Genomic DNA, 461,373 nt, shown 5'->3' on the forward strand with positions numbered 1-461,373 from the left:
ACAGGATGCCTGCCGCTTTCAGTTTTTCGGCGGCGAAGCGCAGGTTGTCGATCAGGGTTCGACGGGCCTGTTCTTCGCTTACCGTGTTTGGTCGGATACCTGCCAGACAATTCAGTTGCTTGCACCCGAGCACGGTGGCGTAGTCAATGGCCAGATCCACGCCTTCACGAAACTCGTCGACCCGATCCGGGTGGCAGGCAATACCGCGCTCACCAGCCGCCCAGTCCCCTGCGGGAAGGTTGTGCAACACCTGGGTAAGCCCATGGGCATCCAGCTGCTTTTTAATGTCTGCCGCGGGGTAATCGTAGGGGAAGAGATACTCTACGCCCTGAAAGCCTGCCGACGCGGCGGCCTGGAAGCGGTCGAGAAAATCCTCCTCGGTGAACAGCATGCTTAGATTCGCTGCAAACTTAGGCATTTTGGGTCTCCTACTCGTCCATTTTTGGGTCTTCGCCCCCTCTACCTGTTGCTTTCCCACAGGCCGGGGGCGATTGATTGCGTTGCTTAGGTCAGGCTGGCAATTGAGGTCGGCGCATCGGTGACGTTCTCTACCAGTGCTTCGAACTCGTTAACACCGTCAAGGTCGGTCCCCATCGCAATGTTGGTCACACGCTCAAGGATGATCTCGACCACCACCGGTACCCGGTGTTCGTGCATCAGTTGCCGCGCCTGTACAAACGCCGGGCCAATGTCATCAGGCTTGGTGACCCGCAACGCCTTGCAACCAAGGCCCTCGACAACCGAGACGTGATCAACGCCATAGTCGTTTATCTCGGGGCAGTTAACGTTCTCGAATGACAGCTGCACGCAGTAGTCCATTTCGAAACCACGTTGCGCCTGACGGATCAGCCCCAGATACGAGTTGTTCACGAGGACATGGATATAGGGCAGCTTGAACTGCGCCCCGGCAGCCAACTCCTCAACCATGAACTGGAAGTCGTAGTCCCCGGAGAGAGCGACGACCTCGGCCTCGGGATCGGCACGGCATACACCCAGGGCAGCTGGAATGGTCCAGCCCAACGGCCCGGCCTGACCGCAGTTGATCCAGTGCCGCGGCTTGTACACGTGCAGGAACTGGGCTCCGGCGATCTGGGACAGACCAATGGCGGTCACGTACCGGACATTCTTGCCGAACACTTTGTTCATCTCTTCGTAGACGCGCTGCGGCTTGACCGGCACGTCGTCGAAGTGAGTCTTGCGCAGCAGTGTCTGCTTGCGCTCCTGGCATTTCTGGGCCCAGGCTCCGCGATCCTTGAGTTTGCCTTCAGCGCGCCACTCCTTGGCCACGGTAATGAAGAGTTCCAGCGCCGCCTTGGCATCAGAGACAATCCCATAATCCGGCCCGAAGATACGGCCGATCTGGGTGGGCTCGATGTCAACATGAACAAACTTCCGGTCCTTGGTATAGGCCTCGATGTTACCGGTGTGCCGGTTCGCCCAGCGGTTACCGATACCCATCACGAAGTCGGACGCGAGCATGGTGGCGTTGCCATAGCGATGGGACGTCTGGAGCCCCACCATGCCGGCCATCAATGGATGGTCATCGGGAATCGTCCCCCAGCCCATCAAGGTCGGAACCACGGGAACACCCGTAAGCTCTGCAAACTCAACCAGAAGGTCGCTCGCATCACTGTTGATAACGCCGCCACCGGCAACCAGCAGGGGCTTGTCAGCCTCGTTCAGCAAGGTCAGCGCTTTCTCGATCTGCGCCCGTGAAGCCGACGGCTTGTAGGCAGGCAACGATTCGTAGGTGTCCGGATCAAATTCGATCTCGCTCATCTGTACATCGATGGGCAGGTCAATCAGAACGGGACCAGGACGGGAGCTGCGCATCAACTGGAACGCCTGCTGGAACGCCCGCGGCACCTGGGCCGGCTCAAGGACGGTAACCGCCCATTTGGTCACCGGGCCGGCGATAGCCTGGATGTTCACCGCCTGGAAGTCTTCCTTGTGCAGCTTGCTGCGCGGCGCCTGCCCAGTGATGCAGAGAATGGGTATGGAGTCGCCCGTGGCAGAGTACAGCCCGGTGATCATGTCGGTGCCGGCAGGCCCTGACGTTCCGATGCAGACACCGATGTTGCCTGCTTTTGTGCGGGTGTAACCCTCTGCCATATGAGAGGCCCCCTCCACGTGGCGCGCAAGGACATGGTCAACTCCTCCAACCTTGCGCATGGCGGAATAGAACGGGTTAATCGCCGCTCCGGGCACTCCAAAGGCAATGTCGATACCTTCTTTCTTCAAAACGTGAACAGCGGCTTCTGCTGCGGTCATGCGAGTCATGGTGTTTCCTCCGAAGTAAGATTGTTCTTGTATTCGAGGCGAAGCTCGTCCCGGCGCTTGAAACTTAGGAGCACCGTCGGTAAAGGTTGAATGGAAATTCAGCCGGTAGATCAGTCAGATAGGTCGAGGAGCACACGCACCTCCATTCCGTACTCGTCGCAGTTGTTCCCCGAGCCGCCGCGATCGATAACCAGGAATTCGCCTTCCCGATCCAACACCGACTGCACGGCGTGCCAGGTACCCGCGCGGTAATTCACTCCCTGGAAACCATCGGTGACAAAGGCGCGAACTTCATCAGGGCTGATCGTGTCGCCTGGGGGTGCGACAACAACCAGGAATCGCTCCTCGTGCAGAGGCATAAAGGCCTGGCTGCCTTGCGGGTGGCGCTCCAGGAACGACAGCTCCAGCGGTAACGTCACCGGCTGGCTGACAAAAATACTCACCAGAACCCGCGCCTCATCACCGAGCAGCTCCACTTTCGCCAGATCATGGTGGCGCTGGGTGCGCCCCGCATTGATGGGAAAGGAGTCAGCCGTGCGCCGGTCAATAACATCCCCGAATTCGGCGAATGCCTCCGGGCTCAACGGTTGTGCTTTGAGTTCCAGCATAAAAATGTCCTCGTCTCAGCTCAGCGCGAACCGAATCCGCTGAGTTTCATGTGCCGGTTCACGTCCTTGTAAAGCAGGTAACGGAACGGCCCCGGCCCACCGGCATAGCACGCTTGCGGGCAGAAGGCGCGAAGCCACATGTAGTCACCCGCCTCCACTTCAACCCAATCCTGGTTGAGGTGATAAACCGCCTTCCCTTCCAGCACGTAAAGGCCATGTTCCATCACGTGGGTCTCGGCAAATGGAATGACTCCGCCGGGCTGGAAATTGACAATGTTGACGTGCATGTCATGTCGAATGTCCTGCGGATCAACAAAGCGTGTTGTCGTCCAGCGCCCCTCAGTTCCCGGCATCTCGGTGGGCGTTATGTCCGTCTCATTGGTGACAAAAGCTTCAGGCACCTCAATACCGTCCACATGCTCGTAGGCTTTTCGCACCCAGTGAAAACGCAGCGGCGCATCGCTCTCGTTCAACAACTGCCAGGAGGCACCCGGCGGGATAAAGGCATAGCCGCCCTCTTGCATCCGGTGTTGTTGGCCGGCGATGGTCAGGGTCATCTCGCCTTCAACCACAAACAGAACCCCTTCCGCGCAAGCGTCCAGCTCTGGTCGCGAGCTGCCGCCCCCAGGGGACACTTCCATGATGTACTGGGAGAACGTTTCGGCGAATCCAGACAGCGGGCGTGAAAGCACCCAAAGCCGGGTTTTTTCCCAATGCGGCAAGGCACTGGCGACGATATCCCGCATCACGCCCCTGGGAATGATGGCGTAGGCTTCGGTAAAAACCGCACGGTCAGACAACAACTGGGTCTGAGGTGGATGCCCGCCAGCGGGAGCGTAATACGTAGGTTTGTTCACAGATCGATTGCTCATTGCTGCTCCTTGGATGAGAGCGGGTGGTGGTGCTCGGCCCAATGGCGAGCAATATCCACACGTCTCGTAACCCAGACACGATCATGGGCTTCTATGTGATCGAGGAATCGCTGCAGGGCCCGGAAGCGTCCCGGCCGGCCAACCAGCCGACAGTGGAGACCAACAGACAGCATTTTTGGCGAGTCCTCACCCTCGGCATAAAGCACGTCGAAGGCATCCCGTAAATACTGGTAAAAGTCCTCTCCGGTACCGAAGCCTTGCGCTGAAGCGAAGCGCATGTCATTGGTGTCCAGGGCATAAGGCACTACCAGGTGGTTGTGCATTTCGCCCTCACTATCGTACTGACGGGTCCAGAACGGCAGATCGTCCCCGTAGTAATCGCTGTCGTAGAGAAAGCTGCCTTCGTCCAGCACCAGACGGCGCGTGTTCTCGCTGTCGCGACCGGTATACCACCCTGCCGGTTTCTCACCGTATAAAGCCTCGAAGATCTCGATGGCCCGGCGCATGTGCGCGCGCTCTATACCTTCCGGAATATTCTGGTAGTGAATCCAGCGCCAACCGTGACAGGCAACCTCATGCCCCAGCTCTTTAAACGCATGGGCAAGCTCGGGGTGCCGCTCAAGGGCCATCGCCACGCCAAATACCGTCAGCGGCATGCCGCGGCGCTGAAACTCCTTCAGTACCCGCCATACCCCTGCCCGCGAGCCGTACTCATAGATTGACTCCATGCTCATGTGCCGGCTTGGGTAGGCCTCAGCCCCGGCGATTTCGGACAGGAACTGCTCCGAATGCGTATCGCCATGCAGGACGCAGTTCTCCGCACCTTCCTCGTAATTGAGAACGAACTGCACGGCAATGCGTGCCCGGCCAGGCCAATTTGCATGGGGAGGCTCAGAACCGTAACCAATCAGGTCTCGGGGGTAATGGTCTGGATTAGCCGGATTCATCAAGCAACTTCCTTCTTCCAATCCGTTTGGCAGGCCGTTGGTACCAGCTCGCCCTCAATATGAATTGTATACTTAAATATACTATATTGTATCCAACATGAACGCAACACTCATTCACCCCAGTTCTTGATGATTTCGCGTTCTTCTTCGGTCATGTTCGTGGCGTTGCCCAACGGCATGTATCCGTTCGCCACAACCTCCTGGATCTTGGCCTGATGGCTGAGGATCTGATCAACCGCATCAAACGCAAATCCCGCCGGCGGAGCCGAAAACGCCGGGTTCTCAGGTTGCTTCGAATGGCATCCCGCACAGTGCTGTTCAATGGTCGCGCCCACGTTGGCAGCAAGGGGGGATTCACTTGTCTCATGCGTCGTCGTATTGGGCTCGGCGTTTGCCTGAGCCGTTGCCACCTGGGACTCTCCCGTGGGCGCGGCCACCCAGAACGTCAGCAGGATCAGCACACCACCGGCCAGAAGGTAGGAAGGTTGGGTTTTGCCCGCATGCATCAGTACAAAGAACTGGCGGATAACGGCGCCGGCAAATATGAGCAGCGACATGACCAACCATGCCTGAGCCTCTGTATAGGCGAAGGCGTAGTGATTACTGATCATCAACAGAACGACGGGAAGCGTGAAGTAGGTATTGTGGACAGAGCGTTGTTTACCGCGCTTGCCATCAATCGGATTGGGCTCCTCGCCCGCCTTCATGGCATCGACCATGCGGCGCTGGCCCGGAATGATCCAGAAGAAAACGTTCGCGGACATGGCTGTTGCCATGACAGCACCGGTCAGAAGGAACGCAGCACGGCCAGCAAACAATTGAGTGCTTACATAGGCAACTATGACAAGCAGCACCCCAACCGCAATACTCAGAATGCCGTCCCGCTCCATGTTCGGGCTTATGCGCTTGCACAGCTCATTGTATACAACCCACCCGAATACCAGGAAAAGCACCGCCGCAACGTTGGTCTGCCATCCACTTAACTCAGCCGCCCACTGCCAACTGCTATTGGTGTTCACCAGGTAGAAGCCTGGGTTGACCATGTAGAGAATAACGAACAGCGCGAAACCCGACAGCCAGGTGGTGTACGATTTCCAGAACGACCAATGCAGGTCGGCAGGCAAGGTACCCGGACTGGTGGCGTACTTTTGGTTGTGATAGAAACCGCCCCCATGCACAGCCCACATCTCACCAAGAACCCCCTTCTTTTTGCAGTTTTCGGCCTGTGGCGGCTTGAGTCTGTTATCCAGCATCACGAAGTAGATTGACTCACCAATCCACGCAATCGCCGCAATCACATGCAGCCACCGCAACATGAAATTCACAAAATCCAGAATGTAAGCTTCCATTAACCTGTTCTCTTGTTCGCACTGTTGTATTGATGACTGACCATCTCGACTCAGCTACCGCGGTAGGTGGAGTAGCTATAGGGAGAAAGCAGGAGAGGCACATGAAAGTGCTGGGAGGCGTCAGCCACGCCGAAACGCAATGGGATAACATCGAGAAAGCGCGGTTCGTCAGCCTCTACGCCCTGGCGCCGGAGGTAGTCTCCAGCGTGAAAGACCAGCTCGAACTGGCCCTCGGTAAAGGCCTCACCTTCAAGTATCGGGGCATCGCAACGGCCATCATCATTAGTGGTGACTTCTTTCAGCAAGGTGCGCGATTCACCCTCCAGTCGGTAAACCTCGATACGAATACCCTCTCCGGGGCGACCCAGCGAAGTATCCAGTACGTGTGTGGTAAGGCGTCCCATAAAGTTCTCCTGTCATGTGATGGCAGCTGGACCGCTGAAACCAGCGGCCCAATGGATCCGATGATGATAGCGCGGGTCAGAAGTGGAACTTGACCAGTGCGCTAACAGCGTTCTCCGTATCTATGTTTGGGCTACCGAATTTATTACGCCAGTACGAGTACTCTATACCGGCATACAACACGCCAGCCTCTCCCGTGAAATGACCAAGGTCGAGTTTGAACTGCGGGTTGATGTGTAAGTCCGCACTCTGAGCACCGCTTACCCCCGATGAATAGTCGATAAAACCGTCAAAGAGAAACGCCGCGCTGCCCAGTTCGAACGGCACCCCCCATGTTACGGTCAGCTGCCAGTCGTCCGGCGTGTCGAACGCGGTGTTGTTTTCAACATAGTAGGCATTGGTGTTGAAGTATTGGAATCCAGGGATGTCCCAGCCCAATCCAAGACCGTACATGTAGTTGTTCGCCTCTACCCCACCATCGAACTCATACTGGGTTGCCAGGTAGACGTCATTAACCGGCCCGAAGCCCAGATCCTGGCCGCTTAGCCAACTCAGGCTCAACCGGGGCGCGAACTCCCCATAGGTGGAGTCAGCGTTACCGGAATCCCCCTGAACCTGATAGCGGTCAATGAAGAAGAACGTATCCCCCCAGTTGTGGGCGGTCACGTTTTCAAAGGTAAACACGGTCGCGGACTCTTTTTGAGAGCCAAAAATTTCATAGTCATCGCTATAAAGCAGCGACACACTGGAACTGCCGAAGAACTTTTCAGCGTGAACAACCGGAACAAACGCGGTGAAAACGCACGCCGCCAGCAGGATTTTTTGCAACAGTTTCATTTTTACTACCTCTCGTTTTGTTGTTTTGGGGTAAAACCTCGGGTTCGGGTCAACCGAGTGCCTTGATCACAGGAAGGCGAACTTGGCGATGAAGATGACACAGAGAACATACAGGCTGACGGATACTTTCTTCCTCTGCCCGGTAAGCAGCTTCAACGTGGCATAGGTAACGAAGCCCAGCGCAATGCCATTGGCGATGGAGAAGGTCAGCGGCATCATCACCACAGTAATGATGGCCGGAATGGTGTCGGTGATGTCCTTCCAGTCGATGTGGGCCATTCCACTCATCATCAGCATAGCGACGTATATCAGTGCGCCTGAGGTCGCGTAGGCCGGGATCATTCCCGCAAGAGGTGCAAAGAAGGTTGCCAGCAGGAATAGCACGCCGACGGTGACGGCCGTCAGCCCCGTGCGACCACCCGCGGCTACGCCTGAAGCGCTTTCAACGTAGCTGGTTACCGGCGGGCAACCCACAAATGAGCCCAGGACACTGGATGTACTGTCCGCTTTAAGGGATTTGGAAAGGTTTTCTATCTTGCCGTTCTCGTCAACCAGGTTTGCACGATGAGCCACCCCCATCAGTGTTCCAGCAGTGTCGAACATGTTCACGAAGAGAAACGCGAGCACAACGCTGATCATTCCCACGTTCAACGCACCCGCAATATCCATCGCCAGCCAGGTTGGCGCCAGGCTGGGAGGGAGCGACACAACACCGCCATACTCCACAAGCCCCATACTCCAGCCGATCCCCGTTACAATGAGCATGCTCAACAGGATGGCGCCAAACACATTGCGGTGGCTAAGCACCGCGATCAGCAAGAAGCAGATGGCGGCCAGTAGTGCCGAAGGCTCACCAAAAGACCCCATCGTCACCAGCGTCGCGGGGCTGTCGACGACAATGCCCGCCGTCTTCAGGCCAATGAGCCCGAGAAACAGACCAACCCCTGCCCCCATGGCAAAACGCAGGCTCATCGGAATGCTGTTAAGCAGCCATTCGCGGATTCGCGAGAGGCTCATAATCATAAACAGGATGCCGGAGAGGAAGACCGCGCCAAGGGCAACCTGCCAGGTATAACCCATTTCGCCAACGACGGTGTAGGTAAAAAACGCGTTGAGCCCCATGCCCGGCGCCAGTCCCACCGGCCAGTTGGCGTAGAACCCCATGAGCAGGCAGCCAAGTGCCGCCCCCAGACAGGTGGCGACGAACGCAGCACCATGATCAAGGCCGGCCGCAGCCATAACATTGGGATTAACGAAGATAATGTAGGCCATGGTTACGAAGGTGGTCAGGCCTGCTATCAGCTCAATCTTGACTGAGCTTCCATGCTGACGGAGCTTGAAAATGCGCTCGAGCCAGTCCGTTCTCGCTAACGCTCCGAGCGAGCGCTTCTGCTGATCGATGTTTTCCACAAGGTATTCCTCATCATTGTTGTTTTCTATCACCCAGAGCAGAGCCCTTGAGGCAGGTGATGGCTGGTTTGCCATATCGGCATTTCCTGACTTATCGGTCAGGAACCACAACTCCGATTATGCTTTTGTATACAACAATTGCAACAAAATTCTTATAACGATTGTGCACAAGAAAAAAGAAGGACCCGAAGAGGCGTGGTAGAAAGATTCTGGACCGAGGGTGGGCGCGCCCATCAGCGGCAACGGGCAGCCCGCCAGTGGCACGCTATCGGCGGTGAACGGACATGCCCGCGCTGAAGGTTTCCTTCACCACGCGGTCATCGCCAAGAATCATGAGGGCAAACAGTGTTTCCTCGAGGCTTTTGGATTGCTTCAGGCGGTAACTGATCAGCGGCGTGGCTTCGTAATCCAGCACAACAAAGTCCGCTTCTTTCCCGGCCTGCAGGCTGCCAATCCTGTCATCCAGGTAGAGGGACCGGGCTCCGCCGAGCGTTGCAAGGTAGAAGGCTTTGAAAGGATCCAGTTTCTGCCCCTGCAACTGCAACACCTTGTACGCCTCGTTAAGGCTTTGAAGCTGGGAAAAGCTGGTACCCGCCCCTACATCCGTGCCCAGGCCAACGCGAACCCCATGGGACTCCAGGTGCGCCAGGTCGAGCAAACCACTGCCAAGGAAGAGGTTCGACGTCGGGCAAAAGGCAACCGCAGAGCCAGTGTCGCCCAGCCGCCTGCACTCGTCGTCATGCAGGTGAACACCGTGTGCAAACACTGACCGTTCACCAATCAGGCCATGGTGGTCGTATACATCAAGGTAACCATCCCGCTCAGGAAACAGCTCTTTAACCCACTCAATCTCCTGTCGGTTCTCGGAAATGTGGGTGTGCATGTACAAGCCCGGGAATTCCTTGAAGAGCTTACCCGCCAGCTCGAGTTGCTCATCGGAGCTCGTCGGCGCAAATCGGGGCGTCACCGCATAGGACAAACGGCCCTTTCCGTGCCAACGCTCAATAAGCTCCTTGCTGTCCGCATAACCGGATTCCGCTGTATCCACCAAATAGTCAGGCGCGCAACGGTCCATCAACACCTTGCCCGCAATCATCCGCAGGTTCAGCTTGGAGGCATGTTCGAAAAAGGCATCCACCGACTGCTTATGGACGGTTCCGAAGACCAGGGCCGTCGTTGTCCCGTTTCTCAACAGTTCACGGAGGAAGATCTCAGCCTGGGCATGAGCGTGCCGTGAATCATCAAACTGTCCCTCGCAGGGAAAGGTGTAGGTTTCCAGCCAGTCCAGCAACTGGGCGCCATAGGAGCCGATGATTCCCACCTGCGGATAATGGATATGGGTATCGACGAAGCCCGGGGTTATCAGGGCATCCTCGTAGTGAACGACCTCGACTTCAGGAGACAGTGATGGCAACAGGCTCTCGGCCGTGCCTATCTCGACGACCGTGCCGTCCTCGACCACTAACAGGCCATCTTCAAAATACTCGTAGGAACGTTCCGCACCCACCACGCCCGGGTCGGCGATGCAGTGGAAAACAGAGGCACGGTAGGCTTTGCGCTGGGACATGGTCACTCTCGTCAGTCTTGTTGTCGCATTGGTATTGTTGGCGACGATTGGATTGCGTGTCTCAGGGAAATTTAAACAGGATTGGTAGCCTGGTCAATAAAAAACTGACCAATAAGTCAGGAAATTTTCAAGACCGAACGCCATCGAAGGCATACGACGGGCGGTATGCCAGGCATTCCGGAGTCAGGCGTTAAGGCTCGGCGAGGCCACAACCGCGCAGGATGACAGACGTCAGGAAATCCGCAGCGTGCTGAAAGTCACTTTCGGTGTATTCGCTCTTGTCCTCAATCGCGAGGATCTGGACCTGGAAGTCAGCGTAGTGTTGCGTGGATGACCAGATCAGGAGGATGAGTTGCACCGGATCAACGGGCGCCATTCGCCCCGCGTCGATCCACTGCTGAATCACACCCGCTCGCGCCTGCACCCACTCCCGCATGGTCGTAGACAGATGGTCCTTGAGGACCGGCGCCCCCTGAATAATTTCCAGCGCAAACAGGCGCGATGCCAGGGGGTGGGTCCTGGATAGCTCTACCTTGGCGTGAATAAAACTGGCCAGGGTCGTGGCGGGGTCATCTTCTGGCTGTATCTTCGAGAACATCTCATTCCACCGCCCCATGATGTCATCCATCAACGCGTAGTAGATGCGTTTTTTATTGCTGAAATAGTAAAGCACGTTGGATTTCGGCAGCCCCGCCCTGTCCGCAATCTTCTGAACGGTGGTTGCCCCGAAGCCGTTCTGGGAAAACTCCTTTTCCGCGGCCATCAGAATACGCTCACGATTGCGCTCACGGATTCGGCCCGGACGCACTTTCTTGCGCTTGCTGCCTGATGACGTTGTTCGCTTCGTTTCGGGGGAGTCTGGTTCGATTTGACGGGTCATGGTGTCGAGTAGCTTCAGGTTGGAACGTCGAGGCTCCGACGATAGCCGATCTCTGTGCGGCAATCAAAGGAATAGTCTTTACACAAAAAACTGGACTATTTGGTCAGGAAATTGTAAAAAGAATAACGGGCCCATGTGACTTTTGGCATCCGTGATGCGGCATCGCCTGTGCAACTACTGAAATCAATCAAGGGCTTACGCCAATGACTCTGATGCTCAGTCTTAAACAAAGAGAAAAGCAGAAAGAGACAGGCGCAAGTGCAGAAGAGCGGGAAAATTTGTGATCAGATTCTACTTGAACGGCCAACTACAAAAACTCAACCAAGTCGACCCGAATCTAAGCATCCTCGACTGGCTGCGCACCAGGAAGCGACTGACAGGCACCAAGGAAGGCTGCGCATCGGGTGACTGCGGGGCTTGCACCGTGGTGATCGGATCGCCCGACCCTGAGCAGTCCGGGCAACTCCGCTACGACAGCGTGAACAGCTGCATCGCGCTCGTCGGAAGCCTGCATGGCAAACATCTGGTGACCGTCGACGCGCTAACCCAGGAGCCAGCTCACCCGGTACAGAAGGAGATGGTGGAGTGTCACGGAGCCCAGTGCGGCTTCTGCACACCAGGCATCATCATGTCGCTGTTTGCCCTGCATACAGAAAGCGCAGCGAACGGTTCCGTGCCCGACGACGACGCCTTATTGGAGGCGCTGTCCGGCAACCTTTGCCGCTGCACGGGTTACCGGCCAATCATCGAGGCCGGGCGTCGGGCTTGCGTGCAAACGTGGGAACCCGGCACCGGTAACGCGGTTCTGAGCCGAAGCAGTGCGCTCAGCGGCCCGGATGGCGCGGCTCCGAACAACCCCGCGCCGGGCCTTAGCGGCATAGCCTGGCTGCAGAACCCCGAAATGATCGCCGACCTGTTAAGCGTACAGAATACGGCTGGCGAACTCACCGACGATCACGGCTACCGATACGATGCGCCAGCCACTCTGGACGCGCTTCGTGGACTATGCCGTCAGTTTCCCAAGGCAAGGTTGATTGCCGGCGGCACCGACCTGTCCCTTGAAATCACCCAACAGCTCAAAGACCTTGATCACCTGATCGGTCTGAGTGGCATCAAGGAGCTACAGGAGATCCACGAGGACGAAGACGGGATCTATCTCGGAGCCGGAGTGACCTACCGCGCCATGTTCCATAAGCTCGAGGAGCGTTGGCCGCACTTCGGGCCGATGCTGGAGCGCCTGGGTTCACGCCAGATCCGCAACCGCGGGACTGTTGGGGGCAATATCGGGAACGCTTCGCCAATCGGCGACATGCCGCCCGCACTGATTGCGCTGGGCGCAGAGCTCGACCTGGACAGCGTTGATGGCACCCGGCGCCTGCGCCTTGAGGACTTCTTCCACGGCTACAAGCAGACCGACCTCCAGCCTCACGAATTCATTCGGGGCACCTGGATCCCCAACCCGGCACCTGACGAAAAGCTGTTCATCTATAAAGTCTCCAAGCGCATTGATGACGACATTTCGGCAGTGCTGGGTGCCTTTTGGCTCAAGCGCGACGGCGAAACAATCAAGGACTGCCGACTGGCCTTTGGCGGGATGGCGGCAACGCCAAAGCGGGCCAGTGGCGCTGAAGCGGCGCTTCGAGGCCAGCCCTGGAATGCAGACACAGTTGCGGCCGCCATTGCCGCACTGGAACTCGAATTTGAACCCATGACAGACGTGCGGGGGTCCGCAGCCTATCGCCTGCAAGTAGCCGGCAACCTGCTGCGCCGCGCGTTTTTGGAGAGCACTCAAGACACCACAACAACAAACCAGCCCCTCATGGTGACTGACTATGCGTAAACTACCTCCCAATATTCCGCGGCCCACCACAACGGCGAAAGGGCTGACAGGCACCCAGGCATTTCATGACAGTGCCTGGAAGCACGTTCGTGGACAGGCCCGCTATATCGACGACCTCCCCGAGCCCGCAGAACTCCTGCACGCGGCCGTCGGCCAGAGTACGCACGCCCACGCCCGTATCACCGCCATGGATCTCAGCGAGGTTTGGGCCTACCCCGGCGTGGTTTCGGTCATGACCGTCGAGGACGTGCCCGGCCATACCGACATCGGGCCGGTCTTTCCTGGCGATCCGGTTCTGGCCGGAGATGTGGTCGAACATGTGGGCCAGCCGCTGTTTGCCGTTGCGGCAACGAGTCATCGCGCGGCCCGCCAGGCGGCCCGACTTGCGAAAGTCAGCTATGAGCCCCTTCCTGCCGCGTTGACCGCGGAGGCCGCGCTTGATCAGCAGTTGTTCGTGCGTCCCAGTCATACCCAGCTGAGGGGCGACCCGGATAAAGCGCTTGCCGAAGCGCCGAATCGCCTACAGGCCCAGATGCACGTTGGCGGACAGGAGCATTTCTACCTGGAAGGACAGGCGTGCCTGGTAGAGCCTACCGAAGACGCGGGCGTGTTTGTTCATACCTCCAGCCAGCACCCCTCCGAGGTGCAAAAGCTGGTGGCCGAAGTGCTTGACCTCCCCATTCATGAAGTCCAGGTGGAAGTACGGCGCATGGGTGGCGGCTTCGGCGGCAAGGAAACCCAGGCCGCACCGCTGGCCTGTATCTCGGCCCTGCTTGCCCGACGCACCGGGCGGCCCGTTAAATACCGGATGGCGCGCTACGACGACATGGTACAAACGGGCAAGCGACACGACTTTTTCAACACCTATGACATTGGGTTCGACAACGAGGGTGTGCTGCGGGGGGCCGACATCATGGTGGCTGGACGCTGTGGCTTTTCGCCCGACCTGTCCGATGCCATCGTCGACCGCGCCATGTTTCATTCCGACAACGCCTATAGCCTGGGGCAGGCGCGTGTTGTTGGCCACCGCTGCAAAACCCATACGGTTTCCAATACCGCCTTCCGAGGCTTCGGTGGCCCCCAGGGCATGATGATCATTGAGCGGGCAATGGACGATATCGCCCGCCATCTCGGCATGGACCCGCTGGATGTGCGCAAGCGCAACCTGTACGGACCTGGCCGTGATGTAACCCACTATGGTCAAATCGTCGAGCAGCACGTTTTACCGGACCTGATCGACACGCTCGAGGCCAGCTCGGACTACCGTCAGCGTCGTACCGAGATTTCCAGGTTCAACAAAGAGAACTCGGTACTGAAACGCGGTTTGGCCCTGACACCGGTGAAGTTCGGCATTTCATTCACGGCCAAGCACCTCAACCAGGCCGGTGCACTGGTGCACGTTTACACCGATGGCAGCATTCACCTCAATCACGGCGGCACCGAAATGGGCCAGGGGCTTTACATCAAGGTAGCCCAGGTCGTAGCCGCAGCCTTCCAGGTAGACCTGGACCGGGTAAAAGTGTCCGCGACCCGGACCGACAAGGTGCCCAACACCTCACCAACGGCTGCCTCCTCGGGCACTGACCTGAACGGCATGGCTGCCCTGGATGCCTGCGAGAAAATCAAGCAGCGCCTGGTCGAGTTTGCCGCCGAAACCTACGGCGTGAGCGCGGACTCGGTACGGTTTGAAAACAACCAGGTCAATGTCGGTGAGCAGCAGTTCGGCTGGGCGGAGTTCGTGCAGCAGGCTTACATGGCGCGGGTTTCGCTGTCTTCCAACGGGTTCTACAGTACACCCAAGATTCACTATGACCGAGAAACCGGTCAAGGCCGGCCCTTCCTGTATTACGCCAACGGGGCTGCCTGCGCAGAGGTGGTGGTTGATACCCTCACCGGAGAGTACAAGACCATGCGGGTGGACATCCTTCACGACGTGGGGCAGTCGCTGAATCCGGCCGTGGACATTGGCCAGATTGAAGGCGGCTTTGTTCAGGGCATGGGCTGGCTCACCACCGAAGAGTTGGTATACAGCGACGAAGGCCAACTGTTGTCCAACGGCCCGGCGACCTACAAAATCCCGGCTGTGTCAGACGCGCCACCGGATTTCCGGGTGGCCCTGCTGCCTCACAGCCCCAACCGGGAAGCCACCGTATTCCGCTCAAAGGCTGTGGGCGAACCGCCACTCATGCTGGGCATGGCAGTATGGTCTGCCCTGCGTGACGCTGTTTCGAGCGTGGCGGACTATCGCTACAGCCCGCCCCTGGACACGCCTGCGACACCAGAGCGGGTGCTCCAGGCTGTCACAGCAACCGAGCGCTGGGTAGCAGCGCAGGGGGAACCGTCATGCAAGAACGCCTGACCTGGATCCAAGCCGTTGCTGACTGCGAACGTCGCGGTCAGCCCTATGTTTTGGTCACGGTACTGGGCGTAACAGGCTCGGTACCACGGGAGCCGGCCAGTAAGATGGTCGTCACCCGGGAACACAGCTACGACACCATCGGCGGCGGCCACCTGGAATACCGGGTGATCGCCCGCGCCCGCGAGCGCCTGGCAAACCACGAATACAGCTACGAGCTGGCGCACTTCCCTCTGGGTGCCAGCCTTGGACAATGCTGTGGTGGTAGCGTGGCGGTCCTGCTGGAGGCCCAGTCCGGCGGCGATGCCCGCCTTGTGGTCTTTGGTGCGGGTCACGTCAGCCATGCCCTGATGCGTATCGTGGGTGATTTGCCCTGGCAGATCACCTGGGTCGACTCCCGGCAGGAATGTTTTCCGGACAGGACGCCCGACAACACCACGGTTCATTGCACCGACGACCCGGTTGGGGACGTCCCTGAACTGTGCAGCAACGCCCATGTACTGATTCTGACCCACAACCACGCACTGGATTATGACCTCTGCCAGGCGCTGCTGAAACGGGACGATGTGCGCACGATCGGCCTGATCGGTTCGCAGACCAAGGCGGAGCGTTTTCGCCAACGCCTTGCTCACCGCGGGTATACCGAAGCCGATATCGACCGCATCCGGTGCCCCGTCGGGCGCAGTGACATCCCGGGTAAGCGGCCCATGGAAGTCGCGGTGTCCATTTCCGCCGAGCTTCTTAGCCTGGTCGCTTCCGACACGGCCGAGAAACCATCAAAACGAGGCCTCTCCTGGGGGGCTCTCAAAGCGCTTACGAAAGAAGTTAAACCTAACGAGGTTGAAGTCGCGGGCCAGAAAACGTAACCCAGCAGACAACCTGACATCGCTGCCAACCCCGGGCCGGCGCCCGTTTGAGCGCTGGCCCGGCAAACACCCTGTCATTAAAAGTTCAATTTGCTCACAATTTTTCTTGACAAGTAATACATATTTGTACGAAGTTATCGGTCATAATGTATACAACGAAGAGCTGTAGGAATGACCGAAACAGACCACAGATTATGGATTCACAATCCGCTTGCCTGCTCTGACCCAGGCGCAGCCGGCGGTATTGTCGTCACGGGAACAAGAATTGTGGAAAAAGTGGCCAGGGGGCAGCAACCTCACCAGCCCGTTAACGAGACCTTTGATGCTTCCGGGCATGTCCTGTTACCCGGCTTGGTAAATACCCACCATCACTTCTACCAAACCCTGACCCGAGCCTATTCCCCCGCGCTCAATAAAGAGTTATTTCCCTGGCTGACCACGCTTTACGATGTCTGGGCCAATCTCAACGACAGCCAGATGGCCCTGGCCAGCGAGTTGGCGATGGTCGAGCTGCTGATGTCGGGATGCACCACCGTAGCGGACCATCATTACGTCTTTTCCGGTGCCTTGGTAAACGCGATTGACTGCCAGGTCGAAACCGCCCAGCGCCTCGGCGTTCGAGCGGCACTGACTCGCGGGTCCATGAGCGTCGGGCGCGACGATGGCGGTCTGCCGCCACAGACCGTGGTGCAGGACGAGCAAACCATTGTCGATGACAGCCAGCGTCTTATCGACCGTTACCACCAGCGTGCTGAAGGGGCCATGACCACCATCGCCCTGGCGCCTTGTTCACCGTTTTCAGTCAGCCGGGCATTGATGCGCGAGAGCGCGCGGCTTGCAGAGAACAACGACGTTCGCCTCCACACCCATCTTGCCGAAACCGAAGATGAGACCGCTTACTGCCAGAAGCTGTTTGGCATGCGCCCGCTGGATTATCTCGAGGACAGTGGCTGGCTCACCGATCGCACGTGGCTGGCCCATGGCATTCATTTCAATGACGACGAAATTCAGCGCCTTGGCCGTGCAGGCACGGGCATCGCTCACTGTCCCTCGTCAAACATGGTTCTGGGCTCAGGGCTGTGCCGGACCCTGGAACTCGAAGCGGCGGGCTCACCGGTCGGATTGGCGGTCGATGGATCAGCATCGAGCGACCACTCGAACCTTGCCTCGGAAATGCGTCAGGCACTGCTTCTGGGCCGCCTGCGTTACTCGCCGAGCCAGGTAACACACGAAGCCGTCATCCGCTGGGCAACGCAAGGCTCGGCCCGTTGCCTGGGACGAACCGATATCGGTGGACTGGAGCCAGGCCAGCAGGCTGACCTGGCGCTGTTCAAACTTGATGAGCCGCGTTTCTCAGGCGCGGAGAATCCACTGGCGGCGTTGCTGCTGTGTGGTGCACAACGCGCTGACCGGGTCATGGTCGCCGGGCGCTGGAGAGTGACCGGCGGCCTGCCCTGCGACGTCGATCTTGACGCGTTGATGGCACGCCATGATGAAGCAGCCCGCCAACTAAGGAGAGTTATTTAGAAAATCTTTGTAGAGCTATTGGTAGTCAACAGTCAGGCATTCCTACAAAAACAACACCTAGGAGAGACTCATGACAACAAGTACATCCGAACGGCCAGATACCGGTCCAGGTGACCGTTATAGCACCCGCGACGTTAATTCCATGCCGCCCTTGCGCCGTGCGATACCGCTGGGCATTCAACATGTTCTGGCGATGTTCGTTAGCAACGTGACCGTGCCAATCATCATCGCCGGGGCGGCGGACCTGCCTCCCGATCAGACGGCTTTTATGGTTCAGGCCGCGATGTTTGTCGCTGGCATCGCTACTCTGTTGCAGTCCCTGGGCCTGGGGCCCATCGGTGCTCGCCTTCCTATTGTTATGGGGACCAGCTTCGGATTCGTACCGGTCCTGATTCCCATAGCCATCGGCATGGGGTTGCCCGCCGCCCTTGGAGCAGCGTTGTGCGGTGGCGTCGCGATGGCGCTAATGGGGTTGTTTCTTCCCTGGTTCCGGTTTTTGTTCCCGCCAGTGGTGACTGGAACCTTTGTCGTGATGCTGGGCATTCTGTTGATGCCCGTTGGTCTTGCCTACGCCGGTGGTGGTTTCGGCGTGTCGGATTTCGGCGCCCCCCATCACATCGGACTGGCCTCGCTTGTTCTCGTCGTCACCGTGGGGCTTCACCAGTTCGGCCGAGGTATCTGGAGTGAAGTTGCCCCACTGGCCGGTTTGCTGGTTGGCTTCGTTGCTGCCGCGGCTTTTGGCTATGTCGATTTCTCCAAGGTGGGCGATGCCGACTGGGTGACGTTCCCCACCCCGCTGGGCATTGGTATCGAGTTCCATATGGCCGCCATCATCCCCGTGGTGGTGCTGTCGCTGGTCACCGTGGCCGAATCCATCGGCGATATAGTGGGCACCACCGCGGGCGGGCTGAACCGTGAACCCACCAAGAAGGAACTCTCCGGCGGCGTCATGGCCGATGGCATCGCGAGCGTGTTTGCCGCTGTTTTCAATGCGTTCCCCCAGATCAGTTTCAGCCAGAACGTAGGCATGGTTGCATTGACGGGCGTCGTTAGCCGCTATGTGGTGGCGATTGGCGGCGGATTCCTGGTGTTGGCCGGCCTGTTGCCAAAGCTCGGCGGTCTCGTTTCCAGTATTCCTAACGCGGTGCTCGGCGGTGCGGTACTGCTGATGTTCGGTATGATCGCCAGTGCCGGCATTAAGATGCTCAGCCAGGTGCCGTTCGACAAGCGCAACATGCTGATCATTGGCACCTCGCTGACCATCGCGGTGGGTTTTCCGGCGCAAGAAGGGCTCTATGCCAACCTGTCCGAAAACCTGCAAGCGATGATCGAATCCGGTTTGATCCCCGGGGCCATTACCGCCATCGCGTTGAACCTTATTCTTCCAAAAGTCCATAAACCGGCGCCCGATGACGCTGAACGGACAGAAAGCACTGTGATAAAACCTGATTCACTTTGAACATCCGGAGGGGCCGGGAGAGCCCCTTGGACGCCGTTATTTCACTCAAGGAGGGAGGGACAAGAGAAGGCGTTTCGTCGGACAGCAATACGCAATCGCCCAGGAGTACCGATGAGCATTCGCCTAAAGCTAATCATGGGAATGGGGGCAGCACTGCTTGCCAGCACGTTGCTGCTGGTTTCCCTTAATATCGTCCAGATGCGCGGGCTTCTTGATCGATACCTGCTCAACTCCGCCCTGCCATCCAGCCTGGAGGCCATAGCAAATTCCGTTGAGCGTGACCTCCAGGCGCCTATTACAGCGTCACGGCTGATCGCGGGGAACAGCTACCTCAAAGAGTGGATAGGCGACAACGAACCACAGCAGGGGCTCGCCCCCGCCACCCGGTATCTCGAGGGGGTCAGACGCAGCCAGGAGGCCGCCTCCGCACACTTCGTGTCGGTAAACACGGGCAACTACTACACCCATCAGGGCATCGACAGGGTGGTGACTCCCCAGGCGGACCGCTGGTTCTATAATTTCCTGGAAAGCGGCGAGACGATGGAGCTATCGCTGGACGTGGACAAAGCGACGGGTAAACCTACCCTCTTCATCAATGCCCGCATGGAGGATGGCGGCGAGGCTATCGCAGTAACCGGCGTTGGAATCGGGCTTGATCAGATGGCTGAGCGAATCAGGGAATTCCGCTTTGGTGAAACCGGTATCGTTTACCTGGTGTCTGAAACCGGCCAGGTCAACATTCATCCTGACCTGCAGCAAACAGATCAGCCCCTATCGAAGGTTATTTCTCCAACGGCCGCCGCCGAACTGTTGAAAGACCCGACATACCATCTGACCGAGTTTGATCGTGATGGCCGTCGCTTCATCGCCGCCAGCCTGCCTCTGTCGATCACGGACTGGCGTGTCGTTGTAGAGGTTCCGTCTACCGAGATCTACGGCGAAGCCAGCCGGGCCAACCAGACCTCCTTGCTCGTCGGCGTCCTCGTGGCTCTTGTTTTCCTCGGCATCATAGCTTTGGTCGCCACTCGCATGACGAAGCCACTGACGAAAATCACTCGGGCGTTGACCGAAATTGCCAAGGGTGGCGGCGATCTCACCCAGGAACTGGCGGTTGAACGCAAAGACGAGCTGGGCCAATTGGCGACCGGGTTTAACCAGTTTGTCGGGGCACAACGAGAGATGGTTCGGGGTCTTTTGGAGACGGCAATCCGGCTCAAGGCCTTTGTCGATCAAACCTCCACTGTGATGACGGCCAACACCGACCGGGCCAAGGAACAAAGCAGCCTGACGGACTCCGTCGCCACGGCGGTGTGCGAGATGGAAGCCACGGTTCAGGAGATTGCCAAAAGCGCCACGGAAACGGCAAACCAGCTGGAGCAGGTCGGCAACAGCGCCAGTGACATTCGTGAAGGCATGTCGCGTTCCATCGCCCAGGTCGAGGGAATGGCGAATAACATCCGCGAATCGGCCTCGGCGATCCAGCAGTTGGCTACCGAAGCGCGGGATATTGGCCAGGTGATCGAAGTGATCAATGCCATATCCGATCAGACCAATCTACTGGCTTTGAACGCAGCGATCGAAGCGGCCCGGGCCGGCGAACATGGGCGCGGGTTCTCGGTGGTTGCTGACGAAGTTCGCAGCCTTGCACAGAAGACGCAATCATCTACCAAGCAAATTCGAACCATTATCGAGCGTTTGCAGGAGGGCTCCGAGCGTGCGGTCGAGACGATGGCCACAAGCGAGAAAGCCACCGAAGAAACCGTCAGTACCTCCGCCAGCATGGGCAAAGCCCTGGATGGAATCGGCGAGAACGTGGACCGGATTGTAGAGATGAGCCACCAGGTGGCTGCAGCAACCGAAGAACAGAGCTCCGTCACCGAGGAGATCAGCTCAAACGTTCAGGACATCTCTCATCTCAGCGCACGTTCGAGTGAGGACATGACGGCAGCCAGCCGTGAAATTGAAGAATTACGTGCGATGGCGGAAAAGCTTGAAGCTCAAATGAAAGCGTTCCGGCTCGACCGTGAAGACTGACTTAATGAAGAAAAGATTCGGGCGCTATACAGCTCATCCAACAACGACTAACTAGAGGGAGCCATCAGTGAAACAGATATTCGCCGCCTGCCTGCTGTTTGCCTGGACCGCCCAGGCAACTGCGCAGACATACGTGGTTGGGGTAGAACAGGGAAACTTCCTGCCCCATTACGGGGTTGACGAACAAGGCCAATACAATGGCTTCGCCCGTGAACTACTGGACCTTTTCGCCGAACATGCCGGCGTAACCTTCATCTATAAACCCTTGCCGGTCGATGAATTGATGCCGGCCCTCGTTGAAGGCGAGGTGGACTTCAAGTACCCGGATCATCCCGACTGGGCCCGTTCGGCAAAAACCGAGGACAGGATCAGCTACAGCCGCCCCGTCGTGGAATATGTTGACGGCGTTCTGGTGTCTCCGCGGCGACTCGGCCTGGATGGGGACCACCTCAAACGCATCGGCCTTGTCGATGGCTGGACGGCCCGGGGATACGAGGAAAAGATCGAAGCCTCACAGATACTTCCGGTGCCCAGCGACAGCCTGCCCGAAATGATTCACCAGGCGTTGCTGAAGAACAGCGACGGCGCTTACTACAACGTGGTGGTCGCCCTGCACCACATCAACAATGTTCGGGTAAGACCGGGCGTTCTCGTGTTCGACCCCAACCTCCCGCATACCCGAAGCTCCTACCGGCTTTCAACGATCAGGCATGGGGATTTGCTGCCACGCTTCAACAGTTTTCTTGATGAGCGCCACGAACAGGTCGCGGCGATCAAGGCCAAGCATCGGGTAGAGGCCAACATTGGCACCGAGTACTTTGGCATGGAGCAATGGAAAGTGGACTTTCTCAAACGGCAAAAGGCGAAAAACACTCAGTGACACTGACCCTCTCGCCGTATTCTGGCCCGAACTGATCACGGCTACTGAGGGCACAGCTCCGTTTCCAGCCAACGGCGCACTTCATGCCGGTGACGCCTGCGGTTGAGCTGTTCACTGTGGATATCGCGGGGGAAAATTTCCGATGCACCGTCATGTCTTAGCCAGAAGCGCCGGCGTACACCCACGGCATAGCGGCTGGGGCCGTGAACCACTGCGGCCCGAATTTCTACAGCAGTAACATCCTCGAACAGGTAGTCGCTGTCACTGTCGCTATCGTCACTTCGGCGGCCCAGGATGATGTTGCGGAACGACCCCAGCACCAGGTAGCCACCTGGCTGCAGCGGCCCCTGCCGCAGAACCTGGTGTACATTGCTGTCGTCTGCCCCAACCCGGCGATACTCGGTAACGGTCAGGGTTCTCTCTTCACCGCTACGGGTTTGCAGCACCACCTGCACACACTGCACATGGATGGTTTCCTTGCCCATATTCACCAGCAGACACAGGGCGTCCGGGTTCTCGTTCTGGGCATGGTGAATAACCATATAGGGGCGATTATTACGCTGATACTGGATCAGGAACAACTGAAAATAAACGATCCAGATAACCGCCATGACGGCGCTGCTGATGGGGCTTATGTATTCCATTTGCTCTCCTGGTTCAGCCGACTTATGCGCTTACACGTTCTGTCGATACACCAGGATTTCAACCCCATCTCCGAAACAGATCACCCCTCGCTACTCAACCGCGCCACCACCGCCGCCAGATCCGTCATGCCCTTTTCCACCTGCTGAATACCGGTAGCAATGCCGGAGATTTCGTCCGAGCTGCGGCGTGAAAGCGTTGACACCCCGTCCATATTCGCGCGCAGGGACTCAATCAAGTGGCTGTTCTTGCCCACCACTGTGGAAATTTCTTCCAGGGATTCAGCAGTCTTTGCAGCCAGTTTACGCACCTCGTCGGCCACCACCGCGAACCCCCGCCCCATTTCGCCGGCACGGGCGGCTTCGATCGCAGCGTTCAGGGCCAACAGGTTGGTTTGCTCTGCCACAGTGCGAATGGTGCTGACAATACTGCCAATCTGCTCGGCCTGAATTTCCAGATCCCGACTGACTTCAGTGGCGCTAGCCACCTCTATCAGTGCCGACTCCGAGGTTTCTACCGCAAGGTTGAGAGCTCGAGTGGCTTCAGCAGCAATCTGTGACGTCTCCTCGGAAGTGGCGGCGGCAACGTCGGCCGCCTCACGGGCATTGTTCACCCGCGCGGTAATGTCCGAGGCAAACTTGATCACCTTGTATACCTGCCCGCCAGCATCCAGCACAGGGCTGTAGGTGGCTTCCAGCCAGATACTTTTGCCGCTCCTGTCTCTGCGCTCAAACTGCCCTGAAAAACTCTCACCATGAGCCAACCGCTTCCAGAAGTCCGGATTATCGCGATAGAAATCATCAAAGCAGAACATCCTGTGGTGCTGATGGATGATCTCGTCCTTGGCGTAGCCGGTGGTGGCCAGGAAGTTCTCGTTGGCCTCCAGTATCGTGCCGTCGGGCGTGAACTTGATGACGGCCATGTAGCGGTCGAGGGCATCAAGCATGGCGGTATCATCCGCCACTTTGTCCTGGGCGGCAGTCGCGTCTGTTGCCAGTTTGATGACCTTGAAGACTTTCCCGTCCTCATCGGTGACGGGGAAATAGGTGGCCTCCAGCCAGACACGCCGACCATCCTTGGCAAAGCGGGGGAATGTGCCCTGTTTCTTGATACCGCGCCCGAGATCCTCCCAGAAGTGCTGGTATTCCAACGACGCCGTATAGCTTGAGTCACACAGCGCCCGGTGGTGCTTGCCAATGACCTCCTGGCGCTCGTACCCGACAATGGATAGCAGGATATCATTGGCAGACTCTACAATTCCCGAAGGGCTGAACTCGATATACCCGATCTGGGAGGCAATGGCATTCAGGGTTTGCTGAATCCTCTCCTGTTCGCCCCTGGAGACCGTTAACTGATCCGTCAATTCCGCAATACGATGGCGCCCAAACATGACATTCTCTCCCTGATGGATGAAGCAGCACATTGCTCAATATATGCTCAACCCATCGGGGAAATAAGTAGCTTAAGGTACAGTTAAGGTAACGAACTGTAAGAAACAATTGCAGTACATTTTTAGCTCAGTTACCGGCTATTGTCAGCGCACTGCTGAATGCCCGTCTTCCCCTAGTTGGTCACGGATCTGGAACAGGGCACACAGGGCGTCCAGAAGGGGCCGCTCCAGGGTGTGGCGTCGCGTTCGTTGACGGTTTGCTGGCACGAGGGTGGTATACACCTTCAGCGGTAGATATCAGAGCTTTGAGTAGGGTAGACGTCTATCGTCCTGTGATACTGGCTTGGTGAGGCACCAATATGTCGTCGGAAAAAGCGGGTGAAATGCCCCTGACAGGAAAAGCCCAGAGTATCCGAGAGGTTGCCAAGCGTACACGAGCGGTTTTCTGAAAGCCATTGGAAAGCCAGCTGCATCTTCCCAATGTTGGCCAACATCTGGGGCGTCATGCCAGTATTCTTCCTGAAGAGGGCGAAAAACTGGGCCCTGGACAAGCCGCACTCACGGGCGATAGCCTCCATGTCAAGATCACCCTGGGGCTTGTTCAGAATAAGCTCTTTGGCTTTCCGGATTCGCGCATCGTGGAAGCCGCCAGCGGAAGATACCCTTAAACGGGACAAATGGATCCAGTCTGAATACCTCTCAATAATACTAATCATCAGATCAAAGAGCATACCCTCCAGCCGCTGAGACTGAATAGTATCGAATGACAGCACGTCCGATATCAGCAGATCCGCTTTGGTACGGATAGACGGCGTCAGCTGGATACAGGGTTGAGAGAAAAAATCAGAACGACCACTGAGCGACAATGTGTCCTTCAGAGCCGCAAGCCAGTTCGGATCGATATACAGGGCCAGGATCACGGTGTCGTCGGAGCCATGTTGATGGTCGTAGGAATGCGGCTCCCAGGCATTGACCAGAACGGCGGTATGGTCGGTCAGTGGCTGCTGCCGATTCCGGACCGAAAAGAAGGTATCGCCTCCTGACGCTTTCAGAAGAACATGGCATTCTGAGTGAGCATGTGGGACGAGCGACTCATCCATTCCGAGCAACGCAACCCGCCCGAATGCCCCGTGAAAGATTCGGAGAGCACGTGACATAACCAGGACCTTAACCATGTGGCATCTTTTCGAGACTACCACCTCTTGATTTTGTTTACTAATAGCTTGCGTTGTACCGCTCAGTAGATTCTGGAAGGACCGCATCCCTGCGGCCCAATTGGTTAGAGCTGGTACGAATATTGCCGTCTCGCTCTACTTACTTTGCTTTATTTTCCGACGGTTTCTCCGACAACATCAGGGAGACCAGAATCCCGAAAACCAACGCCCAGAAAGGAGAGCTGATACCAAAGAGACTGATACCGCTCATTGCAACCAGCAACGCAACCATGGCACCGATCTGATGGCCAGCTGCTTTCGAAAAAGCGTGTTGGAAAGCCGCGATCAGGACACCAATCATAGCCAGGCCCGCGACGGCGCCGATCAGCGCCTTGGGTAAGGCGAGAATAAAGGGAACGGCCGCCCCGGCAAAAAGACCGAAGGCGCAGAAAAGGACGCCATTGACCACGGTTGCACCGTAGCGTTTGGATTTGTCGTCTCCCGCCTGCTCGGACGAACAGATCGCGGTCATTGGGCCAGCAATATTGGCGTTGTGACCACCGATTGCACCGGCAATCATGCCGCCAATACCGCTAATGGTGGTCATTGCGTTGATGGGTGGACGATAATCCTCGGCCATCAGGACACCCATCGCCTGGGCGTTTTCCGCACCGATCACCAGGGCCGCCAATGGAATAGAAATAGCAAGCAGCCCATTCAGGGTAAAGGTCGGCATGGTCAGCTCCGGCGCGACAAAGGCAATGTTCACATCGGCCGGCTGTATGGAGCCCATCGCAAGTGCAATGCCGAAACCGACGATGGCCGCCGTCAGGACGGGTGGTACGGCCTTGGTGAGGCGGGCGGAAAGGAAGAAAGCCACGGCGGCCGAACCGGCAATCAGTGGCATGCTTTCCACTGACTGAACCGCCCCAGTGCCAAACCGGATCAACGCGCCAGCGATCATTGCCATGACAATGGGCATCGGCAGCCAGTTCATGATGCGGCCGATAACGCCGCTTACTCCGAGCAACAGCACGATGGCGCCGCTCATGATGAAAGCCCCAACGGCCTCGGTAAAGGGAATTGTAGCCAGCGCTCCGATCATGATGGCTGCGCCGGGAATTGAGTAGGCCCCGGTGATGGGCTGGCGATAGCGAAGCGCCATGACGAGACTGATCAGCCCACCCACAAAGTAGATGGCGAGCAGCCAGGCCACGGTCTGCCCGTTACTCAGATTACCTGCTTCGGCGGCACTGATAACGATCAACGCCGGTCCCGAACAGCCAAATAGCGCGGCCACAACCCCCGCGCTGACGGACTTGACGTTCAGGGCTTGCATCAGGCTCTTCAACCACGGAGCGGATGGATCAGCGGCAGGAGATGTATCCGGATTTTCGAGTGTTTGATTTTGCATAACCTGTCTCTCATTGTTGTTGGATGTCAGGTATTTCGATGACTGATATCGTGTACTTACATCAGGTTCATTTACCCCGGAATTCAGGCTTACGTTTCTCCTGAAAGGCTTCCACTCCCTCACGGAAATCCTCGGAAGAACGCAGGCGGCTGTAGCAGTGCCCCTCCATCTCAATGGCGACCGACAAGGTGGCGTCCTCATTGTCATTGATCATCCGCTTGGCCGTACGCTGTGCCAGTGGGGAGAAAAACCGCAACTCTTTCACCAGCGCATCCGTTGCCCTTTCCAGCTCATCATCGGCAACACATTCAGTCACGAAGCCCCACTCAAGAGCCTGGGAGCCGCTGATTCGCCTGGCACGCATTACCATGTCCTTGGTGCGGGTGATGCCGATGGTTTTTTGTAGCCGGGCCGAACCACCCGAACCGGGTATTTGCCCCAACTTCTGCTCTGGCAATGCATAAAGGGTTGTTTCCGATGCAATGCGAAAATCGCAGGCCAGGGACAGTTCGAAGCCAACCCCGAAGGTGTAGCCACGGTTAGCAGCGATCACCGGCTTGCTGCAACGAGCCGGTGCCGCAACGTTGTCTGCCAGTTTCGATACATGTTCTGGTGAAGCTTCCAGGAAGCCCCGGATATTACCGCCGCTGGAGAAATGCTCCCCAACACCGCGCAGCACGATGACCCGGACGTCCGAAAGCTCGTCCAGAGCCTCGAAGACCGAGCGCAACTCATCACGCTGGTTCATCTCTATAACGTTCAGAGGCGGGCGGTTAAGCACGATATCCGCACGTTCCCCGGCAGGATCAAGATGGACCTCGAAGCCGTCGAAGCCCGAGGACAGGAATTCCTTCAATTCATTCTCTTTCATGGCAGTATGTCCTGTAATGGTCACTGGTTGTTGGTGGTGGAGGGCTCCTGCTCTCGCAGTACCCGACGAAGAATCTTGCCCACCGGCGACTTGGGAATTTCGTCGACGAAGACATAACGACGAGGTCGTTTGAACCGGGTCAGCTCACGCTCAATACAGTGACGGTCGAGTTCTTCCTCTTTGATCGGTGCCCGGGGTTTCACAAAAGCGGTGACGATCTTGCCCCAGCGTTCATCAGGCAGGCCTACCACCACAACTTCTTCTACCTGGGGGTGCAGGGAAAGAACGTCTTCGATCTCCACCGGGCTGACGTTCTCGCCGCCGGTGATAATCAGATCATCAACCCGCCCGGTCACAAAAAGGTCACCGTCGGCGTCGAAATAGCCAGTATCACTGGTGAAATACCAGCCCTGTTTTAGGGCCTTTTGGTCGGCATCCGGTCGTTGCCAGTAACCCTGAAAGGCTTCGTCACCGTTCATGTCGGCAATGATTTCGCCTTCCTCGCAAACGGGCATTTGCTCGTCGGGTGTGTCGGCTCCAATCCGGACGACGCGAATGCGCTGATTGAGGGAAGCACGCCCAGAGGAGCCGGGCTTTTGGCTGGCGTTCTGGTCGATGGTGAAGGTGTAGATCTCGGAACTGCCGTAGTGATTGACGAACAGACTGGGATTGAAAGCGGCCTCTACACGGGCGATCAGTCCAGCGCTCATGGGGGCGCCAGCATAGCCGAGCTTGTCAACACTCCCAACACGCCCCGGGTCGAAATCCGGATGTTCGATCAGCATGTGGTAGAGCGTTGGCACCAGGTAGAGATTACTGACCTGCTCACGCTCAATCGCATCGAGCGTTTCCTTGGGGTCAAACTTCGGTATGCATACGAATTTGCCATCAACCAACGCCATGGAGAGCAGCGAGCGCACTCCCATGGTGTGATAGAGCGGCATGACACCGAGCGTGCACTCATCGTGTCGATAAAGATTCTGCGCCACATGGGCCAGCGCCGCCGAACGCTCTGCCCGGTGCACCCGGGGCACGCCCTTGGGTTTGCCACTGGTGCCCGAGGTATAGAGCATCAGCGAAAGATCCTCTGCCGTGGCCCGCAGTATGGTGTCACCCCGGGTGCCCAGAAGACTGTTGAAGTCATGGGCGTCCGGGTCCTTGATCTGGCCAGAGGTAATGCGCACAAGAGACCGGGCAGACGAGCAGTTTTGCACCGCTTCGCTGGCGGATTCGTCGTAGGCGACAACACGTGCCTCGGTATCGGTGATCAAGAATTCAAGATCCTGGGCGGTCGAACGCCAATTTACCGGAGTCACAATGATACCGGCGAACTGGCATGCCCAGTGCAGCGTCGCCATCTGCCAGCGGTTCTGCATGATGACCAGCAGGCGGTCTCCTTTACTCAGACCAAACCCTTCGAGGCATCGGGCGACGCTCTGGATGTCCTGGAACCAGGTCTCATAGCTTTTGCGCAGGGTTCCGTCCGCAATCGCTGTCGCCTGGGGGCGGCGCTCCACAGACGCAAGAAAACTTCGACCAAGATCAAACATTATTGTTCTCCTGTTCTTTGTCGGTTGGTCCTGAAACCTCGTGATCACGCGTTTCGGCGACCTCAAGGATGGCGTTGACGATGCCCGTGTAGCCTGTGCAACGACACAGGTGCCCCGATAACATGTCGCGGACCTGCGTCTCGGTGGGTCTCGATACCCGGGTCAGGAACTCGGTACTGGATATCAGGATGCCCGCGGTACAGAAGCCGCATTGCAGGGCATGGTGTTTGCGAAACGCCTGCTGGAGATCATTCAGCGTCTCTTCGCGGGCGAGCGACTCGACCGTCTGCAAATCCCTGCCCTGAGCCTGTACCGCCAGCATCAGACAGGAACGGCTGGCCCGACCGTCGACCAGTACCGTGCAGGCACCGCATACACCGTGCTCACAGCCCACCCGCGTGCCGGTGGCGCCCAGTTCGTGGCGCAGGAAATCACTGAGCAGTGTGCGCGGCTCTGCATAACCGGCGCGTTCCCGGCCATTGAGAGTGACAGTGACACGGTGCCGTGTATCAGCCTTGAGGTGCATGGGTGTCATCCTTCTGAGCGGAACATTCATCTATCAGGCGAGAACCCAGCTCACGTACCAGATGGCGACGATAGACAGCCGAGGCGTGGGCGTCGTCCTGAGCATTGAGGGACCAGGCAAAGTGATTGAGCCATGACGCCCGGGCATCATTACCGGTCATGCTTCGACGAACCGGCCGGTCGGCAACACCGCCGACCGTCAGGTCAGTTCTGTCCTCGCAAATCCTGACAGCCAGGGCAACAATGGCGAAGTCACCATGGCGCATTGAGACCTCGCGGAAGCGGTAACGTTCGTTACCCTGGCCGAGTGGAAAACGCACTTCCGTAATCAGTTCGTCCGGGCGTTTTGCCGTGGTCAGAATCCCCTGAAAAAATTCGTGAGCGGGTAATTTTCGGGTTTTGCCCTTACGGGCTTCCAGAACGACCTCGCCTCCGAGAGCGGTCAGACACAAGGGCAGTTCGGCACTGGGGTCGGCATGAGCAATCGACCCGCACACAGTCCCGCGATTGCGCGTCTGGGCATGACCAATCCAGGGCATGGCCTGGGCGAGAAGCGGCACCTTATCGGCGAGGCCGGGATGCTCCAGCAGTTCTGCCTGGGTAATACCAGCACCGACTGCGAGATAATCCCCGCGATCCTCGATGTAATGCAGGTCCTGAATCCCGGCAATGTCGATCAAAAGCCCGGGCTGGGCAAACCGCATGTTCAGCACCGCCATCAGTGACTGGCCACCGGCGATAAGCCGTGCATCATCACCAAACTCGTGCAAGAGGTCACAGGCCTCCCGCCGGGTGCCGGGCCGGGTATAATCAAAAGTGGCCGGTTTCATGACGGGCCTCCTTTACCAGTAAGCAGTGCCCGGATTCTCTGCCACAGCCTCTGCAGGAATAGGAACCGGGATGTACCGCCGCCCATCCGACGGGAGAACCGCGAGAACACCTGGCCAATGATCATTTTTGACGCGCTCTGCAACATGCGACCGCCAACCGAAGCGATCCTGCCGCCGACGGTTGCCTCGTAGTCGTAGTCCAGCCGCGTACGATTGCCTTCGAGCGCGGTCAGGGTGACGGTGGCGAATGCTTCCGCCGAGCCCATGGCACTGCTGCCGGAGCCACGCAGTTGAAGGCTGTCCGGAGGGTTCAGGTCGTGAAGGCTGACCCGGGCATCAAAACGGGCACGTATCATACCCACGCCAACCGTGACATCGGCCCGGTATTCGTTTTCCCCGGTCATCTCCAGGTCGTGACATCCGGGGATGATGGCGGCCAGTGTTTGCGGATCAAGGAGAGCGTCGAAAACCTCATGGGGGGTGCCGGGCAGTTCGACCGAATCCCGGGCCCTGAGTATAGAGCCACTGCCAGGGGTGGCTTCGATGTCCGGCTCACCCACACCTTCCGGACGAGGTGGCTCCTCGATGCCCATAAGCGTGCGTACTTTCGATGGCGTCAGAGGAAGTTCGACGTCCCTGGTCCCGAGCGCATCGGCAACTGCATTGGCGATGCATACCGGGGTGCTCATGTTGTTCCCCTCGCCAACGCCTTTGGCTCCGAGAGGCGTAAAAGGTGACGGTGTCTCCATGTGGAGGATAACCGGCTCCGGGACCTCAACGCTGGTGGGGATCAGGTAATCGGCAAGCGTCCCCGACTGGAAGTTGCCATCAGCGCCATAGACAAACTCTTCCATCAAGGCAGCGCCCAGAGCCTGGGCAAACCCGCCGCGAATCTGGCCATCCACCAGTTGTGGGTTGAGCATGCGGCCAGCGTCATGAAGGGTCACATAACGATCTATGCGGACAGCACCGGTGATGGCATCAATCTCTACCCCGCAATAATCAAAAATGAAGCCATAACACAGGGAGCTGTTGATCAACTCATCGTCACCGGGAGCCGCCAGTTCCGGAGGAGTCCAGAACGCCGTTTCCCGAAGGCCACCCGGCTCGCTTTGGGGTGTTGTTCCCGGAGACCAGTGAGTGGCGCCTGCCAGGCGGTGGAAAGAAGACGACTGGTCCGTACCCTCCACATAAACCCGGCCCTCCGAGAACCGGATATCGTCGCTATCGATATTCCATTGCTCCGCGGCAAGGGCGGCTAGTCGAGCACGGACCTTTAGGGCCGCCTTGTAGACAGCCCCGGCTACGGCGCCGGAAAATCGGCTGGAGTAATTGCCGGATGCAATCGACCAGGCGTCTTTACCGGTGTCCAGTTCCACGTTGACGCTGATGGATTCCAGTGGAACACCCAGCGTTTCTGCCACGATCTGTGCAGCGACGGTTTGATGGCCCTGCCCCTGGGGAGTGGACGAAACATGCACGCTGACACTGCCAAGCGGATCGACACTAATCGTTGCCGTGCTGACGGCACCATTCTTGGGGCCTGCCCGTTTACGTTCCTCGGGAGTGAACGCCATGGTGATATAACCCATGTTCGAGATGGACGGCTCGACAGCGGCCGTGTAACCGATCCCGTAGTAACGCCCCTCACGCCTTGCCTCATCACGCCGCTGGATGAGTTCTTCCAGGCCCCCTTCCCTGACGCCTTTTTCCAGGCCTGCCGGGTAATCCCCGGAATCCAGTAGTGAACCGGCTGCCGAGCGATAAGGGAACGCGCCTTTGGGGACGAGGTTGGTACGAATGACGTCCAGTGGGTCCAGATCTAGCTCAACGGCAATACGCTGCATCAGCCGTTCCAGCGGAAAATACACCTGCGGCCCACCGAACCCGCGGTTGAGCCCGGTCGGCGTTTTGTTGGTCATCACAATTCGGTTGCGCACGGCAAGGTTGCGAATGGCATAAGCGCCGGTCAGATTGCCATGCATCCGGTAGGTGGTAGCCGGTTCCGGCGCTCGCAGGTAGGCGCCGCAATCATCTAGCTGGTCCAGACGCAGGGCCGTTACCCGGCCCTCTCGCGTTACCGCGGCTTCGAGCGTACTGACCCGGTTGGTTCCGGAAGAGGCGCCCTGAAGGTGTTCCAGACGGTCCTCAACCCACTTGACCGGCGCGCCGACTTTGCGCGCGGCCAGGCCCATCATGACGACATACGGGAAAACGCCCTGTTTGATGCCAAAGCTGCCGCCTGAGTCCGGCGGGGTGCGAAGTCGAAGACGATTCGCGGGTACTTGAAGAGCCCGGCACATGACCGAGTGAAGCGCATAAGGCCCCTGAAAGTTGGACGTTATATCAAAAGCAGCGTTGGCCGGATCGAATTGAGCAAGCACCACGTAGCACTCGATCGGCATGCAGGAACTGCGAGGGAAACGAACCTTGATCGAGACCTGTCGGTCGGCCTCGGCAAACGCAGTCTCGGGATCGCCATAACGGAATGTGCGGTCGCTGACGACATTTCCGCCAACCTTCTCGTGAAGGACGGCAGCGTTTGACTCAATGGCAAGCTCGGTGTCGACAGCCACCGGAAGCGTTTCATAGTCAACCGTCACTCCGTTTAGAGCATCTTCAGCCAGATATCGATTTTCAGCGATAACCACGGCAACTGGCTCACCAACATAACGCACCTTGTCCACAGCCAGACACCAGTGCTCCATGGGCTGACGCACGCCCACCGGGAATGGCAAAGCCCACTGGCGGACATCTTCACCGGTCAGTACACCATGAACCCCATCCATTTCCAGCGCCCGGGACGAATCCACGGCTTTGAGCCGGGCATGGGGATGAGGCGAGCGCACAATGGCGGCGTATAAGGTTCCCGGTGGGGTCGGCACTTCATCGCCATAGCGCCCCTGGCCACGCAAGAGGACCTCGTCTTCGATCCGCGCCTGGCGTGTACCGATATACTGCTTTTCATTTGTTGTTGTCATTGACGGAGCCAAACTCATACTTTCCTCCGCGGCCGAAAATAGGGGTAATGGGCCAACTTGCAGAAAGTCTATAGAGCGGTTCCGGCAGTGTCGTTACCCCGGGAAATTGCTTATTACGCCGCCGTACGGGTTTTTACCCGAGAGTCTGATTTGCACTGAATTCCCCGGATGTGGTGCGGACAATGAATCGAACACTGTGGGAGAATCAGGACATCCTCCTCAGTAAGGTTGTCCACAATAACCATGAGATCCCTCGAACATCTGATCACAGACTTCATCGCTCACCGGGAAGACGGCCAACGTGTGGCGCTGGTCACCCTGATTGCCAATACCGGTTCATCGCCGCGGCCTCTGGGAAGTCAGATGGTGGTCTCCGAGGACGGCCGCTCGGTGGGCTACCTGACCGGTGGGTGTGCCGAATCCGTCATTGTTTCCGAAGCCGTTGCCGCCCTCGAAGCCCAGGCCAACCGACAGATCCGTCTGGGGGTTGGCTCTCCCTACATGGATATTCAGTTGCCCTGTGGCGCAGGGATCGACATTTATATTGACGTGACGTTGTGCGACGAAACGGCACGGCAGATCAACTCGTATCTCAGGTCCCGGACTCCCGTTGCCCTGGATACCTGTCTCGAAACCGGTAGACACCAGACGGTGATAAACCATGACCAGCCTGTGAACAATGGCGTGTTCAGGCGCTGGTATCTGCCACGACGTCGCTTACTGATTATAGGAAAAGGGCCCAATACCGCAGCGCTCGCCAGCCTAGGCGCGGCAACGGATTATGAAGTGGACGTACTATCACCGGACCGCAAAACCCGTGAGGACTGTTATTCGGAGGGGATCGAAGCGAGCGCCCTGACGAGCCCGGAAGTGATTGACGCGGCCCAGGTGGATGCCTGGACGGCTGCCGTCCTGCTATTCCATGAGCATGACTGGGAACCGGCTATTCTAAAGGCATTACTGACCTCGGATTGTTTCTATATTGGCGCTTTGGGCAGTCGCAGCACCCACGAAGACCGCATCTGCCAGCTTGAAGGCCTGGGGCTCGGGAAAGAGGTAGACAGGATTCATGGCCCCGTGGGCCTGGATATCAAGGCGATGACGCCGACAGAAATTGCAATTTCCATTCTCGCTGAGATCACATTCGCCTACCGCTCGGAAAACTCTTTGCCATCACTGATGTCGCGCCGCTCATGCTCTTCACACGCTTCGTCACTCACCTGAAGAGCCAGTTCTGACGTAGGCCACCTTGTGTTATCCAGCGCAATAGCTGAAGTTACAAAACTATGCATTCGCATCGAATGCTGGAAGTTCAATGAACTTTCGCCAATTATCTATGCGAAAAGATCGTTTTTTAGGCATCTGTGCGGGCGGATTGGTCCGGGTTATCTCCCAATCACAATCACCTCCAATCCAGAAACGCATCCTTCACATGCCCCGCCAGCGCGTCGTTGACCGGGTTGCTGCCACTTCGCACCAGTGCAATCTGATACTCCGCCAGCGCCGGCAGCCCTTCCCGGTCGAGTTTTCGTAGCGGCGGGCGCACCAGGCTGACGGGGAACGGTGCAACCGCCAGGTCCGACAACATCGCCGCTTCCTGGCCGAAGCAATTATCGCAGGTGTAGGCAACCCGATAGGAAATATGGGCGTCATCCAGGGCCGTCAGCGCGGCCCGGCGCCATACGCAACCATGGCTGGCAAGCGCCACCGGCAGGGGTGACCGGTTGGCGGCGACACCCCCTTCGCGGCCGGCCCACACCAACGGTTCGGTGTGTACAACTTCACCGCGTCGCTCCTGCCCCTCATTGCCAATGGTGACCAGCACCATATCCAGCTCTCCCGCATCGAGCCGGTCCAGGTTCTGCTGACTGGAGCCAACCACCACATCCACCTGAACCGCCGGATACGAGCGCGCGAACTGCGCCAGTACGCCCGGCAGGATACGGCTCCCCACATCGTCTGAAGTGCCCAAACTGACCCGGCCTTCCAAAACGGGAGAGAGGAACTGCCGGATAGCCTCCTCGTTCAATCGCAGCAGTCGCCGGCCATACCCCAGTAGCACTTCTCCCTCGGGCGTCAGCCGGACGCGACGGGCTTCGCGCACAAAAAGGACATGACCGAGAATTTCCTCAAGCCGTTTGATCTGCATGCTCAGGGCCGAAGGGGTGCGAAAAACCTGCTTCGCGGCCCGGGTAAAGCTTCCGCTCTCGGCAATGGCCACGAAGGTTCTCAATACGTCGGTATCCAGTAGCGGGCCAACCTCGCGGTTAGGCGCAAGTTCGGTACTGTTCATAAGCCACCTTTCAATTTTTCTTAACTCAGATGTTAAATCTTTTCGTTTGTTTGATCAAAGGTGACGTTGCATGCTGATAACCATGCCCCCGCAAACACGCGAGGGCACCCATACTGATGACTGAACTGGAGATTGAAACGATGAGCCATTATCAGGATTTTCGCCGCCCCCAGCTTCGTCCAGACGCCCCCGCCAAGCCCCCGGAGCTGGAGCTTTACATGCCGGCCACCCCGCCACTGGCGTTCATGGCAACGGTTGAGTTCTGGGTCAGAATCTTCCGGCGCAGGCACCATTTTCGTCGCCTGTTCCTGCCTTTGCTGAAGGAAGATGACGAGATGCTGGCGGACATCGGCTTCGAGAGGACGGATATTCAGTGGGCGCTCAATCTCCCACTGAAGGTCGATGCCCTCAAGGCGCTGGAGGCATGTCGCAGAGCGCGGGTTTGTTCAAACGTAAAGTGACTCGATCACATCCGTATACTTCTCATAGATGTTGCTTCTGCGCACCTTCATGGTGGCTGTCACTTCATCGTCGTCATGGTCGAGCTCTTTGGTGAGCAGGTGGAAACGCTTGATCTGTGCCACTTGGGGTAACTGATCATTACCCCTGCTCACCTCGGCCTGGATCAGTTCATTCACCTGCGCCTGTTCTGTCAGGCTGCGGAAGGTGGTATAGGCAATCCGTTGCTGTTCGGCCCACTTGGCCACCGTGTCAAAATCGATCTGTATCAGGGCGGAAACGTATTTCCGGGCCTCACCGATCACAATGCATTCCTTGATATAGGGGCTGGCCTTGATGGTGTTCTCAATCTCCGTCGGCGACAGGTTCTTGCCGCCGGCGGTGATCATGATGTCTTTCAGCCGGTCGACAATCTTGAGCTGGCCATTCCGCCACTCGCCTACGTCGCCGGTATGCAGCCAGCCGTCTTTCAGGGTAGAAGCAGTCGCCGCGTCGCTCTTGTAGTAGCCCTTGAACATGCTGCCACCGCGCATAATGATCTCGTTCTGATCACCGAGTTTGACCTCAACGCCGGCGATCGCGACACCCACGGTTCCCAGCTTCACGTCATCCACCGGCTGTGCGGTTGCCACGCCGGTACTTTCCGTCTGGCCATAGACTTCCAGCAGCGGAACACCAATGGTCCGGAAGAATTCCAGAATCCCGGTGGAAATGGGGGCCGCTCCGGTCATCGCGATGGTACATCGGCGCAGGCCAATGAAATTCTGCAGGGCCCGGAACACCAGCCAGTAACTGAGGCTGTACAGGCCTTTTTCTTTCAGGCTCCACTGCGCCCGAGATTTGGTCGCCATAGGCGAACACGCGCGGATGGCCCAATCGAACAATGCCCGGCGGAAACGCCCTGTTTCCTGGACCTTGATATAGATGGCGGAGTGCAGCTTCTCCCAGATTCTGGGCACGCCCAGGAAAAAGGTTGGCGCAATTTCCCGCAAATCCTCCTGAACGGTCCGCAGGCTCTCGCCAAAGCTGACGGAGCTGCCTGCGTAAACCGGCGCAATGTTGGTTACCGCCTGCTCCGCCACATGGCACAGCGGCAGGTAGGAAAGGCTAGAACCGCGATCGTCCGCCTGCAGCAATTCAATAAGACCGGGAGCGGCAGCGTGAAGATTGCCCCAACTGATCATCGCGCCCTTCGGCCGTCCGGTGGAACCGGAGGTGTAGATCATCAGGGCGGTGTCATCCATCCGCTGGCCATCCAGCAATTCATCCACCAGTCCGGGATGGTCTTTTTCATACTCCCGGCCTCTGGCCTCAATGTCCTCGAACGCCGCCGGGGGCTCTGGATAGTAGCGAAGGCCTTTCATATCAATGGCAATGGTGTGCTTCAATTGGGGCAGTTGGGGCCAGGCTTCCAGCACCTTGTCGGTCTGCTCCTGATCCTCACACACCACAATGCTTGCATCGCTGTGTTCGAGAACGTAGGCCACTTCATTCCAGGGACTGGTCGGGTACACCCCAACACAGATGCCCCGCACCATGCCAATACCCATCTGGGCGATCACCCATTCCACCCGGTTTTCCGAGATGATGGCCACGTGGCCACCCTCCTCCAGCCCCATGGCGCGCAGCCCCAGACCAAAATGCCGGGCGCGGTTGTAGTAGTCCCGCCAGGAATAGGCTTGCCAGATGCCAAAGTCTTTCTGACGCAGGGCCAGGGCATCCGGCCGTTCTTGCGCATGGGCCCGCAGCATCTGGGTCAGGGTCAGATCAGGCAGGGAAGGTGTTGTCATGACAGCCACCGTTTACGGCGTTTATAGTGCTTGATATCGCGGTAACTACGGGCTTCACCTTCCTTGCCGCCCACACCCAGATAGAACTCCTGAACGTCCTCGTTCGCCGTAAGCTTATCCGCCGGGCCGTCGATCACGATCTTGCCGTTCTCCATGATGTAACCGTATGAGGCAATCGCCAGAGACACGGCCGCATTCTGCTCCACCAGAAGAATCGCGGTGCCCTGTTCACGGTTGATCCGCGCCACGATGGTAAAAATCTCTTCCACCAGCAGCGGTGCCAGGCCCAGGGACGGCTCATCAAGCATGATCAGGTCCGGCTGGGCAATCAGCGCCCGGCCCAGAGCCAGCATCTGCTGTTCGCCACCAGAGAGGTAACCCGCCAACTGCTTGCGACGTTCCCTGAGGCGCGGGAAATAGTCATAGACCAGTTCGTAGCTGTCGCTCAGGGAGGGCTTGCTGCCACTGAGGGCGTAGGTGGCGGCAACCAGGTTCTCCTCCACCGTGAGGTCTTCAAACACACGGCGGCCTTCCATGACATGGAAGAGTCCGTTACGCACCAGTTTTTCGGGAGGCGTACCTTTTACATCCCTGCCCCGGAAACGTACTTCCCCGGCGGTCACCTCCCCGTCTTCCAGGGTCAGCAGGCCGGAGACACTCTTCAGCGTGGTGGATTTGCCAGCACCGTTGGAACCGAGGAGCGCCACAATGGCGCCCTCCGGCACCCGCAGCGACAGGCCCCGAAGAACCTGCACCGACTTGTTGTAGACCACCTCGATATTATCGATTTCCAGTAAGGCTTCCATACAGCCCCTCAGTCGAGGTGAATCCAGTCCGATACCGGCTCATAACGACCTTCTTCAGCATTCACCCGCCAGATCCGGCCGACCGGGAAGGACATGTTCCGCACGGTGACCGGAATGCCGATGATGCCGCCAGTATCCCAGTCCTCAATAGAGGCAAGAGATTCTGCCATGTTGTCTCCGGTCAGTTCTTTCCCCGCATCGAGCGTGCGCTTGACCACTTCTGTCCAGACCATGGCATTGAACCATCCCTGCATGTAGCCGGTGGGACGGTAGCCCGCTTCCGGGTCACTCTTCTCCGCCTGGGCACGGAGGGCATCAAGCATGGGCCCGCTTTCCTCGCTGTCGTAATAGTTGTAGGGCATTACGCCCATGTAGCCATCGGCATCCGCTCCCATCTTGTCGATGATCAGTTTGTCCGAGGACCAGAAGGTGCCCATGAACTGGGTATCGAGGCCCATCTGGCGCATCTGCACCATGAACTCGTTGATCGGCGACAGTACGTAGCCATGGAACACAACATAGTCTGGTCTTACCCGGCGAAGCTTCAGAACCTCGGCGGACACATCCACACTGCCGGGCTTGGTCACGATCTCCTCGACAACCTCGATGCCCAGCTCGCCCGCGCGGGCTTTGCCGTTTTCGATGGGGTCCTTACCGAATTCGGTATCACTGTAAACAAAGGCCACGGTAGGCATATCACCGCCTTCACCCTGGGTGGCGATGTACTCCAGAATGATGCCGAACATCTGACTGTAGTTCGGGCCGGGAATGAACTGGTAAGGGTATTGCTCGTTATCCGTCAGCGCAGTGGCGAACGAGGCTCCGCTCATCAGAGTATTGCCCTGGCTATTGAGCTCAGAGGCAATGGCTTTCATGAAACCGGTGCTGTCGCCGTAATAGGTAGCCGGGGAACTGCTACCGGAAATTTTCTTGAAGGCCGCCACCGAACGATCCACCTCATAGGCGGTGTCTTCCATCACATACTCGACCGGGTGGCCATTGATGCCCCCCTGGCTGTTGATCCAGTTGGTGTAGTCGGTCAGACCGGCGTGGATGTGAATACCGGCAAACGCGAACACGCCGGAGAGCGGTATGGAGCCGCCAAACACGACGGGCTCCTTGTCCTGTGACATCACCGGCGCGGCGACTGTCAGCGCAGCAACCAGGCTACCAAGCCCGGCAAGCCGGCGACCTTTTTTGAGGATGTTTCTGAACATGTTCATTCTCCTTGCGGCTTCTTGTTGTTGGTGTTGCACGGGTTCCCGTGAGAGAACCATTAATTCCGGAACGGCCAGAGGCGGAAAAAGCGACGGATACGGTGCCAGATTTCCGCAAGCCCATGAGGTTCAAAAATCAGGAAGCCCACGATCAGGGCGCCAAAAATGATTTCCAGCATCGGCGACATGAACACGGGCGCGTTGGGGTAGAACGGAGTCAGGGCCGCCGTCAGCAGTTTCAGCGCTTCCGGCACCAGGGTCATGAAAGCAGCACCGAGGATGCCCCCCAACAGATTGCCCATGCCCCCCACGATCACCGCCGCCAGATAGAAAATGGACATGGAAAGCGGAAAGCTCTCCGGGGTAACCACACGGTAGAAATAGGCAAACAGGCCACCGGCCACGCCGGCGTAGAACGAGCTGAGCGCGAACGACATCAGTTTGTAGCGCAGAAGGTTAATGCCGAGAATCTCGGCGGAAATATCCCGGTCGCGAATGGCAATAAAGGCCCTGCCGATTCGTGTCCGGAACACATTCCGGGCCGCCAGCACCATCAGCACCGCCAGCGGCACGATGATGAAATACATCATGAAATCACTCTGGAACGTCAGCCCGAACAGGTGCGCTGGCTCCAGGCTCAGGCCACCCATGCCACCGGTGACGGATTCCCACTCGGCAAAAATGAAGTGCAGGAACACGCTCGCGGCCAGGGTAGCGATGGCCAGATACAGGCCTTTGACCCGCAGTGATGGCAGGCCCACCAGAATCCCGACGGCAGCAGCCATAAGCCCGGCCAGCAACAGCGTGACCGGAAACGGTAGGCCGGTGTTGATGGACAGCCAGGCCACCGTGTAGGCGCCAACGCCCATGAACCCCGCCTGCCCCAGGGAAATCAGCCCGGTAAAGCCGGTCAGGATGTTCAGGCCGGTGGTACTGATTACGGCAATGCCAACCAGGCAGCCCAGGTACAGCAGGTAAGAGTCGACGGCAAACGGGAACACCATGAGAATCAGCAGGAAAAGACCCAGCCACAGTTTTTGGGTCTGGCTGGTCCAGATTGCCTCATCGGCCTCGTAACTCTGTTTCGCGTCACCGATGCGCATCTTACACTCGCTCTATTTCGTGGGTGCCAAAAAGGCCATAGGGGCGGATAACCAGGATCACCGCCAACACCAGGAACGTTGCCGGCATACGGTACTCGCCCCCGAGGTAGGCACCGGCAACCGTTTCCAGCCAGCCAATGAACACGCCAGCCACCAGGGCACCGAGAATGCTGTCCAGGCCGCCAACGATCACCACCACCAGCACACTCAGACCAATGATCCCGAACTGCGGACTAAGTCCGCCGGTGGCGGCCACCAACACACCGGCCAACGATGCCGCAAGAGAGCCAAACACCCAGGCCATGTTGAATACCCGGCGCACGTTAATGCCCATGGAATAGGCCGCCGCCTGATCCGAGGCCGTTGCCCTCAGGGCCACGCCACCCCGGGAGAAGCGGAAATAAAGCAGATAAATAATGAGCAGGGCCGAACCGATCAGAAAGCCGTAGGCAATTTTTGGAGCGAGGTAGAGTGGGCCGATAAACACCGGCTCCCGTGGCAGAAAACGGGGCAACAACTGCGGGTCGGCGGTCCAGATGAACTCCACCAGGCCCACCAGGATACTGCCAATGCCGATGGTGACCATCACCACCGAGATGGGGGACTCGCCCAGCATGGGCCGGATCATGGTCTTCTCGATCACACCGCCCAGAATACTGCCACCGATCACCGCCAGCGGCAGGGCAATCCATGGTGATAACTCCATGCCGCCAGCAAAGGCCAGGAACAGATAGGCGGCAAACATCATGATCTCGCCAATGGCAAAATTGATCACCCGGGTGGCCTTGTAGATGATCACAAACCCCAGCGCGATAAGGGCGTAAAGCCCGCCCATGGCCAAACCGGCGAGGCTGATTTCACCAAAGAACAACCAATCCATCAGGCAACCTCCCCTTCTGGATTGAGCTTTCTTCGCAAACTGTCGATGTCACTGTTGCCCAGATAAGCCTTGATCACCTCGGGGTTGTTCTGAACATCCGCCGGCACGCCTTCGGTAATAACCTGGCCGAAATTCAGCACCGCGATATGGTCTGATATGTCCATCACCATGCCCATGTCGTGCTCTACCATCAGCACGGTAATGCCCCACTCTTCCCGGATATCCAGAATAAATCGGGCCATGTCCTCTTTCTCTTCCCGATTCATGCCGGCCACCGGTTCGTCCAGCATCAGCACCTTTGGTTGCATGGCTAGGGCCCGGGCAAGCTCAACCCGTTTTTGAAGCCCGTATGAGAGGCTGGCCACCGGCTGGCGTCGTATATGATCGATTTCCAGGAAGTCGATAATCCGCTCTTCCACTTCCCTGCGAACAGCCATTTCCTCCCGGCGGGCCGGCCCGAAATAAACCAGCGCACTGAGCAGTCCGCTCTTCATGTGCACATGGGCGCCAAGCTTGATGTTGTCGAGTACTGTCATACCCCGAAACAGGGCTATGTTCTGGAAGGTTCGGGCAAGGCCAAGTGCGGCTCGCCTCGGCGGCTTGATACTGCCTGGCAACTCTTGGCCATGGTAGCGAATGGTGCCCTGCTGCGGTTTGTAAAAGCCGGAGATGCAGTTAAAAAGCGAGGTCTTGCCCGCACCGTTCGGGCCGATAATGGTCGTGACGGTGTTTTCAGGCACCTGGAAACTGACATCCTGCAGCGCCTTGACGCCACCAAATGAGAGAGACAGGTTACTGATCTCAAGGATGCTCACATTACCTCCCGGCACCCCTGGCGCCGGGCAGACAGGCTCGCGAACACGCCCTGCTGGTACCCATCTTACGCCCGAAGATGATTGTCGTTGTTGTTTTTTCTTGTCATCGGGAGATCCCCGATCCAGATTAAAAGTAGTCCATTCAGGCAACATTGGGCAAACCCTTCTACCCTGTTACCTGTCAGACACCGAAGGGCGCTGAACAAATAATGAAACCATGGCCCACTACGATGAGAGAAAGATCAACCATGTCAGACTCATTGGTAACCACCGAATTCGACGCCGATACGGGCATCGCAACGATGACTTTCAACCGGCCAGCAGCCCTGAACGCAATCAGTGTGCCCATGGCAGAAGCCTTTCTCGCGGAGGCTCAGGCACTGAAAGACCGGTCAGGCCTTCGATGCATCGTTCTGACCGGCTCCGGGCGCGCTTTTATGGCGGGCGGGGATATCGCCAGTATGACCGGCTCTCCCGAAAAGGCGGGCAAAGCCGTCAGCGCCATCCTGGGTGCGGTCAACCCGGCCATCCTCCTGTTGCGCAGCATGGACGCCCCGGTGATCGCGGTGGTCAAGGGGGTTGCCGCTGGTGCCGGGCTGAGCCTGGCACTGATGGCGGACCTTGTCATTGCTCAGGAAGACACCAAGTTTTTGCTGGCCTACAACGGCATTGGCGCCATTCCTGACTGTGGTGGTAGCTGGTTCCTGGCCCACAAGATCGGCGCTGGGCGGGCAGCCGAGTTAATGCTGCTGGGCCGAACCCTGAGTGCGACCGAAGCCAGGAACTGGGGCATGATCACCGAGTCTGTTACGGAAGCCGACTTTGAAAAACGAGTAACTGAGATAACGAGAAACGTCGCGAATGGCCCCACCCGAGCCTTCGGTGCCTTTCGACGGCTTACGGACGGAGCCTGTGGCGATCAGTTGGCTGCCCAACTGGAAGCCGAAAAGGAAGCGTTCCTGGAACTGACCCGGACCGGGGATTTCGCAGAAGGCGTCGCCGCGTTCCTGGCCAAGCGCCCCCCTGAGTTCCACGGATTCTGACTGTCAGGATGCTACATCCTGGGCAGCCAACGCCTTGATGTCCGGGTACTCGTGTACCCGAACCTCCGATTGCGCGGGCGCCTGCTGAGCAAGCGCCGACACCTCATTAACCATTGCCCTGGCCACGGTGACCGCCTCAATACCGCGAAACTTTTCCAGTGGGCCGATCAACGCCCGGTTGATGAGGGGCATGGCTTTTATGCCCAGTGCTTCGACGGTGCGCTGCTCGTTGCGTTCGCCCAGCAGCAGACTGGGTTGGTAGATGGACAGGCAGGGATAGCCCAGCGACTTTATGCCGTCTTCCAGTTCACCCTTCACCCGATTGTAGAAAACGGTGGAAGACGATGAGGAGGCAATGGCAGACATCAGCACGAATACCTGTGCACCGTTTGCCCGGCCAAGCTCCGCCGCTTTCATCGGGTAACCGTAGTCCACTTTACGGAACTGCTCGCGAGAGCCGGCCTTCTTGATGGTGGTGCCCAGGCAACAGACGATGGCATCCACCGCGAACAGATCACTGTGTTCATCCAGGCGGTCGAAATCCACTTCCTGCTGATGCAGTTTTTCATGGTTCAGCGGCAACGCTCGACGCACGGGCGCGACGACCGATGACACGTCTTCCCGCGCCAGCAGACCTTCTAGCACCTGGCCACCGGTCAGGCCAGTGGCACCCAATAGCATCACTTTCATAGAATCTCCCTCAACCACGAAACAACACCCGAACACCCACTAGTATCCAGCACAAACTCCTGCCCCCGCGAGGCACTTTTCAGAGTGCAGTATTCCCCGTCCCGGGACCAGCGGGCGAGGTTACCGTGAAAACTCATCGCGGTGTCCGCCGAATCCGGATAGAAACACCCGGGTAATCGCCATTGCGTGGTCGAAGCGGCATCCGGTGCCGTCAGGCGTTGCCGCTCCTCCAGGCGTCCAAACACCCCGGCACCCGGAAGGCCGGTTGATCGCCCCTCAAGCTGCAGGGCATCGGAGGCCACATAGAGCGTATTGCCACCATCTGGCTGACCATGGAAGTGCGGATGGTAGCGGGCCCACCGCAGGTCACTATCCGACAACTCATCAATGCGGTAAACATAGCCAATCTGGAGCCAGCCCCACAGCCCGTGAAACGGGCGGGCCTGTTTTACAAACTGCCAACGTCTGCCCTGTTTTTCCACGTCCCGAAACAGACCGAAAAACAGGAACAGATCCCCCACCCCCACCTGCTGTTTACGGAGGTGCCCCTGTGCGGCGCCGGTTTGCCCCAGGCAGGGCCGCCAGCCGGTTTCCCGGGGATAAGCGTCAGCGATCAGGTCCGGGTCGAGGTGGGCCTTTCGGGCGCCACCACGCCGGTTGCCGGTCAGGTCCGCCACCAGCTTGCCAACATTCAGACCATCGTGATGGATATCATGGTAGGTGATCCGGGAACGCGAGTCCGGGATCGGCAGGGTATAGAAAGACCTGTCAGGGAACACCGGGCTGGGACAGCCGCCTGCGGAGGAATCAAAGCCTTTACGGCTGAGGATCAGTTTCATAAACGCATTTTGGAGCAAGGAACGAAGCGCAACCATATCACGCCATTGAAAAGCAGTTTAAACTGACGACAACAACAGACTGGCCCACCCGCTGATTCAATGCCGATCGCCCATGACTGATTTTGAAACCCTGAACACGCTGAAGGCAGGCCTTGAAGCCTGGTGGCACCCGGGCGTTACCGTCCTGCTCTCAATGGCTATCACCTTTCTTGTGTACAAGGGGTTGCTGGCAACGGTTCAACGCTTAACCCGCAGCAAAACAGTTCCCCGCCTGTTCCTGGATGCCTCATCAACCGCTCTGGGCATTGCCATTACCCTGGTGGTGCTCAACGCCATCCTGGAAGCGGCGTCCCAGAACCTGCCTCTGATCAACCACTTCCGCCACGCCGCCACGCTGCTGCTGATTGTGGCCGTCACCTGGGCGCTGGTGCGCTGCACGTCAGCCATCGGCGACGTCATCGTCTCTCTGAATCCAGTCCTGGAAGGCCAGTGGAAACGCGCCCGCAAAGTGGAGACACAAACGCGCTTCCTGGTGAGGGTGCTGAACATTCTCATCGTCATCGTGGGCCTGGGCGCCGCACTGGTCACGTTCGAGCCGGTTCGTCATCTTGGCAGCAGCCTGCTGGCCTCGGCGGGCATTGGCGGCATTATTCTCGGCTTCGCCGCCAAACCGGTGTTGGGCAACCTGTTGGCGGGCATGCAGATTGCCCTCACCCAGCCGTTCCGAATCGATGATGTGCTGCATGTACAGGGCGAATGGTGCTGGGTGGAGGAAGTCACTGCCACCTACGTGGTGCTGAGGGTCTGGGATTTGCGACGGCTGGTGGTTCCGCTGCAATGGTTTATCGAAAACCCGTTCCAGAACTGGTCGAGAAACGACACTGAAATGATGGGAACGGTGTTCATCACCGTCGATTATTCCATGCCTATCGAACCACTACGAACCGAGTTTGAGAGACTGCTGGAACAGGCGCCGGACTGGGACGGGAAGACCAAGATCGTGCAGGTGACCGAAGCCGGCGAGGCCAATATCGAGGTGCGCTTCCTGCTCAGTGCCAGGGACTCAAGCTCACTCTGGAATCTCCGCTGCGCCATCCGCGAGGGGTTGATCACCTTTATACAGGCGCAGTTTCCGGCGCATCTACCAAGGGTTCGTGCCAGGCTGGTGGAAACGCCCGACCAGTAACCCTCACCCCTGCTCTGCCCCGCGCAGCATGGCGTGCAGCAGCTCTTCGGCATCGAATTTGGTCAATGCCTCGTCTGCCCCCACCTGTTTGGCATAACTCACGCTCATTTCACTGTTCAGGGAGGTATGCAGAATGATGTACGGCTGCTTCAAGGCGTTGCCGCTGTCCCTCACATTGAAGGTCAACTCGTAGCCGTCCAGGCCGGGCATTTCGATGTCGCTCACCAGGATGTTGATGGGTTTTCCATCGCGGTTGGCGTTCAGCATCAGGTCCAGTGCATCCTGCCCGTTGGTGGTGACAAAATAGCTCACATCCTTGCTGTCCAGGGCGTCCGAGAGCTGTTTGCGAGCCACCTGGGAGTCGTCCACCAGCAGGATATTCAGGCCTTTCAGAGTTTCCCGTTGCACGTCTGTCAGCGTGACTTCCCGGGGGTTTACGGACTCCGGGTACACCCGTGCCAGCAACAGCTCCACGTCCAGCAACTGCACGATCTGATCCTCGATATTCACCAGGCCGGTGATGAAGGCACGGTCGCCAAGACTCTTCGGCGGGGGCATCACCTTCTTCCACTCGGTCTCCACGATTTTGCGCACACTGCGCACAAGGAACCCGATTTCCTGGCGCTGAACATCGGTCACGATGATCGAAGCGGTCTTGCGTTCTTCCGCCGTCAACGGCTGGTAACCCACGGCAGCAGCCATGTCGATCACCGGCACGGCGGAGCCACGGAAACTCATGGTGCCGATCACCGCCGAATGGCTGTGCGGTAGCTTGGTCAGCGGAACAAAGGGCATGATTTCCCGGATTTTCAGGGTGCCCAGGCCGAATGGCCTCTGATTGGTCAGATAAAACAACAGCAGTTTCTGGGGGTGTTTGGTACCCTCGGCCATAACCTCAAACCTGTCAGGAGCTTTGGAAAAAGTATAACAGGCGAAAGATAACATGCCGCCCAAACCGACATTGTAAGATTTTGCAGCCCTTCGGAGATCGTATCGGCCGCCAGTGAATCCAGCGCTTCCTCTCCCGCGTATCACCTATACTGTTGTCATCGGGAGGCTATTCGATGAAACGCGCCTTTGCACTAATATCGGTATTCCTGTTCTTCGCCGTCATGGCCGCGGGTGGTCATGCCGACGGCGACAATATCGATGACGCCATCCAGAACACGATCCTGTCGCAGATTGAAGCCTTCGCCAATGACGACAGGCAAGCTGCCTGGGACCATGCCTCGGAAGGCATCAAGCAACAATCCGGCTCGGTAGAGTCGTTCTACGATATGGTCAAGCTGTCCTATGCGCCCGTCCACCGGGCCTCGTCCATTGAGTTCATGGAGCGCATACCCCATCCCGGTTTCCAGATTCAGGTGGTACGGTTATTGGGGCCGGAGGGCAAACGCTGGATCGCCCACTACCATATGGTCAAAAATGGTGATGACTGGAAAATCGGCGGCGTCGGACTCAAAGAGGGTCCAAGCACTATATAATCGCTGACCGGCTAATGGTTTCTGACGCCTATGTCTTTCAGCTTTGTCCGTTCGTAAGATACAGTCCATGAACCTGATTGCCGGCAGAGCCTGAACACCCTCTATGAAGAACCTGACCTTCTCCTCCCATTACGCCAGGGCCGTTCTTTATGGCCTGGAGAAGGCCGGTGGCTATTCCGACGAACTGCTTCGCAATAATGGCATCGACCCGGAGTTCATCCACTCGCCACGGGCGCGGGTGCCCACGGAACAGTTTATCCGCCTGTTCCGGCTGGTGTGGGGCAAGCTGGACGATGAATTCATGGGCCGTACCACACAGCCCTGCCGCGTGGGGCATTTCCACCTGATGGGATCGCTGGTGGTGCACAGCAGCAACCTGGAAGAGGTGATCCGCCAGAGCATTCGCTGCTACCGGCTGTTCTCCGATGACATGGTGATTGAGCTGGACACCCGCGGCGATGAAGTGGAGCTGAGCATCACCCACCGCCATCCGGAACTGGACCCGGACAACTTCCTGGTGGAATGGCTACTGATGGTGTGGCACCGATTAATCGGCTGGCTGATCGGACGCAAGATCGTACTCAGCCACGCCACCTTCCAGCATGATTTGCCCGGACACTTTGACGAGTACCGGTTTGTTTTCCCCTGCCAGTGTTTCTTTAACCGCGACCGCAACAGCCTGTTTTTCAGCCACAATTATCTGGACATGCCGGTGACGCGAACGCCGGAGGAGCTGGATGGTTTTATTGAGAAGTCGCCGCGCAACCTGCTGATCTGGACCGATGAGGACGACAGCCTGACAACCCAGGTTCGGCAGATTCTGGAAAACGTGGACGATGATCGCCTGCCCACGCTGGAACAGATCGCCGGGCAGCTGCATATGACCGCCTACACCCTGTCGCGCAAACTGAAGGCGGAGGGCAGTTCCTACCAGAAGATCAAGGACAACCTGCGGCGGGACCAGGCGGTGATTATGCTCACGCGGCAGAACCTGACGGTGTCGGAGATCTCATCACAGCTGGGGTTTACCGAGCCCGGCGCTTTTTCCCGTGCCTTCAAGCACTGGACCGGGCTCAGCCCACTGGCCTACCGCAAGCAGGACCAGTAGTTCTTCTTTCTCCGCTTACAGCAGTTCGATCGCGACAGCGGTACCTTCCCCGCCACCGATGCACAGGGATGCCACGCCGCGCTTGAGACCGCGCTGCTTCAGGGCGTTGATCAGGGTGACCATGATCCGCGACCCTGAGGAGCCGATGGGGTGCCCCAGGGCACAGGCGCCGCCATGGACGTTGACCTTGTCGGCATCGAGCCCAAGCTCATTGATGGCGGCCAGGGTAACCACGGCAAACGCTTCGTTGATTTCGAACAGGTCGACGTCATCGCGGCTCCAGCCGGCTTTCTTCAGTACCTTTTCGATGGCACCGATGGGCGCAAGGGTGAACTCGGCCGGCAGGCGGGCATGTGTCGCGTGGGCGACGATGCGGGCCTGGGGCGTGAGGCCGCGTTTTTCGGCTTCTTCGCGGGTGGCCAGTACCATGGCGGAGGCGCCATCGCTGATAGAGCTGGCGTTGGCGGCGGTGACAGAGCCGTCTTTGGCAAAGGCCGGTTTGAGGTGGGGAATTTTCTCGGGCTTGGCTTTGCCGGGCTGTTCGTCGGTATCCACCACGGTGTCGCCACCACGGCCGGAGACGGTCACGGGGGTGATTTCGTCGGAGAATCCGCCGTTCTTTATGGCCGACAGGGAGCGTTCGAGGGAGGCGATGGCGAAGTTGTCCATGGCCTCGCGGCTGATGTCGTATTTGTCGGCGGTGCGCTGGGCGAAAACGCCCATGAGGCCGCCTTCGTAGGCGTCTTCAAGGCCGTCGAGGAACATGGAGTCCATGACCTGCCCGTGGCCCATGCGCATGCCGGCGCGGGCTTTTGGCAGCAGGTAGGGTGCCTGGCTCATGTTTTCCATGCCGCCGGCGATCATGATGCTGTTGGTGCCGGCTTTGATCTGGTCGTGGGCCATGATGACGGCTTGCATGCCGGAGCCACACATTTTGTTGACGGTGGTGCAGCCGCTGGAGTCGGGGATGCCGGAGGCGCGGGAGGCCTGGCGTGCGGGTGCCTGGCCGAGGCCACCGGGCAGTACGCAGCCCATGATGACTTCCTGGATGTCGGCGGGCTGCAGGCCGCTTCTTTCGATGGCGGCCTTGATGGAGATGGCGCCGAGATCCGGGGAGCGCACGGAGCTGAGATCGCCCATCATGCCGCCCATGGGAGTTCTTGCTGATCCTGCGATGACTACATCGTTGCTATTCATGTCTTCAATCCTCTGATTAAGCCTTACCTAAAACCGACCGTGCGATGATTTCTTTCATCACTTCCGAAGTGCCGCCGTAAATTCTCTGCACTCTGGCGTCGATAAACGCTCTCGAAATCGGATACTCGCTGGTGTAACCGTAACCGCCGAACAACTGCAAACAACCGTCGGCTACCCGGCACTGCATTTCCGTGGCGCTGTACTTGGCCATGGAAGCTGTGGGCGCGTCGAGTTCGCCTTTTTCGTACAACGCAATGCACTCGTCGACGAAGGCGCGGTTGACGCGGCAGTCGGTTTCCATGCGGGCGATTTCGAAGCGGGTGTTTTGCAGTTGGGCCAGTTTCTGGCCGAACAGTTCCCGTTCCTGGGCGTAGTTGATGGTCAGGTCCAGGGCGCCGCGTGCGGCGGCAACACCGAGGGCGCCGATGACGAGGCGTTCGCGGGGGAGTTCGCGCATCAGGTACATGAAGCCCTGGCCTTCTTCGCCCAGCAGCGCGGAGGCGGGGATGCGCATGTCGGAGAAGAAGAGTTCCGAGGTGTCGCCGGAGTGCTGGCCGATTTTGTCGAGGTTGCGGCCTTTGCTGTAACCGGGCAACGAGGTGTCGACCAGGAACAGGCTGATGCCACGGGCACCGGCTTTGGGGTCGGTTTTGGCAGCGACGATGACCATGTCGGCGTGTTGGCCGTTGGTGATGAAGGTTTTGGAGCCGTTGAGGATGTAGTCGTCCCCGTCTTTCACCGCGCTGGTGCGGATGGCCTGGAGATCGCTGCCGGCGCCGGGTTCGGTCATGGCGATGGCGCCCACGGCTTCGCCGGAGACCATTTTCGGCAACCAGTACTGGCGCTGTTCTTCGTTGCCGATATGGCTGAGGTACGGGGCGACGATGTCGGAGTGCACCATGACGTTGGTGGACAGGGCGCCGAAGCCCATGCGGGCCATTTCTTCGCCCACGACAGCGGAGTACAGGAAGGGCGCGCCACAGCCGCCCCAGTCTTCGGGTACGTCCACGCACAGCATGCCGGCGTTGCCCAGGGTGTTCCAGAGTTCCCGGGGCACGATGCCGGAGTGTTCCCATTCTTCGTAGTGGGGCGTTACTTCGGTTTCCAGGGCCTTGATGACGGACTCCCGGAACATGTCGAGTTCTTCTTTATCAACAGCGCTGGTCATGGGTGTCTCCCGTCGGTGATTAGTGTGGCCTTGATTGGATAACGGTCAGTCTGTCGCAGTCACGGTCTGAGCGCCATGACATAACCGGGCAGGAAATTTGATAAAAAATAGCACCCCGGGACTGCATCGCTGGCAGCTCCGGGGTTTATAACGCGCGGTCAGAGGTTTTTGGCGTCGTCCCGCAGCACGAACTTCTGGATCTTGCCGGTGGAGGTTTTCGGCAGTTCGCTGAACACAATGGTCTTGGGCACTTTGAACTTCGCCAGTCGCTCCCGGCAGAAGGCGATGATGTCGTCTTCGCTGACGTCCCCTGCTTCGGGCTTGAGGGTCACGAAGGCGCAGGGTGTTTCGCCCCACTTTTCGTCCGGCCTTGCCACCACGGCGGCCTCGAGGATGTCGGGATGGCGGTAGAGTATGTCCTCCACCTCAATGGTGGAGATGTTCTCGCCGCCGGAAATGATGATGTCTTTCAGGCGGTCCTTGATCTCCGCGTAGCCATCCTCATGCCAGACGGCCAGGTCCCCGGTGTGGAACCAGCCGCCGCGGAAAGCTTCTTCCGTGGCTTTGGGGTTTTTCAGGTAACCCTTCATTACTGTGTTGCCGCGCAGGAAGATCTCGCCGATGGTGTTGCCGTCTTTCGGCACCGCTTCCATGGTTTCCGGGTCACCCACCATCATGCCGGCCAGGGTATGGTAGCGAACGCCCTGTCGTGCCTTGATTTTGGCCCGGTCTTCCACTGGCAGGTCGTCCCACTCGGACTTCCAGGCGCATACGGTGACCGGCCCGTATACCTCGGTAAGCCCGTAAACGTGGGTGACGCGAAAGCCCATGTTTTCGATGGCCTCGATGACTTTTGCCGGGGGTGCCGCACCTGCGGTCATTGCCTGAACCGTATGGCTGAAGCTGGATTTTGCGGCGTCCGAAGCGCCCAGCAAGGTGTTCAGTACGATAGGCGCACCGCACATGTGGCTGACTTTGTGTTCGCTGATCAGCTGCAGGATTTTCTCTGGCTCTACCTTACGCAGGCACACATGAGTGCCGGCAAAGGCAGTAATGGTCCAGGGGAAACACCAGCCGTTGCAGTGGAACATCGGCAGTGTCCACAGGTACACCGGATGCATACCCATGGACCACACCGCCTGGTTGCCCATGGCGTTCTCGTAGGCACCGCGATGGTGATACACCACGCCTTTCGGGTTACCAGTGGTGCCGGAGGTATAGCACAGCGAAATCGCATCCCATTCATTTTCCGGCATTTGCCAGTCAAAGGCCGGGTCGCCGCTGGCCACGAAAGCGTTGTAATCCAGATCGCTCACCTGGGTTCCGGCACCACTGAATTCGGGGTCGTTGACGTCAATCACCTGTGGCGGGTTGTCGAGCATGCCGACGGCTTCGTTGATGACGTCGCCAAACTCCCGGTCGGCAATCAGCACTTTCGCCTCGCCGTGCTCCAGCATGAAGGCGATGGCTTTGGCATCCAGGCGGGTGTTCAGGGCATTGAGTACTGCCCCCAACATGGGGATGCCAAAATGACACTCCAGCATGGGCGGAATGTTTGGAAGCATGGCAGCAACGGTGTCGCCCTTGCCGACACCTTTGTCAGCCAGCGCGGACGCCAGGCGGCGACAACGCTCGTAGGTCTGCTGCCAGTTGCGGCGTGTGGCACCATGAATCACCGCCGGGTATTCCGGGTACACGCTGGCCGTGCGGGCCAGGAAATCCAGCGGTGTCAGTGTGGCGTTATTGGCGGCGGTCGGCTCTAATCCCTTGTCGAAGATGGAGTTCATACTGGTCTCCTGGTGTTGTTATCCAACACCTGACTATAGGGCACAGCCGACGTTTCAGCGAGCCCCCACAGCCGTTCGACGGGTATCCGGCTGATCCAGCCGCGCCATTTCCGCCAGCAGCTCAGAGGTCTTTTCCTTCATCAGGGCAATGTCCCCCCGTGACTCCACATTCAGCCGCACCAGCGGCTCCGTGTTCGACATCCGGAGATTGAACCGCCAGCGCTCAAACTCAACACTCAGGCCATCAACGTGTCCCACAGACACCGCATCGGCACCATAGATCTCCTCGATCACCGCGAGCAACCGGGCCGGATCATCCACCGTACGGTTAATCTCCCCACTGGCGGGAAAAGCATCAATGCGGGCGTCGATCAGCGACGATAGCGGCTGCCCGGTCTGGCACAGGCGTTCGGCAACCAGCAGCCATGGAATCATGCCGCTGTCGCAGTAGGCGAAGTCCCGGAAGTAGTGGTGGGCACTCATTTCCCCCCCATACAGGGCATCTTCCTCGCGCATGCGCTGTTTGATGAACGCGTGTCCGGTTTTGCTTTCGATAGGTGTTCCGCCAGCCTTTCGGACCAACTCCTGGGTGTTCCAGGTCAACCGCGGGTCGTGAATGATCTTGCCGCCGTTTACCTTCCGCAGGAACTGGTCCGCCAACAGGCCGACGATGTAATAACCTTCGATAAACCGGCCATTTTCGTCGAAGAAGAAGCAACGGTCGTAGTCGCCGTCCCAGGCGATCCCCATGTCGGCCCCTTCGCGCAGGACCGCCTCGGCGGTGACTGCCCGGTTTTCCTCCAGCAGGGGATTGGGAACCCCGTTCGGGAAGTGCCCGTCGGGTTCATGATGCAGCCGTACGAAATCAAAGGGCAGCCATCGTGATAACGCGTCGATGACCGGGCCCGCACCGCCATTGCCCGCGTTAACCACCACCTTCAGTGGGGTAATCGTGGTGCCATCGATGTATCCCAGCAAGTGATGGATATAGTCGGCCTCCACAGACAGGCTCTCCAGGCGCCCGGGGATGGCGGCATCCATAAACGGCTGGGAGACCCTGTCGCGGATGGTATTCAGGCCGTTATCCGAGCTGATGGGGCGCGAGTCGCGGCCGACCAGCTTCATACCATTGTGGTCCTTGGGGTTGTGGCTGGCCGTCACCATAATGCCGCCATCCATACTGTAATGGCTGGTGGCAAAATAGATCTGCTCGGTACCGCAAAGACCGATGTCATAGACATCTGCCCCCGCCGCCCTGAGCCCGGTGGTCAAAGCTTCTGCAATCTCCGGGCTCGATAACCGGATGTCATACCCCACCACAACCCGGCGGGCACTTGTCAGCTCCACGTAAGCACGCCCGATTCGCTCTGCCAGCTCGGGATTCAACTGGTCGGGGACCCGACCGCGCAGGTCATAAGCCTTAAAACAGGACACGTCCATAGCTGTTTCTCCGTCTAACCTTCGATCAATGGCGCGGCCCGCCCTGCTGCCCCTGGCGGTTTTGCAGAGCGGGCCGCGTTGGCCCTATACCTTTTCCGACATCACCGGAATCTGCTCTTCCTCCACGTCCGGGGTGGGCGCCGCGCGACCGTACCGGTCGTCCAGGCGTTCAATGTCATCCTCGCCAAGGTAGGCGCCGGACTGGACTTCAATCAGCTCCAGGGGAATGCGGCCGGGATTGAACAGCCGGTGTACCGCGCCGATAGGTATGTAGGTGGACTGGTTCTCGGACAGCAGGAACGTTTCCTCGTCACGGGTCACTTCGGCAGTACCCTTGACGATGATCCAGTGCTCAGCCCGGTGATGGTGCTTCTGCAACGACAGCTTCTCGCCCGGCTTGACGCTTATGCGCTTCACCTGAAAACGGTTGCCCATGTCGATGCTGTCGTAGCTGCCCCACGGGCGATACACCTGCCTGTGCGTGCGGGTTTCCGAGCGCTGGTCACCGTTCAGCCGCTTCACCAGTTTCTTGACGTCCTGCACCTTGTCCTTGTGGGCAACCATCAACGCATCTTTGGTGTCGACCACCACCAGGTCTTTCACGCCCAACATGGCCACCAGCTTGTCCGAGGTGTGCACCAGGCAGTTGTTACTGTCTTCCAGGCAGGCATCACCCAGGATGGCATTGGCGTTCTCGTCCTTGTCGGTCACATCCCAGATCGTGGACCAGGAGCCAACGTCGCTCCAGCCTGCATCCATCGGCACCAACAAGGCTTTCGATGTTTTCTCCATCACTGCGTAGTCAATGGAATCGTCCGGGCAATGCTCGAATATCTCGGCGGGAATACGGGTGAAATCCATGTCGCGCTCGAGGCTTCGGGCGGCCAGAAGACAGGTGTCGTAAATGTCCGGGCTGTGTTTCTTCAGCTCCGCCAGGTAGCTGTCGGCCCGGAACATGAACATGCCGCTGTTCCAGTAGTAACCACCGGCAGACAGCAGCGCGGCGGCTTTTTCGGCGTCCGGCTTCTCGATAAAGCGGGACACCGGCCGGGCAGCGCCGGGCGCCTCTCCGGACTGGCCGGCAGCGATATAGCCGTAGCCAGTCTCCGGCCGGGTTGGCGTAATACCAAACAGCACCAACCCTCCGGACCTGGCGGCTTCCTGCCCCTGGGCAACAGCCCGCTGGAACGCCTCGACATTTTCAATGGCATGATCCGCGGGCAACACCAGCATGATGGCTTTGGGATCTTTTCGCGCCACTTCGATAGCGGCCATCGCGACCGCCGGGGCGGTGTTGCGGCCAAACGGCTCCAGCAGTATCGACAACGGTTGACGGCCTATGGCCTCCAACTGCTCTTTGACAATAAAGCGGTGCTCATCGTTGGCCACCACAACCGGCGACTCGGCGTCGTCGACCGGCAGCCGGCACAGAGTTTCCTGCAACATACTTTGTTCCCCCACCAATGGGAGGAACTGCTTGGGATAGGCCTGGCGCGAGAGGGGCCAAAGCCGTGAACCGTTACCACCTGAGAGTATGACTGGAATCATCGTTCTGCTCCTTTGCTCTACAAAGACGTACCACAGGGACGTCCGTTGGCGTATTAATCTGGACCCTTGAACCAGGGCCCGTTAGAACCGTTTACTTAGGGTGATGTTGCTGGGTGGATCCGGCTGCGCGCCCTCGGGCCACAGCGGGTTAATGCCGTACAGATAGGAAATATCGCCACCCAGACGGGTGGATTTCATCGGCCGAAGTTCATCCAAAAAGGCGGGCATTCCCTCAACAGGTCCCCAGGCGGCCTGCCAGGGTTCCATCCAGGCCAGGGACCAGGCCTTATAAAGCCCGTCGACAATCTGCTCGTCTCCGGTGATGTCTTCAATTCGTTCCGGATCATCCAGCCCCGCGACGACATTTCCGGCCATTTTCGTAAACTGGTCCTGGTAACGCTCGTAAACAGAGTTGCCATTAACCTCGGCAAACAGCGCGATCATGGTCAGGGGCTGCATGGCGTAGTTCATGTATTCCAAGGCCCGGGTTTCCCGGCTGAGTTCCTTGGGCAGGTAACCGTCCTCATTGATCTGACCCATGGCTTCATCGAACTTGGCCAGCGACCAGTTCCAGTCGTCGCAGTCCTGGGTTGCCACCGATGCCGACATCACGGCCCAGGCGGCCCAGTAATCATGGTTGTTGACCTTCTTGGCTTTTCGATCCGTGTAGTAATCACGGACCCCATCACTCAAGCGCAGAAACCAGTCTTCAATTCGGCGCGCCCGCTCCAGGTCCATGGCGGCCTCCGGCGCCGACGTCCACATCCTGAGATAGGCGTTCGCAGCGGCTGCCAGTGCCCATTTGCGTACCGCCTGACCGACGTGATTGATGTCATCCGTCAACAGGGCATCCGATGACGCCCACGCGTCGAGGTTGTCCAATACGCAATCCAGCGCTTCGGGGCCATCGCCATCAACCTGGTAGTCATCGGCGGCAGCGATAACAGCCTTCTCGAAATCACGCACGTTGCTGGTGGCCTTCTTGTACTCTTCATAGGCCTGCTTGTTCAGATTGTTGCGAGCGCTGTCACTGCCCTTGTACTTACTGGTCAGCGACAGCGAGCCGACGTGCGGCTCCACCCGCTCGCAGTCGTAGTCACCGCCATCCTTGTCTTCCGGCGTCTGGTAATAGCCCACCGGAGCACGCAGTTGTCCGTTCAGGCACTGCCCGGCGTGAACGCTACTCACACCAAAGACGGCGGTTATCGCCGCAGACAGCAGCACCCGGCCCCATTGTCGATGTTCAGAGCGTTGTTGGATTCGCATAACCATCCTCTCTATGCGTTGGATGAATGTGCGTCAGATGTCCTGACGGCGACAGATTTTCGTGGTTACCGTTAAGCCTTCCGAGACCTGCTCCGGTTTCAGCGCGAGGTCCAGCGACATGAACATTTCATCGTTCCAGTTCGGCCCTTCCGGGAGCTCGAAGACAAACCGGCCAGGGGTTTCAACCCGATCGCCGTACTCCATATCCACGCGGTCCTTGCGCCCGAACACGTACCAGATGAAGGCATCAACCTCTTTCACCCCCGGGTCACTGAACTGCAGGTCGACGACGTATTCGTTGCTGGGCATTTCGATGAACTGCCCGCCGCCGTTATAGAGCACTTCGGTGGTGCCGGCCTTGACCGGCGTGGTTTTCTGCAGCACCGGCTCCTGGCTCTCACAGGCGCCACTGATCATCGGTGTGACCTGCCGATAGAACTCCGCACTGTCGAGGTTGTGGTAACCGGGCACCTCCCAGATCATGATCTTGGGTGGCGACTCCCGGAAGTTGTCGGAAAGCAGGTATTCGAACATGGAGCCGTCGTAGCTACCGCCGGCAACCGCCACGTTGAGCACCTCGACACCCAGAAACTCCTGCAGCGCCCCGACAAAGTTGTAGTCCTGGGCACCCTTACTGTTACTGGTGCCCACCAGGGTGATGGGGGGCAAGTCCTGGTCGCCAAACAGGGCGCTGGCTTCAGCGGATTGGCCGGTACCGGAGGACTCGGTGCGAAACTCGTCCACGTACTGCGAGCCGTACTCGAAACCGCATATCCGTTTAACCGCGTCCTGAAGCGACCCGTCCTTTCGGATCAACCCGGACCGACGAGTCACGAATTCCTGCTGCGACAGCGACTGATAGGCCGGCATGTCCTTGACTCGCTCCGCCACGACCTCCGCGGTCCGCCGGGCACCATAAGGTGTCCAGTGGTGATCCCGCTTAAAGAAGAAGGCGTCTTCACGTGTCTCTTCGTCCAGAAGGGGCGTCAGGTCTGGAACCACCAGCCCTGCCTGGCGAAAACGCATCAACGCGTCAGCGTAATTTTTACGGGCCACGTTCCAGCTGAACGGCACCGGCGATGTCGCGGGCAGATGATTGGGATGAACCAGGCCTTTTGTCGGCTGAAACACCATCACCAATTCGGTACCGGTGGTTTGCTTCAGGTGCCTGGCAAAGCGCTTCAGGTGTTTCAGGCCTTCCAGGTTCGGCCCGAACTGCTCAACCAGTTCCGCTTCCGAACGGAACAGCCAGCCGTCTTTGCCCTGAACCAGCATCTTGAAGTTCTTCAGATAACCGGTGTCGTAGCTGGATGGGTATGCCGTGAGTGGGCACAGGTCACAACAGCGTTCGATGTTGTACTCGGGCAGCTCGGCGGCGCTGGCCTTTACACCCGCGACGCTGAGCAGCCCGAGCGCAACCAGCGCCCATAATCCACGGCCTCTGAACACCTGCTTCATACCGATGTATCCACTCGGTTTTCAGCGACAACCAGCCTCGGCTCGCCACCAACGTCGATGGCAAATACGCTGAATACCTTGCCGCGCTGCAGATTGACTTCACTGGTGGTTGCCAGCGCCTTGTTGCTTTGGAAAGCGCCCAGCGCAATGCTGACGGCGTTGATTTCGCGATTGGCCACATCAAGGGAGCCCACTGCATCAATCACGGCTACCTTGCCGTCGGACGTCTTCAGAGTGACCCCGCTATTGCTGGTCAGGTTGTAGAATGAAAGCAGTGCCTTGCGAGGGTTGTCGAAGGCGACATCCTTCATCACTTTCATCTCACCGGAATCCAGTACAACCACGGTGTAGAACTCGTTCTTTTTCATGTTGACGGACGTCTTCTGACCGGCAACGTCCACCTGATAGTTACCCTCAGAAAGGTAAATGTAGGGGCTCGCCTCCAACGGCGATACTTCCTTGATCACCTTGTCGCCCACAGAGGCGCGAGCAATGGCGCCGCTGGCATCCGCGTTCACCACGCGAATGAAGGCCGCCCCGTCCGGTGCCTCTGCGGCATAAAGCGCGTCCTCGCCGGCCTGGGCCATGTTCATGGAGACCAGCAAACTGCTGATCAGGGCAAAAAAAGCGGTATGCATCAGTGCTCTCATTTTCATCATCCTCAGGGGTTGGTTTCAGAACGGCTATCCGCTTGCGCGGTCAGCGTGTTATCAGCCCGGCGGAACCAAGCCTGGGCCTGTTCGGACTCCAGTGGCTGTGCCAGGTAACGCTCGGGAAATTCCCAGATCACCAATTGCGGCGGTTGATCCCGGAAATCGGAAGAGTTCAGGTAATCGATCATTGGTACGATAGGGCCGTCGCCTTCTTCGGCCACGTTGATCAGGTCCTGCCCCAGGTGCTTTCGCAAGGCGCCGGGGAAATCCCACTGTTCATTGGCGCTGTAACTTGTGCCAACCAGAACGGTGTTGGTGACGTCATCGCCAAACAGGGCGCTGGCGTTCGCATGGCCGTCGTTCTGGGCGCGCGTCGTTCTCGGTTCCAGTTGGTCAGGTGCAGGACCGAAGTCGGTAAACGCTGGCTCCACTGGAATGTAATTGAGCAGGTCACCACGGTGCTGGACCGGTTGGCCAATGGATGTCACAAAGCTCTGCTCGCCCCAGGACAGGCCATTGAAGCGATCGCGGATGAACTCGGCAGCGCCTTTCGCGTAGAGGTTTGCGCCGTTCGGCGACCAGTGGGTGTCAGTTCTCAGGAACACCGATTCTCCATGACGTGTCGCCTGCTCCAACAACGGTTTCAGCTCCGGCGCGGGAATGCCCGCTGTCGCCAGTGACTGCTGGAACCGGTCGTACAGTGACATCATCGTCGGTTCGGGCTTCGTACTGCCCAGCATGTCCGAATGGATTCGGGCCTTGGCGGGCACCACCAGCACAACCAGCGGAACGCCCTCGGCCAACAGATAGTCGGCGACGCGCTGTACACGACTCAGGTTGCGATCGACCACCTCGCCGTCACGGCTGGCCGGGTAGATTTCCTCATCGGTAAACAGCCACTCGTCTTGTCCCACGACAACGCCTTTCCGGCCCTCGTCAAAGAGCGTGTAGTTGATCGCGGCCCAGAGATTGGTTCCCAGATCCTTCGCCGGGAACTGATCGTCGTAATGGCTCTCCAGGTTGCGGGCCAACTCACCGTTGACCGGGCTCAGCCCCGTTTCAGCCTGATAGCCCAGCAAGGGCCGCAAGGACAGCACACCCAGCCCCAGAACCAGCGCGATGAAGAGAACAGCTGTGATTCGTGCAGACGTTTTAGTCATCAAATCCACCCTCAGAACTGGAAGTACAGGAACGGTGAGAAACTCTCAGCGGACAGTTTCAACACGGCGAGCGCAAACACCGGAACCAGCAACGGCGCAGCGGCGGACCGCCAGCCGGACAGGATAGGGCCAACGTCGCGATGCCCGAGCCGATCCTTCAGCCCCATCATCGCGATCACTGCGAAAGCCAACACCAGGATCGCCAGATTCAGGTCCCGGATGCCCTGGACAAAGACATCACTCAGGCCGGCACCGTCGAAACTGAACATCGCACCGTAGAAGCCGAAGGCCTCGGTGAGCGTGCTGGCCCTGAAGGTGACCCAGCCCAGCATCACGAACAGGAAGGTCAGCGCCCACCGGAAAAACCGGAACCCGGACGGGCTGCCCGACACACCCAGCGCCCTTTCCACTGACAGCAACAGACCGTGCCAGGCACCCCACAACAGGAACGTCCAGTTGGCGCCGTGCCAGAGGCCACCGAGCAACATGGTGAGCAGCAGGTTGCGATAGGTTTTGACAGTACTGTTGCGGTTGCCGCCCAGGGGGATGTACAGGTAATCCCGCAGCCAGGTGGACAGGCTGATGTGCCAACGACGCCAGAACTCGGTAATGCTCTGGCTGATGTAGGGCTGGTTGAAGTTCTCATTAAACCGGAAGCCCATCATCAGACCCAGGCCGATGGCCATATCGGAGTAGCCGGAAAAGTCGAAGTACAACTGCGCGGTGTACGCCAGGATGCCCAGCCAGGCATCCGCCGTACTGGGGTCAGACAACGCAAAGGCACTGTCCGCCAGCGGCGCTATCGAGTCGGCGATAAAGACTTTCTTGATGAAGCCCTGCATGAACCTGAACGCGCCCTCACCGAACTTTTCCATGGTATGGGTGCGGTAGGTGAACTGATCCGCCAGGTCCTTGTAACGCAGCACCGGCCCGGCAATAAGCTGGGGGAACAACGCAATGAAAGCCGCGAAATCAATAAACCGCCGGGTCGGTTCCGTATCCCCTCGATAGACATCCACCACGTAGGAAATGGCCTGGAAGATGTAGAAGGAAATGCCGATGGGCAGGATGATATTCGCCAGTTCCAGCGGCTGACTGCCGGCGCTGACCAGCAGGTTGTTCAAGCTGTCGACACCAAAGTTGGCGTACTTGAAGTAGCCGAGCGTCGCCAGGTCACCACCAACACCAATGGCAACCCACTTGCGGGCATTCGCGGTGCCAATGCCGGCGCGGTGTATTGCCAGACCGATGAAATAGTTCCAGAAGGTCACGGCCACGAACAGCAACAGGAAATCCACCCGCCACCAGGCATAGAAGGCGTAGCTGCCGATCAGGATAACCAGTGAGCGGTGCCTGAACGGTGTCAGGTAATACAACCCCAGAAAGGCGGGCAGGAACAGAAACAGGAAGATATTGGATGAAAAAACCATGTCAGTTCTCCGCCTGCGTAACCTGGCCCGACACCACAGCCTTGGGCTCTATGAATACTGCACGCCCCTGGTTCCGTAGTGCGTCAAAAATCTGCATCTGGTATTTGCCAAGCACACCCTCGAAGTGGATCCCCACGTCTGACCTGGGGAATCGCATTCCAACGTCATAAATTGCGATGTAAGCAGGGTTGTCGGTCGACAGGGGACCGCTGGCGTTGGAGGCTAGTTCGCCGCCCACCACGTTCATCGACACCTCGTAGGAGTAGAAGTCTTCTTTGAAATTACGGTCGGTGGCGGACAGGTCTTTCAACTGGCCATAAATACCCCAGGTACCGTTGAGCACCGCAACGTTGTGGTAGACATTCACATTGCTGCTGTTTCTGACCCGGATGCCATTGCGCAGATTGTTCATCAACCGGTTGCCCCAGAGCAGGTTGTCCGGCGACTCGTAGAGCCCGATTCCGTCACCCTGGTTGTCATAGGAAACGTTATTGGCCACCACGTTGTTGCTGCTCTGGCGGTCCAGCACGATGCCGGATAGCCCGTTGTCATAGCTACGGTTGCCAACAATCCAGCTGTTATTTACCTCGCGGGAGATGATGATGCCGTGCTTCTCACGGGTGCCATAAACCTCGTTGTTGGCAATCAGCAGTCGGCTGGAGTAGTCATGAGGGTCGATGCCGTAAACAACGTTATTGCGATAGACGTTATCGACGATGGCAACGTCTTCCGCCTCATAGCAGTAGAACCCGTAGTAGAGATCCTCGAAGGTGGATTCCACCAGCCAGGCATGGGGCGCGCTGCGCTGCAGGCGGGCGTTGTCGTACTCGGAATACTGGGCCACCGTGAAGCCGTAGGATTTACTCTGGAGATAACCCAGATTTGCCATGGTGGTGCCGAGAATAAAGTTCTCGCTACCGCCCCAGCCCACATAGAACGGGCGGAAGTTGCCTTTCTTCTGGAACGTGGCCGGGCCATTGGCCTCCTCGCGCCACCCAATAATCTTGCTGTCAATGGCAAACAACCAGCCGTCGTTGGCAATAAACGAACCACGCTCCTCCGACAGCCGCAGAGTCTCGTCGCGCAGAACCAGGGTGGCCTCTTGTTTGACCGCCAGCGGCAAACGAATGATGTAAGTACCATCGCCGACCTGTTCCATGTAGCGACGATCATTCACCTGCCGATAGACATCCTCCAGCGTCACCTTCCCGCTGTTAACCATAATCGCCTGGGGGTGTGAAAACTGACGGATCACCCACTCGCGCGCCCGCCCTTCGTCCACGAAATCCCCCAGTGCACTGACCCCGCCCATACGTTCCACCGTTACATTCGGCGCGGAATCCTGCCGACCGGCAAGCTTTGCCTCGATGGCGTCACGGCTATAAGCCGACACATCGGGCAGTTCCGGCTCCGGCAAGTACAGTTCCTCACCGGGCTTTATCTCGATGTCGTAGTCTTCCATCAGGGGCGCAATCGCCGGCGGTGGGGTCGCCGTTCTGCCAGCGCCAGCATTGCCTGCGGCGACACCCTGCACAGGCAGTGTCAGTGTGGTGATCAGCAGGCTCAGGACCCACATGCTTTCTCGGGCTATCATGAGCTCTCCTCAGAACCGCTTCGAAACATCCACAACCACCCGATGCCTGGCATCAGCATCGTCACCATAGGCATCACCCGGCATGAAAACGCCGCCACGGAAACGCACATCAAACGCCGCCCAGGACGTTGAAGCACTGTCGCCGTAGTAGCCCAGCACCAGGTCCACCGACTGCCCGAGATCGTCACTGCTGCCGGTAAAACCGGGCTCGACCAGGTCGGAGCGCACGGTGCCGTTTTCATCACTCAGCCAGTAACGGTGATACAGCAGGTTGGCGTCCCAGGTGTCGCGGTCAGATAGCGCAGTATAGAGCGTGAACACCTTTAAGTTGGTCCATTCGGGCTGAATGGCCTCGCCAAAACGCTGAACCTGGGAACGGGTGCCGGTAAACCGTGAGCGGTTGCTTTCCAGGCTGGTTTGCCGGAAGGCGTCACTTTCGCCCGGCCCACCGCCACCGGACGCAACGGCACCGTGAGCACCGACAACCCAGCGGGGCGTATCCAGCAGTTGGGCACGCGCGCCCAGGTCCGCCGCCCAACCGGAGACATCGCGTTCACGATCACTGAAGCCACTGGGCGCACTGGGGTCTGTACCGATCACAGTGTCCGTACCATTCACTGCCGCAACCGATGCGAAATACTGAAACGCATCGTGGGAGTGCCAATCGAAATAACTTCGGTCCGCCTGGATGGCCGTCCAGGTCAGCGAATCGGTAAAGCTGTCATCCAGGGTCTGCCCTCGCGCCGCATACTCGTCAGCCTGACTGCCATAACCCTGCCCATGCGTGGCCAGAAAACCCAGATAGTGCCCTTTCCGCCATTGCCAGCGCGTGTGGACAAACATGCGAGCGATGTCTTGCTCATAACCCTGAAGTTCGTTGGTGTCGGTTCGCAACTCAGCGAACTTCTGGGCAACACCCACCGTGGCGTCAAGCAGCGATGTATTGAAGATCCAGCGTGTGAGGGTAATGTCGTCGTCCCACCATATACCGCTGTTTTCCTTAAGCCGCTCACGGCCAAAGCGAATCGACTCGCCGGGATAGTCACTCAGGCCGTTGTAATCCAGCCAGGCCTCACGGAGCGCAAAAAAGCCATCGGTCGTGGTGCCGCCGATTTCGTCGCTGACGTCTACCTGACCGGTTGCGCCAAACGCCTGCAGGCGCAGTTTTGAGCGCCAGTGAGGTGACAATTGCCAGACCCACTCGGGCTTGATGTCGAGGCCGGCTTCGTTGGATTTGGTCTCGCCATTGGAGCCCAGTCCAAGGCGCCGGTCGCCTTCGCTGATAAAACTGAGCTTGGACTTTATGTTCTGTTCAACCAGCCGCGGATAACTCTGGTTCGCCTCGTCTGTAGACTGAGCTACAGCGGGCGCTACGCCGAGTGATGCCAGGCAACTGACAGAGAGTGCGAGGCGAGTTAATCGATAGTTCGTTATAAGCTGCATTGAGCTTATCCTCCTTGTTTTGTGGTCGTTGCCGGGCCTGAAGTGCCTCCGGCGATCATCTGTCGCCGCGCGGCACGTTCCTGCCTGTACAGGGCCTCAGCTCTCTTTTCGGTGTGTTCTGGTAGCGACAGAACCATATCCACCATCAGTTCTTTGGCACGCTCAACGCCGCCCTCCACTGCCAGCAACGCGAAACTCCAGGCATAAACACGGTTCACCTCGATGCCTTTTGCTTCCCAGTAAAGCTCGGCAAGGGCGTAATCCGCCTTTGGAAAGCCTCGGCGTGCCGCCGTCAGAAGATGCTGCTTGGCCTTTTCGGGATCTGGCTCCCCGAGATAGCCACGCTTGTAGATGCGCCCGAGCAGGTATTCCGCCGAGGGGTATTTTTCACGCGCTTCCATGGCGTACTCGATCGCCTTCTTCGGATCGGTCGGCACAATGCGGCCTCGCTCATAGGCCCGGGCCAGTGACAGCGACGCCTTCAGGTCACCGTTGGCTCGCGCCTCCCGAAGCATCTCGATAACGACCTCCGGTTCAGCGAGGTAGTTGTTCTCCATGATCAACTTGGCGCGCGCCGTCAGGGCGGGCACGTAGTCGGGCGTCAACATCTGGTAGAGTTCGTTGGTGGCAGCCACCTGTTTTTGCGGGGTTTCGTCGTCCGACAACCACCGCGCGAACAGGTACAGATCGCGATCTTCAATACTGCCCTGCTCCCAGGCCTGCTTGGCCCGGTCAACAAGTGCCTTCAGATCCTCACTCCGGCCGTCAACCAGATACACTCTGGCGAGCAGTTGGAAGCATTCGGGCTGGGCCTCGGCAATGGGCGCACACAGGCCTTCAATCTCGTCCGTATGATTCTCGAACTGGCCGGTCAGCAGGTAGTAACGGGCCAGCGCCACGTCGCCTTTCGGATCTCCGGCGGCGCGGGCCTGCTGAATCAGCTCAAGCGGTTTGCCGTTGGGGAACTCCCGGGGAAAATGGATGTACAGGTTGATCAACGGGATCAACGCCGTCTTATCACCTTCCGCAAGCGCTTTGCGCAGGTAACGGGCGCCATTGGCCCGCTGCTCCGGGGTTTCCCCTTCCCGCGCATTCATCTTGCCTATCCGGATAGCAGCTCGTTCACTACCCTGCTCCGCGGCCTTCCTGTACCAATCCAGCGCCTTCTGGCGTGCTTCCGGTGTGTCCTGCGCACCATAAAGATCCCCCAGCTCCACCTGGGCGTCCGCCAGGCCAAACTTCGCCAGCTTTTCCAACTGCGCCCGGGCCTCCTGAACGTCACCTTCGGCAGCAGCGTTCTCAGCCCGCTGAATGTCGGGCAGGTTGCCGCAACCAGACAGCACCAGAGTGAACAGACCGGCAATGCACGCTACTCGCTTCATGCTCCGCAACTCCCTCAACCTTCCGAAAACCGTTCAACAACCTTCTGCAGGCTCGGCATCCGGAACTGGTCGACCGTGACACCAATGGGGCGTCCGATTGCTTCAATCGGCAGCGGTTCGGCGGATTCGATAGACGCACTGATAACGTCGACCAGCCCGCCCTGAGCCTGGGAGTTCACATACAGCGACGTAATGTGCCCGGTCTGTTCCTTGCCGTTGGGGAGCCGCAATATCACCTGCTGCCCTTCTTCGAGCTTTTCACCCTGGTTAAACGGGAAGTTGGCAACAACGTGGGCGGACGAGTCCATCGGCGCCATAACCGCAAGCTGCTCACCCTTGCTCATGTACTGGTCTTCAGCCGGCCTCATGTTCACCACCTTGCAGTCACAGGGGCTGGTGATCGTTCCCCGAACCCGCTGGTCCAACAGCTCTTCGATCTGGCCGACGCTGTAGTTGCCCTCTCCAACCAGGTCATTCACATAAGACATCATGGGCGCGTCAAAAGTAGCGATAGCCTGGCCCGCCTTAACCTCCTGCCCAGGCTTGACCAGCGTTGTGACCTTTGCGTCTTTGGGAATCCGCAGGGGAATCTGCTCCGACGCCACCATGGCGGACTCCGCCTTGGTTACGAAGTAGATGTCCCACAGCTCGGAGACCACAAAGCTGATCGCAAACAGACCTATCAACATCACGATCAGGCTTCCGACCATCGCGCGAAGCTTGCCGAAGAATCCAAGGTCATTGCTGCCCTTGCCTTTGCGGGCCTTGGTGAAGTTTTCGCGGGACAGCGTGTTGAGCACATCGCCGGCGGAAACCACTTCACCGCTGAGGAATGCGGTAATGAGGTATCTCAGGGCAGAAACCTCCCGGGCTCCCAGATCCTGAAACTCACACCCACAGCGATCATTCATCGAATCGAAACTGCGCGGGACAAAGTTCACGTCAATGGCAAGATCAAAGCCGTCAACCTTGAACACCAGGCGACCCTTGTAGACCCGGCCCTGACGAAACGACTCCAGGCCCGTGTTGACACTGAACCCACCGGCCGAAAGATCGGCCACCGGAAAGTTGTGGGTTGAGCCACCAAGGTTTACAAACAGCTTGGCCGGAATTCTTACCCGGGCATACTGTCGCTGTGCCTCGGATTCATGGACAAACTGCGGTTCAATATCTGCCCTACTTGCTGCCATATTCATTGCTTTGATCCTTGTGTGTTGTCCCAACGATGATTGGTGTACATAAGAAAAACTCCCCTTGCGCTATACCAGCTTCATCACCACCGCCAGAAAGACACTGCCTGCGGATATCGTCATCACTCTTGACGACCAACGGTTCATGCGTTGTTGGAAAGACGCGTTGTTCGCGCTGAACCGGGTTTTCTGGCGTGTCCACGACTGTCGGTCGAGCCGGAAAAAGACATAGATTTTCACCAGCGAGCCGAAGATCTGGTTGAAATAGAGAATGCACGGATAGGCTGGCCCGACCGAGTGTCCGGTAGTGATAAGCAGCAACGTCAGCACCAAACGGGTAAGCCCAATCCAAAGCAGGTAGGCCACCAGCACAATACCGGAGTACTTGATGGACGCGACGATAGCCGCAGTCAGCCCCAGGATGCTGGTCCACATTGAAATGCGCTGGTCATAAAGCACGTACCAGGTAAACCATCCAAGGCGCCGGGGGCCAAGCTTGGTAGCCCGTGAATTCTGCCGCAGGGAGTTGCCATACCAGCGAAACATCAGCTGACGGGCAGAACGGATAAAGCTGGGATCAGGTGGATGCTCCACTGTGCGAATCGTGGCGTCCGGCACATAGAAGGTGTCGTACCCCAGGCGCATCATGCTGAACCAGCTGGACTTGTCATCGCCGGTCAGAAAGCGGAATTCGCCCAGCCGCCAGTGCTTCAGGGAGTCATACTCCACGTCGCTGATGAACTCCGGGCGCGTAACCACGCTGGCCCGGAATACCGACATGCGACCGGTGAGCGTCAAAACCCGATACGACAGCCCCATCGAGCACATATTCATGTGGCGCTGGGCGAACCTCAGCTTGTGCCATTCAGACATCAGATAGCTGCCGCGCACCTCGCAAAACTCGTTGGTAGTCAGCGCGCCGATGTTCGGCATCAACCGGAAGTAAGGGGCGGTTTTACGTACCACTCCGGGTTCCAGCACGGTATCGCCGTCCACCACGGCCACCACGGCATTCTCGTCAGGCAGATCCCGTGAAATGGCACGAAAGCCGTACGCCAGACCATCCCGCTTACCGGTCCCCGGAATGCGCACAATCTTGAGCCTGATGTGGCTGGGTGGATCAAGCTTCCGCCACATTGCCCGCATGAGCATTTCATCGGAAAGCTCCACCACCGATGCCACCACCGTTGTCGGCCAACCACACTCAACCGCTTCGCGGATAATAGAGTTGTAAACCATGGCCGTGGTGTCGGCATCGATACGGAAACTGGTCACCATCAGATAGACATGGGACGGAGCGGCGTCTTCGCCCAACGCCTTTGCCCGACGCCGAATCTTGGGGAATGCCCATTTAAGGAAATACATCGCACGCAAAAAGTGGATAAACCCAACGGAGTACCGCCAGATACCAATCACCCCGATGACCAGGAGGAAGTGGGCGCCGCCCCTCACCGTATAGGTAGTGGGCAAAGAGATCGCCAACGCCCCGAGTACGGAGAGAAAAAGCAGCCAACCGCCTGTTCTGGACACTATGTTGTCTGAGATATAAGACATGCCGTCCGTTCCTGAAATAACATTCCGTGCGTTTTCTGAGCGTGACGCCCCGCCCCACCAGGGCACCAGGACGTCACGCATGGGGGTGAAGACTTACCAGCAGATGCCTTCCAGCACCTCGGTACTTGTGGTCTTCATGAAGCCCACAAGGTCAATCACCCGCTTGCCCTCAGGCACTTCCGAAATCACCGTTTCGAACAGCTCGTCGTTGTTGCCGACCACAATCACGTCCGCGTGATCAATCACGCCACGCAGGTCGCTGTGCATCAGGTTCGAGAGGTGCGGAATCTTCTGGTTGATGTATTCACGGTTGGCGCCGTGGGTGCGGGCGTAATCCACATTGCGGTCGAAGATCTGCAGGTCATACCCCTTGCCAATCAGCATCTCGGCCAGCTCCACCAGCGGGCTTTCCCGCAGATCGTCGGTGTTGGACTTGAAGCTCAGGCCGAGCATGCTCACCTTGCGGCAGCCATAGCCGGTGAGGATCTTGAAGGCATGAGCAACCTGCTCATTGTTGCTGCTCATGATCGAACTCAGCAGCGGGTGCTTCACGTCCATCTGATTGGCCCGATAGGTCAGTGCCCGCACGTCTTTGGGCAGGCAGGAACCACCGAAGGCGAAGCCCGGGCGCATGTAATAACGTGAAATGTTCAGCTTCTTGTCCTGGCAGACAACGTCCATGACGTCCCGGCCGTCCACGCCCATCGACTTGGCAATATTGCCGATCTCGTTGGCGAAGCTGACTTTGGTCGCGTGCCAGATGTTGCAGGTGTACTTGATCATCTCAGCCACTTCGATGGGCTTACGGATGATGGGGGCATCAAGGTCCTGGTATATCCGCGCCAGGAACTCGCCGGAGCGTTCGTCGAGCTCACCAATGACCGTCATCGGAGGGTGGTCATAATCCTTGATCGCCGTGCTTTCCCGCAGGAACTCCGGGTTCACACACACCCCAAAATCAACGCCGGCGCGTTTCCCGGACGCTTTCTCCAAAGCCGGGATGACCACCTCACGAACCGTTCCGGGCAGCACCGTGCTACGCACCGCTACCAGGTGCCAGTCACCCTTGTCCTTCAGGGCATTACCGATATCGCTACACACTTTCTCGACAAACTGCAGATCAAGATCGCCATTTGGCTTGCTGGGCGTGCCCACGCAGATCATCGACAGCTCACTCTCCTGAACCGCGATGTGCCCGTCGGTAACGCCGTTGATGAATCCGTTCTCGCGCCCGCTCCGGAGCAGCTCCTCCAGCCCCGGCTCCACAATGGGAGACCTGCCGCTGTTGATCAGATCAATTTTGATGGGCGACACATCCACACCGACCACGTGATGCCCCCGCTGGGCCAGACTGGCGGTACACACCGCCCCGACATAACCCAAACCAAAAATACTGACTCGCATATCCTTTACTCCCCTGACTGTCATCCAGCGACTCCCACCCGGGAGCCGCCATGAATCCAACGACTGACTACTGGTTGACTGATGACACTCAAAAGGCTCGGTACAGCGACCCCGAAATCGGAAAAGAGGTTCTTTTTTGAACTTTTCCCCGCGACCGGTGTCTGATTACGAACAAGCAAGCTCAACAGAAAACGTTGCCCTGATGCGCCTTTTGAGTATCCAGTTTGAGTTGGGGGAACACGAAGACGGACAAATCACCGGCAAGCGATCCACGTCGTCCACAGCGTTCCAACAGCCAGAAAACTATCGTAACGAAACGTTAAATGCCTGTTACGAAAAGATAATTTCAACTATAGGCAAGGGATACATGTCTTGATTTTTGGTGTGCACAATTGGAATACAGGAAAGACCTAGTCGCCTGACAACGCAGAAGAAATGAAAAAGGAAATCATCAGAGCATGCACCGATAAGGTACATATGAGAGAAAGGAGTGCGCTTTTCTATTTCGTAATCGCAAAAAAATAAAAATCGATATTATAAAATCGAATCAAACGCGATTTTTTCGTATGGAACCCATTTGAATCTTTCGTCGTTATACAGGGTCGTATCGAGAAAAATACCGCTCAAAGACAGTGAAACTCAGCCGATCACCGACTGAGCTCCACCACTGAACCTCACCAAAGAGACGAGATTCGTGTTAACGCGCAGCTGCTTTATTTAGGCGCCATGCGCAGTGCACAGTCCAGGCGGATAACCTCACCGTTGAGGATCGGGTTGCGCACCATCTGATCCACCAACATGCCAAACTCTTCAGCCTTGCCCAATCGCTTGGGGAAAGGCAGCGTGGCCGCGAGACTGTCCTGCACTTCCTGTGGCATGCCCGCCATCATTGGCGTCATAAAGATTCCCGGAGCAATAGTGTTGACCCGAATACCTTCCCGGGCAAGCTCGCGGGCGGCCTGAAGTGTCAGCGATACCACGCCACCCTTTGACGCACTGTAGGCTGCCTGGCCAATCTGGCCCTCGTAAGCCGCCACAGACGCCGTGTTGATAATCACACCCCGCTCGCCATCCGCGTTGGGCTCCCGCTGGGCCATATCGGCCGCGGCGAGACGCAGAATGTTAAAGGACCCAATCAGGTTGACCTGAACCACCTTGCTGAATGCCTCAAGCGGCATCACACCATCCCGGCCCAGGATCTTTGCGGCCGGAGCAATACCCGCGCAGCTGACCGCCACGCCACAGGGCCCATGCGCCTTACGGGCTTCGCTGAACGCGGCTTCCGCACTCTCAGAAGACGTCACGTCGCAGTAAATAAAGACGCCCCCAATGTCTTCCGCCACTTTTCTACCCTGCTCCTCCTGAACATCCAGAATCGCCACACGGCACCCAGCCGCCGCCAGGGCACGCGCTGAGCCCTCGCCCAAGCCGGATGCACCGCCTGTTACAATCGCTGCCACATTTTTGAATTCCATCATTCACTCCTGTTTCACATATCTGTTGGTTGAAATCGGGCCTTAAAAATACTTTACGTTTACGTAAACTTTATCTAACCTAAGTCTAAAAAGGAAATCTCTATGGACATCAAGAAAACTTACAGCATCAGCGAGCTGGCCAAAGAGTTCGACGTGACGACACGAAGCGTACGCTTCTACGAAGATCAGGGTCTACTGCACCCCACCCGGCGCGGCCAGACCCGGATCTTCAGCTCGAAGGACCGGGTGCGGCTGAAGCTGATCCTCCGGGGCAAACGCATGGGCTTTTCCCTGGCGGAAACCAAGGAGCTTTTTGACCTGTGGGACGAAACCCTCAGCGGCAACGAGAAACAGCTCCTGCTGATGCTGGACACCCTGGCCCGCAAACGGGCGCAACTGGAGCAACAGAAAAACGACATTGCCCAGGCAGAAATGGAAATGGACACCGCAGAAGCAAGATGCCGCGAGGCGCTTGCTGACCTGCAACAACGAAAGCGTAAACAGACAAAGGCCACCACCAAAGAGCCTGAGTCCACCGAGCAGAAATAACAGCAAGATCAAAAGGTAGCCAACCATGAAATCACAATACTCAGAGTTCAACTTCGGCCTCGGCGAGACCCTGGACATGCTGCGCGAGCAGATCAACGGCTTTGCCGCCAGTGAAATCGCCCCCCGCGCCGAAGCCATCGACCATGACAACCTGTTCCCCAACGACCTGTGGAAAAAGTTCGGTGACATGGGCCTGCTGGGTATTACCGTTGACGAAGCCTACGGCGGCTCCGGCATGGGCTACCTCGCACACGTCATCGCCATGGAGGAAATCAGCCGTGCCTCTGCATCCGTGGGACTCTCTTACGGCGCGCACTCCAACCTGTGCGTTAACCAGATCAACCGCAACGGCTCCGACGAGCAGAAAGAAAAGTACCTGCCCAAGCTCATCAGCGGTGAACACATCGGCGCCCTGGCCATGTCCGAACCCAACGCCGGTTCCGACGTCGTCTCCATGAAACTCAGCGCCAAAGACGCCGGCGACCACTATGTGCTCAACGGCAGCAAAATGTGGATCACCAACGGCCCCGACGCCCACGTCTATGTGATCTACGCCAAAACCGATCCGTCTGCCGGCCCGCGCGGCATCACCGCCTTCATTGTGGAACGCGACACCCCGGGATTCAGCCAGGCCCAGAAGCTAGACAAACTCGGCATGCGCGGCTCCAACACCTGTGAGCTGGTGTTCGAAGACGCCAAAGTGCCCAAGGAAAACGTCATGGGCGGCGAAGGCAACGGCGCCAAAGTCCTGATGAGCGGCCTCGACTACGAACGCCTCGTGCTCTCCGGCGGCCCGCTGGGCATCATGCAAGCCGCCATGGACGTGGTCGTACCCTACATCCGCGAGCGCAAACAGTTCGGCCAGGCCATCGGTGAATTCGAGCTGGTCCAGGGCAAAGTGGCTGACATGTACACCTGGATGAACACCGCCAAGTCCTACGTCTACATGGTCGCCATGTCCGCCGACCGCGGCAACACCACCCGCAAAGACGCCGCCGGCGCGATCCTCTACTCCGCCGAAATGGCCACCAAGCTGGCCCTCGACGCCATCCAGTTGCTGGGCGGTAACGGCTACATCAACGAGTACCCGACAGGCCGTTTGCTGCGGGACGCCAAGCTGTACGAAATCGGCGCTGGCACGTCCGAAATCCGCCGGATGCTGATCGGTCGCGAGCTGTACCTGAACAACTGATAAAGCAGCTCAAAGCCACTGGCTCTTATAGTTTTAAAGAGGCCAGCACCCAAAGTATGACGAGGGACTGGCGGGGTGTCTTTCCGGGAATGTCTCCGGCCATGGATGGCCGGAGTCAAGCGCACATGGACGTGCTCGTAGCGTGTCCCGGAAAGACACCCTGTCAGTCCCGAAGCCCCGTAACTCGAGGCCAGGAAAATGACGATACTGCAAAGCAAAGTGAACCCAAGGTCCGAAGAATTCCAGGCGAACCAGGAATCCATGGCCAAGGCCGTGGCCGATCTGCGGGACAAAGTGACCACCATCCAGCAAGGCGGCGGCCCCTCTTATCAGGAACGCCACATCGCCCGCGGCAAACTGCTCCCCAGGGAGCGCATCAACCGCCTCCTGGACGACGGCTCCCCCTTCCTGGAAGTCGGCCAGTTCGCCGCCTACAACGTCTATGACGAAGAAGTCCCGGCCGCAGGCGTCGTCGCCGGCGTCGGCCGCGTCTCCGGCACCGAATGCATGATCATCGCCAACGACGCCACCGTTAAAGGCGGCAGCTACTACCCGTTGACGGTCAAGAAACACCTGCGCGCCCAGGAAATCGCCCTGCAGAACCGTCTGCCCTGCATCTACCTGGTCGACTCCGGCGGCGCCAACCTGCCCCGGCAGGACGACGTCTTCCCCGACCGCGACCACTTCGGCCGCATCTTCTACAACCAGGCCCGCATGTCCGCCGACGACATTCCCCAGATCGCCGTCGTCATGGGCCTGTGCACCGCCGGCGGTGCCTACGTACCCGCCATGGCCGACGAATCCATCATCGTGCGCAACCAGGGCACCATCTTCCTGGCCGGCCCGCCGCTGGTAAAAGCCGCCACCGGTGAAGTCGTCAGCGCCGAAGACCTGGGCGGTGCCGACGTGCACTGCAAAGTCTCCGGTGTGGCCGATCATTACGCCGAGAACGACGCCCACGCCCTGGAAATCGCCCGGCGCTGCATCTCCAATCTCAACCGCCGCAAACCGGCCGACGTGGAGATCCGCAAACCCAAGGCACCGCTGTACAACGCCGAAGAAATCTACGGCATTGTCGGCACCGACCTGCGTAAACAGTTCGACGTGCGCGACGTCATTGCCCGCATCGTCGACGGCTCCGAATTCGACGAATTCAAACGCTACTACGGCCAGACCCTGGTGACCGGCTTTGCCCATATCCACGGCTACCCGGTGGGCATCATCGCCAACAACGGCATCCTGTTCAGCGAATCCGCCCAGAAAGGCGCGCACTTCATTGAACTGTGCTGCCAGCGCAACATCCCGCTGCTGTTCCTGCAGAACATCACCGGCTTCATGGTGGGCCAGAAGCACGAATCCGAAGGCATCGCCAAGCACGGCGCCAAGATGGTCATGGCCGTGGCCTGCGCCGAGGTGCCCAAGATCACCGTATTGATCGGCGGCAGCTTTGGCGCCGGCAACTACGGCATGTGCGGCCGCGCCTACAGCCCCGATTTCCTGTGGATGTGGCCCAACGCCCGCATCTCCGTGATGGGCGGCGAACAGGCCGCCGGTGTACTCGCCACCGTCAAACGTGAAGGTATGGAGCGCAAGGGCCAGGAATGGAGCAGCGAAGAAGAGGCGCAATTCAAGAAGCCCATCGTCGACTCCTACGAACACCAGGGCCACCCCTACTACGCCAGCGCCCGCCTGTGGGACGACGGCGTGATCGACCCGGCCCAGACCCGTGAAGTCGTCGCCCTGAGCCTGTCCGCCACCCTTAATCGCCCGGCCAAGCCAACACGCTTCGGCGTGTTCCGCATGTGACGGAGGACAACGCCATGACCGAACAGGAATCAGCGGTACTGCTCAACCAACGCGCCAAAGGCGTCACCGAAGTGGTGCTGAACCGCCCGGACAAACGCAACGCCTTCGACGACGTGATCATTCAGCAACTGATCACCGCGCTGGAAACCGTGAACGCCGACGACAACACCCACATCGTCATCCTGCGTTCGGAGGGCAAACACTTCTCCGCCGGGGCGGACCTGGGGTGGATGCGCCGCATGGCGGACAACAGCCGCCAGGAAAACCTGGACGACTCGCGGGAACTGGCGCGGCTGATGAATGTGCTTAACCACCTGTCCAAGCCGGTGATCGGCCTGGTGCAGGGTGCTGCCTTCGGCGGAGCCGTCGGCCTGGCCGCCTGCTGCGACATCGTGCTTGCCACCGACAAGGCCAGCTTCTGCCTGAGCGAAGTGAAACTCGGCCTGATCCCCGCTGTGATCAGCCCCTACGTGGTACGCGCCATTGGCGAGCGCCAGGCCCGCCGTTACTTCCTGTCCGCCGAAGTGTTTTCCGCAACGCAGGCGCAGGAATACGGCCTGGTGCACATCGTCTGTGACGATGTTGAAGCCATGAACGCACGCTGTAACGAGATGCTGCAGCAACTGGCCATCAACGGCCCAGAAGCCATGAAAGCGGCGAAAGACCTGGTGTTTGCCGTCAGCTACAAGCCGATCAGCGCCGATGTAATCGACGATACCGCACAACGCATTGCCGACATCCGGGTGGGTGCCGAAGGGCAGGAGGGACTTGGTGCCTTCCTGAACAAACGCAAGGCCAACTGGGTTCCGGAGGAATAACAACCATGTTCAGCAAAATCCTGATCGCCAACCGGGGCGAAATCGCCTGCCGGATCATACAGACCGCCCACCGCATGGGCATTCGCGTTGTCGCTGTCTACTCTGACGCCGACGCCGACGCGCGCCATGTCGCCATGGCCGACGAAGCCTTCAACATCGGCCCCGCCGCCAGCTCCGAGAGCTATCTGAAAGCCGACAAGATCATTGAGGTGGCCAAGGAAAGCGGCGCCCAGGCCGTTCACCCGGGCTACGGGTTCCTCTCCGAGAACACCCAGTTCGCTGAAGCCTGCGAAGCCAACAACATCGTGTTCATCGGCCCGCCCTCCTCCGCCATCGCGGCCATGGGTTCCAAGTCCGCCGCCAAGGCCATTATGGAAAAAGCCGGCGTACCCCTGGTGCCGGGTTACCACGGTGACGACCAGACCCCGGACACCCTGCGTAATGAAGCCGAGAAGTGCGGCTTCCCGCTGCTGCTGAAAGCCGTCGCCGGCGGTGGTGGCAAAGGCATGCGCGTGGTCGAGCGCATGGAAGACTTTGACGATGCCCTGGCGGCTGCCAAACGGGAATCGAAGAACGCCTTCGGCAACCCAGACATGCTCATCGAACGCTACCTGACCCAGCCACGCCACGTGGAAATTCAGGTGTTCTGCGACAAGAGCGGCAAAGGCGTCTACCTGGCCGAGCGCGACTGTTCGGTGCAGCGCCGCCATCAGAAAGTGCTGGAAGAAGCCCCCGCTCCGGGCCTGAGCGAAGACACCCGCAAAGCCATGGGCGAAGCGGCCGTCAAAGCCGCCCAGGCCATCAACTACGTCGGCGCCGGCACGGTGGAATTCCTCTACGACGTGGACGGCTCCTTCTTCTTTATGGAAATGAACACCCGCCTGCAGGTGGAGCATCCGGTGACGGAGATGGTCACCGGCCAGGACCTGGTGGAATGGCAGTTGAAAGTCGCCTGGGGCGATGCGCTGCCGCTGGAACAGTCCCAAGTGAAAACCCGGGGCCACGCCCTGGAAGCACGTATTTACGCCGAAGACCCGGACCAGGATTTCCTGCCCGCCACCGGCAACCTGCGCTACCTGAGCACGCCCGATGAAAGCGCCCACGTGCGGGTGGATACTGGCGTCACCGAAGGCGACGACATCAGCATCCACTACGACCCGATGATCGCCAAGCTCATCGTGTGGGACGAAACCCGGGACCAAGCCATCAACCGCATGGTCCAGGCTCTGGAGCACTACCGCATTGCCGGCGTGAAAACCAACATCCGTTTCCTCCACGCCCTGGCCGACGCCCAGCCGTTCCGGGAAGCGGATCTGACCACCGGCTTTATCGAGGACCATCGCGAGCTGCTGTTCCCGAAATCCCGGCTGGACACCCACAAAGCCCTGGTACTGGCGGCCGGCTTTGTGCTGGAACAGCGTAAGTCCCGGGAAGTGATCAGCACCGATCCCTGGTCGCCGTTTGGCCGCCAGAACAGTTGGCGCATGAACTCGGAATACGCCCAGCCCCTGCAACTGCAGGTGGGTGAGGACATCCACGAGCTCAAGGTGCTGGAACGGGACGACCGCTATCAGGTGTTTGTGGGTGACAGTGTCTACAACCTGACGGCGAAGCTGGACGACGACTACCTGCAGGCGGTCATCAACGGCCACCGCATCAGCGTTCACGGCAACCTGCACAACGATCAGCTGGTGCTCTTCTACGAAGGCGACACCTTCCAGTGCATCCTCTACCGGGAAACCTACGGCTTCGAGGAAATGGCCGGTGAAGGCAGCCTGGCCGCGCCCATGAACGGCGCCATCGTGGCGGTACAGACCAAGGTAGGCGACACCGTGACCGCCGGCCAGAGCTTGGTGATCATGGAAGCCATGAAAATGGAGCATGCCATCAAGGCCCCGGCCGACGGTGTGGTGACCGACATCTTCTTCGCCGAAGGCGATCAGGTGTCCGAAGGCGCCGAACTGATCGCCATCGAAGTCACCGACGACGAGGAGGCAGGCTAATGGCCTTTCCGACGCAGGTAAGACTGGTTGAAATGAGCCCCCGGGACGGCCTTCAGAACGAACCCGGCCCGGTGATCGACACCGCCATCAAGACCGGCCTTATCGACCGGCTGGCCGACTGTGGCCTCAACCACATCGAATCCGCCAGCTTCGTGTCCCCGAAATGGGTGCCCCAGATGGGCGACGCCGCCGAGGTGATGGCCGGCATCAAGCGTAAAGCCGGTGTGCGCTACTCCGTGCTCACCCCCAACCTCAGGGGCTTCGAAAACGCCCTGGCGGCCGGGGTGGACGAAGTCGCCGTGTTCGGCGCTGCGTCGGAATCGTTCAGCCAGAAAAACATCAATTGCTCCATCGCCGAAAGCCTCGAACGCTTCCTGCCGGTGATGGAAGCGGCCAAACAGCACCACATCCCGGTGCGGGGTTACGTCTCCACCGTGCTCGGCTGCCCCTACGAGGGCGACATCGCCCCCGACCAGGTGGCCAAAGTCGCCAAGGCCCTGGCCGAACTCGGCTGCTACGAAATCTCCCTGGGCGACACCATCGGCGTGGGCACCCCGTTGAAAGCCAAACGCATGCTCGAAGCTGTCGCTGCCGAAGTACCCATCGAAAAACTGGCTGCCCACTTCCACGACACCTACGGCCAGGCCCTGGCCAATCTTTACGCGGTGCTGGAAGAAGGCGTCTCGGTGATTGATGCCTCCGTCGCCGGCCTCGGCGGCTGCCCTTACGCCAAGGGCGCCTCCGGCAACGTCGCCACGGAAGACGTGCTATACCTTCTGAACGGATTGGGCATCAAGACCGGCGTCGACCTGAACAAACTGGTTACCACCGGCGAATGGATCAGCGAACAACTCAAACGCCATAACGGCTCAAAAGTCGGCCAAGCTCTCGGAGGAAACTGCTAATGAGCCATCCTAAAAACGTCGTCGCCCTGGATCTCCCGATCCCCGAGATCAAGGACATGCCGGAAGACACCCAGAAGTACTTCCAGATCTGCCAGGAAAAACTCGGCATGATCCCCAATGTTCTGACCGCGTACAGCCAGAACCTGAAGCAGCTTGAGGGCTTCACCCGCCTCTACAACGAGCTGATGCTCGGCGAAGGCGAACTCAGCAAACTGGAACGCGAGATGGTCGCTGTTGTGGTGTCCTCCGAAAACAAGTGCTTCTACTGCCTGGTGGCCCACGGTGCTGCCGTGCGGGTGCTGAGTGGCGACCCCGTGCTGGGCGAACACATGGTGATGAACTACCGCAGCGCCAAACTCGACAAGCGCCAGCGCGCCATGCTCGATTTCGCATCGCACCTCACCCGCTCCCCGGCCACCGTTACCGAAGAGCACACCCAGGCCCTGCGGGACGCTGGCCTCAGCGACAGTGCCATCTGGGACCTGAGCAACCTGATCGGTTTCTACAACATGTCCAATCGCGTGGCCATCGCCAGCGATATGCAACCGAATCCTGAATATCACAACCAGAGCCGCTAGCAGGCTGATTCAAACCTGCAGCTTGCCCTCGACGACAAAAACAATGGAGGCAGACACCATGAGCATGACTCTTCCCAGCTACACCAGCGGTACCTCCGAAGTACCCCTGCTGGGCATGACCATCGGCGCAATGCTCGACCGCACCGCCGAGAAATACCCGGATACCGAAGCCCTGGTTGCCCTGCACCAGGACATCCGCTGGACCTATAAAGAGTTCGTGGCAAAGGTCAACGAAGCCGCCCGCGCCTTCATGGCCATCGGCGTCAAACGCGGCGACCGCGTAGGCATCTGGTCCCCCAACCGCTACGAGTGGACCGTCACCCAGTTCGCCACCGCCAAAGTGGGCGCCATTCTGGTCAACATCAACCCGGCCTACGGCGTGCATGAGCTGGACTACGCCATGAACCTGGCCGGTATCTCCGTGCTGGTCACGGCAGACAGCTTCAAGGCGTCTGACTACCGCAAGATGGTCTACGACCTGGCTCCCGAACTGAAAGCCGCCGCCCCCGGCAAGCTCAAAGCCCAGAAAGTGCCCGAGCTGCGCGCCGTGATCAACCTGGACAAAGACAAGCACGACGGCATGTGGACCTGGGCCGAGTTTGTCGGCTTCGCCAGCGACGTCAGCCAGGAAGAACTGGACAAGGTACAAGGCCAACTGCAGTTCGATGACCCCATCAACATCCAGTTCACCTCCGGCACCACTGGCAACCCCAAGGGCGCCACCCTCACCCACCACAACATCCTCAACAACGGATATTTTGTGGCGGAGAGCCAACTGCTCACCGAGAAAGACCGCCTGGTAATCCCCGTGCCCCTGTACCACTGCTTCGGCATGGTGATGGGCAACCTGGGCTGCATCACCCACGGCGCCACCATGATCTACCCGGGTGAAGGCTTCGAGCCCCAATCAGTACTGCAGGCCGTGCACCAGGAAAAAGCCACCGCCCTGTACGGCGTGCCCACTATGTTCATCGCCGAACTGGCCGAGCCGGACTTCGAAACCTACGACCTTTCCACCCTGCGCACCGGCATCATGGCTGGTTCCATCTGCCCGGCAGAGGTGATGAAAAAGGTCAACGGCAAGATGAACATGAAAGAAGTGCAGATCGCCTACGGCATGACCGAAACCAGCCCCGTGTCCACCCAGACCAGCTCCCTCGACCCGTTCGAGAAACAGGTCACCACCGTGGGGCGCACCCAGCCACACCTTGAAACCAAAATCGTCGACCCCGGCAACGGCAACGTGGTCCCACGCGGCGAAATCGGCGAGCTGTGCACCCGTGGCTACAGCGTGATGCTGAAGTACTGGAACAACGACGAGAAAACCCGCGAAGCCATCGATAGCGCCGGCTGGATGCACACCGGCGACCTGGCCACCATGGACGAAGACGGCTACATCCAGATCGTCGGCCGCATCAAGGACATGGTCATCCGCGGCGGCGAGAACATCTACCCGAAAGAAATCGAGGAATTCCTCTACACCCACCCCGCCATCGAGGAAGTGCAGGTCACCGGCATTCCCGACGACAAATACGGCGAAGAACTCATCGCCTGGGTGAAACTCAACCCGGACGCAGACCCGGTGACCAGCGACGAACTGCGGGAATTCTGCAAAGGCAAAATCGCCCACTTCAAGATCCCCAGGAACTACAAGTTCGTGGATGAATTCCCGATGACGGTTACGGGGAAGATCCAGAAGTTCAAGATGCGGGAGATTTCTATTGAGGAGATGGGGTTGAAGCAGTAACGCCCCTATGCCAGTCCGTTCCTACCTCAAACCCCGGCCATGTGCTGGGGTTTGTGCTTTGTGTACTCTGCGTATACGCTTTTGGAAAAAGTGGAATCATGAAGCGTGCTTTGTTATTGCGCTGTGGCATTAAAGGAATATCGACCAAGTGGCTTTGCAGGATTCTGTTTTTGAAACGATTTCTTTTAATCCGCCTGAAAACGAAGGCGTAGTCGTGAAGCGGTTAGATGTGTGATCAATTTGGGCGCCATCTAACGGCTGTTATGCGAATAGAGGAAGACTGTAGATGACGGTAAGCGTGTTTTTAAGTCACAACCATGAAGACAAGGATTTCGTGAGAAAGCTTGCGAGAGACTTGGAAAGCCATGGTGTTCGTTATTGGCTTGATGAAGCGGAAATGAAAATAGGGGATTCATTGATACAGAAAATACGAGAGGGCATTGATTCTGTAGATTTTTTGGACTTACCCCGATACGCATGACACACCCCAGCCTCAAACGGAGGCCATTTCAAAGGCCTCTGGGCTGACGCCACCCAGGTGGGTATGACGTCGAACTCGGTTATAAAACACTTCGATGTAGTCGAACACATCCGCCTTGGCCAGGTCACGGGTTTTGTAGATCCGTTTCCGAACGCGTTCCTTCTTCAGGCTGCTGAAAAACGATTCAGCCACCGCGTTATCCCAACAATTACCCCGACGGCTCATGCTGGGGTCCAGGTTGTGGGCGCGACAGAATCGGTGCCAGTCATCGCTCCCGTATTGTGAGCCTTGGTCTGAGTGGACCAGGACCTTTTCCTTCGGCCGCCGTCGCCAAACGGCCATCAGCAGCGCATCCACCACCAGGCTACGGTGCAGGGTGGGTTTCATCGACCAACCCACTACACGACGCGAGAACAGGTCTACAACCACCGCCAGATACAACCAGCCTTGCCAGGTGCGGAGGTAGGTGATATCGGTCACCCAGGCTTTGTCAGGGTGGCTTACGGTGAATTCCCGCTGGAGCTTGTTCGGGGTAAGAATAGACGGTCTTCCGGCGATCACGCGCGGTGCTTTGTAGCCTCGCAGCGCCTTGATTTTGTGCGCTCGCATCAATCGGGCGACTCGATGTCGGCCGCAGGTTTCACCGGCTTCCCGGAGGTCCAGAAACACCCGTGGTGAACCGTACACGCCGGAACTGCCTTGGTATGAGGCCAGGATCAATCCGAGCAATCTCTGGTTATCCACCGCCCGATCCGACAGCGGTTTGTGCAACCATTTATAAAAACCGCTGCGAGCTACCTGGAGCACACGACACATAGTTTTGGTGTTGAACTCGTGTCGGTGATCGTTGATAAACCGGTACTTCACTCGGGCTCTCTGGCAAAGTACCGAGCGGCCTTTTTTAGGATATCGCGCTCTTCTTCAACCCGGCGCATTTGGGCCCGCAGCCTGAGAATCTCGCTTTTGGCCTCGACCAACTCAGCGGCCTGTTCATCAGACTTATCCGGTTTCACCGCCTTAACCCATTTGTAGAGGCTGTGAGCCGAGACTCCCAGTCGTTGCGACACTTCGGCTACGGTATAGCCCCGTTCCAGCACTTGTCGAACCGCTTCGTTCTTGAATTCCGGGGGATAACGTTGGCTGCTCATGACAATTCCTCCTATGCTCTAATCATAGGCTAGGAGTGTCTACTGCACCGGGGTAAGTCCAAGACACAAAAAATAATGTCCACAAGAACTAAGCTGGTTAATACAGTTGGACCGTCCCGCGATGGGCATGAGTTTCATGAGGCTTGGGCAGCGCGAAAGGCGATGCAGCTGCTGCTCCCCCGAGACGGGCTTATCGGAATCGCCGTCGAAGGGCTTTCTGAAAAGGATGAAAGCCATGCCTCGCAGGAAGCGGCCGATGTTGCGGATCTTACTCTCTATTACGGTAGGGACGCCTATTTCGAAGCGGCGGATCGCGTCGAAATCCTACAGTCCAAGTACTCACCCAAGCAGGCCCAGAAAGAGTTTCGTGCCAGTGATGCTAAGAAGACCGTCACGAAGTTCGCGCAATCCTACAGGGATCATCTTGCTAACTATGGTCAAGATGCGACGAGTGAGAAACTCTTCTTTGAGCTCATAACCAACCGCCCAATATTCTCCGGACTTCTTGCAGCGGTCGAAGGGCTCACTTCCGGTTCACGGCTCACCGGTAATGCGCTCAGGCAGGCGAACCAGTTGAAAGCAGCTGCCGGCCTCCCAGACGATATGCTCAAGGAATTCGCATCCAAGTTTCTTTTGAGAGGCATGTCCGGAAGCCTCAAGGACACGAAGGGCGATCTCAGGAAGATACTCGTAGACTGGTCAGCGACCTACGATGCGACCGCCCGTGCCCGCCTTGGTGACATGCGCAATATAGTTCGCAAGAAGGCAGGGTATGACGAAGAACATCTCAAGGTTATTCGACAGGTTGACGTCCTCTCAGCGCTTGAACTCTCTGATATTGATGACCTCCTGCCATGCTCGGAGAACCTTGCCAATGTCGGAGACGTTGTCGCGCGCGAGCAACTCCCCGATGCCATCGCACGTATGTCGTCACTGACAAAGCCGCTGCTGGTCCACGCAGAGGGCGGGGTCGGAAAGACGGTGTTTCTGGAGGGACTGGCTTCCGCGCTGTCTAATAAACATGAAGTCGTGTTCTTTGATTGCTTTGGAGGCGGTGCTTACCGCTCGCCCGAAGATGGCCGCCATCTGGCCAATCGCGGCCTGATTCATATCGCGAATTTGCTCGCCTGCCGAAGCCTGTGCGACCCGATATTGCCCGGAAGCGACAATCCCGAGATTCTCTTCAGCACGTTTCGCAAACGACTCGCCCAGTGCATGAATACGCTGGCAACCGCAAACGAGAGCCGCGAACTTATCATCATTATAGACGCGATCGACAATGCCGCCGACTTTGCGAAAGAACGCAACCAGCGTGCCTTTCCGACGCAGTTGATAGAGAGCTTCGAACGCTCTGGTGCCGTGCCCGGCGTAAAGCTCGTTGTCTCATGCCGGTCGCACCGCATCGAAAGATCGCTCGGCGACCTCAGCTATGAAGACTTCGAGCTTCGCGCCTTCAGCCTCAGTGAAACGAGTACATATCTCCGCTCTCGCGTGACGGGCATCAAGGCTGAGGAAACCCGCGTTGCTCAGGCGCGCTCAAATGGCAATGCGCGCATCCTGGAACATCTTGTTGATAGCGACAGAGGTCTCCTGGATGTATCTGAAATCGACAAACCCATCGCGCTCGACGATCTTCTGCAAAAGAGGATTGATGATGCGTTGAGTGAAGCCGTGCGGCGCGGCTATAAAAAGAAGGAGATCAATGCGTTTCTCGCTGGACTTTCCGTGCTTCCACCACCTGTGCCGCTCAGCGAATATGCCGAAGCGCACGGGATGGCGATCGGTGCCATAGAGAGTTTTGCGGCAGACCTTGCTCCCCTCCTGGAACAAACCGAACATGGCATGACCTTTCGTGATGAGCCAACCGAGACCCTGGTCCGGGAGAGTTATGGTTCACAGACGAGTGCGCTTCGGATTGTCGCCAAGAATCTCATGGAGCGTCAGGATAAGTCCGTCTATGCGGCCCGGTCACTTCCCGGCCTGCTGCAGCGTCTTGGCGACGGCAAAAGGCTGTTCAAGCTGGCATTCGATGAAAGATTCCCTGCAGCCATATCCAGCACCGTCGGGCAGCGCCGGATCAGCTATGCGCGCCTGAAAGCCGCCGTTGTGCACGCGGCAGCGCACTCAGACAACAATAATCTTGTCGAACTCCTTGTCGAGCTGTCGAGCGTAGCCGCAAGCGACCAAAAGGGCGCGGACTTCATTTTTGACAACCCAGATCTAGTCGTGAATGCGCAGGATGCTGATGCGCTGAGAAGGCTCTTCGAAATGCGCACCAAATGGCCTGGTGCAAGACACGCAAGACTCATGATCGCAAACCTGCTTTCAGGCGCAGTTGATGATGCCGCGCGCCATTATCGCAATACGCGCGAATGGGTCAGGCATGATCTTCAGAGCGATAACGATGACTATAGTCGCCCGCGTCCCGAGCGCATCGATCATGCCGCAGTGCCCTTCCATCTGATTCTGCAGGGTCAACCGAAATGCGCGTTGGGTTTTATGCGCTACTGGTACGACTGGTATGGCTTTGAAGTATCCGAAGAACTTTACGCCCTGCTGAGTTATGCTATCAACCGTGATCCCGGACTGAAAAGCACCCTCACAAATTTCATCGACGAGGCATCATCAGCGATTGATTGCCTCACCGGGGCTCTATCGTTTGCAGTTCTTTCCGACAAGCAGCGCTATGATGTTATCGCCCGCCTTGGCAGTGCGTGCAAAAAGAAGTCGAAGTTTAAATCAAGCGGTGCAATGACCAAGCAGCGCACGTACGACTTACCTGATGGACTGAGGAAGGCTGCAGCGATTGCGGCGTCCCATGGGATGAACGAAGAGGCACTCGCCATTTCCTTGCGCGCACCGCACGAACGCCCGCGAATCTGGACCTTCGTAGATAGCTGGTCGGACCGGGGTTCGTTCCCGTTCCTCTTCAGGCTTTCGCTGGTTGCCGCCGCGAAAGGGAAGTGCATCGCCGAGCGTGATCTTCTACCGCAAGAACTATTGCCTCACGCAAAGGGCGTCACCCGCTCCGTTTCTCTTGAGGAACTTAAGGCGATAATAAAGAGACGAATTAGTACGCAGCTGCGCAAAGAATGGGAAAAGGATAAAAAAGAAGCAAAAAGACATTCGCGCGATAGCCTAAATTCCGAGTCTGATCGTTTTCTCGGATACAGGCTGCCATCTCTCCTTCGTTTTACAAATGCTCTGGCAGCGCTTTGGACTGCTCCACGCGGATCAGCGGATGGGGCTTTCAAAGAGCTTCTCGATGTCTGGGCCGATACGAGAAAGAACAAGGAGAACCGCTACTACGAGCACCAGTTTAATCCCTACTTCCAGTCACTCGGCCTCACGGCTGTGCTATTCGTTCTTTGGTCCCGTTCCGACCTCAAAGCCGTATCCATTCGCCGATTTATCGACCGGATCGACGAGCAGAACTTTAAAGACCCATCAACACTCATCCAACTCGTATCAATTATCAATCACAATCGGCGGCTGGACGCGATAGCGGCTGAGCAAGCTGTCGCGGCGAAAGCACTTATTGAAAGAGAAGACGACGTTGAGACGCGCTCATCCCTTTATGCGAGACTTGCACGCGCGATCTTGCCTGTCAGCACAGCTGACGCGCAAGAATATTTCCGCGTAGGCCTTGAGCAGCTCGATTCGATCGGCTCCGGTGATTACAGCTTTACGCATGAACTGCTCTGCTTTGCGGCATCAGTCAAAGGTAAACAACTTCCCGAGAAGGATTTCCACACGCTCACTAACATTTGTGAGCTCAATATGTCCTATGAAGAGCACAAGTTCCCTTGGGGCGCGTTCGGAGCCGCTTTGTCCAGAACCGCTGGCGTGAGAGGACTTGCAAAGCTCTCTCGATGGCATGATCGCGAGAAGATCGATCTTTCCTATACGTTGCTTCCCTATCTCACGGCCTTACTTCGTGATCAAAAGATTTCACCAGAATACGCCCTGTCACTAAATCGACTCGCCGACCCGGTCGAGCTCTGGGAATGCAACTCAAGCACACTAGGAAAGGCTCTATATGCGGCCAATGCAGCCAACGCAAAACTGGTTGCAAGTGAGTTTATCAATCAGTATCTCGATAATCATCCCGGTGTTTCATCTTCATCCACGGTTAAGGAGATTGCAAAAATTTCAAAGGACGCGCTTGGCTCGTCCAACCCGCTGACAAAGCATCTTAAAGCGGCTTATCCAACTTTCGATGCAGTCATTCGTGAGAGTAACGAGCATAGGAACTATAACCCCAAGGGGGACTCCAGGCTTGGAGTTATGCCGGATGAATCTCAGCCTGAATACGCCAACATTAAGGCCCTCGTTTCCGCGATTGATCCGCTGAACGAAGACGCATTGGTCGCGGCCTTTGAGCAGATCAACCTACATTGGCCGTCTCGGGACCAGGAGAGAGAGTTTTTCGACCGCTTAAGGCGTAGGGTCAAGGTAAAGGATCGCACAGCGTATATTCAGATAATCGCGCGTGCCGAGGGTTTAGATAGTTATGCGAAGGAGAAAGAGCTTGAACACTGCAAGGCGAAGTGGTCAGGTAGTTCACCCGTCATTGCACGTACCTTCCGTAAGATTGCTATCCCTTTACTAGAAATCCATGCAGAAGAATTCCTAAGTTTTGATCGCCTGTCCGGTTATCGGTTGCGAGAGCTCGCTGAGTTGACGGGCGTTACGAAGCAGGAACTTGCCTTGGAACTCGTCAAAGTTTTTGCAGCACCTGACTGGTCTGTTCCGGCATCTGCATGGATTGGCCTTGCGACGATCATCGCCGAAAATGCAGATGAAGGGCATGGACAGGCCGCCCTATCGCGTCTTCTTAATAGCAATGCGGCCAGGCTCACCGATACAGTGCCGGATGGTTCATGGCAGCGCGGCCTTTACCCCGCTGACGATCCTCTCACCGCTGCAACGGGGCTCGTTTGGCAGTCACTCGCCTCTCCCCGCGCGTCTGAGCGATGGCTTGCCACTCACACCATACGCACCTTTGCTCGGCTTGAATGCTGGGAGGTCATCGACGCCCTGGCTAAGAAGTTCGAGGATACGGACTCGAAAGCTTTTCAGGCCCCGGAACTGCCCTTCTACAATCTGCATGCACGTCTCTGGTTGCTCATAGCGCTTGCCCGTATTGCCCGCGATACACCTAAGGCGCTAGCAAAGCATGAGGCGATGCTGCGTTCGGTCGCCCTCAATCCCCGTCAGGTCCATGTTGCGATGAGGCATTTCGCAGCACAGGCTCTGCTGGCGTGTGGTGAGGCGGGCGCGATCAGGCTCACGACGACAGATCGCGATAAGCTGTTATCTATCAATCAATCGCCCCTTCCATATAAAACGGAGCGGGGCAATTCCAACGGGGATTTCTACTGGCCTCGCCCCGATGACGCGCCGAAACCTAAACACAAATTTTCGCTCGACTACGACTTCGACAAGTACGAAGTTCACGGCCTCGCCGGTACGTTCTCGGCACCGGGCTGGGAAGTGAAAGATCTCATTAAAGAGGTCGTCCACAGCCTCGATCCCGCGATCACCACGATCTATGACAAGGGTGGGCGCGAAATCCGCACCGGGCAGAGGGCGGTGGCACTTCCCTCCAGTACACATGGCTACGGTCATTATCTTGCCTGGCACGCGATCTATCTTGCGGCTGGCCAGCTTCTCAAGACCCATCAAATATCGGAATACTGGGATTACGGAGAACCGTGGTCCGAATGGCTCGAGTCAAACCTGCTTACCAGAAGCGATGGCTTGTGGCTCTCGGACGGTATGGACCGTGCACCGCTCGACACGAAACAGAACGCAATGAAGAAGGGAAAGGATGGTCTTGTTATTACTGGCGATCGCGACAAACTTCTCAGTCTTGTCGGCATTCGGTCCCGAAAGATCGCAGATGAGCTCGTCGTTGAGGGCGACTGGAAGTCGCCTGACGGAGTCAATATCCATATCAGCTCCGCTCTGGTCCCCACGCAAAAGGCGGAAAGCCGTGCCAAAGAGCTGATCGCGGAAGAAGGTTTCTTTGTCTGGCTGCCGACCTTCGATTATGACGATCAGGAGGAGCATTTTACTAACCGTAAGGAAGGGTTTCAGCCCTGGATTGTTAAACCCTCGCGTGAAGGAACTGGGCTTGACGAATACGACCCGCTGAGTGTGATTGAAGTCGAGCGCCGACCGCATTTTTCTCCGAAGTACGCAAAACGCTTTTCTGTCACTTCGGGAGACGCGTTCAAACGGTCCTTGCGCATGCCCCACAGAAAGCTGGTGGCGAGGACCCAGGCATGGGGATACAGGATGCCTTACGAAGAAGGTGAGAGCACCGGCGTTCGCCTCATCGCCAAGGCACCCTTCCTCGGTAAGTTATTGAGCGCTTTCAGCGTTGACCTCTTGATACTCATTAAGCTGCATCGATATGAGTCAAGTAAGCCAGACTACCATGACGGCAAGTTTACAGATACGGTCGCTGTATTGCGCGTAAAGAACGACCTCAAGTTTGACTACTTCAAGGGCGCAGTTAGTCAGGTTCACACTTCCACTAGATGGTAGCCGAAATAGTAAATGGAAGAACCGATCGTTACATTTGACCGGAAAAGGGCGCGACAAGAATTCCAACAATTATTCTAGGGGCAGTTTACTTAATTCAATGTCCACTCTTGATCACATTGAGGCCATTGGGGGGGGCATCAGCAAACTGTCACCATGCCTGGTGTTGGCGGCGAGGCTTTCGCCTACCAACCCTTCAGTTTAATTCCATTTTCTTTGAGATACTCGCCCTCTCTTTCCATGTATTCGTCTACCCACTGAGAGTAGTCCGACTCTTCGTTGTTGTAAGGCTCGGCTTCGTAGCGCCCAACCTCAATCGCATTTTCTGCACGGTTCATGATCCAGACAACCACCGTTCCGCCCGGGGCCAGGCCAAAAACAAGGTTATGCCGGGGGCGCTCAACGATCTCGCCATAACGCTCAAACGAAGCTACTTCCTTCATTTTTTCTTCAATTTCGCGTGCATTTTCAAGCTTTATCAGCGCCTTGTAGGATTGTTGCTCTGCAAACGAAAACCACTTAACTAACACCAGCCCAGGCATAGCCTGCCATTCTGCATTCTTGCCGGACGGGTCTTCCCAGCAACATGTGACGACTCCGATAGGGGCACGCCAACCGATGTTCCCCGACACGGATTCGAGGATTACGGTATCGACCCACGCATCGTAATGCTTGGGCACGACAATGGAGATGCTCCGATAGATTGAATCCGGGCCGTGCATCGGCCCTTTCGACTCAGTTTGCTCCGAACACCCCAGAAGCATCAAAACACATAAGCTGACTGCGAGATTCTTAATACTCATGATATTGCCCTTCACTCCACTGCCCCTTGTTCGGATGAATCGCGCGACGACCGTTTTTGGCAGGCCTAAAGGGGTACAGCGGGCCCATCCTCAGGTAATGATCGGAATGATGGATGTACCGTTGCTTTAGTAAGGCTTTAGATTCCGGCGTCATCAGCAACTCATTGCCATGCCAGACGTGAGCAGCAAGATTCCTGGCGATAGGCATTAATTCGTCTGGCAAGGAAAGACCTTCCACATCAGGGTTAATAGACTGCAGGGGAACCCCCTCATTCACAGCCAGCTTGTGCATCAGATACAAGGGGATACGCGAGTACTCTCCCCGGACCTCACGATTCAGCCATAGACGCAGGGTAATGTCACCTCCAGGCAAGCCAGACGGACGCTCCTGTTCAATCTCTAACGTAGCGAGCGGGTTCAAAGGCCCAATCCACCCTTCACTTTTGATGAGTGCCCGCTCCTGCAACATCCGCGAGAATTCGAAACTCGCTTCGGGGTTATGACGATCTTTACCCCCGACCACCAAAGGTGGACGAACTTCGATGCGTTCCTGAAACCGGTCTGGATAACCTCCACCAATATCGGAATGTGCTCCCGGCAAGACCCACTCATTGAAGTGCTCGGGCAGGTTGCCAGATTCACTCCGCAGGCTGTTCAGGGAGAAATTGTGCCGTCGCTCATCGCGAGCCACAAACTGAACCGCGCGCTGAACCTGTTCCGGCTTTAAATTGACGTTGATACGGCCGGTTCTCTCATCGTGGGCTGAAAAGTCGAGGTTGCCCAGGTCGGCAACACCTGCAACGGTATCAAACAAGCCCAGAAAGCGAACCGTGATTTTCTTTGGCCAGGGAATCCCCTCACGCTTGAAAGCTTTGGCCAGTGCCCCGTTTTCATCGATCTCCCGGCTGACGAAGTGCCGTGCTGTTGCGGCTCCACGGCTGAAACCAAACACATCAAGGACCAGTTCATCGATTGGTTCCATGACAGAGTCACCGATTTCAAACGCCAGTTCTCTGCACCCTTTATTAATTTTCTTTAGTACGCCCTGCTCACCAAGCCCCAGCCCCATACTCGGGCCGTCATCGGGGTCTCCGGCTTTTGTACCTACACCAGATACATAAGTGGCAATTCGGTGTACCTGTTCCCACTCATCACTTTGGGACTGACCCTGCTGGTAAAGTCGCTCAAGCTTGGAGACATTGGTCTCGGCATTGAGATAACTACCCTCCATGATCTGAGACAGCTCACTACTGCATTCTTCCTCCGACATGGCTCCGGCGGCATTGGCCGTCAGGCATTCATCCATTTGTCGTTGGTAGGTCTGGGTGTTGTTGCGGTTGTTGCCGGTACCATCAAAAAAGATGCCTGCTTCCACCCGGACTTTGGGATGGTCCTCTTCTTCGGGCGACTCATCCGGTGATTTTTCAGGCAGGCCTTCGTCAATCAATGCGCCTTTCTGCGCTGCCCGGCGCACAAATTCCTGGGGGTCTGTGTCCAGCAGTTGTTTTGCCGTTGGCGTAAGTTGGCCCTTGTCATCCAGGGCTCCTGCTACCGCAAAATCCACAACTGGCGCGGCGATGGTGGCAACGCCAAGAATAACCCGTGGATTACCACTAACAATCGAACCGCCATGGTTGGTGGGGCTTCCGAGGTACGCCACGGGCATGCCATCGGCAAAGGCCATTGGGTATCCCTGGGTGATCATGGCGCCACAGCCCGTGGCATCGCCCACTCGGGCAACGGGCTTACCGTCAGCGAGAATACTGCAGCCGTTTGGCAGGATGGGGGAAGAACCGTGCCCTGGGATCGGGCAAACGTGCGTATCGCCTACGCAGGCGGTGATGAGTTTGCTCATGGTGAGAATTCCTTTCTCTTACAGGTTGCCTCCTGGCTACCCGGTGTTTAACTATATCTAGCAGTCCGTGAATATAGCATGCTGGATACTTCATAACATTGCGGGTAGTACATGTAAGTGCTCGCGGGCCAACCCAGCACGAGAGCCTTCTCTGGCTGCGGGCGTCATACACAAAATGCATCAAGGACAGAGGCATGGTCATAGCTGAAACACCCAGATTGTTACTGCGTGAGTTTTCATCGGAAGATGTTGGCACACTCGCGGAGATTATTGGTGATCCAAAGGTCATGGAGTTTTCGACCAATGGACCCTGCACCGAGGATGATACCCGGCAGTTTATCGACTGGTGCCTGGACTCTTACCGGGACCATGGTTTTGGTCAGTGGGCTATTATTGATCGTCTTTCTGGGTCGATTATTGGTTTTTGCGGGTTGAGCCACGTAGAGCTTGATGGCGCTCAGGAAATAGAGATCGGCTATCGCCTTGCACCAAGCGTATGGGGGCAAGGCTTGGCGTCAGAGGCTGCGGGGGCAGCGTTGGAGTACGGCTTCTCGCACTGTGGCATTGACTCGATCATAGCGATCATCGCAACCCGCCACGTCGTTTCTACCGGTGTGGCGGAGAAGGTGGGGTTCAGAATTGATACCCGTACCAAATACCGTAGCTGGGACGTTCTTATCTACCGCAAACGCCGTGCGGCAAGCGCCTGAGCCACATAGCCTTTACCGGCCTTAAGGAAGCGAGCAGTGGATTGGACGCGCGCGCACCGGTCGTATAACTTTCTAATCATGAACAACAACGCCCACTTCGTTTCTGTGCTCTGGCACTACGGTTTGTCGAAGAGGTCGCATTTGTCGCATTGAGCCGGTTCGGTCTCTTTGCCGCCAGAAACCCAAGGATACGTTATGACTCTCGAAATATGGGTGACCTTTGTATCTGTTGTTTTTATCTTTGCGATCATTCCCGGGCCAACCGTGATTTTGGTGCTTGGCCAGGCCATCAGCCACGGCAAAAAATCGGTTATGCCATTGGTTTCCGGTGTGTTGCTCGGAGATTTTGTGGCGATGACGTTGTCGTTGATCGGGCTGGGTGCCGTTCTGGCAACGTCCGCGACGCTGTTCCTGATTCTTAAATGGTTCGGTGTTGGTTATCTGATCTACCTTGGCATCAAGACATGGCGAGAAGTGCCTGAGCATGGTTTGTCGCCGATCTCCGTGCCGGATATTTCAAAAGTGAATCTGTTCAAGTCCTCGTTTCTGGTGACCGCTCTGAACCCAAAAGATATCGTCTTTTTCGTGGCCTTCCTCCCCCAGTTCGTTAATCCCAACGTCGCGGCGATGCCGCAGCTGCTGATCTTGATGGTGACGTTCCTGGGTGTGGTCTCCATAACCATCACATCGTTTGCGCTCTTCGCAGGCGTTGTGCGTTACAGGATTCAAAACTTCCAGGCCCGAAAACGGCTGAACAAGCTGGGCGGTGGCGCGTTATTTGGCGCTGCTGCGTTCACGTCGACCATGCAGCAAAGTTAAGAAGCGACTTCTTTTCGCCGGGTTTCCCTACCATAAAAACCGTGCATGCTGGCACGCATTATCTGCAAGGAGAGCATTAATGCAATTTCAAGCCATCCCAATCATCCGAATTTTTGATGAGGCAAAGGCCAGGGAATTCTATCTGGAGTTCCTCGGCATGTCGGTGGACTGGGAGCACCGCTTCGAGGAAGGCTTTCCCCTCTATATGCAGGTTTCCAGAGGTGGCCTCGTTTTTCACCTCAGCGAGCACTCAGGGGACTGCACGCCCGGCGCCAAAATGTTCGTGAACACGGATGATCTCGAGGGCCTGTACGATGAAATAACCTCGCGTGGCTACCGCTACAGTCGCCCGGAAATCACCACAGCCCCATGGGGCGACAGAATATTCGAGGTGGTAGACCCGTTTTCAAACAGAATTCTGTTTAATGAGCGCACGTTTACCAGCTAATCCTGACTCGCCTGGAGTGACCAATGTCCGACATCGCTGATACCCCCAAACCCCCATACTACGCTGTCATCTTCAGCAGCCACCGCACGGACGGCGACAACGGCTACGGCGAAATGGCTGAGCGCATGGCGGAACTGGCAGCCCAGCAACCCGGCTACCTGGGCATGGAATCCGCCCGGGAGGGTCTGGGCATCACAGTGTCCTACTGGGAAAGCCTTGAGGCCATCCGCAACTGGAAGCAGAACGCGGAGCATAAGGAGGCCCAGCGGCTTGGCCATCAGCAATGGTATTCCAGTTTTCGGGTGCGGATTGCGAAGGTGGAGCGCGAATACGGCATTTAGCCCGCCCGCTCAGAGCCTTCGAGCCCCACCGACAGTTCATTTGACAAAACTCTAAATAGTAATTATTGTGCCTACAATAATGTACACAACATCGTACATTAAAATATGACAAGCAGTATCATCAAATAGTCGGAGCACGGCTCATGGGTACCCATGCGATTCTGGCAGAACAATCTGTCAGCATTACTGAACTGAGGAAAAACCCAGCACAATATTTTACGGACCAGCCTGTGGCAGTCCTGTCCAACAACCGGCCCGCCGGTTACATGGTAGGACAAGATCTGTTTCAGGAATTGATGAAAATGGTTGAGCATTTTGAACGGCAACGAACGGTGACTGGCAGGATGCAACTATCCGTAGAACGTCTTAGGGATATCGGACGACACGGTGCAGACCTCCTGGCAAACGCCTCACCGGAGGACATGGAGGAATATGCAACGTGGTCGAAGTCTACACGTCCGGACTGATTAAAAAGCAGTACCAGGACAAGGGTGAACTGGAACAACTGGATGCCCTTATCCTGGATTTTGAAGATTATAAGCGCACTGGAATGATTCCTCAGCATTTTGGCCGCGACGAACTGTATGACCACCCTCACACGTTATCCTCAGTCAGGATGGAAGAACTCCAGCACCTCCACCTCCTAGATCCCGCCAACGGTCCCATTCACGCCGTACAATTCAGGCGCACCAGCGATATCCATCTTGTTTATTGCCAAGGCGCAATGAACGATGATTGCTATCTTCTGCTCGCTGTACTGGAGCCCGATGCTCACGAGCAGGCCCGTAACCGAAACATCATGACCAATTTGGCGACAATCGCCGGGAAATTTCGGGACCAGAATTAGCGATCCGCAACTGGAAGCAGAACGCGGAGCATCAGGAGGCCCAGCGGCTTGGCCATCAGCAATGGTATTCGAGCTTTCGGGTGCGGATTGCGAAGGTGGAGCGGGAGTACGGGATTTAAGCCGTCCTACCGCATCGAAAAAAATCGTACGATTGTCGAAAACCGCAGTGTCCACTCGACTACCCGATGAGCCTATCAAAGGTTTTTGATGAAACAACGATCGGGAGAAACGCCATGAAATACATGCTGCTGGCCTACGGAAGCGAAGAGAAATTCAACCAGATGAGCAAAAACGAGCTGGCCGAGGTTGGAGAGAAATGCCAGCGCTTCGACGCCGAGATGCAGGCAGCGGGCGAGGTCACCTGGGCCGGAAGCCTGGACTGGAGCTCGAAGTCGATGCGCCTCAAGGGCGGCAAACTGGTAGTCACCGACGGGCCGTTCGCGGAAACCAAGGAGGTTGTGGGCGGCGTAGTGATCATCGAAGCGCCGGACTTCGATGCAGCGGTGAAGCTCGCCTCGTTGCACCCGGCAGCGCGTATGGGCGAGGAACTGGGCTGGGGCATCGAGCTCCGTCCGATTAACCACTGCCTCGCAATTGGCGAAGCGGAGGCTGCCAAGAGGTGTACAAAATGATCCATACAATTATTTATAGGTTGGAGAGACTCTTATGAAAGCATCGCTATTCGTAGGCCCTCTACTAGGATATGAAGGTGACGGGCAGTATACGGTCTGTTTTCTGTCAGGTAAGAACATAGAGCAGGCCAAAATCTCCATTGACGGCCGAACGGTAAAAGCGACGATACTGAAAGACATTCCTGATGGTAGGTTTTGGAGAGCGGAAGTGCGTATTGAGCCTGGTGAAAAGGGCCGGTTCATCCAATACGACGTGCATCTGAATAGCCAGGTTGCAAGTGACACCCATAACAGAAAAAGCTGGGAGTTCTATGTACCAGCCAATAATGAGGAACCGAAGTTTGCTTACGCTTCATGCAACGGCGTTTCCAAGGCGGATTTGATCACGAAAATTGATGATCCGTTCGCATTATGGAGACACATGAGCGAGCGACATAGGGAGAGGCCTTTCTCGCTTCTGTTAATGGGAGGAGACCAAGTCTATGCAGACTCCATCTGGGAGAAAGTCAAGACGTTGACTGACTGGTCGTCCTTGAAACTGGAGGATCAAAAACGCAGAAAGCCGACGAAGGTCATGTCCCGTCAGATCGACCAGTTTTACAGCAAACTCTATCGGGAACGTTGGTCGGATGAATATATGTCTTACATGTTGGCCTCTGTTCCAAGCCTAATGATGTGGGATGACCATGACATATTTGACGGGTGGGGAAGCTTTCCAAAGGAGCTGCAAGAAACCCCTGTCTTTTCCGAAATATTCAAATATGCAAAAAAATACTTCGAGTTGTTCCAGATTCGTTCGCTATCCAATCATTCTTTACTTTCAAAGGATGGGGCTCACTATGCTTTCTGCCTGAGCTTCAACGGTTACACCATATTGGGGCTTGATAACCGTAGTGATCGGACGATTCGCCAGGTTATGAGTGCCAAGCAATGGGAGCAGGTTTTAGCAACCCTGGAAAATACAACCGAGGGTACGCTGTTAATCATGTCAGCGGTACCTGTTGTATACCGGGATTTTTCGTTTACAGAAACAGCCTTCGATGTCACACCCTGGGATGAGAACTTAACGGACGATCTAAAGGACCACTGGCGTGCCAAAGAACATCAGGGCGAGAGAAGTCGTTTGATAATGCGCCTGTTGGAGAATGCCAAACTTCGGCACAAAACGGATCAGCCCATTAAAACAGTCATCTTATCCGGTGACGTACATGTAGGCTGTTTGGGTGTTATTACTGACTTCCGCGATGACAACCCTATCAAGATTCATCAAATCGTGTCTTCCGGAATAGTTCACCCTGCACCTAGCTTGCTCCAGTGGCTGGGCATCTCCGCGGTAACCAATGACAACATTGAGGTTATCAATGAGGAGCGGACAATCGAAGCCAGCATGTTAAAACCTGTAGGTTCGAAGCGGTATATTCGAGAACGTAACTTCGTGACCCTTGAGGAAGGTACTGACGACAAGCTTTGGGTGAACTGGATTACAGAGGACTGTATGTCGGAAACGTCCGAACGCCCAGAGTATCCAATTACACCCCGCCAAGCGGGTAAATAGAGAGCATAGATCAGCCCGGGAGGGGCTGGGCACGGCGGTGCCCTACGGGGAGAGCCTTCGCCTGTACAAACTTTGACCACTCGTCTGAAACAACTAGACTGACTAGTGACTCTGATTCGAGCTGGAGAGTCTTGCCCCCGGAGATTCACAAGACGGTGTTGCTGCGCTGGTCATCGTCGGTTTTTGCTGGATGCATACAGAACCGGGGCAGGTTCAGCGCTGGCCTCGTCTGGCGCTGGAAGCCACCGTTTAGCATTGAAAAAGGAACTTCAAAATGGCTAGCAAAGATAAAGCGAATGATGAATCACCTCTCTCTGCCTCCCAGGTTGCCGAACGTTTCGACAGAAGTCCGAAGGGCACAATACCGAAAGACCTGCAGTCCATGCTGCTGCCGGAACCAAAGCCCTACAAATATAAAGGGCTTGAAGCCAAACGAGACGCAAGGTCTGACGAAAAACCTACCGCGCCAATGATGCCCAAGTGGTTTGGGGCAAGCTCCGTACCTTGCAGGGACAAGCTGGCAAAACCGCCTCGTGTTCTTCTGAACGGAAAGGATCTTAGGCCTCTTACGGTTTTCAATCCGGAGGACCGCAGGATTTACAACGACATCAGCTACCCGTGGGGGACCATTTGCAAGGTTCTGACGTCGTCCGGCTCAGGATCAGGCGTCATTGTTGGCCCCAGGCATGTGCTGACGGCAAGCCATGTGGTCGACTGGCGCTCAAATGGCGCAGGTACCGTTGAGGTTCATCGATCCGGCGGTTCAGTCCGTGCTATCACCGCCATCACCCGGGTCTGGTTCTATACAAAAGTGACCGGCAGCGTTGGCTGGTTTGAACTTGACGAGGACTATGCCGTTCTGGTCACGGCTGATCGTATTGGCGATCTATTTGGATGGATGGGCACGCGAACGTACAACAGCTCATGGGATGACGAACCTTACTGGTTCAATATCGGCTATCCCGGCAGTATTGGTAGCGCTTTGCGCCCAACCTTTCAACGCGACAAGAAGCTGAATGAGCCCTGGCATGATCTCGGCCCCGCTCGATCCATGGAGACTCACGCGGACATAACGCCCGGAAATTCCGGTGGCCCGATGTTCGCTTTCTGGAGCGACGGTCCCTATGTTGTGGCGGTTGTATCTGCTGAAGATTCAGACGAAAACTGGTGCGCTGGAGGTTCCTGGTTAACCAAGCTTGTGCGCCATGCACGGGATCAGGATGCGTAACCAGTAACTGAAGACCATTTTCCGGAAACGGTACTAACAGAAGGGCCAGGCTTGGCCCTTCTGTTAGTTGTGGCTGTGGTGTATGGCCTCATACATTGCGTTGATGTAATATTTCCCGATAAACAACAAACAACGCACACCCTGGAAGCCAGTTCAAGGATGATATGCCATGACATGGAGCGATCTGCGTAGTCCTCCCGCAATTCCCTCGCACACTTCATGCAGCCCAAAAGGAAAGAACGCCGAAACATCATTTGGCCTTCGAATGCTGCTATTTTTCTTCCGCTAAAAAGACACAAACCAAGGAACTTCAATGGCAGTCATCGGCATTGATTTGGGCACCACCAACAGTTTGGCAAGTGCCTGGAAAGAAGATGGACCTGTAATCATCCCGAACGCTCTTGGCGAATGGCTTACCCCTTCCGTGGTGAGTGTGGACCGCAGTGGTAATGTGCTGGTGGGCCGGCCTGCCAAGGACCGCCTGGTGACCCACCCTCACGCCACGGCGTCGCAATTCAAGCGGCTGATGGGCACGTCCGAACGCCTTGCCCTGAACGGGAACAGCTACTCCCCGGAAGAGCTTTCAGCGCTGGTTCTCAAGCAGATCAAAGCCGATGCGGAAGCCTTTCTCGGGGAACACGTCGAAGAAGCCATCATCAGTGTCCCTGCCTACTTCAACAATAACCAGCGTACCGCTACGCTCACTGCAGCACGGCTTGCCGGCCTGCACGTTGAACGCCTGATAAACGAGCCAACGGCCGCTGCCCTGGCGTATGGGTTGCGCGAGCAGCGGGACGAAAGCACCTTTATCGTGATCGATCTTGGTGGCGGCACCCTGGATGTCTCCATCCTGGAGAAATTCGATGACCTGCTGGAAGTACACGCTACCAGCGGCGACAGTTTCCTCGGCGGTGAGGACTTCACCCGGGCACTGGTGGCGGGGGTACTGGCAAAGTGGGAACTTGGCAGTCAGAAACTGAGCCGGGAAGAGCGGGCACATGTCTACCGCGTCTGCGACCAGGCCAAGGCCGCGCTTTGCGAGGACGTTCAGGTTGACGTGAAGGCATCCATCGGCGGCCAGTCGCTCGCAACTACCGTCACTCGGGATGACTTTCTGGGATATAGCGCCGGCCTGCTTGATCGTCTTCGCGCCCCACTCGAGCGAGCGGTGCGGGACTCCGGTTTGGGTCGCGAAGGATTTGATGAGGTCATCATTGTCGGCGGGGCATCCCGCATGCCCATGATCAAGAACGCTGTCGGGCGTATGTTTGGGCGCATCCCTTCTGCCAATCTCGACCCAGACCTTGTTGTTGCTATGGGCGCGGGCATCCAGGCGGCTCTTAAACAGCGTAACCAGGCTCTGCGGGATACCGTGCTGACGGATGTCTGCCCCTTCAGCCTGGGCATCGAATCGGCGCAGACGCTGGAACAGGGCACTCGCACTGGCTTTTTCTCCGTGCTCATTCCGCGCAATACCGTGATTCCCGCCAGTCGGGTCGACCGCTTCTACACGGTGTCTGACCATCAGAAACAGGTTCAGCTGCATGTCTACCAGGGCGAGCAGAGACTGGTCAAAAACAACATCAAGATTGGCGAGATGACCGTTCCCGTTCCACCCAAACCTGCTTCCGAGGAAGCCGTGGATGTCCGCTTTACCTACGACATCAACGGCATACTCGAAGTGCAGGCAGAGGTTCTGAGCACCGGGGTCAAGGATCGCCTCATCATTCGCAACACGGCGACCGAGCTCTCGGACGTCGATATCGAACGTGCCTTGAAGCGGCTGGACTCGCTCAAGTTTCATCCGCGGGAGGACAGCGCCAACATCGCGGTGATGATGGAAGCGGAACGAATGTTTTCTGAAGCCCTGGGGGAACAGAGACAATTGATCAGCGACCTGATCATGGAACTGGAAAACGCGATGGACTCTCAGGATTCGCAACGGGTGGACACGATACGTACTGCCGTTGAACAACGCCTGGATGCTATCCGCAAACAATGGGGAATGTGGTGAACGCCTGGGAATATCTCGGCATCGAGCCGAACAGCGACAAGCGCACGATCAAGCTCGCTTACGCACGACGAGCAAAAGAGTGCAATCCAGAGGACAAGCCTGACGAGTTCATGACGCTACGCCAGGCCTACGAGACCGCCCTGAAGGCCATTTCGGCACCGTCGCGGGTTGATCCTGCTTCCTCATTGACGACGCCAGCAGCCTCAACCACACCCTCGCCGTCTTCCCAACTCGAGCCGCAACCGATCTCAGAGCCTCAGCCGGCGTTGGTCGAACGCCCGGCGGTTGATGCCCGAGAGGTCCGGCACCTGGCAGACGAAATCGCAGCCATGATTCAAAAAGCGGAGGACACATCAAACCTCGAAGCGATGGAAGCGCTCCTGAACAATCCGCTGCTCGAATTCCCGGGTATTCGAGATGACATCGGCCATTATGTTCTCAATGTGCTTTGGCAAAAAATCTCCGAAGCCTCCCCCCGATGCTGTCCACTGGACCGAACCGTACTTCTGACATTGGACCGCACATTCGGCTGGAGCAACGACTACAGGCACGTGCCGGGCCTGCCCATGGACAATATTTACCTGCTTCTGGACGCCGCCCATGCCAGCGAAATCATGAACAGTGAACGTTTAGGCTGGAGATGGCTTGGCCGCTTGCTGGCGAATTCGAGGGGGCGTATCTCCCGGCTGGAGTGGCTGTTTGCTTTTCTGGTGCTGGTGTTAGGGACGAGCGCGACGCTAGGCCTTGTTCAGGGAGTGATGAATCTGCTGCCCGGGACCTCCTACCACGCAGATATTTTCCTGATCGTTGCTTTGCTGGCGGCCATCTCCTTCTTCTGCTTTACCGTAAAGCGCAGCGTGGATGCCGGGGTAAACCCGATTGCGACCCTGATTTTCGGCTTTCTTTTCCCAGTTACGCTGTTTTTCTTTATTGCGGGGGTACCCAAAGAACACGCACGGCACGAAGACCCGAGGATAAAATTCACAGACCCACTCGATATAGCATTCTGGGATGTCCGAGGAGACGAAAAGCGCTACGGCGTGGCGCAGCGGTTTGGTGTTTTCTTCAAGAAGCTCTCACCTCGGTTTCTCTGGGGTCTTGGAGGCTATCTGATTGTCGGCATAGGGGTTATACCGATACTGACGCTCTGACCGGACACGATCCAGCAATCAGATTCGGATCGCGAAGACGGAACAGGAGTGCGGAGATGCACCTGACTGATGCAGAAGTAGTTATGTTGAAAAACCATAAAACTAAAAGAGGATATAGGATGGTTACTATGCGACTTGGTGTACTTGGTTGTTCGTTGTTAGTCCTCTCGGGCTGCGGCGCATTACCACAGTCTATTGAGATGGAAGATAGCCGAAACAAGATATTCTCAAGTGAGATAGTTGTTGCCATCCAAGAAACGCCAGGCTTCCTTTTTACTACCCCTGACATCGCACTTTTCGACACATTGACGTGGTATTCCGAAAGGCCGGACAGCATGCCTAGCTGGAAAGGAATCACGTCATTCAATGAAACCCCGGATTTCACAGCTGAGGTGAGAGAGAAATTTATAACCGCAGTAGGCAGTGAGAGGCCCTATTCCTTCAGGCTTGCCAACAAGGTGGAGCCGACGGTTGATTCTGATGATTTCAGCAGGCTGACCTCCCAGTATGATGCACCATACATTCTTGAGTTCAGGACTAAATACGGCTCTTTTGCACACGGCCCCCTGAGCTGGAATACTTTTTTCCTGAATTATATTGGCGATGCAACACTGGTGCGCACTAATGATGGGAAGGCGGTATGGCGTGCCACTTGCACAGTCAAAGCATCGGAGTCCGATTTGCTGGGTGTGCCCGCTGAGGATGTTCTTGATGGCTCTGGGGAAGACTTCAGGGCGGCCGCTGACTATGCGACATCCTCATGTGCCGAAAAACTGTCTGAGTCTTTCATCAACGGATAAGAGATTCACTTATCCCATTTTCCCGGTTCGACCTGTGTTTTGGTCGAACCGTTACGCACATCATTGGCAAACCGGGACAGGTTTATTTCCTTACCGCATCGAGAAAAATCGCTCGATTGTCGAAATCCGCGATGCCTGATCGACTACCCGATGAGCCTATCAAAGGTTTTTGATGAAACGACAATCGGGAGAAACGCCATGAAATACATGCTGCTGGCCTACGGAAACGAAGAAAAGTTCAACAAGATGAGCAAAGACGAACTGGCCGAGATTGGGGAGAAGTGCAAGAGCTTTGACGCCGAGATGCAGGCGGCGGGCGAGGTCACATGGGGCGGGAGCCTGAGCTGGGACTCAAAGTCGATGCGCCTCAAGGACGGAAAACTGATCGTCACCGACGGGCCGTTCGCGGAAACCAAGGAAGTCGTGGGCGGCGTGGTGATCATCGAAGCGCCGGACTTTGATGCAGCGGTTAAGCTCGCCTCGCTACACCCGGCAGCACGTATGGGCGAGGAGTTGGGCTGGGGCGTCGAGCTTCGCCCGATAAACTTCTGCCCCGCGATCCGCGAGGCAGCTTCTAACGCTCGTCGTCAGGAGTAAGGCTCATCCAGTTATGGCAGAATTATTGGAATTTCAAACCGAACGACTACGTTTGCGCCAGTGGCGCAACAGTGATCTCGAGCCGTTCGCCGCTCTAAACGCGGACCCAAAGGTTATGGAGTTCTTCCCCGAGCCGCTGAGTAGGCAAGCAAGCAACGAAATGGCGGATAAAATTCGTTCGCTCATCAAACAACGTGGCTGGGGGTTCTGGGCGGTAGAGGTCAAGGGCGCCGAGCCCTTTATTGGCTTTTGCGGGCTGCACGTCCCCGTAGCAACGATGCCTTTTTCTCCGTGTGTGGAGATCGGTTGGCGCCTATCGTTCGCCCACTGGGGAAATGGCTATGCGTCAGAAGCTGCTCGCGGTGCCCTGGATGTCGGGTTTCAACAGCTGGGGCTTTCTGAAATTGTCTCCTTCACCACCGTTGGCAACCTGCGATCACGCGGTGTCATGGAGCGCATCGGCATGACGTACAGTGGCGAGTTTGAACATCCCAGTTTGCCCGAGAGTAGCCCGTTGCGGCCACATGTGCTTTACCGGTTGCAACGAGAGCAGTGGGAAGTAGAGAAGCCTAACCATTAGCCCCCGTTTGTACTGGACTTACCCTGGAGCACGCCATGTCAGAAATCGCCAACACCCCCACTCCCCCCTACTACGCCGTCATTTTCACCAGCCACCGTACCGAGGGCGACAACGGCTACGGCGAAATGGCCGAGCGAATGGCTGAATTGGCGGCACAACAACCCGGCTACCTGGGTATGGAATCCGCCCGGGAGGGTCTGGGCATTACGGTGTCCTACTGGGAAAGCCTCGAGGCTATTCGCAACTGGAAGCAGAACGCGGAGCATCAGGAGGCCCAGCGGCTTGGCCATCAGCAATGGTATTCGAGCTTTCGGGTGCGGATTGCGAAGGTTGAGCGGGAGTACGGTATTTGACCGGCACCCTCCTTATACACCACTCTCAATCGCCACGCTGGAACGCATCACGGCCTTGTCCCGCCCCGGTGGCGCCCCAAACAGTTTTCGGTAATCGCGGCTGAACTGGGACGGGCTTTCATAGCCGACCTGGTAGCCAACACTCGCCACTTCCTGATCGCTTAACAACAGCCGCCGGGCTTCCTGCAGGCGCACCAACTTTTGGAACTGCACAGGCGTTAAACGGGTGATGCTCTTGAAGTGCCGGTGGAAGGTCGCCGGGCTCATACTCGCCATTGCTGCCAGCTCGGCCACCCGGAAGGGCTGTTGGTAGTTCGCCTGTATCCAGGCCGTTACCCGGCCAATGCGGGCGGTGTCGCTGTCCTTCAGGCCGATCTGCTGCAGGGCCGGCCCCAGTGGCGAACGCAATACACGCCAACAGATTTCCCGACGGACAAGCGGCTCCAGAACTTCACGATCGTCCGGTTGATCAAGCAACCGGAGCAGGCGAATGACAGGATCGTACAGGTCATCCGGCATCCCGGCCGTGACCAGTGCCGGTTGTTTTGGGCCCCGATACGCCATTTCCGGATGGGTCACCAGCAGCTCGGAAATCATCGCCGGATCAATCGACAGGCTCAGCGCCAGATACGGCTTATCGGGGGAGGCCTGCACGATCCGGGAGTTCACTGGCACATTGACGGACGCCAGCAGGCACTCGCCCTGGCGATAATGAAAAGCCGACTCCCCAACCGCCGTTACCTTGGCCCCCTGCAATACGATACAGAACGAGGTCTGATAAAGAGCCCGGATGGTGCCACTGGGCTCCAGGGCGCGGGTCAGGCGTAAACCGTCTATCGCGCTCTCCGGGCCATGGGTCTGCCATTGTTGCTCGACAAGATCACGGAGCCGGCTCAGGGATGGGTTGTCCGGTTGCATTGGTATGACGTTGGGCTGGGCGGTCATGGTGATCTCCTGTTCTGATGGGATCATAGACTGTCCGGCGCCGAACTTCAGCAGGGGCATCCCCGGGCTGATATCAGGTTGCGAGGATTGTGCAATCCTCTGAGAGTTTCCGCCAGCTCGATTGGCCGTGCGTCGCCTAGTATGAACCCACGGCCCTGCTCCGGCAGGTTCATCCATAACGAAAAGGTGATCGGCAATGACAACGCCCAACTTACCCCAATCCACCCATGACGCACCCCTGCGCCTGCGGACGCTGGGCAACTCGGGGCTGTTTGTATCGGAACTGTGCCTGGGCACCATGACCTTCGGCGGCGGGGACGACATGTGGGGGCTGATCGGCCAGTTGCAGCAGGAACAGGCCGACGAGCTGATGAAGACAGCCCTGGAGGCGGGCATCAACTTTATCGATACCGCCAACGTGTACGGTGGTGGTGCCAGTGAGCGCATCGTGGGCCAATCTCTGAAGAATCTGGACGTCCGCCGCGAAGATGTCTTACTGGCCACCAAGGTGCTCGGCCCAATGGGCGAAGGTCCCAATGCCCGTGGCGCTTCCCGTGGCCACATCATGAGCGAGTGCAAGGCCAGCCTGCGGCGACTGCAAACCGACTACATCGATCTTTACCAGATCCACGGCTTCGACCCGGCCACGCCGATAGAAGAGACCTTGGAGGCGCTGAATACCCTGGTGCATCACGGCCATGTCCGTTACGTCGGCCTGTCGAACTGGGCCGCCTGGCAGGTGATGAAAGCCGTTGGCATTACCCGAGCCCGCCGCCTGTGCCCGATTCTGTCGCTGCAGGCTTACTACACCCTCGTGGGCCGGGATCTCGAACGGGAAGTGATCCCCATGCTGGAGTCCGAAAACATCGGCCTGATGGTGTGGAGCCCACTTGCGGGCGGCTACCTCTCCGGCAAGTACGAAGGGCCGGAGGCCTCCGAAGAGAACCGGCGCGCCAAGTTTGATTTCCCGCCCGTCAACCGGGAGCGTGGCAGCGCTGTCATCGCCGTGATGCGGGAGATCGCCACCGGCAAGAAGGTCGACGGCCAGCCCGTCAGTGTGGCTCAGATTGCGCTTGCCTGGCTGCTGCACCAGAACGCCGTAACCAGTGTGATTGTCGGGGCCAAGCGGGTAGACCAGTTGCGGGACAATCTCCTGGCGGCACAGATCCGGTTCTCAGCCGACGAACTGGCAGCCCTGGATGAGGTCAGCCGCCTACCGACGGAGTATCCGGGCTGGATGCTGGAGCGACAGGGGGAGTATCGGGCGCATATGAAGGCGTGATATGCGGCGCTGCCCGGCGTTACAGGTCGGGGCAGGCTGTTTTACCTGAAAGCAGTTAGACTCCGCCTATTCAGCCACCTCGACCCCACTACCACCCATTTCCGAAGGCACATCCTTCAATTTCGGAAGGCTATCCCGGATTCGCAGCACAGCCTCCTGATAGTGAACATGCACGCCGGGTTGATAAGGGAACTCCGGAATGATCCCAGCGTAGACATCCGTCAGCCCCATGGAAGGGTGCTCGGTGAACAGGTGACCGCCACAGGTTTTGCACCATTTACGGCTGCTTACCGGTGTCTTGTTGTAGGTGCCGATGTTGTCTGAGCCCTGCTGGATGGAAACGGCGTCCGGCTTCCACAGGGTGAATGCATTCACCGGGCTGGCGGACCAGTGCCGGCAGGATTCACAATGGCAGTAGCCCATGGCTTCCGGATTACCCCTGACGGTTAACTGGACCGCCCCGCAGAAACAGCTTCCGTGGTAGACCTTTTCTTCGTTCATGACACATCCCCCTCATTGGTTTCGTCACATGCCTCCCTATTCATTGAAGCTCACCGGCCTTTGGGGCCGGGTGTTCACCTGCAGTGAGAAGATGTCCGGCCGGGCGTAGTGGCCGACGATATCCAGGCTGCGCCTTGCCGCGTTCACTTCGGTGACATCAATGTCTGCCAGCAGCAGGCCGGTTTCCTGGCGCAGGGGGCCGGCGACAATTTCCCCGGCGGGCGAAATGACCACCGAATCCCCAGAGTTGATCCATTCCTCCTTGTCCGGATACAGGCGTTCTACCTCCGGAAAGTCCGCGGGCAGGTCGCTCGTGCGCAGCACATTGCCTGCGCCAAGCACCCAGCACCCCCCTTCCCTGGCAATATGCTGAAGGGTGCGAACCCAGCGGTCGCCGCTGTCGTAGGTGGGAGCGATGTAGATATCGATGCCCTGGGCGAACAGTGCGTAGCGCGCCAGTGGCATGTAGTTTTCCCAGCACACCAGTGACCCGACCCGGCCAACGGGGGTGTCGGTGACTTTCATCCCGCTGGCATCGCCGAAGCCCCATACCATGCGTTCCGGGTTGGTGGGCATGAGTTTGCGGTGGCAGTTCTGCACCGTGCCCTCGGGGCTGATGGTGATTACCGAGTTGTAGAGGGTGGCGCGGCTGGTGTCTTCGTCGCGTTCGTCGATGCCGCACACGATGGTCACCTGCATTTCCTTGGCGACCTCCAGCAGGGGCCGCAACTGGTCAGAACCAAGCTGGACAGCGTTGTCCAGCAGTCGCCGGTGCAACTGCTCCGAGAGCCCCCAGTCACCGCCCGGTTTCAGCCGCCATATCCAGGCGGGATAACCGGGGATGAAGGCTTCCGAGAAAACGATCAGCCGGGCTCCCTGGTTGGCGGCGCCCTGCACCAATTGCACTGCCCTTGCGATGGTCTTTTCCCGGTCCAGAAAGACCGGTGGTTCCTGAACGATGGCGAGCTTGATCATGGTGTTCCCCTTTCCCGTGGTGTCTGAAATCACTATCCCCCCGGCCGGGTGCAGGCGATAGTCCAGAAAATGGAGCGCCAGCCATGCGAAAAAGGGCTAGGATGAAAGTTCGGGGCACTCACGCCGCCCAGGGAGCCAAAGCCCATGACCAACTATGGACAGTTCTGCACCGTTGCCCGGGGCTCGGAAATACTCGGGGAGCGATGGACACCGCTGGTGGTGCGGGAGCTGCTGTGTGGCAGTACCCATTTCAACGAGATACGGCGGGGGTTGCCAAGAATGTCAGCAACGCTCCTGGCTCAGCGTTTGAAAAAGCTTGAGGAAGTGGGCGTGCTTCGCCACGTGCAGGAGGGCAACAACCAGGAGTATGTGCTTACACCGGCCGGTGAGGAATTGCGCCCGATCATCCTGGCAATAGGTCACTGGGGAGCGAGATGGATTGGCAGCCGGTTGCAGGCAAACCAGCTCGATGCAGGCTTCCTGATGTGGGATATCCGCCGTTTCGCACACATTGACGAATTCCCTTCTGACCGCAAAGTGGTCATTCACTTTTTCCTGAACGACGCCCGGCAAAGGGAACGGCACTGGTGGCTGGTGGTTGCCAACGGCGAGATCGACCTGTGCCGTGAAGACCCGGGCCACGAGCTGACCCTGGTGGTAGAAGCCAGCGTCGCCAGCCTGACCGAAATCTGGACCGGCGACAGCGACCCGGATGCCGAGCAGCAGGCGCGCCGCCTGCTCGTGCGTGGCGGTCGGCGGGATACCCGGGACCTATGGCGGTGGCTGGGGCGGAGTGTGTTTGCTTCCAGTAAAGTCCCTGTGAAATAAACCCAGCGCGTCCCTAGTCATGGCGATAGCTGGCAGAAGCTTGTCATTACACCATCGCCATGCTTCACTTTCCGGGGTCGCACCTATGCCCCAACCGGAGACGACCCTATGTCCACCCCAGTCACTGTCAGTTCAATAATGCCATCCATGACACGGCGGCTTTGGCTGGTGTTACTTAGTGTCGCGCTGCTCGGAGGGTGCTCCTCGCTGTACTACAACACCATGGAAAAGCTCGGCTTTGAAAAGCGCGACATCCTGGTGGACCGGGTGGAAAACGCGCGGGACAGCCAGAACGATGCCCAGGAGACGTTCCGCTCGTCCCTTGAACGTTTCCAGAGCGTGGTGGACACGCCGGATACCGATCTCAAGGAGCGCTACGCTGAGATCAGCGATGCCTACGAAGACAGCAAGTCCAGCGCGGAAGATGTCCGCGACCGCATCGACAAGGTGGAAGATGTGGCGGAAGCCCTGTTCGAGGAATGGGAAGACGAACTCGGTGAATACGAAAGCGCCTCCCTGCGCCGCAGCAGCGAACAACAGCTTGATGAAACCCGCACCCAGTACAGCCAGTTGATCAGCCGCATGCACGATGCCGAGGAGCGCATGGACCCGGTGCTGGAGGCATTTCAGGATCAGGTGCTGTATCTCAAGCACAATCTGAACGCCCAGGCGATCGGCTCGCTGGAGAATGAGCTGGTGGGTATCCGCCAGGACGTGGATGCGCTGATTCGCAATATGGAGCAGTCGATTGCGGAATCCGAGGCATTTATCCGGCGTTTTCGTCAGTAAGTCAGAGCGACGAAGCCCTATAGCAAATGCCCCTCGGGCAACATGCGCTTATGAAGGATCCGGATAATTTCAGTTGCACCGTCTGCAGCTAACCGATAAAAAATGATATGGCTGCCCTGAGGGTATTGCTGGTAGCCAGGGCTGATTTCGTGGCAGGCCCGCCCCAGGTTCGGGTTTTCGCCCAGGAGGTGGAAACACTGGTCGAACTGAAGGAGGTAATGATTTCGTTGATCTCGACCCCATTTACGTTCCGTGTAAAGTGCAATCGATCTAAGATCAGCTTTGGCCTTCCTGGAAAGCTTGAAGTTTGGCATTATCGTTTTTCGCTATCCAGCTCCTGAATGAATGAATCGTAGGAGTAGTCTTCAAAACCACTGTCCTCTCCTTCCTTAAGTAGTTTTCGGAGTGTTGTCAGACGGGTTTCAGACTCTTCAAGCAAGCGCAACCCTGCACGTACAACTTCGCTGGTCGAGCTGTATCGGCCATTTTTGAGCTGTTCTGTAATGAACGCATCAAAGTGTTGGCCTAAAGTGATGCTGGTATTCTTTTGCATCGTGACACCTCACTGGTACCAATAATTGGTATATTTTGATCTAGACTGGGGTGCATTTCAATCCGTGCGATGCCTCCCTTATCACCGCCACCCGCAGAGTCAGAGCGACAAAGTGTCGAAGGTGCATTCAGGGTGCCTTCGACGGCCTCCACAAAGCTGCGCTCCTATAGTGAAAGGGGGCAAGTTCGTGTCTGATGCCGGGAACGCCCCGCTACGCCAAGAGCCCGGTGCGGGACGAGGAAACCTACCGTAAGAAACTGGCGATCACTCAGGGATACTTCCGGCCAGACTGGTCGGTTCTGGATCGGTTTTCCTAATCGCCCGGAAGTGACTCGTTAACTTCAATCATTGCTCAAAGGTAAAATTACAATGTGATGTCGATTTCACATGCTCCGGTTCGACTTAATTAAGAACCCATCGAACAAACGGTGCCCGCGCATCGGAGGAGCAGGAAATGCTGAAATTATACGGAACGCCCCCAACCCGCGCCTTGCGCGTTGTCTGGCTGCTTAACGAACTGGGCCTTGAGCACGAACTGCACCCGGTAGACCTTATGCAGGATGAGCATCACCAACAGGACTTTCTTTCTCTCAACCCTGCCGCCAGGGTGCCGGTATTGGTGGATGGAAACCTCGTGTTAACTGAATCAGCCGCAATCCAGCTCTACCTGGCAGAAAAATACCCTCAGGCCGGATTCATTCCCGAGACATTGGAAGACAGGGCACAGATGTACCGCTGGATGTTCTTCCTTGTGACCGAGGTCGAACAACCATTGTGGCGAATCGCCCGCCACACGTTCGTTTACCCGGACGAGAAGCGAATACCTCAGGATGTCGAGCTGGCGAGACAGGAATGCCTGGAAATGATAGCGGTGCTTGAACGGCACATGTCAGAACGCGAGTTCATGGTTGGCGACCGGCTAAGCGTGGCGGATTTCAACGCGGCATATACACTGGACTGGGCCAACACAGAGGAGATGCTTGAGAGCGCTCCGCGGTTGCGGGACTATCTAAAGGCAATGTACGCTCGCCCCACAGCTCCGCCAACCATCGCTGAAGCGTTCGCCGCGATGGAAAGCCAGGCTGACAACAGCCCCTCTACTGGGTGACTCCCATCAGGATGATTTCAAACGCGCTTCAATAGCATCATCGTGAAACAATTCCTGATACTGTTGGCGTTGGCTCACGAGGGTTTTATATGAAAGAAGTACCCCAAAAACAGTCCGGAACCAGCGGCTACTCCTGGAAACTGTCTGCTGTGGCAGCCGTAGCCTCTGTCATCGGCGCGGTAGTCTCGTTCGGGGAGGTGTCACCAATCATCACCGGGTTGATTCTCCTTGCCGCCGTTGGCTGGGGCTTTACCGCACGGGACAACAAGCGAGCGGCGGAACAGGCAAAAGACTCACGATAAACGACGTTCCTGAAAATTTTTCCTCCCCCTGTCGATTTCGTCCCGCCCCACGCGACTAACCAGTGAAACCACCAACAATCACTGGAGAACGACAACATGAAATACATGCTGATGCGTAAGGCCGATGTGGACACCGAGAATGGCGTAATGCCCACGGATGACCTCCTGCAGGCGATGGCGGACTATAACGAGCGGATGACGCAGGCAGGGGTGTTTACCGGTGGCGACGGTTTGTGGCCCACCCGCGACGGCTGCCGCATTCAGTTCCGCAACGGTGAGCCCACTGTTGTCAACGGGCCCTTCGAGCAGACCAGCGAGCTGCTGGCCGGCTACAGTGTGCTTGAGGTGGATTCCCTGGAGGATGCCATCGACTGGGCGAAGCAGTGGCCAAAAGAGGATTCGGACGGCAACGTCACTCTTGAGTTGCGCCGTTACTTCGAGCTGGAGGATTTCGATCCCGGCGCGGCCCTTGAGAAACATCGCTCACTGGGCAAGCTGCCCCGGGAGATCAACGTGCACGTGGCGTTTGGCGGCAACTGCCGGGAAGCCATGGAATTCTATGCGGAGGTGACCGCTGGTACTCTGGAAGCTGTGATTACCTATGGTGAAACACCAGCGGCTGCGGATGTGCCGAAGGAGATGCACGATCTCGTTGTCCACTCCTCCCTCAATATCCGCGGCCGCCGATTGATGGGGGCGGATATGGCGGGAGACTGTTATCAGCCACCTCAGGGCGCACAAATCCATCTGGAATACGATGACACCGAGCAGGCGGAGCAGGTTTTCCGGGCGCTGTCCGAAGGCGGCGCAGAAATCATGCCCTTCGAACAGACCTTCTGGGCGCATCGTTTCGGAATGACCAAGGACCGCTTTGGCGTCCAATGGATGATCAGCAGCGGGCTCGAGCAGTGCCAGTAAGCGACAACAACAAGGAGCCATGCAATGACCACGCGAGCGAAAAACACCATATGCCTCTGGTACAACGGCGATGCTGAGGAGGCGGCCAACTTCTATGCCAGCACCTTCCCCGATTCGTCGGTGGACGCCGTAAATCATGCGCCGGGAGACTACCCATCAGGCTCGGAAGGGGATGTACTGACGGTGGAGTTCACCGTGCTGGGCATTCCCTGCCTCGGGCTCAATGGCGGGCCCATCTTCACACACAGCGAAGCGTTTTCATTTCAGGTGGCCACCGCGGATCAGGAGGAAACCGATCGCTACTGGAACGCGATTGTGGGCAACGGCGGCGAGGAAAGCGCCTGCGGCTGGTGCCGGGACAAGTGGGGGATCTCCTGGCAGATTACGCCGCAGGTTCTGTCAGACGCCATTGCCGACCCAGACCGCGCAACCGCGAAACGGGTGTTCGAGGCGATGATGACGATGGGTAAAATCGATGTTGCGGTTATTGAGGCGGCACGTCGGGGATAACAGCAATGATCTCCGTGACGGAATTGTGATCGAAAGTTTCAGCTTCATTGAACCATTCGCTGGCATGCCTCTGACATGCTGGGGCTGTGATTCATGACAACGATGCTCTGCGGATACGCGGAGCATCGGGAAACTGAGAACTGTCACTTGTGGAGATCGTTATGAGGCGCATGCTGATACCTGCGTTACTTCTGTTTCCCCTGCTCGTCCACGCCGAACAGTGGCAAAGCAGTAACACGCAGACCGATGTTATTGAACTGTTTACGTCGGAGGGTTGCAGCAGTTGCCCACCGGCTGACGCCTTTCTCAGTTCCCTGAAAAACCGCGACGGCGTTTTCAGAACGTTCATCCCGATGGCCTTCCATGTTGATTACTGGAACTACATCGGCTGGAAAGACCGCTTTGCGAGCAGCGAATACAGCCAGCGGCAGCGCCGATATGCCAGGGATGGCAACATCAGCCAGGTGTACACACCCGGTTTCGTCATTAACAGCCAGGAATGGCGGCCATGGTTCCGGGGCGCGCGCAACTGGGAGACGTCAAACGAACAGGTCGGCAACCTGACCGCTGACCTTCAGGGCAACCGGCTGAAAGTCAACTTTGCCGACAAGACCCGCAATCACCTTCACGTCGCTTACCTGGGCATGGGCATCGAGACTCAAGTGAAAGCGGGTGAGAACCGAGGCAAGACACTCACTCACGATTTTGTGGTGCTTGATGTCACAACCCTACCCGGTGAAGGCGAATGGCAACTAAAACTGCCGGCAGCACCGGACAAAGGCCAGCAGCGCACGGCATTGGCGATCTGGGTCTCCCCTACCGATTCACAACAGGTGTTACAGGCAGTGGGGGGTTACCTTGAGTGACCGACCCGGCGCCTAAACCACGTCCGGGAAGGTCGATTGCAGATAATCCACCAAGGCCCGCACCTTTGGCGTCACGAATTTCCGGGTGGGATAGACCGCGTATACGCCCAGTTCGTCAGAGCGGTAATCCGGCAGCAGTTCCACCAGCCGGCCTGCGTCGAGGTCTTCCTGAACCAGGAAACCCGGCTGGTGTATCACCCCCTGACCGGCCAGGGCGGCGGCACAGCAGGTTTCGCCGTTGTTGGCATGCATCCAGGGGCGTATCCGTGTGCTCAATGGTCCATCCGGACCGTCAAAATGCCAGTCGTTACCCGTGGCCAGGTTACTGTAGGCGATGATCTTGTGATGGATCAGGTCCTCGGGATGTTCTGGCGTGCCGTGGGCGCTGAGGTATCCGGGAGAGGCGCAGACAACGAGCCGCGTGGTGGTGAGACGCCGGCTGACCAGGGTGGAATTTCTCAAGCTGGCAATTCGGATCGCCAGATCAAAGCCTTCCTCAACAATATCCACAATGCGGTCGGACAGGTCGATGTTGAGTTCCACATCCGGATATTCACTATGAAATTGCCCCCACAGGGGCGCCAGGTGGCGAATGCCAAAACTCACCGGGGCATTGATGCGCAACACACCCTTGGCGACGCCGCTGCGTGAGGTCAGTTCTGCCTCCGCCTCTTCCACTCCCGCCAGCAGTTCCCGGCATCGCACGTAAAACACTTCCCCTTCCGCGGTCAGCGACAGTCGCCGGGTGGTGCGGTGAAGAAGCCGCACCCCAAGCCGGGACTCGAGTTCACCCACGTAGCGGGATACGGCGGCTTTCGACATCCCCATTGCCTCCGAGGCGGCCACAAAACTGCTCTCGTCCACAACGGCGCAGAAGGTCTGCATCTCCAGCAATCTATCCATTCTATTGTTCCGATTTTTGAGACAGTTAATCCAATAAAAGTATGTTTATCCCAAAATAAGATATTCGTAAAGTATCCCCATGCTCAACACACATCTCATACACAAGGAAACAGGATCATGAACAATACATTCCTCAACAAACTGCTCGACACCAACGCTGGCTGGGGCGCGCTTGCCCTGCGCATTCCCGTCGGCATCATTTTCGTGGCTCACGGCGCCCAGAAGCTGTTTGGCTGGTTCGGTGGCTACGGTCTGGAAGGCACCGGGCAGTGGTTGGATTCCATCGGCCTGAGCCCGGGTTATCTCATGGCTCTTCTGGCCGGTGGCACCGAGTTCCTGGGCGGCTTGGCGCTCATTATTGGGCTACTGGTTCGCCCCGCCAGTGCAGCGCTGGCCTTCGCCATGTTGATTGCCATCTTCAGCGTGCATTTCCAGAATGGCCTGTTCATGAGCAACAACGGTTATGAATTCGCGCTGGCACTACTGGCGGCTTCAGTGTCCCTGCTGTTTAGCGGTGCCGGGCACGCTTCCGTAGACCGTTTGGCAACGAAATAAACAGGAGTATCGCGCCATGACCAGTCTGTTCGTATCCCACGGCGCTCCCACCTTTGCACTGGAGCCGGGCCTAGCAGGCCCGGCCCTCTCGCAGCTTGGAACGGAACTGCCCCGACCAACTGCGGTGCTGGTGGTGTCGCCCCACTGGATGACACAGGAAGTGCAGGTGGGGCTGTCAGAGGTACCGGCTACCATCCATGACTTTCGAGGCTTTGAGCCCGCCATGTACGAACTGGAGTACCCGGCGCATGGTCATCCTTCGCTCGCAAAGAAGGCACTGTCTCTACTGGATAACGCCGGATGGAAGCCCGTCGCCGATGCCCATCGCGGCCTGGACCATGGTGCCTGGGTGCCACTGACGTACCTGTACCCGGGCGCGTCGGTGCCGGTGTTCCAGGTGTCTCTGCCAGCAAACCTCGACAGCCAGTCCGCCTACCAACTGGGCCAGGTGCTGGCGCCGCTGCAAGAGGAAGGTGTGCTGATCGTCGGTTCGGGCAGTCTGACTCATAACCTCTACGAGGTACGCTGGAGGGATAACAACAGTGCAGAGTACGCAAAGGCCTTTAGCCAATGGGTTCGTGAAGCGGTTCTGGAAAACGACCAGGCACGCCTGGTAAGCACGCTGACGCTCGCACCCCATGCCCAGCGCGCGCACCCAACCACGGAGCACTTTCTGCCGTTGCTGGTTGCACTGGGTGCCGCTGGCCCCGACGCACGCGGCTCGGTCATTGAAGGCGGCATTGAGCATGGTGTGCTGTCGATGGATTCCTTTATCTTTCGCAATGCCTGAAACCCGGAACCGTTGCTGCCGTATCTAATTCCGTTGCCCTGAACGGATCGATAACGGTAAAGTTCCTGCAGCAAAACGGACGCGGGGATGACCAGCCCCATGGATACGGGTGGAATGTGACACTACAACGGCACAATCGATGGCCTGTATGGATAGCCCTGCTATCCATGCTGCTCATCTATCTGGGGCCATTGCTCACCAAAGCCCAGCTGGCCCAGCACGCCGAACCAACGCATCACTCGGCCGAGCCTTCCCATCACGCCAAGCACAAACACCACGGCCACCCACCTGAGCACGCCCCCGACAAGCATTCTGACCCGTTCGAGCACCTGGCCCATGGAGATTGTGGCTACTGCGTTTTGCTCACCAAACTGCCGGCCATGTCACCCCAGGGCGCCCAAGGTGCGCCTTCAGACCATCCTGGGAGCCGTCACCCGGCATCGCTGACCTCGATCTCTGCCCCACGGGGCATTCCAAGTTTTCCCAACGCGCCTGTTCGCGCCCCACCGCTCATCGTCTGACCTCCGCACTTTCCCTTTAAACCCGTAGTGAGGAAGACTATGAACGAATCACGCTCCACCGGCGCGCCGCGCTGGGGATACACCCTGCTTTTGCGTTTGCATTTCTACGCAGGGCTTCTCGTTGGCCCGTTTATATTCGTGGCCGCCCTTTCAGGCGCGCTGTTCGCGCTAACGCCACAGATTGAAAGCTGGCTATACCACACCGAACTGACCACCGAGCTCACCGGCGATGCTCACCCACTGGCCAGCCAGATCGGGGCTGCACGGAACCACATTGGCAACGATGCCGCCCTCGCTGCAGTCCGCCCGGCACCGGAAGCGGGCCAGACCACGCGGGTCATGTTTGCGGTGGATGGCCTGCAACCCTACGAACATCAGGCAGTATTTGTGGACCCGGTTTCCCTGGCAATTCGCGGTGACCTGGTGGTTTACGGCACCAGCGGCACCCTGCCGTTCCGCATCTGGATCGATTATGTACACCGGCATTTGCATTTGGGTGAGGTTGGTCGCTACTACAGCGAACTGGCCGCCTCCTGGCTCTGGCTGGTGGCACTGGGGGGCCTGTTCCTGTGGTGGCGACGCCGTTCAGCCCGCCGAAGCGGCAAGGACACGGACCGAAGCACACTTCGCAAGTGGCATAGTCGTATTGGCGTGGTGTTGTTGATGGCCTTTCTGTTCTTCTCGGTAACCGGCCTGACCTGGTCCAAGTGGGCCGGTGCCAATATTGCCGAACTGCGCGCGCAACTGGATTGGGGCACACCAGGGCTGAACACGCAGATCGTCGATTCAGCCGCCGCTCAGGCTCACAGCCATGGTGAACACGCCGGACACGGAATGGCCATGCCAATGGCCACGGGCAGAGACAACGCACCCACCTACGATGCCGTACTGGAACGTGCCCGGGCTGCGGGCATCGATGCCGGCATGGTGGAAATCAAGCCGGCAACAGACGCTACCCGCGCCTGGGTGGTTCGTGAAATCGATCGCAGCTGGCCGACACAGGTGGATATGGTGGCGGTTGATCCCAAGTCCATGGCTGTGACCGACCGCGTGGATTTCGAGACCTTCCCCATCGCCGCCAAACTCACCCGCTGGGGCATCGACGCCCACATGGGCATTCTGTTTGGCCTGGCCAACCAGCTCTTTGTGGCGGCCTGCGCGTTGGGGTTGTGCGTGATGATCGCGTTGGGCTACCGCATGTGGTGGCTGCGACGCCCGACCCGAGAGTTATCCCATCAACGATCCGCCCAGCGGGTGTGGACAGAACTGCTCAAGGCACCGCCCCTGGCACTGCTGGCCATGGCACTGGTTGCGGTCGGATTAGGATGGTTCGCGCCGGTGATGGGCGTCAGCCTTGGGGTGTTTCTTGTTGTGGATGGGTTGCTGGCCTTCTGGAGCTACAAGCAAAGCGAACAAGCAACCTCCGAATACAGTTGACAATCTCCTGCACCCTGTGATGTTATCACCGGTAACAATGTTATCGGTGATAACTTATGACTGTTAGCTCCACCCCACTCAAAACCAATTACCACCATGGTGACCTGCCTCAACAGGCGCACCAGTTAGCCCTGGAAATTCTGCGGGAACATGGCGATGCGGCGATCAGCCTGCGGGCCCTGGCCAAGCAGATCGGGGTCAGTGCGCCTGCGCTGTATCGACACTTCGTTGACCGGGACAGCCTGCTCGCAGAGCTCGCCATTACCGGTTTCAGTGCACTACGGGAACGACTGCTCGCCGTTGATCAAAGCGACCCCAGGCGGGCACTGATTGATATCGGCCTGGTTTACGTGTCGTTCGCCCGGGACGAACCCAACCTATACCGGCTGATGTTTGGCGGGCGGGTGCTGCCCAAAGGTATTCACCCGCGGCTGGACATAGCCGGAAAGGGAGCTTTCCAGGTCCTGGAAGACACCATTGCGCGAGCCCAGGCCGCCGGTTACGTCAAACCCATTTCGTTGTCACTGATGACCGCCGCCGCCTGGTCCCTGGTGCATGGCCTGTCCCAGCTGTCTATCGACGGGCACCTGCCCAGCACGAAGGCGGAACCTCACCTGACCGAAGGTGTTGTCACACTCCTGCTCGATGGCTCAATTGCCGAAAACAAACAACACGATAAGGACACCACATCATGAGTAGCCCCAAACCCAGTACTATCCGTGTCGGGCGGCGCTATCGCGCCAATCGTCTTGATGGCCCCTATGACGCCATTGTCATCGGCTCCGGTATTGGCGGGCTCACCACCGCCGCCTGCATGAGCAAAATGGGCAAGAAAGTGGTGGTGTTCGAGCAACACTACACCGCCGGGGGCTTTACACACAGCTACGATCGCAACGGCTACGAATGGGATGTAGGTGTGCATTACATTGGGGATGTGGGCGCGGACCACACCCTGAGCAAACGCCTTTTCGACCACATTACCGACGGTCAGTTGAAGTGGGCACCCATGGACAGCCACTTTGACCGCATCTTTATTGGTAACCGCCACGTGGATCTTGTCGCCGGCCCGGACGCCTTCAAAGCAGAGTTAAAGAAGGAGTTTCCCGGCGAGGAACAGGCCATAGACACCTACCTGGGTTATCTGCGGCAAGTGGCCAAAGCCATGCCGGGGCTGGTGATCGGCAAGGTACTTCCGGACCTGGCCGCCGGGCCCCTGCGCAAGCTGGTCGACCGCACCGCGCCTGCATTCCTCAACAAGCCCACTCGAGAAGTTCTGGAAGGCCTGACCAACAACCAGGAACTGATCGCGGTGCTCACCGGCCAGTGGGGCGACAACGGCCTGCCTCCAGCAGAATCCAGCTTCATCATCCACGCCCTGATTGCTCGCCACTACCTGTACGGCGGCTACTACCCCATCGGCGGCGCCTCTGAAATGGCGAAGACCATTATTCCGGTCATCCAGCAGAGTGGCGGGGAAGTGTTCACCTACGCCGACGTGAAAGAAATCCTGATCGAAAAAGGCAAGGCCGTGGGTGTGCGTATGGCAGACGGCGAGGACGTTCGTGCCCCGCTGGTGATCAGCAATGCCGGCGTGTTCAACACGTTCGACAAACTGCTGCCGGAAACCGCACCCCACCGGGACTATTACCAGGAAAAGCTGACAACCGTGGAACGCTCCATGGCCAGCAACTGCCTGTACATCGGCCTGGAAGATACCGCTGAGAACCTGAAGTTGCCGAAGACCAATTACTGGATCTATCCGGGCACCAACTACGAGAAGCAGGTCAGCGACTTTGTGGCCGCGCCGGACGAACACGACATTCCGCTGACGTACATCTCGTTCCCGTCCGCCAAAGACCCAAGCTTTGCCGAGCGCTACCCCGGCCGCGCCACGATCGAAATCGTCGCCCCCGGGCCTTATGACTGGTACGAGGATTGGGCCGACGAAACCTGGGGCAAGCGTGGTGACGAGTACGAGGCGAAGAAAGAAGCCTACGCCCAGCGGCTACTGGCGAAGCTGTATGAGAAGTTCCCGCATCTGGACGGCAAGGTGGATTACTACGAGTTGTCCACGCCCCTGTCTACCGATTACTTCTGCCGCTACAGCAAGGGCGAAATCTACGGCCTGAACCATTCGCCCAGCCGCTTTGAACAGGACTGGCTGAAGCCCAAGACCCGCATTCCCGGCCTGTACCTGACCGGCCAGGATGTGATGACCTGCGGTGTGGCCGGGGCAATGATCGGCGGCCTGCTCGCCACCGTGGCGGTCAGTGGCCTGAAGGGGTTGCCATTGGCGAAGAGGATGTTTGTGGGGTAAATCCTCACTCACAACATTTCAGCAACTGCGTGGCATGCTCCCGCAACGCATCCTTGAGCCCATCCGGCTTGAGGATGGTAAACCGGAACGGGAGCTGCGCCAGCCACCAGGCAAACCACTCGAAACTGTCGGTTTGGGTGGTTAGCAACAAGCCATCTTCACGCTGTTCGAATCCCTCCGCACAGGAGGAATGAAAACCAAACACGGCTGAGGCCGACTCACGGTCCGTATGCAGCAATAACGACACCTCGTGGGTCCGCCCCCAGGACAGGAAGCTCTCACTCAGGAAATCCGCCGCATCAAAATCCGGTGGCCGCTGAAAAGTGGCCGTTAACAGGTGGACATGGCTGATGCGGTCCAGCCGGAACGAGCGCATGGCCTGGCGGAGATGGCAAAAGCCAGTTAGATACCAGCGCCCCTGACGGAACACCAGGCCGTAGGGATCCACGCTGCGGTCGATCCCGCCGTGGTCCGGGGAGTGGTAGGTAAACCCCACCGAGCGCATCGCTTCCGTGGCAACGGTCAGGGTTTGCAGGGCGCGGTCGTCCAGGCTGGGCTCGCCCCGGGGAAGGATCACCCGGGTGGTGTCGCTGACACCGCGTACCCGCTTTTTCAGGTTGGCCGGCATCACCCGTTCCAGCTTCGCCTGCACGCTGGCAATGGCCGGCGCCGCATCCGCCAGCCCAAGCTGTCGGGCGGCCAGAAGCCCGAGGGAGACCGCCAGGGTTTCCTCGTCGGTGAACATCATTGGCGGCAACTTGAAGCCGGCCACCAGTCGGTATCCACCATAGCGGCCCAACTCGGTCATCACCGGAATCCCCAGCTCTTCGAGCACCGTGATGTAGCGTCGGATGGTTCGCCGATCCACGCCCAGCCGCTCAGCCAGTTCGGCACCGCCGATTTGCCCATGAGCCTGCAACAACTCCAGCACAGTTAACACACGGGTGGTGGGACCAGACATTGTCACCTTCCTCCTGGCAGTTTCTACGCTCACTTACATTAAAAATGCATCTTCCCACTTATCTAGGACAGATATTCGCCTAATACCACATTAATCTGATCTCGCAGTAACCCATACCCTTGAAAAAACAGGCTCGAAAAGGAGATCAGCATGTCGGAACTCACCTTTTACACCCACCCCATGTCACGTGGCCGCGTTGTACGCTGGATGCTGGAGGAAGTCGGCATTCCCTACACCGTAGAGACGATGGAATTCGGCCCGGACATGAAAACCCCGGAATACCTGGCCATCAATCCCATGGGCAAGGTGCCCGCCATCAAACACGGCAGCACCATTGTGACCGAGGTGGCGGCCATCTGCGCTTACCTGGCGGACCAGTTCCCGGACAAGAAGCTTGCCCCACCGGCTGCCTCTCCGGAACGTGGCGACTATTACCGCTGGCTGTTTTTCATGGCGGGCCCTTTCGAGATGGCCACCAGTGCCCTGGCCTACGGCTGGAAGATCGACAGTAGCAACGCCCAGTCCGTCGGTTGCGGCCACGTGGAAGACAGCATCAATACTCTGGAGAAAGTGCTGGGCAGGACTCCGTATATCTGTGGCGATACGTTTACCGCAGCGGATGTACTGGTCAGCAGTTACCTGTGGTGGGAAACCATGCAGAAGAACATTCCGCCAAACAAGGTGTTTCAGGAGTACATCCAACGCACGGAAAGCCGACCAGCGGCCAAGCGTGCCAATGAGTTGGATGATGCCCTGCTGGAGTCAATGAAAGCCGCCATAGCCTGACCCTCAGGCGGTAGCAGCCGGCGATACTGGGCACAATCCTCCGGGTACGTTCAGTACCCAATCGCGGATGGCCCGTATCGTCGGATCCTGACGACGGCTTTCCGGGTACACCAGGTAGAATGGTTTACCTTCCAGTTCCGGGCCGAAGGGCTGCACCAGCCGCCCTTCAGCTAACTCATCCTCGATCAACGGTCGGCTCATCAGCGCCACGCCCTGGCCACCCACGGCCGCGGAAATGGTGTGGGTCTCGTCCGAAAACACCAATCCGGCACTCACATCCAGCCCCGCTAGTCCTACCCGCTTCTGCCAGCCTGCCCAGTCTACCGGGCTCACCGATACTCGCTGCGGCCGGAAGTGGATCAGCGGATGATTCGGTAAATCCTCCATCCTCGTCAGCCCAAGATGGGGACTGCAGGCAGGAATAAAGGTGTTATCGAACAGCTTCTCCGCAACCAGGCCCGGCCAGTGCCCATCGCCATAGCGAATGGCGAGGTCCGCCGTCACCCCATCCAGGGCCACGGCTTCGTGTGAGGCGTGAATGCGCAGATCAATGTCCGGATGGCTGTCCCGCAACATACACACCCAGGACAACAACCAGCGCACCGCGACCGCTGGTGTGGTGGACAGAGTCACCGCCTGGCGCGACGGCACTGCCTTCAATCGCTCGATGGCGTTGCCGATGTTGTCGAAGGCGGTTCCCAGCACTTCCTGTAAGTCCCGCCCCTTGGACGTCAGCACCAGTTGCCGGGGTTTACGAACGAACAGCTCCACCCCAAGCGCCTCTTCAAGCCCGCGAATCTGATGACTGATCGCCGTGGCGGTCACCGAAAGCTCCTGGGCAGCCTGCTTGGCACTCTCATGGCGGGCGGCGGCCTCAAAGGCTCGCAGGGCGGACAGCGAAGGCAAGCGGCGGGGGTTCATGAATGAGCTCACCTCATCTATAGGCGAAAGAAATCATCGTTTGTGGCCCTCTAAGTATGACTTTAGGCTTAATTCACCGTCAACAACAGATGAATTTTCCTACAATCGAATGGAGCTCCGCATGACTCATATCCTGCAACTCGACGCCTCTGCCCGCCCTGGACGCGCCGGCATCCACGAACACGGCTCCCACAGCCGCAGCCTGACCCACCGGTTTGTTTCCCGATGGCAGGCCCAATGCCCCGGCGATACCGTGACCCACCGAGATATCGGTGATACACCGCCTTCCTTCATTGACCAGCGATGGATACAGGCGGCCTTTACTCCGCCCGAAAAGCACGAGCCCTGGATGGACGACACACTGGCAGAAAGTGACCAACTGATCGATGAACTGGTCGCCGCGGACATCCTGGTCATTGGCGCGCCGCTCTATAATTTTGGTATGCCAGCGGCTCTGAAGGCATGGGTGGACCTGATCGTTCGCATGGGCAGAACCGTAGAGTACGACCCATCCACTCCAGAAGCCCCCTTCACAGCACTGCTGGCAGACCGGCCCCGCCATGCGGTTATCCTGTCTTCCCGTGGCGGGGTTGGATTCGAGCCGGGAGGGGAGCTGGCGCATATGAATCACCTTGAGCCAGGCCTGACCACAGTGCTTGAGTTTATCGGCATCACCAATGTACATAGCATTGCCATTGAAAATCAGGAGGAAGGCGGCGAGGTGTTGGCGCAATCTGTTGCTGAGGCGGAACGGCGGGTTGATGAACTGGTGCTGGCGTTGCAGGGAACACTGACCAAGGCTGCACCTGCAATGACGTCGCCATCACTGGTAGGCTCGGTGTAATCGCCAACAAGGACATTGCATGCTCTGCTTCAGCTATAGCTCCAACATGTCGCAACGACGGCTCCAGGCCCGGGTTCCATCAGCCCGATTCATAGCTGTCGCAGAGCTTACTTAAACCCTTCCACTGGTCCCGCAATGCCTAATCCAGCCTCTCATTCACTGTAGTGCCCTGAATGTTCAGGGCAAAAATTCAATGTTCCTTCACCCAGCTTTCCTGGCCATTTGACGAGATACGCAAATACCGTATCAATCTTCGGAAGCTTCGTTTCTCGATCGAGGGCGACTACACTGGCTCCTATAACTGCCCTCGACGCGCCTGTTGTTACATCCTTTACCAGGCAGCGGATACGACGGAATCAGGGAAAACGGAAAAGGAGCTGACCATTGGATCTCGCCCAGGCTTCATTGCAACTTGATGCCGCCCTGGCAGACTTTGCCCGCGCCCGCAGTGCGTCGCCACAAGCCTCCAGCCTGGGGTTGTTGGAACGTGCACGCCTTCTGATGACCCTGCCGGGGGGCTTCGATGTCCTGTACCGCCGGGTTCGCGCTCTGGAATCAGCCGGCATCTTCGGCGCCAGTGATTGGTCAAAACCCGCCACTCTACAACCCGCCCTGGCCAAGCATTCACTGCGTGAAGCCGGTGCCGTCACTACGGTTGTTGAGGCCATCAGCGAAATTCGCCTGCTGGCGGTGGTGCGCGGCAACTATTTTCACCCGGGCATTTCCTCAGAGCAGGCTCGACATTTCCTCACCCAGGTGATGGCCCTGAACCTGGACCTGCTGTCTGGCAACCTCAGTGAAGCGGACCGCGAACGGCCCAAACAACTCGGCCCCCTCGTTCTGGGGCTATACCAATACCTGATATCCCACCTTGGCTACGAAAACCTGATGGACAGCCTGGTGGCTGAGGTGTGGCGGCTGCTGGAACAAGGGCCCGTGCAGGTGGACAGCATCTGCGACATGATTGGCCAGATCGCCAAATGCCTGTATGACCCGGAACTCAAAACCACTGGCACCGCCGACGCCACCCGCCTGGTTAGGGCTCTGTTTGCACCCACTCCCGGTAGCCGTGAAGATCCCGGATTGGACCTGTACCAGCTACGCCTGGCCAAAATGGACGACGTTGAGCTCTCCGCGGAAGCCAGCGAGTTTGCCCGCAATATGCACGATACCGGGCTGGCGTCGCCCTATCACGCGGTGTTTTTGCGGTTTCTGCGCACCAGCGACGAGGAAGAGCTCATCCCCACCGCCCTGGGGCTGACGATGACCGGGCTGGATGATTTCTATTGTTACAACCAACTCGTGGATGCGCTGATTGATGAAGCCATCCATCCGGAAACCTGTCAGGCGGTCTATGGCCTGACCATGATGCTGGAGCGGGGCTCGCTCTTCACTCCACCGGTTGCGCAGGCCCTCTGGCGGCAGATCAAACTCAAACTATCGACGGAAACGAAACAGGTCCTGTCGGAGGCCTTTGGTGATGCAGCGCCACCGGGAGTATTTCTGCTCGCTGGTGTACTCAACCTGTTGGGCCAGCCACTGGGCGTGGGCCAGGGCAACAATCCCAGTTGCCAGTCCGCTATAGGACTGTCCATGTGGGCCGCCAACGAGGCCGATTACCTGCTTCAGGTACTCACCTGGGCCGCCCGCGACAACGAGGTGCTGAGCCGATTTGAAGGGCGGGAAGTGTCGTCCAAGAATCTGGAACAGGGGTTGATCAAGGACACTCCCGTCGACGTAGACCCGGTTTCACTGATTCTCATTCCCCACCTGGACCGGATCTATGGTGAAATGTGGCGGCGCTGTGAAGACCGAAACGATGACGCCCATCGCTGGATCAACCCGGAATTCTATGGTTGGTGGGTAAGCCACGGCTTCAAGGTGGTGGCCGATATCCACACTGGGGAGATTACGGACTACGACGATTTCATCCGACACTTCTACGCCAGCTATCACCCCTACTACAACGGCAACATTCCGGTGATTCACCACCAGCCTGCCGGTATCGCCGTTACCGACAGCGCCGCCCGCTTCGTTGGCCGACATGCCATTACCATCCTGCGAGTGGCCCTGAGCCCCAGAAACGAAATGCGGGTGTACTTCTTCAATCCCAATAACGACAGTGGCCAGGACTGGGGCCAGGGCATCACCTGCTCAACCCGGGGAAACGGAGAGATTCGGGGTGAGGCATCCCTGCCCGTGGCGGAATTCACCTCCCGCCTCTATGCGTTTCACTACGACACCCTTGAACTTGGCGACCTGGCGGCCATACCCGAGGCCGAGGTGGCCCGGGTCATGGAGCTCGGATATGGCAGTTGGGCGGCCAGTGACGACTAACTCATGTTCTTGCGTATGAAGTTCTGGATCTCCCCCACAATCCCCGAGCGGAAGGCCATCACCGTCAGCACGAAGATGCCGCCAAGGATGGGGTCTACCCAGTCACCCAACGGCCCCTGGGCCAGCTGATATTCCAGATTCACCACGAAGGTCGCACCGACCACCGGGCCCAGCAACGTGCCAGTACCACCCAGAAGCGTCATCAGGATGACTTCGCCGGACATGTGCCAGTGGGCGTCGTTGAGAGACGCGAGCTGGAACACCACGGTTTTCACGGATCCGGCCAGGCCCGCCAGGCCTGCTGAAATCACGAAGGCGAGCAGCTTGTAGCGATCCACGTTGTAGCCAAGGGACACTGCCCGTGGCTCGTTCTGCTTGATCGCCTTGAGCACCTGCCCGAACGGCGAGCCAACAATCCGCTGCACCACCAGATAGCCTCCCAGGAAGACCGCCAGCACGAAGTAGTACATGGCGTAGTTGTTACTCAGGTCAACGAGGCCGAAAAGATGACCGCGGGGTACGCCATGCATTCCGTCCTCGCCACCGGTAAAGGGAGCCTGCACGAAGAAGAAGTAGACCAGTTGCGCCAGCGCCAGGGTGATCATCGCGAAATAGATACCCTGGCGGCGAATGGCCACAACTCCGAAGCCGAGGCCCAACACCGTCGCCGCCGCTGTGCCCACGATGATCCCCATTTCGGTCGTCAGACCGGAGAAATTCGAGAGCAGGTAACCGGTGGTGTACGAGCCCGCTGCCAGGAACGCTGCGTGCCCGAATGACAACAGGCCGGTGTAGCCCAACAGGAGATTGAACGCCACTGCGAACAGGGCGAAGCACAGGATTTTCATCAGGAACACGGGGTACATCACCGCCGGTGCCAGCAGGAGCAGCACCAGCAACACCAGATTCAGGATCTGCTTCTTGCGTTGCTCGGATTTCTGCTGCTGAACAATACTTTGCTGGATATCTGTCTGCGTGGTTGCGTTCGCCATGACTATGCCTCCTTACCAAACAGGCCCGACGGGCGAATCAACAGGACAACCACCATCACCAGGAAGATTACGGCTGCCGACCCTTCCGGGTAGAACACTTTGGTGAACCCCTCCACGACTCCCATCATCAGGCCGGTAATCACCGCTCCGGCGATGGAACCCATACCGCCGATGACCACCACGGCGAACACTACGATGAGTATGTTGGAACCCATCACCGGCGACACCGAATAAATGGGTGCGGCAAGCGCACCGGCGAACGCGGCGAGCATGACACCAAAACCGTAGGTGAGGCTGATCAGCAGCGGCACATTGATGCCAAACCCCTGCATCAGCTGGGAATCTTCCGTGCCGGCCCGCAGGTAGGAGCCAAGCCGGGTTTTCTCAATCATGAACCAGGTTGCGAAGCACACCAGCAAGGCTGCCACGATTACCCAGGCACGATAGTAGGGAAGGAACATGAACCCGAGGTTCATACCACCTCTGAACATCTCCGGCATGGAATAGCGCAGGCCGGAAACGCCATAAATATTGGTTAGAACACCTTGAAGGATCAGTGCAATCCCGAAGGTCAACAACAGGCTGTAGATGTGATCCTGACCCGCGATGCGGCGCAACAGGAAGTATTCCAGCACAATGCCGAAACAGCCCACGATCACGGGCGCGACGAAAAGCGCTACCCAGTAGTTGACGCCGAAGGCATCAAAAATCAGTACGGTACACATGGCACCGAGCATGTACATGGCGCCATGGGCGAAATTAATGATTTTCAGCAGGCCAAATATAACCGCCAGGCCGAGGCTCAGCAGAGCATAAAAGGCGCCATTGATCACCCCGAGCATCAACTGGCCAGACAGCACGGCCACGGGGACTCCCAGAATCTCGGTCATGTTACAAACTCCAAAAGCAGCGCAACTGATCATTCACAAGTTGCGTGTCTGCAGGTCAGTGGCCGCCCCGCGCCAGTACTGCTGGATAGCGCGGGACGGCCCAGTCGGTCAGAACATCAGTTTTGGGTTACGAGCTTGCACTTGCTCTCGGACAGCGGGCGATAGGCCTCGTCCCCTGGGATGGTCCGTACGATGTCATACAGATCCCACTCGCTCTTGGACTCCTCTGGGGTTTTCACTTCTGCCAGGTACATGTCGTGGACCATGCGGCCGTCCTCACGAATGATGCCGTTCTTGGCAAACATGTCGTTGATCGGCGTATCCATCATCTGCTTGCGTACCGTTTGGGCGGCATCCGAACCGGTGGCCTTCACAGCGTTCAGGTACTGGATGGCGCTGGAGTAGATACCGGCGTGAACCATGGTGGGACGAACGCCGGTTTTTTCCATGAAACGGTCAGACCAGGCACGGGTTTCGTCGTTCATGTCCCAGTACCAGCCGGTGGTGAGCTGAATGCCCTGGGCAGACTGAGCACCCAGTGCGTGAACGTCGGTCAGGAACAACAGCAGCGCTGCCAGGGTCTGGCCGGACTGGGTCAGGCCGAATTCACCGGCGGTGGTGATGGCATTGGTGGTGTCTGCACCGGCGTTTGCCAGAGCCACCACATCAGCGCCTGAGGACTGCGCCTGCAGGATAAAGGAGGAGAAGTCAGAGGTCGGGAACGGATGACGCACCGCCTGCATCACTTCGCCGCCATTTTCTTCCACCACGCGGGTTACGTCCCCTTCCAGAGCGTGCCCAAAGGCGTAGTCAGCGGTCAGGATAAACCAGCTCTTGCCACCCTCTTTCACCACTGCGCTTGCCGTACCGTTGGCCAGCGGGTAGGTGTCGTACACGTAGTGGATATGGTTCGGCGTGCAGTGCTCGTTGGTAATGCTGGACGCGGCAGAACCGGAGACAATGCCCAGCTTGTCGTTTTCTTCCAGGATGTTGCTGACGGCAATGGTGACCGAAGAGGCAACCAGGCCGGCAATCAAATCAACGTTCTCGTTCTCCACCCAGCGCCGGGCAGTACTGGAGGCAGAATCCGGGCTGTTACGATCATCCGCGCTGACCACTTCGATCTTGGCGCCATTGACCGTGCCACCGAAGTCCGCAATGGCCATTTCCAGGGCTGTCTGGCCATTTGGTCCGGCCAGGTCACGATAGGTGCCGGACATGTCGGCCAGGTAACCGATTTTAACGGTATTGTCGGATATCTCAGCCTGGGCAGCACCCACAAACATGGCTGATGCAATCGCTGATGTCAGAAGCTTTTTGGTGATTGTCATTGTTGTTTCTCCGCTACTGTCTTTGCGTTGGTTTTCGGGTTTCGTTCTTATTGCTCTTGTTGCACTCTTTATTTCACTCTCATCCCCAGGCCTTACACACCCAGGTATTTGTCCAGCATCGACTGCTTGGCCTCAAGCTCATCGGCGCTGATCTCCTCCACAATCTGGCCGTGCTCCATCACGTAGTGACGGTCCGCCAGGGGTGCGGCGAAATGGAAATTCTGCTCCACCAGGACAATGGTCAGGCCTTTTTCCTTCAGCTTGACCAACACCTCGCCCAATGTTTCGACGATCACCGGTGCCAGGCCCTCGGTGATTTCGTCCAGCAACAGCATGTTGGCACCCGTTCTCAGAATCCTTGCCATCGCCAGCATCTGCTGCTCGCCACCGGAGAGCTTACTGCCCTGACTCGTGCGGCGCTCGTACAGGTTCGGGAACATTGAAAAAATTTCTTCCAGTCCCATGCCGCCGCTTCGGACGACGGGCGGAAGCGTCAGGTTTTCCATGACATTAAGCCCGGAAAAAATGCCCCGGTGTTCGGGGCAATACCCGACTCCCAACCTGGCAATATGGTGAGGTGCACAGGACATGGTTTCCTCACCGTTGATCATAATGGAACCGGTACGCCGGCCCACCATATTCATAATCGCTTTCAGGGTTGTGCTGCGGCCGGCACCATTACGGCCCAGCAGCGTGACCAACTCCCCACGCTGAACTTCCATATCAATGCCATGGAGAATGTGTGATTCTCCATAAAATGCGTGCAGCCCGGAGATTCGAAGCTGTTCGTACTCTTTTGGATGCGCCTGTGTCATTCCGCCGCCTCCTGCTTTTTAGTGGCGGTGCCACCCATATACACTTCGCGAACCCGTGGGTCGTCGGAAACCTGCTGGTAATCCCCTTCGGTCAACACAGAACCTTGAGCCAGCACCGTTACCCGATCGCATAGCTTGCTGACCACACCCAGGTTGTGCTCCACCATTAACACCGTGCGGCCTTGAGCGGCCTTGCGCACCAGTTCAACGACCCGATCCACGTCTTCACTGCCCATGCCCTGGGTGGGCTCGTCCAGCAACAGCAACTCCGGCTCCATGGCCAGGGTGGTGGCCAGTTCCAGAGCGCGCTTACGACCATAGGCAAGTTCGACGGTGGTGGTGTTGGCAAATTCAGTCAGCCCGACACTGTCCAGCAGTTCCATGCAGCGCTCATTGAGCTTGTTCAGGGACTCGCCGGATTTCCAGAAGCGGAAGGAGTTGCCTTCAAAACTCTGCAGAGCGACGCGAATGTTCTCAAGCGCCGTCATATGGGGAAAAACCGCAGAAATCTGAAAGGAACGGACCACACCTTTGCGGGCAATGGCCGCCGATTTCATCGAGGTGATGTCCTCACCCTTGAACAGGATCTTGCCTCGGGTAGGAATCAGGAATTTGGTAAGCAGGTTGAATACCGTGGTCTTGCCCGCGCCATTGGGGCCGATCAGGGCATGTATATGGCCGCGCTGCACCTTCAGGTTAACGTCGTCGACCGCCACAAAGCCTTTGAACTCTTTGACGAGGCTTTGGGTCTCCAGAACGAACGGGTCACTCATGAGCCATTCTACCTTTTGTTATTTTTGTGCGTTTATACTGTCTACAGGTTAAATTGACGTCTACGTAAACGTCAACCAAAAATCGTACTTTTTTGGTCTCTGTCTATTCGCAAAAAACCGCTGATCAACGCCAGCACCCGGTCAAGCTGCTGTATGTGGGGCGAATGTCCCGTTTCAGCCATGAACACCGGTTCGGCCCGATGTCCGATGCCTTCCACAATCCGGGTCACCTGTTCCGGAACCCCGTATTCATCATCATCCCCTTGAATGATCATAGCCGGGCAACGAATGGCGTCCAGCCAGGGGCCAAAATCCATGGACTCCTGAAAGCCTTCATCCAGCCAGACGTCCTGCCAGGCGAAGAACAATTCATCAGTCCGTTCGCCGTGATGGCGCAGCAACTTCTCGCGAATGCCTTCTTCCAGGTAGCGCCGACGCATGTCACGGATACCTGCCAGGGTCAGGTGATCGGCCCAGGTATGGGCGGCCATGGTGATCAATCCCTTTACCCGCGCCTTCAGCGCTGCTGCGGCAATCAAGGCAATGGAGCCACCATCGCTATGGCCCACCAGAATCACTTCGTCAATCGCCAGCGCATCCAGCAACCGTGGCAACCACACGGTGCCTTCCTGCTCCAGGTAATCGTAGGGACGCGGCAGTGGCTCGTCACTGGAGGCACCGTAACCACGGCGTTCATAGATCAGCGCATCAAGGCCTGTGGCCTCTGCCAACTGGCTGGGAAACTGTTTCCATAAGGCAATGTTGCCCAGGGATTCATGCAGGAACACCAACACCGGCCCGGTACGGTCACCATGACTCAGGCGCTGGGCCTGAACCCTGACGCCTTCCCCCAGGGAAACCGAAAGATTGCTGACGTTCATGCCGTCACCGCTGTGCCGGAATCGCGTAGGTAATGGTGGCATGGGCAACCGGGTCTTCCAGGCCATCGGAGAGAATGTAGACCTCACCCACTCCGCTGGTCTTGCCGACTCTCAGCATGCTGGCCCGCGCCCGGATCGGGCTGTGGGCCACGGGCTTGCGCAGGAAGTTGATGTTGAGGTTACTGGTCACCGCCAGCGGCACCAGGCCGATTTTTCCCAGCAGGGCGGCATACAGGGCCACGTCCGCCAACGCCATCATGGCGGGGCCGGACACCGTGCCGCCGGGGCGCAGATGTTCTTCAGCAACCTCCAGCTTCATTTCAGCCCAGCCGTCGCCCAGCTCCTGCAGGGTGCCGTAGCGGGCACCCTGGGGAAACTGCTCGGCGAGGAAGGCCTGCAGTTCCTCGAAGGTGACAATCATCCCTGTTTCTCTTCCTTAGCCTGGTTGCGCAGAACAAAGCGCTGGATCTTGCCACTGGGGGTTTTCGGCAGCTCATCCACGAATTCGATTTCACGTGGATAGGCGTGGGCGGAAAGGCGATGGCGAACCAGCTCCTGCAATTCATCCTTCAGGGCATCTTCGCTTTCCGGCTCCTGGTCACCCTTGATAACCACATAAGCCTTGATGATAGAGCCCCGCTTCTCGTCGGGCTTCGCCACCACACCAGACTCGGCCACCGCCTTGTGCTCCAGCAGGGTGCTTTCCACATCGGCCGGGCCCACGCGGTAACCAGCGGTGGTGATGATGTCATCGTCACGTCCGCTGAATGAGAAGCAGCCACCGCCGTGATTCACCACCATATCGCCGGTGAGGTAGTAGCCATTCACAAACGGGTCTTTCTCGCCCCAAGTGTAGCCGTCAAAGTGGAACAATGGCGAAGCCTTCACATCCACTGCCAGTTGGCCGATCTCACCTTCGCCCACGACTTCGTTCTTCTCACTGAGGGCAACGACTTTATGACCGGGGGAAGAATACCCCATGGAGCCCTGGCGCACCGCGTGATCAAGGCCGTGGAAGTTACAGCAGGTCATGCCGGTTTCGGTCTGGCCATAGTGGTCCTTGACCGGGCAGAAATGACGCCGCTCAATCCAGCTCACGACTTCCGGGTTCAGCGGCTCACCGGCACTGCTGGCCACCCGCAGGCCAAGGTTCTCACCTTCCGGCAGGACGTGGTCATTGGCTTTCAGCAACCGATAGGCGGTCGGTGCCGCCGCCAGGTTGGTGATCTTGTACTTGCGGATCATGTCGTAGGTGGTTTCCGGGGTAAACGCGCCCGGGTTGAAATGGGTGGCATGCCCCATCAGCAACGGACCCACCACGGCGTAGTAAAGACCGTAGGCCCAGCCCGGATCAGCCACGTTCCAGAACACGTCATCGTCCCGCAGGTCGATGGCATATTTCATGTACACGTAAAACGCCAGCAACGCCTTGGCAGGAACCGCCACGCCCTTGGATTTACCAACCGTACCCGAGGTAAACATCTGCAGGAAAGGATCACCACCCTTGATCAATACCGGCTCGAACTGGCCAGACTGCTCTGCCAGCGTCTTATCAAAGTCCGGGATATCGCCGCTGACTTCGGCGGCGTTCACGCACACCACAGGTGCGCAGTCCTTGACCTCGGTAAGTTTCGGATAGTTGACGGGGTCAGTGACCACCAGCTTGGTGCTGGCGCGCTCGAAACGATACTCGATGGCACCAGGGCCAAAGGCGGTGAACAGCGGCTGGTAAACAGCGCCAGCGCGAAGGGCGCCCGCAATGACAATCAACAACTCAGGGCTGCGCGGCAGCAGGGCGGCAACCCGGTCGCCCTTGCCGATACCGCGGGAGGTCAGGTAGTTCGCAAAACGGGCGGACTGTTCTTTCAGCTCGGCGAAGGTCAGCTTGCCGGAACCGCCGTCAGCTTTTTCGTAATAAAGCGCAACCCTTTGAGGGTCCTCCGCCCACTTGTCACAGATTTCCGTACAGACGTTCAGGCCATCGTTCAGGTTACCCTCCAGAATCTCGGCTTCGAGGCTGGCGGGGTCGAAATTGTCATAGACCGATTGGTAATCCGGGAGACTCATAATCCAGTCCTTTTATTGTTGTGGAAAATTCTGAACTCAATGTGTATCACAGGCTATAGTTTACGTAAAGGTAAACTTTAAGCTAAAAATAAGCGCCTTCAAAACCCATCAGCATGAACGAAAAGCTCGGCCCAGATGGTCCTGAAGGCGCTGCCTGTTCAGCCCTGCTCGCGGTAATAGAACTTCTGTATGCTGGAGAAATCCAGCCCGCCATTACCCTCGTTGGCATGGAGCGCAAACAGGTTACGGGCCAACGACCCCATAGGAATGGGCGCCTGGTTCTTGACGGCATTGTCGAAGGCCAGCCCCAGGTCCTTGTTCATCAGGTTCACCAGGAAGCCGCCTTCGTAGTCACGGGACGCCGGAACACCGTCCATGACACCCGGCCAGGGGTTGTAGAACGTTCAGCGCCCAGTTGCCACCGGAACTTTGTTTCATGATTTCCGACAGCACCGCAGGGTCCAGACCGTTCTTCACGCCCAGCGCCAATGCTTCGCTGGTACCGCTCATCAGGATGGCCAGCAGCATGTTGTTGCAGATCTTGGCAACCTGACCGGAACCGTGGGGGCCAGCGTGGAAGATGTTCTTACCCATCCCTTCGAGGATCGGTTTAGCGCGCTCGAACGCATCCGCCTCGCCACCACAGATAAAGGTCAGCGTGCCCGCCTTGGCACCACCAACACCGCCGGAGACTGGCGCATCCATAAAGGTGATACCGGCCGCCACGGCTGCTTCGGCTACACCTTTCGCGGTTTCCGGCGCAATGGTGGAGGAATCGATCACCAGCGTTGTGGATGGCAGGTTTTTCAACAGCCCGTTGTCACCGAGGTAAACCGCTTCCACGTGCTGGCCCGCAGGTAGCATGGAAATCACCACCTCGGCACCTTCCACCGCTTCCTGAATCGTCGCTGCAGATTTCGCACCTTCGCTGGTGAGCGCCTTGACCGCCTCGGAAGACAGATCAAACACCGTCAGGTCGTGTCCCGCCTTAACGAGGTTGGCGGCCATAGGGCCACCCATGTTGCCAAGACCGATAAATGTGATAGTCGCCATATTGTTGTTCTCCATTTTTGATCAGTGTTGGTCTGTTCGGTTTTGTTCAGGGCTCGATAAAGAATCGGTCGATCCATTCCGGGTCCACGCTCTTCAGTGTCGGGAAATGCCAGCGTGGCTTCAGGTCCTTGTCGATCAACAGTGCCCGGACGCCCTCGGCAAACTCACCCATCTTCAGGCAGCGTTTCGATATTTGAAGCTCCTTGTCGAAAACCTGGGACAGGCTGTCGTGCAAGGTGTCGTGATAGTGTTGCCAGGTCAGAGTCAGGGACGCCGGCGACGCCGCCGCGACCGTCTTGACCGCCTTGATCAGCCAGGGATCTTCGCCGGCGTACTGGCTCAGGTTATCCACCACATCTACCAGCGAATCGCCGTCGGTAAGGGCCTGGATCACATCAAAGTGCTCGCGCACCACGGCCTGCGGCATTGCCTCGCGGGAGCCCTCCTCGAATCTGCGCAACACTTTGCTGACAGCGGCATGGGCGCCACCCTCAAGGCCGGCAAAGCCAGACTGCTGCAGGGCCTGTTTGACCTCCTCACGCATATCGTGGCAAATAAACCTGTCTGCCAACCCGGTAAACAGCGCATCAGCGCCGTTCATCCGCGCCCCGGTCAACCCCAAGAACAAACCGATCCGGCCCGGCATTTTGTTGAGGAACCAACCGGCGCCCACATCCGGGTAAAGGCCGATACTCACTTCCGGCATCGCGACACGTGAATGCTCCGTGACCACACGATGGGAACCGCCGGACATCAGGCCGATCCCGCCGCCCATCACCACGCCATTGCCCCAGACAATTAAAGGCTTGGGATAGGTGTGAATCTGGTAGTCCAGTTCGTATTCGTCGGTGAAGAATCTGTCCCCTTCACTGACAGAACGACTGTCGGAACGCGGCTCTGTCATGTCGCGATACAGCGCCACAATATCTCCGCCTGCGCACAGGGCTTTGTCGCCCTCGCCTTCCAGCCACACGGCGCCGATCGTGTCGTCGGCAGCCCACTGGTCCAGCTTTGCCTTCAACAGGTGAATCATCTCCAGCGACAGTGCGTTCATGGCACGTGGCGCGTTCAGTCGTGCCACACCAATTCGGCTGCCGCCTGCGGCCTCCAATTCCTCAAAAATGACTACTTGATCGCTCATACCATTTACTCAGTAATCTGGCTTGGTTATCGGTGCTATTTATCGGTGCTTTCTACCGGTTCTTCCATTCCGGTGTGCGCTTTTCAAGGAACGCATTCACCCCTTCGCGCTGGTCTTCGGTGCTGAACAGTTCGATAAACAGCTCCCGCTCCATTCTCCAGCCGTCGTCGTGGCTGCGACCATCACGGGCACTCATCACCAGGGTCTTGCAGCGGGCAACGGACGACGGGCTCTGCTTGCCGGCCATCTCCGCCAGCTCCAGCGCCTTGTCGAGGGCTGCGCCCTGCGGCACCACTTCTTCCACCAGCCCGATGCTCAGGGCCTTGTCGGCCTTGATACGCTCACCACACAGAATCATGCGCTTGGCCCAGCCTTCGCCGACCAGCCAGGGCAGGTTCTGGGTGCCACCGGCACAGGGCAACAGGCCAACGGTGGCCTCTGGCAATGCCATCTGGGCATGCTCCTCGGCAATCCGGATGTCACAGGCCAGGGCACACTCCAGGCCACCCCCCATGGCATAGCCGTTCACGGCCGCAATCGACACGCCACGGAAGCGGCTGAGGGCACTGAAGGCCCGGCCGAATGCCTTTCCCATCAAATCGACGGTGGCGACATCACCGTCAGCAAAGCTCTTGAGATCGGCGCCGGCGGAGAAAAACTTCTCACCCTGGCCGGTCACCACCAGGGCAAAACGGTGAATGGCTGGATCAAGAGTATTCTGGGCTTTCGCCAGTTCAGCTTGCGAGGCCCCTTTTTTAACCGGTTAACTGACCGGACAGAAAGCGGTAATTGAGCCGATCCGATATCGCGAACACTCATTCCAGCCAAACAATGATCCGGTCTGACGGAAGCGAAGGTTCAAAAAGTTTCTATCGCACAGACTCCTAGTGAAGTGCAGCGGTAGTTGATTGCTTGGAGGTTTTTGAATTATGGGGAGTGAGGTTTAGCCTCGTAATGCTTAACCAGTTACGCTGCTGACTCTCTGAATTTGAACAGCATGGAGGCCTTTCTTCCGCTGTCATATGTTTGTGGGGGGAGGGGCGGCCCGTTCCCCCATCCCTCCCCGGCATCCATGCTCCTGCTGCAAAAAGACCTCCATGCTGCACCTGGGGTTTCGAAGTATGCCTTGGTGGTGGGGGGGGCCGACAACTAATGCTCGGCCGAACTGAAGGATGGGACTACTGCGCCTCAGTCGAGCAGTTCGCGAGCGATCACCATGCGCTGTATTTCGCTCGTACCCTCTGCAATTTCCAGTACCTTGGCCTCGCCTAACAAACCCGAGACCGGGTACTCGCCGAAGATCCCGTAGGCACCGTGGACCTGTATGGCCTTTAGAGCCGCTTCCACTGCGAGTTCGCTGGCGAACAGTTTGGTCATCGAGGTTTCGTTCCGAAACGGTCGGTCAGCATCTACCAGGCAGGCGGAGTGCCGTACCATGAGCTCGGCGGCGTGGATCTTGGTCAGGATGTCCGCAAGCGGAAAAGCCAGGCCTTGATGCTTGAGGATGCTGGTGCCAAAGAGCTTACGGTCGCGGCCGTAGGCTTTCGCAAGGTCGATGGCCCGGCGGGACAGACCCAGCCCGGTGGCACCCATCAGGATCCGGCCGATGCTCAGCACGCTCAGGACCTGCTTCAACCCGTCGCCGCGTTTGCCGATCATGTTCCGGGCCGGCACCCGGACTTCGTCCAGGTAGAGCTCCACCGAATCCGCAAAACGCCAGCCGATCTTGTGGGACGGCTTGCCAACGTTAAAGCCTGGTGTGCCCACCGGCACCACGAAACTGGACAGGCCTTTTGGGCCCTTTTCGGGATCCGTGATCGCCACGACGGTGGAAAACCCGTGCAACGACGTTCCCGCATTGGTCGAGAACATTTTGGTGCCGGTGATGACAAAGTCGTCGCCGTCCTCTATCGCGCGGGTCTTGATATTGGCGACGTCCGAGCCACCATGCGCTTCGGTGACGCCAAAGGAGGCGATCATACCGCCGCCCTCGCAAAGCGGGCGCAACCACTCTTGCTTGAGTTCATCGGAGCCGTAGCGCGACAGCAGCGAGGCCGGAGCGCTATTGCACAAAAAGATCGCGGCAAAGGATGGCTCGGTGCGCGCCAGGATCTCGGCCACCAGCGCGGCACCGCGCACACCCAGCCCGGCACCGGAATAGTCCGGGTCATAGGCGGTGCCGAGGTAGCCCAGTTCGCCAAACGCCCTGACCATCGGCGCAGGGAACTCATGCCGCTGCAGATAGTCCGGCATCGCCGGCGCCAGTTCCTGTTCGGCAAAGCGCGATACAGCGTCTATCAGCATCTTCTCGTCGTTGTTTAGATCCAAAAGCATGAGACTTCTCCAGAAATATCCGCCCGGCCATGGCCAGGCGCGAATGTGACGGCTTATGCCCGGGGGGCATCGCGGAAGAGCTCGGCGTCCATAATAGTCAGCGGTTCGCGGATCTGGACCGGCGCGAACTCCATCTGGCCCAGGACGTCTTTCTCAAGGTCTATCCCTGGCGCGATTTCCTCGAGCACCAGGCCTTCCGGTGTCACCGAGAAAATCGCCCGTTCGGTGATCAGCAGGGCCTCTTGCCCTCGGCCAACGCCATCCTGCAGCCGGTAGGTGACGTGCTCGGCTTGTTGGACGAACTTCTTCACCTTGCCTTCTCGCACGATGTTCAGGCCGTGCTCCTCCGAAAAGGTCAGCTCCAGCCCGCCGGTGGTAAAGGTGCCGGTAAACACCAAGCGCTTGGCATTTTGGGCGATGTCGATAAAACCGCCGGCGCCGGGGTTGGCCTTGCCGAAGCGGCTGACGTTCACGGTGCCATTGGCGTCGAACTGGGCGAACGCGAGCGCGGCAAACTCACAGAGCCCACCGTCGATGAGGTCAAACTGGCTAACCCCGTCAATGACGGCCCGCGGATTGGTGTTGCAGGAGAACTGCCAGCCATTCATCACCACCCCGCCGTAGGACCCGTGCTCGGTGGTGAACCAGTAGTCGTCGATGTTGTCCTCGGTCAGCATGCCGTCTTCGGCCATGACCAGCGGTACGTCCGAGGAGGCCCCGAAACCGAAGATGGTCAATTCATGCCGACGAACTTCACGGGCGGCGCGGCGCGCTATGATCTTGCCGGGGGTCCCTGGCAGCTTCTTGAACTGGTCCAGGGGCCGCTGCTCTATACCCAGGTAGGTTGCGTCGAACGGTACTTCGGTGACCATCATCTGGTCGGGGGCGACCACGATTTTATCCACCAGCGCCGCCGGCACCGTTACGTTGATCGCCCGCCGCGAACCGCGCGGAACGATGCGTTTTACCTGGGCGATAACCGTGCCTCCGCTGGCCTTGACGGCCATGGCGAGCGCCAGTGTGGACGAAGTCATCGGGTCTTCTTCGAAGGAGAGGTTTCCTAGGTCGTCGGAGGTCGTCGCCCGCAGAAACGCAACGTCCAGCTTCCAGGTCGGATAAAAGAGCATCTCTTCGCCCGCGAATTCCACGCGTTTCACCAGCTCGTCCTTCGCCAGGGTGGTCATCTTGCCGCCGGTCTGCTCCGGGTCAATATAGGTGCCCAGGCCGATGCGCGTCAGGTACCCAGGGCTCCTGCGCGCCACTTCCCGCAGCCAGTGCATGCTGGCGCCGATCGGCCAGCTGTACGCCTCGACCAGATTGTTCTGGATCAGGCGCATTAACTCTGGACGGGCGCCGGTCTTGGGGTTGGTCGGGTTGATATAGGAACCCGACACCACGCGCTTCATCATCCCTTCCCGGGCGACGTGGTCCATGCCACGGATTTCGATGGAGTCCCCCAGCCCGCAGGGAAAGTAGAACGTCAGATCCCGGGGCGCGGCGGTCTGCTCAAAGCGTTCGCCGAGGGCTTTGAGAACATCGTCGGGCGTGAACCACCCAATGACGCCGACGCTCGAGACAACATCACCGTCCTTAATGATCGAGACGGCTTCCTGGGCTGAACAGATCTTGCTCATAGCTTCACTCCGAACTTGGACAGCGTCGCCTTTGCGGCATCGTGCTGGCAGTTATTAATAAAGACCCGATTGGCCATCGCGTCCGTTACCTCGGCCTCGCCATTGATAAGCTGGCTGAAGAACTGTTTTGTTGAGGCCACGGCCGGCACCGGCAGGGCTGCGATACGCGCGGCAAGCTCCTGGGCATGGGCCAGGGCCCCGTCGCTGGCGGCAACATAATCGGCCACACCCAGGCGCTGGGCATCTTCGCCGCTCAGGACTTCATGCCCCCAGGTCAGACGCCGGGCCGTCACGGCCCCGACCCGCGAGACCAGAGCCTGCAACCCCCAGGGCGGCAACCAGCCGTTGGGTACTTCGGCCAGGTTCCAGCGCGCGTCGGCGCCAGTCACCACCAGGTCGCAGCAACTGGCAAGAATGAAGCCGCCGCCGAAAGCCGCGCCCTCCACCGCCGCAATCACTGGCGTACCCCGCAGGCCGATGCGACGCGCAACGCCGGCGGTCCCGGCCTCATGCTCGGCCATTTCCACCAGGTTCATCTTGCCCAGCTCCTTCAGATCGGAGCCGGCACAAAAACTCGGGGCCGCACCGGTCAGCACCACGGCGCCGATGGTCTCGTCCCGGTCCAATTCGGCTAAGGTGCGGTCCAGTTCTTCGACCATCACTGTGTTGAGGGCGTTGCGACGTTCGGCGCGGTCCAGCGTGACGGTCGCAACGCGGTCGTTCCTTTCTAGTTTGATCATGAGAATTACCTTTTGCTGCTATGGGTAGGGCGGTCAGTCGAGTTGGGCGCCGTCCCGGTTGACGGCGGCGCGCACGGCCAGTGGATCGACGCGGCGCGGGGCGATCCGCTCCTGTATGGCGATGCTGGCGGCGTGGCCTATGGCGTGGCCGTAGGAGAAGCACTGCGCGGTGACCCGGGCGGAGGCCATGGCGTCCGATTCGGCGGACAGGCAGCGGCCCGTGGTAAGCAGGGACTCCCCTTTTACCGGGACGAAGCACTCGTAGGGAATCTCGTAGTAGTCGTTGAACAGCCACTCGAGCCTGGGCTTCTCGCCGCTGTGCATTTCGATCGGCCAGGCCGACCGGGCAATACCGCTACGTGACTTGGTGCCGGTGACCACGTCCTGGTTCTTGAGCGTGGCCAGGCCTCGCACCTGACGCGTCTGGCGGACGCCGACCTGAACGCCGGTATCGTTGACGAAAGCGTTTTCGCAGCCGGTGAGCTGGTCGCGGAAGAAGCGGGCGTACTCCTGCACCTGCTTGCGTCCCTCGATCTCCGCCTCGGTGAAATCGGCCGCAAAGACGGGGTTCAACTCACGGCCGTCGCGGCCGATGATACGGGTGCAATTGCACAGCAATTCGTTCGGTCGTGGGGTCGGGAACAGGAAGATCTTGGCCCGCGGCAACACATAGCTGCCCGAGGTGTTACTCTGCCGGATGGCCTCTGAGACATCGGCGCCGAGTACGCTGTCCTCGCCATAACGGGCCAGGAACCGCTGCACATCCACGCCCTGGATCCGAAACATCATGGTCGGGTTCTGGACCACGCCATCGACCCCCATGAAGGTATCCAGTCCGGACATCGCCGCGAGGTCTCCGTCACCGCTGGCGTCGATTGTAACTTCGGCCGTGACCCGCAACTTGCCTTGCTTGTTGTACGCGACAACACCGGCGATGCGTTCGTCGCCGTCCATCAGCACATCGGTGACCATGGTGTGGTAAACGACGTGCACACCAGCGTCCCTGAGCAGGTCGTCAGCCACACCCCGCCATACCAGGGGGTCATGCACCAGGGTAAATGTCTTGCCGTAGCGCACCGGTGGCGTCAGTCCATTTTTCGCGTTCATCCGTTCGATGAACTCGTCGACGAAGCCGAAAACCAGCCTCTTGGGCGGTGCGGTGTCGCTCTGATGCGCTTCGAATAGTCCGCAGACTGTCCCCGAGAGCCCGGCTACGGCGCCGCCCCCGCAAAAGCCGTAACGCTCCAGTAAGATGACTTTCAGACCGCGGCGAGCGGCGGTCACGGCAGCCGCCATGCCAGCGGCACCTCCGCCGACGACCAGCAGGTCGGCATGAATATCGGTTATCGGACGTAAGTCGAGCATGATCCGCTCCTAAAAAAGTGTTAGAGAAGAGAAGCGCTACTTCATGAGGCTGGGCAGCCACATCGCTATCTGCGGGAAGAAGAGAACCAGCGACAATCCGATGAGTTGCAGCCCAATGAAGGGAATGACGCCTCGGAAGATGTCACTGAGACTGACGCCTTCCGGTGCAACCGCCTTCAGGTAGAACGCAGCCGGGCCGAACGGCGGGGTCAGGTAGGACACCTGCATGTTCATCGTGAACAGGATGCCGAACCAGATCGGGTCCATGCCCAGGCTCTCAACCACCGGCACGAAGATAGGCATGGTCAGGAGCACAATACCGATCCAGTCGATAAAACAACCCAGAACCATAAGGATCAGCATCATCAGCAGGATGGTCACGATGGGCGGTACCGGGAGGCCGGTAATCGCGTCCTGCAGAAACGCAGTGCCGCCTGCCATAGTGTAAACCGCCACCAGGGCCGAAGCGCCGAAGAAAATCCAGGTGAGCATGGCCACGGTGCTTCCGGTCTTCTTCACCGAGTCATAAACGGCATCCCAGCTCAGCGTCTTGTTCACCAGCGCGATCAGCAGCGCACCCAAGACGCCGATAGCCGCCGTTTCAGTCGGTGTGGCGATGCCCAGGTAGAGGGAGCCAAGCACTGCGGATATGAGGGCAACCGGCAAAATCAGCGCGCGCGCCAGCCCCAACTGCTCCCTGAATGGCATGTCGCGCTCTTCCTGCGGCGCGAGCGGACCCAGCTCAGGATTGCGGTAGCAGAGGATCAGTACATAAATGGCATACAGCGAGACCAGCAAGAGCCCCGGCAATACCGCCGCCAGGAACAAATCGCCGATGGACACCTGAGCCACCAGGCCGTAGATGATTAGCACAATACTGGGCGGCAACAGCGTCCCCAGTGATCCCCCGGCGCAAATCACGCCGACCGCCAGCTTCTTGTCGTACAGACGGCCAAGCATTGCCGGCAGGCAGATCAGGCCCAGCACCACGATCTCGGCACCAATCACGCCGACCATTGCGGCCATGATGGTGGAGGCGGCCAGTGTGCCTATGGCGAGCCCGCCGCGCAGGCGCCCGGACCAGACGTGCAAGGCGTGGAACAGGCGTTCGATGACCCCTGCCCGCTCCAGGAGGCAGCCCATTAGCACGAACAACGGCACCGCGATTAGCGCGTAGTTGTTCATCAGGGTAAAAATGCGGCTGGGAATGAAGTACAGGGAATCGGGGCCGAACAACCACAGGGTCAAGGCCACCGCTGTCATGCCGGTAGCGAAAGCGAGCGGTATGCCCGTGACCAGCAGCAGTATCAGCAGCCCGATGGTGACGAGGCTGACTATTTCACCACTCATGACGAATTTCCTTGATCGAGTTGATTAGGCAGACCAGCGTCTGCAGTGCCATCAAACCGGCACCGATTGGGATGGCGACTTTCATGTAGGTGGGCGCGAGGGAGTTCCAGCCCGCGCCACTACGCTCGCCCGTCATTACGGCGGGATAGGCCTGCTCATAGCCGTAATAGGTAACGATTAGTAGAAAGCCGAGCATGAGCAGGTAGGCAATGAGATCCATGCAGAGCCTTACCCGGCCCGGCAGGATGTTGTAGATCACATCAATACGGACATGGCCGTTGTTCTTGATCGCGTGAGCACCGGCTAAGACGTAGTGAATGCCGGCCAAGGCAATAATCAATTCTAGGGCCCATATCGTCGGGGAGCCCCAAAAATAGCGACATATGACGTCAAAAATCGTGACGGCAAAGACAATGAGATAAACAAGGCTGGAATAATTGCCGAGTTTCTGGTTGAAGGCGCTAATGAAGTGCATTACTTACCTACGGGATAAAAGAGGCATTGATCTGCCGGAAGCATCGATTCGCTAGCGACCGATGCCTCCTTTGCAGCCCGGTTAGTTAAATTCGCTTAGTCGATTAGACCCTTCGAGCGCAGGAATTCGATCTGCCCTGCCACCGCGCGTCCGGCAAGATCGCTCCTTTTGCCGTACTCGCGCCAGATATCAACAGCCGCTTCACGAAAGGCCTGACGGTCTTCGTCGCTCCACTCCACTAATTCGACGCCGTCGGCTTTAAGGCGCTTAGCCGCTTCTATGTCCTCTTGTTCCAATGTTTCGATCATGTCGAGGCCGAAGGCCCGCACCCCATCGGTTAAAATTTTCTGGTTCTCCTTGCTCAGGCTGTTCCACGTCTCCAACGGGATAGACACATCACCTGCAGGCATAGAGTGAACGCCCGGGTAGATGGCATATTTAGCCTCATCATGAAAGCCAAGCTCAGCGTTCATCGCCAGCGTGCCCCAGTCGGTCGCCTCTATTGTTCCGCTGTCCATCGCACTGAAGACCTCGGAGCCTGGCAAGTTGATCGGCACCGCGCCGAACTGTGCGAACAGCTCTGAGGACATGCCCTGCGGCAAACGGATTTTCAGACCTTCCAGATCCTCTGGGCTCGCCACACGGCGGGTCGTTGGAATGGACTCGACACCCCACCACGCAACGCCGATGGGATACAGTCCGAAGGGCTCATAGGCCTCCGCCAACAACTCAAGGCCGCCGTGCTCATAGAAATACTCCATGGCCTGGCGCGGGTCCTCGTAGGCCGCGTTCAGATCGCCAAGAACCGCAAACGCGGGGTCGCGGCCGGTCCAGTAAACCGTGGCAGGGTGTTGACCCTGCAGAATCCCCCGGCTTACGGCGTCAAGGGTTTCGGTAACGCCAACGACGGCACCCACCGGTAGAGGAACGATGTTGATCTGGCCGTCGGTTTTCTCCTTGACATCCTTCGCAAAGCGTTCGAACGCTTCTTGGTTGGCGGTCCCTGGCTGCCAGAGAGTCTGGATACGCCAGGTTTCGTTGTCTTGGGCACTCGCTGGGGATGCCGTCAGGAGGCCGGCAGCCAATATCGCGGATGACGTTGAAAGCAGCTTTTTAAGAGCACGCATGGGCAATCTCCATTTTTGTTTTCGTCGAGCGGGTCATCCGCTCAAAAAAGTGTGACGCCGCCCTCCGTGTGTTCCGGGGATCCTGGGGCAACCGAATGGACTCGAGATGCCAGGCGACCATCTGATATATCAGACACCTTAACGCTGACATATCAGATAAGATCCTGTCAACAGCCTTTTTCATTACGATAATCCCCGTATCTACGCCAGTAAAACAGGACTCATCGGTGAAATTAGCTGCTATTATTGAGTCTAATACGAGTACTGATATATCATGAACGCTGGCTCAACAGCACATTTCTGAGCCGATACCTTGAGCTGAAAAAGGAAGGAAACATGGGAAAGAAAGGCGGCAAAATAGCCGGCACTAACTCGAGCAAGTCGCTACGGCCTATGAAGGACATCGCCTATGACCAGCTAGAGCACCTGATCGTGCACGACCGCCTTCCTGCCGGAACCATGGTTTCCGAGGTCGATCTTGCCGAGCAACTTGGGATGGGACGCACTCCCGTACGCGAGGCCCTGCAACGGCTGGCCCGAGATGGACTGGTTGTTATTCATCCACGTCGAGGCGTCATGGTGTCGGAGATGAATATCGCCCGGCAGCTCGAATTGCTGGAAGTCCGCCGGCCACTCGAACAACTGATCGCAACCTGCGCGGCCCGACGTGCCAGTACTGAAGAACGTAACCTGATGCTGGAAAACGCCAATCTTGCGGAAGAGACTGCCGCGGCTGGGGATGGCGACGCCTTCTTTGAGGCAACGCGCAACAATCATCTGCTGCTGGAGAAAGCTGCGCACAACGGGGTCGTGCGGAACGTGATGGGGCTTATTCACGGCAGTTCCAGGCGTTACTGGTACGCCCACTACCGCCAGTTCGGTGATCTTGAGAGAGCCGCTATCGCACACGCCAATCTGCTGCGCAGTATTGCTTTTGGTAAAGAAGCCGAGGCTAGCGAGAACGCCAACATACTGGTCGCTTATCTAGAAGAATTCACGCGGGCTACTGTCGGTTCATATGCTTCCAGGGACCGCGAGCCGCTCGTACTCGAGAAAGCCGAAAACAACAGTTGACGCTATCAGGATATCTACCTAATCTGAACTGAACGCACTGTGATGCGCCGGTTCTATCCTAATCAGTGTTCTCTGCGAGTTATCGCAATGGTGCTCGAAGTGACAATAGCTCCCGAAAGAGACGGCAGGCCCGGATAGATTCACTAAACGCAGGCGCTTAAGTGGAGGTCTCTTTCGAGTTCCGCCATTGTACTGGCTTTGTTCCTGGCTTCCATCGGCCCCAAAGCATCAAGGTCCCCTGCACCGACTGCACCAACCTCGGGACCAACATTCTCGGCCCAAGCGGTAAGGGCCTGGACACCACCTTGTCCAACTTGGTAGGCAGAGTCGCCTTTGAGGTAGCATTGCGCTACCCCGGAATACCTGGCTATCAACCCGATGGGCAAAGTGCCTGCCATCGAGCATGGCAATACCGTGGTGACAGAAGTGGAGCCATCTGCGCCTACCTGGCGGACCAGTTTTCGGACAGGAAGCTGGCGCCACCGTCACAATCCCCTGAACGTGGCGCCTACTACCGCTGGCTATTCTTCATGGCGGGCCCCTTTGAAATGGCGGGGCGTGCACTGGCCTACGGCTGGAAAATCGATAGCAGTAATGTCCAGGTCGCCGGCTGTCGGTAAGCGTCCGGCCATCACACCTTGTCAGTAGTAGCCGGCTTCCAGTTATGGGGCAATAGTTCATTGATGGCGTTGTTCTTCTGCGTCGGCAGGCGGGTCAGCACATCCTTCAGGTAGGCATAGGGATCATGCCCGTTGAGCTTGGCTGACTGGATCAATGTCATCACCGCAGCCGCACGCTGACCGCTGCGCAGCGACCCCGCGAACAGCCAGTTGGAACGACCCAGCGCCCAGGTCCGGATCTGGTTTTCTACCCAGTTGTTGTCGATGGGCACAGCGCCATCGCCCAGGTAGCGCGTCAGCGCCGCCCAACGTTTGAGGCTGTAATCCAGTGCTTTGGCTGTGCCGGAGCCATCCGGCACTTTCTGGCGGTGCGCCAACATCCACTGATGCAGCGCATCAGCAATGGGCCTGGCTTTCGCCTCCCGGGTCTCCTGCCGTTTGTCCGGAGGCAGGTCTTTGGTGTCCCGTTCGATCTCGTAGAGTCCACCAATGTACTCCAGTCAGTGCCTTGGCAGCCAGCTCACTTTTGTTGGCTTCGTGCAGGTCGTAGAATTTGCGCCGGACGTGGGCCATGCAGCCGATTTCGGTAATGCCGTTGCCGAACCCGGCTTTGTAGCCGGCGTAGTCGTCACACACCAGCTTGCCTTGCCAGTCACCCAGGAAGGTGCGGGCGTGTTCACCCGCCCGGCTTGGGGCGAAGTCATAAACGGTGGCTTTCAGGTCCGAGAACGGCGTGGTGCAGTAGGCCCAGACGTAAGCCTTGTGGGTCTTTTTCTTGCCCGGAGCCAGCATGCTGACCGGGGTTTCATCGGCATGCAGAACGCCGTGTTCCAGTAAGGCGTTTCTCAACGCATCCACCAGGGGTTGCAACTGCACACCGCAGGCACCGACCCATTCGGCGAGTGTGGAACGTGGGATTTCGAGGCCAGCGTGACCGAAGATGCGTTCCTGACGGTACAGTGGCAGATGGTCCGCGTACTTGGCCACCAGCACCTGAGCCAGCAGCCCAGCAGTGGGGATGCCCTTGTCGATCACCTGCGGTGGTACCGGTGCCTGGATCAAGGTCTCGCATTCGTTGCAGGCCCACTTGCCCCGGATGTGCCGCTCCACCGTGAACTCGCCCGGGACGTAGTCCAGCTTCTCGCTGATGTCTTCACCAATACGCTTGAGCTGACAACCACAGCGGCATTGGGTGTTTTCGGGCTCGTGGTGGAACAGGGTGCGGGGCAGTTCCGGGGGTATCGGTGTTCGCTTGGGTTGCTGCTTGGGCCGAGCGGCTTTCTGCTCTTCGGTCATTGCCTGATCCAGCTCGACTTCGATAGCGGCCAGGTCACTGTCGATCAGTTCGTCCAGCAGTTTCCCCTGAACCGCATCGAGTTGCTCACTGCGACGGGCGTACTTGTGACGCTTGAGGATGGCTACTTCGTGGGTCAGCTTCTCAATGATGGCGTTGCTGCGCACTAACTCCCGCTCCTTCCGACCCAAGACTTGATCCTTGGCGTCCAGAGAGTCCATCAGTTCCGTCGCCAGGGCACGGAGCTGATCGGCAGAGAGTTGGTTGATATCGGGGCGCTGAGTCATGCCCCTTAGTATGCCAAGCCCTTGTGCTGCAAGCGATTCGCAGTTTTGGCTATGGCGATATCACTCAGCTTGTGGTTACAGGATGGAGATAACGCCATCGGCCCCAAGACGTTGCCAGGGCAGACCCTGAACCAGGGCGGACAACTGTTCTTCGGTTAAACGCAGCTGGTCACCGCGCCAGGGTTCGCCCCAATGGAACTTGCCCCGGTTCAGCCGGCGGGCGCACAACCAGATGCCCAGGCCATCGCGGATCAAGACCTTCATCCGGTTACCCCGTTTGTTGGCAAACAGATAGGCGCAATGGGGCCTGGCAGAACCAAACACCTGAATGACCCGGGCCAAGGCCTTGTGGGGCCCCGCCCGCATATCCAGCGGCTCGGTGGCCAGCCAGATCTCATCGATACGGATCATCCCAACAGGTCCCGCAGCAATGCGGCACACTGATGGGCTTGCTCCGCCGGCCACTCCACCACAACCCGCGGGGAATCTCGATGCGGATGGTGCTACGCTTGTCTGAGACCGATTGGTTGCCCGGTGCAGAGGTTGCCGCTGGCAAATTAACCGGAACAAATCCCGGTGTTGCTGGCGTTTTATTCGCTCGCTGCACTTCACTTATCCAGCGCCGGACCATGTTGGCGTTGAGACCGTTATCCAGAGAGATCCGAGAAACGGAGGCACCGGGTTCCAGGCATTTGGCGACAATCTCGGCTTTGAATTCCCGCGAAAACCGGCGACGGCGTTGGTAGGGCTTGGTTACGCTTACGTTGTTCATATTAAGTGTCCACTAGAAAATAAGTGGAGACTATTCTGACGGCGGCAGCGCCAGGCTCAAGATGGGATCACCGGACGCTTACAACTCCCCTGGGCTCTGGCACGGATTTTAATCGCTCAATGGTGGTACTGATGTTGTCGAAGGCTGAACCCAGCACCTCCTGCAGCTCTCGCCCTTGCGGCGTCAACGCCAGCTGCCGGGGTTTGCGAACGAACAGGGACACCCCTAACGCGTCCTCAAGCCCGCGAATCTGGAAGGAGTGGCCTTCAAAGGTCTGCAGGGCCACGCGGATGTTTTCCAGCGCGGTCATGTGAGGGAACACGGCGGAATTCTAGAAAGAGCGCACCACACCCTCGCTGGCAATGGCCGCCGACTTCATGGACGTGATGTCCTTACCCTTGAACAGGATTTGGCCGCGGGTAGGAATCAGGAATTTGGTCAGCAGGTTGAATGCCGTGGTCTTGCGCGCGCCATTGGGTCCGATCAGGGCATGCATATGGCCACGCTGCACCTTCAGGTTGACGTCGTCGACCGCCACAAAGCCCTTGAACTCTTTGACGAGGTTATGGGTCTCCAAAACTAATGGGGCACTTTGTTATTTTTGTGCAGCTACATTACTCACAGATTAGATCGACGTCTACGTAAACGCTCCGGCTGCTGCAAATGCGGCGAGTGACCGGTGTCGCGTGGGACACGATGCCCTCCACGATGCGGGTTACCTGTTCCTGGACGCCGTAGTCGTCGCCCCCCTGAATGATCATAACCGGGCACAGGATGCTGTCCAGCCCGGATGACGGAGACTACTGAAAGCCCTCGTCCAGCCAGACATCCTGCTAGGCATGGAAAGTGTGTCGGTACGCTCGCCATGATGTCGAATCAGTTTTTCGCGAATGCCCGCTTCCATGCAGCGCCGCCCCATGTCTCGGATATCGGCCAGGGTCAGGTGATCAGCCCAGGTGTGCGCGGCCATGGTGATCAGCCCTTTCACACGCTCGCCCAATGCGCTAGCAGCTATCAGGGCGATCGAGCCGCCATCGCTGTGCCCCACCAGTATTACGTCGTCGATCCCCAACGCATCCAGGAGTCGTGGAAGCCACTTGGTGCCTTCCTGCTCCAGATAATCGTACGGGCGCGGCAACAATTCATCAGCGGAGGTGCCGTAGCCCTGTCGTTCATAGACCAGCGCATCCAGCCCCGTCGCTTCCGCCAGACGGCGGGGGAACTGTTTCTACAGCGCAATATTATCCAGGGATTCGTGCAGAAACACCAATACCGGGCCATCGCCAGTTTCGTGGCACAGGCGCTGCGCCTGAATCCGGACCCAATCACCCAGTGGAACGGCGACGTTGCTGATGTTCACGGGGTCACCGCTTCGCCGGGATAGAGTAGGTAATGGTGGCATGGGCGACCGGTTCGACCAGACAGTCGGAGTAGATAAACACCTCTCCCACCCCACTGGCCCTGCCGATTCTCAACATTTTGGCTTGTGCCCGGATCGAGCTATGAGCCACCGGCTTACGCAGGAAATTGATGTTGAGGTTGCTGGTCACCGCCAGCGGCACCAGGCCGATTTTTCCCAGCAGGGCGGCATACAGGGCCACGTCCGCCAACGCCATCATGGCGGGGCCGGACACCGTGCCGCCGGGGCGCAGATGTTCTTCAGCCACCTCCAGTTTCATTTCAGCCCAGCCGTCGCCCAGCTCCTGCAGGGTGCCGTAGCGGGCACCCTGGGGAAACTGCTCGGCGAGGAAGGCCTGCAGCTCCTCGAAGGTGACAATCATCCCTGCTTCTCTTCCTTCGCCTGGTTGCGCAGAACAAAGCGCTGGATCTTGCCACTGGGGGTTTTCGGCAGCTCATCCACGAATTCGATTTCACGTGGATAGGCGTGGGCGGAAAGGCGATGGCGAACCAGCTCCTGCAATTCATCCTTCAGGGCATCTTCGCTTTCCGGCTCCTGGTCACCCTTGATAACCACATAAGCCTTGATGATAGAGCCCCGCTTCTCGTCGGGCTTCGCCACCACACCAGACTCGGCCACCGCCTTGTGCTCCAGCAGGGTGCTTTCCACATCGGCCGGGCCCACGCGGTAACCAGCGGTGGTGATGATGTCATCGTCACGGCCGCTGAATGAGAAGCAGCCACCGCCGTGATTCACCACCATATCGCCGGTAAGGTAATAGCCATTCACGAACGGGTCTTTCTCGCCCCAGGTGTAGCCGTCAAAGTGGAACAATGGCGAGGCCTTCACATCCACTGCCAGCTGGCCGATCTCACCTTCGCCCACGACTTCGTTCTTCTCACTGAGGGCAACGACTTTATGACCGGGGGAGGAATACCCCATGGAGCCCTGGCGCACCGCGTGATCAAGGCCGTGGAAGTTACAGCAGGTCATGCCGGTTTCGGTCTGGCCATAGTGGTCCTTGACCGGGCAGAAATGACGCCGCTCAATCCAGCTCACCACTTCCGGGTTCAGCGGCTCACCGGCACTGCTGGCCACCCGCAGGCCAAGGTTCTCACCTTCCGGCAGGACGTGGTCATTGGCCTTCAGCAACCGATAGGCGGTCGGTGCCGCCGCCAGATTGGTAATCTTGTACTTGCGGATCATGTCGTAGGTGGATTCCGGGGTAAATGCGCCCGGGTTGAAGTGAGTCGCGTGGCCCATCAGCAGCGGGCCAATCACGGCATAATAAAGACCGTAGGCCCAGCCAGGATCGGCCACGTTCCAGAACACGTCGTCGTCCCGCAGGTCGATGGCGTACTTCATGTAGACATAGAACGCCAGCAGCGCCTTGACCGGAACCGCAACGCCCTTGGACTTGCCCACGGTACCGGAGGTGAACATCTGCAGGAACGGATCACTGCCCTTGACCAGCACTGGCTCGAACTGGTCTGACTGATCTGCCAGCGTCTTGTGGAAGTCCGGGATCTCGCCACTCACTTCGGCCGCATTCACACAAACCGCCGGTGCGCAGTTCTTGACTTCGATAAGCTTCGGGTAGCTGACCGGGTCAGTGACCACCAGCTGGGTGCTGGCACGCTCGAAGCGGTATTCAATAGCACCGGGGCCAAAGGCGGTGAACAGGGGCTGGTAGACTGCACCGGCCCTCAGGGTGCCGGCGATGACGATGAGCAACTCCGGACTGCGGGGCAACAGGGCGGCAACCCGGTCACCTTTGCCTATCCCCTTGGATTTCAGATAATTCGCAAAGCGTGCGGATTTTTCTTTCAGCTCGGCAAAGCTGAGCTTGCCGGAGCCGCCGTCCGCTTTTTCGTAATACAGGGCGACCCGCTGAGGATCGTTAGTCCACTTGTCACAGATCTCCGTGCAAACGTTCAGGCCCGCGTCCAGGCTACCCTCCAGGGTCTCGGCTTCGAGGCTGGCGGGGGCGAAATTGTTGTAGACCAATTGATAATCCGGGAGGCTCATACTCCAGTCCTTTTATATTGTGGACAATTTCTGTTGTCAATGTTTAGCACAGGCTAAAGTTTACGTATAGGTTAACTTTTCGATAAAAATAAACGCCCTCAAACCTCGAGAACATGGGCAAAAAAAGCTCTCCTTGAACTTTTGAAGGCGTCGCCTCCTCAGCTTTGCTCGCGATAATAGAATTTCTGGATGCTGGAGAAGTCCAGTCCGCCGTTACCCTCGCTGGCGTGCAGCTCGAACAGATTACGGGCCAGCGACCCCATGGGAATTGGCGCGTGATTCTTGACGGCGTTGTCGAATGCCAGGCCCAGATCCTTGTTCATCAGATCGACCAGGAAACCTCCTTCGTAAGCACGTGACGCAGGTACGCCGTCCATCACACCCGGCCAGGGGTTGTAGACATTCAGCGCCCAGTTGCCGCCAGAGCTCTGCTTCATGATTTCAGAGAGCACGGCAGGATCCAGTCCGTTCTTTACGCCCAGGGCCAGGGCCTCGCTGGTGCCACTCATTAGGATGGCCAGCAGCATATTGTTGCAGATCTTGGCAATCTGTCCGGCGCCGTGAGGACCGGCGTGAAAGATGTTCTTGGCCATGCCATCGAGGATGGGCCTGGCGCGTTCGAAGGCATCTGCCTCGCCGCCACAGATAAAGGTCAGAGTGCCGGCTTTGGCACCGCCAACACCACCGGACACCGGTGCGTCCAAAAAGGTAATGCCAGCTTCGACGGCCGCTTCGGCCACCCCTTTAGCTGTTTCCGGTGCAATGGTCGACGAATCGATTACCAGGGTGCTGGATGGAAGATTTTTCAGCAGGCCATTCTCTCCCAGGTAAACCGATTCCACATGCTGGCCCGCAGGCAACATGGAAATCACCACCTCGGCGTCTTCCACCGCTTCCTGGACGGTCGCCGCGGATTTCGCGCCTTCGTCGGTTAGCGCCTTGACCGCCTCCGTGGACAGATCGAACACCGTCAGATCGTGGCCAGCCTTGACGAGGTTGGCGGCCATGGGGCCGCCCATATTGCCAAGACCGATAAACGTGATAGTCGCCATGTTATTGTTCTCCGTTTGTTTTGATCAGGTTTGGTCTGTTCGGTTTGTTCAACGCTCCATGAAGAACCGGTCGATCCACTTCGGATCGACGCTACCCAGGGTCGGGAAATGCCAGCGTGGCTTCAGGTCCTTGTCGATCAACAATGCCCGGACGCCTTCCGCAAACTCACCCATTTTCAGGCTGCGCTTTGATATCTGAAGCTCCTTGTCGAATACCTGGGCCAGGCTGTCGTGCAAGGTGTCGTGAAAGTGTCGCCAATACACGGTGAGGGCCGCCGGTGAAGCTGCGGCCACGGTTTTGACCGCCTCGATCAACCAGGGGGCCTCGCCAGCGTACTGGCCGAGATTATCCACCACGTCCACCAGCGAATCGCCATCGGTGAGGGCCTGGATCACATCAAAGTGCTCGCGCACCACAGACTGGGGCAGTGCCTCACGGGAGCCTGCCTCGAACCGGCGCAATACTTTACTGACGGCACCGTGAGCTTCATCACCAAAGCCGGACTGTTGCAGGGCCTGCTTGACCTCGTCGCGCATATCGTGGTGAATAAAACGGTCCGCTAGTCCGGTAAAGATGGCATCGGTAGCGTTCATACGCGCGCAGGTCAGGCCCAGGAACAGCCCAATCCGCCCCGGCATCTTGTTAAAGAACCAGCCAGCGCCCACATCCGGGTACAGGCCAATGCTTACTTCCGGCATTGCCACGCGCGTATATTCTGTTACCACCCGGTGAGAGCCGCCTGACATCAGGCCCAGGCCGCCGCCAATCACCAGTCCGTTACCCCAGACGATAAACGGCTTGGGGTAGGTGTGTATCTGGTAATCCAGTTCGTACTCGTCGGTGAAGAAGATATCTCCTTCACTGGCGGTAAGGCTTTCGGACCGGGGTTCGGTCATATCCTGGTACAGCGCCACAATGTCGCCACCGACACACAGGGCCTTGTCGCCCTCGCCTTCCAGCCAGACGGCGCCGATGGCGTCGTTCGCGGCCCACTGATCCAGTTTGGGTTTCAGCAGATGGATCATTTCCAGCGACAGTGCGTTCATCGAACGAGGAGTGTTCAGCCGCGCAACACCGATGCGCTTGCCGCCGGCAGCTTCCAGTTCTTCAAAAATAACGACTTGATTGCTCATACCATTAACTCAGTAGTCCGGCCCGGTTTATCGGTTCTTTTTAGCGGTTGTCTTTATCGGTTCTTCCATTCCGGCGTGCGCTTTTCTAGGAATGAATTCACCCCTTCACGCTGGTCTTCGGTACTGAACAGGTCGACAAACAGTTCCCGCTCCATGCGCCAGCCATCGTCGTGGCTGCGACCATCACGGGCACTCATCACCAGGGTCTTGCAGCGGGCAACGGACGACGGGCTCTGCTTGCCGGCCATCTCCGCCAGCTCCAGCGCCTTGTCGAGGGCTGCGCCCTGCGGCACCACTTCTTCCACCAGCCCGATGCTCAGGGCCTTGTCGGCCTTGATACGCTCACCACACAGAATCATGCGCTTGGCCCAGCCTTCGCCGACCAGCCAGGGCAGGTTCTGGGTGCCACCGGCACAGGGCAACAGGCCAACGGTGGCCTCTGGCAATGCCATCTGGGCATGCTCCTCGGCAATCCGGATGTCACAGGCCAGGGCACACTCCAGGCCACCCCCCATGGCATAGCCGTTCACGGCCGCAATCGACACGCCACGGAAGCGAACCAGGGCATCGAATGCCTGACCAAACGCCTGCGCCATGACACTTGCGTTACCAATGTCGCCATCGGCAAAGGCCTTGAGGTCGGCACCGGCGGAGAAAAACTTTTCGCCCTGGCCAGTGACCACCAGCGCAAAGATATTGCGATCGGCGTTGAGCGCCTCAATCGTCTCTTCCAGCGCTTTCAAAGAAGCCTTGGTCCAGGTATTGGCCGGTGGATTGTTAATGGTGATGATCGCGGTGTGACCGCGTTTTTCCAACTGAATCAATTCGCTCATGTGAATTCTCGCCTTTTGTTAGTTGGCTGGGGCTTTTTACCTGATGGGCTGAGGCTCTTATTGGATAGCTTCAGCGACACCAGGCTCCAGTAGCCGGCGGGCTACGATCAGCCGCATGATTTCGTTGGTGCCTTCCAGAATCTGATGCACCCGCAGATCGCGTACGTAGCGCTCCAGCGGATACTCGCGGATATAGCCGTAACCACCGTGGAGCTGAAGTGCTTCGTTGCACACCTCGAAACACGCATCGGTGGCGAAACGCTTGGCCATGGCGCAATGCAGCGTGGCTTCGGTATCGCCCTGATCGAGCCGGTAGGCTGCCAGGCGAACCATCTGCCGCGCGGCTACCAGGTTGGTTGCCATATCCGCCAGTTTGAACTGCAGCGCCTGAAAGCCCGCCAGGGCCTGGCCGAACTGCTCGCGCTCGTGCATGTAATTGCGGGCACGCAGCAGCGCCGCCTGGGCACCACCCATGGAGCAGGTGGCAATGTTCAGGCGCCCGCCGTCCAGGCCTTTCATGGCGATCATGAAGCCCTGACCTTCTTCACCCAGCCGGTTATTGGCCGGCACGCGTACGTTCTCGAAAGTAATCTGGCGGGTGGGCTGGCTGTTCCAGCCCATTTTTTCCTCGGCCTTGCCGTAGTGGATGCCATCACTGTCAGCGGGCACCACAAATGCACTAATGCCCTTGGGACCACTGCCCGGCTCACCGGTACGGGCCATTACCACCAGCATCTGGGTGGCGCCGGCGCCAGAAATAAACACCTTGCTGCCGTTCAGTACGTAACTGTCGCCGTCCCGTGTGGCCTTGGTGCGCAGGTTACCGGCGTCAGAGCCGGCACCCGGCTCCGTCAGGCAGTACGAACCCAGCCACTCACCACTGGCCATTTTCGGGGCGATCTGTTGCTGGATGTCGGAATTGCCAAACTGTGCGACCATCCAGGTCGCCATATTGTGGATGGTGATGTAGGCGGCCGTGGAAGGACAGGCAGCCGCCAGTTCTTCCACAATCACGCTGGTATCCAGCCGCGACAGCCCCATGCCGCCCTGGGCTTCCGGCGTGTAAATACCGCAAAAGCCCATCTCACCGGCCTCGCGAATCACTTCCACTGGAAACACATGCTCGGCATCCCATTCGGCGGCGTGAGGCGCCATGGCCTTTTCCGCGAAGGCCCTGGCGGCCTTGCGGAAGGCCAGCTGATCTTCGGTCAGATCAAAGTTCATGTGCTCCCCTTACCGCATGCGGATGGAGAAGTTGGTTTCAGCCACCGCATCGCTGCTGAACCAGCGACAGGTAATGGTCTTGGTCTCGGTGTAGAACTTCACCGCCTGCTTGCCATAGGCGTGCTGGTCACCGTAGAAGGAGCCTTTCCAGCCAGTGAAGGAGAAGAACGGCAGGGGCACCGGAATGGGCACGTTGATACCCACCTGACCCACTTCAATCTCATGTTGGTAGCGGCGTGCCGCACCACCGGAACTGGTAAAGATGGATGTACCGTTGCCATAGGGGCTGTCGTTTACCAGGTTGATGGCGTCTTCCAGGGTATCCACTTCCATGCAGGCCAGCACCGGGCCGAAAATCTCTTCCTTGTAGACATCCATGTTCGGCTTGACCCCGGCGAACAGCGTCGGTCCTACCCAGTTGCCATCGGGCAGGCCATCAACGGTGCAATTGCGACCATCCAACAGCAGTTTGGCGCCCTCTTCCTCACCGCGGGTAATCAGTGATTCCACGCGATCCTTCGCCTGTTTGCTAATGATCGGGCCATAGCTGGCTTCTTTGTCGTTCCAGGCACCGGGCCTGACCGCAGCCAGGGCTTCCTTCACCTCCGGAATCCATTCCTGGGCCTCGCCCACGAACACGGCTACGGAGATCGCCATACAGCGCTGGCCGGCAGCACCAACGGATGCGCCCACCAGAGCCTTGACCACCTGATTCTTATCGGCATCCGGCAGGATCACCATGTGGTTCTTGGCACCTGCGAAACTCTGCACGCGCTTCATGTTACGGGTGCCGGTTTCGTAGATATAACGGCCCACCGGCACGGAGCCAACAAACGACACGGCCTTGATGGCTGGATCGGTCAGCAGCACGTCTACCTGTTCTTTACCGCCGTGGACGACCTGCAACACACCCTTGGGGGCGCCTGCTTCTTCAAACAGCTCCGCCAGACGCGTCGGGGTCAGCGGGTCCTGCTCGGACGGTTTGAGAATGAAGGTGTTACCGGAAGCAATGGCCATCGGGAACATCCACAGCGGGATCATGGCCGGGAAGTTGAACGGCGTGATACCGGCACAGACACCCAGCGGCTGGGTGTAGGAATAGGTGTCAATTTCACGAGCCACGTTCTCAACGGTTTCACCCATCATCAGCGAGGGGATGTTGGCTGCGTGCTCTACAACTTCGATACCGCGCCATACGTCACCCTTGGCGTCCTCGAAGGTTTTGCCGGTTTCGCTGGACAGGATCTCGGCGATTTCATCATGGTGCTCTTTCAGCAGGGCCTGGTAACGCATCATCACCCGGGCGCGCTCGGAGACCGGGACCTCTTTCCAGGTCTTGAACACTTCGCCTGCGTTGTCGATAGCGCGACGCATCTCGGCGTCTGTGGTGCAGGGCGCACGTGCTATGACTTCGTTGGTGGCAGGATCGGTAACGTCAATCCACTGGTCAGTTTGGCTCTGTACGAATTCACCGGCGATATAAAGGGGTACGTTTTTCATAGCGATATTCCCTGTCATTGTTGTAGGTAATTGGGCCTGAGCCCTAAGGTTGATACCGATCCTAGCACAGCCCTCTACCGCTTAATGATTGACTAAGTTTCGACCATGATGGACTATCTTTCGAAATCACAGGAAAGAAGATACCCACGATGACCAAGACGTCCCAGTGGCCTGTACCGCCAGACAGCATTCGATATGTCATTCCTGACCCGGTTATACGCGGCTTGTCACGACACCCCCTGACCCGTGACCTGTACCCGCTCGCCTTCGGCCACTACCGCCGCGCTGCAGGCCACCACATGCACCGGGAACACCATAACGACGATCTTTTGATCCATTGCACGGAGGGGGAAGCCTACCTGAGCGTTGAGGACGAACCCTGCCTGATACGGGCGGGTGACCTGGTGCTGATACCGGCCGGCGCCGCACACCGATACACCGCCGCACCGGAGAACCCATGGACAATCCATTGGGTTCACTACGCGGGCCCGCTGACGGAACATTTTCGAGAGCACATGGGGTTTACCGAGGGCATCTACGTTCAACACATCGGGCGACAACCCAGGTTACTCGTGGATTTCAACGGCCTGCTTTCGGTACGGCAAACCGGCTTCCGCACTCCCGGCCTGGTGCATGTGGCCAACCGCCTGCGCCAACTGCTGGCGGCCGTCCCCCTGAGTGTCGGTGAGGCAGGCCATGCGCAGCAGCCGGACCTGGATATCATCCATAATTTCATGCGGGAGCATCTGGATGAGCGCATCACCCTCCATCAACTGGCGGACCTGACCGGGCTCTCTCCCGCGCACTTTGCCACCCGCTACCGGGCCCTGACCGGCGTCTCCCCGATCCAACACTTCCTGCACCTGAAAGTGGAACAGGCCTGCCAGTTGCTGGACACCACGGATCATTCCTTTACCCAGATCAGCAGCCTTCTGGGTTATGACGACAATTACTATTTTTCGCGACTGTTCAAGAAGGTCATGGGCCAATCCCCCACCGACTACCGCCACACCCATCGCCATTAACGCTTCATGATATTCCTTTCATAAAAGGGACTTGCGGTTGAAAAACTGACTCACACCCGGAGTTACTGCGTACAGGTTTGAACATTTACCGACAAAGAAGGAACACGGACCATGGCGAATGCAAAAGGCTACGCAGCCGAATCAGCCGACTCAAAGCTGGCCCCCATCAGCTTTGAACGGCGTGAACCGCGCCCGGACGATGTCTCCATCGAGATTGACTACTGCGGCGTCTGCCACACCGATATCCACTTTGCCGAGAATGATTGGGGTGCTACCCAGTTCCCGGTGGTTCCGGGACACGAGATTATTGGCCGTGTCACCGCCGTCGGCTCCGACGTGACCGACTACAAGGTGGGCGACACGGTGGGCGTAGGCTGCATGGTGGACTCCTGCCGCACCTGTTCCGCCTGCGAAACCGGTCTTGAACAGTATTGCCAGGAGGGCATGACTGCTACCTACAATGGTGAAGACCGTTATGACGGCTCCATCACCTATGGCGGCTATTCCGACAGGGTTATCGTCAGCGAGCGCTTTGTGGTGAAGGTTCCGGAAAAGCTGGACCCGGTCTCCGCCGCCCCCCTTCTCTGCGCTGGCATTACCACCTACTCCCCCCTACGCCACTACGGCGTGCGAGCCGGCAACAAGGTGGGTGTGATCGGCATGGGCGGCCTCGGCCACATGGGCGTGAAATTCGCCAAGGCCCTGGGTGCAGAAGTAACCATCTTCACTCGTTCCGAGGGCAAGGTGGCTGAAGCGAAGCAGCAGGGCGCTGACCATGTCGTCGTCTCCACCGACGACCGTCAGATGGAAGCGGCCGCCGAGTCCTTCGACTTCATGCTGGACACCGTGCCGGTTCAGCACGACCTGAACCCATACCTGAACTGCCTGACCTTCGACGGCACCCACATCCTCGTGGGTTTGCTGGAACCGGTCGCCCCACCCCTGGAAGCCGGCGACCTGGTGTTCAAGCGCCGCGTATTAGCAGGATCTCTCATCGGAGGCATGCCTGAAACCCAGGAAGTGCTGGATTTCTGTGCCGATCATGGCATCACCTGCGACGTGGAAATGCTCGACATCAGAAACATCAACGAAGCCTACGAGCGCATGAAGAAAGGCGATGTGAAGTACCGTTTTGTGATCGACATGAAGACACTGAAAGCCGCTTAACCCAAAGGCGAGCCGCCAGTCGCGCTTCAACGGCGCTGGCGGCGTCACCATGGCTGTCTCTGTACCATGAAACGACACACAAAGCTTACTGACCGTAACGTCCCTGTGACGTACCCTGTAACACTGCGAAAATCCGTCACCAGGGATGCCTATGGGGTTTACCGTTCACCTGCCGACTTTGCTGCTGTTATCGGTCGCGATCAATCTATTGATCGGCGGGTTGCTATGGGCCATTTTCAAGCTTCGTTCCCGCCAGCATTGTTTCCGGTTGTGGGCGCTGGCGTGCCTGGCCTTCGCGGCAGGCACCCTGATTGCAGGCGCGCGAGCCTTTATCGATGCGCCCTGGATCACCGTTTTTCTGGCCCACGTATTTCTCGGCTTTTCGCCTTTTCTGGTCTTGGCCGGCCTGCAGCGTTTCTCCGGCAGAGCATCGCGTAAAACCCGCAGGTTCCGCCAGGTCCTTCGCTTCTCCGCGGCGAGCTATTTGCTCATTCTTCTGTTCTCCTTCCAAGGCGACCCGCTGAATGCCCGCCTGCTAACAGCCCTCTTCTCCGCCGCCATTTTCAGCTTTGCGGTCTACACTCTGTCGAAACTGGACACCACGCCGTCGCTGCCTGTCAGGATTCTGAAGGTGCTGTTTACGATGCATGGGGTACTGATGATGTCCCAGGCACTGGTGATCGGCATGGACTGGTTTGGCCTGAATCAGGCCAATACCGGTTTCGTGCTGCGGTTGATCCTCGTTAACCATATTCTGCTGGCTACCGCGACGACCCTGGCACTGCCGCTGCTGGCCTTTACCCATTCCGAACAACGCCTGAGAGTGATGGCTGAGCGCGACGGCCTGACCGGGCTCTATAACCGCCGCTCCCTGTTCCGGGAAGGCATCCGGGCCTATGACAAGGCGACACAGTCCCAGACGCAGTTGGCCGTACTGATGTTGGACCTGGATCACTTCAAACAAGTCAACGATCGCTGGGGGCACGCAGCCGGAGATGAAGCCCTCCGCCTGGTCGGCCGCACACTGAGACACGAATTGAGGGATGACGACATCATTGGCCGGGTCGGAGGAGAGGAATTTGCGGTGGTCCTTCGTATCACCGGTGATGACGACGTGCGCATCATCACCCACCGTCTGCTGGAAGCCATCGCCACCAACGGCCAGGAAATACAGGGTTTACCACTGTACATCTCTGCCAGCATTGGGGGGGTCGAAAAGGCCGACCGCCACAAAACCTTCGCAGATATGATGATCGAAGCCGACTCGGCGCTATACAATGCGAAAAACAAGGGACGGAACCGGGTGGAATTTGGACACTTAACCCCGGAGACCACAACTCCCTGAGCGGCCCGACACCAACAATCCTCAGGAGGCTATGTGACGCAACCCCCGGTATACACCGAGTCCAACGGTGCTGTGCTGACCATCATTCTGGCCCGCCCCGAAAAACGAAACGCCGTTGACCGCGAAACGGCCAACGCCCTGCACGAAGCTTTCACAGATTTTGAAGCCGATGACAATCTCAAGGTGGCGGTGCTCTGGGGCGAAGGCGGCAACTTTTGCGCTGGCGCTGACCTGGAGGCCGTCGGCGACCCGGAGCGTCGCAACGAGATAGAGGCGACTGGAACAGCACCAGGCCCTATGGGCCCGTCCCGCATGGATCTCTCCAAACCCGTGATTGCGGCCGTATCCGGTTATGCGGTAGCGGGCGGCCTGGAGCTGGCTCTGCTGTGCGATATGAGGGTGGTCGAGGCATCCGCCACCTTTGGCGTATTCTGCCGCCGGTGGGGAGTCCCGCTGATTGATGGCGGCACCGTGCGCCTGCCTCGCATTATCGGCCACGGCAATGCGATGGACATGATCCTGACCGGGCGACCGGTTGGCGCCGACGAAGCCAAAACCATGGGGCTGGCAAACCGGGTTGTGCCCGACGGTCAGGCTCGTTTCGCCGCCGAGGCCCTGGCGGCAGACATCGCCGGATTCCCTCAGAAATGCCTGCGCGCCGACCGACATTCCGCCATTCATCAGTGGGATCTAAAACTGTCCAAAGCATTGGCTGCCGAAGGAGCTGGCGGTTATCCTGTGGTGTTTGAAGAAGCCATTAAAGGCGCCGGCCGATTTACTGGCGGCGCCGGACGCCATGGCTCTTTTCGCGAGCCCAACGAACCCAAACCCAGCGAGCCTAAATGAGACTGGTCTGTATATCGGATACCCACAGTATGCATCGTCAGGTTCCCGTACCCGACGGTGACGTGCTGATCCACGCCGGTGATTGCCTGGGAGTGGGCACCCTTGAGGAACTCGAGGATCTGGACAACTGGTTTTCCGAACAGCCCCACCGCCACAAGATCCTGATTGCCGGCAACCACGACTGGTGCCTGCAGGATGAGCCTGCCGACGCAGAGGCATTGATCAGGAACGCCGTTTACCTTCGGGACAGAAGTATCGACATCGAAGGACTGAAATTCTGGGGCAGCCCCTGGACACCCATCTTTTTCGACTGGGCATTCAACCTCGAACGTGGAACCGCCATTGCGGAGCGCTGGGCGCAGATACCGTCGGACACTGACGTTCTTATCACCCATGGTCCGCCCGCAGGCATCCTTGATCAGGTGAACGAGTCACTGGCTGTAGGCTGCGGCGATCTGGCCTTGGAGTTGGAGCGGCTCACGCTCAAACTTCACATCTTCGGGCATATCCACGAAAGCTACGGCCAGCAAATGTTGAATGACTGCCTGTATGTCAACGCCAGCACCTGCACCGGCCAGTTCAAGCCGCTGAACCCACCGATCGTCGTGGATATCTGACGCCCTGCCATGGTCCCAGCATCAGACCAGAAAACTCACATTCCCGGCACCGCGGACCTGGACAATCCGCTGTACTATCTCGAAAACTTCGAGACGGTGGTGCGCTGGGTACGGCACTATCACAGCGATTTGCTGACGGCCGATGAAATCGGGCACATAGACAACCTGCTGACACTGGACCAGCCCGCAAGGGCGCTGCTGGCTCGCATGGTCATGCGTACCGGCGAACTGTTTCGTGTTGAGAAGCTCCGCTATCCGGAGCTTGGAGCCCCGGTGACCGAAGCCACCAACACCCTGCTGAACGCCGGATGGATCAACGATACCCCGGAACTCCCCCTTGCCGACCTCTTTCGTCTGTTCACCCTCGGCGAACTGCGACCCGCATTGGCAGACAGGATCACCGCCGCCGGACTGCAGACGGGGGCAAGCAAAGCTGTGCTCAAGGAAACCCTGCTGCCACTGCACCCTGACCCCGCACCGGTCGAACTTTGGCTACCGGGCGTATCGACACAGGTTATCCAGTTACAGAACATGGCCCTGTTCGACCGCCTGCGGCTGATGTTTTTCGGCAACCTGCGCCAGAGCTGGTCCGATTTCGTACTGGTGGAGCTGGGCCACCAGCAGTATGAACAGGTACCGCTTTCTGCCGAGTCCCGGGCTTTTGACGAACGTGACGACGTGGATCGTTATCTGGTGATGCACCACTGCCGTGAACGCCTGGATCAGGGCGAGGCGCCAGAAACCGTATGGCAGGACATCCCGACGGCCAATGAGAATGCCTGGCTGGAAAGCCGGCGCGGCCGCTTGCTGTTCGAACTGGGCAAGCTGGCAGAGCGCGGCGGCAACACAGAGCTGGCGTTGAAGGCCTATCGCCTCAGTGGGCATCGCGAATCACGGCTGCGCCAGCTACGCCTTCTGGAACGGCTGAAGCAACACCATGAGGCCTGGAAGATTGCCCAGGCCGCCACCGCCGAACCCAGGTTTGGCGCTGAGGAACGCGGACTCGAACGCATCCTGACGCGGTTGGCGAAAAAACTGGGAGAGCCACGGCCCCAGCAAAGCGAACGCCCGCCACTGACGGCGTTCACCCTGGAACTGGACAATCCCGACGGCCACTCGGTGGAGTGGGTGGCCATGCAACACCTGAGCGAACCCGACACCCCCGTTGCCTATGTGGAAAACACCCTCATCAATGGCCTGTTTGGCCTGCTCTGCTGGCCCGCCCTGTTCGAACCTTTGCCCGGCGCATTCTTCCATCCCTTTCACACCGGGCCGGTGGACCTGTACCGGGAGGATTTTGTAGAACGTCGTCAGGCACTGTTTGACGACTGCCTCGGCACGCTGGCCTCTGACAATTACAAAACCCGAATCCGCGATACCTGGCAGGGAAAACAGGGCATCGCGTCGCCGTTTGTGATCTGGCCAATACTCTCGGAGGAATTGCTTGAAATGGCGCTGACGTGCATCCCGGCCCAACACCTGGAGCGGATGTTCCGGCGCCTGCTGGGCAACCTGCGCGAACACCGCAGCGGCTTTCCTGACCTGATCCGCTTTCGGCCCGACCACAACGATCCAAACCGGCGCTATGAAATGATCGAGGTCAAAGGCCCTGGCGACCGCCTGCAGGATCATCAGACCCGATGGCTTGAGTTCTGCGTTGACCACGGCATTCCCGTCTCCGTCTGCTATGTGCGCTGGACCGACCGATGACCGACCTCAACGTCGCGGTACGAACGCTGTGTGAATTCGCCGCCCGCAAGGGCGATCTGGACCTGCGCTACACCCCGGCGCCCACGTCGGAAGAAGGCATTGCCGGCCACGGTGCGGTGCAGGCCCGTCGCGGCCCGAGGTATCAAAGCGAAGTGGCCCTGGCCGGCCAATGCGGCAAACTGATGGTCAGTGGGCGGGCCGACGGTTACGACCCGATCGCCGGCCGACTGGAGGAAATCAAGACCCACCGCGGTGACCTGTCCCGGGTACGGGAAGCCCAGCGCAATCTACACCGTGCACAATTGCGGGCCTACGGAGCGTTACTGTGTCGACAGGAAAAGTTGAGCCAGATCGATCTCGCCCTGATCTACTACGATGTCGGCAAGGACAAGGAAACCCCCATCACCGAAACGGCCTTCGCGGAGGAATTGTGGCAGGAGCTGGAACATCTCTGTGAACACTACAGCGACTGGGCTGAACAGGAGGCCAGCCACCGGCATGAAAGGGATCTGGCCCTGAAAAACCTGACCTTTCCCTTCCCTGACTTCCGGCCACAGCAGCGCGCCCTGGCGGAATCCGTTTACAGGAACAGCATCCGCCAACAGACCTTGCTACTGGAAGCACCCACCGGCCTCGGCAAGACGCTTGGCACCCTTTTTCCGGCCCTGATGGCGATGCCCACGGCCAGACACGACCGGCTATTCTACCTGACCAGCCGCAATACCGCCCGGCAACTGGCTGTCGATGCCGTTCACCTGTTGCGGAAAAAGCAACCCGGCCCATTGCCCCTGCGAACCCTGGAACTGGTGGCCAAGGACCATGCCTGCGAGCATCCGGACAAGGCGTGCCATGGGGACGCCTGCCCGCTGGCAAAGGGCTTCTTTGACCGATTGCCGGCGGCCCGCAAGGACGCTGCCAATCACACCGGTGCCCTGACCCAGGGGGTACTGGCCGACATCGCCCGCCAACACGGTATCTGCCCCTATTTCCTGGCGCAGGAAATGGCCCGCTGGTGCGATGTGGTGGTGGCCGATGTCAACCGGATGTTCGATCAGTCCGCCCTGCTCCATGCCCTGGTCCGGCAGAACGACTGGAAGGCCAGCCTGCTGGTCGACGAGGCCCACAATCTGGTGGACCGCGCCCGTGGCATGTATTCCGTGGAGCTGAGCCAGGCACGTCTGCTGCGGGTGCGGAAACAGGCCCCCAAAGCTTTGAAATCAAAACTCGATGGCGTGTCCCGGGCCTGGCAATCAGTCATCCGCGACCATTGCCCCGACATCAGCCGCGAGCCGGTGATGCTGGACACTCTTCCGGGTTCCCTGACCGGCGCTCTGAACCGGCTGGTCTCCGCCATTACCGACTACCTGGCGGACCATCCGCCAGACCTTGCCCTGCAGGAACTGATGTTCGAAAGCCTGGCCTTCACCAAACTGGCGGAGGTGTTTGGCGATCATTCCCTATGCGAGCTGATCCGGCCGGCAAGGGGCAAGGCCAGACTCAGCATTCAGAACCTGATCCCGGCGGACTTCCTGGCCCCGCGCTTCGAAGCCGCCGACAGCACGCTGATGTTTTCCGCAACCCTGTCGCCTGGCGTCTATTACCGGGACCTTCTGGGCATGCCGGAGGACACCTGCTTCCGCTCCCTGCCAGGCCCCTTTACCCGCGACCAGCTTGAGGTGAATTTCACCCCGGACATCAGTACCCGGCAGCCGGACCGGGAACGCTCACTGACGCCCATCGCGGAACTGATCCACCGACAATACCAGCAGCGGCCCGGCAACTACCTGGCGTTTTTCAGCAGCTTTTCCTACCTCAACCGGGTGCGGGAAACTCTGCAACAACAGGCGCCTGACCTGCCGCTTCGAGCCCAACGCCCTGGCATGTCTGCCGATGAGCGCACGGCGTTTCTTGACGATTTCAACGAGGACAATGCCGGCGTCGCCCTGGCCGTACTCGGGGGCGTTTTCAGTGAAGGCATCGACCTGCCCGGCGACCGACTCATTGGCGCTTTCGTGGCGACGCTCGGCCTGCCGCCCTTCGACCATTGGCATGACATCCTGCGCCAGCGGTTGGAGCAACGCTTTGGTGCCGGCCACGCCTACACCTACCTGATTCCTGGCCTGCAAAAAGTCGCCCAGGCCGCCGGCCGGGTGATCCGCACGCCGGAGGACACCGGCGTAATCTGGCTGATCGATGACCGCTTCCTGCAACCGCAGATCCGCAACCTGCTGCCAGCCTGGTGGGCCTGACCCAGCCCATTAGAACGAACACCCTCATCCCGGCCGGCTTTTTCACGGGCCGGTTTTTGTTATGCTGCCGGATAGTTCAAACCCGGAGCATTCAATGTCGCAGAATTCCAGCGCCCAATTCCCTGCCTATTCCCTTCTTGAGCTGGCCTCCGTTCGCGAAGGCGATTCCGTGGGGCAGACCCTGGCCAACAGCGTCGCCTACGCCCGCCACGCGGAAAGCCTGGGCTTTAACCGCTTCTGGCTGGCCGAGCATCACAACATGGAAGGCATCAGCAGTTCCGCAACGGCCGTACTGGTCGGGCACATTGCCGGTGCTACCAGCACTCTCCGGGTAGGGTCCGGGGGTATCATGCTGCCCAACCATCCGCCGCTGGTGATCGCTGAGCAGTTCGGCACCCTGGAAAGCCTCTATCCCGGCCGAATTGACCTTGGACTCGGCCGTGCCCCTGGCACCGACCCTGTCACCAGCCGGGCGCTACGCCGGGACGGCCTCGGGGCAGAACAGTTTCCCGAGGATGTCGCGCGCTTGCAGACTTTGCTGGGGCCACTCCAGCCTGGCCAGCCGGTCAAGGCCATTCCCGGCGCCGGCACCAATGTGCCCATCTGGCTGCTGGGCTCCAGTCTTTACAGCGCACAGCTTGCCGCGATGCGGGGACTACCCTACGCCTTTGCCGGCCACTTCGCGCCCCGGCTTTACCGCGAGGCAATCCAGACGTACCGGGACAACTTCCAGCCTTCGGACCAACTGGATAAACCCTATGTGATTCTGGCCGTTCCGGCCGTGCCAGCGGACACCGACGAGGAGGCCCAGTTCCTGGCCACCACCAGTTACCAGCGCATCCTTTCCCTGTTCCGGGGCCAACCTCTGTGGATGCGGCCTCCGGTCAAGTCCATGGAAGGTCTATGGAACAGCGGGGAGCAGGCAGGCGTGAAGGACTTCCTGTCGCTGCAGTTGCTGGGCAGTGAGGACACTCTCCGGGAGCAGCTGGAGCGGCTATTGCAGACTGTGGACGTGGACGAACTGATGTTTACTGTGGATCTGTACGACCCTGAGAAACGGCGGCACGCGCTGGATATCCTGGCCGCCACCCGACACTGACCTCTTACCGGAGACAACCATGGCCACGCCCGAATTTCATGTTTTCCTGTCCCACGGCCTGGAAAGTGGCCCTGGAGGCACCAAAGTACAGGCCCTGAAAGCCGAAGCGGAAACCTTTCCCGGTGTAACCGCGATTGCCGTGGATCATCGCAGCACGAAAGATCCTGCCGAACGCCTCACACAGATGAGAGAAGCCATCACCGAGGCGGGTGCCGACCCGGAAAGAACCATCCTGGCCGGATCCAGCATGGGCGGCTGGGTGTGTGCCCGCACCAGTGCAGAAACACCGGTACTGGGGTGCTTCCTTCTGGCGCCGGCTCTGGCGATGTCGGCCTATCCGCAATCCAGCCCCCGTATTCAGGCCCGGCACACCCAGATCATTCATGGCTGGGACGACGATGTGGTACTGCCAATGCCGGTGATTGAGCTGGCACGGGAGCAGAAGCTGCCGTTGCTGGTACTTCCGGACGGACATCGCCTGGAAAACAGCCTGGCGCGGCTGGTGATCGAATTCAGGGGCTTCATGACCGACTGTCTGTCCAACGCCTGACGACCGGCGCCTTATTTCATCCGTGAGGCTTCGAACACTGCCAGTTCTTCGCCGGTTTCACCCAGCAACCGAAGCTCGATGCCTTCGAGATTGACACCAACGGTCTTGGCCAGGGCCGCGAACAGCATTTGTTCCGTCTGGTTATCCGGGCAGGCCCGGCGAGTGCTGGCCATGGAATCAAACAACAGGTTCTCACCCGTGACCTGATAGTCACCCATGTATTGATTGCAGCCACTGAAGCCACTCACCCGGCCGTCGTCCAGAAACAGAATGTGGGGTTTCTGGTCGGCGTTGGTTTTCGACACCGGTTCACCCGCGATGCTCAACAGCTGCCAATAGGTGTTGGTCAACGGCATCGCCACGATGTCATCCGCTGAACTTCTGGTGGCAGGTGATCCGACGCAACCGGCCAGAAAAAGCAGAGCAAACAGAATTGCCACATGCCCGGGTACCGACACGACTCCTCTCATGTGTTTTCTCCCTATAAGGGTTAACAATAGGCGCTTCACGCTAACAACCCAGCCAGCCCCGACGCCCTGATCACGCTACGCCCCACTGCCTCTTTGAGTACACCTTCCTGACATACCGCCAGGCTGAGCCAGTGGCGTGCACGGGTGATACCGGTGTACACCAGCTCTCGGGTCAACACCGGGGTCAGGCGGTCCGGAATCACCAAGCAGGCGTGGGTGAATTCCGAGCCCTGGGACTTGTGCACGGTCATGGCGTAGACCGTTTCCATCGATTGCAAACGGCTGGGCGATATCCATCGGACACCTCCGCTACCGTCACTGGACGGAAAGGCGACCCTCAGGGTCTCTACCGGCTCACCCGAGTCGTTACGATCCCAGGGCACGCTGAGGGTGATACCGATATCGCCATTCATAAGGCCCAGATTATAGTCGTTTCCGGTGATCAGTACCGGACGACCGGCGTACCAACCTTCAGTGCGCTCGATCAAACCGGCACCGTGTAAACGCCCGGCAATGTCGTGGTTCAGCCCTTCTACTCCAAACGGCCCCTGACGCAACGCGCAAAGCACCTTGAAGCGATTGAACGCCGCGAGCACCTCGGTTGCCCAGGCGTCCCATGATTCACGCCCATCCGCCTCAACGTCGGTGGCGGGTTTGCGGTCACGAATCAGCTTTAGATAGTGACCATAGCCAACCGGAGGATCAACCGGCGCAGTGCCAACCACGCGCTGCTCGCCCTGGTTGTGGAAACGTTCCGGACTGCCGGTCAGGGCGTGATTTGCCAACCACCCCATGTCGTTCTCACCGGTCAGCCAAGCCACATCCTCAAAGCCCTGGTTGCGGCATTGGCCGATCAATTCCCTGCTGAGCTGGCCCGCATTGGTGGCCGATGCCAGCACGCCGATACCGCTATGTTCGTCGAACCGATAGCTCTTTCGCAGCATGGCAACCGCCTGATCCAGAGCCAGGCCTTCGGAGTCCAGCAGCTCTGATGGCAATTGACATCCGGTCACCGCTTGTAGCCATTTCGCCGTTTGCGGCAGGTAGTGAGCGCCTTCGGCGCGCTGACAGAGTTCCCCCAACACCGCACCAGCGTCCACCGACGCCAGTTGATCCTTGTCCCCCAGCATAATCAGCCTGGCCTTGTCGGGCAGGGCTGCAAAGACCGATGCCATCAGGTCCACATCCACCATGGACGCTTCATCAATCACCAGGATATCCAATGGCAACGGATTGTCCTCGTTGTGACGAAAACTCCGTGAACCCGGGCGACTGCCCAACAGCCGGTGTAATGTAGTGACCTGGGTTGGAATGGCGGATTTATTCGGTGCACCCGGCAGGCTTTCCAGCGGCAGACGGTCAACGGCACCCCCGATGGACTCACTGAGCCTTGCGGCCGCTTTTCCGGTTGGCGCCGACAGGCGGATGCGCAGGTAAGGGTTGGCACCGGCGGTCCCCGCCGATTCACAGGCCATCGACTGCAAGGCTGCCAACAGGTTGACAACCGTGGTGGTTTTACCGGTGCCGGGACCGCCGGTAATGACACTGAAGCGGTTCCGTGCTGCCAGGGCACAGGCCACTTTCTGATAATCCGGCGGGCCATCGGAATCGTTTTCCGTGCCGAACAGGGTATCCAGTGCCGTTTTCAACGGAGCGGTATCCGTCAACGCCACACGGTTGTCGAGACGTGCCCGAATACCGACGGCAATAGCCTGCTCATAGCGCCAGAATCGACGCAGGTACAGCCGCGAGCCATCCAATACCAGCGGTGCTGCCTGCTCGCCGTTGCTGACAGCGCAGCTTTGCCCCAGCATCCCAATCAGTTGGTCAGCGCCGACACTGGCAAACAGATCCGACGGCCTCGGGCTGTTTTCAGGTAGAGAACCGACGCCTTCCGGCGGCAGTACCAGCGTTGGTTCCGTGGCACGACAGAGATGACGCACATCCAGGCAAACGTGCCCCCGCCCCACCTGGTGTGACACCATCGCTGACAGCAGCGCAAGCATGGCCACCGGTTGCTCGCCCTGTTCACGGACCATCGTGCAAACAAACGTCGCGAAGGCATGATCGAGAGCACGAATCCAGTCGCGCTCTACCCATTCGTCCAGCAAGGCCAGAGCGTCGGCAGCGGTTTGGGGCAACCGTGGTGCCGGTTCGGGCTCAACGGCGTCGAACAGGTCCGGAATGGTTCCGATTTCTCCGGTCATGCTGCCTTCTCCCCCTGGCCGCTGAACAGCCGGTCCAGTTCCTCAATCAGGGCCCTGTCCGGTCGTTCGGTAAAAGCGCCGGCGCCCGGTGCATCGCAGCCACGAAGGAACAGGTAGACGGCACCCCCCATGTGGCTGTCGTAATCGTAGTCCGGCAGGCGCGCTTTCAACAGACGGTGCAACGCCAGCAGGTAGATGACGTACTGCAGGTCATACCGTTTCTCAAGGATTTTGTCTTTCATCACGTCAGGGATATAGGCCTGATCGTCCTCCCCCAGGAAGTTCGACTTGTAGTCCAGCACGTAGTAGCGGCCTTCGTGTTCAAACACCAGGTCGATAAACCCTTTCAGCATGCCATTGAAGGTGGCTTGCTGAGCCTCAGGACGCGGATCACCACCCAGCGTATGCCGGCGGACCAGTCTGTCCATGGCGAGGGTGTTCACCTCATGGCTTTCAAACCAGAACTCCAGTTCCGGCCGAAAGGTTTCAAGACCCGCCAGGGCGCATGTCCTGCTTTTGCCCGGAAGCGGGATGTCCATGGTGATCAGGGTGTAAATCCAGGTTTTCAGGGTGTCAGCCCATTCACTCCAGTTGCGTAACTGACAGCGGCGCTCCAGCAGCTCGTGGAGATCCTCCGGCGCATCAGCCACCTTGTGGAACCCCTCTCCAGCGCACCACTCCAGAATATCATGCAGGAAGGTGCCGGGGCCGGAGCCTTTCGGGAAAGCATGCTGGTTGACCGGTTGCGGCCCTTGCCAGTCGGGGATCATCGCAGCCAGGGTATCGGCCACAACGGGCTCGTCCTCGTCACGCAGGTTCTCCTGCTCCGCATCCTCACTGGCCGGGGCGAAGTCGTTGCCGTAGCCACCGCGGGCGCCATAGGTGATCGCGGAATAGCTGGCGATCCACCAGTGTTCCCGGGCTTCCCGCACCGGCTCCAGAGCGTTGCCAAGCTCTGGCTCCTCTTCCCCCGCGTAAACGTCGCCTCCTGGCTCTGGCATGGGCGCCACTTCAATCGCGGGTTCGCCGGTGGCCACGGACTGCAGGAAGGGCATCAGGTCCGTGTCTTCATCGCTGGCAGAGCGGCCAATCAGGTGCCCCAGACCACTCTGCCGCCAGCCTTTGATGCCGCTGGCGCCAACCCAGGTGGCGTGGCGGGATCGGGTCAGGGCAACGTAGAGTTTGCGAATATCCTCACCCAGTCGTTCGCGGTCGGCCCTGGCCAGGGTGTCTTCATCCGGCTCCAGGGAAATCTGCAGTCGGCCTTCGTCATCGTGGTACTTGATAAACGCCTGGTTCGGTTTTTCCTCGCGGAATTCGGTGGCAAACGGCAGGAACACCAAAGGGTACTCCAGGCCTTTGGACTTGTGGACAGTAACCACCTTGACCAGCCCGGCATCACTTTCCAGGCGCATGGTGCGATGTTCGTCCTCATCGTCGGAATCCTGCAACATCTCGATGTAGTGGTGAATGAGCGCATGTTCGCCGTCCAGCTGCTGGCTGTCCTGCTGAAGCAGTTCGGCAATATGCAGAATGTCGGTCAGGCCTCGTTCGCCGTCAGGCCCGGACAGCAGCTTCGCCGGCACGTCATAGTCCATGAGCAGGCGCCGCAGCATCGGCAGCACGCCTTGTTGCTGCCAGAGCTCACGGTAGCCCTGAAAGCGGTTGATCTCGCGGTCCAGCGCATTCTCGTCACTGAACAGACGGTCCAGCTCCTGATAAGCCAGGCCCATGGTGGGCGTGGCGAGTGCCGCGCGAATCAGCGGCAGCTGGCCTGGTTCGGCGCAGGCCTGCAGCCACTGCAACATCTCCACCGACTGGACCGACTGCAGCACGGAATTACGGTCTGAGAGGTACACACTGCGAACGCCCCGGGCGCCCAATGATCGCCGGACGGCATTCGCCTCGTCACGTTTGTTGACCAGCACAGCAATGTGCTCCGGTCGCACAGGCTCAAACGGCGCGCCCTCGGCCCCAAAGCCCGCCTCGCCGCTCTGCCCCAGATTCAACAGGCGGGCAATCTCCGCCGCACAGGCCTCGGCCATGGCCTCTCTGCCGGTTTCCTTGGCGATAGGGCGCTCATCGGTCAGGGTCCAGAACGTCAGTGGTGGTCGCGGCAGCCCGTTAACAAGCCATTGCTGGCTGGTACCTTTGGCCTCCACGGGGCTGAAGGGCAACGGGTTGTCGTCCCCGGCTCGAAACAGGAAGGCCCCTTCGGGCAGGGACTGGTCGGCCTGGGCGAATACCCGGTTAACGCCGTCTACCATGGCGATAGCTGAGCGGTAGTTGGTCCCCAGCGTGTAGGTTCGGCTGCTGACCGCCCGACGGGCATCCAGATAGGTGTAGATATCAGCGCCACGGAAACCGTAAATCGCCTGCTTGGGGTCACCAATCATCAACAGGCTGGTGTCCTGGTCGTTGCTGGCCACCCGGTATATACGGTCGAAAATCCGGTACTGCACCGGGTCGGTATCCTGGAATTCATCGATCATCGCCACCGGAAACTGCCGCCGAATCGTATCTGCCAGGCGTTCGCCCTGGGGGCCGCTCAACGCGGCATCCAGTCGTGTGAGCAGGTCGTCAAAGCCCATACTGGCCAGGCGCTGTTTTTCGCTGTCCAGGCGACGGGCGATCCAGCAGGCGGCATGGTTGAGAATGTCCGCTTTCGCCACCGGCATGGTTTTCAATGCCGGTTTGAGTTCGGTGATGGCGTCCATGGCTGGATGATGCGGAGGCTCATCCTCGCCGGTCCATTTTTCGGCAAACGCGTCCGCCTCCAGGGTATCGAAACCCTTGGTGCGCTTGCTCGACAGGAACTCATGCGGTTCAGCCGCATCGGTTGTGGCCCATTCCCGAAGGTGTTCCACGGCTTTTTGAAGGGAGTTTTTGGTGGTGCCATGCAGCGGTTTGGGCTTTCGCTTCGTGGTTTCCGCCAACAGTTCTTCCAGTTCGTCGCACCAGGCCGGCCAGGGCGATTTCAGGGCCTGCAGCTTTACCTCCCGCAGGTGTTTCGCTTCCAGAGCAGCGGCCAGTGGGTCACGTTCCGGCACTGGCAGGGCATCAACGTGTGGCAACAGGTTGCGCACTGACTGGCGCAGGTTTTCCGGGGTTTTCCAGGTGTCCAGTACCTCGCCCATCAACTCTGGTGGCATGGGGTAGATAAAGGTGCGCCAGTAATCCCTCACAACGTCATCCAGCAGGTCCGTCTGACTGGTCTCCAGGGTCTGACGGAACAGGCTGCCGCTGTCGAAGGCATGCTCGCTGAGCATGCGATTGCACCAGCCGTGGATGGTGGACACGGCAGCCTCGTCCATCCATTCCGCGGCCAACAGCAGTTTGCGGCGGCAGGCTGGCCAGTCGGCCGCTGGGCAGGCATTGCGCAGATTCACCAGTGGGTCTTTTGACATCGCCGCGGTGTCGACGGTGTCCGGTTCAGCCGCGAATAACGCCGCTGCTTCGGTCAGGCGGGCGCGAATCCGGTCCCGGAGTTCCTTGGTGGCGGCCTCGGTAAAGGTCACCACCAACAGGTTGGGCGGCATGATGCCCTCACCGAGTGGCTCCTCCACGGTGCGATGGCCCAGTACCAGGCGCACGTACAGCAACGCCAGGGTAAAGGTCTTGCCGGTGCCGGCACTGGCCTCGATCAGCTGGCTGCCACGCAACGACAGTGTGAGGGGATCGAGCTTGCGGATCTCTTCCGTCATTTTGTCGACCCCCGTCCCGCACCGCCAGGCTTGGCCCGACCGGCCTGTTCGGCGTGCCAGAGTGGCTCATACAGTGCCGACACCAACAGCGGAAATTCGTCATCCGCCAGCAGTTGTTCTACCTCCGGATAGGCCCGGCGCAGGTAACCACTGTCGCGCTCCAGAGCCTTGCCGTAGGCGTCCGTCGCCTTCAGCAGTGCTTTGTCCTCACTGCCCTCGCCCCTGGCGGGATAAAGGCCCCGCAAATAGCCGAAGGCCGCACCCGACTCTATCGGCAGCAGCCGCGTCTGGCCCTGAATCCAGTAGCCCAGGATGCCGGCCAGGTATTCCCTGGCCTGGTCGGTGTCCAGAGGCAACAGGTTGACGACACGCTTTTCCTCTTTGGCGATCATCAGAGTGTGGAAAGCGTCGTAGCGAATATTACCTGCCAGGTGTGCCACCCAGTGTTCCAAGAGGGCCGGGAACTTTAACTGGCGAGCGCTTCCGGACCCTTCCAGCAAATTGCTACTGGCGATCACCACCCGGCAGAGGTCACCGCCCGGGCGGGTACGCAGGTTGCCCAGCCTGTCGTTAACAGTGACCGCCGCGTCGCCATGCTCATGGCGGTACTCAAAGCCTGAGATATCTTCCACCGGCTCAGGCCAGAGCGCCACGGCCTCCTGATAACGCCGGTACAGGTCTGGCATGCGGCTTTCCAACTGCCGGGTCAGGGCGGTTTCCGTCACTCCCATGCCCAACTCGCCTCGCCGGGCCATGCTCGCCAGGGCAGCCTCCAGCCGCTGATGCAGTTCGTCCTCGGTGCCCGATTTCATCACCGCATGACGGATCAGTTCGTCCTCCAGGCGCCAGTGGTGCAAGCCGTCCATGGCGAATGCCTCGTTGTCGGTGTCCAGGCTCTCCACATCGGTAAACCGGACCTGCAGCCGGCGCTGGTAAAAGGTGTCCACCGGTCGTTTGAGGAAAGCGCCAATATCGGCAATCGTCAGTGGCTCCGCCGCTGGCAGGAAAGGCAGTTCGGCTCCCACCACGTCGGTTTCCCGCTGCCGATGCGCACTGAGCCATTCGCTGTCATAGGTGAACAGTCGTCGTGTTGCCAGTACCGCGTTCACGTCCGGTGAGCCATTGTGCCCGGCTCCGCGATTCCCGGTGGGAAAATACTCGCGGCTGAACGGTTGCAGCGGGTGTTTGATCGTCAGGGCCGGAGAGGCTTTTCGGTCCGACTCCTCCACCTGCCACACTGCATCAAGATGGTCACAGAGCTGGCTGACCAGTACCGAGGGTGGCCGTTCCGAGTCATCACGGATGCTACGCCCTACCCAACTGATATAAAGCTGCTCCCGCGCGGAGAGCAATGCCTCCAGAAACAGGTAACGGTCGTCTTCGCGGCGGGAACGGTCGCCCGGCCGGTAATCCACGGCCATCAGGTCAAAATCCACCGGCGGTCGCGAGCGCGGGTAGTCACCGTCGTTCATGCCCAACAGACACACCCGCCGAAAGGGGATGGCGCGCATGGGCATCAGGGTTGCAAAGTTGACCTTGCCGGCCAGGAAGCGCTGATTGAGGCCGCCTTCTTCCAACCCTTCCAGCAGAATGTCCCGCACGATGCTCAGGGGCAGTTCCTCGTCTTCCATGCCCGCACTGTTGCAGTCCTGCAGCCACTGCTCTGCCTGTCGGCGTAGCCGGTTCACCAGCAGCAGATCGTCGTCAGACAGTTCAGCAAAGAAGCGTTCGAGGATGGACTGCAGCCGATCGAGCCAGCCGGCAGGGGTCGCAGTGGACCTGAGTTCGTGCCAGAGCTCTTCCAGCCGATCAACAAAACGGTAGAGATTGCCCGCCACACCTGCCTGCAGGCCGCCGATTTCCTCGAACGGTTCGATGCCCTGCCAGGGATCGTCGCGGCCAGCGCCATAGCCCAACAGCATCCGCCGCAGACCTGCCTGCCAGGTGTTGCGTTCCAGCCCCTCAGGCAAGTCGAGACTGCTGCGATGGTCGCTGTGCAGCCCCCAGCGAATGTTGGCGCCGTCCACCCATTGGCGCACCAATGGAAGATCGCCCTCGGCGATACCGAACCGGCTGCGTACGGCCGGCACTTCCAGCAGGCTGATGATCTCGCTGACGCCAAAACGACTTTCGGGCAGCGCCATCAACGTGTCCAGTGCAATCAGCACCGGCTGACGATGCCGCTGCCCCTGGTCGGAAATGGTAAACGGGATGTAGCGGCGGGACGACGACGGGTATCGGCCAAACACCGCCTGGATGTGAGGTGCGTAAGTATCAACGTCTGGCACCATGACGATCACGTCGCGAGGCCGAAGTTCCGGGTTACTGTTGAACGCCGCCAGTAACTGGTCGTGAAGGATTTCCACTTCCCGTTGTGGGCTGTGGGCATTGTGGAATACCACGGAATCGTCCCGGAACGGATCGAGGGTCCGTGCCTGCCCCAGCATCTCTGCCTGGGAAGTGAGCGAACGAATGTCGTTCTGGATCTGGTGCAACAGCGCCGGCTTCTCCGGATCTCCGTGGGGCGTGAAAATATCGATCCGACCCTCCGGAGTAGACACGCGGCCCTGATACGCCTCGGGGTTGTCGAATTCGTCCAGCAGGCGAATGTAGTCCCGCCCCTGTTTGCCCCAGGCCGCCAGCAGCGGGTTGGCGTGCTGGTGGAGGGCATCAGGGTCGGTCAATGCCGCCAGTTCCGGATGGGTCTTGCCGCGCTTGCGGTCCGCCGTCAACAGGTCACGGTCACTGATGATGTCGGCCCAGTAAAATTCGCTGGGGTTGTGAACACAGAGCACCACCTGACTGACCCGACTGAGAACGGACAGGGCTTCCAGAGCCTGCTTCGGCAGGGATGACACGCCAAAAACCACAATACGACGGGGCAGGTTTCGAGGCCGGTCTGTGGCTGTCAGTGTCTGCCCTTGCTCCATGAACCGGGTGTGAATGCGTGAACGACTGGTACCCGCGAGCTCGCCAGCATCAGCCACCAGCCTGCGCCACAGTACGGCCTGCCAACGCAGCTCATCGCCCAGCTCGCGGTATTCTCCACGCGCCATCCGCAGGCGGTCATGGCCGGCCTCCCAGTCGGCCAGCCAATCGGCGCGGAAAACCTGATACTGATCGAACAGGTCCGCAATTTTGCCGGCGAGCTGGTAACGGCGGGTCTCAGTATCAGTTCCGGCCATGAATCGTCGCAACGGCGCAAAGACGTCGTCGTCCGCGATCAACTCTGGCAGTAATCGGAACAGGCGCCAGACCAATCGGGACTTATCAAACGGGGATTGTTCCGGCACGCCCTCAGAGGTCAGTACCGCACGGTAGGCCTGCCAGATAAACCGGGCGGGAAACAGAAAATCCATGCCGGCCGCAATACCCAGGCCGCCGACCCCGACATCAGCACCCTCCTCGGACGGGTCTTCAGCCAATGCCAGCTTTAGCCATTGGGCAATACCATTGCTCTGCACCAGAAAGGTTTCACTTTCCAGCGGTGGCAGGGGGCTCTGCCGGCAAATCCAGACCACAGCCCGGCGCAGGTCTTCCAGATGATTCGCGTGGATGGCGTGAAAGCCGGGCTCGATGGATGGCGTTACTGGCATACCTGCCCTGTGTTGTTTCCGGTAAGAAACAAAAGCCTACCACAACTTGCATGGGCTGCCGGAACGCGTCGCTTCTGGCACCAGGTAAATTTGCCAATTTCTTGCGAAATCGGGATTGTTTTGCCAGTCTAAATAAATGTAACAGATCATTTCAGCAAAAAAATAAGCGGAGACAACGCGATGAGCACCATGAGTAAGTTCAAGAAACTGGCAGGATTTTCTGCGTTTGCCTTTGCCGCAATGACCGCGGCAAACTCGGTGAATGCTGCCAACTGGCGCTATGCACACGAAGAATACGAAGGTGACGTTCAAGACGTATTCGCTTACGACTTCAAGGAATACATCGAAGACAACTCAGACCACACGGTGCAGGTTTACCGCTTTGGCGAGCTGGGCGAATCCGACGACATCATGGAACAGACCCAGGCTGGCATTCTTAATTTCGTCAACCAGTCTCCCGGCTTCACAGGCTCACTGATTCCAGAAGCGCAGATTTTCTTCATTCCTTACCTGATGCCGACCGACATGGACACGGTGATCAAGTTCTTCCGCGAGAGTGAAGCGATCAATGAGGATTTCCCGGAACTGTATGCCCAGAACGGCCTGGAGCTTCTGCAGATGTACCCGGAAGGCGAAATGGTTGTAACGGTGGACGAGCCAGTCAGCAAGCCGGAAGACTTCAACAACAAGAAGATCCGTGTCATGACCAACCCGCTGCTGTCGGAAACCTATTCAGCGTTTGGTGCAACCCCCACGCCACTGCCTTGGGGTGAAGTGTACGGTGCTCTGCAGACCAACATGATCCAGGGCCAGGAAAACCCGATCTTCTGGATCGAATCCGGCGGTCTTTACGAAGTTTCCCCGAACCTTGTCTTCACCAGCCACGGTTGGTTCACGACTGCCATGATGGCCAACAAGAACTTCTACGACGGCTTGTCCGATGAAGACAAGAAGCTTGTTGAGGACGCCGCTGACTATGCGTTCGAGAAAATCATCGTACACATTGACGGCCTCGCTGACGAAGCCCTTGAGAAGATCAAGAAAGCCAGTGACGAAGTGACCGTTACCCGCCTGAACGACGAACAGATTGAAGCCTTCAAGGCCCGCGCACCGCAGGTTGAAGAGAAGTTCATCGAAATGACAGGTGAAGGCGGTAAAGAACTGCTGAACCAGTTCAAGGAAGACCTCAAAGAGGTTCAGAGCAACTGAACCTGAAGGAACCATTCCCGCCGGCCCTGCCCGGCGGGAATCTGTTTTAACCCCGCCCCGCCGGGGACCTCCTGCCGGCTGGGAGCGATATGTTCTGGAGCAACCCCCATGTCCGAGAACTCCCCGGATCTAGAAGACGATACCGGCACCTATGAGTCCGGCCTGCCCGGGTTTCTGGGAACCATTGATGAAGTTATTGCCAAAACTGAGGCCGTGATGCTCGCGGTTGGCGTCATCCTTATGGCCGTCAATACATGCATCAACGTTATTGCGCGCTTTGTCTTCGGTGAAGGCCTGTTTTTCTCTGGTGAGATCAACCGAATTCTTATCATCCTGATTACCTTTGCAGGTATTGGTTACGCGGCCCGCCATGGCCGTCATATCCGCATGTCTGCGGTTTACGATGCGATCCCCCCCAAAGGGCGCAAAGTACTGATGATTTTCATCGCCCTGTTTACCTCGTTGGTAATGTTCTTCCTCTGCTACCACTCCTATGGATACGTCGAGACCCTATACAGCCGTGGGCGAATTCTCCCTGCGTTGGGCTTTGAGATCTGGTGGATTTACGTTTGGGCGCCAGTGGGCTTTGCGATTACCGGCATTCAGTATTTCCTCACAGCGATCAAGAATCTCACCAGCAAGGATGTTTATCTCTCCACTGGTGTGATCGACGGCTACTCTGATAGTGAGTCGGAAGTCTGAACCTGCAGCTGCTTTAACAAAGGATAGAAACTCATGGCGACTATAATGATGGTAATCATGATCGGGCTGCTGCTCCTGGGCTTCCCGATGATGGTTCCGCTGATTACCGGTGCGGTGGTCGGTTTTGTAATGATGTTTGATGGCTTCGGCCAGATGGGCACGTTCGTCCAGCAAATGATGGGAGGTATCCGCCCAGCCTCTTTGATTGCTGTGCCCATGTTCATTCTGGCGGCTGATATCATGACTCGCGGGCAGTCCGCCGACCGCCTTATCCATATGGTGATGGCCTTTATCGGGCATATCAAAGGTGGGCTGGCGATCAGTACAGCCACCTCGTGTACCCTCTTTGGTGCGGTATCCGGCTCCACCCAGGCGACGGTTGTGGCTGTTGGTTCTCCCTTGCGCCCCAAACTGCTTAAAGCGGGCTATTCCGACTCGTTCTCACTGGCGCTGATCATCAATTCCAGTGACATTGCCTTTTTGATCCCCCCCAGTATCGGCTTCATTATCTACGGGGTTATTTCCGGAACCTCCATTGCCGAACTGTTCATTGCAGGCATCGGCCCGGGCGTCATGATTCTGATGATGTTTTCAATCTACTGCCTGATCTATGCATACATTAACAAGGTCCCCACCGAGGAAAGGGCCGGCTGGAGAGAACGGGGGGTCGCCGTCCGCGAAGCACTATGGCCTCTTTTCTTCCCGGTCATCATTGTTGGTGGTATCTACGGCGGTATTTTCAGCCCTACGGAGGCCGCCGCTGTGTGCGTGCTGTACGCCTTCTTACTCGAATTCGTGGTGTTCCGCTCGCTGAAATTGCCGGATATCTATCGGATTGCCAAGTCCACCGGCCTGATTACCGCTGTGGTTTTCATACTGGTTGCCGTGGGCAACGGCTTTTCCTGGATTATCTCGTTTGCACAGATTCCACAAACAATACTGGAAGCAGTTGGCGTCAATGAAGCCGGCCCGGTAGGTGTCCTGATTGCGATCTGTATCGCCTTCTTTGTTGCCTGCATGTTTGTTGACCCGATCGTGGTGATACTGGTGCTGACGCCGATCTTTGCACCGGCGATCGAAGCCACCGGTCTGGACCCAGTGCTCGTCGGGGTTCTGATTACACTGCAGGTCGCCATAGGCTCTGCAACGCCACCCTTTGGTTGTGACATATTCACCGCCATCGCCATATTCAAGCGCCCATACTGGGAAGTAATCCGTGGTACGCCACCGTTCGTCTTTATGCTGGTGGCAGCGGCCGGGCTGATCATCGCCTTCCCGCAAATTGCGCTGTTCCTTCGTGACGTTGCGTTCCGCTGAGGGATATAGAGACCGGACTTCAGGGAGAGTGAAATGTTCAAGAAAATTCTGGTGGCCGTTGACGGTTCCAAGTCATCCTTCAAGGCCATGGACAAGGCCATTGAGCTACAAAAACTCATGGACACCGAGATCTATCTGATCTGTGTTTACAAGCATCACAGCCTGTTTGAGGCATCTCTGTCGATTGGCCGGCCCGATAGCATGGATATCCCTGACAAGGTGCTATCGGAATACGCCAAGGAGATCGTCAACCATGCCAAGGAAAAGGCCAAGGAAAAGGGGGCGGTAAAGGTTCGGGGCTTTGTTAAAGCCGGCCGTCCTTCCAGCGTGATCGTCAAGTTTGCCAAGGACAAGGAGGTAGACCTGATTGTGGTCGGTACCCGGGGCACTCACAGCGATAAAGAGGGCATGCTGCTTGGCAGCGTGTCCCACCGCGTCGCTTCCAAGGCGAAATGTCCGGTGCTGGTAGTTTAACGACAACTGTTTAAGGAAGAACTATGACCACTATCGTAGATTCGCTGAACTCCATTCTGTGGGGCTACGTTCTGGTCTACGGCCTGCTGGGCGTTGGTGTCTTTTTCACCATCCGTCTGGGTTTTCTGCAATTCCTCAATTTTGGGGAAATGATCCGCGCCATTCGTGGCTCCCGTGACAGCGATGTCCACGGTATATCGCCGTTCCAGGCCCTATGCACCAGCCTTGCCTCTCGCGTGGGCACCGGCAACCTCGCCGGTGTCGCGGTGGCCCTGTATCTTGGCGGTGCTGGCGCCATCTTCTGGATGTGGATGGTCGCCCTGGTCGGTATGGCAACCGGCTACGCGGAGAGCACGCTGGCACAGCTCTACAAGGTACGTGATGGCAAAGGCCAGTATCGGGGTGGGCCTGCGGTCTACATAACCAAGGGCCTGAAGGCGCCGTGGGCGGGCAGTATTTTTGCCGTCTGCCTGATCCTGTCCTTCGGACTGGTCTTCAACGCTGTTCAGGCAAATTCCATTGCCGATGCCATGCAGGGTGCCTTTGGAGTGCCCAAGATTTGGGTTGGCATTGTGATCGCTGTTCTCGCGGGCATTGTCATCTTTGGTGGCCTGCGCTCCATCGTCCGGTTCGCAGAACTGGTAGTGCCGCTGATGGCGGGTCTCTATGTGCTTATTGCTCTGGTGATTATGGCCATTAACATCACTGAAGTGCCGGGCGTGCTGATGACCATCGTAAAGAGCGCCTTCGGGCTGGAAGAAGCCGCCGGCGGCGCAGCGGGTTCCATTACCGCCGCCATGCTCAATGGTATCAAGCGCGGGCTGTTCTCCAACGAGGCCGGCATGGGCTCGGCGCCCAACATTGCGGCAACGGCCACACCAGCGCCCCACCACCCGTCATCCCAGGGATTGGTGCAGGCGTTTGGCGTGTTTGTCGACACCATCATTATCTGCACCGCAACAGCAGTGATGATTTTGCTCTCCGGCGTCATGGAACCGGGCTCCGGCATTACCGGAACCCAGCTTACCCAGGATGCCATGCAAAGCCACATTGGCGAGTCTGGCGCCTATTTCATCGCCATTGCCATCCTGTTCTTTGCATTCACGTCCATTGTCGCCAACTACACCTACGCAGAGAATGCCCTGATTCACCTTGGCGGTGACAGTACCATCGCCATTACACTGCTTCGCTCTGCCGTCCTGGGGATGGTTGTATGGGGCAGTTACGAGGCGGTGGTGACTGTTTTCAACGCCGCTGACGCATCCATGGGTCTGATGGCAACCATCAACCTGATTGCCATTGTCATGCTTTCAGGTACGGTGGTGAAGCTGACAAAAGACTATCTTGCCCAGCGCAAACAGGGCGAGGTACCCCACTTCAAATCAAAAGACTACCCTGAGCTGCACGAAAAGATCGACGGCAACATCTGGCATTAGTACCCGTTCCGGCGCCTATGAAATTTCTACCCGGTCCCTGCCCGCCTCCTTGGCGCGGTAAAGGGCCCGGTCGGCAAGTCCCAGCAAGCTGTCTGGGGAATCGCTGCACTCGGGCCAGCTGGACACCCCCACCGATATGGTTACATGGCCCAACTCAAAGCCACCATGTTCCACCGGCATGGCACGGACGGCATGGGCCAGTTCTCGCGCCTTATCGTAAGCGGCTTTTGCGGTGGAGCCAGCCATGATGATGACAAACTCCTCGCCTCCAAAACGACAGACCACATCGCTGTCGCGGAAATGCCGCGCCAACACACCGGCCACGGCTTTCAGAGCAGAATCGCCGGCTTCGTGGCCATGAGTGTCGTTAAAGCGTTTGAAATGATCGATATCCACCATCAGCAGTGACAGCGGCTGGTCACCACGCAAGGCCACCGCCGACTCGTGCTCCAGAAGCTGATCAAAATAACGGCGATTCTTCAGGCCGGTGAGCGCATCCTCATACGAGTATTTCTGCAGTTCCTCCCGCAAGCTGATGCTTGAGAGCGCGATACCGATTTTCTGCACCCCCTGACTTAACGTCTGGAACAAGCGGGCCACGCCGTAATCCGTGCCGTCAGCCGCAAACTCGTCCGGCACTTCCACAAACAACAGCGCCATTGTCACCGCCCCCTCGGTTGCCGACTGCAGATTGATCCACAAACACAATGACTCATCCTCGTCCTTCTGCCACCCGGACCAGGACTGATCCAGGTCCTGAACATGGCGGGCCGGTATCTGGCTATGGGGCGGCGGGCCCTCAGGAGTTTCGATGCGCAATGGTGATTCCGGTTCCCCGGCATACCCCCAGCGAGTCAACAGTTCATAGGCGCTGCCGTTTTCCACACGCTGATATAGCCTTCCCCGCAGAGGGCTGCACAGGTCAGGAAGTCGTCGCGCCAGGATATGGAACGTCTGGTTGAGGCTGATGCAATCCTGCAGCTCCCCGTTGATGTCGTTCAGAACACGGGTTTTTTCATTCTCGAACGTGAGCAGCCTCACCCTGGCCTGCTCACGGCGAGCCAACGATTCCGCCTTCTGGGTTCGCTCTGTTACCTGCTGCTCCAGCGACAGGTTCAACCGATGGAGCGCCTGTTGGGTTCGTGCATAATGCCAAAGGGAAATCATCACTACGGCCAGCGAGAAGACCAGCGTTCCCCAACTGACCGGTACCCGCCCCCAGGGCAGGACGCCGTGGGCAACGGCCATATCCACCACCAACAGGCTGCAGAACACGCCATAAGCGGCGAGGATGATCTGCTGTTCAATCTTCAGTTGTCTGAACCGCTTTACGACAACGACCGTGACGGTTGCAAGGGACGCTAACAGCAGCGCATCAAACGGCGGGTACGTTGATGACAGGTCAACCACACCCATTAATGCCAGCCCTATCGCCACTACCGCGTAGACAAGGTGAATCTTCCAGACCAGATTAATCAACCAGGGCCGGCGATCACTGAACCACTGCTCCAGCAACAATGCCATGGCCACCGGCAGCATGTAGTAGGAACCAGCGGCCAGATAGTCCCACATCATCGGCCGGTTCCAGATCAACTGACTAGCCTGGCTGTCGGACAGAAGTAGAACAGCGGACGACAAAGAGAACAGGGCAATACTGCCGAAACTCTTCTTTTCCGTTTGCAACAGGGCAAAAATCATCGCTAGCAGGGCAATCAGGGCTGAAAAGCCGGAAATGACCAGGGCTTCGAGGGAGTTTTTCACAATAAACAGAGTCAGGGCCGGGCGCTCCATGATGGAGACTTCACCCCAAAGACCAATGTCGGTGTAATCAGAGAAAATGCGAAAGTAGATCGGCTTGCCCTCAAACCCTTCGGGCAGTGGGATCGCGTGCCAGGGCCAACCTTCGAAACGCCCCCGGCCCTGATCATCAAACGTGCCGTACTGGTAGATGTTCTCACCGTCGAGCCAGACCTGAACAATCAGATCGACACTGTAAATATACAGAACCGGCTCCCGCCACTCGCCCTCCGGAAGGGTGATGCGATACCACACATGTTCTTGTCCGTTGCGATCGGGCGGGTTGGATGGAAAGCTGATAGCGTTCCATTGCCAAGAGTCCTGACCCAGTACCCACTCGGGCACCCCCTCCTCGGTCAATGGAGAATCGCCCCACCGATATTCCCAGCCCTCGTCCAGGTCCACTGCCGCATGCGCCGCCGAAGACACCAAAAAGCTCAAAGCGATCAGGAGCATCAGCCTTACGGCATTTAGGGGGTACAACATCTGCATACAGCGGGCTTACCTGTCGCCAAATAGTACAGTAGTACAATTATACAACATCTATGGGTTTAAACTCGCTCAGGCGCGCAATAAACACAAGCACTAACTGCTCCTTTATACAACGATTTCAGCGCCCTTCGCCTATCCCCTGTCGCAAAACCGTCCAGCACTGGAAATGGGTTTCCGCCGAGGTACGCCAAGCGGTACTCTAGGCCAATGATCGATACCCACCCCACCTCGTTTAATGGCATAACACCCACTCCAGCCTGGGCTTTCCACCAGTATGAGCAGATCCGTCGCTGGCTGCCTGCGGGCCTGCCGACCTCAGAACAGCCTCGACCAGTCACGCTGGAGGATATGGCGCCGCTGGCGGACCGGTTCCAGGTATACGTGTTCGATGCCTTTGGGGTGCTGAATGCCGGACCCAGGGCCTTCCCCGCAGCCATTCAACGGTTTCGCGAGCTGCAACGAATGGGCAAACACGTCCAGATTCTCTCCAACGCGGCTACCGCCAGCCACGCCAGACTGGTGGAGAAGTATCGGCGCATGGGGTTCGACATCACGCCGGAACAGTTGATCTCCAGCCGCTGGTTGTTGGAGCAGTCTCTGTCCGACCGGGGACGCGAAGGCCTATGGGGTGTCATTGCCCCGGAGAATTCCGAACCGGACACGCTGCCGCTAGACTGGCAACCGGTGCGGCCCCCCGTCACGGAGCAACTGAAACGAAAACTGGATAGCTATGACGGCCTGATCATGCTCAGCAGCGAGGATTGGAACGAGAAGATGCAGGCGGCACTGGAGGCCACACTGACAGAACGGCCGAGGCCACTGGAAATCGCCAATCCAGATCTGGTGGCCCCCCGCGGCGACTGCCTGACGCTGGAACCCGGATTCTTCGCCCACCGGGCCCGTGAGGCCAGCGGTGTCCAACCGCAGTTCTACGGCAAGCCCTATGCACCTGCTTTCCAGGCCGTGCTTGAGCGCTTCGCGGACGTGCCGCCGGGGCAGATACTCATGGTGGGCGACACCCTTCATACGGACATCCTGGGCGGGCAGAACGCCGGCATGAAAACCCTGCTGGTGACGACCGAGGGCTCCCTGCAGGATATGGATATACCGCGCTGCATCGCGCAGTCTGGTATCGCGCCTGACTTTATCGCCCCGGAGATCTGATTTCCGGGGCGGATCAAGCCGTTTGCGGGTTTACTGCCCGGACTTCAGCATTTCCCAGTATTTGGTATAGACCTGCATGGCATCGTCACCCACGTCCTTCTGGAACTCGGCGTTGGTCAGGTCTTCCGGTGTCGGGTAGCTGGTGCGGTCGTTGGCCACTTCATCGCTCAACAATTCGCGGGCCGCAAGGTTGGGCGTGGCATAGCCGATGTCTTCACTGATCAGCGCGGAGATTTCCGGCCGCATGACAAAACTGATGAATTGATGGGCAGCGTCTGCATTCTCGGCGTTCTTGGGAATCACAAAGCTGTCGAGCCAGACAATGATGCCCTCTTCCGGATAGACGTATTCAAGGGACGGCATGTCCTCCTCACCCATCACGGCTTCACCATTCCAGATCATGCCGATGTCGGTCTCGCCTTCAAGATAGGGCATTCGCGGTGCATCCGAGTTGAAGGTACGCACCGCAGGCATCAGTTCGGTCAGCTTGTCATAAGCCGCCTCGATCTCTTCGGGATCGGTGCTGTTGCCAGAGTATCCGAGCACTCTCAGCCCGATGTGGAACACCTCGCGCATGTCGTTGGTGAGCATCACGCGGCCTTCGTATTTCTCGTCCCACAGATCCGACCAGGCCGTTACCTCTTCGCCCTCAACATCATTGGCATCGTAGGCCAGCCCTGTGGTGCCCCAGAGGTAGGGAACGCTGTATTGGTTTTCAGGGTCGATATCCAGGTTCGTCAGCTCGGGGTCGAGCTTTTCGAAGCCTTCCAGTTTCTCGTGGTTGATCTTTTCCAGCAGCCCTTCCTTACGCATTTTGTTGACGTAATAGGTGGAGGGCAGCGCCAGATCGTACTGGCCGCTGTCATCCAGAAGTTTCAGCCGCGCATACATAGCCTCATTGCTGTCATAGGTGGTGTAGACCACCTGGATACCGGTTTCCTCCTCAAAGCGGTCCAATACCTCCTGGGGCATGTACTCAGACCAGTTGTAGAGGTTCAGTACCTGCGGCTCTTCCTGCGAGCTGCATCCGGTCAGGGTTGCAGCCATCAGGCCCGCCAACGCCAGTTTCTTCATCGTTTGCTCCTTGTCAGTATCCATTGGGACAGCATCAACATTGCCAGGGAAAACACCAGCAGCAGGGTGCCCAGGGCATTCACTTCCGGCTTAAGGCCCACACGCACCATAGAGTAGATGCGAAGTGGCAGAATTTCATAGCTGGGACCACTCACAAAGGTGCTCACCACCACATCGTCCAGTGACAGGGTGAAGCCCAACAGCCATCCAGCCAGCAATGCTGGCATGATTACCGGAATCAGTACCGTGCGGGTCATGGTGAAATCATTGGCGCCCAAATCCCGCGCCGCTTCGGGCAGGCTTTCATCGAACCCGCTCAATCGTGCCATTACGGTGATCACCACAAATGGCAGGCAGAAGGTAACGTGGGCCAGCAGAAGAGAGACAAACCCCAGTTGCAGGCCCACCAACAGGAACAACGCCAGCAAAGAGATGGCCAATACAATCTCGGGCGACATCATCACCACAAACAGCATCCCGCGCAGCACACGCTTGCCACGAAAGCGATACCGGTGAAGAGCCAACGCTGTCAGCGCGCCAATAATGGTCGATACCGTGGCCGCCGCCAGTGCCAGCCAGAGGGAATTCCACATGGCCTGGACCATGGCGTGGTTATTGAACAGCGACTCGTACCATTGCAGACTGAGCCCGCCCCAGCGGTAACCGGTGCGGGAACTGTTAAACGAAAACACCACCAGCACCAGGATCGGCAGGTAGAGCAACACATACACCAGGGTGAGATAGGTTTTCGGCAGCCAGCGATTCATGCCCTGGCCTCCTCACCGAGCCGCCGCTGGCTGAGCCGGTGCGCAAACAGCAGGACAGCCATGGCAACCGTCAACAGAATGCTGGCGGCGGCACCGAAGGGCCAGTCACGGGCGTCCAGGAACTGGTTCTTGATGACATTGCCGACCAGCAGATTGCGGGAACCACCCAGTATGTCCGCCACGAAGAACAGGCCCATGGCGGGCAACAGCACCAGCATCACGCCCGCCAGCACGCCCGGCAAGGTCAGGGGTATCGTCACGTGCAGGAACGTCGAAAGCTTGCCCGCTCCCAGGTCGTGCGAGGCCATCAGCAGCTCTTTCCTCAGGTCATCGAACACGGAGTACAGAGGCAGGATCATGAACGGCAGCAGCAGGTATACCAGCCCGATGATCACAGCACCTTCGGTGTAGAGCATTCTCAGCGGCTCGTCGATCAGCCCCAACCCCATGAGTGCATTGTTGATCAGGCCGTTGGTGGCCAGCAGCAGTTTCAGGGCGTAGGTGCGCACCAGGGAATTGGTCCAGAAAGGCACAATCAACAGGAAAATCAGCAGCATCTGGCGCTGTTTGCCCAGGCCCGATAATGCCCAGGCAAAGGGATATCCTATCAGCAGGCAGAAGACGGTCGTCATGCCGGCCATGTAGAGGGAGTTCAGGAACACGTCCAGGTACAGCGGGTCGAACAACTGCCGGTAACTGTCCAGGTTCAGCGGCAACGAGAGGAAGGTGCCGGGGTCTCGTGTCATCACACTGGCCCCCACCACCAGTAGGTTCGGGGTGAGCACAAGAAGCAACAACCAGCCCCAGACCAGAATCAGCACTGCGGTTTTGAAGGGCTGCTGTAACACCCTATGCATTCGTACTCAGCCCTTCTTCTGCGTCGTTGTTGACGGGCTCCAGTTCAACCGGCAATAACCATTCCCAGCCGTCGACCCAACTGACCCGCACGGGCTCGCCCAGTTTATAGTCAAAGGCAGGATCGTCCTCATCAAAAAACTCACTGGCCAGCACTTCAGTACCGTCCTCAAGATGAATCACTGAGTCCAGCGTGCTGCCCTTGTAGTTTCGCTCCACAATCCTGCCGGCCAGACCCTTTTCGTCTTCAGGAGCCAGCACACGAATATCCTCCGGACGCAGCAGGACATTCACCTGCTCACCTTTGCGCAGCGTAAACCCGGGCTTCTGAAGGGTACGGCTCAGGCCCAGGATATCCAGGGTAATGCCAGTATCTTCAACCGAGGTCAGATATCCCGGAAAGAGGTTGGTCTCCCCAACGAAGCGCGCTGTAAAGAGATTGGCGGGCCGCTCATAGATTTCCCGGGGCGTACCCAGCTGTTGAATCGCGCCGTCTTTCAGGACCACCACCCGATCCGACATCGACAGGGCTTCTTCCTGATCGTGGGTCACGAATACAAACGTGATGCCCAGTTCCCGTTGCAGTCGCTTCAACTCCACCTGCATGGTCCGGCGTAACTTGTAGTCAAGCGCAGACAGAGGCTCATCCAGCAACAGAAGTTGCGGACGCTTGACCACGGCACGGGCAATGGCCACCCGTTGCTGCTGTCCACCAGAGAGCTGATGCGGTTTGCGGCGGGCGAAATCCTGCAGTTGCACCATGGCAAGCACTTCATCCACGCGCTGGCGAATTTCGTCCCTGTGCCGTTTCTCCATCTTCAGGCCATAGGCGACGTTGTCGTACACCGACATATGGGGAAACAACGCGTAGTTCTGGAACACGGTATTCAGGGGGCGGTGTTCGGGGGCGGCATGGGTAATGTCATGGCCAGACAGGCTGACTGCCCCGGTGTCTGGCTGCTCAAAACCCGCCATCAGGCGCAGCAGGGTGGTTTTGCCGCAACCCGACGGCCCCAGAAGAGTGATGAACTCGCCGTCCAGGATGTCCAGGTCCAGCGAGTTCAACACGGTTTTGTCGTCAAACGCCTTGGAGACGTTTTTCAACGAGAGAAGCGTCTCTTTCATTCACCCGAAACGCTGTTCAGATAGGCCTTATCGGAAATGTTGGTCCACTGACGAACCTGCTTCAGATAATCCTGCTGGGAAGTGATGATTTCCCGTGCCAGTTCATCCTTCTCCGCCTCTTCGGCCAACAGCTTCTCTGTGGCATCACGAAGCGCTTCAATGACCTCTGGCGGGAAGGTTTTATGGGTGACATCCGGATAGTCTTCCTTCATACGATCCCAGGCCACGCCACTTTCATGCATGCTCTGGATGTACATGTCGTAGGCGGCGGTCCGCATAGCCACCCGCAGTACTTCCTGGAGCTCTTCGGGAAGCTTGTTCCAGGTTTTCTCGTTAATCAGGAACTGAACTTCAGCGCCAGGCTCCTGCCAGCCGGAGTAGTAGTACTTTGCGATCTGATGGAAGCCCATCTGAAAATCCAGTGCCGGGCCGACCCACTCCAGAGCGTCAATCGTGCCTCGCTCCAGCGCGCTGTAGAGCTCCCCGGGAGGGATGTTGGTCACCGCAACGCCCACTTCGGACATCACTTCGCCGGCGAACCCGGGTGTGCGCATTTTCAAACCCTGGAGGTCCTCAACACTGTTGATTTCCTCGCGGAACCAGCCACCCATCTGGTTGCCGGTATTGCCACCGGGGAACGACAGCAAGCCATGGGGACGATATACCTTTTCCATCAATTCCATGCCGCCACCGTAGTAAAACCAGGCGTATTGCTCAGGTGCAATCATCCCGAAGGGAACGGTGGTGAAATACATGGCATTGGGAATCGAGCCTTTGTAGTAATACGAGGCGGTATGCCCCATATCGTACTGGCCCGCCTTCACCATATCGAAAATACCGAATGGCGCCTTGTGCTTGTTGGATGAGTCAATGCGAAACTGCAGGCGGCCGCCCGACATCTTCTCAGCCATCGAGGCCATGTGGCGCGTTGTTTCACCCAGAATCGGAGAGTTGGGCCCCCAGGTTTCTGCGAGGCGAAGCGTATAGGTTTCCTGGGCCGACAGCGACGCGCTTGCCAGCGCGAACACCAATGCCAGGACGGTCATGAAAGATTTGCGAATAGTCATAGCGAGGTCAGGTTCCGTTTTTTGTAGTGGTCGGATCAGATCGCCCACATCATAGCTTGCTGGCCGGCTGACGCCAATCGTCGACCGACCAGAAGCAACGGTTCTATACCTTGAACTGGCCTACCAGCTCACGCAGACTCTCACCAAGCCGCGCCAACTCGTGGCTTGCCTCGTTGGTCTGGTTCACACCCGTATCGCTACGCTGCGCCGCGTCCACGATGCGCACCACGTTCTGGTTGATTTCCTCGGCCACCTGGCTTTGCTGTTCCGCCGCGGTGGCAATCTGGGTCACCTGATCATGAATATGGCCCACAGACTTCTCAATGGTGCGCAGGGCGTCAGTGGCGTGATTAATGCGCTCAACCGTTTCACTGGAGCGTTGGCGGGACGCGTCCATCCGCTCGACCGCCGCGCGGGACTCGGTCACGAAGCCGTCAATCATACCGCGAATCTGATCAGCGGATTCCGCACTGCGTTTGGCCAGCTGGCGGACTTCATCGGCAACCACCGAGAAACCACGGCCATGCTCACCGGCCCGGGCGGCCTCAATGGCTGCGTTGAGGGCCAGCAGGTTGGTTTGGTCAGTGACGGCGTGGATGACGTCCAGCACCTGGGTAATCTCGTCGGTTTTCTCAGCCAGATTACTGATACGGCCAGAGCTGGACTCAATCTCCTCCGACAACTGATTGACGGACGCCTGTGCGTTGGCAATGGTCTCGCCACCATCCCGTGCAAGCCTGTCGGCGTCAGAGGCGGCACTTTCCACCGAGTTGGCATTGCCGGAAATCTGCTGGATCGTGGCCGCCATCTCATTAATGGCGGAGGCAATCTGATCGGTTTCCGAACCCTGCTCCTGTACCGACGCACGGGTTTCATTGGCAACACGGCTGAGCTCTTCCGCGGCCGAGGCAACCTGGTCAGTGGTCGCGCCGACATCGCGGATGGTGTCCTGGATTTTCACCACGAAGGCGTTGAAGCGACGCCCAAGCTCGGCGAGTTCGTCGTTTCCTTCGTCCGGCAGACGGTGGCGGAGGTCGCCCTCACCCTCGGCGATGTCCTTCATCATGGCAGTAACGGTGTTCAACGGTTTCGTCACCGTACGACCGACAAACACACCGATGAGCAATGCGATGACGACCACAATCACAGTAACCAGAACGATAAAACCGAGGGTTTCGGCTATCTCCGCTTCAATATCCGCGCGTGCGGCAGAAACCACTTCCGCGATATCGGTGACATACACACCGGTCCCGATCATCCAGCCCCAATCGGGAACAATTGTGGTAAATGACACCTTGGGTTCAACCTCGCCGGAGGCGGGGTTGGGCCAGTCATAACCAAAAAAGCCATCCTTCCGTGCCGCTTCGAACAGTGATCGTATCAGCTTCTGAACATCTGGATTGGTCGTAGGTCCTTCCCGGGAAGGATCCGGCGCGTAGGCCAGGTTTTCCAGATCTTTGGCATACGCAAAAATATAGTTGCCGCCCCCAAATCGGATGGAGCGTAGACGATCCCTTGCCGCTTCACGGGCCTCGGCATCCGAAAGGTCCGGATCGTTCTTCGCGTCCAGCACCACGGAACGGGCGGTATCCACCAGATTCTTCAACCCTTCCTTGCGGGCACTGAGCAAACTTGCTTCCAGGCGCTCAAGCTCGGCCTCACCACCGCTTTTGATCTGGGCGACCGTAATCCAGGCAAGGGTTGCCGCCGTAATGACCACCGGGACCAGAACGCCCAGCAGAAGACGAGAACGTATGCGTAACCGGCTCAGCAATGTCATCAAGAAGTTCTCCGTATGAGATCAAATGTTCAGCGTAATTATCCACAACCGGGCACCCAGGGTGTGTTCCAGTTTGTAATACCGGTGTGTACGTATTCGGGGTGTAAAGCTGCGACAGTGCCACAACTCTTTCATGCATTTGCTTTTATTGTATAAAGTCTTAACGGCCGGTAGCTGATGAACTTGAACCAGCGTTAGACTAAAGATCTAGTCCCAAACGTCCAATTCATCAAACCTGGCCCAATAAAACCAGTTTCAGGGGCACGGATGAAGCACCTCTATCTGATTCGCCACGCCAAATCCAGCTGGGCCGATGATGGCCTTCGTGATCACCAGCGCCCCCTCAACAACCGGGGTCTGAAACAGCTGGCTCCCATGGGCAGGGCAATCCTTGCGGATGGGGCGTTCGATGGAACGGTCTATTGCAGCAATGCCACCCGCGCGCAACAAACCCTGGAAGGCCTGATCCCGAGCAACCATCAACACGCCGTCAAACTGGCGCCTGTTCTATACACGTTTAACCATGAGGTCGTGCTCGACTGGTTGCGCGACCGGGACGAAGACAGCATTACCCTGATTGGCCACAACCCTGCGCTGGAGGAACTGGCGAGCTTACTGCTAAAACACGCACCCGATAGCTTCCCCACGTGTAGCTACATGCACATCACCCTGCCAATAGAGCACTGGCGCGAGATAGGCAACAACAGGGGCCGACTTGAAAGGTTCCTGACGCCCAAAGACGTCAGCTATGAGCAGCTTCATCGAAAACGGACGAAAATCCATATCGATGAGCACTCGCCCCTGGCAGGGCATATCCCGGAATCGCTGTTACACCAGTATCAACGCATCAGGGATCTGGAGCCCGGCGTATTGCAGGGATACGACGACGAGTTTCTGCATCAGTATCGCATTGCCATCCGCCGCAGCCGGGCCATCGCTGAAGCGGTTGTGGACATCCGTGGAGACGGCGATTTACGCAAGGCCGTCAAGGTATTGAAGCGGCATGGCCAAGCCACCAGCCGGCTCAGAGACCTTCACGTATTACTGGGTGACCTGGCGCAATGGCCATTGGAGGAAGATACCCAGTTGGCCCTGGTGAGCTCCGGCGCCCGCAGCCATTTTGCCAACCTGGCAGACGTTGAACACCAGGAACTGACCAAACGCCTGAACAGTAGGCAATACCGCAAAGACATGGATGACTGGCGCCAGCTTCTCTCCTCCCGCCACTTGACGAAGGAAACCCGGAAACTGGCCACCGAAGACATCCGCAAAGCCCTGGAAAAGCACATACACAAGCACGACGCCGTGGCGTGGCAACTGAACGAACAGTCCCCGGACGATCACTTTCACGACCTACGCAAACGGCTGAAACGCATACGCTACCTGGCCGAGTTGAACAAACCGGCGTTCCGCGACAGGCTCAGGCAGTTAAAACATCGACAACAACGGTTCGGTGACTTCCAGGACCTGCACGTGCAGATTGACATGCTGTTGGACTTTCGCGATCGCATTGCCACGGAGCCTGACATGCTGGCGCCCGTGGCGGGCCTGAACACGCTGATCTCAAACCTTGCCGAAGAGAAAAGTCGGGTACGGACTGACATACTGACCCTCAGCGGAATTGGCTGACACCCCGCTATTTGGGGGCAGGACTCATCCCACGCCCCATCCAGGCCGACCAGGAATAAAGCCCCAGCGCCACCCAGATCATCACGAAGCTCGCCAGCTTCTCCCCACTCATGGGTTCATCAAACACAAACAGCGCGATGAAAAACTGCAGCGTGGGGTTGATGTACATCAGAAAGCCCACGGTTGCCAAACGTAGCCGGCGGGCTGCACCTGCGAAGAACAACAGGGGGATGGCCGTGACGATACCGCTGGACATCAAAAGCAAGGCAATGGTGATGTTGTCATTGAAGTGGGATTCTCCGGCCGAGCCCAGAACCCCAAGAGCCAGCAGGCCGACCGGTAACAGAAGCAGCGTCTCAACAAACAGGCCCGAAAGACCATCCAACTCCACCTGCTTTCGAAGCAGGCCGTAGGTTCCGAAACTGAACGCAAGTACCAGGGTGATCCAGGGCACCACGCCCAACAGAAAAAGCTGATAAAGGATGGCGATGGTCGCCAATGCAACCGCCACAATTTGCAGTCGGGTAATGCTCTCCCGCAGCACCAGCATGCCCAGGCCGACATTCACCAGGGGCGTAAGGAAATACCCCAGGCTCGCCTGGAGCACATGACGGGTTTCCACGGCATAGATATAGACCCCCCAGTTCAGCGCAATGAACACCGCACAGCCGAATACGAAGCCAAGCTTTTTAGGGCGCGCCAACGCCGCAGTGATGGGTTTCCAGCGCCCCAGGAAGCTCACCACGATGGCGAGAAAAACACAGGACCAGACGATCCGGTGCACCAGCACTTCGTAGGATGGCACCCCCTCGAAAAGGGCGAAATAAATGGGGAAACATCCCCATAAGGTATAGGCAGCCAGGCCGAAGCCTACGCCTTTTGCCGCATCAGGCGTAGCCTGTTTCACAGGCAACAGGCCTTATATTTTCTGCCACTCCCGCAGGGGCAGGATTCGTTCCGGCCAGGCTTGAGGGCCCCTTCGCGGGTATCGCCCGACACGTAATACCAGCGCCCATCGTCGCGGATAAAGCGAGAGTCCTCTTCCAGATACCCCCAGCCGCCGCCTGCCCGGTAAAGGGCGCGAAAGTGCACCGTGCCTTCGTGTTCACCTTCATCTGATGACAGCACCTGCAGCGATACCCACTTCGGCGCCTCGGTCAGATCAAGGTCTTGGGGCCGGGTGCTGGTGTGCCATGTGGCTTTCAGATAGTCCATCAGATTCAGTACAAACGCGCTGTAGCGAGATCGCATAAGGGCTTCCGGTGAAGATGCCGGTTTGCCCTGATGGCATGGCTCGCAACAAGTGCTGTACGGTTGGCGGCTGCCACAGGGGCAGTCGTCCGGGGTAATCTCTGGCGCCATCGGGTCGTCCTCATCGCCGGTTAATGCTGTTCACGGACCCGGCAGACCCAGGACACGTAAATGGTTCATTTTAACAGTTTTAGTTGCCCTGCGGCTGTGCTATCAACAATCATCAACTGACCTGATCGAGTAGCCCGATTGTGACTGACCTCTCCCTGCTGCAGATACTCCTTGCTAACCTGGCTTTGCTGGCCGGCGCCTGTTTGCAGGGCGTGGCAGGTTATGGCATCGGTACGCTGGCGGCACCATTGCTGTTCCTGATCAGCCCCATGCTGATACCGGCGCCGCTGGTTCTGAACGCCGTGGTGCTGACGATTCTCATGCTACTGAGGAACCGGGGCGCGTTACAGGTCCGCGAGGTGCGTTTTGCCATTGGCGGGGGCGTTGGCGGCATGATCCTGGCCGGGATTACGCTGATGCTGATCTCACCCACGGGATTCGAGCTGGCGTTCGGCGTTCTGATCCTGATTGGCGTATTACTGAGTGCAGGGGGTTTGCGACCTGCCCTGAACGCTCGTAACAGTGTCCTCGCTGGAGCTGCGTCCACCTATATGGGAACGATTACCGCCGTCGGCGGCCCACCAATTGCGCTGATCTACCAAAACGAAAAGGGCCCGCTGGTGCGTGCCAACATGTCGGCTTTTTTTCTGGTGGCAAGTTTTTTCAGCCTCGCCGCATTGCTCGCGTCCGGCTACCTCGGAGAGCGGGAACTGCGCTTGTTTGCCGTCACCTTCCCGGGCGTGCTGATCGGTTTCTGGCTGTCTGGCAAGCTGGTGAATCGCATGCCGTTCGACGGACTGCGCCCCGTCATCCTGGGTATCGCCGCCGTCGCCGGTGTGGCGGCATTGGTTCGTGGCCTGAATTCGCTTTGAGACCCACCTCATTCAGCCCATAGGCGCGCCCGGAAGTGACTTCGCCTCCACAACACCGCAATCCATAGGGCGTGAAGGTTGATCAGGAACGCCAGCACCCATTCGAAGGCATCGTCGATCTGGTCGTGAACTTCCGGTACCACGGCGTCCACGATCAACGAGAGTATGCCAACGGCCAGTGCCAGCTCGCATAACCATAGCAGGCGCTTGCCACTTTGATGCCATCCGGGGTGCCCCTTCAGGGCCGAGCTGACCAACAACTGGGCAATATAAGTCAGTGAAAAGTAGAGCACCACACCAACACGGCGAATGAGATTGAAGCCATCGCCTTCATGACCCAGCGCCAAGGTATAGGCCGCCAGAGAGACACAGGCCACAAGGCCCAACCAGGGAATCCAGGGCCGCCCCCTGCTGGTCGCACCCAGTTGTAACAGCCATTGGCTGTTGAGGAACCAGAACAGGATGCCCAGAATCGCTGCCGGCAACATGGTGCCCTTGAAGATGAAATAGGACGTACCGTACCGGCCCGTGCGGCTGATGCTCGTGCAACTGTCCCAATAGGGAATGCACCAGGAAATATGCCCCTCCAGCACCGACACCGCAAAGGTTGTGTGTATGGTGATCAGCGGCGTCAACGCGGCGGCCATGGCCAGCCACCACAGTGGAATACCATTCTTCACGTTGGTCATAGCATTGCCCTCAATCCTCGGAAACGCGAAACCTGAAATAGTATGCTGGCCAGCGTTTGCTATACTTGGACTACAAATACGTCGCTTATCGTTACAGCATTTGACAATGTTTTAGGAACCACGCGATACATAAAAGCGTCAATCACTCATACTTTAGTAGTGATACTCAAAGTCTGACCAGACGGCACTCTGATCAGCATGTCATACCCGGTATCGAGACCTTGATCTATGACGACGGCCCGTCAGGACATCATAGAGACTGAAATCCCTGTATCCCAGTTGCAGATCGGGATGCATGTGATTCGTCTGGACCGGCCATGGGAAGACACCGATTTTCTGCTGCAGGGATTTATCCTCCAGACTGAAGAAGATGTTCTCGCCGTTCAGCAGCAGTGTGAAAAAGTCACCGTTGAAGGGAAAGTTCATGTTGTGCCAGAGCCCTTTGAACGGTCACCGGTGCCGGTGAGCCGACGGAAAACCTACGGTAAAAGCGGCCCATCCGACAACTCACAGACCTCATCCTCGATTCCCAAGCGAAAAGTTACCTACGTCAACAAGGTAGACGCCAGCCGTGAAATGTCTGCGGCACGTATGAGCTATACCGAGGCCAAAGCCACTGCAAAAAACATCATGTCCAGCCTGCGACTCGGTCGCACACTGGAAATGAACCATATCCATCAGGTGGTGGATAGCTGTGTGGACAGTGTGCTGCGAAACGACAATGCCCTGCTGCTGCTAACAAAGATCAAAAACAAAGACGAATATACCGCCGAACACTGCATCAATGTGTCGATTCTGTCAGCAGCGTTTGCCAAGCACCTCGGGCTCCTGGAAGGAGAGATTCGCACTGTCGCCCTGTGTGGCCTGCTTCATGATGTCGGCAAAATGCGCATCGACGATGAGATCCTCAACAAGCCGGGGGCGCTTACGCCCGAAGAATTCGCGGTCATGAAGAACCACACCACGTTCGGCCGGGATGTGCTGGCTGCGATGCCCAGGCTCGCCCATTCCGCCGTCGACGTGGCTTATTCCCACCATGAACGCATGGACGGCAAGGGCTACCCCCGCGGCCTGTCCGGGCACCAGATACCACTCTTTGCGAAGATCGTGGGGCTGGTGGACACCTACGACGCCATCACCAGCTCACGAGTCTATGACAAGGGCCGGGCTTCGATGGAAGCGCTGCAGATCATCCACCGCAACAAGGGCGCCCAGTTCGATGCGGAGCTGGCGGTGGAGTTTATCCGCATGGTTGGCGTTTACCCGCCCGGTTCCATCGTGGAAATGACCAATGGAGAGGTAGGCATCGTGGTGGCCACCCATCCCACCAGTAAGCTCAAACCGCGGGTGCTGCTTGTGCGAGACGCGAACAAGCAGCCGCTGGCCACCTTCCGTGAAGCAAACCTGTTAAACGAAGCGCAGGACAGCGCAGGACAACCCTACAAGATTGCCCGGGAAGTGCCGGACGAGAGCTTCGGCATCGTAATGAAGGACTTCATCGAACAGGGCATTCTCAACCGTAAAGCACCGGACGTGTCAGCTTCGGTCGATGACGGCCATGGTGAGTCTTGAGATACAGGTCAGCTTGCCTTCCTCGTTTTCCAGCTTTATTTCCCAGACCTGCGTTGTGCCGCCGATATGAACCGGGCGTGCGGTTCCGTAAACCCAGCCCTTGGTAACGGAGCGGATGTGGTTGGCGTTGATGTCCAGCCCCACCGCAATCTGGTTCTCCTTGCGCAGGCAATAGTTGGCGGCCATGCTGCCCAGAGTCTCCGCCAACACCACTGACGATCCGCCGTGGAGAATGCCAAACGGCTGAACCGTGCGCTCGTCGACCGGAATCCGGCCAATCACGTAGTCATCGCCAATTTCCACGTACTCAATACCCATGGTCTCGACAGCGGTGTTTTTACTGGCTTCGGCCATTTGTTCGAGGGTGGGGATACTGCGGGTCCAGATTGCCATCGACTGCTACCTCCTAGTGTTGTGGGTCCTGCAAGCTGAGGTACCCCAAAGCTCTTCAGTGTATACAGATAGGTAGCGAACGACCATAGGGTGGGTATCCTGTAAACGCATCCCACCAGGCAAGACTAATCACACCCAAAATTGTTATTGATAATCGTTTGCATTGGAGATTATTACTGCTAGTCTTTCAGTGAGTCGAGGCAAACAGGAGAAGGTGTGATGAGCCGAGCAGCAACTCAATTGGCCGGCAACGCCAACAGCATCTTTCAGGCGTGGCTGGATCTGAAACAGCAGACTGATCGCAACGTACAACTCCATACCAACCGCAGCCCAGAGACAAAGCGCACGGAACAGTCGCAACGTTGATTCAAACAGTTTTTTCAACATCACCCCGCCATGAGTGTTCTGGTGCGATCGCTCGCCCACACGGTTGAATTCCAGCCGGATCACCGCAACAAAGAAGATTATAAGGCAGTTGTCAGAATACATCCCTTGATCAAAAAGGACAGGTTACATGAAAGTACTGATGGTTCTCACCTCGCACGATCAGATGGGAGATACCGGGCACAAGACCGGCTTCTGGCTGGAAGAGTTCACCGCCCCCTATTACGTTTTCAAGGATGCTGGCGCAGACATCACCGTTGCCTCTCCCAAGGGCGGGCAGCCACCCGTCGACCCCAACAGTGAAACTGAGGATGCACTGACGGAAACCACCCGTCGTTTCCAGCAGGACGCCCATGCCAAGGAAGCGCTCGCCAGCACGAAGAAACTGGCGGATGTGGATATGAACGACTATGACGCCCTGTTTTACCCCGGAGGCCATGGCCCATTGTGGGATCTGGTGAACGATGACAAGTCCGTCGCTCTGATCAAGGCAGCCTACGAACAGGACAAGGTCATTGGCGCCGTATGCCATGCCCCGGCGGTCTTCAGAGACGTCGAGATCAAGCCAGGGCAGAACCTCGTCGGCGGTCGCAACGTGACCGGTTTCAGCAACAGTGAGGAAGACACCGTTGGCCTGACCAACGTTGTGCCATTCCTGCTGGAAGACATGCTGAAGGAAAAATCCGCCACCTACACCTGCGGGGATGACTTCACACCGCACATCGTGGTGGACGGTAAGCTGATTACCGGGCAGAACCCGCCCTCCTCGGAAGGCACCGCCAAGGCGGTGATGCAGGCCTTGCAGCAGGGCTGATCAGCGATCCTGAACTTGCTCCCCGGCGTGACTGATCAGCACGCCGGGAGCGCCTTCCTCCAGCGTTTTCCGGATGGCGTCCGGCAGTGGCGTCTTCGTCATTGTCGACGGCTGGATCAACACGTAAGTGATATCAGCCTCTGCCACCAGCAATCCATCACCGTACCGATAAAATTCAAGATGCACCGTGAATGAGGTGTTACCGATACGGCCAGCTCGTATCCTGGCTTCCAACACATCATCAAAGCGCGCCGGTGCCCGATAGTTCACGGTGAGACTCACTACCTGAATGTCCAGATCCTGATCCAGCAGATTCTGGTAATCCCCGAACAGAACGCGGATATATTCATTAACGGAAATGTCCACGTAATCCGCGTAGCGTGCATTGAACACCACACTCTGGGCATCGCATTCACCGTAGCGGACGCGAAACCGAAACCGGAATGGCAGGTCGGTCGATTCAGTCATGGTCACTCAGCCCCAAAATCCGAGAAGCCCCCAGCCTACCCCATCCAGAAATCATTTTCTGCCGGTACTGCCATTAAGAACCAGGTAACAACCATAGCCGATCACAACACCCCAGAACGCAGACGACAGCCCGAACACCGACATGCCAGAGGCCGTCACAATAAAGGTGATCAATGACGCTTCACGATGGCTGGCATCTTCCAGCGCGGCAAACAGGTTGCCCGCAATAGCCCCCAGCAACGCCAGCCCCGCAAGTACCGCAACAAAGGCCGCAGGCAGTGAGGTGAACAGACTGACGATGGTACCGGCAAACAGGCCACCCACCAGATAGAACACGCCGTTAAACACACCGGCAACGTATCGACGGGAGGGGTCTTCGTGGGCATCCTTACCCGTGCAGATGGCGGCGGTGATTGCCGCCACCACCGTGGTGATACCGCCAAAGAACGCCATCGGCAGCGATACCAGGCTGGTCACCCCGATGATCGGCTTGGCCCTGACCGGGTACCCGGCCCCCTGAAGGATTGCCATGCCTGGGAGAAATTGCCCGGTCAGGCTCACCAGTACCAGCGGAATCGCCAGGCTCAACGTTGATCCAAGGTTCCACTCCGGCTCAATGAACTGTGGGACTGCAATACTCCAGCGCACGCCAGACAGTGATGCCCCTTCCAATACCACTGCCAGAATCACACCGGCAATCAACAGCAAAATCAGGGTGTACTTGGGAAACAGACGACGGAACACCACGTAGGAAAGCAGCATGCCAATCGCCAGCGCCGGGGTTGTTTCAATCGCGGTAAACGCCCCCACGCCGAACTGGAACAGGATGCCCGCCATCATGCCCGCGGCAATGCCCTTGGGAATGGCACGAACGAACGTGTCAAAGGTGCCTGAGACACCAATGATAAAAATGATGACCGCCGCCGTAATATAGGCGCCTACGGCCTCATTCAGCGACAGTTCCGGAAACAGCGCCACCAACAACGCGGTGCCGGGCGCCGACCAGGCAGTGACGACCGGCGCCTTGAGCCAGATCGACAGAATGATGCCGGAAACCGCCGCACCCATGGAGATTGCCCAGACCCAGGACGTCATCATCTCGTCGGAAATGCCAGCACTTGCTCCAGCCTGGAACAGGATGGCCAGCGGCCCGGAGTAGGACACCAGAACGGCCAGAAACCCGGCCACAATGGCCGGCAAAGAAAGGTCTTTCAGAAGTCTCGACATAAGCGCAATCCGTTGTTGGTTTTATGATTCTGCTTAACGAAAAAGGGCCCCAGGCGCTTACACGCCGGGGCCAAGGAGGGTCAGACTGACTGTCTACCCTGGGTTGCATCCGCATCCGGCCTACCCCAGATCGCCCCCAGCAACGGGAATAACGGTACCAGTAATATAGCTGGCAGAGTCTGACGCCAGAAACAGAATCGGTTCGGCCTGCTCGTCCAGGGTTCCATAACGATTCATGAAGCTGTTTTCCGTGGTCTGGTCAATCAGCGTCTGATACCAGGCCTTCTCCTGCTCACTCTGCTCTTTTGCATTGCGCGGCGTCAGGCGCGGGGGCGCTTCTGTGCCTCCGGGGGCGGCGGCATTTACCCGGATATTGTGCGGCGCGTATTCATAGGCCAGGTTCACCGTCATCGCATTCACGCCGCCCTTGGCCGCGCCATAGGGCACACGCATCAGCCCGCGCGTTGCCACCGACGATACGTTCACGATGACACCTCCCTTCTGCTGAAGCATATGAGGCAGAACCGCCCGGCAGCACCACAACGTGGTAAACAGTGAACGCTGGATTTCCTTCTCGATCTGCTCCGGGGTGTAGTGTTCAAACGGCTGTGCCCAGATCGTACCGCCGACATTGTTGATCAGAATATCGATGCGACCGTACTGCTTCTGCGCTTCTGCCATAACGCTTTCAGCACCGACCCAGGTTTCCAGATTGGCCTGGACAGCAACGGCATCAGCCCCCTGGTCACGCAACTCCGCGGCAACGCCCTGAACGTAATCCGCAATATCAACCAGAAGCAGCCTGGCGCCCTCGGCGGCGGCCAGCTCGGCCACGCGCTTGCCAATCCCCTGGGCGGCGCCGGTAATCACCATGACCTTGTCGGTGAAGCGGTCTTTCATGCGACCTTCTCCCTGGCCGACGGTGCACTGGGTGTGAACTTCTCGTAGTGGAAGGAGTTCGGTTCAATGCCCTTCTCACGGAAGAACCCGAGCACGGAATCCACCATGGGAGGGGGACCACAAAGGTAGACATCGACGTCGCCGTCGTTCACCGGCGCTTCGTCCATATGCTGGGTGACATACCCCTTGCGCGGATGGTCACTTTCTTCGCCAGAAACAACCGTCACGTAGCTGAAGTTGTCCAGCTCCGCGGCAAAACGGTCCAGAATATCCAGGCACACCAGGTCATCGTCATTGCTGACGCCATACACCAGGTGAGTTGGCTGATCACAGCCATTGGCTTTCAGATACTCCAGCTTTGCCAGCATCGGCGCCAGGCCGGTGCCACCTGCCAGCATCAGTATCGACCGTTCAACGGGACGTAGATAGAAGCTGCCCATCGGGCCGGTCAGGGTCACCTTGTCACCAGTGCGCGCCTCGCCCACGAGCCACGAACTCATCAGCCCGCCCGGCACGTTGCGAATCAGGAAACTGAGATCGCGGCTGCCGGGCGGCGAGCTGAAGGAGTAGGCCCGGGTCTCTTCGGAGCCTGGAACCTGAATGTTCACGTACTGTCCCGGCAGAAAGGCAATGTCTTCATCGGCCGTGATCTTCAGCTCGATCGACGTGGGCGAGATCAGGTTCACCTCGGCCACCGTCCCTGCCACTTCCGCATTGCCGGTCTTGCACATGGTGGAAGCGACTGGCACTTCCACCACACAATCACTGGAGGGCACCATCTGGCAGGTCAGCACCATGCCCTGCTCGGCTTCCTCGTCAGACAGCGCTTCGTCAATGTATTCATCACCCATGTCGAACTCGCCCTGACGGCAGGCACCCTTGCAGGTGCCGCAGACGCCATCGGAGCAGTCCATGGGCAGATTGATCTGCGAACGGTAGGCGGCGTCCAGAACCGTCTCGCCTTCGTTGCAGGACACAAAACGGGTAACGCCGTCTTCAAAGTTAAGCGCGATGTTATAACTCATGATGATGCTCTCCCCATCAATTACAGGTGATAAACGTCCAGCACCTGATTGATGCAATCGTTGTTCAGGACCATCCTCTTCTCCCGGATCAGCGGCTGGTCGCCGGTGACATCCAGGGTGTAGAAAGACGTTCCAAAGAATTCCGCAGTTTTCTTGTAGCGATAGGACTTGGTCAGCCAGTTAAACCGCAATGTCACTTCACTCTCGTTCTGGGACAGGATCTCCAGATTGCTGGTGAAATGGGTCGTGCGCGGCTCGGGCATGGAACTGGCGCCGGAACGCTCGGTTTTGATCCGGTAGATCCGGTCTTCCAGGCCTTCCTTGTTGGGGTAGTAGATGAGCGAGATCTCGCTTTGCGGATCTTCTGTCAGCTCATCGTCATCGTCCCAGGCCGGCATCCAGTAGGTGACGTCCTCGTGGTAGCACTCCAGCCACTTGTCCCACTCCCGGTCGTCCAGAAAACGGGCCTCACGGATGATGAACTGTTCGATATCGTGATAGCTCAGGCTCATGCGGAAGCCTCCTCTGAATCTGTTGAACTCGAAGCCAAAGGAATGAAACGGGCACGCTCGGCCTCGATGGCGCGAGTCATCTCAACCTGCCAATGCTTGTGGTGATTCACATACAGGCCTTCGTCGTCCGGGCGGGCGCCGCTCATGGTCGGCTTCATGTCGATCTGGTCGGCGTGCTCATCCGGGCCATCGATCCAGTGGGCCGCGCCGCGGCTCATGTCGTTCCAACGCATGTCACGGGCTTCGTAGCCGTTCTGGCAGGCACGGAATTCCTCCAGATCGTCCGGAGTGCCCATACCGGTCACATTGAAGAAATCCTCGTACTGACGGATGCGCTTGGCGCGCAGCTCTGCCGGCTCGTTCTTCGGGCCAAAGGCGTAAATGGTGACTTCCGTCTTGTTGACGTCGATCGGCCGGGTCACCCGGATCTGGGTCGAGAACTGATCCATCAGGTAAACGTTCGGATACAGGCACAGATTCTTGGTGGTACGAACGATGGAATCGGCACGAGCTTCGCCGTAGGTCTTCTCCAGACGTTCCAGCTGGCTGAAGATCGGGCGCACTTCCGGGTTCAGCAAGCGGGTCCACAGCATCATGTGGCCGTTCTCGAAGGAGTAGAAACCACCCTCGGCAGACCAACTCTTGGCATCCACCGCTTCGGTGCCGCCCTTGTCGTAATTACGCTGGCCCATGGTGGAGAGGTAGTTCCAGTGCACGGTGCCCACGTGGTAGCCGTCCGCACCGTTTTCGGCGGTCAGCTTCCAGTTACCTTCATAGGTATAGGTCGAACTGCCCCGCAGGATTTCCAGGCCGTCTTCCGACTGATCCACGATGTTGTCGATGATCTTGGTGGTTTCACCCAGATGCTCTTCGAGCGGAAGCACGTCGGCATTGAGACTGCCGAACAGGAAGCCACGGTAGTTGCCAAACTTTGGCATTTGCTTCAGGTCGTGGGAGCCATCGGTATTGAACTGCTCCGGGTAACCGCCCTTCTTCTGGTCCTTGGCCTTCAAAAGCTGACCGTCGTTGCGGAAAGTCCAGCCGTGGAACGGGCAGGTAAAGGAGGTCTTGTTGCCACGCTTTTTACGGCACAGGGTGGCGCCACGGTGCGAGCAGGTGTTCAGTATGGCTTTGAGCTCGCCATCCTTGGTGCGGGTGATTACTACCGGCTGGCGACCCACGGTCACCGTGAAGTAGTCGCCCGGCTCCGGAATCTGGCTTTCATGGGCGAGGTACACCCAGTTGCCTTCAAAGATGTACTTCATCTCCAGGTCAAACAGTTCCTGGTCGGTGAAGATACCCCGATCACACTGATAACGGCCGGTTTCCGGATCCGCGATCACCGCGTCGCGTACTTTGTCTGCAAGCTTGTCGAGTTTGCTAGTCATGTCGTTCACTCCGTCTTGTTCTTGGGTGGCGCTTAGGCAACGTCGGTTTCCAGGGCGCGACGGCGTGCGTGGCGTTCCTGGAGCTCGGGCTTGTCTGTCGCAACCAGAGTGACGTTGAACTCAACCTCGGTAATCGGTCCGTTCACGCCATGCTGTGCACCTGTTTCCGACTGCTCAACACGATTGGCGGCAACCACCAGTTCTTGGCGGGTGGCAAATGCAAAGTCGTCGTAGGTGTACTCGTCACCGGCAATGTTGATCTGCGTCGTCAGGTGCTTGTAACCCGGCTTCGACACAAAATAATGAATGTGCGCGGGGCGTTGACCGTGACGGCCCAGATGATTCAGCAACTGCTGAGTGGAGCCTTCCGGCGGGCAACCGTAACCGGACGGCATGATGCTCTGGGCGGCGTACCGGCCTTCGGCGTCGGTTTTGATACGACGGCGCAGGTTGTACTCGCTCTGCGATTGGTCGAAATAGGAGTAGGCACCCTTGGTATCTGCGTGCCAGATATCCACGACCGCGTTCGCCAGCGGCTCACCGTTTTCATCGGTGATTCGGCCCTTGATCAGGATGGCTTCGGCGTCCTTGTCGGAGCCGTCGTCCATGCGATCAAAGCCTTCGCTCATGGGGGCGCCGGCAACGTACAGCGGGCCTTCGATGGTGCGCGGCGTACCGCCGGTCAGGCCGGCCTGCTCGTCTTCGGCGTCCTGGCGAATGTCCAGGTAACGGTCCATACCCAGGCCCGGCGCCAGCAGGGCTGCCTCACCATTTGCGCCCAGTTCGCCCACGTAATAGACGGCGCTCCAGAACTCCTCGGGCGTGACATCGAAATCTTCCACGATCTGGAAAATATCGTGCATGACGCGATGAACGATCTTCTTCATACGCTCATTGCCACCGTCCTTGTCGAAGCCGGCTACTTTCTCCAGCAGTTCCTTCACATCTGCGGATTGCATGGTCTTAACGGTCATTGTTGGTCTCCTCGGTCTTTTGTTGTTGTTGCTCCAGACATCCCAATCAATTGGCAACAAGTTCTGTGTGGCGCCTGAAAACATTGGGCGCCGGTATTGGCTGATTACGCCCGTTAGCGGTCATCCTCGTGAATGGATGACGGGTGACGGCACAGGGGCGCAACGGTGATATCCATGTACGGGAACAGCGGAAGGTTGCCGACCAGGTCCTGCAGCTCGGCGTTGTCCTCCACATCAAAAATACTGACGTTGGCGTAGCTACCCGCCACACGCCACAGGTGGCGCCATTTGCCCTTTTCCTGCAGGTCCTGGGCGTAAGCTTTTTCCCGGGCCTTGATGTCCGCTACCACATCGGCGGGCATGTCGTGGGGGATGTTCACTTTCATCTCAACTTTGAACAGCATGTGCTTTCCTCCGTTATCCATTCTTGCGGCGTACTTACGGCCGGCGCCCTATGCGTCTCTGCGATAGACCGCCAGCTTGTCTTCATCAATCTCGACACCCAGGCCCGGGCCCTGCGGCAGGTCCACGCCGTTGGCGTGGAAGTTCAGCGGGCGCACCACGATGTCGTCTTTCATCAGTAGAGGGCCGAACATCTCTGTTCCCCAGTGAAGGGTTTCCAGCGTGGACCAGGCGTGCAGGGACGCGGCGGTACCGATGGTGCCTTCCAGCAGGGTGCCGCCGTACAGTCCGAGTCCTGCGGACTGGGCAACCGTCGCCTGTTCCAACGCCCGGATCGGGCCGCCAGCCTTGGCAATTTTCATGGCCACCGCACCGGCAAATCCTCCGGCCGCCAGGGCAAACAGGTCCTTGGCGTCGGCTACGGATTCATCGGCCAGAATCGGGATATGGAATTTTTCGGACAGGCGTACCAGGGCGCCAAAATCCTTCATCGGGGTAGGCTGCTCCACCAGATCAATGCCCGCGGCCTGCAACTCAGCCATACCCTTGGCTGCCGTGGCTTCATCCCAGGCCTGATTGACGTCAACACGCACACTGGCCTGCTCGCCCACGGCTTCCTTGATAGCCGCCACATGGCGCACATCATCCATCACTGCGCGAGAACCAATCTTCAGCTTGAAATCGCAGTGGCGTTGTTGCGCGATCAGACTGTGCGCCTCATCAATATCTTTGGCGGTATCGCCACTGGCTAACGTCCAGAGCACCGGAATGTGCTGATGCAGAGCGCCGCCGAGCAGATCGGAAACCGGACGATTCAGGCGCTTGCCCTGCAGATCCAGCAGCGCGGTTTCAATGGCAGACTTGGCCAGGTTGTTTCCGCGGGTCGCACGGTTTAGCCTTACCCTAAGAGTATTGATGGCATCCGCTGGCTGATCGATCAGCAGTGGCTTGAAATAGGTGTCGATGGTAAGTTTCACGCTTTCGGGGCTTTCCGGGCCGTAGGCCAGACCACCGATCGTGGTGGCTTCACCCAAACCTTCCAGGCCATCGGAATCCTTCATCCGCACGATCACCATGGTCTGAACCCCCATGGTTGTCATGGATAGTTTGTGCGGCCGGATGGTCGGGATATCGACCAGGATGGCTTCAATGGACTGAATGGTGGCGGACATGTGCTCTCCGAATCGCAAGTTAAAATACCTGTCATTCGGACAGTACGAAGTTTCACGTATGGGAACCAATATTGATTAAGTACGAAGCGATACCCTGGAGGTATGGATGGAGCTGAGACACTTGCGCTACTTCGTGGCGGTGGCAGAGGAACTGAACCTCACCCGTGCTGCGGAAAAGCTGTTTATCGCCCAGCCACCTCTGACCCGTGCCATCAAACAGCTGGAAGAAGAAGTGGGGGTTGCGCTGTTCATCCGGAAGCCCCGGGGGCTGGTATTAACGACCGGCGGTGAATACTTTCTTGAGCAGGCACGGCAGATTCTCGGCAAGATGGCCGCAACCGTCAGCGACACCCGCCGGATCGCCCAACACCGCAAAACCGTTTTTTCCATCGGCTTCGTCCCCTCCGTGTTCTACGGGCAACTGCCACTGATGGTCAGACGCCTGCGGCGCAACAAGAACCTGGAAATCATCCTGCACGAACTGAAAACACGGGAGCAGGTAGATGCGCTGAAATCGGGGAAGATTGATATCGGTTTTGGCCGGGTGCGCATCGAAGACCCGGACGTTGAGCAGGAACTGCTGTTTGACGAACCCATGATTGCCGCCATTCCTGCTGGTAACCCCCTGACCCGGCATCCGCCATCGATGAAGGAGCTGTCGGAATGGCCGATGATCACCTTCCCGTCCGGCCCGGGACCGAACTTCGCCGATCTGACCCAGGGCCTTTTCCACCGCCGAGGCCTGCGAGTCAACGTGATGCAGCAAGTCAACGACGTGCAGACGGCGCTCTCCTTGGTGGCTTCGGACATGGGGTTTACCCTGGTGCCGGAGCAGGTCCGGCGGTTGCACCGGGAGGGAGTGGACTATATGCCCCTGGAAGACGACAACATCAGCGTACCGGTTATTGCGTCACGGCGACGGGGAGAAAACCCCAATGCGGTCATGCGGCTGGCGAACACGATTCTGGATGAGCTGGTGGAAAACCGGCTGACGGGCCGGTATCCGTGATTTCAGCGGGTCGTTCGCCGTACCGCCTCGGCCGCCTGCTGCAACCGGGGCAAATACACCCCCATCAGTGTCTCCATATCCACCCGCGCCGCATTGGTACTGATATTGATCGCGCCCAGCAGCTCGCCATTGCCGGCAAACACCGGCACCGCAGCGGAACGAAGGCCTGAGTCGAGCTCCTGATCCACAATCGAATAGCCCTGCTCCCGAACCTTCGCGATGTCTTTCTTCAGGGCATTGGCATTGGTAATGGAAGAAGCCGTATAGGGCTCGAGCTTCACCCGAAGAAGTAACGCCTCCAGCTCCGCTTCCGGCAACTGCGCCAGCAGCACCCGGCCCATAGAGGTATAGGCCGCCGGCAGACGTGTGCCCACAGAAAGGGTAATAGCCATCAGCCGGTGTCGGGCCGATGAGCGCACCACGTACACCACATCGTCACCGTCCAGCACCGCCAGTGAGGATGACTCACCCAACTCGGCCGTAACGTCCTCAAGGTATTGCTGGATTACCGCCCGGTACTGATTCGACGATTGGTAGGCATAGCCCAGCTGCAAGACGCGAGGGGTCAACTCGAACTGTCGGCCGTTACGTTTTACGAACCCCAGCGCGTGAAGAGTAAGCAGGAAACGACGCGCCTTGGCCCGGTCCATATCCGTCCGTGTCGCCACCTCGCTCAGGGTCATCCGTGGATGCTCAGCGTCAAACGCCTGCAACACCTCCAGCCCTGACGCCAGCGCACCTACATAATCCCGGTCTCCGGGCCTGAGAACCTGATCGTCCATTCCTGCTCCTTACTCGCCTGAACACAGCCTGTTCGAATGGTAACAGCTCGTTCGCTATCCGAACATCCGTGCATTTTTGGTAACTGGTGAAAATTTGTACTTGACGACGACAAAACCTTCGAGTCATTATGTTCGCATATTAAACTTATGTTCGTATATCGAACTTTTCAACAATGCACTGCACTGGAGATTCCGTGATGGCTGAATTTCTCTCTCTCAAGGAAGCCGTGAGCCGCTATATCAGCAATGGCGATACGGTCTGTATGGAAGGCTTTACGCACCTGATCCCCTTCGCTGCGGGCCACGAAATCATTCGCCAGGAAAAGCGCGACCTGACACTCATCCGCATGACACCGGATCTGGTGTACGACCAGATGATCGGTGCGGGTTGCGCCCGAAAACTGATCTTCTCCTGGGGCGGAAACCCAGGCGTGGGCTCACTGCATCGCCTGCGAGATGCCGTCGAGAAAGGCTGGCCGAATAAACTGGAGATCCTGGAGCACAGCCACGCTGCCATGGCCTGCGCCTATGAAGCCGGTGCTGCCGGCCTGCCACTGGCAGTGCTCCGTGGCTACGTGGGCAGCGATCTGCCAAAGGTGAATGACCAGATCAAATTCATCGAGTGCCCGTTCACCGGAGAGCGCCTGGCCGCCGTGCCATCGGTACGTCCAGACGTTGCTGTGATTCATGCCCAGCGGGCCGACCGCAAAGGCAATGTACTGATAGAAGGCATTGTGGGTATCCAGAAAGAAGTGGTTCTAGCCGCCAAGCGCAGCATCGTCACCGTTGAAGAAGTGGTGGACGATCTGGGCGCTTCCGTGAACGCCTGCGTGTTGCCGTCCTGGGCGGTTACGGCCATTGCCGAGGCCCCAAAAGGCGCCAGCCCGTCCTATGCGCTGGGCTATTACGACCGCGACAACGCTTTCTACAAAGAGTGGGACGGCATTGCCCGGGACCGGGAAACCTTCCAGAGCTGGCTGAAAGACAACGTATTTGAAAAAGGAGCTGCGTGATGAGCCTTGAATTTACCTCTTCGGAAATGATGAGCGTCACTGCCGCCCGCGCACTGACCAACGACATGACCTGTTTCGTCGGTATCGGCCTGCCCAGTGAAGCCGCCAACCTGGCACGCCTGACCCACGCGCCCGACGTCACCCTGATTTACGAATCCGGCACCCTGCAGACCAAGCCGGACGTTCTTCCACTGTCCATCGGTGATGGCGAACTGTGCGAATCGGCGTTGACCACCGTCGGCGTTCCGGAGATGTTCCGCTACTGGCTCCAGGGCGGCCACATCAGTGTCGGCTTCCTGGGCACCGCCCAGATCGACCGTTTCGCCAACCTCAACACCACCCTGATTGGAGACTACCGCGAACCGAAAGTGCGGCTGCCAGGCGGTGGCGGTGCCCCTGAGATTGCCACCAACGCGAAGGAAGTGTTCATTACCGTGAAGCATTCCAAACGCACCTTCGTGAAGGACGTGGACTTCGTCACCACCGTTGGCTTTGGACGTGACGGCACCGCACGGGATAATGTCCCTAATATCGGTCGCGGCCCCACGGTGGTGATTACCGATCTGTGCATTCTCAAGCCCGATCCGGACACCAAAGAACTGGTGGTCACATCCTTACACCCGAACGTAACCCGGGAAGAAGTGATCGAAGCGACTGGCTGGGAGATCCGGTTTGCAGAACAGCTGGAAACAACGCCGGAACCCAGTGCCAAAGAGCTGGACATCCTGCGTGACCTGAAAGCGCGCACACATGCACATCATGCCGGCCAACAGTGAGGACTATCATGACTGACGTTTATCTCTGCCACCCCCGCCGTTCGGCCATTGGCCGTTTCGGCGGCACCCTGGCCAGCGTTCGCCCCGATGACCTCGCGGCGCATATCTTCAAGGCTGTACTGGAACAGGCCCCGGAACTCGACCCCGCTGCCATCGACGAGGTGATGATGGGGTCTGCCAACCAGGCCGGTGAAGACAACCGCAATATCGCCCGGATGTCTGCCCTGCTCGCAGGCCTGCCCACCTCCGTGCCCGGCACTACCCTAAACCGCCTGTGTGGCTCCGGCATGGACGCAGTGGGCACCGCCTTTCGTGCCATACGCGCCGGCGAAATGGAGCTGGTGCTGGCCGGCGGCGTGGAATCCATGTCCCGTGCGCCCTATGTGATGGGCAAGGCCGACTCGGCTTTTTCACGGGGTCAGAAGATCGAAGACACCACCATCGGCTGGCGCTTCGTGAACCCGCTGATGAAGAAGCAATACGGCATCGACTCCATGCCGGAAACCGCGGAAAACGTCGCCGAGCAGTACCAGGTGTCGCGGGAAGATCAGGACCTGTTTGCCTTCCGTTCCCAGGGAAAAACCGCCCGGGCACAGAAGGAAGGCCGCTTCGCAGAAGAAATCGTGCCGGTATCCATACCGCGCCGAAAACAGGACCCGCTGGTATTCGATGCCGACGAACACCCCCGTGCAAGCACCCTGGAGAAACTCGCCTCCTTGCCAACCCCTTTCCGGGAAGGCGGAAGCGTGACAGCCGGCAATGCCTCCGGCGTCAACGATGGTGCCGCGGCTATGCTGGTTGCCAGTGAAAACGCGGTAAAAGCCCACGGCCTGAAACCCATGGCCCGCATCCTGGGCATGGCCACGGCCGGCGTGGAACCGCGTATTATGGGCATTGGCCCGGTCCCCGCCGTTCGAAAACTGCTGGAGAAGCAAGGCATCGGCATTGACGACATCGACGTGATCGAACTGAACGAAGCCTTTGCCGCGCAAGGACTGGCCGTACTACGGGAACTGGGCGTTACCGACGACGACCCCCGGGTCAACCCGAACGGCGGCGCCATCGCCCTTGGGCATCCACTGGGCATGTCTGGCGCACGACTGCTGCAAACGGCAGCCCACCAGCTGCAACACACCGGCGGCCGATACGCGCTTTGCACCATGTGTGTGGGCGTCGGCCAGGGTATTGCAACACTTATCGAACGCGTCTGAGGCAAGGAGCTACCATGGCTTTTCTGAAACATAACGGCCGCACTGTCTGTTACCGCCTGCTCGGTGATAGCGCGAAACCGCTGCTGATGCTGGCACACCCCCTGGGCATGACGCAGGCCGTGTGGGACGACATGCTCCCTGCACTGCTGAACAGCTTCCGGGTACTCACCTGGGACTTGCCAGGACATGGCGCCAGCGCGGCCTGGCCAGAGGCCAGTGACCAGATCGCCCCTGAAGATCTGGCACAGGAGGCCCTCGCACTCGCCACTGCCGCCGAGGCACAGCGTTTCCACTTCGCGGGCACGTCCATCGGGGGCGTGATTGGCCAACAGCTCGTCAGCATGCATGCAGACCGATTGCTGTCCGCCACACTCACCAACACCGGAGCCGTCATCGGCACCCCCGACGCCTGGAACACCCGTTCTGCGAGCGTTCTGGAACTGGGCCTGAGCACCATGGCGGTGGATATTGTGCCGCGCTGGTTCGGCCCCGCCGTCTGCGAACAGCAACCAGCGCTGGTGGAAGGCTGGCGCGTGATCATGGGGCGCGGCGATAACCGTAGTTATGCCCTGCTGTGCGAAATGCTGGGGCGGGTCGACTTCCGCAAAATGCTTGGCGAGCAACGCGTACCACTCCGGTTGGTGGGAGGGTCCGACGACGTGGCCACACCGCCAGACACCCTGAGGGCGCTGGCCGACGTCAGCGGCGCGGTGGAGCCGGTCATTCTGGAGCAGGTTGGCCACGTGCCTTCCGTTGAGTGCCCGGACAAGCTAACCCAGATCCTGGTCAACAACCTGGCCTGATCGACATAAAAGCCAGGCCCGTTCGTCTCCCGGCCTGGCTTTTACTCTCGCCAGCACCCAACTTCACTATACGGACACACCTCTGCACTCAGCGGATAGTGGCGCCGCCAAAAAAGCCTTAGCGTTTCAGCACAATCAGAACTATTGCCCTGCGGAAACACCACTATGGCCGACACCCTCGCGTTCGAACAGGAACCGACACACTCCGGAACCTCCAAAACTCCCATCTACGGCGCACTGATCCTGGCGTTAGTGGGCATCGTATTGCTGCTTGCCACGGCAGGCAGCCTCCTTCAGGTTGTTGCCGCAACTCTGACCCTGGGTCTTGTTGCCGCCGCTCTCGCCCTCTGCGTGAAATGGCAGCCAGAGGTTATCACCGTCCGTGAGGAAATACCGGTGCCCGTACCGGAACCTGTCGCAGAGCCGGTGCCGGAAACCAACCTGCAAGAGCAACCGTTAGCCCCCGACCCCATGCTTATCAGCCACCTCGACGATTTGCGCAATAATGTCGAGGTCATCCTGGAAGAAATGGGCGAGGCCGGCAAACTCGCCAAGGCATCGGGCGCCAAGGTCACCCACAGCGCCAGCTGCATTTCCGACTCCGAAGCCTCCATCCGGGAGCTGGCCGACTTCATGGGACGCATTGACGAGGTCTTCACACAACTGGGTACACAGTCCGAGGAAATTGGCACCATCGTCGGCAACATTCAGGATATTGCCAAACAGACCAATCTGCTGGCCCTGAACGCTTCCATTGAAGCCGCCCGGGCGGGGGAACATGGCAGGGGGTTCGCCGTGGTGGCAGACGAAGTGCGCCATCTTGCGGTTCGTGCCAACGAATCCAGCGAAGGCATTCGCGCCATCGCCAACAGCCTGACAACCACGTCGGTGGACGCGGGCAATGGCATGGAGAGAATCCGCGAGTCGTGCAACCAGTGCCTGGGCCAGTCCGGTGAAGCCTTACAGGCAATGAAGGATATTCAGGCCGGGGCCGTGGCCCGAATGGAAGTGGTGCAGGGAATTACCGAGCGCTTGCAGGTGCAGCGCGAGCTTACCGATCAGCTTTATACCGACCTCAGTACTGCACGCTGATCCGTGTTGCCGGGCCCTTCCCTCCGCCGAGTGACAACCACAGACATTAGGGCCCGTTCTCACTGCTGGCTTTGAAGCGGCGATACAGTGTCGCTCGACCAATGCCCAGCCGTTTCGCTGCCCGGCTGACATTGCCTCCCTCAATAGCCAGCGCTTCGTCAATAACATTACGTTCCAGGGACTTGAGGGTACCGCCTCTATTCACCGTACGATTGCTTCCAACGGCCACGGTTGTCGGGGCCGCTATTTCTTCCGGCAAATGGCAAAGTTCCAGCACTTCATCAGGCTCCGCCAGTGCGTCGGCATGGGTCAGAGCGTAAATGAGCTCACGGACATTTCCCGGCCAGTCGTAACGGATCAATCCATCCAGACAGTCTTGTGAGAGCTCGCGACTGCCCTGTGTCAGAGCCCGGCACCGGTCGACAATGAAGTTTTGCAGGTCCGAACGTTCCGCCAGCCTTGGCAAGCGTACTGTCATACCTTTAATGCGATAGAGCAGGTCTTCGCGGAAATCCCCGTTTTGGGCGGCTTCCGATAGGTTCCGATGGGTTGCGCAGATCAACTGAAAACGGACCGGCTTCGGTGTTGCACTTCCGAGACGGGTCACTTCCCGAGTTTCCAACACTCTCAATAACCGCGACTGAAGTCCCAACGGCATGTCACCAATTTCGTCCAGAAACAGGGTGCCACCATCCGCATGCTCAATCTTGCCAGGAGCACCCCCTCGCCGAGCACCCGTGTAGGCACCCTCGGCATGGCCAAACAATTCGCCTTCAATCAGCGACTCCGGGATGGCGGCGCAGTTGATGGCAACGAACGTGCCGGAGGAAGACATGCTGCCACTATGAAGCGATTTCGCCATCACTTCCTTCCCGGTTCCGGTCTCTCCCAGTATCAGCACCGGCAATCCCTTCTCCATCGCTCTGCCTGCAAGGGTGGCCTGACGGCTGATGGCAGGATCACCAAAATCCGTGGAGTCCGGCAAACGCTTCGCCGGAGGATTCGCAGAACTGCGCCTGACGGTTTTTCGAGCATCGGTATTCACCGGGCGAAGCGAAAATGACAGCCCGGAGTGCATCCTGGCCGTCATCGGCTGCTTCCGACCACGAAACCCATCGACCAGCTCATCAAAGCGCAGGTCAAACAGATCCTGAAAGCACAACGTCTCATCCGTTGAGGCCAGCCCCGTCAACTCACGCACACGCGGCGACAGACCCAGCACCTGCCCCTCCTGCCCAAGCGCTACCAGTAGATCACCAGAGGCACGAAGATCATTCTGTTCCCAACCTAGGCTGACCATGAGCCAGGGCGACAACATCCCCATCAACTGGCGTTCGACCCGAGCCGAACACTGTTGCACCAACGAAAGAGCGCTTCCCGGCTCCAGCGGATTACCACGGGTAATATCGATGGCACCTAGTACCCGGCCCATGGGGTCGACAATGGGAGAAGCCGCACAATTGAATACCCGGTTGGCATGCAGGTAGTGCTCAACTCCAGAGACCAGTACAGGACGCCGTTCTGACACGGCACAAGACATCGCAGAAGTGCCGATGGTCGCCTCGGAAAGGTTGACGCCCTGCCGGAACGCACCGTTAATCAGAGTGTTAGCGCATCGCCCCGAACGTCGCGCCGCCAGAGCAACCCCTTTGTCATCCGTCAGTAGGACGGAATAGCCGGCGCCATTAACGGTCTGGCCTAACTGTTCCAACGGCTGGGTGGCCGCCTCCAGCAGGATTTGGTTGCTGTCCATGAGCTCCAACAGACCGCTTCTGGACACAGTGTCGAATTGAACCCGTTCACTGACGTTTTTGCTCGCTGCGGAACAACGCTGCCAGGAATTGACAATAGCATCGTCAATCAAGCCCGTTGGAATCTGACCATGTTCGAAAAACGTTTCACGTGCCTTGGCTCGCCTGTGGTCGGCAGGAATAATGGCGTTCATAATGTTACCTCTCTCGCAGGGCTGATTATCTTCGTTTGATGCGACCCTGCGTTCTGGCCATGTCGGCTCTTGTTGTCATACCCGTGAAACTTTAACACGTTTATTTGTAACGATTGCGTGGAAATTCGTTGGTATGCCACGCACTGTCTCATTATGAGACAGTGTCTCGGTGTTTCTCGGATTGGGACATTCATGACTTCGCCCAGCCCCCTCTCCAAATAGCCACAACCACTTAGACTTATGAATTAAAACATTTTTTCATAAACTTAAATTACTGGCACGATCATCGCTATCCGTTTTCGCGTTGACAAAAACAACACGAAATCTGGAGACCAACCATGCGATCGACCTTAAAGAACATACCATCCAAATCATTTGCCATGGGTTCTGCCCTAGTGTTTGCCACCGGCCTTTTCACCGCCACGACCCAAGCAGCCGAAATTGCCACTGACCCCGGCGACTACACGCCACTGCCTGCGGGCGTGAACCTCGGCATCCTCTATGGCCAGTACGCCACCCGCGATACTGTCTACGCCAATGGCGACAAGGTGCCCGTGGATGCTGGACTGGATACCACCATCGGTCTCGCCCGTTTCGTTCACTACATGGACATTGGTGGTGTGATTGTGGACCCACAGATCATTGTGCCTTTCGGCAAGGTGGAACTGGAGGAACCGTTTGGCCCACTTCAGCCCACGTCGGAAAGCGGTGTCGGCGACCCTATCGTTGGTGCAACTGCCTGGGTTCTCAATAACCCCGATAATCAGCAATGGGTTGGCCTGTCCGCTTTCGCCTCTGTGCCTATTGGCCAGTACGATGAGAATAAGGGGCCGGTGAACATTGGCGAGAACCGCTGGAAAGGCATTTTTCAGGCGGCCTACGTCAAACATTTGAGCAACAGTGTGGTCCTGGACCTGATCGCGGAGTATTCCGTGTATGGAGACAATGACGATTTCCTGGGCTTCGAACGCGAACAGGAAGATGCCCAAAGCCTGCAGGGTCATCTGCGTTACCTGTTATCCAAGCAAAGCCATGTTGCCCTTTCCTACTACCATTCCTTTGGAGGCGAAACCACCGTTGGCGGACAGGATCAGGACGACCGCGTCAACACCAACCGCTGGTTGGCCACCTATGCCACCTTTGTCGACCCGACCGTGCAACTGCAGGTTCAGGCCGGCCAGGACATTAACGTGGAAAACGGGTTCGAAGAGGATACCCGCGTGAACTTCCGCGTACTGAAGGTATTCTGAGCCCATATTCACAAGAAAGAGCCTGCTAACCCAGGCAATGATTCCGGAGAAGACTATGAGTCAGATGAGCGAAGAGACCAAAGAAGCCATCGACCAAATCAATCGCTTAAGCCGCCGCAGCTTCCTGAAGGCCGCCAGCGGACTTGCGGTGGCGGCCTCCATCGGTACCGGGCTGTTGGGTGCAGCGAATGCGTTCGCGTCCATGCCCGAAGGTATCAAGGTCATGTCCGCCAGCGAATACCAGGTCATGCACCGACTGATGCAGGTGGCGCTGGCGAGCGAGGGCACCGGCCTGGTTCCCGCCAGCGAGATTCCAGTGATGCAGACTCTGGATGCCGCACTGCTGGCCACCATGGAACCCCATATCCTGGAAGGTCTGAAAGGTGGTATCGCTTACTTCAATGACGGCCCCAAAGCCGAGTATGGCAAGCCCTTTGTGGAATTATCCGACAAGCAAGCCGCAGCCTTTTGTGACACCTGGGCCGATTCCGATGAGGTGCCCCACCGGGCACTTGCCATGGGCCTGAAAAAGCTGGTTGGTCTGGCCTACTGGGCGAACCCTCCCACCTGGGAGCCCCTGGGATACGGCGGCCCGGTAACGGATAAATGGAACCTGGAATCGTTGGGCAACGCCCCTCTACCGAAAAGCTGAAGGCGGGAGTAGATCATGCAAGACACAATCAAGGCTAAAAACGTGCCTGCCCACGGTTTGCAGGTAACCCAGGCGTCTGATGTCACCAGTGAGAACATTGAACTCAATGCAGACGCAGTGATCATCGGTTCTGGCGCTGGCGGTGCCATTGCCGCCTATGAGCTGGCGAAGGCGGGCAAAAAAGTGGTGGTTCTGGAAGCCGGCCCCTACGTGCCTTCCGAAAAATTCACCGAAATGATGGCCGTGTCCATGGACCAGCTTTACGCGGACCAAGGCGGCCAGGCCAATTCCGCCGGTGACATCTCGATCCTGCAGGGGGCCTGTGTGGGTGGCTCTACCGTTGTAAATGCCGCACTGTGCTTCCGCACCCCTGACTATTATCTGGACCGGTGGGCAAAAGAGTTCGGGCTGACAAACCTGACTCCCAAGGTCATGCGCCCATACTTCGAGAAAGTCGAGGCCAATCTCGGCATCTCCCCCAACAAGGCCTTTGAAACCAGCCCCGGCGCCCAACTGCTCAAGAGCGGCATGAAGAGACTGAACCTGCCGGAGGGCAATGCCGTACGCAACATCCGCAACTGCGCCATGACCGGCTTCTGTTTCGCCGGCTGCAAGTCGGATCGCAAACAGTCCATGCTCATTACTTACCTGCCCTGGGCCGTGGCCTACGGTGCAACCATCTACTCCGACACCCGGGCCACGCAAATCCTGGCGGAAAATGGAAAGGCAACCGGCGTGCTGGCGGAAATCGTCGACCAACAAAGCAAGACCGTCAAAAGCAAACTCAGGGTTAATGCCCCGATTGTGGTCGGTGCCGCCGGACCGATCCAGATGCCCATCCTGCTGCAGAAAAGCAATCTGGCCAATGGTAACGGCCAGGTTGGCAAGAACTTCGCCTGCCACCCCACCATGTCGGTCACCGGTATGTTCGAGGAGAATGTCGACAACTTTTACGGCGCCACTCATTCGCTGTACATGGACAAGTACACCATGCCGAAGGACGGTGGTTACCTGTTACTGGATGCCATTCAGGACCCGGTAGAGGCCAGCTTCCAGGTGGAGCCGGGCACCGGCAAACCCTACGCGTCCTACATGTCGAAATACCGGAATACCGTTCGCCTTATTACCCTCATCCACGACCAGAACGTGGGGGAGGTGAACTGGAAGAACGGCGTCAAGGAAATCAAATACTTCGTGGACGATGCCGACTTCGAGATTATGAAGGAAGGCCTTAAAACCAATGCCCGGGTGCTGTTTGCCGCCGGCGCCAAGCAACTCTATATCCCCACGTCCCAGAAACTGACCATCGATAGTGCGGATCAGATCGATGCGGTGATCGATAGCCTCGACAATGAACCGGCGCGCTACCGTTACACGTCTTTCCACCCTCAAGGCACCTGCCGCATGGGCGCGGACCCAAAGACCACGGTGGTTTCGCCCATGGGTGAAACCCACGAGGTGAAAAACCTCTACATCGTGGATGCAAGCCTGCTGCCTACATCGATCGGCTACAACCCTTCGGAAACCGTGTACGCACTGGCCCATTACATCAGCGACCAGATCAACCGGGCCCATGCCTGATTACGATAAAAGCGTTTAGGAGCACATACCATGGACATGCCAGTAAACCCTGTGTGGCAACAGCATCTTTTCCTGGGCTCATGGCAGATTGGGGAAGGCGAGCAGGTTGACGTTATGGAACCCGCAACCGGAGACGTCATTTCACAACTGAAAGCGGCCACCCCGGCTGATGTTGACCGGGCCGCCAAGATTGCCAACGAGGCCCAGAAGCAGTGGATGGCCGTTCCGTTTGACCAGAAAGCAGAGATTCTGCGCAGAGCAGCGGCCCTGCTCAAGGAGCGGGCTGACGAGATCAACGGCTGGAACACCCGTGAGTGCGGTTCCATAGGCCCGAAGGCGGACTGGGAGTTGCAGGCCACCTATGAACAGGCCCAGATGGCAGCCGCTCTGCCCATGCAACCCAGTGGCGAAATATTTCCATCCAACATGCCTGGGAAGCGGAATTACTGGAAGCGAGTGCCCATTGGCACCGTGGGCGTTATAGCCCCCTGGAACTTCCCTATCCTTCTTGCCATGCGGTCTGTGTTCCCTGCATTGGCCATGGGTAACTGCGTGATACTGAAGCCCGATCCCAAGAGCAGTATTTGTGGTGGTGTGCTGATGGCACAGGTTCTGGAAGATGCCGGGCTCCCGAAGGGTGTATTTCACGTGTTGCCAGGCGGGCCAGCAGTCGGCCAGGCCTTGGTAGAGCACTCGCTGGTCAAGATGATCTCATTCACCGGCTCAACCGCCGTGGGCAAGAAGATTGGTGAAACCTGTGGCCGAATGCTAAAGAAAGCGGCACTGGAACTCGGCGGCAACAACGCTCAGGTGGTGCTTGAGGACGCGGACCTGGACATCGCCAGCTCCTGTGGGGCCTGGGGCTCGTTCCTGCATCAGGGGCAAATTTGTATGCAGACCGGGCGGCATCTGGTCCACAGCTCGGTGGCTGATGAGTACATTGAACGCCTAGCCTCTCGCGCCGGGAACCTTGCTTACGGTAACCCAGCGCAGGAACAGGTTCACCTCGGCCCCCTGATCAACGAGGTTCAGGCAAAACGTGTCGAGGACATCGTCAACCGCTCAGTCGAGATGGGCGCCAGAATCGTCGTTGGCGGAAAACGTAACGGCAACTATTACGAGGCCACCGTCATTGCAGACGTCACCCCGGACATGCCCGTTTTCTCCGAAGAAGTCTTCGGCCCGGTTGCGCCAGTGATGACCTTCGACTCTGATGAAAGCGCCTGCGCTCTGGTGAACGAATCACCGTATGGTCTGGCGGCTGCCATCCATTCGGGATCAACAGAGCGTGCTCTGAAAATTGCCAATCAAATTCAGGTGGGAATGGTCCACATTAACGATCAAACAGTGAACAACGAATTCCAGGTGCCCTTCGGCGGCATGGGCAGTTCTGGCAACAGCGGCCGTTTTGGCGGACCGGCAAACATTGAAGAGTTCACCACCAGCCAGTGGGTCAGCGTTATGGAAGAAGGCATCCAATACCCTTTCTGATAATCGACCTGAACTCCGCTTTTCCTTGTTGAGTGGCGATCCCTGAGGGGACGATCTGCTCTTGCCCGAGGAGCTCCGCAGCTCTTCGGGCTTTTTTTATGTTTCAAGTGCCTGAACTCCACAATTCAGTGGATCCCTCTGCAAACACCGGACACCTCTGTGCAGAAAACGGATATCTCCGCAGCCCCTTCACGCCTCTAATGACAGAACCCACAACAACAATCTGAGGTGTTGAAATGAGCAGGATCAAAACGCTTGCCGGTGCTGTACTGGCAACCACCCTTACCGCCGGGCTTTCAACGTCTGCCCTGGCGGCCGCTGGCGATCCGGTAAAGGTCGGACTCATGCTTCCGTTCAGCGGCATCTACGCACAACTGGGCGAAGCCGGCCGCGATGGCCTGAAACTGGCCCTGAAAGAACACGCCGAACAGTTACACGGTGCTGACATTGAGTACATCGAGCTGGACACTGAAGCCAAACCTTCACGGGCACCGGAGCTGGCTTCCTCGCTGTTGAATCAGCACGAAGCGGACTTCGTGATTGGCCCGGTTCATTCCGGCGTGGCCATGGGCATGATCAAGATGCTGCGCGGCAAGGACACCATCATGATTATCCCGAATGCCGGATCCGCGGCCGCCACTGGCCCTCTGTGCGCACCAAATATCTTCCGGACATCGTTCTCATCCTGGCAGCCGTCCTACCCCATGGGCAAAGTGGCTCTGGATAAGGGCTACAAGAAAGTTTACGCCATCAGTTGGAACTACGGCATGGGCCGTGAAAGCCTCGACGCCTTTGAAGAATCCTTTACCGCCGGTGGTGGTGAAATTGTCGAGAAGGTGTTGCTGCCGTTCCCGTCTACCAACTTCCAGTCGCACGTCAGCGACATCGCCGCCACCAACCCTGACGCGGTCTTCACTTTCTTTGCCGGTGGTGGCGCCATCAAATTTGTGAAGGACTACGACGCCATGGGCCTGCGCGGCGAGATTCCGCTGCTGGGTTCCGGCTTTCTTACTGAAGGCACCCTGCAGGCCCAGGGCGACGCTGCCGAAGGTGTGATGACCGGCCTTCACTACGCAGAACAACTGGATGTCCCCAAAAACCAGGAGTTCCGCGAAGCCTTCAACACCGAGTACGGCCACTACCCGGACATCTATGCGGTCCAGGGCTACGACGCGGGCCAGGCCATCGCCAACACCATCGACCAGCTTGAGGGTGATATTTCAGACAAGCAGGCCGTGATCAGCACCATGGAAAAGCTGACCATCGATAGCCCGCGTGGAGAATTCACCTTCTCCAAGGCACACAATCCGATTCAGAACATCTACCTGCGGGAAGTGAAAGATGGCGTGAACGTGGTGCAGAGTATCGCCGCCGAAGCGTTGGAAGACCCTGCCCGTGGCTGCAAGCTCTAAGCACGGGCTCTGAATCCCCCGGCGAAAGCCGGGGGCTCATCTGAAGCTCCCTTGCCCACACCTGAACTGACTTATCCGTAAAACCGTTGGGTATCACTATGTCTACCGAACTTTTCTTCGTGCAACTTATTAATGGTCTCCAGTATGGGTTGCTTCTGTTTTTGATCGCCTCCGGCCTGACCCTGGTGTTTGGTGTCATGGGCATCCTTAACCTGGCCCATGGCTCCATGTACATGGTCGGTGCCTATCTGGTGTGGTACTTCGTTGCGGTAACCGGCAGCTTTACGGTATCCGCCATTCTCTCGGCGGTCATCGCCCTCGGCCTGGGCATACTGATCGAACGGGTATTGATACAGCGGTTGTACAACCGCAACCACCTGGACCAGGTACTGCTGACCATCGGCATGATCTTCGTGTTCAACTCGCTGCAAAGCATTCTCTGGGGCAACGACCCTTATGGCGTCGCGGTTCCTGACGCGCTGAGCGGTTCCGTACCCTTCACCGACAACTCCAGTTACCCGGTTTACCGCATCTTTGCGGCATTCATCTGTATCGCCATCGCCGCCGCGCTTTATTTCGTGGTGAGCAAGACCCGCCTGGGCATGCTGATCCGTGCCGGAGAATCCAACCGGGAAATGGTGGAAGCCCTGGGCGTCAATATCAAAAGCCTCTACACCATCGTGTTTGCGATTGGCGTCATGCTGGCCGCGGTGTCTGGCATTATCGCCGCCCCCATGCGCTCCATTGTTCCGGGTATGGGCGAAAGCGTCCTGATTACCTGCTTCGTGGTGGTGGTCATCGGCGGCATGGGTTCGATCAAAGGCGCCTTTGTGGGAGCCCTCCTGGTGGGGGTTATCAGCACATTCGCTGCGGTACTGATGCCCACCATGTCCAACATGATTATCTACATCTTTATGATCCTGGTGCTGCTGGTGAAGCCCCAGGGCCTGTTCGCCAAGTAAGCGGGAGCCGAACATGATTTTCGAGAAACGCACCGAGCGCATTTTTCTGGCGATCTTCCTTGTGATCGCCCTCTGTATTCCTCTGTTCCTTGAGGACAATTCGTTCTTCGTCGGCAAAGCCACCACCATCCTGATTCTGGCGGTGTTCGTGATGTCACTGGATTTTCTGGTAGGGCGTGTTGGCCTGGTGACCTTGGGGCACGCACTCTTCTACGGCTTGGGTGGTTACCTGTTCGTGATCGTTACTCCGGAATACGAAGCCGTCAACTTCTGGCTCTACGCCCTGTACATCATGGGTATCAGCGCTGTGGTCGCTCTGGTTGTCGGTGTTGTGGTGCTGCGAACCTCCGGCATCTATTTCATCATGATCACCCTGGCCATCTCGCAGATGGCCTACTACTTCTTCTTCGACTCGCTGGAATTCGGGGGCAACGACGGCTTGTTCATTTTCATGAAGCCGGAAACCAGCATCTTTGGCCTGAACTTCCTGAACCTGGATAACCCCACGCACTTCTATTACCTGTCGCTGCTGGCGGTGTTGGTCACCCTGCTGGCCATCAAGATCATCCTGCGTTCGCGCTTTGGCCGGATTGTGGAAGCCAGCCGCCTGAATCCGGAACGCACCGAGGCCTTGGGCTATAACATCTTCGCGTTCCGACTGATCAGCTACATCATTGGCAGCACCCTGGCGGCCTACGCCGGTTTGTTATTCGCCCTGCAGTACGGCTACGTCAATCCGCAGTTCATGACCTGGGAAATGTCCGGCACCGCCCTGGTGATGTCCATTCTCGGTGGCATGGGCACCATCTATGGCGCCATCCTTGGCACCATCACTTATGAGGGTCTGCAGTATTTCTTCGAGCACATGAGCGAAGACTGGATGCTGTTCATGGGCGCCGCCATCATCCTGATGGTCCTGCTGCTGCGCAAAGGCCTGGCCGGTTACCTTGAAAAGCTGCTGGAGAAATAATCATGGCCAACGACATCATTCTGGAAACCGAATCCCTCAGCAAACACTGGGGCGGGATCAAGGCACTCAACGACATTTCCCTGCAGTTTCATGACCGACAACTGCACGGCGTGGTCGGTCCCAACGGAGCGGGCAAAAGCACGCTACTGAACATGCTGTGCGGCACACTGACACCAACCAGCGGGTGTATTTTCCACAAGGGCGATCAGATTGAGGGCATGAAGCCCTGGAAATTCGTACGCCGGGGCATCGGCCGCAGTTTCCAGAAAACCAACATCTACGCCGATGTCACTTGCCTGGAAAACTGCGCCGTGGCCGCTCAACGCCGCTTCACCGGCAGCTTCAATCTGTTCGCGTCGCGGCATTCCAACAAACTGGTTCGGGAAGCGGCTGAAAAAGCGCTGTGCCAGGTGGGGCTCGATAGCCGCATCCACACCGTCGCAGCGGAAATATCCTACGGTGAGCAACGCCAGCTTGAGTTGGCGATGGTGCTGGCAACCGACCCCTGCATCCTGCTGCTGGATGAGCCTATGGCGGGCATGGGTCACGAGGAGTCCCAGCGCATTATCGAGCTGCTGAACGAACTCAAGCAGACCTACAGCATTGTGCTGGTGGAACACGATATGGATGCCATCTTCGAGCTCTCCGACCAGCTGACCGTACTGGACAACGGCACCCATCTGATCACCGGCACCGTGGATGAAGTACGTAACGAGCCCCGGGTGAAAGAAGCCTACCTGGGCAAGGAAGACGAGGAGGAAGCGGCATGAGCAACAGTCTTCTGGAAGTTAAAAACCTCAACACCCTGTATGGCCGAAGCCACATCCTTCACGATCTGTCGTTCCGGCTGGATAAGGGGCAGTCCATGAGCCTGATGGGGCGTAATGGCATGGGCAAGACCACCACGCTCAAGTCCATTCTTGGCATCGTGCCGCCCCGCAGTGGTCATGTGTATTTCGACGGACAGGACATCAGCAACCTGCCGACCTGGAAGCGGATGCGCCGCGACATAGCCTATGTTCCCGAAGGCCGGGGCATGTTCCACAATCTGACGGTGAAGGAACACCTGCAAATGGCCGCCCGCCCCGACAGCAACGGCAACACCGGCTGGAATTTCGATCGGGTCATGGATACCTTTCCGCGCCTTCAGGAGCGCCTGTCAAACCTGGGTACGGAGTTGTCCGGGGGCGAGCAGCAGATGCTGGCGATCGGTCGCGCGTTGGTCACCAATCCCCGACTGATGATTCTGGACGAGGCAACCGAAGGTCTGGCGCCGCTGATCCGCCAGGACATCTGGAACGTGATTGCCACCATTCGTGAGTCGGGCATTTCCACACTGATCGTGGACAAGAACATCAAGGCGCTGAAAAAGCTCTGTGACCGTCATGTGGTGGTGGTGAAAGGACAGGTTCACTTTGATGGCAGCTCCGAAGAACTGGACCAGAATCTGGAAAAGGTCGAAACCGCACTTAGTGTTTAGATGTACCCCAAACAGCCTGCTGCAGAATCCGATCTAAGGTGGTAGCCGCTCAATTGGTTTGAACCATTGTTCCGCGGACATTCTCAAATGCCCGCGGAACAATGGATAACCCGGACATATTTCCGCCTGCGTTCTTAACGAATCATCGAAGCAGATAGCAATGTTTAAACTGAGACCGCCCCAGGCAGCGCAGAGAAACTCGGTACTTTAAATGCCTTATTACTAGTGTTCCGTTCGGTTAATTCGCTGTCTCATAAAGGTTATAATGGGAACTCATCGATCAGCAAGCATAGGTTTCCATTGTGCCCAAGCCCGCAGCCCCATTTAATCTGACCGTAAACGATCAACTGGAACTCGAAGGCTGGTGCCGAACCAATACTCTGAGCCAGCATCTGGCTCAACGTGCCAGGATTCTTTTGTTACTGAATGAAGGCGAGACGCCTCAAGGGATCTCGGACTCGCTTCAGGTTAGCACTCAAACGGTATTCAAGTGGCGCAAGCGCTACCGTGAACAAGGTCTTGAGGGGCTTTATGATGCGCCGCGACCGGGGCAGCCCCGAAAACTGGACAACAAAACCGTCAAAAAGATTTTAGAGGACACGGTCCATAAGGTCCCGAAAGAAGCCACACACTGGAGTCTCAGCCTCATGGCAAAGCATGCCGGGGTGACGCGCTGGCAAGTGCGCCAGATCTGGCAAGCGGCGGATTTAAAGCCGCACCGGCTCAAAACGTTCAAAATCAGCAACGACCCGAACTTCGCTGAGAAAGTGTGTGACGTTGTCGGCCTTTATCTGAATCCACCGGACAATGCGCTGGTTCTGTCTGTTGATGAAAAGACCCAGATCCAGGCGCTCGACCGGACACAGCCAAAATTACAACTCAGGCCAGGACAAATTGAGCGTCATACGCACGACTACAAGCGCCATGGTACAACCAGCCTGTACGCGGCTTTTAACATTTTGACGGGCGAGGTGATTGGTCGTGTTACTCAACGCCATCGTGCCAAGGAGTTTCTGGACTTTTTGCGACAGATCGACCGGGAAAGCCCGAAGGATCTGGATCTGCACGTGATCCTGGATAACAGCTCGACTCACAAGACCCCGGAGGTCAAAACCTGGCTGGCTAAGAACCCCCGCTTCAAACTGCACTTCACGCCTACGAGCGCATCGTGGCTGAACGCCGTTGAGGGGTGGTTTGGACAACTGGAACGCCGCGCCCTTTATCGAGGCATTTTCACCAGCGTTGGTGAGTTGAAATCAGCGATCAAAAAGTACATTAAGGTCCACAACGAAAAACTGGCCAAGCCGTTCCGGTGGCATAAAAGCGCCGAAGCTATTATGACATCGGTGGCGCGGGCAAAGCTGAGTGCCATTGATAATAAGCGCGCGAATTAACCGAATGGGACACTAGTACATTTAAATTGTCTCAGTCAGACACCAGACATTTCTGACAATCGCATCGATATTCCCTCGAAGAAAGCACGACCCAACTTGGTCAACGTCCGTCGGCATGACGTTCATCACTCAAACTGATGCTAATACGTACACAAATAGCCATACATGCCTTGATCATGCCTGAATCTTCTTTGTATGGAGTCAATGTTTAGATATAGATAACACTGATATTTAATTACTCTAAATATCTATTTGATCAATGAGTAGAGCGTTGATAACGTGAAAGTCCAATCAGTAATAAGAAGCTCTCATGACCAATACTCTGCCGTCTGTTAAAGAAACAGTGTTCCAGATACTTAGAAATCATGGAGTCGACAAGGTTTTTGGTAACCCCGGCTCTAACGAATTGCACTTTCTGCGAAACTTTCCCGACGACTTTGAATACATCCTCGGTCTGGATGAAGGCGTTGTCATAGGGATTGCAGAGGGCTACGCACAGGCGAAGGGCCAACCAGCCTTCGTTAACCTGCATTCTGCTGCCGGGACTGGAAACGCAATGGGAGGACTGACCAACGCACGCAACTCCCATAGCCCTATCGTTGTAACAGCTGGGCAGCAAGCCCGAACCATGACCTACGCTGATCCGATGCTTAAAAACACAGATGCCACCATGCTGCCCAGGCCGCTAGTAAAGGACAGCTTTGAACCACTGAGCCATGAGGAGGTTCCCCACTCCATCAATAGGGCACTCAATTCTGCAATGGCCCCGGCCAAGGGGCCTGTATACGTCTCGATACCTTACGATGACTGGGAAAAAACCATCAGTGAGAATGCGCTCCAGCTAGAAAAACGACGCGTTTCGCACTGCGGAGCACCAGATAAGGTGCTCCTGGAAAGAATAAGTTATCAGATCCAGGCGGCTAAACATCCAGTACTGGTCCTCGGCCCGGAGGTCGATGGTGAGGGATGTAATGGTCTTGTCGCAAAACTGGCCGAGAAACTTCATGCGCCGGCCTGGGTTGCACCATCCGCGCCCCGCTGCCCCTTTCCAACAAACCACCGGTGCTTTGCTGGAATATTGCCTGCCGGAGAAGCGGCTCTTTGTAGTCACCTTATTGACCATGACCTGATCATCGTCATTGGCGGCCCTGTTTTTCGCTATCACCAGAATGATCCCGGCACACTGATTCCTGACCAGGCAGAGCTGATTCACATCACCTCCGACAGCGACGAAGCTGCCAGGGCCCCGGTCGGTGAAGCGGTAGTTGGGAGCATAAAGAGCGTTGTCGCCGCGCTTTACGAAAGCCTGCCCGAAAAAGCGGCCGAATGTCCCTGCTTCCAAATGACAGTTAGCCGGAATATAGACGATGACGCGACACTTACTCCTGAGTCACTCTTTGATGTGGTTAACGCGCTGACCCCCCGAAACAGTATCTACCTGAATGAAGCTACATCAACACTCGCAACCCTCTGGTCGCGAGTAACAATGGAAGAATCCGGCAGTTATTACTTCGCTGCGGCGGGCGGCTTAGGTTTTGCGATGCCCGCAGCACTTGGTGTTCAGCTGGCCTGCCCGAACAGGAAAGTGGTGGCTTTCATCGGTGACGGATCCACCCATTACAGCATTGCTTCATTGTGGACGGCTGCACATTACAACATCCCTGCTATTTACGTGGTGATTAATAACAGAGGGTATTCAGCATTGAAATGGTTCTCTGAACTATTCGGTGTCGACGATGAAGTTCCAGGATTAACTATCGAAGATGTCGACTTCGTAAAAATATCTGAAGGGTACGGGGTAGGTGCCATCAAAGTTAGAACCATTAAAGAATTCAAAGAACATTACATAAAAGCTCTTGAAATGAGCCGACCATTTCTTATCGAAGTAGCAATATAAAACTCAAACAACCAAAAGGTGAACTATATGAACAAAAAAAACCTCTACTTATCCGCTTTTTTAGTTTGTGTCGCGTTACTATTTTCAACGTCGACCAGTGTATTCGCTAAAGAAAAAACTGAAATAACCGCAATTAGCGGGTTTAACATGAATACCGCGCTCACTCGCACGTTTGAAAAATTTGTAGAAAAAATAAACTCAGACGAAAATTCCCCTATACAGATCAAGCTAATAGGCGGCCCAGAAGCAATGCCTCCATTCCAAATTGGAAATGCGGTCAAAAATGGCGTTGTTGACATGATTCTATCGACGGGTGCCTTCTACAGCAATGTAATGCCGTCAGCTGACGCGCTGAAGTTGACGAACTACTCTCCGCAACAACTACGCGAAACCGGAAAATGGCCGGAACTTCAAAAGATATGGAAGGACGAAATGAACGTCCATCTACTTGCTTTCACCAACTATAACAATCAGTTCCATCTCTACACTAACAAACCGATTGAGTCTGCCCAGTTAGATGGTCAACGTCTGAGAGTAACCCCGATCTACCGATCCTTCTTTGAAGCTCTTGGTGCGAGCGTTGTACAAACGGCCCCTGGTGAGGTCTATACCGCGCTGGAACGTGGTGTTGTAGACGGATATGGCTGGACTATGCAAGGTATTTTTGACCTTGGTTGGCAAGAACAAACGAAATACCGAATCGACCCTGGTTTCTACCATGCAGAAGTGACCGTCATGATCAATGAGCGCAAATGGGATAGCTTATCAACCGAACAGCAGAACTATCTTACGGATAATGCCATCTGGCTCGAATCACTGAATGACGAGAATGAGTCTATCAATAAGATTGAGCAAAAGCGCCAAGCCGAATCCGGCATAGAAGTCATTACACTGCAAGGTACTGAACGCAAGAAGTTCCTTGACGTAGCAAAAGATGCCGCTTGGGCTGACGTTATTAAAAACTCACCCAATGTTGCCAACAGGATTAAAACAATCATCGAATAACCACCGATGAGTATCGCAACCTTTGGTCAGAGAGATTATAAAAAATGACAAAATTTGCGAAAACCTATGACCTACTAATGAAAATATCGGGCGTTACATCTGGCCTGATAATATTTTTCATTTCAATTCTTATTTTTACGAATGTAATTCTGAGAAACACTGGCGGTTTTTCTTGGTCATGGGTTACTGAAATATGTGAGTATGGACTTAGTTTTTCTGCATTTCTTGCCGCACCATGGGTGTTATATGAGTCGGCACATATTAAGGTCGACTTCCTACTTCACGGTTCGCCGGAGCACATCAGAAAAAAAATAGAAGTGTCAATCAACCTTATAGGATTAATTATAGGGGCAATACTATTTTATCTGATGCTTCGTGTAACTTTCGAAGCCTTCATGAACGAGACGTTAAAAATCAAGTCATTGGTTGTTCCCGAATGGTGGCTCCTGACAGCCCCAGTTGTTTGCTTTCTATTGATTTGCATTGAATTTTTCCGGCGACTAACAATACCTGCAAGAGGATCATCCTAATGGATTGGCAGCTCAGTCTATTCCTTTTACTTGGGCCTCTTCTGCTTCTTATGATTCTTGGAGTCCCCGTCGTTTTTGCATTCTTTGCGATCAATATACTCGGTGCATTTGTGTTCCTCGGTGGCGAGTTCGGCTTAGTGCAAATGGCCCTGAACTCAGCAGAGGCGATTTCGTCTTTTTCACTGATACCTATCCCGCTTTTTATTCTTATGGGCGAAGTTCTCTTCCATACGGGGCTAGCATATCGGGCAATATCAGCCATTGAACGACTTATCTCAGCCGTCCCTGGTCGACTCAGTATCGTGTCTATTCTGGGCGGAACGGCGTTCGCGACATTGTCAGGATCGAGTATCGCCAACACCGCGATGATGGGCAGTTCGATGCTCCCCGAAATGGAACGGAAAGGCTATCATCCAACAATGTCGATGGGGCCAATTCTGGCTGTTGGCGGAATAGCGATGCTCATACCTCCGTCGGCATTGGCGGTCACGCTGGCAAGCCTCGCGGGGATTTCAATCAGCAAACTACTCGTAGCAGGCATAGTGCCGGGACTGTTGATTGGGGGGGCCACTCTCATTTATGTTCTGATTCGATGCTCCATAAATCCCCAACTGGCACCCATCGACGACGCTGAGTCTTTCCGAGGGACTGAAAAATGGAAACCATTCTTTCGGGACGTAGTACCACTACTGTGTATCTTCTTCGTCGTTGTAGGCTCAATGCTGATCGGTTGGGCATCGCCTACGGAATCGGCAGCTTTTGGGGTGATAGCGTCTTTTATCGCTTCTTTCTGCTACAAATCACTAAATATGAAGTCATTTTTAGTCGCAGTTTTTGAGACAGCAAAAATATCGACGATAATTCTATTCATTCTTGTTTCATCAACTACATTTTCCCAAATACTTTCATTTTCGGGAGCAACAACAGGCCTACTTAACACCTTTCTAGAATTTGATTTGTCGCCATTTATGGTTGTCATAATAATGGTCTTTATTCTATTGATTCTAGGGTGTTTCACAGACCAAATCAGTATGATAATGCTTACACTGCCATTCTTTATGCCGCTAGTAGCAAGTCTTCAGATCGATCCCATCTGGTTTGGAGTATTGACACTAATTGCCATGGAAATCAGTTTGTTAACGCCACCATTTGGTTTGCTTCTACTTGTCATGAAAGGTGTTGCTCCAGCGGGAACCAACCTTGGCATAGTGTATAAATCTGCACTTCCATTTTTGCTACTTCAAGTTGGCGTCTTACTTCTTTTGGTTATTTTCCCAGGATTATCGGGACTATTTACATCATTGATGAATTGACCACGAACCTCAGGTTTATATGAACCAAACAAACAATATTAACATCCAGGAGACCAGAAAATGACTACAAACACACCCGCTCAATGGAATAGAAAACTTTTCTTGGGCAGCTGGGTACCTGGTCGCGGCGAACTCGTTTCGGTGACAGAGCCCGCAACCGGAAACCAACTAGGAATGCTTGCAACCGGTACCAAAGATGACATAGATGATGCCGCCCGCATTGCCAAACGGGCTCAGGTGGGGTGGGCCGCGATGCCATTTGATCAGCGAGCCGCCATCATGCGTCGGGTTGCACGCTCTCTGGAAGATAATGCCACAACGATCAATCAATGGAACATCCGTGAATGCGGCTCCACTGCACCCAAAGCAGAATGGGAGCTACAGGCATGCATTGAGCAGGCTCATATGGCGGCAGCCCTTCCAATGCAAGCTACTGGGGATATTTTCCCGTCCGCAATGCCGGGTCGTCGCAACTATTGGAAACGTATCCCTATCGGCGTTGTCGGCGTTATCTCTCCCTGGAACTTCCCCATCCTTCTAAGCCTTCGGTCAGTTCTACCAGCACTGGCAATGGGCAACTCAGTGATTCTGAAACCCGATATTCAAAGCGCCGTGTGTGGAGGACTGCTTCTGGCAGAGCTGTTCGCGGCTGCGGGTATCCCCGAGGGCGTGTTCCAGGTGCTACCAGGCGCAGCAGAGACGGGCGACGCACTCGTAAGGCACCCCGATGTGAAGATGATTTCGTTTACCGGTTCAACTCCAGTAGGGCGGCAGATAGGAGAAATTTGCGGGAGGAACCTTAAGAAGGTTTCGCTGGAACTTGGGGGCAACAACGCCATAGTGGTTCTTGATGATGCCGACCTGGAATCCGCTGCATCGTGTGCGGCCTGGGGGTCCTTTCTGCATCAGGGTCAGATTTGTATGCAGACGGGCCGTCATTTGGTACAGCGGAGTGTGGCTGAACGATACGCCGAGCTCTTGGCTGGTCGTGCAGCCAAACTGGTCGTGGGCAACCCTGCCAGCGAACAGGTACACATAGGGCCATTGATCAACGACCGTCAAGCCAAAAATGTCGAAGATATTGTTAACCGTTCCATTGAACTTGGGGCCCGATTGCTCACCGGTGGCAAGGCCGACAGTCGCTTCTACCCTGCAACTGTTCTGACGGACGTGACACCCGACATGCCAGCCTGGCGCGAGGAAATATTCGGTCCCGTGGCGCCGATTACGGTTTTTGATACAGAGGAAGAAGCAGTCGCTTTGGTGAACAGCTCAGAATATGGTCTTGCGGCGGCGGTGCATAGCCGGTCGGAGTCCCGTGGCTTAAAAGTCGCGACCCAACTATGTTCAGGTATGCTCCATATTAACGACCAGACAGTGAACAACGAGTTCCAGGTTCCGTTTGGTGGCATGGGCGCATCCGGTAACGGCAGCCGTTTTGGTGGCCCTGCGAATATTGATGAGTTCACGCAAACACAATGGATAAGTGTAATGGGTCCCGGCATGCAGTATCCGTTCTAGCATCAGAGAGCACTTCCAAAACACTATCGACGACTGATACGGATCTTGTCATACATGGATGAACTGCCTCCCCCCAGTACCTAAATGGGGGAGGCATGCATCAACCCCATAATGCGGCGACTTCTACTTTAATAAACAAAAATCACATATCAAATTTATCCGGCTATATAACTGGCCCTACAGAATTACTCATCAAAAGGCATGGCTTTTTTATCTTTCGGCTCACCCGATTTTATTTTCTCACCCTCCTTGCAGAAATAATAAGTCACTATATCGCTAGATATTTTATATTTAACGACAAAACCAAAATACATTCCCCTTCATACCAAAATCATATTTAAACAACAGAAAACAAAATACCTAAATATTTAAATGTACAAAAAATGGATAGAGATATTCACAAATCGGATATTTGATAAATCATTAATAATCGATAGTTAAAGCTCCATAAAATAAGGAGAAAAAGAGTGAACTATCAACATTCAATATTAGCACTTGCGATCACAACTGGTCTTGGCGTTGCTCCTGCTACTCATGCCCTCGAGTTGGGTGAATTCAATGACACAAAATTTAGCATTGGCGGTTACTTCAAGACCGAAGCCATTTATGAAAAGATCGATGACGGAGTGATTCCCGTATATTTGCTCGTGCGAACCAGTCCCGCGTTAACCTAAAGACGGTTACCCAGAAGGACGGCCATACGATTGTCGGCTTCGTGGAAGGCGATTTTTACGGCGGCTCATATCCCGCCGAGAACAACGACCTGCGGCTTCGCCATGCATTCATCAAGGTTGACCAGACCACAGTGGGCCAGACCTGGACCGGTCAGTTCTGGGCGGTAACCTATAACGACTATCTCGATTTTTTCGCGGGCCCCCGTGGCACTCTCGGCGGACTGAACTTCCGCTCCAACCTCATTAGCCACGAAGCGGGCGACTTCCGGTTTAGTGCCCAGGATCCTGTTAACGATGACGCCGACATTCCTGATGTTGCAGTCAACTACAACCTGAATTTTGACGGCGGTCATCGGCTGATTCTCACGGCATCCGGACGTGAAATCGAAAACGGTGATTTTGTGGGAGGCGGAGCCATCGGCTCCAAGTTCATGATCGGACCACACAGCCTCAATGTAAACGCACATTACGGTGAAGGCCTGGGCGCTTTTACTGCTGTTGGAGCAAACAACAGCTTAACTTCTCCAGATGTTGAAGATGGCGAAGCTGTCAGCCAAGCCGGTTATGATGTTGGATTTCGTTATGTCATTAACAGCACGTGGCGCGCCAATATCGCCCATACCAGTGTTGAAGTCGACGATAATGCCGAGACTGATTACGAAGCCCACCGCGCTAACGTGATTCATAACATCACCCAGGATCTTGAGGTCGGTCTGGAGTGGCGCAAGTACAACTTGGCCTTGGGCCCCTTGCGCCCGGATGGTCAGCAAGTTGAGCTTATGGCCAAGTTAAGCTTCTGATCTGATCAGTTAAAGCAACCCGCAAAGCAGCACCAGGAGGTGCTGCTTTGCGTTGGTCCACAACAGCAAGAACTATTTCAAACTGTAACCTCAATGGCAAAAGCAAGCCCAAGACGGCCAGGAGCTGTCAGCGGTGCTGGATCTTTTACCTGGCCGTTTACCAGTTCAACGAGGAAACCTTGAAAACGAAAAGGCCCGGAAAAACCGGGACCGGTTAGAGAGGCAAAGGGAACGTTCGCGGTAAACTAGTGTTCCGTTCGGTTAATTCGCTGTCTCATAAAGGTTATAATGGGAACTCATCGATCAGCAAGCATAGGTTTCCATTGTGCCCAAGCCCGCAGCCCCATTTAATCTGACCGTAAATGATCAACTGGAACTCGAAGGCTGGTGCCGAACCAATACTCTGAGCCAGCATCTGGCTCAACGTGCCAGGATTCTTTTGTTACTGAATGAAGGCGAGACGCCTCAAGGGATCTCGGACTCGCTTCAGGTTAGCACTCAAACGGTATTCAAGTGGCGCAAGCGCTACCGTGAACAAGGTCTTGAGGGGCTTTATGATGCGCCGCGACCGGGGCAGCCCCGAAAACTGGACAACAAAACCGTCAAAAAGATTTTAGAGGACACGGTCCATAAGGTCCCGAAAGAAGCCACACACTGGAGTCTCAGCCTCATGGCAAAGCATGCCGGGGTGACGCGCTGGCAAGTGCGCCAGATCTGGCAAGCGGCGGATTTAAAGCCGCACCGGCTCAAAACGTTCAAAATCAGCAACGACCCGAACTTCGCTGAGAAAGTGTGTGACGTTGTCGGCCTTTATCTGAATCCACCGGACAATGCGCTGGTTCTGTCTGTTGATGAAAAGACCCAGATCCAGGCGCTCGACCGGACACAGCCAAAATTACAACTCAGGCCAGGACAAATTGAGCGTCATACGCACGACTACAAGCGCCATGGTACAACCAGCCTGTACGCGGCTTTTAACATTTTGACGGGCGAGGTGATTGGTCGTGTTACTCAACGCCATCGTGCCAAGGAGTTTCTGGACTTTTTGCGACAGATCGACCGGGAAAGCCCGAAGGATCTGGATCTGCACGTGATCCTGGATAACAGCTCGACTCACAAGACCCCGGAGGTCAAAACCTGGCTGGCTAAGAACCCCCGCTTCAAACTGCACTTCACGCCTACGAGCGCATCGTGGCTGAACGCCGTTGAGGGGTGGTTTGGACAACTGGAACGCCGCGCCCTTTATCGAGGCATTTTCACCAGCGTTGGTGAGTTGAAATCAGCGATCAAAAAGTACATTAAGGTCCACAACGAAAAACTGGCCAAGCCGTTCCGGTGGCATAAAAGCGCCGAAGCTATTATGACATCGGTGGCGCGGGCAAAGCTGAGTGCCATTGATAATAAGCGCGCGAATTAACCGAATGGGACACTAGCAAGCCTTCGGTACTCAAAGACCTACTAGCGATATAACAGTTACCGCTGTTCCCATATCGGGAAGAAGCGACCCTAATATAATAGATTGGGCAAGAACAAAGCGATTCCCGGAATGAAAACAATCAGTACCAACCGAACAATATCGACTATCCAGAATGGAGTTACCCCCCGAAATATCGTTCCTGTTTTAATATCGCCGAGTACTGCTCGAAGCACAAAAACATTTAACCCAACAGGAGGGGTGATCAGGCTTATCTCTGTAACCACCACAACAATGATCCCAAACCACACCAGATCAAAACCAAGCGATGCAACGACTGGGTAAAATACAGGTACCGTAAGGAGCATCATCGAAAGGCTCTCGAATACCATTCCAAGAACGATATAAATTCCCATAATGGCAAAAAGAACAACAATCGGAGACAGATTAATCGCTGTTACGAAATCAAGTAGCATATCCGGCAATCCGGCTCTGTTGATAAAGTCCGAAAAGATAAGCGCACCAATAACTACCGCGAATAACATTGCTGTGGTGCGAGCAGTATCTGCTAACGTTTCAAACAAAGATGAAAGGCTGAGACGACCACGCATCAAGGTGATCAAGAAAGCGCCTCCAGCGCCGATTCCTGCCGCTTCGGTAGGAGTAAAAATGCCTAAATATATTCCCCCCATGACCAGCGTGAATAGAGCTAATATCCCCCAGACACCCTTTGCTGCAACAATCCTCTCCGGCCAGGACGTTCTTTCACCGGAAGGACCAGCTTCCGGATCGCGCCAGACAACATAGCGAACGGCTACAAGGTAAAGCAGCACACCGAGAAGACCAGGGATGAAACCAGCTGCGAATAGCTCTCGAATTGACGAGCCGGTTAGCAAACCATAGATAATCAGAATAACGCTGGGAGGAATCAGGATTCCGAGTGTGCCGCCAGCGGCAATAGATGCCGATGCCAGTGCATCGCTGTATCCATATTTGCGCATCGGAGGCATCGCCACCTTGGACATCGTTGCCGACGTCGCCAGGCTAGAGCCAGAAATCGCCGAAAAGCCTCCGCACGCAACGATGGTTGCCATGGACAACCCGCCCTTTCGGTGGCCTAGAAAGGCATGTGATACTCGGTAAAGTTCTTGGGACAACCCAGATCTCGTAACCAGGTTTCCCATAAGGATAAATAGTGGTATGACTGACAAGCCGTAATCCTGAACAGTATCGACGACACGAGTGGAAGCCATCGATAACGCGCCGGTCCAGCGGAAACTAGCCAGGTTATCGAGCCCAAGCCCTTGTAAAATAGCAAAGCCAAAAAAGCCGACCACACCCATTGCGAACGCAATTGGAATTCGCACGACAATAATCAGGAAAAGAAGAACGGCAAAGCCGATCAAGACAGTGGACATAGGGATCCCCGGTTACGTTTCAGTTAATTTTTGTCGTGGCGTAAGATTCTGAACACGCCGTAGGTGAGCATCCCCAAAGCTGTCGCCCAGCTCATGACAGCGATGTAGATCATGACGTAACCACTTGGCAAGCCAAGAAACTCTGTGACAACGTTGCGGCTGATTGAACGCTCGGCCAACTCCCAGATTCGCCATCCGACTGCACAAAGCGATAAAGAAATGACGAAAGCGGCCAGTAGGGCGAATAGTTTGACGGTCCTGGGACCAAGAATGCTGTCTAATAGATCCACAACGATGTGGCACCCTCGCCAGGTGACAACTGGCATTGCCGCAAAGACCATTACCGCGAGTCCGATCTCCGTCAACTCGGTACTTCCATGAACAGGGCTAGCAAAGATGTAACGGCCCACAACATCAATGCAAGTAAGTACCATCAGGAAGAGCAGGACAACGGACGCAATGGTTTCGAAAGAGAGGGCCAGCCATAAGGCTGGCCCTCTCTCGTCGTAATGCTTTTTCAGCCATTGAAGGAATGCCATTACTCACTCCTTCTTTTGCGCTTCGTAGTTTCGAGCAATGGAGCGAAACTCTTTAAGAGCCTCGGAAGCATTTACGCCGGTGTCTTCAACTGAATCGAGCCAATCTTCGTCAATCCCTGATGAGATTTGTTCAAACTCCACTGCGATCGGGTCACCCTTCTCTACGCGTTTAACGGCAACGCCCTTATCGATACTTTCTTGCAAGGCTTCATTACCACACTGCTCCCACTCCTGACCGGCAAGACGCGACAGTCGCTCTCCGGATACGCTCAGAAGAGCTTCACGCGCTTGGTCCGGCAAGTTCTCGAGGAAACCCTCATTGATGAAGACAGCAAAACTGGTCTGATACATGCCGCCGGGCAGTAGCGTCAGGTTCCGAGCGACTTCATTCAGTCGAATCGTTCGCTGCTCGCATACGGGAAGAAATGTCCCATCGATTACGCCCTGCTGCAGCATTTCATAGACTTTTGTTGCGGGTGCATTTACGCCCACAACATCCATATTTTCCGCCAACGTATTCATCACCCCACCACCGAGGCGAATTTTCTGACCACTCAAATCCTTGAGGCTATTGATCGGATCTCTGGTATGGATCTGCCCAGGGGCGTGGGTAAACAAGCCGACGACCTCGACACCAACGAATTCGTTAGCCGGGGCAAGGTATTTCTCATGCACTCGCCAGTATGCGACTGATGCCGCCTCGGCATTCGGGCCATTTAGCGGCAATTCAGCGAGCTGGGTAAGCTCGAAACGGCCTGGCACATAACCTGTGGACGACCATGCTGCGTCAACCACGCCGTCCTCTACCAAAGTGAAAAGATCTTTCGGGTGGCCAATGTTGTATTCGATTTTCAGTTTCACCTCGCCGTTTGTAGCTTCCTCAATCCATTTCCCCCAAGTAGGAAGAACAACCGTGTTTTGAGGATGGGAGGGCGGCAACCAACTAGCTACGTACATGGTCGTCTGAGCATGAGCCAGACTAGTGAAAACCAAAGACAGAAAAAGCGCAGTTATAAGGATTTTTGTAATTTTCATAACATTTCTCCGCACATTAAAGGGGGTTAAACTATGTATTTTTCAATTTCCGACTCTTTCCATACAAAGCCTGCACCATGCTCATCCGAGAGAACTGCATCGCCATCAACAAATGCTAGAGATGAGTCCACAACCGCTTTAGCGATATCCATTCGTTCAAGCCAGTGTGCAGTAGGGCTGACAGCTAGAAGGTGGGCACTATATTCCTGGAATAAATGGCTGGACATTGGTTGCGCAAAAGCTTCGCACAGAGCTGAGGCCTTCAACCAACCTGTGACTCCACCAATTTTCATGACATCCGGCATCGAAAGGTCACAAGCCTCCGCCCGAAGTGACTTGATCATTTGCTCAGTTCCTAGCCAATTTTCTCCGATTTGAATGGCAACATTCGAAGCAGAGCGTACTTTTGCGCAAGCGTCGTCATCAAAGTAAGAAACAGGCTCCTCCACCCAGGCTATGCCCTCCGCCTGAAGAGCCTTGATCCGTTTTATTGCCTCGGGAACAGCTAGACTCTGGTTGTAATCAACCATGATATCGACGCTATCTCCGACCACCTCCCTTAGTTTTGAAACCACGTTGAGATCTTCTTCCAACGTCTCGTAACCTATTTTGGTCTTGATTCCTCGGAAGCCCTGCTTTACCGATGCCTCGGCACGTTGCGCGGCAAGCGATACGCCATCCATACTGTGACTGTCATAACTTTTAATTCTTCGAGCGCCACCTCCCAAGAATTTATAAAGCGGCAAGCCTGCAGACTTTGCCAAAGCATCCCAAAGTGCCATGTCAATACCGGAACCTGCCATCCTCAATAGCCCGGTGTACCCGAGCAATTGGAACTTTTCTTCTAACAGTTTATTGATAGCGAAGGGTTCAACCTTCATCCCGACGATGATCTTAGATAAATCTTTAGTTACACTTTTCAGTGATGACAGCATTGCCGGAGAATAACCAAATAAATAGGCCTTCCCAACTGAGCTCGAGTTAGTGAATATATCCACTAATATAAGAGGAGAAGTATCTACTACACCAACAGCAGTATATATGGGGTACTCAAGAGGCACATTTACAGCTCTTACATCGACTCTCTCTATTATTAAAGAAGACACAATTTTATACCTCAATCAAAGACAAAGCTTTTATTTACATCGTTAATATCAGAACAACCAATATGGGCAAGTGTGCGATCAACATCGTCTTTTAGCATTTTAATCATTTCGTCGACACCGTATTCACCCCGAGCAGCCAAAGCCCACAGCAAAGGGCGCCCAATCAGGGTGGCCTCCGCTCCCAGCGCAATGGCCTTCACAATATCTGAGCCCCTTCTGACACCGCTATCAATCATTACGGGAATATCAACTTTCGAAACAACCTCTTCTAAAGCTTGAACCGGAGATATACAGCTATCCAACTGCCTTCCGCCATGATTTGAAAGCACTACACCGTCGACGCCTATCTGAGCACATTTGACTGCATCAGAGGCATTATTTATACCTTTTACTATTAATCTATGAGGCCACTCATCTCTTAACCATTTTAAATCCTGCCAATCGAAGCTAGCGTCCATTTTTCTGCTCATAAGGGCAGATTGAATCTCTATATTATTAAGTTCGGCAGTTTCAAAATTTGCCAGCTTCGGCATGCCATATTTAACAAGATTCCAACTCCAGGATGGATGCAAAGCTCCATCCCAAATGACCTTTGGCGTGTATTTAATAGGCAATGAAAACCCATTTTTAAGATCTCTTTCACGGTTCCCATTTACCGCTACGTCGACCGTGAGGATGAGTGTCTGGTAGCCGTTGTCGCGAGCTCTTTGGATAAACTGCTTCGCCAGCTCTTTGTGAATTACATACAGTTGAAACCAAAGTTCGCCGTCACTGGCCTGTGCAACTTCCTCGATGGAAGACGTCGATGCCGTTGATAACGAGAAGGGTATTCCGGCGCGAGCAGCAGCTCTGGCAATTTTCAAATCACCCTCCGGAGAGAAAAGGCCATTCAACCCAGTCGGTGCAACTGCAAAGGGGGCCGCCTGTTTATTGCCAAGAATTGCCCGCTCAATATTGCGATTGCTTACATCAACCAATCTTTTGGGTGATAGCCTTACGTTGGCGAACTCATTTCGATTGTGTTGCAAAGCATTTTCGTCATCGGCACCACCGTCGAGATAATCGAACACCATCTTTGGCAATCTGGATTTCGCTAGGCGACGGTAATCGTGATAACTCACTATCTTCATTGGTGCGTCCTCAGATTCATCAGAAAGGATAGGTTGTTGTTTTTTATCCTGAACTTTGGTTGTCTTTAATATCGTCTCTTCCGGGGCGTTCCCCCATATCGCAAGAGGAGATATCGGAAATCGTCGAGGGCACCTTTCAGAAAGTGGAGCTTATTCGATCTAGGATTACCGAGAATCTTGCTAGCACCATGGCGCTTTATTACTTGATAGTGGGCTGACTTGATTGATGTGTTGTTTTTCACTCTTCCAGCCTCGTGATTTTATACGGTAACAACGAAAAATATATTGATCAAATTGATAAATTTTGCTATCAAATATAGATCATATGAATATTTGGATCTGTAAAATTATGCAAAAATCTGATTTGGGCCTGATAAAGGTGTTCCTGTCTATCTATGAGGACGGCAGCGTTAGCAAAGCTGCAGAAACCCTCAACCTAACTCAACCTTCTGTTAGTTACTCACTATCACGCTTACGGGACTTGTTAAATGATTCGCTATTCACGCGTACGCGGGATGGCATGAAGCCTACGTTTGCTGCGGAGCAGTACTACAGAGTATTTGCCAGCTCAGTCGGAAACATCGAACGAGCCATCGCCCTCGCAAGAGACTTCGACGCTGCTATCTCCACAAAAACCTTCCGCATTGCGCTTTCAGATTTGGGAGAGTTTTATTTGCTTCCTAAACTGCTCGAGGCCCTCCGCGAGAAGGCACCAAATTGCAAGCTAGAGATTGTTACTACTGAAATACCGAAAATAGAGGAGGAACTGCTTCAGGGTCGTATTGATTTGGCGATAGGCAACCTTAGTTTTTTAAGAAAAAGCACCAAAAGTATTTTAGCTTTCACCGAGAACTACAGCTGTATTGTTTCAAGCAGCCACCCCAGATTGAAGGAAACTGTCACCAAAGAACAATTTTTGGAGGAAAACCATATCTACGTATCTAAGGCGAGCGGCCATTTTGATGCGAGCGCATATCTCAGAAATAGCGGTGAGACTATTAAGATAGGCCTACATATACCACACTTCTCATCTTTACCGGCAATTATCCCCAATTCACAGATGATTGCTTGTTTGCCTAGCAGAGTAGCAGAGCAGTTTGCTAAATCAGAGGGTATACGTTCATTTCCGCTTCCATTTCAGGCGGAATCCTTTAGCGTTGAGATATATTGGGTTGATGATTTTTATAACTCAAAGGCCAAGACATGGTTGGTGGATCTAGCATTCAATGCAATAGCTGAACCTTCATGATTGGACTTCCCCGATACAGTAGACACTCCTGGCCTATGATTGGACTTACCCCGGTCCACTAGACACTCCTGGCCTATGATTGGACTTACCCCGGTCCACTAGACACTCCTAGCCTATGATTGGACTTAGCCCCAATCAGGCGTTTGGCACGCCCAGTGAATCCACAAAGTAGTCCAGCAGCATTCTCACCTTTGGCGACAGGTGACGGTTATGGGGATACACCGCCCAGATACCGTCATCGTCTTCCTGGTAATGAGTCAGAAGAGGTATCAGCGTACCCGCGTCGAGTGCCGGCCCAACGTAATAATCCGGCAGCTGGACAATACCAACCCCCTTCAGCGCTGCATCCAACAAGGCTCTGCCGCTGTCACAACGCACGTTTCCACGAATCCGGACATTGCGGGGATGACCCGCATCCTGAAATCGCCAGTAGCCCAGATTCCCCTGAAGGCAATTATGGTGTTCCAGCTCAGACAGAGAGTGCGGGGTGCCATGGACAGCGAGATAAGCTGGCGAGGCGCATACATACAGAGTCCGGGCAGCAAGACGCCTGGCCATCAGGCTGGAATCGTCCAGTTTACCAAGCCGTACCGCAAGGTCGTAACCTTCCGCCACCAGGTCCAGTTGCTGGTTGGTCAGTTTCATTTCAACGTCGAGTTCGGGATACCGCAGTACGAAATCGTTGACCAGCGGTGCGATCGACTTCTCTCCGTAGGTTACCGGCGCCGTCAGTCGCAGCCGGCCCTGGGGCACCAGCTGCATATTGGTCATAGAGCGCTCCGCCTGTTCAAGGGCGTCCAGTATCTGGCGACAATGCTGATAGTAGATCTGCCCGGCCTCAGTCGTGGAGACGCGCCGGGTCGTTCGATAGAACAGACGGGTGGATAACCTGTCTTCGAGCGCGCTGATCTGTCGGCTGACGTGAGCGGTCGAGACGTCCAGGCGTTTTGCCGCCCGGGTGAAGCTCTCCGTTTCAGCCACCGCCACGAATTCGTTTACACCTTCCCAGCGCTGCATGTCACCACCCTACTTTTGCTTCAGCAATCCTGATTATTACACATGAGTAAAAGTGATTTCACGAATACGGTCATTATCAACATCTGTGCAGCAAATATAATCACCAGATCATTCGGGCAGTGTCCAAATACAGATGCATCACAAACGGAGAGAATTATGAGCGAGATGATCAAATCAAAAGCAGCCATTGCCTGGGGACCGGGGCAACCACTCTCCATTGAAGAGGTGGATGTAATGCCGCCGAAAGCTGGTGAGGTTCTGGTGCGGGTGATCGCTACCGGCGTGTGTCACACCGACGCGTTTACGCTTTCCGGAGACGATCCCGAAGGTAATTTCCCCGCGATTCTGGGCCATGAAGGCGGCGGCATCGTTGAGGCCATCGGCGAAGGTGTCACGAGTGTCGAGATCGGAGATCACGTTATTCCCCTGTACACGCCAGAGTGTGGGGAATGTAAATTCTGCCTCTCTGGTAAAACCAACCTGTGCGGGAAGATCCGGGAAACCCAGGGCAAGGGCCTGATGCCCGATGGCACCAGCCGTTTCTACAAGGATGGCCAGCCAATCTATCACTACATGGGCTGCTCCACCTTTTCCGAGTACACCGTGCTGCCGGAAATCTCTTTGGCCAAAGTGAACAAAGAAGCGCCACTGGAAGAAGTGTGCCTGCTGGGCTGCGGAGTAACCACCGGCATGGGCGCCGTCATGAATACTGCCAAGGTGGAAGAAGGTGCCACCGTGGCGATCTTCGGTCTGGGCGGCATCGGCCTGTCTGCCATTATTGGCGCTACCATGGCCAAGGCCAGCCGCATCATTGCCGTCGATATCAATGAGAGCAAGTTCGACCTCGCGAAGCAACTTGGCGCAACCGATTGCATCAACCCCAAAGCCTATGACAAACCCATTCAGGAAGTCATTGTCGAACTGACAGACGGCGGCGTGGACTACTCCTTTGAGTGCATTGGCAACGTCGACGTGATGCGTTCTGCCCTGGAATGCTGCCACAAGGGCTGGGGCGAATCCGTCGTCATCGGCGTCGCAGGTGCTGGCCAGGAGATTTCCACCCGTCCATTCCAACTGGTGACCGGTCGAGTCTGGAAAGGCTCCGCGTTCGGCGGCGTCAAAGGCCGCTCCGAGCTTCCTGGAATTGTCGAGCGGTATCTGCAGGGCGAGTTCAAACTCAGCGATTTCATCACCCACACCATGAGGCTTGAAGACATCAATGAGGCGTTCGAACTGATGCACGAAGGAAAGAGCATTCGTAGCGTGATCCATTTCGATAAGTGACCGGCGCGGTCGCCTGCCACCCATGGCAGGCGACTCACCCACGGAGTTCTTGATGAGCATCGAAAACCTGAGCAGCAACAAAAGTTTCGGTGGCTGGCACAAGCAGTACAGCCATCAGTCCGACACCCTTGGTTGTGTCATGCGTTTCGCGATTTACCTGCCACCACAGGTGGCTAGTGGGCAAAAGGTACCCGTCGTTTACTGGCTATCGGGGCTGACCTGCACCGACGAAAACTTCATGCAGAAAGCGGGCGCCCATCGGGTGGCCGCCGAACTGGGCATTGCCATTGTGGCCCCGGACACAAGCCCCAGAGGCGACGACGTCGCCAACGATGACGGTTACGATCTTGGCCAGGGGGCGGGGTTCTATGTGAATGCTACCGAGAGCCCCTGGAACACGCATTACCGCATGTACGATTACGTGCTGAATGAACTACCGGCACTGGTGGAGTCGGTGTTCCCAGTGACCGATCAACGCTCTGTCGCGGGACATTCCATGGGCGGGCATGGCGCCCTGGTGCTGGCATTGCGCAATCCACAGACATACCAGTCGGTGTCTGCTTTCAGCCCGATCAGCAATCCGGTCAGTTGCCCGTGGGGCAAAAAAGCCTTTGCCGCCTATCTCGGCAACGACACCGGGCGCTGGGCTGCCTACGATGCCAGCCTGTTAATGCGCAAGGCACAGCAATTCGTGCCGGCCCTGGTGGATCAGGGTGACGCTGACAACTTCCTGGCCGAACAGCTTCGCCCCGAAACCCTTGAGGCGTCAGCCCATATCAGCGGTTACCCGCTGGAACTGAATCTGCGCGAGGGCTACGACCACAGCTACTACTTCATTGCCAGCTTCATTGAGGACCATCTGCGATTCCATGGTCGGCATCTGGCCCCGTCCACGGTCTAGACCTGGCCGGTTAGAAAGCCGACCTCATCAGCCGCAGAAAAAAAGGCCCGCTGTATACAGCGGGCCAAAGGTTCACCAACCTATGCGAATTACTTCAGGCAACCGAACGTTCCAGAGGCTCTCCACACCGGTCGACCCAGAACTGTCGTTCTGAAACAATTTGCCCTGCCAGTACGAAGCCTTGAAGGCACTCCGATTCATCAAGGAAAAAGGCCCGGGAGCCATGCTTATCGCGCTCAACCTGCCAGCGTCCTTCCAAACTGTTGGACGGACTTAACAGGGTCAGCGGAAGTGCCGGTGTTTTGACAATGACAGGCATCGGTGGGTACTGAACCATAGTTGGTCGCCCCAACAGAGTATCCGCCAGTGCCCGGATGCCGTGGGTGATTGGTGCAATGTATGGCAACAACCGGCCATTGATCTCAACGCAATCGCCAATCGCAAATACGTCCGGGACTGTGGTCTTCATTCCACCATTGACCTGAATACCCTGATTGACGTCCGCTCCGATGGACTCTGCCAGCTCCGTTCGGGGTCGCAAGCCAACGGCGGAAATCACCAAATCGGTGACCAGCTCAGTGCCATCACGCAGTACTACCCTGTATTGGCCGCCTTCCTTCTCGATCCGTTCGACGGTATTGCCCTGATACCAGTTCACGCCTTGCTCCCGCAACGCCTCTTGCAATTGCATGCCTACGTCATACGGCAACAACCGGTCCATCGGGGATTCGGCGAGGCCAACAACGTCCACCAGGCAACCGGCAGCCGTCAGGTCATTCGCAAATTCACAGCCGATCAGGCCATTGCCGATAATGGTGACTCTGTCGCCACTCTGCAGACGCTCCCGCATGTAGCGGTAGTCCTGCAGGTCGTTAACGCTCAATACGTCCTCGGCGCCGCTCCCCTCGATGGGCAAGCGAATGGGCTCAGCACCCAGAGCCAGCACGAGTTTGCTGTAGGGCTGGGAGCCGGCATCGGTTTCCAACGTTTTCGTTTTCGGGTCGATGCTTTGTACCCGACAGTGGGTATAGACTCGGATATTCAGGCGCTGTTCCAATGCCAGGGGCTTTTCGCTGACAAGATCGTCCGCGCTCTTGTCACGGGCCAATGCATTGGAGAGTGATGGCTTGGAATAGTGGTGACCGTCGTCTGCTGTAAATACAACGATGGGCGTGTCCGGGTTGCGTTCGCGGATTGCTTCGGCCAGGCCGTATCCTGCATAACCACTACCTACGATGGCAATGGGTAGCGCAGCCACACTGGCTGCTTCCGTGACAGGGGCACTCGGCTTCTGCTCGGTTTTCAGCTCAATCATCTCGAAATCGGCTTTGCCCACGCCACAGTCAGGGCACACCCAGTCGTCCGGAACATCTTCCCAACGGGTACCCGGGGGAATTCCTTCGGGTGGCCAGCCCTTGGCCTCGTCGTAGATCAGACCGCAGATAGTACATAGCCACTTTTTCATGATTTGGCCCTCCCTCGGTGCCGCTATCCGGGACAGCGGCACCGTCATCGTATTTATCGGGTGATGCGAATCGCTACGTTCTTGGTGCGCACGTAACTGTAGAGTGCTTCCTGCCCTTTCTCGCGGCCATAGCCGGAGAGCCCGTTGCCACCAAACGGTGTTTCTATGCCACCGGCAAACCACTCATTGACGAACACCTGGCCGGCATCCAGTGCCTGAGAGGCACGCAGGGCCCGGCTGATGTCCCGGGTGAAGACGCCCGCGACAAGCCCATAGTCGGTGCCATTGGCCAGCTCGTAGGCTTCCTCTTCACTATCGAAAGGCGTGATGGCGATGACCGGACCGAACACTTCGTCGCCGAACAGGCGCATGTCAGGGGTGACATCCGCGTACACCGTAGGCTGCACAAACGCCCCCGGCAGACCTTCCACAGCACGCCCACCGAAAACGAGGCGTGCGCCATCCTCTTCCGCTTGACGGCACAATTCGAGAACACCCTCACGCTGCTGCATCGACACCAGCGGCGTAATATCCGGGTTATCCTTGCCGCCGCCAATGCTCAGGCCCTGGGCCAGCTCTGCAACCCGGCCAACCACCTCGTCGTAGATCTCACGCTGAACCAGCAGACGGGACATGGCCGAACAAACCTGCCCGGAATTGAAGAAAATCCCGCTTTTTACACTGGAGACAACCTCATCCAGATCCGCATCAGAAAACGCGACAGCAGCGGATTTACCACCCAGTTCCATAACGCAAGGCACGGCATTCTCGGCGGCTGCCCGCATAATCGAACGGCCAGTCGGCACAGAACCGGTGAAGACGATCTGATTGGTTTCCTTGTGCGCCACCAACGCAGCGCCGATCTCGCGCCCGGGCCCTGCCAGGATGCTCAGCGCCCCCTTGGGCAAGCCGGCACGTTCGCATGCGGTTGCCAACAACGTGATCGCCAGTGGCGACACCTCGGGCGATTTCACGATCACTGCGTTTCCAGCAGCCAGCGCCGGTGCCAGTGAGCGCGCGCAGATCGAGACCGGAAAGTTCCACGGGACAATCTGTACTGAGATGCCCTGCGGCTCGTAGGTGGTGAAATCGACATAGTCTTCCCCCAACGGGATCGACTTGCCTTCGATCTTGTCCGCCATGCCTGCGTAATACTCAAAGTAAGCCGCGGATTCAGTGAATTCACCCAGCGCATCGTTGAGCGACTTGCCGTTCTCACGTGAGGCGAGCAAAGCGCCTTCATCCGCCAGCTTGCGGATCTCGGCTCCGATCCGGTAGAGCAGCTCCGCTCGCTGGGAAGGACGTTGACGAGTCAACCGGCCTTCCCGCACACACTTCCGTGCGGCAACGATGGCACGCTCGACATCGTCCAGGTCCGCACTGGCAATGGTGGCGAAAACGCTATCAGAGGAGGGATCACTCACCTCAATGGTCGTCTCGCTGTCGACCCATTCGCCGCCAATAAAATTCAGCCAGTGGTTGGGTTGTTTGTTAGACATAGAGAATCATCCTTCCAGTGCGCTGGCATAGCGATTGGCTACCCAGTTGTGAAAATGGTGTGTCGGGCCGTCCAGAACCGGTGAGAACACGCCGCCCTGGAAGCCAGGTGACCGACGGCCAACCTGCATCCCCTCAACGGCAAACACATCCTCGCCGAATACCACGCGCCAGGCTTCGATCTGCGAATGTCTGCAAGCGGCATATTCATCGCCACACGCCTCTTCACCCACATAGAACACACGCAGGTTTTCCAGCGTCCGGTCATGGGCTTTCGGCTCCAGAATAATGGCGAAAAAGTGGTCCGCCTGGAGGCCGAGCAGAACGTTCGGATAGAGCGAAATGTACTCTGCCTGGCGCAGGCGATCCTGTGGCCAGGACGGGAACCGTGGCAAATGGGTGCCAGCAACATCCGACAGGTTATAGGTGTGGCTGCCCTGCCCAGACATATTGTCACTGACCACCAGGTTGTAATGCTGGTCCAGCGGCGAGTACGTGTTCAGGCTGGGATGGACCCACGGCAAGTGATAGGACTCGCAATAGTTTTCCACTGCCAGCTTCCAGTTGCACTTTACTTCCAGTTGCATCTGACTGCCGGTCGGCGCAATGTTCAGGTTGTCCCAGCCTTCCCTGCCGCACAGGTCGCTCCAGCGCTCTTTCAGCGGTTCAATATAGGTGTCGAAATCGACCGCATCACCAGACAGGTTGATAAACACCATGCCTGCCCAGACATGGGAGCGAACCTCCCGCAACCCATGCTTCTCGCACACAAACCCTTCGGCTTTGTGTTTGCCATAACCACCGATGTGCGGCGTGCCTTTCAGGTTGCCATTCAGATCGTAGGTCCAGGAATGGTAGGGGCAGCGCACCATGCCTTCCACTTCGGTTTCTTCGGTCAGCAGGATCATTCCCCGGTGGCTGCAGACATTGTGGAAAACCTTGAACTCGCCATCCCGGTTACGCATGATCGCCAAAGGCAAGCCCATGAACTCATAGGGCTTGGCAAAACCATCCATCGGTAGGTCACTGGTGAAACCAAGCGCTGCCCAGCCTTTCCCCAACACCTCATCTCGCTCCAGTTCATACAGTGAGGCGTCGTCATAAACGGCGTTGGGCATACCGGACGCTTCGGCCAGCGGCTTGCGGACATTGTCGAGTGCTGTTGTTGGAATCAGACGCGTTGTTGTTGTCATGGCATTTATCTCCTCTCTCGATCTCTGAAGATCTTTCTTGGCCCTGTCAGGGCTACCAGCAGCACATTGACCTGACTCAGTGACTACAGGTCGTTGCTGTATGAGGAGCGATAGTAAGGATGGCGAACTTTTTTCAGCAAACGACTTTTAAGCCGCCTGTTCATGACAATTTCTCATGAGGTTTCACGCGCCTGATTTCGAGGCCCTGACGCGCATGCGCCTGACCTTTCTTCATAAGCTCATGACATATCATCGTCTGCGATCGAACGTTCGACGATTTACCCGAGGGCAGGAGCTCTGGCAAGACCTTGCATGACAAAACCTCATGACTTGAGGCACAAAAACTCGTTTGATCAATATCAATTAATTGATGAGGATTGCATCCACTGTCCGGGCAGCCCTCCAAGAAAAATAACGGGCTGAGCGGATCGACGATCAATACAATAATGAAGGTGCAACTCTCATGAGAAATGACACTGGTCTGGTGTACGGCATCGACCCAACGGTCACCGTTGTTTCAAAGATACTTATTGTCGGTTTCGTCCTGCTCTGCGGCTTTATGGCCACAGAGTCCAGCGCACTTTTCCAACAGCTATCAGATACGGTCCTTAATAACTTCAAATGGTTTTATCTGCTGCTGGTGTCTGCGGTACTGGGGCTGCTGCTCTATTTGATGTTCAGCCGCTACGGCCATATACGCCTTGGTAAAGACGATGAACTACCGGAGTTCCGCTATCGTTCCTGGCTTGCCATGCTGTTCAGCGGTGGTATGGGTATTGGTCTGATTTTTTGGTCGGTGGCGGAGCCCATGTGGCACTACGCCGGCAACCCCTTCTCAGAAACCGGCTTGAGCGCTCAGGCTGCCGAAACGGCAATGCGCCTCACGTTTTTTCACTGGGGGCTGCACCCCTGGGCCATTTTTATCCTCGTCGCCCTTGTGATGGCCTACTTTTCGTATCGAAAAGGCCTTCCCCTGACGATGCGCTCCGCACTCTATCCCCTGATTGGAAATCGCATCTACGGCCCTATTGGTCACACCGTTGATATTCTTACTGTGGTGATCACCGCTTTCGGCATCTCTACATCATTGGGGCTCGGCGTAGCCCAGATGAATACCGGTCTAAACAAAGTATTCGGCCTTTCCATTAGCGCCGAAAACCAGATCCTGATGATCTCCGTCATCAGCACTCTGGCCATCATTTCAGTGATATCAGGTGTTGGGCGCGGCATTCGGATACTGTCCGAATGGAACATGAAGCTATCGATTCTGCTGGCCGTGGTGGATGACCTGGGCGCCTTTCGTTGGCATCTTCATCGCACGCATTTCGCGGGGTAGGACCATTCGTGAACTGATTGCCGGCGCCCTGATAGTACCCACGCTGATCACATTTATCTGGATGTCCGTCTTCGGAGGAGCAGCATTGAAGATGGAGCAGGATGACCACGCTGCTCACCAGAGTCAGGTAGAGGCGGGCCTGCTGGTCGATGAGGCCGCGGAGTTCAAGGGCGGTGACATCCTTCTGGCGACTCAGGCCGAGACCACATCGGCGATATTCACACTCGTTTCGAAACTCGATTCCGGCGTTATAGGCCAGTCCCTATCTGTTTTAATTATCCTGCTTCTTGCTACCTATTTCATAACATCCGCAGACTCGGGTACGCTTGTATTGTGTACATTGAGCACCCGGGGCAGTCTCGAACCTCCCATGACCTTACGACTGATATGGGGCGTGATGCAGGCTCTTATCGCTGGCGGGTTGCTCTACGCCGGGGGACTGAAGGCAGTGCAGACAGCAACGATTGTTGCCGGTATGCCCATTGCCGTTTTGCTGCTGGTTATGTCGGTCTCTTTGATGAAGACGCTGCGTGCCGAACTCGGGCTTTCAGCACTAGCCCCGATGTCGAAAATAGAGGAAAGTGAGTACAGTCAGGGCAGCGAAGAGGCGTCGGAATCCGACAGACTTTCGCTCGCCAATCAGCTCCGCTAATAACAAGTACCAACTTTGCCAGAGAGAAACCGGTGAAAATAAAACCCTTACCTCCTCTGAACAGCCTGGTGGCTTTCGAGTCGGCCGCGCGCAATATGAGTTTCACTCAGGCGGCCTCCGAGCTGAGTGTGACTCAGGGAGCCGTCAGCCGGCAGATCCGGCACCTTGAGGAATACCTGGGCCGCGCACTCTTCGTCAGGGACAAGCGCCAGTTGGGGCTGACGCAAACCGGCACGGATTACTACGCCAGCGTGCAACAGTCCCTGCAGGTGTTGGCCGACGCGACAAGCGATGTCCTGCAATGGCGGTCGAACAAGCAGATCACAGTGGCCACCTCAAACGCGATGGCCTCGCTCTGGCTGCTGCCGAGACTGCCGAAGTTCCAGGACCTCTATCCGAATATCGATGTCCGCATATTGGCAACGGATTCTCTGAAGGGCGTGCGTAGCTCAGAGTACGATGTAGCTCTGTTCTATTATCGGAAGGCCCCGACGGGAACGTCTGTAACCCCCCTGTTTCGTGAACGGGTCTACCCCGTTTGTAGCCCGGTTTTCCTGGAGCGCCAGACTGCGGACGCTCCAGAAGAGGTGCTTGGTACAACTCAGCTCTGGCTAGACTCCAATGAGAACTGGCTGACCTGGAAAGAATGGTTTCGCTCTGCCGGACTGAAACTGATCGAGCCCCGCCGCAGACTCAACCTTAACAACTATCCCATGCTGATCCAGGCAGCACTCAACGGCCAGGGAATTGCCCTTGGCTGGCAGCAACTGGTCGAACAATATCTGGACAACGGGGTACTCGTGCGCCCCGTTCCCACAGAGCTGAATACCGAGGCCCATTTCTACATGCTTGAACCCGAGGAGCAGGCCAGAAGAAAGCCCGGTGTCGAGGAGTTCCGTAACTGGCTGCTTGAGCATGTCAGGGAAGACCCCTCCTATTCGGGTGAAACATCGGCCACCACCCGTATTTCTGCGCCATCGAACTAGGCCTCAAGGTCTATTGCGAAATGATCTTTGTTCAGCCAAGGAGCGCGAGCAGCCAGATCAGGCACGATATCCTCTCGCAAAAGGGTTCGAATGCTTTCCGCCACCTGTGAGGGGATATCGCCCATTTCCCCTTCCCTCGCCAACAGATACAGCTCGCGTGCATGACGGCTGGCATCAAGTTCGATAAAACGGACCCCCTCTGTCCTATACAACACCTGGGCAAGACACAGCCCACTGAGTATTGCCCAGCCATGTCCATCCTGAACAAAGCTCATCAACGTATGCGTATCGTCGGTTTCATATCGAACACTGGTCTGAAGCCGCATACGCCGCATTGTCACTTCGCTCAAGGCGCCTATATGCGTGTTGCGCCCATAGCGGATGAGCGGTTTGGACTGTAAAAGTCTCTCTACCCAACCTGGCGCGCCATGATTCACATCCACACCCTCCAACATTCTGGTTGATGCTGCCGCCAGCATTGGATCTCGGCAAAGACGGACCCGCTCAAGCCCGGCGACATCGTGCATCGGCTCACTGGAAACCAGAATGTCAATTTCACGATCCAGGAACGCCTGCGTTAACGTTGGCGTCATACCGCTACGTAGCGTCAGTCGTTCGATTCGGCTACTCAGCCTGGCGATAAGTCTGCTGCCGAATACCTCTGAGCAGGATGTCACAAGCCCCAGGCGACACTGAACCAGGTTCATTTCCGCCGTAGACCTCAGTTGCACGCTCAACCGGCGTAGATCCGCAAGGATGGTATCTGCACTGCGCTTCAGAACCTGCCCTGTTGCCGTGAGCTGTACCGGCCGCGTGCGACGGACGATCAATTCCGCCCCGACTATACCCTCAAGCTGTTTCAACGACTGGGAAATTGCTGACTGTGTGACCGACAGCCGATTGGCCGCGTCGGTCAAGGACTGAGACTCGGCAATTGTTACAAACGTGCTCAGTAACTGAGTATCGAGAAGATTCGGGTCCATTGTTAAAAATCACCATTGCATAAGCACAGCTAATTATACCTATAATTTTTAATCACATTGCTCTCTAAATGTAGATTATCTAATAGTTGACGCGAATAATCATTGTGTAACGCGAACAGGCCCGAACCACTGGGCCTTGATACCGCAACACAGCAATGAGCGATACAGGCAATGATTCTTCCCCAATACGATGGCCACTGCGGCTGGTACGAAGCCCTCGACAACGTTTCATCGTTTCCCGAGCTCATGAGCAATGTGCGAGTGGATACCGTCGTGATTGGTGGCGGTTTCGTCGGTTGCGCAGCGGTGCGTCGACTGGCTGAAAACCGCCCCAACGAACGGTTCCTTCTCATCGAAGCGCTCAAAATTGGCCAAGGCGCATCTGGGCGTAACTCGGGTTTTGTTATTGACCAGCCCCATAAACGGGACCTGGAATCGAATGACAACGATCTGAAGCGCAAACTGGTTTGCCTGAACCGGACCGCCATCGACTACTTGAAAACCCAGATCGACCAATACGGCATTGACTGCCAGTGGTCCCCTGCCGGCAAATATCAGGCCGCCGTGGGCGCGCGAGGGGAGAAGTTTCTCAGCCATTACGAAGAACTGCTGAAAGGCTTTGGCGAAAGTTACGAGAGAATCCCCCGCGAACGGATCAAGTCAGTCTTCGGAACAGACTTCTACAGCTCTGCGATTTTTACGCCGGGTGGCGCACTAATGCAGCCCGCGGCATTGATGCGCGGGCTGGCAGACAATATGCCAGACAACGTTCAGATCGCCGAGAACACGGCGGTTACTGAAATCACCCGGACGGAAAGCGGTTTTCTGTTGAAAACCGGAAACTCCAGCATCAAATGCCGCAAACTAATACTGGGTACGAATATCTTCACCGCCGAACTCGGTTTCATGCGCGACCGTATACTGCCAGTCATGACCTTCGCCAGCATGACCAAACCTCTGACGGATGATCAGATGAAACGCTATGGCGGGCAGCTCGATTGGGGAATCACACCGGCGGACCACGCCGGCACGACGGTCCGCATGACACAGGACCGGCGAATTATTATCCGTAATTCCTATCGTTACGCCCACGACTACAATACGCCTCAGGACCTATTGCCTGGCCTTGGAGTGCGGCACAGGAAAGCGTTTGATGCGCGCTACCCGCAACTCAAGGATGTGGAATTCGAGTACACGTGGGGCGGAGCCAGCGGCCTGTCCGGCAACTTCGAGACCTACTTTGGAGAAATAGAACCGGGGATCTACCTCTCGTGCTGCGACCAGAGCGTTGGCGCCGCCCGGGGTACCGTATCCGGCATGATGCTGGCGGACATGGCGTGCGGAAAGAAAACCGAACTGCTTTCCGACATGCTTGAAGTATCGGGCTCCCCTTCCCGACTACCACCGAAACCGCTGCTGAGGGTGGGCGTGCCTTTGCGCATGGCGATAGCACGATTTGCCAGTCGTTCAGAAGTCTGACACTCCGACCGAAACACAAAAGGAGCCCCCTTGGCCGCAACACTGATTCGCCACTCAAGCCTGAATTTCAAACACCGTGGAGGCCCGCCGGGGCACGCTGAAGTAGCGCGGGCCGTCAGCATCGAAATGAGCAATACCATGGGCGCCGGCGTCGCCCATTTCGACGCCTGCTCCGTCGCCTGGACAGTACTGTACGATGAGGTCGTGTATGTGATCGAAGGCGTATTTCGCCTCGTGGTCAACGAAGGCGTGCTCGAAGCCGCCCCCGGGGACATTCTCTGGATTCCTGAAGGTACGGAACTCCGGTACGAAGGCGATCGGGCAAGCATTTTTTATGCGGTTTACCCGGGGAACTGGAAGGCAACAGAATGTACATAGCTACAAAAAACGGATAGAAATGTTCACTAACCGGATATTTGCCCACGCCTGAATAACCGATAGTTCAAATGCCAAACAACAAGGAGAAGGCAAATGAACTATCGACATTCATTGTTAGCGCTCGCTATTGCATCCGGTCTCAGCGCGGCCCCCGCCGTTCACGCTCTCGAACTCGGCGAGTTCAACGACACCAAATTCAGCATCGGTGGCTATTTCAAAGCCGAAGCCATCTATGAAAAAGTCGATGATGGGGATTCCCGCATCTTCGGCCGTTCCAACCAGTCCCGCGTTAACCTGATCCATAACATCACCCAGGATCTGGAAGCCGGGATAGAGTGGCGAAAGTACAATCTCGCCTTCGGCCCACTGTTGCCCGAAGGCCAGCAGGTTGAGGTCATGGCCAAGTACAAATTCTGATCCGGACCTTCAGAATTGGTATCCTTGCCAACAACCCGCAAAACAGGTGCCCGCCGTCTCCAGGGCACCTGTTTTCCGCTGGTACAAGGCAGCACCAGTCAATTGCAAACGGTAACGTCCATAGCAGAAGAAAGCCCAAAGCGGCAGGGAATCGGTTCGCTGGAAATCGGATTGCATATCCTCAACTACATCTCCGTGGCTTCCAGGCCACCCACCCTCAAAGAGCTGTCGGGGGCCCTGGACCTCTCACCCAGTCGTGCCCACAAATACCTCGTCAGTTTGCTGAGAGAAGGCTACATCAATCAGGTAAACCAGACCCAGTACACCCTGGGTAATTCCAGCCTGACCCTCGGTATTTCCGCGCTCCGTCGCATCAATCCCATTCAACTGAGCTATGAAGCCGTTGACCGGCTCAACGAGGAAACCGACAAAACCGTGTCGGTCACCGTCTGGAACGGGAACGGCCCGCTGATCATCAAGTGGCTGGATTCAAGCCAGCCGATCTCGGTCAACGTCCGACTGGGCGCCGAACTGTCGCCACTGAACTCCGCGTCAGGAAGGATTTACCTCGCCCACCTGCCAGCGGAACGGCGAAAGGAATTGGTGGACCAGTACTACAAGAACTCCAAGTCACTCCCGAAACATCGGGGCAAACCCGTCACCCGGGAAGAACTGCAACCCCATCTGGAGACCATCAAGCGGGACAACTACTGCGCGTTTTTCAGTGACTATCTACCCGAAATCAATGTGCTGAGCCGCCCGGTCTTCGACATCAACGGCAGCATCGTCACTGTCATCACCCTGTTGGGTCTTGACCGGGACACTGACATCAGCGAAGGCTCATTCCTGTTCGAACAGGTCCGGGAATGCAGTGACCGGGTAACGCGGCAGATTTGCGGGCAACAGCGGGAGGGCAATGGCCGGGATTAACCGGCCATTCGCATGGTTTCGGAGGGCAACTCGCCAAAGGATTTTCGATAGTCAGAGGAAAACCGGCCCAGGTGACTGAAGCCATAATCCAACGCAATTTCGGTGACATTCCGGCACTTCCCCTGCAGGAGATCTTCCCGCAACTTCTGCAGCTTCAACTGTTTGATGTAACACTTCGGGGTTGTTGCGAAGGCCTTGGAAAACGCATTGTAGATGGATCGAACACTCATGTTGGAGACACTGGAAAGCTCTTCAATATCGATGTTGCGATGCACGTTCTGTTCAATGTAACGGAGCATTTTACCCAGGGTAGGTGTACAGGCCGGCCCCTTTTCCTGAGATGACCAGTTACTGGGAAACACCTTCAGCAGCTTCTTGAGGATGATTTCACGATAGGCGCCGCAAACCGGGTTTATATCCTCATCCTCAGCATCGTCAAGCTCGGAGAGTACCGCCTCCATGATGTTGATCAGTGCCGGACACAGCCGCAGTTCCACAGGCGCCCGGATAAAGCGAATGCCATCCTCCGGCAACCGACCGTGTGACAACTCACGGGCATTATTGAGCACATACTCCGGAACCTTGATGATCAGCTTTTCGCAATCATCCGAGTATTCCAGATCAATTTTTTCATACGGGTTCACCATAACCGCCTGACCACTGCGAACCTTCATGCGCTCGCCCGCCTGATGCCAGACACACTCACCCCGAGTGACCACCTGAAAGTGGTAGATGGACTCAAGTTCGGGGCTTTTTACCCGTACATGATTACCGTAGCTGAGCTGGGACATCCCAAACCCGGCAAATTCCCTGAAGCTGAGACTGGACTTCCGTTTCTGCTCTCCCAGCATTTCCAGGCGATGCTGCCCGATATGCTGATTAACGAACGAAGACACCTCTTCCGGATGTGCCCCCTGAAGGACGGTAGCGCCCGCAAGTGATTGACCAAACATCTCTCGCCTCATTTACTTATTGTTAATGAGTTCACTTTATATAAATTTAGATGGTCAATCAACAACCAATTTGGCAGCGCAAACTTGTACTAACCCAAGACTGATTAGCGCTATACGCTTGATTGAAAGATCTACATCAGGAGGGAATAAGGAAGGCAGGAATCGCCGGGGAGCCTGTGGCGGCTCCCCGGGAAAAGACCAAAGCTTACGTCAGAAATGAATAACCGTCCGAATACTCTTCCCCTCATGCATCAACTCAAACGCCTCGTTGATGTCCTCAAGGGGCATGTTGTGTGTAATAAACACGTCCAGCGGGATGTCTCCTTTCTCGGCCTTCTCGACATAACCCGGCAGTTCCGTCCGGCCCTTCACACCACCAAAGGCAGAGCCTTTCCAGACCCGGCCGGTGACCAGCTGGAACGGCCGGGTGCTGATTTCCTCACCGGCACCGGCCACGCCGATGATGATGGATTCACCCCAGCCTTTATGACAGCACTCCAGGGCTGAGCGCATCACGTTGACGTTGCCGATACACTCAAAGGAGTAGTCCACACCGCCGTCTGTCATTTCAACGATGACTTCCTGAATCGGCTTGTCGTAGTCCTTGGGGTTCACTACGTCCGTGGCACCCAGCTGTCTGGCGATATCGAACTTGCCGGGGTTGATGTCGATGGCGATGATGCGGCTGGCCTTGGCCATGGTGGCGCCAATAATCGCCGCCAGGCCGATTCCGCCGAGACCGAAGATAGCGACCGTCGCGCCTTCCTCCACCTTAGCTGTGTTCAGCACCGCGCCGATACCGGTAGTGACGCCACAGCCCAGAAGGCAGACTTTGTCCAGTGGTGCATCCTTGGGTATCTTCGCCAGGGAAACTTCCGGCAATACCGTGTATTCCGAGAAGGTGGAGCACCCCATGTAGTGATAGACAGGCTCACCCTTGTAGGAAAAACGGGAGGTACCGTCCGGCATCACTCCCTTGCCCTGGGTTTCGCGCACGGAACCACACAGGTTGGTTTTGCCAGACGTACAGAACTTACATTTTCCACATTCGGCGGTATAAAGAGGGATCACGTGATCACCCACTTCGACGGAGGTGACACCTTCACCAACCGCCTCAACAATGCCACCGCCTTCGTGGCCCAGGATGGCCGGAAAATTACCTTCGGAATCGGCGCCGGACAGCGTGTAGGCGTCCGTGTGACAGACGCCGGTGGCAACGATACGCACCAGCACCTCCCCTTTCTGGGGCGGGGCAACATCCACTTCCACAATTTCCAGCGGTTTGTTGGGGGCAAACGCCACCGCAGCACGGGATTTGATCACTGGCAGACTCCTTGAACGTGGTTCGGAATAAAATGTCTCGGGTTTTACGGGTTTGACGCTTACTAGACGACCGGTCTAATATACCAGCCATGACATCGAACGACACCCGCAATCACATCATCCACACCGGCGCCGACCTGATTGGTCAAAAAGGCTTCGGCGCGACGGGCATCAATGCCGTGCTGACCGCCGCCGGTGTACCCAAAGGGTCGTTCTACCATTACTTTAGCAGCAAGAACGATTTCGGGTTGGCTGTCATCGACACCTTTGCGCAGGAATACGACACCAAGCTGGATCGGATTCTGAACGACCACACCCGCTCGGCGGTGGACCGCCTTAGGGCCTACTTCGACACTGGTCTGGAAACCATGACCAGCTGCGAATTCACCCGGGGCTGCCTGATTGGCAATCTTGGCCAGGAGCTGGCCGGGCAAAACGAAACCTTCCGCAGGCGCCTGGACACCGTTTTCCAGGGTTGGGAAAAACGCTTTGAGCGTTGTGTTGAAGAGGCTCGCCAGGCCGGCGATATCGATGCATCCATCGACCCTGCCGACGTCGCCAGCTTTCTGCTTTCCGGCTGGGAAGGCGCCATTCTCAGAGCCAAGGTTCTGAAGTCTACCGAGCCCATGGAGCGGTTTGTGCGGGTCTTTTTCCGCCAATGTCTTGGCCTTCACTGAACGCCCACATTTTTTTCAGTCATTACTAGTAGACTGGTCTAATTACACTCAGTTAATCCTCAAGGAGAGTGATCAATGAACAACGTAAACGACGCACTGTTTCAACCGCACGATCTCGGCACCCTGACGCTGCCCAACCGCGTTCTGATGTCTCCCCTGACCCGTTCGCGCTCCAGCCAACCTGGAGACGTACCGAACGACATGAACGCGCAGTACTATCAGCAGCGCGCCGGTGCAGGACTGATCATCAGCGAAGCAACCCAGGTGTCACCTCAGGGTAAGGGCTATGCATTCACGCCAGGCATCCACTCGGAGGAGCAAATCGAAGGCTGGCGCAAGGTCACCAGTGCGGTGCACATGGCGGGCGGACGCATTCACATGCAGCTCTGGCACGTTGGCCGAATTTCCCATACGGCGCTGCAGCCGGAAGGCAACAAGCCTGTAGCACCATCGTCGATCAAACCCGAGGGCGCCAAGACCTTCATCAGCGCCGACTCCGGCATGGTGGACGTGCCCGAGCCCAGGGCTCTTGAAGCCGGCGAAATGGCGGACATCGTGGAGCAGTATCGCCAGGGCGCGCTGAACGCCAAAGCGGCCGGATTTGATGGCGTCGAAGTACACGCCGCCAACGGATACCTGCTGGACCAGTTTCTCAAGAGTGGCAGCAACCACCGCAGTGATGAGTTTGGCGGCTCCGTTGAAAACCGGATGCGCCTGCCACTGATGGTGATCGAGGCCGTGATCGACGTCTGGGGCAAGGACAATGTCGGCGTTCGGGTCAGCCCGACCGGCAGCTTCAACGCCATGTACGACGAGGACCCGGTCGAAACCTTTGGTGAATTCGCGAAGCGGCTGAACGACCTGGGCATCAGCTACATCGAGGTCGTGGAAGACTCGTTCCAGGGCAACCATGCGAACGGCCGCCCGGAATCGGTGATCGATGCCATCCAGGCTGGATTCCACGGCACTTACATCGCCAACGGCGCCTACACCGCTGAGGAAGCTCGCAAACGGATCGGCAATGACCGCTGTGATCTGGTGACCTTTGGCCGTCCATTTATCGCCAACCCCGATTTGCCCGAGCGTTTCCGCCAGCATGCGGAACTGAACAAATGGGATGACAGCACCTTCTACGGCGGCGATGAGCGCGGCTATACCGATTACCCGACGCTGAAGGAACTTGAACCCAGCGTCTGAACATCACTTTCACACGAGTAAGGAGTCAAACCATGAGCAATACCAACGACCCAATCAATAGCAAAGTCGTGATTATCACCGGCGCCAGCAGTGGCCTGGGTGAGGCAACTGCCCGCCGCCTGGCAGCGCGAGGAGCCCGGCTGGTGCTTGCAGCCCGTCGCGAAGACCGCCTGTCCAAACTGGCAGAAGACCTGAAAGCCGAGGGTGCTGAAGTCACCTGGAAGGTTACCGATGTGACTGACCGAAACCAGGTGGAGTCACTGGCTGCCACCGCGAAAGAAACCTTCGGCCGGATCGACGTACTGATCAACAACGCCGGCCTGATGCCACTGGCACCGCTGGACGCTTTGAAGGTTGATGAGTGGGACCAGATGGTGGACGTCAACATTAAAGGCGTGATGTATGGCATCGCGGCTGTGCTGCCGACCATGCGGGAGCAACACAGCGGGCATGTGATCAACCTGTCGTCCGTTGCCGGACACAAACTGTTCCCCGGCGCCGCTGTGTACTGTGCCACGAAATACGCGGTGAAGGCGCTGTCTGAAGGCTTGCGCATGGAAGCCGGCGACGAGATCCGCAGCACCAATATCTCACCGGGCGCCATCGACACCGAGCTGACCAGCACCATCACTGACCCGAACGCCAAACAGGCAGCGGATGAACTCTACAAGGTGGCGATTGATTCCGATGCAGTGGCGCGGGCCATCGTCTATGCCATCGAACAGCCTGCGGACGTGGATATCAACGAAATTATCCTGCGGCCAACGGCTCAGGAGCTCTAAGGCTGTTGCTTGCTGAACGCTGTCGGCGTGCATCTGGTTGATGCCGCCGACAGGCGGGTGTGATACTGGTTGTTCCATTCCAGACGGACACACCAAACATGACCACTGTGCAGCAGGCCCTGGCCCGCATTATCGATACCTGCCAACCGGCCACACTGGTGGTTTGCGGCGAGATCGCTGGTGAGGTTGGGGATCACTGGTGCCGGCACCACAGCGAGTCGGCCATGACCACCCTGGATACCAGCGCCCCCAACGATGCCTTCCCTCTGCCCGAGACCCAGGACCTGGCCCTGGTGACCAACACGCTCGAACACCTGAACCACGACGAGGGCCAAGTACTGCTGGGCCAATTGCGCAACTACGGCACCCACCAGATTGCCGTTGTGGTGAAAGACTGCCCCGGTTGGTCGTTTACGGATTTCATCGGGCTGGGATTCCGCCGGCAGGCTGAGCTTGGTGACGAAGACAGCCCTCTCACGCTCTACACCTACAACATCGACAGCTACAACCACAAACGCGTCTGGAACAATCCCGACAACTGGGCCAATCCGGAAATGTGGGACAAGGCCTGGTGGTAGCTGCCACGCTTACAGCGAGGCCACCACATCCAGGTTGTGGCGACAGGCGCTCAGATAGGATGCCCCAAAAAGGTTGTAGTGATTGAGGGTGTGGTACAGGTTGTAGATGGCCCGCTTGGTGTTATAGACATCCGTTCTGGGGTAGCCCCGGTCATAGGCACGATAAAAAGCCGAGGAGAAGCCACCAAACAGCTCTGTCATGGCAATGTCCGCCTCCCGGTCACCGTAATACACCGCCGGATCAATGAGCCAGGGCCCGACGCTGTCGAACAGGACATTCCCGGACCATAGGTCGCCGTGGAGCAGGCTTGGGTGTTCGCAATGCTCATTCAGAAACCCGGCGAGCGTGTCGCCCTGACGCTCAAGCACCGTTTCAAACTCTTTCCGGACATGGTCATTGCCGACCATGCCTACCTGCACACCCAGTCGATCTCTCAGGAAAAACGCACCCCAATCGTCCGTCAGGCGGTTCTTCTGGGGTGACATCCCAATCATGTTGTCGGCGTCGAATCCGTACTCGGGCTGACGTACCGCATGCATTTGCGCCAAGCCTTCGCCAAGCGCGGCCATGGCTTCCTCGCTCGCCGGGCCGGGGTGGATCTTCGGAATCACCAGTTCGTGGGCTGAGACAGCTTTCACCTCCGGCACATGCACTCTGCTGACACCAGCCGCCTTGAGAGTGTCTGCCAAAACCTCAAGGCCGCGGGCTTCGCACAACAACGCATCGGGAAAGGACGAAGGATTCTGTTTCACGTAATCGGTCATGCCACCAGTATAACCATGATCGGAAATCGCCTCGCAAACATCCTTGGCTTTGTCACAGGCTTCATGGATCATGGAGCTGCAAGGCCATCCCACACAGGAATAGCCCGATGACAGGTTTTAGCAAGCGCACGGCAAACGAACAGTTGAATCAAGAGGCGGACAAGGTTCACCGCAGAGATGTGGGCGCCCTGCTCGACCGCCAGCAGGCCATCGAGGACAAAGTCAGGAACAGTGGCAAACTGAGCCGGTTCAGCACCGATATCCGGCTGATGTTTTCCATGCTCAGGGACTACTGGCAGGGCAACTATCGCGAAGTACCCTGGAAAAGCATTGCGGCGATCGCCGGTGCCCTTGTTTACGTGCTCAATCCCCTGGATTTGATTCCGGACCTGCTGCTGGGATTCGGCCTGCTGGACGACGCCGGTGTGGTGGCCGCATGCCTGGCCCTGGTGGAATCCGACCTGCTTCGTTACGCAGCGTGGAAAGATCTTAAAATAGAAACACAAACGCTTACGGATAGCGATTGATTCAATAGTGGACTACCGTTAATCTTCGAAAGCCCTCTGAATCACAAAACCCTTTGGAGCTAATGTGGATTTTGCCACCCTGATCGGCCTTGTTGGGGCCATCCTGCTTATAGCCTCAGCCGTCATTCTTGGCGTGTCGCCGGATGTTTTTATCAATCCCCCCTCCATACTGATTGTGGTCGGTGGCACCATGCTGGTTGTGCTGGCGAAATTCAGCTTCAACCAGTTTTTCAGCGCCTTCAAAGTGGCCGCTCGAGCGTTCAAATTCCGCTTGCCGGACACCCGTGAAAGCATTGATGAACTGATTGAAGTAGCCAATGTTGCCCGCAAGCAAGGCATGCTCGGCCTGGAAGAGCGCGAAGTTGGCTCGCCGTTTCTCGGCCAGGGAATACAGATGCTGGTCGATGGCCAGGATGCTGAAACCATCAAACACCTGCTGTCCAAGGAGCGCCTACTGACGCTGGATCACAACCGGTCTGGCGCAAAAGTCTTTACGGCAATGGCCGATGTGGCCCCTGCCATGGGGATGATCGGAACCCTGATCGGGCTGGTGCAGATGCTGTCCAACATGGAAGACCCGAAATCCATCGGTCCTGCCATGGCGGTTGCCCTGCTAACCACACTCTACGGCGCAATGATTGCCACCATGATCGCCACCCCCATCGCGGACAAACTCTCGCTGCGAATGACTGAGGAAGCGCGTCTGCAATCGCTCTATATTGATGCGCTGGTTGCTATCAAGGAAGGCACCAATCCGCGGATTATCGAACAGATGCTGTCGAGTTACCTGACCCCGAAAGAACGTGAGAAAAACTCAGAAGCCGAGACCGCAGGCGTTTAGCCATGGACGAATTACCAGAAGAGGAAAAAGCGGGCATTCCCGCCTGGGTAGTGACATTCGCGGACCTGATGTCGCTGCTGATGTGCTTTTTCGTCCTGCTGTTGTCGTTCTCCGAGATCGACGCACAGAAGTTCAAACAGATCGCTGGTGAACTGTCGAAAGCGTTTGGTGTGCAGCGCGAGGTGCCCGTCCTTGAGGTACCCATGGGCACCAGCCCGATTTTCGATCAGTTTTCTCCGGCACCGCCCGAGCCCACCGTCGTCAACGAAGTCAAACAGACAACCACCGACGAGCAGCCCGAACTGGAAACCCTGAAAAGCCCTACGGATGTGGCTGTGGAATCCGCCATCCAGGAAGAGCTCGAGAAGACCCTGGAGCAGGTTCGATCGGTTCTTGAGACAGCCATCGAAGACGGCCGGGTCAACCTCACCCAGGATCATCACAGAATCATTGTTCGCGTTGAGGAGAAGGGGGCGTTTCCCTCCGGTTCGGCGGACCTGACCTGGGAGTTTGAAGGTCTGTTGCTGGAAATGGCCGACATACTGGTGGAGATCCCCGGCAAGTTGACCATTGAAAGCCACACCGACGATGTTCCCATCCGCACGCAGCGGTTCTACAGCAACTGGGATCTATCCGCCGCCCGGGCGGCAGCGGTTGCCAATGCGCTACTCGCCGAGGGTAAGCTGAAGCCTGCCCGGCTGGCGGTCACCGGTCTCGCTTATACCGAGCCACGGGTACCAAACACCTCTTCGGAGAACCGCGCCAAAAATCGCCGGGTGGAAATCATTATCGATCTGTCCGGGCCGATCGAGGAACAGGAGATGCGGCTAAGGGAACTCATGACCCCCAAAGCCGATGTGTCTGCTGCACCGGATTCCCCCAGTTCCGACGACTCCAACCAGGACGAATTACTGTGGTAGGCGGCCATATTGGTGCACTACCCCCATTAATGCACCATTAAAGAGCGAAAACACCTCACCTTCAGCTCAAACCCGCCCAACTTCAGAGCAGAAAATCACCTAATCGACTCTCCGGCCTAAATTTGCCTCAAAATGGAACACTCCTTGCTTGGCATGCACGCTATCAATGCACAACCCGCCCGTGACAGGTGGATAAAACCAAAAAATCAGGAGCAACCAACCCGTGGATATCACGAGTGCAGTACATACCCTGACCGAAAGCGCCAACACACTGTTCATTCTGATCGGTGCCATCATGGTACTGGCCATGCATGCTGGCTTCGCCTTCCTGGAAGTCGGCACCGTGCGCCACAAGAACCAGGTGAATGCCCTGGTAAAAATCATGACTGACTTCGGCATCTCCGCCGTGGCCTATTTTTTCATTGGCTACTACATCGCCTACGGCAGCCACTTTATGGCCGGCGCTTCAGAGCTGACGGCCGCGAATGGCTATGACCTGGTCAAGTTCTTCTTCCTGATGACCTTCGCCGCCGCCATTCCCGCCATCGTCTCCGGCGGTATCGCCGAGCGTGCAAAGTTCTATCCCATGCTTATCGCCTCAGGGCTGATCGTGGCGTTTGTATATCCCTTCTTCGAGGGCATGATCTGGAACGGCAACTACGGCTTCCAGGCCTGGCTGGAGAACCAGTTTGGTGCAGCCTTCCACGACTTTGCCGGCTCGGTCGTGGTGCACGCCGTGGGCGGCTGGATCGCCCTGGCCGCCGTGCTCCTGCTGGGCGCACGTAAAGGCCGTTACCGCAATGGCCGCGTGGTGGCGTTTGCCCCCTCCAACATTCCATTCCTGGCGCTGGGCGCCTGGATTCTCACCGTCGGCTGGTTCGGCTTTAACGTGATGTCCGCCCAGACCCTGGATGGCATCAGCGGCCTGGTGGCGGTGAACAGCCTCATGGCCATGGTGGGTGGCGTTTTGGTGGCCATGCTGGTCGGCCGCAAGGACCCGGGCTTCATCCACAACGGACCGCTCGCCGGCCTGGTGGCGGTGTGCGCCGGTTCGGACCTGATGCACCCGGTCGGTGCGCTGATTACCGGTGGCATCGCCGGCGCCATCTTCGTGTACATGTTTGAGTGGGCCCAGGACAAGATTGAGCGCCTGGACGATGTACTGGGTGTATGGCCCCTGCACGGTGTGTGCGGTGTATGGGGTGCCATTGCCGCCGGCATCTTTGGCCAGGAAGCGTTCGGGGGCCTGGGCGGGGTCAGCCTGATGTCGCAGATCATCGGTGCGGTTGCCGGTGTTGTGGTGGCTTTTGTCGGCGGCCTGATCGTCTACGGCATTGTTAACGCCATCTCCGGCCTGCGTCTCACAGAAGAAGAGGAATTCAACGGTGCGGATGTCAGTATTCACCGCATTGGCGCTACGTCCCTGGAATAACCCTTGCCCGCCAGCCGCCTTTCCCGGCGGCTGGCAATGCTTTTTATTGACACTTCCCTCCGTCTGGCCTTTTCTTAAATAACCCGTTCCGGTGATAAACCCACGGTTTGCCGCCAGAGTGGCCTGCCTTTTGCTGTTCCTTTACATCATGGGAATGGCTGAATACCGACCGCCCACATCCGGTGGACGGCGTGTTCAGGAGAGGGTCATGGTTATGTTGATACAAACCCCACCCGAGGGTATCTACGACGAACTGTTCGACCAGAATAATCGGGTACGACCCAGCTGCAGGATGCTGGAGGACTGGCTGATCCGATCCGACGAAGCCCTGTTGGCCGAGAAGCGCCGCGAGGCAGACGTGCTGTTCCAACGCCTGGGCATCACCTTTAATGTCTATGGCGAAGACCAGGGGGCCGAACGGCTTATCCCGTTTGATCTGATCCCACGAGTAATCTCCGCCAGCGACTGGCAACGTCTGCAAGCTGGTTTGCGCCAGCGGGTGCAGGCGTTGAACCGCTTCCTGTTCGATATCTATCACGAGTTCGAGATTATTCGCGCCGGTGTCATCAGTGCTGAACAGGTATTCGCCAACCCCCAGTACCAGCCCGGCATGCAAAACCTCAAGCTGCCACGTAATCTGTATTCCCACATAGCCGGCATCGATTTGATCCGCCACAACGACGGCGATTTCTACGTGCTGGAAGACAATCTCCGCTGCCCCAGCGGTGTCTCCTACATGCTGGAAAACCGGCGCATGATGATGCGCCTGTTTCCAGAACTGTTTGCCAAGGCCCCGGTAGCACCGGTTGAACATTACCCGGCCCTGTTGGGCGAAACACTGCGCGCAGCGTCGCTAAATCCCAACCCTACCGTAGTCGTGCTAACCCCCGGCCGTTTCAACAGTGCCTATTTTGAACACGCCTTCCTGGCCCGGCAGATGGGTATCGAACTGGTGGAAGGGGCGGACCTGTTTGTACGGCGCAATAAGGTCTACATGAAGACCACCGTCGGCCCCCAGCAGGTGGACGTGATTTACCGGCGGGTCGACGACGACTTCCTCGATCCGCTGGCTGGCAACCCGGATTCCATGCTGGGTGTACCCGGGCTCTATGCAGCCTACCGCACCGGCAATGTGGTGCTTGCCAACGCCATGGGCACCGGCGTCGCCGACGACAAGGCCATTTACCCCTTCGTACCCGAGATGATCCGTTTCTACCTGGGTGAAGAACCGATCCTGAAAAATGTCCCCACCTGGCAGGGCCGCAAGCCAAAAGACCTCAAGTACATCCTCGACAACCTGCCGGACCTGGTGGTCAAGGAAACCCAGGGCGCTGGTGGCTACGGCATGCTGATCGGCCCCAAGGCCAGCAAAAAAGAGCTGAGCCATTTCCGCTCGCTGTTGCGGGCCAGGCCAGACAACTACATTGCCCAGCCCACACTGAGCCTGTCTACCTGCCCGACGTTTGTAAACGAAGGCGTAGCGCCCCGACACCTCGACCTGCGGCCTTTTGTGCTTTCGGGCAAGAAAGTGCAGATGGTACCTGGTGGATTGACCAGGGTGGCCCTGAAAGAGGGTTCACTGGTGGTGAATTCATCCCAGGGCGGTGGCACCAAGGACACCTGGGTACTGGAGGGCGAGGAATGCTGAGCCGAGCTGCATCAAGTCTGTTCTGGATGGCCCGCTATCTTGAGCGGGCGGAAACCCAGGCCCGTCTGCTGGACGTCAGCCTCACCATGGCGTTGATCGACGTTCCCGAAGACCGCGAGGAACAGCTATCCGTGCCATTGCTGGTGACCGGTAGCCGCGAAACCTTTCACGAGCTCTACCCGGAAATCACCCCCCAGAACCTGATTGATTTCCTTCTCCTGGACGACCGCCACCCTGCCAGTGTGTTCAGTGTGATCCGCAGCGCCCGGGATAACGCCCTGCACGTGCGAGGCAATCTCTCCGCAGATGTCTGGGAGAGCATTAACCTGGCCTGGATGGAGCTGAAGGAACTACGCCATAAAGGGGTGACCGAATCCAACGCCAGCCGGGTGTTTGACTGGACCCGCGAACGCTCAAACGTGTTCCGTGGTGCGGCCTATGGCACCCTGCTGCGCAATGACGCCTTCCATTTCCTGCTCCTGGGTACGTTTATCGAGCGTGCAGACGCCACCGCCCGCGTGCTGAACATCCGCCACCACATGGCCACCAAATCCCTGGAAGGACACCCCACCCAGTCGTTCTTCGAATGGACGGCGCTGCTGCACTCGTTGGCCGCCTTTGAGGCCTACCAGAACACCTATGGCCACAATATCGAACCGATGAATGTGGCCGAACTTCTGATTCTCAAACCGGATGTTCCCCGTTCGCTCCACGCCTGCCTGGAGGAAATCGCGGATCTTCTGGAGCAGATCGAAAGCGGCGAGGCCCGCCGGGCCCGGCGCCTGGCCACAAGCCTGTATGCCAACATCCGCTACGGCGACCGCGAGTACATTGCCGAGCGCGGCCTGAATGAGTATCTGACCGACTTCCTGCAACGCATTCAACGTATCGCCGGCCAGATCCAGAAAGACTACATGGGGTGGAAACAATGAAGCTGAATATCCGCCATGACACCACCTATAGCTACGACGAACCCATGCACAAAGGCATCCAGTATCTACGCCTGACACCCCGTAACACACCCCAGCAGAAGATACTGGAGTGGCACCTGAGTGCCCCCGGCGAAACCAGCCAGATGACAGACGGCTTCGGCAATATTGTTACCGTCATGACCATGGACAAAGCGACCAGGGAGATCACCCTGACGGCGGAGGGCGTGGTTGATCTCACGGGCAAACCATTAACCAAGGACGACTCACCGTTTCCGCCCGAGGTGTTCCTGCGCCACACTCCGTTAACCGACGCCGACAAAGCCATCAAGGCCTTCGCAAGCCAGTTCTCCGCCAACAAGCGCAGCCTGGTGCGAATGATGAACCGTATCCTCGAGCACATCGAATTCACGCCCGGCGTCACCACGGTGACCCACACCGCCGCCGAAGCCTTTCAGCAGAAGGCGGGTGTGTGCCAGGACCATACCCATGTATTCATCTCCTGCTGCCGCCACATTGGGGTGCCGGTGCGGTATGTCAGCGGTTACATCCACACGTTCAGCGATGACCACCTGGCCACCCACGCCTGGGCCGAGGCCTGGCTGGGCCACAACTGGCATACCTTTGATGTGGTGAACCTGCTCAATGTTGCTGAAAGCCATATCAAGCTGGCAACCGGACTGGATTACCGGGATGCAGCACCCGTGCGGGGCATTCGCAGCGGCGGCGGCATGGAGCACCTGCAGACCCGTGCCTGGGTCACCATGGCCGGGGAAAGCCAGTAACAAAAAGCTGTGCAAATTCCACACGCCGCTCCATGCTTTCTGCGCAGAAACGGGTAAACTGAGCGCATTCAGTACGACCCGAGGGTAGCCCCATGACCTATTGTGTGGCGATGCGCCTGGCCGACGGCCTGGTTTTCGCATCCGACTCCCGCACCAACGCGGGCTTTGACCAGATTTCGACCTTCCGCAAAATGCATGTCTTCGAACAGCCGGGGGAACGGGAACTGGTGATTCTATCGGCGGGCAACCTGGCCACCAGCCAGAGCGTTATCAGCCTGCTGGAAAAACGCGCCGGCTCCGAAGACCCCAATGTGTTCTCCACCGCCTCCATGTTCGAGACGGCAGAGGTTGTCGGCAGAACCATCCGCGAGGTTATTCACCGCGACAACCCCGAGGGCAAAGTGAACCATGTGGACTTCAGCTGTTCACTGATACTGGGCGGCCAGATCCGGGGCGAACAGGTACGCCTGTTCAACATCTACCCCGAAGGCAACTTCATTGAAGCCACTGAAGAAACGCCTTATTTCCAGATTGGCGAGTCCAAATACGGCAAGCCCATCCTCGACCGCGTCGTGAACTATAATTCCTCGCTGGACCGGGCCTACCAGTGCGCCCTGATTTCCTTCGACTCCACCATGAAGAGCAACCTGTCGGTGGGGATGCCGCTGGATGTCGCCATATACCGCAACAACGAACTGAAGCCCTGCTTCGTCGACCGGGTGGACGAACACAACGATTACTTCCACCAACTCCGCCAACAGTGGCACCGGGGCATCCAGGAACTGATCAGCGGTCTGCAGCCGCCGGCGATCCGCTAGCTCAGTTGCGGTAACCGGTCAGTTCCATATACCCCACACCGTCGTGGGAACCTGTCACCGTCACCGGGCTTTCCCAATACGGGTAGAGCCCGGCGTTCCAGTAGTCGCCGGGCGGCGCGGCAACCTGTATATCCACGTTTTGCTGTGGCATCCGCAGATGCCACTCCACAGGAACCCTGCCCTGCGGCGAGGATTGCCAGTCGAGTGGGCTCAGGCTGATGTCGTTTCCGTTCAACGTTTCAACCTGCCCATTGGCGTTTATCCAGCTGCCAGACACGAAGGCGCCTTGGTCTTCCCGCAGGCGAAACGCCATCAGTTTATGGCCGTCATCCAGATGCAGGGCGAACCAGTCCCAGCCCTGCTGGCCAGCCTTCAGGAACTGACTGCTCCACTCGCGATCGAACCAGCCCTTGCCGGAAACGGCCAGGGTTTCATCGCCAAGGGTCACCGTACCCTCAATGTGCAGATCCACCAGGCTGAAATACATTGAGCCCTCGCCACTGGCGGATTTGGCACTGAACCCGTTTTTCCCATGGGGTACCGGTTTGCCGGTGTTGCTCAGGCGCAGATCGTAGCGCCAGTTACCGCCCTCAACCTGCAAATGCCACTGTTCGGAATCCGGTTGCGATACCAGCCGCCAGTCATCCAGCCATACCTGTAACGGGTCCGCCCTGGCCCCGGCATGCCCCAAATCACCCCGGGCCAGCTTTTCTTCAAACCAGTGCTCACCCTCAAATGACACGGCGGCGTGTGCCATCCACGCCGCGTCCAGGGGCCAGGCACTGGCCTCTGGTGGTTCCGCATTGGCGGGTCGCGGTTTCAAAGCCTGACGGAACTGTGTCCACTGCAGCCCCAGCGGTCTGCCGTCCTGGGTTTCCAGGTTAGCGGTCAGGTACCACCATTCAATACGGTGTTGCGGATGGGGCCCCCAGTCCTCGGGAAAGATCAGGGTGTCGCCTGGCTCCGGCTGCTGGAATTGCGATTGCTCCACCTCGCCTGTCTGCTGCGCAAGCCCGGCGAATCCGGTGTCGTTCTCCAAATCCGTACAGCCCGCAAGGACGACCGCCAGTAGGCCGGCAACAACGCCGGTTTGGATATTCATGGCTCCACCTGTTTAATGCTGTCCATGTGGCCAAGCTGCCGGCGCATCAGATGGGCGATTATCAGCCCTGTCGCCACGGCCACCAAACCCAGTTCAATCCAGAACAACGGGTACAGGTCCATCGGCAATGACCACCCAAAAGCCAGCGGGTTGATGCGACTGACCAGCACCCAGGTCAGCCACACGCCCAGCGGTAGCGCAGCAATGGTCACCGTGAGGGTCAGCGCCACCGACAGGCGCCGGAGCTGACGCCTGACCTTCGATGCAGGCAGTCCCCAAACGCCCAGCAGTTGAAAGTATTTCACCCGGGTAATGAAAAAGACCCATCCCATAATCAGCAGGGCCATCGCCGCCAGCAACAAGGTCAACAGGCTGATGGCGCGGGTAAGCAGGAACGTCTGACTGAAGACCTTCGACGCCAGGGCCCGGATGCTGTTGTTGTCCCTGATGGTGAGTTCCGACGTCTGCCAGGTGTCCGACAGGCGCCCGCGGATGTCGGACATCGCCACGCCGCCGGGTGTCACCGAAAAGCTTTGGAAGTGGGGCTTGAAAGCCGCCGGCAGCGCAGAACCGGCCATCAGAATTTCCCCCGCAGGCCGCCCGTAGTCGGCGTAGATAGCCACCACTTCTGCATTACGATTGGTATCCGCTAATCTGATGTCGAGGGTGTCGCCCACCTCAAGCCGGTAGCGCCGGGCCAACTGCTCATTGATCATTACGCTATCGGTCTCAAGCTTTTGCCAGGGCTCCTCAACACTTTCCAACAGAGACCATTTTGTCACCAGATCACTGATTGGCATCAGGGCAAACAGGTCCACCGCAATACGCTCATCGACAAGGCCGCGTTGGCTCCCGGAATCCGCCCTCGCAATGTGTGCCTGGCCACGAATCACACGATGCCACGGCCCGATACCGTCCAGGCTCTGCAATTGCGCAGCCGCCATGTCGGCGTCTGCATTCGCAGGCACCTCCACATAGAACTCCGCTTCCAGGCGCTGGGCCAGCCAGGTTTCGAAGGTGCCCTCAAAGGTCGTCACCAACGCCTGCACCGCCAGCACCGTGGCCATGGCAAATTGCAGTGCCACCACCGGCAACGCCAGGTGCCGGAACATCACCGCCAGTTCCCGTTGCCGCCAGCGGGCAAGTGGGTCTTCTCTTTGTGAGCCGGTGCGACTGGAAAGCCGTTGGGCAAGCAGCGCCAACCATCCAGGTGTCAGCCAACCGGCGCCCGCAAACACCATCGCCGTCGCGACAAAAACCCAGGCCAGGTCCGGGGCCAGGGCAACCCCCACCAACCCGACCAGAAACATCAGGAAGGCAATCGTTCGGCCCCGGCCCTCGCCAGCCATCGCCCGCCAACGCGCCGGGACCACCCAGTCCACCAGACAGACCGCCAACACCAGAAAGACCACGATGGCGGCGGCCCTCCAGGGCAGTGCTTCTTCGGCGCCGGCATAGACGGCCACATCAAACAGGCTGTCGAGGGCCTGGCCGAAACCGCTACCCAGCATCCCGGCAAGCCTTGCCCCCAACCATAACCCCGGCACAACGCAAATACCGGTCAGTACCAACAGCTCCAAGGTCAGCCACTGCGTTATCCGTTGGCGAGGCACACCAAACCGATGCAGCAGGGAAAAGCTGCCGTGCCGTTGAGCAATCCCCAATCGATGTACGCTGCGCACCAGAAGGCCAGTAATCAGAAGCACCAGGAGGCTCAGGGCATCCAGATTCAGCAGGAAACTGTCCGCCAGTTCACCGGTGGGTGGGCCCATGGAAAATTCACGCAGAATATAACCAGTTGGTAAATCCCTGTTCTCATCCCGCGCCAGCAGGTAAAGCCGGCTGCCGTACCCTTCTTTCGAAAGTTCTGCGGCCTCGCTGATATCGAGGAAAGGCGCACCATCCAACGTGTCGGCACCACTGCCGAGGCCAGTGTCACCGAAACACCCCATCGCCAACGGGTCGATGCCGATCACCCGCCCTTCCGGCGGCGGTCGCTGCAGCTCCAGCCAGGGCGCCACACACACGCCGGCCATACGCAGGGCAGCAAAGTCATCCACACCCACCGGTCGCCCATCCGAGCGAATCACATGAGCGCGAGCCGCCACCGCATTCTCGCTCTGCAACAGGCTATTGCGGGCCTGGTCTGTCAGTACCGTCACCCCGGTCCAAAGCATGGTTGCCAGCACAATCATCAACGCCAGAGCCAACAGCTGGATGGGGTGGCGGCGGTAGTGGCTGACGAAGGCGCGCGCAAGCATCATTGGTCAAACAGTCGTGCTGAGATCAAGCAAGTGGTCGCAGCGGGACGCCAGTTCCCTGTCGTGGGTAGCAAGCACCAGTGCACAACCGGTTTGCTGTTGCACAGTGAACAGGCAGTCCGCCACCTCATCAGCGGTGTGACGATCAAGGCTGCCGGTGGGCTCGTCCGCCAGAATCAACGCCGGAGCCATGGCGAATACCATGGCCAGTGCCGCTCGCTGGGCCTGGCCACCCGACACCTGATCCGGGTAACGGTCAGCTTCGGCCCCCACACCCAGGCGCTCCAGCCACTCACGCTCGCCGCCAGTATCGTGGCCGGCCAGATGGGAGCGCAGGCGAACGTTGTCCAGCAGCGAGAGCGCGGGCATCAGATTAACGTCCTGGAACACCACGCCAATGGTGCGCCGGCGGAGTTCTGCCCAGCGCACTTCGGCGCCTGCGCCAGTTGCTGCAAAGGACTCACCCGCGACGGCGATGCGTCCGTCATCCAGTGTCTGCAGGCCACACAACAGGTTCAGCAAAGTGCTCTTACCGGAACCTGATCGTCCCACAACCGCCAGGGACTCCCCCGAACAAACCGACAGGGACAGATCCGCCAGCACGGACACCCGCTGGCGACCGCTGATATAACCTTTGCTTAACCCTTCAACGGCCAATACCGGACTTCCCATCATGCGCTCCGCTGGACAGTATCTTTAAGTACTATACAGCCCGAATGCCCTTATGGATCCGGGCCGGGACGTTGGTGAATTTGGATTTAGAGGCAGAAATGCTACGACTTTAGTCTTAACTCCCCTCACTTTTTTGTTGAAAATCTGATCTAATTCTCCCCTCTTTACTTGTGCTTACATTACCTACATATTTTTACCGCCTGGATACATTGAGTTACCGGGCCACCAAAGATCTCGCCTCATGGATAGCTACAAAGAACCCCTGAAAGCCCTGGCTCGCCCCTATCGCAAGGCGGTATTAAAGGCGTTGCTGGTTCTCACCATGCTCGGGGGCGCCCTGTTTGCCATGCTCAACCTGCTCACAGGCAGTTATCCGTTAGCCATCGTCGAACTCGCAATGGGTGCATACGCCATTCTCGTTTACAGGGCGGTACGCAACACACAGCATCTTGAGCGCTGGATCATTGCTTACGCCATCCCGTTTTTCACCGCCATGATGTTCGCCATGACCATCCCCAGAGCCTCGGCCACCGTACACGCCTGGGTGCTCCTGATTCCGATCGTCTCTCACCTGCTGATGGGGCGTCGACTTGGCCTGGCTATATCCGTGTTCTACATGAGCGTCGCCGGCATTATTTTCCTGCTCAGGTATCACGATGAGCCGGCCATGATGCAAGCGCTGCCGATCGCCAACATTGCCGTCATCTCCCTGTGCATCCTGGTGTTCTCCCACGTCTACGAAGTGACCCGGGAACAGTCACAGCGCCAACTGCTCAAGATTGCCCAGACCGACACCCTCACCGGCCTTGCCAACCGGGCCAGGCTCAGTGACATCTTCAAACGGGAGCAACAGCGCACCCGACGCTATAACACGCCGATGACCCTGCTCGCGCTCGACCTCGATCATTTCAAAGAGGTCAACGACCGCTATGGCCACGACACCGGCGATCTGGCCCTGCAACACGTTGCCCGTATTTTCCGGGAATGCCTGCGTGCAACCGATCTGGCGGCACGCCTGGGAGGGGAAGAGTTTGGCATACTGCTGACCAATACCAATGGCCAGCAAGGCCTGGAGGTGGCTGAAAAAATCCGTATTGCGGTCGCCTCTACCCCATTGACCGTCAACAACGACGTTATCCGTCTGACTCTCAGTGGTGGCGTCGCGGAGTTCGGGCCAGACGGCGAGACCCTGCGCCAGTTGGTAAGAGAAGCCGACAAACGTCTGTACGAAGCAAAGGACCGGGGCCGCAATCTGATCATCCCGGCGGAGACAACCGCCAGCCTTCTGGAACCGCTGGAGTCAGACACCCACCGCGCATGAGACAGAATGCCGCATCCGACTGAAGACATTCCCGCAGTAGCACCGTCGAAAACCCGCTAGAATGCATGCCATGGAATGGCTGACTCACTCACAAACCGGTTTTCAACAGGCGGCGCGCTACCTTCTCACCATGCGTCTGGCCATCGTGGTCATTCAGTTGGTCGCCGTTGCCATCGCCGACACCATGGTCACCCTGGCCCATCGGCCAGAAGCCCTGTTGATCTGCCTGCTCTACACCGTACTGGCAACCCTTGGCTGGCTCTGGTTTACCCGCCGGCCTCCCCGTTTGACGGTTACGGTCAGCCTCGGGCTCGCCCTGGATCTTTTCCTGATCAGCGCCTGGCTATTCCTCACAGGAGGCTATACCAATCCGCTTGTCTCGCTGCTGCTGCTTCCCATTGCCGTTGCCATCATCCTGGTCCCCTTGCGCGAAAGCATTGCTCTGACGGTCATCGGTTTTGGCTTCTACACCGCCATGGTGCTGTGGCACACGCCGCTTACCCACGAACATCACAACGCCAACCTGACCCAACTGCACCTGATGGGCATGTGGGCCACCTTTGCCATCACTGCCACCATGCTGTTGCTGGTGGTTGGCTCACTGGCCCGTCGGTTGCGACAGAAACAGGGACAACTGGCCGAATTCCGGGAGAACCGGCTCAGGGATGAACAGGTGATTGCCCTGGGCCTGTCCGCCGCGGCGGTGGCGCATCGGCTGGGTACGCCGCTGAACACCATGGCCCTGCTGGTGGACGAAATGAAATCCGTGCACACCGACCCTTCGCTTGCAGACGACCTTGGGTTGATGGAGAAGCAACTGGGCCTTTGCAGCAACCACCTGCACCAACTGTCTACTGCCGCCATGCAGGCCAAGGCCGCGCAGCAGGAAATCCTTCCGCTGCACTTCTGGATGATGCGGCTGCGGGAGTCAGCCACGCTGTTGTGGCCGGCGTCGCCCATCCACTGGCAGGCGCCATTCCCCGACCAGCCCGTCGCCGTGGATGCCACCCTGGACCAGGCCATACTGAACCTTCTGGCCAACGCCCTGACGGCCAGCCCATCGTGGGTCACGGTCAGCGCGGGGGACAGCGACGAGGGACGGGTCGCAATCGTGGTTGAGGATCATGGCAAGGGTCTGGAACTCTCACTGCAGAACACCGCCGGCGATGGCGTTGTAGACTCCGAACATGGCCTGGGCGTAGGGCTGTTCCTCTCCAACGCCACCATCCAGCGCCACGGCGGCACCCTCAAAGCCAGGGCCGACCGCACGGGCACCACCATGATCATCGACCTGCCACAAGCGCAAGCCCATACCCAGGGCGACAAGGAGGCGGAATGAACGGCCAGCCGACCTGGTTGCTGATCGACGATGACGAAGCCTTCGTGCAGGTGCTACAGCGTTCCCTGAAGCGCCAGAACATCGAGGCCACGTGTGCCCTCAACCGTCTGGAGGCCATAGCAGCACTGGAATCACAGACCTTTCATCGCTGCGTGCTGGATCTCAACCTGGCCGGCGAAAGCGGCCTGCAATTACTGCCGGAGCTGCTGGCCCTTCAACCCGAACTGGAGGTGCTGGTACTGACGGGGTATGGCAGCATCGCCACCGCCGTGGAAGCCATGCGCCGGGGTGCCGTCAACTACCTGTGCAAACCGGTCACACTGAGCCAACTGACGGCCGGTTTCAGCCCACTGGACGGCCCACCGGCAACCCGTGAAGAACCCCCAACGGTGGAGGAAATGGAGTGGGAACACATTCAGCGAGTGCTGAACGAGCACGACGGCAATGTGTCCTCAACAGCCCGAGCGCTGAACATGCACCGGCGAACCCTGCAGCGGAAGCTTCAGAAGCATTCCCGCTGGCGCAACCAGTGACACTCTGAACACGCAGCCGTTGGGCGCGGGTTAAACGGCGTCAGGCCAGGCGCCGTAGCCAGGTTTCACGCCGCAGGTAGATCACCATGATAACGGCTTTCACCACTTCATCCGCAACAAAGCCGGCAAACACACCCCAAAGACCAAACCCAAGATAGAGCCCGAAGTACCAGGCCACGGGCACCCCGACACCGGCAAAGCCAATCAGGGTGATCACCATCGGTGCGCGGGTATCGCCACCGGCCCTCAGAATGCCCGGAATAATCATGGTTAACGCCGTGGCACCGCTGTAAAGAACGCTCAGAGCCACCATCCAGATCACCCGCTCCCGGGTTAATTCGCTGATTTCGTAGAACTGCAGGAACAAGGGGGTAAGCAATGCCACGATCAACGTCAGCAACGGCAACACCAGCAACACCATGCGGATACCCATGGCGGTGTAGGCTCGTGCCCGCTGAGGATGCCGGCCACCCAGCGATTCCCCCAGGGCAATGCTAACGGCCTGCTGTAACCCGACACCCGGAGCCAGCGAAAACCCACGAATAATCGACGCCACCAAAAAGGCCGCGTAAGCTTCCGCACCCACCCGGTTAAACATCATGGTGTAAATGAACGCCGACCCCTGCCACAGAAAACCATCTACGGACAGCGGATACCCCAGGTACAGGATTCGCCTGAGCCGTTGCCACGCCAGCCCGGAGACATCCCTTACCCGGGCATTGACCGCCGGATGGCGGAGAACGGCGCGTAGCATGAACACCGCCTGAAACAACCACGCCAGCACAGTGGCGATTGCAACACCGGGAAGCCCAAGAGGTGGGAACAGGGGCTCGGTTACGCCCTGAATGGCACCGCCAAACAGCAACAGGTAGTTACCAAGGGCATTCAAGACATTGCCATACAGGGCCAGTCGCATGGGGGTGCGGGTGTTGCCGAGGGACTGGAGCACATACATGGCCACATGGGCAATCACCAGCGCAGGCAACCCCAGCCCGATGATCCACAGATAGCCATAGCCAATGCCCGGCAGCCCGGAGCGCTCCGCCGGAGCACGGAACAGGTCCGTAGTCAGCAAAGCCAGAAGCGACTCGCCAAAGACAATATAGAGAGCCCCAATGGCCACGCCCGTAAACAGGCCGGCGGTCAGCAGAGTTGCCAGGGTCTCACGGATCTCGGCGTGCTTCCGGGCGCCACGCAACTGGGCGGTAATCACGGCGCCACCCTCGGTCAAGGCCGCGTAGCAAAGCACCACCAGGAAATTCAGCTGCAGGCAGATTCCCAGTGCAGCGATGGTCTGCTCACCAAACTGACCCACCATCAGGTTGTCCACCACGCCGGTGAGCTGAAACAGATAGAACTGAATAATGATGGGCCAGGCCAGGGTCATCAACCGCTGGCGCACGGGGCCTGAACTGGGGACCATAGGCCGTTCCGGAAAGGGTATTGTCAGATACTAACAAGCCGGGGCTGGCTTGCCGTCCTCCCCGAACGCCTTTTGGGGGGCGTAGGTTACTCCTGGGCTATCGGTTGCTGAAAACAACACCCAGGAGTTCTCATCGCCGCTTTTGCGGCAGGTTTTCCGACGGTCGCGATTGTGGCGCCGTGGATGCGGCGGATCGTTGGGCGACTGACCGCTTGAATAGTGAGTTTCAATCCACGACGAAGAGCTTTGCGCCCCGCTCGGTCGAGGAGCGATGAAGCTCAGCGTTGTCTGCTACCTGATAACTAGAACCCGGCTTGAGAACAAAGCAACGCCCGTCCTTTAACTCAGTGTGGAGTTCACCTTCCAGGCAGAGCAGGATATGCCCTTTGGCGCACCAATGATCAGCCAGATAGCCGGGGCTGTACTCGACCATACGAACCCGGATATCGCCGAAAGTGCGGGTCTGCCAATAAGCAACTCCCTGTTCCCCTGTGTGTTCGGTCCTCTCAACTTCTGACCAGTCAGTAACCCCAAAGTGTAGATTCCTTATGTCCAATTTGCTTCTCCTTAAGCACATGACGCGAAGCTGTGGGAAAATTATCCGGCAACAGCGGCTGGGCTTTTGGTTTGAGGCCGCTGGAGGCCAACTTTTTTACATCTTTCTAGGCTTGTTTGGTGTAAACCAACTTCCATGTCACCAGTCCAGCTCCTCATCGCATTCATCCACGGGGTTACCCATTCCCTCCCGAACAGACTCCCGCATACCTGGTACGGAGAGCAGACAAAGTGATTCCTGAATTGCCGACCAGTCTTCCTCGGAAACCAGGACGGCTTTGTTCCGCTTACCCATGATAACGATTGGTTGGTGGGACTCGGCAGTCTCGTCGATCAACCGATATAGGTTGTTGCGCGCCTCAGTTGCTGAGATTCCGGTCATGACGCACCTTTTGTGTGTTCAACTTTTAACCAATTGTACGCCTTTGGGTACGTACGCCAAGACGAACGTTTTGTATAGCGCCAATGATAAGCGACGCCCGGCTAGGGCGTCAGGTGGAGGTTCACCGCGTACTACAGCGCCTTGTTACACATGACTATGGCGCAATTTCAGGAAGCATAACTGTGACCTGCTTTAGCGAATGGGTGCCAATATTAAAGTCGACATGAATACACATATCTTCCCGATCGAAGCGCAGCCAAGGACCATATTTCCCCAATAATTCAATCTCTTTTTCTTCACCTGTTCTATCAGGGGCGCCAAGAAGACTCACTACATCATCTGGTGTCATCGAAGCCTCAAGACCAAATGGCAAAGATGATGATGGTTTAGCTTGCAGGAAAATGGTCTCAACTACCCCATTGGTATCCAAGCCCATCTCCCATAAACCATTTGTAGACTCGACGTGATGGGAATACACACCGTGCCCCTCATCCTCTTCCATTACAGTTCGCGTGAAAGAGTCGTCCTCTTCAGCAGTAAAGGTTTTTCCAAGAAGATCTATGACATTCAACATATCGTGTAACGCCCGCCATCACCGGTGGCAAAACCGGAGCGAAGCGGAGGTTTTGGCATCCGGTGCATGGCCTGGTTACACCTCACTCAGGTCAGTGAAGCTGATTGAAAACTTCCGGGTGTTGCTCAGCAATGCGCAAAAGAGCAACCGCTGGACCCTGTGGTTCCCTACGCCCCTGCTCCCAATCCTGAAGGGTTCTCATACTCACGCCCATAAGACCGGCAAACGCAGATTGAGACATTTTCAACTTCAGCCTAATCACTTTCGGCGGTGAGGGCTCCGATAGCTCATGGGTTCGTAGAGCCAATTTGCCTTTCTTGAATTGCTTGATTTCATTGATACCGTCAAGAATCTCTGCCCCAAGGTTCCTGTCACCCATTTTTGATCGCCTCCGCTATCTGTTTGAGCGTATGGCCAGGAATACTGGCACGCTCTGATTTACTGTACAGCGTGAGCATCCATATCTCGTGGTCAGATTTCTTCCAGTAATAAATGGCTCTGATACCACTGCTCTTTCCCGAACCCGCCGGTGCCCACCGAACCTTGCGAACACCACCTGAACCTTTAATCAGATCCCCGGCATCCGGCTTCTGCAAAAGGTAGTTTTGAAGTCCTCGGTACTCCTCATCCGTGAGGTAGTTCGACAACAACTTGGTGAACGTTGAGGTTTCGATGAATAGCATGACCAAAATATACGGCAATGCCGTATAATGATCAAGACTGCCTCAGTGAGGTGCAACGCTGAGGTAACCGACGCCGGAGCGTCAGCGGAGGGCACCATAAGCGGTACGCTTTTAGTGGCAATGATAGGGCTTTGAGCCTGCGTGGCAGCATTGCCCGGGAGGGCTGTCTTTGCGACAACCACCCCCATGAGCAAATACCGTCGACGCGAATAAAATGAGAACCAAACTTAGCATTATTTTTTTCATGATCATTCTCCAGAATTGAGACGCTAGCGCACGATAAAACCTCCATGTTCTTTGCCCTCCAACTATCTCGGCACAACCTGAAAAATGTAGGCGAAATGTACGTAAAGCGCCATAACGCTAGGCGGCAGGGGCGCGGCGTCAGGCGCGCCCCTTGACCGCACTTGTTACAAGCTTACTCAAAAACCGGCCGCATAAAACTGCGCTCACAGCTTAGTACACAACGAGTTTCTTCGGCGTATTTGAATGCGGCTTGGCAATCGGAGTCTTTGAACGAGGCTTCACGGTATTTTTCGTAGGCTGCCAGAGACTCGAAGGTGAATAACGCGATAGCGATATTGTTGGCACCCTCGGACGGCAGAAAATACCCATGATGCTGACCGCCGAATTTCTGGACCAAGGGTATCCACATTTTCGAGTAGCGCTCGAACTCGGCGGCTTTGTAGGGATCTATAACGTACTTTAAGTAGCAGGTAACCACTTGAACTCCCTTTCAGTTGACCTTGTAACGCCCTGGTTTAGCGGCGCCCCGACAAGGGCGTCCGGTGGAGGCCGTAGGCCGGAACGCACTACAACCATTTGTTAGATGGGCATACTTCCGACAATGCGGTTTGAACATGTGCACGCCCCCTTTCGCCGGGATCTTCCTCCAACTCAAGATCTTCAAAGGCAACAAACAGACGCCAAAAGCCTTCTGGGGCTTCCCACGCACGCCTAACCATGAGCTGAGTCATGGCAGAGCTAGCCACAGCAAACGGCAGCCGAGATTCGATAAATGAGCTAGCAATGGACTGGGCAGCCTCAAGTAAGGCCGTGTCGTTTCGGCCTGCAACCTCATACCATTCCTCAACTAATTCCGGCACGTTAACCGGCGATGACTCAAGTTGTTTGAGAAGTTCGCTCATGGTTTTCTGCCAATCTAACGCCTGAGTTAAGCCGACTTGCGTAGAGGAGCCGGCGACGTGGCAAGCTTAACCTGCCACGGCGACGGTGGAACGAAGCAAGTTCGGCTTGAACGAATTGTTAGGCTTGCTAGCCAGGTAGCTTTGCCGCAAGTACATCAACGTTTTCGATGGACGGGGGCTCGGAGAACAATTCACCTGCCTTTGCCATCAACGCGGCTGCGACCTTGCCGGAGAGATGGGCCTGCCGACCCGCTTCATCCGGGAAAGCATCAAAGATTCCGAAAGTGCTTGGTCCAAGGCGAATGCCAAACCACGCAGTGGTGGCAGGCTCCTCATTGACGATGGGAAGGCCACTCACAAGGAAGCTCTCAACCTCTTTCTCTTTTCCGGGTTTCGCTTCAAGGCGAACGAACAAGGCTACTTTGACCATGGTATGTCTCCTGTTGTTTAAACGACATCACGATATGCGATGTTCTCTTGCAAGTCTAACAGCGTATTATACGAACCCGTTCGTATATCACCCATTCGTATAACTCCAATTTCAGCCGCGCTGTCCGATTTAATAAATCACTTTAAAATCAAAACCTAACCAGAACCTTCCACGGCTACCGCCGGAGTTATACGCCCTTGTTCGCCTCTAAGCTCCCCCCAAACATGGGCGTATAACTCCACAACACTATAGTCTGGTTCCAACAGTATCAGATACTTACAAGGGGTTCCCGCTCCTAACCTGGAGTTTTGCGAACCGGTTCGTATAACTCCAGCGTGCAATATCGGTTGTAGGTTTGGCCTTTTCGACATTCAGGGGCTCGCGGAAACGCTAAAACATCGGTGTACAACAAGCTCGCCCAACGATAATGCTAAACTGGCCGCAGATTTATACCACCTCCAAAAGCAGGGCAACGCATTGAGCCAACTGAAACCTCTCGTTTCCAGGGAATGGCAAGCTTTCTGGCTGGCCATCGGGTTCCTGACACGCATTCCGATGCTGGTGCGTATCGACTATTCCCCCCGCCTGATGAATCAGTGCAGTGTCTACTTCCCTCTGGTGGGGCTGGTGCTCGGCGTTATTTATGCGGGGCTGTACATGGCTGTTGTGCAGCTTTGGAGCCCGCTGGTCAGTCTAATCCTTATTCTGGGTTTTCACCTGTGGATTACCGGCGCGTTCCACGAGGATGGATTGGCCGACAGTATCGATGCGTTGGGCGGCGGGTATACCCTGGAGGCCAGGTTGCGGATCATGAAGGACAGCCGCATCGGCACCTACGGTACGGTGGCGCTGGTGGTGGCGTTGGTGCTGAAACTTGCGCTGCTGGCTGAAGCCCAACCGGTGTGGCTGGCGCTGATCCTGGCCCCGATGGTGTCGCGTCTCGCGCCACTGATGATTATGGGCTTCCTGCCGTATGTGACCGACCCGGACAAGAGCAAGAGCAAGCCGGTAGCGGAAGATTTTTCGCGTTCACGACTGGCGATTGCCACCGTGTTCACTGCGATTGTCTCTCTGACCCTCATCCCGTTTGAGACCAGAGCCCTGCTGTGGCTCGTTATCGCCACGCTGGGTACGGCCATTGTCTGGGGCGGGTATCTGCGCCGGCAGCTGGGTGGTTATACCGGCGACACCCTCGGGGCCAGTGTGATGTTTGCGGAGCTGGTCCTACTGCTTGGGCTTGCGATGTAAAGGCTCAACGATCAGTTCCGAATTCGGCGAGTTTTTCCCGGTTTCGCTGGTACACTTTCTATCATGGACACATTAACGGATGACCTTTGCTACCAGGCACTGAAAACCCGGGACGCCCGATTCGACGGTCACTTCTACACCGCCGTGTTGACCACCGGGATTTTCTGCCGTCCCATTTGCCCGGCGGTGACGCCCAAGCGGGGGAACGTGCGTTTTTACCCGTCTGCAGAAACGGCCATGGCCAACGGCTTTCGACCCTGTCTGCGGTGCCGGCCAGAAGCGACACCTGGTAGCCCGGCTGCTGCCGGGGTTCACACCACCGTGGCCCGGGCAGTGCGGCTGGTGGACGAAGGTGCTCTGGATAACGGCTCCGTGGCGGACCTGGCCGAACGGCTGGGCATTACCGACCGCTACCTGCGCCAGCTCTACAAACGCCACACCGGAGCCACCCCACAACAACACGCCCAGGCCCGGCGCTTACTGCGGGCCCGGCAGTTGATTGTCGACAGCAACCTGAGTATGACGGAGATCGCGGATATTGCCGGTTTCAGCAGCCTGCGCCGCTTCAATCACACCCTGAAAGAAGCCTACGGCAACGCACCGACGGCATTCCGCAGAGGCCTCAAGCCATCACCCAAAGCCACACAGAACGGTGCAGACGATCTTTTTCTGCCGGCACACGACGACCTGGTTCTGTTCTTGCGGGCCCGGCCACCGTTCGACAGTGAGCAGTTACTGACGTTCTTTCGGGCGCGGGCCATTCCAGGCCTGGAAGCGGTTGGCGAGCACCACTACGCGCGATCGCTCTGTATTGCTGGGCAACCAGGGCTGGTCATCTGCCGACCAAGCGACAATCCCCCGGGGGTGCAGGTTATCCTTCGTGGGCCGGCGCGGCAGTCTATTCTGGAGGTGAGTGCGCGGATACGCCGTTTACTCGATCTGGATGCGGACCTGCCCGGCATTGGCGAACACCTGGCGCGGGATCCGCTATTGGAACCACTGATCGCACAGCATCCCGGCCTGCGCGTTCCGGGCAGCTGGGACCGGTTTGAGCTAACTGTCCGGGCGATTCTGGGGCAGCAGATATCCCTCTCCGCGGCGCGAACCCTGGCTGGACGGCTGGTGGCTCGTTATGGCCAGGCCCTTCCCGACGATCTTGCCGGGGGCACGGGTATTACCCATAGATTCCCGGAACCGGCAGCACTCGTCGGCCAGCCGTTGAACAAACTGGGCATGCCCGGCAGCCGTGCAGACACCCTGGAACGAATCACCGCCCGGTTTGCCGAACCCGGTTTTGCCAAGCTGGATGGCAACACCTTGCTGGCGCAGTTGGCACCCATGCGAGGCATCGGCCCCTGGACACTCCACTACCTGGCCCTGCGAGGCCTGGGGGATCCAGACGCGTTTCCCGCCAGCGATCTGGGCATACTCAAGGCCTCGGCCCATCTGGGCGGCCCGCGGGACGCCAAAGCCCTGACGCGCCACGCCGAATGCTGGCGGCCATGGCGGGCTTACGCAGCGCAGTACCTGTGGACATCACTGAACACCCATCCACCCCGGCAGGAGACAACATCATGACAACTCAAATTCATGTCAGCCGCTTTCCCAGTCCCGTTGGCCCCCTGAGCCTGGCCACGGTGGATGACCAACTGGTGCACCTGGACTTCGACGACAACGAAGAGCGCATGCATATGCTGCAAAACCGCCGGTTCCGTCAGCCTGAGTGGCGCGAGCAACCGAACGCCGCCCCCGGGACCATTATTGAATGGCTGGACGCCTACTTCTCGGGGGTGATCAAGCCCCTGCCGTGGAAGGACATCCGCTTGACCGGCACCGAGTTCCAGCAGCAGGTCTGGCAGGGGCTGACCGGGATTCCAGCGGGTGAGCACCGCTCCTACAGCGCGCTGGCAAACACCCTGGGCAACCCGAAGGCGGTGCGTGCCGTGGCTCGTGCCAATGCCCTCAACCCCATTGCCATTCTGATTCCCTGTCACCGGGTGATCGGAGCCAATGGTACGTTGACGGGCTACGCCGGCGGCCTGGAACGCAAAGCGTGGTTGCTGGACCACGAAACACGGAACCTGAAGAGGGTTTAACCCCACGGGGCTGTGCATTTGTGGTGATAATGGCGACAATCACTGCACGGATTTACCTTGCAAGGATCAGGAGCCCAGCCCCACATGTCATCGCAATCGCCTGTCGCCCCCCCACAGGGAAAGCCGGAAGACAAACGCGCGCTCTGGTCCTGGGCGCTCTACGACTGGGCCAACAGCGCCTTTTTCACCATCATTCTGACCTTTGTCTTCGCCCAGTACTTCAGCGTGTCGGTGGTGCAGGACGAGGTAAAGGGCACGGCAGCCTGGGGCAACATCGTTGGCATTGCCGGCGTGTTCATCGCAATTCTGGCGCCGATATTGGGGGCCATCGCAGATCAGTCCGGCCGTCGTAAACCCTGGTTTATCAGCTTCACCCTGCTTTGCGTGGTCTCGTGCGCCATGTTGTGGACGGTCACGCCGGAACAGAATCAGTTCTGGAACGCAGCACTGTGGGTCGGCCTGGGTACACTCGGCGCCGAGTTTGCGTTCATTTTCTACAACTCCATGCTGCCGGATCTCGCAAGCCCGGCGCGAACCGGGCGCTGGTCAGGCTGGGCCTGGGGGCTGGGTTACACTGGCGGCGTGCTGAGCCTTATCGTGGCGCTGTATGGCTTTATCGAAGCCGATGCCAACCTGTTCGATCTCAATCGGGACAACGCCGAGCACGTGCGTGCCACTTTTGTGCTGGTAGCGGTGTGGTATCTGGTATTTGCTCTGCCAGCCTTTATCTTTGTTCCCGACCGCCCATCCACCGGCCTGGGACTTGCCGCCGCCACCCGCGCCGGGTTCCGGCAACTGAAGGAATCCATCGCCAATGTTCGCCAGTACAAGGACATTGTGCGCTTCCTGATCGCCCGCATGCTCTACACCGATGGCCTGGCCACTATCTTCACCTTCGGCGGGGTGTACGCGGCGGGGACCTTCAATATGGGGTCCACGGAAGTACTGCAATTCGCCATCGCGTTGAACGTCACCGCCGGCCTGGGCGCTCTGGGCTTCGCCTGGGTGGATGATGCCCTGGGCGGTCGCAACACCATCCTGCTGTCACTGGTGGGGTTGGGCTGCAGTGCCCTGGCCATTCTGGTGGTGGACGGCGCCACCGCGTTCTGGGTATGGGGCATGATCCTCGGCATCTTCGTGGGGCCATTGCAGTCCGCCAGCCGCTCCCACTTGGCCCGCATTGCGCCGCCGCACCTGCAAACGCAGATGTTCGGCCTGTTCGCGTTCTCTGGCAAAGCCACCGCGTTTGCCGGCCCGCTGTTGGTGGGCTGGGTCACGGCCGTCACTGACAGCCAGCGCTGGGGCATGAGCACCATCCTGGTGTTCCTGGTGATTGGCTTCCTGCTGATGTTGACCATACCGGCCAGCGAAACACGGGAATCGGAAGCGGCAGGCTGACACCTTCAAGGCGCGGCGCTGGTTATCCATCCGAGAATGGCGACCACTGCCAACAGTCCGAGCCACAACCACACGCCGCGATGTACAAGTTGGATAGCCGCATCAATGGTCTCGGCCGATGCCGGTTCACCTTCACCGAGCACGGGCCGTTGCTTGATGCCTGAGGCGTAAGGCGCAGGGCCGCCGAGCACAACCCCCAAAGCCCCAGCCCCAGCAGCCATGACCGGGCCGGCGTTCGGGCTGTCCCAGGCCGGCGCCTGTGCCCGCCAGCAACGAAAGCCGCCACGGACATCGCCAAGCAGGCTGTAGGTCAGCGCCGTGAGGCGAGCGGGTACCCAGTTCAATACGTCGTCCAGCCTCGCCGCAGCGCGGCCAAAATACTGGTAGCGATCAATTCGATACCCCCACATGGCGTCCAGGGTGTTCACCAGCCGGTGAAGCAATATGCCCGGAACGCCGGCTACGAAAAACCAGAACAGGCTGGCAAAAACCGCATCCGCCCCATTCTCCAGCATGGACTCGGTCGCGGCTGTTGCTACGCCACTGTCATCAAGCGCCGCTGCATCACGACTGACGATACGACCGACCTGTGCCCGGGCATTCTCAAGGTCGCCCCCATGCAACGCGTCAGACACTGCCCGACCGTGCTCCGTCAGGCCACGAATGGACAGGGCGAAATACAGCACCACAGCCTGAACCAGCAAGTATTCCCAGTTCCCCAACCACCAGCGCAACCACTCGGCTGCCGCCAGTACGGGTATCACAGCGATTAACAGGGCCAGAAACCCGAGAACCATCGATCCCGCCATTCGCTCAGGTAGCCGATTCAATCTCTGCTCAAGGAAGGCGGCGACATGCCCAAAACCAACGAGCGGGTGCCACCGACGCGGCTCACCCAGCCAGCGATCCAATACAACGGCGATAAAACAAGCTGTCACGGCGAGAATGAAGGCGTTCAAATCAGCAATGTCTCTTCGAGCGGGCGGTGGGTTGTCGTGATCGAAAGGAAGTCTAACCGAGTGGCTGCTATCCTTGACACTTTTTCAGGCCGGGTAGACCATCTTCGGCTCCCGACACTTTGCCACCTCAGGATCCAACCATGCCGCTGCCTTCCTGCTGGACACAGCCGTTGCCACCCTCCGACACCCATTTTTCTGAGCGGGCACGGCAACGCCAGCACGTGCTCACCAAGCCCCGGGGGTCTCTGGGGCAGCTGGAAGACGTAGCGATGACACTGGCGGGCCTTCAGCGCACGCAACATCCGCAGGTCGACCCTGTCCGAATCGCTGTTTTCGCGGCGGATCACGGCGTCTGTGCGGAGGGCGTATCCGCGTACCCCCAGGAAGTCACCGCCCAGATGATTGCGAACTTTGCCAGCGGGGGTGCGGCTATCAGCGTGTTGGCTCGGGAACTGGGAGCCTCGCTGGAAGTGGTAAATCTCGGAACCGTCGGCGACGTTCCGCCGTTGACCGATGTACGTGATGAGCAGATCGCAGCGGGCACCGCCAATCTGGCCACAACCGACGCGATGACGCCGGGCCAGTTTGAACAGGCGCTGGCCAGTGGTGACAGGGCCGCCGCCCGCGCCGCGGATGACGGATGCCGACTGTTTATGGGTGGCGATATGGGTATCGGCAATACCACCAGTGCCACCGCCGTGGCCTGCGCGTTGCTGGAACAAAGCCCGGAAAACCTCGCCGGGCCGGGCACGGGACTGGACGCAGCCGGCGTGTCTCGAAAGTGTGAGGTCATCGCCCGGGCGTTGGCCAGGCACGGCAACAACCGCGACCCCCTGGCGGTGCTGACCTCCCTCGGCGGGTTCGAGATTGCTGCGCTGGCAGGCGCCATTCTGGGCAGCGCGGCGCGCGGCATTCCCGTACTGGTGGATGGATTTATTGTTTCCGTTGCCGCCCTGGTGGCCGTTCGTCAACAACCACAACTCCGGCACTGGCTTGTGTTCGCCCATCGTTCGGCGGAGCCGGGGCACCAGGCGGTGCTAGACGCACTGGATGCCAAGCCATTGCTTGATCTGGGCATGCGCCTGGGTGAAGGCACAGGCGCTGCGGTGGCGGTTCCGTTGCTGCGCAGCGCCTGTGCCCTGCACAACCAGATGGCCAGCTTCGCTGACGCCGGCGTGACCGACAAGGACGAGGGCTGAAGCGGGGATGACCAATAACCAGAACACCACTGCGTTTTTCGACCTGATCCGTCATGGTGAACCTGCCGGCGGGCCCATGTTCCGGGGCAGCAAGGATGATCCACTGAGCGACACCGGCTGGCAGCAAATGAACGCGGCTATCAGGGACGATGACCAGTGGGATGTGATCATCACCTCCCCACTGCTGCGCTGCCGCCTCTTCGCAGAACAGTTGGCGGAGCAACGTCAGATTCCGTTGCACCAGGAGCCACGGCTGAGGGAGATTGCTTTCGGTGACTGGGAGGGCAGAACCTCCGAGAACATCATGGCCGATACGCCCGAGGCGCTGACCCGCTTCTGGAGCGACCCGGTTCGTTATCCTCCGCCCGGTGGTGAGGCTATCACCGAATTCCGGCAAAGGGTCAGCAGTGCCTGGCAGGATTGGCAAACCCAAGCGGCAGGAAAGCGGGTACTCGTGGTGTGCCATGGCGGTGTGATTCGCATGCTCCTGGCGGAGGTAATGGGTATCCCCACTGAACGCTCTTTTTCAGCGTTAACGGTCCCCTACGCCTGTCGCAGTCGTATCCGCGTGGACATCTCGGAACATGGCCTGCTCAGTTGCCTGCAAACGCACGGCGCATAATCAGCCTTTCAACGTTTGCGGCAGCCCCGCCACGCTCATCAGCACCTGCTCGCAACAGGTGGCAAGATCCTGGTTGAGCCAACCCAGTTCATCGCAGAAACGGCGGGTGAGCGGGTCCATGCCGATGGTACCCAGGCCCACTTCATTACTGACAATCACGATTTGGCCCGGGTAGTTCTCCAGCGCCCGCAGGAAGGCGGTACGCTCACGGGCAAATTCCTCGTCGCCGGCAAACAACAGGTTGCTCACCCACAGGCTCATGCAATCCACCAGCAACAAGGGTGGCTGTGGTTCCCTGGCGTAACCATCCAGCAGGGAGGCCAGCTTCAAGGGCTCTTCTGCCAACCCCCATTCCGGCGGCCGATTCTGCCGGTGGCGGGCCACCCGCCGGGTCATTTCTTCATCGTCGGCAGTCGCCGTTGCAACATAAACCACCGGTGAACCGGCCTCACAGGCAATACGCTCCGCCAGCGCGGTTTTGCCGGATCGAATGCCCCCAAGAACCAGTGTATGAGTACCAGACAAAACCCATCCTCTCGTGTGTAAACCAACGCTATCTTGCCCAACATCATGGCCGTAAAACAGCGCCACTGCTATATTGCGTGATAAATTCTATAGGCCTAACCGGTGCGAAAAGGAACGAGCAATGCAGGCAGAGCTGATTGAAATACGCAACCATCTGACCCAGCACTCTCCATTCGACGAAATGCCGGAGGAGTTTCTGGACCGTATCGTATCGAGTATCGAAATTGCCTATTTTCGCGCAGGTACCGACATTCTGAAGCTGGATGAACCAAACGCCAACCTGCACTATGTACGCAGTGGAGCCGTCGAGATCTATCGCCGTTCAGGCGAACTCTACAATCGCATAACCGAAGGTGAGATTTTCGGTCAGTTTGGCCTGCTGATGAACAAATCGGTGCGGTTTCCAGCCAAGGCCTTGGAAGATTCCCTGATATACCTCATTCCTGACGAGGTGTTTCAGTATTTGTGGGAAAACGACGAGAGCTTCACCGATTTTGTGGAAACCGAGAACCACTCACGGCTGCGTTCCGCGCTTTCCCGGCGCGAGAAGTCCAACCAGCCAATGACGGCACGAGTTACCCGGCTTATTTCCCGCGAGCCTGTCATGGCACCCAATACCGTACGCCTTCAGGAGGCAGCGCGCATCATGACGGACCGGGGGGTATCTGCCCTGTTGCTGATGGACGAAAACGGTGACAAGCCCACGCTCTCCGGCATAATAACCGACCGCGACCTGCGTACCCGCGCACTGTGCGAGGCGCTGCCATCAGAGACACCCATCAGCGACATCATGACGGAAGAGCTGATTACCACCCGTACCAGCGCCTTTATTTTCGAAGCCATGCTGACCATGCTCCACAATAACGTGCATCACCTTCCAGTGATGGAAGGCGATACCGTACGGGGCGTCATCGCGCTGTCGGATATCGTCAAGCATGAATCCCAAAGCAGCCTTTACCTGGTCAGCAATATCTATCACCAACAGGACGTCAAGGGCCTGAGGCGCCTGAGCAAAGAGGTGCCAAACACCTTCGTGCGCATGGTTCGTGAAGATGCCAATTCCCATATGATTGGCAGCGCCATGGCAGGCATCGGCCGCACCTTCAGTCAGCGGCTACTCGAACTGGGTGAGGAAAAGCTGGGACCGCCACCGGTGCCTTATTGTTTTATGGCGCTGGGCTCCATGGCCCGGGACGAACAACTGGTCGTCACCGACCAGGACAACGCCATGGTGCTGGACGACAGCTTCGACCCTGAGCAGCACGACGAGTATTTCCTCGCCCTGGCGAAATTTGTCAGCGATGGCCTGGCCGAGTGCGGCTACAGCTACTGCACCGGCGATATCATGGCCACCAACCAGAAATGGCGACAGCCCCTGCGAGTCTGGAAGAAGTACTTCGCTGACTGGATCGAAAACCCCAAGGCGGAGGCCCTGCTCAACAGCAATATTTTCTTCGACCTGGACGGCATCCACGGCCGCACCGAATACACCGAAGAACTGAAAACCTTCATTGCGGATAAAGCGAGCAATAGCCAGCGCTTCCTGGCCATGCTGGCCCGCAACGCCCTCAACCGCACGCCACCGCTGGGCTTTTTCCGTACCTTTGTGATGGAGGAAAGCGGCAAGCAGGCCAAGACCTTCAACCTGAAGCGTCGCGGCACGGCACCGGTGTCGGATCTGATCCGGGTGCATGCCCTGGCCTGTGGCTCACGGGCACAGAACACATTCAACCGGCTCAAAGCCATTGGTCAGACGAAGCTTATTCCGGAGGATGGGGTTGATAACCTTCGGGACGCCTTCGAGTTTATTGCGATAGTGCGTATTCGACATCAGGCCCTCTCCATCGAAGCAGGTCGAGAGCCAGACAACAATGTGCGGCCGGAAGACCTTTCGCCGTTCGAGCGCAGCCACCTGAAAGACGCTTTCCAGGTGGTCGGCCAGGCACAAAAGTTCCTCAAATTCCGCTACAACCCCCAGGCTACCCGGAATGTCTGATGGCAAGGCAGCACAGATCGACACTTTGTCCTGGCCCGAACAGTACCGGGAACTGGCAACACAAACGAAAGACCCGCGACTGAAGACGTTCTACGAGGCAGGTTGTGTGGCGCCGGAAACGCCCCTGAGCGAGGTCCCGTTTGTTGCCGTGGATTTCGAAACCACCGGCCTGGACCCTGACAGGCACTCCATCGTCAGTATCGGTGTGGTGCCCTTCACCCTTGACCGGGTGCAACTGAGTGGTTCGCGACACTGGCTGGTAAAACCGCAACTGCCGCTACACCAGACCTCTATCACGATACATGGCATAACCCATACCGATATCGACAAGGCCCCTGATCTGGCCGACGTACTGGACGAATTTCTGGAAAGCCTGGCCGGGCGCGTACCGGTCGTGCACTATCGCAATATCGAACGTCCATTCCTGAACATGGCGCTGAAGTGGAGAATCGGGGAGGAAATACGCTTTCCAGTGATGGATACCATGGCCATTGAGGCTTACTTGCATCCCAATCGGAAACCCTCCTGGTGGCAGAGGTTGAGGGGACAGCAGCCGATCTCGATTCGGCTGGCAGACAGCCGGCTGCGATATGGGCTGCCACACTACCCACCACACAATGCCGTGGTGGACGCGCTGGCCAGCGCCGAACTGCTGATGGCGCAAATCCAGCACCACTTTTCGCCAGAGACCCCTATCCGGGATCTCTGGCTGTAGCGTGTTTCCTTAGTTGGAAGCCGTACGGTTGGCTTCTTTCACTTCACTAATCAGCGCACCGTAACCTTCCTTCTCCATGTTCTCCAACGGGATGAACCGGAGCGCGGCCGAGTTCATGCAGTAACGCAACCCCGTTGGCGCCGGGCCGTCGTTGAACACATGCCCAAGGTGGGAGTCCGCATAACGGCTACGGATCTCGGTGCGGGTCATGAAGAAGCTGCTGTCCTCTTTCTCCACCACCATGTCTGAGCTGATCGGCTTGGTAAAGCTGGGCCAGCCAGTGTTGGACTTGTACTTGTCACGTGAGGAAAACAGCGGCTCACCGGACACAATGTCCACGTAGATACCGGCCCGTTTCTCATCATAATACTCGTTCTGATAAGCGGGCTCGGTGCCGTCCTCCTGGGTGATTTCGTACTGCTCCTCAGTCAACCGTGCCTTGAGCGTTTTGTTGTCCGGCTTGGTGAACGTGTCCGGGTTGAATGCCTCAACCCGGCTGAGGTTCATGTCGGATTTGCCACCAGACGCTTTGTTGACAGTGGCCTGCGTGGAACCACCGTTGCTCTCGGGACGATACTCGGCATAGTCTACTTTCTCGTCCTCGCCCCAGACTTTCTCGATAAACTGGTAGCGACCGGAGTTGAAGGTATAGAACTGGTACCGCACCGGGTTCTTCTTGTAGTAGTCCTGATGGTATTCCTCGGCGTCGTAGAACGCTTCGAAAGGCACCACTTCAATCTTGACCGGATGATCATAACGGCCAGATTCTTCCAGCGCCTTTATCGAGGCCTCGGCGGCGCGTTTCTGTGCTTCGTTGTGGTAGAAAATCGCCGGCCGGTACTGTTTGCCCCGGTCCACGTACTGGCCTTTCACGTCGGTTGGGTTGGCCGTACGCCACAGAGCCTGGAGCAGGCCTTCGTAGGTGATCGTATCAGGATCATAGTACACCTGGACCGCCTCGGTATGGCCTGTGCGGCCACCAGCTACCTGTTTATAGTTCGGGTTCTTCTCGTCGCCGCCACTATAGCCGGACACCGCCTCAACAACACCGGGCACTTTCTCTTCATACGCCGCTTCCACACACCAGAAGCAGCCACCAGCGAACGTAGCAACCGCCAGGCCTGGATCATCCGGGGCGTATTGTGATTCCGTCCCTTTGGAGGCCCCAACCTGGAAACCGGTCAATGCGATCGCGGCCGCGATAGACGTCAGTAACAGATACCGTTTCATAACCTTAACCTCTTGCCTTTTGAATACTGTGACCAGTTTGCACGGGATTCATCACATCACTTTCTCCAGTTTATTACGTTTGTATAACGCCGGAGAGATCATTACGGATGCAGGCAGCCTATTTGGGTGGCCCTATCGGCAAGCGTATGCAGAAAGATGCGCCGCCGGAGCTCAGGTTCTCAACGCTGATATCACCGCCCTGAAGAGTCATGATTCTGCGAGCGATGGCCAGCCCCAGGCCGGCATGGCCGGAACCGCCGGACGATTCGCCACGGTAGAAAGGGTCGAAGATGTGGGGCAGGTCCTGCTCCGGAATACCCGGGCCACTGTCGTGAACGTAAACCTGCGGCAGTCCGTCCGCCTGCCCTAACACCACTTCAATACGGCTCTCTGAGGGGCTGTATGCAATGGCATTGCCGATCAGGTTATCCAGCACCCGCTCGGTCATGGCCAGGTCAGCGTACGCCAGGGGGAGGTCGGGATCGCCATCCACCACAAGTTCCAACTGCCGGGTGCTGGCCTCTTGTCCATGCTTCTGGACCACGTCGTGCACCAATTCAGCCAGCGGAAAGGGTTCCGGCACGGGCTGCTTTTCCCGGGCCTCGAGGGCCGCAAGCTCAAACAGCTCGTCCACCAGGCGGCTCAGGCGTCGGCCCTCTTTGAGGGCAATGTCGAGAAAGCGGTCCTGTTCTTCCGCTGTCAGCCGGTCACGCCGGAGCTTGAGGCTTTCAATGTAGCCCTGCATCGAGGCCAGCGGCGTTCGCAGATCATGGGACACCTGGGCCACCAGTTGCCGGCGCTGGGCGTCTTTTTCCGTCAGCAGTTCGATCTGGGACGCAATGCGGCTGGCCATGTCATCAAAGGTGGCACCCAGGTAGTCAATTTCGTCGCGCACCACTGGCCGGCGGTCCCGCCAGGTAATGTCCAGGGCTCTGTGGCTCATGTCACTGTGCTCAAAATCCTCCACCAGACGGGTCAGCAAGGTCAGCCGGCGCGTCAGCAGCCGGAAGACAGCCAGCCCCGCAATCATCACCACCGCCAGGCTGACGATCAGGGCCCAGGCGCTCAGTTCCACCAAGTGACCACCCCGAGCCATGGTTTCCGCGGCATCGTACTCCTCACCGCGCAACACCACGTATAGATACCCCTCCGGATTGTCCATCGACGGTACCGGCGTTACGGAAAAGACTTTCTGCCGGTCATGGCTGCGGGGGTCATCGCCCAGTACCGGGTAGCTGTCCATATCGTTCATCAGGCGGCGGATGGGTTCGAGCGAGACTTGCTTGCGCTTGATCTTCGCCGGATCAGCGGAATAAGAGAGGATGGTGCCTTCCAGATCCAACAGGTAGATTTCAATGCTGGGATTGATGGTCATATACAGCGCAAAAAGTTCTTTCAGGGCGCCGCGGTCGAGTTCCCCTTCACTGACCAGATTCCTGTCTGCCACCAGGTCTTTCGCCAAATCCCGGTGCAGCTCCTGATTAACAGACGCGTTGTACTCCCGCAGGGAATACAAGCTGAAAAAGGTGTACAGCAGACCAACGGCCAACAGGAGCAGGAAAAGACCTAACGTCAGCCGGGTGTAGAGTGTCTTCAGCATGGTTCAGTCCCGGAAGCGATAGCCCACCCCCCAGACGGTTTCGATAAACTCCGGTCGCGCCGGGTCTTGCTCAATCTTCCCGCGCAGACGGTTAATGTGGGTATTGACGGTATGCTCGTACCCTTCGTGGTTATAGCCCCAGACCTTGTCCAGCAGCTGAACCCGGCTGAACACACGTCCCGGGTGGCTGGCAAAGTGCCAGAGCAGGTCGAACTCCCGGGCTGTCAATTCCACCTCCTGTTCCCACACGAACACACGGCGCCGGGCCGGATCGATACGCAAACCTTCGGTGTCCAACTCACCCGACTCTTCAGGCCCGGACGTTTCGCCCGACGAATTCGACATGGCGTCCACCCGCCGGAACAGAGCCTTCACCCGCGCCGACAGTTCGGCCACGCTGAAGGGCTTGGTGAGGTAATCGTCCGCCCCCATCTCCAATCCCAGCACACGATCCAGCTCCGTGCTTTTCGCCGTGAGCATCAGCACCGGCACATACCCCGGGCCGGAGCGAATCTCCCGACACACCGAGAGCCCGTCCATTCCAGGCAACATCAGATCAAGCACCACAAGGTCAATATCCCCTTCGCGGAAACGCTCCAGCCCGGTATCGCCCCGGTCACAGAGAATGGCATTCATACCAAGGTCAGCCACGTGCATTCGCACCAGCTCACCAATACCGGGGTTGTCTTCCACAATCAGTACGTTTCGCGTCATAGGTTCCTGATTCTGATGCCCTTCGATGGCCACCGGTTAGTTCGTGGCACTTGCCTTGCCCACACCGGGGTCCGTCATATCGTCGTGCATGGCCTTGTCGTCTTTCATGCCCATTCCGTCATCCTTCATGTCCATGTGGTCGTCAGACATGCCATCTTTCTTCATGTCGTGGCCCATGGAATCCGACATGCCGTCTTTCTTCATGTCGTTGTGTTCCATTGATCCTTTCATATCATCCTTCATCATGCCATCTTCAGACGCCATGTCATCTGCCTGAGCCGCGCTTGCCATCAAGCCGAACAGGGCCATTGCTGCGATTGTCGTGAGCTTGTTCATCGTGATTTCTCCCCAAGAATATTTACCTGCCTGATTGGCAGGTTCGACATCTATCCTGAAGCAGTGCCATCACGGCACAATCACGAAGTATTAAAGAGTGTATCGCGGAAACTTCACAAATCTGTCACGCCATTGCCAGGCTTCCCAGCAGGCGCTGACGAATGATGCTGTCGGCCTCGTCCATAATTCGGCCAACCAGTTCCTCACAACTGGGAATGTCGTGAATCAGCCCCGCCACCATGCCACAACTCCAGGCTGCCTCATCCATCTTGCCTTCCTGAAGCACCAACCTGCCCTTCACGCCAGTGACCAGATGGCGGATATCGTCAATGGTTTCGGTGCCGGCTTTCACGTTCTCGATACGGATAATTTCTTCCACTGCGGCGTTATTCATTACACGCTCGGTGTTACGGAGGTTCCGCATAATAAGGCGGGTCTGAAGTTCATCCGCGTCGACAATGGCCTGTTTGACATTGTCATGGATGGGAGCGTCTGTGGTCGCCAGAAAACGGGTACCCATATTCATGCCATCAGCGCCCAATGCCATAGCCGCCACCAGGCTGCGGCCATCAGCCATGCCGCCTGAAGCGACAAATGGAATGGTGAGTTCTTCCGCAGCGCGTGGCAGCAGGATAAAGTTAGGGATGTCATCCTCACCCGGATGGCCGCCACATTCGAAGCCGTCCACGCTGACCGCATCGCAACCGATTTTTTCAGCCTTCAGGGCGTGACGCACAGACGTGCATTTGTGGATAACCTTGATACCTGCCGCTTTGAGCTGGGGCATGTATTGCTCGGGACTACGCCCGGCCGTTTCCACCACTTTCACACCACCGTCGACAATGGCCTGGATATAATCCGGGTAGGGCGGCGCCTTGAAGGACGGCAGGAACGTGAGGTTGACGCCGAACGGCCGATCAGTCATCTCGGCACAACGTGCAATTTCCCTGGAGAGGTCTTCCGGGGTAGGCTGAGTCAGCCCGGTGATCATACCGAGGCCACCGGCGTTGGAAACGGCGGCGGCCAACTCCGCATACCCAACGTGGTGCATGCCTCCCTGGATAATCGGGTGATGGATACCAAACAATTCGGTGATTCTGGTCTTCATAGCGGGCTTCCTGTTTTGTCGTTAGAATGAAATCGAGTACCGATACGAGGTTGCAGTGACAGAAAAAACAACAACAAGGGCGACACCAGCAGATGCCTTCCGACGTGCACGAAGGATGTGGTTAAAAGGTGAACGAATTCACCTGGCATCGCTGTCTGCAGAATTGAATATTGGCAGGGCCACCCTGTTTCGCTGGGTTGGCAACAAGGATTTGCTGCTGGGGGAAGTGCTCTGGTCACTCTACGCACCCCTGAGGCAGGAAGCGCTGAACGCAACGCCGGGGAACGGCGTCGACTTTGTAGTCGGGGTATACCGCCACATTAATTCCACCCTGTTGCACTCTGAACCTTTGCGGCGTTTTATCCGCGAAGACCCGGAGTACGCGCTCAAAATCCTGACGTCATCCCAGTCCACCCTTCACAGCCGTACCGTTGAGGCCAACACCCGCACACTTCGGGATCAGATTGCAGGCGGACATATTAATCCGCCTCTGAACGTCAACAGCCTGTCCTACTTCATGGTGCGCCTGGCCGAATCCTGCCTGTACAGCGACATCATCAACGGCCGCGAACCCCGTGAAGAGGAGCTGGAAGACGCCTGTACCGCTGTTCGTGTAATGCTTGGCGGAACAGCCTGAACAGAGACATATCCGCCAAAGCCCATCAGGCACGGGGTGGGGCCCTTTTCTGCCGGGAAAAAGATGTCTGAGCGCAGCGAGTTGTTTTTCCCAGAAGAAAAGGGCACCACCTCGGGCCTAGCCCGCTGACGAGCAGGCTTAAAGCTGCAGGGACCGCACCTCCAGAAACTCTTCAAGTCCCCATTTGCCGAATTCGCGACCGATACCGGAGTGGCCGAAGCCGCCAAACGGCGCCAACGGGTTGAAGTCCCCGCCGTTGACGAACACCTGCCCGGTGCGCAGTTTACCTGCCACTTTTTTCGCGTGGGCATCATCGGCCGACCAGACAGCGCCGGACAGGCCATAGGCGGTGCCATTGGCTATCTCGATGGCCTCGGCTTCGTCCTGATAGGGGATCACGCACAGCACGGGGCCGAAAATTTCCTCCTGGGCGATGCGGCTGTCGGGTTTGACGTTACCGAACACCGTGGCCTTGACGAAGTAGCCCTTGTCGCAGCCTTCCGGAGCTTCTGGGCCGCCAGCAACCAGGGTGGCGCCTTCTTTGATACCAATGTTGATAAAGTCGATGACCTTGTCCCGCTGTTGAGCGGAAGCCAGCGGGCCCAGGCGTGTGGTTTCTTCCAGCGGATTGCCCGGCGTCATTTTCGCCACCGCGTTAGCGGCCAGTTCGCAGGCTTCGTCATGCTTCTGGGCCGGAACCAGCATGCGGGTCAGCGCCGTGCAGGTCTGGCCTGAGTTCAGCAGGCAGTTGTTGACGGTTCCCTTGACCGCTTTCGCCAGGTCAGCATCCGACAGGATAACCGATGCAGATTTGCCGCCCATCTCCAGGGCAAAGCGCTTGAAATCATCGGCGGCAGCGTGGGCAATCAGGCTGCCGGTGCGGGTGGAGCCGGTGAACGACACCATGTTGACATCCGGGTGCTTGATCAGCGTGTCGCCCACTGTATGGCCTTCGCCGCAGACGAGATTGAAGACACCCTCGGGAAGGTCTGTCTGGTCCAGAATATCCGCCAGGATAAAGGCACTCTGGGGCGCGATTTCAGACGGCTTGAGCACCACCGTGCAACCGGCGGCAATGGCCGGAACCACCTTGAGGATGACCTGGTGCAGAGGGTAGTTCCAGGGGGTGATGCATCCCACCACGCCCACCGGCGTGTACTGCACCTCGGAGTTGCCGACCTGTTCGGAAAAGGTGAATTCCGGCAGCATTTTCAGGTAGCTTTTGGTAATGGTGGCTGGCAGCCCCGCCTGAATGCCGGTGGCCAGTTTGATGGGCATGCCCACTTCCCGGCATACCGTTTCGGCTATCTCACCCGCCCGTTCTTTCAAACCAGCATGCAGCTGTTCCAGCACGTGCAATCGCTTTTCCAGCGTGCTTTCCGACCAGCTTTCGAAGGCCGTACTGGCAGCGGCGATGGCCTTCTCCATTTCCTCACGACCGGCGGCGGGAACCCTGGCAATAACGTCTCCAGTGGCCGCTTCGTGAACATCAATGGTCTCACCATTCCAGTTCTGCCATTGGCCGTTGATGTAGTTTTTGCTGAGATCTTTCATGGTTCCGCTCCTGAATAAATTCATGTGGATGATGTTCCGCGATACGGCCGCCTTACACTACCTCGAAAAGACCAGCCGCGCCCTGGCCACCACCAATGCACATTGTCACAACCACGTACCGGGCACCACGTCGCTTACCTTCAATCAGGGCATGGCCGGCCAGGCGGGAACCGGTAACACCATAGGGGTGGCCAATGGAGATAGAACCGCCGTTGACGTTCAACTTTTCCATCGGAATGCCCAGACGATCACGACAGTAAACCACCTGTGACGCAAAGGCTTCGTTCAGTTCCCACAGGTCGATATCGTCCATTTTCAGACCATTTCGCTCCAACAGGCGCGGAATGGCGAAAACCGGGCCAATACCCATCTCATCCGGCTCGCAGCCTGCCACGGCAAAACCACGGAAGATACCCATCGGCTCGATGTTGTTTTTCTCGGCATAGGTGCTGTTCATCACGGTACATACGGACGCACCGTCAGACAGCTGGGACGCGTTACCGGCAGTGACGAACTGATTGTCTCCGCGCACCGGATTCAGGCCCTGGAGGCCTTCCAGCGTGGTGTTGGGGCGGTTGCACTCGTCACGGGTCAGGGTGACGTCCTTAGAGCTGATGTCACCGGTTTCCTTGTCCTTCACCATCATGGTGGCGTCGAAAGGCACAATTTCATCATCAAACCTGCCCGCATCCTGGGCCGCCGCAGTGCGCTGCTGGGAAATCAGCGCGTACTCATCCTGGGCTTCACGGCTAATGCCATAACGCTGGGCCACAATGTCGGCGGTTTCGATCATCGCCAGATACAGCTCGGGCTTGTTCTTCATCAGCCAGTCGTTAGTAGCGTGGAAGCTGTTGAGCTTCTCGTTCTGCACCATGGAAATGGATTCGACGCCACCAGCCACCATGGCCGGAACCTTCTCCGACACCACCCGCTGCGCGGCAATGGCAATGGACTGAAGACCGGAACTACAGAAACGGTTGATCGAAAGCCCTGCCGTCGTCACCGGCAAACCGGCACGAATCGCCGCCAGCCGAGCGATGTTCTTGCCCTGGGCGCCTTCATGGAACGTGGCGCCGAGGATCACATCTTCCACGATGGCCGGATCAATACCCGCACGCTCAACAGCGTGCTGAATAACGTGACCAGCCAGGTCCACGCTGTGGGTGTTGTTCAGGGCACCACGGTAGGATTTACCCAGGCCCGTGCGGGCAGTGGAAACAATAACGGCATCAGACATAACAATTTCCTTCGTATTCGAGTAAGCGAACAGAACCAAAACCGGGACCAGCCCCCAGGCTTCTAGATATCCCCAAACTTGCGACCGTCACTAACCAGCTTCTCTAACAGGACCGCCGGCTTCCACTGCTCACCCCCAAGGGTGTCGTGGAAGTTCCTGACCGTGCCGAGAATGGTATCCAGGCCAATCTGATCCGCCCAGAACATCGGCCCACCCCGATAGGCCGGGAAGCCATAGCCATAGATCCAGGTAATGTCGATATCCAGGGACCGGTCCGCAATGCCCTCTTCCAGAATCTTGGCACCCTCATTGACCATCACGTACATGCACCGCTCCAGAATCTCCTGGTCGGTGATCTCGCGGGACTTGATACCCTGCTCCTGACGGAATTCGGCAATAACCCGGTCCACTTCCGGATCGGGAATCGGCTTGCGGTTACCCTCTTCGTATCTGTACACGCCCGCCTGGGTCTTCTGGCCAAGGCGCCCCTGCTCCGCCAGCTTATCCATCCAGCTCGCCGGCACGTCCTCACCTGCCTTGCGGCGCTCCTGACGGATGCTGTATCCAATATCGATACCGGCCAGGTCCGACATCGCAAACTGCCCCATGGGGAAGCCCAGATCGGTCAGTACCTTGTCCACCTGTTGCGGGCTCGCACCTTCGTTGACCAGCGCCATGGCCTCAGCGCCCCGCTTGTGCAGCATGCGATTGCCGACGAAGCCATAGCAGTTACCCACCATGACCCCGACCTTGCGAATCTTCTTCGCCAGCGCCATGGCGGTGGCCTTGACCTCATCAGAGGTTTTTTCGCCGCGTACAATTTCCAGCAGCTTCATCACGTTGGCGGGGCTGAAGAAATGCAGGCCGATCACGTCCTGCGGACGTTTCGTTGCCGCCGCAATGTCATCAATACTGAGGGTGGAGGTGTTGGACGCCAGAATCGCACCCGCTTTGCAGGCGTCGTCCAACTGACCGAAGATCTTTCTCTTCAGGTCCATGCTTTCAAACACCGCCTCGATCACCAGATCCACATCGCTGAAATCGTCATAGGTTAGTGTGCCGCTGATCAGGTTCATGCGCTCCTCAACCTGGGCCTGGGTGATACGGCCTTTCTTCGCGGTGTTCTCGTAGTTCCGGCGAATCACTGCCAGGCCCTTGTCCAGCGCCTCCTGCTTGACCTCGGCGATGGTCACGGGAATCCCGGCGTTGGCGAAGTTCATGGCGATGCCACCGCCCATGGTGCCGGCACCAATCACCCCTACGGTGCGAATATCCCGAACCGGCGTGTCCTTGGACAAACCCTTCACCTTCGAGACTTCCCGCTCAGCAAAGAAAGAGTGAACCAGCCCGGCACGCTGGGGCGACTCCATGCACTCCATAAACAGTTCACGCTCTCGCTTCACGCCATCCTCGAACGGCAGGCTGAAAGCGGCTTCCACCGCATCTACACACTTGAACGGGGAAAACAGGCCGCGCGCTTTTTTCTGCAAGCCGGCGCGGAACTGTTCAAAAACATCGCTACCCTTGTCGGCCTGCAACTTATCGGTCAGGTCCCTTACGCGACGGACCGGCTTGCCTTCGTCCGCAATTTTCTGTGCGTATGCCAGGCCTGCAGCCTTGATATCGCTGCCGTCCTCAACCGCATCAACAATGCCCAGGGCCAAAGCGTCGTTAGCGCCTACGAATTCGCCGGTGGTAATCATTTCCAGGGCCTTTTGGGCACCCGTCAGGCGCGGCAGGCGCTGGGTGCCCCCGGCTCCCGGCAACAGGCCCAACTTCACTTCCGGTAGCCCCACCTTGGCACTGCTCAAGGCCACCCGGTAGTGACAGCCCAATGCGGTTTCCAGGCCACCGCCCAACGCAGTGCCGTGAATAGCCGCAACAATTGGCTTGTCGCTGCTCTCATACTGGTCAACAACGGACGGCAGCCCCGGGTCCTGCATGGGCTTGCCGAATTCGCGAATGTCGGCCCCGGCAATAAAAGTGCGGCCTTCACACACCAGCAACAGTACCTTGGCGTCAACGTCTTTCTGGCCCTGCTCCAGCGCAGCCACCAGGCCGGAACGAACCGCATGGCTGAGGGCGTTCACCGGCGGATAGTTCACGGTGATCACGCCAATGGAGCCTTCCCGGTTATAAGTCACGACCTCAGACATAATCTCTCCTAGCCATCTATGGAATATAGTTTTAACAAGCGAAACATAGTCACGATTTAATACAAGTTTTCGGCAGGTTTCAACCATGAACTAAAATGCAGGCGTAAAAAAACCCCAGAACGAATTCTGGGGTTCTTACTCCAAGGCCGGCTTCTTCACCAGTACCCGGTTAAACACCAAGCGATTCGATATCGCTGGCCAGCATCGCCAGTTGATGAGCAATGGATTCCCGCAGCTTTTCCCCGGAAATCAAATAGGAAGGCGCCGCACAAGTCAGCGCCATGATAGTGCCGTCCTGCAGATGAATGGGCACACCCGCAGAGTTGATGTTGCGATCCCACTCGCCGAGCGACAGACAGAAGCCATACGTCTTGTAGTCCTCCATCGAGCGTTCGAGGCCCTCCTGCTTCTCCGGCCAGGCATCACCATACTTGGCTTCCATGGCGTCCGTAATAACCTTACGGCCTTTATCCGAAATCGCGCAGTAGTAGGCACGCCCGGCCGATGTGGTGGCCATGGGCAGTTTCAAACCGATGTCCATACGCAGCAGCGATGCTTCCGGCGGCAGGCGATTCTCTACATAGATCATGTGCAGACGATCGCGGCAAGTCAGGCCTACGGACATGTTGGTCTGACGGGCAAACTCGTCCATGTAAGGCTTGGCCAGCTGACGCACTTTAAGGTTGGAAACGTAGGCATAACCAAGTGCCAATACACCGGAGCTGAGCTGGTACTTTTCCAACTGGGCGTTATAACTGAGGTAACCCAGCTTGGTCAGGGTGTAGGTCATGCGCGAAACAGTGGGTTTCGGCAGCCCGGTCAGGCGCGCAATGTCCTGATTCCCCAGAATCACCGAGCCCTGGCTAAAGGCACGAAGCACGTCGAGACCACGGGAAAGTGCCTCTACAAATTTACGATCTTTTTCAGGCTTTACCGGTTCGCCATCACCGGATGCTGCCAGGAGTTCCGGCGGGGTGGCTTGTGCTTTTGTCATAAACGGGCGTCCTCCAACAGCTGCGCCTGATCCGCTGTGCCCGGACTACCGGGGCTATGTTCGGATAGTAAGAAAAGATGCGGTATTTTAATCGCTGCAGATATCAAGTACCAGAAACCATTATCAAAAGTCGTGCCAAATATGAAACACTCTTCCTTTATGTTTCAATTCTCTTCCAATATTGCGATACAGAACCCCAGGTTTACGGGCCATCTGCGGTATATTATTCTGCAATGTGAAACTTAATAACCGAATTCAAAGTCGCTGACAACCCCGGAGAGCACATGAAAGTTCTATTTGTAGCAGGAGACCCCAAACCGGAGCGCTGGACCGTTCCTATCAAGGAACTGCTTCCGGAAGCCGAGATTCACGTTTGGGACGCCAACGGTCCGGTGGTCGATGCCGATTACGCCATTGTCTGGCAACCACCGGAACAACTGTTTGAGCGCGAGAAAAAGCTTAAAGCCGTGTTTAACCTCGGGGCGGGCATCGATGGGTTGCTGGCCGTACCCAATCTACCGCCCCAACTGCCCATCGTGCGCCTGGAAGATGCCGGCATGTCGGCGCAGATGGCGGAATACGTGTTGCACCAGCTGCTGGAAGCCAACCGGGGCATGGAAACCTACCGCGAGCAGCAGCGCCAGGGTACCTGGAAAATTCATCGCCCAATCAAGCGCAGCGATTGGCCAGTTGGCGTCATGGGCCTTGGCCACATTGGCAAGCGGGTGGCGCGCACCCTCGCCAGCCTGGATTACCGGGTCAATGGCTGGGCCCGCAGCAAGCACGATCTGGAGGGCGTCTCGACCTTTTCCGGCACCGAAAACCTGACCGATTTTCTGCAATCAACCCGCGTTCTGGTAAACACTCTGCCATTGACCGACGAAACCCGGGACATTCTCAACCACCAGCACCTTAGCCAACTCATGCCCGATGCCGTGGTGATTAACGTGGGCCGGGGAGAACACCTGGTGGAAGAGGACCTGATTAAAGCCATAGAAGACGGCCATGTGGCCCGGGCCTCCCTGGATGTGTTTCGCCAGGAACCCCTGCCCGCGGATCACCCCTTCTGGCAGCGACCGGAGATCACCATTACGCCACACATCTCGGCTCGCACCCTGAGGGAGGCCACCCTGGAGCAGATCACCGGTAAGATCCAGGCACACTATAATGGTCAGCCGATTTCCGGCATCGTGGACCCCAGCCGGGGCTACTGAACCACTGAACATTGGCGCCGCTCGTTGTATGCATCAATCAGCTCGTGGCCGGCGCCATCACAAACATCCCCCACAGCATCAGCAATAACAGCGGAATGGAGAGCAGGACAAAAGCGCCGTTCCAGCCAAACGCCACCAGCCAGCGTGACACCTGCCCGAATCGTGACAGCAACATAACAGCCGGGCCGAACGGCGACAGCATCATGGCCAGGGAGAAACCAATCACCAGGGCGACCGCAATCGGCAGGGGGTTCACACCCTCGGCGACCAATTGTGGCATCAACCCCGCCTGAACACTCAGCACAGTAATCGGGATGATGCCGATGGCTGAGAGCATCGGCATCATTAGTAACCCACACACTGCCAGTAAAAATACTCCCAGTTCACCAGTGGCCATGCCTGCCAGGGCATCCGCCGGAATCACCGAGACCAACGCCACGCCTAACCCGGCGGAACCTGCGAAGATAGACATCTCGTTGCTCATACCGAGCATATTGTCAGTGGCTTCCCGTATCGCCATAGCTGGCGAGCGATCGTGCCAGAACATATAAAGAAGGGTGGCCACCGGCACCGTCAGCATGGCGGCCACCGACACCTTCAGTTCCGTTAACTGCACCAGCAGTCCCATCGACGTAAAGATAACCAATACCAGCAATACTAGCCGCCCACTTCCGGCCGGCCAGGCTTCCAGCGGTTCGCGCTCAACGCTGACCCTACGAAAACGCTTATGCTCCAGCCCCCATCCCACCAGAACCAGCAATACCGCACTGCCAATGCCATAGGGCAGCAGGCCCGACCAGCTCAGGGAGGGTACTTCACGGGTAATAATGGCGACCGCAACACTGGTTGGCGCTACCAGCGGCACCAGCGCAAATCCTCGTAATGTACTGATCAGCACACTGCGCAACCAGCGCACCCGCGAAGCCCCGGTAATACCCCGCTGCCGCAGGGTGTCCGACAGCGTGCCACAAAGCAGGTTCATCACGCCGAAGTTCAGCACTGACGCAATGCCACAACTCACCACCGCGTATTTCGGGTACAGCAACGCCGGGCGACCACCTAGCAGCACATCGTGTATACGCTGCAGCACCTCGAGCCGGCGAACCAGGCATTGCATCATCCCCAGGCTTCCCAGGAACGCCGCATAAAAAGCAGCGTTAGACGCGGCACGAATCAGATCCTCGGCTGCCAGTTGCCGGATGAAACCCAGATAACCGATTACAACCAGCGAGATCAGGAACAGGTAACGGGAATACGATTGCAGCCGCCTCAGCGCTATCAAGAAATAAAGCACAAACAACACACCCGCAAAGGTACTTAGCGTTATGCTGGAAAGGCAAAGCGCCAGAAGTTCCAGAAAAACCGCAGCAGGAACCAGAAAACGGCTCATAGCAGATTGCTGCCCTTCGTTGATGGTATCGGTTGCATTTCAAACAGCCCCGGATTAGTCTTCAACAGTCAATATACAAAACTTAGTTCCGCTATACGAAACTATATCAACATTAATGACATGACAAGCCCAACCCTTCCCTCGTTACAAACGGAAGATCACAATGGAAAGAGCAACCGACTAATTTTTTGAGGAGACATACCATGGCTTCTGCACCTTGGGATGACCTGCTGCAATTCGATAAACAACTGGATGAAACCGAGCGCCAGGTTCGGGACAGCATTCGTTCGTTCTGCGATCAGCGTCTGATGCCTGGCATTACCGAAGCGAACCGGCATGAGAAGTTCGACCGTTCCATTTTTACCGACATGGGCGAGCTGGGCATGCTCGGCGCCACCCTGCCGGAAGAATACGGCGGCCCCGGCCTGAACCACGTGTGCTATGGCCTGATCGCCCGTGAAGTGGAACGGGTGGACTCCGCGTACCGCTCAGCACTGAGTGTCCAGTCGTCCCTGGTTATTCACCCGATTCACGCCTTTGGCCAGGAAGCTCTGAAAAAACGCATCCTGCCCCAACTGGCATCTGGCGAAAAGGTAGGCTGCTTTGGCCTGACCGAGCCCAACCACGGGTCTGACCCGGGCAACATGGAAACCCGCGCCAAGAAAGTCGACGGCGGCTATCTGGTCAGTGGTTCCAAGACCTGGATCACCAACTCACCCATTGCCGATGTTTGCGTGGTCTGGGCCAAACTGGAGGGCAAAATCACCGGTTTCGTCATCGAACGTGAAGGCGCCAAGGGTCTGGACACGCCGAAGATTGACGGCAAGTTTTCCCTGCGCGCTTCCGAGACCGGTTCCATCTTTATGGACGAGGTCTTTGTGCCGGACGAGAACAAGCTCGACGTAGAAGGCCTGAAAGGGCCGTTCAGTTGCCTGAACAAGGCCCGTTTCGGCATCAGTTGGGGCTCCGTGGGCGCCGCCGAGTTCTGCTGGCATGCAGCACTCAATTACACCCTCGAGCGCAAGCAGTTTGGCAAGCCGCTGGCGGCCAACCAGCTGATTCAGAAAAAGCTGGCGGATATGCAGACCGAAATCACCCTGGGCCTTCAGGGTGCCTTGCAACTGGGCCGTATGATAGACGCCGGCAACTACTCGACAGACGCCATCTCCATGCTCAAGCGCAACAACTGCGGCAAGGCCCTGGACATCGCACGGGTAGCCCGTGACATGCACGGCGGCAATGGCATCTCCGACGAATACCATGTCATCCGCCACGTGATGAACCTGGAAGCGGTGAATACCTATGAAGGTACTCACGATGTCCACGCCCTGATTCTTGGCCGGGGACAGACGGGGATTCAGGCCTTTAGCTGAACCTGCCGCCCATCGTTCAAAAAGCAGAGCCTCGGCTCTGCTTTTTTGTGGACATAGAAAAGTCCCACAGCAGGACGGTGCCTTTGGAACCAACAAGGCAGTGAAATCAAATTTTGGTGCGAGTTGTAGTTACTCTGTGTTTTCTTGTTTCATTATCATTGACAGGAACGCAATCCATAAAAGATCATTGAGTAATTCTGCTATGCGGTATATATTTTCGCTGTAATGCATTTACGAGGTTGATTCGATGAACATGAACTACACCGCCGAGGAACTCGCCTTCCGTGACGAAGTGCGTGCGTTCCTGGATGAAAAGCTGCCGGCCGACATCGCCGCCAAAGTGAAAGGATTCCGCCGCCTGTCCAAAGAGGACCATCAGCGCTGGCAGAAAATCCTTTGCGAGCAGGGCTGGTACGCGACCCACTGGCCGGAAGAGTACGGCGGTGTAGAGTGGACGCCGGTGCAGAAGCACATCTGGGACGAAGAGTCCTGCCGTTACGGCGTTCCCCGCTCCATCCCGTTCGGGGTGAATATGGTGGCGCCGGTGATCATCAAGTTCGGCAGCGAGGAACAGAAACAGACGTACCTGCCGCGCATCCTCAGCGGCGAGGACTGGTGGTGCCAGGGGTATTCCGAACCCGGCGCGGGCTCTGACCTGGCGTCTCTTAAAACCCGTGCTGTGCGTGATGGCGACCATTACATTGTTAACGGCCAGAAAACCTGGACCACCCTGGGCCAGCACGCCAACATGATCTTCTGCCTCGTGCGTACCAACACCGAGGTCAAGAACCAGGAAGGCATTTCCTTCCTGCTCATCGACATGAACACACCCGGCATTACCGTGCGCCCCATCATCACCCTGGATGGCGAGCACGAAGTCAACGAAGTGTTTTTCGAGGACGTGAAGGTGCCGGTGGAGAACCTGGTGGGCGAAGAGGATAAAGGCTGGACCTACGCCAAGTATCTTCTGACCTACGAGCGCACCGGCCTGGCCGGTATCGGCATGTCCAAGGCAGCACTGTCGAACCTGAAGAACCTGGCATCACGCCGCCTGAAAAATGGGCGACCGCTGCTTGAGGATCCGTCATTCAGCCAGCGCATCGCCAAAGTGGAAATCGACCTCACGGCAGCCACCATCAGCAACCTGCGGATTATTGCCTCTGTTGAAGGGGGCGGTGTGCCGGGTGCAGAAAGTTCCATGCTGAAAGTAAAAGGCACCGAGATCCGCCAGTCCATCAATGATCTCGCCCGCCGCGCGATCGGGCCCTATGCCCTGCCGTTCCTCGAAGAGGAGATGGATATGGATTACGAGGGCGACTTCCTGTCGGATAAAGATGCAGCTCCACTGTCGGCCCAGTACTTCAACAACCGCAAGCTGTCGATCTTCGGCGGATCCAACGAGATCCAGAAGAACATCGTGTCGAAAATGATTCTCGGGCTTTAAGGAGACGACCATGGATTTCCGACTTAACGAAGAGCAGCAGATGCTGCAGGACACCGTGGAGCGGCTGGTGCGCGGTGAGTACAGTTTTGAAAAGCGCCTGGCGTTCAGTGAGACGGAACTGGGCTTCAGCGCCGATTTCTGGCAGCAACTCAGTGAGCTGGGCCTGACCGCCGTACCTTTCTCCGAGGAACTGGGTGGCTTTGGCGGCGGCGGTGTGGAAGTTCAGTCCGTTATGACTGAGCTGGGCCGCGGGCTTTGCCTGGAGCCTTATGTACAGTCCATCATTCTGGGCGGCGGCCTGATTGGCCAGGCAGGCAACGACAGCCAGAAAGACACCTGGCTGGCCGGCATCGCCAGCGGCGAACTGAAAGCTGCGGTCGGCCTGCAGGAGCCTCAGAGTTTCTATGACCTGAATAACGTGGAAACCCGCGCCGAGAAAAACGGCGAGGGCTATGTCCTGAACGGCCGCAAGGCCGTGGTGATCAGCGGCCACTGTGCCGACCTGATCGTGGTGTCCGCGCGCACCTCAGGCGACGCCCGCGATGCCGACGGCATCAGCCTGTTTGCCCTGAGCCCGGATACCGCTGGCGTTGAGCGCCGAGCTTACCCCACTATCGACGGCTCCCGCGGCTGTGACATTACCCTGAACAACGTCCAGGTCGGTGCCGACGCGTTGCTGGGAGAAGAAGGCAAGGCTGCCGGGGTGATCGAATATCAGGCCGGTCGCGCCATCGCTGCCATCTGCGCCGAGGCTGTGGGTGTCATGGAAATGGCCAATGAGCTGACTCTGGATTACCTCAAACAGCGCAAGCAGTTTGGCGTGCCTATTGGCCGGTTCCAGGTGCTGCAGCACCGTATGGTGGATATGATGTCGGAACTGGAGCAGGCTCGTTCCATGGCAATTCTTGCCGCCAGCGTCGCCGACAGCGAATCGAGTGATGAACGCCGCCGCGTGCTGGCCGCTGCCAAGAACGTAATCGGCCGTGCCGGTCAGTTTATCTCCGAGGCCGGCATTCAGTCCCACGGTGGTATCGGCATGACCTGGGAGTACAACTTTGCTCACTACGCGAAGCGGCTGATCGCCATCAATCACCAGTTGGGCGATGACGATTTTCATCTGGAGCAATACGCCACCCTGTTACAGGCAGGCTAACAGACTGGGGCTCTCATCATGACGACAACCGACGATCATTCATCACAGCGGGATCTGAGAAAAGCCGAATGGAAGGTCCGTACCGAGCTGGCCGCCGCCTATCGGCTGGTGGCGCTGTTTGGCTGGGACGACCTGGTATTCACCCACCTCTCTGCGCGGGTGCCGGGGCCGGATCATCATTTCCTGATCAACCCCTATGGGCTTCTGTTCCATGAAATCACCGCGTCGTCACTGGTGAAGGTGGATAAGGATGGCCAGGTGGTGGAGTCTGGTGGCCTCGCCCGTGTTAACCCGGCTGGATTTACCATTCACAGTGCCGTTCACATGGGCCGCGAGGATGCCGGGGCGGTGATGCACCTGCACGCGCCGGATGGGGTGGCTGTGTCGGCCCATCGGGATGGTCTGTTGCCCTTGAGCCAGACGGCGATGTTGTGCCTGAATCATCTGAGCTATCACGATTATGAAGGTGTGGCGCTGAACCTGGATGAGCGGGAGCGGCTGATCAGGGATCTGGGTGACAAGTCGATGATGATGCTGCGCAATCACGGTGTGCTGACGGCAGGCAAGGACGTGCCGGAGACGTTCACCTATCTGTATTTCCTGATGAAGGCCTGCGAGATCCAGGTCAAGGCCCAGAGCTGCGGGCCAACCTGTATGCCGTCAGAGCAGGCCATTCAGACAACCGCTGACCAGTCTCAGTCGCTGGGTAGTGCAGCGGCATTGACCTGGCCCGCATTGGTTCGGCTTCTGGATAGCAAGAGTCCCGGGTACGCTGTTTGAGTCTCTGACTTTGCACCTTGTGCGCCATGGAAGCAGATATGCTCTCTGTTGAATTAAACGATCTTGAACATTTTTGCGGCACTACCATTGGCTACAGCCCTTGGAAAACCGTCACCCAGGAGATGATCCAGGCGTTTGCGGACGCCACCGGCGATCACCAGTGGATTCACCTGGACGTAGAGCGGGCCACGCGGGAGACGCCGTGGAAAAGCCCAGTCGCTCATGGATTTCTGACCGCGTCGCTGATTCCACTGCTGAATCAGGAGGTCATTGATGTGCTGGGGAAGAGCGCCAGTATTAACTACGGCATCAACAAACTGCGCTTTCCTGCTGCGGTGAAATCCGGAGCGGATATCCGTAGCAAGATGGAATTGCTGGATGTGTCCAGAGTGGATGATCAGCGCACGCTGGCCATTTACCGAACCACCCTGGAAATCCGTGGAGAGGACAAGCCGGCTTGTGTGGCAGAGAATCTGGTGATGTACGTGGCCTGAGCGGCCAGAAGCCCAAAACAACACTAAAAAGGGGCCCTTGGGCCCCTTTTCTGATTCAGATGGGTGCTGATGCTCCCATCACTTGATCTCTTCCCGAACAATCTCGCCGTCTTTCACCACGGCCAGGGTTGTCTCCGTCACGAAACCACCGTTTTCGGAGACTTCGGTGACTTCGTACGGGTTCTTGCGGGTGTCCATGTTTTTCAGGGCATCGCCGATCGCCGCGCGGATGGTTTTCGGGTCGGTGGACTCGGTGGCGTCCATGGCTTCCACCAGGGCGTGCAGCGCCAGGTAGTTATAGGCGGCTTCGGAGCCAGGCATTTTGTCGTACTCGGCCTTGTAGCGCTCAATAAAATCTTTGGCCGCTGAGGTGTCATAGACGCTCAGTGGCACCACGCCGATGGCGCCTTCCACCATGTCCAGGCCACCGGCTACCTGGGCCACTTCGTCAATCTTGGCCTGGTCCATCACGATAAAGCCGCCCTGGAAGCCCATCTGGCGGGCCTGTTGCACCACCAGCCCCGTGGGCTCGGAGGCGCCGCCCACAAACATCACGTCCGGGCTTTCTGAGATGATACGACTGACACCGGTAAAGAAATCCGCCGATTTGTTGTAGTCCATGGGGTTGTCAGAAACCACTTCTCCCCCTTTGGACTCCCACTCTTTCTTGATCATGGCGCCCCAGATCTTGGCGTACTCGTGGGTTGCGCCTCCCATGCCCAGCTTCTTGCCCTCGTGTTCAAGGGCGTAGTTGGTAAAGGCCCGAACGTAGCCATCAAAGGTGGGAGGGATACGCAACGTCAGGCTGTTGCCCTTTTCGGTGATGCTGGGCACGCTGGAGTAGGCCATCACCAGAAAATTGTCTTTCTCGTTGAAGTCCTGGAGGGCAAAAATGCCACCGGAGTGAGGCACGAACACCGCCGACACGTTGGACTCCTGCTTCAGTCGCTTGGCGTTGGTGGCCGCCTGCGCCGGTGAGTAACGATCGTCCAGGGGGACCAGGTTGACCGTGGTCTTTTCGCCGTTCAGGTCAAAACCGCCCGCCGCGTTGATTTCCGCCACCGCCATTCGCAGTCCAGACAGCGTGTTTTCACCATACAGTGCTGCGCCGCCGCTTAACGGGCCGGTGAATCCAATGTTGACTTCGCCCGCCATTGCACCGGCGGACAGGCTCATACCCAGGGTTGCCGCGGCGACAGCCTGACCCAGTTTTCTGGCTATTATCATTGTTGTCTCCTGGTTGTGTAGTGCATGTCACTCTGACTGTTATTTTAGGCCTGTCAGGCCCCGATATACGCCTTGCGGACCTGTTCATTGCCCAGCATCGCCTCCCGGTCGCCTTCCATGACCAGATGGCCGTTCTCCATAACGTAAGCACGGTGGGCAATCTTCAGGGCCGCAAACGCATTCTGCTCTGCCAACAGCACGGTTGTGCCCAGGCTGTTGATTTGTTTGACGGTTTCGAACACTTGCTTGACCACCAAGGGGGCCAGGCCAAGGGATGGTTCGTCCAGCATTAACAAGCGGGGGCGGCTCATCATGGCGCGGCCGATGGCCACCATTTGTTGCTGACCTCCAGACAACGATCCGGCAGGCTCGTCGGCCTTGTCTGCGAGGATCGGGAACAGCTCCAACACTTCGTTCAGGCGCTTGCGGTTGCCCCGTCGATCACGCCGGTGCACGTAGGCTCCCATCATCAGGTTCTGCATGACGCTCATCTGCGGAAACAGTTTGCGTCCCTCCGCACACTGCACCACACCGCTGGCAACCACCGCACTGGCTTTCATACCGTTGAGCTGTTTGTCTTCAAACTGGATCTCGCCGGCCGCCGGCTTCACCAGGCCACTAATGGCATTGAACAGGCTGCTTTTACCGGCGCCATTGGCCCCTAGCAGAACAACCAGCTCCCCGGCGTCGACGGTCATCGAAATATCGGTCAGTGCCTTGAAGCTACCGTAGCAGACGTCCACCTGATTAAGCTGCAGCATCTTCGTCACCTCCCAGGTAGGCCTCGATCACCACCGGATTATTGCGCACCTCTTCCGGCGTGCCCTCGGCAATCTTTTCACCGTGGTCCAGCACCATAATCTTGTCCGCCAGGCTCATGATCATGTCCATCTTGTGTTCGATCAGGCACACGGTGAGCCCTTTCTCATCCACCATCTTGCGCATCAGCGCGGCGAATCCGACGGTTTCTTCCGGATTGACCCCGGCCGCCGGTTCATCCAGCAGGACGATCTTGGGGTCGGTCGCCAGTGCCAGCGCAAAGGCCACCCGCTTGCGTTCTTCCTGGGTGATGTCGGCGATAAACTGCCCGGCAACGTGGGCAAGGCCCACAAATTCCAGGGCTTCCATGGCCTTGTCCCGCGCAGCCTTCTCTTCACGTTGCAGGCGTTTACTGTTGATCAGCACGTCCCACAGCCCGGATTTCGTCCGCAGCCGGTGCCCCACGATCAGGTTGTCCAATACGGTTGCCTGCTCAAACAGGTTGGTTGTCTGGAAGGTCCTGCCCACACCCAGGCGTGCGACCTTGTCGCTGGGCAGATTGGTGACATCCACGCCGTCCAGCAGGATACGGCCGGAGCTGGGCTGGTGCAGGCCGGAAATAAGGTTGAAAAAGGTGCTTTTGCCAGCACCATTGGGGCCGATAATGGCGTTGATCTTGCCGGTTTCGAACTCCACCGACACATCGTTCACCGCCGCCAGACCGCCAAACATTTTGGTGACGTGTTCTACCTTAAGCATTGCTCTCTGCCTCCCGGTTCTGCGCAGTGTTGACCTTGTTCTCCTGGCGCTTTTTCGTGGGTGCCAGTGCCTGAGACTTGCGATGCATCCAGGTCAGGAAGGAGCCGGTGATGCCCCGGGGGAAGAAAATCACCAGCAGCACCAGCAGTGGCCCGAAGATGATCATTCGGTACTCTTCCAGGAACTGCAGTGACTGGGTGATCCACACGATACCCACGGTGCCCAGCAACGGCCCCATGATGGTGCCGATGCCGCCCACCAGTAGATAGGTGATCATGTCGAAGGTGTGGTTGATATTGGCCTCTTCCGGGCCGATGAAACGGACCATGCCGGCATACAGGGCGCCTGCCAGGCCGGCATAGGTCGTGGACAGCACAAAGGCCAGGACCTTGTTCCGCATCAGGTTGATACCGAGTGACTGGGCCAGTTCGTCACCGTTGCGGATGGCTATAAAGGTCCGACCCAGCAGGGACTTAGACAAACGCCCCATGAACCAGATTGCGAACACCAGGAAGGCCAGCACCAGGTAATAGAATGGGGTGGTGTCTGTAAAGTCCACCAGCCCAAAGCCATAGGGCGCGGCGATGTCTCGGACACCAATGGCTCCATGGGTCAGCTCTTCCCACTTGTCGATCAGCAGGTAGATGATGAAGCCCACACACAGGGTGAAAATGGCAAAGTAATGCTCTTTCAGGCGCAGCGAGACGATGCCGACAAGGAACCCGAGCACCGCGGTCATCACCAGCGCTCCCAGGAAGGCCGGCCAGAAGCTCCAGCCATAGTCGGCAGTGAGCAGGCCAAGAGTGTAGGCACCGATGGCAAAAAAACCGCCGTGGGCCAGGTTCAACTGGCCGCAAAAACCGGTAATGATGTTCAGGCCGTAGACCGCGATCGCCCAGACAAAGGCGGTAGCCATCACGTACACCTGGTACTCATTCGCGGCGACCAGCGGGAACAGTATGGCGAAGGCCAGCATCAGGTACTTGGCGGCTGGCGTCATCAGCAGGGAAGCGACTTTGAACATGATCAGTGCGCCCCCTTCGCAAACAGGCCGTGTGGACGGACTGACAGAATCAGCACCAGCAATCCAAAGGCAATGATGTCCTTATAGGACGTCGAGATGTAGAAGCCTCCGAGGGCTTCGGCGAAACCGATAATCATGCCACCGGCAATGGCGCCGGGCACGCTACCCATGCCACCAAGTATGATAATAACGAACGCCTTCATGATGACCAGATGCCCCATGGCGGGATACACCAGGTTGATGGGCGCGTAGAGGGTGGCGGCAAATGCGGCCAGCATGCCCGAGATCGCAAACGTCATCATCGCCACCCGGTTGGCATCTATGCCCACCAGGAAGGCACCGTCCCGGCTCTGCGCCATGGCGATAATGGTCGCCCCCGTCATGGTCTTCCGCAGGAAAAGCTGCAGGGCCACTACCAACACGAACGCTCCCGCAATGATCAGCAGGCGCTGTTCAGGAATAATCAGTCCGTCGAAATTCATGATGCCGGTAAACGGCGATGACATGCGGCGGAAGTCCGATCCCCAGAACATCTGCACCACCGCTTCCAGGAACAGCAGAATACCGATGGCGGCGATCTTGTCGTGGATCGGTGGCGAATGCCTCAGCGGATGGAACACCAGGCGCTCACACAGTATCGCCAGGACAGCGACCACCGCGGCCGAACCGGCCATGGCGATCCAGTAATGCGCCCCCAGATCCACCATGAAAAAGTAGGACATGAATGCCCCGACCATGTAGAGCGCGCCGTGTGCAAAATTGGGGATATGAAGTATCCCGTAAACCAGGGTCAGGCCCAGGGCTACGAGACCGTAGATACTCCCCAGGGTTAACCCATTGACGATTTGTTGTAAGAAAAGGCTCAAGTGTGCTCCTCCGCTGTTTTATTGTTGTAACAAGTTATGCGGTTTTGGGCAGGGCCTTGCGACCCATCTATCAGCTTGATGAGACAGTTACACCGGATGCCTCAGTTGTCAATATTTAGAATTTGGTTTCGCAGTGCAGAATATTAATCCTGAATTTGAAAGTTAAGCTTTGGTCTTCCACTCCTCTTCCTGAAGCGCACGCCACATCAACTTACCCGTGGGTGACTTAGGCAACTCATCCACAAACTCAATGATTTCAGGCACTTTGTAAGCAGCCATCTGTTCCTTGCACCAGCTGACGATATCCGCTTCGGATGCGTCTGCCTCCGGCGTCAGTACGATGCAGGCTTTCACGGTCTCCCCGCGTTTGGGGTGGGGCGATGAAATGACACACACTTCGTGGATGCCCGGGTGCCGGTACATCAGTCCTTCCACTTCCGAGGGCCACACTTTGAAGCCGGACGCGTTGATCATCCGTTTGACCCGGTCCACCATGAAGAAATAGCCCTCTTCGTCGTAATAAGCGAGGTCACCGGTGCGGAAAAACCGTTTGCCGTCAATGTCGACGAACGCCGCCTCGGTTTCAGCCGGGCGATTCCAATACCCCTGGGTTACCTGGGGGCCGTTGGAGACAATTTCCCCCACCTCGCCCGGGCCTTTCTCTTCCAGGGTCTCAACGTCAATGATGCGGCTATCCACATCAAACACCGGAATGCCCAGACACTGGGGTTTGGGATGTTTGGACGGGTTGATGTGGGTGGCGGCCATGGTTTCCGACAGGCCATAACCCTCGATGTAATCCAGACCGGTCATGGTCTTGAGTTTGGCAGCCACTGCTTCCGGCATCGCCGCTCCGCCACCACCGATGGTGTTGAGGCTGGAGAGATCGTATTGGCCAATCTCCGGATTCGACAAAAAATCCACCGCCATGGTGACAATGTTGGTCCAGCCGGTGACCTGGTAACGTTCTATCAGCCGGGCGGCGGTTGTGCGATCCCAGCGCGTCATAATGATGGTGGTTGAACCGCTGTAGATGGGGCTGTTCATGGAGCCGGTCATACCGGTCACGTGGAAGAACGGCAACGTCGCCAACTGGACTGTGTTGGCGGTGCTCAAATTCCAGAACGCCCGGTGAACCGCTGTGGCCATAACGCTGCGGTGGGTATGCATACAGCCCTTGGGCGCACCGGTGGTCCCGGAACTGTAGGGAATCACCGCCAGGTCGTCCGGGCCGGCTGTGTGCTCTGCCGGCTTGTGATCCCCGGTCAACGCCTGTTCCCAGCTCACCACGCCCGGAACGTCTTTGGACCAGGCCGGTGCGGCCACCTCCGCCGGCAAATCCAGGTCGGTGTCCTTATTGATGTAGGTGTTATAGGACGCCACCACCACCTCTTCAAGATCCGTGCTGTCCAACATCGGCAGGATAAACGCGGCCAGTTCCTGACCGGCCAGGCAGACCCTTGAACCGGTATCCGCAATGTAGTGTTCCAGCTCAGCAGCCCGATTCATCGGATTCACCGGAATCACCACCGCGTCGGCACGGAGTATGGCGTAGTAGGCAATGACATACTGGGGAGAGTTCTGCATGTAGAGCAGAACACGATCACCTTTCTCCACACCCTGCGCCTGAAGATAACCCGCCATCGCTTCGACCTCAGCCAACAACTGACTGTAACGCATCGGTGCATCGTAATAGATGACGGCCGTGTGGTCCGGGTACCGCAGAGCTGAGATTTCCAGGTTGGTGAAAACGCTTGTGTCAGGCAGCGTCATGGTTTTTGGCAACTCTTTTGGCCAGACGCTGTGGTGGCGTGTAAATGTCATTGTTGTGATCCTCTCAGTCAATTCAGTGAGCCGCAGCAGCAGCCAGATCGAATGTTCCAGCCCCCCCGGGTAAGGCTTCCCGGTGACGCAATGGCGTTATCGCAATGGCTTTTTCCCGCAGCACGGTAACGTCCTCATCCGGTGCGGTAATGTGCCGGGAGCTGCGATCGAACCCGAGCCACCAGTAAGGCAGGTTGCGGGCGTCCTGACCTGCCAGCAGGCGGGGCCGCTGAATGGAGCCGGTGGATTGGTTGCACCATTGCGCCTGCTGGATCACACCGGCTTCGCAGGCCGGAAAGTTCACATTCCAGGCACGGTTCTCGCCGGGTTGCCAGAGCTTGCGAATGACCTGCTCACCAAACACCGACACCGGCGACCAGTCAACGCCCTCCCGGCTCAGGAAAGCCTGGCTCAGTGCAATGGCAGGTATGCCCATATGCTCGGCGCTGAGCACCGCGCCCACGGTTCCGGAGTACTGCACTGAATCACTGATGTTGGCGCCGCAGTTGACCCCGGACAGCACCAGATCCGGCGGGTTGTCGCCAAACCATTTGGCCATCGAGTACAACACACAGTCTGCGGGCGTACCGGACACGGCGTAGCGTTTTTCACCGTTTTCATACACCCGTAGCGGATCGTGGATGGAGATACTCTGCCCGGCGCCACTGCGATCATGCTCCGGCGCCACCACCCAGACCTCTTCCGCCAGGTTGCGGGCAATACGTTCAAGAATCGCCAGGCCCGGTGCGTTGATGCCGTCATCGTTGGTAATCAGAATGCGACGGACCATCGGTTCCGTGATTGCAGCAGGCTCACTCATGACCGGTCTCCTTCACTGGCTATTTTCCAGCCCGCTTCCGCCAGCTGGCTCGCACGTTTGCCCACCTGCAGGGCATCGGCATTGGCGGCATTACCCTGCAGCGCGCGGGCATAGACCCCCTGAACAATCGCCGCCAGACGGAACAGGGAAAACGCCAGAAACACATGCCAGTCGGCAATGCCATCGCGACCGGTCTGTTGGCAGTAACGGGCAATGGTTTCCTGCTCAGTGGGAACGCCCAGGGCTTCCAGATCCTCCCCTGACAAACCGCGGGAACCTTCCATATCCGAAGGCAAATGGTACGGCAGGCAGTAATAGGCAAGATCCGCCAGCGGATGACCAAGAGTGGACAACTCCCAGTCCAGAATGGCGATCACTTCCGGTTTGTCCGGCGCCAACATCAGGTTGCCAAAGCGGTAGTCACCATGGGCAATAGCGCACTCATCGGTGGATGGCAGGTTTTTCGGAAGCCACTCCATGAGTTTGTCCATGGCGGGCTGTTCGTCCGTTTTGGACGCCAGGTACTGCTTGCTCCAGCGCGCGACCTGCCGAGCGACATAACCTTCGGGTCGACCATAATCACCCAGGCCCACCGCATTCACGTCTACCGAATGCAGTGCCGCCAGGGTATCAATGGCCGACAGGTGCGCCGGCATCCGCTCCTGACGATTCAGCGCCCGCAACGCCGGGTGGTTGACTATGCGGCCTTCCAGAAAGTCCATGACGTAGAACGGCGTACCGATGATGTTGCTGTCTTCACACAAAGCCCGGGTGGCCGGCACGGGCACGCTGGTGTGTTCGGACAAAGCGCGCATGACTTTGTATTCCCGCTCCACCATGTGAGCGGAGGGCAGTGTTTTCCCGGGCGGCTTTTTGCGCAGAACGTATTGGCCGCTGTCGGTGTCCAGCAGAAACGTGGGGTTCGACTGTCCGCCCTGGAATTGCTGTACGTCCAGCTTGGTACCGAAACCTGGTATGGCTTGCTGTAGCCAGGTACGGAGGCTGTCTTCATCAAATTGGTGGGCTGGCAAAACGTCTACCAACTCTGGGTTCATGGTCATCTTTTCTGTTGCCTTCATTTATTACATAGTTGCCCGGCATTGGGGGGCAGCGGCCGGCGGGTGGGGGTGTCTTTCTTCCGGGAAAAAGAACTCGCTGCGCTCGGACACCTTTTTCCCTGCACAAAGGCACCCCCACCCACCTGCCTCGGCGTGCTTTCGGTGATGCCTTCTTAACAAATGGTTTCGCCGCCGTCGGCTACGATGACCTGTCCGGTGACGTAGGCACTCGCCTTTGTTGACAGGAAGACGGCCAAGCCGGCGATGTCGACCGGGTCACCGATTCTGCGCAGTGGGGTTTTGTCTTCGGCGCGTTTAACGCGGACCGGGTCTTCCCACAGGGCTTTGGCAAAGTCGGTTTTGATCAGGCCGGGGGCGATGCTGTTCACTCGAATACCCTTTGGCCCCCACTCCACTGCCAGATTCCGGGCCAGCGCCGCTTCCGCTGCCTTGGAAACACCGTAAGTACCGATGGTGGTATTGCCGCGGATTCCGGCGATGCTGGACAGAAGAACAACCGCACCTTCACCCTTCTCGGCCATCTGCGGCAGCACCATGTTGGTGAGCCAGAAGGTGCCTTTGACGTTGGTGTCCATGATCTTGTCCCAGGCTTCGTCGGTCATTTCGGCGGTGGTGCCGTAGACCGGGTTGGTGGCGGCGTTGCACACCAGCACATCGATAGAACCCCAGGCTTCGTTGGTTTTATCCACCAGGTTCTGCAGGTCTTCCTTCTTACCCACATGGCAGGGAATGGCGATGGCTTCGTAGCCCTGCTCTTTCAAATCGTTGGCGACCTGTTCACAGGCATCGGCCTTGCGGCTGGAGATGACAACTTTGGCACCCAGGCGAGCCATTTCTTCGGCGATGGAACGGCCGATGCCTTTGGTGGAACCGGTGATCAGGGCAACTTTTCCGGTCATATCAAAAAGCGGATTTACCATCATTCGATCCTCATGCACTGAAGCATGGGAGTGGCCGTGGTGGTGTCCTTCCGGGACTGTGCAAAACAGGGATGTTTTGCTCAAGCCTACATGGACGTATTCACGGCGTGTCGCGGAAGGACACCACCACGGCCGCTCTCCCCCTGATTCAGAGGTTGTCGTATTAGCGGTATTGGCGAAGTTCGATCTTGGCAACAGAATCCAGATGCACCTCATCCGGCCCGTCCGCCAGCCGCAACGTCCGCACCTTGGCCCAGGCTTCGGCCAGGAAGGTGTCCTGAGACACACCCGCGCCACCGTGAACCTGAATGGCGCGATCCAGCACCTTCAGCGCCATGCTCGGCGCGATCACCTTGATCATCGCAATCTCCTGACGAGCCACCTTATTACCTACGGTATCCATCATGTGCGCCGCTTTCAGGGTCATCAGCCGAGCCTGCTCAATCTCCATGCGACTGCGGGCAATATCCTTGCGAATGGAATCGAAACTCGACAGCGGCTTACCGAAAGCCTCGCGGGCATTGGCACGCTTGCACATCAACTCAAGGGCACGCTCGGCAACCCCGATGGTGCGCATACAGTGATGAATACGGCCAGGCCCAAGGCGGCCCTGGGCAATTTCAAAACCACGGCCCTCACCCAACAGAATGTTGTCCACCGGCACCCGCACATTGTCATACTGAATCTCAGCGTGACCGTGAGGGGCATGGTCATAGCCAAACACCGTCAGCGGACGGATCATCTTCACGCCCGGCGTGTCCAGCGGCACCAGAATCATCGACTGCTGCTTGTGCTTCTCAGCCCCCGGATCGGTCTTGCCCATAACAATCGCGATTTTAGAGGTGGTGGTCATGGCACCTGACGACCACCACTTACGGCCATTGATCACATACTCATCGCCTTCGCGACGGATTTCACAGGCAATATTGGTGGCGTCGGAAGAGGCCACGTCAGGCTCGGTCATGGAGAAACAGGAACGGATTTCGCCATCAAGCAGGGGCTTCAGCCACTTGTCCTGCTGATCTTTGTTGCCGTAGCGGGCAATGGTTTCCATGTTGCCGGTGTCCGGCGCGGAACAGTTGAACACCTCCGGCGCCATGGCCGAGCGCCCCATGACTTCACACAGATGGGCGTACTCATAGTTGGTCAGACCGGCGCCGAATTCGCTGTCGGGCAGGAACAGGTTCCACAGCCCAGCGGCTTTCGCCTTGACCTTCAACTCCTCGACGATCGGTACCGGAGCCCAGCGATTCTCCGCCTGCTCGACCTGTTCATGGTGCTTGTGCTCATTCGGGTAAATATGGGCGTCCATGAATTCGTGAAGCTGTGCCTGCAGTTTTTTGGCTTTGTCAGACAGCTCAAACATTCCAGTACCTCATTGGTTGAAGGATCAGATTGGCACGCCTTCCGGTTTCTCACTCCCGGAGCGAATGCGGAAGGTGCCTTCGGCTATGGCCAGGAGGTTACCCTTGTCGTCGTGAACCTCTCCGGTGCTGTTGAAAATCCGGGTGCCGCCCGCCCGTCTGCGGCCGGTGACCCGGATAGTCCCACCGGAACACTGCCCGGTGAATGTTGTCGTTAGCGACAGTGTGATGGCCTTGCGTACCCGGCCGGGATACGGGCAGTAGGTGCCGGCCTCTGCCATTGCGATATCCAGCAGGGACGTCAACACACCGCCATGGATTACACCACCCAGATTGAGGTGACAAGGCTGCAACTCCAGGCCAATCACCGCTTCGTTCTCCTCCCAGGACACCTGGCGATACCCCAGCAGGTTGTGAAATCCAGGCAGGTCCTGGCCACCACGGATATGCAGGCTGTCTTCACTCATTACACTTTCATTCCAGGCAGGTTAAGAGAGGCGGTATTACCACCGTTTACGGGCAGAGACTGACCCGTGATGTAACTAGCGTCATCACTGGCCAGGAACAGGATGGCGGCGGCAATTTCTTCCGGCGCACCATAGCGCCGCAATTCACACCGTGATCCCAGTTTATGGGCTTTCTCGTTGGCGCGGGCATAGTCAAAAACCGCCTGGGTCATGCCGGTTTCCACCAGCCCCGGACACACCGCATTCACGCGCACGTTGTCGTCACCGAGATCGCAGGCAGCGGTCATGGTAAGGTTGATGACACCGGCCTTGGACGCGCTGTAAGCATTACCACCGGCACCGGAGCGAATGCCCGCCACCGAGGCAGTATTCACAATCGAGCCCAGTTTGCGGGCCTGCATGTGGGGCGCAACATGCTTTATGAACAGCATGGTGCCGATCAGGTTCACCGCCAACACTTGTTCCCATTCACCCCGGTCGTTGCCGGCAATATCGGGGTGACCACCACTGGTGCTGGCGATGCCGGCAACGTTGCACAGCACGTCAATGCGTCCGAAGGTCGAGACAGTTTCGTCCACCAGTGCGCTGACCTGCTCTTCATCAGCCACGTCTCCAATGCGACGCAGGGTTTCCGCTCCCTCGGGCATCAGACCCTCGGTATCCAGCAGGCCCGCTTCGGACATATCCATCATCACCACCTGCGCGCCCTCCCGCGCCAGGCGAACCGCCGTGGCCCTGCCGATACCACTGCCGGCCCCGGTGACGATGGCTACCCGCTTGTCGAAACGCCCCATGCCGATGCTCCTTTTTATAGTTTGTTGCGTCGTCGCGAATTCACCTTCTACTGTAATTTGTCACGCCTTCCGGTTTTGAGTCAATATATTCGGAAGTAAATTTCACTAGATAAAACACCGGAACTACAATAGGCGAAAAAATGAAAAACACGCAGCACATGCCCGTCTACGCCCCCACCGATCCTGACGAGTCCATGGAGGCCATTGGCCAACGCATCCAACACCTCGCCCTAGAACGTCCGGACCATATCGCACTCATTGATGGTGAGACCCCACTCAGCTGGCAGGCGCTTGTCAGGCAAGCCAACCGCATTGCCAACCGGCTGCGATCTGCTGGCCTGAAACGGGGTGATGCCGTAGCGGGATTGTCAGAAAACAGCACCCACTATGTTGCTCTGTATCTGGGGACGCTGGTGGCCGGCGGTTGCATGGTGCCGCTCTCGGGCATGGCGAGTGGCAGCAGCCTGGCACTGATGCTGAACGATTGCAGAGCCCGCTTCCTGTTTGTTTCCAAGAAGAACATCGAGCTGTTTGAAGGCATTGCCGACAAGCTCGATACGCTCGGGCACGATCAATGTATAGGGCTCGACGGTCACGGCCCGGGGATATGTCAGGATCTTGAGTCCTGGCTGGGTGAAATTGGCTCGGAGGCCCGCCCGGTACCCGTCACCCTGGATGATCCGTTCAATATCATTTACAGCTCCGGCACCACCGGCACCCCCAAGGGCATTCTTCACGATTACCGTTTCCGCCAGCGCCAGATGGTCCGAATGAGCCGCTTTGGGCTCGATGGCGACGCCATTAACCTGGTGTCCACGCCGATGTACTCCAACACCACGCTGGTATCTGTACTGCCAACCCTGTTCTACGGCGGCACCCTGGTGCTGATGGCAAAGTTTGATGCCCGGCGGTTCCTGGAAATGGCTGAACGCTATCGCGTGACCCACGCCATGCTGGTGCCGGTCCAGTACCAGCGCATTCTCGCCGATCCCGAATTCGATCGCTTCGACCTGTCTGCATTCCAGCTCAAGCTATGCACCAGCGCTCCCCTGAGGGCGAACGTCATCCGGGAAGCTATGGAACGCTGGCCTGGCAACATCCGCGAGGTGTATGGCCTGACGGAAGGCGGCATATCCACCAGCCTGGACTGCGTGGCCCACCCGGACAAATGGGACTCCGTGGGAAAACCCACCGAAGGCGCGGAAGTTCGGGTAATTGATGAGGAGGGCAACGAGCTGCCCCAGGGCGAGACCGGGGAGATCGTGGGCCGCGCCATTTCCATGATGCGGGGTTATATCAACCGCGAGGAACAAACCCAGACTATGCTCTGGACCAGCCCCGAGGGCCTGGCCTTCTATCGCAGCGGTGATATGGGCCGAGTCGACGAAGAAGGTTTCGTGTATATCCTGGACCGCCGTAAGGACATGATCATCTCCGGCGGCTTCAACATCTACGCCGTGGATCTCGAAACGGTACTGCTGGCCCATCCCGCCGTCGCCGATGTAGCGGTGATTGGCATTCCCAGCGAGCAATGGGGCGAAACCCCGCTGGGGCTGGTGGTGCGCAAACCCGGCTGCACAGAGACTGAAGCTGAGATCCTCGAGTGGGCCAATGACCGACTGGGCAAAGCCCAGCGCCTGGCCGCCATTGAGTGTCGCCCGGATCTGCCCCGATCTACCATTGGCAAGGTGTTGAAGCGTGAGTTGCGGGCGCCTTACTGGCCCTGATCTAGCCCTTACCCATTCGCGCAAGGGCCGCCCGGCAGTCCTCAGACCGTAGTCTGTCGGAAAACACGGCGCGCTCCCTTTCAAGGGCCTCGCTCACCGCTTCCCGCCAGGGCGCCTTGATGAGGCGCTTGGTGGCCCGCAGGGCTTCCCGGGGTTTAGCCGCGAGGGCGCCAGCCTGTGCCAATGCCTCATCCACTGCCAGCCCATCATCAACCACATGACTGACCAGTCCACATTCCCTGGCTTCCTCGCCGTCAAGGGTGTCACCCATCAGCAGCAGATCCGCGGTACGCCGGGAACCCAGATGCAACGGCATGGTCACGGTAGAAGCCGCCTCCGGCACCAGCCCCAGATCCACAAAGGCGGTTTTGAAACGCGCGGAGCGGCCAGCGATGACGGAGTCACAATGCAACAACAGGGTAGTGCCGATCCCGATGGCAAGTCCTTCCACCGCAGCAATGATGGGCGTATCGCAATCCATCAGGGCTTCGATGAAGGCCAGAGCCGCAGAGGGCTTGGGATTTTCATCCGTGGCGCGGGCGCGGAAATCATCGAGATCATTGCCGGCGGTAAACACACCACCGTCACCGCTGAGCACGATGGCATGCACGCTGGCATCTGCCGCTGCTTTGCTCACGCCTTCGGACAGCGCCCGGTACATATCGCGAGTCAATGCATTTTTCTTGTCCGTCCTGCTGATCACCAGATGGGCCACACCTGGCTGGTTTTGGGTGATGATCACGATGAATGCCTCCATGGACTAAACTTTGGTAATGGAATATCGGCCACCATCCTATTGCAAAAAGCAAAGTGTATGATAGATTCGGATACACGGATTCATTCTGCAGTCACCAGTTCCGCACAGTGAAATCACGAACAGGACGTCCAACACAATAACGATCGAGGTCCAGCAATGAAGATACTAACCACCGCCAGAAAAACCCTGATCACATACGGTTCTGCCCTGACCCTGGGCCTGACCGCCGCACTGGCCAGCGCTCCGGCAGCTGCCGCTGAAGAAAGCTTTACCTGGAAGGTCCAATCCCATTGGCCTGGCTCCAGCAGTTCCTATGAAGACAGCCTGGTTCGACTCAAGACCATTCTTGAAGAGCGCACCGATGGCCGTCTGGAGCTGGAACTTTACGAAGCAGGCTCGCTGTTTAAAGCCAAGGAAATCTTCAACGCTGTCAGCCGGGGCATCCTGGAAATGGGCACCATCTCTCCGGCTTATGCCCAGGACAAGATCACCCTCGCGGGCATTGCCTCGGGCCTGCCGTTTGCCTTCCGCAATGTCTGGGAAGCCGCCTATTTCCACCAGGGCCTCGGTTTCGAACAGATGCTTCGCGATGAAGCTGCCAAGCACAATGTCTATTGGGCGACTGACAAGGTCTACCCCACCGAGATGGTGGTCAAGCAACCCATTAACAGCTGGGATGACTTCACCAAGCTGAAAATCCGCTCCTCCGGTGCGCTACAGAGCTTTCTGACCGACGCTGGTGCCGCCGCATCCTACATCCCGGGCAGTGAACTTTACTCCGCCCTGGACTCCGGCATTGTTGACGGTGCCCATTGGGGGGCCTCCCAGGGCGCATTCAGCATGGGCCTGTATGAAGTGGCCAAATACCACGTACAGCCAGCACTGAACATTGCCGGCACCGACGTCATCATTGTCAGCCAGAAAGCGTTGAACAAGCTGCCCGAGGATATGCAGAACATCGTCAAGCAGGCCCTTGAGGAGCAATTCTGGTTCCGTACCAATGAGTATCAGTACAAGGAACGCATCACGCTGGCCAAGGCCATCAGCGAACACAATGTTCAGGTCAACACCTTGCCGGAGGACGTTCAGAACCGTCTGACCCAGACCGCACAGACGTTGTGGGATGAGGAAGGCAAGCGCAGCGACAACGCCCAGAAGGCGCTGGACATGCTGAAAGACTATCTGTCAGAGCTGGGCTATCTGTAAACGCCTGACACCTGAAACCGGCCGGGCCCGCTTTTCAGGCCCGGCTTTGCTTTTGAACGAACCGTTTCCCGGAGAATACCAATGGGTGTGTTGAGCGCATTCATGAGAGGGGTTACCCGTCTCAATGATGTCATCGGGCGCGGGATAGCGCTGATCGTTTTTGCCATGTTCGCATTCCTGATCATGGAGGTGGCGTTTCGCTATCTGTTCAACTCGCCCACGGTATGGACCAACGAACTGACCCAGATGCTGTTTGGCATCTACGCTGTCATGTCCGGGGGTTACATCATGGCTCACCGTGGCCATGTGAACGTTGATCTGCTGCACTCACACCTTCCGCCCCGCGGTCGGGCCGTGCTCGACATTCTGACTTCAACAATATTCTTTATATTCACCCTGGCCCTGCTGTACTTCGGCTACGACATGGCTAGCGAGTCCATTGCCAGCTGGGAAACGTCCTATTCCGCCTGGAACCCGCCTATCTGGCCGGTGAAAGCCGCCATTCCGCTGGGTACAGGCCTATTGGTTCTGCAAGGCATCGTCAAGTTACTGGAAGATATCGCAGTGGCCTTCAACCTCAGTTACTACACCCCCGAATCCCAGGACGACGCTAAAGGAGAGCCATTGTGAGCATTGAAATCCTCACGTTGCTGTTCTTCGGCTCCCTGCTGTTTTTCCTGCTTCTCGGCCTGCCACTGGCTTTTGTGCTGGGCGGCGTATCCGTTGTCTTCCTCTACTTCACCTGGGGATTCGACTCCTTCTATATGGTGTCCTCGCAGATCTGGGGCACCATGGAAAGCTTTACCCTGGTGGCGATCCCCCTGTTCGTCTTCATGGCGATGATTCTGGAGCGAACCGGGGTTGCCAAAGACTTGTACCGCATGATGCATCTTTGGTGCGGTGGCCTGAGGGGTGGCCTCGCCATTGGCACCCTTGGTATTTGCGCCGTTTTTGCAGCTATGGTTGGCATCAGTGGCGCAGCGGTCGTCGCCATGGGCACCATCGCACTGCCGTCGATGCTTGAGCGGGGCTACGACAAGAAGATGGCCCTGGGTGTGATCAACACTGGCGGGGGCTGGGGCATACTGATTCCTCCCAGCATTCTAATGATCCTCTATGCCCTGATTACCGGTGTGTCGGTAGGCAAAATGTTCGCTGCCGGCATCATGCCCGGTATTCTGCTGATGGTACTGACCGCCATCTACATCCTGGTGCGCTGCCACCTGCAGCCCGAACTGGCCCCCGCGCTGCCCCAGGAAGAGCGTGGCACCTGGCCGGAGAAGTTGCGCGCCCTGCGGGCGGTACTGCTGCCCATCGGTGTTGTGATCATGGTTCTGGGCTCCATCATTGGCGGCATTACCACGCCAACCGAAGCCGCCGCCATGGGCGTGCTCGGCGCCCTGATATCCGCTGCGGTGTACCGTCAGTTCAAGTGGAGCATCCTGCAGGAAGCGGCGATCCGCACCTTCAAGCTCACCGGTATGATCATGTGGATCCTGTTCGCAGCCCACGCCTTCAGTGCTGCCTATCAGAGCATGGGGGCCCAGGATCTGATCGAGGGGCTGATGAATATGATTCCCGGCGGCCCCTGGGGCATCATCGTCGCCATGATGGTGATCGTGTTCCTGCTGGCCATGGTGCTGGACCCGGTCGGCATCATGTTGATCACCCTGCCGGTATTCATGCCCATCGTTGAGTCCCTGGGATTTGACCCGATATGGTTCGGCATCCTGTTCGTGATCAATATGGAAATCGGCTACATGACGCCACCTTTCGGTTTCAATCTGTTCTATCTGAAAGGGGTCGTGCCACCGAGCATCACCATGAAGGATATCTACTCATCAATCATTCCCTTTGTGATTGTTGAAATTGTGGGGCTGGGGTTGATCATGATCTTCCCGCAAATTGCCACCTATCTGCCGGATCTGCTGTTCTGAGCCGAGCCTGATCATGGCGGATCATAACCCTGTGTGGGTTGTTGCAGGCGGTTTAACAGAGGACTACCTTTAGGGAATCCCGATCAATGGAACCGGGATTCCCAATCACAAGGAGACGTTCTCATGAACCGATTCAGCCCTGCCTTAGTGCCCCTGCTTCTCCTGCTCTTGCTTGCCCCCTTCGCGGCCCAGGCTGAGACCCTGACCGACCAGACCATCCGCTCATTCATCAGCAGTCTGGAAACCCTTCAGGGGATGGAGAGTGAATTCGATGAGATGACGGAGGATTTCCCGGCCGAGAAAGGTGAGCGCGGTGGCGAGATGCCAGACATGTCGCGAATATTCTCATCGTCCATCGAGCGCATGAAGGGCCATGACCTATACAACCGGTTGGAAGACGTGGTGGAGCAACACGGATTCGCCAATCCCGAGTCGTGGGCGAAAACCGGTGACCGCATCTTCCAGGCCTGGAGCGCCCTGGAAATGGGCGAGCAGTCCAACACCATGAATCAGGAAATGGCCAAAGCCATGGAAGAGATCAACAACAATCCACACATGAGCGAAGCCCAAAAACAGCAGATGCGGGACATGATGGGTGGCGCCATGTCTGCCATGGAAACGGCAAGCAACGCACCGGAAGCCGACAAGCGTGCCCTGCGACCGCACCTGGACGCACTGCGCGCCGCAACCGATTCAGACCGTTAAGCAGCGCCCCGAATCGAGTAGGAGGGGGAGTTACCTCCCCCGTCCTCTCACACCACCGGGCATACGGTTCCGTACCACGGCGGTTCATGGTCGGCTCTGAAGCCGAGTCATCGTATCCAGCAAGCTTACCAGAGACAGACGGTCGAATACCCTCTTAGGCAGGGCCGCGTTCATATGAGTCGCGCCACTGTTCCACCAGGGTCCACGACCATTGGTCGCGCTCCTCCAAGCCCTTATCTCAGTCAAGCCTAGCCGTACCAGGTTGCGGGCCCGCGTGCGGGTCCGCTTCCACTGCTGCCACAGGATCAGGCGAAGCCGCCGTCTTATCCAGCCATCCAGGGCTTCGACCGAACGCTTCGAGGCGGTCAGGCGATAGTAATTTGCCCAGCCTCTCAGCACCGGGTTCAGGTTCCGGATGGTGGTCGTCAACGACTGTCCCCGTGACCGTTTCAGCAGGGGGCGAAGCTTGGCCATGAAGGCCTTCAGGCTTTTGGGCGCGACTCTCAACCGGACCTGACGTTTATGCCAGCTCACGCTGTAACCCAGAAAGCTCCGACGCCAGGGGCGGTCCACGGCGCTTTTCACCGTATTCACCTTCAGGCGCAAGCGCGTTTCCAGGAAGTGGGTAATACTGGCCATCACCCGTTCGCCGGATCTTTTGCTGCTGACGTAAATGTTGCAGTCGTCCGCATAGCGGCAGAACCGGTGTCCCCGCCGCTCCAGCTCCCGATCCAGTTCGGTCAGGAGCACGTTAGAGAGCAAGGGCGACAGGGGGCCGCCTTGCGGCGTGCCTTCCCGTCTCGGGCTGACCAGTCCTCCTTCGAGCATGCCGGCTTGCAGGTAACGCCGGATCAGGGTGAGTATCCGCCGGTCGGCTATGCGACAAGCCAGCAGGCTCATCAGCACATCGTGGTTGACCCGGTCAAAGAACTGGGCCAGATCCAGATCGACCACCCAGCGGTGGCCGTCGTTGATGTGTTGCTGCATCGCCTTGACCGCCTGGTGGGCACTTCGACCGGGGCGGAACCCATAGCTGTGATCCGAGAAGGTCGGTTCCAGCGTCGGGCTCAGCACCTGGTGAAGGGCTTGTTGGATCAGGCGGTCCTGCACCGTTGGGATACCCAGTGTCCGCTCCCCGCCTTGCGGCTTGGGGATACTGACCCGGCGGACCGGTTGAGGATGGTAGTCTCCGGCCAACAGCCGCTCGCGCAGCGTTGGCCAATGCTGTTGCAGGTGGCCCTTCAGGGCCATCACCGGCATCTGATCGACACCGGCGGCACCCTTATTGGATACCACCCGCTGATACGCACGCATCAGGTTCGGGCGCTCAAGCACCTGTTCCATCAGCGTGTTCGGCTCCGCGTTCGTCCACGAGTGAGCCCCCGCGTCTGCCTCGACACGGACTTCAGTCTCTGCCGGATACCGTCCAGCGCCTTCCTGAATGCCCTGCCCCATCCGGGTCGCTTCTGTCTTCATAAGCACACTACGAGAACTCATCGCCTACTAACGGCCAACCATGTTCGGCCCTTCCGTACGCGGTGACGCACCTACTATGGCCTCGGCTGAGTTCTGGCTCCCCATCCCCACCTCTCGCGAAGTGAGTAGCACAGCGGCAGAGAACCAGACTTCCCAGGGTAAGACGCGTGACCTTCACACTTATGCCCGCCGCATTTACGTCCACACCTTCCGTGCAAGTACAGGGCTTTGACGATAGTTGACGCCTTACCCGGTGTGACCGCCTCATATGCGATTTCTGTTCGTCAGGCCAGTGCTTTGCCTGCGGCTTCCTTCAGATTCCATCTCACGATGGACACCCTTGCCGTCCGGCTAGTGGTTCCCCTTGCCGGGTCCACAGGGGACTTGCACCCCCAAGTCATCCGGCCAGCACCACCTGTACCGGAACAGCGCCCGTCAAGGCGCTACGCGCCATGCCTGGCGCACAACAAAAAAACCCGGCCGCGTGTGGGCCGGGTTTCTTTCAATCCCCTGACGGCCTTTACGACATCAGGTTGTAGACAAACACGATCGCAACCGCCACCGGTGTTACGAAGCGAACCAGGTTGTACCAGAGCGCAAAGCTGCCTCCGGAAAGGGCCAAATTGCTCTGCAACGACTCTTTCGCCACGCACCAGCCGACAAACAGGGCCGTCAGCAGGCCGGACAGCGGCAGCATCACGTTGGCGGTAAAGAAGTCGAGCAGATCGAAGATGGTGTTGCCCTCGAAACGCTCGAACATGCCCAGGGGCGCGAAACCAGACCACTCGTTCAGGGACAGGATGGACGCAATACCCAGCAGCCAGCAGGCAACCCCCACCACCACCGTGCTTCCCACACGGCCAACGATCAGTTTGTCTTCCAGCCATTCAACCACTGGCTCCAGCAGTGAAATAGCGGAGGTCCAGGCCGCGAACAACAGCAGCACAAAGAACAGGGCACCAAATATGCTGCCCATCGGCATCTGGCCGAAGGCCAATGGCAGGGTCTGGAAAATCAGGCCGGGGCCCGCACCGGCTTCCAGGCCATTGGCAAAGACCACCGGGAAAATCGCCAGGCCGGCCATCAGCGCCACCACGGTATCCATGATGGACACGGTCACTGCAGTCCGCCCGACCGACACATCGTCTCCCAGATAGGAACCGTAGGCCATCATGATGGCCATACCCAGGCTAAGGGTGAAAAACGCATGGCCCAACGCCACCAGTACGCCATCCATGGTCAGGGCGCCAAAATCAGGTGTAAACAGGAAGGCGACAGCAGCACCGAAGTGGCCGGTGGTAGTGGCATAGCCCACCGCAACCAGCAGCAACACGAACAGGGCGGGCATCAGGATGGTGACGGCTCGCTCCAGGCCGGATTTGAGGCCACGGGCCACCACGAAAATCACCAATGCCATAAAGATGGTGTGCCAGATCAACAGTGTAACCGGGCTGGCCAGCAGGCCGCCGAACAGCTCACCGATGGCGTCCGCGCTCTGGCCGGTAAAATCGCCCATGGCCGCGTGACCAACGTAGGACGCCGCCCAGCCCCCGATGACAGAATAGAACGACAGGATAATGAACGCTGCCAGCACACCCACAATGGCAGAGATCCGCCATACCGGTGACGCCAGGTTGCGCTCGGCCACCAGGCGGAAACTGGTGATCGGATTATGTCGGCCACTACGGCCGATATAAACCTCCGCCATCATGATGGGGATACCGACGATGGCGATACACAGCAGGTATACCAGTACGAAAGCGCCACCACCATTTTCGCCGGTGACATAGGGAAATTTCCAGATATTGCCCAGCCCGACGGCCGAACCGGTCGCGGCCAGGATAAAGGCCATCCGGGAGGACCATAGCCCACGATGGGCCGGGGTAGATTTGGAACCAGTCATTGTTTCATCCTGTGCTTTTGGCTGATGAATCGATTAGAAGAGGTATGCCGAAGGCCTGCTTCAGCAGATGGGGCGGGATTTTGCCAGCAGTATGCGCAGGATGCCAGCCAGGGCCGGCACCGGGATGTAAACATCTCCGGGGCCGGCCGATAACTAGCCGTTTTTACTCACGAACCGGGAGACCAGATCTTTCAGCCCGCGGGACATCTGGCTCAGACTGTTACTGCTGTCCTTGGCGGAATCCGCCTGCTGGGTACTGTGATCGGCCAGTTCGGCAATATTGACCACCTGATGGTTGATCTCCTCGGATACCTGGCTCTGCTCCTCAAAGGCCGCCGACATGCTGATGAAGCTGTCGGAAATATCATGGATCGAAGACACGATTTCCTGCAAGGACGTTTCTGCCTCCCGCACCTTCTCCAGGCCCTTGCCCGCATCTTGCTCCCCTTCACGGGTGGCCTGTACGGCTTGCTCTACCTGGCTACGGAAATCATCGATGACCTGCTGTATACGGACTGTGGAATCCCGGGTGCGGCGGGCCAGAGACCGGACCTCGTCCGCCACCACGGCGAACCCTCGACCCTGCTCGCCAGCACGGGCGGCTTCGATGGCCGCATTCAGTGCCAGCAAGTTGGTTTGTTCAGCGATGTCTGAGATCAGGCTGGCGGCCTCACCAATGCTTTCCGTTGAGGCACCCAGTTTCTGGATGGCCGTACCAATGCCGTTCACCCGGGTCACCAGCTGTTCGATGGCCGTCAAGGCCTCACCGCTGCGCTTGCTGCCGGTGGCCGCCATCCGGTTGGCTTCTTCCGCCACTTTGGCGTTGCCATTCACGGTTTCGGTCACTTCCTGGATCGACACCGTCATTTCGTTTATAGCCGATGCGGTCTGGTCGGTCTCGGCCCGCTGTTTGGCAATCGACTCGGCGCCCTCGCTGATGTAGCGGTGGCTCGCCCTGGCATGCTCGTATAGAAGCTCCGCCTGGTCATCAATACGGGCCAGAGCAGTACGAATCCTCGCTTTCTCGCTCATGATCAGCATCGCCATTTGCGAAAACAAGCCGTTTTCATCGCTGTAGGTCCGTGCCACAACACCATCGCGGAAGGCATCGGGACGCAGATCAAGCAGGCCCTGTAAGCGAGCGGTGATGGAGCGAAGCGTCAACCCTGCAGCCAGCACATGAGCGACCACAATCAGGCCGATGGCCATCCCGGTATTACCTATGGCAGTTAACGCCACCAGGCTCAGGGCCAGCGAAAGGGCAAAGGGCCATCCTGATCGCATGGCAGAGACAAGCTGGCCCTGGACACTGACTGCCGACTTGCCGGAGGATAGCTTAGGGTAGAGTTTCTCAGCCCGCGCCACTTGCTCACGGGTTGGCGAGACTCGTACCGACTCGAAGCCAATCATTTTTCCGTTTTCAAGAATCGGGGTCACGTAAGCGCTCACCCAGTAGTGGTCACCGCTCTTGGTGCGGTTCTTGACCACGCCCATCCAGGGTTTTCCGGCCTTGAGGTACTCCCACATGCCCTGAAATACGGCTGAAGGCATATCCGGGTGACGGATCACGTTGTGGGGCTGGCCGACCAACTCCTCTCGAGAGAAACCGCTAATGTCGACGAATTCGTCGTTGCAGTAGGTAATGACGCCTCTTGAATCGGTGGTGGTAATCAGCCGACCGCTTGCGGACATTCTGACTTCACGCTGGGTAACCGGAAGGTTTTTTCTCATTACGGGCTGTCTCCCTGACATGGCCATTCCACATTTGGTTTGGCAATTATGGCAACTCTAAGCGTAGACGCCGTCAGCAAAAAGTGGGGAATATACGATATCCAGCGGATATCAGAGCGAACCGAGACGCTCCTTTACAGACGACGCGAAATACCGTTACACCGCCAGCCTTGCCCGCGGATGAAAGCGCGCATTCAACCACAGCGACAGGGCGATAACACCGCCGCCTATGGCCAGTCGCAACAGGTCGGCATCCCGGTTCCAGATCACCAGATTGACCAGCAACCCGGCGGGCACCAACACGTTGTTCATGATCGCCAGAGTGCCGGCATCCACATGGCATGCCCCCCGGTTCCACAGGAACAGCCCGATACCGGACGCTGCCAGGCCCAACCAGGCGAGAATGCCCCACTGCAACGAGGTAGTGGGCAGACGACTGGCATCGCCAAAGATCAGGAAGGATGGCAGGGCAATGATCAATGCCCCGAAAAAGAAATAACCAAACGTACGGTAGGCTGGCAGTTCCGTTGGGAAGCGCATCATGGTGTGCTTGTAGCCGACCTGGCCCGCCGCAAAGGTGAAGTTCGCCACCTGCAACAGCAGGAAGCCAGTGATAAAGCCCTGGCTCAGGCCGTCGTAACGGATAATCCCCGCACCCAGCGTTGCCACGGCCGCGGCAACCAGAGCAATCGGCGAGAAGCGCCGGTACAGGGCGTCATCGATCAGGGTGACATACAGTGGCGTGAAAATGGTAAACAGCAGAACTTCCGGCACTGTCAGGTAGCTGAACGAGCGATACAGGCACAAGTAGGTCACGCCGAACTGCAGCATACCAGTGACCAGCACGCCCAGTTTCAATCCGCCGGGAACTCCACGCCAGCGGGTCAGCGGCAGAAACACCAGGGCGGCAAGCACCACACGGGTCAATACTGCGAAATCACTGTCCACACGCCCGGCCAGAAATTCGCCAATCAGGCTGAACGAAAACGCCCACAGGACTGTTACGAAAATCAGAAGACCCATATTACCCGCACCTGAAACATTGGAAGGCGGCACTTTACCCGCTACTGCACTGGGTTGTACACAGTGCCACGGAAACACCCTATGACATCCGGAGTGGAGAATGGGGTACCATCCAGCGCTCCTGACAGTTTCCAATTTATCTCTCCGGCCCGGGCTCACGATTCCATGGACGAAACCCACCAGCCATTACCAGAAGTCCGCCAGCCGCTGGTCCAGCGTACGCTGACCGAGTGGCGCACGCTGGCCGTCCTGGGCGGACCGATCCTGATTGCCCAGGTAGCGCAGATGGCCAACGGGGTCATTGATACCGTGATGGCAGGCCACGCCAGTGCCGAAGACCTGGCGGCCGTGGGCATTGGCAGTAGCCTGTGGATGCCGGTGTTCCTCTTTTTCATGGGCCTCCTGGGGGCCTTGCAGCCGATCATTTCCGGTTATAACGGCGCGCGCACCACCGAGAAGATCATGCCGGCTACCTGGCAGGGGCTCTACATAGCAGCCGGCGGCTCGGTGATCATGATCCTGCTGCTGACCAACGTGCACCCGGTACTGGATGCCCTGAACCTGGAAACCAACACCGCCCGTATCACCCAGGGCTACCTGAACGCCTTCGCCTGGGGCATTCCTGCGATGTTGATGATCATGGCACTGAGGGGGCTGACGGACGGGCTCGGCCATACCCGGGTGATTATGGCCTTCTCGGTGCTGGGAACCCTGATCAACCTGCCCCTGAACTACATCTTCATTTACGGCAAACTCGGCCTCCCGGCCATGGGCGGCATCGGCTGCGGATGGGCTACCTCCATCTCCAACGGCGTTGCGGCCCTGGCGCTACTGATCTACCTGAACCGCAGTGCGGTATATCGCCGTTTTCACCTGTTGGCGGACTGGGCCAAACCGGACGCAGAGGGCATCCGTTATATCCTGCGTCTGGGCATTCCCATTGGTTTCACCATCTTTGTGGAAGCCAGCATGTTCTCGGTCATAGCCCTGTTCCTGGCTCCACTGGGGCCAGTGATTGTGGCGGGGCATCAGATTGCTCTGAACGTGGTATCGTTGGTGTTCATGCTGCCGCTGAGCATCGGCATGGCTCTGACCCTGCGGGTGAGTTTCCTGGTGGGTGCAAAAGCGCCGGATACTGCCCGGCTCATCGCCCGCAGTTCGCTGATTCTGGCGTCAGCGGTGGCGCTGGTATTTGCCGTGCTGCTGTTTGTGTTCGCAGAAGGAATTGCAGCGCTCTACACCGGTGAGCAGGACGTTCAGGCCGTGACGGTGACACTGCTGGTGTATGCGGCCTTCTTCCAGATTGCCGATGTGATTCAGGTGACCTGCATCAGCGCCTTGCGGGGCTACAAAGACACCAGCATTCCCATGCTCATCATGCTGTTTTCGTTCTGGGGCGTTGGATTGCCGCTGGGGTGGGTGCTGACCTTTACCGACTGGTTGCTGCCTGCCATGGGGGCCGCTGGTTTTTGGGTGGGGCTTACCTGTGGACTGGCGTCAGCCAGCATCCTGTTGGGACTGCGACTGTTCCTGTACTCGCCAAAACCGGAATAGTCTTGAGGGGGGCGGTCAACCGTAGCTGGGCATAAGATCGTTCGCGTAGACAATACGGTCGCGTCCGGTGTCCTTTGCCTCGTATAGTGCTTGATCTGCCCGTGCCAGCCAGTCGTCAGGCTTTTCGCCAGTCTGGAGTAGAGCAACCCCAAAGGATGCGGTAACCTGCCCCCCGGGATGACGCAGGAACTTGTGCATGATGTGCTGCAGATTGTGCATGACCGCTTTTAACCCGGTTGAGTCCACACCAGACATCAGCAATACAAACTCTTCACCGCCAAAGCGGAACAGTTGATCGGATTTGCGGATGTTCTGCTTGATCAACGCCACCATTTCCACCAGCACGTCATCACCCACGTTATGCCCATGCTGGTCGTTGATCTTCTTGAAGTAGTCGATATCCAGCAACACCAGAGCGTAGGAGATACCGTTTCTGGAAGCGCTGGCAACGGCCATTGCCAACTCCTGATCCATGGAGCGGCGGTTTTTGACGCCTGTAAGGGGATCGATCGTGGCCAGATGCTCCAACCGCTCCCGCTGGTTCTCATTCCGGTGGGCAAAAACATAGGCGCAGCAGCTGACGACCATGGCCGTGGCGGCAAAAGTCCACATCTGGACAAGGGAGCTGAAGGCCACGCCATGTATCATCAGGGCCAGCACGGCGGCCAGGTTGATAAAAATCGCGTAGCGGGGCTCCGTCAGGAAAAAGCTCGTCACCAAGCAGGGATATAGCCAAAACAGCCCCGGTTCTCCGACCAATGCCCCGACTGTAACCGCCCCTCCACAAGCCACCAGGGCCATTGCAAAACCACTGCGGGCGGTATCGCCTGTTATCCAGGCGTAAACCGTTCCGGCAGTAATCGCCAGCATAATACCCAGATCGACCGCCCCAGCCAGCACGTTGCCCTGGAGAAAACGCATCACCGCAAAGGGAGTTATTCCCAGAATGGCACTGATAGCCAACAACGTGATGATGGACAGCCTGAAATCTGTTCTCAGACGATAGAGCATAGTAACAACACATCCCGACCAGAGTCTTGTTAGCAAACTATCATAGCGCAAGATTTACCCGGGAAAGACGGACGCAACGAAATTTAACAAACGTGCAAATGAAATACTTTGTCAAATCAGAGGGCGAAGCCTCCAGTATCACAGCAAACGCCCTAGTCCCGGCCTTCCAACAACTGGAGTTGGTATCGGCTTAAAGGGTAAACTTAAGCAATGTTATAACAAGGATCAGGAAGCCATTGAGTGCAGAATCTTCTTCGTATCGCACCCGGCGCGTTGACCATCGGAAAGCCCTTGCCCTGGACGGTTTATGACGCCGATGGCAATGTACTGCTGAGACAGGGCTACGTCATACAGAATGATATTCAGCTGGAGCAGCTGTTCGAGCGTGGCCTGTTCCAGCCCCGGGTGATTGAGCGCCCCGACGAGGATATTCAGGAAGATACCCGTGTCCGCAACCCATTTGCGGATTATCCCGTGTTGCTGCAAACACTGGAGCTCACACTAAACGCCATTACCAACCAGGATGACAGTGCCCGTCAACGGGTACTTGGCCTGTCGCGAATGATTGACCAGATGTGCCAGGAATCGCCAGAGGCCAGCCTGGCACTGGTGCACCTGTACTCCATCGAGCCCACCATTCATGAACAAATCCTGTTCTACGCCATTCTCTGCCAATTTACCGCACGCCGATTCGGGCTTGATGAAAAACGGACGGCTGTACTGATCAGCTCTGCGCTGACGGCGAACCTGGCTCTGGTGCCAGTGGCCGATAAGCTCAATGCCTCCAACCGGGTACTGACTGACGAGCAACGCGCGGTGATACGCAAACATCCGGAACGCAGCGTCCAGGCGCTAAAAGAGGCCAACATTACCAGCCCGCTGATACTCAAAATCATTGCCCAGCACCACGAACAGGCTGACGGTTCAGGCTATCCTCATGGGTTGAGTGGTACCGAGATACGGGGTGAAGCGGAAATCCTGGCGCTGGCGGAACGTTATGTGGCGATGATAACGAAGCGAGCCTACCGCAAACGAATGAACATTACCGAAGCTCGCAAACTTATCGCCTCGCTGGCCGATGGCAAGTTCCGCCCTGCCATTCCGAGGGCTCTGCTGTCGCTACTGACCGACTATCCGCCGGGGACTCTGGTGAGACTCACCAATAACGAGGTGGCGGTGATCGTCCGGCGCCCGCACCGTCACCGTGGCCCGTTCGCCAAAGCCATCATCGGCCCCAGGGGCAATCGTTACAGCGGCACCTTTGAGCGGGATTGCAGTCTGCTGGATTTCAACATCGTCGACGTTGAGCAGCCTGAAGTGATGCCTTCCATGGACTTTGGGCTGCTCTGGGGCTTCCACTGACGCTCTACGCGCCTCGCATTATCTCAAGCCCAACGCCTGGGCATGATGTTCCAGATGATCATCAATGAACGAGGCGATGAAGAAGTAGCTGTGATCATAGCCCCTGTGCATTCGCAGATTGATGTGGTGATGCACCTTCTCACACGCATCAACCAGCGCCTCGGGATTGAGCTGACTTTCAAGGAAGTCATCCGCCGTTCCCTGGTCCACCAGCAGCGGTAAGCGTTCGCTGGCATTGGGAAGCAGCAGCGTCGCATCCCACTCTTCCCAGGTTTTCGGGTCATCCCCCAGATAACCGCTGAAGGCTTTTTGACCCCAGGGGCACTCGCTGGGGTTGGCAATCGGCGCAAAAGCAGACACGGATCTGTACTGCCCGGGATTCTTCAGCGCCGCGATCAGCGCCCCATGACCACCCATGGAATGACCACTGATACTGCGATCCTCTGTCACCGGCAAGTGGCCTTCCACCAGTTGCGGCAACTCCTTCACCACATAATCGTACATTCGATAGTGAGGGGCCCAGGGTTGGCGTGTGGCGTTCAGATAAAAACCGGCGCCGCTGCCAAAATCGTAACTGTCGTGCTCGCCGGGCAGATCCAGACCACGGGGGCTGGTGTCGGGGCACACAATGGCGATGCCCAACTGCGCCGCTTTTTCCTGGGCGCCAGCCTTCTGCATGAAATTCTGGTCGGTACAGGTCAGCCCCGACAACCAATAGAGAACCGGCACTTTTTGCGGATTGCTGCCCACGGCAACAGGGGGAAGGTATACCGCAAACTCCATAACGCAGTCCAAGGCTGCCGAGTGGTGCTGGTAGCGCCGGTGTTCGCCGTCGAAACAGACGTTGGTGGAGAGCAGTTGCATGGATACCTCTCAGTCGAAAAATTCACCGTCTTCTGACTACGCGTATTTCGGTACTTCTATGCCGTAACCAGCCTTTGCAAACTCTGCCAGGATGGCGGTACGGGTCACAATACCGATCAAACGGTCATGATCAACCACCGGGTAGACCTTGGGCTTGCCTGCACCCAGGTTCTGGGCCAGATCCACGACAGACATTTCCGGGGATATAGTGACCGGATCGCGGAACATAACGTCGTCCACAATCGGGTCGCCTTCGTGGTGGTAGTTGCTCACCAGCAAGGCGTGGATACAGTCCTGTTCGGAAACAAACCCGATCACCTTGCGGTGGTCATCCACCACCGGCAGGCCCGTAACGTGATTGTGAAGGAGTGTTTTGACCACTTTGGTTAAAAGCGTTCCACGACGAATGGGCTCGATGTGGTTCCACATGACATCGGATACTTTTAGCGATTGCATTGGCAGACTCCCTGATCCGTCATCTTCTGGATTCGTCTCTCTTTAAACATAGGCAATGAGGGCGAAAACTGGAAGTATAAACCCTCCACCGGCGATCTCTTTTTACCGGCACGGGCCGTCAGCTGTTGTCCTGCCATGGCTGTTGCGCCATGGTTTCAAACCCGATCTCGGCAAACCGCGACAAAAGAGGTTCCGGAAGATCGTGCCCCATGCCGTCAATCATCTCAACGCGGGCATGGGGTAACAGGTACCCCAACTGCTCCGCAGCCACCGGCCGCACCAACGGGTCGGCCTTGCCGTGGATCACGGATACCGGCACCCGTATGCGCCGTGTCGCCGATGACAGGCTGCCAGTGGCAAGGATGGCACGGGTCTGGCGGAGAATGCCGGCGGGATGATAGCTGCGCCGGAACTCTCTTACGATCCGGTCCCTTACGTCCTGTTCGCAAGGTGGATAGCCTGGGCTCTGAATCGATTTCCAGAAGTCCAGGGAACGTGCGACGACTGCAGCTTCGTCATGCCCTTTCGCTCCGATACCTGCCAGGCGCCAGATCAGCTTTGATTTCGGCATTGGCAATCTCGGGCTATTGGTGGAGGTCATGATAAGGGTTGCCGAGCGCACGCGTTCGGGGTGATTCGCGGCCACCAACTGGCTGATCATACCTCCCATGGAAACACCCACCAGATGGGCACTGGTCAGGCTCAGGGCGTCCATCACCTTACACACATCGCCCGCCATATCGTGCAGTGTATAGGGCGCGGCGATCGGCAGGCCCATCCGGTGCCTTGCCATGACTGCAACCGGATGCCCCTCCAGACGATCCTTCAGGTGCGATGACAGGCCGATGTCACGATTATCAAATCGGATGACCCGGAAGCCTTCACGGGCGTACTGGTCCAGCAACGCCTCCGGCCAGAGCGTCATCTGCGCCCCCAGCCCCATCACGAAGATCACTGGCTCCCCGGCGGGATCTCCCCGGGTTTCCACGCAGAACGACAGCTCGCCTGCCTGGACGTGAACGGTCTCGGGCATGGCGTTGACCGACGTATCGGCAGAACTCCAATCAGAGCGGCTTAGGGTTTCCGGCATCGAGGGACTCCTGAGGTAACCAGTCCACAGCTTAACCCGAGAGCCTCCGAATCCAATAGCTTTGCAGACCCACGGCGCGTCAGAACGGCTAATTCTTTGCAGCGAATATTTACAGACAAAAATAAGTATATAAACTCAATGAGTTATAAGCTCCCGCCAAACTCGGATCTGTATTGTTCAGATCCATATTGCTGTTGTCGCGGAAGCTCCTCATTACCAAGGCACAAACACAGGGAGATTCCCATGGAAGCCTTTGAGTCGTTTATTAGCAGCATTAACGCACTGGTCTGGGGCCCGCCCATGCTGGTGATGATTCTTGGTGTCGGCCTGTTTCTGAGCATTGGCCTGAAGCTGATGCCGGTATTGAAACTGCGAGCCGGTTTCCAACTGATGTGGAAGGGCCGTACCGGGGCTGAATCAGAGGGTGAAATCCCCCCGTTTCAGGCCCTGATGACCGCACTGTCGGCCACCGTCGGTACCGGTAATATCGCTGGCGTTGCCACCGCGGTTTTCCTGGGCGGGCCAGGAGCCCTGTTCTGGATGTGGCTGACCGCCCTTGTCGGGATGGCGACCAAATATTCGGAGGCGGTACTGGCGGTACGCTTCCGGGAAGTGGACGAACGTGGCGCCTACACGGGTGGCCCGATGTACTACATTCGCAACGGCCTGGGCAAAAAGTGGGCTTGGCTGGGTGTGCTGTTTGCCATCTTCGCGGCGGTGGCCGCGTTTGGCATTGGTAACACGGTGCAGGCCAACTCGGTGGCGGATGTTCTGGAAACCAACTTCAACCTGCCACACTGGGTGACCGGCCTTGTGCTGATGGCTCTGGTGGGCCTTGTACTGATTGGTGGTATCAAACGTATCGGACAGGTCGCAAGCGCGTTGGTGCCGTTTATGGCCATCGCCTATGTCCTGGTCGGTTTGATGGTATTGGCCATTAACGCCAACCAGATTCCGAATGCCATCGCCATGGTGTTTACTCACGCGTTCAGCCCGGTTGCAGCCGAGGGTGGCTTTGCCGGCGCCGCTGTCTGGGCCGCCGTCCGCTTTGGTGTGGCCCGCGGCATTTTCTCCAATGAGGCCGGCCTCGGTTCCGCCCCGATCGCCCACGCTGCGGCTCAGACCAAGAGCCCCATCAATCAGGGCATGGTCGCCATGCTGGGCACGTTTATCGACACCATTATCGTGTGTAGCATCACCGGCCTCGTCATCATCAGTTCTGGCGCCTGGACCTCAGGTGAGACCGGTGCTGCGCTGACCTCGCTGGCCTTTGAAACCGGACTGCCAGGATTTGGCAACTACGTTGTCGCCATCTCCCTTGCGACGTTTGCGTTTACCACCATTATTGGTTGGTCATTCTACGGCGAGCGCTGCATTGAGTTCCTGTTCGGCGTCAAAGCCATCGTGCCGTACCGCGTGGTCTGGATACTGGCGATCCCCGTCGGTGCCACCATCAACCTTGGCCTGATCTGGCTGATCGCCGACACGCTCAACGCCATGATGGCGCTGCCAAACCTCGTGGCCTTGCTGTTGCTGAGCCCCGTGGTGTTCAAGCTCACCCGTGAGCATTTCGAGAAAGAACGGTCAGTCGGCGTTAGCTGATACTGAAGTGGAGTCGGATGAGGCAAATCAACGCCCTTGGTTTTCTCCCATCCGCCTCCACTGTTTATCGTATAGACTGAATCTTATGCCGGCGCTTCGTCTGGCCGGGCTTTCGTATCATCAAAGGAGGAAACGCGATGAGTTTACGTCTGGGAGATACCGCACCGGATTTTGAGCAGGATTCCAGTGAAGGCAGGATCGATTTTCATGACTGGCTGGGCAACAGCTGGGGCATACTGTTCTCACACCCTGCTGATTTTACGCCGGTGTGCACCACGGAGCTGGGCCTGACGGCCAAGCTGAAAGACGAATTCGCCAAACGTGACGTCAAGGCGATCGCACTGAGCGTGGACCCGGTCGATTCCCACAAGGAGTGGATCAAGGACATCAACGAAACCCAGGGTTGTGCCGTCAATTTTCCGATCATTGCCGACCATGATCGCAAGGTGTCCAACCTTTACGACATGATCCACCCCAGCGCCAGTGAGACGCTGACCGTGCGGTCTCTGTTCGTAATCGATCCGAACAAGAAAATCCGCCTGATGATTACCTATCCGGCCAGCACCGGTCGCAACTTCAACGAAGTGCTGCGGGTAGTCGACTCGTTGCAGATGACGGACATCCATAAAGTGGCGACACCTGGCAACTGGGAACCCGGCGGCGACGTGGTGATCGTGCCGTCCCTGCAGGATGAGGATGAAATAAAAGAACGTTTCCCGCAAGGCTATCGGGCGGTGAAGTCCTACCTGCGGATGACGCCGGACCCCGGGTCGAACTGGAGTGGCGATTAAGCGCTGAACGCGCAATCCGCTGAAACGAAAAAGCCGGGCTGATGCCCGGCTTTTTTATGCCATATCGTCCCTGGCCTCAGAATGCCGGAACCACGGCACCCTCGTACTGCTTCTTGATAAACGCCTTGACGTCATCCGTTGTCAGCACCTTCGCCAACTTCTGGATTGCCTCATCGTTGGCGCGGCTTTCATGAGCAACCAGAATGTTCACGTACGGCGATTCAGCCCCCTCAATAACCAGCGCATCTTCCGTCGGATTAAGGCCGGCTTCCAACGCGTAGTTGGTGTTGATGAGCGCCAGATCCACCTGGTTCAGGATACGCGGCAGGGTAGCAGCCTCCAGTTCCTTGAATTCCAGGTCTTTCGGGTTATCAGCGATATCACGCGGCGTAGCGGTGATCTTGCTGCCGTCCTTCAGGGTGATCAGACCGGCTTTCTGCAGCAGAAGCAATGCACGGCCACCGTTGGTGGGATCGTTGGGGATCGCCACTGTGGCCCCGTCTTCAAGCGCTTCCAGAGAGTCGATCCGGCTTGAGTAGGCACCGAAAGGCTCAACGTGAACACCCACTACGCTGACCAGGTTGGTACCACGGCCATCATTGAACTCGTCCAGGTACGGCTGATGCTGGAAGAAGTTCGCGTCCATCCGCTTCTGGTCCACCTGCACATTGGGCTGAACGTAATCAGTGAATACTTTAACGTCCAGTTCCACGCCCTGCTCCGCCAGCTTGGGCTTAACATATTCCAGGATCTCGGCGTGAGGTACCGGCGTTGCCGCCACGGAAAGCTTTTCCGCAATCGCGGCGGAAGAGAATGTTGCAACGGCAGCCACTGCCACCAGGGTCTTTTTGAAGTTCATAAGCACGTTCTCCTGCGGGTATTGTCAATGAATTCATCTAGCCTTTGGAGTACGGCAGACGGTGGGAGGCAACTGCCGAAAAACGCCCGTGAATACGTCCCTGTAGGGCTCGGTCGCGCCATCCTTGGCGCTCCACGTTTTCGGAAGTTGCCTCCCACCATCCACCTATAATCGGGCTGTTGTTATTTGCGGCTGAAATATAGAACCAAACGATCTCCAGCCATTTGTAACAACTGTACGAAAATAACCAGTAGGGCTACGGTAATGACCATTACATCGGTCTGGAATCGTTGATAACCGAAGCGGATGGCCAGATCGCCCAAGCCGCCACCTCCGACAACGCCGGACATCGCTGCATAAGAAACCAGCGTAATCGCGGTTACGGTAATACCGGCAATGATCCCGGGCAACGCCTCCGGCAGAAGGGCTCCGAATACGATCTGCTTTACTGTCGCGCCCATGGCCTGGGTAGCTTCGATGATTCCCCTATCCACTTCGCGCAAGGACGTTTCGACCAAACGTGCAAAAAACGGGGCACCCCCAGCCACCAACGGCGGAATCGCACCGGCAACGCCCAATGACGTGCCGATCAGCATGACAGTGAACGGGATCATTACAATCAGCAGGATGATAAACGGTACGGAACGCAGCACGTTCACCACAAAGGACAGCACCGCATAAGCGATGGGCTGTTCCAGCAGTTGGCGCTTGCCAAACAGGAACAGCAGAACGCCTACCGGCAGGCCGATCAGCACGCTGAACAGCAGCGACATGCCCACCATCACCAGGGTGTCCCAACTGGCCCAGCCGATCTCGGTCCAGTCCACGTTGCTCAACAGGTCTCCCATCAAGGCTTCCATCAGCGCAGCACCTCCACGTGAACGTCCGCCGCCTCAAAGGCCTGCATGGCGGTATCGAGATTGCCGCCCACCAGCGAGAGGGTCAGTTGGCCGTAGGGCGTGTCCTTGATGTGGTCAATCCGGCCGGAGAGGATACTGAAATCCACGCCGGATTCCCGTGCCACGCTACCCAGCAGTGGCGTGTAGGTGGATTCGCCACGGAAGGTCAGTCGCAGGATGCGGCCTTTGGCGTGCTGCAGGTCCTGCTGCATTTCCTCATGGTCGATGCTTTCGCTCTCGAAGACAAAGTCCCGGGTGGTGGGGTGTTTCGGGTGCAGGAAGACATCACTGACCGCACCCATTTCAACGACTTCACCGGCATCCATCACCGCTACCCGGTCGCAGACACGGCGTACCACGTCCATCTCATGGGTAATCAGTACGATGGTCAGGCCGAGTTCGCGGTTGATGTCCGCCAGCAACTTCAGGACCGATTGGGTGGTTTGCGGGTCGAGGGCGCTGGTGGCTTCGTCGCAAAGCAGGATCGTTGGGCGGCAGGCCAGGGCGCGGGCGATGCCGACACGCTGCTTCTGTCCACCTGAGAGCTGCGATGGGTACTTATTGGCCTGATCCACCAGGCTGACCCGTTTCAGCAACTCGTCCACCCGGTCACGAATCTCGGTGCGGGAATAAATGCCCGCGAGTTTCATGGGAAAGGCAATGTTGTCCGCCACCGTTTTCGAGGACAGCAGATTAAAGTGCTGGAATATCATGCCCACCTTGCGACGGAAGGCCCGTAGCTCACTGGCGTTGTAGCCGGTGATGTTCTCATCGTCAATCAGGATGCGACCACCGGTGGGTGGCTCCAGCAGATTGATCAGGCGCACGAGGGTGGACTTGCCCGCGCCGGAGTGGCCGACGATGCCAAACACCTCGCCGGTGTCGATGGTCATACTGGTGGGGTGTAGCGCGGGGATCGCCCGCCCACCTACCTGGTAGGACTTCTGTACCTGGTCAAATACAATCACAACGTTGCCTTGTGAACGCTTTGTCAGCGCCTTGTGGGTGCAGAGGTAAAACGCGCGATTATAAACCAAACCGATGGCAAACCCGAATCCGCCACCTTGGTAAATCCCCTTACACCATTTGCCACCTGACACGGCGGCCACGACTGAACTAGACTGACTCATTACAAGAACATGACTAACAATCCCGAGGCGCGCGCAATTTTGACCACAAAAACCGAGACTTCGCCCTCAAGGATGAACTCGACCCAGGCATGGGTGACCTACCTCAGCAAAGTGGAACTGCCGGTACTGGCAAACACTCTCCGCAGAATTGGTGAACTCACCGACAGCAGTAACAGCACGGTTAACGAGCTTGCGAACGTTATTCTCAACGACGCCCAGCTCACTTCCCAGGTGCTTCGGCTGTCCAATACAGTGTTCTACAACCAGACCCGCACCCAGGTAAGCACTGTAAGCCGCGCCATCACCCTGATCGGCTTCGACGCCGTGAAGTCCATGGCCATCTCGTCCCTGATCGTGGACTCCCTGCTCAAACGCAACGACCGCCCACACCTGCTTCGCTGCCTGGCCCGAGCCATTCACGCCGCCGTCCAGGCCCGCTGCCTGCTGCCAAAGCGCAACGAACACGCCCTGGAGGAGGTGTTCATCGGGGCCTTGCTGATGAACATTGGCGAATTGGCTTTCTGGTCCTGCGAGACCGAGCAGGCCAGTGAACTGGAATCCCGGCTGCGCGAGGGGGAGCCGACACTGGAGGCCCAGAAAGCTGCGCTCCACACCACCTTTACCGAAATTACCCGTGGCCTGGTGGACGCCTGGTCACTCGGCCCCTTTATTCGCGAGGTGGTTGCGCCCGGGCAGGCCAATTCGAAGGCCGCCAGCCTGGTGCGCCACTCCGTTGAGATGGCAAAGCTGTCCGAGAGTGGCTGGCGCGGCGACGACATGGAAAAAGTCATGGAAGCCCTGGGGCAGGACATCGGAGAGAACCCTGCAGCTGTTCGGGACCAACTCAAGGTGAATGCCGGAGAAGCCGCGCGGGTCGCGGTGTCGCTGGGCATTCCCCAGGTGACCGCTCTGATGCCTGGCAGCCAGGGCAGCTCCGGCGAGGAGGCGGTGCGTGCACCAGAGGTGGACCCCAATCTGCAGCTACAGATTCTCCGCGATCTTACCCACAGCCTTACCGACAAACCGGACATCAACGAAGTCTGTCAGTTGGTCATCGAAGGCATTCACCGGGCAATCGGCATGCAGCGGGTTGTGTTGCTGATGAGCGACCGCAGCGGGCTTGAACTGGTGCCGCGCAAGCTGGGTGGCAGGGGCACCGAAGCCTGGAAGGACAACTTCACCATCCGCAAGGATGGCACCGGTCCTCTCGGGGCGCTCTTACCCCACGCTGATTGCAGTGTCTATCTGCCAAAAACGAAAACTGAAGGCGTTACCTACGATCGCTGGCTAGGGAAAGTGCCAGCGCTGATCGGCCCCCTGAAAGCCAAGGGGCGACTGGTCGGCCTGTTTTACGCGGACAACGCGGCGGCAGACTATGTGCCGTCCGACGATCAGCTGACGGCGTTCGGACACTTTGTCCAGAACGCCCAGCTGTGCATCACGTTGCTATCGAGCCATTGACCAATTCCCCTTACGGTCATAGCTTGTACAGTTTCGCACTATGCGGATGGGGCCGGCTGGCTCGCCATTGTTTAAAAAATGAGGCTCACAGAGTAAGCCTCTTTGCATAGGCTCTAAACAACTCGTTTCCCATCCACTAGCTGAGAGACGTTCAGCGGATTGCCATCGCGAAGCGCTTCAGGCAACAGCGCCTGGGGCAGGTTTTGATAACAAACCGGGCGCAGGAAACGATAAATGGCAGCACTTCCAACGGAGGTGGTCCGTGAGCCTGAGGTGGCCGGGAACGGCCCTCCATGCACCATGGCATGACATACCTCAACCCCGGTCGGCCAGCCATTCGCCATCACCCGGCCAGCTTTTTCTTCCAGGATGGGAAGCAGCAATCTGGCCTGCTCAATATCGCCCTCGTCCATCTGTAGGGTGGCCGTTAGCTGCCCCTCAAGCTTTTCTGCAACACGCTTCAATTGCGCCATATCGTCGCATTCGATCACAACGGAGCAGGCTCCAAACACTTCGTCCTGGAGGCTCTGATCACTGATGAATGCATCGGCAGAGGTGGTGAACAGGGTGGCCTGGCATTGATTGGGAGCTCCGCCCTCCTCTCCGTTACCCACCGCGCGAACACTGTCGTTCTCAGACAGCGCTTTGACTCCTTGTTGATAGGCATCATGGATGTCTGGCGTCAACATGGTTTGAGCTGCCACTGCGGCGATGTTCTTGCTCGCCGCTGCAACAAATTCATCGAGTGCCTGGCTGCGGAGGGCAATGACTAAGCCCGGGTTAGTGCAGAACTGGCCAGCTCCCATCGATAGAGAGCCAACAAAGCCTTCGGCCAGCGCCTCGCTTCGTGACTGCAAAGCGTTGGGTAGTAAAAATACCGGGTTGATACTGCTCATTTCGGCATAGACCGGAATCGGCTGAGGGCGAGACTGAGCCGTCGCCATCAAGGCCATACCGCCACGACGTGAACCGGTAAATCCGACGGCCTTTATTCGCGGGTCTGATACCAGCGCCTGACCAATCTCGTTGCCGGAACCAAACAGCAGTGAAAACACACCCTCGGGCATGTCACATTGCCTGGCAGCGGCTTGCACTGCGAGGCCTACCAACTCGGACGTGCCAGGATGAGCCGCGTGTGCTTTAACGATAACGGGACAACCGGCAGCCAGGGCCGACGCGGTGTCACCACCGGCAACGCTGAATGCGAGCGGGAAGTTGCTGGCGCCGAACACCACGACAGGGCCCAGGGCAATATGCTGCTGTCGCAGGTCAACTCTGGGTAGGGGTTTGCGCTCTGGCAAGGCCGGATCGATACGAACATCCAACCATTCACCGTCGCGAACCACGGATGCGAACAGACGTAGCTGGCCACAGGTCCGCCCTCGCTCACCCTCAAGGCGGGCGCGAGGAAGGCCGGATTCGAGCATCCCGCGCTGGATCAGTTCATCGCCGAGCGCTTCGATCTGGTCGGCAATGGTGTCCAGAAATGCCGCACGCTGTTGCGGTGATGACGTTCGAAAATCGGCGCTTGCCAACTCGGCTAGCTCGCACGCACGATCAAACTCAGCCGAGCCCGCGCTTGGATAAACCGGCTCAAGTCGCTCACCGGTGGCAGGATTGACTGCCTGAATGGGAGCCCCTGTTGCGACAAAGGCTTCTTGGCCAATGAGTTGCTGACCTTTAGGTTGCATATTCTTGCTCCTACATTGCGCGTAACAGAAAACAGGATTGGATCCTGACGCATCTACAATTGGCCCTGCTCGGCATCGTATAGTCGCCGAGCAGGGTTGGTTTAATGGCCTCGTTAAGTGCTCTGAGCAGCACCAACTGGTTTCTTGAGCGGTTTTTTGATCGCAAGAAAGTAAACAAAAACGAGTGTGAGAACGACGAAGAACAAACTGTCCAGGCTGGTAAAGAATGTCATCGGATTGCCATTGGAAAGGGCCAGCGAGCGCCGCAAGAACTCTTCCAGATTAGGGCCAAGAATGAACCCAAGCAGCATCGTGATGACCGGGAAATCATGCTTTCTCAGGTAGTACGCCAGCACACCCAGCACCAATGTCATCATCATCTGGAACGTTGAATACGTGGCAACGTAACTGCCTACCACGGCAAGAAGGGCAATCGCGCCATAGAGCACGTCCTTGCGGATCGAGACAATCTTGATGAAATAGGGGCCCAGCAAGAACAGTGTCAAGGGAATCAATATCACGGCACTGAACAGGAGTGAGGCGAGCACCGGCGCAATCAAATCAGCTTGGCCGGCCATCAACTGTGGGCCCGGCTGAATGCCGTTAATGACCAGGACCCCGAGCATAATGGCGGTAATCGGATCACCAGGGATGCCGAACGTCAGCATGGGCACCAGTGCGCCGCCACAGACGGCATTGTTGGCGCTTTCCGATGCGGCAATCCCTTTTGGGTTGCCCTTGCCAAAGCTTTCAGGATTTGAGGACGTGCGTACTGTTTCAACGTATGCCAGAAAGGCGCCCATCGATCCACCTGCACCAGGCAACGTGCCGACTGAATAGCCGATCAACGCTGATTTGACGTAACAGACGATGCCAACCTGACGAATCGCGGATAATGGGGGAATGAAATCGCGACGCCTGATCGTAACCGTGCTCATCGCTTCAGTGGTTTGGCGGGTTTCCTTTGACGACCCGGCCTGCATCAGTATCTCACTGATCGCAAAGGTGCCGATAATAACCGGCATTAGGTCAATACCTGCGGTGAGGCTGCCGAACCCAAAGGTGAAGCGGGTGACAGGCTCCATCGCGTCCAGTCCTATCGTTGCCAGCATTAACCCGATGCACGCAGCCATCGCCGCTTTAATCATCTTGCCGCGTTGCGCGATGACAATGACAATCACGGCAAACGCCAACAACGAGAATTTACCGGTGGTCTGCACCAGCAACGATGCCTCGGCAATGACGGGCGCGAGTCCAATCAGCAGCATCGCGCCCAAGGCACCTCCCGCCATCGAACCAATGGCAGCGTGCCCCAGCGCCAACGCTCCTTTGCCCTGTTGTTGCATTGGGTAGCCGTCGAGGGCTGTCATCATTGATGAGGGCGCGCCGGGGATATTGATGGTGGTCGCTGTGATGCTGCCGCCACACATACCCGCCATATAAATACTGGCGCAAGCCATCAATGCGGTGGTGACATCCAGGCTGTATGTCAGTGGTAATAGCAACGCCAGCGCCAACGTTGCAGTCAACCCAGGAATGGCGGAAAAAATAGTACCGATGATAAAGCCTGCAATCACGTAGGCCAGCACCAGGGGGTCGAGCAGTTTTGTGAAACTGCCGGCTACAAGTGTAATAAACTCCATCAGTTACCTCCCCCCAACGTCGGGAGCCTGACCCCAAAAAGCAGTTCGAATATGAAATACCCAAGCGTGACGATCACGATTGAAATGACGGCCTTTTGAATCAACTTCTCTTTTGAGGAAAACATCAACATCATTGAGAAAACAAAGAGCGTTGAGGGAATAAAATATCCGATCGCTGAAAAGGCAATAATGTAAATAAAGATACAAAAAATGATGATCGGAGCAGCGTAGGGGCTATTTTCATTACTCGTATCTGCCACATTTCTTTTTACAAGAGTCCATTCTTTGAAAAGCAGAATTCCACTAAACAGCACTGCAAAAGAGCCGACAATCATGGGGAAGAATGAGGGTTGAAGACGCCCGTCTGCTATTGGATTTCCAAGATTAATGGCAGTGACGAAATATCCGACTGAAACGATAAATATGAAAAAATGAAAGATGATTTTTTTATATATATAAAACATATCATGCACCCCTGGGCACCCCCCTATCAGCGTTGCAGGGGGGATGCGAGCCACTTCGTTACAGATCAAGCTCGTCCATAACTTTGAACGTTTCAGATTGCAGGCTATCTATCCACGCCGGCACGTCGTCAGCGCCTAACCAGCTCGGCGTTACACCGACGCCCGCTACCCAGGTTTGAAACTCTTCGCTCTCAAACGCATGCTTGAAAGAGCTTTCAAGTTTGGCGATCACTGCGTCTGGCGTATTCTTCGGAGCCGCCAGCAGAACGAAGCTTCCTGTCTCCAACTCATAGCCCAGAGTGTTAATGGGGGGAACATCCGGATACGATGGGTTCTGCTCTGACGCAAGCTCTACCACCCCTTTGACATCCCCTGATTCTATAACTCCGCTAAAGTCCCCCAGGCTTGAAATGGCTGCATCCAGTTCACCGGACAGGAGCGCTTCAGCCTCGGCGCTTGAAGATCCCGGGTACGTGATCACATTGAACTTGACCCCAGCCTGCTTCTCGAGGCGACGGACGGCGAGATAAGGCCCGGACCCTCTGGGAGCAACCCCCACGCGGACGCTGTTAGGTTCGGCTTTGGCTGCGTCAATCAGTTGCTGGAAGTCGGTAAAGCCAGATTGCTTCGATACCACCACGGCGTCTGCTTCGCGAGTGATTCGGGCGATAGGGGTCATGTTTTCGAGCGAATAACCTGGAACCATTTTGCCGCGCGGAAGGGTGATCACGCTGTCGTAGGTCAGAACACCGATGGTGTGACCGTCAGGTCGAGCACGGGTCATCTGCATCAAACCGGACGCGGTCACGGCACCGGCGATGTTTTCTACATAAATAGAAACCGGCATTTGCTGCTCGGCAATATTACCGAGCTTTCGCGATATGGCGTCGGCGCCGCCGCCGGCTGGCCAAGGGACGATAAGACGAATGTCGCGGGAAGGAAATTCAGCCGCAGCGACGGTTGAAGCGAGCAGGCAAGCGCCGAGAACGCAAACCAGCTGGTTTTTCAATCTTCGTAAAATCATGGCTATATCTCTTTTGTTTGATTGTTATTTATAGGCACTTAATTTCTTCAGTAATCTATTGAGAGCGAGGCGCGAATACCGTTGTGGATTATTGTTTCCACCTCGCAGGCCCGGTGACCGCTATGCTTTTTGGCTGTTGTACTCCTCCAGGGTTTCTGCGTTGGGAGGGTACAGACCTATGACTTTGCTTCCCGCCCGAACTTTTTCCAGCACAAAGTCTTCGAAGAGCTCCATCGCTAGTGCTTCTTCGGAAATTTCCTGTGCAATCTCCAGAGGGATGACGATGATGCCGTCACCATCGCCGACCAACACGTCGCCAGGATTAACCATCACACCGCCACAACCGATCGATACTTGTAGGTCTACCGCGTGGTGCTTGGTCAGGTTGGTTGGGGCACTTGGTTTGGCGCAAAAAATCGGCATGTTCATTTCAGATGCGTCATTGAAATCTCTGATGCCCGCATCGGAAACAAAGCCTGCGCACTTGCGAACTTCCAGACGAGTGAGAAGAATGCTCCCGGCAGAAGCAGCTGTTGCGTCCTGCCGACAGTCTGAAACCAGCACCATGCCTTCCGGAACGGTTTCAACGGCCAGGCGCTGAGGGTGCTCAGGACTTTTGAACGCCGCAACGGTATCAATGTCTTCACGAGCCGGGATATAGCGCAGGGTGAATGCCTGACCGACCATCTTTAGTTTCTGCTTGTTGATAAGGCTGACACCTTGGATATAGGTGTTACGCAAGCCCCTTTTGAAGAGTGCGGTGTGCAGCGTTGCTGTCGACACACGACGAAGGTCATCGATAACTCTCTGACTTATCTGCATATTTTGGTTACTTGTTGTCATGCATACTTACCTTGATCGAATGGAACACACACTCGACTGTACGTTATGGGATTTTACAAATCAAACAACTTTTTACAACTTTTGGATTTTTGTAATAATTAGTATGGTGACAATCGGCATGGAGGCTTGTCGGGAGTTGGCACTAGGGGTTTAGCTTGCTGAAAAATGCTTCGGAGTGATACAGTTTTACGACTTTTACGCTATTTTATTGATAATACGCGCAGAAATCGCAAAGATACTGCCAGTCATTGTATCGAGGACTGTTTGGCGCGAATGGCAATCAGAGTTGCTAAAAGTTGTCTTTTACGGCGCTTATCGCCCTGTTCTGGTCGTTTTAACTATGCAGATGCAAAAACAAGATATTAGCCGGTCGCTCTCATCGGTGGCTTACCAGAAGATTCTGGTTTCCATCATCAATGGCGAATACCCGGCAAACGAGAAGCTTCCCAGTGAGGCAAAGCTGTGCGAAAAATACGGCGTTTCACGGCCCGTGTTGAGAGAAGCGTTGACTCGGCTCAAAGAAGACAATTTGATTGTCTCCCGGCGGGGGTCGGGTAGTTTTGTCATTAAGCGCCCAGATGACACCGTTCTTTCCTTCTCAAAAATATCCAGCATTTCAGATATTCAACGGTGCTTTGAATTTCGCACCAATCTCGAAGGCAGCGCAGCAGGTCTTGCCGCTACGCGACGTACGGCCGATCAGCTGGGTCGTATCGTTGCAGCAGCCGAAAAGATCAATGAAGCAAACAGGCTTCACGCCATAGCCAGCGAAGAAGATTTTGAGTTCCATCTCGCCATTGCTGAGGCCGCCAACAACCACTATTACTCGACGGTGATGAAATCACTTCGGGAAAATATTAAAGAAGGGATGAACATTACACGGACGTTGTCATTGAAATCCTCTGACAGCAATCGTATGGCGCTGGTTCAGGATGAGCACAATACGATTTTAAGACATATCATTGATGGCGATGCCGAGAAAGCAGAGTCAGCGATGAAGGAACATCTCAATAACGCGAGGATCAGAATGTTCGAAGGAACTGACAACTGATCGTTGCGGCCAGAATTCAAGCTGACGGCCACTTTGCCCAGACCGTCAGCTATGCATTGCTCTGTTTTCGACCCATCCACCCCTCGGCCGGACCATCAAAGCTCGTAGAGTTTCGCAACGTGCAGGATCGGCCCGGTCGGCTGGCCGGTGGGAGAGCCTCCCACCGGCTCCAGGCTGATCGCCAGTGTTCGGCTATTGCTGAGAAGCGCACGCGCCTCATCATCCAGAGTTACCTGATAGGTTCCACCCACCGGAATAACCCCGAGCGACAGGGGCTGGCCATCCGCCGGCACGATCCACAATTCGTAATCCTTGCCCTGCTGGGCCGCCGTCGCGGCAACGGGACGCAGTTTCAATTGCCTGTCGAGCGATGACTCACTGACCAACCATAGGGGATCGCTCACGTCCGCCTGTACGATGGCGCCTGAAAGACGGTCATCCACCTCTGGTTCTGGCTGTTGCACCAGGACAACGGCCAGCACCAGCGCCGCAGCCGTTGCCAGCATGCTCCAGCCAGGCCAGAACCAACGGCCGGACGCATCATTGGCCGCAACTGCCGACCCGGGTTTATCGTCCCGGGGCCAAAGCCGGCGTTCGATGCCAGCCCAGACCGACGCGGGAGGCTGTTCTTCCTCAATGCGTGCCCCCAGGTGTCCCAGCTTTTCTTCCCAGAACCAGACTTCCTGACGGACTCGAACCGACTCCATCATCCAGCGTTCGAAACGCCGGCGGGCTGACCCATGAAGCGAGCCAAGCACGTATTCCGCTGCCAATGCTTCTATTCTTTCCGGTGTCTTTTTCATCGTTCCAGACACCTCTTCAGAGCCATTAATCCGCGCCGAATCCAGCTTTTCACAGTTCCAATGGGTGAACTCAAGGCCTCGGAGAGCTCATCGTGGGTAAACCCCCGATAATAGGACAACAGGATACTGTCCCGCTGCGTTTCTGAGAGTTCATCCAGGCACCCGCGAAGCTCCGCGCTGCCCGCGACGCGAAGTGATTCGTCCAGCGGGCCGTCACGTTCATCAGCAACACGCTCAAGATGGGCATCGCCGGACGTCGGCCGTGATTTCCGGTTCCTCATAAGGTCGAGTGTGCGATAACGGGCAATCGTCAGCATCCAGCTCAGGGGAGCACCACGCTCACTGTGATATTCACCGGCGTGGTGCCATATCTGCACAAAGGCATCCTGAACGGCCTCTTCTGCCAGATCTCGCTGACTGGCCAGTTTCAGGCAAAGCCCGAACATCCTGCCGGAAATTTTTTCATACAGCCGCTGAAAGGCCAGTCGGTCTTCCCGGGACACTGCGATCAGCAGTCCCATCAGATCATCCTGTTCAGAGTTGCTGGTTACCATCTATACGATCCCTTGTTTTGTTCTACAGGTATTAGTCGACCTTACGTTCAGAATGCCCATCAGGATGCATGCAGGTCATCAGATCGGGTTCAAACACGCCGCTTTGGTCAAAATCGTCCAGCGCTTTTTCCCACTTGGTTAACTCCAGGCCCTGGTTGGCAAGCCACCCGGGATTGAAATAGGTGTCGGTGTAACGGTCGCCACCATCGCACAGAAGCGTGACAACCGACCCGCCCTCTCCGGCGCTTTGCATCTCACTGGCGAGGCTCAGTGTGGCAATCAGATTGGTACCGGTAGAGCCGCCACAACGCCGGCCAAGATGACGTTCCAGATACCGGAGCGCGGCAAAACTGGCCGCATCAGGTACGCGAATCATGCGCTCAATCACCGTCGGGCTGAAAGAGGGCTCAACCCTGGGGCGGCCAATACCCTCAATGCGCGAACCGCACTGGCCGACAATATCAGACCGCCCGCTAGCGAAGGCGTCATAGAACACCGAGTTTTCCGGGTCCGCCACACACAGCTCACAGCCCCGGGCAAGATGGCCGCCGTAGCGGATGTAGCGCCCAATGGTTGACGACGTGCCACCGGTGCCCGCGCTGACAACAATCCAGCGCGGTATGGGGTGCGGTTCCCGTCGCAACTGCTCGAAAATGCTTTCGGCAATGTTGTTGTTACCCCGCCAGTCTGTCGCCCTCTCAGCGTAGGTGAACTGATCCATGTAGTGACCACCGAGCTCACGGGCCAGATGCTGAGATTCAGCGTAGATCTCACTGCCGTTCTCCACCAGGTGACACTCGCCCCCATAGAACTCGATTTTGGCAATTTTCTGTGCCAACGTCGTTCGGGGCATGACTGCGATAAACCGCAGCCCGAGGAGCTTGGCAAAATAGGCCTCGGAGACCGCTGTCGATCCACTCGAGGCCTCGATGATCGGGGTGCCTGGCGTAATCCAGCCATTACAGAGCCCGAACAGAAACAGTGAGCGTGCCAGCCGATGTTTGAGGCTGCCGGTCGGGTGGGTCGACTCATCCTTGAGATAGATATCAACGTCACGCAGGCCCGGCAGGTCCAGCTTGATCAGATGGGTGTCTGCAGAACGATTGAAATCCGCATCAATGCGGGCAATGGCGTCGGAAACCCATTGGGTGCGATGGAGCATGTTGTTGGCCCTGAAATCAAACAAACACCATGAAGCATAGTCGCTCTGGGTCGACTTGAAGAATAACGCTAGGATGGACCGCCAGTCCCGCCACCTGACACACGCCTCACAAGTTGGCTGAACGTAATGCACTCACTATTCGTACTATGTCAGCCTGCTTCCGGATAAGACGCTTTCAATTTTTTTTGGTGAGAACTGCATCCTTTTCTCTAATCGCTCCGTAACCCCCTTTGCAACACCAACAATAGAAGAGGAAAACGGAATGAATACTTTACTAAAACGCTCCGGCCTCGCCATTGCGGTTGCCGGACTCTGTATCAGTGCCGGCGCAGCAAACGCCTCAAGCCACCGCGAAGCACCCTTTATCACTGAAGTACCCAAGGTGGACGGGACCGATTTCTACATGTTCCGCAGTTACGAGACGGGACGTGCGGATTTCGTCACCCTGATCGCGAATTACCTGCCACTGCAGGATGCGTATGGCGGTCCCAATTACTTCGATCTGGATGAAGACGCGGTTTATGAAATCCACATCGACAACAGCGGCAACGCACAGGAAAACCTCACGTTCCGCTTTGAGTTCTCGGACAACCTGAACGATATTCAATTGCCGGTCGGCCCAGACGGTGACCAGCAGATGGTTTCCGTACCGCTCAAGAACATCGGCGATGCCAGCGACGGCGACAACGTTCAGGTCAGCCAGGAATACACGGTGTCCGTAATTCGCGGTGATCGCCGTACCGGTACCGTTGAAACCGCCACCAACGTCACGGATGGCACCGCCACCTTCGATAAGCCCCTGGACAACATTGGCGAAAAATCGTTTCCCGGCGGATACCAAGCTTACGCCAACCAGCACATCTTCGAGATTGGCATTCCAGGCTGCGCCACCAACGGGCAGGTCTTCGTGGGTCAACGCAAGGAAGCTTTCGCGGTCAACCTTGGCGAGATCTTCGACCTGGTCAACACCAACCCGCTCGGCCCACGTGACGGCGAAGGTGCCGGTGATCTTGCAGACAAGAACGTGACCTCCTTCGCCCTGGAAGTACCGACCGAGTGCCTGACCGGCACCGCAGTCACCGGAATGGATCAGCCCGTCATCGGCGGCTGGACGACCGCCAGCGTTCGCCAGGCCCGAGTCATCAATCCGCAACCGACCGTTGATGGCAAAGGTGCAACCGTTGAAGGCGGCGCATGGACCCAGGTATCACGTCTCGGTATGCCGCTGGTAAACGAAGTCGTGATCGGCCTGAAAGACAAGGACCGGTTCAACGCCAGCGAGCCCATGAACGATGGCCAGTTCGCTACCTACGTGACTCATCCGACCCTGCCCGAACTGCTGGAAATATTGTTCAGCAGCGCAGGCGCTGAGGCACCGAATAACTTCCCGCGGACCGATCTGGTAACAGCGTTCCTGACCGGCGTACCCGATGTAAACATGCCGGTAGGCGTGCAAACGTCAGAAATGCTGCGACTGAACCCGGAAATCGCAGCCACACCTGCAGCCTCGCAAAATGACCTGGGTGTTCTCGGTGGTGACAACGCCGGCTTCCCGAATGGCCGTCGCCCGGTGGATGACACCGTGGATATTGCCCTGCGTGTAGTCATGGGCGCATTGACCACTGATGCCCCGAACAAGGACGCCCCGTTTACCGACGGTGTGCAACTTGACCCAGCTGAGCTCCAGGAAGTGTTCCCATATCTGGCAACTCCGCTGGCCGGCTCACCCAACTCATAAGGAGTGAATCATGAAACTCACTATGAAGTTAGCCGGAACGGGCCTGATAACCCTGGCACTGGCGGGGTGTTTCGACGGCTCCAGCAGCAGCGGCGGTGGCGGTGACAGGCCAGATCCGGCGGTAGATTTCTCAACCTTTGTGAAGGCTGAGATCGCAAACACCGACGACACCCGTGAAGCCGTTCAGATCAACGACAAGGAGTTCAGCTTCAATGACCAGAATAATGAACAGGCCTTCGACGATCTGTTCATCCAATAGGACCCCTTGCCGGCCTTCAGTACGCCTGAAGCCGGCAAGCACATTCCCTGCCCTTCGGGGCGGGGCTTTTTGTGTCGGGCTGTGGTTGATGGCCGGTTTTCCAAACGTCGCAACCGCTGCACCCGGACCTATCGAGACAGATTTTTCCGACACCGATATTCTTGTTGAACTGCCAGAGCCGGCACTGACCACGTCCGAATTACCGGATTCGCCCGAGCAGTTGGCAGACACCGTACAAAATCAGATCTCCCGTGCCAGGAGCACCGGAGACCCCCGTTTCCTGGGCTATGCCGACGGGATGTTGCAGCGATGGTCCGGAGAAATGACCGACCGGCTGCTTACCCTCAGGGCAACACTGGACCAGAGCCTCCACCGCTTTGACAGTGCCAGGAAAGACCTGGAAACCGTCATAGCCCGATCCAGCAGCGCACTCCAGAAAAATCAGGCATTGTTGCTACTGGCCAATCTGGAAACCGTTCAGGGCAACTACGAAGACGCACGAAAGCGCTGCAGACAGTTGCAGCAATCCTACCCTGGCCTGATCGCCGACAGTTGCACGGCCCAGGTTAACGCCCGCACAGGTAACCCCAGGGCGGCCTATCAGGCCCTTCAGAAAAAATCAGAAAGCACCAGCACCAATACCACCAGCCGGCTTTGGGCAGAAGGGACCCTGGGGGATATCGCCGCGCAGATGGGCAATCCCGCCGCAGCCGATCACTGGCAGACAATACTCCGCACCAGCCCCGACGATCTCTATACCCGCGCCCAGTTAGCGGACTGGTATCTCGGCCGGAACCAGGCCGACCGTACACTGGCATTAACCGAAGGCTACGAACAGGTGGATTCGCTGGCGGTGCTACGCGCGATTGCCATGGCCCGCTCCGGGCATCCGGAAGCAGAAGCTCTGGCGGAAAGGCTCAGAGAGCGCTTCACAGAGGCGCGTTGGCGCGGAAACCTGTTGCACCAGCGGGACATGGCGCGCTTCCAGCTTGATGTGGAAGGCAATGCCGATACGGCACTGACCTTTGCGGCAGATAACTGGCGCAGCCAGCGCGAGCCCCTCGATACCCGGCTGCTGCTGCGTGCCGCCGATGCGGCAGGTGACAACGAGCCGGCCCGGAAGGTGAGATCCTGGCTGAAAGAACAGGGACAGACCGATGCACGCTACCCGGAGGTTGAATCATGAGGGAGATGAAACAATGGGGTAGCCTTGTGGTATCCATGGTTCTGCTGGCCCTGATCTCCGGAACAGCATGGGCCCACAAAGCCAGCGACAGCTTTATCTACCTGAATCAGGACCGGGGCGAAATACGCATAGACGTGGCGCTCAGAGATCTTGCAGTGGCTTTGCCGCTGGATCGGAACGGGGATCGCCAGCTCAGTGGGGCAGAGCTCCGTGCTGGCCGGGACCAGATTACTCGATGGGTAGAGCAGGGCGTAACCTTGTCCAGCACCCAGGCCGATTGCCGCCTGACCGGCCAGCAATGGGGGCTTTCCCGCCATAGCGACGGCCCCTATGCCGCCGGTCTCTACACCATTAGCTGCCCCGATGGCGCCGCGCCCGATACGCTGACATACAATCTTCTGTTCTCACAGGACCCGTTGCATCGCGGCCTGATAAGCCTTGAAAGCGACGGCACCAGCACGCTGGGAGTAGTAGGCCCTGACAGTCGCCAACTAGCGCTCTCCGCCGGCGACGCACCGGGAAGCCTGCAGCTGTTCGGAACCTTCCTGTACGAGGGTGTCATCCATCTGCTCATCGGTCTTGACCATATACTGTTTCTGTTAGTGCTGATGCTGCCGGCCACACTGAGGAAAAACGATGGCAGCCCGCCGGTGGGGCTGAAGCAGCGGCTATGGGAACTGACGGGGATCGTGACCGCATTCACGGCGGCCCATTCCGTAACCCTGGCGCTGGCAGCCCTTGGCGTTGTTCGTTTGCCCATCGCCTGGGTGGAGACCATCATCGCCCTGTCCATAGCGGTGGCAGCCATGAACGTGATGTGGCCGATACTGGGCAGAAAAACCTGGAAGCTGGCCTTTGGATTCGGGCTAATACACGGATTCGGGTTCGCCAGCGTTTTGGGGGATCTCACCAGTGGTGTTTCCCAGACTGTCCTGGCCCTCGCCGGCTTCAACATTGGCGTAGAACTCGGGCAGTTGGGGCTTCTGGTTATTGCCTTCCCGCTGCTTTACCTCTGGGGTAAAACACACCTCTACGGCAGGGCGGTCGTTCCGCTGACACTGATTGCAGTAGGCGCGATCAGCCTGTATTGGGTGGCCGAGAGGGCTATGGCCATCTGAGCCTGGCCCCGGTGCCTTTCGACACCGGGGCTCCCAATAGCCGATTAATCAGTGCAGGGCACGGAGTTGACGTGGATACAGAGCGGCGCTGACCTCCGGTTCATCCAGCAGGTCCGCCAGTTCCATATCCACCTCGGTTTCCTCGCCTTCATCGGGCAATGGCTCAAACAGGGTGTTCAGCCAGGAGGTTACAGACGGTGCTTCGTCACGACCGTATTCGGTGGACAGGGCCTTGATCCGTCGGAAGCCGATAATGCGCTGGTGCTTGGGATCACGGATCTGCTCAAAACCACGCCAGTAAATACGGTCACGTGTATGCAACTGCACAAACAGAGTGTCGATGGGCTCTGCCGGATCTTCGCCGCGCACGGGCTGCTCATCGTCGCTGCCTGCCACTGACTGGGTGTCCTCTGACCCTGCCTCGGCTTTCACTGGTTTCTTGCTGCGGATGGTCGTCCATGCCGGGTACAGCACGGCAACCGCATCGGCTTCCACATGCTCTCGGGCAGCGCGGAGGATCAGTCCCCAGCGGGCCTTGTCGGCATCGGTTTCAAGAGAGTTAATGGGCAAGTCGTAGCTTTGTTCGCTGGACAGTACGATTGCCATCATCGGGGCATCAAGCTCCCCCATGGCTTCGGCCTGTGCTACAGACACCAGTTCGTCGATTGCCATCGGTTGGTTCATAATACGCTCGCCTCCTCGATGCCATCAGGGTCGTTCAGGAAGAATGGGCTCTTCCTGACTCACAGCATAGCCTGTTCCTGCCATAAAGATAAACGTGGATACGTTGATCCTGGATCACAATGCGTTATTTATTGTTTCTTTGCGTGGCTTCAGATCATCGCTTCCAGCAACTCGTAGCGCCCAAACCACGGGTTGGCCTCTTCCAGTTGTGCCGCCAGCTGAAGTAGGGTGCCTTCGTCTCCGTGCGGAGCGCCAAACTGCACCCCCACCGGCAACCCGGCGGCTGTCCAGGCGAGCGGGACAGACATCGCAGGCGTGCCGGTAAGGTTGGCAAGCTGGGTAAAGGGCGTGCGGGCCAGGCTTTCCATAGCCATCTGGTCGACTTGCCCACTGCGGTGTACCAACTTGCCGGCTTTCAGCAGCAACATCAGCCGGGCAGCCATCTGCAGATGGGAAGGGGTATCCAGTTCGCCAATCTTCGCCGGTAACTGGCCAGCCGTCGGGCACAGGTACATGTCGTAACCTTCAAAAAAGGCCCCCAGGGCGCGAGCAAAATCGTTCCACTGCTGTCGACGGCGCACGTAGTCCGGTAGTGGCATGGTCCGCCCCAACATACCAATCAGGCGAGTATCCAGTTCGAAGTCGTCATCGCGGGCTCCAAACTCGGTTTTCGCGCGGTCCATCAGCGTGGACACTTCCCCGAAATACAGCCCCAGATAACAGCGGGCGAGGGCCATGCCGTCGAATTCCGGACGCGCATACTCCACCCGGTGCCCCAGGTTTTCCAGAGTGCGCGCAGTTTCTTCAACGGCATCCACACACTCCCTTGCCACCTCGGTTTCGTAGGGCGATGAGGTAAAAACACCAATCTTGAGACTGCGTGGCGCCCGCTGCATCAGCTTGGCATAAGGGGCAGCTGGCGGTGCGATGGTAAAGGGATCGCCCACCGCAGGGCCAGCCAGCACGTCCAGCATGGCGGCGCTGTCTCGAACCGTGCGGGTGACCACGTGATCGATCGAGGCGCCCGTCCATGCCTCACCCACCGAGGGGCCGGAGGAAATACGACCGCGCGACGGTTTCAGCCCGAACAGCCCGTTGTAGGCCGCCGGAATTCTAATCGAACCGCCACCGTCATTGGCTCCCGCCATGGGTACGATACCCGCCGCCACCGCAGCACCGGAGCCGCCACTGGAACCACCCGGTGTCCGATCCGTATCCCATGGATTACGGCAGGCACCCCAGAGTTTTGATTCGGTGACAGCCTTCAGCCCGAACTCCGGCGTTGCGGTGCGGCCCAGGAATACCAGGCCCGCAGCCCGTGCACGGCGTACAAACTCCGAATCCCGGGACGCGATGTTCTTCTTCAACGCCCGGCTGCCGTAGGTACAGGGCTGACCTTGCTGTTCCTGGGCCAGATCTTTAAGCAGCATAGGAACGCCCGAGAAGGTACTATCCGGTGTAGACGCCTGGCTCAGCGCATCGGAGAACTGAGGGTGGCAGATGGCGTTGAGCTTGCCATTCACCGTGGCCGCACGCTCAATGGCGGCCTCACAGATTTCGCTGGCCGCGACTTCTCTGCGGCGAATCAGGTCGGCAAGCGCTACCGCGTCGTATCGGAGGTATTCGGATTGCTTCATGATCGATTCCGTTTGTTATTCTGTTTTCGGGAGATTGGGGAAACCGGTATTTATGAACATGAGCTTCAAGCGTCACTTTCTTGCTGTCGTTATAATAGTCACATCTGTTATCGCGTCCACTTCGCAAGCGAGTAAAAAACCGCCGGAACCTGCCGAGAACTGGACCAGCGTTGTTCGCAGCTCACCCTACTGGTCAAGTCAGGGGGTATACCAGAACATCACAACCATCCGCCGCTGGGTACTGAAGGAGTCCGGATATTGCTCTAAGCCCGATCGGCACATTCTGTTCGATATGCGCGGCCAGTTCCTTGGCTATATCGACGATGGCTCCGACCGTGAGGCCACCCAGATTCGCCTGAATGATACCAGAGCCTCTCTGGCAGCCACTGGCCGCGCTGACGACTGGACCCCGGGCGGCCCCGACAGGACCGGATACCCCTTCGCCCTGTCCTGTCGACAGCCGCACGTCAACCTGGATGAAGCCGTTGCACGCTACCTTGGCACCCTGCCTTCGGAACTGATTTGGGGTGCCTGGGACGATCTGTCGTTCGCCTCTCAGGAAGCACCACAGCCACTCCACGAGGCACTGATGTACGTTTATAGCCTGCGTGAGCAGCAGCAACGCCTCGATCTGCCGGTGAGCCTGCCCAAGTACCTCGGCGGCCAGGTATTGATCGAGAGCAGCGGCCAGCAAAGGGCGCACTCTGCCGCCAACGCCAAAGGCATCCTTCAGCTCTCACCCTCGGCGCTCAAAGACTGCCGAATCAAACCCGCCAATTACTGGCACCGGTTAGCACAGATTGACTGCGCCCTCAAACTGATGGATCAGAATGCTCGCAACCTCAGGCCGCCCTTCGAGGCGCGCTTCGGTCACCTGCCCGACGATAAGCGGGGTCAACTTTTTACGCTGCTTCTGGTTCAGGCCTACCACGGCGGTGCCAGCCGCGTTCAGTCCCTGTTAGAGGATGAAACGCTGTCGAAGCCCGCGGCTTACTTTGCTCAGGAGCATGAACGATTCAGCGCGGGAGACATCGCCTTCGGCATGGTATTCCACAATTTGGGGAGAGATCGCTTCGGACTCGCTTCGCTGTATTATGTGGCGGATGTTCAACTCGCCACCGAGGCGCTGTGCAAAACCGAACGCCTCGCTGATACCCGCTTCTGCCCATAAACCCGGAGCCCGCCTTGGAACTGACGTTCATCCCGGAAGGCCTGAACACCGCAACGGCCGTTTTCCTGCTGCTGAGTTCTGTCATTACGTCGATGATTACCGCCAGCCTTGGCGCCGGGGGCGGTGTTCTGCTGCTGGTACTGATGGCGTTCTGGATACCACCGGCGGCGATCATACCGGTTCACGGTATGATCCAGTTAGGCTCCAACGCCGGGCGGGCCACACTGACCTGGCGGCATACCGACTGGAAAGCCATTGTCGCCTTCACACCAGGAGTACTGGTCGGAGCGGGGCTTGGCGCCTGGTTGCTGGTCGACCTGCCACCCTATCTGTGGCAACTCACCATTGGTGTTTTCGTGCTTTACCTATGCTGGGGGCCCGCCCTGCCACGAGGCGCCTTCGGCAGTGTCGGGATTTTTCTTGCCTCTGCGTTGACCAGTTTCATTTCCCTGTTTGTGGGCGCAACCGGTCCCCTGGTGGCGTCCTTTATCAAGCAGATGCACGCCGAGCGTTTCACCACCGTCGCGACATTCGCCATGGCGATGACGCTCCAGCACGCACCCAAAGCGTTGGTTTTTGGCCTAGCTGGTTTCGTTTTCCGCGATTGGCTGATGTTCATACTGGCCATGATCAGCTTTGGTTTTGCCGGCACCTGGCTGGGGCTTCACGTGCTTAAATCCTTGAGCAACCAGCATTTCAGCCGCGTGTTCAACGTTCTTTTGAGCCTGCTCGCACTGCGTTTGCTGTGGCAGGCAGGCGGCTCAGCGGGATGGTGGTGATCAATCCGGCTTCTGCTGTGACGGCAGGGGAACCGTCACCACACGGTTTCGCCCCTGGGCCTTGGCGGCGTAGGTGCCTTCGTCAGCACGCGCAACGACTTCCCGGGGCCCGGTATCCGCGACATTCATCTCGGTCAGCCCGATGCTGGCAGTCACCCCAAAGCTCTTGCCGTCCTGCTCTATACGCAGGGCTTCTATGCCGGCTCGGATTTTCTCGGCAAGCTCGACGGCGCGCGGCAGACCACAAGCAGGCAGGATGATGCCAAATTCATCCCCACCGAGGCGTGCCACCGTATCCGACTGGCGTACCGACTGCGTGAGCAGGTCCGATAGCCGCCCCAGCAAATCATCTCCCAGCAAATGCCCGCCTTCGTCGTTGACGGGTTTGAAGTAGTCCAGATCGATCAGCATCAAAACGCTGGCCGCCGTTTTCTTGTTGGTATCCGTCAGACATTTGATCAGGGATGAATTGAACGCCCGGCGATTGAGCAGCCCCGTCAGGCTGTCGTGGGTCGCTTCCCAGGACAGTCGCTCTTCTTCCCGACGGCGGGCACTGTCATCCCGGATCACGAATACCATACGGTGATTATGGCTTTCCCGGCGAAGGTGAAGCATTGCCAGGTCTATATCGAAGAGCTGGTCCACCCTGTTTCGCAGGGTGGCATACAGGCTATCCACATCGGCACTGCGCAGAAAATCGTCCGCCTCCCAGCGATGGTTCTCGTCTTCAATCGATACCAGCGTGAAAAAGTTCTGTTGTTCACCGCTGTCGACCAATCCCAGGAACCCAGAGGCGGCTTCGTTGAAGTACCGGATAATGCCATCGGCATCCACCATCAGCACACCCTCCTGCAATACGCCCAGAATACTGTCCGCACGTTTCTGTTGCTCCGCCAGCTCCGCTTCGATCTCCAGTTCGTGGGTGATGTCCCTGACCACGGTGATGGTACCCAGCGAACGCTCCTCCGTCTCAATCACCGACGTCATGGCATCCGCCCACACCACTTCATCTCCGGAGCGGCTTTTCAGGCGGAATCGCCCTCGGAACACTGTTTGGCTGCGCAAAGCCTCCCGCCACGCCTCAACCGTGCCAGCCTGGTCCTCTTCGTAAACACCATGAATCAGGTGGGTATGCTGGAGGTCATTGGAGCTGACCCCGATGATCCGCTCAAACGCCGGGTTAACGAATTCAATCCTGCCCAGAACATCGGTCTGGATAATGCCGATTGGCGCACTCTGGGTAAGCGAGCGGAAAAACGCCTCGCGCTCGGCCAGGGAGGACAGCACCTCGTCACGCTCTTCCATAACGGTGTTGAAGGTCTCCGCAACCTGGCGGATTTCCGTGCCTCCCAGAACGTCCACCGGCTCGGTCCGTATCCCCAGATGGCGCTCACTGATCTGGAACCCCAGATTTCGCATGGGCGCCATCAACCGACGAAACACCACCAGCGCCAAGGGCGCCACGATCAGAATCACGACCAGGAGCGTCTGCGCAAAGCTGTCCGTCAAGCGGCTGAGCGGCGCATAGGCCTCTTTCACCGGCCACACCGCGGCCACAAACCAGGGCACCTGTGACATCTGGCGTACCGAGGTGATGGTTTCGGTGCCTTCCTGGTCAAGCGTCTGCACAGTGCCTTCAAAACCCGCCATGGCCTTCTTGTGGGCTTCGTTTTCAAGCCTGAGCGGCACCATGGTTTCACCGGTACGACCATGGCCCAGGGTTATACCGGTACGTGTGGCAATGCTGACATAGCCGGTTTTGCCGATACTCACAGCGCTGGTGTCTTCCATGAAGTTGTCGCCGTCGAGAAAAACCGCCCCTCCCAGCACGCCAATAAACCGTTGACGATGATCGAAAATCGGCGCCGTCATCATAACGGCGGGCCGCTCCCGATAGTTCGACACATAAGGGTCACTGATAATGGAGGTGAGCTGGCCTGAGGTCTGTCGAAAGTACTCACGGCCACTGACATCCAGCCCCGTCTGTCGGAAGCTTTGCGGATACTCGGCAATGACCTTGCCACTGGCATCAAATACGTAGATCCCGTCGAATATATGTTGCAGCGCAATCTCGCGACGGAGGAGAAGGCGGGAGCGGAAGCGCAGCACCACCTCCTCCATGGTAAACCCTTCCGCGACATGAGTCAGGGTATCCCGGCGCTGGGCCAGGCGGGCATCAAGATCGCTGGCAACCAGTTCCGCGATGGTTTCCACCTGCTCCCTTGTCTGCCCGGCAAGCTCGGAGCGTGCTACCAGGGAACTGACCACGGCCACCGCCAGAGCCGCCAGCACAATGGCCAGAATGACAAAGGCAACAGCACGATTGACCAGGCTTGCAAGCCAGCGTCTTATCATCACAACGGCGTAACTCCCGCTACACAAACGCAGGATAGGTTCGGGTTGATTCCCCTCAGTGCTAAATGTCTGTTTCTCACTGGATAACGTGTCGATTATTGAAGGATTTAATATTTGTAAGTCTAACAGAGACGCGGCTTTCAACAGGTTACAGAACTTGCAATTTCAATGATAATCGTTATTATTTAGACCTATTTTCTTAACTGAGGTTTCCCCAATGTCCGAGTCCCTGCTCGCCGACGCCACCGGAATCAGCGCCGGCCCGGTCAGTCAGCTGTTGGAAATGGGCGGCCCCGTCATGATTGTGTTGCTGGCCATTGCCCTGGCAGGTGTTGTCACCTTTCTTTACCTCATGTTATTCGGCAGTTTTTTTGCTCCCAGGTTTACTGCCAAACTTAAAAAAGCCATTACGAAATGGCAACAAAGGCCTGACGGCAACGTGGCGGTAGACCTGGAACGGTCCGCAGGCCGATACGCCCGACTGAACCCACTGCACCACTTGATCGTCAACACCATGAACGCCCGCAACACTGGCACCGACCCCCAGCAGATTCGGGAGTCCGTCGCCAAGGACGCTCATGAGGCCCTCGAGCCCTTCGAGGCACCGCTGAAGATCATCGAAGTGATTGCCGCGCTGGCACCGTTGCTGGGCCTTTTAGGCACCGTTCTGGGCATGATGGAGGCATTTGGAGCTATGGCCGCTACTGAAGGGCGCGCCAATGCCTCCCAGTTGAGCGGCGGCATCTACGAAGCACTCACCACAACCGCGGCCGGCCTGGTTATTGCCATACCGTTTGCCGCCCTGGCCGCCTGGATTGAATTCCGCCTGCGACGTATCCAGAAAACCATTAATAGCGCAATGGTCACCATCCTTTCTGTCCCCGTCGCCACCAAAGAAAGCGAACCGCAAAAGGAAACCCAGGATGAGACGGCACCGGCTGCCACCAGGACCGGGCGCGTAGTGGAGTATTCCGGGGACGAGCATCAGGGTCGCCTGGCCAATGCAACTGGTTGAAACCCGCCCGGCACGCCCGATACCGATCCGCATCACTCCACTGATTGATGTGGTCTTCATCCTGCTGGTGTTCTTCATGCTCACCAGCCGGTTACTGCCGGTCAGTTTCATGGAACTGAGCAACAGCACGAGCGACACCCGTTCAGTGACCGGAGAGCCAATCCCCGAAGTGGTCATCCAACGTGACGGCCAAGCTCGCTGGCAGGGAGAAACCTATGGAATGAATGGGCTGGTCAAGCAGCTCCGGACCGGCGGCGTCAGCGAAATCAACCTCGCCACAGAATCTGCCACCCAACTGACCCATTTCACCCAGGCCTACAGTCAGCTCACTGACAGTGGCGTTACCACCCACTGGAAGCGCACCCCTGACGCTGCGGAGCAGCCATGACGGATCTGGCACCACCGCCCGTGACCTCGGGAAAGTCATTGATGGAGCGTCTCGAGGACGCTCTCCTGCCGCTCATCAATCTGGTGTTCCTGCTGCTGATGTTCTTTATCGTGGCGGGTCAATTGTCAGACACACCGTTGCCGGAGCTACCGGGCACCGGGCAACAAGCCGGCAATGAGCAACCCTATGCGGACCTCACCGTTACCGCACAAGGCGAGTGGCAAGTCGACGGACGCACCGTAACGTCTGATGGCCTGTCCAAGGCATTACCAGCACCGGATGAACAATCCCCGTTAAAAATCGCCGCTGAACGCGAAATTGCCATGTCTGATCTGGAATCGCTGCTTCGCGTGCTGGAAGAGAGCGGCTATCAGGAAGTCATCCTGCTGACGGAGCCCGCCAGTTGATGGGTGCCAGCAAGACTGTCCGCTGCCTTCTGTTGTTCGTTTCCGTTGTGATCACTGCAATTGTGGTGGTAATCGCCACGCCCGAGCGAATCCCAGAACTGAAACCGCTCGGAGATGCCGCCGTAAACTCTACCCCGGCGATCAAGATTTCCCTGGCCGGCAAACCCGAGCCCGAAACGCCCGAACCCCAGCCCCCCGTTGAACAGGAAACGCCCCCCGAGCCAGAGCCAGAGCCAGAGCCAGAGCCAGAGCCAGAGCCAGAGCCAGAGCCAGAGATTGTGCCGGAGCCGGAACCCGAGCCACAACCCAAACCTGAACCGACGCCGCAACCCGAAGTAAAAGAGCCTGAGCCCCAGGTCGATGCACCTGAAAGCGACAGGCGTACGGAGGAGGTGTCCGAAAACACCGCTGAAGAAGAAAACCTCAACCAGGAGGTTGAACTCACTGCTGGAGAGTCCTCCGATGTGGACCGCTACCTCACGGAACTGAGCCGGCACCTGGGGCGCTACTATGAATACCCACGTCGTGCCCGTCGTCTTGGCCAGGAAGGCGCACCGGTTGTGGTTTTCGAATTCAGCCGAGATGGCACTCTGGTAAACCACTCTTTGCACGCCTCCTCAAACCATGCGTTGCTCGATGATGCTGCGCTGGACATGCTCAAGGACGCCGAACCACTGCCGGAAGTGCCCGACTCCATGAAAGGGCAGACCTTCACCTATGTCCTGCCCGTGCGCTTCAGACTACGCTGAGCAATTTTTTGCCCGCCCAGCAAGATCTCGCTCCAAAGCCAGCAATCCCTTGCCTGCCCTCCAATAAGCTCAGCCGGTAAATTACGGTTATTCATTGTAATTAATACCTTTTTTATTTCTGGCACGACGTTTGTTAACTGTTAAGCGTCCAGGGAGATCCCGGGGACATTTACTCATTCACACGTCATGGAGCAGACTATGCCAACTCCTTGTTATATCAGCATCGAAGGCCAGACTCAGGGCAACATTACCGCCGGCGCATTCACTTCCGATTCCGTAGGCAACATCTACGTTGAAGGTCACGAAGACGAAGTGCTGGTTCAGGAATTCAGCCACGTTGTCACCGTTCCGACCGATCCCCAGTCCGGTCAGCCTTCCGGTCAGCGCGTTCACAAGCCGTTCAAGTTCACCTCCGCGCTGAACAAAGCAACCCCGCTTATGTACAACGCCCTGGCTTCTGGCGAAATGCTGCCGAAGGTTGAGCTGAAGTGGTACCGCACCTCTGTTGAAGGCAAGCAGGAGCACTTCTTCTCCACCATCCTGGAAGATGCCACCATCATCGACATCAACTGCAACATGCCGCACTGCCAGGACGCCGCCAGCGCTGACTTCACCCAACTGGTAACCGCGTCTCTGTCCTACCGTAAAGTAACCTGGGAACACGCTGTTGCCGGTACTTCCGGTGCGGACGACTGGCGTTCGCCGATCGAAGGCTAAGCCCCTCGTAATCGTAAAGAACGTAGCGCCGGACAGCCCAAGCTGTCTGGCGTTTCGCTTTCTGGCTTCAAGGATGAAGAAAATTGAGCGAATCTCTCACTCAGAACGACGTGGACATTATCCAGGCGATAATCACCACATTCTTTGGGCGGATCTATGCCCGGAAGTTCACGAACTCCTCAATCACGGATGAAACCCTCACCACAATTGTGGAACTACTGTCAGAAACAGCTGACTGCAGTACCTGGGTAGACGCCGTACCCTCCCCACAAGACGTGTTGATGCCAGCGAGCAAACTCAGAAAGTGGGCTTTGAGAGTTATTAGAAAATCGGGCGAACCCTTTTTATTGGAAAACGTGCGAGTCAACATGATGTGCGCGCGTTTCCGTGCTGCGCAGTTCAAACCTGTTATTCTTGACTCCTTAGACCGATAGAGGATCTCCGAAATGGCACGGCTTGTAGTTAGCCTTATCCTGATAGTGGTTTTTATTTCCGGCTGCGCTTCGTTCAGCAGTCACCCCGTTGAGTTCCGTGCCGCTCCCAACACCAGCTTTACGCTTAACAGTGACAGGTTCGACGCAATAGAAGTTCAACCTTCCGAAATGCAGTTATGGGAGGGCTCCGATCTAGTCGGCACAATAATGACCGTAGAGACCAACCCACAGTCCAAAACGGCTATCGGCGAGGTGAAACAAGGATTTGTAGAGGCACAAAAGGGCCCTGGAGCGCCAACCGAGCTGCAATTGCCTGATGGCGCCTATGGTTTTGCATCCACTTTCCGCGGTTATACCACCGCGTTTATCGCAGTAGCTAACAATAACGAATCCTGGATCACCATTAGTGTCAAAGAGGATCTTTTTGATGAGGTCTTATCATCAATCGCTATAAGATGACATCCGGAAGTCGGCAATTCGAGCAGCGGGCAAGCCTTTCAGCAGGGGGCAGTCGAAATCAGTTTTACCTGCAAATTAACTCGCGGGTTACAATTCAGGGGTTTGCTGGAAGCCTCTCTGAGATAACCAAGGAAGCATGAGTATAATGAAACTCCCCGGTTCCCTCATCGTAGCCCTTTTTCTCACCGGTTGTGCATCAACTCAGTCGATATCGTTCTCACCTAGCCAGGATTACGCTGTATCGGTCAGCTCAAACTTATTCGATGCCGTCCGCATCGACAACAATGACATAACGCTATTCAATGATGGAAAGGCGCTCGGGTTCATTCGCGTGGAGCCCATTCCGTCGGATGCCCCGTCGACATCTGAGTTCATTAACATCCTAAAATCGGCCTCAGAGTCTGAATCCGTCGAAACTCAAACGCTTGGGATATATCCCGGTTTTACAGGGTTTTCAGCAGAGGTTCGTAACTATAAGACGGGCTACCTCATAAATGCAGAAAACCCAAGTTCCGTTCTTATATTCAGCTTTCCAGAGGACACGTTTGAAGACGTGGCAAAGACAATCTCGTCTGGCATCTGAGACGTTTCCGAGGCATCAGACTTATGCAACCCATTTCCGGCCATTGGCAGCGAACTCCACCACCAGCTCAAAAACGTTATCGCACTTCTCCTTGAACGCCACCCGGTCATAACTTTCCGGCAAATCCTTATCCAAGACTTCTTCAATGGCAGCCTTGACCGCCCGCTGAGTCTGTCCGTCCTTCCACCAATCCTGCACCAACACTTTGGGATGACCTTCCAGCAAACGGATAATCAAATCCTTTGCAGCTAATTTGACCTTCTGTTCTTCTACCTTCGTGAGCTTGTCTTTCTTCAACAGGTCGTAGATTTCCAGCTCATCTTCGTTCAGCCCCTCTCGGATATGCCGCTCGGACTCCTCTCGAAGATTGCCAACGTACTGGACAAGGTCCTCATAGTAAGCATCGGCGGATGAGCTGCCGGAGTTGTACTTGTCGATGATTTCCTGAAGCCGCTGGGCAAAATCAGTGCGAGTATGATTCTGCTCCAAAAGCTGACGAAGCTTATCCTCAATAAATGCCCGAAGCTCTGCAATTTCAATGTGTTTATACTCCGCCCTTTTGAAATCTTCCCGAAGCTTGTCGTAGTTAATCTTGCTCAGATCCCAACCCTGTCCTTTTTGGACTATCTCATATTCCGCGCGGTGCTCCTTGATGTTAAATGACTCGGCGTTATCCAACACCACGCTTTCATCCAGTAGCTCGGAGATCTTCTGGCTGACTTCATCGATGTCCGCCTGCTCCACAAGCGCGTCCACCACACCGCGAAGGTACTGGATAGCCGCAATGCGCTGATTGTCGTGCTGTTGGAAAATCTCTGGTTTGCACGCCTCGTAAAGGGCCGTCACTGTGTTCTCATAGACATTGAACTGCTTCCTCCATTCTTCGTTGCTAAGCAACGTATCCGCCGCCTGATTGAAGAAGCCGATATTCTTGAAGGTGTCCTGTTTCTCAAACACCGAGTTCAGCTCAATATCCCGCTCCCGGCAGAATTCCAGCGTTTGGGTAACGGCATCGTCCAGTAATTCAAAGAGCTCCGACTTTTCCTGAACCGGCTGCTCTTCGCCATCCGCTCCCTGCGCGTAGTCTTTCAGGGCCTTGCGCATATTTCGGAACACGTTGTAGTAATCGACGATTTCGCCGTTTTTCTTCTCTACCAGGTCACCGCTATGGCCTTTAATGCGGTAGGACGCCACCCGATTGGCCCGGGCAATCGTCTGCATGAGGCTGTGGCCCTTCATGGGCTTGTCGAGGTAAAGCGTGGACACGGTGGGCGCATCAAACCCGGTCAGCCACATGGCACACACAAACACCAGTTGCAGGGGGTTCTCCGGGTCTTTGAAGTTATACTCAACGTCGTGCATCTGTTCATCAAGTTGATCCAGCCGCTTGATGTGGGGCTTGATGTCCAGTCCCTGTTTCTCGAACTTTTCCTCATCGGATTTCGGGTCACTGATGACTACGGCCATCTCAACTGTTTTCATATAGTCCCGGATCTTCTTGAAGCGGGCCTTCTCCACCTCGTTGCCAGACTCTTTGGTTAGCTTCAGCAGGCGCTTCTGCTCAGCTTTCCAATGCTGCTGTACCTTGTCGTACATACGTACGGCTGTGAACTTGTCCAGCGTTATGACCATACCCTTGCCGAGATAACCACGGCGCGGAAAGTGGTACACAATGTCCCGGGCAATGGTATCCAGTCGGTCGTCCCGTTTGATCACTTCCAGTTCGCGGGCGTACTTTCTCTCCAGCTTTTCCTGCTGGGCTTCATCCAGATTTTCGTCTTCCAGTAATTCGTAGAACTCGTCTCCCAGATCGTCGTTCTGAATAAGCACCTTCGGCACACGCTTCTCGTAGAACAGCGGCACCGTCGCATTGTCCTCCATGGCCTGCTGGAAGTTATACTCGGACACATAATCGCCGAACCAACTGTTGGTCTTGCGGTCGCGCCCCAGCAATGGCGTGCCGGTGAAGGCAAGGAAGTGGGCACCCTTCAGGCCTGCCCGCATGTTCTCTGCAAGGTTCTTGTACTGAGTGCGGTGGGCCTCATCCACCATCACGATGATTTCCCGGTTTTCCTTGTCCGGGTCAAACAGCCGGGGGTACTTGCGCCCTTTGTCGTACCGGAATTTCTGAATCAGGGTGAACACCACCTTCTTGTTCTGCCCCAGGAACTTGCGCATTTCCTCGGCATTGGCCGGTTGCGCGGCATCTTCTTTGCGAACCGTCTCCGTATTGAGAAAGTTCCGGTAGATCTGTCCGTCCAGATCCTGGCGATCAGTCACCACCACAAAGCTGAAATTACCCGTGGCTTTTCGAAAAATCTTGCGGGCGTAGAAAATCATTGAAAAGCTTTTACCCGAGCCCTGGGTATGCCAGAACACCCCCAGCTTGCCTTCGTGTTCCCGGCGGTTCAGGAAACGCTCATAGGCATTGTTCACACCCAAAAACTGGTGGTTCTGAGCAATTATCTTGGTTTCGCCCTTATGGAACAGGATGAAGTTCTCGACGTAATCCAGCAGGCGAGCCTTTTCGCAAAGGCCATCGGCAGCATGCTCAAGGCTGGTAGCCTGTTCCGTAATTTCCTTGCGGTTTATCGCCTCCTTCTCACTCTCCACCCGGAACCAATTGAAGAAGTGCTCCCAACCTGCGGTAAAACTGCCCACCCGCGTCTCCAAAGCATTGGATAGCACGCAAAACGCATTGCAGTGGAATAGTTGGGGGATGTCATGCCGGTAACTGCGCAGGTTATCCTCGAAGGCATTTCGCAGCCGCACATTGGAGTTTTTCAGCTCGATAAACACCAGAGGCAGCCCGTTGACATACAAGATTACATCCGGGCGACGGTAGGCAGCCTTCGGGGCCTGAGCCACCGACTTGATCCATAGCTGGGAGACCGCCAGCCAGCGGTTTTGTTTCGGATCGTCAAAATGAACCAGCCGGACTTTTTCATGTTTTTTGATGCCCCGTTCATCATCAAACTGTACCGGCACGCCATCCCGAATCAGATCATACAGTTCTCGGTTGGCGGCAATCGGGGACATAGCCGCCCGTCGTTCCATCACCTGTTCAACGGCTTCATCAATCTTGCTTTCGGGAATGGCGGGGTTCAGTTCAAGACAGGCAGTTTTCAACTCAGCTGGAAAAATCACATCCCGTTTGTCGGCCCGGTGGGAGCCGTCGTTCAGATCTTCCGGCTTTGCGGTATAGCAATCCAGCACGTTGAAACCGTGGATGTGCTGGAGGCGCTGCAGCAGCGCCTGCTCAATGTTGTCTTCCGAAATAAAACTAGCCATCGGCCTGCCGACTCCATGGACCGGGTGGGTGCCAGATTTCCCTGGGGGCGTCCGCGGCTCTGCTCGCCATCACAGGACTGAGGAATTCAACCACCGCCTCTACAGCCTCCGAAAATGCCTCTGGCACATGATCCTGGCCAAGGCGTTTACGGAAAGCCTGCCACTGTGGCTGCTTGGTGTCTATAAAAGCGGCAGAAAAGGGAGTGGTTTCAGGAATTTCTGTTCCGCGCTTCCGGAAGGTGCCCTCAACCGCCCCCTTGAGGTTTTCCAACCGGAACTCGTGCTGACGCGAAAGCAGCCAGATATCGTAAAAGTCCTTCATCCGACTGTTCAGTTCGCCGAGGTTTACCATCGCCTGGAATTTCTCGGCAATGGACGATTCCGGGGTGTAACACTTGATACGTGCAGCGGGAAAATCCAGTAAGGTTGGAAACTCCAGCCAGGAGGGAAACGGAAATATAGGGTCGCCGAAACCGACATCCAGTTGCATCGGAATCCTGGCACTGTCGAGAAAACCAGTGAAGGTCACCCTCAGCCCCTGGTAGTCTGCATCCTCGGTAATGGCTTCTGCCTTCAGGGTATCTGGATCGAAATGCAACCCGTCATCCATCACTTCAGCGGCAATGATTTCTCGCACCTGGGCCAGAATCGCCTCCGGTTCATTGCTGGTCTGGCCCAGCATATCGATATCCCGTGTCGGTCGGCTGTTCGGCCCCTGCATCGGCCAGAGCATCAACGCACCTTTGAGGGTAAAGCTGCCACTATGGGGCGACTGGCTGAGCCTATAAAGAAACCGCTCCATGGCGTAATACTGCAGCAGTTCCTGAAAAGGGCGTTTTTCTTCCCTGGATTTATTCAACAGTTTGTGTCGAACAGACGCGGCGGTGTTTTTAACCATAGTGATCTCCTTTCACTTTGGTGATTCCGTGGACCGATTGATTTCACTCACAGCTTGGCTTCCACGTAGGGCGCCATCACATTGGCGACCCGGCAGACCCTGGCGTATTCCATCAGTTTTCCCGGCAGGAAGGTTTTACGGGTGCGGTAAAGTTCAAGAGCCTCCAACGCCACATCCATGCCGATACGATTGCGGAACTTGAAGCAGTCCGCCAGGGTCTTCTCCGGGTTGTAGACCTGCAGCGTAATACCATCCACGTCCACCTGCTCAATACCCTCACTGAAGGCCCGCCCGGAGAACCGGTACCCGGCCACCGGTGGATAATCCAGCACCGGCAGGCGGGCTTCCCGCGCCACCGCCAGATGCACCTGATGGGGAATCTGCGTGGTGATGCCGTGCCAGTCCAGCGCGGAAATCAGGCAAAGCACAGCATGGGGGAAACGGGTGGCGGCGGCCACCAGGTCCGGATTTTCAATGGGCGGCAAATCTGCCAGCCGGTATAGGCCACGGCTGACCGGCTCTATCAGCCCCTCGTCCCGGAGCAGATAGAACTGGTACCGACTATAGCCACGGGCCAGAGCTTCGGTCAGACGGAGCTGGCCGCCTTGCTGTCGGAACAGGGTTTGGAGTTGTGCCCGGGAAGATCGGGTGGCACCGGAGTCAGACAAACTGTCACCACTTATTGATATCTGGTGACAGTTTGTCTGATTAGCGTTGAGGGTTCAAGCGGCAGCTTCGTCGGCGCTGTCCGGCTGATCACTTTGCATGGATGGCGGGAACTGGATATCCAGGTTTTCCACGGAGAGTTTGCCGGAGATCAGGCGGGGTAGGAGTTGGTTTTTCGTGCGCTCCAACATATCGATTTGCTGTTCCAATTTCTCTGTTTGCTCATAAAACGGCTCAACCAGCTTCACGAACTTTTCCACTATCGGCGTATCTGGAACAAGGTACTTCTGTTTTCCAACGAGATCCGGCTTCAAATGCAGAACATTCGCTCCATTAGCCAACTCCTTCAACGCTTCGGATATTCCGGAATAGCGCAGGTGGGCATAGGTGAAAATATCAGGCCAAGAAAAGGCTGATATTTTCACAACATCCAGAGAGATGATGCCGTCGGTTTCTCCCAAATATGGAACACGCGCAGCTCGACCAATAACCTCTCGGTTCTGTGTCATGTCGGTCACTGCCATAACAACGTCCCCACGGTTCACCTGCTGCCGATCTCGGAACTCACCCCGGAAATACTTTAAACCGTTGCTTCTGTATCCACCACCACGATTGAAGTTCTTGAGGTTGATGAAAGGCCGGCCACCATTCAACTGATCGGATATTTCTTCGCTGGTGTAGGATTTGCCCTTAACGACTTCAAACAAGTCATCGCCTTGTGCCACCACCCAGGAAGCAGGAAGCCCCTTCTCAAACTCCGCCTCCTGCCACCCCGGAAACCGGAACCGGACAAACCACTCGCGGTAGATTTCCTCGGCCATGTTTTCCAGCAGAGTGATGCGGCGTTTGTTGTTTTCGATTAAGTCGTCATAGTGACACAAAATTGCTGCTATCTTTTTCTGGGTGTCCAATGGAACTCTGGGTATAGGCCACTGTTCCAGTACCGCCATATCAAGCTTTTTCGTACCGTGTGCTGCTTCAGAAGCGGAATCTCTAATCGGGTTAGATTGCGATTTGAGATAGTAATATATAAAGGTCCGGTCAAACTCATCACAAGGTATGACCGCCTTTACATCCTGATTAAACGCCATATCCCTCATGGCCATAGAGACGCGGAATTCTTTGGCAAGCGACATGCCTCTCACAACGATGAATGAGGTACCTCTTGGAACCAGCCGACTACCCGCCACAGCGCCTTCTTCAGTTAATGCGTACTCAGTGGTATGTATGCGCTCGGATGTCATCTCTCCAGAAGTAACCCAGGGAATCCGGCCGTTCCAATAGCTCTCAGTGCTTTTATTGGGCGTGCCACCTGAGAGAAATTTCACTACTGATCCGAGGCTAGTAAGCGGCCAACGTTTGCCCGTCAAGGCGCTCATGCATCATCTCCGCACAACTCGTCCAGGCTACTTACGATATCGCGCGTAAGTGCATCTGCCATTCCTGAAAGCTCACGCAACTGGATATTCATTTCCGACAAATCCGAGAGGAACTCCTCTTCTGTCTTCCCGTCCTCTTCAATCACAACACCTACGTACCGACCGGGATTCAGGGAACAATCCTGCTCTTTCACTTCCTCGGGTGTAGCTAACTTGCAAAGACCGGTTACATCCTCGTACTCAGCGTTCGGGAAGCGCTCCTGCAGCCAGTGAATATGCTGGTAATAGGCTTCCGCACTGCGAACTTCCTTGTGCAGCTCTTCCAGCGCATCTTTCAGTCGTCTGGCGTTGCGGTCGGTGGTAGTGCGTTTGCCGGCTTGTCTGGCTTCTTCGACTCTGGCTTTTTCATGCTGGCGTACCACTTTGTCCAGTTGCTTCAGGCCGGTATGAAGTTGCTGGAAGAAAGGATCGAATGTCGCTCTCAATTCCCGCTGGGCACGGTTGGCGGCTTCGATGGCCTCCGATGTGGTCAGGTGCAGGTCGGCGGTTTGGAAGTAGGCATCGCTGGCCTGCTGCAGGGCTTTAAGGCCTTGCCACTGGCTGACCAGTTCGCCCACGGCCTGTTTGCCCTGGGTATCGTCCAGCACGTCCAGTAACTGCTCGCTGACCGGTTCCACTTTTTCAAGGTTGTCCAGCAACTGCTCCATGCCGCTTCGGAAATAGCTGTCGATCAGCCTGATCAAGTCCGCCCGCTTGCCCTTGTGCAGTTTGCTGATGATCGCAATGTTCTGAACCTGTTCCTCGCTGAACTCGCGGTGAGCTTTATCGATAACCGAAAAGATATTGCGGGCATCAATAAACAGGATGCGGTCGTCCTGCTTGTTCTTGTCAAAGAACCAGAGGGTGGCGGGCAGGGTGACCGTGTAGAACATGTTGGACGGCATGGTGAGCACGCCGTAGATCAGGTTGTTCTCAATCAACGTCTGGCGGATGTCCGCCTCACTGTGCCGGGCATCGGAGGCGGAGTTGGCCATGACCAGTGCCGCCCGGCCGCTGTCCGGGGTGCTGTCCTTGAGGGAGGTGGCAAACAGGTTGATCCACAGGTAATTGGCGTTGGGGACGGTTTCCTTTCCCTTCTCGCTGGCTTTGACCTTAGTTTTCTTGCGGGGCAGGCCGTAGGTATTGAAGCGGGGATCGTCCTCCACCGAGGCCAGGGGCACGTCGTCCACGTTGAACGGCGGATTGGCCATCACGAAGTCGAACTTGCCAAAGCCGTCAAACGGGTTTTCGGTATAGCTGTTGGCCTGGCGTATTTCACCCCGCAGGCCGTTGACCGCGAGGTTCATCTTCGCCAGCTTGACGGTGTCCAGGGTCTTTTCCTGGCCGTAGACGTAGAGCTGATCTTCGTCATGGGCTTTGCCCAGTTCATCCAGTTTCTTGCGGTGGCGCTCCACAAATTGCTGGGACTGCACGAACATTCCGGCTGACCCGCAGGCTGGGTCGTATACCGTGCCATGGTGGGGCTCGATGATCTCCACCATCAGTTTGACCACTGAAGTGGGGGTAAAGAATTCGCCACCCTTCTGGCCTTCGCTCAGGGCGAATTTGCCCAAGAAGAACTCATAGATTTTGCCGAAGATGTCGCCATTGGCGTCGGCCGGGATGTTGGAGAAGTTTTTCAACAATTCCGCAAGCAGGGTGTTGCTGGTACGGGTAAGGGCAACGTATTCGTCTTTGGGTAGAATACCATCCAGCTCGGGCTTGTATTCCTCAACGGCTTCCATCGCCTGCTTGATTTTTTTAGCCAGATCTTCCTTCTCGGGAAGCTCGAGCAGGTATTTGTAGCGAGCATGGTCAGGCAGATAGAAACCGCATTTTTCGATCGCAATTTCGGAAATCGGCTTTTCCCGGCGAGTTCCCTGAAGCGCTGCATGCTCCTTGGTGATCGCTGCCTCAGCCCGTTTGTATTTGTTGTCGGCAAATTTCAGGAAGATCAGCCCAAGCACAGGCGTGGCGTATTCGCTGGACTTGAGATCCGAATTAGCCCGCAGGTTATCGGCGGCGGACCAGAGGTCGTCTTCAAGCTGTTTGAGCTGTTCGGCATTCATGATGAAGTGGCATCTCCAGAAACAACCAGTACACAAAATGTGGAGGAGACTCTAAACAACAATGCGCTACAGGGCCATAGCAAACTGTCAAATCGAAAGGTACCCTTGGCGTGTTCAAATCGATTCCCGGCAGAAGACTCACACCCAGGCTCGCCCAGAATGACCATTACAACAAATAATGCTGTTCAACTTGGCAACCTGATGTGCGCCGTAACCGAAGAGGTTCTCTGGTCACCCGCCCGACAATGGGTTCGCGATCAACTCCCCGCCACTACCCTGCTATGCCGTGTCGGCTCGGGCCAGGCCACTTACCATCGTTTTGACCCACGCCTGAAACAACACCAGATCACCTACGGCAAGCGCATGATTATGGATAAGCACCAGCCTGATGCCGTTGGTGGCTGGCTATCCGGGCGGGAGATTCGCCAGAGAGAGTATTTCGGGGGTATGGTCACCACATTGAACCTGCTGGCGCACACCTGTTGCCACGAATTTGCGCACCTACTCCAGCATGTGTCAGGCCAGCGCTACCGGGGCTCCGTCCATAATCAGCATTTCTACCGGATACTGGACGAGCTCCACGCCAGCGGCGGTGCTGAGGCAGCCAGGCGTCATCTCGCCATCCAGGCCGAAAAGGCAGGGCTTGCCGTGCCCGACGATCCTATTGAGGCGCCAGATACACGCCAGCTCATCGCGAACTGGACGATCGGGGATGCGGTGAGCTTTGGCGCCGGCAAACGTGAGCTGGAAGGTCGGATCATCCGGGTGAACCGGAAAACCTGCACCGTGGAGGGCACCGGGCGCAGCCGTGGCTTGCGATACCGGGTCCCCATGGTTCTGTTACGCGCTCTCGCGGACTGATAGCGCAAGCAGGTCGCGCAACTCCGGAATGCAAGACCCGCAATTGGTGCCGCACTTCAGGCTATTACCCAGGGCTTCTACTGACTCCGCCCCTTCGGCGATGGCGCCAGCGATCTGGTTTTCCCCTACCTGAAAGCAGCTACAGATCATGGCACCCGGATCTTCCACGTCGACGTCCCGTGCAGCCAACAGCGCCCGGCGGCTGGAGTCGCAAAGTTCTGTTTCGGCAAAACAGCGATCCAGCCAACTGGTCTCCGGTATCAACGCCGGATCGCTGTCGACCATCAACACCGCTTCCAGTTGCCCGTTGACCAGCCGGGCGGCGCGAAACCGCCCCTGCGCCACATCGGCCATTACCAGATGCGCTTTTCCGCCCAGCCACTCTGTCATCGACGCCGGCCAGTCAACTGGCTGCCGCCCGGCCAGCCACCAACTGTCGCAGTATTGCAGTGGCACCTGGCACCAGTAGTCGGCCTGCCAGCGCCGGGGCCGATTGCGCCTGACCAGCAATCGTGCATGCCAACGGGCGCGGAATGGCGTAATGTCAGCTCGCCCATGTTTGGCCTCCGGCTGGCCCGAAACAGGGTCTGTCACTGACTCGGTAAGCAGTGTTGCAACCCCACTGGACGCAAACTGTCGATTCCAGTGGATGGGTATAAATACCTCGCCACGACGCTGTTCGGGGCTCTTTCGGACTCGCCCCACGTAACCGCCGTCACCGAGGCTCAACCGCGCCAGATGCCCCTCCTTCAGCTGGTGCGCAACCATGTCGTCGGGATGCACGTCCACATAGGGCTCTGAGCGGTGAGTCAGTAGCCGTGGGGTGTTGGCGGTTCGGGTCATGGTGTGCCACTGGTCCCGTATACGGCCGGTATTGACCACCATGGGGTAGTCGTCACTGGTTTGTTGGGCGGGCAATCGGGTGTTGATGGCGACAAAGCGGGCACGCTGGTTGTCGGTGACAAAACGGCCATCGGAAAACAGTCGTGTCGAGCCTTCAGTCTCCACTCCAGCGCCCTCCATAACTGGCCATTGCACCGGGATCAGCGCTTCATAGCCGGCATCTGAAAGGTTAGCCAGCCCGGCAAGGTTAAACAGGCGCTCACCGTTGTTCTCATGGGCGGACAGGGCTGCGTGTTCGCGAAAGATATCCGCTGGCCGCTTATAGTTAAATGCCTCGCCGAACCCCAGTTTTCCGGCCACGGAACTCATGATCCACCAGTCCGGTTTTACTTCCGCGGGCAGGGGTAGGAAGCAACGCTGCCGCGAAATACGGCGTTCCGAATTGGTGACTGTGCCATCCTTTTCCCCCCAGCCAGCGGCGGGTAGGAGGATGTCCGCGAGGTCCGTGGTATCGGTGTGGGCGACGCAGTCTGAAACAATCACGGTGGGACAACGCGCCAAGGCCTCCCGAACCCGGGCCGAATCCGGCAGACTGACCGCCGGGTTGGTTCCCATGATCCAGATCACCCGGATATCACCACGGTGAACCGCCTCAAACATGTCCACGGCCTTGTAGCCCGGACCATCGGCCACCGCACCGGTACCCCAGAAATCCGCCACTCGTGATCGGGCCCCCGGGCTGTCGTAATCCATGTGAGCGGCCAGGGTATTGGCCAGCCCGCCCACTTCCCGTCCACCCATGGCATTGGGCTGGCCGGTCAGGGAGAAGGGCCCCGCTCCGGGCTTACCCACCCGGCCTGTTGCCAGGTGACTGTTAATAATCGCATTGCCTTTATCGGTGCCGGCAATCGACTGGTTTATGCCCTGGGAAAAGCCGGTGACGGTGCGCGGCGTCTGAGCAAACCAGGCATAAAAGGTTTCGACATCCTCCGGCGCAAGATCACACTGCTCTGCGACCGATTCGACGCTTGGGGCCGCCGCCCGTGCACTTGCCAATGCGTTATCGAAACCCTGGCAGTGCGCATCAATGTAGGCCTGATCCAGGCCACCGTGATCGGCGAGCCAACTCAGCAAACCGTTGAACAATACCGTATCCGTACCTGGCCGCAACGCCAGGTGAAGGTCCGCCAGTTCACTGGTGGCGGTGCGGCGTGGATCAATAACAACCACTCGACGCCCATCCCGCGCACTGGCCTTCATACGCTGGTAAAGCACCGGATGCGCCCACGCGGCGTTACTGCCAGCCAGAACCAGCAGGTCCGCCAGCTCCAGGTCCTCATAGCAACCCGGAACCACGTCCGCCCCAAAGGCCCGTTTGTGAGCAGCCACAGCCGACGACATGCAAAGCCGGGAGTTGGTATCCACATGAGGTGTGCGAATGAACCCTTTGGCCAGCTTGTTGGCGACGTAGTAGTCCTCGGTCAGCAACTGGCCCGACAGGTAAAAGGCCACCGACTGTGGGCCGTGAGTCTTGACGCTGTCCTGTATCGCATGCGCCACCTCGTCCAGCGCCTGCTCCCATTCGCTGCGGCGACCCCTGACAATCGGGAACAGCAACCGTCCGTCTTCCTGGCCGGTGGTTTCGTGAAGGCTGGCACCTTTCACACACAGGCGCCCCTTGTTCGCAGGGTGGTCTTTGTCCCCGGCCACCGGTGTGCCGCCGTCGGAATAGGCCATCACGCCACAGCCTACCCCGCAATAGGGGCAGGTGGTATGAACCGGGTCCGGGCCAGTAGTGTTGAGTAAGTCCACGGTGTCTCCTGAGTGTTACACGCACAAAAAAGCCCGCAATGTCCGGAACTCCCTGAACAGGCAGGAACCGGGCATGCGGGCTTCGTTGCCAGCATTCAGTACCGGGATCAAGTAACCCCGGGCCTGGCAGTTTATGGTTGGCGTGTCAGCTTTCGCTACAAACGTTTCCCAAAGCCCGTGCAAATCCAGGGCCACTCCCGGAGAAAACCGGCCAGCAGGTGTTTCAGCAAACTCTGGGACCGCTCAATACCCCCGTGCCAGGAGTCATAACAGTGCAAAACGCTCAAAAACGCCCAATCAGAGCGCACAGTTAACGAATAAAAATATTTGCCCATGACCTTGAGAAACGGCTATTCCCCTGCTCGCAAGGCACTTCCCGTGACCCTGGCAAATTTATTGCAACGACACTGATGGAACCGTTTTGCTGACAGCGTTAAAGAGAAAGGCATCCAATGCCTGTACATCGAGGAAACCATCATGAATTCGCCAGAACCCCTTCGCATCCTTCTGATCGACAAGGACCCCGAACGGGCAAGCCAGGTTTGCCAGGCGCTCAGACATGAGGGCCATGAAGTCATTCGCCAGCGCCCGGATGCTACCGGCCTGACCGCAGCGGTTGCCCGCGACCAGCCGGACATGGTGATCATTGATATGGACTCGCCCGACCGGGATACCCTGGAGAACATGAGTACCCTCAACACTCACGCACCCCGGCCCATCGTGTTCTTCGCCGACCAGCCCGGTGACCGCGCCACCATCCATGCCGCAGTGAAGGCGGGGGTCAGCGCCTACGTTGTCGACGGCATACAGCCGGACCGGGTTCGCTCGATCATTGACTCAGCCGTAGCGCAGTTCGAGTCCTTTCAGGCACTGAGGGCCGAGCTGGAGGAAACCCGCTCGGCACTGGAAGACCGCAAGGTTATTGAGAAAGCCAAAGGTCTGATCATACGGCATGAGAACTGCGATGAAGAAACAGCCTATCGTATGCTGCGCAGCTCTGCCATGGAGCACAGCGAACGCCTGGCAGTGATGGCGGGGCGCGTTATCAAGCTGTTGGAAAGACGTAGTCAGGGATCGGTCGGTGCCATCCAGAAAGCATCCTGATCAACGCTTTTAGGAGCATCCATGGTTCGTCCAACCCCGCTTCACAAGCATCCCGGATTCAATGTCCGCCTCGGCTTTGTGCCACTGCTGGATAGCGCGCCACTGATTGTTGCGCGAGAGCTGGGGCTGTTTGATGCCGAAGGGCTGGACGTGGAACTGGTGCGCGAAGGCTCCTGGGCGTCATTGCGCGACAAGGTCAGCTTTGGCCTGCTGGACGGCGGCCACATGCTGGCGCCAATGCCGCTGAGTATGTCCCTGGCGACCGACCGCCCCAAAGTGCCCGTTGTGGTCGGCATGGTGCTGAGCCGCAACGGCAACGGGATTACCCTCAGCGCTCGGCTGCATCACGAACTGATCCATTCAGCCACGGATCTGGAGAACCCCATTGCCACCGCTCGCGCGCTGATACGCGTGGCCAGGGGCAGGGGCGAGCCAATACGATTGGCCTCCGTGGCGCCCTGGTCCAGCCATGATCTTCAGCTCCGGGACTGGCTGGCCTCTGCCGGGCCAGATGCGGAACAGCACGTGCAGATCATCCCGGTATCCCCGATACAGATGGTGGATGCGTTTCGATCAAACACCATCGAAGGCTGCTGCGTCGGTGAGCCCTGGAACAGCTTGCTGGAGTACGAGAAGCTGGGGCATATTCTCCATTCCGGCCACCAGATCTGGCAGAACGCCCCGGAAAAAGTTCTGGGTATGCGCGCCGACTGGACGGAGCAGCACGAGGTGATGCACCGGCACCTGTTGCGGGCACTGCTTGCAGCCTGTCAGTGGCTGGACAACCCTCACAACCACGGCCTGCTACGGGACATCCTGGCCAGGCCCGAGTATCTGGGAGAACAGATCAACGTGCTGGATAACCACCCGTACAGTCTGTTCCATCCGCGATTGCATCAACACTTTTTTCGCCACTCCGCCAACTTCCCCTGGCTGTCACAAGCCCATTGGCTGGCAACCCGCCTGACGCTCCGGGGTCAACTCGGCCCGGTGGACGGCGCCATGGTTCGTCAGGTCGTCCGGCCGGATCTGTTCCGCAACGCCGCAGCTTCCATGGGCATTGACGCACCGGTTATCGACAGCAAGACCGAGGGCCGGCACCAACTCCCCTTTACCCTGTCGGGGCGCTACGGCCCCGTGGATGTTGCCAGCGACCGCCTGTTGGGAGAGCACCTCCACGACTGGCTGGCCGACAACCCCATGGCTACGCCCAATAAAGAAGCGTCACGCACTAAAACAGCCACGAAATCCCGCCCTCAATAACACTCATTTTTGTGTTCATTTATTATTATTTATAAATATCAATAATTTAAAAACATGGCACGCAGACTGCTTTGTCAACATGGACGATCTTGCATTCACTGCGCGTGTAAACAGCAGTGACGAAAACTGACAGAACATCAGGCATTGAGGCCTGCGCCCCGGAAACGGGGGGCAGGCTTTTTTTTGTCTGAATAATACTCCGGGAGAGCACCATGCAACTGAGAACACTGGCAGCGACATTCTTGATCTTGACGGCGGCGTGCTCTGCACACGCCGACATCGGCCCGGCCGAAAAGCCGGACCTGAAACTCGGTTTCATCAAACTGACGGACATGGCGCCACTGGCCATTGCCTGGGAACAGGGATTTTTCCTGGATGAAGGCCTGTTCGTGGAACTCGAAGCCCAGGCCAACTGGAAAGTCCTGCTCGACGGCGTTGTGACCGGCACTCTTGATGGCGCCCACATGCTGGCAGGCCAGCCACTTGGTGCGACCATTGGCTACGGCACCCAGGCGGACATCATCACCGCCTTCAGTATGGACCTGAACGGCAACGGCATTACCGTATCGAACGATGTCTGGGAGCAAATGCGCCCACACATTGAAGACGGCAGCGACGGCAATCCCGCTCATCCGATCAGCGCCACTGCTCTGAAACCGGTCATCGACCAATACCGTGACAAGGGCGAGCGTTTTCGCATGGGCATGGTTTTCCCGGTGTCCACCCACAACTACGAGCTTCGTTACTGGCTCGCTGCAGGCGGCCTGAACCCGGGCTTTTACGCCCCACAGCGTGGTGACACCAGCGGCAACATAGACGCCGACGTTCACCTGTCGGTCACGCCGCCACCGCAAATGCCGGCCACCATGGAAGCGGGCACCATTCAGGGCTATTGCGTGGGTGAGCCCTGGAACCAGCAAGCGGTGTTCAAAGGCATCGGTGTGCCGGTCATCACCGACTACGAGATCTGGCCCAACAACCCTGAGAAAGTGTTCGGCGTTACCGAAGACTGGGCCGAGCAGTATCCCAACACCCATCTCCGGCTGCTCCGTGCACTGATCCGCGCCGCCCACTGGCTGGATGAAAATGACAACGCCAACCGTGAAGAGGCGGTGAAAATCCTGTCCCGCTCAAGCTACGTGGGGGCCGACGAGGAAGTGATCGCCAACTCCATGACCGGCACCTTCGAGTACGAGAAAGGCGACGTACGCAAGGTACCGGACTTCAACGTGTTCTTTCGCTACTACGCCACCTACCCGTATCCCTCCGATGCCATCTGGTACCTGAGCCAGATGCGTCGCTGGGGCCAGATTGCCGAGCCGAAGTCCGACGACTGGTATATGGAAACCGCAGCCAAGGTCTATCGCGCGGATATCTACAAGGAAGCGGCCCGAACCCTGATTGAGGACGGCACGCTCAAGGCGGAGGATTTCCCGGACCTGGATGCGGAAAACTTTGCGCGCCCGCACCAGGGCGAGCTGATCGACGGCGTGGCCTTCACTCCGAGGGAACCGAACGCCTACATCGACAGCTTTGAGATTGGCCTGAAAGGCTCGCAAACCCCTTAAGACTTGAGTGTCAGGAGACATCACATGACCACGCTCAGCCAGACCGATTCATTATCATCAGGCCAACGCTGGCTCCGTGCGCTGATAGAAAAGTTGTTCGGCCAGAACCTGGCCGAAACCTTCCGCCAGCTGCTGCTGCCAGCCATCGGTATCGCGCTGTTCCTGGGGTTCTGGCACCTGGCCGCGCCCCAGGTGCAAACATCGCTGGGCGCCTTCCCGGCCCCTGCCGATGTGTTGGAGCAGTCTGGGCAATTGTGGCAGGAGCACAGCAACCAGCGAGACCGGGCCGCCCAGTTTGTCACCATGCAGGAGGAGCGCAACGAACGCATCCTGGCAGAGAACCCGGGCGCGGAGGTGAAAATCCGCGACTATCCCGGCGCACCCACGTTCATCGACCAGATCTTCACCAGCCTCGGCACCGTGCTGGCCGGTTTTGTGCTGGCCACCATCATCGCCGTGCCGCTGGGTATCATTATCGGCCTGAACCGCCACTTCTCGGCGGCCATCAATCCTCTGATCCAGATCTTCAAGCCGGTATCGCCACTGGCCTGGCTGCCGCTGGTCACGATGGTGGTCTCCGCCACGTATGTCAGTGATGACCCGATGTTCGAGAAGTCGTTCCTGACATCGATGATCACCGTCACTTTGTGCAGCCTCTGGCCGACGTTGATCAACACGAGCGTTGGGGTTTCAGCGGTAAATCCCGATCTTTTAAACGTTTCAAAAGTGCTGCAACTGTCATTCTGGACTCACGTTCGCAAGGTCGTGTTGCCGTCATCTGTTCCGATGATCTTCACCGGCCTGAGAGTGTCCCTGGGCATCGCCTGGATGGTTCTCATAGCGGCCGAAATGCTGGCTCAGAGCCCCGGCCTCGGAAAATTTGTCTGGGACGAATTCCAGAATGGCAGCAGTGAATCCCTGAGCCGAATAATGGTGGCGGTACTGGCCATCGGTTTTATTGGCTTCCTTCTTGATCGAATCATGTTGTTGATTCAGAAGCGGGTTGCCTGGAACGAGTAGCCTCTGACTTTGGTGAAGGCCGCACCGGGCGGTATTGGCCTCCCGGGACACGCGGTGAATACGTCCCTGTACGCTCGACAAAAACATCCATGTTTTTGACGGTCCCGGGAGGCCAATACCGCCCGGCGCTCCGCAAGTTTTGAGGAGATTGTTATGAGTAAGTCGCATCTTGAATTGACCAATGTGCAGATGGCCTTTGATACAAAAGATGGGCCATTCGTAGCACTGGAAAACGTCGACCTGAAAATTCGTAAAGGCGAATTCGTTTCACTGATTGGCCACTCCGGTTGCGGTAAGTCCACTGTGCTGAATATTGTGGCCGGCCTGCTTCAGGCTACCCGCGGTGGCTGTGTGCTGGACGGGCATGAGGTGAACACACCGGGGCCGGAACGGGCGGTGGTGTTTCAGAATCACTCGTTAATGCCCTGGCTGACGGTGTATGAAAACGTTGAGCTGGCCGTTCAGCAGGTATTCCGCAAATCCATGAGCAGAGCGGAACGGAAAGAGTGGATTCTTCACAATCTGAAACTGGTCAACATGGACCACGCTCTGGATAAACGCCCCGGAGAGATCTCTGGGGGTATGGCCCAACGGGTCGGGATTGCCCGGGCACTGGCGATGAAGCCCAGCGTACTGTTGATGGACGAGCCTTTTGGCGCACTGGACGCGCTGACGCGTGCCCACCTGCAGGATTCGCTGATGAAAATTCAGCAGGACCTGAACAGCACGGTGATCATGATTACCCACGATGTGGACGAGGCGGTGCTGCTGTCGGACCGCATTGTGATGATGACCAACGGGCCGGCTGCCACCATCGGGGAGGAGTTGCACATTGAGCTGGAGCGCCCCCGCAACCGGGTCACCCTGGCCGACCATCCAGAATATGTGCGCTACCGTCAGGCGGTATTGTCCTTCCTGTATGAAAAACAGCGCTTCCCCGGCAAAGGCGAGGATGAACAGGATAAGCCCACCGCTGAAGCCGAAGCGGCGTCGCAGGAAGACAGCTCACCGGATGTCGATAACGAGCATTCTGAGAGCCCGGTTCGCCGCATTGCATGAAATCAAACGGAGAAGCTCGCGCCCTTCAGAAGCACTCATCCGGTGCACGTCGCCCTGTCAGAGCGCACAGTTTTCGGGCCAAGCTCAAAGCGATATCTTTCAACTTACTGTAAATAAAGGACTAATAATTTTGGCACGGCGTTCGCTACTGTAGATACAGGGAAGAATGTCCCGGCTAAGGATCGGCCGGACCATCAGATCATTGTTGTTGGCATTGGCGCCGGACCATCGAGTTCCTTCGGGAATCAGATGCTCCGGCTTTTTTCGTTTCGGGCACAAGAAGGGCACCACGATCATGAGCGCAAAGGCAGAACAGACTCTCGTTATCTGCGGGCACGGCATGGTGGCCCAGCGTCTGCTCGAAAAACTGGTTGCTCAGCCGCATCGGCCTTTTACACGCATTGTGGTGTTCAATGGCGAGGCAAGCCCTGCCTACAACCGCATCCAGCTTTCGGCCCTGCTGGCCGGCGATGCCAACGAAGACAGTCTGCAATTGCAGCAACCGGACTGGTATCAGCACAACAGCATCACCGTGCACCAGGGGGATCCCGTTACCGCCATTGACCGGGAAGAACGCACGGTTACCACTGCCAGCGGGCGGACTCAACACTACACCAGCCTGGTGCTGGCCACCGGTTCCCGCTCCGCCAGTCTTGGCCTGGAGGGCGAGGGCCTGGAGGGTGTCATGGGTTTTCGTGACCTGAAAGACACCCGCCAGCTGATCCACACCAGCCAGCACCAACGCCGCGCGGTGGTCATCGGTGGCGGTTTCCTGGGTCTGGAGGCGGCTGAAGGCCTGCGCAGCCGGGGTATGGCGGTTACCGTTCTGCACCGCGGCAGTCATCTGCTGAACCGACAACTGGACGAGACCGGCGGCGCGCTGTTGAAACAGGCCCTGACCGAACGCGGCCTGGCAATTCGCACTCAAACGTCCCCAGTGGCCCTTCTCGGTCGCAACCTGGTGAGGGCTGTGCAACTGGATGATGAAACCCTGATCAGCACCGACCTGGTGGTGATTGCCGCCGGAATTACACCAAACACTGAACTGGCACGGGAGGCAGGTCTGGATTGCGAACGCGCCATCTGCGTGAACCCGCAACTGCAAACCAGCGACCCGTACATCTATGCCCTGGGGGAATGCTGCCAGCTGGAAAACCAGACCTTCGGGCTGGTAGAGCCGGGCTACCAACAGGCCGATGTGCTGGCACAGGTGTTGTGTCACTCCGACAGCGAAGCTGCCTTCGAGCCATCCACCATCCCGACGCGCCTGAAAATCAGCGGCATCCCGATATTTTCCTGCGGCCAGACCGAGGCAGGCCCCGACACCGAATCCGTGGTCTGGCAGGACTACGACACCAATCGCTACTGCCGCCTGCTGATTCGCGACCAAAGACTCACAGGCGCCGTGCTCTTCGGTGAAACCAGCGACGGCCCCTGGTACAGCGAACGCATTCAACAGGCCGATGACATCAGCCCTTACCGGGCCCATCTGGCCTTTGGCAAGCACTACTGCGAAGCCGCGTAAAGCGGCCGGGAACAGAGAGAGGAATTACCATGAGCAAGAAAACCCTGATCGTGATTGGCAACGGCATGGTCGGCCACCATTTCCTGGAACAGTTGGTGGAAACCCCGGCAGCGGCCGACTTCGACATCAAGGTGTTTGGTGAAGAGAAACTGCTGGCGTATGACCGGGTTCACCTGTCCGAGTACTTTGGTGGTTCCACCCATGCCGACCTGGCCATGGGCACCGCCGACTGGTACGCCGAGAACCACATCGACCTGCGCCTGAGCGAACAGGTAACCGGCATCGACCGCGCCAATCAAACCATTACTACACCGATGGGCGATTACGCCTACGACGAACTGGTGCTGGCCACCGGTTCCTATCCGTTCGTGCCGCCCATCAAGGGCAACGAGCACCCCCATTGCCTGGTGTATCGCACCCTGGAAGACCTCGACAGCATCCGTGCCAGCGCCGACGGTGTTAAAACCGGCGTAGTGGTGGGCGGTGGCCTTCTGGGTCTGGAAGCAGCGAATGCACTCAAGAGCCTGGGCCTGGACGCCCACGTGGTGGAATTTGCACCCCGGCTGATGCCGGTGCAGCTCGACAGCGACGGCGGTGCCCTGCTCAAACGCAAAATTGAGGAGTTGGGTGTGCAGGTACACACCGAGAAAGCCACCACTGAAATCGTTGAAGGCGAAGAAGCCCGCCTGCGGATGAATTTCAGTGACGACACCCATTTGGAAACCGACCTGATCGTGTTCTCCGCCGGCATCCGCCCCCAGGACGCCCTGGCCCGTTCCAGCGAACTGGCCATGGGTGAACGCGGTGGCATTGTCATCAACGACCAGTGCACCACCTCCGACCCCCACATCCACGCCATTGGCGAGTGCGCGCTGTGGAGTGAGAAGATTTTTGGCCTGGTGGCACCGGGCTACACCATGGCCCGCACCCTAGCCTCCGTGCTGAATGGTGACCGTGAGGCCGCCTTTACCGGCGCCGACATGAGCACCAAGCTCAAGCTGTTGGGTGTGGATGTCGGCTCGATCGGCGATGCCCATGCCCAGACGCCGGGCGCCCGCAACATCCGCTTTAACGATGAGCAGGTCGGTCATTACCGCCGCATGGTGATCAGCGAGGATGGCAAGACCCTGCTGGGCGCCATCCTGGTGGGCGACAACAGCCACTACGATACCTTGCTGCAATACGCGTTGAACGGCATTGAGCTGCCGGAGAACCCGGAGACCCTGATCCTGCCGGAAAGCCAGGGCGGTGCTCCCGCGCTGGGCCCGGATGCCCTGCCGGAAACCGCCTCGATCTGCTCCTGCCACAACGTGTCCAAGGGTGATATCTGCGGCGTGATCGATGCCGGCTGTACCGACCTTGCCGGTGTTAAGGCAGAAACCAAGGCCAGCACCGGCTGTGGCGGCTGCGCAGCGCTGCTGAAAAACGTGGTGGACAGCGAACTGGAAAAACGCGGCGTGGAAGTCAGCAAGGACATCTGTGAGCACTTCCCGTACAGCCGCCAGGACCTGTTCAATATCGTGAAGGTCAATGGCATCCGCACCTTCCGGACATTGATCCGTGATCACGGCAAGGGCCATGGCTGCGATATCTGCAAACCGGCCGTCGCGTCCATCCTTGCCACCTGCTGGAACGAGCACATCCTGGCCACCGACCACGTGCCCCTGCAGGACACCAACGATACCTTCATGGCCAATATGCAGAAGAACGGTACCTACTCCATCGTGCCCCGGGTGCCGGGCGGCGAAATCACCCCGGACAAGCTGATTGTGCTGGGTGAAGTGGCCAAGGAATACAACCTGTACACCAAGATCACGGGCGGTCAACGGGTGGACCTGTTCGGCGCCACCCTGAGCGAACTGCCCGAAATCTGGGAAAAACTCATCGCCGCCGGCTTCGAAACCGGCCACGCCTACGGCAAGTCCCTGCGTACGGTGAAGTCCTGCGTCGGCAGCACCTGGTGCCGCTACGGCGTGCAGGACAGTGTGGGCATGGCGATTTTTCTGGAGAACCGCTACAAGGGCCTGCGTTCCCCCCATAAGCTCAAGATGGCGGTGTCCGGCTGCACCCGCGAATGTGCGGAAGCCCAGAGCAAGGACATCGGCGTGATCGCCACCGAGAACGGCTGGAACCTTTACGTGTGCGGCAACGGCGGCATGCGTCCGCGCCACGCGGATTTGTTTGCCACGGATTTGTCCGACGAGGAACTGATCAGCGCTATCGACCGGGTGTTGATGTTCTACGTGCGCACCGCGGACCGTCTGCAACGCACCAGTGTGTGGATGGAGAACCTGGAAGGTGGCCTGGATTATCTGAAGCAGGTGGTCCTGGAGGACAGCCTGGGTATTGGCCAGGAGCTGGAGCATCACATGGCGGATCTGGTGGATACCTATCAGTGCGAGTGGAAGACGGCGGTCGAGGATCCTGAGAAGCGGAAGCGGTTCCGGGAGTTTGTGAATGCTCCGGAGAAGAAGGATCCGGTTCAGGAGTGGACTACCGAACGTGATCAGCGTCGGCCTCTGCTTGAGGAGGAGCCTGCTTAAGGCTGGGGCCCGGGGTGGAGCGCGGGGGTACGTAATAATTTTCCTTGGGAAAAGAACTCGCTGCGCTCAGACACCTTTTCCTGGCGGAAAATTATTACGTACCCCCACGCTCATCGGGTCACGAGCTTTCGCTGGTTAAACACACATCACATCAAGAGTTAACGCCGCAGGCGAACTTGAACGAAATTGGAGAACGTTATGAAAGCACGCACTTCCTGGGACGTTGTTTGTACCGTTGATGACCTTGTGCCCGAGTCCGGCGTTGCGGTCTGGACGGAAGACGGGCCGGTGGCGGTGTTTTATCTGCCGCATCGATTGCCGGCGTTGTTTGCGATCAGTCATACCGATCCGTTTACCGGTAAGAACGTGCTGGCGAGAGGGATTACCGGGGATCTGAAAGGGCAGCCGGTGGTGGCGTCTCCGTTGTACAAGCAACACTTCAACCTGCAGACCGGCCACTGCCTCGAGGACGAAGAAGTAGCCGTGAAAACCTACCCGGTCCTGTTGGACGGCAACAACGTCCGGATAGAAATCCCGGTGGCCAACAAAGAATCAGCCGTGGCATAGACTAGAAGTCAGCTCCCGGCAGGCTAGGCAGCAGACCGACGACGCCAACCAAGCACGAATACAGTAAGCGCCGGCAAGAAGGTAACGGTCACTGTAGCCGCACCGGCCAGCCCGAACAGAACGATAGCGCCCACTCCTCGATAGAGTTCGGTACCTTCACCGGGGATGAACACCAGCGGCGACAGCCCGCAAATGGTGGTCAGGGTGGTCATAGCTATCGGCCTCAGGCGGGTTTCCACCGCGCCGATGACCGCATCCACCACTGAAATATCCCGGTGCCTCAGGTTCTGCCGGGCCTGCTCCACCACCAGGATCGGGTTGTTCACCACGGTGCCCATCAGGATCAGGAAACCCAGCATGGTGATCATGTCGAAGGGTTGGCTCAGGGGCAGCAGGCCGATTTTCGGTAACAGCCCACCCACCAGGTTCATCAACGCCAGTCCTACGATGCCGCCGGCGACGCCAAGAGGAATCGCTGTAAGAATCAAGAGCGGGAAGCCCCAATGGGCAAAGATGGCTACCAGCAGCAGATAAACGATCACCACCGCAATCATGAAATTTCCGCTCAGGGCATCGCGGGTGGCATTGAGTTGGTCGCTGGCGCCGGAGATGTTGATGGCGACGCCTGCTGGCAATTCACCGCTGTCGCGCATGGCGTTCAGCAGTTCCGTGCGAACCCGTTCGACTCCGGCTTCCAGAGGCACATCATCCGGCGGAATCACGTTGAGGGTGACGGTACGGCGGCCGTCCAGACGGCGCACCGTGCTGGTGTCTACGGTTTCCTCAATGGTTGCCAGGCTCGACAACGGCAGAGTCGCGCCCTCGGGAGTGTGCACCATCACATCCGGCAATGCGTCGAGACTGGTGTCCCGGCCTTCACTGCCGTACAGGTAGATGTCGATCTTGTCGTCGTCCAGGAAAAAGTCGTCAACATAGGAGCCTTCGGTCAGCGATGCCACCGTGAAACCAATCGCTTCTGTGCCCAGGCCGAGTTCCGCTGCCCGATCCCAATTCGGGCGCACCTGGATTAACGGTTGGGCCAGGGAAAGCGTGGCCGGGCGGGTCTGGATGCGGGGGTTGTCAAATATGCGCCGGGCGCGGCCGTAGGCGATGTTGGCCACCTTGTAGATCGACACCAGATCCGGCCCGGAGATATCCAGGTTGATACTGCGGGTGCCGCCATCATTGCTGGAAATAATGGAGCCCTTGGCGGCAAACGCCCGCATGCCGGGAAATTTCTCATAAAAACCGGTGATCTGATCCATCAGCACATCGATGTGCCGGGCGTTAACCGTTTCCGCGATGATCCTCACATTTGTGGGGCTCACCTGCATGTTCAGATAGGCTAGGGGCGGTATCGGGGTTTCGCCGCTTTCGTAGGCCTCAGGGTCCGCCTGCACATGGGGCAGAAAGTGGTCTTCCACCTGTTTGGCGATGCTCTCCATTTCCGCCAGGTTGTAGCCGGGCGGCGCGTTCATGGAGGCGAAGGTTTTTGGTTCTTCACCTTCCGGGAGGTATTCGGCAGGCGGCGTCAGAAAAACGATAATCCAGAAACTCAGCGCCACCGTGCCGAGAATGACCACAAGCCGCCTGACCGCACCGCTGACCATCCAGCGCACGGCAGCGACAATCCTGGTCGCCCAGCCCGGTGCCACCACATTGCCATACTGGTCGGTATCACCCATGCGAGCGCCAAAATCCAGCCGCGCACTGAGGGTGGGAATCAGCGTGACCGCCACCAGCATGGACGCGAAAATCGCAGCCGAAATCGCGATGGCCACGTCGGAATACAGCTGTCCGGCTTCCTCTTCGATGAACAGGATCGGCAGGAACACCAGGATGGTCGTCATGGTGGAGGCCAGTACCGCGGGCCAAACCTCCTGAACTCCCTTCAGGGCCGACTCGAACCGGTCCAGCCCCAGGCGCCGGTGCCGCTCGATGTTCTCCAGTACCACGATACTGTTGTCCACGGTCATACCGATGGCAAAGGCGACGCCGGCCAGGGAAATCACATTGATGGTACGGCCTGTGATCATCAGCCCAAGAAAGGCCGCAATCGCACACAAAGGAATGCCCACCACCCCTACGAACGTAGCCCGGGACGATCTCAGAAACAGAAACATCACCAGAGTGGCAAAGACCGCACCGATACCCAGGTTGGTCCAGACATTGGCAACCGAGGCTTCCACATAGCGAGCGTCATCAGCGGTGAGCGCCAGTTGCATACCCGCCGGATTCAACACGTCCCGGTTGATGATCTCCACTTGCTCCAGCATCGCCCGCTTGATGTCGATGACGTTGGAACCGCTTTCACGCCGCACCTGAAGGCCCAGCACGCGCTGGCCGTTGATGTAGGACAGTTCGCGGATACGGGCATGGTCCTGGCGTACCGTCGCCACGTCGGACAGGCGCACCACGCTGTCACCGGTTCGTGACACCACCAGGTTGCGCAGCTCCTCAAGATCGCGGAATCGCCCAACTGTTCTCAGCAGGTAGCGCCGCTTACCAGCGTTCACCTCGCCCCCGGACACATCCTGATTGCGGCTGGTGATCGCATCCTGCAGGTCCAACAGGCTCAGGCCACGCTGCGCCAGTTCTGCTTCGTCCACAGTGATCTGCATCTGGCGGTCCGCGCCGCCGCCCACCGTCACTTCCGAGACCCCTGACACGCTTTCCATCCTGGGGCGAACGCGGTCCTCCACGAAGTCCCGCATCAGATCGATATCCAATTCCCGGGGGTTGTCGGGCAAGGTGGATACGCGGAAGTACATGAACGCATTGGAAGAAAACGACGCTGCAACAATCCGGGGCTCATCCACGTTGCGCGGATAGTCCGACACCTGGCTGAGGGCGTTGTTGACCTGTATCAGGGTCTCGGTGATATCAACACCGAAGGGGAACTCCAGCTCGATTTCCGCCACACCACTGGACGCAGTGGCAATCATCTCGCTGAGATTGGGGACGTTGCGCAGATAGCGTTCCTGCTCAATCAGGATTTCTTTCTCGATATCCTGGGGCGTTGCGCCCGGCCACCGGGTTTCGACGGTGACGGTCCGGACTTCCAAATCCGGAATCATCTGCACCGGGATACGAAGGGCAGCGGCAGCACCGATCACGGCGATAATCAGGGTTACCACGGTCACCAGGGTGCCGTGGCGGATCACTCCCGCGAACATCAGTCGGCTCCCCTCTCAGCCAACTTTACCCTGGCACCTTCCTCAAGGGATTCGTTACCCCGCACCACGACTTGCTCATCGCCTTTCAAGCCGTTGAGGATTTCCACCCGATTCTGGAAGCTGGCCCCGATATCCACCCGCTTTTCGCGGACCTCGTACAGCTCATCCCCCGCGGGCTCGGCAATCCAGACCGTCACTCGGCCCTCCGGGTAACGATTGATGGCATCTCTGGACACGGTCAGCCCATGCTCACCCGTGGAAACCCGAAGCGTCGCCTGCACCGCCATGCCCGGAAGCACCGCCAGCGAATCCGGGCCGCTGGCTCTCAGCAGAAACGTCCGGGCCCGGGAATCGCTCACCGGAACCAGCGACGATATGGTGGCAGGCACCGGCTCCTCAGCCGCACCATCAACGCTTATCAGCAGCTCCGAGTCGTCGCCGATGCGTTGGTAATAATTCTGGGGCACCTGGAAATCCAGCCTCAGATTAGTGATGTCCACCAGCGTCAGGAGTTCATCGCCGGGGGTGACCCATTCGCCCAGGTCACTGGCTCGGTTGGACACAACGCCCTCAAACGGTGCCTCTATTCTGTGTCGTTGCAGTAACACCTGACGACGCCGCTCTTCTGCCTGGAGGCGAGCAAGGGTCGCTTCGAGGGCCGCTGCTTCGCTCTCCCGGGCACTGACTTCGGTCGCAGCAATGTTCCGCCCCGCTCCCACGGAACGGGCTTCAGCCAGCCTGCGTTGCGCCTCTTCGAATCGTGCACGCGCCTCAGCCACCTCTGCCCGGGCGCTGGACAGCTCATACCCGGCCTGTTCCTTATCCAGGCCCAGCAACAGGTCACCACGGGAAACCCGGTCGCCGGTTTCCACCCGAACCTCGTCCACAAGGCCCGCCACGGCCGTGGACAGCCCCGAGGTGCGCAGGGCATTTACCGTGCCGTTCAGAGTCACTTCACTGATGATGTCGGAGGATACGACCTCTTCCAGTTCAACCCCTGGCCGATCCTGTGCCTGCACAGAAACAGAGCAAAAAAGAACCACCACAACGCAAAAATGCCTGACCATGAATTTCACTGAATTGTTCCTTCGGATTCCCTACGCGCCGACATCGGCGCCAAATTTGATCACCCGACCCTGCCTCAGAGCTACGCTTCCCATCCACGGACAGACCAGTTATCGAAGCGGTTTCGGGCCCGATCAGCCAACGCCAGCGCTTCCACCAGACCTGAAATGCTGCAACACTGACTACCTGACAACAACCACAATAATGCGAGATCCATTCTGTGAGTGCACTGAGCCCTGTAGACCAGGTTTTCCTGTGGCTGGAAAAACGCCAGCAGCCCATGCACGTTGGCGGCCTGCAGCTGTTCTCGTTCCCCGAGGATGCACCGGATGACTATGTGGCCCAACTTGCGGACCAGTTGCGGGAAGAAACCATCGTCACACCTCCCTTCGACAGGCGCCTGGGCAGTCGGTTCGGCCAACCGGTCTGGGTGGAAGACGAACAACTGGACCTGGAGCATCATTTCCGCTTTGAGGCTCTGCCCACGCCAGGCCGGGTCCGGGAGTTGTTGTCGTTTGTCTCCGCTGAACACAGCCACCTGATGGACCGGGAACGGCCCATGTGGGAGTTCCACCTCATTGAAGGCCTGAAAGACCGGCAGTTCGCCGTTTACACCAAGGTACACCACTCCCTGGTGGATGGCGTGTCTGCCATGCGCCTGTTCCAGCGCATGCTGTCACAGGACCCGGAGCAGCGGGGCATGCCGCCGATCTGGTCTCTGCCGCGCCGCAGCCGCAGCGGTGACGGCGATGAAGGCCCGTCGATGTGGCGCAACGTTGCCCATCTGCTCGGGGAATCGGGTAAACAGCTGGGCACGGTTCCGGCGGTCACCAAGGCGCTGCTGAACACCGTTAACCGGGCCCGCAAGGACCCGGCCTACGATTCCATCTTCCACGCGCCGCGCTGCGTCCTGAACGGCAAGATCACCGGCTCCCGCCGTTTTGCGGCCCAGTCCTATGATCTGAAACGCATCCGTGCCGTATGCACCGCCTTCGGTACAACGGTTAACGACGTGGTCATGACCATGTGTGCCACGGCACTGCGAACCTACCTGATGAATCAGGACGCGTTGCCGGAAAAACCGCTGGTCGCCATGGTACCGGTTTCCCTGCGCACGGATGACAGCTCCGGGGGCAACCAGGTGGGTATTATCCTCGCCTCCCTGGGCACCCACCTGAACGACGCGGCTGAGCGGCTGCGCTATATCCACGAAGACGTGAAAGCCTCCAAACAGCGCTACGCGGCCATGTCCCCGGAAGAAATCCTGAATTACACGGCGCTGCTGCTGGCCCCGGCGAGCTTCAACCTGCTAACGGGGCTGGCGCCGAAGTGGCAGACCTTTAACGTGGTCATTTCCAACGTACCAGGGCCGAAGGAGCCCAGCTACTGGAACGGCGCGAGGCTTGAGGGCATGTATCCGGTGTCCATCGCCATGGACCGGATTGCCCTGAACATGACCTTGACCAGCTACTGCGATCAGGTGGAATTCGGGTTGATCGGCTGCCGCCGCACCCTGCCCAGCCTGCAGCGCATGCTGGATTATCTTGAAGAGGGCCTGACCGAGCTGGAGCAGGCGGCTGGGCTGTAACGCCTAGCCGAACTTCACTTCCTGATTCCGCTCCGAGATCTGGCTGTTCAGTGTCCAGAAATCATAAAGCACACCCACCAGGAACAGACCGCCCGTCAGCAAGTAAATGATTCCGGTGATCCACTTGCCCATGTACATCCGGTGGATACCAAATACGCCAAGGAAGGTCAGTAGAATCCAACCGATGTTGAAACTGACCTCGCCCTCACGGAACCGGTGATCCGCCTCCCGATCCATGGCCGGTATCAGGAACAGGTCGATGATCCAGCCAATGAACAGCAACCCCAGGGTGAAAAACCAGATAGTGCCGGTGATGGGCTTGCCGTAGTAGAAGCGGTGCGACCCCAGGAAACCGAAGATCCAGAGCAGGTAGCCGATGAGTTTGCTGTGGGTGTCCTGATTGTCTGCCATTTGCGTTCCTTTTGGCTCGGGTTTTGGCGTGAGACTTGGCCAAAACCGACAATAGATCAATCAGATGCAGGCTTCAAACAAAGCTCGCGTGTTTTCCGCTGTCATCTTCACCGGGTTGCCACCGGCACTTGGGTCTTCAAGCGCCATTCTGGTCATTTCCTCAATGCGATCCGTCCCCACACCCATGTCCCTCAAACGCTCCGGCACGCCAAGGGATTCCCGCAACGTCATGATGAACTGGGTGAACCCGTCAAAGCCATTGGCAATGCCCAGGTAGCGGGTAATGTCGTCGACCCGGTTTTCGATCGCTGGTCGGTTCATGGTGATGACCGACGGCAGCACCACGGCGTTGGTCATGCCATGGTGGGTGTTATAGATCGCGCCAACCGAATGGGAGACGGCGTGGGTCGCCCCCAGGCCCTTCTGGAAGGCTACCGCACCCATGGCGGCGGCGACCAGCATCTGCCCGCGAGCCTCGATATCGGCGGCATCCGCATACACCCGGTGCAGATTTTCCTTCACCAGCCGCATGCCCTCCAGCGCAATACCCTGGCTCATGGGGTGGAAGTTGGGGGAGCAGAAGGCTTCAAAACAGTGGATAAACGCATCCATGCCGGTTCCCGCAGTGATAAATGGCGGCATACCAACCGTCAATTCGGGGTCGGAGATCACAATCGATGGCAGTATTCGGGGATGAAAAATGATCTTTTTGACGTGGCTCTGACTGTTGACGATGACGCTGGCTCGACCGACCTCCGACCCAGTGCCTGCGGTCGTTGGTACGGCGATGATGGGGGCAATCGCATCGGCATCCGCGCGTTTCCACCAGTCACCAATATCCTCAAAGTCCCACACCGGCCGGGTCTGACCGGCCATGAAGGCCAGCAACTTACCCAGGTCCAGACCGGACCCTCCGCCGAAGGCGATCACTCCGTCGTGGTTGCCATCGAGGAAGACCTTTCGGCCCGCTTCCATGTTGATTTCCGTGGGGTTGGGGTCCACCTCCGAAAACATGGCTCGCCCGAGGCCGGCCTGTTCCATTAAATCGAGCGTCTGGTGGGTGATGGGCAGGTTTGCCAGCCCCCTGTCGGTCACCAGCAGTGGCCGTCTGATGCCCGCCTCCGCACAGCATTCGCCAAGTTCAGCGATGCGACCGGCGCCAAAACGGATATCGGTGGGATAGGACCAGTTTGCGGAGAGTGTCATTATCAGCCCCTCGTCAGAGAATCGGGTTGTCTGTTGATCCGGATGTCAGTTCACCGGTTTTTTCAGGTAATACGATTTCGGGCGCGTCAGGTTGTGGTAGCCGATGACCGAAAGCCCACCACCGCGACCGGTGTTCTTGCAGCCGGTCCAGCAAAGCGCCGGGTCCAGGTAATCACAACGGTTCATGAACACCGTGCCGGTTTCAATCTCGTCGGCCACGCGCGTGGCGCGTTCACTATCTCTGGTCCACAGGGACGCGGTCAGGCCGAACTCGCTGTCGTTCATCAGTGCGACCGCTTCAGCGTCATCTTTGACTTTCATGATGCCAACCACCGGGCCAAAGGACTCCTCCCGCATGACCCGCATGGAATGGTCCACGTCGATAAGGATCTGCGGCATCAGATAGGCGCCGCCCTGATCAGGGAAGAGCTCGGGGCCGATCAGTGCCCTGGCACCACTGGCAACGGCCTCTGCCGTCTGCTCCCGGACATGGTCGGCAAAGCGGACATGCGCCATCGGGCCGAGCGTTGTGTCTCTGTCCAGCGGATTGCCAAGCCGGTAGCTGCTGACGATGGCAACGGCTTTCTCAACAAACGCATCGAACAGGTTCTCGGCGACGTAAATGCGCTCAATGCCGCAGCAGCACTGGCCGGCATTGAACATGGCGCCGTCGATCAATGTCTCCACGGCGGCATCCAAATCCGCATCGTCCATTACATAACCGGGGTCCTTACCGCCAAGCTCCAACCCTACGCCGGTGAACGTGCCAGCAGCAGCTCGTTCGATGGCCTGCCCCCCATTCACCGAGCCGGTAAAGTTCACGAAACCGAAGGCTTTTTCCGCGATCAGCGCGGACGTGGTCTCGTGGGACAGGAACACGTTCTGGAAAATCTCGCGGGGGACGCCGGCAGCATGGAACGCCTCCGCGATGTGCTCACCGACCAGGGGCGTTTGTGACGCGTGTTTGAGAAACACCGCGTTACCGGCAATCAGGGCAGGAACGACCGTGTTCACCGCCGTCATGTAGGGATAGTTCCAGGGCGCGACAACCAACACCGCGCCGTGAGGTTCGCGCCGAATGTAGCGATGAAAGGAGGCGCTGTTTTCAATCTCGATGGGGGCAAGCCCTTCTTCCGCCAGATCGGCCATCATTCCGGCACGCTCATCCACGCCGCCGAACTCGCCGCCGTAGCGCACGGGCCGCCCCATCTGCCAAGCCAGTTTTTCCACGATGTCGTCGTTCATGTCACCCAGCCGGGCGATGCCGTCGCGAACCCGCTGAACCCGCTCTGACAATGGCAGGGCGGCCCAGTCCGGCTGCGCGTTTTTTGCCCTGGCGACGGCCTCCCGCGCGGCTTCCAGAGAAAGCGTTGTGCGCTCCACGTACACGGAACCATCGATGGGCGATATGCATTGAATGGGTGTGCTCATAGCTGTGTCCTACGCCTGCTCAAATCCACGTTTGACTTCGTAATCGGTAACCACACGATCAAAATCTTCCTGCTCCCACTCCGCGCAGCGCACGTAGTGATCAATAACGTCGTTACCCATGGCCTCCCGCAGCATGGTCGAGCCGCGTAACGATTCCGTGGCTGCCCTCAATGTGGCTGGGATACTGCGCGCAGACTCGGCGCCATAGGCATTGCCGGAGAACTCCGGCTCCAGTTCGAGCTTGCCTTCGATACCGGCGATGGTGGCGGCAATCTGCGATGCCAGCGCCAGATACGGATTGAGGTCCGACCCGCCGATGCGACACTCCACACGCACGGCGTCCGTGTTCGGTGCGACAACGCGGTAACCGGCCGTACGGTTGTCGATGGACCAGACAGTGCTGGTCGGGGCAAAGGTGCCGGCGGCAAATCGTTTGTACGAGTTAACGTAAGGCGCGAGGAAGAAGGTGGTGTCGTTGGCGTATTCCAGTAGCCCCGCCAGCGCATGCTCCATGGTTTTGGACATACCATGGGCACCATTGGGGTCATAGAACACTGATTTTCCGGTACTGTCCGAGAGGGCCTGATGGATATGGCTGGACGACCCGGCGGCGTTGTGATTCCACTTGGCCATGAAGCTCACACTGCGCCCGTGCTGCCAGGCGATTTCCTTGACCGCATTTTTCACCAGAACGTGAGTGTCGGCCATGGTGAGCGGGTCGGAGTAGTGGATGTTGAGCTCGGCCTGCCCGGCGTCGGCCTCACCCTTGCTGCTCTCGACCGTGATCCCCGCCTGGTAGAGCCCATTGCGGATGGGCCGCATCACGTCTTCCTCACGGGTGGTCTGGAAGATGTGGTAGTCCTCGTTATAGGGGCTGATGGGCGTCATATGGTGATACTGACGCTTCTGCATCTCCTCAAAGGTCTCCCGGAAAATGAAAAACTCCAGTTCGGTGGCCGTGGTCATCTGCAGTCCCATGGCTGACAACCGTTCCAGCTGTTTTTTCAGCACCGCCCGGGGCGAGTGCGGTACCGGCTCATGGGTGGCGTGATCAATCAGATCACACAGAATAAAGGCGGTACCCTCGAGCCATGGCAGGCGGCGCAGGGTGGTCAGATCCGGCTTCATCACATAGTCGCCATAACCGGCCGCCCAACTGGTCGAGGCGTAGTTCTCCACCGTTGTCATTTCCAGGTCGGTCGCCACCAGGTACTTGCAACAGTGGCTCTCTTCCCAGGCGGTGTCGATAAAGTACTGGGCCTGGAAGCGCTTGCCCATGAGACGCCCCTGCATGTCCGGAATCGCCGCCACGACCGTATCGATGGTGCCGTCCTCGACACACGTTTTCAGTTCTTTAAAAGACAGTTGAGCTGCCATCTCACCGCTCCGCAATATCAGTTAGGCTAAAAGGCGCCGCGCTCAGTGGCGAGTGAATCCGCTAGTGATCGCCACTGAACGCAGTGTTTCTCTGCGATCCCATCAGGTGTATCGATAGGGCCGCCCCGCCTTCTCCATTTTTTCGTTGTATTCCTTGAGGATCTTGACGACCCGGGCCTTGGTTTCGGATTCCTGGGCAACCTCGTCCCAGAACACACGCGCGGCCTTTTCGACTTCTGCCCACTCCTTGTCCGGAATGGTGGTCAGCTTCATCTTCGTGCCGTCTGTACGCAGTTTGGCCTCACCTCCCCAATACCACCACTGGCGGTAGTAGTGGGAGCTGTCCATGGTCAGTTTGAGCAGTTCCTTGAGATGATCCGGAAGCTCGTTGTAGCGGTCCATGTTGGCGAAGAAGGATCCCGCCCAGGCACCGGAGATGTTGTTGGTCAGGAAGTAGTTGGTCACATCCGCCCAGCCCACCGTGTAGTCCTCGGTAATGCCGGACCAGGCAATGCCGTCCAGCTCACCCGTCTGCACCGCGACTTCGATGTCTTCCCAGGGCAGTTGAACCGGTACCACGCCGAACTGGCTCATAAAGCGGCCGGCAGTGGGGAAGGTGAACACACGCTTGCCCTTGAGATCCTCAAGGCTATGGATCGGCTCTTTGGTGGCAAAGTGGCAGGGGTCCCAGGCACCGGCGGACAGGTGTTTCACGCCCACCTTGGAATACTCTTCATCCCAGATTTCATTCAGGCCGTACTGATTGAACAGCACGGGTACGTCCAGCGAATAGCGGCTGGCGAACGGGAAGTAGCCACCGAAAACAGTAACCTCGGTGGGTGAGGCCATGGAATCGTCATCGGACTGAACCGCGTCAATGGTGCCTTTCTGCATGGCGCGGAACAGTTCCCCCGTGGGCACAAGCTGATCGGCAAAATAGAGCTCGATCTGCATCTCTTTGCCGGCAATACGGTTGAAACTGTCGATCGCTGGCTTGACCACATGCTCTGCCAGGGCCGGCCCGGCGTAGGTTTGCAGTCGCCATCGTATTTTCGGCTCCTGCGCGTAAAGTCTTGGCGGCGTAAGGGCGGCGGCCCCGGCCAGTGCTGCTACGGATGCTGATGCGAGAAAGTTACGTCTTGTGGTCATGGCGACCTCCTTGACTGACGCTTGTTATGGAAGCCAACCCGGCTTCCGGGGTGTTACTCGACATTCGTGTTCATCCAAAACGTTGACGGTTCATCGGTTGTAAACGTACTCCGGCAGCCAGAGCGCAATCTGTGGAAATGTCATGATCAGCGACAGAGCCACCAGCATCACGCAGACAAACGGGAGAATTGAACTGTAGATATCGCGCAGGGAAATTTCAGGCGGCGCCATGGCCCGCATCAGGAACAGGTTGTAACCGAAAGGGGGCGTCATGTAGGCAATCTGGGTGGTAATCGTGTAGAGCACCCCATACCAGATCAGATCAAAACCAAGAGCTGCCACCAACGGCACGTACAAAGGCGCCACAATCACCAGCATTGCGGTATCGTCCAGGAAGGTACCCATCAACAGAAACGACAACTGCATCATGATCAGGATCATCCAGGGATTAAGCCCCAACTGCTCGGTAAACAGGCTGTCGATGGCCTTTACCGCGCCCAGCCCATCAAACACGGCACCGAAACCCAGGGCGGCGAGGATGATCCACATGAACATGCAGGAAATGGCCAGCGTCTGGCGTACGGACGCTTCAAACACGGCCCGGGTCATCCGGCGTTTGAGGATCGCTGCGATGAATGCCGCCATGGCACCGATGGCCGAACTTTCCACCAGGCTGGTCCAGCCTTTGACGAACGGCACCATCATAGAGGCGAAAATAACCACCGGCAGAACCCCGGCACGCAACAGACGCAATTTCTCGCTCAGGCTGACCTGGCGCTCCTCTTTTGGCAGCACAGGCCCAAGTTCAGGCTGAAGACGACACCGCACCGCAATGTAGACGATAAACATCACCGCCATGATCAGCCCCGGCACAACGCCCGCAAGCCATAGCTGTCCCACCGGCTGGCGGGCAATCATGGCGTACAGCACCAACACCACCGAGGGTGGTACCAGAATGCCCAGGGACGAGCCGGCCTGAACCACACCCGTCACCATGCGCTTGTCATAACCCCGCCGGAGCAATTCGGGCAGTGCAATGGTGGCACCGATGGCCATACCCGCAACCGATAGGCCGTTCATGGCCGACACCAGCACCATCAGGCCAATGGTGCCAATGGCAAGCCCGCCATGAATCGGCCCCATCCAGACATGAAACATTCGGTAGAGATCGTCGGCGATTTTCGATTCCGAGAGCACGTAGCCCATGAAGATAAACATCGGCAGCGTCAGCAGCGGATACCAGTTCATCAGCTTCATGGCGGATGAGAAAGGGATATCGGAACCACCGGTTCCCCACAGCGCCAGCGCTGAGGCCGCAGCAACGGCACCAATGGCGCCAAACACGCGCTGGCCGGTCATCAGCATCAGCATCATTGAGGCAAACATGAAAATGGCGATGAGATCGTAAGACATCAGATGTCTTCTCCCCGAATGCGTGCGATGTCTTTGAAAAGCTCCGATACCGCCTGCAACAGCATGAGTGAGAAGCCGATGCACATCACCACCTTGATCGGCCACATGTAGGGTCGCCACGCGGATGCGCTGCGTTCGCCGTATTGAATCGCATAGCTCGTGCTGTCGTAGGCGCCGTACAGGAGCACGCCCAGAAAGAAAATCAGGAAGAAAATGGTGAAGACATCGAACCAGGCTTTTTTACGGACGGACCAACCGCCGTAAAACAGGTCCATGCGCACATTGGCGTCCAACTGGATGGAATAGGGACCGCCCAGGATGTAATACGCCACCATGGCAAACTGAGCGGCTTCGAGTGTCCATAAAGAGGGAAGGAAAAACGCTTTGGAAATGGATGACCAAAGCAGAATAGCGACCATGACAAAGATGCCGTACATCACCGCTCTACCCACACGGTAATTCACGGCATCCACGAAACGGATGTATCCGTTGACGAACGGTGGCATCCACAGACCCCACTCAATGCGTTAGTGAGCCAGTCAGACAGCCGAGTGGCCATGGACTGCTGTTTTTCTGTAGCGAACTTTCAAGCTAGCACAGCATTTTTAATCTGTCGCATTAGCAGGGGGTCGTAGTCAGGGACCAACCTCGGGTGCCGGGTCCGGGCCGCCTTCGCGGAATTCGCTGGCCGACTTGCCAGTCCACTTGCGGAAAGCCCGGCTGAAGTTGGACAGGTCCGCGTAGCCCAGCTCATAGGCGATCTCGCTGACTGACTGGTTGGTGTACCGCAGGAGTTGGATGGCACGGTCTTTCAGGACAGCTTCCACGATTTCGCGGTAGGTGGTGTCCTTTTCCGCCAGCCGCCGCTTCAACGTGCGGGACGATACGCAGAAGCGTTCGGCCATGGTCTCCAGGGACGGCAATGGCCCGGGCATCACGTGGAGCATGTTGCGAATGGCGTAGGAAATATCGCCCTGGTCTTTCAGGGCTTTCTGCAGTTCGAACTCACACTGGTCCCGTGCCATCCGCGAGGCCTCGGCATCCGCCAGTCGCATTCGGGTATCCAGTAGCCCCTTGGGAAACACCATGGTTTCCTCCGGTTGGCCGTATTCGAAGGGCACCGGTAATTGAGGGGCGAACCTGCTGTAGTAGGAGGGTTCCGGGGATGTCAGTTGTACCTTCACACCCGGGAGCTTGCCGGTTTCCAGCGCGAATCCACGTTTCTCCGCGTCATCACGGTCGATCAGCTGTTCCGCCAGCATCATCAGGGTGGCACTGACGGTTTCTGCCAGGAAGCGGTACTGGGTAGGCACGTCGAATTCCGTGCGCAACCGCACCAATACATGGTTACCGGCATCGGTCACGGCCATGGTGAGAAAGGGCACCCGCAGTTGCAGGTAGCGCCGCACCGAGTCCAGGGCTCCAGCCAGGGTGGGGCTGGTCAGAGCCGCGAACCCGAGGGTGCCGTGGATGGTAACCCGCAGCTCCCGCGCCAACGTAAAGCTCAGGCCGTCTTTTCCCGCCAGGGTCAGCGCCCGTTCCACCATCACAACGGCATCGGTGACAAACACCCGGCTGTCATTGGATTTCAGGTCCTGGGGCGTGAACGCCATGCCTTCGTACAGAACACGGTCGTTGTGGCCCAACTGCCGCACCACATCCGCCAGCACCCGGAGGTACACACCGGGAACCAGGAACAGCCCCAGCATCTGCCGTTCTTTTTCCGGGCCCGGGTTCGCCATGCAGGTTCCTTCTCGTTGTGTGAGATTTGTTGTGGGAAGACTCACTGCCACCGATGCTATCAGAAGCCCGGCACAGCCACACTGTGACTGGAGGCACCGGCAACCACGTCAGCACAGTCAATTGAGGCCGCCCCTGGCCCGTCCTCCACGATGGCCGTCCCCTTTTCGCATTCAAAGCCCGCCTTGACTCACACACACTGGTCCCATCACATCAGCCATAGCGCCCAAGCGCAGGAGTAACGACATGCTGAGAACGAAAACCACTGAGTCAAAGCCGGTTGCACGCACCCCGGACAACGTTGCCATCAAGCCACAGCGCATGGGGTTTGAGTTCGGAGAGAAGGTTCCCCACTACTGGCTGGACAACAGCTACATCCTGAGCCACACCATGAACGCCCTGTCTGTGCTGTTCCCGCAGGGCGAGCAGTTTTTCGTGGATTCGGTCCGCTACTATCAGGATCAGATCAACGACCCCAAGCTGAAAAAAGAAGTCAGGGGCTTTATCGGCCAGGAAGCCATGCACTCGCTGGAACATGAGTCCATGAACCAGCACGTGCGGGATCAGGGCATGCCGGTGGAGGAACTGGAAGAACACCTGGAAGTGGTGTTGGGCATCGCCAAGAAGCTTCCCAAGCGGCACCAACTGGCCATCACCTGCGCCCTGGAACATATGACCGCGATGATGGCGGACATGCTTCTGGAGCGCAGCGACGTTCGCGAAGACATGCACGAAACCATGCGCCCGCTGTGGGTGTGGCACGCCATTGAGGAAACCGAGCACAAAGCGGTAGCCTACGACGTGTTCAACCAGGTGGGAGGCACCTATGCCGAGCGCACGTTTTACCTGGCGTTCAGTACAGCCGCGTTGGGCATGATGGCCAGTTACTTCACCACCCGGATGATGCTGAATGATCCGAAGAACTTCTCACTGAAAGGCTCTGCCCGCGGCTTATGGCGGATGTGGGGCAAAAACGGAACCTTCTCCAGCCTGATTCCCACCTGGCTGGAATACTTCAAACCGGGATTCCACCCCTGGGACCACGACAACAGCGAACTGATTGCTCGCTTCAAGGAGCAGATCAACGAGTACATTGCCCCGCAGTATCAGAAGGGAAATCGCGGGACTATTCAGTAACCCTGTATGTCAGTAACCCTGGATGATCACTAAGTCCTTGCTGTCGCAAGCGGGCCTTTGACCGGCGAAAGGCCCGCCCTGGCGACCCGATTGCGCCCGGCCCGCTTGCTGCTGAACAGGCAGCGGTCGGCAATCCGGAACAAGGACTCGGCTTCGATGGCATGATCGGGATAATGCGCAATTCCGAACGATGCGGTCACCCGGATCAGGGCATCACCATAAGGAAGTTCGCTGTCGGCAATACGCTGGCGCAACTCGTCCATTAACTGGAACGAATCCTCGAGTTTCACATCCCTCAGAATCAACCCGAATTCCTCTCCGCCCAATCGTCCCACTGCGTCGGTGGTCCGCAGACGTTCGGTGAGCTGCTTGCCAATGTTTTGCAGAACATGGTCCCCGGCGTCATGGCCCATGGTGTCATTCACTACCTTGAAGTGGTCGATGTCCATAATCACCAGGGCAAATCCCGAACCACTGCGAGCACACTCCGCGAGGGTGCGGTCCAGGGTGCTCTGGAAGTTCGCACGGTTGGCCAGTCCTGTGAGCGCATCGGTCTGTGCAAGGGTGAACAACTTCTGTTCGGCTTCCTCGCGGCGGGTTTCGTAAAAATGGATAAAGCTCAGCATCAGGATGGCGCAGAGCACCATGTTTAGGAGGTCGATCACGCCGCCGGCATCAGCGACAAACTCCAGGTGGAAGTAGTAGGTGACACAGCCCGCCACCACAAACGGCGCGCTGAGCAGGAAACCTTCTTTCTTTCCCAGCAGCAAATACGCCAGAACCGGTATCATCAGCACCCACACGAAGGCAGACACCGAGGCTTCGGGTACCAGCATGATCATCAAGGCGAAGGAAAACCCCGTCATCAGATAACTGTAGATCCAGACCTGGAGACGAGGTGTGCGATTGATTCGGGTAACCCCAAAGAACAGGATAAGGCTCGCAATGAGCTCCCCCGTCGCGAGCCAGATATAGCCGTTCAGAATCTGCAGGCAGCCAAAAACCACCAGTGCAGAACCGGTCACGAGAAACAGCGCTCGCATCAGCGAACGACGGTGGGTGTCCCGGAGGCCTGAGCGGCTTTGTTCAAGCGACGCACCAAGGTCCGGGTGCTGGGGAGTGTTCATGCTGCCTCTTTCCCTGAAATACAGCGAGATTGGAATATCGGTGGCTGTATGCAAAATATACAGTGGCAGTCACTGGGCTTCAATCATCCCGGCCAACTGCCGCGAAACCACCGAAATACGGCAAGCATGAAAAAGGGTTCAGACGTAAAGATTTTTCCGCGAAAAACGCTCAACCAGAGGCTGGTAGGCGGACCCCAGAACCCGGTTCAGGGCATCGATGCCCCAGGCATCGGGCCCGACCAGAATTCGGGATTCATCCTTCAGAATGCCACGGACGATGATATTCGCCGCCTTTTCCGGAGTGGTCATGGCGAGCTTGTCGAAGCCCTTGCGCTGGGCCTCGGCGTTCTCCGATTTACCCATACGCGCCGCATTCGCAATGTTGGTGCGGATGCCACCGGGATGAACGCAACTCACCGCGACCGGCTGCTTTTCCAGCTTCATTTCCTGGCGCAGTGACTCGGTAAAGCCCCGAACCGCAAATTTGGCAGCATTGTAGGCACTCTGTTTGGGCACACCAATCAGCCCGAACACACTGGAAATGTTCACCACGTGCCCGTCACCTGAGGCTATCAGGTGCGGCAGGAAGGCCCGGGTGCCATGGGCCACGCCCCAAAAATCGATGTCCATGACCCACTTGAAGTCATCGTCCGTCATCTCCCGCACGGACGCAGACAGTGCAACTCCAGCGTTGTTTATCACCAGGTTCACCTGGCCGAAATCCTTGGTGACCTGCTCAGCATGAGCGTAGATGGCATCCCGGTCTGACACATCCAGGGTATAGGTGCGAACTTCCGCCCCGCTGCAACCAGCTGCGGTTTCCGCAAGGCCTGTCTCGTTGACATCGGAAAGCGCCAGGCGACAGCCCTTTTCCGCCAGTGCCACGGCCAGCGCTCGGCCTATGCCGGAACCTGCGCCGGTAACCACGGCTACCCTGTTGTTCAGATCTTTCATGGTCGATGACCTCTCGTTGTGCGATGTGTTGCTTACTCTAACAGGTGTCGGGCCGCTGGATATGGCGAAAGCGCGCCTATGACCGGGGCATTCGGGCCACCCGATGCCCAGGGTTCAGCAACACCACGAATATCGTGACTCCGTCCCCATGAATGTGCACAATCCGGGACGACGTTGGCCGGGTTTGGTTACAATCTCCTGGCCAACCCTTTTTCCTGTCACTAGTGGATGTTGCTGTATGGAATGGAGTCTCACGCATGTCTGGCTGATACTCGCCCTCGTATTGAGTCTCGCAGAACTGACGTCCGGTGTGCTGGTGCTACTGGCACTGGGTATCGCAGCTGCTTTAACGGCGCTGTTGAGCGCTCTCGGCGCCCCTTTCGAATGGCAACTGGTCGGTATGGGCGTGTTTTCGGGCATTCTGGTGCCCATTGCCATTCGCTGGATCAAACCGAGGTTTTCCCCCAAGGGTGTCGCTTACGGGACGACCGGCACCGGCGTCGAGCAGGGCAAGCAGTATCGCACGCTGAAGCGCGATTTTGACGGTGCCAGTGGCATCAAGGTCAACGGCGACTTCTATCGCCTCCGCACCAGCGATACCGGCATGACCGAACTGCCCGCAGGCACCGAGGTTACTTTCGAACGTTTTGACGGCACCACTGCCGTTGTTCACACGATCACTAAAAAGGAGCAGTAAACATGGAAAACGTGGTTTCCCCGGGGTTGGTGATCAGCCTTATTTTCGTCGTCATTGGTATTTTCATCATCGCCAAGGGCCTGGTGATTGTGCGCCAGTCCGAAGTGATGGTGATCGAGCGGCTAGGGTCATTCAATCGCATACTGGAGAGTGGTGTTAACATCATCATCCCCTTCATCGAGCGCCCGCGCGCTATCACCATGACCCGCTACGTGCGCATCGGCGACGAATATCATCCAAGCAGCAGTTTCGAAACCCGCATTGACCGCCGCGAAACCGTCATGGACTTCCCCGGTCAGCCGGTGGTAACCACCGACAACGTCACCGTGAACATCAACGGCGCGCTTTACTACCAGATTATCGACCCACGCCGTGCGGTTTACGAAGTGGCCAACATGAGCCAGGCGGTCGAGGTTCTGGCTAAAACCACCCTGCGCTCCGTGGTGGGCAAGATGGAGCTGGACAAGCTGTTTGAATCCCGTAGTGAAGTGAACAACGCCATCCAGGCCGAAATGGAAGAAGCGGCGTCAAAGTGGGGTGTGAAGCTGACTCGCGTTGAAGTTCAGGACATCAGCATGCCGGAGGAGGTGGAAGAGGCCATGCGCCTGCAGATGGCCGCCGAACGTAAGCGTCGCGCCACGGTGACCGAGGCCGAAGGTGAGAAGTCTGCCGCCATTGCCATGGCCCAGGGCCAGCGGGAATCCGCCATCCTCAACGCTGAGGGCGACAAGGAATCTGCCATCCTGCGAGCCCAGGGTGAGCAGGAGTCCATCCGCCTGGTTTTGAGTGCCATGGGTGACACCGAAGAGAACAAGCAGACCGTTATCGGCTATCTGCTGGGACAAAGCTACATCAAGGTACTGCCGAACATGGCCAAGGAAGGGGAACGGGTCTTCGTACCTTACGAGTCATCCGCCCTGCTGGGCTCCATGGGCATGTTCCGGGAACTGGCGGGCAGCCCCGAAGACATCGTGCGCCAGAGTGTGAAACAGGATGGCCTGCGCGGTGGTATGGTGGCGGCCGGCAACAGCTAGAACATGCGGACACTCAGCGGCTTCGGCAGCCCCTATTCCAGGAGGTTGTCGAGGGGTCGCTGATAACCCGGCGCAAACACTTCCAGGAAATACATCACCTCCGGCAGGGCGTCATCCTCCAGCTTTTTCAGGATGTGACCCGCAGCTGGCTCAAACTCCTTGTTGCCCGCCTGCATCTCAGCCTGGCATTTCAACAATGCCGAGAGTCGGTCGGCCGCTTTGATCAATTCTTTCTCCTCATGACCCCATCCGGATTCACGAACATAGGGCGCAAAATCCTCCCGCAGATCCGCCGGTAGTAGCGCCAGCAATTCGGCCTCAGCCTTGTGTTCGATGTCTCCAAACGCTTCCCGCATAACCCGGGAATGGTATTTGACCGGTGTCGGCATATCGCCTGTAATAACCTCTGTGGCATCGTGGTAGAGCGCTGCGGCAGCGATCCGGTCAGCGTTGACCTGCCCGCCAAAATGGCGGTTACGGATAATCGCAAGCGCATGGGCCAGGGTAGCCACCTCCCAGGAATGCGTGGCAACATTTTCCTCGATCGCGTTGCGCATCAACCCCCATCGCTTGATCCACCGCAGGCGAGACACGTAGGCAAAGAAATGGCTGAGAGGGCGTTTCATATTGGGCGCTTCACATTTTGCATGAGTTTAATAGTTGGCCTCTTTTGGCTAAGATTAAATAGTGGTAATGTGAATGGACGTTCAAACCTTGATGCTGGGAAGCACGCCACCTTGAAACTCCGACACCGATTTAATCGCAGACATATGCCGAAAGCCGCTCTTTTAATACTCGGCCTTACGCTAACGATCGTTTTTAAATCCACGGTTTCCGCACAGACCGAAATTGCTGTCGGCGTCTATGACTACCCTCCTATTGCCAGTGTGAACAGCGAAAACCAGGCCGAGGGCCTACTCGGTGATCTGCTAGGAGAGCTGGACTCAACAAACAACAACGTCACGTTCCGAGTTGTCTACACCTCCCCCAAGCGCCGGCACCTGGATTTCCACGCGGGATTGTACGACGTTATTTTCTTTGAAAACCCGAGCTGGGGTTGGGAAAATCTGCCTGTTAGCACCTCCCGACCGATCCTGATGGACGACGATATCTATGTCGCGCTCAGCAAACCCGGTCGTGACCAAAGCTTCTTTGACAACATCACCGAGCGACACATCGTTGCCATCTCGGGCTATCACTATGGCTTCGCCGGCCTGTCCACGGATAACGCCGAGCTTGAGAAGCGGTTCAGTATCGAGTTCTCCCACAGCCACAGCCGCAATCTTGAACTGATCAAGGCGGACCGACCGTCACTGGCCGAAGTGGCCGTGGTCAGTCGCTCCTATCTTCAGAGCCACATGAACAACCATCCCGAGGACAGGGGCAGGTTCCTAGTGTCCGATAGCCCCGATCAAACCTACCTACTACATATCATGGCACGGAAAAACGGCCCCATCGACACGGACAATCTGGAACAGTTGCTGTCCCCGCTGTTCAAAGACGGGCGCTACCAGCAACTTGTCGGTCGACGCGGCCTCCAGTTACCGCCGGGCATCCCTGACTCGGCAACTCCCTGATCCCAACCGCTGTCACCGCACATCCAGCTCAAAGCTGATGGTCACGGTGCCGGCCTCATCGGCCGTGGCATCGCGAACGGGGTCAAGCAGGTATACCTGGTTCTCCGACGCTCCATACTCCTGCAACATTTGCTCCCGGAGCCATACCCCCCGGGATGTTGCCAGGTTGCCCAAGGCCTCGGGCGGCAGCTCCATATCCGCTATCAGCCGTTTCACCAGCGCCTGCTCCCACTCCCGTTCGCCCGGTTCTGCGCTCCCGCCGGCAACGTCGTTTCGGAAAGCGTCCGTTGAAGCAACATAATCCGAGTCCGAGTACGCCTGCTCAAGCCGAGCGATACGCGCTGACGCGGAAGTCTCATCTGCTATGCCCAATTGCTCGAACAGTTTCTGCCGCCGCAACGCGTCTCCGTCCGCCTCCGGTGCTACCGCTCCACGAACATTGAGCGCAAGATCAGGACGTTCATTCAAAGCCTTGCCCAGTGCCTCCAGTTTGACGTCTTCCTTATCGGCAAGCTCCGTGCGCCCCGCTTCAAAACGCACACTGCCCAGCTCTTCTCCCGACAGGCCCGCAAAATCCGCAATCGAACCCAGCATGCTGAATGGCGACGTGGCGGCTTTGGCAACGAGGTTTACGAATGTCCTCATGACAACCTGACCAATATTGAAGTCCGGACTTTCCAGATCTCCGCTGATGGGCAGGTCGATATCGATGACACCCTGCCGATCACGCAGTAACGCCAGGCCAAGCTTGACCGGTGCACTGACGGCCTCGTCACTCGGAACAGGGCCTCCAAGCTCCAGTCGATCCAGGATAACGCTGTTGGCGGCATCCAGACGGCTGCCGGAAAACTCATAATCCAGATCCAGCTTGAGCTTGCCGCTGTCCACGCTGTATCCCAGGTAACGGCCAAAATACGGCGACAGCATGGGCAATGAAACGTTCTCCATAGTCAGCTTCAGATCGCTCACATTATCGGTTCCCAGTGTGCCCACGGAACCATCCAGCGCCATGGTTGCCACATCGCCAACCCGCCCCTGGATCGAGACCTTGCCCTGTTGCGGCGCCACGTTGCTAAGCCCGGCTACCGAGCCGCGCAGCTGGTCGAATCGGGTTGCGAACGTCGGGTCCAGGGTCCGATCGGTGTAGGAGATGGCGCCTTCTTCCAGCATCAGTTGGCCGATACGGAAGATGAAGCCGGGTTCGTCGTCACTACTGGTTGTTTCCTCATCTGGCGAGGGTTGATCCGATGGCGAAGATCTGACAATCCGCTCAACATTGTGAACGCCATTGCTTTCACGAACCACGTTCACCACGGGACCCGCCAGGGTAATGGTGCCAATTTGCAGCCGCGCTGGCGCGACGTTGTATTCCAGTGGTTCCAGGCGTACGCTCTGCCAACGGATCAGGGGCTGGTCACTGTCGCCAAGACGCAGATCCAGGGAGGCCACCTCGCCAGTCCCACTAAACGTACCCGTCATCGGGTCTTGCTGTTGGTCCAGATCCAGGTTGCCATCGACGGACAAAAGGCCATTCCTGACCTCCAGGTTCGCCGCCTGGTTGATATAGGCCCCAAACTGCGAAAGAGCAACCTTACTGCCAGACAGCCCGGCCTCCAGCGTGAAAGGCGCCAATGTGGCCTGACCATTGATCGAAAGTCTCCCACCACCGTTCAGTGCACCACTGGCGTTGTAATTGACCGGTTCCTCCAGGCGATGGGAGATCTCATCGATACTGATCGACAGGTCCTCAAGGGCCAGTTCGGCGGGCAGTTGCGGCTGCTCGTCCCGCCAGTTCACGTTGCTGTTGGCCAGTTCCACGCCGGACACAGACCAGCGAAATGGCACACCTGCTCCACCATCGTCACTGCCTGTTTCGTCCGTACCATCCTGAAACGGTGCCAGCAGATTGAGCTGGCCATCCGTGTCGCGATGCAGGGACAGGCTGACGCCATCGATATTTACGGTACCCGTCGACAGTTCCCGTTCGTTAAGCCCGAAACGGATACCACCCACGCTCAGGCGGTCCGCGCTCAGTAGCTCATCGTCGTTTCCAGTCTCAAGGCCGAGATCGACATCGTTAATGGTGAGCTGGCCCTCCGAGGTGGTTAGATACAGCTCACCGGAAGAACGCAGTTCGTACTGCGAACTGAGGGTCACACTGCCGCTACGAAGCTGGTAGGGAAGATAGGGCTTGAGGAAATGCTGCAGGGTTTCGTGGGACACCTCGCCAAGTTTGAGAAACCCTTTTGAATAGAGAGGGGCGATACTCAGGTTGCCTTCCCACTCAATGGTCTGGCACCCGACCGCTGCCAGCAGGTAATAGTTGCTGTCGGCGTCCTCACGGGGCCAGGTGGCCAGGTCGTTCAATGCCAGATCCAGGGGCGTAACCCGGAATTCCTCATGGCCTTGCTGGCTGAAATCCCGGAACAGCAGCTCGCCACCCGAGACCCTGATCCGGTCAAAATAGACTCTGGGCGGCTCTCCTGAATCTGCTTCCTCGGGCGCCGGTTCTTCGCCACCAGGATTGTTGGCCTGCCAGTCCCGGGCGAAGTTGACACTATAGTCCTCCAGCAAATCCACGCGAACGTAGGGGGCTTCCAGCTCAATCTCCTGCAGCGCTACGATTCCGGTTAGCAATCGCCAGACGCCGAGGTTGGCGTAAAGGCTGTCAAAGGCAACCACCGGTTCGCCTTCAGCGTCCCTGGCCTCCAGGCCAACGGCTTCGACGCTCATGGCGAAGGGGTTCACCTGGATCTCTTCAATCTCGGCCTGCCACCCCATGTGTTGGTCCAGCCGCTCCGGCAGCGTTCGCTCCAGCCACCATGGCAGTAGCGCAAACCCGGCGAGGGCATAGATCACCACCAGCACCAGTACCACTATCGAGATATTTCTGGCAGACAATCGTCGTTTGCGGTTCGCAGCCACCGGGCTCTCCTTGTTTTTCAATGCTGACAGGCGCAGTCTGTCGCCAATCTGTCCACCAAGGATAGCCCGCCAGTCACCGGTTTGTCAGCCGGACAGCGCGATGGACTGACATGGAGCGACGAACCCGATATTCTGTTTTCACCGTATCAAGCGACGAAATCCCTCATTCAGGAAACCCGAATGGATATTAGCGATATGCGCCGCGACTTCGAAAGCGAAGGCCTCGAGCGCGACGCCCTTGATGACAACCCCGTCAGACAATTCCAGAACTGGTTCGCGGATGCCCGTGAGGCCGGCATTCTTGAGCCCAATGCCATGTCACTGGCCACCTCAGGCGGAGACGGTATGCCTGACATACGAACCGTCCTGTTGAAATACTTCGACGACGCCGGCTTCGTATTCTATACCAACTACGGCAGCCGCAAGGCCCACGAGATGGCAGAAAATCCAAAAGCCGCCCTGCTGTTCCCCTGGATCGGGCTGAACCGCCAGGTGCGGATTCAGGGCCATGTGGAAAAGGTCAGCAAATCCGAATCCCTGAGGTACTTCACCTCACGTCCCCGGGGCAGCCAGATTGGTGCCTGGGTATCCGAACAGAGCAGGGCGATCAACTCCCGCGGTTTGCTGGAACAGAAAGTGGCCGAGATGAAACGCCGGTTCAAGGACGGCGCGATCCCGCTACCCGATTTTTGGGGCGGTTACCGCGTGGTGCCGGAACGAATCGAGTTCTGGCAGGGGCGGCCGAGTCGCCTGCATGACCGCTTTGAATACGTCAGGCAGGGCGATGGCTGGCACATCGACCGTCTACAGCCGTAATCCGCGCGGCTCCACCAACCTCAGGCGAGAAGGCAGGACTATGGACAATCAACAACGCTGTCCCTGGTGTGGCGATGACCCGATCTACGTTCACTACCACGACACCGTATGGGGCCGCCCCGAATACGACGACCTGGCGCTGTTTGAGAAACTGTGCCTCGACGGCCAGCAGGCGGGCCTGAGCTGGATCACCATACTCAAGAAACAGGACAACTACCGTGCCGCCTACGACCATTTCGACCCTGAAAAAATCGTCCGTTATGACGAGGCCAAAGTCGACGCCTTGCTGCAGGACACCGGCATCGTCCGTAACCGCCTGAAAGTCGAGTCCATCATTCGCAACGCCAGGGGCTACCTGGAGCTGCAGGATCAGGGCCACTCGTTCAGTGACTTCCTGTGGTCGTTTGTCGGTGGAGAGCCTATCCAGAATCACTGGCAGCGCTTTGCTGACGTACCGGTTTACACACCCGAGGCTGAAGCCATGTCCAAGGCACTGAAAAAACGCGGCTTCAACTTTGTGGGGCCCACCATTGTATATGCCTTCATGCAGGCCACGGGCATGGTCAATGACCATCTCGTTCAATGCCCCCAGCACGCCACCTGCCGTGAGCTCGCGGACAATGTCTGACTATTATTTCCGCGGCGTTACACGACTGGAATGATCCCAAACGATCCGTTGCTCGTAAGTCCGTGGGTAGCACATCATCCCCGCGTTTTACGGTGAGAGTCATACGGTGAGAATAACCCTGCAAGAACTCAGGCAGTCGACCTACCCGGCCATTGAGAGGGTGGGTATGGAGCCCGCCGCTATCGAACCAATGAGGATTCGGGTTCAGGGGAAAAGCTCGTGATTGCCGTCGCCAGGCTGGCGATCGTCGTCGGCATTGGCGGCCTCCTGCCGTTCCTTGCCGCCATTCTTGGGCTCTTTACGTTGCCTGAACAGAGCCTGGCCATCTCCCGCTATTTCTACCTGTACAGCGCGGGCATTCTGGCCTTTATGGCGGGCATCTACTGGCCACTGGCCATGCAGCTTGAGAATCGCTGCTACCCGATTTCCCCCCTGGTAACCATGTTGTTGAGCCAAGTGTTCTTCATCACCGCCGGCATTGGTCTGCTGTTGCCCATTGCCGGCCAGATCCTGGTTTACACGCTGGCCTATGTCGCGCTGTATGTCGTCGACGCTCGCTGGATGAGGGGCTATTGGCCGGACTGGTATCTGAAGTTGCGGCTGGGACTGACGGCTGTTGTCCTGGCGTGCCAGGTAGCGGCGGGCGTCTGGTTCGTTCTGGCCCAGAGCTAAGCCAGTCGATCCCAGCCCTGGATGCTAACCCCGGAGCTCGTCGTTGGGGTCGATAAATCGGCCCTGCAACTTTTTCAGGGCGCTTTTCTCTATCTGCCGCACCCGTTCCCGGCTTATTCCCAGGTCATCGGAGATGACCTGCAGGGTTTCCGGTTCGGGGAGCCCCAGGCCGTAACGCCTGGCCAGGACATCCTTTTCCCGCGAGCTCAGTTCCGCCAAGAGAGTAGCCAGTGTCCGCTTGCGGTCACGCTGGGCCATGTCGTGGTCCGGCGCACACTGATCGTCTGCGCTGAGACTGTCACCCAGCGTAATGCTACCCTCCGTGCTCACCGGCAGATCCACCGACACTTCCATGCTGGCCAGCGCCCGCAGCTCACCAATGCGGGACGGCGACACTTCAATCTCCCGCGCCAGTTCAGTCTGCGACGGCGTGCGGCCTAATGTCTGGTGCAGCACCAGGGATTTTTTCTGCAACAGACGGATTTCATCGACCACGTTTTCAGGGGTATGCACAAGCCGGGTTCCGCGCTTCATGCACCGCTTCACCTCTTCGCTGATCCACCAGTAGGCATAGGTCGAGAAACGAAAGCCCTTGGTAGGATCAAACCGCTCCACGGCCTTGATCAGACCCACATTGGCATCCTGAATGACATCCGACATGGGAATACCGCGGTTGGCGTAGCGCCTTGCAATATGCACTGCAAGCCGGAGGTTGCTGCGAATCAGCCGCTGACGGCTTGAGGTGGCAAGATGATAGGCACGACGACACCGCGTCGAAAAAGCACAGGCGTCGCCCAGGCTTCCAACCACTTCGCGGAATGTCTGAGGGGTACCTTCCGGCAAGGCCAGCTCGGCAGATATGATCCGATAGCAGAAGGTCAGACGCCGTGAAAGTCGGCGCTCGCCCTCATTGGTGAGCAATTCGTAACGGGACGCATCCCTGAAGTACAGCCCCACCAGGGATTCCGTTTCGCCGGAATGGGCTATGGTCGGAGACGGCCCCGGGCTCTGAACATCAGTCATGGCACAGGTTCCGATCGCGAATTTCCAGAGGATACGCGCGGAACAGCGTCATGGATCCCCCCGCACAGGGGAACCCGAAGCCAATAACGGCAATTACGGACAGAGTTGTACCTGTTCGGATCAGGCCGCGACGATCGCGTACTCGTGGTTATGGGGTTCGATCAGAATGCCGTGAAGCGCCACAATGGTCTTCTCATAGGCGTCCTCATCCACCACGAACTGGATGTCCACCTGCCGCATACACTGGTGCAGGGCCAGAACGCTGATGTCGTCGTCCGCCAGGGCCTTGACTGACCGAGCCAGGATGCCCGACACCTTGATATCACTGCCAATGGCAGACACGATCGCAACCTTGCGAGTGCTGATTTCCGCATTGGGAAACTCGTCTTTCAGCGCTCTCACCACCCGTTTGACGTGTTTGAGCGTACTGTCCACGTAATGGGTAATGGTGTTGGCGTTGGTGTCCTTCGATACGAAGCGCACCTTGAAGCGACTGAGCACTTCGAGAATGCGACGATCGGAACCCGGCTCACCCTGCATGTCCTGGTCGAACACCTCAATGGCAAACACGCCTTTGTTACCGGCGATGATCTCTACCTGAGGCTTCTCACTGACGTAGTCGCCGGTGATTAGGGTACCGGTGTGCTCTGGCTCGAAGGTGTTCATCACCCGCAGCGGAATCTCGTTTTGACGCATGCCCTTGCCAGCGCGCGGGTGGATGGCTTCCATACCAAGGTTCGCCAACTGGTCAGCAACGTCGTAGTTGGTGCGCCCCAAAGGCACGACCTTATCCGCACCAACAATGTTGGGGTCAGCAGAACTGAGGTGGTATTCCTTGTGGATGATCGCTTCGCGGGCGTTGGTAATCACCGCGACCCGGCTGAAGGTCATCTCGCTGTAGCCCCGGTCAAAGGTACGCATCAGGCCTTCCTTGCACTGGGCGTAGCCGGTGACAATCGGCAGCTCACGACTCAGGTCCACCGCATCGAACGCCTGCTTGAGCTTTTCATCCAGCGGCAACAGTTCATTGTCGCGCCACCCGGTCAGGTCCACAAACCGCGCGTTGATGCCTTCCTGCTGGAGCTTCAGGGCGGTGTTGAAGGCACTGTGGGCCTCACCGATACCGGCCAGCATTTCACGGACCGTCAGCAGATGCTCCTCAAGCTGGAACTGGCCGTAGGAACACAGACGCTGAAGATCAATCAGGCAACCGCGAACGCCTTCGATGCGGTCGGTGATGAACTGGTCCGCCTGCTGCTTGAGCATGGGATCCGGGAACAGCTCGCCATTGATGTCGGTCAGGAACTGGATCAGTTTGGTGAGGTCGTCGCCCCACGCCCAGTCCGACTCGGCATCGGCGAACAGGGCATAGACACCCGGCTCTCCGGTTTTCTTGTGCTCCAGCAGTTCATCGGTGACACCGCCATAGGCGGAGACCACGAAGATGCGCTGGTACAGGTCGTCCTTGGTGCGCCCGCCGAGAATGATGTTGTCGCGCACCGCCTCATAATTGCTCATGGAGGTGCCGCCGATTTTCTCTACGGTATGTAGTTCGCTAGTCATAGTGTTACCGTCGTTATCCTGCAGAATGAGTGTCGGGAGATGGTAGGCGTCTCAGGACGCCTTGCTCACTCCCTCCTGCATGATTTCGTCCACGCTTTGACCTAGAAGTTTAGCACCTTTGCGCAGATCATCCTCGCTGGTGGTCAGCGGCATCAGGCATTTGATCACTTCGTCATTGGGACCGCTGGTTTCAATAATCAGGCCCTTCTCAAAGGCGCGACCGGTTATCTTGTCCGTCACTTCAGCGTCGGTGGCTTCAATGCCACGCATCATGCCCCGGCCTTTCATTTTGAACTCGCCCGGGTACTTGTCACAGATTGCCTGCAGCCCTTCAGCCAGAACCTCGGTCTTGGCTTTCACTTCGTTGGCAAAGGCATCGTCTTTCCAGTAGGTCTCGACTGCGGTGCGGGCGGTGACAAAGGCCATGTTGTTGCCCCGGAAGGTGCCGTTGTGCTCACCCGGCCCCCAGACATCAAGCTCCGGCTTGAACAACACCAGCGCCATCGGCAGGCCGTAACCGCTCAACGACTTGGATACCGTCACAATATCCGGCTTGATGCCGGCAAACTCGAAACTGAAGAACTCGCCGGTACGGCCGTTCCCTGCCTGGATATCGTCAACGATCAACAGAATGTCGTACTTCTTGCATAGCTTCTCGAGGCCCTGCAGCCATTCGGCGCGGGCAGCGTTCAGCCCGCCTTCGCCCTGGACCGCTTCAACAATGACCGCTGCCGGCAGTTCAAAACCTGAGGAGCCGTCGGACAACACCTTGTCCATGATTTCCAGGGTATCTACGTTCTCACCCAGGTAGCCGTCATAGAACATGAAGTCCACATTCCCCAGCGGGGTGCCAACGCCACCACGGTGGTGCTTGTTACCTGTGGCCGCGACCGCGCCCATGGTGACACCATGGAAGCCATTGGTGAAGGACACGATGCCATTGCGGCCTTTCACCTTGCGAGCCAGCTTCAGGGCCGCTTCCACGCTGTTGGTGCCGGTAGGGCCGGTAAACTGCATTTTGTAGTCCAGGCCACGGGGGTCCAGGATGTGTTTCTTGTACGACTCAATGAAATCGTGCTTGGCGGTGGTAAACATATCCAGGCCCTGGCTGACACCATCACTTTCAATGTACTCGAGCAGCGCTTTCTTGAGAATGTCGTTGTTGTGGCCATAGTTCAGTGACCCGGCGCCGGCCAGGAAGTCCAGGTATTCCTTGCCATCTTCGGTGTACAGGTGCGCGTTCTTGGCACGGTTAAAGATCACCGGAAAGGCACGGGAATAAACGCGTACTTCGGATTCGGTCGACTTGAAAAGTTCCATTGTCTTGCCTCTTAGCATGTCAGGTTCGAGGTAACTGTGCGGTAGCACGTTGGTTGAAGCCGTTGTGACAGATTCACCTCAGCAATCTGCCGGCTAGTCCAAACAGGGGTATCGATCGTTCGGGAAGGCTGCTACGCCGTCTTTGTGAAAGGCCCGATGCGGAGCAGAAACTCGGAGTCGTGCTTGCCGCCAAAGTGGGTGTCTTTCTCAAAGTGCTCGTGGTAGGTCAGTTCAGCACCCATGTCACGGGCAAAGGACCGGAACAGCGCCCAGGAAGCCTCATTGTCTTCAGTGATTGTGGTTTCCATGTGGGTCACGTCTTTACACGCGTCCCTGGCCACAATCGCCTTCAACATCCGCTTGGCAAGACCCTGCCCACGACCTTTCTCGTGAACGGCCACCTGCCAGACAAAAACGGTTTCGGGCTGTTGGGGGGGAATATATCCGGAAATAAAGCCGACCAGATCGCCGTCTATCTCCGCGGCCACGCCGGTTTCGGCAAAATGGCTGCACTGCAGGAGGTTGCAGTAGATCGAGTTGGGGTCCAGCGGGGGGCATTGTGCCACCAACTGGTGAAGCCTGTAGCCATCATCCTTGACCGGCGTGCGGAGGGTGATGGCGGTGGTATTCGAGCCTTCTGATGTCATAACGTGATCGATTCGCCTCAAAAAGTTAGCGTTAAATTATATAGACCACAAAATATATTTCAAGTCGGCGCTCTGGGGCCGCCAGCCCCGATGACTACCTTTCACCTTTAGAATAGACATTATTACACCAACCGCCAGTGACAAATTCGTTACCCCATAGAGGCCCCTCCAGAGGGGAACGTAATATCGTCGTCGGTTATCGAAGTCCCTCCAACGATCCGGTCCCGGTACGACACAGCGGCCGCTGAACCAGGGGGCCAGAGTCGGTCGAACTGCGCCAACCAGCTATCGACATCATAGGCCACGGGCAGCAGTGAGACACTCAAACCCTGGCGCTCAAGACCGACAACCGGCTCAGCGGCGGGGCTTGCCAGACCAATCCGGGTAATCAGCCCACGGAAGTCCCGCAACAGGTTCCCCATTCCGGCCGACCCGTTGTTGGCAACGACGCAATGTCGCTCGCTCACCATGCCCGACCACAGCACTGGCAGGCAGGTGTGGGTAGAGACAATCACATCAGCACCGCTGGCGCGGAACCACTCCGTCAACTTCGCCTCGTTACCAGCCACAAAGGATTCATGGGCTAACCCCCAACCGGCAAGGGATTCCGGATCTCCGTGAATCACCAAAACCTTTAGGCCTCCAAATAACAAGCAGCGATAACGGGGCAGTGATGACAATCGCACCTGGATGTCCGGATGTTCTCCAGCCATGGCCTGCAAGCGCTCTATCATGGCGTTCGAGCGCTCGACCACGCCCTCATCGACAAAATCCGGATAGGCACAACCACAACCCGCGCCATCGTTTGGATTGGCCAGTTCATAATCAACATTGCCGAGGCAGGCGGTGTGGTCCAGCACCCGGTTGTTGATCGCCCGAAACAGGCTGTCACTGGCGTTGAACCAGTTGAAATCGCCGTTGAATACCAGCGTTACCCGATGGCCCTGGCGCTCCTCTGCCAGTGCCATTCGCTCAATTTCGTCCAGAGCGTATGGGTTGCCATAGAGGCCACCGACAACATACACCACATCCCCTGCCACCGACTCCGGCTCAGCGCACAGGGAAGCAGGATCGTAACGGTACGCCAGCGGACAACTTCGGCCCTCGGTCACGACACCACCTCCTAAACTTCACCAGCCGCTAGTGAGCGCCCGGCAAGCCGGCGGACGACCAGCGGCATAAAGAAGCCAGCGGTACAGATCAGGAAGCCGTAGGCGTTTACACCCAGCAGCATGGCGTATTTGCCGTCGCCGATGGCCCAGCTGGCGGGAATCAGCCCCGTTGCCAGCAGCACACCCAGACCCAGGCCGGTCCAGAAACTGAGATGGAAGCTCCAGGGCGACCAGCGGGTAAAACCGTAAAACAGGAACACCGGTGCCAGCCCCATCACCATGGTGCCGGAAATGGTGGTGGCCTTGAGAATATCGGTGCCGGCAAACATCGGCAGGTTACCCAGCAGCGCGAACACAATCATGATCACTGCACCCACGCGAACGCTCGGCAAGCGGTCTTTGGCACGTTTCGCCAGCCGTGGCAGATCCACCGCCAGGGACTTGGCCAGCGAACTGAACGTGGAATCCAGCGTGGAGCCGGCGGAGGTCATCATCACCACACTCATGAAGAAGAGCGCCGCCAACCCAAGCGATTGCCCGACAGCCGCGGGCGCATTACCCATGGCCTCAATGCCATTGAGTCGGGCGTGAACACCGACGAGGCTGAAGATAAACACCGCCACAAAGCCCAACAGTCCGGCCACCACGAAGCTCTTCAGCATGGTCTTTTCCTTGTTCACGAAGCCGCGGTCGGTTAACACCGGATCGTGGAAGGGGTAGCTGAACATCTGCAACAGCGCGACGAGCAACAGGTCAAAGCCGGCATTGAGCTTGAACTCACCGTCGGTGAGCAGGGCACTGGTGTCATTGGCTGGCACAATCAGGAACAGCACCGCGCCGACAAAGAACACAAACACGAACGCCTGAATCACATCCGTGAAGATCGACGACCGCAGGCCACCTTTCAGGCTGTAGGCGAGGGTAAAGACGGTAAACAGCATCGCCGCAGAGTAATACTCCCACTCACCCGGCAGCCCGAAATAGCCGCCCACCACGGCGGTGTTACTCCAGACTTCGTTATACAGACGAATCAGGATGGCCGCTGCAAACGCCAGACTGGCCAGCCGGCCAAAGCGCGACGTGAGAAAATCCTGCAGGCTGCGGGCACCGGTCTGGGTCCGAATCAAATATATGATGTAGCCGGCCACGGGAATCGACAGCCAGTAACTGGCGTACGCCAGACCGCCGGTGACGCCATAAGCAGCCCCCAGGTTGGCCGCGTTGGTCACCGACTTGGCAAAGATCCAACTGATGAAAATACTCGCCGTCAGCGACCACTGACTTACCGGGTTACCCTGATCATCCGCCCCCTTATAGAACGAATTGGCGTTCTTGCTCTTGGGCGACAACACATACATCACCACCCCATAAACCACCAAAAAGCCCCAAAACAGGGTCGCTTCCGTGAAATTCATCGTCTGTCTTTTCCTCGTCCGTACTTGTTTTAATCCAGCGAATTGCAGTCATTCAACCGCGGTCTGGGGGTGGTGTTTTATTTCCGCCAGGAAAAAGGTGTCTGAGCAAAGCGAGTTCTTTTTCCCAAGGAAATAAAACACCACCCCCAGGCCGCCAACTCCCAGCAACCAGTCCTAAAAAAGAATCACCCAGGCGCCGAACAACTAGCCCCAAACCGATAACAGGCAAAACACCGGTGATGCCGCAACATAATCCGCTCATCCATGCTCTCCGCCAGCGTCCCGCCAAGGTCATACTGCGGATCGTCATCCACCAACGTGCAGGCATACACCCGCACCCGGTCATCGCGCTTCACCAACATGCGCGTATAAGTACACATGAAGTGCGACCGCGCCTCTTTGGTGGGGTACTTCTCCATGCAGGTTTCGGTAATCTCCGGGCTGCCGTCCTCTGAGCCGGGCGTTCCCAGATCAGGGAACGCGGTGAACGCCAGCGTTTCAGGAATGCCCCAGTCCCGCAGAATCTCGCGGAAAGCCGCTTCCACATCGGCCGGGATCTCCTCCAGATCGGTTTGCCGGGCAATCGACACTTCAAACCCCTGATCCACCAGCCAGCGTATGCCTTCAAGAGCCTTGTCAAAGCTACCTTCACCCCGATCCACGTCATGCCGGGCCCGGTCAGGGAAGTCCAGGCTGACGCGGAAATGGATCGGGTAGGCGTTGTCCAGCAACGGCAGCACCTGATGACGGCGTTTGAGCAGTGGATCCGTGGCATTGGTCAGGACAAAGCAGGGACGGTGCTGGCTGGCGTAATCGAGGATATTGATGAAATCCTTGATCACGAATGGCTCACCGCCGGTAAAGGAGAACTGCTCCACCCCCATATCCAGGGCTTCGTGGATAAAGGGTTTCACGTCGCTCAACTTCATGCCCGGAATACGGCCATCGCCGGGGTGTGACCCTTCCAGGCAAAACGGGCAGGCCAGGTTGCAGGCGGTGCCGGTATGAATCCACAGTTCCTTGAGCTTGTCGGAATCAATGTAGCCGCGTGGATCGCCGTTGCGAGTGTGAGTCCAGCTGTCGCGGGCCCTCGGTTCCAGCACTTCCACGGCGGGAATACGTCTTTCGGCGGTTTGGGTCAGGGGCATAGCTGCTCCGTGTTGACGGTGAATCTTTTAGTGCTGTCGATGGCGACAACACACTGGCGCAAGTGGTACATCCTCTGCGTCGATACCATATCTACGTAGTGGCTTCGCGGGCAGCCTTGTCGCCGGTCTGTTTGCCACGGCGCCAGCCGTGAAGTTTCTCAAGCAGTTTGAGAATGCCCTGGGGTGCGTGTTCGCGCTTCCACTCTCCAGCGGCATACTTGGCTGATTCGTTCCAGGTCGGGTAGGGGTGGATAGTGCCCAGAATTTTGTTCAGGCCCAGGCCGTGCTTCATGGCCAGGGTGAACTCGGCCAGTATCTCGCCAGCGTGCACACCTACCACGACGGCACCCAGAATCTTGTCCTTCCCTGGCGGCGTAAGCACCTTGATAAAGCCATAATCCTCACTCTCAGCAATGGCACGATCCAGGTCGTCCAGGCCATAGCGGGTGACTTCGTAAGCCACACCTTTTTCCTTGGCTTCGGCCTCGCTAAGGCCGACCCTGGCCACCTCCGGCGAGGTAAAGGTCACCCAGGGCATCACCCGGTAATCCACCTGGAAACGCTTGAACTCGCCAAACAGACCGTTCACTGCCGCGTACCAGGCCTGATGAGCCGCCGCGTGGGTAAACTGATAGGGCCCGGCCACATCGCCACAGGCGAAGACGTTGGGGAAGCGCATGCTCATGTCTTCTTCCACTGGCACAGTGCCATTGGGCAGAGTTTCCACCCCAATCTTTTCCAGCCCCAGGCCGTCAGTCCGAGCGGCACGACCAACAGCCACCAGAACCCGGTCAAACGCGATCCTCACGCGCTCACCGTTGAATTCGCAGTAAACCACGTTTTCTCCGTCCTCAATGGTGAACTCCTTGGCGGCATGGTTGAGACGCAGATCAATGCCGTCCTGTTCAAACCGTTTCCGGATGACCTCGGAGACATCGGCGTCTTCCTTGGCGAGCAAACGCTCGCCCATTTCCACCTGGGTCACCTTGCTGCCAAGCCTTGCGAAGGCGTGGGCCAGTTCCGAACCAATGGGGCCTCCACCAAGCACCAGCAGGCGCTCGGGCTGGGTCTGCAGGGACCATAGATTGTCCGATGTCAGCGGGTCCATTCCCGCTAAACCGGGAATGGGCGGCACCGCCGGCTTACCCCCAGTGGCCACCACGATACTGCGGGCGGTCAGGCGCTCGGTGTGGCCATCACTGTGGGCGACTTCCAGCTCCCAGGGCGATACGAAACTGGCGGTGCCGGAGATGCAGTCAACACCCAGTTTGCGGAAGCGCTCGGGCGAGTCGTGGGGTTCCACCTTGGCGATGACCTCTTTCACCCGCGCCATGATATTGGCAAAGGAGCCTTTTACCGGTACCGACTCCAAACCATAACGATTCGCGTGGCGCAGGGTGTCGGTCGCCTTGGCACTGCGAATCAGCGCCTTGGACGGTACGCAACCGGTGTTGAGGCAGTCTCCACCCATTTTGTCTTTCTCGATCAGCGCCACCTTGGCTTTAACCGCTGCGGCGATGTACGCCGACACCAGGCCGGCCGAGCCACCGCCGATCACCAGCAGGTTGTAATCAAACGACTCGGGCTTCTGCCAGCCGGCGTACACCCGGCGCTTACGGATGAAACCGACAACGAACTTGGCAATCAGCGGGAACACACCCAACAGGGCGAAAGACAGCAGAATATTGGCCGACACAATGTCGCTGGTGGTTTCAATCGTCGACAACTGCGTGCCTGCGTTTACATACACAAAGGTACCCGGCAGCATCGCCGCCCAACTCACCAGCGCGTAGGTCTTCAGCTTCATGGCGGTCAGACCCATTGCCAGGTTAATCAAGAAAAACGGAAATACCGGCACCAGGCGCAGGGTGGCAAGATAGAACGCACCGTCTTTCTTGATGCCACGGTCCATCTTTTCGACGGTTTCCGCGTACCTCTCCCGCAAGGTATCCCGCATCAGGAACCTGGCCACCAGGAACGCAAGAGATGCGCCGATGGTCGACGCAATGGATACCGCAACCAGTCCATAGACATTACCGAAAAAGGCACCGCCGGCCAGGGTCATAATGGCCGCACCAGGTAGCGACAAGGCCGTCACCACTACATAAACAGCCGCAAAGCCAAGCACCGCCACTAACAAATTCTGATCGATCCATTGCTCAATGGCAGACTGGTGTTTCTGCAGGTTTTCCAGCGTGAGTATCTCGTGACCGCCAAAACTGATAAACAGTGCAACCACGACACCGATAACCAGCAGCAAAACGAGCTTTTTGGAGTTCATAGCTAAATCCATAAATTAGAAGTGAAAACGGTTGCTCTGTAAGACACGCCAAGGCGCTGGATGTTACAGCAGCCTGGGTCTAAAATTTTTTGAGCAGTTACTCATCATTACTGGAACTAATGGCTGCAACTATAGACATACCATTGTCCAGGCCGCTCTGGATGTCCAATAACATGTTTATAACGACGCTCTAACGCAGGTATTCGGGGGTATACGGAATGGAAACCGCAACACATCAGTCTGACGAGGACATCCTCATCAATGGCCTGAAGTCGGGAAACCAGGGCGCGTTTCGCGAGGCTGTGCGTTTATACACCCCCGGCATGATGGCCGTCGCCCGCTTTTACCTTGATCACGCCTCGGCAGAGGAAATTGTCCAGGATTGCTGGGTAACAGTTATCGATGCCGTTCAGACATTTGAGGGCCGATCCGGCCTGAAGACATGGCTGCACCGTATCGTGGCGAACCGGGCCAAGAATCATCTTCGGAAGGCAAAGCGGGAAGTAAACGCGGATTTCTCGGAAGCGCTGGACCCGGACCTCGCCGCCCGCTTCGCGCCAAATGGACGTTGGGCCACACCACCGAGCCTGAAATCCAACGAGTCCGCCCAGGCGCTGATGGAGAACGGCGCGCTGAGCGACTGCCTCGATCGACACCTGTTCGCACTGCCGGAAACACAGCGATCAGCATTAATGTTGTACGAAGCGCATCAGCACAAATCTGACGACGTATGTAACATTCTGGATGTCAGCGCCTCTAACCTGCGCGTGCTCCTTCATCGGGCACGGCAGAAGATCTTTCTGATGGTTGAGACATTTCAGGAGACAGGCGAATGTTAATGTGCCGAGACCTGGCTCGCATCGCCAGTGATTACATTGACGGTGAATTGGGCACCGGGAAGGTGATGTCTGTGAAGATGCACCTGCTGATGTGCGGTCGCTGTCGCAGCTTCATTGGCAGCCTGAGGGCCAGTATAGAGCTTATGAGCGCCCACTCGAGCCAGCAGCTGGACGAAGATCTGGTACGCCGGATTGACGAACGTGTCAGTGAGTCGCTCAACGCTCGGCGCTCCGGAAATGAGACGTCGGAACCGTAATCCTCTTTGCTTTCATGCATCGCGACTAATCGGTCTCGAAAATCTGCGTCTCTGGGTGAAACGTGTACCAGGCAAACCAGAATGCCCGCGTCGCTGGCAGGAGTTTGCCAGACTCATCGCGAAGCTCTGCAGAAGGTACGTCTGCATCAAAGTGAATGCTGACCTTCCTCCCTCCGATTTGGTCTTCAAGCTCCCCGTCCCCATGATCGGCAAGCTCCGGAAAAGGCCAGGCCTTACTTTCACCGTTATAGGTCCAGCCCAGCACCCAGGTTTTCGGGTGGTATTTCCGACTGGTGCTGGATACCGGGAAGTACAGTCGTTCAGAATGGTCGTAGTCACCGTATGGCGACTGACGATAGTTCCGGCGATGGCCGGTGTCGGTCGAAAGCACGAGCCCTGCGTCACCAACCCGGTTCCGCCACTTCCGCCAGAGCTCATGGCGAATGGCGACAGGCTCCAGTTCTGAGCCGGCCAGGGAGCCGGAAATGGCACGCCCTTCAATCTGTGACCAGAGCGATTCGGTCTGATGATCGTACATCAGCAGGTCGCTGTTATAGAGCAGGCCTGAAACGCCGAAGGTCAAAGTGCGGCCTTCCACTCTCGGATCAAATGCCATGCCGGTACCGCACAGAGGACAGAAAGTAATCAGAACAGGCTTTTCGATTGCTCCATGGTTTACAATCTCGTGCCAGTTCAGGATACCAATCGGGAACGCATACCGTTCCTGCCCCTGGTCATAGGTCATCACGAGGTCGTCCTCCCGCCAAGGCAGCTCACCACTTGCGGGCACAAATTTAGGACTGTCAATGGAGGGAATACCGTCACGGGGTGGCCCACCACGATGAATTTCATCAACCGGTATCAGCGCGTCACTCAAATCAAACCCGTTTTTCTCCTGGGCCAGGATCGCACGGGCACCCATCAGCAGTGAGACACACAACACCGTCAAGGCGACATTCTGCATTCTCATTGTTTTTCCTCCACCACTTCGGCGCATAACAAGCACACAGTCCCTATAACGACACCTGACCCATGCAAGCGTTACACCGAAGGCTGACAGAAGCACTTTTTTCGCTGCCCGACGGAACTCCAATAATCGTTCTCTGTCTCTGGAACGATCATTCAACATTCAAAAGGAGAAAAGGAATGCCCAAGCAGTTACCCCTCGCCCTGTTGCTACTTCGACTTGGCATTTTCGTTGTTTTTCTGATCTGGACCCTGGATAAACTGGTTCAGCCCGAACACGCCATTAAAGTATTTGGCTCTTTCTATGGGCTTGGTGGACTTGGCGAAACTGCCTTCTACTTCATTGGCATTGCGCAACTTGCACTGATTTTGCTGTTTGTAGCCGGCCTTCTGAAAACCTGGACTTACGGCGCAATCCTGGTCTTCCACGGTGTCTCTACTCTCTCCGCATTCGCGAAATACCTGCAGCCCTTTGATAATCTTCTGTTCTTTGCAGCCTGGCCCATGCTCGCTGCCTGTGCGGCGCTGTTTCTGCTTCGTGATTACGATACGCTTACGCTTTCAAGGCAACCGGTTCCCACCACGGCGTAGCACAACCCTGTGGCGCTGTAACAGTTACGCCGGTTGCTTGTCTTGAGTATCAAACGCGCCCTCTAACGAACAACAATCGGGGTAACCGATGCTACTGAACTGGCTATCACGGCGCCTGGCCGCCTATCTTTCGAAACAGGTCACCGAACATTCGGTGCGCACATGCGCCTGGGAGGCTCTGGAAAGGGTGCTTCAGCCCGGTGATGTCCTGCTGGTGGAGGGAAATACCCGAATCAGTGTGGCTATCAAATATCTGACCCAGTCAACCTGGTCGCATGCCGCTCTATATCTGGGGCCGGATGCAGGTCTTGGCGCCGCAGACAATGGCGAGCCACATGTTTTGGTCGAGGCGGATCTTGAGGAAGGCATTCGCCCACTCCCACTCTCGTTTTACCGCAACACCCATACCCGTATCTGTCGCCCGATCGGACTCAGTGACCACGATATCGGCAAGCTTGTTGCCTACTCGACAAGCCGGCTTGGCCATCAGTACGACCTGAAAAATGTCTGGGACCTGGCACGCTACCTTTTCCCGACGCCACCGGTACCTTCCCGCCACCGGCGTTCGCTGCTGGCCCTCGGCAGCGGTGATCCCACTCGAGCGATCTGTTCCACATTCATCGCCGAAGGCTTCCAGTCGCTCCGTTACCCGATTTTGCCCGTAAGCCTGTCCAATTCAGAAGATGACCGCGATTGCGCCGCCCAGAGGCGCGAGTACTTCCGGATTCGCCACCATTCTCTATTTGCGCCCCGGGATTTCGACGCCTCTCCCTACTTCGACATCGTTAAACCCACACTGGAACAAGGGTTTGATTACCGGGGGTTCCGGTGGGCGGAATGACACTGAGAATTGCCATCGTTGTTGTAGTAATGGCTGCCCTGGCAGGTGCCTGGTGGTTGCTACAGATATTGGGAATACCTGCGGACCTGTCTCCGGGGACCCTTGCACAATGGCTGAAAAGCCAGGAGGCTGCCGGCCCACTGCTGCTGATGCTGTTGATGACGATGGCTGTTGTGGTTGGCCCGATTCCCACACTTCCGGTCAGTGCAACCGCAGGTCTGGCGTTTGGTGTGCTTGAGGGAACCGCCATCGCAGCAACCGGTGCCCTGCTGGGTGCCATGGCGGCGTTCTGGATTGCCCGTTGCCTCGGACGCGAGGTGATCTGCAAACGTTTTCCGGACAACCCTGTGCTTGTACGGGATGGCTCGCAACGCTTTCTGACCATTGCCATCCTGCTGACTCGGCTGATACCCGTTTTCTCGTTCGCCCTGATCAGTTATGCCGCCGGCGTTACCGCCATACGCGCCTGGCGCTTCGCCATTGCCACCTTTGTTGGCATGCTGCCAATGACGGTGGTGTTTGCGGGCCTGGGGAACACTTTCACGTTGAATCCGGTACTTACCGTAGCCGCAGGCGCAGTTATCCTGACGGTGATGGTATGGTTGCCGTGGTCCATCAGCCGACACCCAGGCTCGCAGCTGGCGCGCTGGCTTCAACTCAACCAATAACAACAAAGAGACGACCTTATGCGCCGCCCGGTCAAAGCCGATGTTATGCCTTGGCTCGCCCGTGTACTTTCCAGTGCGCCCCGAGTTTCCCTGCAACGATCCCTTCACAGCATCCGTGCAAAGGCGCGGGGTGAAAGCGATCTTGTCCTGGTGTTCGTGAATCCCCGTGATCCGTTTGGACTCCCCCTGCTGCAAGCCCTTACCCAATTACAGGAACGCTTTCGCGTGCGTTTCCGGCTCCATACGGTCTGGCAACTGGACGACGAAATGTACCCTGAGCCGGCTCTTTGGCGCTCGTGGGCGCAACGGGACGCCACAAGGCTCTCGCAACTATACGGTTTCACACCTCCAGACCGGCCGACGGCGCCCTCCGAGACCGAACTGACGTCTGCCACGGCCCGTCTGCTTGATGCCGAAGGGAATGAGGAAGGACTGATAACTGCCGTGCATGTGCTAAAAGATCTGTGGCATTCAGATACCGGCCAACAACCAGACGCTGCGCCCGCAAGGTATGACCAGGCAAGGCTATCCGCGAATGAACGATTGCTCCGGCGACTCGGACACTATCAAGGCAGCATGACGAGATTCCTCGGTGAATGGTTCTGGGGTGTGGACCGCCTGGATCATCTTGAGCGGTGTCTGAACGAACAGGGACTGAACCGGGACGTCCCCGATGCGGTCCTTTTCACGCGCACATGGTCCGATTTGATGAGTAGCGTCCCCAGCCCGGCTGACGGCCACCGAGCGACCGACACCACCCTTGAAGTCTTCTTCTCCATCCGCAGCCCATACTCCTATCTGGGCCTGGAGCGAGCAATCCAGTTGGCCAATGCGTGGAATATCCCTCTTCAACTCAGACCGGTTCTGCCCATGCTGATGCGCGGGCAATCGGTACCGGATGCCAAAAAATGGTACATCTTCCACGACACCAAAAGAGAGGCCAACAAGCTGGGCATTCCGTATGGTTTCGTCGCTGATCCTTTGGGATCCGGCGTGGAACGATGCTATGCCCTGTTTGAATACGCACGCTCACTCGGTCGCGAGACCGACTACATGCTTACCTATGCCAGGGCCGTCAATGCTGAAGGTATACGTTCCGAAACCAATGCCGGTCTGAAAGTGATCGTTGAACGAGCCGGCCTGGACTGGCAGAAAGCAAAGGCTTTATTAAACGATCAGAGCTGGCGTGGGTGGGTGGAGGATAATCGTAAGGCCATGTATGACTGCGGGCTATGGGGCGTTCCCAGCTTCCGTTACGGGGCGGTCAGTTGCTGGGGCCAGGATCGGCTTTGGATTATCAAGGATGAGATCGAAAAGAGGGCGGAGACCAACTAGACCAGAATCAATGCCCTGGCTAACAGGATGGACGCAAGCGATGGGAAGACAGTATCGTCAACCCTGAACACGACCAATAAGGAATGACGATGACCGGTAACGCACCTTGGGACGGAAAAGCCGCCATCAATGCCGCTCTCGCCGGAGGCTGGGTTGCGGACGCGGCCAGCCTTGGGCTGCATTGGCTTTACGATAGCCAACGCATCTGTGAGGTTGGTGGCCAGTCACCGGAGTTCCTGCCGCCGAAGGCCGACTATTTCACGGGCGGCTTCGGTTATTTTGCCCATGGCGGCAAACAGCCTGGTGATGTCAGCCATTACGGCGCAGCGACAGGGGTGTTGACCGACAGCCTGCTGGCCAGTGAAGGGAATTTGGATATCCGCGATTACCAGCGCCGCTTTCGCGCTTTCTTTGGCCCCGGTGGTGATTGGCGGGGCTACATAGACAACCCGACCCGGGTCACTCTCAACAATCTGGACACCATCGAACAGGCACAGTTGACCACCAATGCCAAGCTGACCGATAAACAGAAACGGGTCCTGGTGCAGAAGGTTCTACCCTATACCCGCCGCCTGAGCGGCGAACAACTGGCTGACCCGGTCCGTAAGGCCATCAGTCTCACTTACCAGGAACCGGAGATACAGGACGCCGGCGTGCATCTGGCCACAACCATCGATCATCATCTGCTTCCGGAGAGCGGCGCCGACGACATGCAACTGCCGGCAGTTTCCAAGTTGGCACCACTGGTAGCCTGTTACTGTGGCAGCGAAAGACTGATGGGCGTAGCAGAGGCCGCCGTCCGGGTAACCAATCACAACGACGAAGCGGTAGCCTGGGCGAGGTGCGCAGCGCAACTCCTGGATCAGCTTTTCCGGGGTGAATCCCTATCAGCAGCCCTGGACGCTGCCACCCTCGAAGCACCTGATCCGCAACACCTCAACAAAGCCAGATCCGGTTCCGTTCTGGATGCTTCCGGTGCCGGCGACACCTATGGCCGCACCTGTTATCTGCAGGAGGCAATGCCAGTGATCTTTCATATCCTGAACCACGCCCAGAGCTTTACGGAAGCCGTTCGTGCCAACATCAGATGTGGAGGCGACTCCTGTGGGCGTGCCTGGATCATCGGGCCGGCCATGGCAGCAATTTACGGTGTGGGTGGGGAGCGCGGCATCCCCCTGAGCTGGCTGGCTCGGGTAACCAATGCCCCTGAGATCTATATGGATATTGAAAGACTTGTTAACAGCCAATGATGTGTATCATTGCCCATTTTTCACTCCCGACTATGATTCAGATAGGTTGCACGCCAGAAGGAGCGTTTTATGAAAACACTATTGATCAATACGCTATCGATTATTGCCCTGCTCGCAAGCGCACCTCTGCACGCGCAGGATGATCCCTTGAGAGTCGGAATGTCCGGCCAGTATTTCCCGTTTACCTTTGTGGAGCAGGATACACTCAAAGGGTTTGAAGTTGATGTCATGAACGCTGTTGGCAAAGAGATGGGGCGTGAGATCCAGTACCAGACCGCCAACTTCTCAGGCCTGTTTGGCATGTTGGAATCCGGGCGTATCGACACCGTTGCCAACCAGATCACCATCACCGAGGAGCGCCAGAAGGCCTACATTTTCAGCGAACCGTATGTCTATGACGGTGCTCAGGTAGTGACCAAAGAAGGCAACACAGAGGTCGAGCGTGTGGAAGATCTGAAGGGTAAGACCGTCGCGGTGAACCTGGGTTCCAACTTCGAGGCCCTGTTGCGGGAACTGCCCTATGCAGACCAAATCAACATCAAAACCTATGAGAGCAATCTGGAGCGTGATACCGCTCTGGGTCGCGTGGACGCCTTCGTTATGGACCGGGTCAGTGCCAGCCAGATCATCAAGGAGAAGCCACTGCCGCTGGAGCTCGCCGGCCCAACGTTCTCCCAGATCACCAACGCCTACCCGTTTCGCGACACGGACGCCGGACGAGCGTTGCGTGATGAAGTAAACGCGGCCTTGGCAGCCCTGCGTGACAACGGAACCCTGGCCTCCATTTCAGAGAAGTGGTTCGGCACCGACATCACCCAGCCCTGAGGGGCGCCACCAAGGCCTGACTCGCTATGGACGTGTTGAACGTCGAATACATGCTTGGGCTGGTACCTGTCTTGCTCGGGTACCTGCCCCTCACCCTGCAACTGGCCGGCGTCGGGATGGTGCTGGCGCTGATCCTCGCCTGCCTGTTCGCCGTCGTCCGGGTGCTGCGCATCCCGGTGCTCAATCAGCTGACGATCGTGTTCATTTCCTTTTTCCGGGGCACTCCGCTGCTGGTGCAGTTGTTCCTGTTCTATTACGGGCTGCCGCAACTGGTCAGTGCATTGACGGTCATAAACGGCATTACGGCGACCATCATGGGCCTGACCATGCATTTTTCGGCGTACATGGCGGAATCGATCCGCGCTGCCATTGTGGGGGTGGACCGCAGCCAGACCGAAGCCGCCCTGTCGATCGGCATGACCAACGGCCAACTGATGCGCCGGATTGTCCTGCCCCAGGCCACCCGGGTGGCACTGCCCACGCTGATGAACTACTTCATCGACATGATCAAGGCCACTTCACTGGCGTTTACCCTGGGGGTTACCGAATTGATGGGCGCCACCCAGAAAGAGGCCGCGGGCAGCTTCCTGTACTTCGAAGCCTTCATTGTTGCCGCCATCATGTACTGGATCGTCGTTGAGATGCTATCCAAGCTTCAGCACTACCTGGAAATCCGTCTGAACAAGGCCTACAGCCGATGATCAAACTGGAATCACTGAGCAAGCATTTTGGCAAGGCCGTGGTTCTCGACGGCATTGATCTCGCCATCGAAGAAGGTGAGATCGTGGTGATCATCGGTCCCTCAGGGACCGGAAAATCCACCCTGTTGCGTTGCGTCAACTTTCTGGAACAACCCACCAAAGGCACCATGACCGTGGGTGATCTGACCGTGGACGTGAACCGCGCCAGCCGCGCGGACATTCTCTCCATGCGCCGCCGAACCGCGTTCGTTTTTCAGAACTATGCCCTGTTCTCCAACAAGACCGCATTGCAGAACATCGCTGAACGGTTGCTCGTGGTGGATCGCTGGCCGAAGGAAAAAGCCTACCAGCGCGCCCGGGAAATACTTGAGCAGATTGGCCTCGCCGATAAGGCGGATGCCTACCCGGCCTCCATGTCCGGCGGACAGCAACAGCGGGTCGGTATTGGCCGCGCCATGGCCACCGGAGCCGAGGTGATCCTGTTTGACGAGCCCACGTCGTCACTCGACCCCGAGTGGGTGGAAGAAGTGCTGGGGCTGATGAAACAGTTGGCCTCAGAGCACCAAACCATGATGGTGGTTACGCACGAAATGTCCTTCGCGCGGGACGTGGCCGACCGTGTGATCTTTATCGACGGCGGTCGAATCGTGGAGCAGGGGCCACCGAGTGAAATTTTCTACCATCCAAAGGACCCCCGCACCAAGGACTTTCTGAAGAAAATCCTGGCCACCAACCCGGTATGAACGACGTTGCTGACGCCGTTACCAGGTTTCCCCGAAGGGGCGAATATCCAGCTCGAAGGTCCAGGCGGACGGATGCTGCTGAGACAGATTCCAGACCGCGTCAGCGACCGCAGCCGGTGTCACAAAGAATTCGTCCGGCTTGTCCGCCAGCCACTCGCGGGTTCGCGGCAGATCCACCACACCATCAATCACAACGTTAGCCACATGGATTTTTTCCGGCCCGAGCTGGCGGGCCATTGACTGTGCCAGGCTGCGTTGGGCGGCTTTTGCCGAAGCAAAGGGCGCGGTATTCGCTCGCCCGCGAGTCGCCGCCGAGGCGCTGGTCACGATAATACTGGCCGTGCCATGCTCGCGCAGCTGCGGCAGAGCCGCTTTGGTGGCGGCCACCAGGCCCTGCACATTGATGCGCCAGTTGGCCTCGAAATCGTCCAGGCTGGCCTCTTCTACATTCTTGAAGACACCACCGCCAGCGTTATAAAGCAGCACTGCGGCGGGCCCGAGTTTGTCCCTGATCGCAGCCAGGACCGTACCTATCTGTTCCGATTCCATCAGGTCACAGGGAAAGGCATAGGTGTTGGATATCGACTGCTCAAGCTGCAGCAGGTAGTCTTTACTGCGCGCCAGCATCGCCACCTGGTAGCCTTCATCACTGAACCGCCGCACAAAAGCCTCGCCATTGCCCGGCCCGACACCCATTACTACGCATACGTTGCTCATAAGTTGCCTCTCCCGCCGGCGTGGCCGGCTATCGTTTAGTGGCACTCAGTTCTGTGGTAACCAAACAAAAAGCCACACTGAAACAGTCCCGATCACCTGAATTCAGGAAAATTGTCGGGTTTGTTAAGCGCCCAGTCGTAATCGATGTACTCCATCGCAGACGTTTGCGCGACGCGACTCGCCACTGACGCATCCGCCCAGGCCCTGATAAACGCCTTTGGTGTTCCCGATGCCTCTTCGAAATCCGTCGCGTACCACTTGAACAGTTCGGTAACATACGCTGTATCAGTATCTATCCTCAGATGCCGATCCGTATTGAACGCTCGCCGGGTATTCTCTGCCAGCAGGTTTTCCAGATTGTCAGCCGTGTAGACAGTCTCCCGCAATGGCGGACAGCCTACGGACGCACAGTTCACCGCGAAATGTACCCGCGCGTCTTTCCAACCTTTCTCTGCGTATTCCTCCCCAAGAAGGATATCCTTCTCCATCTGGTTCAGGCTGTATTCTTGTCCTCCTATCTCAAACTTTTTCCGGTCAAAAACACTGTCCACGAAGGGATTGACGCGACCGCCATAGTCCCAGACCGAGTCAACGAGCTCTCCCTCCGGCCGCTCAGTCAGGATCTGGTCGATCATGAAAAAATTATAGGCGTTGAGCCAGAAGGCGACGGATTCAGCCTCGCCGTCGAGGGTACCGGTGTCGAAATCTTCAAGGCGGTTACGCTGGTCCGCCAGCAGGCCGTCGGTCTGCGATGAGGCCAGGGCCGCCTCATAGTCAAATGCTGAAACCAGGCCACCCTCGGTCGTTGTCGACTCTGCCAGGTACTGTGTTAGCAGACGCTGAAACGGGTCAAACGTTGCTTCAGCGGCGGCAGCGGTCACCGGCATGATGACGGCGAACATCATCAGGCATATCAATCGTCCAGGTTTGTTCACGTCACTCTCCACAGGTCTAAAGGTTCCAAAAGTCTACAGGTTCATCGACTTTGCTCTTTCACCGACACGAAAAGCCGGCCATTGTTACAACGCAACTGGTATTGATAATCGATTACATTTAGTTTAGTTTCCGCATCGTGACGAAAAACAACTATCAGGTGCCGAGACCCATGTTCAAACAACCCAACTCTCTACGCTACTCCCTGATCCTCGCGCTTGGATGCGCCACAACCGCAACTGCTCAGGAAAGCACCGATCAGGCACCGAAATCCCTTGATACACTTGAAGTAACCGCCACTCGCGGTCTTGACTCCCTCAACGTTAACCCCGGTGCGGTCACCGTGGTTGACCGCGACGCCATCGACAAACAGTCCTCGTTGGGTGGCAACGTGGGCGATATTCTGGCCAAAACCGTTCCAGGCCTGTCACCCTCTACCCACGGTTTAACCAGTGTGGCGCAGACGCTGCGCGGCCGAAACCTGTTCGTGCTGATTGACGGCATCCCCCAGACCATCAGCCTGCGCGACGGGCTTCATTCCCTGAACTCCATTGACCCGTCATCGATCGAGCGCATCGAAGTGATCCGGGGCTCCAATGGTGTGTACGGCTTTGGCGGTACCGGCGGCATCATCAACATCATCACCCGCAAGAACGAAAAAGGCGCCCCCTTATACCGCACCGAACTGAATGGTGGTTTCTCGACCGAGCACATCAAGGACAGCGAACAATTCGGGCTATCCCAGAGCGTGACCGGTGGCTCAGGAGCCTTTGACTACCAGCTCCGAGGCTCCTACGAAAAACGCGCTAATGTCTTCGATGCCGATGGCGACCGCATCCCGCCGGACCCGAACGGCCAGGGTGGCATTGCCGACTCCCGCGAGTTCGACGTGCTGGCAAAGCTCGGCTTCGACCTGGACGCCGACAAGCGCCTGGAACTGACCACCAGCTACTACGACATCAAACAGGACACCAATTACGTCCTTGAAGCGGGCGTGTACGGCGAGCAGAAAACCCGCGCCGTCAAAGGCGACCCGGGCGGCGAGGATCAGGGCACTGAAAACCTGAACGTGAACCTGACCTACAGCGACCAGCAACTGTTCGGCAATACCTCACTGGGTGCGCAGCTGTATTATCGCGACTACATGACCCGATTCGGGTACTTCGCCACCTTCTATCCCGGCGGTGGACAGTCGCTGACCGAATCGGAGCGCATCGGCTCCCGTCTGGACTTTGAAACGCCGTTTGACGTCATGTCTGGCGCCAAGTTGCTCTGGGGCCTGGACACCCTGATGGAAACCACGGCCCAGCCCCTGGAAGACGGGCGGACGTTCGTACCTGAAATGGACCAGAACAGTGTGGCGCCGTTCCTGCAGGCGGAACTTCGGCTGAATCCGAAGTGGACCGTTAATGCCGGCGTCCGCTACGAGAAATTCTGGTTCGAGGTGGACGACTACACCACGGTGTTTGGTGCAGACGTCGAAGGCGGTGAGCTGGAGTACAGCGAAACGGTCTTCAATACTGGTGCCCGATACCAGGTGAACGATGTCTGGGCAGCCACCGCCAGCTTCTCTCAGGGCTTCACGGTGCCGGAGATTGGCCGCACCCTGCGCCAGCCCCAGCAGGGCACATCGCTGGATCAGATCCGCCCTGAGCCACAGGTGGTCGACAACTACGAGGTTGGCACCGAGGCCGTCTGGGATCGCGCCGATCTTGCACTGACGCTGTTCTACAGTGAGTCGGAACTGGGAACCAGCCTTGCGGCAGCCAACGCCAACGAGCCCATTCCCGTGCTGCGCAGCCCTGAACGTATCTACGGTTTCGAGGCAGAGCTCAACACCTATCCCACCCGCGACCTGAGTGCCGGCGGCACCTTTACCTGGATGGAAGGCAAAGTCGATTCTGACGATGACGGCAGTTACGATACCTACCTTGCCGGCAACCGGATTTCACCACTCAAGCTCACTGGCTATGTGGAACACGATACTACTGCGCGCTGGAGCAATCGCCTGCAGGTCATGGTCGTGGGTGATCGCGACCGCTTTAGCGGTAGCGGTTTTGGCCAGGGCGAGGTGGAGTCCTTCACGGTTCTGGATCTGACCAGCACCTGGCGGACCGGCAACGGGGATATCACCCTGGCCATCAACAATCTGCTGAATGAGGATTACTTCCCGGTGATCTCGCAGATCTACAATTTCGACACCCAGTACACCACCGCACCCGGCCGATCGGTGATGGTCAGTTACGGGGTCGACTGGTAAACGTTGGACAGGTAAACACCACACATAAGGCCGCTCAAAGCGGCCTTATGTTTTTTACCACCCAGCAAAGCGACGCCGTAGGGCCGTCGTCCAGGTCCGCACAGGTATCGACGCGCACGACCTCCATGGTGCCGCATCGGGCTGTCAGTGCCCCGGAATCATCATTCGACGCCCAGTCCACTTGCACCACAACCTCCTTGCTGTCATCACGGGAAGCTTCCGGACCAACTGACAGTGCCGCACGGATGTTTCTGTCTGAAAGCCACTCCAGGGCGGAGATTTCAGCGCACTGCTGGGCAGGCGTCAGCAGCGACTGGCCACGATAACAGGGCAGGTAGGGAAGGCCATCTGCCTCATGCTGCAGAAAAGGCAGCACCTGTTCCGGCGCAACGCGGCCGTATTTGCGCATGGACGGGAACACCATGATGCTCGCCGCAAGCCGGCATCCGCCCAGATGGGAACTTTCCCAGACCTCAAACGGCAGGTCCCGGTCTGCGACCGTACGGGCGAGCTCCTGATAGGTCGCATATCCAAACTTGGCACAGCACTTGTCCTTGCGGCCATGGGTGCAACACAGCACCAGGGAGTCGGTCATCGCTGCGCCAGCCCACCCACTCAGGTCGTCGCCGGCCTCCAGGGCCTCCAGAAACGCCGGCAGGTCACGCCGCTCAACGTCAAAGCTGCGGCCTTCCGGCAACAGGTAAAGTCGGTGCCTGAGCGCCGGCCGACCACGCTGGTGAATCAGGTTCACCCGCCGTCCACTCGCCGCAAGACGGTTGACCCGTGATGCCAGGTCGTCATCCATATCACGGGCAATTCGCAGGCTTCGCGACCACTTCGGCCGCGGCCAACTGATCAGCAGATTACTCTCGGCATGAGTTGCTGTGCCGGCAAGAGGGTCGCCGGCCTCAATACTGTCGACAGCACAGAATCGATGAGCGGAGGCACTCATGTCGTTGCCGCCGACGAGGTGAAGGAAGCAGTCTCGGCCACGGTTCGTTTTACTGGCACACAAACCGGCCGGCCCGCCAAAGGTTCACGGATAACCTGGGCATCAAGATCAAACACCTGCTTGAGGTTGTCAGCGGTAAACACGGTCTCCGGTGGGCCGTCGTGCAGAATCCGGCCCGCCTTCATCATTACCAGCCGGTCGGCGTAGGCCGCCGCCAGGTTGAGGTCGTGGAGCACTACCAACAGCGTCCGCCCCTGTGTGTGAGCCAGGGATACCAGCAGTTCCAGCAGGTCCACCTGTACCTTCAGGTCCAGAAACGTGGTGGGTTCATCAAGCAGAAGCAGGTCGGTTTCCTGGGCCAGCACCATGGCAATCCAGCAACGTTGACGCTGCCCGCCACTGAGCGCATCCACCGGCCGGTCTGCAAACGTCGCAACATCAGCCACCCTCATGGCCTCCTCAACGGCGGCTTCGTCGTGTCGGGACCACTGGCGCATCAGGCTCTGATAGGGGAAACGTCCAAGCCCTACCAACTCCCTGACCGTCAGCCCATCCGGTGCGGTGGGGCTCTGTGGCAGTATTCCGAGCCGTTGCGCGACGGTGCGGGTGGGCTGACGATGGATATCGCTGCCGTCAAGAAACACCTTGCCAGCGCTGGGGGCCAGCGTTCGGGCCAGGGTTTTCAGCAGAGTGGATTTGCCCGAGCCATTCGGTCCCAACAGAACGGTAACACTGCCCTCGCGCACCGTGAAATCCACGTTCGTCAGCACCTGCCGGCCGCCGTATCCCGCGCACACTGCGTCACCCCGCAGTCGCGGCTGGCGATCGTAGTCCGGGGATGGGGAATGTCGATTCAGGGGCATATTGGCGTCGCTTTCGAGTGAAGTCAGATGATATTATCTCCCATTCTCATTATCAAATCGGCGCCATCAACTAGGCACTATCAACGCAGCCAACTCAGCCTCATCAAATCGGCCCCTGGTTGCTGTTCGCCAAACAACCGGATGTACCATGCACCGCTACGCCAGCTTCCTGCTGATCGTTACCTGCCTCTTTCAATTCCCCGCAGCGATCGCTGCCATCACAACTACCCCGGTAACCACCGTGGAGCATGCCCTTGGTGAAGCAACCATCGCGGGCCGGCCTGATCGCGTGGTATCCCTGTATCAGGGCGCCACCGATACCGCTGTGGCGCTGGGGATCAAACCCATAGGCGTGGTGGAATCCTGGACCGAAAAGCCGATGTATCAGTATCTGCGTGAAGACCTTCAGGGCGTGACCTATCTGGGACTTGAAACCCAGCCTGACCTGGAGCGCATCGCCTGGCTGTCGCCGGACCTGATTGTCGGCGCCAGGAACCGGCATCGCACCGTCTACCCCCTGCTGGAGCGCATCGCGCCCACGGTCATACCGGGCGATGTCTACGACTTCAAGGCGCTGCTTACGATGATGGCAAAGGCCACCGGCCGCACGGCTCGCGGTGAGGAATTGCTGACGCGCTGGCAGGAACGGGTTGCGGATTTCAGAACCCGAATCCGTCAAAAGCTGGGTGAACAGTGGCCCCAGGAGGTGGCAATCCTGAGTTTTCGGGCCGACCATGCCCGCATCTACTATGGCGGCTTCGCCCGCTCCGTGCTGAACGAGCTTGGCTTCACTGCCCCAGCCTCCCATCGCCAGGAAAGCTGGGGCATAAAACTCACCAGCCAGGAAAGCATCCCGGCCATGGACGCCGAGGCCGTCTTCATCTTCATGGAGGACGATCCCGCCGTTCAGCGCACGTTCAACACCTGGTCCAGCCACCCCCTTTGGAAAAACCTGAAGGCCGTGCGGCAAAACGACGCCTATCAGGTGGACCCGGTCACCTGGAACATGGGCGCTGGCATTATTGCCGCCAATCAGATGCTGGACGAACTCTACCAGCACTACGACCTCCACCAACCTGAACATCAGGGGTGCCCACGATGCTGACCACCCCACCGGCAAAAACGCTGGGAACCCTACTCTGCCTGGGCCTGCTGCTGGCCGCGACGGTATCAAGCCTGATATTCGGTCACATTCCTGTATCACTAGAGATGCTGATCAACAGCCTGACGGACTACGACCCCGGCTCCCTCGAGCATCTGGTCATTCACTCGGAACGCTTTTCGCGCACCGTGACCTCCGTGGTCGTGGGTGCCGGCCTGGCCATTGCCGGGGCGCTGATGCAGACGCTGACCCGCAACCCGCTGGCGTCACCCGGCATTCTCGGCATCAACGCCGGCGCCATGTTTTTCGTGGTTGTCGGTGCCACGCTGTTTTCGCTGACCTCGCCGTCGCAACTGGTGTGGGCGGCCTTTATCGGCGCCGCCACGGCCGCCGTGTTGGTGTACTTCCTGGGGCAGGAAGCCGGGCGCGGTGTTTCGCCCGTGCGCACGGTGCTCGCCGGCGTCGCGGTGACAGCGCTGTTTGTCTCCTTTGCCCAGGGGTTGCTGATCCTCAACCAGGACCGTTTCGAAAGCATCCTGTTCTGGCTGGCGGGTTCCGTTTCAGGGCGCGACCTGGATGCGATAGCGCCATTGTTGCCGCTGTTCGGAGGCGCCCTGATCCTCGCGTTGCTATTGTCCCGGCAACTGAACCTGCTCGGGCTGGACGATGAGGTCATCCGCGGCCTGGGGCTCAGAGTAGGGCAGGTGCGATTGTTGATCGGTCTGGTGGTGATTGTCCTGGCAGGCACTTCGGTGGCCATGGCGGGGCTGATCGGCTTTGTCGGCCTGATCGTGCCACACATGGCCCGCGGCCTCTTTGGCACGGATCATCGCTGGTTGCTGCCCCTGTCGGCCATTATTGGCGCCACGCTGCTGCTGGCTGCCGACACCCTCGCCAGGCTGGTGATACCACCCCAGGAGATTCCCGTGGGAGTCATGACAGCGCTGCTGGGCACACCGCTGTTCCTCCATCTCGCCCGACACGTGAGGAAAGTATCATGAGCCGAACCCTGATACTTCGCTCTCGCAATGACCACTGGTCGATCAAACTCAATACCAGAGTTCTGGTGGTCACCGGTGTGCTCGCAGTGTTACTGGCTGCCAGCAGTGTTCTCGCGCTTACATCCGGCAGCCATCCCACCTCGGTTACAGACGTACTCGCCACACTGGTCGCCCCGGATCAGTCAGAGCTGGCACTGATTATTCTGGAAATTCGCCTGCCCAGAATACTCATGGCCATACTGGTGGGCGCTGCTCTGGGCTCAGCCGGCCTCATCCTGCAAGGTCTGGTGAGAAACCCGCTGGCGTCACCGGATGTCATTGGCATCACCAGTGGGGCGTCGGCCGCCGCGGTGCTGTTTCTCTGGCTCGGAGGTGTCACCGGAACCTCGCTGCTACTGGCACCCGTCGCCATGGGGGGCGCCTTTGTCGTGGCCCTGGGCATTACGGCTCTGGCCTGGCAGAGGGGGATCAGCCCCGCCAGGCTGGTGCTGGTAGGCGTTGGGCTGGCAGCCGGGCTGACCGCAGTAACCACCCTGCTACTGGTACTGAGCCCTGATGCCACGGCCATGAATGCCTATATCTGGCTCACTGGCAGCCTCTACGCCTCACAGTGGCACGACGTCACCGCCCTGGCACCCTGGCTGATGGTGTGCTGGCCCCTGGCGCTGATCAAGCTCCGGCACCTTGATGCACAATCCATGGGGGAAGATATGGCGCTGGGCCTGGGTAGCGCTCTACAGGGCCATCGACTGCTGTTCCTGGTGCTGGCAGTGGCCCTCGCCGGCTCAGCCGTGGCCTATGCCGGGGCGGTCGGGTTCATCGGCCTGATTGCGCCACACATGGCGCGACGACTCGTCAACAGTGGCCACACGGGGCTGTTGCCCATCGCGGCACTGATCGGCGCATTGATTCTTCTCTATGCGGACTGGGTGGGTCGGGTTGCGTTCATACCCCGGGATCTACCGGCAGGCATTTTCGTTGCGGGCATCGGCGCGCCCTTCTTCGTGTACCTGCTGTACCGACTCAGGCGGGAACTGGGGTGACAGTAAAAGCCCGGAGCACTGAGGCCCCGGGCTTCGGGATGCCGACTGCTCAGAAGTCGAGCTGATAACCAAGGGTGACGGTGCGGCCACGGCCCTGGAAATAGTACTCGTCACTCACCCGGGCAGACTGGGAGTAGTACGTGAAGTAGTCCTTATCCAGCAGGTTCTCGATGCCCAGGGAGAACTTCCCGGCACGGGTCCGGTAGGCCACAGAGCCATCCACCAACCCGTATCCGTCGAAGTCCAGGTCATCCCCTTCGATGTCCCGGTCCAGGAACTGGGTGAACTGAAGGTGGCTCGACAGCATCTTCGTCCAGGCAGCTGACCAGCTCAGTTTCAGGGTTTCCGGCGCAATATTGATGCCGCTCAACTCAGTGTCTACTTCGCCATCACCGTCGGTGTCGGACTCACCGTCGGCATAGGTGTAGGAAAACGCCAGGTTATGCGCGTCGTTCAGGTCCGCATCGGCGGTAACTTCCACACCCTGGATCTCGGTTTTTTCCCGGTTGCCGACCCAGGTGCCGTTCACTTCCGTCAGGCGCTCACCAAAGTCGGAATCCGACTCGTAGTAACTCACCTCAAAGTGATAGCGGTCCCAGTCGAAACGGCCACCAATCTCACGGTTATCGGTGATGATCGGCTCCAGAACCAACAGATTATCAACGTCCTGCCCCGGGTCGCTGATTCCCCGCAGTACACGGCCAACATCCGGCATGCCGAAGCCCTCGGAATAGTTCGCAAATAACTGCAACTGGTCCGTCGCCTGATAGACAACACCCGCATTGAACAGGGTTTCATTGAAATCCGGATTGCCACCCTGGACGGTGACGTTATCCTGGGTGACATTGCTACGGTCGATGGTGTTGTAGGTGTCGACCTTAAGCTCCGCGTGTTCATAGCGGACACCGGTGTGAAGGGTCAAACGGTCGGTGACCGCAACATCGCCCTGCAGGAAGGCTGCGTAGTTGCGGAACTGCGATTTGGGTACGTAGGTACGCCCGGTTTCCACCAGCATCTGGCGGGTTTCATCCTGAAGAACATCCAGGCCCGTTGTCAGGGTCAGGTAGTCGTTCAGCAGGCCATCGCGGGTGAGGGTGAACTTGGCGCCCACCTTGTCTGATTCATTGCGGGTCTGGTCGAGCTGATCGTTGCCATTGGCGTCCACGTAGGGGAAGAACGGCGTGGTGGCAAACCGGGCCCGGAAGGTCTGGCTGTATAGCTGGGTATCCACCTGGTTGCCCAGCCAATCGCCGTGCGAGTAGGAAAGACGGGCGGTAGTGACCTCATTCTCTCCGGGTTCCCCATCAATGATGCCCGGGCGCGCGGTTGTAGGTACGCCGTTATCCCGGTCGCCGGGTACCGGTACGTAACCGCCTTTGCCTTCCAGTTGGAAGCGGTTGATGAAAAACTCCACGTTCTGGTCGTCATCCAACCAGTAACCCAGCTTGGCCAATACGTCATAGCTTTCGGTGTTCTGGAGTTCACCGGGATAAGCCACACCGATCAGACGATCCTCACCGTCGTAGAACACACCGCGCTCCTGGATGTTCCCGCCCAGAAGATAGTCCCAGCGGCCCTGCTGACCGCTGATCCGGTAGCCCACCTTGTAACCCAGACCATCGGAATCCACATCATCGTCACTGGTCACGCTGGCCGATACAGACTGGGAAACCTCGCCGCTCTCGGGCCTGCGGGTCACAAAGTTGATGATGCCACCCGTCGCACCCAGGCCGTGCTCGGCACTGGCACCGTGGATCACTTCAATACGCTCGACCATATCCAGATCGATGGTGTAGCTGTCCCGCGCGCTGTCTCGCAGTGGGTTGCTCTGCGGCACACCGTCCACAAGGAACAGGGGCGAACGCCCCCGGAAGGTTTCACCGGCATTGGACAGTTTCTGGCGGCCCGGAGAGTAGGAAGGAATCAGGTTGCTCAGTACCTGGCCGGGATCGTTGGAAATCGCCTGTTGTTGCTCGATCTGCTCGCGGGTAATGATGGTTGTCTTCTGCGGAGTCTCTCCCGCTGTACTTTTGTTGCGGGTGGCCGTGATAACCAGGTCCGGTAACGCTTTGGCGTTGTCGCCGGACTGGGTATTGGAGGAAGGTTGCGCCAGCGCAGTGCCGTGAACAGCCGCTATGGCCAGGGCCAGCAGCAGGGGACGTGACTCCGGAGTTTTCATAGACAAATCTCGAATGGTTAATGCATTTTGTCCGCCCCCTTCAGGATGACAGACATTACCTCATGTTAACGAGGCGCAAATGCTAACAATTCTCATTGTCTAAATCAAAACCATCACTTTTTACGACGAGAGGCGCTCGACGGCCAGCCGGGAAACGGCATTCAACTCTGCCCCGTCCGACGTTGCATAATCGCTGATCTGCTGTTTCAAACTCCGGGCCCAGAACTTCCTGATGTGGGTGGCGACCACCTCCGCCGCCTCGCCCTTATCGCCATGATGGAGGTTGTTATCACTGATCTGGTTGATCATCTTGATCAGGTTCCGCAACTGCTGGTCACTCATGCTCGCGTTCCTCGGAAGATTGGCCACTGTCGCCCCGATTGTAGATGACATGCCGCCCGGGGCGGGCGAAACCGATCAGAGTCATGCCGGCCTTTCGCGCTTCCCGGACCGCCAGTGCCGTGGCCGCAGAGACAGCCACCAGGCAACCGATACCAACACTGGCACTTTTCTGCACCATCTCGAAGCTGGCGCGACTGGAAACCAGTGCAAAGCCATCGTCAAAGGCCGACTCGCCATCCTTGTGTATTCGTGCGCCGATCAGTTTATCGAGTGCGTTATGACGGCCGACATCTTCCCGAACCAGCTCGATGCGGCCCTGGTTATCGCACCAGGCTGCACCGTGAGTGGCACCGGTCTGTTCCTGCAGGGGCTGGTAGTGCCGAAGGTTGCTCAGAGCGCGCTGAACGTCTTCATCATCCGGTATCGGGCGAAGCGGCACGCGTGGGATCGCCCGGACCGCATGGGCCAGGGATTCGGTGCCGCATAGCCCGCAGCCGGTTCGTCCGGTCATATTCCGTCGCTGTTGGCGCAAACGGGCAAAACAGTCGCCGGCGATGTGCATCTCGATAGCGATGCCCTCGTCGACGGCATGTACATTCAGGTCAAACAACTGCCCGGGGCTGTCGATAATGCCTTCGGTCAGGCTGAAACCCAGTGCAAAATCCTCCAGATCACAAGGTGATGCCATCATTACCGCATGGGATATGCCGTTATAAACCATCGCCACCGGCACCTCTTCGGCAACACTATCCTGGCCGGGCGCGCCCTCAATACCGCCATGAACCTCCACCGGCAGGTCACAGGACGCTGACGTACCCTTCTCAGGGTCCGACCCCATCACTGGCATGACTGCCAGCTCCGGGTTATTTGAGTACCGTGGCATCGGGTTGCTCCACATGGCTGGCCGACGGTTCCAGTAGACCTTGTTGGCGCTGGTCAAACCGCTCGAAGTGGCGCTGCCATTCTGACGGCTGCGAAACCTTCTCTACCTGCACGGCGGTCACCTTGTATTCCGGGCAGTTGGTGGCCCAGTCAGAGCTGTCGGTGGTGATCACATTGGCACCGCTGCCCGGGTGGTGGAAGGTGGTGTACACCACCCCCGGCAACATGCGATCACTGATTCTTGCCCGCAGGACCGTCTGGCCCACGCGGCTGGTGATGCCCAGCCAGTCGCCCTCGCGGATGCCCCGGAGTTCGGCATCGCTGGGATGAACTTCCAGTACATCCTCCTGATGCCACTGGCTGTTCTCGGTACGTCGGGTCTGGGCACCGACATTGTACTGGCTCAGGATGCGACCGGTGGTCAGCAACAGCGGGAACTTGCGATTGGTTTTTTCCTCGCTGGCAACATACTCGGTGACCGCAAACTTGCCCTTGCCGATCGGGAAATCGAGGGTGTGCATGGTGGGCGTGCCGTCAGGATGCTCGTCGTTACAGGGCCACTGGATGCTGCCCAATTCGTCCAGCTTGTCGTAACTGACACCGGTAAATGTCGGCGTCAGCCGGGCAATCTCGTCCATGATTTCGGACGGATGGCGGTACTGCATCGGATAGCCCAGCGCGTTCGACAACGCCATGGTGACTTCCCAGTCCTCCAGGCCGGCCACCGGCGCCATCACTTTACGCACCCGATTAATGCGGCGCTCGGCGTTGGTGAAGGTGCCGTTCTTTTCCAGGAACGTGGAACCCGGCAGCAGCACGTGGGCGTACTTGGCGGTTTCGTTCAGGAAGATATCCTGCACGATCAGGCAATCCAGCGAGCTGAGCGCGGCTTCCACATGCTGGGTATTGGGATCGGACTGGGCAATGTCCTCGCCCTGCACATACATGGCCTTGAAGCTGCCGGCGATGGCGGCATCAAACATGTTGGGAATTCGCAGGCCCGGCTCGTCGTCGATAGCCACATTCCAGGCCTCCTGGAACCTGGCTCGAACGGCCGGGTCGCCCACATGCTGATAACCCGGCAGTTCGTGGGGGAAGGAGCCCATGTCGCAGGAACCCTGAACGTTGTTCTGGCCTCGTAGCGGATTCACGCCAACCCCTTCACGGCCGATGTTACCGGTGGCCATGGCCAGGTTGGCAATGCCCATCACCATGGTCGAGCCCTGGCTGTGCTC

The 461,373-nt window shown here is 57.6% G+C and carries 417 protein-coding genes and 6 pseudogenes (2 of these 423 only partly in view); 198 read left to right on the forward strand and 225 right to left on the reverse strand.

The window, feature by feature from the left end:
- The 11 genes from hyi to R1T46_RS01425 all read right to left on the reverse strand — a co-directional run.
- Positions 1-418 carry the 5' portion of a hydroxypyruvate isomerase gene (gene hyi / locus R1T46_RS01375; protein WP_036202810.1) on the reverse strand. 359 nt of this gene lie to the left of the window's left edge, so only the first 418 of its 777 coding nucleotides appear in the window; it begins with the start codon at positions 416-418; the stop codon falls past the left edge of the window.
- An 86-nt stretch (positions 419-504) separates the two neighbouring features.
- Positions 505-2,280 (reverse strand): glyoxylate carboligase, encoded by a 1,776-nt coding sequence (gene gcl, locus R1T46_RS01380; RefSeq protein WP_075195333.1) that lies wholly within the window; start codon positions 2,278-2,280, stop codon positions 505-507.
- A gap of 110 nt (positions 2,281-2,390) precedes the next feature.
- Complete coding sequence (locus R1T46_RS01385) at positions 2,391-2,888, reverse strand: ureidoglycolate lyase (protein ID WP_041334478.1); 498 nt, start codon at positions 2,886-2,888, stop codon at positions 2,391-2,393.
- 20 nt (positions 2,889-2,908) lie between these two features.
- Positions 2,909-3,745: a bifunctional allantoicase/(S)-ureidoglycine aminohydrolase gene (locus R1T46_RS01390; protein WP_227517975.1), complete on the reverse strand. Its 837-nt coding sequence runs from the start codon at positions 3,743-3,745 to the stop codon at positions 2,909-2,911.
- A gap of 11 nt (positions 3,746-3,756) precedes the next feature.
- Entirely contained in the window at positions 3,757-4,707 is a 951-nt protein-coding gene (gene puuE, locus R1T46_RS01395; RefSeq protein WP_085681758.1) for an allantoinase PuuE, read from the reverse strand.
- Between the two features lie 110 nt (positions 4,708-4,817).
- A complete protein-coding gene (locus R1T46_RS01400; RefSeq protein ID WP_317307095.1) occupies positions 4,818-6,056 on the reverse strand; it encodes a urate hydroxylase PuuD in 1,239 nt (412 codons plus the stop codon).
- Between the two features lie 50 nt (positions 6,057-6,106).
- Entirely contained in the window at positions 6,107-6,460 is a 354-nt protein-coding gene (gene uraH / locus R1T46_RS01405; RefSeq protein ID WP_317307096.1) for a hydroxyisourate hydrolase, read from the reverse strand.
- Positions 6,461-6,536: 76 nt separating this feature from the next.
- Positions 6,537-7,295, reverse strand: coding sequence for an outer membrane protein OmpK (locus R1T46_RS01410; protein WP_085681759.1), 759 nt, complete (start codon positions 7,293-7,295; stop codon positions 6,537-6,539).
- A gap of 66 nt (positions 7,296-7,361) precedes the next feature.
- Positions 7,362-8,738 carry an NCS2 family permease gene (locus R1T46_RS01415; RefSeq protein WP_369810916.1) on the reverse strand — a complete coding sequence of 459 codons (1,377 nt, stop codon included), beginning with the start codon at positions 8,736-8,738 and terminating at the stop codon, positions 7,362-7,364.
- 232 nt (positions 8,739-8,970) lie between these two features.
- Positions 8,971-10,272, reverse strand: a complete 1,302-nt coding sequence (gene guaD / locus R1T46_RS01420; protein ID WP_126810694.1) for a guanine deaminase — start codon at positions 10,270-10,272, stop codon at positions 8,971-8,973.
- A gap of 190 nt (positions 10,273-10,462) precedes the next feature.
- Positions 10,463-11,152: a TetR/AcrR family transcriptional regulator gene (locus tag R1T46_RS01425; protein WP_075195340.1), complete on the reverse strand. Its 690-nt coding sequence runs from the start codon at positions 11,150-11,152 to the stop codon at positions 10,463-10,465.
- Positions 11,153-11,432: 280 nt separating this feature from the next.
- Between R1T46_RS01425 and xdhA the strand changes: the two genes are divergently transcribed.
- The 7 genes from xdhA (at position 11,433) to R1T46_RS01460 (ending at position 22,114) form a co-directional block, all read left to right on the forward strand.
- Positions 11,433-12,992 (forward strand): xanthine dehydrogenase small subunit, encoded by a 1,560-nt coding sequence (gene xdhA, locus R1T46_RS01430; RefSeq protein WP_126810695.1) that lies wholly within the window; start codon positions 11,433-11,435, stop codon positions 12,990-12,992.
- A complete protein-coding gene (gene xdhB / locus R1T46_RS01435) occupies positions 12,985-15,351 on the forward strand; it encodes a xanthine dehydrogenase molybdopterin binding subunit (RefSeq protein ID WP_317307097.1) in 2,367 nt (788 codons plus the stop codon). Before xdhA ends, xdhB begins: the two co-directional genes overlap by 8 nt.
- Positions 15,336-16,214, forward strand: coding sequence for a xanthine dehydrogenase accessory protein XdhC (gene xdhC / locus R1T46_RS01440; protein ID WP_075195343.1), 879 nt, complete (start codon positions 15,336-15,338; stop codon positions 16,212-16,214). The genes xdhB and xdhC overlap by 16 nt, the downstream gene beginning before the upstream one ends.
- A 171-nt stretch (positions 16,215-16,385) precedes the next feature.
- A complete protein-coding gene (locus tag R1T46_RS01445) occupies positions 16,386-17,741 on the forward strand; it encodes an 8-oxoguanine deaminase (protein ID WP_317307098.1) in 1,356 nt (451 codons plus the stop codon).
- Positions 17,742-17,811: 70 nt separating this feature from the next.
- Entirely contained in the window at positions 17,812-19,200 is a 1,389-nt protein-coding gene (locus R1T46_RS01450) for a uracil-xanthine permease family protein (protein ID WP_286812026.1), read from the forward strand.
- A gap of 111 nt (positions 19,201-19,311) precedes the next feature.
- Positions 19,312-21,234 (forward strand): methyl-accepting chemotaxis protein, encoded by a 1,923-nt coding sequence (locus R1T46_RS01455; RefSeq protein WP_286812025.1) that lies wholly within the window; start codon positions 19,312-19,314, stop codon positions 21,232-21,234.
- 67 nt (positions 21,235-21,301) lie between these two features.
- Complete coding sequence (locus R1T46_RS01460) at positions 21,302-22,114, forward strand: substrate-binding periplasmic protein (protein WP_317307099.1); 813 nt, start codon at positions 21,302-21,304, stop codon at positions 22,112-22,114.
- Between the two features lie 41 nt (positions 22,115-22,155).
- Here the strand turns inward: R1T46_RS01460 and R1T46_RS01465 are convergent, their stop codons facing one another.
- The 10 genes and pseudogenes from R1T46_RS01465 to R1T46_RS01505 form a co-directional block, all read right to left on the reverse strand.
- Complete coding sequence (locus R1T46_RS01465) at positions 22,156-22,758, reverse strand: hypothetical protein (protein ID WP_036202760.1); 603 nt, start codon at positions 22,756-22,758, stop codon at positions 22,156-22,158.
- A gap of 80 nt (positions 22,759-22,838) precedes the next feature.
- Complete coding sequence (locus tag R1T46_RS21585) at positions 22,839-23,432, reverse strand: methyl-accepting chemotaxis protein (protein ID WP_410797520.1); 594 nt, start codon at positions 23,430-23,432, stop codon at positions 22,839-22,841.
- A pseudogene (locus R1T46_RS21590) lies at positions 23,415-24,179 on the reverse strand (PAS domain-containing protein); the annotation flags it as partial. The gene R1T46_RS21585 and the pseudogene R1T46_RS21590, both read right to left, overlap by 18 nt.
- 251 nt (positions 24,180-24,430) lie before the next feature.
- Complete coding sequence (locus tag R1T46_RS01475; RefSeq protein WP_126810702.1) at positions 24,431-25,303, reverse strand: AraC family transcriptional regulator; 873 nt, start codon at positions 25,301-25,303, stop codon at positions 24,431-24,433.
- A gap of 157 nt (positions 25,304-25,460) precedes the next feature.
- The gene (locus R1T46_RS01480; protein WP_036202753.1) at positions 25,461-26,714 is read right to left on the reverse strand and encodes a benzoate/H(+) symporter BenE family transporter; all 1,254 of its coding nucleotides are present in this window, start codon (positions 26,712-26,714) and stop codon (positions 25,461-25,463) included.
- A gap of 67 nt (positions 26,715-26,781) precedes the next feature.
- Positions 26,782-27,585, reverse strand: coding sequence for an enoyl-CoA hydratase/isomerase family protein (locus tag R1T46_RS01485; protein ID WP_051946527.1), 804 nt, complete (start codon positions 27,583-27,585; stop codon positions 26,782-26,784).
- Between the two features lie 20 nt (positions 27,586-27,605).
- Positions 27,606-29,135, reverse strand: a complete 1,530-nt coding sequence (locus R1T46_RS01490; protein WP_126810703.1) for an AMP-binding protein — start codon at positions 29,133-29,135, stop codon at positions 27,606-27,608.
- Complete coding sequence (locus R1T46_RS01495; RefSeq protein WP_126810704.1) at positions 29,128-29,661, reverse strand: (2Fe-2S)-binding protein; 534 nt, start codon at positions 29,659-29,661, stop codon at positions 29,128-29,130. The genes R1T46_RS01490 and R1T46_RS01495 overlap by 8 nt, the downstream gene beginning before the upstream one ends.
- Positions 29,645-30,490 carry an FAD binding domain-containing protein gene (locus R1T46_RS01500; protein WP_126810705.1) on the reverse strand — a complete coding sequence of 282 codons (846 nt, stop codon included), beginning with the start codon at positions 30,488-30,490 and terminating at the stop codon, positions 29,645-29,647. The genes R1T46_RS01495 and R1T46_RS01500 overlap by 17 nt, the downstream gene beginning before the upstream one ends.
- Positions 30,487-33,471, reverse strand: a complete 2,985-nt coding sequence (locus R1T46_RS01505; RefSeq protein WP_206512137.1) for a xanthine dehydrogenase family protein molybdopterin-binding subunit — start codon at positions 33,469-33,471, stop codon at positions 30,487-30,489. Before R1T46_RS01505 ends, R1T46_RS01500 begins: the two co-directional genes overlap by 4 nt.
- A gap of 243 nt (positions 33,472-33,714) precedes the next feature.
- On the opposite strand from R1T46_RS01505, the gene R1T46_RS01510 reads away from it, so the two are divergent.
- Positions 33,715-34,695, forward strand: coding sequence for an XdhC family protein (locus R1T46_RS01510; protein ID WP_126810707.1), 981 nt, complete (start codon positions 33,715-33,717; stop codon positions 34,693-34,695).
- A 178-nt stretch (positions 34,696-34,873) separates the two neighbouring features.
- On the opposite strand, the gene R1T46_RS01515 is transcribed toward R1T46_RS01510, so the two are convergent.
- Positions 34,874-35,764, reverse strand: coding sequence for a LysR family transcriptional regulator (locus tag R1T46_RS01515; RefSeq protein ID WP_075195350.1), 891 nt, complete (start codon positions 35,762-35,764; stop codon positions 34,874-34,876).
- 116 nt (positions 35,765-35,880) lie between these two features.
- Here R1T46_RS01515 and R1T46_RS01520 point away from each other — a divergent pair, with 116 nt between their 5' ends.
- A complete protein-coding gene (locus tag R1T46_RS01520) occupies positions 35,881-36,225 on the forward strand; it encodes a DUF1127 domain-containing protein (protein ID WP_051946521.1) in 345 nt (114 codons plus the stop codon).
- On the opposite strand, the gene R1T46_RS01525 is transcribed toward R1T46_RS01520, so the two are convergent.
- From R1T46_RS01525 to R1T46_RS01550, 6 genes are read right to left on the reverse strand one after another with little or no spacing between them, the layout of a single operon-like run.
- Entirely contained in the window at positions 36,211-38,013 is a 1,803-nt protein-coding gene (locus R1T46_RS01525; protein WP_036202736.1) for an AMP-dependent synthetase/ligase, read from the reverse strand. The two genes, R1T46_RS01520 and R1T46_RS01525, sit on opposite strands and share 15 nt — an antisense overlap.
- A complete protein-coding gene (locus R1T46_RS01530) occupies positions 38,010-38,819 on the reverse strand; it encodes an ABC transporter ATP-binding protein (RefSeq protein WP_036202733.1) in 810 nt (269 codons plus the stop codon). The genes R1T46_RS01525 and R1T46_RS01530 overlap by 4 nt, the downstream gene beginning before the upstream one ends.
- An 8-nt stretch (positions 38,820-38,827) precedes the next feature.
- Complete coding sequence (locus R1T46_RS01535) at positions 38,828-40,036, reverse strand: ABC transporter substrate-binding protein (RefSeq protein ID WP_075195351.1); 1,209 nt, start codon at positions 40,034-40,036, stop codon at positions 38,828-38,830.
- 59 nt (positions 40,037-40,095) lie between these two features.
- Positions 40,096-41,139: a branched-chain amino acid ABC transporter permease gene (locus R1T46_RS01540; RefSeq protein WP_036202730.1), complete on the reverse strand. Its 1,044-nt coding sequence runs from the start codon at positions 41,137-41,139 to the stop codon at positions 40,096-40,098.
- A gap of 1 nt (position 41,140) precedes the next feature.
- A complete protein-coding gene (locus R1T46_RS01545) occupies positions 41,141-42,019 on the reverse strand; it encodes a branched-chain amino acid ABC transporter permease (protein WP_036202727.1) in 879 nt (292 codons plus the stop codon).
- Positions 42,019-42,834, reverse strand: coding sequence for an ABC transporter ATP-binding protein (locus tag R1T46_RS01550; protein ID WP_091643347.1), 816 nt, complete (start codon positions 42,832-42,834; stop codon positions 42,019-42,021). The genes R1T46_RS01545 and R1T46_RS01550 overlap by 1 nt, the downstream gene beginning before the upstream one ends.
- Positions 42,835-43,082: 248 nt before the next feature.
- On the opposite strand from R1T46_RS01550, the gene R1T46_RS01555 reads away from it, so the two are divergent.
- Complete coding sequence (locus tag R1T46_RS01555; protein ID WP_317307100.1) at positions 43,083-43,877, forward strand: enoyl-CoA hydratase/isomerase family protein; 795 nt, start codon at positions 43,083-43,085, stop codon at positions 43,875-43,877.
- Positions 43,878-43,880: 3 nt separating this feature from the next.
- On the opposite strand, the gene R1T46_RS01560 is transcribed toward R1T46_RS01555, so the two are convergent.
- Both R1T46_RS01560 and R1T46_RS01565 read right to left on the reverse strand, forming a co-directional pair.
- The gene (locus R1T46_RS01560) at positions 43,881-44,567 is read right to left on the reverse strand and encodes an NAD-dependent epimerase/dehydratase family protein (protein WP_317307101.1); all 687 of its coding nucleotides are present in this window, start codon (positions 44,565-44,567) and stop codon (positions 43,881-43,883) included.
- Positions 44,564-45,406: a hypothetical protein gene (locus R1T46_RS01565; protein WP_317307102.1), complete on the reverse strand. Its 843-nt coding sequence runs from the start codon at positions 45,404-45,406 to the stop codon at positions 44,564-44,566. Before R1T46_RS01565 ends, R1T46_RS01560 begins: the two co-directional genes overlap by 4 nt.
- A gap of 112 nt (positions 45,407-45,518) precedes the next feature.
- On the opposite strand from R1T46_RS01565, the gene R1T46_RS01570 reads away from it, so the two are divergent.
- Positions 45,519-46,592 carry a mechanosensitive ion channel family protein gene (locus R1T46_RS01570; protein WP_317307103.1) on the forward strand — a complete coding sequence of 358 codons (1,074 nt, stop codon included), beginning with the start codon at positions 45,519-45,521 and terminating at the stop codon, positions 46,590-46,592.
- A 3-nt stretch (positions 46,593-46,595) separates the two neighbouring features.
- Here the strand turns inward: R1T46_RS01570 and R1T46_RS01575 are convergent, their stop codons facing one another.
- Positions 46,596-47,483: a chemotaxis protein gene (locus tag R1T46_RS01575; protein WP_317307104.1), complete on the reverse strand. Its 888-nt coding sequence runs from the start codon at positions 47,481-47,483 to the stop codon at positions 46,596-46,598.
- A 173-nt stretch (positions 47,484-47,656) separates the two neighbouring features.
- Between R1T46_RS01575 and R1T46_RS01580 the strand changes: the two genes are divergently transcribed.
- Positions 47,657-48,076: a DUF4864 domain-containing protein gene (locus tag R1T46_RS01580; protein ID WP_317307105.1), complete on the forward strand. Its 420-nt coding sequence runs from the start codon at positions 47,657-47,659 to the stop codon at positions 48,074-48,076.
- A 103-nt stretch (positions 48,077-48,179) separates the two neighbouring features.
- Complete coding sequence (locus R1T46_RS01585) at positions 48,180-49,184, forward strand: AraC family transcriptional regulator (protein ID WP_041334426.1); 1,005 nt, start codon at positions 48,180-48,182, stop codon at positions 49,182-49,184.
- A gap of 15 nt (positions 49,185-49,199) precedes the next feature.
- On the opposite strand, the gene R1T46_RS01590 is transcribed toward R1T46_RS01585, so the two are convergent.
- The 17 genes from R1T46_RS01590 to R1T46_RS01670 all read right to left on the reverse strand — a co-directional run bounded on the left by R1T46_RS01590 (position 49,200) and on the right by R1T46_RS01670 (position 72,333).
- Positions 49,200-50,381 (reverse strand): thiolase family protein, encoded by a 1,182-nt coding sequence (locus tag R1T46_RS01590; protein ID WP_127402267.1) that lies wholly within the window; start codon positions 50,379-50,381, stop codon positions 49,200-49,202.
- Between the two features lie 16 nt (positions 50,382-50,397).
- On the reverse strand, positions 50,398-51,549 hold the full coding sequence (locus R1T46_RS01595) for an acyl-CoA dehydrogenase family protein (protein ID WP_199447726.1): 1,152 nt from the start codon (positions 51,547-51,549) through the stop codon (positions 50,398-50,400).
- Between the two features lie 158 nt (positions 51,550-51,707).
- Positions 51,708-53,336, reverse strand: coding sequence for an acyl-CoA synthetase (locus tag R1T46_RS01600; RefSeq protein WP_317307106.1), 1,629 nt, complete (start codon positions 53,334-53,336; stop codon positions 51,708-51,710).
- Between the two features lie 54 nt (positions 53,337-53,390).
- Positions 53,391-54,776: a phosphomannomutase gene (locus tag R1T46_RS01605; RefSeq protein ID WP_317307107.1), complete on the reverse strand. Its 1,386-nt coding sequence runs from the start codon at positions 54,774-54,776 to the stop codon at positions 53,391-53,393.
- An 84-nt stretch (positions 54,777-54,860) separates the two neighbouring features.
- Positions 54,861-56,324, reverse strand: a complete 1,464-nt coding sequence (locus R1T46_RS01610; RefSeq protein ID WP_036202691.1) for a mannose-1-phosphate guanylyltransferase/mannose-6-phosphate isomerase — start codon at positions 56,322-56,324, stop codon at positions 54,861-54,863.
- 81 nt (positions 56,325-56,405) lie between these two features.
- Positions 56,406-57,590: an alginate lyase family protein gene (locus tag R1T46_RS01615; protein WP_157665625.1), complete on the reverse strand. Its 1,185-nt coding sequence runs from the start codon at positions 57,588-57,590 to the stop codon at positions 56,406-56,408.
- 33 nt (positions 57,591-57,623) lie between these two features.
- Positions 57,624-59,048: an alginate O-acetyltransferase AlgX-related protein gene (locus R1T46_RS01620; RefSeq protein ID WP_317307108.1), complete on the reverse strand. Its 1,425-nt coding sequence runs from the start codon at positions 59,046-59,048 to the stop codon at positions 57,624-57,626.
- The gene (locus tag R1T46_RS01625) at positions 59,045-59,698 is read right to left on the reverse strand and encodes an alginate O-acetyltransferase AlgF (protein WP_041334419.1); all 654 of its coding nucleotides are present in this window, start codon (positions 59,696-59,698) and stop codon (positions 59,045-59,047) included. The genes R1T46_RS01620 and R1T46_RS01625 overlap by 4 nt, the downstream gene beginning before the upstream one ends.
- 11 nt (positions 59,699-59,709) lie before the next feature.
- On the reverse strand, positions 59,710-60,861 hold the full coding sequence (locus R1T46_RS01630; RefSeq protein WP_051946519.1) for an alginate O-acetyltransferase: 1,152 nt from the start codon (positions 60,859-60,861) through the stop codon (positions 59,710-59,712).
- Positions 60,862-60,872: 11 nt separating this feature from the next.
- Entirely contained in the window at positions 60,873-62,291 is a 1,419-nt protein-coding gene (locus R1T46_RS01635) for an MBOAT family O-acyltransferase (RefSeq protein WP_199447734.1), read from the reverse strand.
- 1 nt (position 62,292) lies between these two features.
- On the reverse strand, positions 62,293-63,885 hold the full coding sequence (locus R1T46_RS01640) for a right-handed parallel beta-helix repeat-containing protein (RefSeq protein WP_127402275.1): 1,593 nt from the start codon (positions 63,883-63,885) through the stop codon (positions 62,293-62,295).
- 9 nt (positions 63,886-63,894) lie between these two features.
- A complete protein-coding gene (locus tag R1T46_RS01645) occupies positions 63,895-65,328 on the reverse strand; it encodes an alginate export family protein (protein WP_317307109.1) in 1,434 nt (477 codons plus the stop codon).
- 5 nt (positions 65,329-65,333) lie between these two features.
- Positions 65,334-66,710 (reverse strand): hypothetical protein, encoded by a 1,377-nt coding sequence (locus R1T46_RS01650; RefSeq protein ID WP_317307110.1) that lies wholly within the window; start codon positions 66,708-66,710, stop codon positions 65,334-65,336.
- Between the two features lie 14 nt (positions 66,711-66,724).
- A complete protein-coding gene (locus tag R1T46_RS01655) occupies positions 66,725-67,906 on the reverse strand; it encodes a PilZ domain-containing protein (protein WP_317307111.1) in 1,182 nt (393 codons plus the stop codon).
- A gap of 63 nt (positions 67,907-67,969) precedes the next feature.
- A complete protein-coding gene (locus R1T46_RS01660; protein WP_041334401.1) occupies positions 67,970-69,454 on the reverse strand; it encodes a glycosyltransferase family 2 protein in 1,485 nt (494 codons plus the stop codon).
- A gap of 93 nt (positions 69,455-69,547) precedes the next feature.
- A complete protein-coding gene (locus R1T46_RS01665; protein WP_036202667.1) occupies positions 69,548-70,858 on the reverse strand; it encodes a nucleotide sugar dehydrogenase in 1,311 nt (436 codons plus the stop codon).
- A gap of 713 nt (positions 70,859-71,571) precedes the next feature.
- Positions 71,572-72,333, reverse strand: a complete 762-nt coding sequence (locus tag R1T46_RS01670) for an SDR family NAD(P)-dependent oxidoreductase (protein ID WP_007153315.1) — start codon at positions 72,331-72,333, stop codon at positions 71,572-71,574.
- Positions 72,334-72,435: 102 nt separating this feature from the next.
- Between R1T46_RS01670 and R1T46_RS01675 the strand changes: the two genes are divergently transcribed.
- The 9 genes from R1T46_RS01675 (at position 72,436) to R1T46_RS01715 (ending at position 82,412) form a co-directional block, all read left to right on the forward strand.
- A complete protein-coding gene (locus tag R1T46_RS01675) occupies positions 72,436-72,882 on the forward strand; it encodes a MerR family transcriptional regulator (protein WP_041334396.1) in 447 nt (148 codons plus the stop codon).
- A gap of 25 nt (positions 72,883-72,907) precedes the next feature.
- The gene (locus R1T46_RS01680) at positions 72,908-74,074 is read left to right on the forward strand and encodes an isovaleryl-CoA dehydrogenase (RefSeq protein WP_075195364.1); all 1,167 of its coding nucleotides are present in this window, start codon (positions 72,908-72,910) and stop codon (positions 74,072-74,074) included.
- Positions 74,075-74,272: 198 nt separating this feature from the next.
- Complete coding sequence (locus tag R1T46_RS01685) at positions 74,273-75,880, forward strand: carboxyl transferase domain-containing protein (RefSeq protein ID WP_317307112.1); 1,608 nt, start codon at positions 74,273-74,275, stop codon at positions 75,878-75,880.
- 14 nt (positions 75,881-75,894) lie between these two features.
- Positions 75,895-76,698: an enoyl-CoA hydratase-related protein gene (locus R1T46_RS01690; protein WP_317307113.1), complete on the forward strand. Its 804-nt coding sequence runs from the start codon at positions 75,895-75,897 to the stop codon at positions 76,696-76,698.
- A 5-nt stretch (positions 76,699-76,703) separates the two neighbouring features.
- A complete protein-coding gene (locus R1T46_RS01695) occupies positions 76,704-78,701 on the forward strand; it encodes an acetyl/propionyl/methylcrotonyl-CoA carboxylase subunit alpha (protein ID WP_317307114.1) in 1,998 nt (665 codons plus the stop codon).
- Entirely contained in the window at positions 78,701-79,606 is a 906-nt protein-coding gene (locus R1T46_RS01700) for a hydroxymethylglutaryl-CoA lyase (RefSeq protein WP_317307115.1), read from the forward strand. Before R1T46_RS01695 ends, R1T46_RS01700 begins: the two co-directional genes overlap by 1 nt.
- A complete protein-coding gene (locus R1T46_RS01705) occupies positions 79,606-80,184 on the forward strand; it encodes a peroxidase-related enzyme (RefSeq protein WP_036202644.1) in 579 nt (192 codons plus the stop codon). Before R1T46_RS01700 ends, R1T46_RS01705 begins: the two co-directional genes overlap by 1 nt.
- Before the next feature lie 64 nt (positions 80,185-80,248).
- The gene (locus tag R1T46_RS01710; RefSeq protein WP_317308246.1) at positions 80,249-81,931 is read left to right on the forward strand and encodes an AMP-binding protein; all 1,683 of its coding nucleotides are present in this window, start codon (positions 80,249-80,251) and stop codon (positions 81,929-81,931) included.
- A 286-nt stretch (positions 81,932-82,217) separates the two neighbouring features.
- Positions 82,218-82,412, forward strand: coding sequence for a toll/interleukin-1 receptor domain-containing protein (locus R1T46_RS01715; RefSeq protein ID WP_317307116.1), 195 nt, complete (start codon positions 82,218-82,220; stop codon positions 82,410-82,412).
- 12 nt (positions 82,413-82,424) lie between these two features.
- On the opposite strand, the gene R1T46_RS01720 is transcribed toward R1T46_RS01715, so the two are convergent.
- Positions 82,425-83,560 (reverse strand): IS3 family transposase gene (locus R1T46_RS01720; protein ID WP_379865018.1). Its coding sequence is split into 2 segments (ribosomal slippage): positions 82,425-83,308 and positions 83,308-83,560, totalling 1,137 coding nucleotides; the frame shifts between segments, so codons are not numbered across the junction.
- A gap of 162 nt (positions 83,561-83,722) precedes the next feature.
- Between R1T46_RS01720 and R1T46_RS01725 the strand changes: the two genes are divergently transcribed.
- Complete coding sequence (locus R1T46_RS01725) at positions 83,723-90,115, forward strand: NACHT domain-containing protein (protein ID WP_036202640.1); 6,393 nt, start codon at positions 83,723-83,725, stop codon at positions 90,113-90,115.
- A 182-nt stretch (positions 90,116-90,297) separates the two neighbouring features.
- Here R1T46_RS01725 and R1T46_RS01730 read toward each other — a convergent pair whose 3' ends face one another.
- Together R1T46_RS01730 and R1T46_RS01735 are read right to left on the reverse strand one after the other, a co-directional pair.
- Positions 90,298-90,915: a DUF2931 family protein gene (locus tag R1T46_RS01730; RefSeq protein WP_081899197.1), complete on the reverse strand. Its 618-nt coding sequence runs from the start codon at positions 90,913-90,915 to the stop codon at positions 90,298-90,300.
- Positions 90,905-92,770 carry a phospholipase effector Tle1 domain-containing protein gene (locus tag R1T46_RS01735; protein ID WP_317307117.1) on the reverse strand — a complete coding sequence of 622 codons (1,866 nt, stop codon included), beginning with the start codon at positions 92,768-92,770 and terminating at the stop codon, positions 90,905-90,907. Before R1T46_RS01735 ends, R1T46_RS01730 begins: the two co-directional genes overlap by 11 nt.
- A 194-nt stretch (positions 92,771-92,964) precedes the next feature.
- On the opposite strand from R1T46_RS01735, the gene R1T46_RS01740 reads away from it, so the two are divergent.
- The 16 genes and pseudogenes from R1T46_RS01740 (at position 92,965) to R1T46_RS01815 (ending at position 104,845) form a co-directional block, all read left to right on the forward strand.
- Positions 92,965-93,480: a GNAT family N-acetyltransferase gene (locus R1T46_RS01740; protein WP_036202635.1), complete on the forward strand. Its 516-nt coding sequence runs from the start codon at positions 92,965-92,967 to the stop codon at positions 93,478-93,480.
- A gap of 195 nt (positions 93,481-93,675) precedes the next feature.
- Complete coding sequence (locus tag R1T46_RS01745; protein WP_036202631.1) at positions 93,676-94,299, forward strand: LysE family translocator; 624 nt, start codon at positions 93,676-93,678, stop codon at positions 94,297-94,299.
- A gap of 79 nt (positions 94,300-94,378) precedes the next feature.
- Entirely contained in the window at positions 94,379-94,747 is a 369-nt protein-coding gene (locus R1T46_RS01750; protein ID WP_317307118.1) for a glyoxalase superfamily protein, read from the forward strand.
- A gap of 23 nt (positions 94,748-94,770) precedes the next feature.
- On the forward strand, positions 94,771-95,088 hold the full coding sequence (locus R1T46_RS01755) for an antibiotic biosynthesis monooxygenase family protein (RefSeq protein WP_036202625.1): 318 nt from the start codon (positions 94,771-94,773) through the stop codon (positions 95,086-95,088).
- A gap of 143 nt (positions 95,089-95,231) precedes the next feature.
- Positions 95,232-95,555: a type I toxin-antitoxin system antitoxin YafN gene (gene yafN, locus R1T46_RS01760; RefSeq protein ID WP_036202617.1), complete on the forward strand. Its 324-nt coding sequence runs from the start codon at positions 95,232-95,234 to the stop codon at positions 95,553-95,555.
- The gene (locus R1T46_RS01765; RefSeq protein WP_317307119.1) at positions 95,528-95,935 is read left to right on the forward strand and encodes a type II toxin-antitoxin system YafO family toxin; all 408 of its coding nucleotides are present in this window, start codon (positions 95,528-95,530) and stop codon (positions 95,933-95,935) included. Before yafN ends, R1T46_RS01765 begins: the two co-directional genes overlap by 28 nt.
- Positions 95,935-96,054, forward strand: a pseudogene (locus tag R1T46_RS01770) (antibiotic biosynthesis monooxygenase); the annotation flags it as partial. The gene R1T46_RS01765 and the pseudogene R1T46_RS01770, both read left to right, overlap by 1 nt.
- A 114-nt stretch (positions 96,055-96,168) precedes the next feature.
- Entirely contained in the window at positions 96,169-96,567 is a 399-nt protein-coding gene (locus tag R1T46_RS01775; protein ID WP_317307120.1) for a YciI family protein, read from the forward strand.
- Between the two features lie 34 nt (positions 96,568-96,601).
- A complete protein-coding gene (locus R1T46_RS01780) occupies positions 96,602-98,122 on the forward strand; it encodes an alkaline phosphatase D family protein (RefSeq protein ID WP_317307121.1) in 1,521 nt (506 codons plus the stop codon).
- A gap of 274 nt (positions 98,123-98,396) precedes the next feature.
- Positions 98,397-99,350: a trypsin-like serine peptidase gene (locus tag R1T46_RS01785; protein WP_075195377.1), complete on the forward strand. Its 954-nt coding sequence runs from the start codon at positions 98,397-98,399 to the stop codon at positions 99,348-99,350.
- Positions 99,351-99,663: 313 nt separating this feature from the next.
- Positions 99,664-101,364, forward strand: coding sequence for an Hsp70 family protein (locus tag R1T46_RS01790; RefSeq protein WP_075195378.1), 1,701 nt, complete (start codon positions 99,664-99,666; stop codon positions 101,362-101,364).
- Positions 101,361-102,515 (forward strand): hypothetical protein, encoded by a 1,155-nt coding sequence (locus R1T46_RS01795; RefSeq protein WP_317307122.1) that lies wholly within the window; start codon positions 101,361-101,363, stop codon positions 102,513-102,515. Before R1T46_RS01790 ends, R1T46_RS01795 begins: the two co-directional genes overlap by 4 nt.
- A 56-nt stretch (positions 102,516-102,571) precedes the next feature.
- Entirely contained in the window at positions 102,572-103,315 is a 744-nt protein-coding gene (locus tag R1T46_RS01800) for a hypothetical protein (protein WP_317307123.1), read from the forward strand.
- A gap of 198 nt (positions 103,316-103,513) precedes the next feature.
- Positions 103,514-103,912 (forward strand): YciI family protein, encoded by a 399-nt coding sequence (locus R1T46_RS01805; RefSeq protein WP_317307124.1) that lies wholly within the window; start codon positions 103,514-103,516, stop codon positions 103,910-103,912.
- A gap of 13 nt (positions 103,913-103,925) precedes the next feature.
- Positions 103,926-104,492, forward strand: a complete 567-nt coding sequence (locus R1T46_RS01810; RefSeq protein WP_317307125.1) for a GNAT family N-acetyltransferase — start codon at positions 103,926-103,928, stop codon at positions 104,490-104,492.
- A 35-nt stretch (positions 104,493-104,527) separates the two neighbouring features.
- A complete protein-coding gene (locus tag R1T46_RS01815) occupies positions 104,528-104,845 on the forward strand; it encodes an antibiotic biosynthesis monooxygenase family protein (RefSeq protein ID WP_286812002.1) in 318 nt (105 codons plus the stop codon).
- Positions 104,846-104,857: 12 nt separating this feature from the next.
- On the opposite strand, the gene R1T46_RS01820 is transcribed toward R1T46_RS01815, so the two are convergent.
- Positions 104,858-105,790 (reverse strand): AraC family transcriptional regulator, encoded by a 933-nt coding sequence (locus tag R1T46_RS01820; RefSeq protein WP_317307126.1) that lies wholly within the window; start codon positions 105,788-105,790, stop codon positions 104,858-104,860.
- A 196-nt stretch (positions 105,791-105,986) separates the two neighbouring features.
- On the opposite strand from R1T46_RS01820, the gene R1T46_RS01825 reads away from it, so the two are divergent.
- Positions 105,987-107,072: an aldo/keto reductase gene (locus R1T46_RS01825; protein ID WP_317307127.1), complete on the forward strand. Its 1,086-nt coding sequence runs from the start codon at positions 105,987-105,989 to the stop codon at positions 107,070-107,072.
- Between the two features lie 66 nt (positions 107,073-107,138).
- Here R1T46_RS01825 and R1T46_RS01830 read toward each other — a convergent pair whose 3' ends face one another.
- Together R1T46_RS01830 and R1T46_RS01835 are read right to left on the reverse strand one after the other, a co-directional pair.
- Positions 107,139-107,573 carry a GFA family protein gene (locus tag R1T46_RS01830; protein WP_036202595.1) on the reverse strand — a complete coding sequence of 145 codons (435 nt, stop codon included), beginning with the start codon at positions 107,571-107,573 and terminating at the stop codon, positions 107,139-107,141.
- A 36-nt stretch (positions 107,574-107,609) separates the two neighbouring features.
- Positions 107,610-108,548, reverse strand: coding sequence for a carbon-nitrogen hydrolase family protein (locus tag R1T46_RS01835; RefSeq protein WP_036202591.1), 939 nt, complete (start codon positions 108,546-108,548; stop codon positions 107,610-107,612).
- 144 nt (positions 108,549-108,692) lie between these two features.
- On the opposite strand from R1T46_RS01835, the gene R1T46_RS01840 reads away from it, so the two are divergent.
- Both R1T46_RS01840 and R1T46_RS01845 read left to right on the forward strand, forming a co-directional pair.
- Entirely contained in the window at positions 108,693-109,376 is a 684-nt protein-coding gene (locus R1T46_RS01840) for a helix-turn-helix domain-containing protein (protein WP_317307128.1), read from the forward strand.
- 147 nt (positions 109,377-109,523) lie between these two features.
- The gene (locus R1T46_RS01845) at positions 109,524-110,165 is read left to right on the forward strand and encodes a DUF2959 domain-containing protein (RefSeq protein WP_317308247.1); all 642 of its coding nucleotides are present in this window, start codon (positions 109,524-109,526) and stop codon (positions 110,163-110,165) included.
- 17 nt (positions 110,166-110,182) lie between these two features.
- On the opposite strand, the gene R1T46_RS01850 is transcribed toward R1T46_RS01845, so the two are convergent.
- Together R1T46_RS01850 and R1T46_RS01855 are read right to left on the reverse strand one after the other, a co-directional pair.
- Positions 110,183-110,479 carry a type II toxin-antitoxin system RelE/ParE family toxin gene (locus R1T46_RS01850; protein ID WP_041334366.1) on the reverse strand — a complete coding sequence of 99 codons (297 nt, stop codon included), beginning with the start codon at positions 110,477-110,479 and terminating at the stop codon, positions 110,183-110,185.
- Positions 110,479-110,718, reverse strand: a complete 240-nt coding sequence (locus tag R1T46_RS01855; RefSeq protein WP_041334363.1) for a type II toxin-antitoxin system ParD family antitoxin — start codon at positions 110,716-110,718, stop codon at positions 110,479-110,481. Before R1T46_RS01855 ends, R1T46_RS01850 begins: the two co-directional genes overlap by 1 nt.
- 194 nt (positions 110,719-110,912) lie before the next feature.
- Here R1T46_RS01855 and R1T46_RS01860 point away from each other — a divergent pair, with 194 nt between their 5' ends.
- The 6 genes from R1T46_RS01860 to R1T46_RS01885 all read left to right on the forward strand — a co-directional run bounded on the left by R1T46_RS01860 (position 110,913) and on the right by R1T46_RS01885 (position 114,422).
- Entirely contained in the window at positions 110,913-111,035 is a 123-nt protein-coding gene (locus R1T46_RS01860) for a hypothetical protein (protein WP_256713578.1), read from the forward strand.
- A gap of 137 nt (positions 111,036-111,172) precedes the next feature.
- On the forward strand, positions 111,173-111,826 hold the full coding sequence (locus tag R1T46_RS01865; RefSeq protein ID WP_317307129.1) for a glutathione S-transferase family protein: 654 nt from the start codon (positions 111,173-111,175) through the stop codon (positions 111,824-111,826).
- 89 nt (positions 111,827-111,915) lie between these two features.
- The gene (locus tag R1T46_RS01870) at positions 111,916-112,128 is read left to right on the forward strand and encodes a hypothetical protein (protein ID WP_317307130.1); all 213 of its coding nucleotides are present in this window, start codon (positions 111,916-111,918) and stop codon (positions 112,126-112,128) included.
- 96 nt (positions 112,129-112,224) lie between these two features.
- Entirely contained in the window at positions 112,225-113,046 is an 822-nt protein-coding gene (locus R1T46_RS01875) for a YciI family protein (protein WP_317307131.1), read from the forward strand.
- 24 nt (positions 113,047-113,070) lie between these two features.
- Positions 113,071-113,556: a VOC family protein gene (locus R1T46_RS01880; protein ID WP_317307132.1), complete on the forward strand. Its 486-nt coding sequence runs from the start codon at positions 113,071-113,073 to the stop codon at positions 113,554-113,556.
- Positions 113,557-113,717: 161 nt separating this feature from the next.
- A complete protein-coding gene (locus tag R1T46_RS01885) occupies positions 113,718-114,422 on the forward strand; it encodes a DUF1223 domain-containing protein (RefSeq protein ID WP_317307133.1) in 705 nt (234 codons plus the stop codon).
- Between the two features lie 12 nt (positions 114,423-114,434).
- Here R1T46_RS01885 and R1T46_RS01890 read toward each other — a convergent pair whose 3' ends face one another.
- Positions 114,435-115,325, reverse strand: a complete 891-nt coding sequence (locus tag R1T46_RS01890; RefSeq protein WP_317307134.1) for a LysR family transcriptional regulator — start codon at positions 115,323-115,325, stop codon at positions 114,435-114,437.
- A gap of 117 nt (positions 115,326-115,442) precedes the next feature.
- On the opposite strand from R1T46_RS01890, the gene R1T46_RS01895 reads away from it, so the two are divergent.
- The 6 genes from R1T46_RS01895 to R1T46_RS01920 all read left to right on the forward strand — a co-directional run bounded on the left by R1T46_RS01895 (position 115,443) and on the right by R1T46_RS01920 (position 120,945).
- Entirely contained in the window at positions 115,443-115,880 is a 438-nt protein-coding gene (locus R1T46_RS01895; protein ID WP_305936209.1) for a DoxX family protein, read from the forward strand.
- A gap of 16 nt (positions 115,881-115,896) precedes the next feature.
- The gene (locus R1T46_RS01900) at positions 115,897-116,670 is read left to right on the forward strand and encodes a class III extradiol ring-cleavage dioxygenase (protein WP_317307135.1); all 774 of its coding nucleotides are present in this window, start codon (positions 115,897-115,899) and stop codon (positions 116,668-116,670) included.
- A gap of 167 nt (positions 116,671-116,837) precedes the next feature.
- On the forward strand, positions 116,838-117,191 hold the full coding sequence (locus tag R1T46_RS21595; protein WP_407070158.1) for a DUF2946 family protein: 354 nt from the start codon (positions 116,838-116,840) through the stop codon (positions 117,189-117,191).
- 39 nt (positions 117,192-117,230) lie between these two features.
- On the forward strand, positions 117,231-118,628 hold the full coding sequence (locus R1T46_RS01910) for a PepSY-associated TM helix domain-containing protein (RefSeq protein ID WP_317307137.1): 1,398 nt from the start codon (positions 117,231-117,233) through the stop codon (positions 118,626-118,628).
- Positions 118,629-118,684: 56 nt separating this feature from the next.
- Positions 118,685-119,323 (forward strand): TetR/AcrR family transcriptional regulator, encoded by a 639-nt coding sequence (locus R1T46_RS01915; protein WP_317307138.1) that lies wholly within the window; start codon positions 118,685-118,687, stop codon positions 119,321-119,323.
- Positions 119,320-120,945, forward strand: a complete 1,626-nt coding sequence (locus R1T46_RS01920; protein WP_317307139.1) for an NAD(P)/FAD-dependent oxidoreductase — start codon at positions 119,320-119,322, stop codon at positions 120,943-120,945. The genes R1T46_RS01915 and R1T46_RS01920 overlap by 4 nt, the downstream gene beginning before the upstream one ends.
- A 4-nt stretch (positions 120,946-120,949) precedes the next feature.
- Here the strand turns inward: R1T46_RS01920 and R1T46_RS01925 are convergent, their stop codons facing one another.
- Positions 120,950-121,906 carry a YafY family protein gene (locus R1T46_RS01925; RefSeq protein WP_317307140.1) on the reverse strand — a complete coding sequence of 319 codons (957 nt, stop codon included), beginning with the start codon at positions 121,904-121,906 and terminating at the stop codon, positions 120,950-120,952.
- A gap of 150 nt (positions 121,907-122,056) precedes the next feature.
- On the opposite strand from R1T46_RS01925, the gene R1T46_RS01930 reads away from it, so the two are divergent.
- Positions 122,057-122,692, forward strand: a complete 636-nt coding sequence (locus R1T46_RS01930) for a glutathione S-transferase family protein (RefSeq protein ID WP_317307141.1) — start codon at positions 122,057-122,059, stop codon at positions 122,690-122,692.
- A gap of 3 nt (positions 122,693-122,695) precedes the next feature.
- On the opposite strand, the gene R1T46_RS01935 is transcribed toward R1T46_RS01930, so the two are convergent.
- Entirely contained in the window at positions 122,696-123,613 is a 918-nt protein-coding gene (locus tag R1T46_RS01935; protein ID WP_317307142.1) for a LysR substrate-binding domain-containing protein, read from the reverse strand.
- Positions 123,614-123,734: 121 nt separating this feature from the next.
- On the opposite strand from R1T46_RS01935, the gene R1T46_RS01940 reads away from it, so the two are divergent.
- Both R1T46_RS01940 and R1T46_RS01945 read left to right on the forward strand, forming a co-directional pair.
- Positions 123,735-124,457 (forward strand): FMN-dependent NADH-azoreductase, encoded by a 723-nt coding sequence (locus R1T46_RS01940; protein WP_317307143.1) that lies wholly within the window; start codon positions 123,735-123,737, stop codon positions 124,455-124,457.
- 384 nt (positions 124,458-124,841) lie between these two features.
- Positions 124,842-126,794: a hypothetical protein gene (locus R1T46_RS01945; RefSeq protein WP_317307144.1), complete on the forward strand. Its 1,953-nt coding sequence runs from the start codon at positions 124,842-124,844 to the stop codon at positions 126,792-126,794.
- Here the strand turns inward: R1T46_RS01945 and R1T46_RS01950 are convergent.
- The 18 genes and pseudogenes from R1T46_RS01950 to R1T46_RS02035 form a co-directional block, all read right to left on the reverse strand.
- The gene (locus R1T46_RS01950) at positions 126,791-127,786 is read right to left on the reverse strand and encodes a branched-chain amino acid ABC transporter permease (RefSeq protein ID WP_317307145.1); all 996 of its coding nucleotides are present in this window, start codon (positions 127,784-127,786) and stop codon (positions 126,791-126,793) included. The two genes, R1T46_RS01945 and R1T46_RS01950, sit on opposite strands and share 4 nt — an antisense overlap.
- Positions 127,787-127,788: 2 nt before the next feature.
- Positions 127,789-128,676, reverse strand: coding sequence for a branched-chain amino acid ABC transporter permease (locus R1T46_RS01955; RefSeq protein WP_317307146.1), 888 nt, complete (start codon positions 128,674-128,676; stop codon positions 127,789-127,791).
- Between the two features lie 116 nt (positions 128,677-128,792).
- Complete coding sequence (locus R1T46_RS01960; protein WP_036202482.1) at positions 128,793-130,007, reverse strand: ABC transporter substrate-binding protein; 1,215 nt, start codon at positions 130,005-130,007, stop codon at positions 128,793-128,795.
- Positions 130,008-130,099: 92 nt separating this feature from the next.
- Entirely contained in the window at positions 130,100-130,822 is a 723-nt protein-coding gene (locus tag R1T46_RS01965; RefSeq protein WP_317307147.1) for an ABC transporter ATP-binding protein, read from the reverse strand.
- Positions 130,819-131,595 carry an ABC transporter ATP-binding protein gene (locus R1T46_RS01970; protein ID WP_317307148.1) on the reverse strand — a complete coding sequence of 259 codons (777 nt, stop codon included), beginning with the start codon at positions 131,593-131,595 and terminating at the stop codon, positions 130,819-130,821. The genes R1T46_RS01965 and R1T46_RS01970 overlap by 4 nt, the downstream gene beginning before the upstream one ends.
- A gap of 71 nt (positions 131,596-131,666) precedes the next feature.
- A complete protein-coding gene (locus R1T46_RS01975; protein WP_317307149.1) occupies positions 131,667-132,476 on the reverse strand; it encodes an alpha/beta hydrolase in 810 nt (269 codons plus the stop codon).
- Between the two features lie 4 nt (positions 132,477-132,480).
- Complete coding sequence (locus tag R1T46_RS01980) at positions 132,481-132,897, reverse strand: PaaI family thioesterase (RefSeq protein WP_036202471.1); 417 nt, start codon at positions 132,895-132,897, stop codon at positions 132,481-132,483.
- A complete protein-coding gene (locus tag R1T46_RS01985) occupies positions 132,894-134,543 on the reverse strand; it encodes an AMP-binding protein (RefSeq protein WP_317307150.1) in 1,650 nt (549 codons plus the stop codon). Before R1T46_RS01985 ends, R1T46_RS01980 begins: the two co-directional genes overlap by 4 nt.
- 158 nt (positions 134,544-134,701) lie before the next feature.
- A pseudogene (gene mmsB, locus R1T46_RS01990) lies at positions 134,702-135,596 on the reverse strand (3-hydroxyisobutyrate dehydrogenase).
- A 46-nt stretch (positions 135,597-135,642) separates the two neighbouring features.
- Complete coding sequence (locus R1T46_RS01995; protein WP_317307151.1) at positions 135,643-136,737, reverse strand: enoyl-CoA hydratase/isomerase family protein; 1,095 nt, start codon at positions 136,735-136,737, stop codon at positions 135,643-135,645.
- Positions 136,738-136,789: 52 nt separating this feature from the next.
- Positions 136,790-137,428 (reverse strand): annotated as a pseudogene (locus tag R1T46_RS02000) (enoyl-CoA hydratase); the annotation flags it as partial.
- Positions 137,429-137,925: 497 nt separating this feature from the next.
- Positions 137,926-139,071 carry an acyl-CoA dehydrogenase family protein gene (locus tag R1T46_RS02005; RefSeq protein WP_317307152.1) on the reverse strand — a complete coding sequence of 382 codons (1,146 nt, stop codon included), beginning with the start codon at positions 139,069-139,071 and terminating at the stop codon, positions 137,926-137,928.
- A 53-nt stretch (positions 139,072-139,124) separates the two neighbouring features.
- Entirely contained in the window at positions 139,125-140,705 is a 1,581-nt protein-coding gene (locus tag R1T46_RS02010) for an acyl CoA:acetate/3-ketoacid CoA transferase (protein WP_317307153.1), read from the reverse strand.
- Positions 140,702-141,445, reverse strand: a complete 744-nt coding sequence (locus R1T46_RS02015; protein ID WP_317307154.1) for an enoyl-CoA hydratase/isomerase family protein — start codon at positions 141,443-141,445, stop codon at positions 140,702-140,704. Before R1T46_RS02015 ends, R1T46_RS02010 begins: the two co-directional genes overlap by 4 nt.
- 33 nt (positions 141,446-141,478) lie before the next feature.
- Complete coding sequence (locus tag R1T46_RS02020) at positions 141,479-142,810, reverse strand: FAD-dependent oxidoreductase (protein WP_317307155.1); 1,332 nt, start codon at positions 142,808-142,810, stop codon at positions 141,479-141,481.
- 36 nt (positions 142,811-142,846) lie between these two features.
- Positions 142,847-144,160, reverse strand: coding sequence for a TRAP transporter large permease subunit (locus R1T46_RS02025; RefSeq protein WP_317307156.1), 1,314 nt, complete (start codon positions 144,158-144,160; stop codon positions 142,847-142,849).
- Entirely contained in the window at positions 144,150-144,635 is a 486-nt protein-coding gene (locus tag R1T46_RS02030) for a TRAP transporter small permease subunit (RefSeq protein WP_317307157.1), read from the reverse strand. The genes R1T46_RS02025 and R1T46_RS02030 overlap by 11 nt, the downstream gene beginning before the upstream one ends.
- Before the next feature lie 95 nt (positions 144,636-144,730).
- Positions 144,731-145,762, reverse strand: a complete 1,032-nt coding sequence (locus R1T46_RS02035; RefSeq protein ID WP_317307158.1) for a TRAP transporter substrate-binding protein — start codon at positions 145,760-145,762, stop codon at positions 144,731-144,733.
- 336 nt (positions 145,763-146,098) lie between these two features.
- Between R1T46_RS02035 and R1T46_RS02040 the strand changes: the two genes are divergently transcribed.
- The gene (locus R1T46_RS02040) at positions 146,099-146,836 is read left to right on the forward strand and encodes a GntR family transcriptional regulator (protein WP_317307159.1); all 738 of its coding nucleotides are present in this window, start codon (positions 146,099-146,101) and stop codon (positions 146,834-146,836) included.
- Positions 146,837-146,997: 161 nt separating this feature from the next.
- A complete protein-coding gene (locus tag R1T46_RS21600; protein ID WP_348122837.1) occupies positions 146,998-147,456 on the forward strand; it encodes a hypothetical protein in 459 nt (152 codons plus the stop codon).
- A gap of 11 nt (positions 147,457-147,467) precedes the next feature.
- Here R1T46_RS21600 and tnpC read toward each other — a convergent pair.
- From tnpC to R1T46_RS02110, 13 genes and pseudogenes are all read right to left on the reverse strand, one after another.
- Positions 147,468-149,037: pseudogene (tnpC, locus tag R1T46_RS02050) on the reverse strand (IS66 family transposase).
- A 75-nt stretch (positions 149,038-149,112) separates the two neighbouring features.
- The gene (gene tnpB / locus R1T46_RS02055) at positions 149,113-149,448 is read right to left on the reverse strand and encodes an IS66 family insertion sequence element accessory protein TnpB (protein ID WP_317307160.1); all 336 of its coding nucleotides are present in this window, start codon (positions 149,446-149,448) and stop codon (positions 149,113-149,115) included.
- The gene (gene tnpA, locus R1T46_RS02060; protein WP_317307161.1) at positions 149,432-149,809 is read right to left on the reverse strand and encodes an IS66-like element accessory protein TnpA; all 378 of its coding nucleotides are present in this window, start codon (positions 149,807-149,809) and stop codon (positions 149,432-149,434) included. The genes tnpB and tnpA overlap by 17 nt, the downstream gene beginning before the upstream one ends.
- 73 nt (positions 149,810-149,882) lie before the next feature.
- A pseudogene (locus tag R1T46_RS02065) lies at positions 149,883-150,386 on the reverse strand (ATP-binding cassette domain-containing protein); the annotation flags it as partial.
- A gap of 37 nt (positions 150,387-150,423) precedes the next feature.
- A complete protein-coding gene (locus R1T46_RS02070; RefSeq protein ID WP_317307162.1) occupies positions 150,424-150,570 on the reverse strand; it encodes a hypothetical protein in 147 nt (48 codons plus the stop codon).
- The gene (locus R1T46_RS02075) at positions 150,567-151,019 is read right to left on the reverse strand and encodes an alpha/beta hydrolase (protein ID WP_317308248.1); all 453 of its coding nucleotides are present in this window, start codon (positions 151,017-151,019) and stop codon (positions 150,567-150,569) included. Before R1T46_RS02075 ends, R1T46_RS02070 begins: the two co-directional genes overlap by 4 nt.
- 154 nt (positions 151,020-151,173) lie before the next feature.
- Positions 151,174-151,590 (reverse strand): PaaI family thioesterase, encoded by a 417-nt coding sequence (locus R1T46_RS02080; RefSeq protein WP_317307163.1) that lies wholly within the window; start codon positions 151,588-151,590, stop codon positions 151,174-151,176.
- Positions 151,587-153,236: an AMP-binding protein gene (locus R1T46_RS02085; RefSeq protein ID WP_317307164.1), complete on the reverse strand. Its 1,650-nt coding sequence runs from the start codon at positions 153,234-153,236 to the stop codon at positions 151,587-151,589. The genes R1T46_RS02080 and R1T46_RS02085 overlap by 4 nt, the downstream gene beginning before the upstream one ends.
- Positions 153,237-153,394: 158 nt before the next feature.
- A complete protein-coding gene (gene mmsB / locus R1T46_RS02090; RefSeq protein WP_317307165.1) occupies positions 153,395-154,288 on the reverse strand; it encodes a 3-hydroxyisobutyrate dehydrogenase in 894 nt (297 codons plus the stop codon).
- Positions 154,289-154,336: 48 nt separating this feature from the next.
- On the reverse strand, positions 154,337-155,422 hold the full coding sequence (locus R1T46_RS02095; RefSeq protein ID WP_317307166.1) for an enoyl-CoA hydratase/isomerase family protein: 1,086 nt from the start codon (positions 155,420-155,422) through the stop codon (positions 154,337-154,339).
- Between the two features lie 53 nt (positions 155,423-155,475).
- Positions 155,476-156,255, reverse strand: a complete 780-nt coding sequence (locus R1T46_RS02100) for an enoyl-CoA hydratase (protein ID WP_317307167.1) — start codon at positions 156,253-156,255, stop codon at positions 155,476-155,478.
- A gap of 57 nt (positions 156,256-156,312) precedes the next feature.
- Positions 156,313-157,479, reverse strand: a complete 1,167-nt coding sequence (locus tag R1T46_RS02105) for an acyl-CoA dehydrogenase family protein (RefSeq protein ID WP_317307168.1) — start codon at positions 157,477-157,479, stop codon at positions 156,313-156,315.
- Between the two features lie 9 nt (positions 157,480-157,488).
- Positions 157,489-158,979: a CoA-acylating methylmalonate-semialdehyde dehydrogenase gene (locus R1T46_RS02110; protein ID WP_036202457.1), complete on the reverse strand. Its 1,491-nt coding sequence runs from the start codon at positions 158,977-158,979 to the stop codon at positions 157,489-157,491.
- Between the two features lie 149 nt (positions 158,980-159,128).
- Between R1T46_RS02110 and R1T46_RS02115 the strand changes: the two genes are divergently transcribed.
- The 9 genes from R1T46_RS02115 to R1T46_RS02155 all read left to right on the forward strand — a co-directional run bounded on the left by R1T46_RS02115 (position 159,129) and on the right by R1T46_RS02155 (position 169,587).
- Positions 159,129-160,004: an AraC family transcriptional regulator gene (locus R1T46_RS02115; RefSeq protein WP_036202454.1), complete on the forward strand. Its 876-nt coding sequence runs from the start codon at positions 159,129-159,131 to the stop codon at positions 160,002-160,004.
- Between the two features lie 111 nt (positions 160,005-160,115).
- Positions 160,116-161,171: an NAD(P)-dependent alcohol dehydrogenase gene (locus R1T46_RS02120; protein ID WP_317307169.1), complete on the forward strand. Its 1,056-nt coding sequence runs from the start codon at positions 160,116-160,118 to the stop codon at positions 161,169-161,171.
- A 151-nt stretch (positions 161,172-161,322) separates the two neighbouring features.
- Positions 161,323-162,516 (forward strand): GGDEF domain-containing protein, encoded by a 1,194-nt coding sequence (locus R1T46_RS02125; protein WP_317307170.1) that lies wholly within the window; start codon positions 161,323-161,325, stop codon positions 162,514-162,516.
- 33 nt (positions 162,517-162,549) lie between these two features.
- Positions 162,550-163,362: a crotonase/enoyl-CoA hydratase family protein gene (locus R1T46_RS02130; RefSeq protein ID WP_317307171.1), complete on the forward strand. Its 813-nt coding sequence runs from the start codon at positions 162,550-162,552 to the stop codon at positions 163,360-163,362.
- The gene (locus tag R1T46_RS02135) at positions 163,359-163,979 is read left to right on the forward strand and encodes a metallophosphatase domain-containing protein (protein ID WP_317307172.1); all 621 of its coding nucleotides are present in this window, start codon (positions 163,359-163,361) and stop codon (positions 163,977-163,979) included. The genes R1T46_RS02130 and R1T46_RS02135 overlap by 4 nt, the downstream gene beginning before the upstream one ends.
- Before the next feature lie 9 nt (positions 163,980-163,988).
- A complete protein-coding gene (locus R1T46_RS02140) occupies positions 163,989-165,689 on the forward strand; it encodes a VRR-NUC domain-containing protein (RefSeq protein ID WP_317307173.1) in 1,701 nt (566 codons plus the stop codon).
- A complete protein-coding gene (locus R1T46_RS02145; RefSeq protein ID WP_317307174.1) occupies positions 165,686-167,938 on the forward strand; it encodes an ATP-dependent DNA helicase in 2,253 nt (750 codons plus the stop codon). Before R1T46_RS02140 ends, R1T46_RS02145 begins: the two co-directional genes overlap by 4 nt.
- 94 nt (positions 167,939-168,032) lie before the next feature.
- Positions 168,033-169,037 carry an LLM class flavin-dependent oxidoreductase gene (locus tag R1T46_RS02150; protein ID WP_317307175.1) on the forward strand — a complete coding sequence of 335 codons (1,005 nt, stop codon included), beginning with the start codon at positions 168,033-168,035 and terminating at the stop codon, positions 169,035-169,037.
- A 19-nt stretch (positions 169,038-169,056) separates the two neighbouring features.
- Complete coding sequence (locus R1T46_RS02155; RefSeq protein ID WP_036202433.1) at positions 169,057-169,587, forward strand: alpha/beta fold hydrolase; 531 nt, start codon at positions 169,057-169,059, stop codon at positions 169,585-169,587.
- A gap of 11 nt (positions 169,588-169,598) precedes the next feature.
- On the opposite strand, the gene R1T46_RS02160 is transcribed toward R1T46_RS02155, so the two are convergent.
- From R1T46_RS02160 to recC, 4 genes are read right to left on the reverse strand one after another with little or no spacing between them, the layout of a single operon-like run.
- Positions 169,599-170,057, reverse strand: a complete 459-nt coding sequence (locus tag R1T46_RS02160) for an META domain-containing protein (protein WP_317307176.1) — start codon at positions 170,055-170,057, stop codon at positions 169,599-169,601.
- A 35-nt stretch (positions 170,058-170,092) separates the two neighbouring features.
- On the reverse strand, positions 170,093-172,264 hold the full coding sequence (gene recD / locus R1T46_RS02165; protein ID WP_317307177.1) for an exodeoxyribonuclease V subunit alpha: 2,172 nt from the start codon (positions 172,262-172,264) through the stop codon (positions 170,093-170,095).
- A complete protein-coding gene (gene recB / locus R1T46_RS02170; protein ID WP_317307178.1) occupies positions 172,261-175,968 on the reverse strand; it encodes an exodeoxyribonuclease V subunit beta in 3,708 nt (1,235 codons plus the stop codon). The genes recD and recB overlap by 4 nt, the downstream gene beginning before the upstream one ends.
- Positions 175,965-179,564: an exodeoxyribonuclease V subunit gamma gene (gene recC / locus R1T46_RS02175; protein WP_317307179.1), complete on the reverse strand. Its 3,600-nt coding sequence runs from the start codon at positions 179,562-179,564 to the stop codon at positions 175,965-175,967. The genes recB and recC overlap by 4 nt, the downstream gene beginning before the upstream one ends.
- 180 nt (positions 179,565-179,744) lie before the next feature.
- Here recC and dctP (R1T46_RS02180) point away from each other — a divergent pair, with 180 nt between their 5' ends.
- The 5 genes from dctP (R1T46_RS02180) to R1T46_RS02200 all read left to right on the forward strand — a co-directional run bounded on the left by dctP (R1T46_RS02180) (position 179,745) and on the right by R1T46_RS02200 (position 184,702).
- Positions 179,745-180,773, forward strand: a complete 1,029-nt coding sequence (gene dctP / locus R1T46_RS02180; protein WP_317307180.1) for a TRAP transporter substrate-binding protein DctP — start codon at positions 179,745-179,747, stop codon at positions 180,771-180,773.
- Positions 180,774-180,881: 108 nt separating this feature from the next.
- Entirely contained in the window at positions 180,882-181,475 is a 594-nt protein-coding gene (locus tag R1T46_RS02185; protein WP_036202413.1) for a TRAP transporter small permease, read from the forward strand.
- A gap of 33 nt (positions 181,476-181,508) precedes the next feature.
- Positions 181,509-182,792, forward strand: coding sequence for a TRAP transporter large permease (locus R1T46_RS02190; RefSeq protein WP_075195427.1), 1,284 nt, complete (start codon positions 181,509-181,511; stop codon positions 182,790-182,792).
- A gap of 33 nt (positions 182,793-182,825) precedes the next feature.
- On the forward strand, positions 182,826-183,266 hold the full coding sequence (locus tag R1T46_RS02195) for a universal stress protein (protein WP_041333611.1): 441 nt from the start codon (positions 182,826-182,828) through the stop codon (positions 183,264-183,266).
- 23 nt (positions 183,267-183,289) lie between these two features.
- Positions 183,290-184,702, forward strand: coding sequence for an alanine/glycine:cation symporter family protein (locus R1T46_RS02200; RefSeq protein ID WP_075195428.1), 1,413 nt, complete (start codon positions 183,290-183,292; stop codon positions 184,700-184,702).
- A 15-nt stretch (positions 184,703-184,717) separates the two neighbouring features.
- On the opposite strand, the gene R1T46_RS02205 is transcribed toward R1T46_RS02200, so the two are convergent.
- Complete coding sequence (locus R1T46_RS02205) at positions 184,718-186,991, reverse strand: GGDEF domain-containing protein (protein ID WP_317307181.1); 2,274 nt, start codon at positions 186,989-186,991, stop codon at positions 184,718-184,720.
- Between the two features lie 207 nt (positions 186,992-187,198).
- Here R1T46_RS02205 and R1T46_RS02210 point away from each other — a divergent pair, with 207 nt between their 5' ends.
- Entirely contained in the window at positions 187,199-188,155 is a 957-nt protein-coding gene (locus R1T46_RS02210) for an HAD-IIA family hydrolase (RefSeq protein WP_317307182.1), read from the forward strand.
- 30 nt (positions 188,156-188,185) lie between these two features.
- On the opposite strand, the gene R1T46_RS02215 is transcribed toward R1T46_RS02210, so the two are convergent.
- The 6 genes from R1T46_RS02215 to R1T46_RS02240 form a co-directional block, all read right to left on the reverse strand.
- Positions 188,186-189,229 (reverse strand): PotD/PotF family extracellular solute-binding protein, encoded by a 1,044-nt coding sequence (locus R1T46_RS02215; protein WP_041333606.1) that lies wholly within the window; start codon positions 189,227-189,229, stop codon positions 188,186-188,188.
- Positions 189,226-189,996: a spermidine/putrescine ABC transporter permease PotC gene (potC, locus tag R1T46_RS02220; RefSeq protein ID WP_041333605.1), complete on the reverse strand. Its 771-nt coding sequence runs from the start codon at positions 189,994-189,996 to the stop codon at positions 189,226-189,228. Before potC ends, R1T46_RS02215 begins: the two co-directional genes overlap by 4 nt.
- Positions 189,993-190,853 (reverse strand): spermidine/putrescine ABC transporter permease PotB, encoded by an 861-nt coding sequence (gene potB, locus R1T46_RS02225; protein WP_075195436.1) that lies wholly within the window; start codon positions 190,851-190,853, stop codon positions 189,993-189,995. Before potB ends, potC begins: the two co-directional genes overlap by 4 nt.
- Entirely contained in the window at positions 190,846-191,976 is a 1,131-nt protein-coding gene (gene potA, locus R1T46_RS02230) for a spermidine/putrescine ABC transporter ATP-binding protein PotA (RefSeq protein ID WP_317307183.1), read from the reverse strand. The genes potB and potA overlap by 8 nt, the downstream gene beginning before the upstream one ends.
- Positions 191,973-193,043, reverse strand: coding sequence for a TRAP transporter substrate-binding protein (locus R1T46_RS02235; RefSeq protein ID WP_075195438.1), 1,071 nt, complete (start codon positions 193,041-193,043; stop codon positions 191,973-191,975). The genes potA and R1T46_RS02235 overlap by 4 nt, the downstream gene beginning before the upstream one ends.
- 103 nt (positions 193,044-193,146) lie before the next feature.
- Entirely contained in the window at positions 193,147-194,823 is a 1,677-nt protein-coding gene (locus R1T46_RS02240) for a methyl-accepting chemotaxis protein (protein ID WP_127402317.1), read from the reverse strand.
- Positions 194,824-195,090: 267 nt separating this feature from the next.
- Between R1T46_RS02240 and R1T46_RS02245 the strand changes: the two genes are divergently transcribed.
- Entirely contained in the window at positions 195,091-196,452 is a 1,362-nt protein-coding gene (locus R1T46_RS02245; RefSeq protein ID WP_317307184.1) for a CHAD domain-containing protein, read from the forward strand.
- Positions 196,453-196,459: 7 nt separating this feature from the next.
- Here the strand turns inward: R1T46_RS02245 and rarD are convergent, their stop codons facing one another.
- Both rarD and R1T46_RS02255 read right to left on the reverse strand, forming a co-directional pair.
- Complete coding sequence (gene rarD / locus R1T46_RS02250) at positions 196,460-197,359, reverse strand: EamA family transporter RarD (RefSeq protein WP_317307185.1); 900 nt, start codon at positions 197,357-197,359, stop codon at positions 196,460-196,462.
- Complete coding sequence (locus R1T46_RS02255; RefSeq protein WP_317307186.1) at positions 197,356-197,814, reverse strand: YchJ family protein; 459 nt, start codon at positions 197,812-197,814, stop codon at positions 197,356-197,358. Before R1T46_RS02255 ends, rarD begins: the two co-directional genes overlap by 4 nt.
- A gap of 140 nt (positions 197,815-197,954) precedes the next feature.
- Here R1T46_RS02255 and R1T46_RS02260 point away from each other — a divergent pair, with 140 nt between their 5' ends.
- Complete coding sequence (locus R1T46_RS02260) at positions 197,955-198,686, forward strand: sulfite exporter TauE/SafE family protein (protein ID WP_317307187.1); 732 nt, start codon at positions 197,955-197,957, stop codon at positions 198,684-198,686.
- Between the two features lie 8 nt (positions 198,687-198,694).
- Here the strand turns inward: R1T46_RS02260 and R1T46_RS02265 are convergent, their stop codons facing one another.
- Positions 198,695-199,375, reverse strand: coding sequence for a hypothetical protein (locus R1T46_RS02265; protein ID WP_317307188.1), 681 nt, complete (start codon positions 199,373-199,375; stop codon positions 198,695-198,697).
- Between the two features lie 228 nt (positions 199,376-199,603).
- On the opposite strand from R1T46_RS02265, the gene R1T46_RS02270 reads away from it, so the two are divergent.
- A complete protein-coding gene (locus tag R1T46_RS02270; RefSeq protein WP_317307189.1) occupies positions 199,604-200,947 on the forward strand; it encodes an HD-GYP domain-containing protein in 1,344 nt (447 codons plus the stop codon).
- On the opposite strand, the gene R1T46_RS02275 is transcribed toward R1T46_RS02270, so the two are convergent.
- Positions 200,912-201,340 carry a hotdog fold thioesterase gene (locus R1T46_RS02275; protein ID WP_036202370.1) on the reverse strand — a complete coding sequence of 143 codons (429 nt, stop codon included), beginning with the start codon at positions 201,338-201,340 and terminating at the stop codon, positions 200,912-200,914. The genes R1T46_RS02270 and R1T46_RS02275 overlap by 36 nt on opposite strands.
- A 219-nt stretch (positions 201,341-201,559) precedes the next feature.
- Between R1T46_RS02275 and R1T46_RS02280 the strand changes: the two genes are divergently transcribed.
- Together R1T46_RS02280 and R1T46_RS02285 are read left to right on the forward strand one after the other, a co-directional pair.
- Positions 201,560-201,706 (forward strand): hypothetical protein, encoded by a 147-nt coding sequence (locus R1T46_RS02280; protein WP_317307190.1) that lies wholly within the window; start codon positions 201,560-201,562, stop codon positions 201,704-201,706.
- 148 nt (positions 201,707-201,854) lie between these two features.
- The gene (locus tag R1T46_RS02285) at positions 201,855-202,538 is read left to right on the forward strand and encodes a type 1 glutamine amidotransferase domain-containing protein (protein ID WP_286749940.1); all 684 of its coding nucleotides are present in this window, start codon (positions 201,855-201,857) and stop codon (positions 202,536-202,538) included.
- Here the strand turns inward: R1T46_RS02285 and R1T46_RS02290 are convergent, their stop codons facing one another.
- From R1T46_RS02290 to R1T46_RS02330, 9 genes are all read right to left on the reverse strand, one after another.
- Positions 202,539-203,006: an acyl-CoA thioesterase gene (locus tag R1T46_RS02290; protein WP_286749941.1), complete on the reverse strand. Its 468-nt coding sequence runs from the start codon at positions 203,004-203,006 to the stop codon at positions 202,539-202,541. It lies immediately after the preceding gene.
- Positions 203,007-203,057: 51 nt separating this feature from the next.
- The gene (locus R1T46_RS02295) at positions 203,058-204,233 is read right to left on the reverse strand and encodes a benzoate/H(+) symporter BenE family transporter (RefSeq protein WP_286749942.1); all 1,176 of its coding nucleotides are present in this window, start codon (positions 204,231-204,233) and stop codon (positions 203,058-203,060) included.
- Positions 204,234-204,353: 120 nt separating this feature from the next.
- The gene (gene benD, locus R1T46_RS02300; protein WP_286749943.1) at positions 204,354-205,133 is read right to left on the reverse strand and encodes a benzoate diol dehydrogenase BenD; all 780 of its coding nucleotides are present in this window, start codon (positions 205,131-205,133) and stop codon (positions 204,354-204,356) included.
- Positions 205,130-206,158, reverse strand: coding sequence for a benzoate 1,2-dioxygenase electron transfer component BenC (gene benC, locus R1T46_RS02305; protein WP_075195454.1), 1,029 nt, complete (start codon positions 206,156-206,158; stop codon positions 205,130-205,132). The genes benD and benC overlap by 4 nt, the downstream gene beginning before the upstream one ends.
- A gap of 20 nt (positions 206,159-206,178) precedes the next feature.
- Entirely contained in the window at positions 206,179-206,670 is a 492-nt protein-coding gene (benB, locus tag R1T46_RS02310) for a benzoate 1,2-dioxygenase small subunit (protein ID WP_075195455.1), read from the reverse strand.
- The gene (locus R1T46_RS02315) at positions 206,667-208,058 is read right to left on the reverse strand and encodes a Rieske 2Fe-2S domain-containing protein (protein WP_286749945.1); all 1,392 of its coding nucleotides are present in this window, start codon (positions 208,056-208,058) and stop codon (positions 206,667-206,669) included. Before R1T46_RS02315 ends, benB begins: the two co-directional genes overlap by 4 nt.
- A 32-nt stretch (positions 208,059-208,090) precedes the next feature.
- A complete protein-coding gene (gene catA / locus R1T46_RS02320) occupies positions 208,091-209,032 on the reverse strand; it encodes a catechol 1,2-dioxygenase (RefSeq protein WP_286749947.1) in 942 nt (313 codons plus the stop codon).
- Positions 209,033-209,145: 113 nt separating this feature from the next.
- Positions 209,146-209,436 carry a muconolactone Delta-isomerase gene (gene catC, locus R1T46_RS02325; RefSeq protein ID WP_007152837.1) on the reverse strand — a complete coding sequence of 97 codons (291 nt, stop codon included), beginning with the start codon at positions 209,434-209,436 and terminating at the stop codon, positions 209,146-209,148.
- Between the two features lie 48 nt (positions 209,437-209,484).
- Positions 209,485-210,606, reverse strand: coding sequence for a muconate/chloromuconate family cycloisomerase (locus R1T46_RS02330; protein WP_286749949.1), 1,122 nt, complete (start codon positions 210,604-210,606; stop codon positions 209,485-209,487).
- Between the two features lie 106 nt (positions 210,607-210,712).
- On the opposite strand from R1T46_RS02330, the gene R1T46_RS02335 reads away from it, so the two are divergent.
- A complete protein-coding gene (locus R1T46_RS02335; RefSeq protein WP_286749950.1) occupies positions 210,713-211,615 on the forward strand; it encodes a LysR family transcriptional regulator in 903 nt (300 codons plus the stop codon).
- Positions 211,616-211,617: 2 nt separating this feature from the next.
- Here the strand turns inward: R1T46_RS02335 and R1T46_RS02340 are convergent, their stop codons facing one another.
- Positions 211,618-212,397 carry an IclR family transcriptional regulator C-terminal domain-containing protein gene (locus R1T46_RS02340; protein ID WP_317307191.1) on the reverse strand — a complete coding sequence of 260 codons (780 nt, stop codon included), beginning with the start codon at positions 212,395-212,397 and terminating at the stop codon, positions 211,618-211,620.
- Between the two features lie 197 nt (positions 212,398-212,594).
- On the opposite strand from R1T46_RS02340, the gene R1T46_RS02345 reads away from it, so the two are divergent.
- From R1T46_RS02345 to R1T46_RS02365, 5 genes are all read left to right on the forward strand, one after another.
- Complete coding sequence (locus R1T46_RS02345) at positions 212,595-213,410, forward strand: CoA transferase subunit A (RefSeq protein ID WP_136633519.1); 816 nt, start codon at positions 212,595-212,597, stop codon at positions 213,408-213,410.
- Positions 213,410-214,186: a CoA-transferase subunit beta gene (locus R1T46_RS02350; RefSeq protein WP_286749953.1), complete on the forward strand. Its 777-nt coding sequence runs from the start codon at positions 213,410-213,412 to the stop codon at positions 214,184-214,186. The genes R1T46_RS02345 and R1T46_RS02350 overlap by 1 nt, the downstream gene beginning before the upstream one ends.
- Before the next feature lie 8 nt (positions 214,187-214,194).
- Positions 214,195-215,397 carry a 3-oxoadipyl-CoA thiolase gene (gene pcaF, locus R1T46_RS02355; RefSeq protein ID WP_407070162.1) on the forward strand — a complete coding sequence of 401 codons (1,203 nt, stop codon included), beginning with the start codon at positions 214,195-214,197 and terminating at the stop codon, positions 215,395-215,397.
- A 14-nt stretch (positions 215,398-215,411) separates the two neighbouring features.
- A complete protein-coding gene (locus R1T46_RS02360; RefSeq protein ID WP_317307192.1) occupies positions 215,412-216,200 on the forward strand; it encodes an alpha/beta fold hydrolase in 789 nt (262 codons plus the stop codon).
- Positions 216,201-216,365: 165 nt separating this feature from the next.
- Complete coding sequence (locus R1T46_RS02365) at positions 216,366-217,292, forward strand: methyl-accepting chemotaxis protein (protein ID WP_317307193.1); 927 nt, start codon at positions 216,366-216,368, stop codon at positions 217,290-217,292.
- Positions 217,293-217,338: 46 nt separating this feature from the next.
- Here the strand turns inward: R1T46_RS02365 and R1T46_RS02370 are convergent, their stop codons facing one another.
- On the reverse strand, positions 217,339-219,237 hold the full coding sequence (locus R1T46_RS02370; protein ID WP_317307194.1) for a sigma-54-dependent Fis family transcriptional regulator: 1,899 nt from the start codon (positions 219,235-219,237) through the stop codon (positions 217,339-217,341).
- 338 nt (positions 219,238-219,575) lie between these two features.
- Here R1T46_RS02370 and R1T46_RS02375 point away from each other — a divergent pair, with 338 nt between their 5' ends.
- The 18 genes from R1T46_RS02375 (at position 219,576) to R1T46_RS02455 (ending at position 239,586) form a co-directional block, all read left to right on the forward strand.
- Complete coding sequence (locus R1T46_RS02375; RefSeq protein WP_317307195.1) at positions 219,576-220,487, forward strand: transporter; 912 nt, start codon at positions 219,576-219,578, stop codon at positions 220,485-220,487.
- Between the two features lie 55 nt (positions 220,488-220,542).
- Positions 220,543-221,139 (forward strand): gluconate 2-dehydrogenase subunit 3 family protein, encoded by a 597-nt coding sequence (locus R1T46_RS02380; RefSeq protein ID WP_317307196.1) that lies wholly within the window; start codon positions 220,543-220,545, stop codon positions 221,137-221,139.
- Positions 221,140-221,154: 15 nt separating this feature from the next.
- Positions 221,155-222,720 carry a GMC family oxidoreductase gene (locus R1T46_RS02385; protein ID WP_317307197.1) on the forward strand — a complete coding sequence of 522 codons (1,566 nt, stop codon included), beginning with the start codon at positions 221,155-221,157 and terminating at the stop codon, positions 222,718-222,720.
- A 30-nt stretch (positions 222,721-222,750) separates the two neighbouring features.
- On the forward strand, positions 222,751-224,211 hold the full coding sequence (locus tag R1T46_RS02390; protein WP_317307198.1) for a benzaldehyde dehydrogenase: 1,461 nt from the start codon (positions 222,751-222,753) through the stop codon (positions 224,209-224,211).
- A 236-nt stretch (positions 224,212-224,447) separates the two neighbouring features.
- Complete coding sequence (locus R1T46_RS02395) at positions 224,448-225,623, forward strand: ABC transporter substrate-binding protein (protein WP_317307199.1); 1,176 nt, start codon at positions 224,448-224,450, stop codon at positions 225,621-225,623.
- 98 nt (positions 225,624-225,721) lie between these two features.
- On the forward strand, positions 225,722-226,585 hold the full coding sequence (locus tag R1T46_RS02400; RefSeq protein ID WP_075195473.1) for a branched-chain amino acid ABC transporter permease: 864 nt from the start codon (positions 225,722-225,724) through the stop codon (positions 226,583-226,585).
- A 13-nt stretch (positions 226,586-226,598) separates the two neighbouring features.
- Complete coding sequence (locus R1T46_RS02405; protein ID WP_317307200.1) at positions 226,599-227,555, forward strand: branched-chain amino acid ABC transporter permease; 957 nt, start codon at positions 226,599-226,601, stop codon at positions 227,553-227,555.
- Between the two features lie 2 nt (positions 227,556-227,557).
- On the forward strand, positions 227,558-228,325 hold the full coding sequence (locus R1T46_RS02410; protein ID WP_317307201.1) for an ABC transporter ATP-binding protein: 768 nt from the start codon (positions 227,558-227,560) through the stop codon (positions 228,323-228,325).
- Positions 228,322-229,035 carry an ABC transporter ATP-binding protein gene (locus R1T46_RS02415; RefSeq protein WP_075195476.1) on the forward strand — a complete coding sequence of 238 codons (714 nt, stop codon included), beginning with the start codon at positions 228,322-228,324 and terminating at the stop codon, positions 229,033-229,035. The genes R1T46_RS02410 and R1T46_RS02415 overlap by 4 nt, the downstream gene beginning before the upstream one ends.
- 302 nt (positions 229,036-229,337) lie before the next feature.
- Positions 229,338-230,429 (forward strand): IS630 family transposase, encoded by a 1,092-nt coding sequence (locus R1T46_RS02420; protein ID WP_199448324.1) that lies wholly within the window; start codon positions 229,338-229,340, stop codon positions 230,427-230,429.
- Between the two features lie 322 nt (positions 230,430-230,751).
- Positions 230,752-232,326: a benzoylformate decarboxylase gene (gene mdlC, locus R1T46_RS02425; RefSeq protein ID WP_410797521.1), complete on the forward strand. Its 1,575-nt coding sequence runs from the start codon at positions 230,752-230,754 to the stop codon at positions 232,324-232,326.
- 27 nt (positions 232,327-232,353) lie between these two features.
- Positions 232,354-233,331 (forward strand): TRAP transporter substrate-binding protein DctP, encoded by a 978-nt coding sequence (dctP, locus tag R1T46_RS02430; protein ID WP_286749964.1) that lies wholly within the window; start codon positions 232,354-232,356, stop codon positions 233,329-233,331.
- 77 nt (positions 233,332-233,408) lie between these two features.
- Complete coding sequence (locus R1T46_RS21605) at positions 233,409-233,861, forward strand: TRAP transporter small permease (RefSeq protein ID WP_410797522.1); 453 nt, start codon at positions 233,409-233,411, stop codon at positions 233,859-233,861.
- Positions 233,861-235,174, forward strand: coding sequence for a TRAP transporter large permease (locus R1T46_RS02435; protein ID WP_317307202.1), 1,314 nt, complete (start codon positions 233,861-233,863; stop codon positions 235,172-235,174). Before R1T46_RS21605 ends, R1T46_RS02435 begins: the two co-directional genes overlap by 1 nt.
- A gap of 60 nt (positions 235,175-235,234) precedes the next feature.
- Positions 235,235-236,695 (forward strand): benzaldehyde dehydrogenase, encoded by a 1,461-nt coding sequence (locus R1T46_RS02440; protein ID WP_286749967.1) that lies wholly within the window; start codon positions 235,235-235,237, stop codon positions 236,693-236,695.
- A gap of 467 nt (positions 236,696-237,162) precedes the next feature.
- Complete coding sequence (locus R1T46_RS02445) at positions 237,163-237,369, forward strand: hypothetical protein (protein WP_317307203.1); 207 nt, start codon at positions 237,163-237,165, stop codon at positions 237,367-237,369.
- Between the two features lie 41 nt (positions 237,370-237,410).
- Positions 237,411-238,169, forward strand: a complete 759-nt coding sequence (locus R1T46_RS02450) for a porin (RefSeq protein ID WP_317307204.1) — start codon at positions 237,411-237,413, stop codon at positions 238,167-238,169.
- 325 nt (positions 238,170-238,494) lie between these two features.
- Positions 238,495-239,586, forward strand: a complete 1,092-nt coding sequence (locus R1T46_RS02455) for an IS630 family transposase (RefSeq protein WP_199448324.1) — start codon at positions 238,495-238,497, stop codon at positions 239,584-239,586.
- 89 nt (positions 239,587-239,675) lie between these two features.
- Here R1T46_RS02455 and R1T46_RS02460 read toward each other — a convergent pair whose 3' ends face one another.
- Genes R1T46_RS02460 through R1T46_RS02480 form a run of 5 tightly spaced genes read right to left on the reverse strand, consistent with a single transcriptional unit; the run spans position 239,676 to position 244,811 of the window.
- Positions 239,676-241,001: a TRAP transporter large permease gene (locus R1T46_RS02460; protein WP_317307205.1), complete on the reverse strand. Its 1,326-nt coding sequence runs from the start codon at positions 240,999-241,001 to the stop codon at positions 239,676-239,678.
- A gap of 23 nt (positions 241,002-241,024) precedes the next feature.
- Positions 241,025-241,540, reverse strand: coding sequence for a TRAP transporter small permease (locus R1T46_RS02465; protein WP_317307206.1), 516 nt, complete (start codon positions 241,538-241,540; stop codon positions 241,025-241,027).
- Positions 241,541-241,543: 3 nt separating this feature from the next.
- Entirely contained in the window at positions 241,544-242,575 is a 1,032-nt protein-coding gene (locus R1T46_RS02470; RefSeq protein WP_317307207.1) for a TRAP transporter substrate-binding protein, read from the reverse strand.
- A 26-nt stretch (positions 242,576-242,601) separates the two neighbouring features.
- Positions 242,602-243,681, reverse strand: a complete 1,080-nt coding sequence (locus R1T46_RS02475; protein WP_317307208.1) for an enolase C-terminal domain-like protein — start codon at positions 243,679-243,681, stop codon at positions 242,602-242,604.
- 11 nt (positions 243,682-243,692) lie between these two features.
- On the reverse strand, positions 243,693-244,811 hold the full coding sequence (locus R1T46_RS02480; RefSeq protein ID WP_317307209.1) for an alpha-hydroxy-acid oxidizing protein: 1,119 nt from the start codon (positions 244,809-244,811) through the stop codon (positions 243,693-243,695).
- Between the two features lie 349 nt (positions 244,812-245,160).
- On the opposite strand from R1T46_RS02480, the gene R1T46_RS02485 reads away from it, so the two are divergent.
- A complete protein-coding gene (locus R1T46_RS02485) occupies positions 245,161-246,060 on the forward strand; it encodes a LysR family transcriptional regulator (RefSeq protein ID WP_317307210.1) in 900 nt (299 codons plus the stop codon).
- 135 nt (positions 246,061-246,195) lie between these two features.
- On the opposite strand, the gene R1T46_RS02490 is transcribed toward R1T46_RS02485, so the two are convergent.
- A complete protein-coding gene (locus tag R1T46_RS02490) occupies positions 246,196-247,077 on the reverse strand; it encodes a LysR substrate-binding domain-containing protein (protein WP_286749976.1) in 882 nt (293 codons plus the stop codon).
- 165 nt (positions 247,078-247,242) lie between these two features.
- Between R1T46_RS02490 and R1T46_RS02495 the strand changes: the two genes are divergently transcribed.
- Positions 247,243-248,361, forward strand: a complete 1,119-nt coding sequence (locus R1T46_RS02495; protein WP_317308250.1) for an S-(hydroxymethyl)glutathione dehydrogenase/class III alcohol dehydrogenase — start codon at positions 247,243-247,245, stop codon at positions 248,359-248,361.
- 52 nt (positions 248,362-248,413) lie between these two features.
- Positions 248,414-249,262, forward strand: a complete 849-nt coding sequence (gene fghA, locus R1T46_RS02500) for an S-formylglutathione hydrolase (protein ID WP_317307211.1) — start codon at positions 248,414-248,416, stop codon at positions 249,260-249,262.
- Between the two features lie 94 nt (positions 249,263-249,356).
- On the opposite strand, the gene R1T46_RS02505 is transcribed toward fghA (R1T46_RS02500), so the two are convergent.
- The 3 genes from R1T46_RS02505 to R1T46_RS02515 are packed head-to-tail and all read right to left on the reverse strand — an operon-like array spanning position 249,357 to position 253,417.
- Positions 249,357-250,727 (reverse strand): FAD-dependent oxidoreductase, encoded by a 1,371-nt coding sequence (locus tag R1T46_RS02505; RefSeq protein WP_317307212.1) that lies wholly within the window; start codon positions 250,725-250,727, stop codon positions 249,357-249,359.
- Between the two features lie 53 nt (positions 250,728-250,780).
- The gene (locus tag R1T46_RS02510; RefSeq protein WP_317307213.1) at positions 250,781-252,226 is read right to left on the reverse strand and encodes an aldehyde dehydrogenase family protein; all 1,446 of its coding nucleotides are present in this window, start codon (positions 252,224-252,226) and stop codon (positions 250,781-250,783) included.
- Positions 252,227-252,232: 6 nt separating this feature from the next.
- Positions 252,233-253,417, reverse strand: coding sequence for an aromatic ring-hydroxylating oxygenase subunit alpha (locus tag R1T46_RS02515; RefSeq protein WP_317307214.1), 1,185 nt, complete (start codon positions 253,415-253,417; stop codon positions 252,233-252,235).
- Between the two features lie 463 nt (positions 253,418-253,880).
- Here R1T46_RS02515 and R1T46_RS02520 point away from each other — a divergent pair, with 463 nt between their 5' ends.
- From R1T46_RS02520 to gcvA, 3 genes are read left to right on the forward strand one after another with little or no spacing between them, the layout of a single operon-like run.
- Positions 253,881-254,753, forward strand: coding sequence for a BCCT family transporter (locus R1T46_RS02520; protein WP_317307215.1), 873 nt, complete (start codon positions 253,881-253,883; stop codon positions 254,751-254,753).
- The gene (locus R1T46_RS02525; protein WP_317307216.1) at positions 254,701-255,405 is read left to right on the forward strand and encodes a BCCT family transporter; all 705 of its coding nucleotides are present in this window, start codon (positions 254,701-254,703) and stop codon (positions 255,403-255,405) included. The genes R1T46_RS02520 and R1T46_RS02525 overlap by 53 nt, the downstream gene beginning before the upstream one ends.
- 32 nt (positions 255,406-255,437) lie before the next feature.
- Entirely contained in the window at positions 255,438-256,391 is a 954-nt protein-coding gene (gene gcvA, locus R1T46_RS02530; RefSeq protein WP_317307217.1) for a transcriptional regulator GcvA, read from the forward strand.
- Here gcvA and R1T46_RS02535 read toward each other — a convergent pair.
- Complete coding sequence (locus R1T46_RS02535) at positions 256,388-257,374, reverse strand: LysR family transcriptional regulator (protein WP_317307218.1); 987 nt, start codon at positions 257,372-257,374, stop codon at positions 256,388-256,390. The genes gcvA and R1T46_RS02535 overlap by 4 nt on opposite strands.
- 171 nt (positions 257,375-257,545) lie before the next feature.
- Between R1T46_RS02535 and R1T46_RS02540 the strand changes: the two genes are divergently transcribed.
- The 4 genes from R1T46_RS02540 (at position 257,546) to R1T46_RS02555 (ending at position 260,578) form a co-directional block, all read left to right on the forward strand.
- On the forward strand, positions 257,546-258,853 hold the full coding sequence (locus tag R1T46_RS02540) for an FAD-dependent oxidoreductase (RefSeq protein WP_317307219.1): 1,308 nt from the start codon (positions 257,546-257,548) through the stop codon (positions 258,851-258,853).
- A 30-nt stretch (positions 258,854-258,883) separates the two neighbouring features.
- Positions 258,884-259,231, forward strand: coding sequence for a cupin domain-containing protein (locus R1T46_RS02545; protein WP_317307220.1), 348 nt, complete (start codon positions 258,884-258,886; stop codon positions 259,229-259,231).
- Between the two features lie 93 nt (positions 259,232-259,324).
- A complete protein-coding gene (locus tag R1T46_RS02550) occupies positions 259,325-259,648 on the forward strand; it encodes a hypothetical protein (RefSeq protein WP_317307221.1) in 324 nt (107 codons plus the stop codon).
- A gap of 24 nt (positions 259,649-259,672) precedes the next feature.
- Positions 259,673-260,578, forward strand: a complete 906-nt coding sequence (locus R1T46_RS02555; RefSeq protein ID WP_317307222.1) for an IclR family transcriptional regulator — start codon at positions 259,673-259,675, stop codon at positions 260,576-260,578.
- On the opposite strand, the gene R1T46_RS02560 is transcribed toward R1T46_RS02555, so the two are convergent.
- Together R1T46_RS02560 and R1T46_RS02565 are read right to left on the reverse strand one after the other, a co-directional pair.
- Positions 260,575-261,531, reverse strand: coding sequence for an AraC family transcriptional regulator (locus R1T46_RS02560; RefSeq protein ID WP_317307223.1), 957 nt, complete (start codon positions 261,529-261,531; stop codon positions 260,575-260,577). The two genes, R1T46_RS02555 and R1T46_RS02560, sit on opposite strands and share 4 nt — an antisense overlap.
- A 210-nt stretch (positions 261,532-261,741) precedes the next feature.
- The gene (locus tag R1T46_RS02565; protein ID WP_273622770.1) at positions 261,742-262,854 is read right to left on the reverse strand and encodes an S-(hydroxymethyl)glutathione dehydrogenase/class III alcohol dehydrogenase; all 1,113 of its coding nucleotides are present in this window, start codon (positions 262,852-262,854) and stop codon (positions 261,742-261,744) included.
- A gap of 89 nt (positions 262,855-262,943) precedes the next feature.
- Between R1T46_RS02565 and R1T46_RS02570 the strand changes: the two genes are divergently transcribed.
- The 4 genes from R1T46_RS02570 (at position 262,944) to R1T46_RS02585 (ending at position 266,088) form a co-directional block, all read left to right on the forward strand.
- Positions 262,944-263,531 carry a TetR/AcrR family transcriptional regulator gene (locus R1T46_RS02570; RefSeq protein WP_091641575.1) on the forward strand — a complete coding sequence of 196 codons (588 nt, stop codon included), beginning with the start codon at positions 262,944-262,946 and terminating at the stop codon, positions 263,529-263,531.
- Between the two features lie 75 nt (positions 263,532-263,606).
- The gene (locus R1T46_RS02575) at positions 263,607-264,728 is read left to right on the forward strand and encodes an alkene reductase (protein ID WP_085681861.1); all 1,122 of its coding nucleotides are present in this window, start codon (positions 263,607-263,609) and stop codon (positions 264,726-264,728) included.
- A 32-nt stretch (positions 264,729-264,760) separates the two neighbouring features.
- Positions 264,761-265,510: an SDR family oxidoreductase gene (locus R1T46_RS02580; RefSeq protein ID WP_041333548.1), complete on the forward strand. Its 750-nt coding sequence runs from the start codon at positions 264,761-264,763 to the stop codon at positions 265,508-265,510.
- 98 nt (positions 265,511-265,608) lie between these two features.
- The gene (locus R1T46_RS02585) at positions 265,609-266,088 is read left to right on the forward strand and encodes a DUF6231 family protein (protein WP_317307224.1); all 480 of its coding nucleotides are present in this window, start codon (positions 265,609-265,611) and stop codon (positions 266,086-266,088) included.
- Between the two features lie 9 nt (positions 266,089-266,097).
- On the opposite strand, the gene R1T46_RS02590 is transcribed toward R1T46_RS02585, so the two are convergent.
- Positions 266,098-266,925 (reverse strand): fructosamine kinase family protein, encoded by an 828-nt coding sequence (locus R1T46_RS02590; protein WP_136633993.1) that lies wholly within the window; start codon positions 266,923-266,925, stop codon positions 266,098-266,100.
- Positions 266,926-266,960: 35 nt separating this feature from the next.
- Between R1T46_RS02590 and R1T46_RS02595 the strand changes: the two genes are divergently transcribed.
- From R1T46_RS02595 to R1T46_RS02630, 8 genes are all read left to right on the forward strand, one after another.
- On the forward strand, positions 266,961-267,380 hold the full coding sequence (locus tag R1T46_RS02595) for a YkvA family protein (protein WP_075195505.1): 420 nt from the start codon (positions 266,961-266,963) through the stop codon (positions 267,378-267,380).
- Positions 267,381-267,444: 64 nt separating this feature from the next.
- Positions 267,445-268,221 (forward strand): flagellar motor protein PomA, encoded by a 777-nt coding sequence (gene pomA / locus R1T46_RS02600; RefSeq protein WP_075195506.1) that lies wholly within the window; start codon positions 267,445-267,447, stop codon positions 268,219-268,221.
- 2 nt (positions 268,222-268,223) lie between these two features.
- Complete coding sequence (locus R1T46_RS02605; RefSeq protein WP_317307225.1) at positions 268,224-269,141, forward strand: MotB family protein; 918 nt, start codon at positions 268,224-268,226, stop codon at positions 269,139-269,141.
- Positions 269,142-269,364: 223 nt separating this feature from the next.
- Positions 269,365-270,573, forward strand: coding sequence for an ammonium transporter (locus R1T46_RS02610; RefSeq protein WP_075195508.1), 1,209 nt, complete (start codon positions 269,365-269,367; stop codon positions 270,571-270,573).
- Positions 270,574-270,787: 214 nt separating this feature from the next.
- Positions 270,788-272,221 (forward strand): circularly permuted type 2 ATP-grasp protein, encoded by a 1,434-nt coding sequence (locus R1T46_RS02615; RefSeq protein ID WP_091641618.1) that lies wholly within the window; start codon positions 270,788-270,790, stop codon positions 272,219-272,221.
- The gene (locus R1T46_RS02620) at positions 272,215-273,153 is read left to right on the forward strand and encodes an alpha-E domain-containing protein (RefSeq protein ID WP_036202232.1); all 939 of its coding nucleotides are present in this window, start codon (positions 272,215-272,217) and stop codon (positions 273,151-273,153) included. Before R1T46_RS02615 ends, R1T46_RS02620 begins: the two co-directional genes overlap by 7 nt.
- Positions 273,150-273,935, forward strand: a complete 786-nt coding sequence (locus R1T46_RS02625; protein WP_036202229.1) for a transglutaminase N-terminal domain-containing protein — start codon at positions 273,150-273,152, stop codon at positions 273,933-273,935. Before R1T46_RS02620 ends, R1T46_RS02625 begins: the two co-directional genes overlap by 4 nt.
- 92 nt (positions 273,936-274,027) lie before the next feature.
- Positions 274,028-274,753, forward strand: a complete 726-nt coding sequence (locus tag R1T46_RS02630; protein ID WP_036202227.1) for a proteasome-type protease — start codon at positions 274,028-274,030, stop codon at positions 274,751-274,753.
- A gap of 1 nt (position 274,754) precedes the next feature.
- Here the strand turns inward: R1T46_RS02630 and R1T46_RS02635 are convergent, their stop codons facing one another.
- Genes R1T46_RS02635 through R1T46_RS02645 form a run of 3 tightly spaced genes read right to left on the reverse strand, consistent with a single transcriptional unit; the run spans position 274,755 to position 278,788 of the window.
- On the reverse strand, positions 274,755-275,855 hold the full coding sequence (locus R1T46_RS02635) for a lipocalin-like domain-containing protein (protein ID WP_085681866.1): 1,101 nt from the start codon (positions 275,853-275,855) through the stop codon (positions 274,755-274,757).
- Complete coding sequence (locus R1T46_RS02640) at positions 275,852-278,119, reverse strand: FtsX-like permease family protein (RefSeq protein WP_317307226.1); 2,268 nt, start codon at positions 278,117-278,119, stop codon at positions 275,852-275,854. The genes R1T46_RS02635 and R1T46_RS02640 overlap by 4 nt, the downstream gene beginning before the upstream one ends.
- Before the next feature lie 3 nt (positions 278,120-278,122).
- Positions 278,123-278,788: an ABC transporter ATP-binding protein gene (locus tag R1T46_RS02645; protein WP_317307227.1), complete on the reverse strand. Its 666-nt coding sequence runs from the start codon at positions 278,786-278,788 to the stop codon at positions 278,123-278,125.
- Between the two features lie 241 nt (positions 278,789-279,029).
- Between R1T46_RS02645 and R1T46_RS02650 the strand changes: the two genes are divergently transcribed.
- From R1T46_RS02650 to R1T46_RS02660, 3 genes are all read left to right on the forward strand, one after another.
- On the forward strand, positions 279,030-280,109 hold the full coding sequence (locus R1T46_RS02650; protein ID WP_317307228.1) for a GGDEF domain-containing protein: 1,080 nt from the start codon (positions 279,030-279,032) through the stop codon (positions 280,107-280,109).
- Positions 280,110-280,179: 70 nt separating this feature from the next.
- Positions 280,180-281,448, forward strand: a complete 1,269-nt coding sequence (locus R1T46_RS02655; protein ID WP_136633427.1) for a sensor histidine kinase — start codon at positions 280,180-280,182, stop codon at positions 281,446-281,448.
- On the forward strand, positions 281,445-281,981 hold the full coding sequence (locus R1T46_RS02660) for a response regulator transcription factor (RefSeq protein WP_075195513.1): 537 nt from the start codon (positions 281,445-281,447) through the stop codon (positions 281,979-281,981). The genes R1T46_RS02655 and R1T46_RS02660 overlap by 4 nt, the downstream gene beginning before the upstream one ends.
- 40 nt (positions 281,982-282,021) lie before the next feature.
- On the opposite strand, the gene R1T46_RS02665 is transcribed toward R1T46_RS02660, so the two are convergent.
- From R1T46_RS02665 to R1T46_RS02705, 9 genes are all read right to left on the reverse strand, one after another.
- Positions 282,022-283,404, reverse strand: a complete 1,383-nt coding sequence (locus R1T46_RS02665) for an MATE family efflux transporter (RefSeq protein WP_317307229.1) — start codon at positions 283,402-283,404, stop codon at positions 282,022-282,024.
- Positions 283,405-283,630: 226 nt separating this feature from the next.
- A complete protein-coding gene (locus tag R1T46_RS02670) occupies positions 283,631-283,960 on the reverse strand; it encodes a DHCW motif cupin fold protein (protein ID WP_036202206.1) in 330 nt (109 codons plus the stop codon).
- Positions 283,961-284,098: 138 nt separating this feature from the next.
- Positions 284,099-284,341 carry a type II toxin-antitoxin system Phd/YefM family antitoxin gene (locus R1T46_RS02675; protein WP_317307230.1) on the reverse strand — a complete coding sequence of 81 codons (243 nt, stop codon included), beginning with the start codon at positions 284,339-284,341 and terminating at the stop codon, positions 284,099-284,101.
- A 154-nt stretch (positions 284,342-284,495) separates the two neighbouring features.
- Positions 284,496-284,915, reverse strand: a complete 420-nt coding sequence (locus R1T46_RS02680) for a hypothetical protein (protein WP_317307231.1) — start codon at positions 284,913-284,915, stop codon at positions 284,496-284,498.
- Between the two features lie 91 nt (positions 284,916-285,006).
- Positions 285,007-285,294 carry a helix-turn-helix domain-containing protein gene (locus tag R1T46_RS02685; RefSeq protein ID WP_317307232.1) on the reverse strand — a complete coding sequence of 96 codons (288 nt, stop codon included), beginning with the start codon at positions 285,292-285,294 and terminating at the stop codon, positions 285,007-285,009.
- A complete protein-coding gene (locus R1T46_RS02690) occupies positions 285,287-285,598 on the reverse strand; it encodes a type II toxin-antitoxin system RelE/ParE family toxin (RefSeq protein WP_317307233.1) in 312 nt (103 codons plus the stop codon). Before R1T46_RS02690 ends, R1T46_RS02685 begins: the two co-directional genes overlap by 8 nt.
- A gap of 418 nt (positions 285,599-286,016) precedes the next feature.
- On the reverse strand, positions 286,017-286,322 hold the full coding sequence (locus R1T46_RS02695; protein WP_138441980.1) for an NIPSNAP family protein: 306 nt from the start codon (positions 286,320-286,322) through the stop codon (positions 286,017-286,019).
- Between the two features lie 88 nt (positions 286,323-286,410).
- Entirely contained in the window at positions 286,411-286,746 is a 336-nt protein-coding gene (locus R1T46_RS02700) for a hypothetical protein (RefSeq protein WP_317307234.1), read from the reverse strand.
- A 127-nt stretch (positions 286,747-286,873) separates the two neighbouring features.
- Positions 286,874-287,176 carry a putative quinol monooxygenase gene (locus R1T46_RS02705; protein ID WP_092704911.1) on the reverse strand — a complete coding sequence of 101 codons (303 nt, stop codon included), beginning with the start codon at positions 287,174-287,176 and terminating at the stop codon, positions 286,874-286,876.
- A 477-nt stretch (positions 287,177-287,653) separates the two neighbouring features.
- On the opposite strand from R1T46_RS02705, the gene cobS reads away from it, so the two are divergent.
- From cobS to R1T46_RS02725, 4 genes are all read left to right on the forward strand, one after another.
- Positions 287,654-288,424 (forward strand): adenosylcobinamide-GDP ribazoletransferase, encoded by a 771-nt coding sequence (gene cobS, locus R1T46_RS02710; RefSeq protein WP_317307235.1) that lies wholly within the window; start codon positions 287,654-287,656, stop codon positions 288,422-288,424.
- A 63-nt stretch (positions 288,425-288,487) separates the two neighbouring features.
- Positions 288,488-290,002, forward strand: a complete 1,515-nt coding sequence (locus tag R1T46_RS02715; RefSeq protein WP_317307236.1) for a DNA-3-methyladenine glycosylase 2 family protein — start codon at positions 288,488-288,490, stop codon at positions 290,000-290,002.
- Positions 289,999-290,520: a methylated-DNA--[protein]-cysteine S-methyltransferase gene (locus R1T46_RS02720; protein ID WP_317307237.1), complete on the forward strand. Its 522-nt coding sequence runs from the start codon at positions 289,999-290,001 to the stop codon at positions 290,518-290,520. The genes R1T46_RS02715 and R1T46_RS02720 overlap by 4 nt, the downstream gene beginning before the upstream one ends.
- Positions 290,521-290,604: 84 nt before the next feature.
- Positions 290,605-291,918 (forward strand): MFS transporter, encoded by a 1,314-nt coding sequence (locus R1T46_RS02725; protein ID WP_317307238.1) that lies wholly within the window; start codon positions 290,605-290,607, stop codon positions 291,916-291,918.
- A gap of 5 nt (positions 291,919-291,923) precedes the next feature.
- Here the strand turns inward: R1T46_RS02725 and cbiB are convergent, their stop codons facing one another.
- The gene (gene cbiB / locus R1T46_RS02730) at positions 291,924-292,865 is read right to left on the reverse strand and encodes an adenosylcobinamide-phosphate synthase CbiB (RefSeq protein WP_317308251.1); all 942 of its coding nucleotides are present in this window, start codon (positions 292,863-292,865) and stop codon (positions 291,924-291,926) included.
- Positions 292,866-293,017: 152 nt separating this feature from the next.
- On the opposite strand from cbiB, the gene cobT reads away from it, so the two are divergent.
- Together cobT and R1T46_RS02740 are read left to right on the forward strand one after the other, a co-directional pair.
- A complete protein-coding gene (gene cobT, locus R1T46_RS02735; RefSeq protein ID WP_317307239.1) occupies positions 293,018-294,076 on the forward strand; it encodes a nicotinate-nucleotide--dimethylbenzimidazole phosphoribosyltransferase in 1,059 nt (352 codons plus the stop codon).
- A gap of 7 nt (positions 294,077-294,083) precedes the next feature.
- On the forward strand, positions 294,084-294,698 hold the full coding sequence (locus tag R1T46_RS02740; protein ID WP_126810828.1) for a histidine phosphatase family protein: 615 nt from the start codon (positions 294,084-294,086) through the stop codon (positions 294,696-294,698).
- On the opposite strand, the gene cobU is transcribed toward R1T46_RS02740, so the two are convergent.
- Complete coding sequence (gene cobU, locus R1T46_RS02745; RefSeq protein ID WP_317307240.1) at positions 294,699-295,223, reverse strand: bifunctional adenosylcobinamide kinase/adenosylcobinamide-phosphate guanylyltransferase; 525 nt, start codon at positions 295,221-295,223, stop codon at positions 294,699-294,701.
- Between the two features lie 121 nt (positions 295,224-295,344).
- Between cobU and R1T46_RS02750 the strand changes: the two genes are divergently transcribed.
- Positions 295,345-297,219 carry a putative nucleotidyltransferase substrate binding domain-containing protein gene (locus tag R1T46_RS02750; protein WP_317307241.1) on the forward strand — a complete coding sequence of 625 codons (1,875 nt, stop codon included), beginning with the start codon at positions 295,345-295,347 and terminating at the stop codon, positions 297,217-297,219.
- Positions 297,212-297,934 (forward strand): 3'-5' exonuclease, encoded by a 723-nt coding sequence (locus R1T46_RS02755; RefSeq protein ID WP_317307242.1) that lies wholly within the window; start codon positions 297,212-297,214, stop codon positions 297,932-297,934. Before R1T46_RS02750 ends, R1T46_RS02755 begins: the two co-directional genes overlap by 8 nt.
- A gap of 9 nt (positions 297,935-297,943) precedes the next feature.
- On the opposite strand, the gene msrB is transcribed toward R1T46_RS02755, so the two are convergent.
- From msrB to R1T46_RS02780, 5 genes are all read right to left on the reverse strand, one after another.
- Positions 297,944-299,164: a peptide-methionine (R)-S-oxide reductase MsrB gene (gene msrB, locus R1T46_RS02760; RefSeq protein WP_317307243.1), complete on the reverse strand. Its 1,221-nt coding sequence runs from the start codon at positions 299,162-299,164 to the stop codon at positions 297,944-297,946.
- Positions 299,165-299,282: 118 nt separating this feature from the next.
- Positions 299,283-300,764, reverse strand: a complete 1,482-nt coding sequence (locus R1T46_RS02765) for a sensor histidine kinase (protein ID WP_317307244.1) — start codon at positions 300,762-300,764, stop codon at positions 299,283-299,285.
- Between the two features lie 3 nt (positions 300,765-300,767).
- Positions 300,768-301,478: a response regulator transcription factor gene (locus R1T46_RS02770; protein WP_317307245.1), complete on the reverse strand. Its 711-nt coding sequence runs from the start codon at positions 301,476-301,478 to the stop codon at positions 300,768-300,770.
- Between the two features lie 36 nt (positions 301,479-301,514).
- Complete coding sequence (locus R1T46_RS02775) at positions 301,515-301,814, reverse strand: hypothetical protein (RefSeq protein WP_317307246.1); 300 nt, start codon at positions 301,812-301,814, stop codon at positions 301,515-301,517.
- A gap of 124 nt (positions 301,815-301,938) precedes the next feature.
- A complete protein-coding gene (locus tag R1T46_RS02780; protein ID WP_317307247.1) occupies positions 301,939-302,922 on the reverse strand; it encodes a nitronate monooxygenase family protein in 984 nt (327 codons plus the stop codon).
- 115 nt (positions 302,923-303,037) lie between these two features.
- Here R1T46_RS02780 and R1T46_RS02785 point away from each other — a divergent pair, with 115 nt between their 5' ends.
- Positions 303,038-303,559, forward strand: coding sequence for a QsdR family transcriptional regulator (locus R1T46_RS02785; protein ID WP_317307248.1), 522 nt, complete (start codon positions 303,038-303,040; stop codon positions 303,557-303,559).
- 138 nt (positions 303,560-303,697) lie between these two features.
- On the opposite strand, the gene R1T46_RS02790 is transcribed toward R1T46_RS02785, so the two are convergent.
- The 4 genes from R1T46_RS02790 to R1T46_RS02805 form a co-directional block, all read right to left on the reverse strand.
- On the reverse strand, positions 303,698-305,113 hold the full coding sequence (locus R1T46_RS02790; RefSeq protein WP_317307249.1) for an aldehyde dehydrogenase family protein: 1,416 nt from the start codon (positions 305,111-305,113) through the stop codon (positions 303,698-303,700).
- A gap of 52 nt (positions 305,114-305,165) precedes the next feature.
- The gene (locus tag R1T46_RS02795; RefSeq protein WP_317307250.1) at positions 305,166-306,350 is read right to left on the reverse strand and encodes an acetyl-CoA C-acyltransferase; all 1,185 of its coding nucleotides are present in this window, start codon (positions 306,348-306,350) and stop codon (positions 305,166-305,168) included.
- 62 nt (positions 306,351-306,412) lie between these two features.
- Positions 306,413-308,506, reverse strand: coding sequence for a 3-hydroxyacyl-CoA dehydrogenase NAD-binding domain-containing protein (locus R1T46_RS02800; RefSeq protein ID WP_317307251.1), 2,094 nt, complete (start codon positions 308,504-308,506; stop codon positions 306,413-306,415).
- A 169-nt stretch (positions 308,507-308,675) separates the two neighbouring features.
- Positions 308,676-309,500, reverse strand: coding sequence for an IclR family transcriptional regulator (locus R1T46_RS02805; protein ID WP_317307252.1), 825 nt, complete (start codon positions 309,498-309,500; stop codon positions 308,676-308,678).
- A 284-nt stretch (positions 309,501-309,784) separates the two neighbouring features.
- Between R1T46_RS02805 and R1T46_RS02810 the strand changes: the two genes are divergently transcribed.
- Positions 309,785-310,714, forward strand: coding sequence for a glyoxylate/hydroxypyruvate reductase A (locus tag R1T46_RS02810; protein ID WP_317307253.1), 930 nt, complete (start codon positions 309,785-309,787; stop codon positions 310,712-310,714).
- Between the two features lie 37 nt (positions 310,715-310,751).
- Here R1T46_RS02810 and R1T46_RS02815 read toward each other — a convergent pair whose 3' ends face one another.
- Positions 310,752-312,104, reverse strand: coding sequence for a hypothetical protein (locus R1T46_RS02815; RefSeq protein ID WP_317307254.1), 1,353 nt, complete (start codon positions 312,102-312,104; stop codon positions 310,752-310,754).
- 203 nt (positions 312,105-312,307) lie between these two features.
- Here R1T46_RS02815 and R1T46_RS02820 point away from each other — a divergent pair, with 203 nt between their 5' ends.
- From R1T46_RS02820 to R1T46_RS02840, 5 genes are all read left to right on the forward strand, one after another.
- The gene (locus R1T46_RS02820) at positions 312,308-313,477 is read left to right on the forward strand and encodes an acyl-CoA dehydrogenase (protein ID WP_317307255.1); all 1,170 of its coding nucleotides are present in this window, start codon (positions 312,308-312,310) and stop codon (positions 313,475-313,477) included.
- A gap of 247 nt (positions 313,478-313,724) precedes the next feature.
- Entirely contained in the window at positions 313,725-314,921 is a 1,197-nt protein-coding gene (locus R1T46_RS02825) for an acyl-CoA dehydrogenase family protein (RefSeq protein ID WP_317307257.1), read from the forward strand.
- Positions 314,922-314,931: 10 nt separating this feature from the next.
- Entirely contained in the window at positions 314,932-316,074 is a 1,143-nt protein-coding gene (locus R1T46_RS02830) for an acyl-CoA dehydrogenase (protein WP_317307258.1), read from the forward strand.
- Positions 316,075-316,092: 18 nt separating this feature from the next.
- A complete protein-coding gene (locus tag R1T46_RS02835; protein WP_317307259.1) occupies positions 316,093-316,854 on the forward strand; it encodes a class II aldolase/adducin family protein in 762 nt (253 codons plus the stop codon).
- A 38-nt stretch (positions 316,855-316,892) separates the two neighbouring features.
- Positions 316,893-317,348, forward strand: coding sequence for a MaoC family dehydratase (locus R1T46_RS02840; protein WP_317307260.1), 456 nt, complete (start codon positions 316,893-316,895; stop codon positions 317,346-317,348).
- Positions 317,349-317,426: 78 nt separating this feature from the next.
- Here the strand turns inward: R1T46_RS02840 and R1T46_RS02845 are convergent, their stop codons facing one another.
- From R1T46_RS02845 to R1T46_RS02900, 12 genes are all read right to left on the reverse strand, one after another.
- Positions 317,427-318,575 (reverse strand): ABC transporter substrate-binding protein, encoded by a 1,149-nt coding sequence (locus R1T46_RS02845; RefSeq protein ID WP_317307261.1) that lies wholly within the window; start codon positions 318,573-318,575, stop codon positions 317,427-317,429.
- Positions 318,576-318,628: 53 nt separating this feature from the next.
- Positions 318,629-319,336, reverse strand: a complete 708-nt coding sequence (locus R1T46_RS02850; RefSeq protein ID WP_317307262.1) for an ABC transporter ATP-binding protein — start codon at positions 319,334-319,336, stop codon at positions 318,629-318,631.
- Positions 319,323-320,093 (reverse strand): ABC transporter ATP-binding protein, encoded by a 771-nt coding sequence (locus tag R1T46_RS02855; RefSeq protein ID WP_288076036.1) that lies wholly within the window; start codon positions 320,091-320,093, stop codon positions 319,323-319,325. Before R1T46_RS02855 ends, R1T46_RS02850 begins: the two co-directional genes overlap by 14 nt.
- On the reverse strand, positions 320,086-321,117 hold the full coding sequence (locus tag R1T46_RS02860) for a branched-chain amino acid ABC transporter permease (RefSeq protein ID WP_085681908.1): 1,032 nt from the start codon (positions 321,115-321,117) through the stop codon (positions 320,086-320,088). The genes R1T46_RS02855 and R1T46_RS02860 overlap by 8 nt, the downstream gene beginning before the upstream one ends.
- A gap of 2 nt (positions 321,118-321,119) precedes the next feature.
- Positions 321,120-321,983 (reverse strand): branched-chain amino acid ABC transporter permease, encoded by an 864-nt coding sequence (locus tag R1T46_RS02865; RefSeq protein WP_317307263.1) that lies wholly within the window; start codon positions 321,981-321,983, stop codon positions 321,120-321,122.
- 162 nt (positions 321,984-322,145) lie between these two features.
- Entirely contained in the window at positions 322,146-323,807 is a 1,662-nt protein-coding gene (locus tag R1T46_RS02870; RefSeq protein WP_317307264.1) for a long-chain fatty acid--CoA ligase, read from the reverse strand.
- Positions 323,808-323,829: 22 nt separating this feature from the next.
- Positions 323,830-324,609 (reverse strand): 5'/3'-nucleotidase SurE, encoded by a 780-nt coding sequence (gene surE, locus R1T46_RS02875; protein ID WP_317308252.1) that lies wholly within the window; start codon positions 324,607-324,609, stop codon positions 323,830-323,832.
- Between the two features lie 14 nt (positions 324,610-324,623).
- Positions 324,624-325,688, reverse strand: a complete 1,065-nt coding sequence (locus R1T46_RS02880; protein WP_317307265.1) for a phosphotransferase — start codon at positions 325,686-325,688, stop codon at positions 324,624-324,626.
- 170 nt (positions 325,689-325,858) lie between these two features.
- Entirely contained in the window at positions 325,859-326,626 is a 768-nt protein-coding gene (locus R1T46_RS02885; protein WP_041336842.1) for an SDR family NAD(P)-dependent oxidoreductase, read from the reverse strand.
- Between the two features lie 163 nt (positions 326,627-326,789).
- Positions 326,790-327,992 carry an acyl-CoA dehydrogenase family protein gene (locus R1T46_RS02890; protein WP_317307266.1) on the reverse strand — a complete coding sequence of 401 codons (1,203 nt, stop codon included), beginning with the start codon at positions 327,990-327,992 and terminating at the stop codon, positions 326,790-326,792.
- Positions 327,993-328,016: 24 nt separating this feature from the next.
- Positions 328,017-328,457: a PaaI family thioesterase gene (locus R1T46_RS02895; protein ID WP_317307267.1), complete on the reverse strand. Its 441-nt coding sequence runs from the start codon at positions 328,455-328,457 to the stop codon at positions 328,017-328,019.
- Complete coding sequence (locus tag R1T46_RS02900; protein WP_317307268.1) at positions 328,457-329,251, reverse strand: SDR family NAD(P)-dependent oxidoreductase; 795 nt, start codon at positions 329,249-329,251, stop codon at positions 328,457-328,459. Before R1T46_RS02900 ends, R1T46_RS02895 begins: the two co-directional genes overlap by 1 nt.
- 140 nt (positions 329,252-329,391) lie before the next feature.
- On the opposite strand from R1T46_RS02900, the gene R1T46_RS02905 reads away from it, so the two are divergent.
- The gene (locus R1T46_RS02905; RefSeq protein ID WP_317307269.1) at positions 329,392-330,978 is read left to right on the forward strand and encodes a class I adenylate-forming enzyme family protein; all 1,587 of its coding nucleotides are present in this window, start codon (positions 329,392-329,394) and stop codon (positions 330,976-330,978) included.
- A gap of 1 nt (position 330,979) precedes the next feature.
- Here the strand turns inward: R1T46_RS02905 and R1T46_RS02910 are convergent, their stop codons facing one another.
- Positions 330,980-331,720 (reverse strand): enoyl-CoA hydratase/isomerase family protein, encoded by a 741-nt coding sequence (locus R1T46_RS02910; RefSeq protein WP_317307270.1) that lies wholly within the window; start codon positions 331,718-331,720, stop codon positions 330,980-330,982.
- A 171-nt stretch (positions 331,721-331,891) separates the two neighbouring features.
- On the opposite strand from R1T46_RS02910, the gene dctP (R1T46_RS02915) reads away from it, so the two are divergent.
- The 4 genes from dctP (R1T46_RS02915) to R1T46_RS02930 all read left to right on the forward strand — a co-directional run bounded on the left by dctP (R1T46_RS02915) (position 331,892) and on the right by R1T46_RS02930 (position 335,583).
- Complete coding sequence (dctP, locus tag R1T46_RS02915) at positions 331,892-332,941, forward strand: TRAP transporter substrate-binding protein DctP (protein ID WP_317307271.1); 1,050 nt, start codon at positions 331,892-331,894, stop codon at positions 332,939-332,941.
- Between the two features lie 81 nt (positions 332,942-333,022).
- A complete protein-coding gene (locus R1T46_RS02920; RefSeq protein ID WP_317307272.1) occupies positions 333,023-333,571 on the forward strand; it encodes a TRAP transporter small permease subunit in 549 nt (182 codons plus the stop codon).
- Positions 333,568-334,878, forward strand: a complete 1,311-nt coding sequence (locus tag R1T46_RS02925; protein ID WP_317307273.1) for a TRAP transporter large permease subunit — start codon at positions 333,568-333,570, stop codon at positions 334,876-334,878. The genes R1T46_RS02920 and R1T46_RS02925 overlap by 4 nt, the downstream gene beginning before the upstream one ends.
- 123 nt (positions 334,879-335,001) lie before the next feature.
- Positions 335,002-335,583: a hypothetical protein gene (locus R1T46_RS02930; RefSeq protein WP_075195550.1), complete on the forward strand. Its 582-nt coding sequence runs from the start codon at positions 335,002-335,004 to the stop codon at positions 335,581-335,583.
- Between the two features lie 84 nt (positions 335,584-335,667).
- Here the strand turns inward: R1T46_RS02930 and ltrA are convergent, their stop codons facing one another.
- The 4 genes from ltrA to R1T46_RS02950 all read right to left on the reverse strand — a co-directional run bounded on the left by ltrA (position 335,668) and on the right by R1T46_RS02950 (position 341,716).
- The gene (gene ltrA / locus R1T46_RS02935; protein WP_127401912.1) at positions 335,668-337,059 is read right to left on the reverse strand and encodes a group II intron reverse transcriptase/maturase; all 1,392 of its coding nucleotides are present in this window, start codon (positions 337,057-337,059) and stop codon (positions 335,668-335,670) included.
- A gap of 520 nt (positions 337,060-337,579) precedes the next feature.
- Positions 337,580-338,962, reverse strand: coding sequence for a sodium-dependent transporter (locus tag R1T46_RS02940; RefSeq protein WP_036202075.1), 1,383 nt, complete (start codon positions 338,960-338,962; stop codon positions 337,580-337,582).
- 153 nt (positions 338,963-339,115) lie between these two features.
- Positions 339,116-340,693, reverse strand: coding sequence for a PAS domain-containing methyl-accepting chemotaxis protein (locus tag R1T46_RS02945; RefSeq protein ID WP_286811628.1), 1,578 nt, complete (start codon positions 340,691-340,693; stop codon positions 339,116-339,118).
- Between the two features lie 156 nt (positions 340,694-340,849).
- Positions 340,850-341,716: an EamA family transporter gene (locus tag R1T46_RS02950; RefSeq protein WP_317307274.1), complete on the reverse strand. Its 867-nt coding sequence runs from the start codon at positions 341,714-341,716 to the stop codon at positions 340,850-340,852.
- A 165-nt stretch (positions 341,717-341,881) separates the two neighbouring features.
- On the opposite strand from R1T46_RS02950, the gene R1T46_RS02955 reads away from it, so the two are divergent.
- Positions 341,882-343,270 (forward strand): MATE family efflux transporter, encoded by a 1,389-nt coding sequence (locus R1T46_RS02955; protein WP_317308253.1) that lies wholly within the window; start codon positions 341,882-341,884, stop codon positions 343,268-343,270.
- Positions 343,271-343,285: 15 nt separating this feature from the next.
- Here R1T46_RS02955 and R1T46_RS02960 read toward each other — a convergent pair whose 3' ends face one another.
- Positions 343,286-344,281 carry a GGDEF domain-containing protein gene (locus tag R1T46_RS02960; RefSeq protein WP_317307275.1) on the reverse strand — a complete coding sequence of 332 codons (996 nt, stop codon included), beginning with the start codon at positions 344,279-344,281 and terminating at the stop codon, positions 343,286-343,288.
- 240 nt (positions 344,282-344,521) lie between these two features.
- Here R1T46_RS02960 and R1T46_RS02965 point away from each other — a divergent pair, with 240 nt between their 5' ends.
- Positions 344,522-345,643, forward strand: coding sequence for an HD-GYP domain-containing protein (locus tag R1T46_RS02965; RefSeq protein WP_317307276.1), 1,122 nt, complete (start codon positions 344,522-344,524; stop codon positions 345,641-345,643).
- A gap of 18 nt (positions 345,644-345,661) precedes the next feature.
- Here R1T46_RS02965 and fghA (R1T46_RS02970) read toward each other — a convergent pair whose 3' ends face one another.
- The 3 genes from fghA (R1T46_RS02970) to R1T46_RS02980 form a co-directional block, all read right to left on the reverse strand.
- Positions 345,662-346,507: an S-formylglutathione hydrolase gene (fghA, locus tag R1T46_RS02970; RefSeq protein WP_317307277.1), complete on the reverse strand. Its 846-nt coding sequence runs from the start codon at positions 346,505-346,507 to the stop codon at positions 345,662-345,664.
- A gap of 36 nt (positions 346,508-346,543) precedes the next feature.
- Entirely contained in the window at positions 346,544-346,963 is a 420-nt protein-coding gene (locus tag R1T46_RS02975; RefSeq protein WP_317307278.1) for a CBS domain-containing protein, read from the reverse strand.
- A gap of 118 nt (positions 346,964-347,081) precedes the next feature.
- Complete coding sequence (locus tag R1T46_RS02980; protein WP_317307279.1) at positions 347,082-348,053, reverse strand: alpha/beta hydrolase; 972 nt, start codon at positions 348,051-348,053, stop codon at positions 347,082-347,084.
- Between the two features lie 243 nt (positions 348,054-348,296).
- Here R1T46_RS02980 and R1T46_RS02985 point away from each other — a divergent pair, with 243 nt between their 5' ends.
- Complete coding sequence (locus tag R1T46_RS02985; RefSeq protein WP_286811585.1) at positions 348,297-349,655, forward strand: alanine/glycine:cation symporter family protein; 1,359 nt, start codon at positions 348,297-348,299, stop codon at positions 349,653-349,655.
- A gap of 137 nt (positions 349,656-349,792) precedes the next feature.
- Positions 349,793-350,446 (forward strand): peroxiredoxin, encoded by a 654-nt coding sequence (locus tag R1T46_RS02990; RefSeq protein ID WP_286811586.1) that lies wholly within the window; start codon positions 349,793-349,795, stop codon positions 350,444-350,446.
- Between the two features lie 76 nt (positions 350,447-350,522).
- Here the strand turns inward: R1T46_RS02990 and R1T46_RS02995 are convergent, their stop codons facing one another.
- The 3 genes from R1T46_RS02995 to R1T46_RS03005 all read right to left on the reverse strand — a co-directional run bounded on the left by R1T46_RS02995 (position 350,523) and on the right by R1T46_RS03005 (position 353,172).
- Positions 350,523-351,305 carry a MetQ/NlpA family ABC transporter substrate-binding protein gene (locus R1T46_RS02995; RefSeq protein ID WP_286811587.1) on the reverse strand — a complete coding sequence of 261 codons (783 nt, stop codon included), beginning with the start codon at positions 351,303-351,305 and terminating at the stop codon, positions 350,523-350,525.
- A 182-nt stretch (positions 351,306-351,487) separates the two neighbouring features.
- Entirely contained in the window at positions 351,488-352,165 is a 678-nt protein-coding gene (locus R1T46_RS03000) for a methionine ABC transporter permease (RefSeq protein ID WP_007155138.1), read from the reverse strand.
- Positions 352,165-353,172: a methionine ABC transporter ATP-binding protein gene (locus R1T46_RS03005; RefSeq protein WP_007155139.1), complete on the reverse strand. Its 1,008-nt coding sequence runs from the start codon at positions 353,170-353,172 to the stop codon at positions 352,165-352,167. The genes R1T46_RS03000 and R1T46_RS03005 overlap by 1 nt, the downstream gene beginning before the upstream one ends.
- 201 nt (positions 353,173-353,373) lie before the next feature.
- Between R1T46_RS03005 and R1T46_RS03010 the strand changes: the two genes are divergently transcribed.
- Positions 353,374-354,795: an HDOD domain-containing protein gene (locus tag R1T46_RS03010; protein ID WP_317307280.1), complete on the forward strand. Its 1,422-nt coding sequence runs from the start codon at positions 353,374-353,376 to the stop codon at positions 354,793-354,795.
- Between the two features lie 113 nt (positions 354,796-354,908).
- Here the strand turns inward: R1T46_RS03010 and R1T46_RS03015 are convergent, their stop codons facing one another.
- The 5 genes from R1T46_RS03015 to R1T46_RS03035 form a co-directional block, all read right to left on the reverse strand.
- A complete protein-coding gene (locus tag R1T46_RS03015) occupies positions 354,909-356,486 on the reverse strand; it encodes an aldehyde dehydrogenase (NADP(+)) (RefSeq protein ID WP_317307281.1) in 1,578 nt (525 codons plus the stop codon).
- Positions 356,487-356,599: 113 nt separating this feature from the next.
- A complete protein-coding gene (locus R1T46_RS03020) occupies positions 356,600-358,129 on the reverse strand; it encodes a tripartite tricarboxylate transporter permease (RefSeq protein WP_317307282.1) in 1,530 nt (509 codons plus the stop codon).
- Positions 358,129-358,647, reverse strand: a complete 519-nt coding sequence (locus R1T46_RS03025) for a tripartite tricarboxylate transporter TctB family protein (RefSeq protein ID WP_317307283.1) — start codon at positions 358,645-358,647, stop codon at positions 358,129-358,131. The genes R1T46_RS03020 and R1T46_RS03025 overlap by 1 nt, the downstream gene beginning before the upstream one ends.
- A 4-nt stretch (positions 358,648-358,651) precedes the next feature.
- Positions 358,652-359,602 (reverse strand): tripartite tricarboxylate transporter substrate binding protein, encoded by a 951-nt coding sequence (locus R1T46_RS03030; RefSeq protein ID WP_317307284.1) that lies wholly within the window; start codon positions 359,600-359,602, stop codon positions 358,652-358,654.
- Between the two features lie 135 nt (positions 359,603-359,737).
- Entirely contained in the window at positions 359,738-360,460 is a 723-nt protein-coding gene (locus R1T46_RS03035) for a ribonuclease activity regulator RraA (protein WP_317307285.1), read from the reverse strand.
- A gap of 175 nt (positions 360,461-360,635) precedes the next feature.
- Here R1T46_RS03035 and R1T46_RS03040 point away from each other — a divergent pair, with 175 nt between their 5' ends.
- A complete protein-coding gene (locus R1T46_RS03040; RefSeq protein ID WP_317307286.1) occupies positions 360,636-361,511 on the forward strand; it encodes a FadR/GntR family transcriptional regulator in 876 nt (291 codons plus the stop codon).
- 95 nt (positions 361,512-361,606) lie between these two features.
- Here R1T46_RS03040 and R1T46_RS03045 read toward each other — a convergent pair whose 3' ends face one another.
- The 3 genes from R1T46_RS03045 to R1T46_RS03055 are packed head-to-tail and all read right to left on the reverse strand — an operon-like array spanning position 361,607 to position 364,030.
- A complete protein-coding gene (locus tag R1T46_RS03045) occupies positions 361,607-362,314 on the reverse strand; it encodes an anti-sigma factor domain-containing protein (RefSeq protein WP_317307287.1) in 708 nt (235 codons plus the stop codon).
- Entirely contained in the window at positions 362,311-362,868 is a 558-nt protein-coding gene (locus tag R1T46_RS03050; protein WP_041335689.1) for a sigma-70 family RNA polymerase sigma factor, read from the reverse strand. The genes R1T46_RS03045 and R1T46_RS03050 overlap by 4 nt, the downstream gene beginning before the upstream one ends.
- Positions 362,869-362,899: 31 nt before the next feature.
- Positions 362,900-364,030 carry a PLP-dependent cysteine synthase family protein gene (locus R1T46_RS03055; RefSeq protein ID WP_317307288.1) on the reverse strand — a complete coding sequence of 377 codons (1,131 nt, stop codon included), beginning with the start codon at positions 364,028-364,030 and terminating at the stop codon, positions 362,900-362,902.
- Positions 364,031-364,292: 262 nt separating this feature from the next.
- Here R1T46_RS03055 and R1T46_RS03060 point away from each other — a divergent pair, with 262 nt between their 5' ends.
- The 4 genes from R1T46_RS03060 to R1T46_RS03075 all read left to right on the forward strand — a co-directional run bounded on the left by R1T46_RS03060 (position 364,293) and on the right by R1T46_RS03075 (position 368,331).
- Entirely contained in the window at positions 364,293-365,768 is a 1,476-nt protein-coding gene (locus tag R1T46_RS03060) for a DUF4331 domain-containing protein (protein WP_317307289.1), read from the forward strand.
- A 10-nt stretch (positions 365,769-365,778) separates the two neighbouring features.
- Complete coding sequence (locus tag R1T46_RS03065; RefSeq protein ID WP_126810848.1) at positions 365,779-366,027, forward strand: hypothetical protein; 249 nt, start codon at positions 365,779-365,781, stop codon at positions 366,025-366,027.
- Positions 366,028-366,115: 88 nt separating this feature from the next.
- Positions 366,116-367,213, forward strand: a complete 1,098-nt coding sequence (locus tag R1T46_RS03070; RefSeq protein WP_317307290.1) for a hypothetical protein — start codon at positions 366,116-366,118, stop codon at positions 367,211-367,213.
- Positions 367,210-368,331 carry a HupE/UreJ family protein gene (locus R1T46_RS03075; protein WP_317307291.1) on the forward strand — a complete coding sequence of 374 codons (1,122 nt, stop codon included), beginning with the start codon at positions 367,210-367,212 and terminating at the stop codon, positions 368,329-368,331. The genes R1T46_RS03070 and R1T46_RS03075 overlap by 4 nt, the downstream gene beginning before the upstream one ends.
- A gap of 48 nt (positions 368,332-368,379) precedes the next feature.
- Here the strand turns inward: R1T46_RS03075 and R1T46_RS03080 are convergent, their stop codons facing one another.
- Both R1T46_RS03080 and R1T46_RS03085 read right to left on the reverse strand, forming a co-directional pair.
- Positions 368,380-369,015, reverse strand: coding sequence for a hypothetical protein (locus tag R1T46_RS03080; protein ID WP_317307292.1), 636 nt, complete (start codon positions 369,013-369,015; stop codon positions 368,380-368,382).
- A 149-nt stretch (positions 369,016-369,164) separates the two neighbouring features.
- Entirely contained in the window at positions 369,165-370,652 is a 1,488-nt protein-coding gene (locus R1T46_RS03085; protein ID WP_317307293.1) for an amidase, read from the reverse strand.
- A 52-nt stretch (positions 370,653-370,704) separates the two neighbouring features.
- On the opposite strand from R1T46_RS03085, the gene R1T46_RS03090 reads away from it, so the two are divergent.
- Together R1T46_RS03090 and R1T46_RS03095 are read left to right on the forward strand one after the other, a co-directional pair.
- Entirely contained in the window at positions 370,705-371,823 is a 1,119-nt protein-coding gene (locus R1T46_RS03090; protein WP_317307294.1) for a hypothetical protein, read from the forward strand.
- Positions 371,824-371,837: 14 nt separating this feature from the next.
- Complete coding sequence (locus R1T46_RS03095) at positions 371,838-372,602, forward strand: sulfite exporter TauE/SafE family protein (RefSeq protein ID WP_317307295.1); 765 nt, start codon at positions 371,838-371,840, stop codon at positions 372,600-372,602.
- On the opposite strand, the gene R1T46_RS03100 is transcribed toward R1T46_RS03095, so the two are convergent.
- Positions 372,603-374,957, reverse strand: coding sequence for a GGDEF domain-containing protein (locus tag R1T46_RS03100; protein WP_317308254.1), 2,355 nt, complete (start codon positions 374,955-374,957; stop codon positions 372,603-372,605).
- A 217-nt stretch (positions 374,958-375,174) separates the two neighbouring features.
- On the opposite strand from R1T46_RS03100, the gene R1T46_RS03105 reads away from it, so the two are divergent.
- The 7 genes from R1T46_RS03105 to R1T46_RS03135 all read left to right on the forward strand — a co-directional run bounded on the left by R1T46_RS03105 (position 375,175) and on the right by R1T46_RS03135 (position 379,709).
- The gene (locus R1T46_RS03105; protein WP_317307296.1) at positions 375,175-375,972 is read left to right on the forward strand and encodes a MotA/TolQ/ExbB proton channel family protein; all 798 of its coding nucleotides are present in this window, start codon (positions 375,175-375,177) and stop codon (positions 375,970-375,972) included.
- The gene (locus R1T46_RS03110; RefSeq protein ID WP_317307297.1) at positions 375,959-376,360 is read left to right on the forward strand and encodes a biopolymer transporter ExbD; all 402 of its coding nucleotides are present in this window, start codon (positions 375,959-375,961) and stop codon (positions 376,358-376,360) included. Before R1T46_RS03105 ends, R1T46_RS03110 begins: the two co-directional genes overlap by 14 nt.
- A complete protein-coding gene (locus R1T46_RS03115) occupies positions 376,357-376,767 on the forward strand; it encodes an ExbD/TolR family protein (protein ID WP_317307298.1) in 411 nt (136 codons plus the stop codon). Before R1T46_RS03110 ends, R1T46_RS03115 begins: the two co-directional genes overlap by 4 nt.
- Positions 376,767-377,516: a TonB family protein gene (locus R1T46_RS03120; RefSeq protein ID WP_317307299.1), complete on the forward strand. Its 750-nt coding sequence runs from the start codon at positions 376,767-376,769 to the stop codon at positions 377,514-377,516. Before R1T46_RS03115 ends, R1T46_RS03120 begins: the two co-directional genes overlap by 1 nt.
- A gap of 198 nt (positions 377,517-377,714) precedes the next feature.
- Complete coding sequence (locus R1T46_RS03125; RefSeq protein ID WP_250086986.1) at positions 377,715-378,233, forward strand: Hcp family type VI secretion system effector; 519 nt, start codon at positions 377,715-377,717, stop codon at positions 378,231-378,233.
- Positions 378,234-378,679: 446 nt separating this feature from the next.
- Positions 378,680-379,126 (forward strand): hypothetical protein, encoded by a 447-nt coding sequence (locus R1T46_RS03130; RefSeq protein WP_286811600.1) that lies wholly within the window; start codon positions 378,680-378,682, stop codon positions 379,124-379,126.
- 145 nt (positions 379,127-379,271) lie between these two features.
- The gene (locus R1T46_RS03135; protein WP_286811601.1) at positions 379,272-379,709 is read left to right on the forward strand and encodes a hypothetical protein; all 438 of its coding nucleotides are present in this window, start codon (positions 379,272-379,274) and stop codon (positions 379,707-379,709) included.
- Positions 379,710-379,730: 21 nt separating this feature from the next.
- Here the strand turns inward: R1T46_RS03135 and R1T46_RS03140 are convergent, their stop codons facing one another.
- The 5 genes from R1T46_RS03140 to R1T46_RS03160 are packed head-to-tail and all read right to left on the reverse strand — an operon-like array spanning position 379,731 to position 388,051.
- Positions 379,731-383,000 (reverse strand): type I restriction endonuclease subunit R, encoded by a 3,270-nt coding sequence (locus tag R1T46_RS03140; RefSeq protein ID WP_317307300.1) that lies wholly within the window; start codon positions 382,998-383,000, stop codon positions 379,731-379,733.
- Entirely contained in the window at positions 382,993-383,898 is a 906-nt protein-coding gene (locus R1T46_RS03145) for a nucleotidyl transferase AbiEii/AbiGii toxin family protein (RefSeq protein WP_317307301.1), read from the reverse strand. The genes R1T46_RS03140 and R1T46_RS03145 overlap by 8 nt, the downstream gene beginning before the upstream one ends.
- Positions 383,899-383,945: 47 nt before the next feature.
- Positions 383,946-384,566 (reverse strand): type IV toxin-antitoxin system AbiEi family antitoxin domain-containing protein, encoded by a 621-nt coding sequence (locus R1T46_RS03150; RefSeq protein WP_317307302.1) that lies wholly within the window; start codon positions 384,564-384,566, stop codon positions 383,946-383,948.
- Positions 384,567-384,620: 54 nt separating this feature from the next.
- Entirely contained in the window at positions 384,621-385,943 is a 1,323-nt protein-coding gene (locus tag R1T46_RS03155; RefSeq protein ID WP_081899189.1) for a restriction endonuclease subunit S, read from the reverse strand.
- Positions 385,940-388,051 carry an N-6 DNA methylase gene (locus R1T46_RS03160; protein ID WP_036201986.1) on the reverse strand — a complete coding sequence of 704 codons (2,112 nt, stop codon included), beginning with the start codon at positions 388,049-388,051 and terminating at the stop codon, positions 385,940-385,942. Before R1T46_RS03160 ends, R1T46_RS03155 begins: the two co-directional genes overlap by 4 nt.
- 159 nt (positions 388,052-388,210) lie before the next feature.
- Here R1T46_RS03160 and R1T46_RS03165 point away from each other — a divergent pair, with 159 nt between their 5' ends.
- On the forward strand, positions 388,211-388,912 hold the full coding sequence (locus tag R1T46_RS03165; RefSeq protein ID WP_317307303.1) for a hypothetical protein: 702 nt from the start codon (positions 388,211-388,213) through the stop codon (positions 388,910-388,912).
- On the opposite strand, the gene R1T46_RS03170 is transcribed toward R1T46_RS03165, so the two are convergent.
- Positions 388,892-391,567: a nitrate reductase gene (locus tag R1T46_RS03170; RefSeq protein WP_317307304.1), complete on the reverse strand. Its 2,676-nt coding sequence runs from the start codon at positions 391,565-391,567 to the stop codon at positions 388,892-388,894. The two genes, R1T46_RS03165 and R1T46_RS03170, sit on opposite strands and share 21 nt — an antisense overlap.
- A gap of 477 nt (positions 391,568-392,044) precedes the next feature.
- Between R1T46_RS03170 and R1T46_RS03175 the strand changes: the two genes are divergently transcribed.
- From R1T46_RS03175 to nirD, 8 genes are all read left to right on the forward strand, one after another.
- Positions 392,045-392,671, forward strand: a complete 627-nt coding sequence (locus R1T46_RS03175) for an ANTAR domain-containing response regulator (protein ID WP_317307305.1) — start codon at positions 392,045-392,047, stop codon at positions 392,669-392,671.
- Between the two features lie 21 nt (positions 392,672-392,692).
- The gene (locus R1T46_RS03180) at positions 392,693-393,934 is read left to right on the forward strand and encodes a CmpA/NrtA family ABC transporter substrate-binding protein (protein WP_317307306.1); all 1,242 of its coding nucleotides are present in this window, start codon (positions 392,693-392,695) and stop codon (positions 393,932-393,934) included.
- Positions 393,935-394,146: 212 nt separating this feature from the next.
- Entirely contained in the window at positions 394,147-395,502 is a 1,356-nt protein-coding gene (locus tag R1T46_RS03185) for a CmpA/NrtA family ABC transporter substrate-binding protein (protein ID WP_317307307.1), read from the forward strand.
- A 24-nt stretch (positions 395,503-395,526) separates the two neighbouring features.
- Positions 395,527-396,522, forward strand: a complete 996-nt coding sequence (locus tag R1T46_RS03190) for an ABC transporter permease (protein WP_317307308.1) — start codon at positions 395,527-395,529, stop codon at positions 396,520-396,522.
- Positions 396,523-396,711: 189 nt separating this feature from the next.
- Positions 396,712-397,581: an ABC transporter ATP-binding protein gene (locus tag R1T46_RS03195; protein ID WP_227544339.1), complete on the forward strand. Its 870-nt coding sequence runs from the start codon at positions 396,712-396,714 to the stop codon at positions 397,579-397,581.
- A gap of 295 nt (positions 397,582-397,876) precedes the next feature.
- A complete protein-coding gene (locus tag R1T46_RS03200; RefSeq protein ID WP_317307309.1) occupies positions 397,877-399,106 on the forward strand; it encodes an NAD(P)/FAD-dependent oxidoreductase in 1,230 nt (409 codons plus the stop codon).
- A 29-nt stretch (positions 399,107-399,135) separates the two neighbouring features.
- Complete coding sequence (gene nirB, locus R1T46_RS03205) at positions 399,136-401,649, forward strand: nitrite reductase large subunit NirB (RefSeq protein ID WP_317307310.1); 2,514 nt, start codon at positions 399,136-399,138, stop codon at positions 401,647-401,649.
- Positions 401,650-401,847: 198 nt separating this feature from the next.
- Positions 401,848-402,216 (forward strand): nitrite reductase small subunit NirD, encoded by a 369-nt coding sequence (nirD, locus tag R1T46_RS03210; protein WP_317307311.1) that lies wholly within the window; start codon positions 401,848-401,850, stop codon positions 402,214-402,216.
- Between the two features lie 23 nt (positions 402,217-402,239).
- Here the strand turns inward: nirD and R1T46_RS03215 are convergent, their stop codons facing one another.
- Together R1T46_RS03215 and R1T46_RS03220 are read right to left on the reverse strand one after the other, a co-directional pair.
- Positions 402,240-405,392: an efflux RND transporter permease subunit gene (locus tag R1T46_RS03215; RefSeq protein WP_317307312.1), complete on the reverse strand. Its 3,153-nt coding sequence runs from the start codon at positions 405,390-405,392 to the stop codon at positions 402,240-402,242.
- Positions 405,392-406,459 (reverse strand): efflux RND transporter periplasmic adaptor subunit, encoded by a 1,068-nt coding sequence (locus tag R1T46_RS03220; protein ID WP_317308255.1) that lies wholly within the window; start codon positions 406,457-406,459, stop codon positions 405,392-405,394. The genes R1T46_RS03215 and R1T46_RS03220 overlap by 1 nt, the downstream gene beginning before the upstream one ends.
- 218 nt (positions 406,460-406,677) lie before the next feature.
- Here R1T46_RS03220 and R1T46_RS03225 point away from each other — a divergent pair, with 218 nt between their 5' ends.
- Complete coding sequence (locus R1T46_RS03225) at positions 406,678-408,045, forward strand: wax ester/triacylglycerol synthase family O-acyltransferase (RefSeq protein WP_317307313.1); 1,368 nt, start codon at positions 406,678-406,680, stop codon at positions 408,043-408,045.
- A 3-nt stretch (positions 408,046-408,048) separates the two neighbouring features.
- Here the strand turns inward: R1T46_RS03225 and R1T46_RS03230 are convergent, their stop codons facing one another.
- From R1T46_RS03230 to R1T46_RS03265, 8 genes are all read right to left on the reverse strand, one after another.
- Positions 408,049-408,456 carry an NINE protein gene (locus R1T46_RS03230; RefSeq protein WP_041332848.1) on the reverse strand — a complete coding sequence of 136 codons (408 nt, stop codon included), beginning with the start codon at positions 408,454-408,456 and terminating at the stop codon, positions 408,049-408,051.
- Positions 408,457-408,516: 60 nt separating this feature from the next.
- Positions 408,517-409,662, reverse strand: a complete 1,146-nt coding sequence (locus R1T46_RS03235; protein ID WP_317307314.1) for an iron-containing alcohol dehydrogenase — start codon at positions 409,660-409,662, stop codon at positions 408,517-408,519.
- A 45-nt stretch (positions 409,663-409,707) separates the two neighbouring features.
- Positions 409,708-411,093 (reverse strand): aldehyde dehydrogenase family protein, encoded by a 1,386-nt coding sequence (locus R1T46_RS03240; RefSeq protein WP_317307315.1) that lies wholly within the window; start codon positions 411,091-411,093, stop codon positions 409,708-409,710.
- Between the two features lie 9 nt (positions 411,094-411,102).
- Positions 411,103-412,470 carry a glutamine synthetase family protein gene (locus tag R1T46_RS03245; protein WP_317307316.1) on the reverse strand — a complete coding sequence of 456 codons (1,368 nt, stop codon included), beginning with the start codon at positions 412,468-412,470 and terminating at the stop codon, positions 411,103-411,105.
- Positions 412,471-412,572: 102 nt separating this feature from the next.
- Positions 412,573-413,619 carry a TRAP transporter substrate-binding protein gene (locus R1T46_RS03250; RefSeq protein ID WP_007154840.1) on the reverse strand — a complete coding sequence of 349 codons (1,047 nt, stop codon included), beginning with the start codon at positions 413,617-413,619 and terminating at the stop codon, positions 412,573-412,575.
- A gap of 90 nt (positions 413,620-413,709) precedes the next feature.
- On the reverse strand, positions 413,710-415,032 hold the full coding sequence (locus R1T46_RS03255; protein WP_317307317.1) for a TRAP transporter large permease subunit: 1,323 nt from the start codon (positions 415,030-415,032) through the stop codon (positions 413,710-413,712).
- Positions 415,032-415,538 (reverse strand): TRAP transporter small permease subunit, encoded by a 507-nt coding sequence (locus R1T46_RS03260; protein ID WP_317307318.1) that lies wholly within the window; start codon positions 415,536-415,538, stop codon positions 415,032-415,034. The genes R1T46_RS03255 and R1T46_RS03260 overlap by 1 nt, the downstream gene beginning before the upstream one ends.
- Positions 415,539-415,667: 129 nt before the next feature.
- A complete protein-coding gene (locus tag R1T46_RS03265) occupies positions 415,668-416,774 on the reverse strand; it encodes an AraC family transcriptional regulator (RefSeq protein ID WP_317307319.1) in 1,107 nt (368 codons plus the stop codon).
- Positions 416,775-417,018: 244 nt separating this feature from the next.
- Here R1T46_RS03265 and R1T46_RS03270 point away from each other — a divergent pair, with 244 nt between their 5' ends.
- The gene (locus R1T46_RS03270) at positions 417,019-417,909 is read left to right on the forward strand and encodes a metal-dependent hydrolase (RefSeq protein WP_317307320.1); all 891 of its coding nucleotides are present in this window, start codon (positions 417,019-417,021) and stop codon (positions 417,907-417,909) included.
- A gap of 29 nt (positions 417,910-417,938) precedes the next feature.
- Here the strand turns inward: R1T46_RS03270 and R1T46_RS03275 are convergent, their stop codons facing one another.
- Both R1T46_RS03275 and R1T46_RS03280 read right to left on the reverse strand, forming a co-directional pair.
- A complete protein-coding gene (locus R1T46_RS03275) occupies positions 417,939-419,036 on the reverse strand; it encodes a diguanylate cyclase (RefSeq protein WP_317307321.1) in 1,098 nt (365 codons plus the stop codon).
- A gap of 138 nt (positions 419,037-419,174) precedes the next feature.
- Positions 419,175-419,990, reverse strand: coding sequence for an SDR family oxidoreductase (locus R1T46_RS03280; protein ID WP_317307322.1), 816 nt, complete (start codon positions 419,988-419,990; stop codon positions 419,175-419,177).
- A gap of 238 nt (positions 419,991-420,228) precedes the next feature.
- On the opposite strand from R1T46_RS03280, the gene R1T46_RS03285 reads away from it, so the two are divergent.
- Both R1T46_RS03285 and R1T46_RS03290 read left to right on the forward strand, forming a co-directional pair.
- Positions 420,229-420,687, forward strand: a complete 459-nt coding sequence (locus R1T46_RS03285; protein ID WP_317307323.1) for a nodulation efficiency, NfeD-like protein — start codon at positions 420,229-420,231, stop codon at positions 420,685-420,687.
- 2 nt (positions 420,688-420,689) lie between these two features.
- The gene (locus tag R1T46_RS03290) at positions 420,690-421,721 is read left to right on the forward strand and encodes a stomatin-like protein (RefSeq protein WP_317307324.1); all 1,032 of its coding nucleotides are present in this window, start codon (positions 420,690-420,692) and stop codon (positions 421,719-421,721) included.
- A 32-nt stretch (positions 421,722-421,753) separates the two neighbouring features.
- Here the strand turns inward: R1T46_RS03290 and yfbR are convergent, their stop codons facing one another.
- Positions 421,754-422,347 carry a 5'-deoxynucleotidase gene (yfbR, locus tag R1T46_RS03295; RefSeq protein ID WP_317307325.1) on the reverse strand — a complete coding sequence of 198 codons (594 nt, stop codon included), beginning with the start codon at positions 422,345-422,347 and terminating at the stop codon, positions 421,754-421,756.
- A gap of 144 nt (positions 422,348-422,491) precedes the next feature.
- Between yfbR and R1T46_RS03300 the strand changes: the two genes are divergently transcribed.
- Positions 422,492-423,298 carry an amino acid ABC transporter substrate-binding protein gene (locus R1T46_RS03300; RefSeq protein WP_317307326.1) on the forward strand — a complete coding sequence of 269 codons (807 nt, stop codon included), beginning with the start codon at positions 422,492-422,494 and terminating at the stop codon, positions 423,296-423,298.
- Positions 423,299-423,310: 12 nt separating this feature from the next.
- On the opposite strand, the gene R1T46_RS03305 is transcribed toward R1T46_RS03300, so the two are convergent.
- Positions 423,311-426,223: a DUF748 domain-containing protein gene (locus R1T46_RS03305; RefSeq protein WP_317307327.1), complete on the reverse strand. Its 2,913-nt coding sequence runs from the start codon at positions 426,221-426,223 to the stop codon at positions 423,311-423,313.
- Between the two features lie 180 nt (positions 426,224-426,403).
- Between R1T46_RS03305 and pdxH the strand changes: the two genes are divergently transcribed.
- From pdxH to R1T46_RS03320, 3 genes are all read left to right on the forward strand, one after another.
- A complete protein-coding gene (pdxH, locus tag R1T46_RS03310) occupies positions 426,404-427,039 on the forward strand; it encodes a pyridoxamine 5'-phosphate oxidase (RefSeq protein ID WP_286810497.1) in 636 nt (211 codons plus the stop codon).
- Positions 427,040-427,079: 40 nt separating this feature from the next.
- Positions 427,080-427,667 (forward strand): DNA-3-methyladenine glycosylase I, encoded by a 588-nt coding sequence (locus R1T46_RS03315; protein ID WP_036201909.1) that lies wholly within the window; start codon positions 427,080-427,082, stop codon positions 427,665-427,667.
- 219 nt (positions 427,668-427,886) lie between these two features.
- Positions 427,887-428,339 (forward strand): DUF3429 domain-containing protein, encoded by a 453-nt coding sequence (locus R1T46_RS03320; protein ID WP_036201907.1) that lies wholly within the window; start codon positions 427,887-427,889, stop codon positions 428,337-428,339.
- 24 nt (positions 428,340-428,363) lie between these two features.
- On the opposite strand, the gene R1T46_RS03325 is transcribed toward R1T46_RS03320, so the two are convergent.
- From R1T46_RS03325 to R1T46_RS03360, 8 genes are all read right to left on the reverse strand, one after another.
- Positions 428,364-429,362, reverse strand: coding sequence for an RNA polymerase sigma factor RpoD/SigA (locus R1T46_RS03325; RefSeq protein ID WP_036201905.1), 999 nt, complete (start codon positions 429,360-429,362; stop codon positions 428,364-428,366).
- A gap of 120 nt (positions 429,363-429,482) precedes the next feature.
- Complete coding sequence (locus tag R1T46_RS03330; RefSeq protein ID WP_317307328.1) at positions 429,483-430,925, reverse strand: aspartate kinase; 1,443 nt, start codon at positions 430,923-430,925, stop codon at positions 429,483-429,485.
- Between the two features lie 51 nt (positions 430,926-430,976).
- Entirely contained in the window at positions 430,977-432,245 is a 1,269-nt protein-coding gene (gene ectB / locus R1T46_RS03335) for a diaminobutyrate--2-oxoglutarate transaminase (protein WP_317307329.1), read from the reverse strand.
- Positions 432,246-432,376: 131 nt separating this feature from the next.
- The gene (gene ectA, locus R1T46_RS03340) at positions 432,377-432,892 is read right to left on the reverse strand and encodes a diaminobutyrate acetyltransferase (RefSeq protein WP_036201897.1); all 516 of its coding nucleotides are present in this window, start codon (positions 432,890-432,892) and stop codon (positions 432,377-432,379) included.
- 149 nt (positions 432,893-433,041) lie between these two features.
- Positions 433,042-434,004, reverse strand: a complete 963-nt coding sequence (locus R1T46_RS03345; RefSeq protein WP_317307330.1) for a hypothetical protein — start codon at positions 434,002-434,004, stop codon at positions 433,042-433,044.
- A gap of 11 nt (positions 434,005-434,015) precedes the next feature.
- The gene (locus R1T46_RS03350; RefSeq protein ID WP_036201891.1) at positions 434,016-435,419 is read right to left on the reverse strand and encodes a sodium:solute symporter family transporter; all 1,404 of its coding nucleotides are present in this window, start codon (positions 435,417-435,419) and stop codon (positions 434,016-434,018) included.
- Between the two features lie 185 nt (positions 435,420-435,604).
- A complete protein-coding gene (locus R1T46_RS03355; RefSeq protein WP_317307331.1) occupies positions 435,605-436,567 on the reverse strand; it encodes a radical SAM protein in 963 nt (320 codons plus the stop codon).
- 91 nt (positions 436,568-436,658) lie between these two features.
- A complete protein-coding gene (locus R1T46_RS03360) occupies positions 436,659-438,848 on the reverse strand; it encodes an FAD-dependent oxidoreductase (protein ID WP_317307332.1) in 2,190 nt (729 codons plus the stop codon).
- 218 nt (positions 438,849-439,066) lie between these two features.
- Between R1T46_RS03360 and R1T46_RS03365 the strand changes: the two genes are divergently transcribed.
- Both R1T46_RS03365 and R1T46_RS03370 read left to right on the forward strand, forming a co-directional pair.
- Positions 439,067-439,687 (forward strand): RNA polymerase sigma factor, encoded by a 621-nt coding sequence (locus tag R1T46_RS03365; RefSeq protein ID WP_317307333.1) that lies wholly within the window; start codon positions 439,067-439,069, stop codon positions 439,685-439,687.
- Positions 439,681-439,944 carry a zf-HC2 domain-containing protein gene (locus tag R1T46_RS03370; protein ID WP_317307334.1) on the forward strand — a complete coding sequence of 88 codons (264 nt, stop codon included), beginning with the start codon at positions 439,681-439,683 and terminating at the stop codon, positions 439,942-439,944. The genes R1T46_RS03365 and R1T46_RS03370 overlap by 7 nt, the downstream gene beginning before the upstream one ends.
- A gap of 25 nt (positions 439,945-439,969) precedes the next feature.
- Here the strand turns inward: R1T46_RS03370 and R1T46_RS03375 are convergent, their stop codons facing one another.
- On the reverse strand, positions 439,970-440,914 hold the full coding sequence (locus R1T46_RS03375) for a DUF3179 domain-containing protein (RefSeq protein WP_317307335.1): 945 nt from the start codon (positions 440,912-440,914) through the stop codon (positions 439,970-439,972).
- 176 nt (positions 440,915-441,090) lie between these two features.
- On the opposite strand from R1T46_RS03375, the gene R1T46_RS03380 reads away from it, so the two are divergent.
- The 8 genes from R1T46_RS03380 to R1T46_RS03415 all read left to right on the forward strand — a co-directional run bounded on the left by R1T46_RS03380 (position 441,091) and on the right by R1T46_RS03415 (position 447,864).
- Positions 441,091-441,501, forward strand: coding sequence for a hypothetical protein (locus R1T46_RS03380; protein WP_317307336.1), 411 nt, complete (start codon positions 441,091-441,093; stop codon positions 441,499-441,501).
- An 88-nt stretch (positions 441,502-441,589) separates the two neighbouring features.
- Complete coding sequence (locus R1T46_RS03385) at positions 441,590-442,342, forward strand: YiiX/YebB-like N1pC/P60 family cysteine hydrolase (RefSeq protein WP_317307337.1); 753 nt, start codon at positions 441,590-441,592, stop codon at positions 442,340-442,342.
- Entirely contained in the window at positions 442,339-443,010 is a 672-nt protein-coding gene (locus R1T46_RS03390; protein WP_317307338.1) for a TVP38/TMEM64 family protein, read from the forward strand. The genes R1T46_RS03385 and R1T46_RS03390 overlap by 4 nt, the downstream gene beginning before the upstream one ends.
- Before the next feature lie 18 nt (positions 443,011-443,028).
- Positions 443,029-444,345, forward strand: a complete 1,317-nt coding sequence (locus R1T46_RS03395; protein ID WP_317307339.1) for a DsbA family protein — start codon at positions 443,029-443,031, stop codon at positions 444,343-444,345.
- A gap of 89 nt (positions 444,346-444,434) precedes the next feature.
- Positions 444,435-445,595: an ADP-ribosylglycohydrolase family protein gene (locus R1T46_RS03400; protein WP_317307340.1), complete on the forward strand. Its 1,161-nt coding sequence runs from the start codon at positions 444,435-444,437 to the stop codon at positions 445,593-445,595.
- 69 nt (positions 445,596-445,664) lie between these two features.
- The gene (locus R1T46_RS03405) at positions 445,665-446,420 is read left to right on the forward strand and encodes an amino acid ABC transporter substrate-binding protein (protein ID WP_317307341.1); all 756 of its coding nucleotides are present in this window, start codon (positions 445,665-445,667) and stop codon (positions 446,418-446,420) included.
- Positions 446,421-446,446: 26 nt separating this feature from the next.
- Positions 446,447-447,121 carry an amino acid ABC transporter permease gene (locus tag R1T46_RS03410; RefSeq protein WP_317307342.1) on the forward strand — a complete coding sequence of 225 codons (675 nt, stop codon included), beginning with the start codon at positions 446,447-446,449 and terminating at the stop codon, positions 447,119-447,121.
- Positions 447,118-447,864 carry an amino acid ABC transporter ATP-binding protein gene (locus R1T46_RS03415; RefSeq protein ID WP_317307343.1) on the forward strand — a complete coding sequence of 249 codons (747 nt, stop codon included), beginning with the start codon at positions 447,118-447,120 and terminating at the stop codon, positions 447,862-447,864. Before R1T46_RS03410 ends, R1T46_RS03415 begins: the two co-directional genes overlap by 4 nt.
- Before the next feature lie 18 nt (positions 447,865-447,882).
- On the opposite strand, the gene R1T46_RS03420 is transcribed toward R1T46_RS03415, so the two are convergent.
- Positions 447,883-448,581, reverse strand: a complete 699-nt coding sequence (locus R1T46_RS03420) for an SDR family NAD(P)-dependent oxidoreductase (RefSeq protein WP_317307344.1) — start codon at positions 448,579-448,581, stop codon at positions 447,883-447,885.
- 92 nt (positions 448,582-448,673) lie between these two features.
- Positions 448,674-449,516 carry a DUF547 domain-containing protein gene (locus tag R1T46_RS03425; protein ID WP_317307345.1) on the reverse strand — a complete coding sequence of 281 codons (843 nt, stop codon included), beginning with the start codon at positions 449,514-449,516 and terminating at the stop codon, positions 448,674-448,676.
- A gap of 170 nt (positions 449,517-449,686) precedes the next feature.
- Here R1T46_RS03425 and R1T46_RS03430 point away from each other — a divergent pair, with 170 nt between their 5' ends.
- Complete coding sequence (locus R1T46_RS03430) at positions 449,687-451,774, forward strand: TonB-dependent receptor (protein ID WP_317307346.1); 2,088 nt, start codon at positions 449,687-449,689, stop codon at positions 451,772-451,774.
- A 34-nt stretch (positions 451,775-451,808) separates the two neighbouring features.
- Here R1T46_RS03430 and R1T46_RS03435 read toward each other — a convergent pair whose 3' ends face one another.
- Both R1T46_RS03435 and R1T46_RS03440 read right to left on the reverse strand, forming a co-directional pair.
- Positions 451,809-452,726 carry a sucrase ferredoxin gene (locus R1T46_RS03435; RefSeq protein WP_317307347.1) on the reverse strand — a complete coding sequence of 306 codons (918 nt, stop codon included), beginning with the start codon at positions 452,724-452,726 and terminating at the stop codon, positions 451,809-451,811.
- Positions 452,723-453,589 (reverse strand): ABC transporter ATP-binding protein, encoded by an 867-nt coding sequence (locus R1T46_RS03440; RefSeq protein WP_317307348.1) that lies wholly within the window; start codon positions 453,587-453,589, stop codon positions 452,723-452,725. The genes R1T46_RS03435 and R1T46_RS03440 overlap by 4 nt, the downstream gene beginning before the upstream one ends.
- Before the next feature lie 148 nt (positions 453,590-453,737).
- On the opposite strand from R1T46_RS03440, the gene R1T46_RS03445 reads away from it, so the two are divergent.
- The 3 genes from R1T46_RS03445 to R1T46_RS03455 are packed head-to-tail and all read left to right on the forward strand — an operon-like array spanning position 453,738 to position 456,735.
- On the forward strand, positions 453,738-454,694 hold the full coding sequence (locus R1T46_RS03445) for an iron-siderophore ABC transporter substrate-binding protein (RefSeq protein ID WP_317307349.1): 957 nt from the start codon (positions 453,738-453,740) through the stop codon (positions 454,692-454,694).
- Positions 454,688-455,692 carry an iron ABC transporter permease gene (locus R1T46_RS03450; RefSeq protein ID WP_317307350.1) on the forward strand — a complete coding sequence of 335 codons (1,005 nt, stop codon included), beginning with the start codon at positions 454,688-454,690 and terminating at the stop codon, positions 455,690-455,692. The genes R1T46_RS03445 and R1T46_RS03450 overlap by 7 nt, the downstream gene beginning before the upstream one ends.
- Positions 455,689-456,735, forward strand: coding sequence for an iron ABC transporter permease (locus R1T46_RS03455; RefSeq protein WP_317307351.1), 1,047 nt, complete (start codon positions 455,689-455,691; stop codon positions 456,733-456,735). The genes R1T46_RS03450 and R1T46_RS03455 overlap by 4 nt, the downstream gene beginning before the upstream one ends.
- 49 nt (positions 456,736-456,784) lie before the next feature.
- Here R1T46_RS03455 and R1T46_RS03460 read toward each other — a convergent pair whose 3' ends face one another.
- From R1T46_RS03460 to fdhF, 4 genes are all read right to left on the reverse strand, one after another.
- A complete protein-coding gene (locus R1T46_RS03460; protein WP_317307352.1) occupies positions 456,785-458,914 on the reverse strand; it encodes a TonB-dependent receptor in 2,130 nt (709 codons plus the stop codon).
- Positions 458,915-459,034: 120 nt separating this feature from the next.
- On the reverse strand, positions 459,035-459,256 hold the full coding sequence (locus tag R1T46_RS03465; RefSeq protein WP_317307353.1) for a formate dehydrogenase subunit delta: 222 nt from the start codon (positions 459,254-459,256) through the stop codon (positions 459,035-459,037).
- Positions 459,249-460,139: a formate dehydrogenase accessory sulfurtransferase FdhD gene (gene fdhD / locus R1T46_RS03470; RefSeq protein WP_317307354.1), complete on the reverse strand. Its 891-nt coding sequence runs from the start codon at positions 460,137-460,139 to the stop codon at positions 459,249-459,251. The genes R1T46_RS03465 and fdhD overlap by 8 nt, the downstream gene beginning before the upstream one ends.
- A protein-coding gene (gene fdhF, locus R1T46_RS03475) for a formate dehydrogenase subunit alpha (RefSeq protein WP_317307355.1) crosses the window boundary here: on the reverse strand, positions 460,120-461,373 show its end. Its footprint extends 1,677 nt past the window's final position; only the last 1,254 of its 2,931 coding nucleotides appear in the window; the start codon falls outside the window, past its right edge — the gene reads right to left on this strand; the stop codon is at positions 460,120-460,122. Before fdhF ends, fdhD begins: the two co-directional genes overlap by 20 nt.

It is taken from the genome of Marinobacter salarius, assembly GCF_032922745.1.
Lineage (GTDB): Bacteria > Pseudomonadota > Gammaproteobacteria > Pseudomonadales > Oleiphilaceae > Marinobacter.

Excerpts from the sequence above, each read along its gene's own strand:
- gcl (WP_075195333.1), bottom strand. The coding sequence starts at position 2,280 with ATGACTCGCATGACCGCAGCAGAAGCCGCTGTTCACGTTTTGAAGAAA.
- R1T46_RS01385 (WP_041334478.1), bottom strand. The coding sequence starts at position 2,888 with ATGCTGGAACTCAAAGCACAACCGTTGAGCCCGGAGGCATTCGCCGAA.
- puuE (WP_085681758.1), bottom strand. The coding sequence starts at position 4,707 with ATGAATCCGGCTAATCCAGACCATTACCCCCGAGACCTGATTGGTTAC.
- R1T46_RS01400 (WP_317307095.1), bottom strand. The coding sequence starts at position 6,056 with ATGGAAGCTTACATTCTGGATTTTGTGAATTTCATGTTGCGGTGGCTG.
- uraH (WP_317307096.1), bottom strand. The coding sequence starts at position 6,460 with ATGGGACGCCTTACCACACACGTACTGGATACTTCGCTGGGTCGCCCC.
- R1T46_RS01410 (WP_085681759.1), bottom strand. The coding sequence starts at position 7,295 with ATGAAACTGTTGCAAAAAATCCTGCTGGCGGCGTGCGTTTTCACCGCG.
- guaD (WP_126810694.1), bottom strand. The coding sequence starts at position 10,272 with ATGTCCCAGCGCAAAGCCTACCGTGCCTCTGTTTTCCACTGCATCGCC.
- R1T46_RS01425 (WP_075195340.1), bottom strand. The coding sequence starts at position 11,152 with ATGACCCGTCAAATCGAACCAGACTCCCCCGAAACGAAGCGAACAACG.
- xdhB (WP_317307097.1), top strand. The coding sequence starts at position 12,985 with ATGCGTAAACTACCTCCCAATATTCCGCGGCCCACCACAACGGCGAAA.
- xdhC (WP_075195343.1), top strand. The coding sequence starts at position 15,336 with ATGCAAGAACGCCTGACCTGGATCCAAGCCGTTGCTGACTGCGAACGT.
- R1T46_RS01445 (WP_317307098.1), top strand. The coding sequence starts at position 16,386 with ATGACCGAAACAGACCACAGATTATGGATTCACAATCCGCTTGCCTGC.
- R1T46_RS01450 (WP_286812026.1), top strand. The coding sequence starts at position 17,812 with ATGACAACAAGTACATCCGAACGGCCAGATACCGGTCCAGGTGACCGT.
- R1T46_RS01455 (WP_286812025.1), top strand. The coding sequence starts at position 19,312 with ATGAGCATTCGCCTAAAGCTAATCATGGGAATGGGGGCAGCACTGCTT.
- R1T46_RS01465 (WP_036202760.1), bottom strand. The coding sequence starts at position 22,758 with ATGGAATACATAAGCCCCATCAGCAGCGCCGTCATGGCGGTTATCTGG.
- R1T46_RS01475 (WP_126810702.1), bottom strand. The coding sequence starts at position 25,303 with ATGTCACGTGCTCTCCGAATCTTTCACGGGGCATTCGGGCGGGTTGCG.
- R1T46_RS01480 (WP_036202753.1), bottom strand. The coding sequence starts at position 26,714 with ATGCAAAATCAAACACTCGAAAATCCGGATACATCTCCTGCCGCTGAT.
- R1T46_RS01485 (WP_051946527.1), bottom strand. The coding sequence starts at position 27,585 with ATGAAAGAGAATGAATTGAAGGAATTCCTGTCCTCGGGCTTCGACGGC.
- R1T46_RS01490 (WP_126810703.1), bottom strand. The coding sequence starts at position 29,135 with ATGTTTGATCTTGGTCGAAGTTTTCTTGCGTCTGTGGAGCGCCGCCCC.
- R1T46_RS01495 (WP_126810704.1), bottom strand. The coding sequence starts at position 29,661 with ATGCACCTCAAGGCTGATACACGGCACCGTGTCACTGTCACTCTCAAT.
- R1T46_RS01500 (WP_126810705.1), bottom strand. The coding sequence starts at position 30,490 with ATGAAACCGGCCACTTTTGATTATACCCGGCCCGGCACCCGGCGGGAG.
- R1T46_RS01505 (WP_206512137.1), bottom strand. The coding sequence starts at position 33,471 with ATGACAACAACAAATGAAAAGCAGTATATCGGTACACGCCAGGCGCGG.
- R1T46_RS01510 (WP_126810707.1), top strand. The coding sequence starts at position 33,715 with ATGAGATCCCTCGAACATCTGATCACAGACTTCATCGCTCACCGGGAA.
- R1T46_RS01515 (WP_075195350.1), bottom strand. The coding sequence starts at position 35,764 with ATGAACAGTACCGAACTTGCGCCTAACCGCGAGGTTGGCCCGCTACTG.
- R1T46_RS01520 (WP_051946521.1), top strand. The coding sequence starts at position 35,881 with ATGACTGAACTGGAGATTGAAACGATGAGCCATTATCAGGATTTTCGC.
- R1T46_RS01525 (WP_036202736.1), bottom strand. The coding sequence starts at position 38,013 with ATGACAACACCTTCCCTGCCTGATCTGACCCTGACCCAGATGCTGCGG.
- R1T46_RS01530 (WP_036202733.1), bottom strand. The coding sequence starts at position 38,819 with ATGGAAGCCTTACTGGAAATCGATAATATCGAGGTGGTCTACAACAAG.
- R1T46_RS01535 (WP_075195351.1), bottom strand. The coding sequence starts at position 40,036 with ATGTTCAGAAACATCCTCAAAAAAGGTCGCCGGCTTGCCGGGCTTGGT.
- R1T46_RS01540 (WP_036202730.1), bottom strand. The coding sequence starts at position 41,139 with ATGCGCATCGGTGACGCGAAACAGAGTTACGAGGCCGATGAGGCAATC.
- R1T46_RS01545 (WP_036202727.1), bottom strand. The coding sequence starts at position 42,019 with ATGGATTGGTTGTTCTTTGGTGAAATCAGCCTCGCCGGTTTGGCCATG.
- R1T46_RS01555 (WP_317307100.1), top strand. The coding sequence starts at position 43,083 with ATGTCAGACTCATTGGTAACCACCGAATTCGACGCCGATACGGGCATC.
- R1T46_RS01560 (WP_317307101.1), bottom strand. The coding sequence starts at position 44,567 with ATGAAAGTGATGCTATTGGGTGCCACTGGCCTGACCGGTGGCCAGGTG.
- R1T46_RS01565 (WP_317307102.1), bottom strand. The coding sequence starts at position 45,406 with ATGAAACTGATCCTCAGCCGTAAAGGCTTTGATTCCTCCGCAGGCGGC.
- R1T46_RS01570 (WP_317307103.1), top strand. The coding sequence starts at position 45,519 with ATGACTGATTTTGAAACCCTGAACACGCTGAAGGCAGGCCTTGAAGCC.
- R1T46_RS01575 (WP_317307104.1), bottom strand. The coding sequence starts at position 47,483 with ATGGCCGAGGGTACCAAACACCCCCAGAAACTGCTGTTGTTTTATCTG.
- R1T46_RS01580 (WP_317307105.1), top strand. The coding sequence starts at position 47,657 with ATGAAACGCGCCTTTGCACTAATATCGGTATTCCTGTTCTTCGCCGTC.
- R1T46_RS01585 (WP_041334426.1), top strand. The coding sequence starts at position 48,180 with ATGAAGAACCTGACCTTCTCCTCCCATTACGCCAGGGCCGTTCTTTAT.
- R1T46_RS01590 (WP_127402267.1), bottom strand. The coding sequence starts at position 50,381 with ATGAATAGCAACGATGTAGTCATCGCAGGATCAGCAAGAACTCCCATG.
- R1T46_RS01595 (WP_199447726.1), bottom strand. The coding sequence starts at position 51,549 with ATGACCAGCGCTGTTGATAAAGAAGAACTCGACATGTTCCGGGAGTCC.
- R1T46_RS01600 (WP_317307106.1), bottom strand. The coding sequence starts at position 53,336 with ATGAACTCCATCTTCGACAAGGGATTAGAGCCGACCGCCGCCAATAAC.
- R1T46_RS01605 (WP_317307107.1), bottom strand. The coding sequence starts at position 54,776 with ATGGACGTGTCCTGTTTTAAGGCTTATGACCTGCGCGGTCGGGTCCCC.
- R1T46_RS01610 (WP_036202691.1), bottom strand. The coding sequence starts at position 56,324 with ATGATTCCAGTCATACTCTCAGGTGGTAACGGTTCACGGCTTTGGCCC.
- R1T46_RS01615 (WP_157665625.1), bottom strand. The coding sequence starts at position 57,590 with ATGCGAATCCAACAACGCTCTGAACATCGACAATGGGGCCGGGTGCTG.
- R1T46_RS01620 (WP_317307108.1), bottom strand. The coding sequence starts at position 59,048 with ATGAAGCAGGTGTTCAGAGGCCGTGGATTATGGGCGCTGGTTGCGCTC.
- R1T46_RS01625 (WP_041334419.1), bottom strand. The coding sequence starts at position 59,698 with ATGAGAGCACTGATGCATACCGCTTTTTTTGCCCTGATCAGCAGTTTG.
- R1T46_RS01630 (WP_051946519.1), bottom strand. The coding sequence starts at position 60,861 with ATGACTAAAACGTCTGCACGAATCACAGCTGTTCTCTTCATCGCGCTG.
- R1T46_RS01635 (WP_199447734.1), bottom strand. The coding sequence starts at position 62,291 with ATGGTTTTTTCATCCAATATCTTCCTGTTTCTGTTCCTGCCCGCCTTT.
- R1T46_RS01640 (WP_127402275.1), bottom strand. The coding sequence starts at position 63,885 with ATGATAGCCCGAGAAAGCATGTGGGTCCTGAGCCTGCTGATCACCACA.
- R1T46_RS01645 (WP_317307109.1), bottom strand. The coding sequence starts at position 65,328 with ATGCAGCTTATAACGAACTATCGATTAACTCGCCTCGCACTCTCTGTC.
- R1T46_RS01650 (WP_317307110.1), bottom strand. The coding sequence starts at position 66,710 with ATGAAGCGAGTAGCGTGCATTGCCGGTCTGTTCACTCTGGTGCTGTCT.
- R1T46_RS01655 (WP_317307111.1), bottom strand. The coding sequence starts at position 67,906 with ATGAATATGGCAGCAAGTAGGGCAGATATTGAACCGCAGTTTGTCCAT.
- R1T46_RS01660 (WP_041334401.1), bottom strand. The coding sequence starts at position 69,454 with ATGTCTTATATCTCAGACAACATAGTGTCCAGAACAGGCGGTTGGCTG.
- R1T46_RS01665 (WP_036202667.1), bottom strand. The coding sequence starts at position 70,858 with ATGCGAGTCAGTATTTTTGGTTTGGGTTATGTCGGGGCGGTGTGTACC.
- R1T46_RS01670 (WP_007153315.1), bottom strand. The coding sequence starts at position 72,333 with ATGGAATTCAAAAATGTGGCAGCGATTGTAACAGGCGGTGCATCCGGC.
- R1T46_RS01675 (WP_041334396.1), top strand. The coding sequence starts at position 72,436 with ATGGACATCAAGAAAACTTACAGCATCAGCGAGCTGGCCAAAGAGTTC.
- R1T46_RS01680 (WP_075195364.1), top strand. The coding sequence starts at position 72,908 with ATGAAATCACAATACTCAGAGTTCAACTTCGGCCTCGGCGAGACCCTG.
- R1T46_RS01685 (WP_317307112.1), top strand. The coding sequence starts at position 74,273 with ATGACGATACTGCAAAGCAAAGTGAACCCAAGGTCCGAAGAATTCCAG.
- R1T46_RS01690 (WP_317307113.1), top strand. The coding sequence starts at position 75,895 with ATGACCGAACAGGAATCAGCGGTACTGCTCAACCAACGCGCCAAAGGC.
- R1T46_RS01695 (WP_317307114.1), top strand. The coding sequence starts at position 76,704 with ATGTTCAGCAAAATCCTGATCGCCAACCGGGGCGAAATCGCCTGCCGG.
- R1T46_RS01700 (WP_317307115.1), top strand. The coding sequence starts at position 78,701 with ATGGCCTTTCCGACGCAGGTAAGACTGGTTGAAATGAGCCCCCGGGAC.
- R1T46_RS01705 (WP_036202644.1), top strand. The coding sequence starts at position 79,606 with ATGAGCCATCCTAAAAACGTCGTCGCCCTGGATCTCCCGATCCCCGAG.
- R1T46_RS01710 (WP_317308246.1), top strand. The coding sequence starts at position 80,249 with ATGACTCTTCCCAGCTACACCAGCGGTACCTCCGAAGTACCCCTGCTG.
- R1T46_RS01715 (WP_317307116.1), top strand. The coding sequence starts at position 82,218 with ATGACGGTAAGCGTGTTTTTAAGTCACAACCATGAAGACAAGGATTTC.
- R1T46_RS01725 (WP_036202640.1), top strand. The coding sequence starts at position 83,723 with ATGCAGCTGCTGCTCCCCCGAGACGGGCTTATCGGAATCGCCGTCGAA.
- R1T46_RS01730 (WP_081899197.1), bottom strand. The coding sequence starts at position 90,915 with ATGAGTATTAAGAATCTCGCAGTCAGCTTATGTGTTTTGATGCTTCTG.
- R1T46_RS01735 (WP_317307117.1), bottom strand. The coding sequence starts at position 92,770 with ATGAGCAAACTCATCACCGCCTGCGTAGGCGATACGCACGTTTGCCCG.
- R1T46_RS01740 (WP_036202635.1), top strand. The coding sequence starts at position 92,965 with ATGGTCATAGCTGAAACACCCAGATTGTTACTGCGTGAGTTTTCATCG.
- R1T46_RS01745 (WP_036202631.1), top strand. The coding sequence starts at position 93,676 with ATGACTCTCGAAATATGGGTGACCTTTGTATCTGTTGTTTTTATCTTT.
- R1T46_RS01750 (WP_317307118.1), top strand. The coding sequence starts at position 94,379 with ATGCAATTTCAAGCCATCCCAATCATCCGAATTTTTGATGAGGCAAAG.
- R1T46_RS01755 (WP_036202625.1), top strand. The coding sequence starts at position 94,771 with ATGTCCGACATCGCTGATACCCCCAAACCCCCATACTACGCTGTCATC.
- yafN (WP_036202617.1), top strand. The coding sequence starts at position 95,232 with ATGGGTACCCATGCGATTCTGGCAGAACAATCTGTCAGCATTACTGAA.
- R1T46_RS01775 (WP_317307120.1), top strand. The coding sequence starts at position 96,169 with ATGAAATACATGCTGCTGGCCTACGGAAGCGAAGAGAAATTCAACCAG.
- R1T46_RS01780 (WP_317307121.1), top strand. The coding sequence starts at position 96,602 with ATGAAAGCATCGCTATTCGTAGGCCCTCTACTAGGATATGAAGGTGAC.
- R1T46_RS01785 (WP_075195377.1), top strand. The coding sequence starts at position 98,397 with ATGGCTAGCAAAGATAAAGCGAATGATGAATCACCTCTCTCTGCCTCC.
- R1T46_RS01790 (WP_075195378.1), top strand. The coding sequence starts at position 99,664 with ATGGCAGTCATCGGCATTGATTTGGGCACCACCAACAGTTTGGCAAGT.
- R1T46_RS01800 (WP_317307123.1), top strand. The coding sequence starts at position 102,572 with ATGCACCTGACTGATGCAGAAGTAGTTATGTTGAAAAACCATAAAACT.
- R1T46_RS01805 (WP_317307124.1), top strand. The coding sequence starts at position 103,514 with ATGAAATACATGCTGCTGGCCTACGGAAACGAAGAAAAGTTCAACAAG.
- R1T46_RS01810 (WP_317307125.1), top strand. The coding sequence starts at position 103,926 with ATGGCAGAATTATTGGAATTTCAAACCGAACGACTACGTTTGCGCCAG.
- R1T46_RS01815 (WP_286812002.1), top strand. The coding sequence starts at position 104,528 with ATGTCAGAAATCGCCAACACCCCCACTCCCCCCTACTACGCCGTCATT.
- R1T46_RS01820 (WP_317307126.1), bottom strand. The coding sequence starts at position 105,790 with ATGACCGCCCAGCCCAACGTCATACCAATGCAACCGGACAACCCATCC.
- R1T46_RS01825 (WP_317307127.1), top strand. The coding sequence starts at position 105,987 with ATGACAACGCCCAACTTACCCCAATCCACCCATGACGCACCCCTGCGC.
- R1T46_RS01830 (WP_036202595.1), bottom strand. The coding sequence starts at position 107,573 with ATGAACGAAGAAAAGGTCTACCACGGAAGCTGTTTCTGCGGGGCGGTC.
- R1T46_RS01835 (WP_036202591.1), bottom strand. The coding sequence starts at position 108,548 with ATGATCAAGCTCGCCATCGTTCAGGAACCACCGGTCTTTCTGGACCGG.
- R1T46_RS01840 (WP_317307128.1), top strand. The coding sequence starts at position 108,693 with ATGACCAACTATGGACAGTTCTGCACCGTTGCCCGGGGCTCGGAAATA.
- R1T46_RS01845 (WP_317308247.1), top strand. The coding sequence starts at position 109,524 with ATGACACGGCGGCTTTGGCTGGTGTTACTTAGTGTCGCGCTGCTCGGA.
- R1T46_RS01850 (WP_041334366.1), bottom strand. The coding sequence starts at position 110,479 with ATGCCAAACTTCAAGCTTTCCAGGAAGGCCAAAGCTGATCTTAGATCG.
- R1T46_RS01855 (WP_041334363.1), bottom strand. The coding sequence starts at position 110,718 with ATGCAAAAGAATACCAGCATCACTTTAGGCCAACACTTTGATGCGTTC.
- R1T46_RS01860 (WP_256713578.1), top strand. The coding sequence starts at position 110,913 with ATGCCGGGAACGCCCCGCTACGCCAAGAGCCCGGTGCGGGACGAGGAA.
- R1T46_RS01865 (WP_317307129.1), top strand. The coding sequence starts at position 111,173 with ATGCTGAAATTATACGGAACGCCCCCAACCCGCGCCTTGCGCGTTGTC.
- R1T46_RS01870 (WP_317307130.1), top strand. The coding sequence starts at position 111,916 with ATGAAAGAAGTACCCCAAAAACAGTCCGGAACCAGCGGCTACTCCTGG.
- R1T46_RS01875 (WP_317307131.1), top strand. The coding sequence starts at position 112,225 with ATGAAATACATGCTGATGCGTAAGGCCGATGTGGACACCGAGAATGGC.
- R1T46_RS01880 (WP_317307132.1), top strand. The coding sequence starts at position 113,071 with ATGACCACGCGAGCGAAAAACACCATATGCCTCTGGTACAACGGCGAT.
- R1T46_RS01885 (WP_317307133.1), top strand. The coding sequence starts at position 113,718 with ATGAGGCGCATGCTGATACCTGCGTTACTTCTGTTTCCCCTGCTCGTC.
- R1T46_RS01890 (WP_317307134.1), bottom strand. The coding sequence starts at position 115,325 with ATGGATAGATTGCTGGAGATGCAGACCTTCTGCGCCGTTGTGGACGAG.
- R1T46_RS01895 (WP_305936209.1), top strand. The coding sequence starts at position 115,443 with ATGAACAATACATTCCTCAACAAACTGCTCGACACCAACGCTGGCTGG.
- R1T46_RS01900 (WP_317307135.1), top strand. The coding sequence starts at position 115,897 with ATGACCAGTCTGTTCGTATCCCACGGCGCTCCCACCTTTGCACTGGAG.
- R1T46_RS21595 (WP_407070158.1), top strand. The coding sequence starts at position 116,838 with ATGCTGCTCATCTATCTGGGGCCATTGCTCACCAAAGCCCAGCTGGCC.
- R1T46_RS01910 (WP_317307137.1), top strand. The coding sequence starts at position 117,231 with ATGAACGAATCACGCTCCACCGGCGCGCCGCGCTGGGGATACACCCTG.
- R1T46_RS01915 (WP_317307138.1), top strand. The coding sequence starts at position 118,685 with ATGACTGTTAGCTCCACCCCACTCAAAACCAATTACCACCATGGTGAC.
- R1T46_RS01920 (WP_317307139.1), top strand. The coding sequence starts at position 119,320 with ATGAGTAGCCCCAAACCCAGTACTATCCGTGTCGGGCGGCGCTATCGC.
- R1T46_RS01925 (WP_317307140.1), bottom strand. The coding sequence starts at position 121,906 with ATGTCTGGTCCCACCACCCGTGTGTTAACTGTGCTGGAGTTGTTGCAG.
- R1T46_RS01930 (WP_317307141.1), top strand. The coding sequence starts at position 122,057 with ATGTCGGAACTCACCTTTTACACCCACCCCATGTCACGTGGCCGCGTT.
- R1T46_RS01935 (WP_317307142.1), bottom strand. The coding sequence starts at position 123,613 with ATGAACCCCCGCCGCTTGCCTTCGCTGTCCGCCCTGCGAGCCTTTGAG.
- R1T46_RS01940 (WP_317307143.1), top strand. The coding sequence starts at position 123,735 with ATGACTCATATCCTGCAACTCGACGCCTCTGCCCGCCCTGGACGCGCC.
- R1T46_RS01950 (WP_317307145.1), bottom strand. The coding sequence starts at position 127,786 with ATGGCGAACGCAACCACGCAGACAGATATCCAGCAAAGTATTGTTCAG.
- R1T46_RS01955 (WP_317307146.1), bottom strand. The coding sequence starts at position 128,676 with ATGACCGAGATTCTGGGAGTCCCCGTGGCCGTGCTGTCTGGCCAGTTG.
- R1T46_RS01960 (WP_036202482.1), bottom strand. The coding sequence starts at position 130,007 with ATGACAATCACCAAAAAGCTTCTGACATCAGCGATTGCATCAGCCATG.
- R1T46_RS01965 (WP_317307147.1), bottom strand. The coding sequence starts at position 130,822 with ATGACACAGGCGCATCCAAAAGAGTACGAACAGCTTCGAATCTCCGGG.
- R1T46_RS01970 (WP_317307148.1), bottom strand. The coding sequence starts at position 131,595 with ATGAGTGACCCGTTCGTTCTGGAGACCCAAAGCCTCGTCAAAGAGTTC.
- R1T46_RS01975 (WP_317307149.1), bottom strand. The coding sequence starts at position 132,476 with ATGAACGTCAGCAATCTTTCGGTTTCCCTGGGGGAAGGCGTCAGGGTT.
- R1T46_RS01980 (WP_036202471.1), bottom strand. The coding sequence starts at position 132,897 with ATGATTGTCACCTTCGAGGAACTGCAGGCCTTCCTCGCCGAGCAGTTT.
- R1T46_RS01985 (WP_317307150.1), bottom strand. The coding sequence starts at position 134,543 with ATGAGTCTCCCGGATTACCAATCGGTCTATGACAATTTCGACCCCGCC.
- R1T46_RS01995 (WP_317307151.1), bottom strand. The coding sequence starts at position 136,737 with ATGAGCGATCAAGTAGTCATTTTTGAGGAATTGGAGGCCGCAGGCGGC.
- R1T46_RS02005 (WP_317307152.1), bottom strand. The coding sequence starts at position 139,071 with ATGCTTTTGGATCTAAACAACGACGAGAAGATGCTGATAGACGCTGTA.
- R1T46_RS02010 (WP_317307153.1), bottom strand. The coding sequence starts at position 140,705 with ATGAGCAAGATCTGTTCAGCCCAGGAAGCCGTCTCGATCATTAAGGAC.
- R1T46_RS02015 (WP_317307154.1), bottom strand. The coding sequence starts at position 141,445 with ATGATCAAACTAGAAAGGAACGACCGCGTTGCGACCGTCACGCTGGAC.
- R1T46_RS02020 (WP_317307155.1), bottom strand. The coding sequence starts at position 142,810 with ATGCTCGACTTACGTCCGATAACCGATATTCATGCCGACCTGCTGGTC.
- R1T46_RS02025 (WP_317307156.1), bottom strand. The coding sequence starts at position 144,160 with ATGAGTGGTGAAATAGTCAGCCTCGTCACCATCGGGCTGCTGATACTG.
- R1T46_RS02030 (WP_317307157.1), bottom strand. The coding sequence starts at position 144,635 with ATGCACTTCATTAGCGCCTTCAACCAGAAACTCGGCAATTATTCCAGC.
- R1T46_RS02035 (WP_317307158.1), bottom strand. The coding sequence starts at position 145,762 with ATGCGTGCTCTTAAAAAGCTGCTTTCAACGTCATCCGCGATATTGGCT.
- R1T46_RS02040 (WP_317307159.1), top strand. The coding sequence starts at position 146,099 with ATGGGAAAGAAAGGCGGCAAAATAGCCGGCACTAACTCGAGCAAGTCG.
- tnpB (WP_317307160.1), bottom strand. The coding sequence starts at position 149,448 with ATGATCCGTATCGATGAGATCTGGCTGGCCACCGAGCCGCTGGATATG.
- tnpA (WP_317307161.1), bottom strand. The coding sequence starts at position 149,809 with ATGAACAACGTAAGCGTAACCAAGCCCTACCAACGCCGTCGCCGGTTT.
- R1T46_RS02070 (WP_317307162.1), bottom strand. The coding sequence starts at position 150,570 with ATGATCATTCAGGGGGGCGACGACTACGGCGTCCAGGAACAGGTAACC.
- R1T46_RS02080 (WP_317307163.1), bottom strand. The coding sequence starts at position 151,590 with ATGATTGTCACCTTCGAGGAGCTGCAGGCCTTCCTCGCCGAGCAGTTT.
- R1T46_RS02085 (WP_317307164.1), bottom strand. The coding sequence starts at position 153,236 with ATGAGCCTCCCGGATTATCAATTGGTCTACAACAATTTCGCCCCCGCC.
- mmsB (WP_317307165.1), bottom strand. The coding sequence starts at position 154,288 with ATGGCGACTATCACGTTTATCGGTCTTGGCAATATGGGCGGCCCCATG.
- R1T46_RS02095 (WP_317307166.1), bottom strand. The coding sequence starts at position 155,422 with ATGAGCAATCAAGTCGTTATTTTTGAAGAACTGGAAGCTGCCGGCGGC.
- R1T46_RS02100 (WP_317307167.1), bottom strand. The coding sequence starts at position 156,255 with ATGAGCGAATTGATTCAGTTGGAAAAACGCGGTCACACCGCGATCATC.
- R1T46_RS02105 (WP_317307168.1), bottom strand. The coding sequence starts at position 157,479 with ATGAACTTTGATCTGACCGAAGATCAGCTGGCCTTCCGCAAGGCCGCC.
- R1T46_RS02110 (WP_036202457.1), bottom strand. The coding sequence starts at position 158,979 with ATGAAAAACGTACCCCTTTATATCGCCGGTGAATTCGTACAGAGCCAA.
- R1T46_RS02115 (WP_036202454.1), top strand. The coding sequence starts at position 159,129 with ATGACCAAGACGTCCCAGTGGCCTGTACCGCCAGACAGCATTCGATAT.
- R1T46_RS02120 (WP_317307169.1), top strand. The coding sequence starts at position 160,116 with ATGGCGAATGCAAAAGGCTACGCAGCCGAATCAGCCGACTCAAAGCTG.
- R1T46_RS02125 (WP_317307170.1), top strand. The coding sequence starts at position 161,323 with ATGGGGTTTACCGTTCACCTGCCGACTTTGCTGCTGTTATCGGTCGCG.
- R1T46_RS02135 (WP_317307172.1), top strand. The coding sequence starts at position 163,359 with ATGAGACTGGTCTGTATATCGGATACCCACAGTATGCATCGTCAGGTT.
- R1T46_RS02140 (WP_317307173.1), top strand. The coding sequence starts at position 163,989 with ATGGTCCCAGCATCAGACCAGAAAACTCACATTCCCGGCACCGCGGAC.
- R1T46_RS02145 (WP_317307174.1), top strand. The coding sequence starts at position 165,686 with ATGACCGACCTCAACGTCGCGGTACGAACGCTGTGTGAATTCGCCGCC.
- R1T46_RS02150 (WP_317307175.1), top strand. The coding sequence starts at position 168,033 with ATGTCGCAGAATTCCAGCGCCCAATTCCCTGCCTATTCCCTTCTTGAG.
- R1T46_RS02155 (WP_036202433.1), top strand. The coding sequence starts at position 169,057 with ATGGCCACGCCCGAATTTCATGTTTTCCTGTCCCACGGCCTGGAAAGT.
- R1T46_RS02160 (WP_317307176.1), bottom strand. The coding sequence starts at position 170,057 with ATGAGAGGAGTCGTGTCGGTACCCGGGCATGTGGCAATTCTGTTTGCT.
- recD (WP_317307177.1), bottom strand. The coding sequence starts at position 172,264 with ATGACCGGAGAAATCGGAACCATTCCGGACCTGTTCGACGCCGTTGAG.
- recB (WP_317307178.1), bottom strand. The coding sequence starts at position 175,968 with ATGACGGAAGAGATCCGCAAGCTCGATCCCCTCACACTGTCGTTGCGT.
- recC (WP_317307179.1), bottom strand. The coding sequence starts at position 179,564 with ATGCCAGTAACGCCATCCATCGAGCCCGGCTTTCACGCCATCCACGCG.
- dctP (WP_317307180.1), top strand. The coding sequence starts at position 179,745 with ATGAGCACCATGAGTAAGTTCAAGAAACTGGCAGGATTTTCTGCGTTT.
- R1T46_RS02185 (WP_036202413.1), top strand. The coding sequence starts at position 180,882 with ATGTCCGAGAACTCCCCGGATCTAGAAGACGATACCGGCACCTATGAG.
- R1T46_RS02190 (WP_075195427.1), top strand. The coding sequence starts at position 181,509 with ATGGCGACTATAATGATGGTAATCATGATCGGGCTGCTGCTCCTGGGC.
- R1T46_RS02195 (WP_041333611.1), top strand. The coding sequence starts at position 182,826 with ATGTTCAAGAAAATTCTGGTGGCCGTTGACGGTTCCAAGTCATCCTTC.
- R1T46_RS02200 (WP_075195428.1), top strand. The coding sequence starts at position 183,290 with ATGACCACTATCGTAGATTCGCTGAACTCCATTCTGTGGGGCTACGTT.
- R1T46_RS02205 (WP_317307181.1), bottom strand. The coding sequence starts at position 186,991 with ATGCAGATGTTGTACCCCCTAAATGCCGTAAGGCTGATGCTCCTGATC.
- R1T46_RS02210 (WP_317307182.1), top strand. The coding sequence starts at position 187,199 with ATGATCGATACCCACCCCACCTCGTTTAATGGCATAACACCCACTCCA.
- R1T46_RS02215 (WP_041333606.1), bottom strand. The coding sequence starts at position 189,229 with ATGAAGAAACTGGCGTTGGCGGGCCTGATGGCTGCAACCCTGACCGGA.
- potC (WP_041333605.1), bottom strand. The coding sequence starts at position 189,996 with ATGAATCGCTGGCTGCCGAAAACCTATCTCACCCTGGTGTATGTGTTG.
- potB (WP_075195436.1), bottom strand. The coding sequence starts at position 190,853 with ATGCATAGGGTGTTACAGCAGCCCTTCAAAACCGCAGTGCTGATTCTG.
- potA (WP_317307183.1), bottom strand. The coding sequence starts at position 191,976 with ATGAAAGAGACGCTTCTCTCGTTGAAAAACGTCTCCAAGGCGTTTGAC.
- R1T46_RS02235 (WP_075195438.1), bottom strand. The coding sequence starts at position 193,043 with ATGACTATTCGCAAATCTTTCATGACCGTCCTGGCATTGGTGTTCGCG.
- R1T46_RS02240 (WP_127402317.1), bottom strand. The coding sequence starts at position 194,823 with ATGACATTGCTGAGCCGGTTACGCATACGTTCTCGTCTTCTGCTGGGC.
- R1T46_RS02245 (WP_317307184.1), top strand. The coding sequence starts at position 195,091 with ATGAAGCACCTCTATCTGATTCGCCACGCCAAATCCAGCTGGGCCGAT.
- R1T46_RS02255 (WP_317307186.1), bottom strand. The coding sequence starts at position 197,814 with ATGGCGCCAGAGATTACCCCGGACGACTGCCCCTGTGGCAGCCGCCAA.
- R1T46_RS02265 (WP_317307188.1), bottom strand. The coding sequence starts at position 199,375 with ATGACCAACGTGAAGAATGGTATTCCACTGTGGTGGCTGGCCATGGCC.
- R1T46_RS02270 (WP_317307189.1), top strand. The coding sequence starts at position 199,604 with ATGACGACGGCCCGTCAGGACATCATAGAGACTGAAATCCCTGTATCC.
- R1T46_RS02275 (WP_036202370.1), bottom strand. The coding sequence starts at position 201,340 with ATGGCAATCTGGACCCGCAGTATCCCCACCCTCGAACAAATGGCCGAA.
- R1T46_RS02280 (WP_317307190.1), top strand. The coding sequence starts at position 201,560 with ATGAGCCGAGCAGCAACTCAATTGGCCGGCAACGCCAACAGCATCTTT.
- R1T46_RS02285 (WP_286749940.1), top strand. The coding sequence starts at position 201,855 with ATGAAAGTACTGATGGTTCTCACCTCGCACGATCAGATGGGAGATACC.
- R1T46_RS02290 (WP_286749941.1), bottom strand. The coding sequence starts at position 203,006 with ATGACTGAATCGACCGACCTGCCATTCCGGTTTCGGTTTCGCGTCCGC.
- R1T46_RS02295 (WP_286749942.1), bottom strand. The coding sequence starts at position 204,233 with ATGTCGAGACTTCTGAAAGACCTTTCTTTGCCGGCCATTGTGGCCGGG.
- benD (WP_286749943.1), bottom strand. The coding sequence starts at position 205,133 with ATGAAAGACCGCTTCACCGACAAGGTCATGGTGATTACCGGCGCCGCC.
- benC (WP_075195454.1), bottom strand. The coding sequence starts at position 206,158 with ATGAGTTATAACATCGCGCTTAACTTTGAAGACGGCGTTACCCGTTTT.
- benB (WP_075195455.1), bottom strand. The coding sequence starts at position 206,670 with ATGAGCCTGAGCTATCACGATATCGAACAGTTCATCATCCGTGAGGCC.
- R1T46_RS02315 (WP_286749945.1), bottom strand. The coding sequence starts at position 208,058 with ATGACTAGCAAACTCGACAAGCTTGCAGACAAAGTACGCGACGCGGTG.
- catA (WP_286749947.1), bottom strand. The coding sequence starts at position 209,032 with ATGACCGTTAAGACCATGCAATCCGCAGATGTGAAGGAACTGCTGGAG.
- catC (WP_007152837.1), bottom strand. The coding sequence starts at position 209,436 with ATGCTGTTCAAAGTTGAGATGAAAGTGAACATCCCCCACGACATGCCC.
- R1T46_RS02330 (WP_286749949.1), bottom strand. The coding sequence starts at position 210,606 with ATGTCCGCCACCATTCAGTCCATTGAAGCCATCCTGGTCGATATCCCG.
- R1T46_RS02335 (WP_286749950.1), top strand. The coding sequence starts at position 210,713 with ATGGAGCTGAGACACTTGCGCTACTTCGTGGCGGTGGCAGAGGAACTG.
- R1T46_RS02340 (WP_317307191.1), bottom strand. The coding sequence starts at position 212,397 with ATGGACGATCAGGTTCTCAGGCCCGGAGACCGGGATTATGTAGGTGCG.
- R1T46_RS02345 (WP_136633519.1), top strand. The coding sequence starts at position 212,595 with ATGGCTGAATTTCTCTCTCTCAAGGAAGCCGTGAGCCGCTATATCAGC.
- R1T46_RS02350 (WP_286749953.1), top strand. The coding sequence starts at position 213,410 with ATGAGCCTTGAATTTACCTCTTCGGAAATGATGAGCGTCACTGCCGCC.
- pcaF (WP_407070162.1), top strand. The coding sequence starts at position 214,195 with ATGACTGACGTTTATCTCTGCCACCCCCGCCGTTCGGCCATTGGCCGT.
- R1T46_RS02360 (WP_317307192.1), top strand. The coding sequence starts at position 215,412 with ATGGCTTTTCTGAAACATAACGGCCGCACTGTCTGTTACCGCCTGCTC.
- R1T46_RS02365 (WP_317307193.1), top strand. The coding sequence starts at position 216,366 with ATGGCCGACACCCTCGCGTTCGAACAGGAACCGACACACTCCGGAACC.
- R1T46_RS02370 (WP_317307194.1), bottom strand. The coding sequence starts at position 219,237 with ATGAACGCCATTATTCCTGCCGACCACAGGCGAGCCAAGGCACGTGAA.
- R1T46_RS02375 (WP_317307195.1), top strand. The coding sequence starts at position 219,576 with ATGCGATCGACCTTAAAGAACATACCATCCAAATCATTTGCCATGGGT.
- R1T46_RS02380 (WP_317307196.1), top strand. The coding sequence starts at position 220,543 with ATGAGTCAGATGAGCGAAGAGACCAAAGAAGCCATCGACCAAATCAAT.
- R1T46_RS02385 (WP_317307197.1), top strand. The coding sequence starts at position 221,155 with ATGCAAGACACAATCAAGGCTAAAAACGTGCCTGCCCACGGTTTGCAG.
- R1T46_RS02390 (WP_317307198.1), top strand. The coding sequence starts at position 222,751 with ATGGACATGCCAGTAAACCCTGTGTGGCAACAGCATCTTTTCCTGGGC.
- R1T46_RS02395 (WP_317307199.1), top strand. The coding sequence starts at position 224,448 with ATGAGCAGGATCAAAACGCTTGCCGGTGCTGTACTGGCAACCACCCTT.
- R1T46_RS02400 (WP_075195473.1), top strand. The coding sequence starts at position 225,722 with ATGTCTACCGAACTTTTCTTCGTGCAACTTATTAATGGTCTCCAGTAT.
- R1T46_RS02405 (WP_317307200.1), top strand. The coding sequence starts at position 226,599 with ATGATTTTCGAGAAACGCACCGAGCGCATTTTTCTGGCGATCTTCCTT.
- R1T46_RS02410 (WP_317307201.1), top strand. The coding sequence starts at position 227,558 with ATGGCCAACGACATCATTCTGGAAACCGAATCCCTCAGCAAACACTGG.
- R1T46_RS02415 (WP_075195476.1), top strand. The coding sequence starts at position 228,322 with ATGAGCAACAGTCTTCTGGAAGTTAAAAACCTCAACACCCTGTATGGC.
- dctP (WP_286749964.1), top strand. The coding sequence starts at position 232,354 with ATGAACAAAAAAAACCTCTACTTATCCGCTTTTTTAGTTTGTGTCGCG.
- R1T46_RS21605 (WP_410797522.1), top strand. The coding sequence starts at position 233,409 with ATGAAAATATCGGGCGTTACATCTGGCCTGATAATATTTTTCATTTCA.
- R1T46_RS02435 (WP_317307202.1), top strand. The coding sequence starts at position 233,861 with ATGGATTGGCAGCTCAGTCTATTCCTTTTACTTGGGCCTCTTCTGCTT.
- R1T46_RS02440 (WP_286749967.1), top strand. The coding sequence starts at position 235,235 with ATGACTACAAACACACCCGCTCAATGGAATAGAAAACTTTTCTTGGGC.
- R1T46_RS02460 (WP_317307205.1), bottom strand. The coding sequence starts at position 241,001 with ATGTCCACTGTCTTGATCGGCTTTGCCGTTCTTCTTTTCCTGATTATT.
- R1T46_RS02465 (WP_317307206.1), bottom strand. The coding sequence starts at position 241,540 with ATGGCATTCCTTCAATGGCTGAAAAAGCATTACGACGAGAGAGGGCCA.
- R1T46_RS02470 (WP_317307207.1), bottom strand. The coding sequence starts at position 242,575 with ATGAAAATTACAAAAATCCTTATAACTGCGCTTTTTCTGTCTTTGGTT.
- R1T46_RS02480 (WP_317307209.1), bottom strand. The coding sequence starts at position 244,811 with ATGAAGATAGTGAGTTATCACGATTACCGTCGCCTAGCGAAATCCAGA.
- R1T46_RS02485 (WP_317307210.1), top strand. The coding sequence starts at position 245,161 with ATGCAAAAATCTGATTTGGGCCTGATAAAGGTGTTCCTGTCTATCTAT.
- R1T46_RS02490 (WP_286749976.1), bottom strand. The coding sequence starts at position 247,077 with ATGCAGCGCTGGGAAGGTGTAAACGAATTCGTGGCGGTGGCTGAAACG.
- R1T46_RS02495 (WP_317308250.1), top strand. The coding sequence starts at position 247,243 with ATGATCAAATCAAAAGCAGCCATTGCCTGGGGACCGGGGCAACCACTC.
- fghA (WP_317307211.1), top strand. The coding sequence starts at position 248,414 with ATGAGCATCGAAAACCTGAGCAGCAACAAAAGTTTCGGTGGCTGGCAC.
- R1T46_RS02505 (WP_317307212.1), bottom strand. The coding sequence starts at position 250,727 with ATGAAAAAGTGGCTATGTACTATCTGCGGTCTGATCTACGACGAGGCC.
- R1T46_RS02510 (WP_317307213.1), bottom strand. The coding sequence starts at position 252,226 with ATGTCTAACAAACAACCCAACCACTGGCTGAATTTTATTGGCGGCGAA.
- R1T46_RS02515 (WP_317307214.1), bottom strand. The coding sequence starts at position 253,417 with ATGACAACAACAACGCGTCTGATTCCAACAACAGCACTCGACAATGTC.
- R1T46_RS02520 (WP_317307215.1), top strand. The coding sequence starts at position 253,881 with ATGAGAAATGACACTGGTCTGGTGTACGGCATCGACCCAACGGTCACC.
- R1T46_RS02525 (WP_317307216.1), top strand. The coding sequence starts at position 254,701 with ATGACCTGGGCGCCTTTCGTTGGCATCTTCATCGCACGCATTTCGCGG.
- R1T46_RS02535 (WP_317307218.1), bottom strand. The coding sequence starts at position 257,374 with ATGGACCCGAATCTTCTCGATACTCAGTTACTGAGCACGTTTGTAACA.
- R1T46_RS02540 (WP_317307219.1), top strand. The coding sequence starts at position 257,546 with ATGATTCTTCCCCAATACGATGGCCACTGCGGCTGGTACGAAGCCCTC.
- R1T46_RS02550 (WP_317307221.1), top strand. The coding sequence starts at position 259,325 with ATGAACTATCGACATTCATTGTTAGCGCTCGCTATTGCATCCGGTCTC.
- R1T46_RS02560 (WP_317307223.1), bottom strand. The coding sequence starts at position 261,531 with ATGTTTGGTCAATCACTTGCGGGCGCTACCGTCCTTCAGGGGGCACAT.
- R1T46_RS02570 (WP_091641575.1), top strand. The coding sequence starts at position 262,944 with ATGACATCGAACGACACCCGCAATCACATCATCCACACCGGCGCCGAC.
- R1T46_RS02575 (WP_085681861.1), top strand. The coding sequence starts at position 263,607 with ATGAACAACGTAAACGACGCACTGTTTCAACCGCACGATCTCGGCACC.
- R1T46_RS02580 (WP_041333548.1), top strand. The coding sequence starts at position 264,761 with ATGAGCAATACCAACGACCCAATCAATAGCAAAGTCGTGATTATCACC.
- R1T46_RS02585 (WP_317307224.1), top strand. The coding sequence starts at position 265,609 with ATGACCACTGTGCAGCAGGCCCTGGCCCGCATTATCGATACCTGCCAA.
- R1T46_RS02590 (WP_136633993.1), bottom strand. The coding sequence starts at position 266,925 with ATGATCCATGAAGCCTGTGACAAAGCCAAGGATGTTTGCGAGGCGATT.
- R1T46_RS02595 (WP_075195505.1), top strand. The coding sequence starts at position 266,961 with ATGACAGGTTTTAGCAAGCGCACGGCAAACGAACAGTTGAATCAAGAG.
- R1T46_RS02605 (WP_317307225.1), top strand. The coding sequence starts at position 268,224 with ATGGACGAATTACCAGAAGAGGAAAAAGCGGGCATTCCCGCCTGGGTA.
- R1T46_RS02615 (WP_091641618.1), top strand. The coding sequence starts at position 270,788 with ATGTTGATACAAACCCCACCCGAGGGTATCTACGACGAACTGTTCGAC.
- R1T46_RS02620 (WP_036202232.1), top strand. The coding sequence starts at position 272,215 with ATGCTGAGCCGAGCTGCATCAAGTCTGTTCTGGATGGCCCGCTATCTT.
- R1T46_RS02625 (WP_036202229.1), top strand. The coding sequence starts at position 273,150 with ATGAAGCTGAATATCCGCCATGACACCACCTATAGCTACGACGAACCC.
- R1T46_RS02630 (WP_036202227.1), top strand. The coding sequence starts at position 274,028 with ATGACCTATTGTGTGGCGATGCGCCTGGCCGACGGCCTGGTTTTCGCA.
- R1T46_RS02635 (WP_085681866.1), bottom strand. The coding sequence starts at position 275,855 with ATGAATATCCAAACCGGCGTTGTTGCCGGCCTACTGGCGGTCGTCCTT.
- R1T46_RS02640 (WP_317307226.1), bottom strand. The coding sequence starts at position 278,119 with ATGATGCTTGCGCGCGCCTTCGTCAGCCACTACCGCCGCCACCCCATC.
- R1T46_RS02645 (WP_317307227.1), bottom strand. The coding sequence starts at position 278,788 with ATGGGAAGTCCGGTATTGGCCGTTGAAGGGTTAAGCAAAGGTTATATC.
- R1T46_RS02650 (WP_317307228.1), top strand. The coding sequence starts at position 279,030 with ATGGATAGCTACAAAGAACCCCTGAAAGCCCTGGCTCGCCCCTATCGC.
- R1T46_RS02655 (WP_136633427.1), top strand. The coding sequence starts at position 280,180 with ATGGAATGGCTGACTCACTCACAAACCGGTTTTCAACAGGCGGCGCGC.
- R1T46_RS02660 (WP_075195513.1), top strand. The coding sequence starts at position 281,445 with ATGAACGGCCAGCCGACCTGGTTGCTGATCGACGATGACGAAGCCTTC.
- R1T46_RS02665 (WP_317307229.1), bottom strand. The coding sequence starts at position 283,404 with ATGGTCCCCAGTTCAGGCCCCGTGCGCCAGCGGTTGATGACCCTGGCC.
- R1T46_RS02675 (WP_317307230.1), bottom strand. The coding sequence starts at position 284,341 with ATGACCGGAATCTCAGCAACTGAGGCGCGCAACAACCTATATCGGTTG.
- R1T46_RS02680 (WP_317307231.1), bottom strand. The coding sequence starts at position 284,915 with ATGTTGAATGTCATAGATCTTCTTGGAAAAACCTTTACTGCTGAAGAG.
- R1T46_RS02685 (WP_317307232.1), bottom strand. The coding sequence starts at position 285,294 with ATGGGTGACAGGAACCTTGGGGCAGAGATTCTTGACGGTATCAATGAA.
- R1T46_RS02690 (WP_317307233.1), bottom strand. The coding sequence starts at position 285,598 with ATGCTATTCATCGAAACCTCAACGTTCACCAAGTTGTTGTCGAACTAC.
- R1T46_RS02700 (WP_317307234.1), bottom strand. The coding sequence starts at position 286,746 with ATGAGCGAACTTCTCAAACAACTTGAGTCATCGCCGGTTAACGTGCCG.
- R1T46_RS02705 (WP_092704911.1), bottom strand. The coding sequence starts at position 287,176 with ATGGTCAAAGTAGCCTTGTTCGTTCGCCTTGAAGCGAAACCCGGAAAA.
- R1T46_RS02715 (WP_317307236.1), top strand. The coding sequence starts at position 288,488 with ATGGACACATTAACGGATGACCTTTGCTACCAGGCACTGAAAACCCGG.
- R1T46_RS02720 (WP_317307237.1), top strand. The coding sequence starts at position 289,999 with ATGACAACTCAAATTCATGTCAGCCGCTTTCCCAGTCCCGTTGGCCCC.
- R1T46_RS02725 (WP_317307238.1), top strand. The coding sequence starts at position 290,605 with ATGTCATCGCAATCGCCTGTCGCCCCCCCACAGGGAAAGCCGGAAGAC.
- cobT (WP_317307239.1), top strand. The coding sequence starts at position 293,018 with ATGCCGCTGCCTTCCTGCTGGACACAGCCGTTGCCACCCTCCGACACC.
- R1T46_RS02740 (WP_126810828.1), top strand. The coding sequence starts at position 294,084 with ATGACCAATAACCAGAACACCACTGCGTTTTTCGACCTGATCCGTCAT.
- R1T46_RS02750 (WP_317307241.1), top strand. The coding sequence starts at position 295,345 with ATGCAGGCAGAGCTGATTGAAATACGCAACCATCTGACCCAGCACTCT.
- R1T46_RS02755 (WP_317307242.1), top strand. The coding sequence starts at position 297,212 with ATGTCTGATGGCAAGGCAGCACAGATCGACACTTTGTCCTGGCCCGAA.
- msrB (WP_317307243.1), bottom strand. The coding sequence starts at position 299,164 with ATGAAACGGTATCTGTTACTGACGTCTATCGCGGCCGCGATCGCATTG.
- R1T46_RS02765 (WP_317307244.1), bottom strand. The coding sequence starts at position 300,764 with ATGCTGAAGACACTCTACACCCGGCTGACGTTAGGTCTTTTCCTGCTC.
- R1T46_RS02770 (WP_317307245.1), bottom strand. The coding sequence starts at position 301,478 with ATGACGCGAAACGTACTGATTGTGGAAGACAACCCCGGTATTGGTGAG.
- R1T46_RS02775 (WP_317307246.1), bottom strand. The coding sequence starts at position 301,814 with ATGAACAAGCTCACGACAATCGCAGCAATGGCCCTGTTCGGCTTGATG.
- R1T46_RS02780 (WP_317307247.1), bottom strand. The coding sequence starts at position 302,922 with ATGAAGACCAGAATCACCGAATTGTTTGGTATCCATCACCCGATTATC.
- R1T46_RS02785 (WP_317307248.1), top strand. The coding sequence starts at position 303,038 with ATGTGGTTAAAAGGTGAACGAATTCACCTGGCATCGCTGTCTGCAGAA.
- R1T46_RS02790 (WP_317307249.1), bottom strand. The coding sequence starts at position 305,113 with ATGAAAGATCTCAGCAAAAACTACATCAACGGCCAATGGCAGAACTGG.
- R1T46_RS02795 (WP_317307250.1), bottom strand. The coding sequence starts at position 306,350 with ATGTCTGATGCCGTTATTGTTTCCACTGCCCGCACGGGCCTGGGTAAA.
- R1T46_RS02800 (WP_317307251.1), bottom strand. The coding sequence starts at position 308,506 with ATGTCTGAGGTCGTGACTTATAACCGGGAAGGCTCCATTGGCGTGATC.
- R1T46_RS02805 (WP_317307252.1), bottom strand. The coding sequence starts at position 309,500 with ATGACAAAAGCACAAGCCACCCCGCCGGAACTCCTGGCAGCATCCGGT.
- R1T46_RS02810 (WP_317307253.1), top strand. The coding sequence starts at position 309,785 with ATGAAAGTTCTATTTGTAGCAGGAGACCCCAAACCGGAGCGCTGGACC.
- R1T46_RS02815 (WP_317307254.1), bottom strand. The coding sequence starts at position 312,104 with ATGAGCCGTTTTCTGGTTCCTGCTGCGGTTTTTCTGGAACTTCTGGCG.
- R1T46_RS02820 (WP_317307255.1), top strand. The coding sequence starts at position 312,308 with ATGGCTTCTGCACCTTGGGATGACCTGCTGCAATTCGATAAACAACTG.
- R1T46_RS02825 (WP_317307257.1), top strand. The coding sequence starts at position 313,725 with ATGAACATGAACTACACCGCCGAGGAACTCGCCTTCCGTGACGAAGTG.
- R1T46_RS02830 (WP_317307258.1), top strand. The coding sequence starts at position 314,932 with ATGGATTTCCGACTTAACGAAGAGCAGCAGATGCTGCAGGACACCGTG.
- R1T46_RS02835 (WP_317307259.1), top strand. The coding sequence starts at position 316,093 with ATGACGACAACCGACGATCATTCATCACAGCGGGATCTGAGAAAAGCC.
- R1T46_RS02840 (WP_317307260.1), top strand. The coding sequence starts at position 316,893 with ATGCTCTCTGTTGAATTAAACGATCTTGAACATTTTTGCGGCACTACC.
- R1T46_RS02845 (WP_317307261.1), bottom strand. The coding sequence starts at position 318,575 with ATGATAATAGCCAGAAAACTGGGTCAGGCTGTCGCCGCGGCAACCCTG.
- R1T46_RS02850 (WP_317307262.1), bottom strand. The coding sequence starts at position 319,336 with ATGCTGCAGCTTAATCAGGTGGACGTCTGCTACGGTAGCTTCAAGGCA.
- R1T46_RS02855 (WP_288076036.1), bottom strand. The coding sequence starts at position 320,093 with ATGCTTAAGGTAGAACACGTCACCAAAATGTTTGGCGGTCTGGCGGCG.
- R1T46_RS02860 (WP_085681908.1), bottom strand. The coding sequence starts at position 321,117 with ATGTTCAAAGTCGCTTCCCTGCTGATGACGCCAGCCGCCAAGTACCTG.
- R1T46_RS02870 (WP_317307264.1), bottom strand. The coding sequence starts at position 323,807 with ATGACATTTACACGCCACCACAGCGTCTGGCCAAAAGAGTTGCCAAAA.
- R1T46_RS02880 (WP_317307265.1), bottom strand. The coding sequence starts at position 325,688 with ATGACCATGAACCCAGAGTTGGTAGACGTTTTGCCAGCCCACCAATTT.
- R1T46_RS02885 (WP_041336842.1), bottom strand. The coding sequence starts at position 326,626 with ATGGTAAATCCGCTTTTTGATATGACCGGAAAAGTTGCCCTGATCACC.
- R1T46_RS02890 (WP_317307266.1), bottom strand. The coding sequence starts at position 327,992 with ATGTTTGAGCTGTCTGACAAAGCCAAAAAACTGCAGGCACAGCTTCAC.
- R1T46_RS02895 (WP_317307267.1), bottom strand. The coding sequence starts at position 328,457 with ATGAGTGAAGACAGCCTGCATATCCGTGGTGGCCAGGACCTGCCTGGA.
- R1T46_RS02900 (WP_317307268.1), bottom strand. The coding sequence starts at position 329,251 with ATGGGGCGTTTCGACAAGCGGGTAGCCATCGTCACCGGGGCCGGCAGT.
- R1T46_RS02905 (WP_317307269.1), top strand. The coding sequence starts at position 329,392 with ATGAAAAACACGCAGCACATGCCCGTCTACGCCCCCACCGATCCTGAC.
- dctP (WP_317307271.1), top strand. The coding sequence starts at position 331,892 with ATGAAGATACTAACCACCGCCAGAAAAACCCTGATCACATACGGTTCT.
- R1T46_RS02920 (WP_317307272.1), top strand. The coding sequence starts at position 333,023 with ATGGGTGTGTTGAGCGCATTCATGAGAGGGGTTACCCGTCTCAATGAT.
- R1T46_RS02930 (WP_075195550.1), top strand. The coding sequence starts at position 335,002 with ATGAACCGATTCAGCCCTGCCTTAGTGCCCCTGCTTCTCCTGCTCTTG.
- ltrA (WP_127401912.1), bottom strand. The coding sequence starts at position 337,059 with ATGAAGACAGAAGCGACCCGGATGGGGCAGGGCATTCAGGAAGGCGCT.
- R1T46_RS02940 (WP_036202075.1), bottom strand. The coding sequence starts at position 338,962 with ATGACTGGTTCCAAATCTACCCCGGCCCATCGTGGGCTATGGTCCTCC.
- R1T46_RS02945 (WP_286811628.1), bottom strand. The coding sequence starts at position 340,693 with ATGAGAAAAAACCTTCCGGTTACCCAGCGTGAAGTCAGAATGTCCGCA.
- R1T46_RS02950 (WP_317307274.1), bottom strand. The coding sequence starts at position 341,716 with ATGGGTCTTCTGATTTTCGTAACAGTCCTGTGGGCGTTTTCGTTCAGC.
- R1T46_RS02955 (WP_317308253.1), top strand. The coding sequence starts at position 341,882 with ATGGACGAAACCCACCAGCCATTACCAGAAGTCCGCCAGCCGCTGGTC.
- R1T46_RS02960 (WP_317307275.1), bottom strand. The coding sequence starts at position 344,281 with ATGCTCTATCGTCTGAGAACAGATTTCAGGCTGTCCATCATCACGTTG.
- fghA (WP_317307277.1), bottom strand. The coding sequence starts at position 346,507 with ATGCAACTGCTCTCCACCAACGTCTGTTTCGACGGCGAACACCGGCGC.
- R1T46_RS02975 (WP_317307278.1), bottom strand. The coding sequence starts at position 346,963 with ATGCAATCGCTAAAAGTATCCGATGTCATGTGGAACCACATCGAGCCC.
- R1T46_RS02980 (WP_317307279.1), bottom strand. The coding sequence starts at position 348,053 with ATGCCGGAAACCCTAAGCCGCTCTGATTGGAGTTCTGCCGATACGTCG.
- R1T46_RS02985 (WP_286811585.1), top strand. The coding sequence starts at position 348,297 with ATGGAAGCCTTTGAGTCGTTTATTAGCAGCATTAACGCACTGGTCTGG.
- R1T46_RS02990 (WP_286811586.1), top strand. The coding sequence starts at position 349,793 with ATGAGTTTACGTCTGGGAGATACCGCACCGGATTTTGAGCAGGATTCC.
- R1T46_RS02995 (WP_286811587.1), bottom strand. The coding sequence starts at position 351,305 with ATGAACTTCAAAAAGACCCTGGTGGCAGTGGCTGCCGTTGCAACATTC.
- R1T46_RS03000 (WP_007155138.1), bottom strand. The coding sequence starts at position 352,165 with ATGGAAGCCTTGATGGGAGACCTGTTGAGCAACGTGGACTGGACCGAG.
- R1T46_RS03015 (WP_317307281.1), bottom strand. The coding sequence starts at position 356,486 with ATGCAACCTAAAGGTCAGCAACTCATTGGCCAAGAAGCCTTTGTCGCA.
- R1T46_RS03020 (WP_317307282.1), bottom strand. The coding sequence starts at position 358,129 with ATGGAGTTTATTACACTTGTAGCCGGCAGTTTCACAAAACTGCTCGAC.
- R1T46_RS03035 (WP_317307285.1), bottom strand. The coding sequence starts at position 360,460 with ATGACAACAAGTAACCAAAATATGCAGATAAGTCAGAGAGTTATCGAT.
- R1T46_RS03045 (WP_317307287.1), bottom strand. The coding sequence starts at position 362,314 with ATGAAAAAGACACCGGAAAGAATAGAAGCATTGGCAGCGGAATACGTG.
- R1T46_RS03050 (WP_041335689.1), bottom strand. The coding sequence starts at position 362,868 with ATGGTAACCAGCAACTCTGAACAGGATGATCTGATGGGACTGCTGATC.
- R1T46_RS03055 (WP_317307288.1), bottom strand. The coding sequence starts at position 364,030 with ATGCTCCATCGCACCCAATGGGTTTCCGACGCCATTGCCCGCATTGAT.
- R1T46_RS03060 (WP_317307289.1), top strand. The coding sequence starts at position 364,293 with ATGAATACTTTACTAAAACGCTCCGGCCTCGCCATTGCGGTTGCCGGA.
- R1T46_RS03065 (WP_126810848.1), top strand. The coding sequence starts at position 365,779 with ATGAAACTCACTATGAAGTTAGCCGGAACGGGCCTGATAACCCTGGCA.
- R1T46_RS03070 (WP_317307290.1), top strand. The coding sequence starts at position 366,116 with ATGGCCGGTTTTCCAAACGTCGCAACCGCTGCACCCGGACCTATCGAG.
- R1T46_RS03075 (WP_317307291.1), top strand. The coding sequence starts at position 367,210 with ATGAGGGAGATGAAACAATGGGGTAGCCTTGTGGTATCCATGGTTCTG.
- R1T46_RS03080 (WP_317307292.1), bottom strand. The coding sequence starts at position 369,015 with ATGAACCAACCGATGGCAATCGACGAACTGGTGTCTGTAGCACAGGCC.
- R1T46_RS03085 (WP_317307293.1), bottom strand. The coding sequence starts at position 370,652 with ATGAAGCAATCCGAATACCTCCGATACGACGCGGTAGCGCTTGCCGAC.
- R1T46_RS03090 (WP_317307294.1), top strand. The coding sequence starts at position 370,705 with ATGAACATGAGCTTCAAGCGTCACTTTCTTGCTGTCGTTATAATAGTC.
- R1T46_RS03100 (WP_317308254.1), bottom strand. The coding sequence starts at position 374,957 with ATGATAAGACGCTGGCTTGCAAGCCTGGTCAATCGTGCTGTTGCCTTT.
- R1T46_RS03105 (WP_317307296.1), top strand. The coding sequence starts at position 375,175 with ATGTCCGAGTCCCTGCTCGCCGACGCCACCGGAATCAGCGCCGGCCCG.
- R1T46_RS03110 (WP_317307297.1), top strand. The coding sequence starts at position 375,959 with ATGCAACTGGTTGAAACCCGCCCGGCACGCCCGATACCGATCCGCATC.
- R1T46_RS03115 (WP_317307298.1), top strand. The coding sequence starts at position 376,357 with ATGACGGATCTGGCACCACCGCCCGTGACCTCGGGAAAGTCATTGATG.
- R1T46_RS03120 (WP_317307299.1), top strand. The coding sequence starts at position 376,767 with ATGGGTGCCAGCAAGACTGTCCGCTGCCTTCTGTTGTTCGTTTCCGTT.
- R1T46_RS03125 (WP_250086986.1), top strand. The coding sequence starts at position 377,715 with ATGCCAACTCCTTGTTATATCAGCATCGAAGGCCAGACTCAGGGCAAC.
- R1T46_RS03130 (WP_286811600.1), top strand. The coding sequence starts at position 378,680 with ATGGCACGGCTTGTAGTTAGCCTTATCCTGATAGTGGTTTTTATTTCC.
- R1T46_RS03135 (WP_286811601.1), top strand. The coding sequence starts at position 379,272 with ATGAAACTCCCCGGTTCCCTCATCGTAGCCCTTTTTCTCACCGGTTGT.
- R1T46_RS03140 (WP_317307300.1), bottom strand. The coding sequence starts at position 383,000 with ATGGCTAGTTTTATTTCGGAAGACAACATTGAGCAGGCGCTGCTGCAG.
- R1T46_RS03145 (WP_317307301.1), bottom strand. The coding sequence starts at position 383,898 with ATGGTTAAAAACACCGCCGCGTCTGTTCGACACAAACTGTTGAATAAA.
- R1T46_RS03155 (WP_081899189.1), bottom strand. The coding sequence starts at position 385,943 with ATGAGCGCCTTGACGGGCAAACGTTGGCCGCTTACTAGCCTCGGATCA.
- R1T46_RS03160 (WP_036201986.1), bottom strand. The coding sequence starts at position 388,051 with ATGAATGCCGAACAGCTCAAACAGCTTGAAGACGACCTCTGGTCCGCC.
- R1T46_RS03165 (WP_317307303.1), top strand. The coding sequence starts at position 388,211 with ATGACCATTACAACAAATAATGCTGTTCAACTTGGCAACCTGATGTGC.
- R1T46_RS03175 (WP_317307305.1), top strand. The coding sequence starts at position 392,045 with ATGAATTCGCCAGAACCCCTTCGCATCCTTCTGATCGACAAGGACCCC.
- R1T46_RS03180 (WP_317307306.1), top strand. The coding sequence starts at position 392,693 with ATGGTTCGTCCAACCCCGCTTCACAAGCATCCCGGATTCAATGTCCGC.
- R1T46_RS03185 (WP_317307307.1), top strand. The coding sequence starts at position 394,147 with ATGCAACTGAGAACACTGGCAGCGACATTCTTGATCTTGACGGCGGCG.
- R1T46_RS03190 (WP_317307308.1), top strand. The coding sequence starts at position 395,527 with ATGACCACGCTCAGCCAGACCGATTCATTATCATCAGGCCAACGCTGG.
- R1T46_RS03195 (WP_227544339.1), top strand. The coding sequence starts at position 396,712 with ATGGCCTTTGATACAAAAGATGGGCCATTCGTAGCACTGGAAAACGTC.
- R1T46_RS03200 (WP_317307309.1), top strand. The coding sequence starts at position 397,877 with ATGAGCGCAAAGGCAGAACAGACTCTCGTTATCTGCGGGCACGGCATG.
- nirB (WP_317307310.1), top strand. The coding sequence starts at position 399,136 with ATGAGCAAGAAAACCCTGATCGTGATTGGCAACGGCATGGTCGGCCAC.
- nirD (WP_317307311.1), top strand. The coding sequence starts at position 401,848 with ATGAAAGCACGCACTTCCTGGGACGTTGTTTGTACCGTTGATGACCTT.
- R1T46_RS03215 (WP_317307312.1), bottom strand. The coding sequence starts at position 405,392 with ATGTTCGCGGGAGTGATCCGCCACGGCACCCTGGTGACCGTGGTAACC.
- R1T46_RS03220 (WP_317308255.1), bottom strand. The coding sequence starts at position 406,459 with ATGGTCAGGCATTTTTGCGTTGTGGTGGTTCTTTTTTGCTCTGTTTCT.
- R1T46_RS03230 (WP_041332848.1), bottom strand. The coding sequence starts at position 408,456 with ATGGCAGACAATCAGGACACCCACAGCAAACTCATCGGCTACCTGCTC.
- R1T46_RS03235 (WP_317307314.1), bottom strand. The coding sequence starts at position 409,662 with ATGACACTCTCCGCAAACTGGTCCTATCCCACCGATATCCGTTTTGGC.
- R1T46_RS03240 (WP_317307315.1), bottom strand. The coding sequence starts at position 411,093 with ATGAGCACACCCATTCAATGCATATCGCCCATCGATGGTTCCGTGTAC.
- R1T46_RS03245 (WP_317307316.1), bottom strand. The coding sequence starts at position 412,470 with ATGGCAGCTCAACTGTCTTTTAAAGAACTGAAAACGTGTGTCGAGGAC.
- R1T46_RS03250 (WP_007154840.1), bottom strand. The coding sequence starts at position 413,619 with ATGACCACAAGACGTAACTTTCTCGCATCAGCATCCGTAGCAGCACTG.
- R1T46_RS03255 (WP_317307317.1), bottom strand. The coding sequence starts at position 415,032 with ATGTCTTACGATCTCATCGCCATTTTCATGTTTGCCTCAATGATGCTG.
- R1T46_RS03260 (WP_317307318.1), bottom strand. The coding sequence starts at position 415,538 with ATGCCACCGTTCGTCAACGGATACATCCGTTTCGTGGATGCCGTGAAT.
- R1T46_RS03265 (WP_317307319.1), bottom strand. The coding sequence starts at position 416,774 with ATGGCGAACCCGGGCCCGGAAAAAGAACGGCAGATGCTGGGGCTGTTC.
- R1T46_RS03270 (WP_317307320.1), top strand. The coding sequence starts at position 417,019 with ATGCTGAGAACGAAAACCACTGAGTCAAAGCCGGTTGCACGCACCCCG.
- R1T46_RS03275 (WP_317307321.1), bottom strand. The coding sequence starts at position 419,036 with ATGAACACTCCCCAGCACCCGGACCTTGGTGCGTCGCTTGAACAAAGC.
- R1T46_RS03280 (WP_317307322.1), bottom strand. The coding sequence starts at position 419,990 with ATGAAAGATCTGAACAACAGGGTAGCCGTGGTTACCGGCGCAGGTTCC.
- R1T46_RS03285 (WP_317307323.1), top strand. The coding sequence starts at position 420,229 with ATGGAATGGAGTCTCACGCATGTCTGGCTGATACTCGCCCTCGTATTG.
- R1T46_RS03290 (WP_317307324.1), top strand. The coding sequence starts at position 420,690 with ATGGAAAACGTGGTTTCCCCGGGGTTGGTGATCAGCCTTATTTTCGTC.
- yfbR (WP_317307325.1), bottom strand. The coding sequence starts at position 422,347 with ATGAAACGCCCTCTCAGCCATTTCTTTGCCTACGTGTCTCGCCTGCGG.
- R1T46_RS03300 (WP_317307326.1), top strand. The coding sequence starts at position 422,492 with ATGCCGAAAGCCGCTCTTTTAATACTCGGCCTTACGCTAACGATCGTT.
- pdxH (WP_286810497.1), top strand. The coding sequence starts at position 426,404 with ATGGATATTAGCGATATGCGCCGCGACTTCGAAAGCGAAGGCCTCGAG.
- R1T46_RS03315 (WP_036201909.1), top strand. The coding sequence starts at position 427,080 with ATGGACAATCAACAACGCTGTCCCTGGTGTGGCGATGACCCGATCTAC.
- R1T46_RS03325 (WP_036201905.1), bottom strand. The coding sequence starts at position 429,362 with ATGACTGATGTTCAGAGCCCGGGGCCGTCTCCGACCATAGCCCATTCC.
- R1T46_RS03330 (WP_317307328.1), bottom strand. The coding sequence starts at position 430,925 with ATGACTAGCGAACTACATACCGTAGAGAAAATCGGCGGCACCTCCATG.
- ectB (WP_317307329.1), bottom strand. The coding sequence starts at position 432,245 with ATGGAACTTTTCAAGTCGACCGAATCCGAAGTACGCGTTTATTCCCGT.
- ectA (WP_036201897.1), bottom strand. The coding sequence starts at position 432,892 with ATGACATCAGAAGGCTCGAATACCACCGCCATCACCCTCCGCACGCCG.
- R1T46_RS03350 (WP_036201891.1), bottom strand. The coding sequence starts at position 435,419 with ATGAATTTCACGGAAGCGACCCTGTTTTGGGGCTTTTTGGTGGTTTAT.
- R1T46_RS03355 (WP_317307331.1), bottom strand. The coding sequence starts at position 436,567 with ATGCCCCTGACCCAAACCGCCGAAAGACGTATTCCCGCCGTGGAAGTG.
- R1T46_RS03360 (WP_317307332.1), bottom strand. The coding sequence starts at position 438,848 with ATGAACTCCAAAAAGCTCGTTTTGCTGCTGGTTATCGGTGTCGTGGTT.
- R1T46_RS03365 (WP_317307333.1), top strand. The coding sequence starts at position 439,067 with ATGGAAACCGCAACACATCAGTCTGACGAGGACATCCTCATCAATGGC.
- R1T46_RS03370 (WP_317307334.1), top strand. The coding sequence starts at position 439,681 with ATGTTAATGTGCCGAGACCTGGCTCGCATCGCCAGTGATTACATTGAC.
- R1T46_RS03375 (WP_317307335.1), bottom strand. The coding sequence starts at position 440,914 with ATGAGAATGCAGAATGTCGCCTTGACGGTGTTGTGTGTCTCACTGCTG.
- R1T46_RS03380 (WP_317307336.1), top strand. The coding sequence starts at position 441,091 with ATGCCCAAGCAGTTACCCCTCGCCCTGTTGCTACTTCGACTTGGCATT.
- R1T46_RS03385 (WP_317307337.1), top strand. The coding sequence starts at position 441,590 with ATGCTACTGAACTGGCTATCACGGCGCCTGGCCGCCTATCTTTCGAAA.
- R1T46_RS03390 (WP_317307338.1), top strand. The coding sequence starts at position 442,339 with ATGACACTGAGAATTGCCATCGTTGTTGTAGTAATGGCTGCCCTGGCA.
- R1T46_RS03395 (WP_317307339.1), top strand. The coding sequence starts at position 443,029 with ATGCGCCGCCCGGTCAAAGCCGATGTTATGCCTTGGCTCGCCCGTGTA.
- R1T46_RS03400 (WP_317307340.1), top strand. The coding sequence starts at position 444,435 with ATGACCGGTAACGCACCTTGGGACGGAAAAGCCGCCATCAATGCCGCT.
- R1T46_RS03405 (WP_317307341.1), top strand. The coding sequence starts at position 445,665 with ATGAAAACACTATTGATCAATACGCTATCGATTATTGCCCTGCTCGCA.
- R1T46_RS03410 (WP_317307342.1), top strand. The coding sequence starts at position 446,447 with ATGGACGTGTTGAACGTCGAATACATGCTTGGGCTGGTACCTGTCTTG.
- R1T46_RS03415 (WP_317307343.1), top strand. The coding sequence starts at position 447,118 with ATGATCAAACTGGAATCACTGAGCAAGCATTTTGGCAAGGCCGTGGTT.
- R1T46_RS03420 (WP_317307344.1), bottom strand. The coding sequence starts at position 448,581 with ATGAGCAACGTATGCGTAGTAATGGGTGTCGGGCCGGGCAATGGCGAG.
- R1T46_RS03430 (WP_317307346.1), top strand. The coding sequence starts at position 449,687 with ATGTTCAAACAACCCAACTCTCTACGCTACTCCCTGATCCTCGCGCTT.
- R1T46_RS03435 (WP_317307347.1), bottom strand. The coding sequence starts at position 452,726 with ATGAGTGCCTCCGCTCATCGATTCTGTGCTGTCGACAGTATTGAGGCC.
- R1T46_RS03440 (WP_317307348.1), bottom strand. The coding sequence starts at position 453,589 with ATGCCCCTGAATCGACATTCCCCATCCCCGGACTACGATCGCCAGCCG.
- R1T46_RS03445 (WP_317307349.1), top strand. The coding sequence starts at position 453,738 with ATGCACCGCTACGCCAGCTTCCTGCTGATCGTTACCTGCCTCTTTCAA.
- R1T46_RS03450 (WP_317307350.1), top strand. The coding sequence starts at position 454,688 with ATGCTGACCACCCCACCGGCAAAAACGCTGGGAACCCTACTCTGCCTG.
- R1T46_RS03455 (WP_317307351.1), top strand. The coding sequence starts at position 455,689 with ATGAGCCGAACCCTGATACTTCGCTCTCGCAATGACCACTGGTCGATC.
- R1T46_RS03460 (WP_317307352.1), bottom strand. The coding sequence starts at position 458,914 with ATGAAAACTCCGGAGTCACGTCCCCTGCTGCTGGCCCTGGCCATAGCG.
- R1T46_RS03465 (WP_317307353.1), bottom strand. The coding sequence starts at position 459,256 with ATGAGTGACCAGCAGTTGCGGAACCTGATCAAGATGATCAACCAGATC.
- fdhD (WP_317307354.1), bottom strand. The coding sequence starts at position 460,139 with ATGCCACGGTACTCAAATAACCCGGAGCTGGCAGTCATGCCAGTGATG.